The sequence below is a fragment of the Microbulbifer sp. VAAF005 genome (genome assembly GCF_030012985.1).
Lineage (GTDB): Bacteria > Pseudomonadota > Gammaproteobacteria > Pseudomonadales > Cellvibrionaceae > Microbulbifer.
The window spans coordinates 5,017,973-5,397,440 of the sequence record NZ_CP120233.1; the positions used below are offsets into that span (position 1 = coordinate 5,017,973).

Below are 379,468 nucleotides of genomic sequence, written 5' to 3' on the forward strand. Positions count from 1 at the left end.
TCATGGTGGAGTGACTGATAATGCTGCTACGGCTTACCTTTTAGTTGTTCCTGAATGCAAAGCTTCAATAGCTTTTGCGACTAATTATGTGCCAGGTCAGTTCTGGCGCATGAGGGGGCGTATTGCGTCAATCTTGAAGGAATATATTGATATTCAAAGTTGTGACCGTTGGAGCTTTGCTCAGTCTTCAGTGGATGCTTAGTACCTACCGCTTGATTTCAGCCAAGGTAGCCTGTGCAGTACCACTATGTATCCATGATACTACTGGATATGGGAGCGATTCACTATAGCATTTGAGCTAGAAAATATTTCCAAAACTTGTCTTTAGGGAGAGAGAGAGGCTTTTACCACCTAAAGCTTGATAAAGTGACTGCATTGAGAGTCGAGGTATTTTGGTAAAGCGTATTGGCCCCTAAGGGAGTTGGTGGTAGTTTATTTAACTTACTAAATACAGACGGCTTTTTATTCCTAAAGCGCAATAGCTTCATGTTTAGTTTTGATTTCTGACCTTAAACAAAAAGGATAACTTACTGTTCCGTGGTTAAAATGAATCGAGCTAGCTAAACTAATATTACTGGCAGCAGGGCCAATCAGGTTAAATAGATACGATACCTGCGAAACACTCCAGAAAACGGTTGATATGGGTCGTGCCAAAGGCGGGAAAAAACGCGTTTCTCTGTTGAGTGCTACGCTGCTTAGTGCCACCTGTATGATAGGTTCGGGTTGGTTGTTCAGTGCACAACTTACTGCAAACTATGCCGGTAATTGGGCTTTTGGAGCTTGGATATTAGCGGCACTTTTGGTCTTGATGGTAGGTTTGTGTCTAAGTCGGGTAGTTGCATTTTATCCGGTTCGTGGGGCTCTAGCACAGTCTAGTGCACTGTCACACAATAGCATCTTTGGGATGCCATTTGCGTTCGCTAACTGGTTTGGCACATTAATGGTTGTTGCAACCGAGGCGCAGGCAACAACCCAATACCTCTCGTCTGCAATAGATTCTTCTTTGTTAATTGATAATCATACCTTGACCCCATGGGGAAAGGTATTGGCTTTAAGTATTCTTTTTATATACTTGGTAATTAACTATTATGGAATACGATTTCTTGCCAAGATCAATAATGTTATTACTGTACTAAAAATATTTACACCGACATTTGCAATAATCGTATTGTTAATAGTTGTATTTAGTAACGATACAAGTGGGTCAAATTTCTCAGTTGACCCTAGTCAGGAATTTGGCTTCAAAAGTGCTTTTTCAGCAGTTATTGGGGCGGGTTTAATTTACTCGTTTAATGGCTTTCAGATCAGTGTTGCATTTGCCAGTGAAATAAAACATCCAAAACGTAATATTCCTTTGGCCGTCACTTTTTCAATTGCAATCATGACGCTCGTTTATCTGGCATTACAATACGCTTTTATGGCGTCAGTACCGAATGACCTCCTGGTGGAAAATGGTGGGTGGAAAGGAATTAATTTTGACTCACCGCTTTTGGACTTGGCGACGCTGCTTGGATTGCATTTTCTTGCGATGGTACTACTTGCTGACAGTGTAATAAGCCCCTCTGCATCTGGATATACCTATTTGGGAGCATCGTCGAGAATTCTATTTGCAATGGCCTCAGTAGGACAAATGCCACGATGGCTGGCTGTTTTAGATCCTATACACAATTTATCAAGACGCTCGATGCTCACTAATTGGCTGATAGCTGCAGTTGTACTTGCCCATGCTGATAGCTGGGCGGCTTTAATGGTGATCGTTTCTGGATATCATATTGTTGGATATATGGCAGCTCCCATTAGTATGGGAGCATTGGAGCCCAAGCTAAGAAATTTTGGAGTAGTCGTTTTTGCTCTGCTGGGGATACTAATGACAACGATAACCTCATCATCTTCATTGTTGTTGGTTTGTGTATCTTTGTCTATTTTAATTTGTATTTATGCATCACTACATGTGGTCAGTATTGGGTTGAAAAAGCTGGCAGTGCTTGTTCTTCCATTTGTTATTTACTTGTGGCTTCTATATTTTTTCCAATATGAATGGTTGGTTTTGGCTTTTTCTGCTGTCTTTTATTTGCTGATATCTTCAAAACCGTATGTGAGATTTTGCAGGGTATATAATAAATTGTGATTTCACAAGGCGTATTTTCACTTTGTAAATATTGTGTTCTATTTAATGGGGGGTATGTGCACTTGGAGATTTTGGATTTGATTCCAGGTGCACAGAGGAGTTAATCAGATATTGGCAAACCGCTGGGTACTGAATCGGGAATATTCTCACTTAGATCAAGGCTATTTGGATCGGTCAATGCTTTCAGAAATTCTACGATATCAGAAACCTCACTTGCAGACATATTGGCGGGTCTTAACAGGGGTTCTCGTAGTGCGGCTTGTGCTATCGATCCAGTCCGAGCTGGGCTGTTCATTACGGTAAAGTCTATTTCATCTAAATCGGTTCGAGAAGGTAATATGGCCTGGCTTTGATCATAGGTCATTAAGGAGAGAACAGGATTGTTATAGTGATTTACAATGCTCTCAAGAGTTGTATAAGCACCAGAGTGCCCATAGGGCGCGGTTAATTCAATATTTCGTAATGATGGCGTGCGGAATTTAAAGCGATCTGCACTATTACCTGAGACTCGTTCTCGGCCAAAATCTTCAAGCCCGTCTGAGAATCCCTCTGTGTTATCTCCCAAGCCAGGGCCAATTTGCGGCATAGCGATAGCATGAAATAGATTGTCTGTTTGGAGTGGGCCGGCATGGCAGATTGCACAGCCTTTATCATTAAATAGCGCCATGCCGCGTAAAGCAGCTTCGCTCATTGCATCTTCACCTCTTAATTGCTGATCGAATGGCGAATTAAGAGCTTGCCAAGCGCTAATTTCAAAGGCTGCAATAGCATTGGCAGCCATGACAAATGTTATATCGCTTTGGGTTTCCACATTTTCCGGATAAGCCGCCGCAAAAAATTCAAAGTAACCAGGAATATCACGAAGTCTCTTAGCGAGTAATTCCCATACGCCGTCTTCACCAGCAAGTTTGCCCTCTGCTACAGCGATAGAAATTTCGTTTTCTTCATCTTGCCCTGCCATTTCAGTTGCCGAGGTAACTGGAAACATAGCTTGGACTGAGACTATATTTTCCAGGCCAAGAGGTAAATCTGACCCGGCAGGACTGCTAAAGCCAGATTCTTCGTTGAGATCTATAGCAACACGTCCATCATGGAATAGATGCTGTACATTACCGCGTCCCAGGTTGAAAAGCCCTTGAGAGTTGCGTTCGACACGTTGGACTATAGCGTCATTGCTAATACCAGTATCGCGTAGATTCCCTAATCCCTGCCCACCTTCCCCCACCGGCAGGGAAAGAGCATCACCGGTATGAGTGGATGGGTGATGGCACGTTGCACATGAAATATTTCGATTTCCACTTAGCTCCTTATCAAAAAAAAGCAACTTCCCTAGTTCAATTTGCTCCGCAGTCCCCATTTCAATTCCTCCTGGCTCTCCGGGTGGGGGAGGTGTGGGTTGGGCTTGACTATAAATACTAAATATCAATAGAAATATGAGTATCTTATATTTGATAAAGATTTCAATGCTCATCAACCTGTTCCTTGTTTGTTGCAGTCTGGGACCAAAGCACCAATGAATTACCCTTTATATATGACATGGGGTACTAGCTGAAACGTCCTTAAATGGAAGCGGTTGACAAGAAATTGAAATATTTAATATTACTTGGATTTTTATTGGTGATAAAAATTAAAACCAATATTTATTGCTGAAAAATAATCATTAATAAATTGAATAGTGAAGGGGGGATGTTGATGGTCAGATTCTTGCTTTAGTTAAATGCTTGTCTAAGCATCTGCTCTCCAGGGAGTATATTACCAAGTAGTGAGCATGATGGATTTATCAACCATTAGAGCTTGGATAGTCGTTTTGTAGCTTTTTCTTTCCACTCTTGGGATAACGGCTTTAGAGTACTTGCTATTTGGAGTACCTCCCTTGCATTAGAAAATTGCTTATCAAATAAAGCTCTGAACAATGATTGTACACTGACTGAGCCTGGAGCTTTAAATATCTTGTTAAATAGATCTCCGCTTTCAATATGGCCTTCCTCAATGACTCTAAAATATACCCCACAGTTAAAGCTGCTAGTGAGAATCTTGGTTGCAAACCTATTTTCGAGGGCCATATTTAGCTTGAAGCAGGGTACTCTAGGTTGACTTACTTCTAGAATGCAGCTGCCAATGCGAAATTGCTCTCCAATATAGATCTCCTCTTCTTGGAGGCCGGCTATTGTTAAGTTCTCACCAAACAAGCCATATTTGAGTTCTTTTCTGCCTAACTGCTTCTTCCAAAAAGAGTGGTGATCAAAAGAAAATGCATATACTGCCATATCTTGACCGCCATGATTTTTCAAATCTGCCTGCTCATCTCCCTCAAGATTGCCTTTGCCTACAAAAACTTTACCCCGAACGGGATTTTTGAATATCCCTGTTGTGACGGTTTTACCCTTGTATTCAATGTCAACTTTCTTGGATGTATTGATAGAAAGGAGTTTCATGTTTTCTCATTTTTGGAGAGTTCTTTGTCAGGTCCATATTTTAACAAAATATATTATTGAAGCACAGCCTTCTAAGGTAAAAGAGTACTCATCTATTTATCGGTTGATACAATTTGCTTTACCTTTTCAACGTGTTAGAAAATATTGGGCGATAAGGTTAAACTCTTGCGTTTCTAGTGGGGGTAGTCTTACATGATATTTCTATTTTATGTATTTCTGTTAATGTGTTGAAGATTTTTCGCGGTACCAACGCCAGCGATCTTCTTCGTATTCATAGCAAATGTTATCGCAATGCTCCTTCTTATCTACACACCAATCTTGATTTTCATTATTTTTAATGCAGTCGTAATAGCTATTTTTGCAGGTTTTTACACATCTGTTCCTCGCTTCTCGATCATGAAGCTCGCCAGCTCTAGCGTATGTATGGAAGTAAGGTGTTAGAATGATTATAGTCGCTAACAGATAAGCTCGTTTTGACATGATTAAAGTGTCGACCAAGTTAATTTTTTGAACGATAGTGTCATTGGCTTTGCTTCAGTGAGAAACCTTATATTTTTTTGAAATATTTATTTTTTATTGGTGAGGTGATTGTTAAGTTGTTTTCCAGTTTGGGGGCTCTCTGATTAAACTTATAGCGGCGACTCAAAGTACTTTGAGTCGCCGCTATAAGTTTCGGATAATTGTCCTTTGTTAGCCGGGTGAGCTTTTATCCATTGGCGGTGGCCAGCTGGTCAATTACCTGCTGTATCGTTTCTCCATTGTTTTTGATGAGTCGATCTGAGTGAATTTTGAGAGAATCAATATTGTCGTAGTCGAATAGACCGACATGTGGCTCCGTCACCTCCACATTGAGATAGTTGTACTTAACTTTTACATTGTCAGAAAGAAGCTTGGCAATTTCCAGTGCATGGATCTGCTGCTCATCCATTGATCTCTGAACACTGGAGATGGCATCTCGCGTCCACTGTATTATGCCCCAGTTCTTTAAGTCTTTATATTTAACTTTTGAACTAGTTAGTGGTGAGGTTCCAGAGCCAAGAATTAATATATAGTAGTTCTTGTGAGGGAACTCCTTGATAATGTCCAGAAGCGCTACACTTGCAGGGTTGTTAGCTGAAATACCTGCATCCGCAAAATATTTGTGATCTATCTCATTGCTATCAGCCATAAATCCGACGGGAGGGAATAACGAAACCCCACTAACAGCAGCCGTAACCAACTGATAAAGACTGTTGGTGGGAAGTGCGCTAGTATCTTCTCCCCGGTTTTTGAAGAGGTGAAGCTCACCGGTATTTACACTGAGAGAAGGAATAATCACATAGTTTTTCAGGTCGGTGAAATTCAGCTCGGGTGTATAGTGCTTCTCCAGTACCTTATGAAGGCGACGACCCAGATATTTGGGTGAGAAGAGGCCGGAGCCCGTTAAGAGTTTATGATACCAGGGGGTGGAGAATAAGTAGTTACTCTTTGCCTTGTACAAGTCAATGAGCAGGTCTGTTTTGGAATCAATGTCAGCATAATTTCTAGCCAGATGAGAAGATCGGACATTCAATCCGGTAACGATGACCGCTCCTGTTGACACACCACTGAATACATCAAAGAGCTCGTCAACTGGCTGTCCGAGAGCTTCCTCCAAATGCTTGATGACGTAGAGTGGAATAAGTCCACGAATACCACCGCCATCAACAACTAGAATATTAATCGTGTCTTTATCTCTTAAATGACTGCGTATCGTATTCTCATTGTCACCCACTGGTGAGTGATAAAATGTTGCGCTCGCTGTAAGGATATAGTTATACAGATAGGCGCAGACAGTAAAGATCACGATGATCACTGTACAGATAACAAGAATATAACCGAGTTCCATTTCCGCACCTATCAGGTATTGACGCTACATGGGTATAGACACTGAATCTTCGAGGTTGACCAATCAGAGGAGACTGGTTTTGTAAAGCGTGGAGTCGGTGAAAAATCTATGTGATATTAATTCTTATGGGTTTAGTGGTCCCTAGTTTTTTATTTTTATTGGGAGATTTTTGTGAGAAAAAGGTGCGCTTTTAAGGTTGGCGCGTCTTATTTTTAGTTTTCTGGTAATGATTATTTCGTATATCGATTTTTTCGAAATTATCGATATATTGAAGGTGGATGATTAGTTTTCCAAATTTATAAGATGACTATTTAGTTGTTTTCTGTAGATGAGGCGCTTGGTGAGGATTTATCCTAATTTTGAGTAATGTAGATTCCAGGAATAGGGCGTACTTATGTATTAACTTATTGATTTTTGTTATCTTTTATTTGACTGCAGGTTCCGATTTTAGCTGATTTTTACACCATAAAGCTTTGATCCTGAGGGAGGTCTTTCCTATCTGGCCGGCCTCAATTTAATTGATATGAGAGGTTCATATGTATACATTTTGGTATCTGTGCCTCTCAGTACGCTAATGTGTGAATCTTTCAGGCTGAGCTAGTGGCGGCTTCAGCAGGGGGGAGTGCTTCTTAAAAGTGGTGAGCAAGGATTTAGCTTCCTTAAGATTAAGCAAATGCTCTCTAAAGGAATTGGCTCCAGCATTAACTCCCAGAGAAATCAGTTTCATTATTACGGTGAAAGCTAACTCGGATTTTAGGTAGGGTGTAAATGCGAGGAATGCATTAAATATTGATTGATGAACTCTGTTTAGTAGTTCTTGTATCTCGGGATTATTGGTTGATATTTTTTCTGCCTTTTTTTCAAAGGCTTTTAGTTGGTTGACATACTCTGAAAACAACCTGAGATTGAACACTACTGTTTTATGTTCTTTATAGCCGGCAATGATAGTGCTAAGTGCATCATTGGTCTTTCTTAGGGCAATATAATCAGTTCTTGATAGGTCAGTATACGAGTTAGAGAGGTAGTTGATCGTATCTCTCCGTAACTGACAAAACTCAAATAAGTGCTGATCATGTTTCTTCACCTCCAGAAGTTGGTACATTTTGGTGAAAATGAAAGCTAGAGCAATTGCGGGCAATAGATAGAGCACTACTCAAACTCCTTTTCATTAACTGGCTTTCTAGGCGCGGCTTTTCTGGTCGGGGGCGAATAAGAGAAGGCATTATCCATCAGCTTTAAAAACCTATCCCTATATTCTTTATTATCTGCTGCAAGCCGGTCAATTTCAACTTGGCGGTCCTTTAGGCGACCACTGTACATCCAGAAAAGCAGGTAATGTGCAAAGATGAAAAATATGACAAAGAGGCCATTCTTTAGCCCCATATTTTGAACAAACTGGAGTATATCTTTGAGGATATCAGTCATGTAGTCCCTTACTTCTGATTTTGACAGCTCCTCATGCATTTTTAACTATTGAGACTCTTGATTCAACTTGGTTTAACCTTGAACAGCAATTTTGGTACTTGTGTCTTGTTTGCTGTTGTTTAAATCCTGGGAATGGCCTTAGTGAGATCGGGGGGTGCTCGACTGCAGGGCAAGCCGCTCCTCTGTTGGGCTGTTAGTCTAAGTATGAGGGGGCTGAAATGGTAAACTGGTTTCCACTTCAAAGATTTCCCTTATTGCAGTCTGGGTTAAAGGGGGCTACAAGGCCAAATTGTTGGGTGCTGTTTAGGGTATTTCCAGTAATTTGGTTATTCAAGCTGTTCGAATTGGTGACGATAATGCCGCCATTGCTCGATAGTGTCGAAATCCCATTATTGGATATAGTGTTGCCTGCAATCGAATTGCTTGAGTCGCCACTCAGGTTAATACCCAACTGGCCATTTTCTGTCACACTGTTACTTACTATGTTGTTGAAATAGTCGTTTATCGGAAGTCCGGCCTCGCCGTTATTCTCAATGATGTTGTTAGGGAGCCTCTGAATAACTCCGTAATGCCTCTGCGGGTCTTGAAGGCTGCAGATGTTAGGCGCAGCTCGCCGCGAATGGCCGTAGCCCTTTGCAAGAGCTGCAACGCAGCAGCTGTGGCCTTCAAGGCCCGCCCTTCGGGGCGTGCAGAGCGATTCACACTCCGCGTTGCGACTTCTTGAAAGGTCTAGACATTCCTGCGAAGCCGCGCCTTGATTGTGAACCGCTCTGCATGCCAGAGGTATCACGGAGTTATTCAGAGGCTCCTTAGATATAAATTTTAAGTCACTGCCAATCTCGAAGCCATCTTGGCTAAACCTAGAGGCGGTATTAACGGACATATTGTTGTAGTCCCCCAGGGTCTCAATGCTACCAGAGGTGGATCAGGCAGCAGGACCCGTGATATCGACGTTAGTAATGATATCGCCTTTGCCAAAAAGCAAAATGGTATTTCTTGGAGCGCTATTTATTCCAATATTAGAGGTGGAGTGGAGGCCTGAGTTGGAGGTGGTGGCTCCACTTGTGCAGTTGGTAGGCCGTCGCCGGGAATTGCTGCGGTGCTCTGGAGCTTTATTGTGTAGAAATCCGTCTGTGTTGAGTCCTGCGGTGCATAGTTAAGCTCAAACCCTGCCATATTTGGGCTGCCTGTTGGGCCTAAAATGGTGATACAGGGTTGGTGGCACTTAACTCACGGTTAAGGTCCCGAGGTTGAGCGGTGGGCTCAGATACTGTGCCACCGTACTTAACAGCGAGTACTGCGGTAAAGGCTATGGCCAGCAAGCCTGGTTGCTCGAGCATGTCCAGATTGGTGATGTCCATATCCATAGTGTTACCCCTGAAAACCTCTCCTTGTTTTCGTAGCCCTGCGATTTGGGTTGAGGTTGCCGCAATAAAAAAGGGGCTTACGTCAAAAAACGTAAGCCCCTTGAAAGTGGCGCGCTCGGGAGGATTCGAACCTCCGACCGCCTGGTTCGTAGCCAGGTACTCTATCCAGCTGAGCTACGAGCGCGTCGAGGAGGCGCACAATATAGATAGGCAGGCGCAGAGTCAAGCATTTTCTTCGGCTATCGGATTGTTTTTGATATTTGGCGACATTAAGGGCTGGCAATATGTTGGCAGGGGTTGTTTTGATCGAGGTAATGCTATCTGAGTTGATAGTGAGGGAGGCTTGCGCTAGGTGCTGGCTGTCGCAGGGCATTTGCTTGACCTTGTCGCAATCTCTCCCGGTTGAAACTCGCTGAAGAGCGATGGTTTACGATTTGGTTGGTGGGGCGACTATTAGGGTTTCATTTCAAATCGAAGCAAAAGCGTTATTTGTAACATTCTGGTTGAATGTGGTGATGCATATTTTGACTGACCATCCGGATAGCGGAGCATTACCGTAGGGCTTGAATTTAGAGGTTGATAAAAATCAAATTTGATGCGCTTATCTTTCAATAATTTAATAAGAGACTTACTGGCTTATCAAAAGTGTTACAAATTTTATGGCGATTTTGTGGCGGGTATTTTTTAGGGTGCTATTGTTGGAGTTTTTTAAATTGAGTTGCGTAGTTATTGGGAATTGAAAAAGAGATCGAGTTGGGCGAGGTTTGTAGCTCCGTCCAATTGCCTGGAAAGGCCGCTATTAATATCACTGGATGATATTCCCCGTGTTGCCACTACCAAATTACACAATATTGATTGCCTCGTAGGCTCCATCTTGAAAGGTTGCTGTTGTATTGGATACGCCAGTCTGAGCGTAGAGGCAAAATTTCTACTCCCAATGAGCTGGTGAAATAATTCATTTAGCTTGCTAGGTTGTGTAGTAAGGGATTGAGTTGATGATCCTCCAAATGAAAATACGAGATTAAGCACACCGTCTTGAAGGACTTCAGCTGGAAAGTCGCTGGCGGAAGGGGGTGCGTGGCTTGACCTCAGCTTGCTCAGTCACTTCTCTCACGGAAGCCCTATGGGTAACCCCTTGCAGCCATCCTTGTTGCAATATCTTGGCTGGGTCAATCGGTGTAGGGAAAGTATTACTGATATAGGGTGGGGATGCTATGGGGAGGCGGAGTGTCAAATCAGCAGGGATGAGGTTTAGGTTTCTTGTGGATTGAGAGAGGTGTGAGTAGGTATAAAAAAGCCCGGACCTTTCGGTGCGGGCTTTTCGTGTGTGGCGCGCTCGGGAGGATTCGAACCTCCGACCGCCTGGTTCGTAGCCAGGTACTCTATCCAGCTGAGCTACGAGCGCGTTACGGGTGCGGATATTATAGATGCCCCTGGCACAAGTCAACCTAAAGAATAAAAAAATCCTTAAAAATCATTGTGTTGGCTAAAGATTGGACATTTAGGGTATATAGTATACGTCGCGGATAGCCCCTGCCAGGGTTGCACTTTGGAAGCTTCTTGACCAAGTAGTCGCTATTCCTGGGTGGGTAGTGTTGTCAATGTTAGGGGAGGTTAGGAGCACCGTAAATCTGTGCTCCTTAAGGATTCTTCAACGATTGGTTAGAAGCGAACTTCCAGTGACAGAGAGGCCCCGCTTATTCTCACGATGTCATTATCGATTCTTGTCCACTGCAGCCTGCTTGAAAAGCTGTCGGTAAAGTTGTAGGTCGCTCCAATACCGTAGGTCAGATCGAAACTATTATCCTTGGATTCATCAATAGGGCTTAAGGGGCCATCGTGTAGCCAACTTGATTTTGGCCTATATACACTGTCGACCCTAGTGTATGAAATGCCTAGTAGGGCGTTCAAAGTAAGGCTTTCCAATACGGGGTACTGAACAACAGAATTTATCTGAATGTTGTCGGCATTAATAGTCTCATCATCAGTAATATATGTGACATTGGTTGCGTAAGTGCTGTAGGTCTCGTTAAAGTGATTGTACTCGGCCTCCACAGAAAAATACTTATGGAATTGGTAGCCGACATATATCTCGGTCGAGCGAGCATGATCCGTAAATTGCTCACCTGCTTGATAATAATCTGGGAGGTCTTTTTGACCATCAAAAGCATAGTTGCCAGTGCCTATTCCTAAATAAAATGGTTTTTCTACAGCCATAGAGAAGCTGGAGATTGTCAAAGCCGGGAGTAGTAGAAACCATCTAGAAATTTTCATGCCCGTTACCTCTATTCCTTTAAAAGGTGATGTTACTATTTAGCTGAAGCGCGTTTATATTTTTTTTGATGGATGTGGTCAAGTTTTTTGGAGGATTTAAAGGGTTTGAAAATAAAATATTTTGGTACCATCGTAAGATTAAGGTTTAATCTTTGTTGCTCTTTATGCCGGGGTGGCTAGTGGCTGATATAGAATTTGAAGCCAAAACTGTGAATGAAAAACTGGGGCTGGATATCTAGGAAGGCTTTTAAATAAAAGTAAATCCAGTCGGATAACTGTGGAACCCATCAAAATCGCCTTTGCTAAGGGGTACACCGCAGTGGCGTGCAATTGCATAAACCATGCTCATGTGGAATAGGAAGTTTGGAATTATATATTGATGGATATATTGTGGCTGTGGGAGATCCACTGTTGTGAAACCCGCTTTATCATTGATTCTTCTACTACTGTCCAGATCGATTACTTCGGGTAAAGAATCTAAATAATTTAGTGTTTTCTGGATGGTTCTCAGAATAATTTCCTTTGTATTCCCATCTTCTCCAAATGTCACAATTTTCTGGTCAACGAGTGGGCAATATCCGCGAAGAGAAAAATTGGCTGCAATTTTTGCATTCTCGGCTAAGCTGAACATGTCAGGTGCCAGCTGCTTGTGAAATATTTCCTGCGGAATTTTAGTCACAATTGAAAGTAGTTGGGAAAGATAATTATGAAGGAGGCTCTTGATAGATATTTGCATTAGGTAACCTGATAATAGCGAATGAATAATTTTTTTGTGGTACACACGTTCCTGGATATTGCTACATCAGATATTGTGACAAAGTCTCCCAATTAAATCGTCGAGCTTTTCCATCGCTAAATAAAACCTCGATACGCTTGTCCTCCCATCCTAAAACCCTTCCATAGCCAAGTTTTCGATGCCGTAGTCCCTCTCCAGGTTCGGGTTTTCGCATGGGGGCCCGGGGTGCACTGATATTGGGGTTGTAATCGCAAGCTTCTAAATAGTGGAGCGCTTGACGTGAAACCGGCACATCAGTGTCGATTTTTTCCGGGCGCTCCTTTAGGGAGTCTGCCATCAATTTACTTAAAGGAAGCTGCATTTCATTAATAAATAATGAAGGCTGCGAAGCCTCTGGATCATTCTTTTTGGAGTCTTCTGCAGGGGCCAACAAGAAGAGTTTTGACTTGGCGCGGGTCATCGCCACGTACATCAAGCGGCGTTCGCTCTCCAGTGACGCGGGTGTGCTGAAGTCCCGTTGAGGTTGATAGGGCATATTGTGCTGGGTGAGGGTGGGGATAATTACTTGTTCCCACTCCAAACCTTTAGCTTGGTGCATAGTCGTTATCTGTATAGCATCCGCTTCGGTTTGTTCGCCCTCCCGGTGTTGGCGTTGAAGTTCTTGTAGATGTGCCAGGGCTTCAGCGGGTGGCTGCTTCAGTGTGTCCAGGTATTTGCAGAAAGCGAGGATGGTTTGTTGCCTCTCCTCCCCTTGTTGGCGGGTGAAGGCGTCGTCAGCGATTCCGCTGAGAAGTTCCAGTTCACCGATATGGCGACGCAGTAGCTCTCCAGCGTGACCGCGCCAGCTCTCAATCTGGGTAAGCAGGTCTGCCCGTTGGCGCAAGCGTTTGGTCTGGGGCTTGCTCAGGTTTTCAGGTAGCAGGGCAATCAGCTTCTTGCCCCAGCCTTTGTCCAGCGCTGCCAGAGAGGAACAGATGGGCTCCAGGACTTTGCGCGGAATACGCACATGGGGAGAGGTCAGCCATTCGTAAAGTCCCTGCTGGCGACGCTTGGGTGGAAGTTCGGCGAATCGACCGGAGGCAATATTTAAACTCCAAAATAAGGGGCGCAGCTCCCGGCGCGAAAGGACGGTGTTGCGGCTTGCTGAACGGTAGGGAATATTATTGGCCAGCAGTGCCAGTTCAATAGGAGCGGCGATAGACCACAGTCGCACCAGTACGGCGACCTCCCTGAGTGACTGACCTTGCTTTTGGCATCGGCGCAGGTACTCTACAATCCAGCGCCCCTCCTTATCGGTTTTTACCAACTCGATTTCTGTTTGCTGATCTTCATTGGCTGAAACACAGAATATATCGGCGCGATCGCGATTGTTCTCAATAAAGTGGTTGGCGGCCAGGGATAGCTGGTGGCCGTAACGGAAAGTGCGGCTCAGGTGATAAATATTCGAGGGGGAAAATCCCCATCGAAAAATGTGAGCAGGAAATCCGGTTTGGAGCCTCGCCATTCGTAAATTGTTTGATCTGGGTCGCCAATCGCGATGACGTTGCCAGATTTTCCGTAGAGAACTCGCAATAAAAAGTGTTGAATCTCATTGATATCCTGGTATTCATCCACCAGGATGTCTTCGTAATAACTGCCGTACTGCTCGGCTATCTCCTCATCCATGCTGAGCAGCATGGCTGGGTCATAAATCAGGTCGGCGTAGGTAACCGCATTTTGGCTGCGACGCCAAGCTTCAAAAGTGCGAAATACCTGCAGAAAATACATGTATTCATCGCCGAGCTTCAGTTCCTGAAATGCGCTGAGATCTCCCGAGAGAATCGTTTTGGTGTAGTCAATAAAAAATTCAGCGGCCTCAATCTCAGATTGCTTCCGTGCTCTAATCTCTTCGAGTTCGTGGGTAGGCGCGCACTCTTCAATGGCCTTCCAGATTTGTAATTGGATTGTGGATTGGGGCAGGGGGGATAGGTTGGCAGCAGCGATATGATCATTGGCGATCATGCGTTGGTATAAACGATATCCAACACTGTGAAAGGTATGTACCGCTGGTGTCGAGCCTTCAGTCAGCTGCCGTAAGCGGCGGTCGAAGTCCTCCCGAGCACTGCGGTTGTACATTAATACCAGCAGTCGTTCGGGGGCGATACCTGCATCAAGGCGGCTCTTTATGTAGTGCAACAGAGCAGTGGTTTTGCCGGAGCCGGCAACGGCAATGATCTTGGCGTGACCACCGGCATGATCTGCAATTGCCTGTTGTTCAGAGGTAAGGTTGTTTCCGCCCATCGCGCTCTTTGCTCAAATACTGGATATTTTGCCAGTGTTTGATACTGTCTTACAAGTCGCGCAACCTTATTCGGATGGTTTGTCGCTATCGGAGATTTGATGGTGGCGCAGAGCAAGCTCTGCGATGTAGGGGGAGAGGAACACGCGGCCGCTCAATTCCTGCAGTAGCTTGGAGTGGCCCAGGCGATCCAGTACAGCCCCCTTTACCTCAGCCAGATGCAGCTGGATATTTCGATTCTGTAAATCCCGGTTTACTTGTAACAGACGCTCTATCGCTGTGCTGTCGATCCGGTTAACAGACGATAAGATCAGCACCATATGGCGGGTATTGCGATGCCGCTTTATCTCTACAAAAAGTCGCTCCTCAATCGCATTGATGTTGCTAAAAAACAGGTTCTCATCAATACGCAGGAACAAAATTTCAGAGTCGGTTTTCACCGTATGGCGAAGTACATTACGGAATTGCTCAGTACCCGGTACACGCCCCACGACAGCGATATGTGGCCGGCTGGCTCGCCAGATCAATGTGGCGAATGAGAGCCCGACGCCCAGGGCAATCCCGGTCTCCACGCCAAAAAACACTACCCCGAGAAATGTGCCGGCCATAGCCAGTCCATCGGTGCGGTCGTAGCGCCAGTGGTGGGCCATACCCTGGAAGTTGATCAGGTTTGCGGCTGCAACAATGATGGTGGCAGCTAGCACGCAGATTGGCAGTTCAGTAAAGACTTTGGTGGCATACAGAAGTAGCAGGGCTATTAGCACTGCGGCTATCACGCCGCTGAGAGGGGTTTTTGCCCCGCTCTCATCGTTAACGGCTGTCCGTGCAAAGCTGCCGGTTACTGCAAACCCTCCTGAAAATGCGCTGAGTAGGTTGGAGGCGCCCAGCCCCCGCAGTTCCGCATTAGTGTTGAGCTTCTCGCCGCGCCGCTGGGCGATAGAGTGAGCAATAGATAAACTTTCGACAAATCCGAGCAGGGCAATAATCAGGGCGGGCAAAAGCAGTTTGTAAATCAGCCCCGGGTTAATAGAGGGGATGCTTAGGTGTGGTAGGCCAGCGGGAATAACCCCTACAACGGGTAATTCCTTCTCCCAGTGAAAAATAGCGGTAAGCACAATGGCAATCACCACGATAAGCATGGGCGCCAACCGCGAAAGCAATTTGGATCGTGCCGGGCCGACCCCGATTTTCCTGAGCAGGAAGGGTAAACCTAGACGGGCGGCAATTAAGCTGGCCAGTGCAATGAGCCCCAGCAGGGCTGCTTCCCGATCGGTTTCAGGCAGGTGGTTAAAGGTGCTGATCAATATTTCGAGAACCGTATCGCCATTGCTTGATATTCCCAGCAAGGGGGCAAACTGCCCGGCAATAATCAGCAGCGCGGCGCCGGAGACAAAACCGTCAACAACCGGAAGGCTCAAGAGGTTAGCGAGGCTGCCGAGGCCAAGAAACCCCATTAATAGCAGGATTACTCCACTCAAGAGTGCTAATAATATGGCGCCGGAAATGTACTCGGGACTGCCCGGTGAGGCTATGGGGGTGAGAGCTGAAGCGGTCATCAGGGCGAGCACGGCCACCGGGCCGACGGACAGCACTGAGCTGGAGCCAAACAGTGCGTATCCTACTAATGGGAGCAGCCCAGCGTAGAGCCCTAGATAAGGGGGCAAGCCGGCAAGTGCGGCATAGGCGAGGGCCTGTGGAATCAGCATCATGCTGGCCAGGAGGGCGGCAACACTATCTCCCACCAGCCACTTGGGCTGGTAGCGTCGAAGCCATGGAGGGATTAGGTGGAGTAGCCGCATCCTTACACTTGTTTCCGCTCTCTTCCTGCCGCAATTGTGTGAACTGCTCAAACAAGATAGACGGCGGCTGCCTCACCGTTGTGCTTGGGCGCAAGTTACTCCACTGCGGCAGTGCGCTTGATCCCGAAGAGTTGGAATATCCCCATACCCGTGAGCATGGCGAGCATAAAAATTACCGCTTTAAGTTGTCCCGCCCCAGTAGCGACAATCGCCGGTCCGGGGCAAAACCCCGCCAGTCCCCAGCCGGCGCCAAATAGAAGGCTGCCCAATACCAATCGGCGATCAACCCGGTTACTTGCCGGCAGGTGAAGCGGTTGCTTCCAGATAGACTGTCCCCGCCGTCTGATGAAATGGAATAGTGGCAGGCCCACAGCGATAGCGCCAAACATCACCAGTCCCAGAGAGGGGTCCCAGGCGCCGGCTAAATCTAGGAAGCCCAGAACTTTCTCCGGGTTGGCCATACCGGAGAGCAATAACCCCAGGCCGAAAGTGAGCCCGGCCAAAAGTGCGCTGATATTGGTTTTCATCATCATTGCCCCAGCTGGCCGATCAGGGGGTGTCGCATTAGAAATACGGTTGCGAAGCCCGCGGCCATAAATATCAGGGTGGCGGTTAGCGAGCGAGTGGAGAGTCGGGACAAGCCGCAAACACCATGGCCACTGGTACAACCGGAAGCCATCCGCGTGCCCAGGCCCACCAGTAATCCCGCAGCAATTAAGGTGGGATAACCTGCCTGGACATCAATGTCGGGCACTGTTGCAAAGATTTTCCAGGCAAGAGGGCTTATCAATAGCCCCCCGATAAAGGCCAGGCGCCACAGGGAACCCTGGATTTGGTCAAGCAGTCCGCCAATGATGCCGGAGATACCTGCGATACGACCGTTAAAGGCGAGTAAAGCGGCACTGGCGAGGCCAATCAGCAGCCCCCCGGCGAGTGCAGTGCCCGGGGTGAAAGCGGTCCAATCGATGGTCATGGGATTACTCCGCACAGTAGAGCTGGTAAAGGGTTTGCAGCAGGGCGAGTACTCGCGGGTCTGCAACCCGGTAGAAGACGTTTTTTCCCTCGCGGCGTGTTTCGACCAGGCCTTCGCGACGGAGGACCCCCAGTTGTTGGGACAGGCTTGGTTGATGAATACCCAGGCGCTCTTCCAATTCGCCTACATTTAACTCTTCCTGGCTGAGCTGACATAGAAGTAGCAAGCGGTCCTGATTGGCCAGGGAGCGCAGCATCGCTGCCGCCTGGCCAGCGGAATCGCGCATTTTGTTGAGATCGAGATGTTCAGTATCAGGCATAGTAACCAAATCAATTTACACAATTACAATATATTGTTTTATATAATATCACATTGTATATTGTTGGTGTAGTGAATACGGGAGAGCAGAAGATGGCTCATGAAGAACACTGTGCCCGGGTACAGCCGTTCCTGGATCGGGATACAGAAACCTGGAGCTATGTGGTGTACGACAGGGAAGGGGGTTCCGCCGCTATTGTGGACTCTGTGCTGAATTTTGATTCAGCCTCGGGTCGCACCAGTAGCCGAGGTGCTGAGGAGCTGGTGTCATTTATTCAAGAGAAAGACCTGACTCTGGAGTGGATACTGGAGACTCATGCCCATGCTGACCACTTATCAGCGGCACCGTTTTTACGCCAGCAATTGGGTGGGCGTATCGGGATCGGTGAACACATTTGCCAGGTGCAGAAAATCTTCCGCGATGTATTTAACCTTGAGCGGGAGTTCCTGGCAGATGGCAGTCAGTTTGATCATCTCTTTAAGGATGGTGAGACTTTCCAGGTGGGTAAGCTGACAGCGAAAGTGATTTACAGTCCCGGCCACACCCCCGCAGATATGGCCTGGCTAATCGGCGATGCGCTTTTTGTTGGCGATACCTTATTTATGCCGGATGTTGGCAGTGCGCGATGTGACTTCCCCGGCGGCGATGCGTCAGAGCTGTATCGCTCAGTGCGTAAGATCTTGTCCCTTCCCGACCAAACTCGCATGTTTATGTGTCACGACTACCCGCCTAAAGGTAAGCGGGGCTATCAGTGTGAGACCAGCGTGGGAGAGCAACGCAGGGAGAATATTCATTTGCGCGATGGGGTTGCCGAGGACGATTTTGTCGCGGTGCGCCGCAAGCGTGATGCCACTTTATCTGTGCCGCGGCTGATAGTACCGTCTGTGCAGGTGAATATTCGTGCGGGGCAAATGCCCCCGGCAGAATCGAATGGCACCGTTTATTTGAAAGTGCCGCTTAATCAGCTTTAAACGAAATTATTGATCGATATATTTATTCAGTTGAATGCATAGAACTGAGGTGACAATGAATATTAAACAATTAGATGAACAGGTGAGCGTTTCTGAGCATATAGCCTGTGAAAGTATGGTGCCATTGGCTCAGAGTGGGGTGCAAGTTGTAGTATGCAATTGCCCGGAAGGTGAGAGTGAGACTCACCCCTCCTATGTGGAAATGGAGCAGGCCGCATTGGCGGTGGGCATTAAATTTGTGGCTATTCCTTTTACTCGCGGACGTATGATGCGAAATCACTGCGAGGCATTTCGTGATGTTTTGCAGGAAGGAGACAAAGTGCACGCGTTTTGCCGGACGGGTAATCGTTCCAGTCAGGTATGGGCCGGCGCCAAGATCCTGATGGGGGCAGATAAAAAGCAGCTCAATTCCCAGGCCCAGGCCGCAGGATTCGATATTGGTGCAGTGCTGATATCGATTGAACCCTAGCTCTAAAGTGCAGCACTTTCGGTGCTGCAATTCACCCCTTCTTTTAAGGAGATAGAACTCAGGCCGTAAGGCCAGAGCGGAAAACAGATCATGGCGATGCAGCATCTCACCAGATGGTTTCCCATTCTGGCTACTATTCAATTCTATAATCGACAGTTACTGATTCAGGATTTACTGGCGGCTCTTGTTGTCACCGTGCTTCTGATCCCGCAATCGCTTGCTTATGCTCTGCTGGCCGGGCTGCCAGCTGAAGTAGGGCTCTACGCAAGTATGGTTCCGCTGGTGATCTATGGCGTTTTTGGTAGCAGCAGAATCCTATCTGTAGGGCCTGTAGCAGTAATCTCCTTGATGAGTGCGACTGCCTTGGGTGAGGTAACAGCCAGTGGTCAGGTAGATTATCTCACCGCTGCTGCCGTGTTGGCGTTGCTGTCAGGCGTGATACTTGCGGTGCTAGGGATATTTAGGTTGGGCTTTCTGGCTGATTTTCTATCCCTCCCGGTAATTTCAGGATTTATAACTGCGTCTGCCTTATTAATTGCACTTAGCCAGGTTGCTCAATTGTTGGGCGTGTCAGCAAATGGAGACACACTACTGGAGTTGCTACCGAACTTGGCCGAGAATTTGGCTAACTATAATCAACTGACTTTGTTGGTCGGACTGGGGGTGGTGCTATTTCTATATCTAACAAAAGCTTGTGCTGTGCAGCTTTTACAGAAGCTAGGGGTAGCATCTAGAACTGTCGATCTTTTAACTAAAGCAGCTCCTGCGGTGTCTGTATTGGTGACTATTTACGTCTCATATACTTTTGACTTCCAAGCTTGGGGAGTAGCACTAATTGGTAGTGTGCCGTCAGGCCTCCCCTCATTTACCAGACCGAACCTTTCTCTTTCCCTTCTTGAATCTCTAGCGGTGCCTGCGCTAATGATTGCCATTATTGGCTATGTTGAATCCGTATCCGTGGCCAAGACTTTAGCTACAAGACGCCGGCAGAGAATTGATGCGAATCAAGAATTGGTGGCTTTAGGGTTAGCAAATGTGGGGGCGGGTTTCTCTGGTGGGTTTCCAGTTAGTGGTGGCTTTTCTCGGTCTGTAGTTAATGATGCAGCTGGAGCGCAGACACAGTTTGCCAGCCTATTTACCGCCTTTGGTATTGGTTGTACGGCCCTTTTTCTTACTTTACCGCTATATTTTCTTCCAAAGGTAACTCTTGCGGCCACAATTATTTTTTCCGTCTTAGCATTGGTAGATGTTTCTATTCTTCGAAAGACTTGGCATTTCTCTAAAGCAGACTTTATGTCTGTGTCATTAACAATTGCAGTTACTCTGCTCCTGGGTGTGGAGGTTGGCGTGGTCTGTGGAGTGGGGGCATCACTCCTTTTATTCATTTATCGTGCGTCGAGACCTCATATTGCTGAAGTAGGCTTGGTGGAAGGCACTGAACACTTTCGCAACATTGATCGTTATACTGTGACGACTGTTCCAGAGGTGCTCACCTTCAGGGTTGATGGCCGATTGATGTTCTCCAATATTAGAATCCTGGAAGAACGTATTTATTCTAGTGTGGAGCAGAGAAAAGCAATCAAGCATGTGATATTAATGTGTAGTGCAGTTAATGAGATTGACTGGAGTGCCCTGGAAGTGTTACAGGCGATCAATGTTAATCTGACGGATAAAGGTATAACTCTTCATTTGTCTGAAGTTAAAGGTCCGGTTAAAGATAGGTTGGAGGCAAGTCACTTTTTAAGTAAGTTGTCGGGGCGGGTGTTTTTGAGTCAATATCAGGCGTTTTTATTTGCATCCTCGAGCTAAATCTGCGGCTAAGTTTTGTGAAAGGTTGATGGGCTTATTTGCTGGAAATAAGGTTGTTGAGAATACGCATGTACTCATCAACAAATAAGTCAATACTATGCCTGCTAATCAATGGTTCACAATAGCCAAAAACGAAAACAGCGTTGCGATAGGTGGTGTAGGTAACGGCCATAAGAGGATTTATACCGTTGGTTAGGGTAATCATAGGTTTTTGTATCTCGAAATACTGTATTTCATCCGCCAATAAGCGCATGCTACCCACATTGGAAACGATAATTCCTGCAGGAAAAGACTTTTGCTGATTCGTTATTACTGATGCCATACGGGTGATATCATCCATTTTATAGTCTGAGCTTAGATTTTTTGTCATCGGACTTTGCTTGAGGAGCACTGAAAAAATCTGTTCTTGAAGCTTCCTGGCCACGTCAATAACATCGGCAGACTCAATATTTTTTGGTAAGTCTAAGCTGGTGGTCTCTGAAAATGCTCCAATGTGACCTATAGGAATGCTTGGCGAGCATAATCCTCTGGCATCCATAGCTAGGATAACTTCTGTTAGGTTTTTGTCGACAGGTATAGCTCTTGCTGCAATCGATGCAATGGCACAATAAATTGCTGTGATTTTAATTCCTTTGTCTTTGCCCCACCTGGCTAGTTTGTGAATTTTCTCTGGGGGCATCAGGTATGAGACGGCGCAAGCTCTACGTTCTTTTGGTGCAGCCTGTTTCTCTACTGGCCAGCAAAAACCCCTCATATTCTTGTGCTCAATTTCTTTTTCTCCAAAGTAGCCAGCTGATTTAAGTTGGCTCGCAATACTCTCTTGCAGCGGTAGTGATTTAGTTTCCTCTGGATCTATGCTTGAGCGTAGAAATTTGTCCAAATCTGAAAATATGGTCATTACTGATCTGCCATCAAATGCCGCATGATTATTGATGACTGAAATCCACTTTACGAACCCTTCTTTATCAAGATATAGCTTAAGGCTATATACATATTTCTCACTATCCAGACAGTTTGTGCCATGGTTTTTAAACTCATCCTCTAAGTTGAGAGCGCCACTAACCTGGCATGTCTTTAATGGGATATCATTGAAGTCAACATCGCAAACCCAGTGAAGTTTTTCCCCTCTTTGGATGCGGGCACGTAGAAGGGGATGGCGCCGGTGCAGGTATTCTAATCCCTTACGTAAAATGTCAACACTTAACGGTTTGCAAACCTTTATGAAAGAAACAAATTGCAAGCCACCGTAGGAAAGCCGTGTCATCTCAATAAACAAAGCCTCTTGGGGGCCAAGTTCTCGAGATGGAGCTTCTGAACTCATAAGAGATACCGGTCAATAATATCGATAGATTTGGTCTGAACTAATCCATATTAAGGATTCCCTTTGTTCGTGATAGATTATTCCAGTGCGCCAAGCTGTTTCAGGAATCCATATTTGTCCCAAGTGACCCAGGCTTCGACTATTTTTCCATTCTGGATCTTGCTAAATTCTACCGCATCCCAAGTGATAGTTTTCTTTGTTGGATTTTCCCCCATAAATGAACCGACATGTTTGGCTCTGATTGTAATATGAGTTGCTACTAAATCTCCTTCCGCAACTTGCCTGTTGTTGATTGCTTTGACATCTTTGAATGCTGTATGGAACTTTGCTGCTTCTTCTTCAAGCTGTTTGAGGTTACGTTTCTGTGGGCCTGCACTATCCGATGTTGAAGAGTCCAGGTTGTTTATATAGTCAGGAGAAAAGACTTTATTGGGGTCAACTTTACTTCCACTCAGCCAGATATCAACAGCCTGCATGGCAAGCTTTTTATTTTCCTGTAAGTTGTTTGATTGTGCGAGAGCGGGCGGGGTCAGGTAAAAAAGGTAGCAAAATGCAAAGAGTAGAGAGTAAAAAGTTGGTTTGTTCACCGGTGAACCTCATTCTATTGAAGTGAGTTATTGCCTTCAACTTATTTGTTGGTGGCATGGTGGATGTATATGTGAGCGTGTCATCTGATATTTTGGATATATATCGACTCAGTATAGTTTGGGTTTTATAAAGTCCGGGATGCTGCCCACAAGTGGGCAGCATTGTGCAGGTGATTCGCTACTGTAAAATCACACCTATATTTGCGTTCCCGGTTTGATTGGCAATAGCGGATTGCGCATCGCCAATTTGCGTTGTTGTTTGGGCGTTACCCACACCATTTTGGTAAGTTTGAGCGGAAGAACCAATACCTGTTGCCGTAATATTAGCAAAGTTGGAAGTCCCAAGCTGCTCGGTCAGTGCGTAGTGATCTGAACCCGTCTGGTTATGAATGGCAACATTGTTGTCGCCAATTTGCCAGAGGTTGCTCTCGTGATCATCGTTGGTTTGAATCACATTAAGGGTGTTGGTAGTACCGTCCTGATATGAGTAGGAGTAGTTAGAGTCTCCATTGACTTGATTGTGTGTCGCCAGGTTGGAATCGCCGAGCTGATCTACATAGACTTCACTGTTTGATGTCAGTGACTGAGTAACAACTGCGGTTTGGTTTACCCCAGCTTGATTCACCACAATAACATCATCAGTACTGTTGGTTTGAGTTAAGGTTGCACTGTGACCATCTCCATCTTGGGTAATGGACATGGTGCTACCGTCAACAAATGACTGGAGAGTGAAGACGTATTGATTGTTGTCTCCCTGATTGATTTCGATATAGGCGCCTACAGAGTTATCCTGATAGGACTCGGCTGTATTCATATCGCCAGTTTGATTATGAATAATCGTGCCACCATCACTGTTAGCGGATTGCTCCGCATAGCTGGTGTTGTTATCGCCGATTTGAGTTTGATCGATGGTGTTGTTTGTGGCGGTTGGATCACTTTGATCAGCTGTTGCAGTGTTCCCAAGACCCTCTTGGTAAACCGTTGCGGTATTGGTGTCGGCGATAGCGCCCTGGCTAATGATTGCCAGGGCGATACTGGCGGCTAGAGGTGCAATATTCTTCATCATTAACTCCTTTAGTGATGAGACTGTACGACAAATGTCGTTTTCAATTGCATTTTCAAGGTTGGGGTTGTATCAATCACCGTTCACTAGCCTGATCATCGGAATTTGGCCGACAATCTGGCACGTACTCCTTGTGAATGGGTTTGATACAAGTATGAGTTTGATAGATGGCCCAGGTAGGCGCTATGAGAGGTAAGTGCTGATTTAGTGGGACATTAGTTTAATGGGAGGTTTTACTTATTTTTGTTAAACAACTGATAAATAAATAGTGGTGCTGTTGATAAAGGCGTAGCATTCCAATTCAATGTAAATCCTAAAGTTGCGTTGGTAATTATGTAAGAAGACGATATGGAGCTTTATTATCGTCTTCAAACTAAACCTTAGATTGAGTAATCTTTTCGCTTAATTCAGGCATGAAGGGTCGCTGGTAACAAAAGTATTACCTAACCAAGTATTGGCGGTGCAGCTTGGATCATCGGGGGAGTAAAGATCAAAACTCCCATTGTTTAGCGATGAGTTGGATAAAATGTTATTGCCACTAGCATTTGCATCCTCAATATATATTCCGTAATCCGTATTATCGCTAACGCTATTTATAGTGACTGTATTGCTATCTGCATTATCAATTGCGATGCCGGTTAGACTGTTTGTTACTACATTTTGAGATATAAGGTTTGAATCTGATTCAAATGTTAAAATGCCTTCACCTGCACTCTGATCGATAATGTTTGATGTAACTATGTTGGAGCTGCCAGGAGGTTCAATAGATATACCAACACCAGAGCCATTAGTGTCAGAGGTGTTGGTGATTATATTGCCAGAAACACTATTTGAAGACCCCTCTATTTGCACGCCAACGTTATCCATACCATCAACAGTATTTCCGAAAACCTGGTTGAAATCATTGTCTTCAATTCGTATACCAAAGTTAGAGTCGGGGACGTTCGACTGTATCTGAACACCGGAGATAAAGTTGTGATCGCTTATAACAAATAATGCAGTAGAGGTAGGGTTAACAATATCAACGTCTACAACCTGGTGGGAGCCATCTCCTGTTAATGTAATGCTATTATTACAGTTTTCGACAGTCCCTGAGGATATTCTCGCAAAAAAACCACCAAGTACTATACCATTATTTGCTGTGAGAGGGCATGTAACGGTAAAGCCATTCATATTAAGGCTGCCTGATGGACCCACAATGCTGAATGCAAAATTTGTAGTGCAATTTAAATCTTCAGTCAGCGTCTCCGCTGTAGTGATACTGCCTCCACAGGTAACGGCATAGCTATTAATAGAGGTTGATATTGCGGCGGTTGTTAAAAGGATGTAACAAAGGGCTATTGTTAGTTTTTTCATAAGTTTTGTACCGTGTCAGTAATTGTTGCGGATACCTTAGGTGGATATTTGTTCTATTTGGGTAAAGTGTGTGAAGATATATCCCTATTACCCATGAAATGTTTAGTTGTTTTAATGATTTTTGGTAATATTTAATTTAAATAATAATCTTATATTTAAGGGTAATTCCTAATATTAAATCTATTGCCGTATTAATTGCTTTTTCAAGGCGGTGTGCCAGTCACTACCCACTGGAGTGACAATCAGGGTTGGCCAACAATCTGGTGGGTTCTGATTTGGTGAGAAATAACTTTAATGGTAACTTTTATTGAATTGATAATTATGTAAGAAGACGATAAAAGGCTTTATTATCGTCTTCAAGCTAAATCCTCGATTGAATTATCTGTCTGCTTAGTTCAGGCATGAAGGGTCGCTGGTAACAAAAGTATTGCCTATCCAAGTGTTGGCGGTACAGGTTGGGTCATCGGGTGAATAAAGATCAAAGACTCCATTGTTTAGTGATGAATTCGATAAAATGGCATTTCCGTTAGCATTTGCTCCCTCGATAGATATCCCGTAATCAATATTGTTGCTAACGCTATTTACAGTAACTGTGTTGTTATCTGTATTATCAATAGTGATGCCGCTTAGGTTATCAGTTATTACATTTTGAGAAATAAGGTTGGAGTTTGATTCCACAAAAATACCTTCATCGGCACTCTGATCGACAATATTTGATATAATAAGGTTGAAGTCGCCTCCATTATTAATAAATATTCCCCAACCATCAACGGTATTGGTAATTATATTGCCAGAGACATTATTTGAAAATCCATCTACTAGCACACCGAATCTATCCAAACCGTCAATAGTGTTTCCGATTATTTGGTTGGAATCAGCGTCCTCCAATTGTATGCCATATGTAGAGTCAGGTGTATTTGATTGTATCTGATTGTCGGAGATAAAGTTATTATTGCTGTTAACGCGTATTCCCGCTGAGTCAGGGTCAATAATTTCAATATCTATAACCAGGTGGGAGCCATCATCTACTAATGTAATACTGTCTTTGCAGCCTTCAATAGTCCCGGAGGTTATGCTTGCAGAAAAATCTGTCAGCCTAATCCCGTCTGATCCTACACACGTAAGGGTAAAGCCATCCATATTAAGGCTGCCTGTGGGGCCTTCAATGAAGAGAGCTGGGGATGAGTTGCAAAGTAAATCTCCAGTGAGTGTTTCCGGCGTAGAGATGAAGTCTCCGCAGCTAACGGCGTAGCTATCGAGGGATGTCGATATCGCGGCGGTCGGCAAAAGGATGTAGCAGAGGGCTGTTGTTAGTTTTTTCATAGGTTTTGTACCGTGTCAGTGATTGCTGTGAATAACTTATGTCAGCTACTTTTGTCTGGGCGAAATGTGCGAAGACTTATCAGCTTTGCCCATGCAATATTTAGTTATTTTAATGATTTTTGATAATATTTAATTTAAATGATAGTTGTAGATTTAAGGGCAATTCTTTATATTGAATCTATTATTGCGCCTTATAGTGGGGTGTTTCTCTTATGGGGGTGCTATTTATCGGGGGCCGGATTTGGTTGTAGAAAACAGGAGGGCTGAAGTTTTGTACTCCTTGATATGCAAAGCATATATTAATTTGGAGAGGTGCCTGTTGTTTATGCTGTCTGGCAGCAAGCGATATACTGCTCAGCTATCGCTTATCTATTAGGAGGTGTGAATGTAATTGGCTGAATTTTCAGTCCAGGCAGTTGGGGTCGTTGCTGGTGGAGTTGTTGCCAATCCAGTTGTTCGAAGATGTGCAGTTCGGATCATCAGGGGAGTAAAGGTCGAATATACCATTGTCATTTGCTGTATTAGATAAAATGTTATTGAATTCTGCGCTAGTTCCCTCGATCACTATGCCATAGTCAATGTTATTGTCAGCTTCATTGCTGCTTACTGTATTGCTGTCACTGTTGTTGATTCTGATTCCAGTGGTGCTGTTCGATATACTATTTTGAGAAATGAGATTTGAATCTGAACTTACAGATATTCCCACATCTCCATCGCCATTGAGAGTGTTGAATATTCTCGCTTTACTGTCACTGATTATAGTGTTAAGTAGGATTAAGTTGTTCCCTCCATCGGAATCAAGAGCTATGCCAAAATCACCAGGGTTAAGAATTTCATTTCCGGTGACTGTATTGCTTCGCCCCTCTATATATATTCCTGAAAATCCCGGGAACTCTAGAAAATTTCCAGTGATCTGATTGAGGCTTGCGGGATTAGCTGTTTCTATGCCTATCGCATATTGCGTACCATTAAAAGGTATCACGATGCCGGTAACAAAATTACTGTTACTTTCAATACGTACGCCGACGCCGACAAGATTGTTAATCTCAATATCACTGACAAAATGAACACCATCTTCCGTAAGTGCTATTGAGTCATTGCAATTGTCTATTACGCCATTAAACAGGCTTGCAGCTAGGCCTGTTAGATAGATGCCCTCATGTAATGGTTCTATACAGGTAACAGTAAACCCATTTAAGTTCAGCCCGCCACTGGGGCCGTTAATTGTGAGGGCTGGATTGGTTTCGCAGGAGAGATCTTCTGTGAGGGATTCCTGGGTAGTAATCGTGTCACCACAGCTCACAGCAAAACTGTTTGAGGCTAAAGGTAATCCAAAGGTTGGTAGCAGGGTTAAAAATAGCGTTAGGCTTGGCTTCTTCATGGGGGGCTCCCAAGATAATGAGTCTATTATTTACTCTAAAGTTTTCTTTCGACTGGTAATTGATAGGTGATGCCAAGTGGTATTTTATAGGGTTTAACCAGTTTGTTTTTGGTTTGTTAATAATATATATAAATTAAAGGTGCAGATTTAGTGTCTATTATAAATATAGGTTTATAAATGGCGCATGATATTTTATGTGGGCTCAGGTCTTAGCTTGAAGTCTGTTCTCCTATATTGTCCATGCTTAAAGTGAATATAAAAAAGGGCCAGTCAATGACTGGCCCTTTTTAACGCTTTGGTGTTATTCAACCGAAGACCTAATCAAGTAGTCAAATGCGCCCAGCGCAGCAGTTGCACCTGCACCCATAGAGATCACTATCTGTTTGTAGGGGACAGTGGTTGCATCGCCGGCGGCGTAAACGCCGGGGACTGAAGTTGCGCCGCGCTCGTCGATCACGATTTCGCCCATGCGATTCATCTCCACATCGGTTTCCTTAAGGAATTCCGTATTGGGTACCAGTCCAATCTGTACGAAAACACCAGCCAGTTCGACCTGCTTATTTTCACCACTCTCTCGATCGGTATAGGCCAGGCCGTTCACCTTGTTGCCGTCGCCGAGGACTTCGGTGGTTTGGGCATTGACGATAATATCGATGTTGTCCATCAACTGAGCCTTGCGTACCAGTACCTCGTCTGCACGCAGCTTATCCGCGAACTCCAGTACGGTGACGTGCTCGACGATTCCGGCGAGGTCGATAGCTGCTTCGATGCCCGAGTTGCCGCCACCGATAACGGCTACGCGCTTACCTTTAAAGAAGGGGCCGTCGCAATGGGGGCAGTAGGCTACACCCTTGGTGCGGTACTCGGCTTCGCCGGGAACCCCCAGTTCCCTCCAGCGGGCACCGGTAGCCAATACTACAGAGCGGCTGGATAGGGTAGCACCGCTTTGTAGTTTGATATCTACCATTTCGTTGCGTCGCAAGTTGGCTGCACGTTGGTCGGTAATAATATCAACACCATACTCTTTTACGTGTTGTTCAAGGCTGGCTGCGAGCTTGGGGCCTTCGGTGTAGGGTACAGAGATAAAGTTCTCGATGCCTACGGTATCCATTACCTGGCCGCCGAAGCGTTCTGCCACTATGCCAGTGCGAATGCCTTTGCGAGCGGCATAAATAGCAGCAGCTGCGCCCGCTGGGCCACCCCCTACTACTAAAAGATCGTAGGGTGCTTTTTCATTCAGTTCTTCAGCTTTACGCTCGGCTGCGCCAGTATCCAGTTTTCCAACAATCTCTTCGAGGGACATCCTGCCTTGGCCGAAGTGTTCACCATTGAGGTAAACCGCAGGTACAGCCATAACATTGCGCTTTTCAACTTCCTCTTGGAACAGGCCACCGTCGATCATTTCGTGGGTGATGTTTGGGTTGAGGGTTGCCATCAGGTTCAGCGCTTGGACGACATCCGGGCAGTTTTGGCAAGAGAGCGAGATATAGGTTTCAAAGTGGAATTCACCCTTCAGGTTTCGTACCTGCTCCAGTAGCTCCGGGTCTGCTTTTGAGGGATGGCCCCCCGCTTGCAATAGTGCCAGTACGAGTGAGGTAAATTCATGTCCCAGGGGAATACCGGCAAAGCTAACCCGGGGTTCCTCTCCGGCAGGGGCGATGGCCATACTCGGCGTACGCTTGGCTTGACTCTGCTGTGCAGTAATTTTGTTGGAGAGTCCGGAGATTTCATCTACCAGCGCTTCCATCTCTTTGGATTTTTCACTGTTATCTGTGGACACACGAATCTCGATCGGCTTGACGATATTCTGCAGGTAAGTGTCCAGTTGTTTTTTCAGGTTTACGTCCAACATCGGTGTGTCCTTTCTCTAACAATTTAAGGCTTAGTTGTGGCCCACCTTTTGCTGGGCCGGGTCAGAGGTATTTGGGTTAAATCTTTCCTACCAGGTCGAGGGAGGGGGCTAGGGTCTCTTCGCCTTCTTTCCACTTGGCCGGGCAGACTTCACCTGGATGAGCGGCGATGTACTGGGCCGCTTTGATCTTGCGCAACAGCTCGCTGGCATCGCGGCCGATTCCGCCGGCAGTGATCTCGACAATTTGGATGCGGCCTTCCGGGTCGATTACAAAGGTGCCGCGATCGGCGATGCCTTCCTCTTCGATCATCACACCGAAGTTGCGGGTGATGGTGCCGGTGGGGTCGCCGATCATCGGGTATTGGATTTTGCCGATGGTGTCGGAAGAGTCGTGCCAGGCTTTGTGGGTGAAGTGGGTATCGGTAGATACGGAGTAGATCTCAACCCCCAACTTCTTGAACTCTTCATAGTTGTCGGCGAGATCGCCCAGCTCAGTGGGGCAGACAAAGGTGAAGTCTGCGGGGTAGAAGAAGAATACGGCCCACTTGCCTTTAACGTCGGCGTCGCTGATATCGAAGAAGTTGCCGTTCTGATAAGCCTTGGCATTAAAGGGTTTCAGTTGGGATTCGATGTAACGTGACATGGGTAGCTCCTTATTCATCACTGTCTTGTCGGTCGTTGTCTGGGAACGGGATTTATACTATCGATTAGTTGCCTTTAATAAAAATTATCAATATCTATATGTTTGATAGTATTTGGTAATTACAGCTTAAATTTCGATAGCTTTTTATTTGTGGGTGACTTGAGAGGCGTGGGTGGTTCCAGGTAGCAAAAACGACAATGCCCGCCAAAAGGGCGGGCAAAGCCGGTTCCAGTCCTGTGAGGGCTTGGGAAGTTTTAAATTTTGCCTACCAGGTCGAGAGAGGGGGCCAGGGTTTCCTCGCCTTCTTTCCATTTTGCTGGGCAAACTTCACCGGGGTGAGCAGCGATGTACTGGGCAGCTTTGATCTTGCGCAGTAGCTCGCTGGCATCGCGGCCGATACCGCCAGCAGTGATTTCTACAATTTGAATACGGCCTTCCGGGTCAATGACGAAGGTGCCACGATCTGCAATGCCTTCTTCCTCAATCATTACGCCGAAGTTGCGGGTAATTGTGCCGGTAGGGTCTCCGATCATCGGGTACTGGATCTTGCCGATGGTGTCAGAGGAGTCGTGCCAGGCCTTGTGGGTGAAGTGGGTATCAGTGGAGACTGAGTAGATCTCTACGCCCAGCTTGTTAAATTCTTCATAGTTGTCTGCCAAATCACCCAGCTCAGTAGGGCACACAAAGGTGAAATCGGCGGGATAAAAGAAGAATATGGCCCATTTTCCTTTGACGTCAGCGTCACTGACATCGTGGAATTCGCCATTTTGGTAGGCTTTGGCGGTAAACGGCTTGAGTTCGGATTCGATATAGCGGGACATGGTTAGCTCCTTATTGGTGCCTGGCTCTTAACTTTGATGTTGTTCATGCTATTGGTTGAGCTTCAATAATAGAAATTAACAATTTAAATGTCTGAGATAGTTTTCTGCTATCTAGGCAGCCTGGCGATAATTTAGTCTGCAATCCGTACCAATTTGAGGTCGTCGGTTACATCGGGGATACTCGGGACCAAAGTAATAATACCCATCCATCGTGTGTGGGTAATTTTTCACAAGGCGCATCTATGCGATTGATTCGGTTGCTTAAGCATGACTTGGCCCGAGAGGCCGGAGATTGGGTTGAAGACGGTGTGATCAGTGAAGCTCAGGCTGAGCAGATCTGTGCCCGCTATGAAGTGGATTATCACCGGGCGCAAGAAAGAACACTTGGATATCGTATTTTGATTGGGTTGGCCTATCTCTTTATCGGGCTGGCGGTGATTACACTGATTGGGGCCAATTGGGAGGAAATCCCCAGATCGCTGCGAATGGGGGGCTGATCGCTTTGACCTTGGTGACCCAGGGAGTGGCGTTTAAGGTTTACCTGTCTGGAGACAGGAAGGCCGGAGAGGGCTTGTTCTTATTGGGCAACCTATTTTTTGGTGCGGCGATTATCTTAATCGCACAGATATACCATTTGGGCGAGCATATGCCAGATGGTATTTTCTGGTGGGCACTGGGCAGTTTGCCATTTGCCTTAATTACCCGCAGCCCGTGGATTGCAGAGCAGTCTTTGCTCTTGGCTTTGCTTTGGTTCTTCCTGGAGTCGAGTTTAGGCTTTTACCCCGTCCTGTTCCCAATCTTCTTGCTGGGGGCCCTCTATATCCTGTTAAGTGGTCGTGCGAGTGTGATTCTCTTGCTGACCTTTATCTTTGGCTTAGGTTTTTGGCTGGAATTTTCCCTGTCAGAATTTTGGCGTTTGCAGGACGGGAAATTTAGTGCGGATATTTACCCGGAGAACCTTGCTGTTGCAGTCTCACTCTTTATCCTGATGTATTGCTTTGCCCATTGGTTGGCAACTCGCCCGTCGGCGGTAGCCAAGGACTACGCAGCAGTAATCTCTATTTGGTGCCTTCGGTTTACTTTAATTGGCTTACTGATTTTTAGCTTTGAATATCCCTGGGAGCAGATGATAGAAGCCCCTTGGAGTCACCAACCCTCTATGTGGGCGGTAGTGGGGATTATGTCTACCGTAGCGATAGTGTTGGCGCTGCTGTCTCAGAGGTTGCTATTCGGACTGGGGTTGTGCGGTGTTTTTGCGGTAGTACTTGCATTCGTAACGAATGCCGGCTCCAGTGATTACGCAGTTTGGTTACAAATTTTTACAAACTTTGTCCTGATTGCCTGTGGAATCTGGTTGATCTTTAGGGGTATTCACGATGGTATCTCGCATTACTTCTTCCTCGGAGTTATGGCGGTCCTGTTGACGGCTCTGCTGCGCTATATTGACTTGATTGGCGACTATATAGGAGCAGCTCTCCTGTTTATTCTCTTTGCAATTTTATTGCTGGCAGCAGCCAAGTATTGGAAATATCACCAGGCGGGGGAAAGTTTGCGATGAAGCGTGGGGTTGTGATTGGCCTGGTTGCCGCCATTGGTGTGCAGTTTTCTATTCTGGTGGGAATGTATATTAAGGCCCAAATGCCCCTTTGGAAGGGGCAGCCTGTTTCAGTAAAAACTGTTCCTGTAGACCCGCGTTCGCTGTTTCGGGGTAACTATGCTCAATTAAGTTACCCCTTTTCCTCCTTGGATAAAGCCTTGTTTAAAGGGCAGGGACGGCTGCGCCAGGGAGAGGTGGTTTATGTGGGCTTAGAGAAAGGCGCATCCGGATTATATGAACAGGCCTCTGTCAGTCTTGAACAACCACAGGGCGGAGTCTTTATTCGAGGGCGGGTAGCCGGCCAAAATTTTTGGAATTCATCAGATAGCTACCGGGTTCGCTATGGTATTGAAGCCTACTTTGCTCCGAAGGAAAAAGCCCTGGACCTGGAAAAACAATTGCGGGACGGTGGCGTGGCCGAATTGATGATTTCTGCGGATGGGCGAGCGAGCTTGAAGGTTGTCAGAGGCTCAGGAAATCAATAGGCAAAGGGAAAAATCAGGAATGGAAGCGATTGGTCCGGCACGGCGCAGCCTGCCGGTTTTCTTTTTTTAATGGATATTCAACTGGGCTGTCTATTGCTTGCAGCTCTGGGTCTCTACCTCGTGCCAATGGAAGTTTCATTTGTTGGTGATACGGTATGGCTGCAACTGCTGTTGGGATTGTTAGGCGCTATTGTCACATTTGCGGTAGTACTGACATTAGCTCGTTCTGAGACGCTATTTGGGAAAATGCTGCGGCTCCACTGTACTCAATTGACCCCGCTATTTTCCAAGTTGTCCCCATCACAGATGGTATGGGTTGCTTTAGCTGCGGGTGTTTGTGAGGAGCTGTTGTTTCGTGGTTTTCTACAGTCTTGGCTCTCCCAGCTCAGTACGCCATTCCTCGGTTTATTGGGTGCATCACTGATATTCGCATTACTGCACTGTGTTTCCTGGGTGTACTTCTTCCTTACCTTTATGATTGGGCTTATTTTAGGCATTTTCTACCAAATGTCCGGGGGCTTGGTGGGGGCGATTGTTTGGCATGCGGTATACGACCTTTTGGCAATTTTCGCCATAGTGCACTTTCCCCATTTGCTCGGATTAAAAAATCAAGTCTTAAAGCGAGGGTAAGTAGCCAGCTTTGGTCTGGATACCTGCAGAGATATTACGGAATTATTCGGGGGCTCCTAGGGAGCCTCTGAATAACTCCATAATGCCTCTGCGGGCCTTGAAGGCTACAGATGTTAGGCGCAGCTCGCCGCGAATGGCTCGGTCCTTTGCAAGAGCTGCAACGCAGCAGCTGTGGCCTTCAAGGCCCGCCCTTCGGGGCTTGCAGAGCGATTCACACTCCGCGTTGCGACTTCTTGAAAGGTCTAGACATTCCTGCGAAGCCGCGCCTTGATTGTGAACCGCTCTGCAAGCCAGAGGTATCACGGAGTTATTCAGAGGCTCCCTAGATCACGGCAACGATCACCACTAGTACCAGGGAGGCCGTTAGGATAAAAGCAATAAGCGCTAAGAGTCCGTCTCGAGCTGCCAGCGATAGCCCAAAAATGGTGAGAGCGAGACCAGCAGTTGAGGCAGAGAAGGGGATTACTTCCATTATTGGCAGGGTCAATGCAATAAAAATGCAGGTTCCAGCAATAGCGTAGGTGCCATATCGGCGCACGATAAAATCCATCCGTGGCTGAATCCAGCGGTCGGCAAACCGGGCGGGCTTTTCCATCCAGTGCAGGGCATCCATCAGCTTCTCGCTGGATATGGAGCGGTTGATCAACCACTGTGGAAGCCAGATATAGTTGCGCTTCATCAGCAGTTGTAGGGCAAACAGTAGTAGCAATACGCCCATCGCGGTAGACATTCCGGGAATACCGCTCAGAGGGGAAAACAGGATCAACCCGATAAGGATAAGGAATGGGGCAAAGGATCGAAGCCCCACAGCCTCAATAACATGCTGGATGGAGATTTTCTCCTGCCCCTGACTTTTCTCCTCAATATCCTTCAGCAGCTGGCCCAGTCCTATGATTTCTTGTGTCATGGTTGGAATTAGTTGCTGTGTAGTTTCTTTGCAAGACAATCTACTGATAAGAGGGCTGGAAACCGGGTAGTCTCTACAAGCTATCCGGTTCCAGAGATATTGTCGAGCATAGCACTGTGACTGGCTTTTCGGCTAAAGTCAGGCAGTTTTTCAAAGGGGATAAGCTGTCTGGCGTCAAACTAAACGGATAGAGATAGGCTGTTGGCGGAGGATTATGCCTGTCATCATTTTCTGTTAGATTATTGCCGATGGCGGGTGTGCTTATTTCGGCTGATTGAATTTCGATGTGGTTTCTAGTTGATACGGAATCCTAAGGCAGTCTGTTTAGGTACTGAGCCACTCGATTACCTCGATAAACTACGAATAAAAAGGACGGTCACAAATGGATGCTGTTGACCAGACAAAAGGGAATCCACCAGTTTTTCTTTTATTAATTGGCACTCAGGTTGTTTGCTTGTTGCTGGCCCTTCTGGGCTTTTATCTGGCTTCACCCAAGGTAGTGATCATTGGTGATAGTGTAGGGTTACAAGTAATAATTGGCATCATTGGAGCGATGGCTACCTATGGTGTGATGTTGTCGTTAACTCGCTCAGAAACGACCCTCGGCATGTCAATGCGGCGTCAATCGATCGCCCTGATTCCACTATTTTCACGATTGTCTTTCTTTCAACTGCTGTTGGTTTCTGTTGTAGTCGGAATTTGTGAAGAGCTTTTGTTTCGGGGGTTTTTGCAGTCCTGGTTGTCAGAACTTAGCTCGCCATTGTTGGGGTTACTAATTTCCGCAATTGCATTTGCGCTACTTCATTTCTCATCTTGGACCAATTTCTTTCTGACTTTGGGAATTGGTGTGGTTTTAGGTGTGGTTTACCAAGTGTCCGGAAGTTTATTGGGAGTAATAATCTGGCACGCAGTCTACGATGCAATTGTCCTTATTGTTTTGACTCAATATCCGCATTGGCTAGGGATTAAAGTAAAAGAATAACCGCAATATTCGGGAGCGATTTACTTGTTTTAAACTCCCGAATTTAACCTTTGGGGTTTAAGGAGCCTCCCAGATTCGCCGAGACATTACGGAATTATTCAGAGGCTCCTTAAGTATTGAATAACTCATCCAAACGCAGGGTCTCAACCCCTGTTCGTTCTTGTTGACTTAAATAAACCATTTTTTTGGCTACTTCACGCCCCTCAATGGGCCTATAACGTCTCAGCCCCGGCAGCATACAAATTACTGGTAGGAGGATGCCTCCGATTTTCTCACCGGGTCGGGCATTTGCACGATCTCCGAGGAGTAGGGAGGGTTGCAGTATACTGATACGCTTAAATGGAAGTTTCTTGATTTTCTCCTCCAGCTCACCCTTCATACGTAAGTAAGCGCTGGTGCTATTGGCATTGGCCCCGCTGGATGAAACCAGTAAGTAATGGCTGACCCCTGCCTCCGCTGCCAATTGGGCCGCTTTGTATTGATATTCAACGTCAACCTTGTGCTGGGCGGCTAGGCTGCCGGCTTGCTTGCGAGTGGTTCCCAGGCAGGAAAATAGAGTATTTCCCTGAAAAAGAGGAGCAGCCTCCTCCAACCGATCAAAATCGACAATATGATTATGTATTCTTTGACTTGCAGTGGCTTTGGGGCGTCGAGTGAGGGTAAGTACTTCATCAAAGACTTCTTCACCAGCCAGTTGCTCTGTGAGATGGCCACCGATAAGGCCCGTAGCTCCGAGGATAATGGCTCTTTTGCTCATTGGAGGTTGATTTCCATTGGGTAGATGTTCGCAAGGCTAATAGCGTACTTTAGCGCAAAGATGTCTATGTTTGTTAAAAGTTGCCAGCTGGAAAGGGTGTCTGGTGAGCAAAGAAGGCCGAAGCGTAATTAACTGAGGGAAATCTAACTCTGGGGTTTCTCAGTAATACTGGAGGATACAAAAATTCTCTATCAGATTGTGGATGTTCAATAATTGTTCACTGTGCAGATCCTTGCTGCATCTCATTGCGTCGCATGGGCATGCTGTCGATACGTTGAAAAATTTCGACGGCTGAGAATTTATCGGCTTTATACTTTACTTCCCCATCCTTCCCTATAAGAAGTACTTGCATTGCTGGTTCTTGCAGATATTTTTCCCGTACATTTTTAGCAAAATTGTCTGTGACTTTACCGGGAAAGTTAGTCTCAAGGGTGTCGTTAGAGAATAGGAACCATATCAAGTTTCTCTCTGCAAACTGCGGCGCTAACTTGAGTAATTCATTGATTGTGCTATTGGGGTCTTCCGGGATATTCAGTAATAGAATGCGGTTTTTCCACTGGAAATCTTTTAGGTCGTTCACCGTAGATCCCTGGGCGAATGTAGAAGAAGTCAACAGAACCAAGACAAGCACAATGAACTTATGCATTTACTAATCTCATCTATTAGCGTGATCTTAGGGGGCTCAGTAGGCTATCCAATCACTAATTCAATTTTCCGGTGCTTGGATGTCCTTTAAGCATAAGATATGAGCTGCCAGTTACAAGGCAGATGATGATCCGTATCCACAGTGAAAACTGACTAGTCAAAAGGCGTGTAAATGAGCGAGTGGTCTAGGCTCTAGGCGGGAGTATTAAAAATATATCGCAAGCTAATTAGGTTCTGAAGGATTACCTGAGCGGCTCGGGTGTCGAGTGAATTACGCAGTATGGCTAAACAGAGCGGCAAAATTACACGAGATCAGTACTTGGGGTTGGCTGCATTAGTTCTCGCGGCCTTCCTTATTAGTAATGACTATACCGCTTTTGCCCCCGCACTACCTGCCATCGAAAGAGAATTCAATGCAGACATAACTAGCTCCCAGTGGATCATTAACGGCTACGCCTTGGTTTTTGGTGTTTTCATCATAACCGGTGGCCGCTTGGCGGATATCTATGGCCGCCGCAGAGTATTTATGATTGGAGCGGGAATATTCGTTTTCTTTGCCGTGCTGGGTGGCTTGGCAATGGATATGTGGATGTTATTGATATCCCGCGCATTGATGGGAGTGGGTGCGGCATTGATGTGGCCGTCCACTTTGGCAATGACTTTTAATTTGTTGACCTATGAAAGGTCAGGGTTGGCGGGTGGTATCCTGATGGCCACCTGTGGGTTAGCGAATGCAGCTGGACCAGTTTTGGGTGGGGTGCTCGCAGATTTTTTCAGTTGGCGATGGATTTTCTTCGTTAATATTCTCCTCACTCTGGCAACAATGCTGGCTTGTTGGTGGGCAGTGCCCCCCGATAAACCTCGTGACACCGAGGAAAAAATAGACTTCTTCGGTGTGCTACTATTATGCACCTCGCTATTTTGTTTGCTTTTTGCACTGGATGTTTCCGCGGAAATTGGTTTCAAGCATCCTGTGGTTATCAGCCTGATCGTTGTGTTCCTGGTGTTGCTCTGCCTGTTTACCATCGTGGAGTATCGAGTTGGTAAAGATGCCCTGATTCCCCCTGATATTGCAAAGAACCGGAAGTTCCTAGCGGTAGGTGTTACGACACTCCTAATCTCGGTAGTATTCCTATCGGCAATTCTCTATGTCCCCCAATTTTTGGCGAATTTTCGTGGTTACTCAGCATTTCAGGCCGGTTTATCTTTGGTCCCTTTAATGGTCGTATCGGGGCTGGTTGCTATTATCTCCGGCCGCTTCTATGAGCTAGCTGGACCAAAATTACTCGTCTCATTAGGTATTTTGGGGATGAGTGTTGGAATGTTCATGCTCTCGAACCTGACTTCGGACACGGGTTTTCTGGATATGTGTCCGGGCTTGGTCGTGTTGGGAGTGGGTATTGGGCTGTTCAATCCATCCAGTACGACTGCGGGTATTACGGTGGTGGAACCTCACCGTGCCAGCTTGGCAGGCGCTATCCTATATATGTTTAAAATTGGTGGCGGTGCGGTTGGTTTGGGTATGAATGCTACAATCATTGCCTTCGCTCCAGATATACCTTCGGGTATAGATAGAGCTTTTACAGTAAATGCTTACCTAGCCTTGGTTGGTTTGATTGTTTGCATGTTCTTTGTGATCGGTAGGCCAGAGAGCCAAAGCGGAGAGCTTTCTTGATCGCAAGTGAAGTGCGTCTCACTTCTTTTGTGCTGTAGATCTCTTTTATTTGCTGGAAGTGCTTTTTTCAAAATTTATCCATTCTTTGAGTTTTTGTGAGATTTGAATTTCCTCACATCTGATTAACCCTCTATTCAATACAATGCCGCAGCTCAAGGCTCTGTTGTGCCTGGGTTTATTGCGGTCCTGTTCCAGATTATCTGACAGGAATTGATAGTTTAGGGTTGGGTCGGAGGTAGGCCACATGTTCAGAATTCTTCAGATTGTACTTTTCTTTCTGTTGGCCAGTACTGGGCATGCTCAGACTATTGATAGAGATGATATCCGTGGCCTGGATGAGCAGATTCAGGATGTTAAGAAAGATGTTATTGATCTCACTGCTGAGTTGTCACAGCTGGAGGAAAAGCTCTTATTCCCCTCTAATACGCAGGTAGCTCTTTTTGTCTCGGTGGCTGATGAAAAGCCCTTCGAGCTGGAGTCGGTTGAGGTCACACTGAATGGCAAATTAGTTGCCCATCATCTCTATACCTACCGGGAAATTGAGTCCCTGCAAAAAGGTGGGGTACAAAAAATATACACTGGCAATGTGCAAGTGGGTGGGCACCCATTAGAGGTTAGTTTTCTCGGTAAAACCCCATCAGGAAAAGAGTATCGAGCCACAGCTTCCTACACTGTAGAGAAGGCAGTGGGTCCTAAATTTGTCGAGATTAAGGTTCTGGGAACCGAGTCCACGATAAACTTCAAGGACTGGTAATCATGCTCAGGTCCCTGGTAAATGTGTTGTCCTGTCAAACCAGGATGATGCTTGGTGCTCTATCCCTTTGTTCTTTGGCTGCTCTCCCCGCTGCAGCGGGGACTGAATCGCAGGAAGAACTTAAAGACCTGTTTTTCGGTGCGGCAATGTTTCATGCCCATCAGGAAAGTTATTTTGATGCGATTGTGGCACTGGACACAGAACTTGCTCAGTATCACCGCTTAGATCAGCCCGAACTCGATCCTTTCAGTGCGCACTTGGGGCAAGCTGAGTTTTCGGTGGGTGACTTGGAATTGTCCTACCGAATGCACAGGGAGGCCGGGCGGGCTATTGAGGCTGTACTGCAGGGAAATGTTTCCCAGCCGGTGCGCAATGAAGCCGCGTATCGGCTGGCAAAAATTCACTATCACAAACAACAGCCGCGCAATGCCTTACACGCCCTGGAAATGATTGACGGGCGGGTTCCCGAGAGGGTCCGTGCAGATGAGCAGTTTTTGCGTGCTCGAGTCTATATGCAGCTCGGTCGATTCGAGGAGGCCGTAGAACTGCTGCAAGACCTGAAGGGTGAAGAGTCGCTAGAGGGCTTTGTTTCCTTCAATTTGGGTATTGCTCAACTGAAGGCGGGAGAAGAGGAGCGCGGTGTTCTGGAGTTGACTGCACTGGGAAGAAAGCGCAGTTCAGAGGCGGCCCTGCAGGCCCTTTACGATAAAACCAACCTCTTATTGGGCTCTCATTTAATGGAGCTGGGCAAGCTGGATATGGCGCGCCCCTATTTTGATCGTGTAAATCTCGATGGCCCTTTTTCAAATAGGGCGCTGCTGGGTGCTGGCTGGGTAGAGGCCCGCGCGGGTCGCTATGACCGGGCACTGGTGCCCTGGAAGCTGTTGCAAGACCGCAAAGGCACCAATGAGCCAGTGCAAGAGGTCATGTTGGCGGTGCCCTATGCCTACGGCAAACTGGATGTCCACAGTACTGCTGCAATTAATTACGGCCGCGCCTTAGACGCTTTCGGGCGTGAGATCGATACCCTCACACAGTCTATTCATAGTATTCGCAAAGGTAAGTTCCTTGAGGCGCTGCGTCGTAAAGAGGCCACCCAGGTACAGAACTGGGTAGTGGCCTTGCGCAATTTACCGGAAGCCCCCGAGACCCATTACTTACTCGACCTGATGGCGTCCAATGACTACCAGGAGTTTCTGCGGAATTATCGCGACCTCAACGATTTATATGAGCGCAATGAAGAGTGGCTAAAAAGCCTGACAGCCTACGAAGATATTATTCGTATTCGCCGCAACTATTACGAACCCCTGTTGCCGGAGCTGGACAGGCAATTCCGTGAACTCGATGCCCGTATCCAACTGCGGATGGAGCAGCGTGACCAATTTGCCAATCGTATAGAGCAGATGCTGATCTCCCGTCGCCCAGAATACCTGGCAACGGCCGAAGAGCAGGAAGCGCGATTGAAGCTCCTGGAACTTAGCGGAAAAATTGCTGAGCATCCCCAGGGCTTTACTGAAACTACTTTGGAGCGGGTTCAGCGGCTCAAAGGTGTTTTGGACCTGCGTCTTTCCTTTGAGTACGACCAGCGTTTGACCGAAGCCTACAAACACCTGGCGGAATTAAACCAGGAGATCGAAAGTCTCCAGTCTGTTTACGATTCCTTTGTGCGCAGTCGCCAGGCGGCAACTCACAGCTATACCGGTTACGACCGCGATATTACTCGTTTGCGCGCGCGTATCCAGCAAACCCAACGGCGACTGAAAACCCTGATGGCGCGCCAGGGCACCATGCTTGAGGCATTGGCAATTGCTGAGTTGGAACGCCGTCGCGCACAGTTGGAAAGTTATCAAATTAAAGCCCGCTTCGCCCTGGCAGACAGCTACGACCGCGCTAATGAGCTTCAGGAGCAGCGTGAAGATGAATTTAAGGTAGAGCAGCACAAGGCGCTGTTGGAAGAGCAAATTCCTGAGGAGAATCCAGCGGAGATGGAGCCGGTGGAGGAAGAAGAATCAGCAGAGGGAGGTGATTCGTGAGTAAGTTGCTCAAATCTAAATCTCGAGCTGGTAAATCTCTCAATCGCGCCGTCGGTCTTCTCTCTGTACTTATAGTGCTAGGGGGTTGTGCGGGAAACAGCGGCAAGACCATCGGCAGTCTCCAAAATGTCGAAGTAGAAATTAAGGAAGAGCATATTGATGGCAGCCTGGAGAAGGCACTGGCCAGCTACCAGAAGTACTTGCAGGAAACTCCTGAATCCAAGCTGACCCCCGAGGCTATGCGCAGGATTGCCGACCTGAAAATCAAGCAGGCACACCGCGCTGAAGATGCAGAATTCGATAACCTTGCTGGAGTTGCTGCTGGAAGCGGGGCGGTGATCTCTGTCGATGCGTCAGAAGCTATGGCTGAAAATACCCTGGATGCTCCAGAGATGACAGCACCGGTGGCCAAGGTAGAGCCGGTAGTGACTGAAGCGCAGGATCCTGGGGTTGTCGAGTCCGACGAGGAGTTTGAAACCCGGGCAAGTGGCAGCATAGAAATAGCTGCAGATGAAACCCCGCTTGAAGCGCCGGGCGTTGATTCTGAAGAGATGATGTCAGCCAATGCCCGCGAGGCCATCGATCTCTATATTAAATTGCTGCAAAAGTACCCCCTATACCACCGCAACGACCAGGTGATGTATCAGTTATCCCGGGCTTATGAAGAAGCGGGAGAGATTGATGCAGCGGTGGATGTATTGCGCCAGCTGGTGGCCAACTATCCGGACTCGCGACATATCGATGAATCCTGGTTCCGGCTGGGCGAATACTATTTTACCCGCAAGAAGTTTCTCGATGCGGAAGAGTCCTACGGAAAAGTTATCGATATTGGTGTGATATCCAGTTTTTACGAGCTTGCCCTGTATAAACGCGGTTGGGCGCTGTTTAAGCAAGATATGTATGAAATGGCCCTGGATGACTATATCGCCATGCTGGATTACAAAGTTTCCCAGGGATATGACTTCGACCAGCAAAACAATAAAGGCGAGCGCAAGCATATTGACGATACTTTCCGTGTGGTCAGCTTGAGCTTTTCTTACCTGGAAGGTCCTGATTCGGTTGTCGATTACTTCTCCCGCAAGGGCAATAGAGATTACGAATTCCGGGTATATAGCCAGCTGGGTGAATATTATTTGGAAAAGCGTCGCTACCAGGATGCGGCAAAATCCTATATTGCGTTTGTTGATCGAAACCAGTTGCACAGAGTATCTGCGGATTTCTCAATTCGTGTTATTGAAATCTACAGTAAAGGCGGATTCCCCAAGCTGGTGCTGGAAGCGAAGAAGGATTTCGCCACTACTTATGCACTTAATGCCGATTACTGGACTGTCTTCGATATTAATGAATACGGAGAGGTGGTTGCCTTCCTGCAGACCAACCTGATCGACCTCGCCGGGCACTACCATGCGGCTTACCAGAACAAGAAGTTAAAAGATAAGAAGGCCGAGAATTATCGCGAGGCGATTCACTGGTATCGAAGCTATCTCGATTCCTTCCGGGAAACTGAGCGCGCACCGGAAATCAATTATCAGCTTGCCGGATTGATGTTGGAAAACCGGGATTTCCATGGTGCAGCTCTGGAGTATGAGCGCACGGCCTATGAATATCCTGCGCATAAGGATTCCAGCGAAGCAGGCTACGCAGCGGTTTACGCTTATCGCGAACATCTGGCCAATAACTTAAAAGATGCAACGGATGAGCAGCGTGCACCACTATTGCGGGAAATTATCCGTTCATCGCTGACATTTGCAGCCACATTCCCTCAGCATGCCAAAGCCCCTCAGATCATGCTTGGAGCGGTGGAGGATCTTTACGGGTTAAAAGACTATGCCCCGACGATCGCCAATGGCCGTTCACTGTTGGAGCAGTTCCCCACTGCGGAGCAGGAGATTAGACGTTCTGCCTGGCTGCTGGTGGCTCACGCTTCTTTCGATACTGCGGCCTTTGCGGATGCAGAAATCGCTTACGGTGAAACTTTGATGCTGACTGCCCAGGATGCAAAGGATAGGGCGGGTCTGGTAGATAACCTGGCGGCTTCCATCTACCAGCAGGGTGATATGGCCCGTAAGCAGGAGGATCATGCAACCGCAGCGAATCATTTCCTGCGTATTCGAGGTGCTGCACCTGGCGCGACCATTCTGGCTACGGCGGAGTACGATGCTGCCGCATCATTGATAGTGCTTAAGGATTGGGTACAAGCGGCAACGGTATTAAATAACTTCCGCAGTCACTTCCCGGAGCATGAGCTGGCGAAAGATGTCACCAAGAAGTTGGCAGTGGTTTACCAGGAGAGCGGTGAGCTGTTGCTGGCAGCTGCGGAATTTGAGCGTATTGAGCGGGAATCCGAGGACGATGAAATACGCCGTGAGGCCTTAACCCAGGCGGCAGATCTTTATGCAGCGGCTGAAGATAGCGCTAAAGCGCTGTCTGTTTTGCGTCGCTACGTCGATTATTTCCCCGAACCCATGGAGCCGGCGCTGGAGACTCGCCAGAAAATTGCCGATATCTACAAAGTGTCCGGGAATCAAAAGCTTTACATGGCAGAGCTTCGTGAACTGGTGAAAGTTGAGTCCCGCGGTGGTTCCCAGCGCAGCGACCGCACCCGTTATCTCGCAGGTAATGCGGCCCTGCTATTGGCTGAACCCAGTTTTGAGGCTTTCACCCAGGTGGATTTGGTTGCGCCTATCGAGAAAAGCCTCAACCTCAAGCGCAAGCGTATGAAAGCAGCCACCCGTGCATTTACTGACCTGATTGATTATCAGGTGGCCGATGTGACCGCTGCGGCAACCTTTTACCTGGCTGAAATTTATCTCCACTTTAGCGTGGCCCTGAAGGACTCTGAACGTCCAACCAACCTGAATGCCCTGGAGCTGGAAGAGTATGAGTTGGCATTGGAGGAGCAGATTTATCCCTTCGAGGAAAAAGCCATTTCTGTTCACCAGAAGAATGTCGAGTTGCTGGGCGTCGGTATTTATAACCCCTGGGTTGATAAAAGTATTGGCAAGCTCGCCAATTTAATGCCCGCTCGCTATGCACGGGTGGAAGAGGCTGGTGAGTATCTCCAGACTATTGTACCCCTGCCGCCAGAGCCGGAATTGCCCTCAGCGGGATCAGCAGTTTCGGGTCACTAATAACAGGCATTTGCCTTTTGGAGTGGAAAGTTATGCAAAAACAACTGCGTTTGTTTTTTCTGGTGGGCTTAGCCTTGTTGTTAGCAGCTTGCGCCAGCACCCAAACCAAGTCTGGAAAAATCTCTGATTATTCCTCGGTGCGGGTATCGGGCAGTGTGAGTCGGGACTTTGAGCGATCCCTGGAATATCTTGCCGAGCAGGATTATGCGAGTGCTATTGAACTTCTGCAGTCAGTGGTGGAGCGCGAGCAGCGCCTTCCGGCACCCTATATCAACCTGGGTATTGCCCACTACAAAAGTGGCAATGAGGCAAAAGCGGAAGAGGCTTTTTTAAAGGCATTGGCGCTGGACGAAAAACATCCGGTGGCAACTAATGAACTGGCGGTTCTCTACCGAAAGCAGGGGCGCTTTGCCGAAGCGCGGAAAATATATGTGAATGCTTTGGCAGAAAATCCGGAATATCTACCTTTAATAAAAAATCTGGGCATATTGTGTGATCTATATCTGCAAGATCTCCAGTGTGCTCTGGCACAATTCGAACAATATGTGCAATTGGAACCAGAGGACCGGGATGTCACTATCTGGTTAGCTGATATTCAACGGAGGGCTGGTAAATGATTAAACTTCGTTGGGCTTTGCCATTCGTGGCCAGCTTTATGGTTTTTCCTTATGCCTTGGCTCAGTCTGAGGGTGAGGAGAAGAAAGAATCCACCGATAAAAAGGTGGATTCGAAAATTAAGGAGTTGTCGGGTATTTCTATTATCGGTAACAAGGAAGCCCCTAAGTCTCTCTATATTGTCCCCTGGAAAAGTTCCGAAGTGGGTGTCGAAAGCGACCTTGTCTCCAGCTTGATGGATGACAAACTCAAACCGCTCGACAAGGAAGTTTTCATGCGTGAGTTGGAGTTCTACCAGCTCAGCCTGTCCGGCGATTAACGCCATATAGACTCCGGCTATCGCCGGAGTAGCACCAAGTTTTAGCTGTATTTCTCAAGAGGGTTTGTAATGGGCTTTTTCAATAACGTCATCGAGTTTTTCCAGACGGGCGGTACTTTTATGTACCCGATTCTCGTGGTTGCCGCACTGGGTGGTGCTGTGGCTATCGAGCGCTTTATCCGCCTGCATTTGGAGCGCCGCAGCAACCGCAATATGTGGGATAAGCTGCAGCCTGTATTAGCTTCGGGAGACTTCGATCGCGCTCGCAACCTGGTAAAACAGGACGAGTCCAGTGTGAGTAAATTACTGTCTATGGGGCTGGCCCGGCAGGGGGCTGTTCGCCGTCGTGAAGATATCGAAATCGCGATGGAAGAGAGCATGATGGAGATTACTCCACAGCTGGAAAAGCGCACCCCTTACGTCGCTTTGTTTTCCAATATCGCAACTTTGCTCGGGCTTCTGGGAACCATTATGGGTCTGATCGAAGCCTTTACAGCGGTAGCCAATGCCAACCCGGCAGAAAAGGCAGACTTGCTCTCCGCCAGTATTTCCGTGGCGATGAACACCACCGCCTTTGGTCTGATGACTGGTATCCCGTTGTTGATTGTCCACGCACTGCTGAACTCACTCACCGGTGAAATTATCGATAGCCTGGAGATGGTCTCAGTAAAAGCATCCAACCTGATTGATGGTGCAACCCGTCGCCGTTTTGAAGTGGAGCCCGCAAAATCCAAGCCGTCTAGTGAAAAAACTGCCCCAGCTAAAACCAATCCAGTAGCACAGCAAGCGGAAACTGCGTAATGAGAAGGCGGCGCCACGGGCGGGATAAAGAAGCTCCTGAGCTGGATATCACCGCTTTCTTGAATTTGATGGTGGTATTGGTGCCTTTTCTATTGGTATCGGCGGTATTTTCGCGGGTGACAATTCTCGAACTGAATATGCCGAGTGGTGCCGGTGGTGGAGCACCGGATGATCCCACGGTTACGGTGGAGGTAGTTGTGCGAGAACAGGCCGTGGAAATCAGTGATGGTGAAAAGGTTATCGCACGTTTCCCCAACCTGAATATCGATGGCGAGGGTGAAAATGCTCCTATTGAGGCTCCCGTTGGAGCAGATACAGAACAGACTGAGATTCTCGCTGTGCTGCCCACAGCAGAAGTGTATGACCTTAAAAAGCTCACGCAGTTCTTGTTGGAAGTTAAGGCCAGTTATCCGGAAAAAACTGATTCCATCATCCTGATGGAGCCCACAATCGCCTATGAGCATTTGGTGGGCATTATGGATACTGTGCGCGGAGCTGAAGTACGGGTTGAGGGGAGTGATCCCAGTGATCTGGATGCGGTGGAAAAGGTGGTTTTATTTCCTGATATTTCCATAGGGGATGCGCCATGAGAAATGAAAGCCGACGCATGAAGCGTATGGCGCGAAGTCATAAGCGCAAGAAAACCTCAGGTATGAACCTGACTTCCCTGATGGATGTTTTTACGATCCTGGTATTTTTCCTGCTGACTAATACCTCCAGCAATGAAGCGCTGGAGCCCCCCAAGGTGATTACCTTACCGGACTCAGTGGTGGAGACTAAACCTCGGGAAACGGTGACCTTGATGGTGACCAATGATGAAATCCTGGTGGAGTCTAACTCGGTAATTGCCACTTCCGAAGTGTTGGAAAGTGAGGAAACCATTATTGCGGCCATTAAGGAAGCGATGGTTGCAGAGCTGGCCAAGGCAATTGGTGTTGCCCAGGCCTCGGCAGATTCAGGTGAGGGCGGCGTCGAGGGAGGCCAGGAACCGGAACCACCGGAGGTCAATATTCTCGCGGACAGAGGCATTCCGTTCAGTTTGCTGAAAAAGGTGATGTCCAGCTGTACAGACGCTGGCTATACCAAAGTTTCACTGGCGGTTATTCAGAAAGCATCTCAGGGTTAATGGAAGTTTGTGAGTAATTTTCTTCAACAACAGCAGGCGGTAGGCGAAGCGCTTGAAGCGGTTCGCCATCGCATGCAGCTGCTCGAGGATGAGCGGCAACGAATCGAAGAGAAGCTGGCTGAATTACAGGACCAGGGGTCCAAGTACCAGTTGCTCGACGAGATTTCAGAACGTCTGCGCAAGCTTGAGGATGCTGGCGCGGGAGAAATGTTCTGGGCCGAAGATTATCGGGAGAATGCTTCAGCGCAAGTTATTGCGCGGATCGGCCAATCGACACGCAGTTTCAATGAGGGCATGGAGCAATTGCGCGGTGAGCGCAGTGCTTTGCAGGGCGGAATAGCCGATTGCCAGGAAGAGATCTTTGCGCTGGATGAGCGCGCGGATGAGCTGCGCCGTGAGGAGGAAGAGTCCAAGTTCGAATTTGAGATAACGAGGGAATTCGAACAACCTAGTTTCCGCCCTATGGTGATGCCATGGCATAAGCAGGGTGAGGACGAAAAGCGATTTCGTCGCTGTGTTTTTGTTTCGCTGTTTTTCGCCGCACTGTTGGGCTACCTGATTCCTTTGTATACCGTGCCCAAGCCTGAAACCCAGATAGTGGAGATTCCTGAGCGCCTGGCCAAGCTGGTTATTGAGAAGAAAACCAAGCCCAAGCCACCGCCAGAGCCAGAAAAATCCAAGCCTAAAAAAGAGGAGAAAAAACCGGAGAAGAAGCCTGAGCAGAAGGTGGCCAAACAGGATCCGAAACCTTCCAAGGCGGAGAAAAAGCAGGCGCGCAAAAAAGCTGAGCGATCCGGTGTTCTCGCCTTTAAGGATAACTTCCAGGACCTGATACAGGATGATCTGGATAACCGCCTCGGCCAGCAAACCCAGCTGAGCACGGCCGGTAAAAAAGAGAACCGCAGTCAGCGCTCACTGATCACTGCAGCATCTACCGCAGGTAGTGGTGGTATCAACACAGCAGAGCTGAGTCGTAATGTGGGTGGATCTGGTTCGGACTTGGGTGGCGTTGCCTTTGCGCGAGTGGAAAGCTCTATCGGGACTGAAGGTGACTTTGCCGGTGAGGATAGTCCTCTTAGCGATGGCGCTGGACCGTCGCGGACGGACGAAGAAATCCAGATCGTTTTCGATCGCTACAAGGCTACCTTGTACCGTATTTACAATCGTGAACTGCGTAATAATCCCGCACTGCAAGGCAAGATGGTGTTGAAGATTACTATCGAGCCCAGCGGATCGGTTTCTGCTGTGAGTGTAGATTCCAGTGATGTGGATTCGCCGTCACTCAATGCAAAAATTGTGGCTAGGGTCAAACGGTTTAACTTTGGTGAGAAGGCTGGAGTGCCGACAATCACTATTCTTTACCCAATTGACTTCTTCCCTCCTACCTAGGTCAATGAACGATCGGAGCCTGCCAAAAATAGGTGGGTTCCGATCACTTCAATACGGCGAAAATTTCACCAGATTTTTGCGCTCTTTTTTTGCTCATACTAGAAAAAACTTTTCATCCTCAGTGCTTGCCTGAGAACCACTTGGCAATCCCCGCAAAAGTTCCCCCTGCTAGCTGGCTAATTATGACTTATTTCACGGCTACCAGATGGCGTTGTAATTAAAGTTCGCCCACCGTGGAGTGTCTGGCGTAAATGCCCGACTTGTCTCCAAATATCTGCATTAGAAAGTGGCGGCTGTTAAGTGATAATGAAGTCGGAAATAGTTGAGCAAAAATCCTACAAGTCTACATTTATTGGATTTTTATTGGTTTGTGCTGCGTTCTTAATAGCTGCGCCGCAAGCATTTGCTCAAAGTAGTTGCCCTTCTATAACTGAGGACCCTACAGGGTTCAATATCCTCAGTCATCGCTCTAGCGATAGTTGGTGTGTTTTATGTGGTGATGGACAGGTCACCATAGAAGTTGATGTACCCAGTATTTATAGCGGCCTCGCGGGTACTCAATATATCGAGAATATCGTTATTACTGAGAACTTTGGCTCTTCTGGCCTGGAGTATGTAACGGGCTCCACTTCTGTAAGTTCTGGATCTGTTTTGGGAGAGCCCACGATTAGCGGTACCACTATCACTTGGGACCAAAATGATCTGTCAGCCCTTTCTGATCTCGCTGAGAGCACTACTTTAACTATCACGTTTAATGTGCGAAGCCAGGATGAAGAGGAAGAGGAGCTGGTAGTCAATAATCGTACCTTGAATGCTACTGCAACATTCGATTACTGCAGCTACCCAACCACCACAGATACCGACAGCATGGAGCTGGCCATACGTGAGCCCGAACCCTCCATGGATAAGCGCGGCCGCAACATGGATGCCGCGCAAACGAACTACACCAATAATGTCTATGGCAATATTGAGGACGATGTAATTTGGCGCATCCGTATCTCCAATAACGGTGAGGCGGATATGCAGGATGCACGGTTTGACGATTTGATGTCCAACCCCAATATGGATATCAACTACGCCTGTCCGAGTGAAACTACGGCAGAAGCTGTTGCCAACAACAATGGTGTGGCTCCCAGTGGCAGTAGCTGTGTATCAGCCAGTAATTCGGTTAACGATTTTGAGCTGGATGGCAATTTTTCCAATGGTTCGGGGCGCACTGACGTTCCGTCTGGAGGGACCCTGGATATTTACCTGGTGGGTAAGGTAAATACTTCCTGTAGTAACGGCACCAATACGGTGTCAGATTTACAGTGGGGTTGTGAAATTGATGGCGACACGGGCGTTGGTGGTATTACCAGCCCTGCGGAAGCTTCGTCCCCTGGTTCTGATACGTCGGCAATGCGTGTTGTGTCTTCCTCAGACCTCACTATTAGCCAGGAGATTACTGGTACCAATTTGAACCAGCCCCTGGGTGCTTCCGGCTACGTTACCATTACGGTAAATAACCAGACCGGGGGTTCGGTAAAGGACGTCCAATTTGTTAGTGATCTGCCTGACGAATATGTAGTTGATACTACTTTTACCCCGGAGATCACCCAGGAGCGCCGTGGAATTGACAATCATGGAGCCAATTATAGTTCAACCTATGACGGCAAAGTCGATACACTGGAATGGCGTGTGGGCTCTACCTGGAATCAGTGGGATACTGATCCACTTAACAATAACCAACCAGAATTCCGCTTATTGAGTAGTACCGTTCACTCGGTTTATTCCGACCAAGAGAACATGATGCGGCACGGAGATGAAATTCAAATTCGATTTCGCGTCGTTACGATAGAGCCAGATTTCTATGACTTCGAGGCGGACCTGGATGTAGAGGAAGAGTCCTCCACTACCGGAACTGATCCAAATAGTAATATTGCCTTAACAGGTAATGTTCTGACGATTGATTACGAGGACTTCTGTTCTTCAACAAGTCCTGCTACTCAAGTGGAGACCGAATCGGTTACTCCCGACCCTGAAGACCTGGATGTCAGCACCGTTCACCCTCTCTATATTGTTCGTGACAGCGGTACTTCAGAGTTAACAGTGGATATCACCAATAATGGTGGCCACGATGCGAATGACTATTCCGTTTATATCACCTTTGGTGAGGCGATGACGGTTCTGTCTAATGATCGCAGCTGTACGGCGCTGGGAAATCCCAGTTTAGGCACTGTCCCTGGGCACCCACTTTGGAATCAGCCTGATTATTTACCAGATTCCTCTACCGTGTATTTCTGTGATAGTGGTGATCTGGGTGGTGAAATTGGGCCTGGTGATACAGAACGGGTAGTTTTCGAGGTGGAGAAAAACCACTCTGCCACCGATGACGATCTTACTTTCCGCGCAGATGTTGTGGGTGAAATCACCTTATATGATGGTACTGCGCTGGGTTTTCCCGATCCGGTATCCCTAACCAACACGACCCCAAATCAACAATTGGCCAATAATTATACCCTCGATGGCATGCGCGCACGGGTTATGGGGTTTAACCTGATTAAAGATCGTTCCGATGAATGTAACGAGCTTACCAGTGAAAGTGCCTATCCCAATAGCAGTGTTCTGATTGGTGAAGAATGTAGCTTTGAAATTCAAGCCGGTGGCTGGTTTGGTTTTGACACTCCCGGATTCACTTTAATTGAAGTGAAAGATGTTGATGTTATCGATGACCTCCCCGATGGCCAGGGTTATATTGCGGATTCCGCCCTAAACTGTTCCGATGTCACTCTTCCCGACACTACCTCTCAGGCAAATTGTGTAGCTATTTCCACTGGCGATATTGTCGAAGGTGGCGGTCTGAATAACTCACTGAGTGAAACAGATTTACAGTGGGATATTACTGCCAGTATTACAGAGAAAGATCGCTGGTTCCTCGCGGACATGACCACTCGCTTGCTGAATGACCCGGCGGATACTGAGAGTACAGATCCGAACCAACATGCGAATGACAGTATTGATTATGCCCGGGCCCAGTTTACTGCGGTTTTCGATACGGAAACGATAATCGTCGATAACTACAATACCAGTGGTACCCTCACTAATATTGATGGTGTTCCAACAACCGTTCCAGGCTTCCCTGATGTCACTGAGTGGTCGGAATCGGTTACGGTTACTGAGCCTTCAATAGAGGTGGACAAAAAAGTCTGTAATGAAAACCTTTACGGGACAGGAACCACCTGTAGCAACTTTGTTGATTTTACTGATGAAGGACACCGTGACCAGACTTATATTTTCCGCCTGACGGTTACCAATCGGGCTTCAGATAACGGCGTTGATCGAGCGCCCGCGTACGATATTGTAGTAACCGATAACCTGGATTCCTCGGGCCAGATGTGTGTGCAGGCTCTGGAGTCTGACAGTCTGGATAATGATGGCGATGGCAGTTCGGAAACTACCAGTGGCGATGATGGCTGGGTGGGAACTACATCGGGTACAAATAATTATTCGGAAGCTTCTCATTGTGGAGACGGCGGTACTCCAGCGGTTATTACCTTCTCCTATGAGCACTCCAGCGCGCTTGAGCGGATTAATCCCGGTGATTCTGTCACTTTGTATTATCGTGTGAAGCCGGACGAGTCAGTGGCACCACTGCAGCTGTTTACGAATACATTTTTTGCTCGTTACGACAGTTTGGAGGATGATTTTAGTAACCAGACTACCCCTCAAATTGTCAGTGACACGGACAATGATGGTGTAGGTGACGGCACCCCTGCAGCGGGGCGTGCTCGCCACTACCAATCTGATAATGCCCTAGCGCAGATGCAGATTATTGAGGTACAGGCAGAACCGAAGGAAGCGCTGGAATTTTCCAACGGCACCGCCAGTGGTACCAGCAGTGATACCGCTGTTGTCGGTGAAGAGATTCGTTACGAGTTGACCGCACAGATTCCGGCGGCAAAGTTACGGGACTTTGTAATTCGCGATGAATTGCCGGCGGGCATGCGCTGTATCGAGGGAGAAACTATCGATTTAAGTGCCTCGCCCTTTGATACTGCAGGTTTCGTACCGGGCGGTACCTTTAACGCTACCTGTACCAGCACTGGTACTGCGGACTATGTAGAGTGGGATTTTGGTGATCAGGAACTCACCACCGTTTCCGGTAGCCTTTTTGATTTCCCTGTAGAGTTTATTGCCCGTATTGAAAACAGCAGCAATACCAATGACGGTGATGTATTGGGCAATGGTGGTAGTTACACGACTGCACAGGTTTCCTACGTGGATGAGTCCGGTGCGTCTGTAGCGGTACCATTTGACGCACATGAAATAACGATACTCGAACCTGAAATACAGCTGACAAAATCCTTTGCCGTTACTAATAGTGATGCTGACGATATTCTTACAGTGACGGTTATCGCTGAAAATACAGGTAGCGCCGATGCTTACAATTTACAGGTACTCGACGATCTCACCGGCAGTAATTTAGTTTACCTGGGCAATGTAGGTGGCAATGATCCCCCCAATAATATTGATGTCACTACGGTGGGCTCTAATGCTCCCATCTTTAGCTGGAATCGCAGTAATGGCGATTACACCATTGCCGCTGGCGATACAAAAACATTTACTTTTGAAGTTCAGGTAGAGCAGGGCGTTGAGCCCCATGAAGTTCTGGATAATACCATCGAAGCTCGCTGGCAATCGCTACCGGGTTCAGATATTGCCCTTAACAGCAGTAATGTTATTGGAACCGATGGCGATGCTGATGGAATGCGTATTGGTGTTTTGCCTAATGTTGGCGATCCCATCAACGACTATGAAACCACCGCCAGCGCTCAGACCGAAGTCCCGGCATTAGAGCTGACTAAAACAGATTTAGACACCACAGTAGTTCCTACTATTGGTGCTCATAAAGAATTCCAATTGGAAATCAGTTTGCCGGAAGGGGTCAGTGAAAATGTAGTCGTCACTGATCAGTTGGGCAGCCCTGAAGGTTATGTGCTTTCCCACAATACTGATTACGATATCACTTACGACTTTGTCGGCATTGAGACAATTAATGGCAGCGCGCCATCCGAATCCGCTTTTAACAGTTTCCCGGGGGATAATACTTCCGGCAATGCCAGTTGGGATATCGGCACTGTCGATACTAATAGTGAAGATGATACCGCAGGAAGCAGTATTTCCCCGCTGATCCGAATCACCTATTTTGCACGTATTGAAAATGATCTCTCTACAAATGACGGGGATAGTCGCCAGAACAGTGCTGCGCTGACCTATAGCAACGGGGAAAGCGGTAGCACGGAAAGTCTTAACGACAGTACAACCAGTATAACGGTAGTAGAACCCCTACTTGCGATTAGCAAGACTGTGAGCAATGCCACCAATCCCGGCAACCTACCGGTGGGCGGTGATGTACTGGAATATGTGATTACCGTGGAGCATGATTCCAGCTCCGGTGCCCCCGCTTATGAGCTGAATTTAGTAGACACCTTACCTTCAGAGTTGACCTTTGATAGCAGCTTTACTCCTACCGCAGAAATTGGCGGCACCGCAGTTTCCGGTTTTGTAGCTACGCCGGCAGCAGCCCCCTCGGGCCCACTGGTATGGGGGCGGGACAACAGTGATAACAGCTTGGATCTGCAGCTTGGCGAAACACTGGTGCTCACCTACCGCACCCAGGTTACAGGCGTTTTTGGTTCGCCCATTAATAACAGTGTAATGCTGGACTGGACCTCGCTGGATGATGGCAGCATCAATGATCAGGCTTATGAGCGTGATGGTGCTGGATGTCCCAGTATCTCTGCGCCTGATGATTATTGTGTTGGCCCCGCAGAGGCCAGTATCGATACAGTTGATAATACCAGTATTACAAAAACAGTAACTGCCGATACGGATACGGCAACTGCAGTGGGCACCTTGCGTGTTGGTGATACGGTTACTTACCAGCTAACCCTGAATTTGCAGGCGGGTACTACGCCTGGGGTCACTATTGATGATGTGCTGCCCAGTGGTTTGGAATTTGACACTGTTGTCAGCGTAAATGGGGACAGTGCTGCGCCCTACAGTGATAATCTGAACGATTTCACGTATTCCGCGAATTCAGTTCCTGCAGCAGGTGATACTGGTACAGTTGCCTGGGACCTGGGGGATATCAGCAGTAATTTTGGGAATACCAATAATTTTATTATTGAGTACACAGCCAAGGTAGTGGTGAGTTCGGGAATTGCCTCTCCTACTGCAACTCTTACCAATACGGCCCAGCTAAACTACACCGGCGCGGCCAGTACCTTGCAGGACAGCGCCGATATTACTGTATTGCAACCGGTTATCGACAGTCTCACCAAGACCGATGCCACTTGGCCCAGTTCCCATATGAATGTGGACCCGGCCAACGATGTTATGCAGTTTACCTTGCAGGCCTGTAACTCGGGCCTCGCCTCCGCCTACAACCTATCGCTAACAGACGACTTAGCGACGCAAATGGACGAGAGTTCCATTGCCAATCTCCAGGTGAGCCTCGACGGTGCTGTACTGACACAGGGAACCGACTACACCTATAGCGCGCCCGCAACGCGCGGTGATGATATGGGTTTCGATTTCCTGGTGCCAGTTGAGGCGGGCACTTGCCTGGAAATCAGCTACGAAATTGGTTTCTATACGGATATCAGTGGCGGTGAAAGCTGGGTTAATACTTTTACAGTCGATGAGTTTTGGTCGCTGGAGGGCAATGATGGCGAGCAGTATTCTGCAGTTTCCCTGGGCACTCCTTATCCAATGGGTACCGTTGCGACCAGTGTGACCGCTCCGCAAAAGACACTGCAGACAGCATCTACTGCCGCTATCGGTGACGAAGTCGTATATCAAATACAGGTGCCTGGCAGTGGCACGACTTCGGCAATTTACGATATTGCAATTTCCGACGTACTGGATTCCAGTCTGGAGCTGGTGCAGCTGCAGGAAATTAATGGGCTCACCTATACCGATAATACCAGTGGGAATAATATCGATTTGACAATAGATATTATTCCAGCGGGTACTGTGGCAATTTTTGAAGTGCGCACCCGGGTCGCCAATAATGCGACGGCCCAGGCTGGCCACAGTTTTGAAAATGAAGTGACTTATACTTACGCCGCAACGGACGGAGGCACTTCACAGTCTGGCGGTACCGGCACTGCGGCGACACTCACGATTGTTGAGCCGGAACTAAGTGCAACTGCTTCTGTTGCGAATCAAACCAATCCAGGTAACGACCCGGATGCGGGTGATGTACTGCGCTTCACCTTGGACCTTAGCGCTGCGGGCAATGCAGAAAATTCTGCAGCCTATGACATTTCAGTTAGCGAATTGCTGTCCCTGGGGCTTGAATTTGTGCCGGGCACAGTAACTTTTGCCGGGGCGTCCCAGGCAGATCCAACTGTAAGTGGTGACGGAGTTACAACTGCACAAACCCTGGCTTGGGATCGGGCTAACAGCGATCTGGATATCGCTGCAAGTGATAGCAGTGCGCTGGTTTTTGACGCGGTTGTTCTCAACAGTGTACAGCCAGCAGCGACGTTGTCCGCAACTGCCAGTGTTGAGTGGACCAGCCTCGATGAAGATAACAGCAGCACCTATGAGCGTAATGGTGCCGATGGCAGCGCTGGGCTGAATGATTATTTGTTGGAGAATATTGCTGCTCAGGTAGATGCTGCCAACGACAGTACAATCAGCAAAATTCGTCTGGATGACAGCTATGGTAGTGCTGATGAGCAGTTGCGAGTGGGTGATTTGGTTGAATACCAGATTACCCTTTCCCTGCCAGAGGGCACGGCTTCCAACGGACTAATTGTCGATACCTTGCCTCAGGGGATGGTGTTTGTAAGCACACTCTCAATCAATGGCGAGAGTTCGGCACCATTTATTGCCAGCGCACCGTTTACCCACAGTGATATTGCCGAGCCGCTGCAGTCTGGAGACCCTGCCACCGGTGCCACTACAGTCACCTGGAGTATCCCGGACTTGGTAAATACCGCTGATAACGATAGCAGCAACGATGAATTTGTTGTGCGTTACCTGGTGCGGGTTCTCAATGAGGATTCCCACCCCTGGCCGGCAGCGAATACTGCATTGACCAATACTGCAGAGTTTGGTTTCGATGCTGCCACAGGCGCTGAGACCCGTAGCGATAGTGAAACCCTGGATCTGCTACAGCCGGATCTCTCTGTGGCGATAAATTCAAGCCCTGCGGATGGCAGTACGCTTTCTGCCGGCGATACGATTGAATATACCGTTACGGTAACTAATAACGGCTCTTCACCGGCTTATGATCCGGTATTCCGCGATGTGATTCCCTCAGGTTTGCGACAGGCGGGAATCAGTGTGCAGTCCCTTACGGTAAATGGTGCCACTGCAGCGGTGGTCGCCCCCTCTTTTGATAGCAGTACCGGTGAAGTCATTTGGGATTTTGCCTCAGGGACCGGTTATGGAATCGATGCGGGCGAATCTTTGGAAATGGTTTATCGGGTTGAGGCTGATTCCAACTTGGGCGCTGGGCTGAGCCTGCAGAATGCAGCCTATGTTGAAGTTTATTATTCTCTCGATGATGATGATTTACCGTCACTAAATTCCGTCGCGGTAACTGAGGATTTACGTGAGGACTATGGTCCGACCTCTCCAGTTAGTGTTCAATTTAATACGCCCAATGCTTCACCGTTATTGATTGAGATTACCCAATCAACCGCATCTATCGGCGAACCGTTTAATTATCGTATTACCATCCCGGAAACGGTGCAGACCACAGCGCTTCACGATGTCACTGTGTTGATGGATCTCACAACGTCCGCTGCAGATTTAGAATTTGTCAGTGCCAGTAAAGTTTCTGGCAGTGCATCTTTCACCCCTGAAAATAATGGTACCGCTACCAGTCTTAGTATTGCAGACAATACGACTGGAATTGATGTGCCTGCCGGCGAACAAGTGGTAATCGATGTAACACTGCAGTTGCTGGATATAGACCCGCCAAATGTAGACGGTTTGAATTTTTCTACGAGTGCCAGCTATAGCTACAACTACGAAAATGATAATGCTTCTGTGGGGCAGGGTGCCGGTAGCGGAAATACTACGGCAGATATGGAAGTCGTGGAGCCCAGCGCAATTACCCTGACTAAAACTGGCCCGACCAGTGTGCAGTCCGGTGTTGGTGGTACCTTCACTTTAGATTTACACAATACCGGTACGGGTCCCGCCTGGGATATTAGTGTTACCGATATTTTGCCGGACAATAATCCCGGTGGTATGTGTGAAACGGCCCCTGACAATTTTACTGCGGAAATTACCGATAGCACTGGTATCACCACGGCTACTCTGACGGAAGGCTCCGACTTTACTGCAGTATTCGACAGCGCGAGCTGTACGCTCACAATTACCTCCATTGGCTCAGCGGCGATGCTGGATGCGGATTACCATCTACTTGTGGGCTACGATGCCTACCTGGATACCGACACCGTTGATGGGGATACGCTGACGAATATTGCCGGTGTTACTGAGTGGTATAGCTGGGATAGCAGCTTCAGCGAAGCCCGCCAGTACACCAATGCGGCGCCCACCGATGGTACTCCTGGCGTGCTTGATCATGAGGACGCTTATTCGGTTACCTCCTCTGTGCCGACAGTGACTTTTTACAAAGCGGTGGAAAATATCAGCCGTGGAGAAAACCCGGCTACTACCGCCAGTCCGGCAGAAGTTTTGCGTTACACACTGACACTGACCAATACGAGCGGTGTTGATGTAAGTGGAGTTGAAGTTTCCGATGACCTTGGTCGATTAAATAATTCTGCATTATTTGAATCGGGCACTTTGCAGTTAGTCAGTGCACCTGCCGGAAGTGACAGTAGTGCTATCGATGCCTCAGCAGGAACCTGGAATAGTGGCTACCTGGAAGTTGGTAATCTGGACCTCACTGCGAGCGGCACAACAGGGGATTCTATCCAGATTATTTACGAGGTTACGCTGGCTGCAGTTATTGATAGTGGGACTCAAGTCTTTAACCAGGCCCAAGTTCAGCTGCCCGGGCAAGCGTTACAAGACAGTGATGACCCCAATATCAATGGTACCGATGATCCGGATACTGCGGGAGATGAAGATCCCACGGAAGTACAGATTGAATCAGAGCCATTACTGGTCGTAGAAAAAACGTCGGTAGATATTACTGATGATGCCGACTTGTTGATGGTGGGAGATACCCTGCGTTACACCATTTCGGTGGAAAATACCGGTAATGAGAACGCGATCAATACTCAGATACGGGATCAGATCCCCGCGAATACGACTTATGTCAGCGGCTCTACTACCTTGAACGGCTCTACAGTGTCCGATGTCAGCGGTACCTCCCCGCTGGCTGCCGGTATGGATATTAATACCGATGGCGAAGCCGATGGTTTTATCAGTGCCAGCGCCAATGGTGTTTCTGCAGCGGTTATCACCTTTGATGTCACCATTAATGACGTTAATGATGGCACCGTAATTTCGAACCAGGGATTCGTAAATGGTGAAGGAGCGGGTAGTGGTACTTTTGATGAAGTGCCCTCCGATGATCCGGATACTGATACCCCCGATGATCCCACGATCGATATTGTCGGCGATGTGCCTCTGTTAATTGCCCACAAGACTGTAGAAATTGCTGAAGACTACACCTCCACAGGGATTGTTGATCCCGGTGATGTGCTCCGCTATACCATCGCCATTACCAATATGGGGGGTGTGGATGCACAGGAAGTAGCGCTTACCGACCAGGTGCCAGATGACACCACCTATGTTGCCGGTACTACCACATTAAATGGTGAATCGGTAGCGGATAACGGTGGTGGTAATTCACAGCTGGATTCTGCATTGCCGGTTTCTTCCGATGACCTGACACCACCCCTGCCGGGAGCTAACGAGGGTGTTATTACCTCGGGCGAAACAGCCACCGTTACCTTTGAAGTGATGGTGAACGCTGGTACAGCGACAGGTACGGTTATTAGTAACCAGGGTAGTGTTGAAGCTGATGAGTTGGCACTTACCCTAACCGATGCAGACGGCAACTCGGCCAATGGCGCTCAGCCAACTGAGGTGGTCGTAGGTGATGCCCAGCTGTTGTCCATTGTGAAAGAAGTTGCCGTTGTCGGTGGCGGGGCTGCAGAAGCAGGGGCGGTATTGGAGTACCTGGTAACCGTCGAAAATATCAGTGGTGTTTCTGCCACGTATGTTGAGATTACCGATGACCTGGCCATTGCCGGCGATGGCGTCCTCACTTATGTTGCCGATTCAGCTCTGCTCAATGGGCAGGCTGACGGTGTAACAGTGGCCAACACACTGATCACTGCGGACTACGCCACTACCTACGGTGATTTGGAGCCGGGAGAGGTTGTTACACTGCGTTTCCAGGCGCAGATGTCGGAAAACCTGGATTACGGTTTTACCGTAGTGAACACGGCAGAAGTGCAGTGGAATGACCCGGCTTCCAGCGCTCAGGCCAGTGTTGCCATTGATGTTGGCGGTACGCCGGGCATTGCCAACCTGGCTGGTTACCTGTGGCACGATGTGAATTTCAACAATGCTTTGGATACGGATGAGAGCCTACTGCTTAACTGGGCAGTAGATCTGTATTTCAATGAGGAGCTGATGGAAACAGCTCAGTCTGATGAAAATGGCTATTTCCAATTCCAGGGACTGGTGCCCAACAGTTATGGCGGCCTCAGTTACGAGATGCGTTACACCGCACCGGATGCCACGGAAAATACGGCTTCATTGGGTAATCCTGTTTCTGATTTCACCAATGGACCACAATCGATCAGTGAAATTTATGTGGAATCGGGAGCAAACCCCCAGGACTTAAACTTACCGCTGACACCCAATGGAGTGGTTTACGACTCTGTAACCCGATCTGCTATTGAAGGTGCCACACTCACCATGCTGAGAGTGAGTTCCGGTCAGGAGCTACCGGCGCGTTGCTTTGATGATGAGAAGCAGCAGGGACAGGTAGCCCAGTCCGGGGGGTACTACAAATTCGATATTAATTTCAGCGATGCTTCCTGTCCGTCCAACGTGGATTACCTGATTCAGGTAGAAATCGATGATGATGACTACACCGGTGGTGAGTCACTGGTAATCCCCGCGCAGACCAATAGCGAAACTGCCGGTTTTGATGTGGCTGGCTGCCTGGGCAGTAATGCCGATATGGTTCCAGCAACTGCGGACCACTGTGAGGTACAGGAATCTTCCGCACACCCCACCCTCGATGTGGAGGCCCGGGATGCAGCAACAGATTACTATCTGCGCATGACTTTGGATGACGGCCAGATTCCAGGGGAAAGCCAGCTGTTTAACAACCATATCGCTATGGACCCGGAGCTGGAAGGGGCGCTGTCCATCACCAAAACTGCCGCCATGCTCAATGTAACCCGTAGCCAGCTGGTGCCCTACACCATTACCTTTGGCAACACTCTGCCGATACCCCTAACCGATTTGCAGTTGGTGGATTACTTCCCCGCAGGCTTCAAATATGTGGCGGGCTCAGCGCGCCTTGATGGCGAGGCGGTTGAACCTGAAAGTGAGGGCCTGCAATTAAGTTGGTCGGATCTGCGAGTGGAAGCGGAAGAAACTCGTGTGTTAAAGCTGCTCTTGGTTGTAGGTTCCGGTGTGGGCGAGGGCAAATACGTAAACCGCGCGCGCATGTTCAATCAGCTCTCTGGGCAGGCCGCTTCTGGTGAAGCCTCTGCGACAGTGCGGGTAGTGCCCGATCCCACCTTTGATTGTACTGATGTTATCGGCAAAGTGTTTGACGATAAAAATATGAACGGCTACCAGGATGAAGGCGAGGGTGGCCTGCCCGGAGCGCGTGTGGCAACTGCGACCGGCTTGAATGTTACTGCGGACTCCCATGGTCGTTTCCATATTACCTGCGCAGTGGTGCCGAATGGAGACCGGGGTTCTAATTTTGTGCTCAAGCTCGACGATCGCAGCTTGCCAAGCGGGTATCGTCTCACCACTGAAAACCCGCGCGTGCTGCGAGCTACCCGAGGCAAGATGCTGAAGTTCAATTTTGGAGCCAGCTTGCACCGGGTGGTGCGCCTGGACATTGCCGATGCGGTATTTGAACCGGGCACAATAGAACTGCGCCCGCAATGGCACTCCCGAATGGACTTACTGTTGGAAAAACTCAGCGAAGCCCCCTCTGTTTTACGCCTTGCCTATCTCGGTGAAAATGAAGATCCGGATTTGGTGGAAGAGCGCCTGCAGGCAATTAAGGATCAGGTTGCCAAGGATTGGACGAGTCGTAATGGCGACTACGATTTGACCATTGAAACTGAAGTTTTCTGGCGCCGTGGAGCGCCTCCTGGCAAAGGAGGGTTGGAGTAATGCCCTTTGCGAAACGGAATATTTTCCAGAAAGCAGGCTCGACAAACTCTTCAGTGAAGTCGATCCGCTTTTTCCCCCGGCGGGACCGCCGTCTGGCCACTGCAATTGCACTGGCACTGACACTTCCGGCCCAGGCCCAAGATGCAGATTCGCAACTGAATGAGCTTGGCTGGTGGCAGGTGTGGCAGAATATTCCAAGCCTGAATTCTGAGGAAAATGAAACTCAAGTAGAGTTCGAGGAGCAATCAATCGGTAGTAATACCGAAGGTATGCTGCTGCGCGCCCCCACAAATCAGTGGCTTCAGGATGCGACACAATTCGTATCGCCGCTAGACCCGATTGTGGTGGAAGATTTTATTGACCCAATCCTGTTCCATGGCGTTGAAGATGAAGTTTCTCCAGAGACGGTGGAATTGTTGCGCCAGAGCCTGAATGAATTGGGCGAGACGCCTAATTTCAAATTGCACTTCATTGGCCATACCGATTCTGACCCTCTTACTGGGGAGTTGGTAGCGGACTTTACCAGCAAAGAAGAATTTACCCTGGCGCGAGCCCAGTTTGTGGCAGACTTCCTGCAAGAGGCTCTCGAACTGCCGGAGCAAATGATTGCCGTTGAAGGGCGCGGAGATATTGAGCCTATAGCGGATAATATTACGACTGCAGGTCGTGAAGAAAATCGCCGAGTACAGGTAAAAGTAACCTACGACGCCCTGGATGAAAAAGCCATGGCGGACCGTGCCCGGGCGGAGGCACTGTTACTCAACCGGGTGAAAGTATGCCGCCAGGAAACGGTGTGTAAACTCACCTATGCTGCGGGTAGTGAACAGCGGGCACGCCTTAGAAATCTGGTGACGCCACTGAGAATAGAGCCCGGGCAAACAGAATTACCGGAAGCCTTTATTCGCCGTATCCGGGAGGTTCGATCAAACCTTGCCGATAAAAATAATCTGGTTATTCATTTTATTGGCCACACTGATGCCCGCCCGCTGGATGTGGGTGAAAACCCGGAAGCCCAGCAGCAAGCCTATCAGGAAAGGTCCTACAGTGAAGCTCGCCGTGTCGCTCAGGCTTTGGCTGCTGCACTGAACTTACCCGCAACTATGGTTACCAGCAGTGGTAAAGGGGCGAGCCAGCCAATAGCGGCTAACGATACTCCCAAAGGCCGCGCCCTTAACCGCCGGGTAGAAGTGGAATTTTGGTATGACGATCCGCTGGAAGTCCCTACGGAATCGGTGCAAGCCTGCCCGGAAGCTGCAGCAGCAGAAACTCTCACCATCGCCTATGAGTCCGCCGGTGGAAAAATATCTCCGATTCGCTTTGATAACGGTGACCCGATTATCAGCCAGGCACAGCTGACACAGATACGTGCAGCCATGGCTGAAATCTCCAATAAGGCAAATGTGCGCCTGAGCTTTATTGGTTACAGCGATAACCAGCGTATGGATCGCCGCGAAGCTATGGTTTACGGCGATGACCAGGGTTTGTCCGGTGCCCGTGCCCAACGCGCTATGGCGCAGGTACAGGAGTTACTTAACCTGGAAGACACCCAGGTGGAATTTGAAGGGCGTGGCTACGTCCAATCTGCGGATGTGGTGAGCAATGGCTTTGAGCAGCGGGATGGCGCCAGGGTTGAGGTCGAAATCCTTTACGATGAACTGGCAATTCTCACAGAAAGTGATCGCTTGGAAATCGAGCGCATTAATCGTGAAGCCATAGCCAATAATCCCTACGCACTTAACTTAATGCGTATCACTGTCGACGGCAGCCCGGAATACGATCCCTATAAAAACTCGGCGGACTTGCAGCGTTGTACCGATGTGGCTTTGCAGGAAGCCAATATTCAATTCCGCTTCGACAACAAAAAAATGCAGCCGCGCCTGAATGTGACAGCGTGGCCCAATACCATCCGTTATGCGGATAACCCGGATACCGATCTGGCAGAGAATCGGGTATTTTTCAGTAGTTATACCAACTATCCCTCTTTTGTTAAAACTACAGAAGTGCGCTTGTTTGAAGAGGGGCAATCTCTGCGCGATACCCCGCTGGCTATTGTGCCGCTGGATCACTTTGGTAAAGGGGAGTGGAGAGCAGAATTTTCTGACTACCAAGCGCCACTGAAAAAACTGCACTATGTTTTACGTGCCTACGACTACAAGGGTCGCTATGACGAGACCACTGAGCAAACCCTATGGTTAGTGGATAAAATCGAAGACTCTTCCGAAAATGAGGATATCGGTCGGGAATTGTTGGTAGGTTATGGTGAGAATCGCCTGGCCCAACAGAATATTCCTCTCGATGGCAATAGCGTATTGGTCAATGGTGCCCAGGTGCCACCTGGACACACGGTATGGCTAGCGGGCAATCCGGTCCCGGTAGACAGTCAAGGCCAGTTTATCGCCGAGCAAATTTTTGCACCGGGTATGCATACAGTTGAAGTGGCGATTCTCGATGACGAGGGCAATGGTGAACTCTTCCTGCGAGATTTGGATTTTGCTAAAAGTGATTGGTTTGCCGTAGGAATTGCCGACCTTACCGTGGGTTACGACAAAACCAACGGCCCTGCTGCACTGGTCACCGGCGATGAGACTCACTACGACAATTCCGTTAGTTACGATGGCCGCCTGGCATTTTATACCAATGGTGGCTTCGGGGAGGGCTGGCGCCTGTCAGCGAGCGCTGACACCGAAGAAGGCCCGGTAGATGATCTGTTTTCCAACTTTATGGAAAAGTCTCCCGATGCCTTGTTCCGCCGTATGGATAGCGATTTGTACTATCCGACGTTTGGCGATGACTCCACTGTCGTTGAAGACGCCCCTACCTCTGGCAAGTTCTATGTGAAATTGTCCAAGTACGATGACTACGGCCTCTGGGGTAATTTCAAAGCGAACTACGCCGATAATGAACTGGCCCAAATTGATCGAACGCTCTACGGCGGTAGCGGTCACTTTGAAACCGATGCGATGACCAGCTTTGGCGAAAAGCGCTTTCAAATAGATGCCTTTGGGGCCGAGCCTGGAACAGTTGCCGGGCGCGATGAGTATCGCGGAACGGGCGGTTCCTTGTATTACCTTCGGCACCAGGATATTTCCAGCGGCTCGGAAAGTTTACGTGTGGAAGTTCGGGATAAAGATTCCGGACTGGTGCTCGCAGTTAAGACCCTCACTGCAGTAGTTGATTACGACATTGACTATATCCAAGGGCGTATCCTGCTCAATAGCCCCTTATCTTCCCTGGCAAATGATGAACTGCTCATTGAAGATGGCGCTTACAACGGTAACCCCCAATATCTGGTAGCGCGTTACGAATACACACCGGGCTTTGAGGAAATGGATACCCTGGCTGTCGGTGGACGTGCCCACTATTGGCTAGGTGATCATGTCAAATTGGGCCTAAGCAGTATTCAGCAAGACGAAGATGAGGAAGAAAGTTCCCTGCAGGGTATTGACCTGACTTTGCGTAAAAGCGCCAGTAGTTGGGTGAAAATTGAAATGGCCGATAGCGAGGGTAGCAACCTCGATAGTGTCAGTTCACTGGATGGTGGCTACACCTTTGAAGACGAAAGCCTGGATTCCACAGTTGCCGCCGGTGCAACTAAAGTGGAAGGTGTTTTACAGCTGGGAGATTTCTTCGAGAGTTTGCGCGGCTCTGGTAATTTCTACCATCAAGAGCGTGAAGCGGGTTTTTCCGGTCCAGGCCAATTTGTGGATGGCGATACCATCCAATATGGCGGTGGCGTTAACCTGCCGATAGGTGAGAGTTTTGATGTAAGGGTCAAAGCCGACACCAAAGAGGAAGAAGACGGCTTACAAACCAATGCCATGGACCTGATGCTTGGCTACCGCATCAATGATCACTGGCGTCTCACCTCTGCGGTTCGCAATGACAGCCGCGAGGATGAATCCGAAGTTGTCGCCGCAACCCAGACAGAAGGGGATCGAACGGATGTTGCTGTCGAGGCCAGCTATGACTCCGGTGAGAGTTGGAGCGCCTTTGGTTTTGTTCAGAACACGATGGAAGTGACCGGTACTCGGGAAGAGAACAATCGCATCGGCCTCGGTGGTGCTTATCGGGTGAGTGACCGTTTGACAATGGATAGTGAGGTTTCCGGCGGTGATACCGGCACAGCTGCCCGGCTCGGTACGGACTTTCTGGTGACTGACAGAACCAGCCTTTATATGAATTATGCGCTGGATAACGAGCGCAGTGATACCGGTGTGCGTGCACGCAAGGGCAATATGAGCACAGGCTTCCGCAGCCGCTATTCCGATACGCTCAATATTTATGGTGAAGAGCGCTACAGTCACGGCGATGTTTCCACTGGCCTGACCCACGCTCTGGGTATGGATCTGGCGCCCAATGACCGTTGGAGCTATGGCACTACCCTGGAGGCGGGTACGCTCGAAGATCCGGATACAGGAGCCAAAACCGAACGCAATGCCATGGGTTTTAATATGGGCTATGGCCGGGATGCGATACGTATAGCATCAGCGCTGGAATACCGTACGGATATATCGGAAACCGTATCGGACGAAAATACCGTATCGGAAACTGAACGTAATACATGGTTATTAAAAAATACCTTTAACTACCAGTTTACTCCAGACTGGCGCTTGGTTGGCAAACTCAACTATTCAGACAGCAAAAGTTCGGAAGGTGAATTCTACGATGGCAAATTTACCGAAGCGGTAATGGGTTATGCCTATCGCCCGGTGAATAACGACCGCCTGAATACCCTGATGAAGTACACCTATTTCTATAATGTGCCGACCCAGGACCAGGTGACGGTTGAAAATACCTCCACTGAATTTATCCAGAAGAGTCATATCTTTTCGATAGACGCCAGTTACGATCTCAATCGACAGTGGACCTTGGGTGGTAAGTACGCTTATCGTCTGGGCCAGTTGAGTATGGACACGGAAGACCCGGAGTTTTTCGATAGCCGTGCCAGCCTTTATGTACTGCGTGCCGATTGGCATTTTATCAAACGCTGGGACCTTCTCTTGGAAGCCCGTCTGCTCGATCTACCCGATGCCCAGGATAGTAAGAGCGGCGCCCTAATCGGCTTGTATCGCCATGTTGGGGATCACCTTAAGTTGGGGGTGGGCTACAACTTTACCGACTTCTCTGATGACCTCACCCAGCTTGACTATGACAGTCATGGGGTGTTTATTAATATAATTGGCAAGCTGTAATTTTAGGGCCCGGCGCAGGTTGGGCCTTAAATCTTATCCTTTTCGTTTGAGCTTCAAACAATAATGTGAAGTTATTAAAATGGAAAAGAATTAGGTTGCTTAATCTTACCTTTTACTAAAAAGGGAGAAGGAAATAATACACTGCGCTCGGGACCCTATGAGGCATGGATGCCGATTAGGAGCTTACAGGGATGTATTCACAGCGTGTCTCGAGTGAAGTGTGTTCTTTCCTTCCACCCCAGTAGTAACTCCACTTTTTAAGTAAAGAGTAAATGGCGTTATTAGTCGTCATTTAACCGATTCAGTCAGTAAGCCTTCCAATCCACTTTCTTCAATCGTCCCCAGATGCAATAGTATGGAGCTGTACAGGCTGTGAGACTCCTACTCTGACCCCATGGACTAGAGTGTCACTAAGTGGGGTCTTAGAGAGCTTGCATGGTAAAAATGACAAAAGTGAAGGGTATCTCAGAAGGGCAAATCTGGGGGCTGTCTGTTCTCTTTTTATCAGTATTTTTGATCGCCAGTGATTTTACCGCCTTTTCACCGGCTCTCCCCGCTATCGCCAAAGACTTTTCCGTCCGCATATCTTTCGTTCACTGGGTTGTGAATGCCTATGCCCTGGCCTATGGAGTCATTATTGTGACCAGTGGGCGGTTGGCAGATATCTACGGGCGTGGAAAGATTTTTTTGATAGGTATCTTTATATTTTCCCTTTCATCTCTCCTGGGTGGCCTTGCCAATGAAGTTGAGGTGCTGCTAATCGCCAGAGCATTGATGGGGCTAGGGGGTGCATTGGCCTGGTCGGCAATGCTGGGGATGGTTTATACATTGTTGCCATCAGATCGTGCTGGATTTGTCGGGGGATTTATTTTGGCTGCGCTAGGGGTGGCTACAGCTTGCGGCCCTGTTATAGGTGGGATCTTGTCAGACTTTCTGAGCTGGCGCTGGATTCTATTTATCAATATTCCCATTGCTATTTTGGTGGTTGCTTTTTATGGATTAAAGTACCCCAAAGAAAAATATGAGAAAAAAGTGGAGAGAATTGACTATTTGGGTGTATTGACACTCTCCCTGTCATTATTCCTATTTTTGCTTGCCTTGGATTTTATGACAGAAAAAACCACTTCTGGAATATTGGTTGTTTGCTTGTTGGTAGTTTCGCTTATCTCTGCGATCAGCTTTATCATAATTGAGTCATATATGGCAGATGATGCACTGATTCCTGCGAGTTTGGTAACTAATCGTATTTTCATGGTGTCAGGAGTCAGTGTCTTTTTTGTTGCCATCGCGTTCTTTGCAATCCTTGTCTATATCCCTCTGCTTTTTATTAGCGTGCATCATTATTCCGCATTTCAGGCCGGATTGGCTTTGTTGCCGGCTATGGTTTCTTCTGGCATTTTTGCCTTTGTATCTGGAGCTATTCATGAACGGTTTGGCCCAAAGCTGTTGCTCTGCTCAGGTGCTTTGGCGATGAGTCTGGGGCTTTTTATGCTCTCGGTCCACGGTAATCATATCGTCTATCTGGTCTTTGTACCGGGTATGTTATTGATTGGCATTGGATTAGGTATATTTAGCCCTGCCGCTGTGACTGCCGCAATAACCTCCGTGGAGGCCAGTAAATCCAGTTTGTCTGGCGCTGTTGTCTATATGTTCCGTTTTTTAGGTGGCGCTGTGGGCTTGGGGATCAATTCAGCCATATTGGCGTCAGCGCCGGATATTGCTGCCGGTGTAAACCGAGCACTACTGGTAGATGGGTTTATTGTTCTGATAGGTTTCTTGATTTCTCTTCTCTTCTTCCAGGAGAAGAAGGGAAGGTAATAAAAGGATATTTATTTCCTCCTGGTAACCTAGTTTCTTACTGTCCTTCACAGGCGTGTTCCTTTTCTTATATTCTCCAAATATTGATTGTAAAGTATAGGGCCAGCACTCAGAGCTATCCTTAAATGAATATCAGGGAAAGCTATCTCTATTTTAATTTGTATGGGCTATTGGCAATTTAACTTTGGTGGATTCTGCGGTATTGTGGTTTTAGCGGCCACAAGTCAATATTTACGTTAACGGGATGTCGGATATGAAGCTGTCTTGGCTGTGTTTCTTTCGCAGAAAACTATCTATTGTTTACTTTGCTTTAATCTTTGTTCTATCAAGTTCTGCTGTTCAGGCAGAAAACTTGCGGGGAAGCACCACGGGGCCAACCTCTGCACCAGGATACAGCCACCCGGATCAGTTTCTGCATCTAAAGCCTGTAAAACTGGCTGACAATATGTATCCGGTAATTCAGCATCCGCAAGAGGAAAAGCAAGCTAGACAGAAGCTGGCTCTTCTGGAGGAGAAATTTGGTAAAAAGCCTAACATATTGATTTTCCTACTTGATGATGTGGGCTGGATGGATGTTGGCTTTAATGGTGGAGGTATTGCTGTCGGCAATGCTACGCCCACCATGGATAAGCTGGCGAATGAGGGGCTTATTCTAACCTCTGCCTACTCAACGCCTTCATGCTCGCCAACACGGGCAACGATTCATACCGGTCAGAATCCCTTGCACCACGGCATTTTGCGCCCGCCGATGTATGGTGAAGCCGGCGGTTTGGATGGTGCAGTCACAATGCCCGCCATACTCAAGAAGTTGGGATACATTACCCAGGGAGTCGGGAAATGGCATATGGGCGAAAATAAGGGATCGTTACCGCAGAATGTTGGCTATGACAATTACCGGGGATTTCTCGGTGTATCAGATATGTATACGGAATGGAGAGACATCTATTTTAATCCGGAAGTGGCACTGTCTCCAGAGCGCTTTGCCATGATGCAGAAGGAGCCTTTTAGTCATAGCGAAGTACACTGTACGCCGCAGGATACGGAACGGTGTGAAGATGTTCATTTGATTGATCTGGACTATATCAAGGTGCTCGATGACCAATGGATGGATTACAGTGTAAATTTCATTAGGCAAATGAAAAGCTCTGAAAAGCCATTCTTTTTGTATCACGCCCCCCGAGGTTGTCACTTTGATAATTATCCATCTGATAAATGGGCAGGGAAATCGCGAGCTCGTACAGTATATAGCGACTGTATGGTGCATATGGATTATGTACTTGCACAGCTATTTAGTGCATTGCAGGAGACAAACCAGCTGGATAACACCCTGATTTTCTTCACCTCGGATAATGGCCCCGAGTGCGAGGTTCCCCCTTATGGCCGAACCCCTTTCCGGGGTTGTAAAGGTACAAGCTGGGAGGGTGGAGTAAGAGTGCCGACATTTGCCTATTGGAAGGGGATGATAAAGCCTCGCCGTACTGAAGGGTTGTTTGACCTGGCTGATCTCTTTAACACGGCCATTTCGATAGCAGGTAAGCCAGGCAAAGAGGTTGCCGGCTTTGTCAGTGAAGATCGATATATCGATGGTATCGATCAAACGGGAATGCTGTTGGCGGATAATGGCCAGTCTGCACGCCGTAGCAGACCCTATACAATGAATCAGTATTTTTCTGCAATGCGTATTGATGAGTTCAAATATGTATGGACGGCAGAAATCGAGAATGGTGTTGTACAGAGAGGGAACTGGGGCGGGTTTAGTGGTCCTATCTTTGTCGAGAGTGGCGGGGCAATATTATTTAACCTTTATTCCAATCCTCAGGAAGATGTCAGTATCGGTGTGCGTCATTTGCCAATGCTTGTGCCGGTGATGACAACAGCAGGGGACTACATGAAAGAACTTATTAAGTATCCCCCACAATTCAAGATCGGTTTTATATCCAATAATCCGCCAATCTATGACCTTTTACCTCAAGCTAAAGAGAAGTTAGAGCAGTTTGAGAAAGAGGGTACTGGTAAGTACCCCTGGCCTTAGAGTTGAATCTTGAAATACAACTTTAACTCTACGAGTGGATTTATGCTTGAGCCGTTTAATTATGTAAAAGTTTGATGGTCATGAAACTGGGTGAAGGGAGTGATTCTCTAGGAATACAAGCCTCAACCGATCACACAAAATGGCCGGCCTCAATCGTGATTCTGGAGGCCGGCCTGGGGATTATTGTAAGATTGTGCCTGTGTTACTGGTGCCCACTTGCGTAGCGGTTGCAGAGTTTCCAGATGTTGCCTGGGTGGTATCATGGGTGTTTGTTGTACCCATTTGCGTAATGTTGGCGGTATTCATCATCATTGATTGGTTAATCGTAACCGTATTGGAATCTCCAATCTGTTCCACATCGGCAACCAGTAAATCTCCGAGCTGAAACAGCGTAGAGGAATTACTTAGGCCATCCTGTTCGATCTCAGCATCGTTACTGTCACCAAATTGAATGGCAAAAACCATATTGGTTGTACCCAGTTGTTCGGCAAAAAGGTTATTACCGAGGCCGTCCTGCTGTCCAAGATCAGCATCGTTTGAATCACCATCCTGTATTAGCTCGGCAGTACCACCGGTAGATGTAAATTGTGTTATGAGTGAGGTATTACCTGTCCCTAACTGGATTGTACTCTGAACATTCCCCGAGCCAACGGCGACCTGAAAAAAGGTAGCCATATTTGATGTTCCATCCTGAAATACAGTTGCCGTGCTAGAGGATTCGTTTGCCTGAGTACCGTCGACTTCATTGGATGTTCCAAGTTGGGTAACAACAATCCCATTCCCTGAACTGCTTGATTGAACAATTGAGCCGATATTGGAGTCACCATTTTGGGTAATAGCGGCAGTATCGAGGGAGGAATTGAGTTGTGTTGTGGTGAATTGATTGGACGTGCCAATTTGTGTGGTTGTCGAAGTTACCGATGTGGTATTGGTTTGAGTAGCATCGAATAAATTAGTTTGACCACTTTGGAGTACAGTAATTGTCGATGTGGTCGCATTATCTTGCTCAATCGTCGAAACGGTATTGTTGTCGCCTATTTGGGTACTGTTGATAACACTATTTGTAGAGTTGGTTATCTGTGATGTGGTTGATGAGTTGTTGTCGCCGGTTTGAGTGAATATCGCAAAGTTACCCGACGTGGTGGGGTCAGCTTGGTTGGCTGTTGCTGTATTCCCGATGCCATTTTGATTGACAATCGTGGTATTGGCGATAGCATGCGCGCTGATTGCTAGAGCAAGTGCCGAAGCAATATAGGTGTAAGCTTTCATATCTACTTCCTTACAAATCAACATATTAATCTTTATCAAGCGGATTACCGCCTGTTTGTCGATTTGGGACTCTGCGGAACATCTGGTTAGGCAAAGACGGCTCTCAAATCCCTGGGTAATTACTTGAATTATTCCCATCCAAAGTTACCGCTGACACCCAAGACACTATCGTTAAAATGATATTGGGTGATGATGTAGGATGACCTAACGATTTTCGGTCAGGTGAGCGGTATTTTCCTTGGGAATTAAATATCAATATGCTGAGAATAAATGCTTAGAGGGATGGCTACAGGTTTGTTCTTAAGTTTTTGTATGAGCAAGATAGGCAGAGGCTAACCGAATCAACTACTTTTCTTGCTCATTGGAAATTTGGAAGTGAAAAGTTTGGAGCATAACAGACGGGTAGATTTTCACTTGAAAATCAAGATCCATGAGATTCTCGGTTGGCCGGCTCCGGTTGAAATTTCCCGGATGCCGGCCTTTGGATTACTGTAGGATGGTACCTACGTTACTGGTTCCCACTTGAGTAGCAGTTGCAGAGTTTCCAGATGTTGCCTGGGTAGTGTCATGGGTGTTAGTTGTACCCATTTGCATTGTACTGGCAGTATTCATGGTGGAGGTTTGAGTAATCGTAGCGGTATTGGTATCGCCAATCTGCTCCATAAAGGCCAGCAGTAGGCTTCCATCTTGGGAGAGGTCCGCAGAGTTACTTAAACCATCCTGTTCGATCTCCCCTTCGTTACCTGCTCCAGTTTGATACGTCATCACCATATTGGAGGTGCCAAGCTGCTCGGCGTAGAGGCTATTACCAGAACCTAAATCCTGCTCGATGTCGGCATCGTTTGAATCACCATCCTGTATTAGTTCAGCATAATCGCCGATGGATGTAAACTGTACGACTAATGAAGTGTTACTCGTTCCCAGTTGGATTGTAGTCTGGATATTTCCCGTTCCTAGCCCTTGGCCAAATGAGGCCATGTTTGATGTACCATCCTGAAATACAGTAGTGGTACTGGATGTTTCACTTGACTGAGTACCGCCTGTGGAATTGGTCGTTCCAAGCTGGGTGACAAAAATTCCATTCCCCGAACCTAATGCTTGAACAATAGAGCCGCTATTGGAATCACCATTTTGGGTAATTACGGTGGTATCTAGGGATGAATTCGTTTGTACCGTTGCATATTGGTTGGAGGTGCCAGTTTGCGTAGTTGTTGAGGTACTTGATGTAGTAGTATTTTGAAGTGCGTTGAATAAATTAGTCTGACCATTTTGCAATACATTAACTACTGACGTAGTGGCATCGCTTTGATCAATCGATGAAACGGTGTTGTTGTCGCCAATTTGGGTGCTATTGATAACGCTATTGGTAGAGTTGACTACCTGGGATGTGGTTGATGAGTTGTTGTCGCCTGTTTGTGTGAATATGGCAAAATTGCCGGAGGTGGTCGGGTCAGCCTGGTTAGATGTAGCAGTATTCCCGATACCATTTTGATTGACAATGGTGGTGTTGGCGGCAGCGTGCCCACTGATAACTAAAGCGACTGCCGCAGCAATGGAGGCGTAAGTTTTCATATCTGTTTCCTTACAAATCAACATATTAAGTTCTATCAAGCGCATTACTGCCTGTTTGTCGATTTGGGACTTTGCTGAATAGCTGGTTAGGCAAAGACGACTCTCAAATCTCTGGGTAATTACTTGAATTATTTTCACCCAAAGTTACCACTGGCATCCAAAATTCTATCGTTAAAATGATATTGGATGACGTTATAGGATGACCCTCCGATTCTCGGTCAGGTACCAAGTATTTTCCTTGGGAATTAACTATCAATAATCTGAGAAAAAATTCCCAGGCATAGGCGGATTTAAGGTTTTAACTAAGTATTACAAGGGGGAAAGGTGGGGCGGGTGTTTTATTCGTTATTTTCAAGTTTGATGGATTTGGTTGTAAAAAAATAGCATAAAAAGGAAATGGGAGTGGCGTATAAAGCGATAATAATTCCGAGGCTAGCAAGATTTGGTGTGGTTGTTACTGCTCCAATTGAATAAATCAATATGCCGGGAAGGATACCACCAAAAATCATAGAGGCTCGGTTATATCTTTGCATTTTTTGGAGGACGTGTTCTACCAATCTTCCATAGGTAAGGGTTACGATTAGGGCGATTGCAGTAGTTGCCAGATAAAATACCAGCATGGGCACCGTACCAATAATGATATGAAAAAATGATGCTCCTGGCAGGGAAAATATTGCAATAAAGGTTGGCAACATGATACATGTCATCGATGTTGCTGTAAGGGCAATCAGGAAAGATATATCCCTTCGCTTAGAAGGGGGTTATTTTCCAGGTTTGCCTTAGGTGGCTTGTAATAATTGGTGGACATGTATTTATGGGCTAAAAGTCTTCTATCCCACTTTATCCTCTTGATGTGGTAGAAATTATACTGTTTATAGTGTACACGATGAATTATGAAAGAATGTGGCGAGTATGTCACCCTCATAGGTGCTAAGATGACACGCATGTACATCTAAATAGTGGGTTTCATCGGCTGTCAGAAGGCATCTATTTTTGTATTATATCCATTAACTTGTTGATTATATTCTACATAATTTGTTGGTTGTGAAGATGTGGGTTGGCTCTGGATCCTGGCAGCTAAGGAGTAATGGCGTATGATTTTATTGTAAATGGCTTGTTGATGTTGTTGTTTCTCTTTTATCGCAAAGATAATTAACTGCTCACTATTCATAATACCTAGTCCTATCTAAAAGGTCATCGGAGCTAATTTGTTATTTTTATTAATCATGGATGGCAGGGATGAACGAGCGAAAAGTATCAGCAGATAAGCATCTTTATGCCGGCCTGATGGCTTTGTCCCTTGCAATCTTTATTGTCGCTAATGATTTCACCGCATTTTCTCCTGCACTACCTACCATCGAGCATGAATTTCACTCAGATATAACAACCACACAGTGGGTTATTAATGGGTATGCCCTGGTCTTTGGCGTATTGATAGTCTCAGGTGGTCGTCTTGCCGATATGTATGGCAGGAGAAGAGTGTTTATTGTCGGAACCTTACTATTCATGGTTTTTTCGTTGTTGGGTGGAATAGCGATCAATATGGGTATGTTGTTGATATCCCGAGCTTTGATGGGGGTTGGGGGGCGATGATGTGGCCATCAATTTTAGGCATGACCTATGGTTTGATGACAGAGAAGAGAGCGGGGTTAGCAGGGGGATTGGTGATCACTGTTTGCGGCATTGCCAATTCAGCCGGCCCACTGTTGGGGGGCGCTCTGGCTGATTATATCAGTTGGAGGTGGATTTTTTTATCAACCTACCTGTATCGGTGATCGCTCTTTACGTTTGCTGGAGAGTCATTCCCGATGATTCTCCAGAGTCTTGTGATGAACACATTGACTACGCCGGAATCACCTCTTTGTCGATGGCGCTACTTGCTCTATTGCTCGCTTTTGATCTTGTTGTTGATGTGGGTTTTAAAAGCCCACTGGTTCTCGGCCTTATTATCGCCTTTTTTCTGTTTATTTGCCTGTTTGCTTTTGTAGAGAACAGGGTGGGGCAGCAGGCCCTGATTCCGCCGGATGTGGCTGGGAACAGGCGATTTATTTTCGCCGGAATTGCTACTTTGCTGATTTCTGCACTCTTCTTTGCCGGGTTGTTCTTTATTCCACAGTTCTTAACCAATATTCGCAATACATCGGCTATGCAGGCGGGAATGGGGTTGATCCCTATGATGTTATCCTTCAGCGTTTTCGGATTTCTCGCAGGGAAATTATATGATGTGATCGGAGCGAAGAAAATAGTTTCTGCAGCGACATTACTAATGGCACTAGGAATGTATATTTTATCTCACATTCATAAAGATACTCAGTATACTTCTCTGATTCCCGGCCTGGTCATATTGGGTGGAGGTATCGGCTTGTTCAATTCCACTATTACAACTGTGGCTATTACGGTTGTTGATGAGAGTAGGGCGAGCCTGGCAGGTGCAATCATATTTATGTTTCAGATAGCGGGCGGAGCTGTAGGGTTGGGTTTAAATACCACTATAGTGGCGATGGCCAAAGATATGCCATCAGGCATTGATCATGCATTTACTCTCAATGCTTGTTTGGCAATATTTGCTTTTGTTGTTTGTATCCTATTTGTTGAAGCTGATAAGAATACTATAAATTAATTGTATTTTACTCAGGGATCTCTGGAGTTAACTTCTTGGTGGTTGTGAATGAATTGCTATGTTCTTCGTAGCCTAAATTCCAAAATGGGTGAATTGCTGTTTCAATAGGAAAAATAGATTTGTATTGGGGGGTATGCTTGGGGCCAAGTTTGATTCGTAAATTCAGTAGTTCCCCATATTGTTTTTGGTAAGCATTGATAATTGGGAGCAGCCTTTGCTTATCAATATCTTTAGCATTTCTATGAATCTCAAATTTCTGTAGGAACCAGCGTATTCCTTGTTGGACACCAGCTCCGTCTCTTGCAGTAAAATTCCATAGGTTCTCATCTAGCGTCATTGCCAATTCAGCAAGATGTATCCATAACTGCAGATTGAGACACTCATAGTGAGTGCTATTTTTTCCTTTGGTTTTTGGTTGTTGCTTACCCGAAGCATCAAATTGTTCCAGTATCCGGAAACGAGAGTCTCTAAGGGTTTTCCTGACAATTTGTGTCTGGTCGAGATAGAGAGCTACCGCTGCGACCTGTAAATCATACTGTGTGCCAAGATACCCCAAATCTGAGCGCATAGACTGACCGCAGGGGCTTCCTGTTAACCAGATGAGGTGCCGTTTCAGGAGATCGTCTAGTTGTTGAATTCTTGTTGAGTAGAGTCGATGTGTTTGTTTTAGGTTTTTTAGAGTAGAAAGCAAGTGGGCCAGAAGGCTGGGGTTTGCAGTCTCTAGTCGTCTGGTGTTTGCTTTGTCTTGGGTATCTGGGAATAGCTTGAGTAGGCTATCGTCGATTAATCGGGAAAACTCTGGTCTTACCTTGTGAGATTGAGCAAGGCCTGCAATCACTAAATCCTGCAGCAGGCAGTCTGTTGAATTGGATTGTAACTTCTGTTGTGCTCTCGCTGCTCTCTGTGTGGCTTCGCTCAATAGAGTGAGATAAGAAAAGCTGAGGTTACCCGTACTATTCGGTTCAGATGGCATGGTGGTTGGAGTATTTTTGTTTGGGGTGTAGTTGTCCAGTTGATCTAGCATTGTAAGGATGGCTTCGGAACGGGTTTCTCCCCGCTCTCGGCTGGACTGTTGATCCGTTCTTTCTAGGTGGGGTTTACCAGAAAACAATCTGGCCACCCAGGCGCCCTGAATGTAGTGGCCTGCATCCTTTGAGTAGTCAGGGCATGGGAGATCCCAGGGAAAAACGGCCCAATCATCCCATTTCCCCGGTACCCCTAGGCGCCATAAAAATTCTACCTTAGGGCGTCTTCCGTAGCAGAATCGGCTATCAAAAACCTCTGTGCTATCAGATCGAAATAGAACCTGTGGCTCCTCTGTGGGGGAGGGTTCGAAGTCTTCACGCAGTATGGACTGATTATCCAATAATCTTGCCATTGGGATAATATGGTATGGGTAAGTGGCATGGTTGAGAACTTGTTGTTTTATTGCGTTCCAGGCTTTTGAACTCACAAAGCAATTGCCATCCCAGGGTAAAATCCAATCTGCTTTTGATTTGCCATCTTTCAGAGCGAGATTTCTCGCTCCATTATTATTCATTACATAGTTGTTTTTATGACGGTATAGACCCAGCTCGGCTTGTATTTCCAAATCCCGTCGCATGCAAAGGTCTTTCAGTTTATAGGGGGCATAATTAATCGGGTAATCCAAGATGTTCCACCCAATTTCTTTGTATTCATCCCAGTGAAAGGGGATTCTCAAGTAACTTTGTTTGTAATTGCAAAGCAGTTTGATAATGGCAGTTTCCTCGCTTGGGTCGACAATTCGGTTGAGGATGAACACCTTCTTGCAACCCTCTAGTGGAGGTTCATGCTGCAAGATGAATTCAAGATTTTTGTAGGATTGTCCGGCACTGTGTCGAGGGATTAGGTCGTTGCCGATAATTCTGTAAAGAATAAAAGTCTGTGCATTGTCTGATGTGCTTGTATAGGAGTTACTTGGTATAGTCTTTGGGTAGGGTGGGCGACTATTGGGGAAGTAGAAGTTTGGGAAATGGCGATGCTTGTGGAAGATAGCATTGATTAGGCGACCGGCATACTTCAGGGTCTTCCGTTTGAATTTTTGAATGAAAAACGCCCGGCGATTCTGCCACCGTATTAAAAAAGTATCTTTACCGGGAGTTATTGGTTTTTGTTTAAAACCAGGGTGTTTAATGGGCATTGGTATCTATATTCTTATAGTTCGATATTTTGAAGGTGTATTTAAGCGAACCTTATTGTTATCAGGGGAATTCCTAATGGTCGAACTTTTACATTATGGCTTGTAAATGATTATAGCTGACCTGATTTTAGGGATGGAGAGGCAAAGGAAGTTGTAAATTACGCCATCACTGAAGCTTATCGCCATTAGTTGATACAAATTGAGGTGGTTATGAGTGATAACAATTCGCGTCGTTCCACTTGTCTTCTCGGGTAGATTCAAAGGTAGCTATATTTCAAGCAATAATCGAGAAGTTTTCGCTGTTGTGGGTGCGGATGATCTAAGAGATACTAGCGGGGCAGAAATAATCAGTACACCCTGGTAATATAAACTGCATGAAATACGATGCCAGAAAACTTAGTACTGAGGAGCAGCACCTCATACGTAAAATTGCTGTTCAGCGAGTATTTGATGGAGAATCTGCGGCGGAGGTTAGTCGTAGCCTAGGGCTGGGGAGCAGAACTATTTTCCCATGGTTAAGGACTGCTCGGGAGAAAGGTATTGAAGCGCTATCTCCAAAAATTAGACCTGGACGCGGTAGAAAACTGTCAGCTATTGAAGAAGAGGAAGTCAAACGATGGATTATTGGTGGCGATCCAAGGCAATATGGCTTTGATTTCGGATTGTGGACACGTCAGATCGTATCGGATTTGATTTTTGAGAGATTCAAAATTGAACTTAGCGTTTCTAGTGTCGGCACACTTCTACATCGACTGGGCCTGACGCCACAAAAGCCTCTACGAAGAGCTTACGAGAGAGATGAGAAGGCGGTGAATAAATGGGTAAAGGAAGTCTATCCAAAGATTAAATCTTATGCGAAAAAAACTGGTGCAGAAATATTTTGGCTGGACGAGGCTAGTATCAGATCAGACGATCCACTCCAAAGGACATGGGGAGAAAAAGGAAAAACTCCAGTGGTAAAAATGAGTGGTCAAAGACAGTCAATCAATGCGATCTCAGCTTTATCGAATAGAGGTGGCTTCTGGTATCATATTTATAGTGGAAAGTTCACGGCAGAAAAGTGCGTAGAATGCTTCAAAAATTTCCAGAGAAGTCAGAAAAGACCAGTGATTCTCATTGTTGATGGGCACCCAGTACACAAATCGAAAAAGGTATTGGAGTATGTCGATTCACAGGATGGAAAGCTTGAAATGGTGTTCTTACCGCCATATGCACCAGACCTAAATCCAGATGAGTTGGTCTGGAATCATATGAGAAATATAGGGACTTCAAAGAGGCCGCTGAAAAAAGGTGAGACACTACTGAGTCGTGCAAATGCAGATTTGCAGAGCATCAAGAAAAATAGAAAACTTGTGAAATCATTTTTTCAAGAGTCGACTGTATTCTTTGCTGCTGCCTAGGTAGTATGTTTGGAGGGAGTTTCTTATATTTGTATATGGGTAGCAACATTGCGCTCTTTTTATTTGAATCAGCATAACTTATACCATTCGTAATCCTCTCCCCCTTTGCAGGGTTGTCGTCTTGGTGGGGGCTTCCACGACTTGGTATGTTTTCAGTGTTTTTACATCTCTTTGTAACCCTTGCCAGAAAATATTGGTCCATGCTTATCAGTAAATCTTTTGTAAATTTCCATATCATATTGGCAAATCTTCTCAATTTTCTTGATTGCTTTTGCGTCTGATTTTATCTCCTGAGCAAGTTTGGTATTAGGACTCTTGTTGATCTTAGGGATGTCTAGTTTTATATCGAAGTCTTTAGATATTTGTTGGGTTAACTTATTTAAATGATCAGTTGTGCCAACAACTGAAAACTGCTGTAAATTTTCTAAGGCCCGCTCTATATGCTCTGAAGGATTGGAGTCGGCAAAATCGGAAAAATACCGTATGAAAACTTGCCCTGTCATGGCCCCAACCTGGGATTCTATATATTTTTCCAGCGGGAGGGAGTTCTTGTCCCATTGGCTCTTTTTGTAGGTGTTGTAGGTGTAGAGAGATATCCATCTGTCAATAGGGTTTCGTAATACTGTTATAAAATTCCATTCGCGGGAAAAATTCTTTACAACATTCGGACGGCAGAATGAGTGTCCGTGCCCATAATAATTAGACTTTATAGACAGGTTGTGAACCATTACAGTTTCTCGTACAGACATCATTGGCATTTCTAATACGTCTGATGCTCGTTTGCTAACTGCTCGTTTAATACTGAAACTGCCTAATTTATTTGGCTCATAATATTGAGAACTAATGGCGGAGTGCAGGGAGGAACCTGCACATTTCGGGATGTGGCAAAAAAAGATTTTAGGGGGAGATTCGAGTCTTATAGGAAACTTTTTGAATGTAGGTCGGCTAAATTTCATCAATAATTTTTTCATTTAAAGAAAGTCTATCGAGTAATAGAGGTTGTTTTCCAATAAATCATCGAATTTAATTTTCTAAGGTTTCTCGTTGTAAACTCTGTATGAATGCCAATCTTTAAATCTAGCCGGTGGTAATGAAGTGGGCAATATATTGTTTGCTTAGTGGCGGCTTTTATGTTGTTTAGCCTTTCAATTTAAGGCTCATCTCCCGAATCTCAGCCGGAAGAATGTATACACTTTCGCAGTGGGGTATTTCAAAAGTTTATTTATGGGCCAATAGTGGTTGTGACTTTAGGGGCTTGCGTAGGAATTAGCGGCAGGAAAATCTGGTTTTGCAGGGTAGGGAGATAGAAATATTTTTTATAGACAAAAAAAGCCCCGCTAAATTGCGGGGCTTTTCGTCTGGATCAGGCTGTCACCTAGACATTCACTTCCTGGATCTCAGTCGCGGCGATGCGCTTGCCTTCTTCGGCAGACTTTTGGAAGTCTTCAATCTGATCGAAGTTCAGGTAGCGGTAGATCTCGCTGGACATGGAATCCAGGTTCTGTGCGTATTCCTGGTACTCAGCCGGAGTCGGCAGTTTACCCAGGATGGCGCCTACAGAAGCCAGCTCAGCGGAGGTCAGGTACACGTTGGCACCATCGCCCAGACGGTTGGGGAAGTTACGGGTAGAGGTAGACAGTACGGTGGCGTTCGGTGCTACACGTGCCTGGTTACCCATACACAGGGAACATCCGGGCATTTCGGTGCGGGCACCGGCAGAGCCGTAGATGTTGTAGTAACCCTCTTCCATCAACTGGTGCTCGTCCATCTTGGTGGGCGGGGAGATCCACATGCGTGTGGAGATGCCACCTTTGTGTTCTTGCAGCAGTTTACCGGCAGCGCGGAAGTGGCCGATGTTGGTCATACAGGAGCCGATAAACACTTCGTCTACCTTGTCGCCAGCAACGTCGGACAGCAGGCGAGCGTCGTCTGGATCGTTAGGAGCACATACGATCGGTTCTTTGATCTCGGCCAGGTCGATCTCGATGACTTCCAGGTATTCGGCGTCGGCGTCCGCTTCCATCAGTTTCGGGTTGGCCAGCCACTCTTCCATGGCGCGCGCGCGGCGCTCCAGGGTACGCTTGGAGCCGTAACCTTCAGCGATCATCCAGCGCAACAGGGTTACGTTGGAGCGCAGGTACTCAGACATGGTGTCTTCGGACAGCTTGATGGTACAGCCAGCAGCGGAGCGCTCGGCGGAGGCGTCGGACAGCTCGAATGCCTGCTCTACAGTCAGGTCTTCCAGACCTTCGATCTCGAGGATGCGGCCGGAGAAGATGTTCTTCTTGCCTTTCTTCTCAACGGTCAGCAGGCCCTGCTTGATGGCGTAGAGAGGAATGGAGTGCACCAGGTCGCGCAGGGTGATGCCGGGCTGCATTTTGCCCTTGAAGCGCACCAGTACGGACTCAGGCATATCCAGCGGCATAACACCAGTAGCGGCGGCGAAAGCTACCAGACCGGAACCTGCCGGGAAGGAGATACCCATGGGGAAGCGGGTGTGGGAGTCACCACCGGTACCTACGGTGTCCGGCAGCAGCATGCGGTTCAGCCAGCTGTGGATGATGCCGTCTGCCGGGCGCAGGGAAACACCGCCACGGTTCATGATGAAGTCCGGCAGGGTGTGCTGGGTGCTGATATCAACGGGCTTGGGGTAGGCCGCAGTGTGACAGAAAGACTGCATTACCAGGTCGGCGGAGAAGCCGAGGCAGGCCAGGTCTTTCAGTTCGTCGCGGGTCATGGGGCCAGTGGTGTCCTGGGAGCCCACAGTGGTCATTTTCGGCTCGCAGTAGGTGCCCGGACGGATACCTTCAACGCCACAAGCTTTACCAACCATCTTCTGCGCCAGAGTGTAACCCTTGCCGGTGTCGGCAGGTTGCTCAGGCTTGCGGAACAACTCGGAAGGCGCCAGGCCCAGGGCTTCACGGGCTTTGCCGGTCAGGCCGCGGCCGATGATCAGGTTGATACGACCGCCAGCCTGAACTTCGTCCAGCAGTACGTCGGACTTCAGTTGGAATTCAGACAGGACTTTACCGTCTTCAGCCAGGATCTTGCCGTCGTAGGGGCGGATTTCGATAACGTCGCCCATGCCCAGTTCGTCAACAGGGGCTTCGAATACCAGCGCGCCGGCATCTTCCATGGTGTTGTAGAAGATTGGGGCAACTTTACCGCCGATACAAATACCGCCGCCTTTCTTGTTGGGCACGCCGGGCATTTCGTCACCGAAGTACCACAGTACGGAGTTGGTGGCGGATTTACGGGAAGAACCGGTACCTACTACGTCGCCAACGAAAGCAACGGGCAGGCCTTTGGCTTTAACTTCTTCAATCTGCTTCAGCGGACCGGTAACGCCAGCTTCTTCTGGCTCCAGGCCGTCGCGCTTCATTTTGTACATGGCCAGCGCGTGCAGGGGGATGTCCGGACGGGACCAGGCATCCGGTGCCGGAGACAGGTCGTCGGTGTTGGTTTCGCCGGTTACCTTAAATACGGCAACTTTGATGCTCTCGGGCACTTTGTTACGCTTGGTGAACCACTCGGCGTCAGCCCAGGATTGGATGACTGCTTTGGCGAATTCGTTGCCGGTTTTGGCTTTCTCTTCCACGTCGTGGAAGGCGTCAAACATCAGCAGAGTGCCTTTCAGCTGCTCGGCAGCCAGCTCGGCCAGATCTTTGTCGTCCAGCAGCTCGACCAGGGTGGAAATGTTGTAGCCGCCCAGCATTTGGCCCAGCAGTTCTACAGCGTGTTTGCGATCGATCAGCGGGGATTCTGCTTCACCTTTGATAATGGCGGACAGGAAACCGGCTTTAACATAAGCGGCTTCGTCAACGCCCGGCGGAACGCGGTGGGTGAGCAGGTCAACCAGTTCCTGTTCTTCGCCTTTTGGCGGATTTTTCAGCAATTCAACCAGGCCGGCGACTTGCTCGGCGTCCAATGGCTTTGGCGGAATGCCTTGTTCGGCGCGTTCGGCGACGTGTTTGCGATAGGCTTCAAGCACTGATAAGTCCCTCTTGGTGTGTGGGGTGGCACCTACAGCGGGTGGAATTCCCGGTCTATTAACGGTCAGCCGGGATTTTTTTTCGAGGCCGCTGATGGCGGGGGGCGAATACTACAGGAAAGCCCTACTGCTGTTAAGTTTATCGAAAAATCAATAATTTAAGTGAATTATGACTATTTGCTAGGTGAATTTTAGTAGTTTGGCAGCTGGTACTTCCCCCTTTTCTTGGCGGCGGAAACAAAATAGGCTACGCGCAATTTGAAGGCCGCGCGGGCGGCATAAATAGGTTGGTCGGATAGTTAATGTATAAGAAGGTTCGCACGCCCTGTATCGGTGTTTGCTCCACGGGAATTGGCGATGATGTTTGCCGTGGCTGCAAGCGCTTTGCACACGAGGTGATTGATTGGAATGCCTACAGTGAAGAACAGCGCCGGATAATTGCCGAGCGCCGTGAAGGGTATTTGGTGAACGCAGTGCGCAGCCAGTTGGAGATCGTGGATCGCGAGCTGCTATTGGAGCAGCTTCATCACCAGCGGGTCCGTTTTGATGAAAGTCAAAATCCCTACTGTTGGGTGTTCGAACTATTGCGGGCAGGGGCCAGCCAAATAGGTGACTTGAAAGCGTTTGGTTTGCAGACCACTGCGCAGGCGCGCGGTGTCTCTCTGGTGGAAATTCGCCGCCTTATAGATGAGGAGTTTTACGCACTGTCTGTCGCCTATTACCAGCGCTACGTGGCGCCGGGTATTACCTAGGGCGGTTCAAAAATTGATGGCAGCCCCATTTGGGGCTTAGGTTCAGCGCTGCTGGCGCAAAAATACTCTGAGCGCCGGTAGAAAGGGTTCGCTGGCGATTGCCAGATCCCGCCTCTGGCGCCGTCGACTCAAACTCGGTTGATGGTCGACTCGGGTGAATTCAGGCAGTTGCCCGGCTTCGTTGGCTTCTACCAGAATCGGCATGGAGGAATAACCGACCTGATGATATTCCTCTTCCTCGCCTAGCCCGTGCCCATAGAAGATTTCCGCTACCTGCAGATTGGGGCGACTCTGTACCTGCACCTGGCGTAAATCCTCCTGCTGGCTTTTGTGTAGCCCGGCGAGCAACTGGCGCTGGTATTGGATACCGGGATCGGACCCTTGGGGGTCCAGCTGCACCAACTTCTTTTCACACCATTTCACCGTGACCTTGCGAATGGATTTACGCGCCTTGATCCATGAAAGAGTGATGGCATCAGGCCGCTTCGGGCACATCAAGACCAGGCGGTAGCACTGGCGTAGATGCGCGCGGGGGTACCCAGCATCCGCTAGGGTTTCCCGGACAGTGCGATCCTGTTCGGCCACTGGCCGCTCTGCCAGGGAGCTGCGAAGTTCGGCGATAGCCTTGGCAAAGATCTCTTTGTGGTTATTGAGTTGTTGAGCAAACTCAAGGGTTTTGGTCGGCACCGCCAATAAACCCGGTACCTGTAAAGTAGCGCGGGCATCTCCTCCGGCGCTAATGGGCTCCAGATAGTCGAGTTGTGAGTAGAGAGTGCCTGACAGTGAATAGGGGCGTTCAAAGCTCTGATTGAGGCTGAGTGCGGCATCCTGTGCGAAAGGGGGCTGAAGTAGATAGTGCTGCCAGGGTTTCTCGGCATTTTGCAGCAACTCCAGGGATTCTCTCAGGGCTTGGGCGGCGCCATGGACATTTTCTAATAACGGCGGGATAGCTTTTGCCTGGGTTCTGTAGTCATTCATCAGATATGCCGGATAAAAAGTGATTTTTATATTAATACACTTAATAAATCGTTATCAAATTGAGTGTATTTATCACTAGGGACCTTCCTGGATAATTGCAGCCCCGGTTTGTCAGTCGGGAGAGTAGTGCCCGCTGGTGGTTTAAAAGCGGGCGTTTGTGGCTTGGGGCCGCTATAATCCCGCGCCAAGTTATTTTGCTCCGGTTAAGTTTGTTCGCCCTATGAATGCTCAAGTCCCAGATCTGTCCGCTATCAATGAATTCCTGCTGTGTCCTACGCCCGATGCCTGGGTGGAGGCGGCATTGAAGGAGCCGGAAATGATGCTGATCGATCATGCCAACTGCGAGAAAAAAGCGGCGGGTACTGCCTTGAACCTGATGTTTCGCTATCTGAATGACTTTGAGCTGCTGAACAAAATGTCGCGTCTGGCTCGCGAAGAGTTACGCCACTTTGAGCAGGTGCTGGCGATTATGGAGAAACGCGGTATCGCCTATCCCCACGTTAGTGCCTCCCGCTACGCGGCCGGTCTTCGTGCCGAAGTCCGCAGCGCAGAGCCGGGGCGACTGATCGATACGCTGATTTGTGGCGCTATTATCGAGGCGCGCTCCTGCGAGCGCTTTGCACGGATTGCGCCTCAGTTAGATGATGAGTTGCAGAAGTTTTATCTCTCCCTGCTTAAATCTGAGGCGCGTCACTTCCGCGATTATCTACATCTTGCCCAGAAGGCTTCCGATGAAGATATTCAATCTAGGGTTCAGGCACTGCTGGAGAAAGAAAAGGAATTAGTGGAAGGCAGTGATGGGCAATTCCGCTTTCACAGTGGTGTGCCGGAGAGTGCCGGGCAGTAATTCTCGCTTGGCCTGCTAAGGTGGGTCAGATTTACAGGAAGCTTTTGCACTGATGTTTATTGGCTACAAGCTTCCTGATTCTATGGACCCCTGTTACACATTTTTGTTTTAAAATTCAGTACGGGCTTCTTTAATACTTCTCTGGTATAAGCCGATATTGCTTGATCGAACGCTATAGGCATGCGGGGTGAGAAGTACGTATTAAAGGGTACTTGTAATCTGTACTATCGTTAGAATGCTAGAAAGTAAACTTCGTACTCCAGGGATGGTTCTATTAAAGCTCTGTTAACCGCAGTTTTGAAAAATATTTTTACTGCCCTGTAGACTTCTACAGGGTATCCCTCCCTTAAAAAGACAAAGCTACGTTTGTATGGCGTCAATGTGTTGAAGTAGAGTATTTAAGCGCCGTTACTCTTTACTCTTTTGTTCTGGCTCGATCACTTTGAGCTCTCTAAAAGAAGTCGATAGCGAGCTATTAAGGCTCCCAAAACCAACTCGAATCTGTCCGGACTAGTGCCAGAAAAAGATCTGGCAGGCCTCTGGCTGAAGTTCTTTACTGACAGCCTGGTAGAACGATCTACTTCAGTAAGCCGGGGGTAAGTTGGAAGGGAAAAGTAAGATCAGAATCTAGCTTGTTGATAAAACCACTCATCTCCAGCTGCTAGTAGTGCTCAGCGAGTGGTCGTGCTTTCGGCGATGGTCTTCCACTCTTTTTTTAACAAATTGTTCAGATATGCTGATTTCGAGCAGAATTGAAACCAGAGTATGTTGCTAGTGCTTTGAAGGCTATTTACTATTTTGTGCAAATTCAGGTGAGTGCCAAATAGGAATTCTTTGTGTTTAGAAGTCTGGTGATTGCCTGTGGGGCGGCGGCATAACAGTTGCTGGAGTTGCGCCAAGTTTGTCTGGTCGAGGAGGTAAGTTGAATGTGTCAGTCTCTCAGTTTTTCCTGGGTAACTGCGGGCTAAGGCGACAGGCTTGATCGAGCCGACTATTTAATGGGGCTCACACCTAAGGTGGCCCAATGTAAAAATTTCCATTAAAACCTGGTTTTGTTAGCTTTAGGTTTGCGTAATGATTCGCCGGGATGATTCTTATGGTGGACTGGTACCAGATAGCCTGGTTTCTCTCCTCCCTCCCCAAAAATAAGCTGTCTTTCAGTTCCTGGCAATATATAGGTGCGGATAGAAATACAAAGACATGGCTGTTTTTTTCTTTACTCGATAATTTTGAGTAAGGCCTTATAAAACAAGACGATATCACGATGGCTCTAGTCACTCAGGCTGCTGAGAATTTTGGTTTGTAGCTAATATAAGGGGTTTTGGGACGCTCCACAGTAGATATGACCCTGATTTACATTTACCCTTGGGTAGATGGACGTATCAATAAGGCTTTTAAACTCCTCTTGGGGATTAAGGCTACCTGACTTTCATCAAGAAGGGCCACAAAAAGATAGTTAATTTCCCTCTTTATCCTGTTGGGATAGGTTAATATTTTGCCGTTGGAGTGCCAATATGGGTAGCTGACTCGGTATCAGTATTGATGCGCAAGGCGATATCTTGTAAATATTTCATTGACTCTTGGGGTGTTAAAAAATATTTACATGCAACTAAAAGTAAGGAGCGATTTCAAAAGAAGATCGAAGAGATGGTGACTTGGTTACATGGTGTCAAATATATGACAGTAGATTCAGGGTCTGGTGCAACGCTGTCATCTTCCATGATAGCCTTGACTTTACGCTAGATGTAGATACTGCCATTTTGGGGCTTATGCTCAATCAAATAGCGGGTTTTAGATAATCGGTAGTTAGATTTTTTAAATGGGATTCCATCATATGGTCAAGTCATGCTCCCTTGTTTTAGGGGATGACCGGCAAGCACTTCGGGCTTATTCCGGTGATAATATTGAACCTTTGACGGTGTTGATGCTCTTTTGGACTCTGGGGGGATTGAATATGATCCAGAGGGTGTCGACTACCACAGCTTCAGCTTTGCTGGCCACATTGTTCCGTTAGTTGTACCTGGGATGATCGCGTTGGCGTTATTTCATTCCTGAAAGCTAATAAGGTTCCACATGAGATTTTTAAGTTTAATTTAATGGGTTTGAAGGCTATTCAAATATCCATTAGTGTGGATGTTCCATAAATAGGGAGGTTTTTGGAGGACGGGAAGATGAAAAACTGGATCAATTAAGAGGAATTTTTATGAAAATTATATGTAGATTTTTTCTTGTTGCTGTAATTGTCAGTGTGTCTTTTGCTGGCTCAATACATAAGGATGTGGTTTATGCTTCTGCATTTGAAGGAGGAAAAACCCTTTCACAGGAGGCGTTAACGGCCGAGAGTGGCACCTCTGGTACAATGGTGGATAACGTTGGTTATATTATTGGGGCAATAATTAAAGCTCTATTGGGAGAGGAGTGATATTTTAACCCGGCGGACTTATGACAAAGTAATAGGTTAAAGTTCCGCTGGGTTATCTCTTGTTGCTGTAGCTACTTGCGTACTTAGTCTTTCATGGGTTAATGAAATTTTGTCGAAGGGTAGTGGCAAATTTTGTTATTGTGCAAATAGAAGTCGTCCCCACGTATTGTAATTGTCACATGCTCAATTTATAAATTTGCAGCCAGTGGATCAGCAGAGTCTTTTTCCTGCCTATTAAGAGTGCTGAAAAACCCGGTATCACCCAAATAATTTTATAAAATGAAAGATGATCAATTTGTTGGATGCTGGCTACAGCAGAGTCAGGCTCCAGTTTTAAATCAGGTGTATGCGGTATTTCGAGAATTTTAGTTTTGATTGAGAATAGTGTCTCTGTCTGCACAAATTCTGTTATTCTAATGAGTACCGAAGGGCACTCTTAAAGTGGTGTCATTTTGGTGCTCGTAGATTCCTTTCTTTTATTCTGAATCAAGCTTTTTCAGCAGCCGGATAAATTCTTCAAGTTCTTTGTTACTGGTGGAGTCTACAGAAAATTTATTGTGAAAAAATATGGTGAGTTTTACTTTGGGGGAGTTGATGAACACTGTATAGCCGTCATAGTCAGTACTGACGGCCAGCCCCTGGTAATGCCATTCATTGCCTTCTTTGAGTCCCTTCTTTGTCGCTTTATCAAATACCCGCAGCGCTTGTTTAACGTCAATCTTCTGTTCGGCATCCATTGCTGCTCGCCCTTGCCGCTAAGCTTGTTGCTTTGAGATGAAACTGTCTCTGACTTGGAAGCTTAGACGACATGGACACTGACAGCCATAATTACCCTAAAGTAGATACCCGGTTTTTTGACTGGTTAGCTTATTTTGGTCTGATTCCATTTGTCGTTGGAATCTTTATGCAGTGGCTGGGGTTATCGATTTTGGGGGTGACTCCGCGCCTGCTGTTCACGACCTATAGCGCTGTGATACTCAGCTTTCTTTGTGGTGTCTGGTGGGGTGCTGCACTTAATCGGGTGGGGCACCCGCACCGGCTGATGTTGGCGCTGCTTAGCAATCTGGTGACGCTATTGGGTTGGGGAGCGTTGCTGATGTTTCGCACTTCCTGGGCGCTTCCAGTGCTGCTGCTCGCTTTTGGCTTTGTTGCCTGGGCTGAGGCTAAGTTGAACCCTAACTTGCCGGGGCGAGACCAGTATTTCCGCACCCGCAGTATTGTGACTTACTTGGTGATGTTCTGCCATCTGTTTATGATCCTGCTAATCCTTTGAAATGGCATGCGCAAACTAAACTGTTACCAGAGAAGTCATTTGGGGTAGCTTTTATGCAACCGGTTTCCTCTGGAGTGCTCGATCAGTTGTTTAACGAGGCTCGAACCCATAGTTACTGGCAGGACAGGCCTGTTTCGGAAGCGGTTTTGAAGCGGCTATACGATCTGGTCAGGTTTGGGCCCACTAGCGCCAACTGTTGCCCCATGCGATTGGTTTTTGTCGTAAGCAAGGAGGCCAAGGAGCGACTTAAACCGGCCCTCAATGAAGGAAATATCAAAAAAACAATGCAAGCCCCGGTGACTGCAATTGTTGCCTACGATATGCATTTTTATGAGAACCTACCGAGACTTTATCCTCAGACCCCTGCACGGGAATGGTTTGCCGACAATCCGGAATATGCTGAGGTAACGGCATTTCGTAATAGTTCCCTTCAGGGGGGTACTTTATTTTGGCTGCGCGGGCACTGGGGCTTGATTGCGGACCTATGTCGGGATTTGATAATGCGCTGGTCGATGAGGAGTTCTTCAGTAAAAGGTGTTCAGCGCCAGCATTTTTACCTGAGCACTTTCCTGACTGCGTTATTAAATCTAACTTCCTGTGCAACCTGGGGTATGGAGAAACTGAAAAGCTGCATCCGCGTAATCCCCGATTGGATTTTGATGAGGCATGTAGGACGTTGTAAGTTGATGGGGTCAGTGTATTCCACACTTGTTGAATAATTTAAATGTCGATTGGTAAAGTTAATGTGTGGTTTGATTATTTTTAAATAATCTCATCAATTAACCTACCTGAGAGAATTTTTTATTGAGGGATTGTCTTTATCTTTAAGGTACAAGCTAAAAAAGTTGCTCATAGTTGATTTTAATATTGCCATCCAATTTACAGTGGAGGTTTGGATACCATTAGATAGACAATAATAATGGTCATGGGAAATGCGATAGCCCCGAGCAGGCACCAAGCCATCATTAGCTTGCGCATTTTATCTAGATTACCGTCTTCTTTGGCATGTTTACGCAGCTGGTACTGAAGGTAAACGACCGGCAGCCACAACAAGAACACGGTTGCGCTGAGACCGGCGGCCAATTGCAGCCAGGCCTGTAGCATCCAGCTAGGATTGATCAGCAGCATACCCACCGCGCTGCCAAATAGACCAATTACCGCTGATCCCGTAAATATCCAGTCTGCCCGTACCGTTTCCCGGCTGACCCACTGCATGACTTGGGCATTTCCGGACAGCCAGCCCCTCAGGGTGTACCAAGCGATGCCGGTCCCTGTGCCGAGAACGACTATGGCGCAGAGGATATGCAGTGTTTTCAGTATTAGATAGTAATTCACAGTGCTGCCGGTCAGACTAAAGTTGGAGATAAATTAGTGGCTGCGACCGTTAATTTCAATGTCAATTATCGCTGGCTTGATGTCTGCTAGCTCAAGCTAGTAAGACGATGAACGATATGGGGGAGAAAAGTGATCTTCCGACCGGAGAAAATTATCAGTGGTGGTCAGACGGGGGCGGATACCGGAGGCCTGCTGGCGGGGCAGCGCCTGGGAATTGCCACCGGTGGCACAGCACCACAGGGTTACTGGACTGAGATCGGTGATCGGCCTGATTTTCTGAAAGGACTTGGGCTGATTGAAAACACGTCCCCGGACCTGGAAGAGCGTACTCGTGAGAATATCCGCAACTCCGATGCCACGGTTATCTTCACAACCAATCCCGGTAGTGATGGCACCCTGTTTACTATTGAGTTCTGCCAGGTATTGGGGAAACCACACTTGGTAGTCAATCCGACTGATGCCGATCGAGTACAACTGGTGCGCGACTTCATCCTCAAGAACCGTCCGCAGACGCTCAATGTGGCGGGTAACCGTGAATCCAACTCCCAAGGGATTACTGAAATTACCGCGGAAACCATCGAGAGGGCGCTAACCCGCTGAGTCTAGGGTTCAATGTGCCTCTCAAGATGATGACCCGAGGGGTTGGGTGCGCGCAGGCGCAATTCCAAGTCCGGGTATTGCCCTACGGAAAACCAGAAGAACAGGCACAGGGCAGCAATTGTGGCAAAGAGAGTGAAGTAGTGAACCCAGGCTGGTTCTGGCCCACCGGGTAGAAAGTGCTTTTCTTCAACGCTGCGACGGCGATTTAAAATTAGTGCATAAAAAATGACTGTCGCAATCACAAAGATCAGGGACCAGCGGGTTTGTTGCCCGTCAGATCCCACCAGGGCCACAAGGCAGTACACCGCTGCAATCAGCAAAATCACAGTAAACAGTCCGTACTGCTGAGGCGGCATTTTGCCGTAGGCCAAAACCCGCAAAGCTACCGCTGAATAGATATAGGGCATCAGCGTCATAATCACAGCGACAGAGGCAATTTTGCCAAACTGCTGGCTGGCCGTTGGCGATATGGTGGTAAGTATCAATACAGACATCAACACGGCTACTAGAGTCAATCCGCCGGTAGGCACGCCTTTGTTATTGGTGCGGGCAAATAGTGCTGCAAACAGGCCATCATCTGCCGCCGCCTTGGCAGACTGCCCCACCAACAGTATCCAGCCGCCCAATGAACCGATACAGCCAATAGCGGCGCACAGGGTTACGACATTGGCCGCAGTATTTCCCAGTGCCAGGCGAGCAGCATCGGCAAAGGGAGCGGAGGAGCTAATTAATTCCTGGTTCGGCAGCATCCCCATAATGACCGATGAGCTGAGTACATAGGCAATAGAAGCCAGGATAACTCCCCCAACCGTTGCGATTGGGACGTTCTTGGTGGGGTCTTTTACCACTGCGGCGGATACAGAGGCGGTTTCCACCCCAATAAAGGCCCAGAGCGTGAAGGTCAGGCTGGCCATAATAGCACTGGGGTCGCTTTTGCCTGAGACATTCCAGCTGCTGGTAAAGTTTTGCTGGTCGAACCAGAACCAGCCAAAAATAGCGGTGCCGAGGATTGGAAGCAAAACCAGGCCGGTGGTGAGGGATTGGATGCGACCGACGGTGCGCGGGCCCAGTACATTGGCGTAAGTTAGCAGCCAGACCATGGCAACCTGGGCCATGGCAAAAGTCAGTGGGTCTTTTAACGGTGGAAAAAAATGGGTCAGATAGCCCAGGCCTGCAGTAATCAGCGCAACATTACCGATTACATTGGCCAGCCAGTAAACCAGATTGGTTTGGTAGCCAATGTAATCGCCAAAAGCGCGGCGGGCATAGGCATAGGGGCCGCCGGCTGCGGGATAGATAGCGGCGAGCTTGGCAAATACCAGTGCCAGGGAGATAGCGCCGACGATGGTTATCAACCAGCCGATCAAAGAGATACTGCCGACTGCAGCGAGATTGGCGGGGAGCATAAAAACCCCGGAGCCCATCATATTGCCTGCAACCATCAGGGTTGCGGGGACCAGGCCTATTTTATGCTCCTCTTTGATAGGCGAGCCTATGGCGAGTCTCCCCGCAGGGCGTAAATATGATAGTGGCCGTCCTGCACCTCTACTCCGTGGTTATCGTGGGTAAAGCCTGGAAATTGCTGGTCGAAGGCTTCCAGAGTTCTCAAGTAAATCAATGCCGGACTATCTTCATCGCCAAAATTTTCGCCGGGCATTAGCAGAGGAATACCTGGAGGGTAGGGTACAACGCCCGTGGCAGCCGTACGTCCCGGTAACTTGCTTAGCGGAAGCATTTCCACATCGCCGCGAACCAGGGTTTCATAAGCTTGTACCGGACTGCAGTCAGCTCTAGGTAAGGCTGAAAATCCTGCAGACATTTGCACTGTGGTTTGCAATTTTTTCATGGAAGCAAACATATTGTCTGCAAGGTCGCGCAGCCCGATATTGCGATAGGCTGGGGACTTTTTTATAAGGTTTGGCAGGCATTCACTTAAGGGCCGGTTGGCATCGAAGTCGCGCTTAAAGGCCAGTAAAGCATTGATTAGAGTGCCCCACTTACCCTTGGTAATACCGATAGAAAACAGGAACAAAATCGTAAAATCGGTAGTTTTCTCCACGATAATGCCGAGGTTGTCCAGGTATTTACTGACGATGTTGGCAGGTATTCCAGATGCAGACAGTTTGCCATCAGGGTTTATCCCCGGGGTGGTAATCGATACTTTAATCGGGTCCAACATGCAGTAATCTGGCTCAATATCACCAAATCCATGCCATGACTCGCCGGGGCCTAATAACCAGCAGCTGGGCTCATGACACAGGAGTTCTGCTGGGGCGCTGTGAAAGGCGTAGTTGTGCCCGTTACTGGGGTCGGTGACATGCTCGGGCTGCCAACCTCCGAAGAACCATTCTTCTTTATCGCGATACTCCTGTTGCAAACGGGCCAATACTTGTCGGAACGCTACGGCCTCAGCAATTGACTCCTCTGTTAATGCTTTTCCACCCGGTCCATCCATCATTGCTGCGCTCACATCATTGGAGGCCATGATGGAATAAAGTGGGGAGGTTGAGGCATGCATCATGAATGCTTCATTAAAGCGCCCATGCTCAATGGGTTTACGCCCATCGCGAATGTGAATCATCGATGCCTGGGACAATGCGGCGAGTAACTTATGTGTTGACTGAGTGGCAAATTTGCTCGGGCCATTTTTCGTGTCGGTTTCTCCCAAATCGTACATTGCGAAGCGATCTCGATAGATAGGATTAAATCGAGCGTATGAGTACCAGGCTTCGTCAAAGTGCAGGCGATCAACGGACTCGCCGAGAAGTTCTTCCACTCTGCGCACGTTGTAACAGAGACCGTCGTAGGTGGAATTAGTAATGACTGCGTGAACGGCACGGGAGTTTTTGGCGTGCTTGGACAACGGGTTTTGCCGAATAGCATTGGCAACAGAGCTGGCCGTCAACTGTTGGGGAGGGACAGGGCCTATGAGGCCGTAGTTGTTGCGTAGGGGAATCAGGTAGGTTGGAACTGCACCTGACATGGTGATCGCGTGTTCGACGGATTTATGGCAGTTTCGATCGCACAGAGCCAATTGCCCCCGGGTAACCGATGCCATCAATATCACTCTATTGGATGTCGAAGAGCCATTGGTTACATAGTAAGTGCGATCCGCACCAAATACTTTTGCTGCATATTGCTCTCCCTTGGCAATGGGGCCCGAGTGATCCAAAAGCGATCCCAACTCTGTTACAGAAACAGAGAGGTCCGAGCGCAACATATTTTCCCCAAAGAAATCGTAAAAAGCGCGACCCGCAGGGGATTTGAGAAAAGCTGTTCCCCCAGTATGGCCGGGTGTGTGCCACGAATATTCATGGACCCGGGCAAAGTGGGTCAGGGCGCGAAACATGGGGGGAAGAATGGCGTGGCGGTATCTTTCAATCGCACTCTGGATGCGACCGCCGATAAAGGTCGGAGTATCTTCCAGCATCCAGATAAAATCGTTGGCTAATTCCAGGGCCCGTCGCGGCATGTTGCTGACAGTCTGCTGATCTGCCAGAAGGAATACCGGCATTTGGGGATTGCGGGCGCGAAGTTCTTCCAATACAACCAGCGTGGGGCATTTCGCTTCACCGGGCAGGGTCCAATTAATCAGCAGGCATTGGATTGCGGTGTTAGTGCTCAGTATGGCGCAGGCATCACTACCGCTGGTGGTTGTTATTACGTCAATTTTTCGCTCTGATAACTCTGCCTGTAGCCTCATGGCGGCGCGGCCGGGAGCGCTGTTGTCGTCGACTTCACTGCTGGCGATCAGGGCCAGCATGCTGTTATGGCGTTGCTGTCCGAAATGATGCATGAGTGCCGCACAAACCTTTTGTTGTGGCCTGCTAAAAAGTCTCAGCGCAGGAAATTGTCTCGCAAAAGATCTACCACCTCATCGGCGCGGCCGTTGAGTATTGCCTTAAGTCCGAACAGTGCGGTGGAGGTGACTTGCTGCGCCGTAACTTCTGGTGGCATCACCAGTTCCACGCGGTTGGTCGGTACGCTGAGTAGCGCCGGTCCGTCAGTGGCGAGCCAGCGCTTCATGCTGTCCTCAAGCTGATCCGCACTCTCGATACTGGCACCACTGATGCCACAAGCTTCGGCAACGCGGCCGAAGTCCGGGTTATGTAAGTCGGTATAGCTGTCGAGTAGTCCTTCAATGCGCTGCTCCATCTCTACGAAGCCGAGGGAGTGATTGTTAAATACCAGGACTTTTAATGGGATTTTTTCTTGCACCAGTGTCAGCAGGTCCCCCATTAACATGGTCATACCACCGTCGCCGCACATAGCGATGACCTGGCGCCCGGGATAGGCTTTGGCCATGCCAAGCGCCTGGGGGTAGGCGTTGGCCATGGTGCCGTGGGAAAGGCTGGTAAGAAATGAGCGTTTGCCGTTGGCAGTGAGATCGCGGAGCATCCAAACCATACAGGCGCCGCCATCGGCGGTAAACACGGCATCCTCATCGGCCAGCTTGTTGAGCGTCTGAGCGACAAATTGAGGGTGAATCAGGCTGGGGTCTTTCTCTTTGCCGCGGCTTTTCATCTCTTCCCGATCTTTTTTGTATCGTTCGAGAAGGTCATTAAGGAAGGTACTGTCGGTGCGGGCCTTTAATCGGGGCAAGAGGGCTTCAATGGTTGGACCCACATGCCCAACCAGGCCCATATCCACAGGAGCGCGTCGCCCCAGGTGCGGCGCTTCCGCATCAATTTGAATAATGGTGGCTTTTTCTGGGTAGAACTGGGTGTAGGCAAAATCGGTACCCAGGCATAGTAACAGGTCACAAGTCTCCATGGCCCGGTAGCCTGCGGGATTGCCGAGAATCCCGGTCATGCCCACATGGCAGGGGTTGTCGTATTCGAGAAACTCTTTCGACTTGGTGGTGTGGGCAATAGGAGCGGCCAGGTGTTGTCCCAATTTTATTACTTCATCGTGAGCGTGACGGCAGCCGATACCGCCGTAAATAGTGATATTTTTTGCGGCGTTGATTTTCTTTGCCAGGGCGTCGAGTTCAGAGTCAGACGGACGCGCTAGCCATTCAGGGCGATGTACTGACCAGGGCAGACTGTCTTTGCTCTTCTCCTTGAACAAGTCGCCGCTGATTTGCACCACCGCGACTCCACCGCGAGTAAGCGCAGTTTGTGCAGCCTGCACAATCATTCGACGGGCTTGCTCCGGGTGGGTCATGGTTTCACAGAAGACCGAACACTGTTCGTAGAGCTTTTGCTGGTCCACTTCCTGTGGATAGCCGAACCCCTGTTCCGCACGGTCAATGCGGGAGGCAATCAGTACCACCGGGGCGCCATTGCGATGGCTTTCAAATATGCCGTTGATAAAGTGCAGGCTGCCGGGCCCGGCAGTTCCGGCGCAGACGCTCAGCTCACCGGTAAGGTAAGACTCACCCCCAGCGGCGAAAGCGCCCACTTCCTCATGGCGCACATGTATCCACTCCAAATCGGAAGTGCGCACCGCTGATGTGAAGTGATTGATGGTATCGCCGACAATGCCGTAACACCGTTTGGCGCCGGCCTTGACCAGTGTATCGACAATAATTTCTGAAACGGTCTGCATAGCAGTCTCCACAGATTGGGTGGGGCTAGCGGTTAATAGCGCGGCGGATTGACGCGTACTTGCCTTCTTCGAGCTTGATCGCAGGCTGAAAACTGTCTGCCTGTGCGGCCAGCCACCAGTGCCAGTAGGGCGTATCTTCTGGTGCGTCGATTAGGGAGTTGGTGTCGAGAAAATGCCAGATACGGTCTATCGGCCTGGATTCAGCGCCATTAATTCGGTGAACCAGGTGGTAGGGTTTCAGGTCCCGGGGATCGGTAAGTCCTGCACCGGCCACTATATCCCCCAGAGCTTCGAGAGTTTTTGCCTGGAAAGCAGCCGCCCTTTTACTCTGCACATCCACCACCAGCCCGCGCTGGCGCCGAGGATCCTGGGTGGTAACACCAGTTGGGCAGGTATCCGTATGGCAGCGCTGGGACTGGATGCAGCCCACGGAAAACATAAATGCCCGCGCCGCATTGCACCAGTCAGCGCCAATGGCCAGGCACTGTGCCAGGCCGGACGCGGAATAAACCTTGCCGCTGGCGGCCAGCTTCACCTTATCTTTCAGGCCCGCCCCCACCAGGGCATTGCGCACGATAATCAACCCTTCCAGTAGCGGCATGCCCACGTGGTTGGACAGCTCCAATGGTGCTGCGCCGGTGCCGCCTTCGGCGCCGTCCACAACAATAAAGTCCACCAGTTTCCCGGTCTCGTGCATGGCCTTCATAATGGCCATCACTTCGTAGATATGCCCTACGCAGAGTTTTATGCCTACCGGTTTGCCGCCGGAGAGTTCGCGCATTTGCTCGGCGAATTCAAGCATTTCAATGGGGGTGGAGAACATGGAGTGCGCGCGAGGGGAGACGCAGTTCTGCCCGGGTGTAACCTTGCGGGTGGAAGCGATCTCCTGGGTAACTTTGGCGCCGGGTAAAACCCCACCGTGCCCGGGTTTGGCGCCTTGGCTCAATTTAATTTCCGTCATTTTGACCTGATCGTTGCAGGCCTCGCGGAATAGATCCGGGTTAAAGCTGCCGTCATCGTTGCGCGCACCGAAATAACCGGTACCTAATTCCCACACTAGGTCGCCGCCATGCTTGCGGTGATAGGGGCTGATACCTCCCTCACCGGTATCGTGATAGAAGCCGCCAATTGAGGCTCCCTTATTCAAGGCTTCTACTGCGGCGGCGGATAGAGCGCCAAAGCTCATGGCAGAGATATTTAACAGGGCGGCGGAGTAGGGCTGCTTGCAGCGGCCCGTGCCCACTTCAGTACGACAGGAAGTGTCTGCATTTTTTTCGGGCTTCACCGAGTGAGTGAGCCAGGTATATTCCTCACTCTGCACATCCTTTTCAGTGCCGAACGGATGCATATCGGAAAAACCTTCAGAGCGGGCATACACCAGTCGTCGGGCTTCAATGCTGTAAGGGCGTCCCTCCTCATCACCCTCGACCATATAGGCGCGGAAATAGGGACGCAGATTCAGGAATATCCAGCGAATGCGGCCGGCAACCGGGAAGTTCCGCGTGATGCTCCAGTGGGGTTGGAGCATATCGTAGATTCCCAGTAGTACCAGTGAAACGCTAATCAGTAGAGCCACCAGCCACCAGGCGCTGTCTGTAAACGTGAGCACCAAGAAGAATGGGGTCAGGATAAGAGCGGTAATGGGGATAATTGCGCGCTTTATACCATTCCGGCCGGAATAGGCGCACCAAGGGTTGGAGCTACTCATAAAATCAGGTTCAGCATCGTTACATAAAGTTCCGATACTGAACCTAGATCATTTGTAAGGGTTCTGCCTTGATAAGGCCAACTAAAGGGCTTTTTCCCCTAGCTCGCCGCCAACGCAGGCAGTGAATTTTGCTCTGCAGGTAAAAACTCGATGGCAGTGACGATCGAGTAATCCTTCAGTTCATCCAGGATTTCATCCAGCTTCAATAGTTGCCAGCAGGCGCGCGCGCCACTGTCTGAAATTTCACCGCGAAGGAATTTTCTCGCCAAGGCCACTGCGGGTGCTGCAGGAATCCAGACACCATCGCCATCCATTCCAAGTATTTGCCACTGCCTACCAGTTGTCCTACCGTCAGCATCTTCACCCAGTGCGCGGACAATCATGCCGCCGTGAGAGCTGCCACCAGGCCAGCGGGCACTCAATTTATGGGCAATTTGTGCGATGCGGGAACTTGTGGCGGGCAAATTTAGGCGCGAGAGTTGGGCGCATAAAGACAGGCCGGCCTGGAGAATCAGGGGCTCTGTCCCCGTGGAAAATAGTGCTGTGTTTAAATCTGGCAGGTATCTTGGGCACAATTCCAGGTCGGGAACCTCAAAATCGCACAGCCAACGTTTTCCCACTGGATGGGCAAGAGTTACCGAGCGCAGGTGATTGCCGGCAAATGATTCTCTCCAGCGCCCATCCCGCAATTGGGGAAGCTCTCCCCCAGCGCTTCAAAGCCAGAGCGCACGGTGGCGAGGCCGCGCTCTACTTTGTGTGCCGGAGCAATTGCCGCCTGCACGGAGCGAATGACCGGCAGTTCTTTCTGGATCTCAGCTATGGCTGCTGAGCTGAGGCCGGGCAGGCTGCTGGCACCGGATACCATGGCGATACCGGCGGCCTCGGCGGCTGGGGAGAGACGGTGAAAATCACATACAAAGCGGCGCGCATCTGAAATATCGATGTAGGGTGTGCGGGCTTCAATGCAGGCTTTGGCCACCCGGTAATCAGTTTCTCTCTGGTAGGGGCCGGCACAATGGATGATTAAATCCAAATGCAGGGCCTTCAATTGTGCGGCGAGGTTAATGGAGTCCCGTTCCAGTCGTAACCCCTCGGCGAGACCGCCGAGTGATTGGGCGCAACGGTCGGCCAGCGATTTGTTATGGCCGGCAATGATCAGTTGGATGTTGGGCTCCGTATTCAGCATTTGCGCGATGCGTGCGCCAAAATTGCCGTAGCCGCCGAGAATCAATACGCGTTTATTCAGGTTATTGATCACCTGGATGGAACTCCTGCCCCTTGTAGTCTGAAGAGATCATGCATTGTGCCGGCGACCTAAAGCAAGAGAATATTGATTGTGATCATAGTGAAGCGCCATTGCATCCCGCTGTTTTGTATATTCTAAAAGTAACGTGCCCGTGGGACTTGCGTATTTTTACTAGATTTAACCGTAATCTTTTGTCGGGCAAATGATTTTCGGAGACCGCCATGGCCGGTTGGAGTTTATCGACGCAGGTTCCTTTGTCGATCACTGAGCAGCGTATTTATGACTTGCATCACCGTAAGGATCTGGTCGACCTGATCACCCGTGCCATGGTGGTCAAGGGAGACCTGGATGTTGAGTTGTTCAAAAAGTCTATCTCAGAGGTAGTAAATACCTATCCGATTTTTCGTTGCCGCTATAGCGGAGAGCCCGCTGTTCGCTCTTTTGTCGATATCGAACTGGACTATTTGGATATTCGCCATTTGAGTGAAGCGCATGTTGCGAGTTTTTTGCGCCAATTTGGCAGTTCGCCAATTAATTTGGAAAGAGACCAATTATTGGGCCTTAGTCTTCTCCGAACTGGCGAAGATGAATATATCTTTTTAACCAAGTGCCACCACATTATTACCGATGGAATTAGCTTGTCACTTCTTTGGTCCGAAGCACTGTCTCACTATTTGAGTGGGGAAGTGGGGAAGGACTACCAACCTCGTGTGGAAACTACTGACTTTGCAGATTATGTAAATTTTGAACAAGCCTACCTGCTGTCGGCACGTGGACAGAAGGCGCGGGACTATTGGCAAGATCGACTGCAAATCCAAGAGGAAAAAATAAAGCAGCTACCCCAGTCTGAAGAGACTTCGGTTCTTTGCAGTGAAGCAGTCTGTAGTCTGGGCGAAGGGGAAATTGAGAGGGTGATGGCGTTGGCTAGCTCGGAGAATGTCAGCCTCTTTGCTTATTTGGCGGCGGCCTTTCAGCAAGTGCTATGTGAGTTTCTACCACACACTTTTTGGATGAGTGGGAATTTATCTCTTCGGTTGAAGAAGGAGCATCGGGAAGTGTTCGGCCCTATGTGTCGATATGTGAACCTGATGGTTTGTCGTGATGAGCCCTGGCATGAAAAGCTTGCGCGCCTGTCTACGGAGATAAAATATGCAATGCGCACGGTTTATGCTGCTGAGTCCATCGGTCCGCATGGCCGGATTGGCCATCACCTTGATGCATCCCATTGCTATTTGGTGACCTTTCTACAAACGGAGGAGCACAGGGAAGGTTTTTTTGCTGTCTACACCGGCGAGACTTCAGATTGGGCAAGGTTGAATGATCACTTGAAGATCCGGATTGCCCCCCTGGCGACGCGCTTGACGCCATATGGCATCTATTTATCTATCACCGTCTTTGGGAAACAGTTGCGCTCGAGCTTTATCTACAATGAGAACTGCTTTGAGGAAAAACAAGTAGAAGCAATCGTAAGCCGCTGGTGTGACAGATTATTGTGCGGGCCTGAAGATGTACTTCCTCAGCTGTAAATAATGCTGCAAAGGGATTGTTGAGCCAATTGTTATGTCAAGATGTGCCTTCGTGACTTTGGTTAATAGTCGGGATTATGTAATTGGTGCGATGGCACTAAAACGTTCATTAGATCAGGTGGCCAGTGCTCATCCGCTGGTTTGTATGGTGCCCGCAAATAGTTGTGATGTTTCGCCATTGGAAGCATCGGGTTGTTTGATCAAAGAAGTCTTCCCTCCCCATTTTTCTGATGAATTTGTCAGTCGCCATAAACGTGAAGCGCTGCACCGGCGCGCGCCCTTTGATAAGGGCAATAAACCAGCCTTTCACGACCCACTAAATAACTTTTGCAAATTGGCACTGTGGCAATTGACCCAATTCGATAAGCTTGTTTTCCTGGATGCGGACACCCTGGTATTGCGCAATATTGACCACTTGATGAATTATCCGGAATTTTGTGCAGCGCCCAATCTTTACGAAGACTTGGATGGATTTCATCGTATGAATTCGGGATTGTTTACTGCGGTACCGAGTGAAGCGACCTACCAAAAAATGCTTGAGCAACTGGATCGACCAGGGGTTTTCTGGCGGCGCACAGACCAGACATTTTTGCAGTCCTTTTTTCCTCGTTGGCACGGCCTGCCTTATATCTATAACGCCTTGCAATACCTCTACCTCAATTTACCGCAGCTGTGGCAGTGGGACAGTATTCATGTCATTCACTACCAATATGAAAAACCCTGGCAAAAACAGCACTCAAAAGTTGAAAAGCTCAAGCCCCTGATCGACTTGTGGTGGGCGGTTTACGAAGGGCGAGATATCGCCGTTGATCTGGATGAGTTAGCCCGTGCTTAGAAAATAAAATCGAGAGAGGGAATTGTGAGAATAGGGATAACTGGTGCGAGTGGCTATGTGGGGCAATTTCTAGTCAGGCATTTTTTACGGCAGGGCTATGAAGTGCGAGTATTACTGCGCAGGGAGGAAAGTGCAGCTCTTTTTCGCAGTATTGCTTCACCCAGATTGGCGTGCAGTGTCGGGGATATTACTTCTGATACAACACAACAGACATTCGTCAGCAATCTGGATGTGGTGGTGCATGCAGCTTTCGAGCATCTTCCCGGTCGCTATCGAAATGGAGAAGGGGATGATCTCGAGGGTTTTTTACATGTAAATCTCAGTCAAACCTTGGCATTAATCCGATTCGCCTATGCAGCAAAGGTAAAAAAATTTGTGTTTATTTCCAGTCGTGCCGTTTATGCCACTGGAGAGTTGAGCGGCTCTTTACGCGAGGAGCAGGTTGTTCAGCCGGATACTTTCTACGGCGGCTATAAAGCGGCTGTGGAAGCCATGCTGTCTGCTTGGGCGTATCAGCGTGGCTGGCATGCGGTTTCATTGCGCTTAACTGGAGTTTACGGGCTGGTGAGTCCACTAAGTCGCAGCAAGTGGTATGACATCGCTCGAGCCGTGATATCTGGGGAAGCCTATTTAAATTCCCGGCTTTCAACGGAAGTGCACGGAGAAGATGTGGCGCGGGCGGTAGAGCTTTTACTGGAGCACGAGGATGCCCGGGGGCGGGCTGTAAACTGTAGTGATTGCCTGGTTAGCAGTCGCGAGTTGGTGAAGATTCTAAGATCGATATCCGGACAACAGGGACCGCTACCTCCCCAGCCACAAGTGAAACCGCCGGCAGTGATGGATTGCGCTTATTTACAGGGGAAAGGTTTTCAATTTGGGGGTGTGCAGCGTTTGCGGGAGACGCTTGAGGAATTGGTAGAGGCTGTGCAGCAACAGCAGAGCCTCATCCAAAACGCCGGCTCCTAGCCGATCGGCCAGTGAATCAACTCCAGTGAGTCGTTGTCCGCTTTCAGGCACCAAGCATTCTTATCCCAGTCTCCCAGCACAATACGCTCCGCCTGTTCACCGTTGATTGTCAACCCGTGGCGGGCGGGCCGGTGAGTGTGGCCGTGAATCAGTCGATGCACATTGTGCTCGAGCATCACCCGCTCCACTTCTTCCTGGGTTACATCCATGATGTCTTCCGCCTTGCGGCTGTTCATACTCTTGGACGCGGAACGAATCTGTGCGGCAATGGCGCGACGTTCTTCTAGAGTCTTGGCCAATAATTCCTGTTGCCACTTGGGGTCCCGGGCCTGGCGGCGGAACGCCATATACTCTTTGTCGAGGGTGCAAAGGCTGTCGCCGTGCATAAGCAGCACGCGCTCATTACCGAGGGATAACGCAGTTGGGTCCTGAAGTAAAGTGGCTCCCGCGCGCTGGGCGAAGTCGCTACCCAGCAGGAAATCCCGATTGCCGTGCATCAGGTACAACTCTACGCCGGTACCGCTATAGCGACTTAACTCGCCTATTACTTCGCGGGCCAGCGGGGCATCGTCGTCGTCGCCAACCCACGCCTCAAAAAAGTCGCCGAGAATATATAGCGCCTCAGCACCGGCAGCTCGCCCGTGCAGAAAATCAAAAAACGCCCGGGTAATATCCGGGCGTTTTTCGTCGAGGTGCAAGTCAGAAATAAAATAAGTAGACAATGTCCCCGCCTTAGAGTCGGTACTGACCCGTGGAATTACTTATCGGCGTAGGCGTCAGAGATGCTGATACCGGTGATTTCGATAGTCTCCAGGGGTACGTCCTGGTGGAAGCCTTTGCTGCCGGTTTTAACGTCTTTGATTTTGTTGACCACGTCCATGCCGTCGACAACCTTACCAAATACACAGTAACCCCAGCCCTGAGAGTCTTCGCTGCGGAAGTTCAGGAAATCGTTGTCCTTAACATTGATAAAGAACTGGGAGCTGGCGGAATGCGGATCCATGGTGCGGGCCATGGCCAGGGTGCCAGTGTCGTTCTTCAAGCCATTGTTGGCTTCGTTTTCGATGGAATCGCGGGTTTCCTTCTGCTGCATGTCTGGAGTCATGCCGCCACCTTGGATCATAAAGTTGTTGATCACCCGGTGGAAGACAGTGCCGGTATAGAAATCGTCACGGCAGTACTGCAAAAAGTTGGCAGCAGTCTTGGGTGCCTTTTCGAAATCCAATTCGATGGCTATATCTCCATGGGTTGTGTGAAGGGTGATCATAAAATGTCCTATGAGGGTTGATTTGGGGCGGCATGATACCTTGTAGTCTGTAGCTGTAAAATGCTGTGTCGGAATATCTGTGTCAATTGCACAAAAATCAAACGCTTGCAGTGAATTTCTATGAAAAGCGTTCCTTCAAATTCGATATTCTGTCTCTCAAGTAGGTTATAATTCGCCGTTTACGTTCGCACAGCTGTAAATTAAGAGAATCCTATGACATCCGAGAGCAAGCCAGCTCACTTTTTACAGAACCTTATCCGTGAAGATCTGACTGAGGGCCGGGTTACGCAGATCGCGACCCGCTTCCCGCCGGAGCCCAACGGCTACCTGCATATCGGCCACGCCAAGTCCATCTGTCTGAATTTTGGTCTGGCGCAGGAATTCGGTGGCACCTGTAATTTACGCTTTGACGACACCAACCCAGCCAAGGAAGAGGAAGAGTTTGTCGATGCGATTAAGCGCGATGTCTCCTGGCTCGGTTTTGAGTGGAATGGCGAGGCCAAATATTCCTCGGATAATTTTGATCAATTGTACGAGTGGGCGCTGCACCTGATTAAAGATGGCAAAGCCTATGTCTGCGACCTGTCCGCAGAAGAAGCTCGCCACTATCGTGGCACGCTGAAAGAGCCGGGCAAGAACAGCCCTTTCCGGGATCGGTCCGTCGAGGAAAACCTGGCGCTGTTTGAAAAGATGCGCAACGGTGAAATGGAAGAGGGCCAGTGCAGCTTGCGCGCCAAGATCGATATGGCCGCACCGAATATCAACCTGCGTGACCCGATCATCTACCGCATCAAAAAGATGGCTCACCACCAGACCGGTGATAAGTGGTGCATTTACCCCAGCTACGATTTCGCTCACGGACAGTGCGATGCGATTGAGGGTATCAGCCACTCCATCTGTACCCTGGAGTTTGAAGATCACAAGCCCCTGTACGACTGGCTGATCGAGAACCTGCCGGTGCCTTCGCGCCCGCGTCAGTACGAATTTGCACGCCTGCACCTCAACTACACCGTGGTGTCCAAGCGCAAGCTCAAGCAACTGGTAGACGAAGGCCATGTAGACGGCTGGGATGACCCCCGGATGCCGACCCTGTCCGGTATGCGCCGTCGCGGCTTTACCCCGGCTTCCATTCGCAACTTCTGCGAGATGATCGGTGTAACCCGCTCCGACTCAGTTGTCGATGTGGGTATGCTGGAATACAGCATTCGCGACGATCTGGATAAAAATGCACCGCGCGCCATGTGTGTGATGGAGCCGTTGAAGGTCACCCTGAAAAATTACCCGGAAGGCCAGGAAGAGATGCTGTCAGCACCCGGCCACCCGGTGCGCGATGATCTGCCGGCCCGTGAACTTCCTTTTGGTCGCACTCTCTATATTGAGAAAGAAGATTTCCGCGAAGAGGCCAACAAGAAGTACAAGCGTCTGGTGCTGGGCAAAAAAGTTCGCCTGCGCAACGCCTATGTGATCTTTGCTGAAGAAGTCGTGAAGAACGATGCCGGTGAAATTGTTGAGGTGATCTGTTCAGTTGATCTGGACACCCTGGGCAAAGACCCGGCCGACGGCGTTAAGCCAAAGGGCGTTATTCACTGGGTATCTGCGGACAACAATGTCGATTGCGAAGTGCGTCTATACGATCGCCTGTTCAATGATGCGGCGCCGGATGCCGGCGGCAAGAACTTCCTCGACTGCGTAAACCCGGACAACCTGCAAATCCTAAAAGGCTGTAAGGCGGAAATCGGCCTGGCCAAAGCGGAGCCGGAGCAGGGCTACCAGTTCGAGCGCAACGGCTACTTCTGTCGCGACAGCAAGTACGGCAGCGCGGAAGCGCCGGTGTTTAACCGCACTATTGGTCTGCGCGACAGCTGGGCCAAAGAGCAAAACAAATAGCAAAGCGGAGGGCTGCCCGAGCGGCAGTTTTCGCGGCTGGGTCAATGACTGGCCCAGCCACACAGCAAAAAGAATTCGAGAGAAAAGATGTCTCTACAAGTCTACAACACGTTTTCCGGGAAGAAAGAACCCTTCGTACCATTGGTGGAAGATCAGGTGCGCATGTATGTGTGTGGCCCCACCGTGTACAACCGCGTGCATATTGGCAATGCCCGCCCTGTGGTGGTGTTCGACACCCTGTACCGGATACTGAAAAGAAATTTCAGCGATGTGATTTACGCGCGCAATATCACCGATATTGAAGACAAAATCATGAAGACCGCGCGGGATAACGGCGAGGAAATCGGCGTGCTGTCAGCGCGCTATGCCCAGGCTTACTACGAGGATATGGCCGCGCTCAATAACTTGGAGCCGGATATTGTCCCCTACGCCACCCAGCACTTGCCGGAAATGATCGCGATGATCGAAAGCCTGCTGGATAAAGGTCACGCCTACGCCGCCGAAGGCCATGTGCTGTTCGCCGTGGAATCCATGCAGGAGTACGGTCAGCTGTCCAAGCGCTCCCTCGACGATATGCTCGCCGGTGCGCGGGTGGAAGTAGCGCCTTACAAAAAGTACGCCGGCGACTTCGTACTGTGGAAGCCATCTGCCGATGACGAGCCCGGCTGGGACAGCCCCTGGGGCCGTGGGCGCCCGGGTTGGCACTTGGAGTGTTCGGCCATGATCAAGAAGCACCTGGGTGACACTATCGATATCCATGGCGGCGGTCGCGACCTGACCTTCCCCCACCACGAAAACGAGCGCGCCCAGAGCTGCTGCGCCAATGGTGTGGATTTTGTGCGCTACTGGATGCACAACGGCTACGTGAATATCAATGGCGAAAAGATGTCCAAATCCCTGGGCAACTTCCGCATGGTCAAAGACCTGCTGAGCCAATACCCCGGTGAAGTGCTGCGTTTCGCACTGCTATCTGCCCACTACCGCTCAGAACTGAATTTCAGTGCTGATTTGCTGGATCAGGCATGGCGCACCCTGGATACTCTCTATGGCGCACTGCGTGAAACGGAAGCGGTTGAGGCTGAAGCGGCAGATCTTAATGGCACCGCCTTTATCAAGGCGTTGGAAGACGATCTGAATACGCCGATCGCCATCAGCGAATTGCACCAGATCGCCCGCGACCTGAACAAAGCCGATGAGGTGGATAAAGCACGCCTGAAAGGCTTGCTACTGGCCGCTGCAGATATGCTGGGCATTCTCCAGCAAGACCCGGAAGCCTGGTTCAAACAGGCCCGTGGTGGCGATGAAGGTATTTCTGCCGAAGAAGTTGAAGCACTGATCGAAGAGCGCGCACAAAGCAAGAAGAACCGTGACTTTGCCCGCGCCGATGAGATTCGCGAAGAGTTAAAATCCAAAGGTGTGGTGCTTGAGGATAGCCGCGAAGGGACCAAGTGGCGCCGCGAATAGCGCGGTCCCACCCCGAGACACGGATAGACTTGAGACACCGATAGATTTTCCCTGGCTTGGCACATTGCGGCTGCCGGGGAAGTGAAATTCGAATTTCATTTGTAGAAGCGAACCATGAAAAAAGTATTTGTCCTGACCAGCGCTGTGATCGCCCTTATCGCACTGACCGGCTGTGAGCCCAAACGGGGTTCCGATGCCTGGTGCGAGAAAATGGATGGCATTCCCAAAGGGCAGTGGACTTTTGACGATACCCGCGACTACACAAAATATTGTGTCTTCAACCAAAAGCCGGAAGAGGAATAAGCGGGCCTATAGTCGTTGTTCTTCGTCGATTCCTACCAACACTTCTTCCGCCCGCTGACCGGTAAATATCGCGAGCAGGTGGTTGAGTGCTTGCGTCTTTTGTATGAGCGTCTGTACACCGCCAAGGCTGACTACGGTGAGTCTTTGCTGCGCGAGCAGATCCTGGAAATTTTTGCCGAGGCCCTGACCCGCGCGCCCCAACTCGATAGTGAAGATGGAGTGCAGGACCCCGAGGGCCGCTTCCGCAACCTGCGCGATCAGGCCGTCTGGGTACTGAACAGCCTGGTGGAGTTCGGTTGGCTGGAGAAGCAGGTAGACAGCGCCACGCTCACTGCCACCTATCCGTTTAGCCGCCGGGGCCGACTTTTCACTCAGCCGCTGGTTGAAGTGAACGGCACTCGCGTGCGCACCCGCCACCGCAATACCCGCAACACCTTAAATGCCCTGGAAGCCTTTGCCAGCCGAGGTGAAATCCACGACTTGATCGATGCCTGGGAATACTCCGAGCGTATCGTGGCGGATTTCACCGATATGATCGCCGAGCTGGAAGAGCGCAAGCGGGAAATGGTGCGGGAAGTGGAGGCCCAATTGCTGGTGCAGCAGGCCACCGATGAGTTTTTCTCCTTTATGGAGAGCCGCTTCCAGCCGGACCTGGCTATCCGTTTGTCTGCGGACAGCGTGGAAAAACATCGCGATTCCATCAATCGGGTGATTGACTGCATTCGCAGAAAGGAGGATGTGCAGAAAGCGGAGTGGGAGAAGCGCCTGCGCCAGCTGCTGCCGGAATTGATGCAGCCGGGCCAGTCCCTGCTGTGGCTAATGCTCGATACCATCGAGGACCGCATGCGCCGCGCCTGCGAGGTGAAGTTGCCCGCTTTGCGCCGCGCACTACAGGGCTTTACCAAGCGTGCCGATATTATTATCCGCCAGCTCAGCTACCTGCACAGCCAGGCTGAAGGTGAATTTGCCGACCTGTGCCAGCGTCTCGGTGAGAGCCAGCAAAAAACACAAATTCTCGAGCAGCTGGGCGAACAGCTGGGCGGTTTCCAGCTGCGCCTGTTTGACCCCAAGCAAACCCAGCTGTGGCAGCGCAACCGCCGCCAGCCGGTGAATACCCGGGTCGAAGATGAAACCCCCATCGGTGAAGAAAACCGCCGCGAGATCGAGCTGCAACAACTGCTCGACCAGGCGTTTAACTTCAACAACAGTAACCTGCGCGATTATCTGAGCGATGCCCTTGGCACCGGCCGCCAGATCAACAGCCGCAACCTGCCATTGCGCGATGCGCGTGATCTGCTCGCTATGAGCCATGTGATCGAAGCGGCGGCGGTGAACCAGAGCGGCGCTGCCGACTTGCAGGTGAAATTTACCGGTGAAATTGCCAGCAATGACTATTTCACCGAATTTGACGAATATATCCTGGAGCTGAAAAACAGTGATTGAACAGGCTTTGGAAGAGGCCCTGGCGCAGTGTCGCCTGAACCGCAGCGAATTTTCCGAGCTGCTGGTGCGCCTGTTGGATTACGGCGTTATCTGCCGGGATGAAAGCGTAATTGAGACCACCCTTTACGATCGCTTCCAGCGCTGCGAGCAGCTGGTGCGCGAGTGGTTGGCCCCACTGGGATTGCGTTTGCAGCACGACAGCCGTTTCCAGTTTATCCGCGTGTATCCACCCGGCGCCGAAGTGCCGGGTCTGCCGGATCAGGAAGAGCCGCACCACGGCGGCTTCCGCGCCCGCCTCAGTCAGCAGGAGGTGGCCGCGATTCTCGCCCTGCGCGTGGAATACGATAAAGCGCTGCGGGAAGGGCAGGTGGATGAGAGTGGTTGCGCCGCGCTATCGATGGAAGCCCTGGAACTGGGCATGCGCAACCTGCTGAAAATGTCCCTGCCGGATAAACACGCCGAGCGTAAAAATCTGCTGAAGAAATTGCGCCAGTTGCGCCTGGTGCAGTTCAGCAGCGAAGAGGTGGAGACCAGTGCGGAAGTCTGGCTGCGCGTGCGCCCGACCATCGCCCACTTTGTCAGCGAGTCGGTATTGCACCAGCTGATTGACAGTGAAGCCCCGCCCGCAGTGGAGAGCGAGGCCACTCAAGCTGATGAAATTGATGAGGCTGAAGAAGCGGAAGAAGAGCAAGTGCTCGAACGCATCACTCCAGAAGTCGAAGATAACAGCCTGTTTGAGAGTGAAGCCGCTTCCTAGTTGAAAATAGAGGCCGCAGTAGCGGCTATAAAAAATCGAAAACATTCGACCGCCCGGGCTTGCGTAAATTGCGCCCGGGAGCCTCGGAGAGGGGTGTCGGCTTCCCGCCTGCAAAAAGACCCTGCTTTTGAAAAGACCGTTTTTTTGAAAAGACTATGTTCCTAAAAAAACTGATCCTGATTAACTGGGGCAATATCCCGCAGTTGGAATATGATTTCGGCCCGATCAACCTGTTTTCCGGTGGCAACGGTTCCGGTAAAACTACGGCGGCCGATGCTATCCAGACATTGATGACCGCCGCCCACGACACCCTGTTTACCTTTAACCCGGGGCAGGATGAAACCACCCAGCGCGGCCGTGGTGGCAAGCAGGTGCGGACACTAGCTTCTTATGTACTGGGTTGTGACGACGGCAGTTACGCCCGCCCAACGAGTGCTACTTGCTATATTGCCGGTATTTTTTATCCCACCAGCGGTGAAGAGGGTACAGAGCCCTTTACTGCGGTGATGGGAATTTCTGCCAATCTTGATAGCAGTAGCCAGCCCGCTCAAGCTCGTCAGACCGATCTGCGCTTTTTCATATTTCCCGGCGAACAGTTGGCGAAAGGTGATATTGTCAAAGAAGATAGAGATGGGAAGAAATGGGCTCTGCCCCTAGATAAATTCAATCAGGTCCTGAGCAAACAGTTCGAAAAAGTTGAGCAGTACGACAAGAAAAAGGCCTATCTGCGTCGTCTTTACGGTGCCCTGCGCGGACGTCGTGATGCGGTCTCCGATCGAGAGGCTATGCACGCCGCACGCACCTTTGCCAACTTTATGGCCTACAAGCCAGTAAAAAGTATTAACGATTTTGTCGCCCAAGAGGTGTTGGAAAAACGCGATTTGGGTGATGCCATCCGCTCCGTATCCGAACTGATGAAAACCATTCACAGTATGGAGCAGGAAGCGCGTCAGATTGTGGAGAGAGTTAGTTCGCTAGAGGCCATCGCCCAGTCGGTGGAGCTCTACCGAGAGCAGTGGTTGCAACTGCGTGTGCAGGAATATTTATGCGCGCGCCAACACCTAAGGCGCGTTCAAAAGAGTTATCTCAAAGGGAAAGGTGAGCAACAAAAGTTACGCAGCGACCTGGAAAATAATGAGCGCGATAAACGGGTAGCTTCTGAGCGAGTTGAACAGCTCAATGAGCAGCAAATTGCGTTACTTGCCCAGCGTCAGGGAATCGATGCATTGCGTAATAAGGACGAATTAGAAAGGCGCATTAACAATGCCCTGGAGCTTCTGTCCCAGCAGCACACACCGCTGTCCGCCGAAGAGGCCCGCTGGCGCGAGAACCGTGAGGCCGCCGAAGAATTATTAAACCTGCTCAACTCGACCTCCGCAGAGCTGGAAATTCCCGCCTTCTCCGATAAAGCACTGGTGCAGGCGATCAAGCAGGTAGCCCGCGAGGAAGACCTGCCGGATCTGCACAAGTTGTTGGGCAAGGACTGGATCGATCTGGCCGCACTGGAGCCACTGCGCGAGCGCGCTGCCAGCAGCGAAGCTCTACAGAACCGCCTCTACGACCTGCTGGATAGCAGTGGCAAAGCTGGCGCCAGTGATGAGGTTTCTCCCAAAGAGCAGATTGCCCAGCAGGCTTCCCGCTGGGAGCAAAAAGTCCAGCAACTGCAAAAGCAGCTGCGCACCCAGGAGAGCCGCATTCAGCATCTCCAGGCCAACCGCGTGCGCTATCCCCAATCGGTGGAAGTGGCCCTGGCCGCAATTCGCGAGCAGTGCCCTGAGGCGGAGCCCCGCGTCCTGTGTGATTATGTGGAAGTGCTGGATGAGCGCTGGCAGATGGCGATTGAAGGCTATCTGGGCGGCGCGCGCTTCTCGATTATCGTGGAGCCGGAACACGAGGCTCGCGCAATTCGTATCGTGCGCGGCCTACCCGGGCGAAACAACCGCGCCCGAGTGATCCAGGGGGATAAAGCCCGCCGCGATGCGGAGCGCCTGGATACGCCGTCGGGCTCCATTATCGAACTGATGGAGTTCACCCATAAAACTGCCGAGCACTATTTGCGCGCCTCTTACGGTGCCGTGGTGCAGGTGGAGGATGAACACGAGCTGCGCGGTACCCGTCGGGGCCTGACTGCCGACGGTATGGCCAGTGGCAACTACAGCATGTGGCGCTGCGATATGGACGATGCCGAGCTGGTGTTCGGCCAGGGCGCCCGCGCCCGCGCACTGGCGGCGCAGCAGCGCGCTATGGAGCAGTTGCTGGAAGAGGCTGCCCACGTCAACGAGCGCCACCAGCTCTACCGTCGCGTTACCAACGCGGTGCGCGGACTGGCGAATATCAAGCTGTTGTCCATTGTGGATTCCGCCCTGGCGGCACAGCGGGAATGGCGCAGCGCCGAGCGCGCTCTGGAAAACCTGGACCTGAAGGACTTCGAGCAGTTCGAGCAGCAGGTCGATGAACTCAAGGCCCAGCTCAAGGACCAGCAAAAGCAGTTGTCTGATCTCCAGCGCAAGACTGGTTCCCTGGAAACGAAATTAAAGAGCAACGTAAAGCTCTTGGACGCTCTGTCTGGTCAGCTGGAGTCCCTGGACGATGCCGCCAGTGACAGCGAGGAAATGGTAAGGCGTATTACCGCCATCGATCCCACATTTGATGCCGAGCAAGTGCTGGTTACTGCCGACGAGCAGGTAGAGCGCGCCGCCGACAACTTCGACTTCTCGGCGGATATCGAAAGTTGGCAGGGACAGCTGGAGAAATACAGTCGCCAGCTCGATCGCGCGGTGATGGAGTACAACGCCACCTGTGCCAGCGTCGATACCCTGGTGTTTGAGCCAGACTTGAGTGGCGGCCATAAAGATGGCCTGTTCAAGTTGATCAGCGGTCTCGGCGATCAGGTAGAGACCCTGCGCAACCGCCTGAAGAACAACCTGCTGGTGGAGCGCCACGATCAACTGCTGGGATTGAAAAAATCCTTTAACACCACTTTTGTAACCCACTTGTGCCACGCTATTTACCAGTCCATTAACGATGGTAAGCGCGTGTTGGATGATCTGAACAAAGAGCTGGAACACCACCGCTTTGGCGCCGACCGCGAGCGCTTCCGTTTCGACTACCAGTGGGTGGCGGAATTTAAGGAGTACTGGAGCTTCTTTAAGGCGGTAATTGAACTGCCGAATCTGGGTGAAGAGCAGAGCCTGTTCGACACGGACTTGGCGCCCAAGCACCGCAAGGTGCGGGATCGCCTGTTAAGTATGTTGCTGAGTGAAGACGAGCAGGTAGCGCGGCGCGAGCTGGATCGAATCAGCGATTACCGCAACTACCGCAGCTATGAGATCTATAAGGAACCGGAGGGCAAGGAGCCGATTGCGCTCAGCCAGTACGGCACCGGTTCCGGCGGTCAGCTGGAAACGCCGGCTTATATTATCCGCTCCGCAGCGGTCACTTCGGCCTTCCGCTTTGGTGAAAGCGGCAGCCATTTGCAAATGGTGCTGGTGGATGAGGCCTTCTCCAAAATGGATGAGTCCCGCTCCAAGGAAGTGATTCGTTACCTGACTGAAACCCTGGGGCTACAGCTGCTGTTTATTATGCCCAGCAGTAAATCCGGGCCTTTTATGGACCTGATCTCGAATCAGTTTGTGTTCAGCAAGTGCCCCAGTGCCAAGCCCATCGGCCAGCTGAATACCCGGGTGTATGTCGATCGCAAGGTGTGCAACCAGGAGCGTATCGCCGAACTCTGGGCCAATCACCGCCGCGCGATTCGCCAACAGGCGTCGCTGGATTTTATGGACCTGGTAGAAGTAGAGGGATAGGTATTATTGGGGGAAACCCCTCCATTGGCAGGGAGGCAACCGATGGAAAAGACATTGCCCTATTGGGTAGAGGAAAACCCGCTGTTAATCGGCATCCTGAATTTTATTCTGGATCGGCGGGACAGCCAGCTGGAACGCGGCAAGGAAGCCCGCATTAGTTTCAGGCTGGATTTGCGCGCTGGCAGTAAGCGCTGGCTGGAAGTGTTGGAGCCCCTCAGGGACCCCGATCAAGACGAGCAGGAGCTGTGGAATGAATTGCAGCACTTTGCGCGGGAATACCAGTGTTTTACGGTGAAACCGAATCCGAAAAGGCGGCCGGGTATTGCCGAGTGGCAGGGGGCCCAATTGATTTTTCGGGATGCCAGCGAGGAACAGCTGCGCCTGTGGCTCAATCGCCCATCCCCCACCGTTCGCCAATCCGCCTGGACCAGCCTGCTGGAGCCCTATGTCGATCGCTTTGAAAATCCCTCTGCTTTTCCCCTCGAAGGCTTGGAGCTCCAACCGGGGTTTGATTCCGTCGAAGAAATTATCGCTTGCTGGGTGTCCGTCGGCAAAGAGCTGATCTTTGCCGATGAAATTTCCTGGCGACAATTAGCCGCGCGCTGCTTTAAAGGGGATTCCAAATACCTGGAATTACCCAGCCGTCAATCTCTGGTGCGCAATCTCTATCCTGACCTGAGCCGTAAAATCCAGGAGCGCCAGCTTTTACTTCACGCCTACCTGCCCAGGCAATTTGAGCAGGTCATTTTTATCGAAAACCAGGACACTTTTATTAGCCTGGCGGAGCTGCAACCCAGTCGTGCAGCACTGGTTTATAGCGAGGGCTACCAGGGAGGCGCAGAAAGGATTCGCAATGGGGAGAGGGTTCGCTTCAGCACTATTAATGTGGTTAGTGAAAATATCCGGCAGCAATTCCTAAGCTGGTGGCACGATGGGGAGTCCCGAACGGTTCCAACATTTTTCTGGGGGGATCTGGACTATGAAGGATTGCGGATTGCCGCAGCGCTGAGAAAGAGCTTTCCCGACTTGCAGTGCTGGCGCCCGGGCTACGATCTGTTACTGCATTTTCTGCGCACGGGAAAAGCCCATGCTCCAGAGCAGGCGGAAAAGGTGGGGCAAAAGCTGGTGCAAGCGATTGGTTGCCAATATGCAGATAGCACTCTGCTGCCAGCAATTTCAGACAGCAATCGCTATGTGGATCAGGAGGCGGTTGAGATTGGGGAGCTGGCTGGGACATTAGTGTGAATATGTCGCTATCCGATAAATTTTAATTGTTCGTTTTTATGGAATGGTGACTATCAAGGCGTCGGCGGGCGTTTGAACTTGTTTTTTATGCGCAATTTCTCGGAAGATAGAAAAAATATGCTGTAAAAATGCCCCTCAGAATAACAAGTGCAGTTTCCGGAGTTTGCTATGCGTCAGTTTTCCATCCTGGTCATTTTTGCGTTGGCCTTTGGCGGCGCCGCTGTGATGTACGAAAAGGAAAGCCGTAAAGTAAAAGGCGTGTTGACCCAGATTACTGAACTTCAAGCGCAGATGGGTGATTTACAGGCGGAGATCAACCGCCTGAATAGTGAATTGGAAGCCGTGAAGCTTGCGGAGCGCCGCCGCCCTAATCTCAGTGCTATGGCCAACCGCATTCGCCGCGAAGGTAGCGGCAACTCCGCACAAGTTGCGCCCAAGCCAAAAGTGGAAGACCGCTTTGAAAAGTCGCGCAACCTGATGCAGTCAGACGTTACCAGCGCGCCGCCAGCTATCCAATCGAACACTCGTAGCAACAATGATGAAAGCGAGTGGTCTCGCCCAACTGTAGATGCCGATGAGTATCGCGGTGAGACCGGTGAAGAACCTGCAGTAGTCGACCCCTACCAGTAATTTTGCACGCAGCATATTGATTCCCTCGCCAAAGCCCGCAAAATACCTGCCTCCCGCAGGATACTGTTTTGCGGGTTTGCCAGTTTTAGCTGACACGATTTGAAATTATAAGTGGGCAAGGGGCGTTAGGTATGTCGCTGAACAAGTTTTACACCACCTTAAATGGGCAGTTGGAAGGATTGCTTTCTGCGGAGCGCGACTGGCTGGCCAACACCGCCAATGCCAGTGCGCTGTTGTTTATGGAGCTGGAGGATATCAACTGGGCCGGCTTCTATTTCCTCTACGGTGATGAATTGCGTTTGGGGCCCTTCCAGGGCAAGCCCGCCTGTACCCGGATTCCTGTGGGCGCTGGTGTTTGCGGCACTGCTGTTTCGACCGGTGAATCCCAATTGGTAGACGATGTGCATCAGTTCCCCGGCCACATCGCTTGCGATGCCGTGTCGGCCTCAGAGGTGGTGGTGCCACTGTATGATGACGCGGGTCGTTGCCTGGGAGTGCTGGATATCGATAGCCCCAGTGTGGCGCGCTTTAGCGAGGAAGACCTGGCGGGCCTACAGGAATTTGCCCGGGTATTGCTCAAGTCCTCAGACCTCCCGGCGAGCTGATGGCGCTGCTTTGGCAAAAGCAGGTTGACGACACCTGTTACCAGGTGCGCAACCATGGCGCCAGTGTGCGCCTCTACAGCAACGGGGTTTTCCACTCTCAGTGGAATCCCCGCGATCCGCTCAAAGGCTCCCTTTGGGAGTTATTGCTGCTACCGGCATTTTTCCTCCCTGAAGAGCGCTTGAATTCGGTATTGGTACTCGGCGTCGGTGGTGGTGCCCTGATTCGCCTTTTGCAGGCGTTCACCTCCGCTAAGCGTATTGTCGGCGTAGATTTGGACCCGGTGCACCTGGATATTGCCCGTCGCTTCTTTGGCGTGCGTGATGTCGAGCTGGTGTGTGCTGATGCCTGTGACTTTGTACGCGACCACTTGAAGCGACCCTCTCACAGCACTTTCGACCTGGTGATCGACGACTTATTTGGGCACTGCGACGGCGTAGTGCAGCGAGCGGTACCCGCCGATAAGTCCTGGTGCTCCAGCCTGATGCGCCTACTTCATAAAGATGGCGTGCTGGTCAGCAACTTCGGGGATAGGCCCGAGCTACAGAACAGCGCTTGGCGCGACAAAGCTATGCGTGAGCGACTCGGCGGTGCCTGGATGGCCTATATGCCCCAGTATGAGAATCATATCCTGGCAGTGAGCAGAGGAACTCTGCGCAAAGGTGAGCTGGCGGCCAGGGCCCCAGAAAAGATCAATCCCGCCAACCCCAACCGGCGCCTGGACTTCCGCATGAGCCAGCTTCGCTGATCTCGACAGCCCCCACAGAGGCCGGCTCCTAAAATCCCTGTCACTTTAATAGTGATATTCATTGGCGCCCTTTGTCACCTCGTGACTATACTCAAGGTGAGCGAAGTGTTCTGCCGGGATCGATTGATGCGGTACAAAACTGTTGAGGAAGTGATTCAGGAAGGAAGGGATTTTCATGCCAAGTTGGCGTTGCAATACGAAGAGTATGAGCAGCTTGCCACCAATGAACGGGTCGAGTTGCTGCTGGATCAGCTGCGACGACGGGAAGATTCCATGAAGCACTCACTGGAAAACTTCCATGCAGACCTGCCCCCTGGAGCCCTACATACCTGGGTGCAATTTGCCCCGGAAGGGCGAGAGAAAGAATTTTTGCAGCGCTTGCGCGGCATTGATATTGAAGACTTGGAGCAGATTGCCAAGTTGGCCATGGATATCGAGATCTACCTGGCCGATCAATATCGGGATCTAGCCCAGGGCGCTGAAACCCCATCGGCACGAGATGCATTCGAACGATTGCGACAACTCGAAGAGTTGGAAGAGCATACGCTGTCGATGAACTTGTTTAATCTGCGCGATTACTAGCCTTTAATCCAGTTTCCAGGCGACTGCTGCTGGCCTGCGCCCCTAGCTCTTAGGGGCGCAGACGGTATACGCAAAATCCTTGCTCTTTGGTGATCAAATCCACCTGGGAAAAATAGCGGGGCCCTTTTTTCGCCAGGGGAATAAATTCATTCACCACAAAAATCGCAGCGCCGGAATCTTTGAGAATCCGCGCACTCTGCTGCAGAAAGCGATCGGTCAAATCTCCCTCCACCTGAAAGCCCTGGTGGAAAGGTGGGTTGCACAGCACCAGATCGGCGATTTCACTCTCCAGTTCAGAGCCAGCATCAGAGGGCACAACGATGCCTTCGACTCCCTGTTCGGTAAAATTCTTGCGGCAGGCCAATAGAGCAGCGGCGTTATTATCCGTAGCGGTAAAATGATATTTACCCAAAGCGGCTAATTGCATACTCAGGTAGCCATAACCACAACCGAGATCAACAATACGAGAACCGTCCTGTGGCAACTCCGTCGTTAATTGCTGGGCGAGTAGGGCACTGCCTTTATCGATTTTGTTCCAGCCGAACAATCCCGGCTTGGAGTAGAGGTCGCCAAGCTCGAGCAGCTTTTGTAACTGGGCATACTGAAGCTCACCGATTGGATTGCCGGTGTCCTCGTGAGCGACAACATTACTGCTCAGGTAGTCGTTGCCGTTTTTTTGCAAGTGCTTGGCAGTGCCCAGGCGCTCGGCTACTTTCGCAGCGTAGCTTTTGATTCCGCTTTGCTTTTCACCCAGCAGAACCAACTCGCCACCTTCACCGAGGAAGTGGGGTGCACAATCAATAATATGGTGAACTACGGCCTTCTCTTTCGAAACGGCGTAAACAATACGGCGGTATTTGCGGTCCAGTTCTTCAAAGTGGAAATCGTTGAAGAAGCTCCGCTTCACCGTATTTTCGGCGAGTTCGGCAATATCCCAGCGGTTACTGATTAAATCTCCGGCAAAATGGAACCCCTCCTGGTGTAAGAGGGGCTTGCTGTTTTCATCGGCGATCCACAGTGTTTCCTCTGGGGCCTGGATAAGTTCCTGATGTAGAAGGGCTGACATATCTTTTTTTAATTGATAGAGGCAATTTCTTCAGGGGTCAGGAGGCGGTAATCACCTTCCTGAAGTTCTTCATCCAAGATGATTTCGCCGATCTTTTCCCGGTGCAACTCCAATACCTTGTTGCCCAGGGCCGCAAACATACGCTTCACCTGATGATAGCGCCCCTCACCGATGGTGATGCGCACTTCGTTGGCAAAGAGGATCTCCAGCTTGGCAGGCTTGGTTCTCTTCTTTTCATTATTGAGCCAGACACCCTTGGCAAGCTTGGCCACGGCATCTTCCTCAATTTTCTCGGCCAACAGAGCGTAGTAGGTCTTGTCGCAATGGTGGTTGGGGGAGGTCACCTTGTGGGACCACTGGCCGTCATCGGTAAGCAGCACCAGGCCGGTGGTATCAATATCCAGACGCCCGGCAATATGCAGCTTTTCCTTGTTAGGCTCATCAATCAGGTCCAGCACTGTAGGGTGCTCGCCATCTTTGGTGGCACTGACATAGCCCAGGGGCTTGTTCAACATAATGTAGCGGGGCCCCGGCTCGTGCAGGGGCTCATCATCCAGGCACAACTCATCACTGACTTGTATTTTGGTGGCCGCATTGGTGACCACCTCACCATTGACGGTAATGCGCCCCGCCCAGGCGGCGCGCTTTACATCAGTGCGGGAGAGGTCGGTGACCTGGCTGACCGCTTTATCCAGACGAATCAGGTTAGCCAATTTTACGTTCACCGGAATCGACAGATTGATAGATCAGGGTATTGATGGTCATGGGACCAACGCCACCGGGTACCGGGGTGTAAGCTGCAGCGCGTTCGGTCAGTGGGCCCAGCTCGATATCGCCGACACCGCCGGGGTGGTAACCGGCATCCACAACCACAGCGCCATCCTTAATCCACTCGGCCTTGATAAACTCAGGCTTGCCCACGGCGCCCACTACGATATCGGCGCGGCGGATATGCTCGGCCAGGTCTTGGGTGCGGGAGTGGCAGATAGTCACGGTGGCATTGGCATTCAACAACATGGCCGCCATCGGCTTACCCAAAATGGGGCTGCGACCCACAACCACAGCGTGCTTGCCTTCCAATTCAATATTGTAGGCCTCCAACAGGCGCATAATTCCTTTAGGAGTCGCGCAGCCGTAAGCCTCTTCTCCCATTGCCATACGGCCAAAGCCCAGGCAGGTTACACCGTCTACATCTTTTTCCAGGCTGATCGCATCGAAACAAGCGCGCTCATCGATCTGCGCCGGTACCGGGTGCTGGAGTAAAATGCCGTGGACGTTGGGGTTGGAGTTGAGTTCTTCGATCTTGGCGAGCAGCTGCTCAGTGGTGGTGGAGGAGGGCAGTTCCACCTGGAGGGAGTCCATGCCGATTCGGCGGCAGGCATTGCCCTTCATCTTTACGTAAGTGGCGGAGGCGGGGTCATCACCTACCAGAATGGTCGCCAGGATTGGCGTTTGGCCACCACTCTTTTCCTTTAGTACGGCTACCCGAGCCGAGAGTTCCTCTTCAGTTTTCTGTGCCAGGGCCTTGCCGTCCAGAACCAGTGCAGACATAGATACTATCTCTAACAGTAAAAAATCGATGGCTAATAGACCGGAATCTGCTTCAGCACCTACTTTATATAGAAGGGCGGAAGCAGGCGATTTTTAAAAACGCTTACTTTTTATCCGGTCGGATTCGCGAAGTGCGCCATTTTCGCACAGGTTGGAAATAATTTCGCCACTTCTGGGCCCAGATAGGCAAAAGGATAAACTTCTTTAAAAATAATAGCTTAGAAGCGTTGACATGGGCCGGGGGTATCATTACTATGCACGCACTTCGCAGCTACAGCGACTTACACAACCACCTACGGGGCGGTTAACAGGGTCAAAGAGGTGCGAATGATTGGAAAAACGGGGCATAGCGCAGTCTGGTAGCGCGCCTGCTTTGGGAGCAGGATGTCGGGGGTTCGAATCCCTCTGCCCCGACCAATTTTCCGGGTTCACCTTGCGCCCGTAGCTCAGCTGGATAGAGCATCCGCCTTCTAAGCGGATGGTCGCAGGTTCGAGTCCTGCCGGGCGTGCCATCTTCACAAGATGGTGCTGGTTTGGCAAAAAGGACTTAGTCTGAAGCCAGATTGGCTGCAAGAGGTATCCGGCAATCAGTACTGCCACAAGGTGCTGAAGTATATCACTTTTATGGTGGCCGTAGCTCAGTTGGTAGAGCACAGGATTGTGGCTCCTGAGGTCGCGGGTTCGATCCCCGTCGGCCACCCCAGATTCTTCCTTGTTTATCAAGGACTTAAAACCCCGCCGAGTGCGGGGTTTTTTAGTTTTGGGCCTTTGAGGGGTAATTCGAGGGGGTAATTTTTACCACAATCGATTTTTTCAGCCCCTCCGGTTGGACATTCATCCAGTGCCCTTTGGCGTGTCTTTCTTTCCGCTAATCCTCGCCTTATTAAGAGAAACAACTTTATCGGCGGTGTGGTTGTAGCGCTCCATCATGCTTCGAGTCTTGTGCCCGCTGAATTCCTGCTTGTCACCTTCGAAATCTGAGATGCCTTTAATCTTTAAATCATGAAACCGGAAGCGGGCGGGTAGGGCGCCAGCCTCATTGGCAGCTTTTTGTTCCCGGCTCCAGGTGCTGTTGAATCCGTCTCGGGTGAAGCGCTGCCCAGTTCGGCCGCGAATCAGACACATACTTTGTGACCTGGAAGTGGTGTTGCTTTTAAGTGCCAGCTCAACCGCATCGTGCAATCGGTCCGTCCAGAGCTTCAGTTGTTTCTTGCCAGTTTTTTGTTGGCAAATCAATAAACCTTCGTCGGTGATATCCTGTCGCTTCAATGCGAGAACATCTTGTTGGCGAGCGGCGCAAAGGTAGGCAATCTCCATTGCGGCCGCGTGGGCAGTGTGTCCCTTGGACTCTAACCATTTATAGAAAGCTAAATATTCTGAATCTTCCACATAGCGCCCGGCCTGTTTCTCCTTGATTGGCTTGACCGCCCTGGCTGGGTCTTCAATTGATACGAACCCGCGAGCCTTTCCCCAGCGAAAAATAATACTGAGAAATGTGCGCTCTCTGTTTGCTGCGGTAGGGTATTGCTGCCCGCGTGCATCCATATACATTTGAATCACAGGTGATGTGATGGAGTCCGGCACTGCTTGACCAAAGACGGCCTCAATTTTCTTTGCGTATCGCAGATAATCTTTTTGCGTTTGAGGTTTTATCTCTTTTGTGTATTGGGGAGGCCAGGTATAGCTCTATCAGGTCGGCGATAGTAAATGTTTTACCGTGTTGGCCGCTTTCCCACAATTCGTAGGCGGTCCATACTTCGGCGCGAGTAGCATCAGGGCCGCACAAGTACCAAGCCCCTTGCCCTCGTATTTTTACCCGATAGCCGCGTGGGTAAACCTCTACCCAGCGTGGCATCCAGGCGTTCTTGGGGTTTCTTGGTCTAGCCATTGATGGCGCTCATGTTTATGCCGGCGGGTATTTGAGGTGCCTGCCCGTTGGAGCTGGTGCTGTTTATCTGCATGAGTTTAGCCTGATTGACCATTTCCCAAGTCAGGGCGGGAGAGTGGTCCCTCTTAAGCACGTAGGGGATGCGATTGCTATCGAGGACTTTCTTTTGCGCCTCAGCATTATCGGCACCAACACCAGTTAGGCGGCCGATTTCACTTTTTGTGAGAAGTTTGCTCATGCCGCCACCCCAGCCTGCTCTACCCGGCGGAACTCAATAACCCATACCCAGGGGTTTTGGTCCCAGCTGTCATTGCTATAGATAGACTCCCAAAGTCTGCGGAATGCAGGGCGCGGCTTTTCATACCAGCCACAAAATTGAGCTGCTGCGGATTCGGGGCCGTCCACACCCTCGGCTTTTGCATCCTCTTCGCTGATATCCTGAATACGCTCAACGCGAACGGTAGTTATTTCTAAAGTGATACGGCTGGCCCACCGGGGCATGTGGATTGAGGGTACATTTTTTCCCTCCTGGGCTGACTTAGGCATGGTCCAGCTTTCAGCGATACTTTCATTTTCGAAGTATGTGAAACTGTTATCAGCTAAATACTCGACCCTCACACATCCGCAGTTGCAGGCGTCAATTGCGCACAAATCCGGCTTCCAGGTTTCGCGCACCCATAGGCGGTCACCGGGCTCACCATAAGGGCAGTCAATGTCGACAAACCTGCTTTGCCAGGCACTGTTGATCTCCTGATATAAGGAGCGACCCGCAGGCAAACCACCAATTTGTTTGATGGCCTCTTCATCACTTGCGCCATTAAATGGCTGCGGTTTTATTAGCCTGCGCGTTTGGGTTTTGCGGCCTTCCAGAATTGCGCGGACCATATCCCCATTAAATAAGATTGGTTTCTCTGCTATGGCCGGGTTAGTCATTGGAGGCTCCCACAACTTTAAGGTTATTAGGTAGGCACTTCAGTGCATCCTCACATGCCTCTTCTGCTGTAAGGCCTTGCCCTTGAGCAAGAGAATCCTTGCACCTCGTGTCTTCTTTTAGCCATGCCATCCAATCGGTTCTTATGGTTCTGGCAATTTCCACGTATAAGAACGGGTAGTGGTTTTCCAGCTCAACAGCTTTATTTATAAATTCCGCCACATTGTTGCCTGGGTTAGATTGTGTAGAATCAATAACCCCCTGAAACTGCGAAAACATCCAGTGCAAGAATTCATTGAATTCTGGGTCGTAGAAAGTAAACCCTTCGCTGGTGCCAGCTATCTCTTTAGCCTTTTCTCTCCATTGCTCCAGGAGGTCTTTATATATTGGGTGTGCCATTGCATATCCCTCGCTATTGTCTTTCACCCACAAAGCCCGCACTGGGCGGGCAGGGGGAGTTATTTGGAGCTTGCAAATTTGTTGGTTCGCTCACTCAATTCAACTCTAGGGGCGTTACCCCTTCGTTATCATTTTCTTACCCTCGGTTGAGTTGAATTATTGATTGGTTAAATGGGCTAGGCCCTGCACCTACCCAGCCCCAATTAAGGGGCTAATAGTGGTCTTCCTCTTGGTTTTATCTTTGGTGCCGGTGGCAATTCATGGTCAGATAAAACACAAGCTCCTGCCGCCTCCCGCTCCCTTACCCAGTCCCAGGCGCTGAACGGATTGAGTGAGATTAAATTACCCTCTGAGTCAAATGCCGCTGGCCTTTCACCCTGCTTGGTTTGAATCTTCTTAACGGTTCCACCTACACGGTAGACTCGCTGCTTTAAGGTTAATCTTTCCAGGTTAGGCATAAGGTTTCTCTACGCCGCAAACGGATAAATAGAAACACCCTCTACATGCAGTACATCGGGGGGTAATTTCTTTTGCAGATGCGGCCCCTTTTTTCTGTCTACGCAATTCAGCAACTATTGCGCGCTGAACCATTTTGAATTTATCTGTATCAACTGCCACGCCTGTGGGTTTTTTGTTCTTTATCCTTTCGAATGCGGAAACAAACTTTTTAACCTCTGCTATTACTGCTGATGCTTGCTTATTTAGAGGAAACTTTGAAATTTCCATTTGAACCCCCTTGGGGGCCCTGAACTAGCGGCCCAGGTTAATGTTTGTTAGAGCTAGAAGGGAATATCGTCATCAAATCCACCTTGGTTAAAATCATTCCTACCACCCATTGATTGCGGTGCTGCCTGATTCTGCTGATACCCCTGACCTTGGGCTGGTCTTTGCTGCTGATTCTGCGGAGCCATAGGGGAGGGCTGTTGGAATCCCTGCCCCTGCTGCGCACCATTTTGTTGACCATCAAGCATCTGCATTTCAGCTGCGACAATTTCTGTAGTGAAGCGGTCCTGACCGCTGTTTTTGTCTTGCCACTTCCGAGTGCGTAGTGAGCCTTCAACATAAATCTTCGCCCCTTTGCGGAGGTATTCTCCGGCTATTTCTGCAAGGCGGTTGAAAAAGACTACGCCGATATACTCGACCTTACCAACAACTTGGCCGGTCTGCTTATCCTTGTAGTTATTATTCATTGCAAGCCGAACATTAGTAACAGCATTTCCGTTCGGCATGTAACGCACCTCAGGGTCTGCGCATAAATTTCCAATACTGATAGTTTTGTTGATTCCTCTGCTCATACCACATGCCTCCAAGTTTCGCCGCTAATTGCCTTTCCAAGAGTTTGCGGTTGAACATTTAAATTCTTGGCAATGTCTTTCACTTTCATGCCTCGCTTTCTTAGATTTCTCGCCTCTCGGACAGTATTTTCAGTTAAAACTGAGTTGTAACGGTCTTCCCCTCGCTGTAATCGATTCTTAACTTTTGCGTCAACCATGTTGTCCTTCCTGGTCCCAAGGAACATATGTCGAGGATTGACGCATTTACGGTTGTCGCAGGTATGGCAAACATCAAGGCCGGTCGGAATAGGCCCGTTAAATGCCATCCATACAAATCGGTGAGCGTATTGGGTTTTGCGCTTGTGAGTTAATCGACCGTACCCGTTTGCGTGTAGATGTCCGTCCCATTCCCAGCAGGCCATAAATGCTTTCCTCTTATGACTATTTGCCTTCCTTCAGCTCACCATCAACGATGACATAGACGATGTACTTATCGGTTGCTTTGTCGAAAATCTGGACCCAATTGACAAAGGTTTCGGTTTTGGCAATTTCTTTTGCCCTTTTAAGAGCGGCCTCTTCAGTGGGGTGTGACTCCTTAAAATCCTTAGCCCCACCCATTAACAGGTTGTAAGTACCGTAAAATATGGCGAATCTATTCACTGACTCTCCCCCTAATTTCTATTTCGGCGACCCAGCCAGCAATAAACACTGCACCACAATTGCGACACTCAATTTCATCATCGTCACTAGAGTTATCGGGAAGCTCGCCGACATCTAAGTCTCTTTCTGTTCCGCAATCTTCACATTCAAAAATCACGATAATTTCTCCCTAAAAATGCGCCCCGTACCAGCGGCGCAAGCCTCACGCGCTAACGTATCTGTAGAGCAGGTTTAGCTTCAGCTAATCGAGCCCCAGGAATTTCTTGACCTTCTTTAAGGGCGGACAAAATGGCTTTTTTGTCGGGTGTGAATGTATTTTTCACAGTGACGAATTCGCCGGGAAGGGCATCCTCATTTTCAATCTCAACCTTGGCTGCTGCCTTCCTGAGAGAGATTGTGAAGACCGGACACTCAATCTTCTTGATGCCGCACTCTTGCATATTTGAGCGGAGATATTCAGTGATTGAATTACGACGGTTTTGCAGGGCTTTCTTCTTGGCTTGCAACCGCTTAATTTCATCATCAAGCCCCTTTTCAAAGGGGGTGAAGTTCATGAGAAGATTGCCTATCTGAACAGCCTTCTCATTGAATTCAAGTTGGATACCTTCCAGCGTGTCAGCAATATCTGCTGGGGTTAAATCGTTATCTTCGGCCAGTTGCTTCAGGTCGCGGGCTTGGTCGGTAATTTCATACAGTTTTAAGGCGGTCATTATGCAGCTCCTTGGAGTTGTTCCTTTTGTGCTTCGTAGGTTTGGGTTAGGACGGTAATTCCTTTATTGGCAACGTCAGTTAGGTGCGGCATATTTCTTTGCCGCTCAAGATGCTTGATTGAGGTTTTGAATATCCCGGCGGCTTCATGCAGGCGGCGGGAACTTTTCAATGTTTTCAGGTGTTTCTGTACGTACTCAGTAAGCTCTTTGGTTTGTTTGTCTCGGGCGGAGTCTTTGTCTTCCGCTTTGTCGATCTGGCTTTCCAACTGGCGCTCTTGACGGTATTCGGGGTCATCCCATTCACCGCTATAAATATCTGCGGAGAATCCGAGGAAGGAAAAGCACTTTTTTAAAGCGTCAGAAAGTGATTTCTTGGCCGCCTCTTTATCTTCGACAAAATACTTATTTTTATGTGACCAATAGATGCGGGGTGTGTGGCCATAGTTCTCCACGTGGCCGCGCTCTCCGTCAATTTTGTACCAGAGGCGCAGCCTGATTGTGTGGGTGAGGTTACGACCAATTTCCTGGCCTTCAAGAATTACTGGCGCGCCCTGGTCGTCACGCTCCTCGATAATTTCATAACCCCAGCCGATACCGATTGGCCCCCATATTTCAGTAGCTTTCTCAACCATGGCGATATGGTTGATGCTGGCAGTTTTACGGCCTTCAACTGTTGACTCTTTTACAAAGCGAGCGTCAGTTTTCTTTACCCGCTGCCAGATGCTTAGATTCTCAGACATTTTGCTTACTCCCGTTATTAGGGGGATGCCAGCGCTTAAGCCGGCTCCACTTCCTCTGTAGGCTCCTCACAAACAAACTCACCGCTTTCGTTTAGCGAATACCACTTGTTTGGTTCTACCTCTCCTTGACCCGCAACTGCTGCCCGGATATGAATTAGCTCTCCTTCGTTATTTCGATAACAAAGGACAATGGCGCTACCTTCAGATGCACGAGCTTTACTTGCAGCGCCTGCTGCAATTGCAACTGCGTGCTGCCCTTCAACTTCGGCTGCGCTCCGGTTTCCGGTGTTAGTGGCTGCGCTCTGGTTTCCGGTGTTAGTGGCTGCGCTCCAGTCTCCGGTGTTAGTGGCTGCGCTCTGGTTTCCGGTGTTAGTGGCTGCGCTCCAGTCTCCGGTGTTAGTGGCTGCGCTCCAGTCTCCGGTGTTAGTGGCTGCGCTCTGGTCTCCGGTGTTAGTGGCTGCGCTCCGGTTTCCGGTGTTAGTGGCTGCGCTCTGGTTTCCGGTGTTAGTGGCTGCGCTCCAGTCTCCGGTGTTAGTGGCTGCGCTCCGGTTTCCGGTGTTAGTGGCTGCGCTCTGGTTTCCGGTGTTAGTGGCTGCGCTCCAGTCTCCGGTGTTAGTGGCTGCGCTCTGGTTTCCGGTGTTAGTGGCTGCGCTCCAGTCTCCGGTGTTAGTGGCTGCGCTCTGGTCTCCGGTGTTAGTGGCTGCGCTCTGGTTTCCGGTGTTAGTGGCTGCGCTCTGGTCTCCGGTGTTAGTGGCTGCGCTCTGGTCTCCGGTGTTAGTGGCTGCGCTCTGGTTTCCGGTGTTAGTGGCTGCGCTCTGGTTTCCGGTGTTAGTGGCTGTTTCACCATCTTTTTCGGCCCGAGAAATAATCCAATCGACAGCGCTTTGTATTAGTTGAGGTAGCTTTATTTCAGCTTTAACTGTGAGTGATGCCGCTGCAATTTTTGAGTCATCGCCCCTGCGCGCAATCTGGCCTGATGCTTCCACTACAGCGAACCTGGATTCAACTGGTGAGTAATAATTGAATACATCTAGCGGAAATTCGCAGGCATGAAGACCGCTTCGGCACGCCTTAACCTCACCTTCATGGATATGAGTTTTACCAACCTCATACTGATAACCACGGCACTGCAGGTCTTTATCAAAACCTTTATAGGCAATTATTTTTTCTTCGTTTTCCATGGGTTCACCTGTTTGGGTAGAGGTAAGGCTTGGTTTATTTGATGTATGCGTACTCAATTGCTAGAGGTTCCAGCTCTTCTCGGAATTCTTTTGCAATCTGCTTAGCGCACTTATCGGCAAAATCAGAGCTGAGCTTTCCTGCTTCGCATTGGTCTTTTTTGCTGAGGGCTAGAAATTCACCAAGGGTGTCTTCGTTGATTTCTTTAACCTCTTCCATCGCGACTTCGAGAAAGCGCTCGTAGTAGCCAGCCTCAAGCCTGCCGAGGCGGTGACTACCGAGAAAGATTCGATTGATGAAGTAATCGGCGATGCCGGCCAGAATCCTTTCTGCTTCGTTTGAGGTTTCGTCCGGCAGAGAGTCTTGGTGATTCTCGTAGGCGTTTAGAGAGTCTTCGGCGGGGGCGGTTGAGCTGATTCCTAACATGGGGGTTCTCCCTGAGCTGTTAGAAATCAGGTTAAGCAATATGACTAACTTTGTAAAGTCAAAAAGATTAACTTTTGTTGATTTTGGCGCTAATTAGTTTACCTATCTCGTCAAGAAGGTCATTTATCTCGCTATCTGTCAGTGGTTTTTGTGGTGAGCTGCGCCCAAGAAGCGAGTCAGCATCAATTTCGAGAGCTTGGCAGAGGGTGTTCAATTGCGAAAAAGAGAGGCCGCGTTTTTTTCCTGCATAAAGTCTGGCAACGAAATCACGAGAGACCCCGAGATGAGCTGCAACGTCACTCTGGGTGAGGTTGAGAGTGCGGGCTCGCGCCCTTATTCGGGCACCAACTAATTTAGATAGGTTGTGCGAATATGGCACTTTGTAGTGTATCTAATACAAGTTAAATTAATTGTAGTGTCTTTGCTATCTGCAACAGAGTGAAAAACTGATACGTTTTTAGTGTCTATCTTTGAGGTTTAAGTTCAGGTCGATAACAAAAAGAAAAAAATCCTAAAAGTTAACCTCTTAGGGAGAAAAAGTTTCAGCATTGGATGCGCTAAAGAGGGAAGCAGGATGCAGTTGATAGCAGCCCAGTCAGACATGGAAGTACGAGACGAAAAAGTATTGGCGGCCCTCAGGGGGCGCTCTCCGCAATGAATTCATGTTGCGGAGGTTGCAGCAGGCTTCTTGAGTGTAAGCGGGCAGGTATTTACCGAGAGTGCGAGGATTATACTCCTCAGGTTAGGACTCTTTCGGTAGTAAAAGCCTGAGCGCGTAACTCGGGTCTACAAGGGTGGTGCCGCCTGTAGATTCGGTGTAGGCGTATACCGCAGCCGCAGTTTTGGCTAGCAGCTCCATACGCTCTGTATCGCTGAGGTTTAGGGACAACAGCTTCATTTCCTTTTGGCTCCGGATTAGAGCGTCAACAAGCAGTTCAACATTAACACCGCTTGGTGTGCGAGCAGTTTCGGGCTGTTCGCCACCATGCAGGGTGTCCAGCCAGCCATGGTGATATCCTCCAGCATCCTCAATTCTTCGAGCTGTTGAGTCTCCAATATTGCGGCGAGGGTTCTTGCCGATTATCTGTGATATCCCCGAGTTTGGCATATCCAGTTTGCGGGCGAGCTCAGCAGGACCGCCAACCTCTTTGGCGATGCGCCGGGCATTCTCCCGTCTTATTGTCTTTATATCCATGTGGCCTATGGGTGTATTCATGCTTAGGCCTCAATTCTACCTGTCTTACATTTCCTACAAGTTAGCCAATTTTGCAACTTTGGCGCAATTTCACCCCCTTAAAAGTTAGTCTGCTATTGCAAAAGTTAGTCTCAATGACATACTCTATAGGTATGGATAAGCAGAAACGCATACAAAAGGCGAGGGCGAAGAGCCGTCTTGCCTCTCATGTAAGGGATTACTGGTACCGCAAGCGGAAGCAGTTAGCACTGCTATGCGCGGAAGCTGGCGAGCCCTGCGCAGCTTCATACCTGCACCAAGTGGCGAGCGGCCGAAGGAAGGCTAGGCCAGACCTCGCCAAGGTTATTGTTCAGGTTAGTGGAGATGAACTGACAGAGCAAGATGGTGCCGACTATTGCTATCTGCAATAAATCCAAGCAGCAGCCGAAGAGCTGACAACAATTTTTTTAACTTAAGGATGATTTAGGCAAGAACGATGGAAACCAATCTACGTAAGTGCAATGTCCGTGTGCCAATGCCGACATATGAGCAGCTGAAAAGCGTGTCGAATGAGTTGGATTTAGGGCACGAACAAATCCTGAGAATTCTGGTTAAAGGGGCGCTTCCGGTTTACACCGCGAAGACTCCTGAAGACCTCAAGAAAGCCCTTTCAGGCATGTTGATTTTATTCAAAGCAAGTGCAGTGCAGGGGGGCGGCAAGCTGAGGCTGTAGATGTGTCCATAAAAATTAAGAAGTAAATCTATTAAGAGCAAAAATTCAGGGGCAAATCATGGAAAAAAATCCTGTAAATGCGCTACCTCGCAATGAGTTGCGTAAAAAAATCCCTGCCCAGCAGCCGAAAAATTACGCGGAATTACAAGTTGGGAAATTAAAGCGTCAGGACATGGAGAGCCTGTGTGAAGAGGTAGTGAATGATTTCTACTGCCAAGAGAAACCCTTAGAGACTCCCGAAAACCTTATTGAGGAAATTGGAGGTGCTGTATGACTCAGGTGCTAAAGGAGTTGCTAGCAAGCCTCGTAAGAGTTGAGTGGGTCGATAGTGCGCAGCCATATTCTCAGTGGAGCCACATAGATGACCTGCCGCCATTAGAGATCGTGGAGTGTTGGACAGTAGGGTGGTTGGTGGCGGAGAGCAAGGATGTATTAATGCTGGCGCAAAGCCTTGGTGATGTTAATACAAGCAGCGCTCAGGCATCCGGTTTAATGCGAATACCTAGAGCGTGCGTAAAAAAAGTAACGGTAATCAAAGGGTGATTACTTACCGCGCTTTCCTTTTTTCTCATCCTGACTCAAGACTGAAGCTGCCAATTTTTTAGAGTCGGCCAGGGTGGGTTTCTTGTTACCTGAAAGGACTTTGGAAGCGAGGGTTGAGGTTTTATCACCGGATTGTTTCTTGGCCATGGGCCCCCCTAAGGTTTGATTGGTCGGTTCTTTGGGAATGCCAAAAAGTTATTAGGGTGAGAACAGCTAAATCAATGACCACACCACAAATAATGGCGCAATTTTGTACAAGTATTAAGGAGAAATTGCAGTGATTCGACGAGGCGCTCGCCCATCCACCAACTACCTCATAGTTGCCAATACGGTTGTGTGTGATCGCCGTATCTCATTCGCTGCCAGCGGCCTGCTGCTGCATCTTCTGTCGAAGCCTGATGACTGGGAGGTGTCAGCCGCAGCATTAGCCAGAGAGGCCCAAGAGGGGCGTGACCGCATATACAAGCTGCTGAACGAGCTAATTGACGCTGGTTACTGTGAGCGCATCGTAAGGCGCAGTGAGGGAGGGAAGATTCTCGGTACTGATTATGAGATTTCCGATACCCCTGGAGACTCCCAGGAACCCCTGGAGGAACCACTTCCTGAAAAACCGGATACGGTAAATCCAGATACGGTTTCACCGGATACGGTAAATCCGACACAACAAAGTAAAGAATATAACAAAGTAAATACTGAACTAAGTAACCAGTCTGAGAGTGCGCGAGAGCGCACCCCAGCAAGCGCTCGAAAACCGAAATCCCAAACCAAGCGTGGAACACGCCTTCCTGGCGATTGGACGCTCACCGAAGAATTCCACACGGAAGCGCAACGAATCCGCCCTGACCTGATTAACCGAATTCACGAAATCGCCGATGAGTTCAGAGATTACTGGGTAGCGCTATCGGGCCAGCGAGGCGTCAAGGTTGACTGGCTGGCTACGTGGCGCAATTGGCTAAGACGCGAAAGGTCTAGCGCTCCCAAATTCAAAACCGCAGCAGACCAGCGCTCAGAGCGTGCAGCGGCAACCTACGACTACGAACGCGCAACGAATTTCTAGGGGGAAATCACAGTGAAAAGTATATCCACCGTCCTCGGTCAGCCGCCAGAACTGAAACGCCCTATGGGCTCAGATGAATTGAGCCGAGAGCAACGGGATAGCGTGGCTTACTTTTTTCTGCGCCTCTCCCTACTGAATCGCGAGCAATACGACCGACAGTTCCCCGACGAGAAAACTGAGGCCCTGGCCAAGCGTGAATACGCCGCACACCTCAAGGATTTCACCCGGGAACAAATCGACGCAGGCATGGCCACCTACCACGAGAACCGCCAGGCCGGTGTTGAGGGTTTTCAGTTTCTGGATGCTGACCGCGCAATTGGCCTAATTCGGAACGGTGGGGTAGGTGAGGGTAATCCTGCTCGCATTCACAGGCTGTTCGAACCCCTGGCCCTGCCAAACAAAAACGCCCAAGAGCGAGCCCGCAAAAGCGGAGAAAGCGAACTGGCAAAAATGCGGGGGATGTTCGACCTATGAGCAAGAGCGCAGCAACAAATCACACTCATAGCAGTTTGGTATCAATGGCAGGAGCTTGGCTCAAAGGGAAGGCGAATTGCGGAGCAGTATTTACTGAGCTGGTCACCAATGTAGAGAGCGGTGAGCAACCGGATGCAATCGGATTTCGCGGTGGACGAATATCAATCCTCATTGAATGCAAGGCGACTCGTAGTGATTTTCTTGCCGATAAGAAGAAGCCATTTCGCAAGCGTCCAGAGTTAGGCATGGGAATGTATCGATTCTATCTCTGCCCACCGGGAGTGATTACTGAAAAGGATTTGCCGGAAAAATGGGGGCTTCTCTACGCTGTTAATCAGCGCTCAATTAAAAGGGTGTGCGGCGGTCCTGCGGGCAACGTATGGGAAGGATATAAGGATGAAAGCTTTTGGGAGCGAAATATTCACGCAGAGTGGGACCTCATGTACTCAGCTCTGCGCCGAATGTCACAAGCGAAAAGGTGCGAATCAAAGTGCCCTTCAAGATGAAGAAGAGGTTTTAGAGGGGGAATATATCCCTCGCGGAAAATCCACCAGTCAGCCAACACTGGCGGAAGAGCTGGAAGATACCAGTTGGTAAAACAAATCGAGAGGGAATTTACATGATTTACGCACCTACCAACCACGAAATAATTCGCAACACCGCCGCAGACCGAGAGGCAATCGCTCTGCAGACAAAAGAGTTTCTGGCGCGTGGCGGTTCAATCAAAAAAATACCTGCAGGACTATCAGGTTATGACCTGAAGTTTACGAAAGGTACTAACGGCCAACCGAGATATCGGGACGCCCGGTTAGTCAGTCGATTCCGGTTTGAGAATCTAAAGGCGGTGTAATCGATATGAATCGTAATGAGCCAACCCCAACCAAAACGGTTTTCTACCTGGAATTCTTTCTGTGGATGGTGGCGGTTGGCTCAGGTGTTTGGTTTTTGATTGGGCTGGAGTAGGGGGAGTCATGGCAGCTTATTACAACGAAATAGACCCGTTTGCTGCCCAGTGGTTGAGGGAATTAATTTCAGCCGGACACATAGCACCGGGCGAAGTGGATGAAAGGAGTATTGAGGATGTTCGAGCAGATGAGCTTGTTGGATTTACCCAATGTCATTTCTTCGCCGGAGTTGGAGTCTGGAGTTACGCACTCAGAAAAGCCGGTTGGCCGGATGACAAACCAGCTTGGACCGGAAGCTGCCCATGCCAATCTTTCAGCCAGGCAGGCAAAGGAAAGGGGTTTGCTGATGAGCGGCATCTGTGGCCCGCGTGGTTCCATCTCATTGAGCAGTGTCGACCTGGAGCAATCTTTGGCGAGCAGTCTTCAAGCAAGTCTGCGCTCGCTTGGCTCGACCTTGTACAAGCTGACCTGGAAGGAGCGAACTACACCAGCGGGGCGCTCGATTTGTGCGCTGCGGGCGTCGGTTCCCCGAATATCAGGCAGCGGCTCTACTTTGTTGCAGAAAACAGGTTGGGCAACTCCAGCTGCCCGGGACTGGAAAAGCGAATCGGCGAGCAAGGAATTCAATCAGAAAAGGTGGTCGCATTCCCGAGGAAAACCGTTGAGTGCACAAGTGACGTTAGCAGGATGGAGCACGCCAACTGCGAGTACTCCAGGAGGCACACCGGAAAGAGCTCTCGAGAGGAAAAAGGGAACATCGGCGGGACAGTCTGTAACAGCTCTTGCGCACCAAGTGCAGCTAATGTCCCCGGTCCGACTAACGGCTTCTGGAGAAATGCTGACTGGCTCGGATGCAGAGATGGAAAGTTCCGGCCAGTTGAACCCGGAACATTCCCGCTGGCTGATGGGGCTCCCGCCCGAGTGGGACGATTGCGCGGTTATGGCAATGCAATCAATGCGGAGTTAGCAGCTGCATTTATCCGTGCATACAGGGAGGCTGGCAATGCCTGAGCAGCACTTAATCCGAAATGAATTTGCCAGGTCTCAAATGATTGATTTTATCAAGGCATTGAAGCTGGACGGCAAGCCCTGGCTCTTTAAGTGGAATCGCCACAACCCCAACAGCTGGCCGATGAAGAAAACTTGGCGCATGTGGATGAGCGAAACAGCCGAATGGATGGCAGCGAGAGGTGCAACCATGCCTCTCTGTATGAAAGGCGGCAAGCCGTACGGGCAGCGCCCATTCAACGCTCAGGACGCGCATGAGTTGTTTGTGAGTCAGCACCTGGGGCTTGATGCAAACGGTAAGCGCTACAAGACCGCCAGCGGCGAGAAAGGCGAGATGCTTCGCATGATGGATATGCATTTGGCCTGGGCAACCGAGCGCGGCTTATTCCTGACCGTGCCGGGTGAGGGTGAATTCATGAAGCTGAAGCAGGGAGGAGAGCAATGAGCAAAATTCGCAAGTCTGCTAGAGGCGAAGATTGCACCTTAAGGTTATTCCCTCACTGTAACAGCAACCCTGAAACCGTAGTGCTCTGCCATCTGCCCAGCAATGCAGGTCTAGCCCGAAAGTCTCCTGACTGGTGGGGTGTATATGGCTGTAGCAATTGCCATGACGTTATTGATGGGCGGAGCAAGACGGACATCTCAAAGGCTGAGGTGGAGCGTAGCAAGTTGAGAGCGCTATACGAAACCCAAAGCAAGATGCGGGAAAAGGGATTGATAAAGGAGTAACCAATGCCTAGCTGGGGAAATACAGAACTAACTCGCAACCAGCAGAGCGCCTTGTTTGAGCCATCTCCGTGCGATGCGTGTAAGCAAAGGGAAAGGTGTGCAGTCGAAGAGCTCGCTTGTCGTGATTACCTACGCTGGCAAGACACGGGTAAGGTGAGGTATCGAGATAGAGAACCCACATCAAAGATATTCCGGAAAATCTTCAAGGTGAAGCAATGAATTTTCACTCAGCTCGACAGGCTTGGCATGATGCGTTCGATACAGCTACTCAGCAATCTGATTATGCGGCAATGCTCGGTGGGCAGACGGTGCGGAGTCGGGGGCCGAAGCATTACATTGATGAGATTCGGGATGAGAATGGAAAAGTTACTGCTCGATTGGCAGGTCAGACTGTTTATGCAACTGAAACCAGGGTGGGGAAGGGCAGTAACGGGCGAATAATGGATGCTTGTGAAAAGGGATTGGTGCAGCATGCTATTGCCAAGTTGAGAGAAACCGATGAGCTTGCCTACTGTTGGGGGATGGCAGCTTATGCTCCGCCGGGAAATCGATATAAGGAGCGGGCTTATCTTCTGAGTTACATGATGAAGCGGTTTTATGGTTGGGGCGAGCCTCATGACCCGTTGAAAGTTGGGCAGTTGGCCTTATTTTGTATTCACTCTTTTGCTTTGCGTGATGTAACTGGGAGGAGAATTGACCTTAGTCAAGCGCGACAGTTACTAAGGTGTAGTAAAAATCAGTGGGATCAAGATTGGCGTAGAGTTTGGGTGCGCCTATCGAGATTGCTGGATTTTGTTCCTGAGCGTGCATTGCTGCCAATTAGTCAGACTTTAAACAAATATCGGGGATAGCTGGCTGGATAATTTTTTAGTTTTTGATAGCAGTCTATTAGTTTAAGTGCCTTGTTGACGCCTCAAAATTACTTCATGATATCCTGCAATCTTTATGAAGACTGTGCTGATTTGGGGGTGTCTTTTGGAAGCTGTGACTGATTATATTTGTGAGCAAGAAGGGTGTGAGTCGAAAAAGGTGCAAGGGTATTCTGAGTGCGCCTTACACTGTAGCAAAAGTAGTTACTCAATTGATTTTAAATCAAGTTTGTTGAATAATTTTTATCAGTGCTTGTTTGATTATATCGTAGACTTCATTTACCGATCCGTTGAGTCGACTTCCAATGAGAATTCCTTTGAAATCTCTAAGAAGGACATACGCAAACACTTGGAGGGGAATCACCAGCGATCCCTAGGTTTTGTGATTGGTGAATTATTTGTCATCTTTGATAAAGTACAATTTCCTAGTAGAGATGATAGAGATTTATTCGATTATCAGAAGCTTTTATCAAGACTTGATGCAATTCATTTTCACCGCTGTAGTTTTTCCGGTAGTACTCTTAGTTTAGATAAGGTTAAGGTTTTTTATCAGGATTGCATATTTTCGAACAAGTGGGATATGTCACCTGCAGAGCTTTTGCCAAATGTAAATGGAGTTATATATCAGGATTGTATATTTGAGGGGAATGTGTATTTTTGGGGGGAGAGCAAAAGGGCGACTTGGTCTGAGAGTTATTTTTGTGATTGCAAATTTGAGAGAGAACTTGCCTTTGAGAATGTTTCCTTATCTGCGCCAATTTTTAAAAATTCTTATGAGGAGGAGCTTTCTGTAGGACGCTTAAGTTTTAAGGGTTGTGAAATTCACGCGCGATTTGATTTATGTAGCGCTAAAATTGGTTGCGTTTTTATTGTTGATACAAAGTTTCTTGACAAATTCAAGTTGATGAATTGTTTTGTTGAGAGGTTTTCTTTGAGCAGGGCAGATTTCGATAAAATTTTTGATGTTTATGCTACAAAGTTTGGTGTTTTTTCGTTTTCTAAAGCCGAGTGCAACGGTTTTGTTAACTTCGAAGATAGTGAGTTTGGTATTGGGTGTGTTAATAGTGATTGCGGAATAGCTAAGTTTGAGTATGCAACATTCACGAGCTTTGCTAATTTTAGGGGCGCAGCCTTTAATTTGGGATTGGATTTAGAGAGGGTAAACCTTGATGAGTCCCCAAATTTTTTAAATGTTTCTATAGAGTCAGCTGGTACAAATAGGGAAACTTTCAGAGTTATTAAAGACTCCTTTGATGGTATAGGTAACCATATTGAGGCTAATAAGTATTATGTATTGGAGATGAAGAAGTATAGGGAGGAGCTCTCACAAGAACCTCCCAGTCAAGAGAAGTTTATTTTTCATCTTAATTCATTAATTTCCGATTTTGGGAATAGTTACATTAGGCCAATTGGCTGGATAGTTGCCACTTCTATAGTTTTTTCATTGTTGGTGATGGGGTATGAGGCCAATGTTATATATAAGTGTTGGATCTTTAAGCCATACGTGTGGATATCTGGCCCATTGAATACGGTTGCATCTAACTTTTTACCCTTTAAGCGATTTTTAAAAGAAGGGATGGAGTTTGTTAGCTTGATTTTCTATATTCTTAATGCTGGCCTTGTATGGCAGACAATAGTTGCCTTGAAACGTCATTCAAGACGTTAAATAGTCCACGGGGTTTAAGTGCGCTAATGAAAAACAAAAAAGTTATATCTACGACAGAGCTTCAAGACCTTATTCAAAAGTGGATTTCAAGTGGTGCGGAGCTGGATGGGGATTGTAAAGCAGTTGAGATTGGTGAGCCACAATGGCACGAGCCTGATGGGCAAGGTAACAATTGGGATGTGCCTTCATTCTCAGGGGATGCTGCGTGTGAAGGGCTAGTAGCATCCATCATAAATAAATTTAAGGAGGACTATAATGTCATTGAACCTTAATTTATGTTTTATTATCGCATTCGATCGAGTGCAGTTTTATTAATTGTGAGTCCATTATATCAAAACCCTTGACTTTCTCTGTGTCAGAACTGTATAAAAACCCCATGCTGGGATAAATATGCAGATTCCTAGCGAAACGCCCTAAAGCCTGCTCAATGCGGGCTTTTTTGTGCCAGATTGTCAGAATGGCGTACAAACCCGCATAACTGTATACATATACAGTTGTATATATTGACAGTATTTGTGCCCAGGAGTAGTATGTTCACAGCTGCTTTGGTTTTCATGCAGCGACCATCCTTTCTTAAGCCGGCCCCCAAGCCGGTTTTTTTATGCCTGAAATTTGAGACTCCTATGTTCCAAAACGACTACTTCACAGAGTCGGAGTTGGCCTGTCGTTGTTGTGGCAAAAATCATTTCAAAGATGAAACGTTAAAGCGCCTGATTAGAGTTAGAGAGCGCTTCGGCAAGCCAATGATTATCAATTCTGGCTATCGCTGCCCGGCACATAACGCTCGGTTAAATGCCACCATGACACATACCACCGGGCAGGCTGTTGATGTTCAAGTGGCCTTGGGTCGAGCTTACCGGTTAATTCAAATCGCCCAAGAGGAAGGGTTCACCGGAATAGGGGTAAAGCAGAAGGGCCCAATAGGTAAGCGATTCCTTCACCTGGATGACCTTGAATCAATACCCGGGGAGCGCACCCGCCCTACAGTCTGGAGTTACTAATGGCTTTTGACCCGCTAACGGCAATTTTTGAAGCCGGAAAAATGGCCATCGAGCGTATATGGCCCGACCCAGTTAAGCGTGCAGAGGAAGTGCGCAAGCTGGAGGAACTCAAGCAAAAGGGCAGCTTGGCAGAGCTAAATGTTCAGGTGCAGTTACTTCTCGGGCAGCTGGAAGTCAACAAAGCCGAGGCTCAGCACAAAAGCATATTTGTCGCCGGTTGGCGCCCCTGGATTGGCTGGGTTGGAGGTTTGGCTCTCGCCTATCAGTTTGTTCTGTATCCATTGCTCTGTTGGGTTTGGGCTATCTGCAGCGCTAAGGGCTCGATACCGGCAGATATAACCCCACCACCTGTACTCGAAACCGGCGCTCTGTTCTCAATGATAACGGCCATGCTCGGTATAGGTGCCATGCGCTCATACGATAAAAACCGTGGTACTCAAACGGACAAGATTCGATGACTCAACAAGCAGAGCACTGGCACCTCAGCAAAAGCATCTCTATCACTCAGATAGCCAGCATCATACTTTTAGCGGCTGGCTTGTTTGCCTGGGGCTCAGATGTAGAAAAACGGGTAGGGGAGAACGCACAAGCAATTAAGCACGAATCAGCTATGCGTGCCCTAGAGCAAAAGCACATAGCTGAATTCAAAGACGAAATCAGAACACGTCTCCAGCGTATTGATAGCAAGCTGGAGCGGTTGATAGAGAGAGGGGAGTAGGAGGGTTACTCGCCACCACTTTCCATGGCTGCCTGTATTTGGTCAGCATACTTTGAAAGATTATCGAACTCATATGTCAGCTGATTTACATGTTGAGTTGCTGCACCTGCTCTTGCTCGAATTATTTCAAGAGCAACTGCAACGGCTTGCGCTCGCGCTTCTTTGGGGTCCTCGAAATATGCAGAGCTTGACATCCTGGCTGCAGAAATAAAATCGGTCATGACTAATTCCTTTATTGATGTTTCAAGTGGATAAGCTGAGGGCTGAATAGATAAATTAAACCCTATTGGCGCAAAACTCATTCACTTTGGGGATAGCAATGGCAAGGCGAACCAGCTACCGAGAAGAGTTTGCCGAGCAAGTCGAAAAGCTCTGCAAGCTTGGCCTTACAGATAAAGAGTTAGGCGAATTCTTCGAAGTAACCGAGCAAACAATCAACAATTGGAAGAATAAGCATCCCGAATTTTTTGAGTCCATAAAAAGGGGCAAAACTTTGGCCGATGCCAACGTGGTCGAAAGCCTCTTCCGAAGGGCCTGCGGCTACAGCCATGAAGCTGTAAAGATCATGCAGCACAACGGCAAGCCTATTGTCCAGGAATACACCGAACACTACCCCCAGACACTACAGCGTGTTTAGCCTGGCTTCACAACCGGCAAAGAGAAAAGTGGCAACGAAACCCTGACCCAGCCGGTGGCGGTGCCGACATACCACCGACAAAAGTCGTATTCGAGGTCAAGGATGCAAGAACGCGGGAGGGAAGTGAGAGCGGCACTTAATGTTCCGCAAAGTCAGTTTTTGAACCTGCCGCATAAGTACCGAGCTTACGTTGCAGGATTTGGGTCTGGGAAGACCTGGGTTGGCTGTTCAGGACAGCTGGCCCACTTCTACGAGCATCCCAAGATTAATCAGGGCTACTTTGCTCCAACCTATCCACTAATTAGGGATATTTACTACCCCACAATCGGCGAAGTTGCTGAGACTATGGGGCTGCGGGTTAAGGTCAAGCGAGGTGACCACGAAGTTGAGGTTTACAGCGGTAGTCGTTATCGAGGCTCTGTAATCTGCCGGTCGATAGATGACCCGGCTAATATTGTTGGATTTAAAATCGGCCATGCCTTGGTCGATGAGCTGGATTTGCTCGCTGAGAAGAAAGCAGAGCAGGCCTGGCGGAAAATCATGGCGCGTATGCGCTACAAGGTCCACGGTGTCAAAAATGGCATCGATGTAACGACCACTCCGGAAGGATTCAAGTTTGTCTACCGCCAGTTCGTAAAGGCGCTCCGGGATAAACCGAAACTTCGCGAGCGATACGGGTTAATCCAGGCCTCGACCTTCGATAATGAATCGAACCTGCCGGATGACTATATCGACTCGATGCTTGAGGCATATACGCCCGAGCTAATCCGGGCCTATCTCAATGGCCAGTTTGTAAACCTGCTGACCGGGACGGTTTATCACCAGTTCGACCGCAAGCTAAATCACTGCAATGACTCAGTGAATCCCGGTGAGCCCTTGTACATTGGTATGGATTTCAATGTTGGCAAGATGGCGGCAATCACTCATGTGAAGAGAGAAAGCAAGCCACGGGCCGTTGATGAAATTCTTGAGGGCTACGACACCCCGGACATGATTCGAAGAATCAAAGAGCGGTATTGGGAATACCGGGATGGGGACTACCGCAAGACTTGCGAGGTTCGCATTTACCCGGATGCCTCTGGTGATTCTCGCAAGTCTGTGAACGCCAGCACCACGGATTTAGCCTTGCTGAGAAATGCTGGGTTTTCGGTACACGCCCCGAAAGCCAATCCCCCGGTGAAAGACCGGGTCAATGCAATGAACGCGATGTTCTGCAATGCCAAGGGTGAGCGTCGATATCTCGTGAATACAGATAAGTGCCCGGGTTATTCCGATTGTCTCGAGCAGCAACCCTGGGCAGAAAATGGCGAGCCGGACAAAAGCGGCGGCCTCGACCATGCTCCAGACGCTGGTGGTTATTTTATCCATCACGATTACCCACTTATCAAACCAGCATTAACCATCAACATGGGAATGGCCTACTAATGGCAAATGACGTTACCTATCAGCGCGACGACTTCGCCAAGGCGCTGCCAGACTGGACTCTGGTTGATGATATCTGTGCGGGTGAGCGGGTTATTAAGGCTAAGGGCACTACCTACCTGCCCATGCCCAACCCAAAAGACCAGAGTGAAGCAAATAGAGCTCGCTATCAGCAGTACACAGACAGGGCAGTTTTCTATAACGCAACTGGCCGCACGTTGCAGGGCCTGGTTGGTGCCGTATTTCGCCGAGCGCCTACGGTAGATATCCCGGCAGGTCTGGAATACCTGACTTCAGATGCTAATGGCAATGGGGTAAGCATCTACCAGCAGTCTCAGTCTGTAGTTGCTGCGGTGCTTAAGTCTGGCCGGCGCGGTCTGCTGGTGGATTATCCAAAAACTGAAGGGCAAACCTCCAAGGCCGAACAGCAAGCCGGGCTAGTGCGTGCATCGATAGTGAGCTATCCCGCTAATCAGATTATCAATTGGCGGACCATCAAGGTTGGCGGTGTTCACCGGCTGGGGCTGGTTGTTATCCGTGAGAGCTATGAAGAAGTCACCTCAGATGGTTTTGGCATTGAAGAGAAAACTCAGTACCGCGCACTCAAGCTGATTGATGGTCGCTACACAGTGGAGATATGGCGCAGTGGCAACACTGGCACCTGGGTTATTCACGACACTTACACACCGTTAGATGGAGCAGGGAAGGCCTGGGACATTATCCCCTTTACCTTTGTCGGCGCTGAGAACAATGATTCGAGTATCGACCGGTCTCCATTGTTAGACCTGGCAAACCTTAACAAAGCTCATTACCGCAACTCAGCAGACTATGAGGATTCAGCGTTTTTCGTCGGTCAGGCCCAGCCTTGGATTTCTGGATTGACTGAGAACTGGCGTGACCATATGGAGAAGCAGGGCATTTATATTGGCTCCCGCTCGCCCATCCTGCTCCCCGATGGCGGTGCCTTTGGATTTGCTCAAGTTGAACCTAATACCCTGGTCAAAGAAGCAATGGACCAGAAAGAAAAGCAAATGGTCGCCTTGGGTGCTCGCTTGATTGAGCGCGGTTCAGCAGTAAAGACTGCCACTGAAGCCCAAGCCGAAAATGAATCAGAGCACTCGGTTTTGTCCTTGGTTGCCGAGAACGTCAGTGAGGCTTACACCCAGGCTATTCAATGGGTGGCCCAGTTCCAGAATGTACAGGCTGATACCGAGTACAAACTCAACCAGGACTTTGCTGAATCCAATCTTGATGCGCAGATGCTCACCGCTCTGGTGAATGCCTGGCAGTCTGGTCGCTTACCGAGTTCCGACCTGTGGGCGAACCTCCGCAAGCACGGCGTAATCAATGCCGAGAAGACTGATGAGGCAATTCGTGAAGAGCTGGATAGCGAGGAGCCTGAGCCAGGGTTAAACGATGAGTGAAGCCCTTGCTACCTCAAGCACTCGCCATGCTGTCTATCTGGAGCGATTAAAGTCTGGTGAGGTAAATCAGTTTGCGGCTTTCCTGCAGCAGATAGACCGCTCCATAAAGCAACGTCTTTCAAGCCACGATTTAACCGAGCTCTCCCGGGCAAGGCTGGAGCGACTACTTGCTGCAGTTGATACCGATCTATCCGAGATATTCAGAAAGTATTACGACCAGCTTGCTGGCCATTTGCTGGATTTGGCTGAGTATGAATCAGAGTTTGAAGCCCGAAACCTGCAGGCCGCGTTGATTGCTGGGGTAGAGACTGTAATTCCTGCACCGGCTCAGGTCCGTGCCGCCGTGCTTTCCACTCCACTTTCTGTGCGTGGTCCTGATGGTGGCCAGCTGATTGAGCCATTTATCAAGGACTGGACTAGCAGCGAGAGAAAGCGGGTTACTGGGGCAATTCGGCAGGGTTTCTTCGAGGGGCAAACAACCCTGCAGATTATCCGCAATGTGCGCGGAACCAAGGCGAATAAATACCGCGACGGGATTTTGGCGATAACCCGGCGCAACGCCGACGCGGTGGTTCGCACAGCAATAGCTCACACGGCTACTACCGCGCGAATGGAGACACTGCACAGCAATGCCGACTTACTGGAAGGTATGCGTTGGGTATCCACCCTGGATAGCCGCACGTCGCCGCAGTGCCGCAGCCTGGATAATGAGGTATTTCCCCTCGACAAGGGGCCACGGCCACCGGTTCATATCCGATGCCGCAGTACAGTTATTGCGGTTCTGAAGGAAAAGTACCGGGCACTAAGTGAGGGCGCTACACGGGCCAGTAAGGACGGCTATGTTGATGCTGGTCTGACTTATTACCAGTGGCTCAAGAAACAACCGTTGAGTTTTATACAAGATGCCATCGGCCCAACCCGGGCAAGGCTTCTTCTTGATGGTGGACTCTCTGCTGAGCGGTTTGCAGCGCTTAATCTGGGGCGGAATTTTAAGCCCTTGACCTTGGATGAGATGAAACAGAAAGAGCCAATTGCATTTAAGAAAGCGGGGATTCAATGAATATATCTATAAAGCCTATTGAGAAGTTCGCTGTAGAAGTTGACGGGGTTGCTATCGGAGAATTTGAGAAAGTTTCATCATGGGAGGGGTTTATCAAATTGCAAAATTCCAAGGGAATTATCATTGCTGCTGACAACTCCGCGTCCTCCATAAATATAACAGGAGGAATATTCGGTGATATTTTCGGTCTGAAGGCGAAAACACTTCAGGTCATAAAAGCTAGCGAAAACCTTATCCCAAGTTAAGCAGATTACTTATTTCCCTATAACAGGCTCGCTTCGGCGGGCCTTTTTTATATCTGCCGGAAATCCCGGCGAAATGTCTCAGGAGACACCATGCTGAAATACAGGCTCAAAACCCTGGAGGGTTTAGATGAGGCCGTCGCCGCGATGTATGAGAAGGACGGCGATGGATACAAGCTAAAGGTTGATGGTATCCCGCAAGGGGAGGGGGTGGCTGAATTAAAAGCACAAGTTGCCTCCTTGCTGGAGGAGAAAAAAGCTGAAGCCAAAAAGGCCAAGGATGCAGCAGAAGAGGCTGCTCGCAAGAGTGGGGATGTAGAAGCTCTTGATAACTCTTGGAAGGAAAAGCTAGCCAATCGTGAGACTGAACTGCAAGCGCAAATTGACGCCTTGAACGGCAGCATTACCACAATGACCGTGGATAACGTTGCTGTGTCCATGGCCAACGAGATAGCGGTTCAAGGGAGCGCCGATATCCTGGTTCCCCATATCAAGGCCCGCTTGGCTGCTGAGCAACGTGACGGTCAGTTCGTAACGGTGGTTAAAGATGGCCAAGGCAAGCCCTCAGCGGCAAGCCTGGACGATCTTAAAACTGAGTTTGCCAACAATCCCGCATTCGCCCCGGTGATTCTTGGTAGCAAAGCTTCTGGTGGTGGTGCTGGTGGAGGTGGCCAAGGTGGTGGCGGGGCTGCAACCGGAAACATGGGCGGCTCTCGTTCGGAGCGCACAGCGGCCATCTCGGCCAAATTCCCTGATTTAAACAGCTAAAGGTAAATAGCCATGCTTTCGCATATGGAAGTTTTTAATAAGTACATCATGCCTGCCACAATCGAAACATTGGCGGTAATGGTGCAGAAGTTTAACGCGGCCTCTAATGGGGCTATCCGATTGACCACGGAGGGGTTCGAGGGTGATTTCTTACAAGAGTCATTCTTTGCTGCCATTCACGGTGCACAGCGCCGGGTGAATCGATACGGGTCAAATGACGACCAGGCAGCAACCGACCTAACCCAGCTCAAGCGCAGTTCTGTAAAAGTGGCCGGTGGGTTTGGCCCTATCTTGTTTGAACCGGGCCAGATGACTTGGCTAAACAAGCCTACGGCTGAGGGTGTGGAGGTAGCGTCCCGTAACTTCGCCGAAGCGCTCATGCAGGACCAGCTTTTCACAGCAATTGCCGCACTTGTGGCAGCCATCGAAAACAACACCTCGGTGGTCAATGATGTGTCTGCAACTGCGGGTATAAGCTACACCGCTCTCAATAGTGCTCACGCTAAGTTTGGTGACCACTCCGGAAGTCTGATTGCCAATGTGATGACCGGGGAGGTAATGCACAAACTGATCGGCCAGAACCTTACCAATGCCACCCGTTTGTTCGAAGCCCAGAACGTCAATGTGGTGGATATCCTCGGTAAAGCAGTAATTGTCACCGATGCACCGGCACTCTTTGAGACGGGCAGCCCAAATAAACAAAAGGTATTGGGACTGGTGGATAGTGCTGCTGTAGTTCATGACGGCGGTGACCTGATTTCGAATATCCAGACCTCCAACGGTAAAGAGCGCATCGAAACCACTATGCAGGTCGACTACACCTTTGGGTTGGGCCTGAAGGGTTACACCTGGGATGAGGCCAATGGCGGTAAGTCCCCCACCGATGCGGACCTAGCTACCGGTGCCAATTGGGACAAGGTAATGACCTCAGATAAACACACTGCCGGCGTTATCGCGGTTGGTGATTCCACTAAGTAAATTATTGGCGGCTTTGGCCGCCAGTTCATGACAGGTAGGTGATAACATGTCCGCTAAAATTAAATACGTAAAACATCCCATCTCGCAGGAAGAGAAAAAGAAGTTGCGCGAACAAGGTTTTAAAATCGTTGATGCACGATTTGACCCTGAGCCTAAAAAGGCAGAAGCCCCTAAAGGCGATAAGTAGGCGACACCATGGCCCTGACAATAGAAGACGGCACCGGCTCTAATTTGAGTGCTAACAGCTATGCCAGCGCGCAAGACTTGCGCGACTATGCGGGTGCGCGCGGGGTAGACCTATCTGCATTATCAGATGCCGAGTGTGAGCCGCTTCTTATCAGGGCCATGGACTTTCTCGAAGGCAAGCGTGACCGATATAAGGGGTATATCTCAGTGCAGGGCCAGCCGCTTCAGTGGCCCCGAGCTGATGCCTGGGGAATCTCCTATCCGGATGCACTTTTCCCAAGTAATGAGATTCCGCGTGAGTTAGTGTATGCGCAGTTGGCCCTGGCAATTGAGGCGAGAGAAAACGATCTCCAACCTAACCGCTTGCCGACTGATAGCGGGCCGGTGACAAAAAAGCGTGTAGAAGGCGCGGTTGAGATAACTTATTCTGCACCTATTCAACAGCAGTTCACGCCTGCCTTTGCCAAGGTTGACGCTTTACTCGCTCCGCTGCTGAAAAATAGCGGGCTATTCCTAATTCGATCTTGACCGGAGGAATGTCATGGATGAAGAAATTCGTGAGTGTCTGAAGGCTGGGCGGCCGGTAACTTTCCTTAACACCAGCCAAGCCAATATTCAGAGGGCAGCGCACCAGCTTTCGAAGTGTACCCCAGAAATTGCGAGGTTGGCGGCTGATATTAGTAGTGCCTTTAAAGGGATTTCTATAGCAGCGTGCGGTATTAAATTCACTTGATTTCAATTTCTCGTTCAAACCCAAGACCCGCTTCGGCGGGTTTTTTTATGTGTGAAAATCATGACTGATTTTTATGCCGACATGGCGGCAACCGCCCTGGAGCTTATTGCTGAGTTTGGTTCTGAGCAAACTCTACACGATGTTATTCCGGGTGTTAGCGATCCGGTAACCGGGCAAAGCTCAGGTGATACCCCAATAGAGCAACCTGTCCAGGTGATTCTGCAGGATTACAACCTTAAAGAATCCGGGATGATGTATGCAGAAGGGCAGAGCATTCAGCGTGGCGATAAAAAATTGATCATTGCTGCGGCTGGGCTCGAATGGACTCCATCCCTCACTACTGAGGCTGAAATCAATGGCGTAAAGTGGCAGGTGGTCAATATCAAAGAAGCAAATCCAGCAGGGACTCCATTGGTCTACTTCTGTCAGGTGCGCAAATGAAATTCTCAGCGAGTTTAAAACAATTCAATGAGGACGCACTGGCTGAGGCTGATCGCTTATACCGGGCAACCAATATCGAGCTGTTTAATTCCGTTATCCGTGACACCCCGGTGGATACTGGCCGGGCTCGTGGTAATTGGCAGACGACTGTCGGTGCTCCCGCCCAAAGCTCAAGCTTACGGTTGGATCGGTCAGGCGCTGAGGCTCAGACCGAAGTGATTCAGAATGTTAGGGGGTTGGATAAAGTGAATTATTTAATTAATAACCTGCCGTATATCCAACCTCTTGAGTACGGTCATTCTAAGCAGGCTCCGGCGGGCATGGTTCGCCGCAACGTCCTTCGTATTAAATCGATCATCCGACGAACAATCAGATAATCCATGTACAGCAAAATTTATTCGGCCCTGGTGCAGCACTATGTATCGGGCGGGTTCGGCTTGCCTACTGGTTATGAGAATGACGGGTTTGAACCGAGTGTAGGTACGCCATATGCGACAGTGTACAACCTACCCGCAGATAGCAGTCAGGACACTATCGGCGAAATCGGTAGGGATGAGCGGATAGGAATATTTCAGGTCAGTATTTTTTATCCGGTTGGCGAAGGGCGAGGAGATGCTCTAACTATGGCCGACCAAATTCTCACGCACTTCAAGGCCGGCTCAACTCCTGAGTACTCAAGCCAAATCGTAACAATTCAGTCTTCAACCATCTCTCCCGGCAGGGTGGTAGATGGCTGGTATCAAATTGATATAAGCGCGGCCTGGTCCGCAACCACTCTACGTTAGGAGCATACAAATGGCAGACGGCAGCCAACACTCGATGGCCTACGTGGCTGAGTCCACCTATGGCGTTACTCCGGCCACTCCCACATTTAAAGCGATTCGAAACAAGGGAACAACTCTGGCTCTAACTAAAGAAGGCTCTGCAGATGAAGAGCTTCGTGATGATCGCCAAATCACTGACTATCGCCATATGAATAGGAGCGTTGGTGGCGATATCACTATCAACCTTTCTTATGGCTCCTTCGATGACTTCCTTGAAGCGGCAGCCATGGGCACTTGGGATACCGACAAGTTGGTCGTTGGCAAGACCCGGCGCAGTTTTACTATTGAGCGGAAGTTCGGGGATATTTCTGATAAGCCATATCACCGCTATACGGGCTGCGAGATTAACACTCTGAACCTCACGGTGGCCCCAGGAACACGAGTAAGCGGCAGCTTTGGTGTCATTGGTAAGGATATGTCTCCAGAAGCGGCTGCTTTGTCAGGTTCCACCTATGGGAATGCGACAACTACTCAAGTTTTTGACTCGTTCAAAGGTGTTATCAAGGAGGGTGCAGCCAGTCTGGCGGTAGTGACCGAATTAACCCTCACATTGGATAATGGTCTTGAGTCGCGTTATGTCGTTGGTAGTGATAGCACTATTCAGCCGGGGGCTAAGCGCTCAAATGTCACTGGCCAGCTTTCAGCCTACTTTGAAAATTCCACGCTTCTTGAGAAATTCTTGAATGAGCAAGACTCAAGCCTGGAGTTTAGCTTGGTTGATGCTGCTGGTAATGCTTACGTCTTCACTCTTCCAAAAATCAAATATACCGGCGGCCAAGTCGATGTTTCCGGCGAGGGAGCAATTATATTGCCTCTGCCTTTCCAGGCGGTGTATGACGAAACCGAAGATACAAACCTAAGTATTGAGAGGGTAGCAGCCTAATGAAAGCTAGTGATTTTTATACGCGGGAAAAGGGTAATAAAGGGGTGAAATTCCCCCTTTATACTCCTGAAGGTAAGGCTACGAAGCACTACCTGGAAATCCTGAGTGTCGACTCTGATGCGTTCCAAATGGCTCAGTCAGAACTGCAGCGGGATTTAGCTGCGGCCAACCTGGAGAAGGATAAATTGGCACGTTTCGAGTTGGTTCGCGAAGCTAAAAATAAAGCAGCTGCAGCACTGGTTGTTGGGTGGTCCCTGGAAGACGAGTTTACGGATTCAGCATTGAAGGAGCTACTGTTGGAGGCGCCGCAATTACTCGACCAAATCGACCGGGCTTCTAGTAACCGTGCGCTTTTTTTCGTCAGCGACAGCAAGCCTTCATCGACTGGGCTTGCTGTCAGTTCAAGCTCGACAAAGTCCCGAAAGGGTGCAAAGAAACGCTCCGCCAGCAGCTCCAGCAAGTCCAAGAAACAACCGGTATAACTCCATCGGAACTTAAAACTGAACAGCCTCCAGACGGGCTGAGTTATCTCTTTCATTACTACCGCGAGATTCGCGGAACCGAACCCCTCACTTTCACCGAGATCCAGAACTGGAGCCAGCTTGCGCGCCGCAATGTGTCTGCGTGGGAAGTCTCCGTGATTCGTGCGCTCGATATTAATTTCTGGGCTATTCAAAATGCCGATTGATCAAATTGCTCGCTTGGGTATCCGTGTGGAGGCCGAGGGGCCGGACGCTGCCCGGCGAAAGCTGGATGCTATGGAGCGCTCTGGCGCAAAGGCTGAGCGGACTATGGAGAGCCTTGGGCGCAGTAGTGACGAGGCTAGTGGTCGTATTCAAACTATGGCCACGAGTAGCAACTTATTAGCCGGTGCCCTCACGGCTCTAGGTGCCGCCCTGTCCATCCGGGAGATTGTTCAGTACACCGATACCTGGACCAATCTTACCAACCGGTTAAGGCTGGTGACGGATACCACTCAGGAGTTGGCAGATGTTCAGCAAAGTCTAGTTGAAATTGCATTTGAAACCCGTGGCTCCCTGGATTCAACCGCTGTCCTGTACCAGCGCCTAGCGCAATCGGCGGGCGAGCTATTTGATGGCCAGGAAGACATTCTTGCGGTTACCAAAACCATTAGCCAAGCCATGCTTGTATCTGGAGCCTCAGCACAAGAAAGCGCTGGAGCTTTACGTCAGCTGGCGCAGGGCCTTGCTTCTGGGGTTCTCCGTGGGGATGAGTTCAACTCGGTGATGGAGAACGCCCCAAGGTTACAGCAAGCCTTGATAGATCACCTCAACCTAACCAGTGATGCTGCGGGCTCTGCTGCAGGTAAATTGAGGGATATGGCCGGGGAGGGTGAGTTAAGTGCAAAGACCTTGGTAGAGGCGTTCCAGGCTGCGGCTACTGATATAGATGCTGAGGCATCAAAACTCAGTACATCAATGGGGCAAAGCCTAGTGCAGTTGAATTCAGGTATCACCGCTACGATTGGTCAGCTAGATGGCGTGTCTGGTGCATCTGAGTCTGTTGCCGGTTCAATATCTAGCCTCGCACAGGTGCTCATTGATTTTTCAACCGATGCTGAAGCAGTGCGTGATGTTGCTGGCGGCATGGAGTTCGCGCTTACCGCAGTTGCGGCAATCCTAGCTGGAAAATTTGCTGGTGCCATCAGTAAGCAAATTGTTCAGATGGGCCTGCTAAATGCAGCCACCTATAAAGCTACAGTTCAAACCAATTCATTAGGTCAGGTAATTAGCAGGACTACGGTTGCGACCCGTGCGGCGACCGTTGCAGCTACAGGGCTACGCACTGCCTTTGCCTTCCTTGGTGGTCCTGTTGGGGTTATCGCATTAGCGGTGACCTCTTTAATTGCCTGGAATGCTGCGCAGCCGACAACAGAAGAGAAAGCCGAAAGCCTCAAGGGGAAAATAGATGAGCTAGCTGAAAGCTGGCATGGACTTACCGAAGCCCAGAGAATTAACCGGGAGGAGGATGTTCTAGCCAAGCGCGACGATATCAAAAAAGAGCTAGGAGAACTGACGAAAGCGCGTGACCTCCTGAGGGATGGAGGAGCCAAGCCAGGCACACGCTTTGGTTTCCAAGCCCCTTTAGGTAGCCAAGACTCACGAGTGAAAGACCTTACTGACGAGATTGATTCGCTAAATCAAGAATTGATTAATGTCGATCGAAGGATAGCGGAGCTTGGTAAACCAAAATCACTCACTGATGGTGGTGAGCCGCTATCCCTAGAGCCCGTCAGTGAGCGGCCCGGTTTAAGTTCTGTCAGTGTCCAAGACGATCTCCCAGCCCTTGAGCGAGCCCTACAAGAGCAGTTTGAGCGCACAGCACAGAGCCGTCTGGATACTGTCGAGAACCTACGCCAAAGCCTGCTTACAGAAGAGGAGGCTGTAGCCGATAGCTACCGTCGTCGCAATCGAATCATTGAAGAAAATGTTCAAGACCCTGCAAAGCGCGAGGAGTTACTGCAGAGAAATCGAGACCAATTTAATGAAGAGATTGATGCTCGCCTTCAGGGGTTGAGAGAGTCTTGGCTGAGTGAAAGAGAGATCTTACTTCTTCGCCAAGATGAAGAGATGGAAATCCTTGACCAAGGATACCTCTCCAAGCGGGAAACTCTGGTTGAACACCTGGAGGCAGTTCGCGCAACTGAAGAAGAGTCTCGCCAAGCAAGTCTAGCTCTGGAGGGTGAGTACCAGAGAAACCTGACCGCTTTGGAAGCGAAGCACGCAAAGCAGCGAGAAAAGTTAGATCAAGCCAGCAATCAGAGTCGCTGGAAATCCCTCTCCAGTGCTTTCGATATGATGCTTGGAGTTTCGGCTTCTAGCAGTAAAAAGCTGTTCAAAATTCAGAAGTCTCTGAGTCTTGCCAAGGCTGTTGCCACTTTACCTTCAGCCATTATCGAATCTTATAACAACTCTGGCGGTTACCCTTGGGGTATTCCTGCGGCTATCGCTATGGCGGCAGCAGGCGCAGCACAAATATCACAGATTCAAAGCGCCAGCTTTTCAAGTGGTAGCGTTTCTGTTGGTAGTGTCGCTGGTGGAGCTACCACCTCTACGTCTGCTGGCGGTCTTACTTCACCAGCTACACCACTGGCCGCAAATGACTCGATCTCAACTGACAGTGAACAACAGGCTGGAACGCAAGTAATTTTTCAAATTGCGGGCGATGTAAATGGTGATAACGCCGAACGAGTTCTAGAGCAAATCGAAGAAATGATTAATGAGCAGGATGTTGTGTTTATTAATCCCAATTCCCGCCAGGCGCAAGAGCTAGCAAGCTAATAAAAAATCATGCCGAGTATTAACTACACCCCAACGAGGGACCTGGTGGACAGCTCCCCCGGGTTTATTTCTTTTGCCGTTACTAAATGCGATCGGACCCCTGAATCTGTAGGTAAGGAGCACACGGCACTGTCAGGAAATACTGAGAGCGTTCTTTATCGGCGAGATATTGAATGGCAATTAACTGTATCCCCATTTACTGAAGAGCAGCTGCAATATTGGCGTGAGTTTGAAGCGAGCTGCACTAACGGCGAAACCTTTGAGTTGGATACCTCGGATATTCCAGGAGGGAAAGTCAGCTCTATATTTCGACTCAAGCGAAAATCATTCCGTGAAATGCGGTATGGAGCATATGAGTTCTACGTGTCATTTACAGCGATAGAGATCTAACGTGCGAAGCAACTCTGAAATCTTCGATATACACAACCAGTCCCCGCAACGTGAGCTGCGCTTGGTTATTGAGATTGGCTATGACCTTCCGCTATATATCAGCAGTCATAGTGATATCTCCGGGCTGCCGATTAATGCGATCCTCGGCGCTTTGAAGAAATGCAGCTCGACCAGCCAGAAATTGATTCCCGAACAGGGCCGCGCCGAGATCGGGGCAATGAGTTTTGAGGTGGTCGATATTGCCGGTCAGTTTTCCTACGTGCTGCGCGATGAGCTGGAACAGGGCCGCAGCATAAAAGGGCTCACCGTGCGGTTGTATCGCGGTTTTGCCGGTCTCGACTGGGCGGATTTTCGCCTGGAGCAAACCCAGATTGCCGAGGAATCCATTAGTTATTCCACGGGCTTGTACCGGGTGCGCTGCCGGGATATTCAGCGGGAAATGCGCAGCGATATTTTTGTGCTTAACAGCACGCGCCTGGCTGCGGATTTTTCCAAGACAGCCAATACCCTACAGGTTTTTGACGCGAGCGCCTTTGAAGCCAATCCACACACCGCCGCCTATGGCGATGCCCCCAATCAATCCGTTTATTACCTGAAAATTAAATATCAGGACGGCTACGAGATCGTGCGCGCGACAGGCAAAACCGGCAGCAGCTTTACCGGCTGTACACGCGGGCTTTTTGGGACTTATGCCCGTGACCATGTTTTACCTGAAGACAGCGATGACGAGAGCGGAGTGGAGGTGGAGGAGTTTGTCTACCTGGAAGGACCGGGTCCACAGGTCGCCTACGCACTGCTCACCGGGGACATTTTGGGCACAAACGACGTACTACCCAGTAACTGGCACCTGGGTATTGATCCCAATTATGTAGTGCAGGACCAATTCGAAAATATCGGCGCGGACTGGTACAAGCCCAGCGACCACACCAAAGGCAAGATTCTGCGTTTTGACGGTCTCGAAAAAACCGATGGGAAAAAGTTTATTGAGTCCGAGATTAATTTATTGCTCGGCTCCTATATGCCCGTTAATGCCTCGGGCCAACTGGGCTTCCGTCGTATGGCCGGGGTGCTCGCCGACTCCGGCACAGTGGCAGCGATTGGTCCTGACGATGTCAAAAGCCTCGGCGAACTTAAATATAGCCTGACGGGTCTGCGCAATGTATTTACTGTTCAGTGGAGCTGGTTCGAGCAGCCCGGATTCGACGGTAAATATTTGCGCTCCAATAACCTGATTGATGCAGATTCCATTGCCACCCACGGCGAAGCCAGGCAGCACACGCTGCAGTTTCGCGGGCTGCACAATTCCCGTCACACCTACACCACCATTAAAAACACTTTCGATGCGCTGCGGGATCGATTTGCTGGCCCTCCATTGAGCCTGCGCTTAGGGTTGCTCCCCAGTAAAAATGACCTCGAAGTTGGGGATATTGTGTGGGTCAGCCTGCCGCAAATCCGCGACCATTCCCAGGACGTGGCCAACGGCACCCTAGATCGCGCCATGGAGATCCAGCGCATCAGCATCGATCAGACCACCGAGGCTATCACCGCCGAGTTGTTTGGCAGCTACCAGCCCGCCAGCATGATTGCCGATCAGTCCGAAAGCACCAGTGCCGAATTGCCTGATAGCTGGTACGAGAGCGAAGGCACAGAGATGGCGGCTGCGGGACTCAACATCGATGCGGATGGCTTTTTGACGGCGGACGGCACCCTTATTGGCAGCACCGATAGCCGAGCGATTTATTACCATCTTGGGGATCTCACCATACCCGCAGGCCTGACGCTTTCCGTGCTCAACAATGTAGAGCTGCGGGTACGCGGTGTCCTGCAGATCGAGGGTTCACTGGCCGGTGTCCCCGGAAATACCGGCGTTGGTTTTTTGGGTTCCTGTCGCGGTGGTGACGGCAGCCTTTCCGGCACCTTCAATCAGTCCGGGTATATTTACCGCTCAAGCCGTGGTGATGTCATTGCCGGCCGCAATGAGGTAATGCCACCGCTTAATATCGAAAACTATGCCGGGTACCTCCTGGGAATTCCCGACGATATGCGCGGCAGCGGCGGTGCTGATGGCGGAGATAGTTATTACTACAACAGTGCCGACAACTTGTATGAGCGAGATGGCAGGGGCGGCAGTGGCGGTGCCGGTGGTGCGGGACTTGCCGTAGTAGCCCGAGGAATTGCCTTTGGGGTTTCCGGCAAAATTGATTCCTCCGGAGAGGATGCCAGTGCAGGCTCGGTAGGGATTCGCGGTGTGGCCGGCGGCAGCGGCGGTGGCGGCGCCCCGGGGGGCATTGTTCTTCTAGTGGATGGCACTGACAACCCTATGCCGGTGCTGACCAATAGCAAGGTTGTCACCTGTTACGGTGAGAGTCCCAGCAGCCCCGGCAACGCTGGCCTGGGCAGCACCTGTCTTGGCGCAAATGCAGTGCAGATTCTGTTTGTTCCCAAGTCCCGGGAACCCTACCCAGATCAGGAAGACCCGGCACTCGACCCGGATGTTGAAGCCGCGCAGGAAGCTGCTGCTGCCGCTCAGGCTGACGCCAATGCCGCGCTGGAAGATCTGGGAAATATCTCTGCAGATGGAATCCTGCACCCTACGGAAAAATTACAGGTAATACGGGAATACAGCCAACTGATTGCCCAGCAAGCCGGAATTGAAACTCAGGCAAGCGAATACGGGATTACTGATGAGAAAACGGATTACACGGCAGCCATTGACGCACTCACAAGCTATCTCGATGGGCTCAGCCCAACCTGGAGTGATGCCACCCAAAGCACGCCGATTAGCCGCAGTATCTGGGAGACTAATTGGGAATACGCCTACGAGATGCGCCAGGTATTACTGAATAAGATTTCAGAGCGGGCAGCAGAAGGGGCGCTACTGGCTGGGAAGGGCACCAACTTGCTCCCGGCAAGCCTGTCGGTTTTCTCAGGCTATGCGCTGCCGCCATTTCACGGCGGTACACGCTACAGCCTGTCAATCGCCACCGTCACCAGCCCACCCAATCCACGCTGCTTGCACGCCGATTTTACCGGCTCAACCGGTGAAGGAATGTGGTTCAATTTCCGGCACTACGATGGCCAGCGAGTCTTTAAGGTGGAAGAGGGTAAAACCTATATTATCTCCGCCTGGTCTCGCACATTGTCCCAAACAATTGATGTGCGCTTTGAATTGCGGGACGCAGATGACGGCTCCGTTAATTTTGGTTACTCCTCCTACCAAGCTTACGGCAATTCTTTTGAGACTCGAAAAGCCTGGACCGTCACGGCAACCGGCACTGGCTATTCTTATTTGCGCGTGGCTGCCATTAATTTAGATGCCGGGGAATATCTGCGTTTCGACTGTCTGATGATTGAGGAAGCGATAGGCAATCAAACAGAGCCCAGCGCTTATTCCAGGCCCAGCGGAAATTACACCGACCCCGAAACCGGAATGGTGTTTGACCAGCGCGGTCTGCCGCAAACTGTAGGGTCTATTCCCGCACTTCCAACCAGTAGTGATGTGCTGTCTGCGTCAGACAATGGCTCGTCCGCAAAAATCTCAATTGCTGCGCATTCGGTGCAATACGCTGGTTTCTCAATCAGTTATAACAGCGGCTCTATAACCGGGCTGGCTTTTTCTACCACTTACTACGTTTATGTTGATGACGCTGATTATTCAGGGGGTGGCGTTACCTACTATGTCACCACACAAATCTGGCAGCTCTCCGCTGGGATAGGAAGACGGACGGTAGGCACTATCACCACGCCTGCAGACGGCGGGAGCACGACAACCCCCACTAATCCCTGGTGCGTTGCTGCCGGCACCTGGCTGCGCGACGGTCTACTGGCGGACAACTGCCAGCCCGGCGACCTGATTGAATGCTGGGATGTGGGTGATCCCAATACCCACTTTGCACCGATTCAAGCCGTTAAACCCCAGGACAATGTGCCCTGCGTACAGCTGACGATGGAGAGCGGAGCGCAGGTTATATGCAGTCGGGAAACCCCGGTTACTGACCAGGCCGGGCGCGTCTACATGGCCCAGGATTGCGCTGGCGTTGAGCTGGGCACCATGCATAACCGCAACCCGCTGACCTGGGAAAAGGTCGTTAACGTTCAGTGCGCAGGCCTGCGCACCGTCTACAAAATCTCTGTCGGTGGAATTTCATTTGCCGCTGGCGTAGATCCGGAACACCGGGTAATCACCCACAATATTGATATAAAACCTTAGGAGGCGACATGCCCAGTTTTTCCGCTTTAGATGGTGTACCAAGTTTAGGTTCTTGGCAGTTTGCCTACACCATCGACGATGGCCATAGTGCTGGCACTATTGTGCGAGCAACCATTACTCAAAAAACAGAATCCGCAAACGCGGAAGCCCAGGCTGTGGCCGTGCTCAAGTGTGTTATTGCCGTAATCGATAGCCAGAACAATGTGCAGACCGATGCGGCTGGCGATGCTATGGATACGGTGTACGTCACCACCAAAACATTAACCACGGATGCCGGCCAGGCTGTGAGCGTTGCTGATGAGGCTGCTGACTTAGTGTCTAACTGTATTGTTGAAGTGGCGAACCGCCTCGCGGTGCATAGTTCTATAGCGTCTATGGCGATTCCGAGTGGGTGATGCAGGAAAACTATCCCTAGGGTGTTTTATGTAATGCATAGGATTTTTACATTAGTCTACTATTTAATAAAGTTCTATTAAGAAGAGCTTCTATTCTAGGTATGAAGTATCTATAAATTGCCTGAATAATTTCCACTATTTTTTAAACAGTTTAGATATCTTTCATGGATATTGTTTGGGGTTGATGTCAGGATTGCTGCAATATTAAGTTTTACGATCCAAGTCATAAGGTCTTTTATGCCAGAGATTCAAATCACTAGTGATGAGTACAACAAACACTTTCCGCAGGAGAAGAGAGAGAAGGCGTTGAGGCAAGCTTTGGATATCCGAAAATTTGAGGTGGAGCTGTATTGGAAAAGAGCAACCTATTTCTGGACATTTATTGGTGCTATATTCGCAGGTTATATAGCAATTCAGGTTTCTAAATCGGGCCTTAAACAAGATTTATCTGTAATTTTGTCCTGTCTTGGATTTGTCTTCTCGGTTGCGTGGTTTTGTGTTAATCGTGGAAGTAAACATTGGCAAGAAAACTGGGAAAAGCATGTTGACCTATTGGAGGATGATGTGATGGGCCCGCTTTATAAGGTGGTTTTGACTCGAAGTGAAACCAAAAGTTGGAAGTATCTTTTTCTAACCAGCCCGCACAGAAGCTGGAAGGACTGGTTATATAAAGGGCAGCACCTTATTTCCGGTCCTACAAAATTTTCAGTCTCCAAAATTAATCAAATTATAAGTTTGTATGTTGCTTTGATTTGGCTTGTCTTGATAAAATATGCTCTTCCAGAGTTCAATTTTTCAAGTGATTTTAATCCATTATATGTAACGGTTGTTTCAATTAGTGCAATTGCTAGTTTGCTGTTTATTATTCTTGGGCGCTCATATGGGGGAGGTTATTGGCATAATGGAACAATAAGAACGTCTATGATAATGAAAGAGTGATTTCTTTTGATTTCGAGTGATTTGAAAAATATGATTTTTCGCTCACAATACTTCGGACAGTTTTTCAGTATGAGTGAGCGGCTTTCTGCGAAAGCTAGGAAGCAATGGGGATTCTTTCATATTGCCTAGTGCCGACTTAGGCTTACGATAAAGTAGCTTTCCTGTATCTCAACCCTTATAGATTCAAACTACTATCACTCTAAATCTGTCCGAAGTATTGAGGTGCTATAAAAATGAGAAGATTCAGGGATGATATGGATTTCAATATATGGAGCTGGTGCCTTAGTATCAAGTGTGGGGGCTTGTTTCTTAGGTTTATTTTTGGTTCGTGATAAAGGCTGCTTGGTAACATAAGTAAGGTTGACATTTTGAACCTTAATTCTTATGTACTACGATTAAAGCAGTGAGTTCAATATGATGTTAGTTGATGGTATCTGAGTTAGATTAGAATATTTGAGGCTGGGATACCCCAAATATATGTAGTCTAAGTTATTGTTGTCATATGAAAAGCCGAGCAGAGCAGAGATTTAATCAAATATGTCTAAAAGTACATCAATAGAGCAGTGTGAAGATTTTCTCAAAAGGGAAAAAGAGTACAATCTAAAGAACAAAATTTGGCCGAGTGTGAATGTTGTTATCGATAGACTTCTGGAGCGCAGCCATGAAATGTCAGCAGTCTATGAAGAGTTAGCAAAGAAATATCCACTAGAAGTCACACATAAATTTCTTGATATTTTTCTGACCACGGTTGTATTTTGGAGTCCGAAAGAGGCCAATAAGCATAGAGAGCAGAAAAAACAATTAGGTAGGTTGAATGCAGAAATTGGGGAGCTGGCTAACAAGCTTGCTTCTTTGTTAAGCGAAAGGCGTGAGTTAAGTGATAGCTCGGACTTTAATGTCAGCTCGCATTTCTGTATTGTCAATGTTATCGATAATGCATCCAGACATAATGGTCACTATACTGGTTTTCTTAGAGGGCCATTACGGAGCTTAAAGGGTCAATATGATTTAAAATATTGGCCTAGCTTGTCTGAAGTTGTAAGCGAAATTAGCGTAGATGCTCATAGTGCAGAGGTTGCCCCAAGAAGCTCACAGACGATTGCTGCTATCTCTTCACAAAGGCCCTCAACTGCTGATTTTTTTAGGGCTCTCCTCGCGGCAATTGATGAAAATAGCACAGGTTTTGATCGCCAATTGCCAAAAGGTTTCAAATTAAGTGATTGTGCACTATCGATAATTGCCAACTGTGCGCTTGCTCTAGATCCAGAGGAGTTAACAGTTAGCTCTACTGTGAAAGGTATACGCCAACGCTTGAGGAATTCTAACTAAAGGCGTATGTTGTCGAACAGCTCTTCAAAAGGATAACATACTCCAATGACAATGATTGTCGCATTTCACCTTGGTTCATATGTGTTAGTTGCTGCGGATAAGCGAGAAACATACCAAGTGAATGGTGAGGTAGTTTCCATTATAAGTGATGAGATTCAGAAGTTGGTCCGGTGGCATGGTGGGGTGGCCACCGGGAGTGGTTATGTACCATTGCTGCATGATTTTAAGGAAAGGCTAGGTAACTCTGAAATTAAACACACTGATGAGATTGTTGGTATAGCGAAGGATTGTTCTCACAACCTCCCGTCTGACCAATTGTATTGGAAGAATTCAACAAATTGGCTTTTTACCTATCCTACCGATGGTCCACGAGGGCCAATTGTTAGGTTGGCCTTTATTAAGTCTGAATCTCCAGAAAATATCCGTATTCTTGAAAAGCACAAGTCTTTAATTTGGGCCAAGATGCCTGATTATGATGATCAATTATCAAGGCTGAACTTGTTACTTAGACCAGAGTCAGATTTATCTAATTTGGCTGATAGTATTTCTTACCATTTAGGCCTCCTGGCGCCGTTGTATTCTTATGTCGCAACTGTAAACTCTAGTGTTTCACCGCAATTTGAATGTTTCGTTCACTCTCCCGAGGTTAGTGGTATGGTATCAACTGCATAATGAAGCCTCTATAGAGCCACCTGAGCTACGTTTCGGCTAACCTCATTGTGCGGCATTAAGCTACAGGTTCTATTTTTACAATTAAGTGAAGCTATGAAAATCTTCTTCGATGTGGTAGATAAAACAGGCGACTATGAGGGGCGTTCTACTAGGCGTGAATTTTGGCTTTTCACTATATGGTACTGCTTGCTTTACTTTGCTTTTTTGGTCCTTGAAGAAGTGTTTTCCAATCTCAAGCCATACATATCCTCCTTGTATTTACTCTCATTTGTTGGGACTTATATATGCCTCAATAATCGCAGGTTACACGATAGTGGTAGGTCTGGATGGTGGCAGCTAATTAGCCTAATTCCCTTGGTAGGTTGGGCCTTCTATGTATATTTCATGGTCCAACCCAGCGACGACGACAACAAATACGGATCGAAAATACAGACAGATACACAGAAGCCTGTCGCTCAACAAGCCTGACCATTTGCTGCTGAGGGTGGCGCGCTTATGGTGCGCTTTTCTTGTAGGAGAAATAAAAAAACCTCGGGCCAAAGCGCGAGGTTTTGTATCTCACAGGAAGAGTAAGGCCTTACAGCTCTAAGAGGTCGTAGTCAGCCTTGGTTCTTAGAGCTGTAGCTTTGCCATCATTGATGAGCTTAATTGGACCTTGGCAATTAAGACCTAATGAATTTTCAGGATTGTGAGGAGCAACTGCAAAGAGGCGGTGCCGTGCTTGCAGGCAAAAGTCAGCGTGCTTCATGGTTCCGCTTGATGTGGCAGATTCCACGATAACTGAAGATTGAGAGAGTCCAACCTGGATTCGGTTTCTGGCTACGAAGAAGTGTCTCTGGGGTGATACACCTTCAGGGTGTTCTGACACCCAAAGGCCGCCGGCATCAAGTATTCGCATTGCCAGCTTGTAGTTAGCTCGGGGGTTTGCAGTGTGTAGACCGTGGGCAAGCACGGCGATAGTGCCACCACCAACAGCCAGGGCGCCTTCATGGGCTGCGGCATCGATCCCTAGTGCCAAACCGCTGACAACGACATTCCCTTTTGATACCGCGTAACCGGCAATTCTCCGGGCAATCTCCAGTCCATTCGTAGAGGCATCACGAGAGCCCACGATAGCTATGCCAGGCTTGGAGAGAAGGTCAACATTCCCGCGCGCATACAAGACCGCAGGAGGGCTAGGGGCATCCTCTAATCCCAGTGGGTATCTTTGGTCACCGCGCCGAATCTCAACTATATCCATTATTGACCGTTTTACATAAAGCTAGAACCAAAACTACATCAGCACCGGCCTCTCTGAGCAGCTCCGCAGCCACTTTCAGAGAATTCCCACTGGTAGTTACATCGTCCAATAATACCACTTTATCACCTGGGGTAATGCGGTTAACTGCCGTCAGGGTTTCTCTGTGCATGTTTGGGGACCGCGAGCCGCCTTTATGTAAGGGGTCGATGGACCTGACTCTCTGCAGTAGGTTTCCGCTGTTCTTGATATAGAACGCACCCTGGAGCACTCGAAACATGTGAGTAAAGCCTTTATGGGCTTTTCCCTGGGTGGAGGAGGGGACGGTGGCAACACTAAACACTGCGCCTGCAGGAAATATTGATGCGAGCCTGGCTTTAACATGCTCCGAAAAGAATCGGATAGCCTCCGGGTCTCCCTGCTTAAACTTGATAAGCTGCACGCTTGTGCCAGTATGTTGTGGGTTTTTGCCACCTCGATACGGGTGGTAATCAAATAAATATTCTACCTGCACGATTAAATCCCTTAACAACTTTTGCTTCCGGCTGCAAATATACAGATGAAGTTCACAGTATGAAAACTGGATTATATTTGATTAGTCGTGAGCGATAACCACAGCACTAGCTCTTGCAAGCCCTCAGGATGCCACTAGGCACCGGACATCTACTGTATATCCTGGCTCCCTGAGCACGCCAATGTGGGCGCCACCTTCTTTTTGATATCGATACTGTATATGCATACAGTATTTTGATAGATTGCCCCTGTGTCGACGGAAAGAAGGAGTTGAACCATGACATTCATAGAGGTTGAAGCCGAGATACGCGCTTGCTTGAACACTATTGATATGACCGCAGACACTGCCGACCCGAAGCTTAGGGATATGTTAAAGGTCCAGGTGAACAACCTGGATGCGGCAACCAATGCCCTTGTAGATGAACTGAACACCCTCAACGAGAAACAGGCCCGGCTGAAAGAGTTGCTGAAGTAGCAGACCATGAATAGTGACACCCCTGTACGGCCTGGAGGCGGGTGGTTAAGGTACCTATTTGGTGCCGTCGTACAAGGTGGCAAAAAGCACTGATTGCATGTCCAGCTTGCATAAGGGGTAACTATCGATGTCTAATACCCGCAGTGCGGGGTAATACGCTGGATTTATATACAGTAGTTACCCCTGAAAATGGTGTAAGCGGTTGATTTTGAAGGGGTGAGCCAAACCTTGTGGCTCCTGAGGTCGCGGGTTCGATCCCCGTCGGCCACCCCAGATTCTTCCTTGTTTATCAAGGACTTAAAACCCCGCCGAGTGCGGGGTTTTTTAGTTTTGGGCCTCGGTGTACGAATTCAGTGTACTAATTTCTGCCTCAATCTATGTTGAGGTTTGAATTTGGCCGGTCATGAGTCATGCCCATTTGGCGGTAAAAATTCCCCCCTATTGAAATCACTAAGAAGTAGCTTGGAGCTGTAATGAAGTATCTGCTGTGCGTATTTTTCTTAACCTGTTCTGCCTTCGCCTCTGCGGCTGGGGACTCAAACTTTTCATTAGGTTTGGGTGGGGATCATGGTGGGCTCGGGGCAAAGTACGCAATTAACCGAGATGAAGATAAATACTTTGCCACTTTGGGTTTATTGGGTTACTCAGAACATGCCGGTTGGACCGAAGGTTATGGTATTGGTTGGGAGCGCTTAGTGTCTTCCGATCGCCACTCTGTGGGAACATTTCTGGGGACTGTTGGTTACGATAGTGGAGGTAGAGTCTCGACTCGTTATCACGGGATTTCCTTACTCTATAACTACTATTTTTCAGGGTTTTCTGATTCCTCCTGGGTGATAGGTGGCGATATTTATGGCGGTGTTAGCGAAGATGATGACTTGAACTTTGATGATGAGCTATATGGTATTAAGTTGAAGTTTGCTTATCAGTGGTAGAGCAGGTTTTTTGTTGTAAGGGCAAGCTTGCTTGCCCTTTAGGTTGCTTTAAATCTACCGGGCTTGCAATTAATTTATGTATAAATCATAAACTAATTTAGTTGTGGTTTGTTAGGTTAAGTATTTCCTCGATTTTTTCGAAAACCCCGCTGAAATTGGTGAATACACCAGTAAAGTCGCCCTTTTTGGTTCCTTCTATCAGGTAGTCGCAGAGTTTATTTTTATTTAATTTTTTCTTAGTGGTGAATCCTCCATAGCCATCTGGTGATGAGTTCTCGGTGTAAAATTCGTCCATTTGAATATTTGGAGGCAAGGTAAGAAGGTTCTCGATTCCTTTCGTCATGGTATTGTTAGTATCTATGAGAGGCATTGTCCTAACGTAAATTCTATTTCCGTTAAGCTCATTTTTATTTGTGTCATTATCATAAAGCAGTACAAGTGGTCGGTTTATTGCTTCTGGATTTGACTGCGCAAAAAGGAATGTTTGGTTGAGAGCTGAATCGCCAGTAAATTCTGGGCTTCCATTTTTGTTAACTCTTCCAACCCATTGGATCTCGCTTCCTTGTAGGTTAAAGTCTAAAGCGCTTGCTGCGGCTCTAATATATTTCTCATCAGTTATGCCTTCAACGAGTATAAGTGGGGATCCGCCGGTAAGTTCCTCAGGTAACTCAAAGGCGCCTTGAATAGCTTCTTTAGCAGACCACCCATAAAATGATGGCTCGGGTAGAACTTCAATTTCTCCGTCGGCGTTGTGGTCTAGAACTATTATTTTATCATCCGCTCTATTGTGATTGTGGATTATGAATGGGGAGTGCGTTGCCACAATCAATTGGGAATTATCTTTTTTATTTTTTAAGTCAAGGATCGATTTGTAGAAATCAAGTATTTTTATCTGCCAGCTTGGGTGAAGACTTATTTCAGGCTCGTCTATTATGGATAGAGTTCCATTGTTGGGATCGATATCCTTTAAGAAAAACCCCCACGAAAAACTATCTGTTTTTCACCTGAGCTTAAATTTTCAATGAAGCATTTTTTTCCATTGTCTATGAATACTACCTTCTTTCTATTGTTTATATTTTCAATGCCATCATATCGTTTGGTTGGGAACATTCGAGAAAATGCTGATTGAAATCGGCCTATCCTTTTGCCAACGATATTTTCTGGAACAGGCTTTCCTGCGTTCTCTTTTGCCCATTTGGCAAGGTCGGAGTTGTCCAGGGTTTCTATATCGATTAATAGTTGTGTGATTTCTGTTGCGGTCTCAGCGCTAGTAGTTTGGCTTGTTAAAGTTTCGTCTATATTTTTGGAGGTTACGTTCGTGATATTTTTGGGGTTGAAGTTGATCTCAACATTTGAGTAGAGTAAGCGAGTTAAAGTCCTAAACTCAGATCCTAAGATATAAGCTTTTGGAATTTTTATTTCTTTTCCATTTACTGATCCCGTAACTGTTACATTAGATGGCCAGTCTTTATTATCTTGAGGAGCTATAGCGATTTCAATATCGGGGGAAAGTTGCCCTTCTTCGAGAAGAGGGTCCGTCACATTCTCTTCGATAAAAGCTAATTGCTGAGTTGTGAGCGATACTCCATAAGAAGTGCCTTCAGTTTTGTCAAATGATTCCCTGCGTAGTTTTGAAAGGTTATATATTGCGTTGAGGATTGTAGTTTTTCCCGTTCCATTTTCCCCAGCTATGAATATGGTTGATGCTGAAGTTCCATTCGACCTGAAGTCTAGCTCTAAATTGCCAAGTATCTTGTTATTTTTAAATTTTAAGTAATTTAATCTCATCTATTCAAGCCCTACTATCCTTGGTTAATAAATAAATTTTATTTAGAAAGTTAATCGATGTAGATGTTCGAGAGAAAGTGTATTGAATTAAATGTTCATATTTGCAGTATTTAACGGTTAGTTTGGTGGATGTCTAACAGTTGTTTTCGAGTATTTGATGAGTTGGGTTGATTAGAATTTATCCCTTGCTCCTTGGCGGTTTAGCGTAAATTTTTCTAATTTGTCGTTATAATACAATTTATCCGTTTTATAGGCATCTATTTTTAATAAGTTGAGCAAGAGGTGGAATTGTTGTTTTTTGGGGGTTAGTTATCTCTTGCCGAGTCTAAGCTGGTAACTCGATCTGCCGTACGATTATACCTCTCCGCCATAGATCTTGTTTTGTGCCCAGTAAATTTTTGAACATCCCCATCAAAGTCACTAGCCGCTTTGATCTTCAAATCGTGAAAGCGAAAGCGTTGTTTGATTGCCCCAGCAGCTAGCGCTGCTCGTTGTTCCCTTTGCCAAATAGCATTGAACCCGGTGCGGGTGTAGGCGCGGCCTACGCGGCTGCGGATGATATGGGTGGTTTGGATTTGTGCTTCGGTGTTAGTGGCTACTGCGCGATCAACGGCTTCTTTGAGGGCTGAGCTCCATAGCTTTAGTTGGGCTTTGCCTGTTTTGGCTTGCACAATAAGTAGGCCATCTTCTTGGATGTCTGCACGGGTGAGGGCGAGTACATCCTGTTGTCTGGCAGCACACAAATAGCTGATTTCCATAGCACACTGGTGCATCACATGGCCGCGATCACCCAGCCATTGCCAAAAGGTTTGGTATTCCCAGTCTTCTACGTAGCGCCCGCCGGGCTTTACTTTAATTGTTTTTACTACTGCTGTGGGGTCTTCAATCTTAACGAAGCCCCTGGCTTTGCCCCATTTCATCACAATGCCTAGAAAGGTTCGCTCTCTATTGGCTGAGGTGGGGTACTCAGCGCCGCGCGCATCCATAAACATTTGCACTAGCGGGGAGGTGATATTGTCTGGTTCCATCTCCCCAAATACCGCGAGAACACGCTGGCTGTAGCGATGGTAGTCTTTTTGAGTCTGCGGTTTTATATGTTTGGTGTACTGGGGGGAGGCGAAGTAGAGCTCTACTAAATCCGCGAAGGTAAAGGTCTTTTGCACTAGACCGGCTAGGTATTTCTCATAGGCAACCCAGACTTCAGCCTGGGAGGCGTCGTGGCCGGCAATATGCTTGGTTGGCTCACCATGCTTGCGAAACCGGTAACCGTTTTTATACCTGGCCACATGTGGTGGCATCCATGCATTTTCGGGGTTGCGCCTTCTGCCCATTAGCTTGCTGCTCCAAGGTTAAAGCCTGGGGGTAGGTTAACACCGGCTAAGTCAGGTTTTGAGGTTCCTCGGGCCAGAATGGCTTGATTAACCATTTCCCAGGTGAGTGCAGGGGATCGGTCCTTTTTCAGCACATAGGGGATTCGATTGGCATCGAGAATGCGCTTTTGCTCCTCGGCATTTTCGGCGCCAGCGCCTGTTAGTCGGGCTATCTCATGCTTGGTTAGCAAGTTACCCATCGCACATCCCTCGCGTAGTTGTCTTCTACCTAAAAAGCCCGCACTTGGCGGGCTGAGAAAACTGTTTTTAATTGAGATCAAGCGTATTGCGGTTCTGCCTTGGGTTTTGATTCTGGGTGAGGGCAGTCTTTGGGTTTCTCTTCAATAATTTTCTTATCGACTGTGCGATAAATTTTTGCCTTGTCGGTTTTTTTATCGAATATCTGCGCCCAGTGGGTAAACAGGTCATTCTGAGCGATGCGCTGTATTTCTTCGAAGGCCTCCTCTTCAGTGGCGTAGGAGCGCTTGAAATTTTTAATACCGCCCATCGATAGGTTGTAGGTACCAGTAAGTATTGTGCGTCCTCGGTGAAAAGAGCACGAGGAACGGTTACGCCATAATGGAGGTCGCCTGCATCTTGATGCGGGCTTATGGCCAGGGCTTGTTCGAATGAGGGTGGCCGCCACAGCGTTCACCCGTGATTTTGGTGGCTAAATGACAGTCCTTGGCAATATTGCCAAGAATCCCATGCACAAGGGTTATGAGGAGGCAGAGGGCCGCGACCTCAGTGACATTAAATTGATAACGCGCACGGACCTGGGCAGCGTCCCTCATTGCGTAAAGTAGTGAGAGTCTTGAGGAGCGCGCCGATACTCCCGTACTAGCAACTAGCGGTGAACTCTACTCCATAACCCGCGAACCCATCGCTATCGACAATCTCATCATATTCTCCAGTATCCCACAAGAGATGGACCGGACTGTCGTATGTGTGATGGGATTTCTGTATACAGCATCCCGGTTAAAAATTCGAATATGGTAGATAGTACGTCCCGTGTTCCACGCTAGTCACAGCAGTCTCGCCAGCATAGCGGACATCAATGCCAACAGTATTGATGTCGACCGGGTATTAATGGATAAGCAAGGGGTGGCGACGCAGTACTCAACATTTGGTCCAATTTCCTGATTTTTGATATAGCCGATGAGAGCAGTGTAAAGGTTGCCTTGGAACCTGAAGTCGAAATTAAAAACAATACTACCCGGAATAGCGCGCAATATCGCTGAAGCATGATGTACACCTCAGAAGTCATAACGGTTGGTACCTTAGTGCTGGTCTAATAATGCATGATGTTATCAAGGTACTCTATTTGGACAGTTAGTAAGTTCAGATCTTGGAGGGAAAAATGGCTGAAGCGTTGAAGGGCTGGAGTTCAATTTGCGCCTGGATACTGTCGCGAAAGCCTGGGATACTAAAGGAATGGTAAAAACGCCAAAAGAACAATAAACTATGCTCTCGTCATGTTTCTTGAAGTTAATATTACTCAGAGTGGACTATGAGAAAGTTATCAATTTTCCTTCTATTTTTCTTAGCCTCTAATTTGGTGTTCGCTGGGTCCTGTGGTGCAAACTCTTGCTCGGCAAATGTCACGACTCTTTATCCGCATGGTAGTACAGAGAATATTAATATTGAGCTTGATGCTGATATGTCATCGCTGAATTGCACTCTAAATGAAGGTAGATTTATTACTTTGACAAAAGATAATGGTCTACACTCAGAGATCTATTCAATGATCTTATCAGCCGCTATCGCTCAAAAGTCCTTAAAATTTAGAGTTGAAGAAAACTCCTCTAACTGTGAGTTAATTTATACGCAGCTTATTTACTAATTAGTAGTGTAATTTGTTGCAGAAGGTCGCATAAAGCGGCCTTTTTTATTTCTATATTAATTTCAGCGGGGGTCATAGAATGGTTATTAATTCTGTGCAAGAAGGGCGAGTGCTGGATTACATCAATAACACTCGTGTGAATCACTTCTGGTCAAGTGCCGGCATGGTGGGTGCTGATTGATATTGCCGTGGGTGAGTTCAGTGTGATTGGTATTGATAGCGTATTCACAGTGTCTAAGGTATCTGCCACAGGACTAGATACGGGGGGACCTTTACTTGGGTGGCTTGTTCCAGTTCATTTGGCAAAAATGCAGGCACTTTCAGCTATTAGTAATATTGCCGGCGCTGTGACCTTTGTTGCTGAGAATACAGGTTCCAGTGTAAATAGCTTTGCAGTCATTTACTGGCATACCCGGCTCCATTAAATGCGAAGTGAACTATAGATCTGGACCAGATAGCCGTAGGGTGTGCATTTTGCAAATGGGCAGAGCTGCTACCTATGATGATGGTAGCGGCGGAGAGCCAATAGATTGCCGGGTGATCTTTGGGTAGGAGATTGAAAGTTTTGATGATGAGGAATGCCTGCAGGTGAGTTTACAGTTATGGGGGAGTGATTATGCTTGGTGGTGAGCGGCATGCGGTACGCAAGCATTCGCCGGATGAAGGGGTTGTTTGGCGGGCGTAAGCGGATGGATAGTCAATACGTGACAGTACGTCGGTTTTTAGCTATTTGAGAAAGTTTAATGGGGCGAAAAAAGGTACAGAAGTCTTATAAATCCAGAAGTCAGTCACCGCTTTCTCTATTTATGCATAAAAACCAGTAAGTTCTAGATAAACTAGAAAATAGTTCCCAAGGAGATGAGTACAGGCGATAATGTAGAATAGTAATTAAGCATAGTTTGAATGTACTTCAACTTGTAGATGGGGAAACAAATGAAAAAGTACTTGGTGGCAGTTTTGTTCTTTTTTTCTATGAATACATTTGCTGGTGAAGGATATCTTGCCTTGGGGGCTACAGTAACAAAGGTATCGGCAACTTCACAAAATAAAGACGCCTTTTGGGTATGGTATTCGTCAAATACAGATAATTGTTCGGGCAAAGTAAAATTCCAACTAGATAATGCCGGAACTGAGGGGGGTGTTTCAGCGAACTTTCACGCTAGCAACGACTGCTTTAGTTTCGGGTAAAAAAGTCGATGTTTATAGCTATACAGATGACACTGATTGTGTATCGGCAGTTTCAATAGATCTAAACCAATAGTGCCCTCGTGTAACTCACTGTTGAAGTCGGACAGATCTATGTGTTTGAGAGCATGACGCGGTTAGTGGTTTCTGATTAACAGGGAGGCGTTTAAATCCAAAACTTCTATTTTGATTTAAATGGTTCCTTTGTAATAAGGCTCTGCTGCACTATTAATACTTGACCCCACACAAGCGGGCTTTTTTATATCCGAGATTCTGGAAGTACCGCCCAATGAACCAGTGCATAACATTTGTCGATTCTGCTCTAAACAAGTTGAAACCCTATCCGGCTATGATTTCTCTTAGCCGGCAACACTGAATTCATGGGGCGGGAAAACTGCCGGTAATCCTTGTGGACGTTGCTATGAAACAAGCAAAAAAAGCATTCTCTAGCACTATCCACTGGCTGGATCTTTCTGTCGCGCAGGTAGTATATAGTCCTAGAATAGGGTATCTATGAACTACTAGATCAGACTATCTGGGTAAAGCGTACGAATTGAGTGCTCAAGAGTTTATGCCATTCTATAGCATATGAGATTTCAGAAGTATTAGGGCTAGAAATCATGTGAGTAGTGTTGGGAGCTAGTGCAGCAGAGTGAAGAGTTTGGTTGTTATTGCGTACCGGTATGAATAGCTCCAACTGCGCTTCAGCGCAGAGGCTCAAATGGCGTCAAGCGGTATTAGAATAGATTGCCTGGCGCGTGGAATAACTCGTGGGGCTACTTCCTTAAGGTAGTTTAAGTTATAGGGCGGCCATGGGCGTGAATAAAATACCGCAAGGAAATGTGCTTCCCCATTTTCACTCCCTTTGGGGTGTTAAGTGGATATTGCCTTTTCCAAGTTTTTATAAAATAATTTAGAGTAGTGAAAACACTGAGATATAAATAGGCTACTTTAAATCCAATTCTGCACATTCGTTTCAGGTGTGGGCTCTAGAAGCTCGAAGAAGATTTTTTAGTATCCTTTTTTTACGCAAGGATTATAATAATAGGATACTCTTGCTTTATAACATTAAATAGGAGAATTCATAAGTGAAAAAATTAGTATGCCTAGCATTGGTTAGTATATTTGTTTCTTCTGCAAATTGTTTGGCTGGTGCCGCAGAGGCAAAAATTGAAGAAGTTGCAGTATATGATAGTTACTCTCCGGACTTCGATATAAGAGTGAAGGCTACATGGACTGGAAGTGGGTCAAAAGATGCGGGGGTGACAGAATGGTTGCGTGTTAAACATTCTATCTTTGGGCACAACGGAGTAAATCGGATTCATTCACTAGTAACATCGGCTCTTGTTAGCGGAAAAACAGTATGGATTGGTTTTGATGACTCCACACTTAATGTAACAAATGTAAATTTGAAGGCGACCTCAAATTAGTGGGTTGACCAGGTGAAAATCCATTGAATCCAAGTCTTTTGAAGCTGTACTCTAAATCATGCACAGCATCAGGAGAGTCAAGGCGGCTAACAATGCTATCAAGCGTAGCATTAGATCAAAGAATCTAAAATTTTATATATATGGCTCTTTGAGTTTTTGGGGAGCTACTGTAATAAACGGTTAGTACAAAAGATATATTATAACGATGGATACCAAAACCCGCACAAGCGGGTTTTCTTATGTCCGAAATTCCTGGAACGACCGCCAGTGACCCAGCGCATAATAATCCATCGTGCCGATCTGAATAATTTGAAAAGCTATTTTGTTACAACCTCCCCCTCAGCGAGTAGTACTGAATACATTAAACGAGAAATTTGCCGGCAATCCTTGTGAACTTTGCCATGGGGCAAATCGAGCAGGGACTCTCGGACACTACCCTCTGACCGGATCTTGTTGTAGCAGTAGTGATTCATAGTGGGTGGGATATCTATGAGCTGCTGGACTGAGCTATTTTGGTAAAATGTACCAAATGAGGGCTGAGGAACTCAGAGCTATCCTATAGCGTATGGAGCTGCAGAAGCATATGGAGTATAAGCTGCACAAAAAGCGCTGGGAGCTAAAGCCGAAGAGTGAAGAGTTTGTCTGTTACTGCGGTACCGGCGACCACTCCGGAAAAGCTTCCCGTGTGGAAGCTAAAATGGCGTAAAGTGGTATTGGAATGAGTTACGCGGGGCTCCCTCGTCAAAGTTGTTTCGGGTCACGGTAGCCTTGAGTTAGAATACAATGCTGAAATGAATTGGCGCTCGCCCACTTTCGCTCCCCTCCCTTCGAGTGTTCAGTAGCAGCTGCTCCTTCAAAGGCTTCCCTAGCTAGTATAAAATTGCGAAATGATGAGTTTATTTTTTACCGTAAATTAAAAGAGAGTAAAATGAAAAAAATTGTATTGATCTTTTTTGCAGTGATTTTCCCAGCAATTTCTTTCGCGGAAACGGCAACTGTAACAGGGGAGATAGACAAAGTTAAATTTTTCAACGTCGGAACCGAAGGAGGTGTCTTTATATATATGGATAACCTGCCTAATGCGTGTAATCTTAGTGGTGGGCATCAGAGGGTTGCCATTACTAGCGATAACCCTTCACATAACGCAGTGTTGTCTGCTGTACTAGCAGCAAAAATGTCAATGAGTGAGGTTTCATTGACATACACGTTATCTTGTGATGCCAATTCTTTATCCTGGGACTTTAGTAATTTTCAAATAAACTGACAAACAATTATTTTATGACAATTTTTTCTAACCCGCACTAGCGGGTTTTTTTATGCCCAAAACCCCCAAGCATATCCTAATGATCCAAAGTAAATGAATCCGTGATGCCGCTTTAAACAGCCTGAAACCTTATCCGGCTATAACTTCCCTCCAGCGGGTAGAATTAATACACCTAGTGGGAAAAGCTGTCGGCAACCCTTATTTGTTTGACGGGTGAACAAACAGAACTCGAGCTTTCAGGTACTATCTACCGATTAGACCTTGCTATTGCGGTGTACTGCCGGGAGACATCTATGCACTGTCGGATCAGGATGTTGAGATCGTTCTATAAGATCGAGATCCCGGCGGTGCCTGTGAGGCTTTCGCACTATTCCAAGCCGATTTCTCCCTAGGTCAAGGTTGGCTTTTGGGTGAAGTGCGCCTGATCTCCAAGACCCAACAGTCCACTGAATGACACACTCCTGCACTAGCATTTAATTTCTACTAAATTGACTAGTGAATTGCAATAGGCTCAGAGATACCAATATCTGTTTTATTGATCTGCCAGGTGACTCTATACAAAAAATTAACCGGGATAAATTCTTTTAATCCTATAGGAAATCTAGTGGTTCAGATCGATGATACTGCTCTGGTGGGGCTCGATAAAAGGTTCAATTGGGGCCGCGTACACCGGGGCTGTCATCGGTAGGTCTCAAATAGGTTCGTAAAATGCGGTACATAAGTGTCTGCATGAGCTTTCGTAGGATGACACGGTAGACAACGTTAAGTGGGTATTGGGATGGAGCGATGGCACTACGTCACTAACGGCATCCGATAGTGACTTTTCTCTACCGGGTACCCGCGCTTGATCCACTTTTGAAGGCTAAGTGGCTGACTCCCTTCGATTTCCAGCAGAACACCTTGGTCATCAATGAAATGTGTATCCTGGGCAATGGTAAGCAGCCTAGAACCCGAAGGGCTCTAGCTGAGAATTGATCCCGTACTGAATTTTATCACGCATTTCAGGAAAAATCTGAAAGGGCCTTCACCTAGGATAACACTTCGGAGCCTTGACTTCCTGTAGCAGGGGTGAGCCGACCTAAATACCACATAGGAGAGTAAGTGCTAGATTCGATAAAGCTCACCGAGATTAGCCGTTACAAGGAGTTGAATATGCCTATGAGAGTGAAGATAGAGTAGCTGAAGTTGGTTTTGAGATTTGAGGTACCACAACTCTCCGTTGTGCATTGTTCATCTTCTCCCGATTCTATGAATTCCGTAAGCGCGAGCCTAGAGTTTTGAGCTTAAATATCGAGCCACACCATATACCCTCAAGAAAATCAAATAAATATTAGTATCTAACAATGTGAGTAGTTACAATGAGAAATTGTCTATCTACCAGTCAGCCTGGCCTCTCATCTTGTACGTATGCTATAAAAAGTGGTTAGAGAATAGTCTAAATACTGCCTGGGTATTGCTAAGTTTGAAGAGGTGTGAATATCAGTTATATCTAAAGCAGATATGTAATATTTTCTCTGTGCTAATTCACTTAACCAGCTGTTTTACTGTCATGGGGTAGACTTTGTCTATGGTAAATTTCTGCACATCAACGAATTTTATCTACACTTTTCAGTCACCTACTGAATAATTTGCTGCCCTCTTCTTTTACAACTGCTTGAGCAGGGGGAGCACAGTCCTGCTGTCTAGCTGCAGGCAAAGATCTAATCTACCTGATGTACTGGCGTATGATGTGATCTGTGCTTATTAAGTCATTGTCAAAAGGCTTCAGCTCTCCACTCATCTGAATAACGAGCACGAGCTATTTCCCGGTAGTATAGCTACTGTTGTTGGGGCCCCGATTCTTATGGAATCTCTGGCTTCATCCCGCTTCACCATAATAACTAGAATAGTTCTTTCTCGGTTTTCTACCGTTATGCTCTGATCCACAAACATCCATGAATATCTGTAGTAACGTGAGGTAATTTAATTGGGAGCTATTTCCCTGAATGTTGCTACGATGTGTTTGCTATAGGGTTAGTACATTGCAGTGATGTAAAGCACAATTTAGAAAAATATAGAGAGTAATTTTACATCGTTATTAAAAATGTTAACCGATTATGTTGATTGGTTGATAGTAGTTGAGCTAGCCATCGATTTACTTGGTACGGTCGGAAGGGAAAAAATTTTGGAGGGATGGGGGGCAGTGAAATACAATGCCTCGGATAGTTTTTGTTTGGTCATTCTTGAGGGCTGCATTTTTATTAGAATATTTTCGTAACTCGAAGATGCCCAAGGGGTTCGATAAATACTGATTGTTAATGTGTAAGTCTTACTTTAATAGGGTTTGGGCCTAAAAAGCTGTTTGAATTATTGTTGTAAGTTTTAAAATATGTAATGGATTTTGATTTTGAAAAAGCTGACTATAAACTCCCCTCTGCACAAGACTGTGTTGAAAAATTCTATCGCTGGTATCACTTTAATCTGCGCATCGGCATTGGTCCAAGCAGATACAATTAGTACAAAAATAGACTTAGGTGATCCGTTCCCCTTTAGGATGGAAGATGGAATTAAGCAGGAGATAAATTTAGATATTGGTTATCAATTCGATACCATTGAAGAAATTTGTATTAACACTGAAGTTAAAAATGGAAATGCTAGCTCAGCATTCTATTCAGCAGAAAGTGAACCTGCAGGGCCTTTCACTTTCCCACGTTTTGAGTCTGTTGCGCAAACACTCGCAATTAGCATGCCTAGCCCAACGCCGGAAAATCCAAACCCCGAACCACAGCTACAAAAAAGCATAAATTTCTGTGGGAATGGAAATAGTGTCTTGGCAAAGAATTTTCTCGATGGTGAGGGTAAATTTACATTCAATGTGTCCGGTGGTTATGTAGATTTCTGGGACTTTGAACTGGTTGTAGAGGGCGATGTCTCTGATACTCAGTTGGCGATTGTACTTGACGAATCTGCTGAATTTTTAGTTCCTTCCTACGGAGGAAGAGTTAATTATGATGCAAGTATTCGTAATTTAGATTCTACACAATCTCTGGTGACACTCGAACAGTGGAGTGTACTTAAATTTCCCAATGGAGATAACTTTCCCATCCATAAGTCACGGGATGTGATATTAAATTATTCTGAATCGAAGGGTTACACTCGAAATTATCTAAACATACCTGCTTGGTTTGAAGCTGGAGATTATGAGCTAATTTGGTATGTCACTGATCCAAGCACCGGCAGTCGAGTGAAAGATAGCCTGTATTTCACTAAAAGTGCCGACTAAGTTTTAAACTCTCAGCAGGCTGGGGCGCTTATGTGTCCCAGTTTTCCCTGTATCAAGCCACGGGCTTTGCATTAATAGGACTGAATTTAAAAACTGTCCAAAGTGTTGTTGTGCCTCATTATGTATCTAATGGAATATGATTTTGAAGAAGTTAACTAATAAATACCCTCATTGCCGGACTGTATTCAAAAACTCTATCGGTGGTATCACTTTAATCTGCGCATCGGCATCTGTACAGGCAGATATGATCAGTACCGAAGTAGATCTGGGTGAACCGTATCCTTTTATGATGGAGGATGGAATTACTCATGAGGTGCAGTTAGATGTTGGCTTTCAATTCAATAGTATTGAAAGGCTTTGTATCAATGCTGAAGTTAAAGGTGGAGATGCGGACTATGCAGTTTTTAAAGTGGAAAATGAATCCCCAGGCTACCCGCCTTTAGTTGGACAATGGATTTCGGTACCTTTGTACCCTTCCATTGTTCTCCCAACTCCAGAAAATCCCACCCCGAGTAAACAGGTGCAAAACTTCAATCATTGTATGGATGGAAGTAATGTGTTGCCAAAGAATCTTCTTGACGGAAAAGGCGAGATTAATTTCAGCGTATCTGGTGGCTATGTAGAGTTATGGAGCTTTAAATTACTTGTTGAAGGTGATGTCTCTGATACTCAGTTAAGAGTTGCAATTGATGAGTCTGTCGAGTTTTCAGTTCCTTTTTACGGAGGGAGAGTCAATTATGACGCAAGTATTCGTAATTTAGACTCCACACAATCTTTGGTGACACTCGAACAATGGAGTGTACTTAAATTTCCCAACGGAGATAATTATCCCATTCATAAGTCACGGGATGTAGTGTTAAATTATTCTGAGGCGAAGGATTACACTCGAAATTATCTAAACATACCTGCTTGGTTTGAAGCTGGAGATTATGAGCTAATTTGGTATGTCACTGATCCAAACACCGGTAGTCGAGTGAAAGATAGTCTGTATTTCACTAAAAGTGCTGAATAAGGTTTAAGATGTCGGCAGGTTGGGGCGTTTATGTGTCCCAGTTTTCCCTGTATCAAGCTGCGGGCTTTGCATTATTAGGACTGAATTTTAGAAACTGTCCAAAGTATTGTTGTGCCTCATAATGTATCTAATGGAATGTGATTTTGAAGAAGTTAACTAATAAATACCCCCATTGCGGGGCTGCATTGAAAAATTCTATCGGTGGTATCACTTTAATCTGCGCATCGGCACTGGCTCAGGCAGATACAATCAGCACAAAAATAGATCTGGGTGAGCCGTTCCCTTTCAGGGTGGAAGATGGAATTGAGTACGAGATAGATTTAGATGTTGGCTATCGATTCGATAGCATTGAAGAAGTTTGTATTAAAACTGAAGTTAAAGAAGGATTTGCCTCTGCGGCATTCTATCGTGTGGGAAGTGAACCTGTTCCAGGCTCTGAAAGTGTACAGTTAACGTTTGGAACTCCCATGGTTTATTTTGTCGATGCTCCAACTCCAGAAAATCCCGATCCGGCTCCACGGATGCAAAATATCAGCTTCTGTGAAGGTGAAAACAGTATTTCGGCGAATAACTTTCTTGATGGAGAAGGTAAATTTACGTTCTATGTGTCCGGTGGTTATGTGGATTTTTGGGACTTTGAGCTGATTATTGAAGGTGATCCCTCTGATGCTCAGCTGGCGATCGTGCTTGATGAATCTGCAGATTTTTCAGTTCCTTCCTACGGAGGAAGAGTCAATTATGATGCGAGTATTCGTAATTTAGACTCTTCGAAATCATTGGTTACATTTGAGCAATGGAGCGTACTCACTCTTCCCAACGGGGATAATTATCCCATCCATAAGTCACGGGATGTGGTATTAAATTATTCTGAGGCGAAAGATTATACTCGAAATTATCTAAACATACCTGCTTGGTTCGAAGCTGGAGATTATGAGCTAATTTGGTATATCACTGATCCAAGTACCGGGGTTCGGGTGAAAGATAGCCTGTATTTCACTAAAAGTGCCGACTAAGTTTTAATCTCCCGGCAGGCTGGGGTGCTTATGTGTCCCAGTTTTCCCCGTATCAAGTCACAGGTCTTGCATTACTAGGACTGAATTTTAAAAACTGTCCAAAGTATTGTTGTGCCTCATAATGTATCTAATGGAATGTGATTTTGAAAAAAATGAATGCAAGCTGCACTCTGCACAAGGCTGTGTTGAAAAAATCTATCGCTGGTGTCACCTTAGTATCTGCATCGGCATTGGTTCAAGCAGATACGATAAGTGCTAAAATAGATCTAGGTGAACCATACCCCTTTAAGATGGAGAGTGGAATTGATCACGAGGTGGAGTTAGATATCGGCTATAAGTTCGATTCTATCGAGAAAATTTGTATCAATACTGAGCCTAAAGATGGTGATGCCTCATGGGCAGGCTATGGGTTTAGAAGTGAAACAGTCGGGCCTGACGGTTTCTTAAACGAAGTTATGGAAATGTCGATGCTAACTTATTCAGTCGACCTTTCAACACCAGAAAACCCTGATCCCGTACCCCAAATTGGAGATGTCAATTTTTGTGAAAATGGGAATAGTTTTTTTGCAAATAACTTCCTTGATGGGGAGGGTCAGTTTAGACTCTTTGTGTCTGGTGGTTTTGTAGAGTTCTGGAATATTGAACTGGTTGTTGAGGGTGTTGTTTCCGACATTCAGCTGGCGATTGATATTGACGAATCTGCTGAGTTCAAAGTTCCTTCCTATGGAGGGAGAGTCAATTATGATGCAAGTATTCGTAATTTAGACTCTACGCAATCGTTAGTGACATTCGAACAATGGAGTGTCCTTAAATTCCCTAACGGTGATAATTACCCCATTCATAAATCACGGGATGTTGTGTTGAATTATTCTGAGGAAAAGGACTATACTCAAAATTATCTAAATATACCAGAGTGGTTTGAGGCTGGGGATTACGAGCTGACTTGGTATGTAACTGATCCGAGCACAGGAGCTCGGGTGAAAGATAGTTTGTATTTCACAAAAAGTACCGACTAAATTTTCTTTCTGAACTTCAAATCTAAGGATATTCTTGTAAAATTTTGCAGGTCCTTGGTTCTTAGCTGTAACTGGTCATCGTAAACCTGCCATCTCACTAAAACACGCCTATGGGGGGAAGTAGCTTTACTACGAACGTTATAAATTTTTCTGGTAGGCCGGGGAATTTTTGTGCTCCGGCTGTCCTTTCGGGGTATAGCACTCAGATAGAAGTGCGAGTGGTATGACTTTAGATAAAATGGATTACTTAAATCTGTCTACTGATATTATTTCACCATCATCTTTGGCTGTAGGTATTAGATTTTTATTTACGTTCTTTCTGAATTACTTACAATAGTACATCTATACTAGGTGTCAATTCCCTGGAATATTAGTAATAAATGCTGAGTACAGCGAATAAAATTTTTTATGTTTAAGGCTGGGCGCCTTCTAAGTGGCCTGCGAAAAAGTGTTTTTAGGTAATTCAATTATGGGTGTCCTATATGGTGTCTGTATATAAGTGATTTATATATAAATCTGTTAATGTTGATTTTGAGCGCTAATTTAATCAAGTCGGATATGTTGTTGATACTGAGGAGGCGGGTACGCTGCTGCATACCAAAATCTATTCAATATTTGGGTATTAACTTGGTTATGAATCATACCTTTTTTACATCGAGAATATACTTGCAACTACCTAGGTGCTTCTGGATGCCAACTTATTTGAATCTTATTAGTTATCTTTCTTCATATGCAGAGTAGGAAGTAAACTTTTTAAAGGGGGAGTTACTACGGCAAATTTGTCAGTTGATGGTAATATTTCAACCGTAACTTAATATTAAGTGTTAAAGAAATTTGATACGATATTATTTTTCGAAGAAAGTCGTTATGACTAGTGACTCAATGGTCTCTGTTTTTGATGGATGATGTAGGTTTAAAGCTACGGGAGAGAATCTGGGAATAACCCTAGTCAGCAAATGATAATTATTACTTGGCCAATTCTTCTGATGAAAGAGGCTTTAGCTTGAACGGACAGTCATTAGGCAATTTGGTATTTTTGTACCCATAAAGTTATCTGTTAAGTGCAAATTCAGCTTGATTTAAGGTCGCTATCAATGTTTAATGCCGGAAATTACGAGTGAGATATTAGTTTCATACTCAGATATTACGCTCGAAGTTGGAATAATCAGTTAAAAGTAGTGGAAAGAGTCGAATCTTGTAGGTTCTAGGGCTAACTCCTTATAGCTAATTTATATCCTTCTTGATTGATAAGAATATATAAGACCCGCATTTGGCGGGTTTTCTATTTTGGATTCTTAGATTTGTAATTTTGATAATGTGGATATTTTCGCTTAGGGAGGGGTATGAGCGATAACTTTATAGTTGCGGTTACAACTGCAAAAGAATCAGAGGATACGTTAAAATTCTTTATTGAAAAGAATCGTGAATATGGCGTTGATCATTTCTTTATTTTTTATGAGGGAGAGTTAAATAGAGATGCTTTTTGTGAGTATGATTCGTATGTAACATTTGTAGACTCTTTAGCATATTCTAAGAATGTTAGAAATTTAAATGCGCGACAGATTAGAAACATAAATTTCGTAAATAAGTATTTAGATTGGGCTGGACTTAAATGCTGGATTACGAATATTGACACCGATGAATTTTTACACTTAAAGAAATCGGACTTGCAAGGTGTATCGGCTCAAGCAATTAGGTTGGATGTTATTGAGCCTGTAGTTGGGCGTCCTGATTTATATAAGAAGGCTCTTAGCAAGGACGAGTTATCCCTTGCTGCTCTCCTTGGTTTTATAGAGGAGAAGAGCAATAAAGATTGGCTCAGGGGGCACCCGAGAGGGAAGCTTCTCTTTAGGCCAAATAAAGAGCTGGAGGCTCGTATCCATGTAATTGAAGGTGTTCCTCTATTGCGGTGTGGAATGCATATAATTCACAGGGAAGGGTATGACTTTGATTCTTTTAAAAGTAAATTTCTACGTCACGCTGAAACCGAGGCAACGCATACTCCTTCGCGTCAAAAAATTGTTGATCTTTTTCGCGCTTTTAAGGAAAAAGAGAATTTCAATAGAATTGTCCATGAGATTTTTCAGAATGAATTTCTTGAATGTGATGTGGAAAGAAAGGAGCAGTTAGGTTTGCTTTTCCCTTTGGGAGAGATAAGGAATGATAGTTCAATCTTAGAGTTTGAGGTTGAGCTTGATTCTTTCACAAAGGAAAATAAAGAATTTCGAGCAGATAGCCTGAGAGGGTTGGCCATTGCTTATGAGAGGCAGGGTGATATTGAAGCTGCATTAGAAGCTATGACGGGAGCTAAAGAGTTGCGTCCCAAAGGTCTTCTGATTAATAGAAAGATAAAGGAGTATGAGAATTTACTGGCAGCTGAGGGTTGATAGCTTAGCTATAAATTAACTGTTGCCGGTGTGGTCTTTTGAATGTTTTTGGTTTTGTCACTTAGGTAGAAATTGATTAAACCTAAAATACAGTTTTGACCGTGTCTCCGATTCTAAAAAGCCCGCGTTAAGCGGGCTGAAATTATGTTTGTTAAGGTTTAACGGAGCTTCTTCACTGCCTTAATCATAGATTCTGCTGATTGCTTCGGGCAGCTATTGGTTTTACACTCAATTACTTTCTTGTCGACAATGTTAAAAGTTCTCGCCTTGTCAGTTCTCTTATCGAATATTTGTGCCCATCGAGTAAAGGGGTCAGTATTAGCGATCTGTTCTATCTCCTTGTAGGCGTCCTCCTCATTATGAAACGATCGCTTAAAATCCTTTATTCCACCCATAAGTAGGTTGTAAGTACCGGTGAGCAGTGCGTATCTTTCCATGAGATTCTCCACATTTATAGATCTGGGGGTCGAGCCGGCAACCTTGGATAGTTACTGTTGGCCATGCACCTTAAGTTAACCCTAAATTTTATGTATGGGAGCTTAACCGGGATATTTTTTTGCTATGGGGCATAGCCTGCCTCATAGTTGTAGGGGGTTATATACGCCTGTTACTCATTGCATTAGTCGATTTATTTCTGATTGAATATTCATTCTAACTTTCCATTTCCTGCTTAAAAGATAGAGCCCCTGAGTTAAGGAGGTTAATACATATTTCCTTCGTGGGTGATGGGGGCGTTACCTAAATAATGAATGAGGCGGCGAAATTTTCCATTGTTGTGCGTTTGTGCTGAATATTTTAAAGCACATAGTTGCTCAATGAAGTGAGTACAATTACGGTGGGGTGCAAATTAATTTAAAGGGCTAAATGCAAGAGTGAATGACTATGTGAGTATACATGAGGAAATGTTGTTTTTTACCAAGAATTTTGCTAGTAAAATTCAATTTTATTTTCAGGTGTGTTAAAAATATTTAATCTAACATTTATATCATGATAAGAGTGGTGGTGTAGTGGTCTAATCCTTCCGGACACTTCGTTAAGATGGTAAAACTACCTAGCGAGGTGAAGTATGACAACAAAAGGTACACGCCGGAAATTCAAGCCGGAGTTCAAGAAAGACGCCGTAGCTCTTGTCTCAGAACAAGGGTATTCGATTTCCAAGGCCGCAGAGGCTGTAGGAACCACTGCTAACAATCTGCGACGCTGGATAAAGGAGCTGGAGCAGGAAGAGAGCGGAGTAAGGTTGGATTCGGGCGAACGAGCTGAACTGGATCAACTGCGACGTGAAGTAAAGCAATTGCGGATGGAGAAGGAAATCCTAAAAAAGGCCAGCGCCTTCTTTGCGAAAGAAATGAAATAAAGTACGAATTTATTAAAAAGCAGCAAGGTAGCTTTCCAGTTAGAGTGCTCTGCCGAGTAATGCAAGTAAATAAGAGCAGCTATTACGAATGGTGTCGTCGTAGTGATAGCCCAATAGATGGCCAGATTTGGCAACTATGCCATCGATTGAAGGCCTTATTTGCAGAATCTCGTGAGAGTCTCGGAAGCCGTCGGTTAATGAAGCTGTTGCGCAAAGAAGGCTTTGAAATTGGGCGTTATCGAGTCCGCAAACTCATGAAAAAGCTCGGCTTGGTAGTAAAACAGAAGAAGCGATTTACACTAACCACAAATAGCAAGCACCAACTGCCAGTTGCTGAGAATCTTCTAAATAGGGATTTCTCACCGAGTGCTAAAAATCAAGTTTGGACTACGGATATTACCTATATCTGGACTTTGCAGGGTTGGTTATACCTAGCAGTGGTAATTGATCTTTATTCACGCCGGATTGTTGGCTGGCACTTAGACCGCCAGATGGAGACGGCCCTGGCAAGTCGTGCACTGGTTATGGCTATCAATTTGCGCACCCCAACAAAAGGTCTGCTGCATCACTCTGATCGAGGTAGCCAGTATGCCAGCCATAGCTACCAAGCGCTACTAAAGCAGCATGGAATGGTGTGCTCAATGAGCCGCAAGGGAAATTGTTGGGACAATGCACCTACTGAGCGTTTTTTTAGTAGCCTGAAGCGGGAATGGTTAACAGGAAACCTCTATCCGACAAGGGAGGGTGCGATAACAGACGTGAGGGCCTATATTGCGTATTACAATTCACGCAGGATACATACAACACTGGGGGACGTAACCCCTATCGAATTTGAAAAATGTGCTTAGGAAAGTGTCCGGTTGGAGTTGACCACAACAGTGGGAATTGTAAGGCTTATTTTGATATTCTCTAAGTAATATGATGTTTAACAAGTGTTTTGTATGCGATATTAAAATGTACACAATGGCAGGAATATGTAGGTTCTATTTTTTTATTTGGCTTTTAGTTGTATCTGAGTAGTTATTTGTCTTTTAATATAAAGGGGAATTCTAAATGAACAACATACTCAAGGTCGTTACTTGTCTGGCTTTCTCAATGATCATTTATAGTCAGGTTTGGGCTATTGATATTCTTGCTCACAGGGGGGCATCTGGTGAGTACCCCCAGGGTACAGCCCTGGCTTTTGATATGGCATTAGAGCAGGGAGCAGATATCCTCGAGTTAGATATACATCTGTCGAAAGATCAATACATTATTATCAATCATGATGCAGACCTTAAAGAGAATACAGGTGTTGCGGATAAAATTGAAGATTTGACTTTGGGCGAAATTAAGGCCTTAGATGCTGGACACGAATTCTCCCCGGATAATGGCAGCACTTACCCGTTCCGTAATCAAGGGCATACACTCTTAACTTTGAATGAGCTGTTTGAACGCTACCCCAGCGCTATATTTAATATTGAAATCAAGCCAAATGATAAAGTGCTGTCGGAAATACTATGGCAAGTAATTGTTGATTATAGAATGGAACAGCAAGTCACGGTGGCTAGTCAGCATAACAAGGCTATGGGGCATTTTCGTGATATCAGCGGAGGATATATTAGGACTAGCGCAACTATTGGGGAACTTATAGAAGCGAGCCTTGCCTGGAGTTCGGGGTTTGGATGGGCTTTTAAACCGGATTTTGATGTTGCCCAATTACCATACAGTATCACGACGAAGCCTTATGTTCGTTTTTTTCAGAGTAAAGGTGTGGCGGTGGATCTTTGGACTGTTAACGACATGGAGGATATCGAGCGCAGTATATCGCTCGGTGTAGACGGGATTATTGGCGATTTTCCCGGGCGGGTCTACCAAGCACTTGAGAGTGCTGGTGAGCGTTAGCAATATTCACGAAACATCAAGATTTTCTTTATTGCTAACATTGACTCATTCAAGGCCGGCTTCGTGCTGGTTTTGTGTGAGAGGTTTAAATTCTAAATGGCTGGTTTTAGTCGGAGTATAGATGCTTAGTACCTGCGATTTGAAGCAACAATAATAAGGTGGGGTAACATCTGTACAGATTTAGTTAGTACTTTTTTGGTGCTATTGGGTTATTTTTGCAGCGTAATTGATTGACTCTAAACTGTACCATGGTGCAATAATGGCGGAGATGCTAGCTGATAACTAGTACGAAGGTTGTAATTGTGAAAAAATTGTGAATTTCTTGCATGAGATATATGTCTCAAAAGTGGTGGGAGACCAATTACATACAATTACATTGCTTCTAATTTTAGGTGATTATTTTTCACTCAATGTCATGGGTAGAGTAAATTCCACTCTGGCACCAATTTTTTACCCTGCATACTTATTGAATTTTGACTTTTAAGCCTCTAAAGCAAATCGAATTAATTCGATTTTGTGCGACAATTTCAAAAAATGTACTTAGAATGGCCCCACTGATAAATTGAGTCACAAATCTTCCTGCAGAATATCTTTATGTGACTTAATTCACAGGAGAAACTGCGTTTATTGAATAGGGATGAACAATGAACTCTTTACCTTCATCAGCTGCCGGCATGGGACTTAAAACCTTTGGTCAATCTGGTTCTGGTCGTTCAATAGTAGCTAATGACCAACTTCATCAAATGCTGGAGGGGTTTCAGGAGCTTAGCCGTGTACCTAGTAGCGATGGCTACCATGCCCTTGCATTGACTAATGCAGTAAATGGCTTAAGAGGAGCTGCCGCACCGGTTAATTCCTACTTAAAGAATGGAAGTGCAACTCGAAGGTGTATTGTTGGGGATGGTTTTGAGATTGAGTATGAATTAATCAATTACTATGGTGGACCGCAGACTGATGTTGTTATTCTTGATATTCGATTAGCAAGGCGTGAAGCGGAAAAGGAGCGGCGGGCTGCCCTTTGGGAGATTGAGTGGGAATCTAAAGATAGTGGTGGTAGCTGGTCAAGAAAAGAGGATCCAGCTATGTTTTTAAATACAAGCGGCAATGTAACAGGCAAGAAGGACTCTCCATTAAAAATTGGTATCAATGGATATTGTAAGGATTTAAATCATGCTGCTGAAATCTTACCATCCCATATTACTCGAGGTGATACTGTAGAATTAGAAAAATTGCAGGGTAAAGGTTATACCCTCTTTTACGTGCCACAAGATGGCACTGCAAAGGCAGGTTGGCGATATGTTAAAAATCTAGGGCGTGGTACTACTGCAAAGGATATGGAAGCTGCAAGGATTCTTGCCGGATATATGAAAGAGGCGCATGACAAAGGTCTATATGTTGACTGGATAAGTCATCGGGGTGGTTCAAAAGTGCTAACTAAAGCTATGGAACAACTTGCGTTAAGGCGGGTGAACGTAGATGAGAAGCAAACAATATTTCTTAGTGATGCTACTTCAAGTCATTATGTGGCCGATAATTTACGCCGTAAGGTTGGGATGAATACACAGGATTCTACATGGTTTAAGGCCACCCCCGGTGTTGCCCAGGTTGTCGGTGGCTCGGAATTGGGGCTCGGAAATATAGCGATGGCGGTAAGTGCGCTTTGCAGGGCATCAACGGGCGAAGATCGTATCAATAAGTTCGTAGATGCTGGACAGTCGGCCACAAATTTCTATAAAGAGGCTAAAAAAGTAGCTACTCCGACAATTTTGGCTGTCTCTACGGCGGTGTCCGCATCAACAATGGGGTATTCTTTTGCTGGAACAAAGGCGCTACTTGTTGCGCTTGGCGCCAAAGGGTTGAAACTTGCCGCTAGTACAACATTAGCAAGTATTCCAAGCCTTAATGAGCAGTATCATAGTGGGGCAACCATGCCTCTAAAGCAATTATTGCAGAAAAGTTTGGCCAAGAAATAGGATTTATATGAGTTTTTTAAAAGAGGTTTTCCCCCGAGGGCCAAATTTTCGTAGTGCGAGAAGAGTTGAGAAAATTTTATCTGGCTCTAAACTTTCTTTTATGGTGCCTCCTCCTGCCGACCCATTTTCCTCTGCTCAAAAATGGGAAGTGGAGCCAGATGAGATCGATATTCTTAACACTAAGAATTTTCAACCAATTTCATACCGTTCGAGTATGAATTTGGATGATAAAATTGATTTTCCACATATAAGTTATTTAAGGATATTCTCTAGCTGTTGGGGGTTTAAGGGAGTGCCCATTATTGGGGGGTATAGTGGTAATGTTAGATTGATTATAGATGTTAATTCAGTTGAAGATATACCTGTAAATGAAAGCTTATTTGATTCAAGAGTGTTGGCAAAAGAAGTTTATCGTAAGTACGAATTAGAAGATTTACATGATTTTCATAAAGGATTAAATGATGACCTATTTGATTTAACTCAGTATCGCTGGCCTAGTTATTTAGGCCCTGTTAATTGTCAATGGGTAAAACAAGCCAATAAAAATTGGCTGTACTTTGAAAGTCAACCTTTACGAAGAAAGTTTGACAAGCTTAGCTGGTATACAGCATTGACAGATAAGCATTTTCTGAGCATTAAATTTAATATTACACGCTCAGCTTCAAATTCCGGCAACTCATATCGGATAAATCAGCGTGTATCATGGAAAAATTACATTAGCTTTGCACAGCGTATTGTAGATTCTTTAGATTTAGTTCTTACTTCTGATTTATCAAAGCGACTTTATCAAGTTCAGGAGCAGTCAGGAGCTAAAGATAAGCCTATTTTATCGTTTAGCGCCAAGCAGGTTGAGGATGCAAAGTATGTGATGAGAATGTGGAGTGATTCAGGGTATACAGATCCAAGTAAAGGTGAGGGTGAGGACCATAGAGCCTCCGCTAGCGAAGTTTCTAGTTTTATCGATAAGCGTATTCAGCCTAGACCTTTACATAATAGTTATCCCCTGGGAAATAAAATAGAAGTTGTATCCAGAATTCCCACAGAGTACCTCCATCAGCCTTTAATTCATCACGAGTGATGAGTTAGAGGGGCTTTTGTTAGGCCTCTATGGAGGACATAGTACAGTTCTTTTGGGTGAAAGTTTTACATGGGTTATTTTAAAGATATTTTTCCTCGTGGGCCGAATTTTCGTCGTGCGAGAAGAATTGATAAAACGCTATCCGGCTCTAAGCTTTCTTTTATGGTGCCTCCTCCGGCCGACCCATTTTCTTCTATTCAAAAGTGGGAGACAGAGCCTGATGAGTTTGATATTTTTGAGGCTAAGAATTTTCGCCCAATTTCATATTGCCCGGGTAAAGACTTGGATGATGAAATCGAGTTTCCTCCTATTAGGTATTTAAGAGTATTTTCAAGTTGTTGGGGGTTTAAGGGAATGCCAATTATAGGGGGGTATGGCGGCAAGATTGGGCTGGTTGTTGCTATTACATCAATAGAAGATCTTCCCATCAATGAAAGTTTATTTAATACAAGAGTGCTGGCAAAAGAAGTATATCGCCGGTATGAATTAGGAGATCTCCACACCTTTGATCCGGGATTGAAAAATGATCCTTTTGACTTGACCGAGTATCGCTGGCCTAGTTATTTGGGGCCCATTAATTGCCAGTGGGTGGAACAGGCTAATAAAAACTGGTTATATTTTGAGAGTCAACCTCTGCGAAATAAAATTGATAGAATTAGCTGGCATACTGCACTCACTGATAAGCATTTTTTGAGTTTTAGATTTAATATTACACGCTCCGCTTCGAATGCTGGTAACGCATATCGGATAAATCAATGCCTTTCATGGGAAAATTATATTAGTTTTGCACAGCGTATTATGGATTCCTTAGAGTTCGATCTTACTTCTGACTTATCCGATCGTCTTGTTAAAATTCAAGGTCAGTCTGAGGGTAATGATAAGCCGATTTTATCTTTTACATCCAGGCAAGTAAACGATGCAAAGTATGTGATGAGAATGTGGAGTGGCTCCGGATATGTTGCCCCTGGTAAAGATACGGATGACAATAGAGCCTCTGCCGATGAGGTTTCTAGTTTTATTGACAGGCGTATTCAGCCTAGGCCATTGCATAATAGTTTCCCTTTGGGAGACAAAATAGAGGTTGCGTCTAGAATTCCTACTCAGAATCTTCATCATCCTTTAATTTATCAGGAATGAAGAGTCAAAGGGCTCCTCGATGAACCTCTATTCTTCTCAAGAGTCTGGATTTTATCATGCTTTTCTGAATGCAAGTCCTTTATGAGTTGTTTGAAAGAAATTTTCTCCCGTGGGCCGAACTTCCGTAGAGCTAGAAGAGTTGAAAAGACTCTATCTGGCTCTAAGCTTTCTTTCATGGTGCCTCCTCCATCAGACCCGTTATCCTCCTCTCAAAAATGGGACGTGGAGCCTGAAGAGTTTGATATCTATGAGGCTAAAAGTTATCGCCCAATTTCATATCGATCAAGTAAGAACTTGGATGAGAAAATTAATTTTCCAGCCATTAAGTATTTAAAAATATTTTCAAGTTGTTGGGGAGTCAAGAGTAGACCTGTTCTTGGAGGGTACGGGGGGAATATTAAACTGTTTGCAACTGTTGTCTCAATAGAAGACCTTCCCATCAATGAAAGTTTATTTGATACAAACGTGTTGGCAAAGGAAGTTTACCGCAAATATGAATTGATAGATCTTCATAATTTCGACCCGGGCTTGAAAAAAGATCCATTTGACTTAACTCAATATCGATGGCCGAGCTATTTTGGTCCCATCAATTGTCAATGGGTAAAGCAGGATGGTAAGAGCTGGTTATACTTTGAAAGTCAGCCTTTACGAAATAAGCCCGATAGGATTAGCTGGCATACTGCATTAACAGATAAGCACTTTTTGAGTTTTAGGTTTGATATTACACGCTCAGCTTCGAATGCTGGTAATGCATACCGGGTGAATCAGTGTATTCCTTGGGAAGATCAAATAAGCTTTGCTCAGGATGTTGTGGATTCGTTATGCTTGAATCTTACTTCTGACTTGTCCGATCGACTTGTTAAAGTTCAAGCAGAGCCTGAGGCAAATGATAAACCAATTTTATCGTTTACTTCCCGGCAAGAGAGCGATGCCAAGCATGTGATGAGGATGTGGAGCAGCTCTGGGTATATCGCACCTGATCAAGGAGGGAGCGGTGATAATAGGGCCTCTGCTGATGAGGTCTCTACTTTTATCGATAAGCGTATTCAGCATAGACCTTTACATAATAGCTATCCTTTGGGGGATAAAATAGAGGTTGTATCAAGAATTCCCACAGAGTGCCTCCATCAGCCTTTAATTCATCAAGGATGACTAGCTAAAGGGCTTCTTGATAGGTCTGTGGACTGTAATGTCACTTTGCTTTTGGGTTGTGGTTTCACATGAGCTATTTGAAAAATATTTTTCCTGGGGCGAACCTTCTTAGTGTGATAAGGGACCAGAGAAACATGTCGGGCTTTAGGCTGTCTTTTGTTGGGTCTGCATTAGCCTGTCGTTTGTCCTATATTTGAATTGGGAGGGTTGAATATAATAATTTAATATTCTTGAGACTGAGAATTTTTTTCAAGCCGAAAAGCTTTAAGTCGTGTTGAAGAGTCTAGGAGGAATATATAGCTTTTTTGGTAATTCTTTGCTTTCTTTATCGAAGGCAAGGTCGGGGCGCTTTGAGTTTGGAAAGTTTGAGTTGATGAAGTTCCAGTCGGATGCGGACTCTAAAGCACCCGTTACCGTTATATATTCAGTTTTATGCCTTACTTTCTAGTTGGTATGCTGTGATTTCGCTATAGATTTGTTTTTAATCTTGAATATACGGATATGCTGACTGTTGTTTCTACTTTTTGAGTGATTTAAATCAAGCACTTAATGGTTTTAATAGGCTATGTACACAAGGGTTTTATTCTGCGCCAAGTTAGATTTCCTTCGGTAGTTGTCTGCAGATCGGAGAGCGTAAAGTCGTGGAGTGCTTTCAGGAATCCTATAGTCTTTGTGCATTAGCCTTATTTCTTTTAACCTGTAGTTAGATTAATATCTATTTTGTTCAGATATTTTATATCGGCCATTTGCTGGAGGGGAAATATGTATAATACTATCCTTTGCGCTATAGAGGCGTCTCAAGAAGGTAGGTATGTGTTGTCTAAAGCGGTAGAACTATCTAAGAAATTCGATAGTAAGTTGATAGTGTTAAATGTACTGCCTTATAGCTTCTTGCCCAAGGATTATCAAAAAGAGCTGAAAGAAAGCGCAATTCCAAAGTTTGAGGAGATTACAGAAGACTTTGGGGTTAGCAAAAGAAACCGAGCTCTTAAAGTTGGAAAGCCTTATGAGGTTATTTGCAAGGAAGCTGAAAAGAGGAATGTGGACCTGATAGTTCTGGGTACTCACTCCAAGAAAGGTTTGAGCTCCCTGATTGGTTCTACAGCCAATAGCATAGTGAACTATGCGCATTGCGATGTAACTTTAGTTCGGATCTAAGTTTTAGAGCCATAGATAGTTGGATCAAAATTCGCCTCGTAATCACACAGTTCTTTGTGATGGTGCTTTTTAGTAGGCCGGGGCAAGCATATTTGCCCCGGCCTATTTTGATTACCGCAATTTAGTTGGAGGTAGCCTGAGGTGGGTGATCTGAGCCCTCGTTCTCGACGACATTGTCTTCTGTAGCGGGAGCGTTGCGTAAGACTAAAAAGCCAGCAGTTCCAGCGATAACCGATGCCAGTAAGATACCGGCCTTGGCTTGGATCAGAAGCTCATTTTGTGAGCTGAATGCTAGCTCGGCAATAAAAATGGACATGGTGAATCCGATACCTGCGAGTAATGCTACACCGATAATATGCTGAAAATTTGCTGCTTTGGGTAATTGCCCCCAGCCTAGTTTCCAGCCTATCCAGGTCGCCCCTACAATTCCGAGTAATTTGCCGACTACCAAGCCGAAAATAACCCCAAGAGTGACTGGGTTGAGTATAGCTTCAGAGCTACTGAAACTGTCGACCGGAATCCCCGCGTTAGCTAGTGCGAAGATTGGTATCACTACAAATCCAACCGGAATATGTAAGCGGGTTTCCATGCGTTGTAGTGGAGATTGGGCTAAGTTTACGCCATTACCCAGGCCCATTACTCGGGCTCGTAAATCGTCATTAGCGATAATTTTGTCACCTGGGCGGAAGCAGCGGTCAAAACTTCGAATTATATCTTTCACGAAGGTGCTAAATGCTACAGGGTCGTATTTGGGTTTGGCAGGTAATGCCATGGCAGTAATCACGCCCGCAAGAGTAGCGTGAACACCGGCTGAGTGAAGACCATACCATAACAGGCCGCCAACGAAGACGTAGGCTGCGGATCGGCGTATACCAGCGGCATTGAGTAGGCCTAGTACCATAACCAGGCCGCCTGAAACGATAAGCGCAGTCATGTTTACTTGTTCGGTGTACCAGACGGCAATAACGAGAATCGCCCCCAGGTCGTCTACGATAGCCAGTGCAACCAAAAAGGTTACTACTGCACGTGGTACTCGGTTACCTAGAAGTGCGATACAGCCCACGGCAAAGGCTATGTCTGTTGCCATCGGGATGCCCCAGCCTGGACCAGCTTCTGTACCTGAGTTAAGGGAGCTGTACAGTAAGGCTGGCACTACCATCCCGCCAATAGCGGCCATCACAGGCAGTACCGCTTGGCGAAGATCTGAGAGTTCTCCCACAAGAAATTCTCGCTTTAGCTCGAGGCCAACTAGAAAGAAAAAGATGGCCATTAGGCCGTCATTAATCCAGTGGTGCAGGGAAAGGGAAAAGGTCCAGCCCCCAGCACCTATGGCAATAGGCATATGAAGAAGGTGCTTGTAGGTTTCCTGCAGTGGGGAGTTAGCAACGATCAAAGCGATAAGCGCAGAAAGCATTAGCAAAATACCGCTGCTACTTTGTCGATGAATAAATTCCTCAAAAGGAGTAACCAGGCGACCAAATGCCTCTTCTAGCGGGGCTTCAAAAATTTTTCCTTTGCGAATTTTAAACCTATTTAAAACCCCTTTACTCATCGGCGAGAATCCTCCTTTCTTGGCTAAACCCTACGAAATATAGGGCTGTTATTTCTCACTTTAGGAGGGAGAGATTATCATGGATCTTGTATTTTTAACTAGATTAAAAGGTGTCATTCGGAGGTTGGTTGCAAGGGGGGCAATAAGTTTCATGCAGTTGCTGGTGGGCGTTGTTAATTTATTGTTAATACTCTAATGTCCAAAGGGTGATTCTATATGTAGCTCTTGGTATTGGCGATTTGAACTTGGTTGTCGGTTTTTTGCCGTGAATGACATTAGTAAGATGGCCGTTAATTGTGTATTGATGGGCTGGGGTTGCAGCGGAGAATTATTTGTTATTTTGGCCTCAATAAGGATTTGTCTATATGCGCATAGATAAATAGATATGGGGCTTGAACAAATTTACTCTCTTCGCCTCTACTCGGTTGGTTTGGTCATAATTCGACTCTAAGTTTCCAAGCAGTTGAAGGTAGAGGTTCCCAGGGGGCATTTTTATATGGGCGGGAAGGATTGCAGTGCTGAAGTGAATTCACTCTTTGGTGATTTTATTGGTGGCCCATCAGGAGCTGGGCTCTCAATTAGTGACAATCTGAGGGGGATGACAATGACTGAATTATTAGGTCGGAGTTTTAGGTGAGAGTTTGCATTGCAAAACAGGAATATGCTTACTTGCACAGAGAGCAAAAAGATCCTTTTATATAAATTGCTTGAGCTTTAGAGGCTGGGTGAAGTGGCAATTTCAAAGAAGCTTATATTTTGTTGTTAGTGATTTGATATGAGTTCGTTTTCTTCTGAAAGTGGGAATATTTATATTTCGCAAGGTCAAAGGAGTTCAGTCCTATCTTAACGTTAGTGGAGGGGTTAATAGTTAAAACCAGGTGCAGACTTTCCTGTAGAGAGTAGGCTCGGGATACAATCAAAGAAACGCTCTTGTATTATTCAGCCTCGGTTTAAATGCAGGTGCTAGAGGGGTGTTCCTGCAGATGTCGCTGAAAAGTTCGTGAACTACGTCCCAATGAGAGTTTACTGACCGGACTATTTTTCTAATCTGATTTTCCTGCAAAGGAAATTTACCCCTTGCTTCTTATGCACTCAAGGCTTTGGATTGAATAGACACGTTATAACAAGGGGCTTTACGCTGGCCACTCAAATACTCGATAATTGGCGCCCATACCACAGGCAGACATTTGTACAGGGTACAGTGAAGTGTCTTGTACCGGTGGCATTAGGAATTGTATTCAAGACGTGGAGTGATCAGTGACGGCTACAGTTGAGCAAAAAGCGACCAATGTTCATTGGCATGAGGGTGATGTCACCCGTGAAAACCGGGCGAGCATCCTCGGCCACAAAGGCGTGACCCTTTGGTTTACCGGCCTTTCGGGCTCTGGTAAGAGCACTGTGGCTGTTGCGGTAGAGAAGGCTCTGGCTGCGCGTGGCGTGCTTAGCTACCGTCTGGATGGCGATAACATCCGCTTGGGCATCAACTCTAATCTTGGCTTCTCGGCTGAAGACCGCCAGGAAAATATCCGTCGTGTAGGCGAAATTTCCAAGTTGTTCGCAGATACTGGCGTGGTTGTTCTATCCAGTTTTATCAGTCCATACCGCGAAGATCGCGATTTGGTAAGAAAGATGCACGAAGCAGGTGACCTTCCTTACATGGAGGTATTCGTAGATTGCCCGCTGAAGGAAGCTGAGGCGCGTGATCCCAAAGGTCTGTATAAGAAAGCCCGCGCAGGTGAGATCAAAGGCTTTACTGGTATTGATGACCCCTATGAGGCGCCAGTTTCACCTGAGTTACACCTGAACACTGCTGAGATGACTCTTGAGGAGGAGGTTGAAGTGATTCTCTCTACTCTCCAGGAGAAAGGTATTATCGCTAAAGACTAAGCGGTACTATTCGTGAGAAGGGAGATCATTCGGTCTCCCTTTTTTGTTTTTGTCACAAAGATATTTGCGCTGTTGCGCATTGCTCAACAAGTCCTTCCTATCTTCAAGTCTCTCTTGGCGCCAACTGTCAGTAGCCTGGGACATCCGTTCATATACTCAAGCTGTACAGAAAGTGATGTTCCCTGTGGAGGCGCTTATGTCCGTAAGGAGAGGCTGGATACTCTCTATTTTGCTCTTGGTGCTAATAGGCCTGGGGGCGGCAGCATGGTATGGGTATAATCAGCTGCCAAAAGTCCATGGGAGCGTAGATGCTCCGGTGTTGGGTGTTCCTGAAGGGGGCTGGACTATCAACCTATAGCTGCCTATTCCGGCCCTCATCCGAGAATGATGTCCCGCCCGCCTGAATATTTTCCCTTTCCTATTGGGTTAGGGGAGTTGGGACCTGTGGAGACTCTATTTAGTGGCCCGTCTAGGTACCCTCTCTATTGCGGGAAAAACAATATTACAAATAAGCAGCCCCTGGTAGACAACCAAAATGGGGAAGGGGTGCCCATTTTTGCTCTAAACGATAAGGGCAGGAAGACAAAAGAGGTTATTGGGTATAGCCGGGATTGCAGTCACGCTACTGAAGTTACCTATTTTTATCGAAGCACTACCGATGGCCAGTTTCACTATATGCATGAGGCCAGAAATGATATCGACAAAGTGACGGTAAACGGAAAACAGGTGGATTTTATTGTTCGCGTGGAGACGGGCACGATCAATCGTCACTTTTATGCGATAGCTGTGTTAAGGGGAGAGGGTGAGTCTGCGAGTAAGCCAAGTGGTAGCAATTGGAATAAACGGTTGATTTATCAGTTTCGTGGTGGCGTGGGTATAGGGGGGCGCCAGGGAAAGATTAACAAAGGAGATATCACCACGCGGCGAATGGATGAGCTTGCGCGCGGTTATGCGATTGTCTATTCGACCGCCAATCAGACTAGAAATCACTACAATATGTGGCTGGCGGAAGACACTGCTCGCAGGGTAAAAAAGCAATTTGAATCGTTGTACGGTGAACCGATGTACACGGTTGGTATTGGGGGGTCAGGGGGGCGATTCAGCAGTATCTATTTGCACAGAATGCTCCTGGCCTTTTGGATGCCGCTATCCCCCTCTATTCCTATCCGGATATGGTATCCCAAACTATTTACGCCTTTGACTGTGAGCCGCTGGAGTATTTCTTTGACATAGTGGATAGTTCGAATCAGCGTTGGAAAAAAGCTGAAGAGCGGACTGTTATTCAGGGGTTGGCAGCCAGTGAAAATGGATCGAGCAAATTTGGAGTGCTGAGCTTTTTCGCTGGGATTTTTGATAGCCGCTACCGAAATAAGATGCAAGGAAGTACTGAGTGCGTTGAGGGGTGGCGAGGCTTGGTACCACTGGTCAACAATCCTAACTTTGTTCACTTTGCGAAGAGTTTTGCATCGGAACTTGTCCCAAAAGTACATTGGACTCACTGGGAAGACCTGCGACAGTTTTATGGTGCCAGTGCATCGGGGTATGCAAATAGCTCTTGGGATAATGAGGGGGTTCAATACGGACTAAAAGCCCTGGTGAATGGCGAAATTAACATAGATACATTTCTACGCGTTAATGCTGCTGTAGGTGGCTGGAAAGCACCAGAAAATCAGAGCCAAGAGCAATTGTGGTTTATGAATGGAAATATGTTTCCTGTTCGCCTATCTCTTTGGAGTGAGCAAAACCTTAATATGGGAACACTTCAAAACCCGGCGAAGCGCAGTCGAGCAAGCCTGGAGACTATTAATGGGATATATCGTTCCGGCCATGTTTTCCTCGGAGATGTAGAGATCCCCATCATTGATTTACGGCATTACTTGGATAAAGAGCCGGATATGCACCATAGCTCAGCATCTTTCTCTGCACGCGAGCGTATTCGGCGCGCTCGTGGGCATGCAGAAAATCAATTGATCTGGATGAGTGACAAAGGTTATAACCCATTGCATGAGGCGCTAGACCTTATTGATCGCTGGATGCTGAACATTATGAAAAATCCAGGTAAAGGTGTGGTGGAAAACCGTCCGGATGATGCTAATGATCGATGCTTCGACAAGAAAGGAAATTTGCTGGCGTCAGGGGATGATGTCTGGAATGGTTCCTGGAATAGCCAAGCTCCTGGTAAATGTATGAGGGTATACCCGATCCATAGTACTTCAAGACAAGTGGCGGGAGCGCCAGTGACTGATGATGTCTTTAAGTGTGCACTGCAGCCGGTTGAGAGAGCTTTGGCGAAGGGTATTTATGGTCCATTCACAGAGGAAATTTCTAGTCGTGTAGTAGATCTAAAGCGGATTTTTCCAACCGGTGTGTGCAATTATAATGAGCAAGACCTTGCCCGCCCTAAAGAGCAGTTGATACCGAGGGAGATGCCAGTGAAGATTGCCGGTCATCTACTTGACCCTGACTATCGTCAGGGGAAGGTATTGCAAGGGGCAAGCACTGATGAGGTGGAAATGAGAGGAATACCAGTCTCTTTACCAGACGATTCGGACGAAAATTGACCGCGTATAAATATTTGGCGCGAAAATTGTTGACAGAAATCTACAGTCGGGTAATATTCGCCTCGCTCAAGGGGGCACGGCCTCAAAAACAAAGAGCAGCGGGTGGTTAGCTCAGTTGGGAGAGCGACGGCCTTACAAGCCGTAGGTCACAGGTTCGACCCCTGTACCACCCACCAAACTTCCCAAAGGAAGTTTACTACCGAGGACCGGTAGTTCAGTTGGTTAGAATGCCGGCCTGTCACGCCGGAGGTCGCGGGTTCGAGTCCCGTCCGGTCCGCCAGACACAAAAAAGCCCTCACATGTGAGGGCTTTTTTGTGTCTGGCTGTTGCAGGTTTAGCTCTATTGCTGGACCTTGTGATTGACGCGGACTTTTTGGGTCGGCAGACTCGTAAAGGGCTTGGGTTAGTGCTCTCTATGCAAGTGGTCCATTCTTCTTTTTTGGCTCAAGCTTTTCTTTAATTTTTTCGAAAAGGCTAAGACCATCATTTCTATCATTTGCGTGAAAGTTTCCGGCCTCTTTGAGGAGGGGTATCCAAGGAGTCTCTGAAATATCTCTGCGGGTTTTGAGAGTCCGCGAGGTTTGTAGGGGGAGTGGGGTTGCTCGGGGTTCCCTGGCTTGATGCTTGTGGATATTTTGCGATACACAATTATCATTCTTTCCTAGTTAATAGTCTTGCATGGTTGCTCAATGCTTTCTGGTTTCCTGTCTTGTTTAAATGTTGATGCTTTTACAAAAGCTGCACTGGAAGTCCCTTATCAGTTGGTGGGTAGTGATTTATTTCCTGGTATAGAGCTATGGGTGAGAAGAGATGACCTTCTTGATCCGCTAATCTCTGGCAATAAAGCCTATAAACTCCTTTATAACCTATTGGAGCTAGAGGCTCGCCAATTGGGGACCGTTGTAACTTGCGGTGGAGCCTGGTCGAATCATGTTCATGCTGTTGCAGCTGCAGGGGCTCGTTTTGGTTTTGACGCAGTGGGTGTAATTCGAGGGGAGCGAGCGCATAGGTTAAGTGCAACTTTACAAGATGCAGAGCGTTTCGGGATGAAGTTGATTTTTGTATCCAGAGAGCAATATCGTCGAAGAGGGGAGGCGAGCTTCATTAGTGAAATTGGAGTGGACGAGGAGTCGGCGTTATTTGTTCCCGAAGGGGGATCTAACTATATAGGCGTGAGGGGGGCAAGAGTTCTAGGTGAAATAATTTTAAGGAGTGCTCCAGTCGGATTTGATCAGGTCTGGACGGCTTGTGGTACAGGAGCTACTTTCGCGGGGTTAGCCTCAGGCCTCAAGGGTATTTCGACAGTGGGTGTTGAAGTGCTAAAGGCGGGAAACAGTATATTGAGAGATGCTGCTACCTGGTTGCCCCAGGAGGGAGAAATCGCACGTCTTGACGCAACTCATAAGATTCTTACAGACGAAGCAGGCGGCATTCACCACCGGCTGCTTTCGGGCTATCACTGTGGAGGTTATGCAAAGTACCCGGAGGAGTTGCGGCGATTTCAGGACGAGTTAGAGGTTGAGACGGGTATTCCACTAGACCCAGTTTATACGGCTAAGTTGCTATTTGCATTATCAAATAGTGCAAAAAATAGTCGGCTTCGAAAGGGTAGTAAGATATTAGCTATCCACTCAGGAGGGTTGCAAGGTCGACGTGGTATTGCTTGAACATCTGCTATTTTTCGCTAAGCCAGCGAACAATGGAACTACGGTGTTCGACTCATCTATAGGCCTGCGGCATAATAGTCAGTTCTGTGCTGCCAGGCCTTACTCGGTGCTGAAGGTGCGACTTGATCGTTGTGTTGTTGTGGCCAAAAAGGCTGGTTGAAGTGCCGAAAGGGAGGGGCCGTGTCGGAATTTCAGAATATAGGGCTGATCGGCCGAACAGAAAGTAAAAACGCAGTTTCGTCTCTAAAGCGCCTGATAGCTTACCTTGAGAGAGAGGGTTACAGTGTGGTGCTGGAGGAAGGCACAGCTTCCTGCGTTTCGTCCCACAGCGCGCGGGTGTCTACCAGAGATAAACTGGGTGAGCTATGCGATCTTGTAATTGTTGTTGGAGGAGATGGCAGTCTCCTTGGAGCGGCCAGATCTCTGGCCCGCTATAGCGTTCCTCTTTTGGGCATTAATCGTGGCCGCTTAGGTTTTCTTACAGATATCACGCCTGATCAGGTAGAGCAAAAGGTTGGCGAAGTCTTGTCCGGTAAATACATGGCGGAAAGCCGGTTTTTACTAGATATGTCAGTCACTCGTGACGGTAGACCTGTTGGGAAGGGCTCGGCATTAAATGACGTGGTTCTTCACCCGGGTGAATTTATAAGGATGATAGAGTTTGATCTCTATATCGATGGTCAGTTTGTTTATACGCAGCGATCAGACGGCCTAATTATTTCGACCCCAACGGGCTCTACTGCATATGCGCTCTCCGGAGGGGGGCCCATTATGCATCCTAAGTTAGATGCAATAGTTCTGGTTCCCCTGAACCCCCACACTTTAAGCAGTCGCCCGATTGTTGTGGAGGGTAGTAGCGAATTCAAGTTGATCGTGGGGGAGCAAAATGTAGCAAAGCCCTATATTACTTGTGATGGACATGATCAGGTGGTAACGGAGCCTGGAGATGTTATTCGGGTCCATAAGAAGCCGCATCGCCTTACATTGATTCACCCCATTGATCATAACTTTTATGAGACTTGTAGGTCTAAACTCGGGTGGGCTGAATAAAATTTTGATTGTAGTAATTGGGCTTATGGGTATTCTGGCAGCTTGTTTTTAGGGTGGGTATTGAAAGTGGGGCGCTAAATTGCTGCATGCAAACTATAGGATCGGTATGGATTTACATCGAGCAAGTCGTGCAGATTTGAGTGTGCCTTATTTATTATAGTAGGTGGAGTAGGTATGAACTTAGTTATTTTTATTGGGCATCACAAGGTTGGGTCAACATCCCTACAAACCTTCTTAACGAATAATTTTCTTACATTAATCAATAGGGGTGTTTTATACCCGGCGGTTGAAAGTAAAGGGATGGCAAGTAACTTGTTGCGGGCCGTGAAAGGAAAGGATCTAGGTGGGCCTACACATATAAATATCCGCGAACCCCATAATGCCTTAGCTTTCAGAATGATGTCTGAGTCAGCTAACTCTTGGCGTATACCTCCTTATCACACCGGACTTCCGTCTGTTCACCAAATGCTTTTGATAATAAAAGAGCAAATTGCCGCGTTAACCCCATCAACAGTAGTTCTTTGCTCTGAGGTATTCTCTAATTTTGGAGTGCGATGCCCTGAAATGATTGAAAGGTTAAAGGCGGAGCTGGGTATTTCGGACGTCACGATAGTGTGTACACTTCGACGGCCAGATGAATATTTGGCATCTTGGCACTCTCAAAGGCTTCGCTTTGGGCATAAGATGGGCGCTTTGAGGGATGATGGCCTAGAGGAGTACTTGTCAGATATACACTTTAATTACCGATCACTGTTAGAGCCCTGGGTAAAGGAGTTCCCGCAAGCAAAATTTGCAATTCGAAGCTATTCTGACGTTTTGGGTGAAGGTGGTTCAATTATAGATTTCTTTAAGCAAGCGGGGCTAGAAAAGAAAATTAAAGGTTTAAGTACAAAGAGTATTTCTGCAAACCAAAGTATACATCTTGGGTTGCTTGAGGTTGGCAGGTTGGCGCTCCATCATCTTGAAACAGAAAGTGCCAGAATGCTATGTCGAAAGATGATAAAAATTTCCTCTAAAGTTGATTTGCCTCCGAGTAAACAGATCGAGTTGTTTGGACCAGAAAAGAGAGAATTTCTATTCTCTGAATTTCAGCCAGTTCATGACTACCTGAACAAGCTTACTGGTAAGCGGTCTTTCTTTGAAGATATAGATAAAGTGAAGGAAGTGAAACCCTACCCTGAAATTGAGACTGCGCGAGATGGAGTTAAGCAGGTTTGGAAGCTTCTTAGAGGGGAGCTGACTGAGCCGGCAGTAAAAGATTTTCTCAAGAATATAGATATCCATTGAGGGTGGTATTGCTCACTTATTCCATGAGTGCATACTCATAAGGTTGCCAGTAAAAATCTTAGTTGGGTTTTGGTGCTAAAGTTATGCCCCATGCCGGGAGTTGGCCAGAGTTAGTTTAACTGCTCAAATCTGTAAAATCCCTTCATCAAAGCGGGGGTTACTCGCTTTGATGAGGGCGCCTATACCTAGAGGTAAAGTCTTGGGTAAACCCTGTGATGCGATGCTGGTGATCGCATCATCAGATGCTTGATTGGATTGCTAAATCTGGCAGCTGAGCTTGAAAATGTCTCCAAAACTGTGTATGGCGGGAGTTTTCTGTCGATACTATAAGGCTGTTTCGGGTAATTATTTGTCTGCCCTTCTTGGTATTATTCTATGTGGCGTGGTGCTAAATATGATATCAGTTTGGGATGGTGTGATCATCAGTTGTTCTTGGGCGGAAAAAGTGAAATAGGGGTTGCCAAGATAAATGCTAGCTCCCCGCGATTTAATACTGTTTGTGAGGGCTACTTTAAAACTATTCTACAATAAGTCTATTGCTCATCATTATAAGATTAATAAGTCGAAAGAGGGGTGTGAAAATATCTAGGAGAATGGCAGGTATATTTTAATAGTGATTACACTTACTGGAATAAAAAATGTTGTGGTGCATGTTTATATTTTAAAAAGTCGAAAGGAAAAAATGACAAGTTGAATTTAGGTTGTCAGAATTACGTCCAAAAATGGATGATTGTTACATTTACTCTAAGTTGAGGTGTGTTATGGTTGATGTCGATTGTCAATCTTAGGTAGGAGCTCCCAGCTTTACCAGTGTAATTAACTCCTCACATCAATTGATCGACGCTTTATAATTTATCTGTTACCGTTGCGCCTAAGTTTTATATGGACTTATGGGCTTTCCGGACCCCCCTTTATGTAGACAGTAGACTATTTTTATTCAATCTGCTTTCTGCCTCAGAGTATTCTCATTGAAGTTAAATATCTTGGAAGTCTCTGAGGAAAATAACCAGATACCTATATGATTAATTGAGGGGCATTACTCTCCAAAGATTGTAAGCAGAGAGTGGGAAATTTAAGGTCCTTGGCCTCCCTATTATGTTTCTTTGCTCCAAAAATTTATTTTCTTTTTGCTGTTTTGACTTAAAATCCATTGAATTTACAGTCTCAAATAGGTTGAAGTAATAAGTTGGCAGGTAAATAAAAATTTCTCGAGAAAGCTACATTATTTACACTCGGATGAAATAGGTGGTGAGTGGTTCAGTTTTGGTTCTGTATAATTGTGGCTGGGTCGGTCTTTCCGGACGTTTGGTAATTGAAATGCAAAAGGATTGAAGGTAAGTGGCGGAGCATAAAAGCTTTTAATCAGATCGGCGCTGAATTTATTGTTGTGTGACTACTTGAGCCGTTAGAGCTTGGTAAGCTAGAGGTAGTAAAGCACAATTTAGTAGTGAAATCATGCCTTACTGAAAAGCTATTAAGCTACATGTTTGGTTTATTCGGTAATAAGGTTAGATTTATTTTGTAGTCGGATGGAGTACTCGTTGCACTTTTTCTGTATGTGCGGCCCATTTGGTCGCAGAGTAAGTGCTGCGTTCATTAGTAAAGAGGCGGTCTCCATGTGTTTATTTTCAAGCTCAATTGCGAGGCGCTTCAAAGGCTGCACTTCCTTGCATGCAAGCTCTTTGATGGTTTCCAGTTTTCCAGATAGGCATTAGCCAAAGCTTGAATTGTTAAATCGCTATTGATGGCTATATCAGATTTCCTGGTTATAATATTAAACCCTGAATTTATGCTTTCAATTTTTCCTAATATCCTTTTGGTGTTTATCCCGGATGATGTGATTGCGTCCTCGACGGTTCCCTTGAACTTACCTATGCGTTTTAACTCAAAAGAGCTTTCATTTTGAGATGAATTGTAAGTGGCATTGCGGTTTGCAGGTAGGCGGAAAAGGGAGCCTATAGTGCTAAAAAAATCATTAATATGGTCATGGCCAGTCTGGTGAAATGATTTGACTATTAAGTTCTCTTCTCCGAAGTGTCTGCAAAAAAACCTTATAAACTGGGAGTTGAGAAAGCAGTGACTCCTCAACCCCTTGAAAAAACATGAGTAGATTTTGTGTGCTGTGAGGCCCTTTGTTAAGTTGGTTATACCATGAATTTAAAAAGCTAAGAGGCTCTCTAATATACATGATGATTTTCACAGAGAATTCCCTGAAGCTAGATTGAAGTGCTTCTGCAATTTCATCTCCTTTGCCCGAAGCGCAGATGCTGAATAGCTCCTCAGATGATATGAGGACCTTGTCTTTCGGGCTGGAGAGGATTTCCTGTTGGATAGCTTCTAGCTCATTTTTAAAAATTATATTTTTACCATTGAACCAGGTGGGAGATGGTACTCCGTAGTCTCTGAGTAAGCTAAGAGTTAACCTTCCATGGTTGGTAGTATTGTTTTGAGGTCTGCAGCTTTTTGGGTACAGTACGTCTAAATCGGAATCATGACAAATTCTCTGGATGCTAGAAGTTCCAGTTTTAAAGTTTCCGACATGTAAGTACAGTGTTTTCATGCTGCTCGCCAGACGTTAGTGATTTTCTGTAGTTGGGGTGGGTTCTGTTACAAAATTATCCTTTTTGATGTCAAGAAATTCCTCCCAAAACTCTCTTGATGTCATATGTCTTTGATTTTCTACGTAGCTGACTTTGGCTTTTTTGAATAGCTTGTAAGATGTAAGGGTGAGCATTGTTGCCTGCCCAACAATCTTAAAAAATCTTGTGGGATTTCGTGTAGCTGTAAAACCGCTCAGGGTTGAGGGTTGAATATATTGTACCCTACGAGCACGCAAGCACTTGATGTAATTCCAGTCAAAGGTTGACATATATCTTATTCCTGGATCTGCTATGTTCTTGTCAGGAAAAATGAGAAAGCTAGGTAGAATATGCCCGTTTAAAGTTAGCTTGGATAAAATTTTATGTTTAAGCCTTACTTTGAAATCATCAAATCTAAATTGGGGGATTTTAGATGGGGCGATGCTCTTTGCTACATCTTCTTGAGAGCGCAGTAAGGCTCCGTGCAGCTCATCTGGCAATGTATCATGAAGTTTAGAAAATCCGTTCAATGCAGCTTTTGTTCCATCAATTGCTTTTTGAGCTGAGTCATAACGATACCCCAGTGACAGCACGATTGTTTTCTTTAGCAATCGCTTGCACATAGCCCAGTAACTGAAGTTGGAATCATGGATGCTGCGTCCTATGAACGAATTTCTCTCTTCATAGTAAAATGTTGCTGAGGAGTATTTGTTTTCGAATGGTTCATGCCATACGCCAATACCATTCATATCTATAATTTTGATGCCATTTTCTATTGCTCTTAACGAATACTCGACATCATCCCACTTTAGAAATACAGGAATCGGTAAGCCTAGGTGTTTAAATGTCGAAGTTGGAGCAGAAAAGAACCACCAACCAGCATATTGCTTTGCCACTTCTTGGTCATTTTCAAGCAGACCATTAAGGTGGTTCAAGTCAAGTTGGCTTTTTATAGGGATAAAATGTGCGTCGCTATTAAGTATGGCACCATTTTCATATTGGATGTTGTGCTGATCAAGTCGTAGCATACTTCCACTAACCGCTACAGAGCTGTCATGGCAATATGAGTAGAATGTTTGCAGTCGAAGCAGTGTTGTTGGTTCTATCGTTGTATCATCATCGCTCAAAACGATATGACTGTATTTGTTTGATTCACGCGTGGCCTCAATTAACCCTCTTGCAAACCCGCCTGACCCACCATAGTTTTTATTCGTAAATAATTTTACAGAAGAGTTATCGGGGGCGGTGAGAGTGCAGCCGTTATCTATCACCAAAAGGTCGATGACAGTGCTAGGGTCAATTTTTTTCTTAAGCTCATCAAAAAGCTTGATGTTTCTATATACGAAGCTCTCCCTTTTATAGGTCGGCATAACAATAGCCAGAGAGCAATTTTGGCGGGGAGCATTCTCGGTTAAGAGGGCAATATCATAGATTTTTGCTGCGTCAAGACTGGTTTCTATTTTAATGAATGCCAAGCCTGCTTTAGGTGCTGAAGTTAAATCAATATCGATAACTACTTCTGAGCAATCTTCTAGCTGAATAGATCTTCTTGCTAGAACGACATTTCCCGATTCTTTGGATGCGGCGATTACTTCACATGTAAAGGTCCCAGCACCCCTAATTTTTGCCTTGAGCGAGGTAAGATCGCAATACTTGAGCCATTTCCCAAGGCTAAAAGAATTAAAGTATGTGTCAAATGATAGAGTTGAAAATGGGCCGATATGCCACGCAGATTCGGGCTCGGAGTATCTGATGGCACCAGAATAGTGCTGGTAAAGCGAGTCCAGTGTTGTGGCTTTTCTATTAGGAGGGATAATTGAGTGTATAGTGTTCATTGTTCTATTCAATCTAATTTTAGCGTGTAACCAAAGATCTATTTTTCTGTTTGTGGTGATTCTTTTAGGAAGGCCGCTGCTTGGTCTAGTGCTTCTCTAATAGTGACATCCATATCCAGGTATCGGTAAGTCCCCAGTCTCCCAACAAAAGTTACACCTTCAATTTTTTGCGCCTCTTTTTCATAGGTCTCCAGCATTTCAACCTCCCCAGCAAGGCGAATAGGATAGTAAGGAGTATCACCTTCTTCACAAAGCCTGGAGTATTCATGGTAAATCACGGTCTTTTCATGTTCTTCCCAGGGCGCGAAATGCTTGTGCTCAGTGATTCGGGTATAAGGTACCTTTTCTTCTGTATAGTTAATTACAGCATTTCCCTGGGCATCCCCATCTTGAGTGCTTCGTTCGAAATCTAGGGTTCTGTAGCCAAGCCGGCCATGCTCATAATTAAAGAAGGCGTCAAGGGGGCCAGACCAAAAGGTATGCTTGTAATTCTTTCTTTCGTCAGGGTTGAAAGGGCTGCTTAAGTGGAGGGTAATGTTTTCATGTTTTAAGATCTTGGATACGATCTCGGTATAACCATGCTTAGGCATTCCCTGAAATGGATGATTGAAGTAATTGTCATCATAATTAAAACGCACAGGGAGGCGTTTAAGAATGGAGGCAGGAAGCTCGGAAGGGTGGAGTCCCCACTGTTTTTGTGTGTAGCCCTTAAAGAAGGCTTCATATAGGTCCTTCCCGACAAAGCGGAGTGCCTGCTCCTCAAAGGTTTTAGGATCTTCAATGGAAAGGTCTGCCTGAGATTCAATCCAGGACTTGGCTTCAGTTGGGGATAAGGTTTTTCCGAAGAATTGATTTATCGTATGTAAATTAATAGGCAGGCTATATACATTGCCATTATAAATTGCTTTGACACGATTTTTATAAGGCATCATGTCAGCATATTTATTGATATATTTCCATACTTCTTCATCCGCAGTATGGAAAATGTGTGGTCCATACTTATGGACCATTACGCCAGTCTCAGAGTCACGTTCGGTGTGGCAGTTTCCTGCTATATGGTCTCGCGTCTCAAAGATATTAACTTTATATCCAGCCTCTGCAAGCTCACGGCCAATAACGGCCCCTGAGAATCCTGCGCCGACAATTGCGATAGAGTTGTTTTTTGAAGTCATTGCATTTTGCCCTGAGTTTTAGTTGTAAAGTCTAATAAAGCTTTAAAGATTTCTTGGCTCTCTTTTCTTTTGTGGTGGGAGAGGCTGCAAATGGCTGCTTTTACAAAGAACCTAATAAAGAGGTATGGGGTTGCTACCTTGTAGTGCATTACCGAAACATACAAAAAATTCCTGACATCGTAGTATTTAATGCCGGGACGATACTCCTTGTTCTTCGTTGGGTGTGCAACATGTGCTTTTGGTTCGATAAGTGTTTTATAGCCTGCTTCCCTTGCTCGTAGGCACCACTCTACGTCGTCAAAGTGAAGGAAAAAGTTTGCAAAATCTTGGAGTTTTTTTGCTGCGTCCATGGGAATGAGCATGCAAGCCGCAGATGAGTACTCGCTTTCAAAGGGGTTGAGGGAAGGTCACCTATACTTTCGCCATTAAAAAGTAGCTCTTGCCTGGCTCTCCACCAGCGGACCTTGGCTCCCGCCTCTGTCACTTTTTTTGTATTGGACTTGTCTAGGATTACCCCCCAATAATACACTTGCCAGCTTCCTTTTCTGCGCTAGCAACCAAAAGCTTCAGTGTATTTTTTTGTGGCGTTGCATCATCGTCTAATAGCCAAATATAGTTGGCCCTGTTTTGGGAGGCTGCTTTTCTAATGCCTTCGCTAAAGCCGCCAGACCCCCCAAGGTTTTCATGCAGAGTGAGCACTTTAATTTGCGGCCGTGAATTACTGTTTTGCTGAATAAAATCATCGACTGCCAGAGCGGTGTCATCATCACTATTATTGTTGATAATCGTAATGCTATAAGCTTCTTTGGGGTAATCTAAATGTGTTAGTAGCTTTAGTTGATCGATCAGTTCTGCCTTTCGATTGTAAGTCACAATTACAATCTCAATGAGCGGCACAGAGGCTGATTTGTCTGTAGTGTCTAACGTCAAACCAGTATGCTCCTGTATTAATCTTTAGCTGCGATGGGCCGCTCTTTAGGTGCGGGCGAGCAACTTTTTAGCTTGTGTTGAAGGTTAGCTCGCATTTTATTTGTTTCAGCTAATTGGTTCGCAACAATATCTTCAGAAGCGGATATCACCTCAGATAGGCTTGGAAGCCCAATTGATTTTGGGGTTTTTTCATTAGAAAAACTGACCCCTTGAGAGCCAATTGTGAAGTAGTTAAATATTTGAGAAATCATGCGCGCAGTTGCACGCTTATTCCAACTCAAAAATGCGCCTTTCTTTTTCTGTAAGGGGTCCCCTGCAAAGCTTTGGCTGAGTTTTTGCCTGAGCCCAAAAAGCTTGTTTCGTGTTAGAATCGAAGTTGCATAAACGCCTGCTATGCTGGGAGTAACATTTCTGCTGACTTTGCTGGCTCGGATTGAATTCTGAGTTGCCGTTGTAAGGCCTAGGCTGCTCAAAAAATCCAAGATGAGGTTTTGGCTTTCCCATTGATTCTTGTCATATGGGCGGGTGATTATTTTATTAGGGTACACCTTTTCCCAGCGTTTGATAAATAGCGTTTTAAAGGCTGCACTATAGACGCAGGGATCAAAAAGAGTGGGGACATACTTTGCCATTAAATATTGCCACTTGAACGCAGAGTATGATTTTGCGGTCTTGAGTTTTTGCATTATTCCCGACTCTAGATATTCATCTGCTCTACGAATATAAGCTATTACGCATATGTCGGAATGGTTTAACCATTTTTTAAACAAATTTATTTCGGAGGCTTTTAAATTGCAAAAGGCCTCGGCGCTAAGAATAAGATGCTTGGGCTTGCTGGAGATAACTTTGTCCAGTTTGAGCCAGCAGCCACCTTTTTGGCCTGACCGTAGTTCTCGAAACAAGCATTCGTGGTGGCTTTCTTGTTTAAAGAGTTGAGGGTACTCAATCCCGTTCGCCCTTAGTGCATCCCGGTTTTGACTGAGGGCAGCTTGAATGGCGGTTGACCCAGTCTTATCTGAGCCAATATGGACGTAGATCTTCATGTTGGTACTGCCTCAGTTTCATACATTTCTAAGATTTTCTGGGCTTCTCCAATCGCTTTAATTACCCCGTTTTCTATCCACAATATTCTGTCACAGAGCTTTTTTAACGTTTGGGTAGAGTGAGATACTAGTACTACAGTCTGGTTCGACCGCACCTTATCCTTCAGTGCCTTTGCTGATTTTTGCTTAAAGTCTTTGTCGCCTACTCCGAGGATCTCATCAAGTAGAAGTACGTCCGGTGTTGCATGGATTGCTGTGGCAAAGCCCAGGCGAGCTTTTTGGCCTGCTGAAAAGGTGCCAACAGGCTCCTTAATTGTATCGCCGAGGCCAGAAAACTCCGTGATGATGGGAATTAGAGTCTTAGCCTGTCGGATGCTGCTCCCTTGAGTTACCAGTGCCATAAGGGCGTTATCAATACCGCTCAGGTTTTTATTAAAACCTAGCCCAAGTGATAATAGTTGTGACTTGATATGAGGCTTTCTGTGAATTTTTCCTGTATTTGGGGTGATGATATCTGCGAGCAATTTAAGCAAGCTTGATTTGCCGGCACCATTTCGCCCAATAACGCCAAGTGTTTCGCCAGGTAGCAGTTCAAATGAGATATCCTTGAGCACCCAGTTTGGCTTTGTGAATAGGCTCAACCTTCCACGGTAGGCGAGGCCTACTTTTGAAAATGTTAATATCGGCGAGCTCATAGCAGCACTCTTGGGTAAGTTCTATCCAACGCTTTAATCAGGGCTAGGGCGGAGATAAGGGATATAGCTCCAACAATGAGTGGATAGGCTAACTCTCCAATCGCGGGCATTTGGTTCTCTAGAAGAACCTTTCTGTAGCTAACAAAAATTTCAGCAAATGGATTGAGAAACAGAAGCTCCTGAACCTCTGGCGGGCGGCTGCCTATATCGAAGAAAATACCTGATGTGAAAAGTACCCCGGTTACGGATAGAGGTACCAAGTGTCGTAAATCGGGCACCAGAGGTATGGTAGCCGCAGCTAACAAGCTTAGCCCGAGATTAATGACAAGCTGGGAGAAAATGACAGGGATAAGTCCTAACCATGCGACGGAGGGGACAAACCCCGAGAGCCATAGCGCACCAAAGTATTGGTAGGACGCATACAAACCTCAAGAGCATAGATAGATTGATTGAGCAAGCAAATATCCACTTGGGCAAGTAAAATTGGCCAAGTATCCCTTTGTTGTTAACTATCGATTCGGCGCTATTGCTGATGGATGACGCAAACCATTTAAATGGGAGCATGCCACACAGCAGGAATGCTAAAAATTCTGGCCCAGCTTGGTTGCCGCGGAATCCAGATGCGAATGCGAAGTAGAGAAGCCCTGTGAGAAGAAGTGGCTCCATTACCCACCAGACAGTTCCTAGGTAGGTATTTTCCATGTCCGCTTTTAAGGCGTTTACGCCCCTGAGCCAAACAATATTGAAGTGATTCTTAAGCATCCAGGTGTTACGGTTACAAATAGGAGTGGCATTATAAAGGCACAGAAGCGCCAAATATACAGTAAAAGCTTTAGAAACAACAGCTTACATGCTGTAAACTAGTACGTTGAATTTGTAAAGGCCGTATGTTTTGGTACAAAAAGTAACCGCAGCTCATTGTTATAGGACGTTCCTTCCTGAAACGCATGGAGGGCTGGAACAGGCCATATTTCAGATGGCTCGATCCGGAGGTGAGGTATTAGCCCTCTCTTGCAAGCCCGGCTCTTATGAGATTGAGGCCGGCTTGCAAGTTCGGGCTAGTCGCCGCTGGTTTTCTTTCAATTCAATGTGTTTTGGACCGGGTTTGCTACTGGATGTATGGCGTAGCAAAGCGAAAGTGTTGCACTTGCACTTTCCCTGGCCTTTTGGTGATCTTGCCTACCTATTTGCAGGCAAGCGGCGCCCCTTGGTTGTGACTTACCATTCTGATGTGGTGAGGCAGAGGTGGCTGCTGAAGCTTTACACCCCTCTCATGAATCGTTTTTTTGCCAAAGCGGATCGTATCGTCGCTACTTCTGAGCAGTATGTGGCAACAAGCCCTGTTTTGCAGCGCTGGAAGCATAAGGTCTCTGTGATTCCCTTGGGGGTTGATGAGGATACCTTGCCGCCCCCGCGTGAAGACGACTTGAAGCGTATTGAGGGCACCTATGGCCGGGGTTTCATGCTTTTTGTCGGTGTTCTTCGTTACTATAAAGGCCTTGAATACCTGGTTCGCGCGGCTGAGGGGGCGGGCTGCCGCATATTGATTGCGGGGGCGGGACCAGAAGAGGAGCGTATGCGCGCTCTTGTTTCTAAGCAGGGCCTGGATAACGTTGAATTTCTGGGGTTTGTATCCGATGAAGAAAAGGCAGCATTGTATAGACTATGTGGTGCTGTAGTTTTTCCTTCTCATCTGCGTTCTGAAGCCTTCGGGGTCACCTTGATTGAAGGGCTTATGGCCGGTAAGCCCCTGATAAGTTGTGAGATAGGCACCGGTACAAGCTTTGTAAATGAGAATGGTGTAACTGGCCACGTGATACCTCCAGCGGATAGCGCCGCGCTGCGGGCGGCTATGAATGACCTCAGCTCCAACCCTGAAAGAGCCAAGATAATGGGGGCTGCAGCTCGCCAGCGTTATGAGGCCCTGTTCACGGGCGAGAAGATGCGAGAATCGTATCAAGAGCTTTATCGGGAAGTTCTAGGGTCTGATGTTGGTAGTGAGGTGATTGACTCCGATAGGAGTTCCTGTGCTTAGGATTGGTGTTGATGCCAGACCATTGTCAGTTGTTACTACAGGTATTGGCCGTTATACGGAAGCCCTCATTGAGCGTATGGTACAAAGCGGGCATGAATGGTTCCTTTATAGTGATGCGCCGCTGCCTGAGAGGCTCTGTGATGTAGCTAATGTGGTCGTACGTACAGGGAAGGTTGGGCGTAAATCACTGGGTACTCTTTTTGCTCAAGCCCGCTTCCCATCCTGGGCTAGGCATGATGACTTGCAGGTATTCTGGTCCCCCAGGCATCATTTACCGCTGATGATGCCGTCTTCAGTAAGCCGGGTGGTGACGATTCACGACATGGTTTGGGCGCGCTTTCCTGAAACTATGTCTGTATTTGGTAAGCACCTAGAGCGTGGGTTGATGCCCCCTTCGGTAAACTCGGCGCAAACGGTGATAGCGGTATCAGCATTTACCGCCGATGAGCTCACAGAGTTAATGCCGAAGTCTGTGGGTAAGACTGTTGTTATTCCCGAAGCACCTTTCCTGGAAAATACTGACGACCGCATTGATGGGGAGTATTTCCTTTTCGTCGGTACTCTGGAGCCCCGGAAAAATTTGGAGCGCCTGCTGGCCGCATATCGAGCTTACTTGGATATGGCTACTCAAGGAGCATTGCCGCTTTATGTTTGTGGTGGGCAAGGCTGGGGGCTGCCTCGATTAAGTGAAGTTATTGAGGGGTTGGGTTTAGGAGAAATGGTAAAGGTGCGGGGTTATGTGCCTGATCACGAGTTAAGTGGCTTGTATCATAATGCCAGAGCTTTGCTTATCCCCTCGATTTATGAGGGGTTTGGGCTGCCTATTGTTGAGGCGTTTTCGCAGAATACGCCGGTTTTGACCTCTAATACTGGAGCTATGCGGGAGGTGGCTGGAGGTGGAGCTATTTTAGTCGACCCTCTTTCGGTTTCTAGCATGGCTAATGGTATCCATCAGCTGCATTCAGATTTGGATTTGGTCCATAGCCTTCAGGAATCTGCATGCGCTCGGGTAAAAGAGTTTTCTTGGGATCGAGCAGCGGAAGCCACCTTGAAGGTGTTGGAGGAGGCTGCTATCAACGGGTAGCTGGCTTTGGTTCATCTTTTTATAGCGCTAGCTTCTACATCATTCTCTTTTCGGGCGGGTCTCTGGCTATTCCCTGAAGTATGTTTGTGTTCTGCGGTTTCAAGGTTGTGGGACTTTAAGACTTATCCAAATTTATTTTCTCATTGATTGTTTCGGTCTTCCCTTAAGGTTGTCAGGTTCTAACTACCCTGGCTGCTGTCGAAGTTCCTATCTGTCTCTCTCCTGATCCAGTTGTTGAAATCCCCGCCCATCCTGTTTGTTGGCCAATGTTGTAGGTTGCTAATTCCAAGTGTTGTGCTAATCGTTTAGTCAGCGCGTGATGATTCAAATGTCTAACAATATCTGCAATTGGTGCTGCTATGCGGGTTAAATTTTCCGTGATTGTTCCGGTCTATCAGCAGTGGCACTTCATTGAGGAGTTGGTTTGTTGCTTGGAGTCTCAAGTCATTTCAAAAAACCTTTTTGAGCTTGTGCTGATATCAAATGACGGGAATTCTCCATCCTTTTTAGGGGGGAAAGTTTTCAGATTAAGACAGGAAAGTGCAAAAAGCCTGGGTCTTATGCGGCAAGAAACAAAGGGGTAGAGTTAGCTGAAGGAGATTGGCTTATATTTACGGATGCTGATTGCCTGCCGGATTCAAAGTGGATAGCTGGAATTGATAGGGCGGTTGGGTGTTGGGGGGAGTGTAAAGTTATTTGCCGGTGATGTGCGAAGTCAAAAGCAATATGGATTCTCCAATATCTATGAAGTCTATGACTTTATGAGAGGGATACCACAAGAGGTTTACGTATCTGCAGGAGTTGCGGCTACAGCAAATATGGTAGTTGATCGGTTTTTGTTTCTGAAGTTTGGCGGCTTTAGTGAGAATTCCTTTTCGAGTGGTGATTTTGAGTTTTGCAGAAGGTTGAGGGTAAGAGGGTACAAAGTCTTATTTCTGAAATCTGCTTTTGTTCATCATCGAGTTAGATGCTCCTGGCAATCTGTAGCGACAAAAGCAAGGCGGATAAAGGGAGGGCAGTTTTTCCTCTCTCAAGGGGCAGGGAGGATTAAGCTGATTCTATATACCCTTCTTCCGCCGGTAAGGTCGGTCGTATTTTTTTGGAGGAAAAGGGAAATTTATATTGGTTATAGATTGTTGGCAAGTTTCGTTCAGATAAGGTTGTGGGGGGTTGAAATACGGGAGATGGCTCGCTTGATGTTAGGGGCGAAACCTGAGCGACATTGATCTTTGTAAATGTTTGGGCGGTATTGATTGTGGAGAGGTGAGCTTGTATACCAATAATTCTAACAGGCTGAGACATGAAAAAAGCATTAATAACGGGTGTAACAGGTCAGGATGGTTCTTATTTAGCTGAATTTTTATTGGCGAAAGGGTACGAGGTTCATGGGGTTAAAAGAAGGTCTTCTTCATTTAATACGAGCCGCATAGATCACTTATACCAAGGGCCGCAAGATGATAGTAGAAGGTTTTTCTTCACTATGGAGACCTTACCGACACAAATAATTTGACCCGAATTCTTCAGGAGGTGCGGCCTGATGAAATCTATAATCTGGGCGCTCAGTCACATGTTGCGGTCAGTTTTGAATGCCCTGAATATACTGCAAATGTGAACGGGCTTGGAACCCTCAGAATACTAGAGGGGATGCGTCTTCTGGGGTTGGATAAAACCAGATTTTACCAAGCCTCAACATCGGAGCTTTATGGTGCTGCCAAAGCTACCCCTCAGAATGAAAATACTCCTTTTTACCCTCGCTCTCCATACTCAATAGCAAAATTATTTGCTTATTGGACTGTGGTCAATTTCCGCGAGGCCTATGGCTTATATGCTTGCAATGGAATCTTATTTAATCATGAGTCATCACGGCGTGGTGAAACTTTTGTTACTCGAAAGATAAGCCGGGGTTTGGCAAATGTTGCCCAAGGTTTAGAGCGGTGCCTGTATTTGGGGGAGCTGAATGCACTGAGGGACTGGGGTCATGCTAGGGACTATGTTGAAATGCAATGGTTGATGTTGCAGCAAGAAAGTCCTAGGGATTTTATCATCTCTACAGGGCTGCAATACTCCGTTCGGGATTTTGTTCGTAATTGTGCTCAAGAGTTGGGGATAGCGATAGAGTTTCATGGAGAGGGGCAGAAAGAAGTAGGTGTTGTTGCTTCAATTGTGGGAGAAGATGCTCCAGCAGTTAAGTGTGGAGATGTAATTGTTAAAGTGGACTCTCGTTATTTTCGCCCGACAGAAGTGGTGTCACTAGTAGGTGACGCCTCATTGGCTAGGCAAGAGCTGGGGTGGGCACCTAAAACAACCTTGAAAGATTTAGTTGGGGAGATGGTTAAGTATGATTTGAGGGAAGCGAAGCGGAATTTGTTGTTGGCTGGCAATGGTTATCGCACTGAGCCTATTTTTGAGGAGTAGTTAGTGAAATACTCCCAGAGAGTTTTTATCGCAGGTCATCGGGGTATGGTTGGTTCGGCATTAATTCGGAGGCTGAGACCGGTAAAAAACTGTGAGGTCATTACTTGCCCTCGAGATTCGCTGGACTTGACAGATGCTAATGCTGTTTCTGATTTTTTTAATTCGGAATCGATTGATACTGTTTATTTGGCTGCGGCAAAGGTGGGGGGCATATTGGCGAATAGCAGGCTCCCAGCTGATTTTATTTACCAGAACCTGATGATTCAAGGCAATGTAATCCATCAGGCGCACAAGGCCGATATCCAAAATTTGTTGTTTATTGGGTCGTCTTGTATTTATCCAAGGAATTCCCCCAACCGATACGGGAGCGGGACTTGCTTGGTGGTAGTCTGGAGCCGACTAACGAGCCTTATGCTATTGCCAAGATTGCCGGAATTAAGTTGTGCGAATCGTACTCAAGGCAGTATGGACGTAACTATCGCAGTGTTATGCCGACAAACCTTTATGGTCCACATGATAACTTTGACTCTGCAAATTCACATGTTATCCCTGCATTAATATATCGTTTCCATAAGGCCAAAAATGAAGGGCTGCAGAATGTCAGGATTTGGGGGAGTGGTGATGTTCGACGAGAATTTCTGTATGTAGAGGATATGGTTGATGCGTTGGTGTTTGTAATGGGTTTGGAAGATCGAGTATATCGATCCGTGACAGAGCCTATGTGCTCCCACCTAAATGTGGGTACTGGGGTGGATTGCACTGTTAAGGAGCTGGCTTATTTAATCGCCGAGATCATTGGGTTTGAGGGAAATATTACATTTGACAGGTCGATGCCTGATGGTGTGCCGCGGAAGTTGCTAGACACCTCAAAGCTATCGAAGTTGGGGTGGGATTCCCAGACTTCCTTGGGAGTAGGGTTAAAGAAAACATACGACTGGTATAGAAGTATTTTACGTTGATCGAATGTCAGATATTGTAATTTGTACTAAAGTTCTCAAGAGAGGTTTTACTTTTCACGAAACGACAACTTGAGACTTTTTGTGATAAAAATAAGCCTGATAACGGTTTGTCTAAATAGTGCTGACACCATTCGCGACACAATACTATCCGTGTTGGCTCAAGATTATGCAAATATTGAGCATATAATTATTGATGGTGGCTCTACTGATGGCACGCTAGAGATAATATCTGAGTTTAAAGACCAAGTCGCGGCAGTTGTGTCTGAAAAAGACTCAGGTATTTATGATGCTATGAATAAAGGTATATGCCTGGCGTCTGGCGATATAGTCGGCACAATTAACTCTGATGATGTCTATTCTGATAGTCGTGTAATTTCAAATGTTGTTAATGAATTTTTGGTTTCGGGAGCCCAATCTGTCTATGCAGACCTGGAAATTGTGGCTCGTAATAATTTAAGTCAAAGAGTACGTTTCTATGGCTCCAGTAAATTTAGGGTTTCAAAATTTCGCTGGGGCTGGATGCCGCCCCACCCTACATTTTTTGTACGGCGTGACTGTTATAAAAAGCTAGGTTTATATAAAACCAACTACCGTGTTGCAGCAGATTTTGAATTGCTAGCTCGTTTTCTTCATCGGGATAAAATCAGCTTCAGGCGCTTGCCAAAATGTATTGTGAAGATGCGTGAAGGGGGTGTTAGTTCCCAAGGCATTTGGGGGCGGATTCATCAAAACCTGGAAATTGTTAGGGCTTGCAAAGAAAATCATATCTACACAAACTTTTTCCTGATTCTATTTAAAGTACCTCTTAAACTGCTCGAATACACAGGAATTGGCCTTACCCATAGGCGGTGAAGGCCAACCTTTCCCTGTTTGATTTGAAGTGGCTCCTGTTAAGAGAACAGTGAGGGCAGGGCGCTATCTGCTTCACGGGGTTCACTTTTAGGTTTCGCGTTCAGTAGTAAGTCGACTATTGCTTTCACCTTATTGATGTCCAAAGGACTAGCTGGTGACTTGTAAATAGCGGCGTCCAGAACTGCTTGGAGCTGATCCAGCTCAGGGATGTTCAGTTGCCTCGCGGTCTCAGCCAAGCTCTTCCCATTTACTTGCGGCCACTTTGCAGCAAGCCACTTTAAAGTGGCTTGCTGGATATGGATGGGGTTCTCACTCTCCAGAGCTTTTTTAAGGGCACGGGTTTCACGTTGTAAGTCGGGAGCCTGGGTGTGGTTGCTCGGTATTTGCTGGGCGGGTTTGCGCCTCTGAAAGAAAAAGTACAGCACCCACAGTAAGTGAGAGGCAATCGCGATAATAGCCAGGTTGCGCCAAAAATGGCTCACCGTACCGACTTGTTCAGTGGGTGTAGCTGACTGAGGTACTTTAGCACTGGTTTCATTGTCGCTGGTTACTGCAGCAGCAGTACCGGAAACTGAGAAGCGGAATGCCGGTAGTTGAGTGGTGCGTTGTCGTTGGCTTTTTGTATCCCACCAGGTCACAGTGACAGGAGGAAGCTCGTAGTCCCCGGGTTGTGTAGCCACAATCGCGGTTGTCTCAATACGGCTTCCGGTAACGCCGTTGGGCCCAACCTGGTCTTCTTGTTGCGGTTGATCGGGGTAAGTTTTAAGGCCATCCACGTTGAGTTTGGGAAGTGGGGGCAACTGTGCGGCCCTGAGCCCTTCGGCACGTACGGTAAGAATTCGGGTAATAGGTTCGCCTACGGCAAAGGTGTCCGGGTCCTGGCTCCAGCTTTGAACAATGCCGAGACTGGCAGCGGGCAGCCATTGGCTGCCAGAGTAGTCAGCGGGTTTTGGCAGCACTTCAATAGACTTCTCCTGGGAGCGAAGTCGAAGCCTTTGGCTGTTGCGATTAAATAGGGAGAAGGGATCCCTGCGCCCAGCGATGGCCACGTAGGTAAGTGCGGGGATGCTGAGCTTGCCTGAGCTATCTGGGAAAACGGCGTAGGTAACTTCGTAAACCGCATGGCTCACGTCATTGAGCTTGCGCTCATATCGCTGCTCATCGACTTTTTCTGCATGAGCGCCGGCAACCTTGAGAGGCTCTGTTGCGATATCGTGTAAGCCGATAGTGGTGTACAGGCGAATTTTTACCAGCAGTTGCTCTTGGACATAGACCTTTTCCTTGTCGAGTGTTACTTCCAGAAAAGCCTGCTTTTCACCGCCGTTAGGTCCACTTTGTGCCTCGGTGACCGTGACGGGAACCGCATCGGAAACCTCTCCTTGATAGTTAAAAGAGGGGATAAACAGTTTGCCTTCCCGTTTGGGGGCTAGCGCCAGTACCCACTCGACAAAACTCTCTGCACGGCCATTGATAACGCGATACTGATTGGACTGTTGGCGTGAGAGAATATCGAAATCCTGTTCCAGCAAGTCAAAGTCCGGTTGTCCACCACTTTTGTCTCCTGAATAGCGCACACGTAAATTGACTGTCTCATCAATTCCAATCTTATCTCTGTCGACCGTTGCGCTGAGATCGCTTGCTAAAACCGGTGTCGACAGACAAAGTGCTATTGCAAGAAGTAGCAAAGCGAAGGCGTGGCTGAGTGGGAGGCTCCAAAGTTTTATTCGGTTGTTAATGATTGCGTCCATAGGCATTTTTGAAATCAGTGTCCTTGAATCCAGCGACATTGTTCTACTGTTCTTTACCATCTTTGTGTCGCCCCATTTTCCGGCGGCTCCCACTCTCCGCTGCGATAGGCACGGCGCCTTTGCAGGCTCTCGTATTTGAACTTCTCGCGCATCAGGCCGGCTGGATCATCGGGAATTTGACGGAGCCATTGGTCCAGGGCTTGTTGGGTTTCCTGGTCGAGTGGGCTTTCTTCAGCCCCAGTAGGCTGCGATTCCCCTTGCGGCGGTTGTTCTTCACCCTGTTGTTCACCTTGCTGTTGTTGTTCGCTCTCCTGCTCTTCCTGGCCCTTTTCTTGGGAGCCCTGCTGCTCCTCACCTTGGGGCTGTTGCTCAGAGGACTCTGGTGAACCAGAGGGCTGTTGATTATTGCCCTGTTGTTGCTGCTCGCTGGACTGCTGTTCGTTGTTCTCAGCTTGCTGCTCTTGGTTTTGCTGTTGTTCCTGGCTCTGCTGCTGGCCCTGTTCCTGCTCGCTTTGCTGCTGTTCACCGGACTGCTGTTGGGATTGCTGCTGTTTTTCTTGCAGCTCTTTCAGCTTTTCAGCAATTTCTCGATTGTGCTCGGCATCGGCAAACTCGGGCTGCTTTTGCAGGGCTTCATCGTAAGCCTCGATAGCTTTATCGTAGTCCCCCTGTTGCACCAGGCTGTTGCCAAGATTGTACAAGCTCTGTGAATTATTACTTTGGGCGAAATTCTCCTGGGCCTCTGCGTAATTGCCTGCGCGATAGTTGGCAGTGCCTTTCCATTCGGGGTTGTGAAATTCTTGCGCGGCCTCGGCCGGCTGTCCCTCTTCCAGTAGGCGCTGGCCTTGCTGGTCTTTGCGTTGCCAAAAATCCTGCCATTCAATAGCCTGGCTTTCACTTGAAATCCCAGTTATCAACAGTAAGGGCAGGGCGCATGCCAGAGCTCCCCGACGGAAGAGTAGGGCTGCAAAAGGTAGTATTAAAAGCAGCAATAAGGGCCCTTCATCCCGCCATTGGTCGAACTCCCTTTCAGTGAGCTGCGCTTGTTGCGGGCTGTCAGTTTGAGGCAGTAAATAGTCGATATCGCTGTCATTTACCGTAATTTTGGCAAAACGCCCCCCGCTGGACTGGGCGAGCTGGCGAAGCTCACTGGCATCGAAATTGGAGATGACGATGGCCCCTTTACTATCAGTCACAAATCCACCGGTATTCCCCCGTGGGATGGGGCTGCCCTCGCCGCTGCCCACGGCGAGTACGCTCATCTCAACTTTTGCGTTGGACAGAGCTTTGGCAACCTCATCGGCGGCCATTGAGTCTATGCCGTCGGTAACGGCAAGTAATTGCCCGCGTCCTGCGGCTCCATCCTTTAACAGGCGAATCCCGGTATCGACGGCCATTTCGATATTGCTGCCGGGGACGGGCATGATTGAGGGCGACAACGCGGGTACCAGATTGGCGATAGTAGCCGTGTCCTCGGTAAGAGGGGTGACGACATGGGCTTCTCCGGCATAGGCGACGAGCGCGGTGAGGCCGTCTTTTCTCTGGCGCAAAATATCCAAAATTTTAAGGCGGGCGCGGGTTAGTCGATTGGGCGAGAGATCTGTCGCCATCATGGACGGTGACAAGTCTAGCAGTATTACCACGGCATCCTGGTTGCTGTACACCGGGGTTGGCAGCTTGCGCCAGGCGGGGCCGCCCAGAGCGATAATCATCGCGACCAGCAGCGCAAATATTAATGCAAATAACCAGGGTCTTTTACTGCCGCCGCGCAGTAGAAGGTGGGGCAGCAGATCTGGGTCTATGACCTTTTGCAGTTGAGCGCTGTTGAGCACCATCTTTGCCAATCCCCAACAGAGTAGTGCTGCGGGAATTAGCAGCCACAGAACCCCTGGGCGCAGGAAGTGGAAGGATTGGATTAGGTCGAGCATATTCACTGGGCTTGACCTCCATTGTTACGACTTATTTCTTCTCGTCTGGCAGGGAGCTGAAAATTGCTCGCCAGGGGAATCAGGGCCCAAATTCCAGCCAGTAGTAGGGCGATACTAAGGGGCCAGGTGAACAGGGACTTCATGGGGCGGTAACTTTCCGCTTCTTGTTCGACAGGTTCTAACTTATCCAGTTCGGCATAGATTTCTGCCAGCTCCTGCGGGTTGTGGGCGCGGAAATAGCGGCCTCCAGTTTTGTCGGCAATTTCCTTGAGTGTCTTGCTGTCGAGATCTCGCGAAGGGTTAATTCTACGGCTGCCAAAACGGCTCCCCAGAAGGCCGGGTTGAACCATTTCGTCGGCACCTACACCGATGGTGTAAACCGTAATGCCCGCTTGTTGTGCCAGCTCGGCAGCTTTGAGCGGGGAGACTTCCCCCGCGGTGTTGGCGCCATCGGTGAGGAGTATCAGCACGCGTTGCTCTGCGGGGCGTTGGGTCAGGCGTTTGACCGATAGCCCAATGGCATCACCGATGGCAGTTCCCTGTCCAGCAAAGCCGATCTGGGCCTCTTTTAGTAGAGTTTCTACCGTCTCCCTGTCATAAGTGAGTGGGGCTTGCAGGTAGGCGCGAGTACCAAACAATACCAACCCCAAACGGTCACCTTTACGCCGTTCAACAAAGTCACCAACCACCTGTTTTACTGCATTGATACGCATCGCCGGTCGGCCATTAATTACCATATCGGGCGTTTCCATGCTGCCTGAAATATCTACGGCAATAAGGAGATCCCTTGCGCTGCTGGGTTGAGATATCGGCTCCCCATACCACCGGGGACGGGCTGCGGCGCTGATTAAAAGCAGCCAGATCAGAATCAGCAAAAAGAGATTGAGCAGATTGCTTTGTTCGCCGCCGCCGCGTTGGGATAGCTCAGAATAAAATGGCACCTTCAGGGCGCTGCTCATGGGTTTGGAGCGGGGTAGCAGCCAGCGAGCGAGTAGCGGGAGTGGGGCTAAAAAGAAAACCCATGGCCAGGCGAATTCAAACATGCGCGGCCTCCCCGCCTTGGTGTTGCGGGCTGTTTTGGGTGGGTTGTCCGTGCTGCTTCACCCACAAAATGGCATATTCCTGTAGCGCTCGGTTTTTGTCTGGGTCACAGCTGCCACGATAGAGGTTTTCGACGAGTGCTTGTTGCGCATCAGAGGGGCACTCGAGTGGGGCTGACTTTTTCAGGAATTCGACCCATGCTGTGCCGATAAGATTGCCGCACTCTGTGCGACTGTATGTTGTAACTGCCACTCGCTTAAGTATTTCATTAATTTCTGGAACTGCATCCACCTCCTCAGTATTTACTGCGGCGAGCAGTGAGGCTGCTTCGACACGATAGCGATTGCGTTCAATTTTTTTGCGCCGCTGCCGCCACCATAGGGCAGCGGCGGCCACACAGACAAGAATTAATACGGCCAACATCCACCAGCCTGGAGCGGGTGGCCACCAATTAACCGCATTGGGCTCTTGTATATCGCGGAGTTGCGATAACAGTTCCTGGGCCTCGGGCGAAGGCGCTTGCGGTGTTGGGGATTGCATTTGTTTTGCCAGAAGACTTCCTTTTATCACGACTGGCCCTCAATTAAATTGCCAGTGCGTTTTGCCTTCGCTCCTTGGTTCGCCAAAACGCTGGCGACTAGCTTTTTCTGCACTTTCAAACTCATTACTACTTGGGCCTTCTCGTATTTTGCCAGCCATTATTTCTTTGCCGCGAGCCGTAGACGGACATCAGTGCTGGAATAAGCGGTTGGGTGTTATCAAAGTCCAGCAACGGCAGCCGATAACGCCGGCATAGTTGTTCAACCTCGGCGCGGGCGCGGGCTTGCTTTTCGGCAAAATGTTCGTGTACCGGCCGATTGCCGGCATGAAGGAATGTGCGCTGGCGACCGTCAGATATAGTGAGGGATTGGCCGGGCAGATGTTGCTCCAGCGGGTCCGATACCCTCAGTACCTGGAGGTCGGCATGGCGGGATAAAAGATAGAGTGGCTGTGAGCAGCTCTCGTCGAGATCGTGACAATCACTGATTAAAAAGAGCGCACTACCGGGGCGTGCGATTCTTCGCGCTTCCTCCAGCAATGTTTTCAGTGTTTGGTTGCCCTGTTCGGGGATGGGGCTGTTCAGTTCCGCAGCGCGGGCAACCGTACTGTGGATCATCGAAAGTACGGCGTGGTGGCTGCGGCGCGGGCGCACTGTATCTATTTCCCGGTCGGAGAAAAGTAGCGCCCCGATCCGATCACTGTGCTGTAAGCCAGCCCAACCCAGGGCTGCAGCGATGCCGCTTGCCGTCACCGATTTAAATGCCCTTTGGCTGCCAAAAAACATCGGCGAGCGCAAATCCAACAGGATAACTACCGGGCGTTCGCGCTCCTCTTGGTAAAGTTTGGTGTGGGTTTGGCCGGTTCGAGCTGTTACGCGCCAGTCAATGGAGCGCACATCATCGCCTGCCTGGTAGTTCCGCACTTCCTCAAAATTCATGCCGCGGCCGCGATAGCGAGTGAGCAGGCTGCCGGCCTGATCACTGCGGGCCAGGCGCGGCTTGAATAATTGCAGCTGCCGTGCGGCGTAACGCATTTGCACCAGCGGCGTTACTTCAGGGTAAGCCCCGCGCAGTTCGAGTTCAGTTGGGGGTGCTTCAGCGGACATCAGATCGCAGGCACCTGTTGAAGTAATCGCTCAATTACCTGGTCGGTAGTAATTCCCGCCGCTTCCGCCTCAAAACTCAACAGGAGCCGGTGGCGTAAAATATCGGGAGCGACATTCATCACATCATCTGGGGTGACGTAGTCGCGCCCGGCGAGCCAGGCGTGAGCGCGCGCGCAGCGATCCAGTGCAATTGTTGCTCTCGGACTTGCACCAAAATCTAGCCATGACGCCAGCTCGCTGTCATACTTCGCCGGCTCGCGAGTAGCAATGACAAGTTGGACAGTATAGGTTTCCACGGCCTCAACCATCTGCATTTCCAGAATTTGGTTGCGCGCCTGAAGAATGGTTTCTTGGCTGATAATTTCAGTGGGGCGATTTTCGCCAAGGCTAGCCTCGGATCTGGCCAGGCGCAGGATTTTTGCTTCCGCCTCCGCATTGGGATAGGCAAGATTTACCTGCATTAGGAATCTATCTAATTGTGCCTCTGGCAGAGGATAAGTCCCTTCCTGCTCAATAGGGTTTTGGGTAGCCATTACCAAAAATAACTGGGGAAGGGGATAAGTTTTTCGGCCGACACTGATCTGCCGTTCTGCCATAGCTTCGAGCAGCGCCGACTGAACTTTGGCTGGCGCGCGGTTAATCTCATCGGCCAGTATCAGGTTGTGAAACACTGGACCTGGTTGAAAATGGAACTCTCCGGTTTCCGGCCGGTAAATGTCGGTGCCGGTAATATCCGCCGGAAGCAGATCTGGCGTAAATTGAACGCGATGGAAGTCACCCTCAATAGCTTCGCCCAGTGTTTTAATGGCCTTGGTTTTGGCCAGGCCTGGCGCTCCCTCCACCAAAAGGTGGCCATCGGCCAGCATGGCGATCAGCAATCGGTTAACCAATCTCTCTTGACCGATAATCTGCTCTTCCAACCAATCGCCCAAAGCGGCGATATGATCCCTAATAGTCTGGTTTGCTTCCATAGTATCTCTTCTTCTGAGAATTTAGCCGCCGCACGGACCTGGCTGGCTTTCTACCATCTATATATAGTCGCCGCCGAGAAGGTGGCGACTGATGATTTTAGCGGCACCAAATGAAGAGGCAACTCTTGAGATGTAGGCCTCTGCCGAGCCGACTAGATTCTGAGGTGGAATGGACTTCTCCTCACCGTCTGACTGAAAGTGTAATTTTTAGGACTCAACCCTGCAGCTGCGTATGGGCTGAGATGATGACCTTTTCGGATCTACAGTGTTTGGATTCGATGTGACAAAAATGAGATTGGGAGGTTCCCCGTGAATATGGCGACGGTTATTACCGACAGCCGTGAAGAATTAGTTGCGCAGATTTGCGAGCTGATTCGTGACAAGCTGACCAGCGAAGCCGAACCCGTTGTGGCTTTTGCCCAGCAGTTCCTCAATCAGTACCCATTAGAGGATCTGGCCGGCCGTCGTCTTGTCGACGTCTATGGCTGCATATACACCTGGTGGAACTTTATTCAACAGCGCCCGGGCGGCCTACCCAAGGTGAAGGTCTTTAACCCCCGCCTCGAAGATGATGGTTGGGAGTGCTCGCATACAGTCATTGGTGTGCTGCAGCGGGATATGCCATTTCTGGTGGACTCCATTCGCATGGAGATCAATCGTCGAAATACAGTGACTCACTCGATAAAGAGTACGGTAGTTCGAGTCGAGCGTGATGCCAAGGGGAAACTGACTCGCCTGTTGCCGACAGAGGAAGAGTTGCTGGGCGAAAAGCCGCAGGCAAAAGGGAAGCGCATTACGAACGAAGCGATGATTTATGTCGAGATTAATCACGACACTTCATCTGAATTCGCTTCAGGTTTGATGACTGGCTTAAAAGACGTGCTCGGCGATGTGGAACTGGTGGTGGACGACTATGTCCCAATGCTGGAAACCTGCAGCGCAATGGAGGGGCAGTTACAGGCGGGGCTTCCAGACGAAGACACCAACCTATTGGAAGCCAGTGCATTTTTGCAGTGGATGCGCGACGGTAACTTCACCTTCCTGGGATATCGTGAATACGAGTTCAGTGTTGTCGGGGATAAGAAAATCCTCAATGAAGTTGAAGACCGCAGGCTCGGTATTTTCAAAAAGCTGGAAGAAGCTGCGCCGATGCTGGAAACCTCTTTTAGTGAGGGCAAGCAGCGTTTCTACCAAGGGCCCAATTACCTGACATTTGCCAAGTCCTCCGTTAAGTCCCGGGTGCACCGCACGGCCTATTCGGACTACGTGATGATTAAGCGCTACAACACCGAGGGCGAGGTGATTGGCGAAGCGGCGTTTATGGGGCTTTATACCTCGCCGGTTTACACCGAGAGCCCAGCGAAAATTCCGATTATTCGTCGCAAGATGGCCTCGATCATCGAGTCTAGTGGTCTCTCCGGGCAGGGGCACGATGGCAAAGCCCTGCGTCGGATTCTTGATACCTTCCCAAGGGATGAACTTTTCCAGGGCAGCACCAAAGAGCTGTTTGACGTGGTAATGGGTGTGCTGCAGTTAAATGAGCGGGCTCACCTTCGCCTGTTTATGCGTCGCGACCCCTTTGGTAAATTCGTCACTGCCACGGTATACGTTCCCCGTGAGCTGTTTAACAGTGATGTGCGCGAGGTGATTTGCGCGCATATTGCCAAAGCGATTAATGCGAAGGACTCGGACTTCACCACTTTCTTCTCCGAATCCATTCTCGCGCGGGTTCATTTTGTTTTCCGCGTGTCCCCCGATGAGCCTGTTGATTTTGATGTCGCGCTGCTGGAGGCGCAAATTGTGGATATTACCCGCTCCTGGGAAGATGTTTTCCAAAGATCACTAATTGAAAATAGCGGGGAAGAAGAGGGCAGTCGTCTCTATCGTACTTTTGGCCGCGCCTTCCCGGCGGGGTACCGTGAAGACTTTGAGCCTCGTATTGCGGTGCAGGATGTAGCAGCCGTTCAGAGCCTCAGTGAAGATAACCGGGTAGCAATGAGTTTCTACCAGCCGGTGGGGGCAGCTCAGGGCAGTCTGCGGTTCAAGGTATTCAACTGGGGCAGCGGCCTGACGCTCTCCGACGTGATTCCCGTGCTGGAAAATCTGGGCTTGCGGGTTATTGGTGAATTCCCCTATACGATTCGCCCCCGTGGCTATACCGATGTGTGGATGCACGAATTCCATCTGGAATTTGGTCTGCCCACCAAAATTGATGCGCAGGCATCCCGTGGCCTGTTCCAGGATGCGTTCGCGGCGATCTGGAATCACACGGCGGAAAGCGATGCCTTCAATCGCCTGGTGCTGGCCGCCCGGCTTAACTGGCGCGAAGTATCCATGCTTCGCGCCTACGCTCGTTACCTGAAGCAAACCAAGTCCGGTGCCAGTCAGAGCTATATTGCCGCTACCCTGGCCAGCCACGTGGATATCACCCGCAACCTGGTAGCCTTGTTTAGGGCGATGTTCGATCCCCGTTTAAGCACTGGTAAGCAGGAGCAGCCCCGTGTCGAGCGCTTGATCGCTAAAATTCACGATGGTTTGGATACGGTTGATAACCTGAATGAAGATTTGGTTCTGCGCCGATATTTGGAATTAATCCTGGCGACCCTGCGCACTAACTTCTTCCAGGTGGATGATGAAGGGCAGCCCAAGGATTATATTTCGATCAAATTCAGTCCCCGGGATATTCCCGGCATTCCCGAACCCCGCCCGGAGTTTGAGATTTTTGTTTACTCCCCTCGCGTGGAAGGTGTGCACTTGCGCGGCAGTAAAGTCGCTCGCGGCGGCCTGCGTTGGTCTGACCGACTGGAAGATTTCCGCACAGAAGTTCTGGGCCTGGTAAAAGCCCAAGCGGTGAAAAATGCGGTTATTGTACCCAGTGGTGCAAAAGGAGGATTTGTTGTTCGACGTCCGCCTACCGATGGCAGTCGCGAAGCCATGATGGAAGAGGGAATCTCCTGCTACAAAACCTTTATTCGCGGCCTTTTGGATATCACTGACAATCTGAAAGACGGCGAAGTTGTACCGCCCAAATATGTTGTTCGCCGGGATGAGGATGACCCCTACCTGGTAGTGGCTGCGGATAAAGGGACGGCGACTTTCTCAGATATTGCCAACGGCATTGCCGGGGAGTATGGCTTCTGGATGGGCGACGCTTTCGCCTCCGGTGGCAGCCAGGGATACGACCATAAGAAAATGGGTATTACAGCCCGTGGAGCCTGGGTATCGGTACAGCGCCACTTCCGTGAGATGGGGGTGGATGTCCAGAAAGAAAACTTCTCTGTTGTCGGCATTGGCGATATGGGTGGAGATGTTTTTGGTAACGGCATGTTGCTGTCTGAGCATATCTGCCTGAAAGCGGCCTTTAACCACCTGCATATTTTTGTGGACCCCAATCCGGATGCAGAATCCAGCTTTAAAGAGCGCCAGCGTTTGTTCGCCTTGCCCCGGTCGAGCTGGAGAGATTACGAGCGCAAATTAATTTCCAAAGGTGGTGGTATCTTCGAGCGTCGCGCCAAGGCCATTGCTATTACGCCAGAAATGAAAGAAGCGTTTGATATCAAACAGGATCAACTGAATCCCAACGAGCTGATTAGTGCCTTGCTCAGAGCGCCGGTGGATCTGATCTGGAATGGCGGTATTGGCACTTATGTTAAGGCTACTACCGAGACGGACTCCGAAGTTGGTGACAAGTCCAATGATCACTTGCGCGTTGATGGTCGGGAGTTGCGTGCCAAAGTCTTTGGCGAGGGCGGCAACCTGGGTATGACCCAGCGTGGACGTATTGAGTTTGCTCTCAATGGCGGGCGTTGTAACACTGACTTTATCGATAATGCGGCCGGTGTGGATTGTTCTGACCACGAGGTAAATATCAAGATCCTTCTGGATAAAGTTGTTGCCCAGGGTGATTTGACTGAAAAGCAGCGCAATGAGCTGCTGGATGGGATGACCGATGCTGTCGGTGAATTGGTGCTGCACAATAACTATGAGCAGACTTTTGCCCTCAGTGTGGCGGAATATCAGGTTGCCAAGCGCCTGGACGAGTACCGCAGAACTATAAACACTTTGGAAGACGACGGCCGATTGAACCGCGCGCTGGAGTTTATTCCTGACAACGAGCAGATTTCTGAGCGCGAGCACAAAGGGCAGTCCCTGACCCGCCCCGAATTATCGGTTCTAATTTCATACGTTAAGGTCAAGTTGAAAGAAGAGCTGCAAAATGCACAAATCACCGACAATGAGCGGGTGCGTTTTGCGGTTGAGTCTGCATTCCCGGAAAAATTGGTCGAGCGTTATCGCGACCAAGTCTATGACCATCCGCTGTTGCGCCAGATCGTGGCTACCCAGGTCGCCAATGAGATGGTTAACAGTATGGGTATCACCTTCTACAACCGTATCGGTACAGCCACTGGCGCCGATGTGAACGATGTAACTGCCGCTTATGTCAGCGCTCGTGATGTGTACGAGATGCACGACTTCCAGGAGCAGCTGGCTGCGCTGGACTACAAGGTGCCAGCGGAGCTGCAAACAGAACTGCTGAACTCGATGATAGGCCGTGTGCGCCGGGCAACCCGGTGGTTCCTGCGCAATCGCCGCAATGAGTTGGAGCCAGCTACCAACTGCGAGCTGTTCCAGGAGCCGGTACAGCGGGTTATTACAGCGTTGCCGCAGGTCTTGAGTGGCGAGCCCCTTAACGAATGGGAGCAGCGCTACCAGAAACTCCTGGAAGCAGGGGTACCAGAGGCCCTGGCCCTGCTGTCGGCGTCGCCCACCTACCTCTACTCGGCACTGGGTATTTCTGAGTCGGCGCGAGCTAGCGATACGCCCGTAGAGGAAGTTGCCACGGTTTACTTCAGGCTGTCGGATGAGTTGAACCTGCATTGGTTTGGTAATCTGATCGTCGACTTGCCGGTAGACAGCTTCTGGCAGGCGCAAGCCCGGGAGACCAGTATGGATGACCTGGACAGCCAGTTGTCGACACTGGCGGTGAACATTCTTCGCTTAGGCAAGGCTGAAAATCTTGATGTAGAGGGTGCAATGTCCCGCTGGAGCGCTATCATGGCGCCCGCAATTCAACGCTGGCACAATATGATTGCCGAGTTGAAGTCTACTTCTGTCGGTGACTTTGCCATGTTCACTGTGGCTTTGCGCGAGCTAATGTATCTCGCCCACGCCACTGCGGACCGGGAAACCCTGGCAGAACAGTAGCGGAATAGAGCCCAGGGGCCGCTCAAAGGCCCCTGTAGTATCGTCATCACAAGATAGAGCCCTTCGTTTTCTGAAGGGTTCGCCTCCCCACGTAAGGAAAGGTATGTATTCAACACTGCGTAAAGCCTTGTTTGCGCTTGACCCTGAGCGGGCCCACCATTTGTCGATTGATGCCATTGGCGCTGCAGAGCGCCTCGGTTTGATGTCCCTGTACAAAAAGTCGGTCCCGGATGATCCGGTCGAGTTGATGGGGCTCACTCTACCCAACCCGGTTGGTTTGGCCGCTGGTCTGGATAAGAATGCGCAGGCCTTTAATGGTTTCGGAGCCCTGGGATTCGGGTTTGTTGAAGTGGGCACCGTGACACCGCGTCCCCAACCCGGCAATCCGCTGCCAAGGCTGTTTAGGGTGGAAGAGGCCGATGCGATTATTAACCGTATGGGTTTTAACAACCTCGGTGTTGACTACCTGATTGAAAGAGTGAAAAAGCGCCGTTATAGCGGTGTTTTGGGGATCAATGTGGGTAAGAACTTTGATACTCCAGTGGAAAAGGCCGCCGATGACTACTGCCTGTGTATGGAGCAGGTGTACCGCTACGCCGACTACATCACTGCCAACGTTTCGTCTCCCAATACCAAAGGGCTACGTGACCTCCAGTTTGGTGACAGTCTCAATCGCTTGCTGGGCAGCATCAAGGACAAGCAGATGGAGCTGGCTCAAAAGAGTGATCGCTACGTCCCTGTTGCCGTCAAGATTGCCCCGGATATGGAAGGCGATGCGGTGGCGCAGATAGCCGAGGCGCTGTGTGAGTACGATATCGATGGGGTGATCGCTACCAATACGACGATCGATAAGTCTTCAGTCGCCAAGCTGCCCCATGGTAGCGAAGAGGGCGGTTTGAGCGGAAAACCCCTGAGAGCGCAATCCACCAAGGTCATCGAGCTGTTATCGAAAGAGTTGAGCAAGCAGATCCCGATTATCGGGGTTGGCGGTATTTTTGATGGTGACAGTGCGGCTGAAAAAATTCGTGCTGGGGCGACTGCCGTACAGATGTACACCGGTTTTATCTATCGGGGGCCTGAATTGATTCGTGAGGCGGCAGAGGCAATTGCTTTGGAGCGTCGCCGAACAGAGCAAGGGTAAGCTGTATCAGTTGCTGACTGCTAGGAAAATGGGGGCTTTTGACGATAAGCCCCCTCGCCATCTCTAAATGGTGCTCCACCCGTCAGGGTATTGGATGTCGGTAGAAACGGCGCCATAAATCTCCAGTTTTTGGGCCTTGGTCACTCTGTCGAAGCCATTCCAGTAATCTTCCCGCCCCTCACGCCAACCATTGATCCACTCCTGATGAGGATCCTCTTCGACAAATGGGCAGCTATCCATAGACTTGTTGTTCAGGGCTGCCAAATAGCCCTTGTAAAATGCCCTGTCGGCGTGATTTCGTTTTTGGCGTTTCATCGTATACGGCACCTCTACTTTGTCGGTCTGTGGACAGTTTGTCGGCAGGTTCGCAAACGGCTCTATTTGGGGGTGTCTCTCAATGAATTTTAGTGAAGGAAATAAGTCTTTGAACGGACCGACCCAATCCACCTTATTAGTAAGAGTAAAGTGGCTGCGTGGGAATCGGAAAACATCTCTAGTTGACAGTATGACTTATGGGGCAGGTAGTAATTAACGGCAGGGCGTATTCTCTTCTGCCACAAAATGGGATAATCGTCCTCTTTTGGGCAAGGCGATAATGCTCAATTTCCCTAGTTGGGGGCGGTAAAGGTTTTGCCTCCAAGTTTTATTTGTGCGTACTGGCGGCGCAGACGTTGCCGGCAGCTTTAAGTGGGCGGTCTTTATTGGCGCACAAAACTTCCTCCAGAGGAGGAGCTTAATGAGTAAGTATTTTGACAGATTTACAAACCGAAGAATTTGAGTTTACGGCTACGTGTCCCAAGGGAATAGAGGGACTGCTCGCTAATGAATTACGCGACCTGGGTGCAGGGTCTGTAAGGGAGCAGCCGGCGGCAGTGTATTTTTCCGGCTCCCTGAAGCTGGCTTACCGCTGCTGTCTGTGGAGTCGCTTGGCAAACCGCATTATGCTGCGTTTGGCGCAGGTGCATGTAGCCACCGCTGAAGACCTTTACCAAGCAGTTGCCGAGCAACCCTGGGAACTCCACATTCGCCCCTCGGGCAAACTGTGGATGCAATTCTCTGGGACCAATCGAGAGATCCGCAATAGTCAGTTCGGTGCTCAAAAAGCAAAAGATGCTATTGTCGACCGCCTTCGCCGCCAGTCGGGAGCCCGTCCAAGTATTGATAAACATCATCCAGATTTGACGGTTGCCCTGCGCTTGCATCGGGATAAGTTGGATATCGCCATCGATCTAAGCGGTGACAGCTTGCATCGCCGTGGCTACCGAACCCATATCGGTGCAGCCCCACTGAAAGAGAACCTTGCGGCAGCACTGTTGCTGCGAGCCGGCTGGCCAAAGATTGCCGAGCAGGGTGGAGCATTGCTCGACCCGATGTGTGGCTCGGGCACTATTCTGGTGGAGGCGGCGATGATCGCTGCTGATATAGCACCGGGATTAATGCGGGATAGCTTTGGTTTTGAGCGTTGGCTGAACCACCAAAGCGATATCTGGAATGAGCTTCGCGAGGAGGCATTACAGCGTCAAGGCGTTGGCCTGGCTCGCGAACTGCCAGAGATTCGCGGTTACGATGCCGATGCGAAAGTCTTGTTTGCGGCTGAAGCTAATATTGCCCGGGCCGGTCTGGAGCGCCAGGTGCGAGTGAGTTGCCGCCCAGTAGCAGGGTTTAGGGTACCGAGTCATAGAGAAGTCAAAGCGGGATTGGTTTTGACAAACCCACCCTACGGTGAGCGCTTGGGTGAGCAGGAGGCTTTGCGGGAGACCTATTTTGAACTGGGGCGGCAGTTAAAAGCGGAGTTCCCGGGCTGGTTGGTCGGTGTGTTTACCGGCAATCCGGAACTGGGTTATGCCACCGGTTTACGCTCTCATAAGCAGTACCAGTTATACAATGGCAGTATTCCCAGTCAGTTGCTGATGTTTGAGGTTCGTGCGCAAAGCGGAGCGGCGGCGAGTGAAGCTACTGGGCCGAAGCTTTCACCCCAGGCGGAGATGGTAGCGAACCGCTTACGCAAAAATCTGCGCACTACGGGTAAATGGGCCGCGAGGGGTGGCGTGGATTGTTATCGCCTCTACGATGCGGACTTGCCTGAGTATGCTGCGGCTATCGATATCTATAAAACCCTGGATGGCGCCGTGTACGCGCATTTGCAGGAGTATCGTCCGCCGGCCACTATCGAGGAAGAGAAGGCTCGGGGGCGCTTGCGCGATTTGTTAAGGGCCCTTCAGTCCGTGCTCGAATTGCCTCGCGCGAATATCAGTATTAAAGAACGCCGTCGCCACAGCCACAAGGGCGGAGGTAAGGGTGGAAGTCAGTATCAGAAGCAGACCGAATCCAGAAAGGAACTCTGGGTTGGGGAGTATGGTGCTGAGTTGGCGGTAGATCTGTGGAGCTACCTGGATACAGGGCTTTTCCTCGATCATCGCCCGGTGCGCAAATATCTACGAGAGATTTCTGCCGGTAAAACATTCCTAAACCTTTTCTGCTATACCGCCAGTGCGACAGTCCAAGCGGCTCTGGGTGGTTGCAAGCAGAGCACTAGTGTCGATATGTCGCGAACCTATCAAAACTGGGCGGGACAAAATTTCCGTGCTAATAACATGGATCCTTATCATCATCAGTTGGTAGAGGCCGATTGTTTGCAGTGGCTTGAATCTGCTCAACAGAACAGGAAAGGCCATTACGATTTAATATTCATGGACCCCCCGAGTTTCTCCAATTCCGCCAAGATGAACGGGGTACTAGATATTCAGAGGGACCACGGGAAATTGATTCGTCAGTGTATGTCCCTGTTGTCGCCTCAAGGTCGCTTGGTGTTTTCCAACAACTTGCGCAGCTTTAAGATGGATGAGGACGTTTCCTGTGAATACTCGGTAGAGAAGCTGAACCTTCTGGATAAGGATTTTCAGCGCAATCCGAAAATTCACAATGTTTGGGAGCTGCGGGTAAAATAAACTCGCTTGAATAATGGGGCTCCACATTGCTGAAATATTTTAGTGTAAGCGTATTCACAGCAAGTAATATCTGCAGATCTTCAGGTCTGCAGATATTATGGGAGCTCTCTAAGGGCTACTAAAAGCAGTCGGCTTACCGGCGCAAAATCAAAATGCGTGACTGGGAGTGTATGGTGGGTTATCGATCTCTTGTTCATTGTGCTGTGGAACGATATAAGCGAGGCCGTTGCATTCGATAAATTTTAGGCAGCCAGCAGAATTTTGTGTAGTGCAACTCTCAAAAACTATGGCGTTTCCGCCGAGATTATGGGTTTTGATTTTTAGTGACTTTTTGATGCTTGCCGGCTCGGGTTTTTCATCGGAGGGTAAGGCTTGGCAGCTATTGGCTGATACGGTGCCGAGTAATGTCCCATTGCTTCGATGAATCTCAGCTAAAGAATACTCTTCAATCAGTGTGGATTTAACCTTGTCAGACACATATGTACCTGCGTTTGTCTGTATCTCTATACCGTTGCAGCCGGTAAGTAAGATTAAAGAAGTAGCGAGTAGTAATCTTTGCACTGAAGTTCCTTCTTGTATTGTTAGGTTTTATTGATCAAGTTCCATCACAACACGTATCCCAACATCCTTGGCACGGGCTGTTTCATTTAGGCCTTTTCTATAGTCAGAAGATATCTTGTTAGAACTGTCTCGCATCGATCCACCTCTTACAGTGTGAAGCTGGCAGCCGCTAATTTTTACTGGTGTCGATGTGGTTTTTGTAGGGGTGTATCCAGCTTGGTAGCAGTCTTCCACCCACTCAGCCACGTTCCCTGCTGTGTCAAAAAGGCCAAACGGATTCGCCTGATAGTGCCCTACTGGAGCTGTACTGGTGCTGAACAGCTTTGTGAATTCGCTAAAGCAACCTCTGCGACAATTGGCTTTGCCCCGGGCATCGCTGGAAGCCCACCAGTATTGATGTGAATTGCCACCTTTGGCGGCGTACTCCCATTCGGCTTCGCTGGCCAATCGGTAATGCTTGCCCGTTTCTTTTGATAGCCAACCTACGTACCTCTGTGCATCCTGCCAGGTTACATTAATAACTGGTCTATCGCCGCGTCCCCAGCCGGCATCGCTTGGCTTGGCACTGCCAGTGGCCTCTGCAAAACGATCGTATTCTGTAAAAGTGACTTCAAAGATGGATATGGCAAAGTCCTGCTTCACGTGTACCCTGTGCGCGGGGCTGGCTAAGCGCCGCTGGTTGTTGCCCATAGTAAAACTACCGGCTTCGATAGCGACCATTTTCGGACCCAGTCCACCTGAGGACAACTTGGACTGGAATCTCTTGCCAATAAAGTAGGCTCGCTCCAGCTTGAAAGTCACTTCCAGGTCTTTATCTTCAAGCACGATCCATTGACGAACCTTGCTGAAGCCTGGCTTACTCACCTCTACATCATATCTCCCGGGGCCCAATTCTAGGCCTGGTAGGTAGCGCGGGGCTATATTCATAATCCGTACACGAGCATCAGAGGGCTCAGTGTTTATTGTCAGACTGTACAGCGGAGGCTCGCTCTTTACTTCTGGTTCATTAGGCTGGGAAGGGAGCTTTTCAATGGAGGCATCATTTTCTATTGGAGCAGGTGCCTGGTTATTAGAAGGAATTTCCCTGGCTTGGGCAGCCTGTACGAGAGGGGGCTTACCTGTGCGGTTTGTTCCTGTGAGCCAGAGTGATTTACTTCTGAAGTTATCAGTGCAGGTTCAACACCTGTATCAGGAATTGCAGAGCTATCTTCTTCTTTGCTTCCCAGAAGTGAGACTGCAGTAAAATCGCTAGCACTATCCAGCACCGGTACACCAAGTCGCCAGCCTGCCTTGTGGTCAATAATACTGTACAAGCTCCAAGTTGTGGTGAGGGAAAGGGCCACCAGACTACTCACTAGCCAGGGGCGTCTGTGCTTCGTCGGTTCGGCCAGGAACTGCCGTAGGCGCACAACGGTGTCTTGTTCTTTGCGCGCTGGTTGCTCTGGTGTTGCTGTTCCCTGCCAGCTGGTAGTAATTTTATTGAGCCGATCTGTCACACTGCCATAGATTGTCAGTATCAGCGCTTTTGCCAGGCTCGAAGTTTTTAAGGTTGAATTGTTCAGCTGACTGATTTGATTGGCAGGCTTGCCTGCGAGTGCCGCGACTAAATCGTCTGCTGCATCGGCAATATCGAGTCCGCGCTGAAAGCGCTTGTCCGGATCTTTGGCCAGAAAACGATCGAGTAGAGGCTGATAGAGTGCATGTCGGGCTGGCAGTCTTGGCACCGGGTCTGTGAGATGTTTAATCGCTATAGCGACGGCTTCATCTGCTTGATAGGGCACGGCTCCGGTAAGCATTTCATAGAAAACAACTCCTAGACTGTAAAGGTCTGCGCGACCATCCACTGCTGCTCCACGCGCTTGCTCAGGGCTCATGTAGTGAGGGGTCCCTACAACCATCCCGCTGTTTGTCATACGAGTAGTTCTTGCGATAGCTCTAGCTACACCAAAGTCACTGAGTACGGCCGACCCATCTTCACGAAACAAAATGTTTTCTGGTTTTAGGTCTCGATGCACATAACCTTTGCTGTGGGAGTGATCCAGGGCCATGGCAATCTGGCGCACTACGTTGAGCGCCTCCAATGGCTCAAGTCCACCTTTGCCCAGCTGCTCGGCAACTGAGCCGCCGGGCATATAATCCATCGCGATATAGTTGAGGCTGCGATAGCGTCCAATATCATGGATGCCAACAATATTGGGGTGCGACAACTGCCCGACAATGTTCGCTTCTCGCTGAAATCGCTCACTGAAGATTGGGTCGGCATTTAATACCGGCGACATAACTTTCAGGGCTACCTGTCGGCCAACACTACGCTGTACAGCCAGGTAAACCGAGGACATTCCGCCTTGATTGATTTTCTTCAGGATACGATAGCCTGGTATTTGCAGTGACGAAGTACCGCTATTGACGACTTCCATTAAATGCTTTCCCTAGCTCAAAGCAAAAATGAAAGTCCATAGGCAGTTGCGGCAACTAAAGCGACTGCTAAAAGGAGGACAAGAGGGCTGTACTTTTTGTATGTCGGGTTGGTCTGGCTGGATTCATTGATTGGATAAGTGGGGGAAATAGTGGAAAAGGGCTGCGCTGTGGATGGGGCATCAATAACCTGAACGGTGACGTTGTCCTTTCCGCCTGCATCAAGAGCTGCTGCGATCAGGAGTTCAGTAGCTCTATGGATATCACTGTTTTCTGCAAGTACTTGGGCGATTAATTCTGCTGGTACTTCAGAACTAAGTCCGTCACTACAGATAAGTAGCCTCTGTCCCGCAGCCCACCGATAGGAAACCCTGTCAACTTCTAGCTTGGGATTGGTACTGCCGCCTATGCATCGGGTGATTACATGTCGGTTTGGATGTATAGCGGCTTCTTCAGAGTTGATGGCTCCTGAGTCCATAAGCATCTGCACGTAGGAGTGGTCACTGGTAAGTTGGGTGAGCTTTCCGTTTGACTCCCCTGGGACCCATAAATAAGCACGGCTGTCACCTACCCAGTAAATATGGAAGTAGTCTCCTTCTTCGGCAACAACGACCGCTGTGGAACCCATATTGGCTGTGGTTTGCTCGTCGCCCAGCAAAAGAGCGTGTGCTTTTTGCAGGGCACGCTCGTAGTGCCTGTCAGTTTCGGCTGACTTTTGGATTTCCTCAACAACGGTCTTGCTGGCGAGTTCACCTGCGTGGTGACCGCCCAGGCCATCGGCTACAACCCAGATGCCTTTGTCTTCTGCGGCCCAATAGGCGTCTTCGTTCTGTTCACGCTTATAGCCGGTATGGGTGGCGCCAGCACTGCGTGTAGCATTTTTGCTATGTTGAACTGACCCGCTGTGCCGTGATACTTCGCGTACTTTGGCTTCACTCACTGGCGTGCAACTACCTGTAATTTATTTTGATCTTTCTAACGGTGATAACCCTCCGGTAATCACGCGCCTCTTCCCTGTTGTGCTTTTGACATGTTCTATTTGTCAAATGCTTAATAGGTCATCGCTGAATCTGTTAAATACTAGACCTTTGGGCCATTTTAAGCTGCAAACCGAATCACACGCTAATGATATTGCCCATGATAAACTCAACTTTACCAATAAAAGTGAGTGTTTAGGCTGCTTTTTAACATTAGTTAAGCTCACTGTCTTCAATAATCGGCCAATTTTTACGCGGCCATTGTGGCTTTAGGAGCGATTTCAATGCTCAAACTTTGCGATATCAATGATCTCAGCCAAAGTGTTTGGCTGGTATCACCGGGAGTAACTGTGGGGCGGGCACAGAGTAGTGACTTGTGTATAGCGGATGATTCAGTAGCGAAGTCGCACTTGAAAATTACAGTGGATGGGGATGTTCTGACCCTTCACAATTTATCGGGCGCTGCCCGAATACTACTTAACGGCCAGCCAACTGGTACTCCTTGTCGATTAAAAATAAATGATCAGGTCAAAGTGGGTAGCCGTTTACTTCAGGTTGTCGACCCCAAGGTGACTAAGCTTAAGTCTGATACTTCCAAGTCGGTTACGAATAAAGGTGTTGCTTGGGCGCTGCGTGCCAATCACCGGGCAATCGCGGGAAAAGTATTTCCTGTGAAGGAGAGCGCAGTAATAGGGCGCTCCGATGAGTGTGATATTACCTTTTCGCTTTCTCACCTTTCGCGCAGGCACGCCCGTCTCGAGGTAAGGGAGGGCTTACTGTTTGTTATTGATTTAGGTTCAGCAAATGGAACATTTGTCAACAATAGGAAGGTGAGTGAAAGTCGAGTGCGCAGAGGAGATGAACTGAGATTCGACTCTTTGAGTTTCTCGGTGGTCGGTCCTGCTGATGACAATAATCGTACAGCTGTGCGCCCGGCTTTGCCGGAGTTCGAATTGCCCAGCTCTTCCTCTGTCTCTGGAGACGCCGATACAATCCCCTATGCAGTGCAACCCAGTCTGCCTGAGGAGGTGCCTGGGGAAGTCGATAAGCCAAAGGCTAAAAGTAAAACGTGGCTTTTAATAGTGGGGCTTGCGTTGAGTGTTGCGGGATATTTCTGGGGCAGCAGCTTGGGGGTTTTTGGATGAGTGATATAAAAGAGCTTTTACTCTACACCACTTTGGGTTGCGGCTTGTGCGAAAAAGCCAAAATTGAAATTTGGCCTGCCCTGGAAAAATTCAACTTGCGTCTTCGCGAGGTGGATATCGCCGAGGATGAAGCGTTAATGGAGCGCTTTTCTATCTGCATTCCGGTGGTTGGCCTTGGAGACCCCGACGATGTTTGCGGTTGGCCGTTTGACCAGGTGCAATTGCAAGAATGGCTGAAGGAGCGGCTTTAAATTACAGCCGGCTCGCAGCTTCACTCTCCCTTAATAGTTGCAGTTTGGTGCCGCTGCGGTAAGCGTAAATCACTGAATAGGCGAGCACATTTTGCACATAATTCCGTGTTTCCCTGAATGGAATAGTTTCAATCCACACATCATAGGGCAGCTGTTTTCGGGTCTCTTTTAGCCATCCCGCTACGCGGGTTGGCCCGGCATTATAGGCGGCCGCTGCCAGAAAGCGGTTATTGTCAAAGCGGTTAAGTAAGCTACTTAAGTAAAAGCTGCCCAGTGCAATATTGGTGTTGGGGCTCAATAGGTCCCAGCTGCGTCGATAGCGCACCCCCGCTCTGCGCGCAGTAGCTTTTGCCGTGGATGGGAGCAATTGCATAAGTCCCAGGGCCCCGGAGCTGGATTTTGCATCGTGGCTAAAGTGGCTCTCTTGTCGTGCCACAGCGTAAATCAGATATGGTTCTAGAGCCGAGCTCTGGGCACCAACCTGTTTGCTCACATCGTGAACAATATCGGAAAAGGCGAGAGGGAATCGCAGTTCCAAGTCGTCGAGGTAGTCAGCCGCAAGCACTGACTGGATTGATTTATGGTACCAACCCCAGGCGCTAGCTACTTTGCCAGCCGCAAGTAATTCCTGGTGGTCCATAGCTCTTGTGGCATAGCTCCATTCCCTTCGGGCATGGAAGAGTTCGCCTATCGCTTGTAATTCTCGGGCTCTCTGCAGTTCGGGGCGCTTTGCCATCTCCTGCACTTGAATGGGGGTGATTGGTGCAGGCCGGTGCTCAAAGCTGTACTGTTGCCCCAAGGTATCAGCGGCAAGGAAACCGTAGTAACTGCGATTGCGGGCGGCTTTGCGGTAAAGGTGGGAGGAGGCTTCAGAGCTTCCTGTGCCATAAAGTTCTTCCAGTGAGCGGGCTTTCCAATATATCCACCGGTCGAGTTGTTGTTTCTCCTCAGGTAGGCGGTCAATCCAGAACGCGACCTGTTGCCAATTTAATTCACGTAGGGATTGTCTGGCTAGCCACTCGATGGTGCGGCCATCTGTCACTGTGTGATGTTCAACCAGCTGTTGCAAGCGCTGCATATTATCCTGGCGAGCAAATTGACGTGCCAAGTGCTTGAACATGGCTTCTTGTTGGGCATCGGAAAACAAGTAGCTGGCCTGATAGCGGTGCCAGGCAGTTTCAGCTTTGATCGCGTCTTTTTTCGCCAATTGGTGCAATCCGTGCAACACGATATCGCGATATTCCAGTGGGTTGTAGGCGAACTTGGTGTCAGTGAGAAGCATCTGTGGGTTGCGATGGACCGAGCGTAAAAGTTTGGCTTTCTCTGCTTGGGCTGGCGTCATTTTTCTGGCGATATAACGTGCCAAATCGAGATTGCCTTCTTCGACTGCCAGCAGGTGCCGCTTCCAAGCGAGTTCCTGCGTCAAGCCGCCGTTTTTCATCCAGCGGGCAAAAACGGGGTCGCACTCCTCGACTTGGGACCGCCCAACAAGCCAGAGTTCTGATATCAACTGCTGTGTTTCTGCCTGATAGCCGTCTCGGCGCGATAGGGCATCGGCGTAATAGCAGCGGAGGGAGGTGCGACTGTGTTGCGAAGGTTGGTAATAGCGCAGGTAAGTCGAGAACTTTTTTGACTACCGAGTTGGCGCAACAACCTGACCATCATCCAGTCGCCAATAGCCGTGCCTCTGTTGCTCTCCAGGAATTGATCAACTTCTTTTAAGGGCAGCTGGTGCAGTTTTTCACTGAGCGCCCAATAGTCAATATAAGCAGCGAGGGGATAATCTTTGAGCTCAGCTTTAAGTGCTCGAAGTTGCCGTCGATCCCTGTATTTTATCGCCTGCCGGGCCTGGCGCAGCTTTTCTCTCTGCGCCGCACGATTATCTTCGGATACTTCCGGTGCGATAGCGGTTGCCTGAACAGATTGTGCATTAGTGGGCACGGCTGTGCAGAGACAGGTGATGATTAGGGCAGAAAGAAGCGCGATTCCTTTTGCGTCAGCTGACATCTCAATTACCTCAGTTGGACGTGTGTTTCCAGCTATGACTGACTATACGGTAAAAACGCGTAAAATAGCTGATTTTTCACAGAACCCGAAAGAGCCGACTTCGCTTCTTTCATCAGCGGGATTGAGGTTCGGGTTTGATAATTGTAGTGCCTATTTATGTTGCTTCTATTGGATGGGGTCAGTCTTCGTTACGGGACCCAGGTACTGGCAGACAATGTCAGCGCAAAAGTTGAGCGTGGAGATCGTATATGCCTTGTGGGGCGTAATGGGGAGGGGAAATCCAGCCTGTTGCGCTTGATCGCGGGGCAAGTTGACGCGGATAGCGGCGAGATTGTTCGTGCCAGCGGTATGGTTCAAGCGGTGTTGGAGCAGGAGTTGCCTGCCGATTGCCCCGATTCTGTCTACGGGTACGTGGCTATGGGATTGGGCGAAATAGGCGCTGTTTTGTCGGCGTACAGGGACTCCCCCACAGCAGAGCTACAAGCCAAAATCGAAGCGGCTCACGGTTGGGAGCTGCTGCCGAAAGTGGACAGTGTATTAGATCGTTTGGGGCTCGATGCAGACGAAAAGGTTGCCGACCTTTCCGGTGGCTGGCAGCGCCGTGCTGCTCTGGCTCGCGCTTTGGTGGTGGAGCCTGATCTGCTGATACTGGATGAGCCAACCAACCACCTGGATATTGCTGCAGTCGAATGGCTTGAGAATTTCCTTGCCAGCTATCGTGGCGCTCTTTTGTTTGTGAGCCATGATCGTGCATTGGCACAACGTTTGGCCACCAGCGTATGGGATTTGGATCGTGGACACTTGCGGACTTTTCGCTGCAAGTTTGATCGTTACCAGGAAGAAAAAGAGAAGCTTCTCGAAGAGGAGGCAAAAAACGAGGCCTTGTTTGACAAAAAATTGGCGCAGGAAGAAACCTGGATTCGGCAGGGAATTAAAGCGCGCCGAACCCGTAATGAGGGGCGGGTAAGAGCGCTTCAAGCACTGCGTCGCCAAAGGGAAGCGCGCCGGTCCCTGCAGGGTATAGCCAAGATGGCCCTGGATAGCGGTGAGATGTCCGGCAAATTGGTCGCTGAGTTGAAGTGCGTCACTTTTGCTTACCCCGATGAGCAACCGTTGATTAGGGATTTATCATTCACGCTGATGCGTGGAGACCGCGTTGGCCTAATAGGCCCCAATGGTGTCGGCAAAAGTACCCTGATCAAATTGCTGCTGGGAGAGCTAAAGTCCCAGGGGGAGTGTGCGCCTGGGTACCAAGCAGCAAGTGGCCTATTTCGATCAGCGCCGGGATCAGCTGAATCCCGATTTGACTGTGCTCGATAATGTCGCAGAAGGGCGCGACTCAGTGACTATTGGTGGTAAAAGCCGCCACGTAATGTCTTATTTGGCCGATTTTCTTTTTAGTGGTGTTAAAGCCCGTACTAAAGTCAGCGCTTTGAGTGGTGGAGAGCGAAATCGCGCTTTGCTGGCAAAATTGTTTAGCCAGCCCGCCAATATTTTGGTGCTCGACGAGCCCACCAATGACCTGGATGTAGAAACCCTGGAGCTGCTTGAACAGTTACTCCTGGACTTTGGCGGAACGGTTCTACTCGTGAGCCATGACCGTGCTTTCCTGGATAATGTGGTGGGCTCATGCCTCGCATTTGAGGGGGATGGCCGCATCCGTGAATACGTGGGTGGTTATGGGGATTTTGTGCGCCAAGGTGGCAGCTTTGTCGCCGAGCTGAAAGAAGTTAAGCCAGCTGCTAGCAAACCAAAGGAAAAGCCCCAGTCCCAGGAGGCGGCTCCAGCGAAGAAAAAGAAACTGAGCTATAAGCTTCAAAGGGAGCTGGATAGCCTGCCCGCCTTGATTGAGTCTTTGGAAGAAGAGATAGGGGCTATTGAGCAAGAGGTTGCCGACCCCAGTTTTTATCAGCAGGAGCAGGCGTTGGTGCAGGCTAAGCTGAACACCCTGACGGAAAGGCAGGCCCAGCTCGAAGAGGCATTTGAACGCTGGTCAGAGCTGGAGGGGGAGACGACTAAGTTGAAGGGGAAGCTGCAATTCTTGCTGCTTCCCCTCCCCAATTTTGAAGGATTATTCGTCTTCCATATGTACCCGAATCGCCAGAACGTCGCATTTGGCGCCATGGAGAACTCCGTTAGCGGTGGAGCCGAGTAATAGCGCTAAGCCGTGACGACCGTGGCTGCCAATAATGATTAAGTCGGCTTCGATATCTTTGGCTAAGCGATGAATCTCAGTAGATGGCTGGCCGAGTATTACGTGCTGGCGATCTGCGGGGATATCCAGCCGATCGGCGGCTTTTTGCAATTGCTCCTTGGCCTGGGACTGTAGTTGGTCCTGTACCTCGGAGAGGTCCATTGGGATGTCGCCGCCATAGGCAAAAGTTAAGGGCTCAATGGCGTGTAATAGGCTTAATTCGGCACCAAATGCCTCAGCCATATCAGCGGCCCTATCAAGCACCTGGGAAGACTCTTTTGACAGGTCCAAGCCCACGAGGATGTGTCGGTATTTCGCCATAATTTACCTGCTCCTATCCCTTTTATTGACTGTGAAAAACACCCTTGTGACACCTATTTTGAGTCTACCGCAAAAAAAACCGATTGACATAGATCACGCGGAACACCGCACAATAGTCACTTTTTTCCACTGATGAGGAGTGGTTATGTCTGATTGGTTGCCGGTGATTATCGTCGGATTTGCCATCGCTTTGGTGCTGGGGCCGGTGATGTGGCTCAAGCCCAATGCCCGTGACAGCCGTCTTGCAGATTTGCGTAGCCGGGCGGCCCAGGCTGGCATTACCGTACAAATCCAAGCGTTGCCTGCGGCTTTGGGTGATGGGACTGCGGCTGTCTATTATCACCGCTGGCAGAACCGCAAAGGCCTGAGTGTGGGGTGGGTTTTGGATAAGCAACGGATTGAGCACGAACTGAATTTTTCCGGTGTTTGGGATTGGGCTGATGGCCAGCCAGCTCCGCAAGGGGCATGGAAATATTTGCGCGAGCTACTGGAAAAAATCCCTCGGGACGCCTGTGCGATTACTGCAACACCAGTGGGTCTCGGTATTCAGTGGCCGGAGTCAGGAGGCAATCAAGCCTTCCAGAAACTGATGGCGTCGCTCGATGAGTACACCCCCTTAATAGAAGAAGCTATTCGAAAAGTGAGTTCACGCGCGGCGACTGAGGGGCTGTCTTGATTGCCGTATTAGCGGTGTAAAAGAGCGTCTACTGAGTCGCATTTAGGCGGACTGCCCAGTGCCAAATTTGGTGACTGTGAGTGGAAAATTGTCAGCTTTGCTTGACCGCGCTTGAAGTGAGGCTTATATATTCGCGCAGCACAAGCCCAATAGGAGGGCTTGTAAGACTTGCAATAGCAGTAAATTTTCATTTGAAATCAAAGGCTTATGGGTAAATCACTGGTCATCGTCGAATCACCGGCCAAAGCGAAAACCATCAATAAATATCTCGGCAAGGACTTTGTTGTGAAGTCCAGTGTCGGCCATATTCGCGATTTGCCCACAGGTGGGGGCAATAAACAGCCGGTTGACGCAAAGGAGCGCGCCCGTCGTGCAGCGGAAACACGCAAGCTTTCCCCCGAGGCGAAAGAGGCTTACAAGCGGAAGAAAAACCGCGATCAGCTGATTAAGCGTATGGGGATCGACCCGGATCACGAGTGGCAAGCCCACTACGAGATATTGCCGGGTAAAGAGAAAGTGGTGAGTGAGTTACAAAAACTCGCCGAAGGCGCCGATCATATCTACCTCGCAACGGACTTGGATCGCGAGGGAGAGGCAATTGCCTGGCATTTGCGTGAAGCAATTGGTGGCGATAACGATCGCTACCGCCGGGTAGTGTTTAATGAAATTACCAAGTCTGCGATTCAGGAGGCCTTTAAAGATCCCGGCCGCCTGAATATTAATCGGGTAAACGCCCAGCAAGCGCGCCGTTTCCTCGATCGAATCGTTGGCTATATGGTATCCCCTCTACTGTGGGAAAAAGTGGCCAGGGGCTTGTCTGCGGGACGTGTGCAATCTGTTGCGGTCCGCCTCGTAGTTGAGCGGGAGCGGGAGATTCGCGCGTTTATCCCGGAAGAGTACTGGACCCTGTTTGCCGATACGGCGACGGCAAAGGCTTCCAAGCTGCGCCTCGAGGTGAAAAAGCAGGCTGGTGAGGCTTTCCGTCCTACCAACGAAGAGCTGGCAATGAGTGCTGCCAAGCAGCTTCAGTCCAGTGAGTTTGTTGTTTCCGCCCGTGACGATAAGCCAACCAGCTCCAAGCCCAGTGCACCATTTATTACTTCTACCTTGCAGCAGGCGGCCAGTAACCGCCTCGGCTTCAGTGTGAAGAAGACCATGACCCTGGCCCAGCGCTTGTATGAAGCCGGTCATATCACCTATATGCGTACAGATTCCACCAACCTCAGTAAAGAGGCTGTGGAATCTGCACGGGATTATATTGCCGAGAATTACGGCGATAAGTATCTTCCAGAAAGCCCCAATAGCTACAGCAGTAAAGAGGGCGCTCAAGAGGCGCACGAAGCGATTCGCCCGTCCGATGTTCGTATCGCCCCAAATATGTTGTCCGGTGTTGAGCGGGATGCGGAGAGGTTATACAACCTGATTTGGCAGCAGTTCGTGGCCTGCCAGATGACGCCTGCCCAATTTACCTCCTCTTCAATCGTGGTCAGCGCAGGTGACTTTGAGTTGCGTGCGCGGGGTCGAGTAATTCGTTTCGATGGTTTCCTGAAAGTTGCGCCACCGAGCGGCAAAAAAGATGAAGATCTGGTGCTTCCAGATGTGAAGGTAGGCGAAAAGCTATCCCTGCAACAGCTGGATCCCAAGCAGCACTTTACCAAGCCGCCTGCGCGGTTTAGTGAAGCGGCCCTGGTTAAGGAGCTGGAGAAGCGCGGTATCGGCCGTCCCTCCACCTATGCTTCCATTATTTCCACGATCCAGGATCGCGGTTATGTCCGCCTGGAAAACCGTCGTTTTTACGCTGAGAAAATGGGGGATATTGTTACCGACCGTCTCAGCGAAAGTTTCAAGAACCTGATGGACTACGGATTTACCGCAAACCTGGAGGAATCCCTGGATGCGGTTGCCGACGGCGATAAGGGTTGGAAGCAACTGCTCGATGAGTTTTATCAGGACTTTTCCGGGCGCCTGGAAAAAGCCCAGTCTGCCGATGCAGGTATGCGTCGCAATACGCCGACAGATACTGATATCGAGTGCACCAAATGTGGCCGTCATATGCAGATCCGCACTGGCTCCACCGGTGTATTCCTGGGGTGCTCTGGATACGCACTGCCGCCAAAAGAGCGTTGTACCAATACCATGAACCTGGTTTCTGGTGATGAGGCGGTCGATGCGGATAAGGACGAGGAAGCTGAATCCAGGTTGCTGCGGGAGAAGCGCCGCTGCGGCAAGTGCGGCACGGCTATGGATAGCTACCTGCTAGATGAGCAGCGTAAATTGCATATCTGTGGCAATAACCCGGATTGCAATGGCTACGAGATTGAGCAGGGCACTTTTAAAATTAAAGGCTATGACGGCCCCATTATTGAGTGCGATAAGTGTGGCAGTGATATGCAGTTGAAGTCTGGTCGCTTTGGCAAGTACTTCGGCTGTACCAATGAAGACTGTAAAAACACCCGCAAGCTGCTGAAAAATGGGCAGCCGGCGCCACCGAAAATGGATCCGGTTCCCATGCCGGAATTGGCCTGTATCAAAGTTGAGGATCACTATATCCTGCGCGATGGTGCCTCGGGTCTATTCTTGGCTGCCAGCCAGTTCCCGAAAAACCGTGAGACCCGTGCGCCCCTGGTTAAAGAGCTGCTGCCTCACCAGAGTGAGATCGATCCAAAATACAGCTTCCTATTCTCTGCACCGACTCAAGATGACAGTGGGCGGGATACCGTAGTTCGATTTAGCCGCAAAACCCAGGAGCAATATGTTCAATCTGAGGAAGAGGGCAAGGCGACCGGTTGGCGTGCTTTTTATCGCGATGGTGGTTGGAAAGTAGAGGCCTCCACCAAGAGCACTGCTGCCAAGCGCAAGAAACCCGCAGCTAAAAAGACAGCGGCAAAGAAGTAGGTAATGAGTAACTCTTACACGATTCATGTCACTTCGGCTCTACGCAAGAGCCAGCTGTTGCTGCAACAGCCGTGGGACTTGCCTCTCCAGCGCGATGCGCTGGAAGAGGCAGCGTTGATGCAGTTGTGCAAGGCCTATCGGGCTTTTCTTGCAGAGCAGGCAGCCCAGCTTCAGCTGGGGTTTGAACCGGAGTCTCCGCAGTTGATCATTGATGCGCTGGGCGTTCAGGGTAGGGCTAGTGCAGAGGCCAATGAGCTGTCCGGCCTGGTCGGCGACCCGCAGAGTTGGTTATCCCATATGCTTTACGCCTGGGAAGAGCAGCAGAAAATATCTGTGGGTGCTGATGAAAAACAGCAACAGGTTAATTTAATCCCGCTACACAACGAAGTTGCCAAGCCTGAGTTTGCACCTTTGTCCAAAGAGTTGTTGCTTCAGTGGCATCGCTCGCTGAATGAATTGGTGGTAAGGCAGCGCGCTCACTTGGATGAGTGTTAACTAATACGCTTACTCGACCTCGGTGAACTTCTGAATAGGTTCGTAATGTTCCTGCGAATTTTGAAGGTTGTTGATATTAGGCGCACCTCTGCGGGAAAGTCCGCTGTCCTTTGAGTGAGTCACAATAGAATAGTTGTGGCCCACTCGACATAACCCGCAGCTGGTGCAACGTGCAAAGCAATTCACTCTTCTCTTGTGATCTCTTGAGTGGTTTAGGTAATTCTTTGATATAGCGTACTGGTAATAGACTGCCTCGAAAGTCAGGAGCCAGAAGCCCTCAAATTGGATGAATGAAACTTATCGCAAGCCTGTGGTACACTGGGCGCAAACTGTTGTGCCGTGAAGGAAAAGCGAATGTCCTCCGAAACTTTTGAAATAATCGAGCTGGCTAATGGCGATGTAGCTTTGCGTCGTGCTGGCCATAAAGAGGACCCTTTGGTAAGCATTTCTTTTTCTGCAGAAAGCCTTCAGTTTCTGCGCAAGAACAAGGTTGCTGTGGCAAGGGCTATGTTGGAAGCGGGCATTGAAGCCGTACAAAATCTAGACGATCTTGAGGCTGGTTACTTCGAGGAAGAAGACGATTTAATGCCGGTAAATCATACTATTCACTAACATCAGCGTTAGTTCGAGTCTTATCAACAGCGGCCAATGGCCGCTGTTGTCGTTTTTAGGGGCTTAAGGCGTTTGGCGAATAACCCCTACGGCTAATCCCTCAATCACAAAGTTCTTATCTCTCATATCGACTTGAATTAACTCAAAGTCATTATTTTCAGGTAGCAACTGAACGGTTGCCTGATTTCCCTTGCGGCGAAAGCGTTTCACTGTGACTTCGTCATCGATACGGGCAACGACGATTTGGCCATTGCGCACTTGCTCGGTCTTTTGCACTGCCAGCAAGTCTCCATCGAGAATGCCCGCATCTCGCATACTCATACCATGCACCCTCAACAAATAATCTGCGGGGGGATGGAAGAAGCTCGCGGGCAAGTCGCAGTAATCCTCAATATGTTCGCTGGCGAGTATGGGATTCCCCGCAGCTACTCTACCCACAATCGGCAAGCCGGATTGGTGATCCGGAATTCGAATGCCTCGGGAAGCGCCGGCAACCATCTCAATGGCGCCTTTTCTGGCGAGTGCTTTCAGGTGTTCCTCGGCGGCATTGGGCGAGCGGAAGCCGAGCTCCTGGGCAATTTCTGCCCGCGTTGGCGGGTAGCCTGTTTCATCCAGGTAGGACTTGATCAGGTCGAGAACCTGGGACTGACGAGCGGTGAGATTGGTCATAGATTTACCTAGTTTTCTGTATTTATATACAGTTGCTGGAATTATATACAGATTTATTGTTCGCGCAATCCTCAGGTTTTAGTCTTTGTGAGCTGCTACATTGATGGAGAAAGCAAGGAGAGAAGAAAGCGTTGAAGGAACTGACAAAGAGGGAAAAATAATGTTGGATGCAAAAATGCCGGAAGCCTGGAGAGTGCTTCGTATTCAGTCTGAATTGGTAGATGGGATAGAGCGGCTGATAGCGTTAGGTGGTGCAGTGACAGTGTTTGGAGGGGCGAGATTTACAGAGGACAGTCCTGAATATCAGCAGGGGGTAAAGTTGGGAGAGTTGCTCGCGGCTGAAGGGATCCCCGTGATTACCGGTGGTGGGCCGGGGCTGATGGAGGCTTGTAACCGAGGGGCTTTCGGGCAGCCCGGCGCATCAATTGGGTTAAACATAGAGCTGCCTTTTGAGCAGGCGGCAAATCCATATCAGGACATCAGTTTGAACTTCCGATACTTTTTTGTACGGAAATTTATGTTTGTAAAACACGCACTTGGATTCGTTGGACTTCCCGGTGGCTACGGCACGTTGGATGAGCTGTTTGAAGCTCTTACCTTGGTGCAAACGCAGAAAGTGCGGCGTTTCCCAATTGTGTTGGTAGGTAAGCGTTACTGGAGCGGGCTGTACGATTGGTTGGTAGATACAGTGTTAGAGCGCGATTGTATCGATGCCAGTGATCTAGACCTTTTTCATATCGTTGATAGTGTGGAGGAGGCTGCGGCCCTGATTATGAAATATATGCAGGTGAAAGAATAATTATTCGGATGATCTTAAAATACCGAAAAAATTTTCAAAGTTATTTTTGTTAAAGCTGCCCCCGGTCTAAAAGGCTATGCCGGCTGGTGGGGTGGCGTACTTGCACAAGTTGGCGGGAGATCAACTCCAGCAGTATTGATCTTACCGCCTGACATACATTTCCCTGTTATTTTTACTCTTGTACCTTGCTGAGTGGAGAGCTTAGCTGGCGGGCTCTAGATCAGTGAGAATGTGCTACTCTGGCGTCGATTAAACGTATGTTTTAAATGGTGGTTTGATACTTATGAGCCAGATAGATACGGTCAGCCGGATACTCGATGCAGCGGAAGTGCTGTTTGCTGAACGGGGTTTTCCTGAAACCTCATTGAGAACAATTACGAGCACGGCCGGGGTTAATCTGGCGGCAGTTAACTACCATTTCGGCTCCAAGAAAGAATTGATACAGGCGGTATTTGAACGCTTTTTAACGCCTTTCACTAACGCTCTGGAAGAAGAGCTTGATCGCCGTATTGCCCTGGGGCAGCCCCTGGGGGTGGAGGAGCTGATCGAATGCCTGTATCGAGTTGGGTTGGGAAGCCTTGGGCTGGAGGGAAAGGATCCACAGCGATTTATGCGCCTCTTAGGGTTGGCCTATACCCAGTTCCAGGGGCATTTGCGTCGATTTATCGTATCTCGATACGGGGATACTTACCGTCGTTTTGCCGGATTGCTGGCTGAAGCGTTACCAGGCTTGGACCCAGAAACTTTCTATTGGCGCCTCTACTTTATGCTGGGAGCGACCATTTTTACACTGTCGAGCCACGATGCGATTGAGGCTATCCTGCGAGAGGATTTCGGTTCTGACAGTACCCTGACCCAGACTCTTGAGCGATTGGTACCCGCTGCTTCGGCCATGTTGAAGGTAGATAATTAGTGGGCGCACTCTTTAATCGATAAGGAACTTAATATGTCTTTACCACCCGGACCGGTCATGGTGGATATCGAGGGGCTTGAACTCACCGAGGAAGACTGTGAGTTGCTTCGGCATCCGATGGTGGGCGGGCTGATCTTTTTTGCGAGAAACTATCGGGATCGCCAGCAGCTTATCGAATTGGTTAACTCCATCCGTGCGGTGCGACCAGAGATCCTGCTAGCGGTAGATCAGGAGGGTGGTAGGGTTCAGCGGTTTCGCGATGACTTTACGCGAATACCTTCAATGCAGGCCCTCAGTGCTGTCGCCAGTAACGAGCAATTGCAGGATGTGGGGTGGCTGCTGGCCGCAGAGTTGCTTGCTGTAGGAGTGGATTTTAGCTTCGCGCCGGTATTGGATGCGGATGACAGCCACAGCAGGGTGATCGGCGATCGGAGTTTTTGTCCCGACCCCGCCCAGTTGACCGCACTGGCTCGCCCCTTTATCCAAGGGATGCGCGAAGCGGGAATGGCCACGACAGGTAAGCATTTTCCGGGGCATGGCCACGTGCTGGAAGACAGTCATGTGGAGTTGCCAGAGGATAAGCGCTCGTTGGATCAGGTCTTGGCAACCGATGCACTTCCGTTTATCGATTGTATTGGAACCCAGGAACTTACTGCGGTGATGCCGGCCCATATCCGCTTCATCAACATTGATAGCCAGCCGGTGGGATTCTCCCGCTATTGGCTACAGGATGTATTGCGGCGACAGCTGGGATTCAATGGAGTGATTTTTAGTGATGATCTGTCTATGGAAGGGGCGGGTGCGGCCGGAGGCTATGGCGATAGGATTCGCGCAGCCCTGGAAGCCGGTTGTGATATGGGTGTCGTATGCAACAATCGTGTCGGCGCTTTTGAGGCGCTGGCGGCACTGGATACCTTTGTGCCCAAACCGGAGTCCACTCATCGGTTGTCGGCCATGGGTGGCAGGCCGGTGATCGGCTCCTGGGTGGAGCTTGAGAAGAGTGCGCGTTGGCACAGAACCAGGGAGTGGTTAGCTTCCATAATGCGCTGAGATAAGTTGTTTAAATCCGTCGTCTATTGAGAAGGCGCTATACGGATATTACTGATTGTTGGTTAAAGCGGAGGGGTTCGAGTGGAGTCCGTTGAGAGCGTGCTGTTGTCCTGGCTTGGTGAGAACCGGGTCTGGATAGTTTCTGTTTTCCTCATAGTACTTGCGTCTGGGGTGTTGGCCTGGTTATTTGGCCGGTTTGTGCAGCGCATGGCCATTAAGGCGGAAAAGACGGTTAATCCCTGGGATGATGCTTTGGTTGGGGCACTCTCCCCTCCCGGGCAGGTACTGGTATGGCTGCTGGGCTTGAGTGTCGCTGCCCAGCGAGCGGGGGACGCCACTGGTGCCGAGATATTCTCCCTGGCTGCACCGACGCGGGAAATAGGCTTGATCCTGGTGATGGCTTGGTTTGCCTGGCGATTCTCACACAGCGTGGAACACAATCTGTGCGATCCGCGCTATATGGGCAAGCCGATGGATGCCACTACGGTACGTGCGATCGGCAAACTGGTCAGGGCCTCAATCGTGATCACGGCGGGAATTGTGGTCATGCAGTTCCTGGGCTATAGCGTCAGTGGTGTTTTGGCATTTGGTGGTATTGGCGGGCTTGCTGTCGGTTTTGCGGCCAAGGACCTGCTGGCAAACTTTTTCGGTGGCCTGATGATCTATCTGGATCGGCCCTTTGCGGTGGGCGACTGGATTCGCTCCCCCGATAAGGAGATTGAGGGGACCGTGGAAGATATCGGTTGGCGCCTGACCAGAATCCGCACTTTTGATATGCGACCCGTCTATGTTCCCAATGGCATCTTCACCCAGATTGCGGTAGAAAATCCTTCCCGTATGTTAAATCGTAGGATTTTTGAAACGATTGGTATTCGTTATGAAGATGCACATCATATGGCGGCAATCGTGGCGGATGTTAAAAATATGTTACAGGAACATCCGGAAATTGATTCTAATCGTACGCTTATTGTTAATTTTAATAGTTTTGCTTCCTCCTCTTTGGATTTCTTTATATATACGTTTACCCGCACTACCGATTGGGTTCGTTATCATGAAGTAAAACAGGATGTTCTATTAACGATTCTTAAAATAATTGAGGGATATGGGGCATCCTGTGCATTCCCAACCTCAACATTACATATTGCCGATATACCTTCATTAACGCGAGAGGCCGCGTTAGACAGTTGAGGAATGGGAGTGCAATAAGGTACAAATGATTAGTTTCTAATTGAGCACTATTGAAGATTTTGACGGTTAATTACGCATATTGGGAAAAACGTAGTATTTATTTCACATAGAAAACTAGACACTGGCGCTGTTTTATCTAAGAATCAGGGTACGTCCTTTGGGTATATGCTCATCGGATTAAGCAAGATAGCATTCTGCATGGAGCAGTTTGTTAACAATGGGGTGGCGTTTGCCCCTCTTGCCGAATTGAGCAGTGAGGTAAAAGAGGTAGGCGCAATAACAATAATGAGGTTTTCTCAATGAGTGATCGCGTTACAGGTACAGTGAAGTGGTTTAATAACGCACGGGGTTATGGCTTCATCACCTGTGGAGAAGGAACTGAAGATATTTTCGTTCACTATCGCAGCATTCGCGGCGAGGGCTACAAAACCCTTAATGAGGGGCAGGCGGTAGAGTTCGAAATGCAACAAGGTGACAAAGGACTGCTGGCGGAAGATGTTGTTCCCTGTGAGTGATTTATAGATCACTCGTTGAAAGAACTGTTGTCGTGTAGGGTCCTGCGGCTCAATTGACGCCGGCCCTGTCAGCGCCTCTGAAAAGCGGATCTTTATGATCCGCTTTTTTGTTTGCTACTTTGCAGTGGATATAGGCTCTTCTTCTTTAAGTTGCATTTGTGTCCCTCTTTGTAGATTTGGTCATATCCCGCCCCGCCTAAAGTCCCCAATGTAATTGTGTGTATATGAGTGAGTTTATTGTGCTCAATACCGCTGTGCTAATTATTGCTTTAATGCTCCAGGAATATTGCCCCACTGATTGCAATTTTATGTTGTTGTGGGGTGGCGGTATTTGCTTGTTTGCTGGCTGTATTTTGATTAAAGATAAATTGATTAAATATCGGTTGGGTGGGGTGTACTTGTAGTGATGGTGAAATTAATTCGTTTGAGGTGAAGAGTTTTAAAGGTATATTTAAAATAATAGCCCCGGCAAGATTTGCAGGGGCCATTGGCGAAAGTCGATTATTTAAATAAATTAACTTTCTGTGCGGTTATCTTTTTCTTGGTCGGAATTAAGTATATCTATATTTTGCGAATCTTTTTTGGGTTTGGCTACAGTGCGCACTTCAATAAGAATGCCAAATGCAGGGTGGTCGATATAATGAAGTTGGCCACTACGCAAACGTCTCTCGTGTTGCAGTCTCGCAGCCTGGGCTACATATAATGGCTCTTCTTTTATAAATTCTGGCTCGCCCAATGTGAGTGGCTCAGTTGTGTTAATTGCGCCCTGACTATTTTCGATATCAAACCCGTTATTTTGTGAATATGAATTTTCAATGTCACTGTAATTACCGGTTAGGATTTGTAGTGGCTTTTCGATTTTATTTTGTGGGCGCTGAGGAAGAAGAATACTGTGTTCCCCGGGTTGCGTATAAAAATCGCTGAGCCACAAATTAGTACTGATATGTAAATAGCGAGCGACACTCAGGGTGATAGATCCCTCAAGCTGGCTGTGGCCGCTGAGCTGGCTGCCGCCATCAATCAGAATGGCCGGGGAGTTTCTCTTGGTTTTTAAAACCTGGCGCCAGGCCTTGTGAAACAGGACCCTGTCACCAGCCCTGGAAATTGCGGCGGCTTTGTTGTCCAGCAGCCTGGGTACAGGTCTTAGCAGCAAGTTTCTTTGTGCTTGCTCAGAGTTCTGCGAACTAGTAGATGCGTCGCCCTCAAGCTCCGATGATTCAATATCGGCTGGGCCGCTCGTTTCTGGGCTCGAGATGATGTCTTCAAGCGATAACACCTCATCCTCTGTTGGCTGAGTTGGGGTGCGCAGGGTGTCAAAGTCGATCCACTTTGATGGATACTGAAGACGGGGTGCCGTCGGCCAGGTCTCTGCGGTTCTTTCCATCCCCTGGGGGCGCTCGAATACGATCATTTCTATTTCGAAAGTATTGCCAGCGTAGTTGACGGCCTGGGCACTGGTTGCTGCCAGCGTGAGTGCCAGGGTTGAGCAGAGGCTAATTATCCTTTTCATGGGTTTACCACTTAAACAATTCTATTTGGGTGCCGAGGGTGTCATTGCCGACAGGCCGTTTAAGCGGGAGTAGGAGACTAATTAGTTTTGCCGCCAGCTCCCGCCGCTGCCTGCCGGATGGTATCACTGTGCAAGCTTTTCCAGAACTTCGTTAATTTCCTGGAGCTTGCGATCAGTACCCTCCTCATCGAGACTGAAATTCAGTTGGTTTGCGCCGGCCAGCTGGTAGCGTCCCGGCTGGGTTTGCACCATCTTAACCAAAGTGAGCGGATCTACACGGGTATTCTCCGCAAATTCGATACGCCCTCTTGCTGCAGAGGCCTCAAGTTTGCGGATGCCCATATTCTCGGCCTTTAACTTGATCTCCGTGGTGCGGAACAAGTGTTTTACCGATTCCGGCAGTAGCCCGAAACGGTCGATCATCTCTACCTGAAGTTCTTTCAGTTGCTGCCCGTCGGTGGCATTGGCAATGCGTTTGTACATGATCAGACGGCCGTGGACATCGGGCAGGTAGTCCTCGGGAATCAGTGCAGCAACCCGCAGATTGACGTCCACCGCAGGGGATTCGAGGGGTTCGTCAATATTCGGTGTGCGGCCCTCGCGAATGGCCTTCACGGCTTTGTCGAGCATCTCCATATACAAGTTGAAGCCAACACTCTGAATCTGCCCGCTTTGTTCCTCACCTAGCAGTTCGCCTGCACCGCGAATTTCCAGGTCGTGGGTAGCCAGGGTAAAGCCTGCACCTAAATCCTGGGCCTCGCTAATCGCTTCCAGGCGCTTCACGGCGTCATTGGTCATGGAGCGTTTGTTGGGCGTCAGTAGGTAGGCGTAGGCCTGGTGGTGCGAGCGTCCCACGCGACCGCGCAACTGGTGAAGCTGGGCCAGGCCGAACTTGTCTGCGCGCTCGATCAGTATCGTGTTGGCTGTGGGGACGTCGATACCGGTTTCGATAATGGTGGTACAGACCAGGACATTAAAGCGCTTGTGATAGAAGTCACTCATTACCTGTTCCAGCTCCCGTTCGCGCATCTGGCCGTGGCCTATGCCGATACGGGCCTCGGGAATCATCTCCTGTAGCTCCCGCGCGATTCGCTCAATGCTTTTGACTTCGTTGTGCAGGAAATACACCTGACCGCCGCGCAATATCTCCCGCAGGATAGCCTCTTTTACCAAGGCATCATCGCGCTCGCGCACGAAGGTTTTCACAGAGAGGCGCCGTGCTGGTGGGGTGGCGATCACCGATAGATCGCGAATACCGGCCATGGCCATATTCAGGGTGCGGGGAATAGGGGTAGCGGTAAGGTTGAGGATATCCACCTCAGAGCGCAGGCTCTTCAGACGCTCCTTCTGCCGGACGCCAAAACGGTGCTCTTCGTCGATAATCAGCAGGCCGAGATTTTTAAAGTCCAGATCGCTTTGCAGCAGCTTGTGGGTGCCAACCAGGATATCCACCTTGCCACTGGCAACCTTCTCTTTCACGCTGTCCACTTCCTTGCCGGAGCGGAAGCGGGAGATCACCTCGATATTGATCGGCCAATCGGCAAAGCGATCCTGGAAGGATTGATAGTGTTGCTGGGCCAACAGGGTGGTGGGAACCAGCATGGCCACTTGCATACCTGCGTGGGCGGAGACAAATGCAGCCCGCATGGCCACTTCTGTCTTACCGAATCCCACGTCGCCGCAAACCAGTCGGTCCATCGGCTTATCTGAGAGCATATCCCCCAGAACTGCCTCGATGGCTTGTTGTTGATCTGGAGTTTCCTCGAAGGGGAAACCTGCGGAAAATTCTCGGTAGGCCAATTGAGGGTTATCGAAGGCATGGCCAATACGGGCTTCGCGGCGGGCGTAGATATCCAGCAGCTCTGCAGCTGCATCGCGGACTTTCTCGGCGGCTTTGCGTTTGGCTTTTTGCCACTGTTCACTGCCCATTCTGTGCAGTGGGGCCAGGGCTTCATCGGCACCGGAGTAGCGGCTGATCAAGTGCAGGCTGGCTACCGGTACGTAGAGCTTGGCATCGTCGGCATATTCAAGGGTCAGGAATTCTGCCGGTTGCCCGTCGATCTCCAGGTGCTGTAGGCCGCGATAACGACCTACGCCGTGATCAATGTGAACGACGGGAGTGCCCATGCGCAGTTCAGCCAGGTTTTTAACCGCGTTGTCCGCTTCATCTTTGGCTTTTTTACGGCGGCGTTGCTGCAGTACCCGCTCACCAAATAACTGCGGTTCCGCGATCAAGTTGATTTGCGGGTCCTTAAGCAGCAGCCCTTGATCGATGGGGGCTACGGTAATGCCGATAGTGTCCTTTGCGGCGAGGAAGTCCTGCCAACTTTGGAAGCTGGGAGGGCTGAGCCGTATGCCCTTTAATAGCTCCAGCAGCGCTTCGCGACGCCCGCTACTTTCAGCACAAAATAGCACCCGACCGGAGTATTCCATCAGGTAGCTTTCCAGTGCAGCCAGGGGTTGTTCGGACTTGCCATCTACTGGCAGTGAGGGGGGACGGAAGTGTCAAAACTACAGTTGCCCTGGGCTTCCGGAAGACTCTCCGCAGAGAAGATTGCCCGGGGCATGGACTTCAGGGCACCGTTAAGCTCATCAATTTCCAGTAAAATCTGGCGCGGTGGCAATATGGGACGGGTCAGGTCGCCACGACGACTTTCATAGCGATTGCTGACTTCGCGCCAGAAATTGTCCAGCGGCTGTTGGATATCTCCCTGTAAAAATGCCTGGCTGCCCTCGGGCAGATAGTCGAACAGGCTTGAGCAGTTCCCATCGAAGAACAGGGGCAGGTAGTACTCAATGCCCGCCGGGGCAATTCCTGCACTGATATCCTGGTAAATTGGCACTTGGCTGGGGTCGCTATCGAATTCACCGTGCCAATTTTGCAGGAATCCTGATAGGGCAGCCTTGTGCAAAGGGAATTCCCGCGCAGGTAAAAGGTGAATGGTTTTCACCTTGTCGATGGTGCGTTGGGTTTCCGGGTCAAAGGTGCGCAGGGATTCAATTTCATCGTCGAACAGATCGATGCGGTAGGGCAGGGGGCTGCCCATTGGAAAAATATCCATCAGTGAGCCGCGCACAGCGAATTCACCGTGTTCGTAGACGGTGTCTACGCAGTGGTAGCCGGCCTGCTCCAGCAGTCTCCGCTGGATATCGATATCAAACTGCTGCCCCTCCTCCAATATCAGCGCATTGCCGGCAATATAATTGCAGGGTGGTAGCCGGTGCATCAGGGTGCTAACTGGGATTATGACGATCCCGGCCCCCATTTTCGGCAGCTGGTAGAGGGTGGCGAGGCGATCCGAGATGATGTCCTGGTGGGGAGAGAATGTGTCGTAGGGGAGAATTTCCCAGTCGGGAAAATGGAAAATTTCCAGTTCTCCGTTTTCCCCCTTATCTCGCCGCGCTTTGTTAAAAAATTTCAATTGCACCTCTAAACGGTGCGCTTCGAGACTGTCCTTTGTGATTAACAGGGTGGGCGCTTTGTTATTGCGTGCCGCGTTGAGGATGGCGAGCGCGGCAGCTGCGCCATGCAGTTGTCCCCAAAATTGTCGGTCACTGGAGGAGCGAAACTTCGGTGGGGTCAGGGGCTGTATTTCTGTCATCTTTCCTTATATATCCGCGCATTCATTCGAGATGTCTTCGAGGTCGGCTATTGTAGCCGCGAACAGTTTTGCTTGCAGGGAATGTTAACCCTGCCTGTGTTTCCAGTCGGGAACAACTACGCTTTTTTATGGATTGCGCAATGTCGCTCGGGTGGACTACAAAAAGGTAGTTTTACTACATTTTTTTGGCTCTTTTTTGCTCAGTTGCGCAGTGTAAAGCGAACACTATAATGCGCAGCCATGCGGTCCTGAGTGGTTTCAAGGCCGTATTTCTTGCCTACTAAATACATTGCAGAGGTGTCCGATAGTGACTCAGAAGCGACCGAAGCCCGCGGACTTTTTCAAGGACTGGAAACAGCGTGAAGCACTGGCTGAATCCATGATCCCGATGATTGGAAAGCTCAACCGTGAGAGCAACGTCGGTATTTATATGTACGGCCGCAACCTGGTTAATCGCTCAGTGCTGAGCATTATGAAAGCGCACCGTTTCGTGCGTCAGGTTGAGGAAAATGAACTCTCCGAGTTTGAAACCTTCCCTGTATTGGAAGCCATCTGCAAGATGGAGCTGGGTCCCGTACATATCGACCTGGGAACCATGACCAACAAGTACATGCGCGACGATCGCGGCTTGTCTGTGGACGAGTTTGTACGTGAAGAGCTGTCCGACGCAGCGGGTGCCGGCAAGCCTCTGCCCGAATCCAAAGATGTTGTGATCTACGGTTTTGGTCGTATCGGCCGTTTGGTTGCCCGCCTGCTGATCGACAAGGCTGGTAGTGGTGATGTTCTGCGTCTGCGCGCTATCGTACTGCGCAAGGGCAAGGCCCCTAACGATCTGGTGAAGCGCGCTTCTCTGCTGCGTCGCGACTCCGTACATGGCGCCTTCCAGGGCACTATCCGTGTGGACGAGGAGACCAACTCCCTGATCTGTAACGGTAATGAAATCAAGATCATCTACGCCAACTCCCCCCAGGAAGTGGATTACACCCAGCACGGTATCAACGATGCGATTATCGTTGACAGCACCGGTGTATGGCGCGATGAAGAAGGTCTGAGCCAGCACCTGCAGAGCCCAGGCGCTTCCAAGGTGCTGCTGACTGCACCGGGCAAGGGCGATATCAAGAATATCGTTTACGGTATCAACAGCAGCGACATCAAGCCGGAAGACAAGGTACTGTCCGCTGCTTCCTGTACCACTAACGCCATCGTACCTGTCCTGAAGGCGATGATGGATGGCTACGGCGTTGAGCACGGCCACGTAGAAACCGTACACGCCTACACCAACGACCAGAACCTGATCGATAACTACCACAAAGGTGAGCGTCGCGGTCGCGCAGCAGCGCTGAATATGGTTCTGACTGAAACTGGTGCTGCCAAGGCGGTTGCCAAAGCGCTGCCCGAGCTGAAAGGTAAGCTCACCGGCAACGCAATTCGCGTTCCGACTCCTAATGTTTCCATGGCGATCCTTAACCTGAACCTGGGTAAAGAGACCACCAAGGAAGAGCTGAACGAATATATGCGCGATGTGGCACTGCACTCGCCGCTGCGTCAGCAGATCGATTTCACCAACTCCCCGGAAGTGGTGTCCAGCGATTTTGTTGGCTCCCGCGTTGCCTGCGTATTCGATTCCACTGCGACTATCGTGGATGGCAAGAACGCTGTGCTCTACTGCTGGTACGACAACGAGTTCGGTTATAGCTGTCAGGTAGTTCGCTGCCTGGAAGATATGGCTGGTGTTCGCTACAAGTTGTTCCCGCAAGAGGACTAAGGCGTCACGCCACCTCTCCGCAGTCGGTACCCAGATCCGACTGCGGGGTTTCGGCGACTGTTCCAGTCGCCGCACCATATCTCCCCAAATCCCTGTTTTTTCAACAGAAATTTCCAATCTTAGTGCCACTTAAAGACTTTCCAGACTGGTAATGACTCTGGCCCATCTTTATAATGCGCGCGATTTTGCGGGGCGGCCGTGCGCCGAGAAGTTAGCGCGCACATCCTTTTTAGTTAGCTTCCTTCCTCCCGGTTCACGGGTGATACGGCATAAGCCCTCGCAGCACGGAATTCCACAATAGGACCCGTCATCCCAGGCATGGGACGGTGGGTCCTATTGCAATTTTTTTAAACTAGAAACTTAGGCATAGGCGTATGAGAAAGATCCGTCGGGGATTGGACTTACCCATATCCGGCGCGCCCGAGCAGGTCATTCAAAAAGGACCTGCGATCAAGACCGTTGCTGTTCTCGGCCCCGATTATCACGGGATGAAGCCGACAATGGCAGTGGCTGTAGGGGATCGCGTCAATCTTGGTCAGCTGTTGTTTAGCGACAAAAAAACTGAAGGCGTGCGCTACACAGCGCCTGCTGCCGGTCGTGTTGTTGCGATTAACCGTGGCGCTCGTCGTGTTCTGCAATCCGTCGTGATTGGCATAGACGGCGATGCAGCGGAACAGTTCCAAAGCTACAGCGCAGATAAACTGTCTGGTCTGACTCGCGAACAGGTCGTTGAAAACCTGGTTGAGTCCGGCATGTGGACCGCACTGCGCACCCGCCCGTTCAGCCGCGTTCCCGCCCTGGACGCTGAGCCGGTAGCTGTGTTTATCAATGCGATGGACACCAACCCTCTGGCAGCCAATCCAGAAGTAGTGATTGCTGAGAATCCCAAAGCCTTCTCTCAGGGCGTTGAGATTCTTTCCAAACTGGCAGAAACCACTTACGTCTGTACTGCTCCAGATACGGATATTCCAGTACCGAACGCAGCGAATATTCGCCGCGAAACCTTTGCCGGCCCCCATCCGGCAGGTCTGTCCGGTACCCACATCCACTACCTGAAGCCAGTTTCTGGCAACCGCAGTGTATTTACCATTAATTACCAGGATGTGATCGCTGTAGGCAAACTGTTTACCACCGGTAAGCTGTTTACCGATCGTGTCGTTTCCCTGGCCGGCCCTCAGGTCAAGCAGCCGCGTCTGCTGCGCACCCGCCTCGGTGCCAGTCTGGAAACCCTGACTTCTGATGAGCTGAAAGGCGATAACGATCGCATCATCTCCGGCTCTGTATTTGGTGGCCGCACCGCTGCTGGCCCGATGGCTTACCTGGGTCGCTACCACAACCAGATTTCTGTACTGGAAGAGGGCGATGAGCGTCCGTTCCTGCACTATCTGCGTGCGGGTAATAAGCGTTTCTCTGTATTCCCGATTTATCTGTCGCGCCTGGTGAAGAACAAGCTGTTCAACTTCACCACCAGCACCAACGGTTCTGAGCGTGCCATGGTACCCGTCGGTAGTTATGAGAAAGTCATGCCGCTGGATGTACTACCCACTCAGTTGCTGCGCTCCCTGATCGTTGGCGATACTGCAATGGCTCAGAAGCTGGGCGCACTGGAGCTGGACGAAGAAGATCTGGCGTTGTGCACCTTTGTGTGTCCGGGCAAGTACGAGTACGGCCCCATTTTGCGGGACAACCTGACCCGTATTGAGAAGGAGGGGTAAGTATGTTGCGTAAATTCCTCGATTCGATCGAACCCAAGTTTCACAAAGGCGGTAAGTTCGAAAAGTTCTACGCCCTGTTTGAAGCGATTGACACCGGTCTGTTCCAGCCGGCAGACAAGACCAAAACCACTGCTCACGTGCGCGACGGTATCGACCTGAAGCGTATTATGATCACCGTTTGGGCTTGTGCCATGATCCCGGCGTTCTACGGTATGTGGAATATCGGTTTCCAGTCCAACACCATTCTGGAAGGTATGACCAACCCGGATCTGTCCGGCTGGCGTCACGCCATTATCGGCGCTCTGACTTCCTACAACCCAGCTAGCCTGTGGGACAACTTTGTCTACGGCGCTATGTACTTCCTGCCTATTTATGCGGTTACTTTTATTGTGGGCGGTATCTGGGAAGTCCTGTTTGCTGCGGTGCGCGGTCACGAAGTCAACGAAGGCTTCTTTGTAACCTCCATCCTGTTCGCCTTGACCTGTCCGCCGGATCTGCCTCTGTGGATGGTGGCTATGGGCATCAGCTTCGGTGTGGTTATAGGTAAGGAAGTATTCGGTGGTACCGGCAAGAACTTCCTCAACCCGGCTCTTACCGGCCGTGCCTTCGTATTCTTTGCCTATCCGGCAGCAATGTCTGGAGATGCGGTTTGGACTGCGGTTGACGGTTATACCGGTGCTACTGCGCTGTCTGTTATGGCCAGCGAAGGTATCCAGAACGGTATCGTCAATGCTGCTGTTGGCCAGGTAACCTGGTTCGACGCTTTCTTCGGTCAGATCCATGGTTCCATTGGTGAAACTTCTACCCTGGCTATCCTGATTGCCGGCGTAATCCTGATGGGCATGAAGATCGCCAGCTGGCGCATCGTAGCCGGCACTCTGCTGGGCATGATGGCCACCTCTTTCATGTTTAACATGATTGGTTCCGAGACCAACCCGATGTTCCAGGTACCCTGGTACTGGCACTTGGTAGTGGGCGGTTTTGCCTTCGGTCTGATCTTTATGACTACGGACCCTGTATCCGCTGCGATGACCAACACCGGTCGCTGGTGGTACGGCATCCTGATCGGGGTGATGGTTGTCCTGATTCGTGTGGTGAACCCGGCCTTCCCGGAAGGCATGATGCTGGCGATCCTGTTCGCCAACCTGTTCGCTCCGCTGTTTGACCACTTTGTGGTGCAGTCCAATATCAAACGGAGGTTGGCACGTGGCTAATAAAGATTCCGTAACCGGTACTCTGATTGTCGCGCTGGTAATGTGCCTGGTGTGCTCCGTAGTGGTATCCACCGCTGCGGTAATGCTGAAGCCTGCCCAGCAGGCGAATGCCGAGCTGGACATGAAGCGCAACGTACTGATGGCTGGCGGCCTGTTGAAAGACTCTCACGCTGATAAAGCGGAAGTCGAAAAGGCCTTCGCCGACGTAAAAATCAAATACGTCGACCTGAATACCGGTAAGTTTACCGATCAGGCTCCGGCTGGTGGCAGCGGTCGCGCTGCTGCCAAGATCCCGTCTGACAGTGAAAAACTGCCGGCTGACGAGGACACTGCCAAAATTATCCGCCGGGAAAATACCAAAGAGGTATACCTGGTAGAGAAAGACGGCAAGCTGGACAAGATCATTCTGCCGATTCGCGGTTATGGCCTGTGGGGCACCCTGTACGGCTTCCTCGCTCTGGAGAGCAACCTCGACACCGTAGCGGGCCTCGGCTTCTACGAGCACAAGGAAACTCCGGGACTGGGTGGTGAAGTTGACAACCCCAACTGGAAGGCCCAGTGGATTGGTAAGAAAGTCTTCAACAACCAGGGCGACGTGGATATCGCAGTGATCAAGGGTCAGGTTAACCCCAACAGCCCAGACGCGATTCACGAAGTAGATGGTCTGTCTGGTGCAACTCTGACCAGTAAGGGCGTTAGCAACCTGGTGAACTTCTGGTTGGGTAACCAGGGTTATGGTCCCTTCCTGAAAAACCTGAAAGCAGGGGAGGCATAAGCATGAAAATTAAAGATACTCTGCTAGAGCCGATTTTTAACAACAACCCGATCGCGCTGCAGATCCTGGGTATCTGTTCTGCACTGGCTGTTACCAGCTCGCTGCAGGTTACCCTGGTAATGTGTATCGCACTGACCTCGGTTGTGGCCTGTTCCAACGTTGCGGTATCCCTGATCCGCAAACAGATCCCGAACAGCATCCGTATCATTGTACAGATGACCGTGATTGCCTCTTTGGTAATCCTGGTGGACCAGCTGATCAAGGCCCTGGCTTACGACATCTCCAAGCAGCTGTCTGTATTCGTTGGTCTGATCATTACCAACTGTATCGTAATGGGCCGTGCGGAAGCCTTCGCTATGAAGAACCCGCCGCTGCCCAGCTTCTTCGACGGTCTTGGTAACGGTCTGGGATACAGTGTGATCCTGATCGGTCTCGCGGTGGTTCGTGAACTCTTCGGCGCCGGCAAACTGTTCGGTGTAGATATCCTGACTACCGTGAGCAACGGTGGTTGGTATATCCCCAACGGCCTGCTGCTGTTGCCGCCGAGTGCATTCTTCCTGATCGGCCTGTTCATCTGGGCGATCCGTGCCTGGAAACCGGCACAGGTGGAAGAAGATGAGTTCAAGATTGCGCCTAATTCCCAAGCGCAGGAGGCCTAATCCGTGGAACATTATATTTCTTTGATTATCCGCGCCGTTTTCGTTGAAAACATGGCGCTGGCCTTCTTCCTCGGTATGTGTACCTTCCTGGCGGTATCGAAGAAGATTGAGGCCGCTATTGGCCTGGGTGTTGCGGTTATCGTGGTGCTGACTCTGACAGTACCTGTGAACAACCTGATCTACACCTACCTGCTGAAAGACGGTGCACTGGCCTGGGCCGGTTACCCCGACGTGGACCTGAGCTTCCTCGGCCTGTTGTCCTACATCGGCGTAATTGCGGCACTGGTACAGATCCTGGAGATGTTCCTGGATAAATATGTACCGGCTCTCTACAACGCGCTGGGTGTATTCCTGCCGCTGATTACCGTGAACTGCGCCATCATGGGTGCTTCCTTGTTCATGGTTGAGCGCGAGTACGCGTTTGGCGAGAGTGTTGCCTATGGCTTCGGTGCCGGCCTCGGCTGGGCACTGGCGATTACCGCTCTGGCCGGTATTCGTGAAAAGCTGAAGTACAGTGACGTTCCGGATGGCCTGAAAGGTCTGGGTATCACCTTCGTAACTGTTGGTCTGATGTCCCTGGGCTTCATGTCCTTCGGCGGCATCGATATCTAAGCGGGGAAAACAATAGAATGAGTATTGAAATTATCCTCGGCGTAGCGATGTTTACCGTCATCGTTTTGGCGCTGGTAGCGGTGATCCTTGCGGCCCGCTCGCGCCTGGTAAACACCGGCAACGTCAACATCCTGGTTAACGGTGAGAAGACTCTCACCGTACCGGCCGGCGGCAAGCTGCTGCAAACCCTGGCTGCCAACAACCTGTTCCTGGCCTCCGCCTGTGGTGGCGGCGGCAGCTGTGCGCAGTGTATCTGTAAGGTGAATTCCGGTGGTGGCGATATGCTGCCGACTGAAGCGGCTCACTTTACCCCGCGCGATGCAAAAGAAGGCAAGCGTCTTTCCTGTCAGGTTGCGGTTAAGCAAGACATGGAAATCGAAGTGCCGGAAGAGGTGTTTGGTGTTAAGCAGTGGGAGTGCACTGTGGAATCCAACCCGAACGTGGCCACCTTTATTAAGGAGCTGACCCTGCGTCTGCCCGAAGGTGAAAACGTTGACTTCCGCGCTGGTGGTTACGTACAGCTGGAAGCTCCGGCTCACCATGTCAAGTTTGCTGACTTCGATGTCGAAGAGCAGTACCGTGGCGACTGGGAGCACTTTGGCTTCTTCAGGCTGGAGTCCAAAGTGACCGAGCCTGTGGTTCGCGCTTACTCCATGGCTAACTACCCGGAAGAGAAAGGTGTTGTTAAGTTCAACATCCGTATCGCGACTCCGCCGCCCCGTACTGAGGGCATTCCGCCGGGTCAGATGTCTTCCTACGTTTTCAGCCTGAAGGCAGGTGACAAGATTAAGGTGTACGGTCCCTTTGGTGAGTTCTTCGCCAAGGAAACTGACAACGAGATGGTATTTATCGGTGGTGGTGCCGGTATGGCGCCAATGCGTTCACACATCTTTGATCAGCTCAAGCGCCTGAATTCCACCCGTAAGATCAGCTTCTGGTACGGTGCGCGCTCCCTGCGCGAGATGTTCTACGAAGATGACTACAACGGTCTGGCTTCCGAGTTCGATAACTTCCAGTGGCATGTGGCTCTGTCCGACCCACAGCCGGAAGACAATTGGACGGGTTACACCGGATTCATCCACAACGTGGTATATGAAAACTACCTGAAGGACCACCCGGCTCCGGAAGATTGTGAGTACTACATGTGTGGGCCGCCCATGATGAACGCGGCAGTCATCAATATGCTCAAGGACTTGGGTGTAGAAGATGAAAATATCCTGCTGGATGACTTCGGCGGATAATTGGAGGGCTTAGCTTGCTAAAAGCAATCACAGGCCCGACAAACTCAAAAACAGGGCCCGTCTTTACGGCCCTGTTTTTGCTTTGGGCGGCTGTAATTTTATCGGCTTGCGCTCCTTCGCCGGAGTCCTGGCAGTTGGCTGGCCGCACCATGGGAACCAGCTATCACATCACCGTCGTTCAGGTGCCCTCTGGGCTGGAGCAGGGTGAGTTGCAGCAGTTGATCGACGATGAGTTGCAGCAGGTCAACCAGGAGATGTCGACCTATATCGACGACTCTGAGTTAATGCGCTTTAACCAAAGCCCGGTAGGGCAGGCGATCCCGGTTAGCCAACACTTGGCAGATGTACTGGAAATGTCCCTGGATATTTATCGCCGCAGTGAGGGCGCTTTCGAGGTGACGGTCGGCCCTCTGGTCAACTTGTGGGGTTTTGGTCCCCAGCCCGAACCGGAGCATATCCCCTCAGATAAAGACATTGCCGATCTGCTAACCGTCGTCGGTTCCGATGCGTTAACCCTGACCCGTAAGCCAGACACTGTTATCAAGAGCCGCCCCGTTGAGGTGGATCTTTCAGCGATTGCCAAGGGCCATGGCGTTGATCGGGTTGCCGAGCTATTGGAAGACCTGGGTATTCGAAACTACTTGGTCGAAATTGGCGGTGAACTGCGAACTAAGGGTGTGAATCCAAAGGGTAAGACCTGGGTAATTGGCATTGAAGTACCCAGCGTGGCAGGTCAGATGGTGCAGGAGCCAATTGCGGTGAGTGGGAAGGCAGTAGCTACGAGTGGAGACTATCGCAACTACTACGAAAGGGATGGTGTTCGTTACTCCCATAGCATTGACCCACGCTCCGGGCGGTCCATCAAGCACAAGTTGGCATCGGTAACCGTTATTGCGGAAACCTGTGCTGAAGCCGATGGTCTGGCTACCGCGATCAATGTCCTCGGTGCTGATGCCGGCATGGCGCTGGCAGAAAGAGATAATCTAGCCGTCTTTATGGTGGTGAAAACTGATTCAGGTTTCGAAGAGCGTTCTAGCTCTGGCTTTAAACCTTATGTAGAGAGGTCTGAGAAGTGACAATTTTCATATTTGCCTTTGTGGCCATGTTGCTCGTTGTTGCCGGTATGGCGATCGGGGCCATGGTTCAGAACAAACCGTTAAAAGGAACTTGTGGCGGGCTCAACAATATCGGCATGAAGCAGGATTGCACAGTCTGTGGTGGCGATGACGATGAGTGTGAAAAGGAACAGGAGAGGCAAAGACAGCAGCAGATGACTGCCGAAGATCTCGCTTACGACGCATCTAAACGCAAGTAAGCTTTCCTTCTCCAACAAGCCCGTGATCAACGGGCTTGTTGTTTTATGTCATTGGCACAAGTGGTGTCGATAACCGTATATTTAGTATTGAGTAAATGGTGTTAGCGCGCTGTGGACTCCGTTTGGAAAATAGAATTAGAGCATTTAATGGCAGAGCAAAAGTTTGACCTGGTAGTAATTGGTTCTGGCCCGGCTGGAGAGGCCGCCGCAATGAGCGCAGCAAAAAAGGGCATGCGCGTTGCGGTTATTGAAAAGCGCCAAGTGGTTGGTGGTAATTGTACTCACAAAGGTACCATTCCCTCCAAGGCGCTGCGCCACTCTGTCAAACAGTTGATGCGTTATAACACCCAGAGCGTTTTTCGCGCATTGGGTGAACCCCGCCGCCTTACTTTCCCCCAGGTAATGCAGACGGTGAATAAAGTCATTTCCTATCAGGTGGAAATGCACACTTCATTTTATGCCCGCAACCGGGTTGAGCTGATCGTCGGCGAAGCTAAGTTCCGCGATGAACATACTGTCGAGGTGCTTATGCCCGATGGTGCGGCGGAAACTATTACAGCGAAGAAATTTATTATTGCTACTGGCTCACGCCCTTATCGCCCCGCCGATGTAGACTTTGATCACGAACGGGTCTACGACAGCGATATGATCCTGGACATGCAGCACACCCCTCACTCCATTATGATCTATGGTGCTGGTGTTATCGGCTGTGAATACGCGTCTATCTTCGCTGGCCTCGGCGTTAAGGTGGATTTGATTAATACCCGTAACAGCCTGCTGGAATTTCTTGATGATGAGATTTCTGATGCACTGAGCTATCACCTGCGCGATATGGGCGTGACTGTTCGCCACCAGGAGGAGTATGCGCGGGTACTGCCCAATGAGCAGGGCGTAATTATGGAGATGCAGTCTGGCAAACGTATTCATGCGGATGCACTGCTCTGGTGTAATGGCCGTACTGGCAACACCAGCTCCCTCGGCCTGGAGAATGTCGGCCTGGAAGCGAACCATCGCGGACAATTGAGCGTTGACGATCACTACTGTACCGAAATTGAAAATATCTTTGCGGTAGGTGATGTGATTGGGTGGCCGAGCCTTGCCAGTGCCTCTTATGACCAGGGGCGTGCGGTTGCAGCAGCGATTGCGGGCCGTGGCCATCGAGTAATTGAAGATGCGCCTACCGGGATTTATACCCTTCCAGAGATTTCCTCTGTAGGTAAAACCGAATCAGAGCTAACCGCAGCCAAAGTACCCTACGAAGTGGGCCGCGCACTGTTCAAGCACACTGCGCGGGCGCAGATTTCTGGTGAGCGCGTAGGCATGCTCAAGATTTTGTTCCATATCGAGACTCACGAAATCCTGGGCATTCACTGCTTTGGGGCAGAGGCAGCTGAGATTGTGCATATTGGCCAGGCCATTATGAAACAGCCAGCACCGAATAATTCAATCGATTATTTCGTTAATACCACCTTTAACTACCCCACCATGGCAGAGGCATATCGCAGTGCTGCGCTGGATGGGCTCAACCGGGTTGCCCGCCTATGACAGAACCCTCACCCAGTGAGTTTCAGGCGTTGGTAAAGGAATTTTTTGAGCAGATTCCTTTTAATCAACAAATTGGACTTGAGATGCGCGACCTGGACCTGGAGGCGCTCACACTTTCCGCAGGCTTTGAACTGAACCCACAGTTGATCGGCAATGTGTGGAAGAACATCCTGCACGGTGGCGTAATTGCCACCGCCCTGGATACGGTTGGTGGTTTGACTGCAATGGTCGCCGCCTACCAGCATCTGGGAGATGTGCACTGGAAAGAAAAAGTGGATCGCCTATTAAAGCTGGGTACGGTCGACATGCGTGTTGACTACCTAAAGCCGGGTAGGGGAGAACACTTTCTCTGCCATGGCTCAATTCTGCGCACCGGTAACAAGCTGGTTGTAACGAGAATGGAGTTGATTAACGACACGGATGAATTGATTGCTACGGGTACGGCAACTTACCTGTATTGACCCTGGTCCGAGCCAACCCGTGGCTCGGCTGCCTCCTTAGATATACCCCTTAGATGTACCCCCTATCCACTGGCTTTCTTTAAGGTGTTTATTGTTATGAGTGAAATTCTTGCATTTGCCGCAGTCTCCCTTTTGTTAGTAATTTCCCCGGGGCCGAACAGTGTCCTCATTGTTAAAACGGTGGCCGATAAGGGGCTGAGGTCGGGTGTGGAGAATATTTTGGGGCTGGTTTCGGCAACGTTTGCCCACGGCGCCATCTCAATTCTGGGTTTATCGGCGATTATTCTACAGTCGGCTGAACTTTATACCTTGATCAAATATCTCGGGGCTGCCTACTTGGCCTATTTGGGCGTAAAAACGATAGTGGCTACTTTCTCGAGACCTTCCGCTCACAGGGCTCCCGATAGATTACAGCCAAGCGCAAAAGCGCCTGGTGATGCGTGCCGAAATTTTGCTGAGGGTTTCCTGACCCAGATTCTGAACCCGAAAGTATCGATGTTTTACCTTGCCGCCTTCCCGCAGTTTATCTCGGTAGGTAGTGCTAGTTACTATGAAGCTTTCTTACTGGTCTCGATTCACGCATCCATTATCTTTCTGTGGTTCTTGGGGGTTGCGATTATGCTGTCGCAATGGCGGGCGGTTTCTATAGGCGGAATGATACAGAAATGGATTCAGCGTTTTAGTGGCAGCGTATTGCTTGGTTTTGCCGCTCTAGTGGTTCGCCAGGACGCTTAAGTCTGAGCTGTGCCCTTTAAATATTGGCTCCATGTGCCAATATTTGAAGGGTGCATTGTCCAACCGAATTTCTAATAGACTGGGCATTTTATCCAGATCTACTCTTAACTGTTCTAATCTTGCCGTGTTTATCGGTATATATTTCCCTGCTTTTTAGTCGCGCTATCGTACCCCGTACAAAGTTTAATAAGAGCCTATTGATTTAACTCTATTTGTCGGCTGGGGTTTGTTGATTGTAAATATAAATTTAACTATTAGTTTACTTAGCTTTAATTATATTTCCGTGCTGGGAAATTTCCGAATGTCTATTTGGGTGGGATATCTAAAAAATACCGCTGTTGAGGGTGTGGATTTTTTAAATGGCGACAATTATTTTATGTTTGGTTTGCCTGATGGTGATATTGGTTGCTTATCGTGGACTTGTGGTCCGCAAAAATATAGCATGCTTATAGTTTTATATGAGTAAGTTTTTTCAAATAAATGACTGCTGCTTGCCTTATTTTTAAGTCTTGTAGCTTTGTAAAAGCGGGGCAGTGGTGTATTTGTAGTGATCGTTTTGTTCCGGATTTTAGAAGGATATCTATTTTGTAGATTTTTTTGTTTTTCTTTAAGTAATAATTTGTGTGTTATTTGCATAAATGCCAGATGGTATGGAAGCCGGATATCGGTTGCGATGTGAGGATGATAAAATGCCAATTTTTCCAGCTGTTGATGTAGATGCCTCTAATATGGGCGGGGTTTTAACCTGGAAGTTTAGCCAGGGTGGGTATTCAAGTATTACTAAAAAGCACGCCTTTTCGAAAGATGGTGTTTGTGAAGCCTTGGCGGTGAGTTGGATTACTAAATCATTGCATGGTGGTTTGAAGGCTGCATTGACTACTGGCGACAGTATAGATTCCACCAAGATCGCTCTGGTCGCGCAGCGCTACGCGTCCATATACCGTTTTAAGTTTAAAAATGGTGAGGAGGGGAGATTTCATAAAAGCCGTGAAATGCTTGTGGAATCTCAGAATTATCTAAAGTCGCAAGGTTTCGGTTACGTTGGACGAGAGCTTTGGTGCGCTTGAAGAATCAGATATCTTTAAGCAGCAAACTGGCACTATTTACAGCATGATGAGATTTGCCGGGAATGGCTGGGGGCATGCAACAGCATTTCGTATAGAGGCAGGTGCCAATAAGACAAGCTATTATTTTGATCCTAATAAGGGCGAGTTTAAATTCCTGACTTATGATAGGTTCCGGAAGTGGTATGAACATTACCATCGGAAATCACGCCTGTATAGAACAACGCGTACAATTGGGTTTGATTTCTTTATGCACAAAGACCGTTAGGTTTAATTCAGTAAAAGGGTGTTGAGTTTGTATAAATAGTTACCATTTGCTCTGGGGGCGGGATTAACTGGGCTGCTAGTCCGAGATAAATGCCCCTGTCTTTTGGCGACGGATGAAGTTGATAAGCTTTTTCGTATAAAGCTGAGGGGCGCTTTGGTTGCCGGTAAGTAGCGGCTTCGCGCCCTCCCTCTACGGGATTTGATTCCTGCCACTTTTTAGGCGGTCCGCTGCAATTCCCCCTGCTGACTAATCTTGAAGTTCGAGTCTCGCCTTTGTACCGTGCGGTACCTTTTACTCCTTATTTTTGCCGCCCAGTTGTTAAGCGTTGGGCCCGTTATAGCGAAGTGGGGCGCCTATTGTTCAAGTGGTTCACAACTGTAATGAATGGTGTTTGCAGCCATTTGGTTTCCTTGAGAAAATTGCCAGGAAATTTCTTGGGTGCTAGGGAGCCCCCGAAAAATTCCGTAATATCTCTGCGGACCTTGGGAGCTGTAGGTGTTGGGCACCATCGCCGCGAATGGCCGCAGCCTTCAAAGCACTATCACCCTGCGCTGTGACTCCTTTTGGGCCCCGCGAAGCCGCACCTTGACTGAGGTCCGCTCTGAAAGTCAAAGGCATCAAGGAGCTATTCAGGGGCTCTCTAGAAGATATCTCATTTTTCAGGGGTAAATAATTCATTCATGGGTATTTCAGTTCAGATGTTGGGCGACTTTCTTGTCACTCGTGATGGCAGTCCGGTCAATCTACCGCCCTCTAAAATAACCCGAGCCCTTTTGGCTTTTCTGTTGTTGGCGGCGAGGCCCCACCGGCGGGATCGCCTGTGTGAAATATTTTGGGAGTTGCCAGATGATCCGCGCGCATCGTTGCGCTGGTCTTTGAGCAAAATCCGATCGATAGTCAACGACTCCGATAAGGAGCGCCTACTAGCCGACAGAGAGCGTGTCAGTATGGACACGGAGGGTGTGGCTATCGACATTGTCCAAATTGCTTCAACTATTGATTCCCCCAAACTGCTGGCAGCGGAGCTGGAGGATATCTACCGAAAGCTTCAAGAGCCTTTCCTGGATGGTGTCGATCTCCCTGATCAGGAACTTTTCCAGCAATGGTTGTTGTCAGAGCGCCAGGAGATCGTCCATCTACGGGGGAGGGTGTTGTCGCGCCTAGCCTCCCATCCGGGTATTCCTTTGCCTGATCAGCTTATTTGGGCTCGCCACTGGGAAGAGTTGGAGCCCTATAACCCAAATGCTGCGACGCAGTTGCTGCGGGCGATGGCATCACTGGGGATGGATAGTGAAATAGAGCTTGAGCGCTCAAGGCTGTCAAACCGTTTCCGCAAAGCAGGTATTGCGTGGTCGCCCTGTAAGCTCGGGGAGCAGGTAGTGCAGGAGGCTGCCGATAATTTGGCTAATGGACGTAAACTGCTAACCCAGCAAAAGATTGAATTTTGTACGGCCAGTGATGGAGTGCGTATTGCCTATGCCAAGATGGGAAAAGGGCTTCCTATTGTGAAAGCTGCAAATTGGCTGAGTCACTTGGAGCATGACTGGGATTCTCCCATCTGGAGCCCGTTATTTCAGGAGCTTTCTACAGATCACCAGTTTATCCGTTACGATGAGCGTGGGAATGGCCTCTCTGACTGGGAGGTCGATAATATTTCATTTGAGTCATTTGTCACTGATCTAGAGACGGTAGTTGATGCCTGTGCTGTCGATAACTTTACCCTGCTGGGGATATCTCAGGGAGCAGCAGTATCTATTGAGTATGCTGTTAGGCACCCCAATCGAGTCAGGCAGCTTATTTTGTTTGGCGGTTATCACGCGGGTTGGCGGATTGGCGCGAGCGAAGCTACGGTTAAAGAGCGTGAAGCTGTCATGACCCTGACAGAGACGGGGTGGGGGCAGGATAATCCCGCTTATCGGCAAATTTTCTCATCGACATTTATGCCCAGTGCTAATGCCGGTGAGCTAGCCTGGTTTAACGAATTTCAGCGGCTTACTACCTCGCCTGAAAATGCTGTTCGCTTTCTCTCAGTTTTTGGCAGTATTGATGTGCGGGAAAGGCTCAAAGAAGTTTCTGTCCCCACTTTGGTAATCCATTCACTGGGGGATCAGCGTATCCCGGTTCATACGGGTTGCGAAATCGCTTCAGTAATCCCGGGTGCTCGATTTGTCGGCCTCAATAGCGATGGCCACTTGCTTCTCGGGCGAGAGCCTGCTTCTAAGGTATTTGTAGAGGAAGTTCGCCAATTTATTTCAAAGCACTAATAGGTAACTTAGTGAGGCTATTGGAGAGAGGGTGGTGCTGGCGAGCGGCCACCCGGACAAGAAGCTTCTGGCAAATGATCCCCGAAAATTTAGCTACAGATAAACGGCCAATTCTTTAGCGGAAAGATAACGGATCGAGGCTTCTGGGAATTTTCGAATGATATCGAGGGCTGCAGAACGGGCAGCGGCCTCATCGGCATATATATTGGGCAATTTTACATTGGAAGTTGTTCTTCCTGATATATAGCGCATAAGCACGATATACCGCCCCTTCCATTTCCCCCAAAAAACGTCACTGGGGGCACTGTCTACTGAGGATTTCTCTGGTGCGGCTTCTTTCTCTTCTTGGGGCTTAAGCTCCAGTTCCGCTTCTTGCTCCCACATAAGTTGGGCAAGTCGATTTAATTCTTTAGAATAACTAGTTGACATAAATCTCAAATGCGTAAGAGTTTATTGATTTAAATACTGATAAATCCAAAGATTAATAGAAAAGATCTTAATAAATACTAGCTTATAAATGATATATAAAGGTTAGGTATTGCTATGAACTTTTCTGATTGCATAGGCTTTATGTAAATTTCTCTCAGTTTATCAGTAAATATTCTGCCTAGCTCCAAGCACTCTGATGGTGCAAATTCTGCCGTGGAGCAGCTGGAGAATACCTTTTGGAGCATTTTCTCATATTTTAAGTAAAAAACCTACCTGGTACAAATTAATTGTTTCTTAGTTTCAAAAGCACTTGGTCAATAGTTGAATCATTGGGGAATAGCTTGGTTATTTTGCAGTGCTTATAGGGGGCAAGTTGTAAGACTTAGAGTTTTCATCTGGCGACAATTTCAAATGTAAGTATTAGCACGAAGGGCCTTATCTTGCCTTTTGGAGGTAGTGTAAATAAGTGTAAAGGGGGCAGGCATAATGTATTGGGGGATGCCTGGTAAATTTGGTGGTTGCACAGTGTACCGCGAACTTTTGATTTGTAGCGGCTATCTACCCTAGCCCATATTGGCAGTTTAGTGTCGATTACATCAGGCAGCATGGCACTTTAGTTCCATAAAAAATATCACAATTCTAGATATTCAATTGATGCTTCAAACGCTCAGTTCAACGATTGTTGGCTTTAATAGGTGAGTCAGATAGTGGCTCCGATCCCCTCTTAATGATCGTTCCTGGAAGTTGTAGGGAAAGTAATCGGACCGATGATTGTAGCTTGGCCTCAGCTACTTCAGATGAGGCTTAAAGGAACATTGATGTAATCTTAGCGGTGAACCCCATGATTCTCCCAAACCAAAAGGACTTGGGCATTCCTTTGAGACAGAAGGTCTTATTTGAGTGCCATTATTCAGATGATTTATTTCAGTTCCAAAAGGTAACTGTCCCACCTGGTCAAAATGTATCACTTGAATTCTTGTCTGGGTTTAACCTTTTAATGGTGATTGGCGGTGTAGCTAGTATCAATTGTGGTATTCGTGAGTTCCGTATGGGGTCAGGGCAGGTCTGGTTAACTGGTGCTGTTGGCGGTTTTATGGTTGGCAACCTCCCTAAGGGGGAAAGTTTACTGATTATCAGTGTCAGTATCAGCTCGGCAATGTTGACCCGGTTTTATAAGCGGCACACACGTGTACTGCTAAAAGCTAAAAACAAACTTGTTCTGGCAACTCATGTGGGAAGTGCTCCTAAGAGAGATCCCTTTATTCTCCCTGCGTGTGATCTGACGCGCTTCACTTTGGATTCATTGAGTGCATTTAGCGAACTGAATGATGAAAGTTTGAATTACTTAAAATTGGAAGAGCTACTCCTTTTGAAGCTAAAAGGGGATTGCGGTTGTTACTTGGCTAATGAGTTGCTTCGTCAAGTAAACCCGGCAACAGAGAGTTTTCGCCGGTTTATGGAGGAGAACGTAACTCAACCTTGGTCTGTAGCAAACTATGCCAAGCATATTGGGATGAGTCTTACATCATTTAAGAATAGGTTCAGCCGGGTATTCAAGTCGGAATCGCCCAAGTCCTGGATTAATGAGCGCAGGCTACAGCATGCTGATCTTCAATTGAAGACTACAAATAAGCGATTAGTTGATATCGCTCTGGAGAGTGGGTTCTCAAGCCAGTCCTATTTTACCCAGCTTTATAAGTCGATGTATGGGCGCCCGCCCTCGGAGGTGAGACAGAAATTCATGGACGCTCTTGATTAAGCGTCTGTGATTTCTTGTGACTTTGAATGCCTGGCCAGTATTACAGAAGTTGTTATAGTATTCGGCTTCCTGCAAATAATTAGAAAAATGGCCTGTCGATATGGAAGTTAGAGAATTAGGGAGTCTGGATTTGGTGGGTTTTTATACCCGTACTAAGAATGCTAATGAGGCCGATTCGGAAAAGGCAAAAATAGCGCCACTCTGGGATAGGTTCGGCGCAGAGGCTGCCCCCAAATTAAGGGGCAACCCTAAGGTATTTGGTGTTTACTCCAACTACGAATCTGACCATACCGGCTTTTTTGATGTCTATGCATGTTCAGATATGTTGTCGAAGGATATGTCTGAGGATTTCAAGTCGATTCAAATACTGCCAGGCAAATACCTGATGTTTTCCGCCAAAGGGGAAATGCCTCAGGTCGCCATTGATTTGTGGGGCGAGGTTTGGAGTTACTTCGCTGCGGAGGATTGCCCCCATCAGCGAGCTTTCACCACAGATTTTGAGCAGTATGTGGATGGAAACGAGGTTCAGATAGCCATATCCATCAAGTAGTTGAATCGCGTATATATACGGGCTATTTAAGGAGCCTCTGAATAACTCCGTAATGCCTCTGCGAGTCTTGAAGGCTGCAGATGTTAGGCGCAGCTCGCCGCGAATGGCCGTAGCCCTTTACAAGAGCTGCAACGCAGCAGGTGCGGCCTTCAAGGCCCGCCCTTCGGGGCTTGCAGAGCGATTCACACTCCGCGTTGCGACTTCTTGAAAGGTCTAGACATTCCTGCGAAGCCGCGCCTTGATTGTGAACCGCTCTGAAAGCCAGGGGTATCACGGAGTTATTCAGAGGCTCCTTAACTCTAGGGTGAATACCAAATTGGCGAGCTGAATGCTCGCCCCTGCTGGGTAAGGGGTACTTTTTCATCCATTTCAATACCGAAGCGTACCTTGTCAAATAGAGTCCATCGGGGAGTGGGTATCTCCAGGGCGCGCAGGTAGTAGACGGCTCTTTCCTTGGGGTTAAAGTCGGGATCTTTGAATACCGCGATTAGCTGAGGGGAGCCGATGGAGTTGGTGTATTCCGCCGTCTTCATATCCACAGTAGTCCCAACTGGGGGTAGTTTTCCCTCGGTATCCAGCTTACGGCTTCCAGACCATTTCACATTAAAGATCTTTTCCCGGGTGAGTCCGCTGCTATCCAGCCAACCCTTGATGATTTGGATACGGTCCAGGTTGGCACCCTCAGGGTCTTTCAGTGCTGCGATAAGGAATGTCGGTGCCTCTCCCTCACTGGCTTGAGGTAGCTTCCCGCCCATTGGCACGCCTTTTTTATAGCCATTGGCGACCAGATCACCGTGAATATCCTCATTGTTATAGTCATAGCCTCCAAAGAAGCGAATTGAGATCCTGGGGCCTGTGGTGGCGAAAGTCTCCTTGCGGTACATCGCATCCCATATTGCCTCCCGGGTATTCTCGTTGGCCCAGACTCCCGTAACGCCTGAGGCAGCTTGTTCCCAGCCGAAGTACTCTCCACCAACTCCCTTGAGCAGGGGAAATGCCCAGCGCTCCTTGTTGCTGGGTTCCAGGGTCTTGAACTTGCCAAAGAAGTTGTCCTGGTCCGGTGTCGAAAGCCCGGTATGGGTGTCGGTGGCTGCGTTTGCGCCTAGCACGAAAGGGTTGGTGCCCAGCTTCTCCTCCAGGCGTAGGCCAGACTTGAGTGCCTCCCTCCAGTACTCGTATTGCAGGGCACCGGGGGGCTTGGGCTTTAAGATCAGGTTGCCTCTATCCCACAGATCCCAGTTGGCAAATTCATCTTCTGGGGAGAGGGCAGGGTGGGACTCACTTTGTCCCTTTACCTGTACCAGCTCGTAAAGGGGTTCATAGCGGGCGCGCATTTGTGCCCACTCCGGAGTGAGTTCGGAGCCATCAAACTGCCGCTCGATAAACATACGCCCATTAGACATATTGCCGTTGTGGGGGATGGCGAGTACCCGGCCGCCGGTTTTGTCTTCGTAGGCTTTCATCCACTCCCAGAGTTTTACCGGGTTCTCGGTATCAAAGGTAGTTAGGGGAAGCAGGGTCTTAGTGTGGTCTGCGCCATCACGAAAAATAATATTGCGGTGCAGGTTGTCGCCACCATCGGCGTTAACTGTCCACTCAAAAGCGATAAAGGTAGAAAACTCTCCGGGTTTGTAATATTTCTCTGCGGCTTCAACGGTTTTTTCCCAGGCGGATTTCATCCATTTGGGGTCCATTACCTGGTCGGGCAGTTTGCCTTCTGATTGAAGCACGATGACTTCACTTTTTGCTTCATTGGTCGCTTCTTCGCTGCCTGAAATTAATGCCTCGTGCCATTTCTTCAAGGTGGCATTGGACATCATTTCCGGATTGCCATCGATGATCTCGCTGATAACTCCCATACCGTCTGAATGATCGGTGATCATGAACCAGTCGTAAGGGCGGCTGAGCTTGGCTTTCAGTCCGCTGTTGGAGGTAACAGTTTCTCCCAGGGCAAATCGATAGGCGTCATCGGGAGTAAGAATTGCGCCATCCAACCCCGCATCTACCGACCAGCCAGTATGGACATGTGTATCGCCAAAATAGACATTACGAGCGATGCGTTTATTGCTGTCCCGTTGGGCTTCCAGCTCCGCTTCTATCTCCGGTGCCATCGCCGTGAGCGGCCGTTGTTTTTCTGGAGTGGCGTCCTCTGTCTGTCGGGCGTTTGAATTTGTATTTTTATCTCCGTCGGGCTTTTTACTGCAACTATAAAGGCTGAGTACAAGAATAAAGAGGAGCAGGGTTAATCCAGCTTTGCTCTTGTGCATCGATGGCGGCTCCATTTCCTGAATGTGTCGGATCGCTTTTTAACTTAAAAGAATTCGTTGCGAAGAGAAGATAAATTACAGCTAGCATAGTTGAGCGACTCTGTTTATTCGCGAATTGGGCCACACCGGGGGCCTTGTTATCTATCGGCACAATAGATAGTCTTCGGCTCAAGTTGAGTTAGCACATTTATGCAACTTCAAGAACATGGTTGGCTAATTCAGTCATATTGAAATATGGCTACGCAATAATCATCGCTTCGGGCGATAGGCAAAAGCAGGCATATGAGTAACAACGAAAAGCGTCCACTTTACATCCCCCATGCAGGTCCCTCCCTACTGGAAATACCACTGCTCAATAAAGGCAGCGCATTTAGCTTGGAAGAGCGTCTCGAGTTTAATTTGGTCGGTCTTCTGCCGAATACCGTTGAGACGATTGAGGAGCAGGCCAAGCGCGCTTACCTCCAATTCCAGCAGTGTAAGACTGGCTTGGAAAAACATATCTACCTGAGGGGAATCCAGGACGACAACGAGACGTTGTTCTTCTATCTGATCGAACATCATACGGAAGAGATGCTGCCGATTATCTACACCCCCACTGTAGGTGCAGCTTGTGAAGAGTTTTCCAGTATTTATCGCAACCACCGGGGATTATTTGTCTCCTATCCGGACCGGGAATATATCGACGATATTCTGCGCAGCGCCACTAAAGAGAACGTCAAAGTTATTGTGGTGACCGATGGCGAGCGGATACTCGGGTTGGGTGATCAGGGTATCGGCGGCATGGGTATCCCTATTGGCAAGCTCTCCCTGTATACCGCCTGTGGCGGCATAAGCCCGGCTTATACCCTGCCTGTCACCTTGGATGTTGGCACCAATAACCGCACTTTGCTGAATGATCCCATGTATATGGGGTGGCGCCATGAGCGGATTTCCCAGGAAGAGTACGATGAATTCCTGGAGCAATTTATTGAAGCGGTAAAGCGTCGCTGGCCCAAGGTATTGGTTCAGTTTGAGGACTTTGCCCAAACCAATGCCACGCCGTTGTTAGAGCGCTATCGCGACCGCCTGTGCTGTTTTAATGATGATATTCAGGGCACGGCGTCTGTAGCACTGGGTACTATCCTGGCTGCCTGTAAAACCTGGCAAGAAACCCTCGCCGCGCAAAAGGTGACGATCGTGGGTGCCGGTTCAGCCGGGTGTGGTATTGCCGAGCAAATCGTCAGTGCAAAAGTGCAGGCAGGTCTTTCCGATGCCGAGGCTCGTGAACAGATCTTTATGTTCGATCGCTACGGGCTTGTGACTTCCGATATGAAAGGCCTGCACGACTTCCAGGCAGCTCTGGCCCAGGACCCGAGCAAATACGATGGAGTGTCCAGCTGGAATCTTGAGACGCTGATCGGCAATGTTGAGCCCAGCATCCTGATTGGTGTTTCGGGGCAGGGTGGCTTGTTTACCCAGCCAGTAATCGAAGCTTTGCATAAGGGGCACCGCCGTCCTTTGGTGATGCCACTGTCAAACCCCACTTCTCGGGCTGAAGCGACTCCAACTGAGATATTCAGCTGGACCAAGGGCGAAGCTTTGGTGGCTACCGGCAGTCCCTTTGCAGCGGTAGAAATCGATGGACATCACTATGCGGTAGCGCAGTGTAACAATGTCTACATATTCCCGGGCATTGGCCTCGGCGTGATTGCTTCCGGTGCATCCAAAGTGACTGACAGTATGTTGATGGCAGCATCCAACGCCCTGGCAGAGCAGGCGCCGGTGGTGAAAGATGGCGAGGGTGCCCTATTGCCACACCTGAATGATATTCGCGAAGTGAGCATGCATATTGCCAGGGCAGTGGCTGCCCAAGCGCAATTGGATGGCGTTGCGCCCAAGGTGAGCCGCGAGCATTTAGAGCGTTTGCTAGAGCGTAACTTCTGGCGTGCAGATTACCGTTCTTACCGTCGTCGCTCTTTCTAAATGAAAGTGCTGGGCCCGCTGCGACTATCGCATCGGGCCTGCATTTAAGCCAGCTTTTCCCCGGTATAGAAAGAATCCGGCTGGCGCAACACCAAGTAATCCTCCCAGTGGAATCCCTGATTCAAAAACTCAATGGCTGCATTGACGCCCGATAAGAACAGGTGTTCGCAGTGGTGGTCCGGCATGGAAAAATCCAGCCAGTGCGGGTTTTCTCCGGTATCGGTGGGATTGATGGGGATTTCTTTTACCAGCGCATGGTATTCCGCGTTCAAGCTCGCGCGCACATGGTTGTCGAGCATATTGCGACAAGTGCTGATCAGCCCCATCGCAAACCTTCCTACCTTATCTGATTTTGGCTGGTACAGATCCACTTCCAACTTGATCCCAAAGGTTGGCAATTTGGGGGTGCCTATGGGTTTATGGAAGATATCGAAAGGGAAGTTGGAGACAAGGCCGCCGTCAACAAATTCAATATCTTTGGGAAAGCCAGCGCGGAAAAATCGCTTGGGATCACCGATGCCTTTAATGCTGCGCCAATTCTCGGCGACAGTATTGCACTCACTTAATTGGGGGATGCCCTTTACGGTGTAGGGCTTAAAGAAGCCGGGTACCGACATGGAGGCACGCACGAACTCTGCCGGATTTACTGCGCTCGGATTATCGAAGTAGAGCGGCGCCTTGGCTGGAAACACTGCGCGAGTCTCGGTAGTGATATCCGCTGCCACCAGGGCAACCTCGCCGCTACCTATCAAGTGATCTGGTGTGCCGCGGTACAGGAGCTGTGGGAACTGGTTAATTCTCTGATTGAGCTGTGCGGTGTTGGTAATGCCCAGCTGTTTCAACTCCGTTTGTAACCACTGGGTAAAGGTATCTCCCGGATTTAGCCCCTTATGTCTGAGCAGGTGCCGCAAGGTGCGGATAGAATCGAAGGGGTGCAGTGCCAAACTACTGATCAAGCCTTTGCCTTTGAGCAGGCGCTGTACCGTTTTGCGGGCATAGCGCTCGCCATCTTCAAAACTGGCAAAGTCCGCATTGGCGAGGATACCCAAGAGCTTTTCGCTCTTGCCAGTGCTCGGTGTACCGGCCGCTGCCAAGAAGAGCGCATTGATGGCGCCCGCTGAGGTTCCTGCAATTTTGCGAAACCGAATTCCCGCCTTTTCCAGAATATAGGTATATCCCACCAGGGCGATCCCCAGCATACCGCCGCCTTCCATCACGATATCGACATACTGAAGGCCCTGGTTGTCCTGTACATCACTGAATACCTTTCCTTCAATGGTGGACTTGGATGCCTGCCAGTGTGCATCCGCTTTTGCGATGGCGTTTTCAACCCAGGGTGATTTTTGCATGTCGGCTTTCCGTACTGTGACAGCGATCTACAAGAGAATTTAGACAATTTATCCGCTTGTAGGTGAAAAAGGCAGGGTATCACCCAGAATCAAATTCGCCATAGCATCCAGTTTGTTTTTCGTGCCTTCCCACTTGGGCATCACTTGATTCATTAAACGGTAAAATCGCTCGCTGTGGTTGTGTTCGGCGATATGGCAGAGCTCGTGCAAAATGACGTAGTCGATACACTGGCGCGGCGCTTTTACCAGGTGTGGATTGAGGGTAATGCGCCCCTGGGGGGAGCAGCTGCCCCACTGGGTTTTCATACTGAGGATACGCAGGGGCGGGCGCCCGGAAACCCAAAGGGTCTGCTCAAGCAGGGCATCCAGGCGGCGGTGAAAAATTTCTTTGGCGTGCGCCTTGTACCATTCGGCCAAAAGCAGGCGCACTCTTTCGGGATCTTTTTTCCGCACGGAGACTTCCAGCTTGCCGCGCAGTAATTTCACCTGTTGTTGGGTGTCTTCAGACTCAATGACTTTCAGTAGGTATTGCTTGCCCAGATAGTAGTGGCTCTCGCCGCTGATATATTGCCGTGGTGTAATATATTCCAGCGCCTTGCGGAAATCCCGCAGCTGCTGGTAAATCCAGCGCCCGCGTTTTTTTACCGCCTTTAATACTGCATCGTTATCGATAGGTTCCGGTGCGCTGACCACCACACGGCAGTCGGGGTGCACTTTGATCAGCACTCGCCCATTGACCTGGGAGCGGGGCTGGCACTCAAAAGTAATGCGCTCATCCCCATAGGCAAAGCTCAGTTGCCGGGAGTTGGGGTTATTTGGGGGGGAAGTAATAGGCACATTCATGCCGGGGTTAGTCTCCGCTTAAACCAACGCGGGTGATCTGTAGGATCATCTCCACCATTTTCTTGGCCTGCACCATACCACTGCCGATGGATTTACACTCCAGAAATAATTTGGGCATCAGTTTTTTATGGATATCCTTCTCAATATTTTGCGGGCTGATGGAGTGTTCCATTACGGACTGGGTAACAATCGTATCGATCTCGAAGGCCAGTTTGATCCACTTATCCTGTATCTGGCTATCGCCTACCGCGAAAACCTCCGGCAGGTTTTTTTTGAATACACCAAAATAGGCCTGGGCGTGGCGATTATCGGCAAAGGCATTGGGTATTTCATCCAGGTTGCGGGCTTTTACCTGTGCTTCCAAAGCTTCGAACAGTAAGTACTGCTTGTGTGGGTGATCGAACAGTTTTTCCGCCTCCTCAATCGCTTGCAGCAATAACTTGGAAAAGGCTTCCTGGGCATAGGGGTCGTCGCGCAACTCCTGTTCGATCATGCGGGTGACGCGGGTTTTGATAATATCGGTTTCGTTGCGGGTTTTGTCCTCTCCCCAATCTTCAGGCCGCTCCGCCTTGCCCATTTTATTGACTTCGTATTTACCCTCGGGCTGTAAGATTTCCACGCCCACCACATGTTTATCCAGCAGGTTTTTTACCTGGGCCGCATACTGGTCGTAGTCCACAGACTTTTCGGTTTGTTGTAGCGCCCATTGGCGCAAAAGGGCAAATTGTTTAACCGTCTGTTTGTAGTGCTTGCGGTCACTATCGCTAAAGCTTTTATCTTCGAAGAAGGTGGCTGATTGCAGGGCTACTTTCAAGCAGGTAGTGAAGTCGGTGAGAGCCTCGTAGAAGTCCTCGCGCACTTTTAGGTTCACATCGACCAGCTCACCGTTGCGCTGTTCAGTTTTTGGCACTATCACCTGGCGCAGTTGCTCGGTGTCCTGCTTGTTTTTTACGCCGGCGAAAATGCTCCAAAGATCTTTATACAGCAGGGGCAGGCGCTTGTACTCGCTGCTCATGGGGCTATAGAGCCCGGCAATATCGTCGATGTCGTAACCGCCCTGGGTGCGCGCGGCCAAATCCTGGTATTTCTGCAGGGTGGTATCCAGCTCTGCCAGGATGCCCCGGTAATCGATCAGCAGGCCAAACTTTTTATCCGGGTGCAGGCGATTGACCCGCGCGATCGCCTGGATCAGGTTGTGTTCCTTGAGTGGTTTATCGATATACAGCACCGTATTCTTGGGCTCATCGAATCCGGTTAGCAGCTTGTCCACTACAATCAGCAGTTTCAGGGTATCGTCTTTATCGAAGCGCTCAATCACTCCCTGGGTGTAGTGTTGCTCATTTTGCGAGCCCACATTGTCCTTCCACCACTTCACCACCTCCGGCATGGAGGACTCATCCACCGCTTCGTTGCCCTCGCGGGTATCTGGTGCACTGATCACTACCGCCGACTCAAATTTCTGCGCCTCTGGCCAGTGCTGCTGGGCCTCATCCAGGTACTTTTTATATTGGATGGCGGCGGCCTTGCTGTCACAGGCCAGCTGGCCTTTTAAGCCCGCATCGATGTTTTTAACAAAGTGGGTGGCGATATCTGTGGCAATCAGTCGAATGCGGTCGTCGGCGGTGTAAATCTCCCCTTTGCGGGCAAACTTGCGTTTCAGATCTGCCTGCTGCTCCTCGCTTAACCCCACCTTAATGCGCTCAAACCAGCGGTCAATTGCGCGTTCGTTAACATTCAGGTCAGGGATACGTTCTTCGTACAACAGTGGGGTTACGGTGCGATCCTCCACCGCCCGCTGCATGGTATAGGCGTGGACTATGGGGCCGAATTTATTGGTGGTCTTATCGTCTTTCAATAGGGGCGTGCCGGTAAAGGCGACAAAGGCGGCATTGGGCAGGGCCTGGCGCATACGGATATGGTTTTCGCCGCCCTGGCTGCGGTGGCCCTCGTCGATCAGCACAATCAAGTCGGCACTGTCGTTGCGACACTCCGGCAGGGCAGTGGCGCCGGTAAATTTTTGCACCAGCGAGAAGATAATGCGCTCATTGCCGCTGCCAATCTGCTGGGCCAAACGCTTGCCGGAAGTAGCCATGGCCGCTTCCTTATCTTTCTTGCCCGCCAGTTCTCCACCGCTGGCAAAGGTATTGCTGAGCTGGCGCTCCAGATCTACCCGGTCGGTGACAATAACCAGGCGGCTCTGTTTGAGGCTCGGCTGGAAGATCAGCGCCTTGCTTAAAAATACCATGGTGAAGGATTTGCCCGAGCCGGTGGTATGCCAGATCACGCCGCCTTCCCGCGCGCCGTCATTGCCGCGTTGGGCAATGCGCTCCAACAGTCGTTTGATACCGAATACCTGCTGGTAGCGGGCGATGATTTTGCCGGCCTTTTTATCGAACAGGGTAAAGTAACGGACCATCTCCAGTAGCCGCTGGGGCGATAGCAAGCTGATTAACAACCGATCCTGGCCGCCCAGGGCCAGCTCGCCGCCGGCGATCAGGGTCTGGTACCAGTCCAGGTCCGCCGGGGAGCGCTGTTTAAATAGGGTTTGGATTTGTTCGCTGGAAAGGGGGCGGTTTTTGATCGCCAGCATTTCCCCATCGGCAATATCTTCCTCGCGCCAGGCCGCCCAGAATTTTGCCGGGGTATTACAGGTGCCGTAGCGGCCCTCGTCGCCGTTCACCGACAACAACAACTGGCTGTAGGCGAACAGTTGCGGGATTTCATCGTGGCGCTGGTTGCGCAGACTCTGGGAGATACCCTCGTCGATAGAGGGGCCCTTCTTGCCATCCGGGCGTTTGGCCTCGATCACTACCAGGGGGATTCCGTTGACGAAACACACCATATCCGGGCGGCGGGTCTCTACGCCGCTGGCACGGGTTACGCTGAATTCCTCGGTAAAGGCAAAGTGATTGTTTTCGATGGTGTGCCAGTCGATCAGGGCTATCGTGGGGGTGGCTTTTTTGCCATCGACAAATTCGGTGACCGAAATGCCGTAGAGCAGGTGGTTGTACAGCTCTTCGTTGGCCGCAAGTGGTCCTTTGTTCAGCGCTGGGCTGCACACGATGCCAATCAGGTGGTCGATGGATTTTTGCGAGAGCGGTTGCTCTTTACCTGCGAAATAAAAGGTCCGTTTGCCCAGCTCCCGGCGCAGTATCTCCGTGAGCACCACCTGATCCTGGCGCCCACTACGGGCCGCATTGGCCTCGGCGGGGGTAAAAACGACCAGCCCAGATTGCACAACAGGGCCAGGGCGGGGATCTTTGCGGCGTATTCTTCTTGGAATTTCGGTACTGCTGTGTAATCCATTTCCACGGTAATACATGTCTCCAAAGGGAAATCCGTTTTTATTGGGATAAAAGTGTCTCTGTTTCCGGGCTGTGGAGCAAGCTGGGAAAATACGCTTGCCAGTCTCCGGCCACCAATTGTTGGCTATGCAGATTAAAAGGCAGCGCCCAAAGATGTAGGTTGTCGGAAAAACTAAAGCGCGGCAGGGGTTGGCAAAAATCCCCGTGGGCGGGAAAGATCAGCGCCATATGGCCCCGGCCATCCATGTAATAGTTGCCGTAGGCAAAGAGCTGGTAGAGATCAGCTTGGCTCAGTTTGTATTTCTCGTTGCTGCTGGCGCGGCTATTTAATAATTTCCACTTGGTATCCATCACGGATACTTGTGGTCGACCTTTTTCCATGGTGTTACTTTCCAGCAACAAATCCGGGCGCAGTTGAAACCAGCGGCTATCAGTTTCTGTGCCCTCGGGCCTGTGCTTTAACAGGTATTGGCCGCTTGCCTGGGTGCGAAGGTGGCTGCTGGGCGGTAATGTTTGTTGCAGGCTGTGCGCCACATAATTTTCAAATAACCGCTCCATGGGGAAGAGCAGGGCGATACCGCGATGCTCGCCTTGGGTAAAACTGGCGTTGAGGTTTTGTAAAATTAAACGGCACCAGGGTTTGATTGCCTCATAGCTTTGCATCAACCGGTCCGAGCGCCATTTTGGCAGTTCGGCCAGTGGCGCCGGGCTTGCCGGCACCGCCGCCATCTGGTGATTAAAGCTATTGGCCAAGCGCCAGTTATCGGCAGTGGCGCAGAGCTTTAGGGTAATTTCCAGGGCGCTTTTGAGCAGACGGTTTTCACGGATTTGAGGGCTGAAAATATCGTGCTCAATATGGAACCAGGTAGCCCTGTCCGGCGTTTGTTGTGCCTGCCGGGCTAGGTTGAGACGGCCACGAATAAATCGGCTCTCTTCCGCCCGGCGCTGGTAGTCACTGCGCAGCCCGCGTTTTAACAGTCGGCTCAGGGCTTGCAAGAACTGTGAAAAAATCCACTCGTGCAGGGGCAGCGGTTGCTGCTGCAAATCAGCCGGGCCGGCATTGCGGGGGGTAATACCCAGGCTGATAGCGAGCATTTTCTGCAACAGTTGCCGGCTCCGCTGCGCTGAGGGTGGTTGCCGGTGGGTTTTCGGCAGAATTTCGATAGCTTCCCCAGTGGGGCTCTGCAGAAACCCCACATAGCTGCCCAGTTTGACTCTGTGGGCACCGCTATCCCGAATAAAATGACTGCCCTGGCTCTGCCCCAGTTCCCGCAGCCATGCCAGGGTTTGTGCTGAGACTCGCGCCCGATCCAGACTGGAGGGGCCGGCGAGGTCATTGTGTAGAGTGGCGTACTCGCGGACCTGGATCATTCCGCTACTTCGCTCTCGGCTTCTTCCAACGCTTGCGACTTCGGTGATGTAGTGGCAGCCGCAGGGGGCAGTATGCCGCGATAGGCATCCGGCTGGATAAAGGCCTCTGTATTGAGGGAAAAGCGCCGCTCATTGATTTGGCTGGCGATATCCGCAGGGAATAATTCGTTTAATTGCTGTTGGCCACCCTCAATAATAAAGCGGTGGTGCGGATGTTTCGCCGGGTCATTCAGTACCCAGCCGATGCGCTGCCAGTCATCGAAAAAGTATTCCTGTAACAATGGCAATATTTGTTGCTGGAAAATAGAGGCCAGCTTGCTCTCACGCTCTTCTAAAGGGAGGCCGCACAGGGGCAAAAAGTAGCTATGGCCGATCAGGTGATCCCGATCCAATAGTGCCTCAATACGCTGGTTTAGGGTTGCGAGCAGCTCACCGATATCGATACCGTAAACCTGGGTGCCCGCCAATAACTCGGGATTGGGTGGCATTTCTACAAAGCTAAAGCGGCGGCGCAGGGCCAGGTCCAGTTGAGCCAGGGATTTATCGGCGGTGTTCATGGTGCCGATTACGTACACATTGGGCGGCACAGCGAAGGTTTTTTTGGAGTAAGGCAGTATCACTTCGCGGGCATCCTCAGCACCCTTGCGCTTGGCAGGTTCCAGCAGGGTGATCAGTTCACCAAAAATCCGCGAAATATTTCCGCGATTGATTTCGTCGATAATCAAAACCAATGGCTTTTGCTGTGGCTCACTAATATCCTGTGGGGCCAACAGCTCTGCGAGTTTGTCTATATCAATGGTGGAAGGACGCAGCTCGTAAAGTGTCATTTGTGAGAGTGCTTTTTTAAACAGTTGCTCACGGGGTAAGCTGGGTTCGTACTGCCGGTGCCATTTTACCGGGCGCGCCTGCTGGTATCCGGTGCGCTCATCGGTTTCCAGACGTTGGTAGTCGCCGGTGATTTCCGCAATTGCGCGAAACTTGCGGTTGCCATCGGAAATAACCACCAAATCCCCAACCTGAAGGGTATTGCGGAAGTTATGTACAGCAGTGATGGGATAGTCAGATTGCTGAATTTCTAGGCTATTGGCCGTCTCAAACTGTTTGCGCACGGAATCGCGGCTAGTACAGCGAGAAAAATCGATACTCTCGCCATAGCCCAACAAGACATAATTATTTTCCAGGCACTCCTGATAAATATCGTCGTTGTCCTCCAGGGTATTGCCCAAGGACATTTTCCAAAAACGGCGGCCATTAAGGTCAATCTGCTCGCCGCTCTGGCGGGTAACTTTGGCATCGGCGGACTCGCATAACTCCTTAAATACACCGTCGTGAACGGAGTAATTTAGTTGCCCGTTGTCACTACTCTCCGCGCGGATACCTTCAATAAAATCTTCGTAGGCAAAGCTCTGGTGAAAGGTGGTAAAAACTATGCGCTTTTCTGCCTGTAGAGCGTCGTAGCGCTCTCTCACTGCGCGACTATCCGGCTCAACTTGATCGGCGTACCACTGTGGGTCGGCGATCTGTACGGCCAGGCGGGTGGTGTTGTAGGTTTTACCGGTGCCGGGAGGGCCGAACAGGATTTGATTGAGAGGCTGGGGAGGTAAGTTCGCGGGGGCTCGTCCATCTGTTCACTCTCATGCGAATCGTTCTCTGCGTAGAGCCGCCAGATCAGAATATTGGTTTGTACATCATCAAAAGTAGCCGGCTTGTGCCGGTTGATGATTTCTTTGAGGGCTCTATTGCTTGCCAGCCAGTCTTCTTTGCCATCGGGCAGATCAATTTCCCATTGACGATTGATATCTTTTACAAGCAATTTAAAAATATTGGGTGATACTACCGTGGTGCACTGGCTGGGGTGAGCGGCAGCAAAGACCCGGTTAATCACTGAGTGCAGCACGCCAACAACCAGGCCCTGGGCTTTAAAAGCCATAAAGCTATCGATAACCTGACGGTGGATTTTCTCTGAGCAGTCAGAAAAAATTTGCCTGGTTAGGCTGCGAAACTCTTGTTGCAATTGTTCGAGCGCTCTCCGTGAGAGGGCTCCTGTCTTTATGGTGGCGACGCCATTGCTGCGGGTCCACCATAAGTCTTCCAGTAGTTTATCGGAAATAGTACCGGTTTCTCGCGCCTCCTGAATACGGGAAAGTAGATCTTTATAATCTGCTTCCCACTGGGCTTTCGATTCGAGAAAGGTGTTTCCGGCAGTGCCGAAAAGTGTAGCAACGGCGTTAGAGAGTTTGCTGGTGGTTTCCGTATCCATCTATATCATCCCTGTAGCTGGTTATTTTCTTGGTCTGGGCTGCCCCGGATTTCTAGCTGGCGTGCTCAATGCAAACAGCAGCGTTTAAATTTTTTACCGCTGCCACAGGGGCAGGGGTCGTTGCGGCCGGTTTTGGGGTCGGCTCGATGGGGGGCTGTTGCAGGCTCCGGGGCGCGCTGTTGCAGCCAGTAGTTGTGCAGGGCGCGGGCGGCGGGTTCTATTTGGGTAACGGTCTGCTGATACTCGGCCTTCGTCAAGCCCCCTAGGTAATCGAAATGTTCCTCGCGGGCGTGCAGGGCGATGGCTTGCAGTTGGGTGTCGAGTTCTGCGGGCAGGCTGGGCCATTGGCCCAGGTCCACACCCTGCATATAGCCGAAACACCATTCCCCAGGGAAGATAAAAGAGGGCTCGCCCTCTTTATTGGCCTCATTGAATAGGGCTTGGAACTCTTCGGGGGCTTCCGTTAGCACCATGGCATTACTGTTCATCAGCTGGAATAGCAGCGCCATAAAGCGCTGCATCTCCTCCTCGGACTCCCACTCCGGTTCGTTGCCAGGGCCGCCCCAGATTTCGGAGAACCAGCGGCTGGGGGGAATCATCTCCGGGCCGGACACCAGGGCGGTGAGAAAACCGTCCAGTTCGCAGATATCCAGCACCGAGTCGTCGTTGCCGTATTTGAGCAGCACGTCCTCAATAAATTCCAGATCGGCTTCACTGATGGGGGTATCGAGATCGAGGGTTTCACTAAATGTCATTGGACTTCCTCTACCTGGACCCGGCGCTTGCCGGTGAGCAGCTGCTGCATCAGAGCTTTTTTCTCCTGCTTTAGGCAGTCGAGTTTTTGTTGCAGGGTTTCGATTTCCCGATCGGCGCTGGATAGGGTTGCGGCGATTTTTTCTTGTTCTTCTAGGATTGGGATACGGATTCTTAAGTTCTTAATAATTGAGGCGTTGAGATTCGGTTGCCCACCCTGAACTAAATTTATGGCTTCAACCATTTTTCTCTCAAGCAAATGAAAGAAAAATGAGTTAGATATACCTGCCTTTAGGTTAATGGCCAGAATAGCTTGGTTTATTGTGGCACTCTCTAGAAGATTGATTGCTACTCTTCCAGCTGTCGCTCCGTACATAGCTACTAAAATTGTATTCTTAGTGATTGTTTTTGCTGAAGAATTCAATAAGCCTGCTTCAGTAATGAACTCACTTGTTGATGTTACGAATCGATCGTTTAATTTTCCTGAAGTAATCCATGGGATTGAGCCACCATAGTATTCATCCTTTTTTCTAGATGGGGTGCCACCAGAAAAGCAGTGAGAAATTTCTCCAATGGTAGTTGGTCGCCACTCCCCACTAAACCGAACCCCATTCTTATCCCGCAGGCGCTTTTTGCCGGTCAGAAGTTGCTGCATCAGGATCTTTTTCTGCTGGCGGCTGTTGGCGAGCAGTTTTTCGCTGGTGTCGATGGCCTTATCCCAGGTGGATAGGATTTGGGCGATTTTTTTTTGTTCGGAGAGCGGCGCACATAGTACTTTTACTTTCCTTAACTCCTCTAAGGAAATCTCCTTGAACGTGCTTCCTTTACTTAGTGCATTTATTCGATTCAGTAATTTTTCTGTCGCGAGCTGGTAGAAGTAAAATTTATTGGAATGTTCATTGGACACTGATATGCGAGCAGTGCCTTGAGTTAAATTGGCTTCAGGTAAATTCTGGGGCACGATAGCAGATTCGCCAATATTTCCACGAAGTGAAAATACAATATCCCCAGGGTGAACTGCAGACCGGCGATACTTATTGTGTATTTGGCTGCTGGTTCTCTGCAGCTCTGCTGGCTTTATTACGCCACGTACATCAGAGCTTTTAATATAGGGGACCCCATTAGGGTCATGTGGGCCAGCTTGAACAATGCCATATGATATTTTCTCTTTAACAATTTCTGCTAAAGCTTTTACTTCCCACCCCTTAGGCACCATAACCCAACTCCCGCAAATACTGCTCCATTTCCCCTTCCAGCTCGCTTAACTGGGCTTTTAGCTGCTGCCGCTCGGCGCGCACTGCCAGCAGGTCGATCTCCTCCTCCTCTTCGAAGGTATCCACATAGCGGGGGATATTTAGGTTGTAGTCGTTCTCCTGGATTTCCTTGTGGCTGGCCACATAGGCGTATTTGTCCAGGTCGGCGCCCTGGCGGTAGGTGGCCACCACTTTGTCGATATTGTCCTGGGTGAGCAGGTTCTGGTTTTTGCCGGCTTTAAATTCCCGCGAGGCGTCGATAAACATCACGCTGTCGTCCTGCTTGTCGCGGGCGAAGATCAGGATGGCGGCGGGGATGCCGGTGCCGTAAAAGAGTTTTTCCGGCAGGCCGATCACCGCGTCCAGCAGGTTTTCCTCGATCAGCTGCTTGCGGATCTTGCCCTCGGCGGCGCCCCGGAACAGCACGCCGTGGGGCACCACCACGCCCATGCGCCCGCTCTTGGGATTGAGGGTTTCGATCATATGCAGGATAAAGGCGTAGTCCCCCTTGGTTTTTGGCGGTACGCCGCGATGAAAGCGGCCGAAGGGGTCGTTGCCGGCTTCGTCGTGGCCCCATTTGTCCAGGGAGAAGGGCGGGTTGGCGGTGACGATATCAAACAGGTCCAGGTTGCCGTTTTTGTCCAGCAACTTGGGATTGCGAATGGTATCGCCCCATTCGATTTTGTGGTTGTCCTCGCCGTGCAGGAACATATTCATCTTGGCCAGGGACCAGGTAGAGCCGATGGCTTCCTGGCCGTAGAGTTCGTACTGCTTGCTGTTGTGGTGTTCCCGCACCTTGCGCCCGCACTTCATCAGCAGGGAGGCGGAGCCGCACGTAGGATCGCAGATACGGTCGCCGGGGCGGGGGTCGAGCAGTTCGGCGATCAGCTCGGATACCTCCGGCGGGGTGTAGAACTCGCCGGCCTTCTGGCCGCCGCTGGCGGCGAAGTTTTTGATCAGGTATTCGTAGCCGTTGCCGATCACATCCAGGTTGCCCACGCGGCTGGGGCGCAGGTTCAGCTCGGTTTTGGCGAAGTCTTCCAGCAGGTGGCGCAGGATGGTGTTCTTCTGCTTCTCCTCGCCCAGCTTATCGGTATTGAAGGAGATATCCTGGAACACGCTCTTGCCGGCGTCCTTGAGCTTGGTGCCGTTGGCTTCTTCGATGGCGTGCAGGGCCTGATCGATACGCTCGCCATTGCCGGGCTCGTGGCGGTGCTCGTACAGGGTGTAGAAGCTGGCACTGGGCGGCAGTACAAAGCGCTCGCTCTTCATCATCTCCTCGATCAGCTCCGGCTCGTTGCCGTAGGTTTCCACATACTCCTCGTAGTGGTCTTGCCACACATCGGAGATGTATTTGAGGAACAGCATGGTGAGGATAAAGTCTTTGTAGGTGTCGGCGCTGATGGTGCCGCGAAAGGTATCGCAGGCATTCCACAGGGCCTTGTTGATGCTGTCCTGGCTGATTTGTTCGGCGGCGCTATTGCTGCTCATGGGGTGCTTCTTGTCCTTTGTGTACTGCTGGGCGCTGGGGCCCGGTCGAATTCGGTTTGCGCTGGCATTGCTACAGGTGTTGTTACCCGGTTTTACGGTGCTATCTGTTTGGGTGGCTCGCTGGTCGGGCATGGTCGGGAATTGGTTGCCCGATGGTCCCGATGGTGTTGCAGCTTCCCAGACAAGGCCGGGCCAAACCCGCGTTGCGCTAAATGTTGGGGATGGTGATTCAGCTGCCGGATGGCGTCAAGGGTTGGGGGACAGCTTGTCTCTTTTGGGGAATTGGGCTGGTTGTTTATTGTTCAATGACAAGTGAGGTCAATAAGTGAGATGCAGCCTGATTTGAAGGGGCTGACCTGTCTGGTTGCCCCTTTTTAGAGAGAGGGTTTGTAGCTGCTACTGGTGCGCTGTGCAATATCAGCAGCTGTCGAAGAGTTCAAACCTGTCAGAGCTGAAATGCTCTCTTTAATTGGTTTTGGTAGATTCAACAATGATTGAGATAGGCATCCAGCCCAGATAATTGTGGGCATTTTCATAGTGGTCCATACCAACTTCCCAGGTGCGCGTAATAACACCATCAGAGCTGTTGGTGGATTTCCATATGACTCGGACGTAACCGCGAGAGGTTGCATCGGACTGCTCGGGCAAGCGTTCTTGGCAATTAATCCATTGGGGCAATTCTAAGTTGGGTACACCTTTGGCAGAGGGTGACAGATCTTGGCTCAATGGAAGTCTCCAGTTCGAATTTTTAAGAAATATATCAGTTTTTCTGCCTTTTTCTAGATTGTTTTTTTAGGTGTCCCAATTTTTTATTTTTAAAATTTATTCGAGTATTGCTTTTGGATTTATTTGTTGGTTTATGGTAATCGTTTTTTACTGTCAGTTTGAAAAAGTACATTATGCGTAACCATTTTTTGTTCGGTCTTTGGGGGTAGGCTTGATCAAACTAAAGTGGATACCTCTGATATTTAAGTTGTATTGAACTTTCAGCTCGATGGTTGGTTTGTTTTTTATTAAAGGAGAGTATTTATGCAGAAAAACTTGGGTGCAACAGTTTTAGGTTTTGTATTCTTCTTTGCTGCAATAAATTACGCTAACTCTGAAGATAATAAAGTTGGAGAGGTAAGCGTTCTCACTAGTCCTTTCGACTACTGCGCGGCGGTGGTAAATGATGACAACCCAGTTCAGCGCTTTGCCGGCCAAGCTATGCCGCAGGAAATCGTTGATGGCATTAGAAAAGCCGCCAATCTCGATGCAGAAGCACCTGAAGATTGGGTCGCGAGGGGGACCTATTGGCGATGTATGGATGGAAGTGTCTATGCCTGCTTTGTTGGGGCTAATCTCCCCTGTGATGAGAAAGCTGACACTAGTCGGGAGCCGAGTAGTGCAATGCTTTCATATTGCAAAGATAATCAAAGTTCCACGACCGTTCCTGCGGTAGTGGCTGGCCGTGCCTCTATGTATGAATGGCGCTGTAGGTCGGGTGCCCCGGAAATTATCAGGCAGATTTCTAAACCCGATGCCCGGGGCTTTTTGTCTAATTACTGGTATCGGTTAGGTAAGCCTACTTCTGTTGAATAGGGAAAGCCTACCTATAAGTTATCCCTGTCCTTCCATCTTTTCATTGTCCATGCGCTTGGCGAGTTTGTGGCCTTCGTCCGACTGCCCAATTTTCCAGTAACTGGAGATATAAATATGGGTTTTGGGGATTACTCTTTCCTGCTTAAAGAACTGCCGTAGGGTACGCATGCTGTCGAACTCACAGGCGGCCCATACGGAGGCCTGTCCATCGAGCCAGGTTAGTGCCTGTAATTTTTCCAGGAGTTTCTCGCCGGATGGAGTCGGATTGATAATCCATTGGATTTGCAGGTTCTCTGGGTGTTCCAGCTCCTGAATATCAGCTTCACTGGAGACCTCAATTAATGCGTATCCCTTTGCATCCTTGGATAGCTCCGCAAGGTTTACGCTGATGGCTGGCAGTGCAGTCATGTCCCCCAATAGTAAAAACCAGTCTGCCTCGGGATTGGTCATTTTTTTGGGGCCGGGGCCGCGGGTTAAGATCGTATCGCCAGGCTGTGTTTTAAGTGCCCAGCTTAGAGCGGGTCCTTCGTGTTCATGCAGGGCGAAGTCGATATCAATTTCAGATTCACGCTGGTGCCTGATGGTATAGCTTCGCAATAGCGGGCGCTCGCTTCCAGCTTGTGGAAACAGAAATTTGATATAAGCGCTTTCCTGGTTGGGGGCGAGAGTTTTTAGATCATCGCCACCGAGGGTGATGCGCAGCATATTTTCAGTAACTTGTGTCCTGCGAATAACGACCAATTCTCTGGTAACTTTCTCGGCCATAGGGTTTAGCTCCTTTCGTCAGGGGTGGAGTGCTCTTTCATATTGGCGACCATAACGCTGGCAATGCGGGCGAAGTTTTCTAGCTCTTCAGTACTCAAGTTGCGAGTCATTTGCCTGGCCACTTCAGCTTCTTGTTCGCTTACTTTTTCCAGCGTGCTTATTCCGTCTGTAGTTAGTGTCAAAAACTGGCTGCGCCGATCATTGGGGTTGTCGGTCTTTTCGATTAGCCCCGAGTGCACCAGGTCGTTTAGCACTCGTGTTACTTGGGCTTTGTCCAAATTCATCCGCTGGGCAATTGACCGGGCAGTACTCAGTGGAAATTTGAAGACACCTTTGAGTACCCGTATATGGCTCACCGGCAAGCCAATTTGCTGCTCCTGTATACCAGCTCGCAAACGCCGTTTGTAGGCGTGAATAAGCTGGTGGAGGGATTCATTGATTGCGGTATCGTTCATGGCGCCATGCTAACTGGTTGATAGTGTCAACTTTATTGATATTGGTTGACTCTGTCAACCATATGGAGGTTGCCAAGTTTCTGATTTGCTGCGTATTGGTAATCTGCTCAGTAATGAAAGAGGCAAGGTGGCACTTGTTGAGAGGTGTTAGCTCTGGCAGAGAATGCTCCTTTTAGTTTCTAAGATAACACGTGAGTAGCTCATGGTGTGCCACTGATCCCACTTCTGCCTTACGAATTTATTTTATTGCTAAGTTGAGTATTTTTACTTGTTTTCAGGTTGGCAGAACTTTTAATAGCTGCTTCTTTTTATTGTGCCTGGGCATATCCTTAGGTGCCTTCTTGGCTAATCATTGAGTAGGTATAGTGTTTAATTAATTGGGTGTATTTTGTGTTTTTCTATCTTCTGTTTTTTCGAACTATATCCACAACAAATGAAAGGCTATAAGTCTCCGTTAGCCCAAAAAATCTGGTTGTTATTTGCTGGTTGTTTTGTGCCAAATTAAAAGTGGCTGGATTTTCGGGCGGCTGGTATTTTGCTTGATGTAAATCAATATTTTTTGGTGTATTTGTGTCACGGTCGTGCTTGCGGGAGTTGACGAAAGTGCAGGGGTGTATCTTGCGAGTATGCTGTTGTCAGCCCCTCTAATTTATCGGCGTCCTTAAATTTACCTGATTCTCTTGTTTTAAATTATAAGTGCAGGGGTATATTTCGCCTATGGTTACCATTCTTCGTTTTTCGCTTTATTAGTATCGGAATCTCAATATTGCTTCGGATTGAAAGATCCGTAATGGTTTTGGGGTGCGATTTAGTTTATCTAAGTTCCTATTCTGCCGTGTGATATTTTGATGTGGCGTAACGGTATGGGTGTGAATGACTGGTTTTTGTGCTTCATGGTTTCGATTGATCGGAGCAATTGGTTAGATCTTTCAGTGTGAGTGTATGTATTCCACGTATGTTCTTACGACTCATCGTTCTGCTGGCAGGATGTTTGCTCTCGTAGGTTTTTAATTTGCGTGAATATGGAGGTTTTCTACGCTAATTTCGACCAAGTCATCATTGATGGGTATTTACCTGAATTGCCGATGCTTTCATGCTGATTTCGGGCTTTAGGATTCAATTCTATATCGGGAAGTCAAAATACTACGGGCAAGAAGTTTGGAGATGATAAAATGAATATAGGTAAGGTGTTAAAGTATAGAAGTTTAAGATTGGCTGCCCTTGTTGTAGTGGGAATGGCTTGGGGGATGGGGACGCCAACTCTAGCGGAAACGGATGTGGAGCTTCCGGTAGAGCATGCAACACTTACTGCGGCTCCCCTTGTTCCACCTCCAATTACTCGAGATCACCCGGCCAAAGTTATTGTCACCCTTGAAACTATAGAAAAGGTCGGACGCTTGAGTGACGGCGTTGATTATACATTTTGGACATTTGGAGGTCAGGTACCAGGCAGTTTTATCCGCATCAGAGAAGGGGATCACGTTGAGTTTAATCTGAATAATCACCCTTCGAGTAAGATGCCCCATAACATTGATTTACACGCGGTTACCGGTCCGGGGGTGGTGCGACTTCTTCCTTTACCGCTCCAGGTCATTCCTCACGCTTTTCATTTAAGGCGCTTAATCCAGGTTTATATGTCTATCATTGTGCTACGGCACCGGTAGGAATGCATATTGCCAATGGTATGTATGGGTTAATTCTTGTTGAACCTAAAGAGGGTTTACCTCCGGTCGATAAAGAATATTACATAATGCAAAGTGAATTTTATACGAAAGGAAAGTATGGAGAAGAGGGCCTACAGCCCTTTGATATGGCAAAAGCGCTTTCTGAAACACCTGATTATGTTGTATTCAACGGGGCTGTAGGAGCAATAGCGGGTGATGATTCGATACGTGCCGAGGTTGGTGAATCTGTTCGCATATTTGTTGGGAATGGAGGGCCCAATCTGGTTTCTTCGTTTCACGTAATTGGGGAGATTTTTGATAAGGTTTATGTTGAGGGCGGTGATATGGTAAATCACCATGTGCAATCAACACTTATTCCAGCCGGGGGTTCTGCGATCGTAGAGTTTCTGGTGGATGTTCCGGGTACATTCATATTGGTTGATCATTCAATATTCCGTGCATTCAATAAGGGTGCTCTGGGAATGTTAAAAATTGATGGTAGCGAAGATCTGGCTATTTATTCAGGCAAGCAAAAGGATAGTGTCTATCTTCCAGAGGGGGAGGCATTCAGAGTATTGCTGATGTCAGCGCAGTATCTGTCAAGGCTAAAACCAAAGAAGAGCGCATACTGTTTGGTGAGCGTACTTATGCACAAAATTGCATGGCCTGTCACCAGTCAAGTGGCCAGGGTATTCCCGGTGCTTTTCCACCGCTGGCAGGATCTGACTATTTACTTTCAAAACCCGACCGCTCAATTGATGTCCTACTTCATGGGCTTTCAGGGGAAATTGTGGTTAGCGGTCAGACTTACAATGGTGTAATGCCTGCAGTGCAGCTATCTGATGAAAGTATTGCCAATGTTTTGACTTATGTGTTGAACAGCTGGGGCAATAATGGCGGTGAAATACTGCCTGAGCAAGTTATTGAAAGACGTACTCACTAAGACTTTTGCGAGATTCATAAAATGGTTGTTAGGTGCATGGTGAATACTGCTCTATTAGTCTGTTTCTTACTGATGTGCCTACCATTTGCCGCGCAAAGTGCTTCTACAAGTCAGTCGCTCGATGATAAGAGTAAAGGTGAAATGGTCTATATAGCTGGAGGGAGCTATAGACCGTTTTTAAAAGATGTAACTGACTCTTTGGTTGTCGGGCCTTTTTTGCTTGATCGCTATGCGGTAACAAACTCTCAATACTATTTATTTACTCTAAAGAACCCCAAGTGGAGTAAAAAAAATATCAAGCCCGTGTTCAGTGATGGGAATTATTTGCGCCAAATGAATTCTTTGAGTATGAATGATCTGGCTGATGTGCCTGTGACCAATGTTTCCTGGTTTTCTGCGCGGGCTTATTGTAAATCCTTGGGTAAGCGTCTGCCGTCACTTGATGAGTGGGAGTATGTTGCACGTGCAAGTGACGATAAGGTGAATGGTCAGGATGACCCAGAATACCGTCAGCAAATCCTTGAATGGTACTCAAGGCCTGCAAATGAATTGTTGCCTAACGTAAAAGATACTCCTGCGAATTATTGGGGGGTACATGGGATGCATGGGATTGTCTGGGAACTGGTCAATGATTTTAATACTGCGTTAGTTACAGGGGAGTCTCGAGGAGATTCACAGTTGGAACAGTCACTATTTTGCGGTTCTGGATCAGTTTCTTCTGTCGATCCCGGCGATTATGCGGCGTTTATGCGTTATGCCTTACGTAGCAGTTATCAAGCTACATATACGATGCGCTCTCTTGGATTTCGTTGTGCGAAAGATGTTAATTAAATTGTAGTCTTCATAGTGTTTCCGATATGAATGGAAGTGAGGTTAATTTCGGTTCCTATAAATCATAATATTTATGATGTTGCGTGTGATTGAGAATGTCGGGAATAAGTCGTGCTAATTCTGGAGGTTGAAATGAGTCAGCTAAGTATTTTTGGCAGGACTGCCATATTTATTTTTGTGCCGGAGTGGCCGAAGCTTGAGTCGGTTGATTGGGCAAGTTGTAAAATCAAGGGGGAATAACCCGTGGTGTAGAAAGGTTACTTTTATTTTTTTGATAACACTCTTGCCTGTAGCTTCAGCTTGGTCCCAGTCGAAGCTTCCTGACGATTCTGTTTATCATGTGGCATCCAATTGGTTGGATCAAAATAGTAGAACAATCAATATCTCCGATTTGCAAGGCAAAGTACAGGTTATATCTTTTGTATATACCTATTGTGAGCACAGTTGTCCGGTTATTCTCGCCAATTTGAGGCAGATTGAGAAGAGTATTTCTAATGTCGATAAGTTGAATACGCAGTTTCTACTTGTTTCTCTTGATCCAGGACGTGATAGTCCCCAACAGTTGAAGCAATATATGCAGGATAAGGGTTTAAGTGAATGTCGGTGGATGATGTTAAACGGTAATCCTGAAGATGTGCTTGAGCTTTCTGCATTGCTGGGTGTGCGTTATAAGCCCATGAATAATGATAAAAAAGATATTGCACATTCTAATATGATTACTGTGCTAAACCAGCAGGGAGAAATCAGCTATCAAATGAAGGGCGTAAATGAGGGTGTTGACGACGTGGTTTCTGCAATTTCTAAAGTGGTTTTAGCAAGCTCAGGAGAAGTGGATGAGCAAGTAAATAACGATTGTTCTGAAGAGTCAGTGGATTGACATAGCACAAGAACCGTAGTGGATGATTAGCTGTGTTTTCTGCTGCTCATAAATATTGGTGGTTCAGGGAGGAAAGTTACCAAGTTAATTTAAGTGTCGTCAGCGGAGGTTGGTTGTGGATCAAAGATTGGGGATCAATCAGCCATCTTAAATTGAGTCATTGCGAATGACAGAGCAAGTCTTAATTTAATTGCGCATACTCGCAGTGATTAATAATCCCTGAGAGGGGAAAAGTTATGAATAAACACAAGCTAACTGTTATTGCACTGTTTATTGTGCTAACTGCTTCATTCACTGTGTTATTGAGTTTGGGGAGCGATATCTATAGGGAGAAACCTCCGATTCCTGTGGCATATGTCGATTCAGGGGGGCAGATTGTTTTTAGCCGGGAGGATATAGAGCGAGGGCAGCTAGTATGGCGCTCTATGGGGGGGCACCAGTTAGGATCGGTATGGGGGCATGGTTCCTATGTTGCTCCTGACTGGACAGCAGATTGGCTACATAAAGAGGCGCAGGCTTGGTTGGACATTACAGCGCAGCGACGCTATGGAGAAAACTTTTCTGACCTTAGCCCCGAGATTCAGGCGGGATTGGAATTGCGTCTTCGTAAGGATATGCGTCAAAACACTGCGAATATATCCGCTACGGGAGAGACCTCTGTCTCGCTGTCGACGACTCGTATTCAGGCAATTGAAAAAGTGAGTCAACACTACATCTCGCTTTTTGGCAGCGATCCTGAGAAGACCGCATTGCGTGAGCAGTACGCTATGAAGGAAGACACAGTGCCTTTACTTGAGCGCCGTAAACAGCTTAGCGCATTTTTTTCTGGGGAGCATGGGCGGCCATTACTGAGAGACCTGGGCAGAAATATACATATACTAATAATTGGCCTTTTGACCGGCAACTTGGTAATACACCGACACCTAGCAATATTATTTGGTCAATACTTAGTATTGTTACCTTATTAGCCGGAATTGGTGCTCTGGTGTGGCATCATGCCAGTGGCAGGCATGAGTCTTTGCCTGTACCCGATAAGCAAGACCCATTATTTTTTACCAAGCCCACCAGGTCGCAGAAAGCCGTTGCCAAATATTTCGCTACCGCAATTGCACTATTTTTACTACAGATTTTTATGGGGGGAATTACTGCACATTATGCCGTAGAAGGGCAAAATTTCTATGGTATTCCCCTGTCCGAAATGTTGCCTTACTCGGTTGTCCGTACTTGGCATACCCAGCTAGGTGTATTTTGGATTGCGACGACTTGGCTTGCTACCGGTTTGTATATTGCACCGGCCCTTTCGGGACATGAATCTAAATATCAGTACCTGGGTGTTAATCTGCTTTGGATCGCTTTAGTCGTGGTTGTTGTTGGGTCCATGGCCGGTGAATGGTTGGGAATTCAGCAATATTTTGACCTGGACACGAATTTCCTGTTGGGGCACCAGGGATATGAGTACATCGACCTCGGTCGAATATGGCAGCTATTGCTATTGTCGGGGCTGGTAATCTGGCTGTTGTTGGTAACAGCAGCGATTAAACCGGCATTTGCCACGCAAATTGAAATAAGGCCAGTAATGTGGGTCCTCTATGGTTCTTGCGTTGCTATCGGGCTCTTTTATGGTGCCGGCCTCTTTGCTGGGAAGCATACTAATCTAGCAGTTGCTGAATACTGGCGCTGGTGGGTAATTCACTTATGGGTTGAAAGCTTTTTTGAAACTTTTGCAACTTCGGTGATCGCACTTATGCTTGTGCGGCTTGGGCTTATACGAGCCAGCAGCGCCAATGGTGCTGTGCTGTCGGCCACGGTGATATTCCTTAGCGGCGGCCTTATTGGAACGTTACACCATATCTACTTCACTGGAGTTCCGACCTCTGTTATAGCTTGGGGGGCCATCTTCTCGGCACTGGAAGTGGTTCCACTGGCACTCATTGGCTTCGAGGCTATTCAAAGTTATCGCATGCACAATGCTGTCCCTTGGATGGCGCGGTACAAATGGGCCATTCTCTTTTTCGTAGCTACAGCTTTTTGGAATTTGGTTGGTGCGGGCATTCTAGGATTTTTAATCAACCCCCCGATCTCGCTTTACTTTGTACAAGGGCTAAATACTACCGCAACTCATAGTCATGGAGCCTTGATGGGTGTCTACGGAATGCTGGGTATCGGATTAATGCTATTCTGTTTGCGGGGCCTGAATACCAATTTGGCCTGGAATGGCGTGTATCTAAAGGGCGCATTCTGGATGCTTAACCTGGGCCTGGCTGCAATGCTATTTATGTCGCTGCTGCCTATTGGTCTAACCCAGTTCTTTGCTGTCCTAGAGAATGGTTATTGGTATGGTCGCTCCCCGGAGGTTATTCATAGTCCCTTAGTGGAGAGCTTGGTGTGGATGCGTGTTCCAGGGGATGTTATTTTTGCTATCGGTGGCTTTCTACTGGGGTTATTCCTTATCGATTTACTGAAGAAATCTCTGCTTGATAAGCCTAAAGCTCCTGCTGTGGAGGGGTTAGCAGAGAAAGCCTCCCTTTAGGCCGTTAAAGCTTTGGGAAGACTGGCACACGAGGTTGCTCTCCAGAATTTCCAGGGTGCTACGGGAAGGTGATTCCCTCCCGTAGCACCGGTAGCTGATGGTTACCAAGTTAAGCTGATATCGGTTCCATCAAACTTTACATCTGAATCGTACACATACTTCAAGGTACCTTTCCAGAAGGAGCCGTGCCATTCCCAGTCGGCATCGTAACTGACTTCATTGAGCACCTTCTGTCTAAAAGCATCAAAGCTCCCGTAGCGCTCTTCACTTCCCATAATGACGACCCAGGTCTGCTCGTTCCAATCACAGGTCACAGTGTTGGAGTCACCGTTGCCACAGGGGTAGCGGACGGCAACGTATCCATCATCTTCCCTACCAAACTTCCAGTTACCGCTGCGGGACTCCTCCTCGAACTCTTCGGGCCACTGTAGAGCGACATCGGAGCCGCCGGAGTGAAACAATTCTATCTCCGGGTAGGGGTTGTATTGGATCACGGCAACATTGTTTACCTGCTTTATCTTAGGTAGGTGGTCATTTTGCATGGTGCTATTGCCGTCGCCGACTTTTGCCCAGATAGATTGGGAACCGGTGGTGGCTATCCAGGGGGTTTGCTGGTAGCCCTGGCGGCCTCCCCAATAATTCTGGATGGAGTGCATCATGACTCCACCATCTTTGTATATGGAGAAGTTAGCCGAGGAGAGGACAGAGCTGCGGCTGAATACAGCCCCCGCCTTGGCGGCCGCAGGGGCGGCTGCTTCCGATAGTCCCAGGAACTGGTCAAATGCTTTGAGCCCCTCATAACCTTCGAGTTGGTATTTGCTGGCGAACCAGGCGGTATCCGCTGCGACATCGGGGTGGAAGTAGGCTCCCTGGCTCCAATAGAAGGGTACGCGCTCTTCCCGGGGGAAGTCTGCATAGATCTCGTTTCTGGCATCCCCCAGCGAATGGCCGACTGAATAATTTATGTTGAGATCTTTACCGAAATATTCGAAAACTTCATCGGTGATTTCCAAACCGGATGTGGCGAGCATTACACCGGCGGGACTGGGGGTGCGTACTGACTCTTTGCCCAGGCCTGTCAGGAGGTAGATAATCCGGTTGATATTCCCTCCGGACCCATTGCGGCGGTAGCCGTCATTACTGCGCCCGGCTGCGGCGAAGTTGATCCCCTGGTCGTTGGTCACTAATAAAATATCTTGCAGCAAGCGATGAGCAGCGCCGATTGCAAGTTCACGGATCTCCTCATCTTCTGCAAAGTCTACAAGGTTTAGCAGTGCCGAGAGGGTATAGGGGTAGTAAACAGGGGAGTAAAACTCATAGTAGCCATATTGGTTCTTCACTTCCAGATAACGCTTTAGGCGCTTATAAGTTCTGTCGTCCTCAAATGCCCCATATTTCTCCTGGAGGAGATATTGGGCAGAGGTGTACATGATCATATGGTTTTCTGAAGCAAAGACATGGTCACCCATCCCGCCTTCTTTAAACCAGAAGTGATAGCCGTCGAGTGCGGCAAAGAGTTCGTCTTTGATTTCGGGGCGGAAGAATAAGATGCGGATTAGGCGAGTGAGAGTGAAGTCAGAATTTTTCTTGCCGCCGTTGCGGAGTACATCCAGGTTCTTATTTAGCGCATCCCAGTTGAGATCATCACCGGTGTATGCCTGAAGTGCGACGGCAGTATCGTTGGTGGAGGTGACTCCTTCCTCAATATATTGCAGCTGCCTGTCAATATAGGCGCTCTCATCAAAGGACTGGGCTTGAGACGTCGCTGACTGGATCGCCAATCCTAATAAAATCGGGTACAGCACTCCTGCTGATGGCACTTTCATAAGTACTAGTTCCTTTTTGGTTTTAATTGATTTATAAAATAAATACAGGCGTACCACTTATCTATTAAATAAATTTGGCGCTTGAGAAGCTAGTTATTTTCTTTCGGGATTAGTTGCAAAAACGATCAGCGGATATTGCTGGTTCTCAAATTGAAAATATTTTTTAAGTAGTCATTCTTGAGAAGTAGGGGGCTAGTACTTTATCTAATTTTTCTGGCGTTTCTGCTGTGTCTAATTGGTACGCAGACGTACTCAAGATAAATCTGGTTTATGCTTTGTATTGTTGGGTAGGTAAAGTAGAAAAGTTACTCTGTCATCTCGGGTGGGGCTGTGATTCGTGCGCGAGGTTATTTTCCGTTGAGTGACGATGGTTCTTCTATATTGTGGTGTGATTCGCGAGTAAATATTGCAGTGGTCCTACAACTCTAGGAGAGGGAGATGAAAAACCTACTGATATTCTTCGCAGCCGGAAGTCTTGGTGCTTTGGCAAACAGTATTGCGGTGTGGCTATTTGGCCAGTTGGGGATTAATGCCGCTTTTGGCGTATCAATTGCTCCTCCTCTATCTCCTGAGTGGCTTTATCCTCGTATTGTTTGGGGTGGCTTGTGGGGACTGCTATTTATTCTTCCGTTCTGGTCATCAAAGTTACTTGTAAAAGGAGCTCTTCTTAGTTTGTTTCCCTCTGCATTTCAATTGTTTGTAGTTTTCCCTGTGATGGCTGGGAAGGGTGTTGCCGGATTTGAGTTGGGAGTCTTAACACCAGTCCTGGTATTGTTTTTCAATTGGATTTGGGGTGTTGTTACTGCCCTAATTATTAAGGCTGCTCGGTAATAGGGTGTTAACTTTGTGGTGGTAGGCTTGGCGCTATAGAAATGTTGGCCGTTGTTACTTTTGGGGCAGTTTGACCTCGCTATATCGCTTTTCTCCTGCAAGCTATCGATCTTATGTCAAGGTTGTACGTTACTCATGTAATCTATCTATTTCGTAACAAAGTTATTCGAATGGGGAAGTTGAACGTGGGAAAAACGGCAAAAATCTGTAGCCTTATCTGTTCTATGATAATTCTTGTGATGGGCTTTATTGCAACTTCACAAGCAGCTGAGACTAAGCGGATACTAATCGTTGCTTCTAATCTTCAGGATATGGGTGATCCGGAGAAACACGATGCAAGAAATAATTTGTGGGAGTACGCTCCGCCTTACCATATTTTTGTTTCTCATGGGTATGACGTGGACTTTGTTTCGCCAACAGGTGGCGTGGTCCCGTTTATGATGGATCCACTGGGAATTAGTAGTTACACCATCAAACATGAAGGTTTTTTAGAGCGGGCTAATAGTTCACTAAAGCCTGAGCAAGTAGTTATAGAGAATTATGCAGCTGTTTATATCGGTGGAGGCTATGGAACCTTATTTGATGTGGCATCTAATCGTGAGCTGCTAAATATTATGGGTGGGATTTACCAGAAAGGGGGAGTTGTGGGCAGCTGTGGCCATGGGGCAGGTGCGTTTGCAGATGTGAAACTGAAAGATGGCCATTATATGGTAAAGGGCAAGAAGGTTGCCGGTTTCCCAGACTCTACAGAAAAAGAGAAGTCTTGGGCTAAGCAGGGTACTTTATTACCGTTCTTGGTAGAGGAACGCCTTCGAGAGAATGGAGCCATTATTATTAATAAGGGTAATGTTGCTGATAAGCATGATGTAATATCTGATCAGCGTATAGTTTCTACAATGTTTTTACCTTCTTCTGCGCTGGTTGCAAAAGAAATGCTGGGTTTAATCGAGAGCAACTAAATTGCTCCAGTACTTTATTGTGTATTTGCTCTATCGTTAGGCAGTCATTCTGCGGGTCAAGCTCTAACGAGTTTGGCTTCAATGCGACCAATCTCTACCTGTTAGTCTAAATATGCTATAACGCGGGTAACTAACTCGGGATCACTCGATCGCCCTGTAGCTAAATCTTGCCTCTGCATATTTATCTACCATTCTTTCTAAAGGGAACTGGAATCGGCGGCAGTGAATATGCGTCCATTTATTGTATTAATAATATCGGTAACTTTGGGGAAGCTAGCCTATGTGTTTAGCCCCTCTCTGGGGAACAATGTAATAGTGGCCTTATTGGCTCTATTGGGTGCAGTTCCCTATTTGTTAATGCCGATTAGATCCGAGTTTTTCAAGGCGCAAATTCTTCAATGGGCTAAACAGAATGATATTGGCGTTTTGAGACTCGAGAGCAGGGGGTTTTCCAAAGGACGATTGTTTTGGCGTGTATCTGATGCGCAAAGCGTCTTCTGTGTTACCTCAAGAGAAGCCACTTACTGGGTGGCCTGCGGCTCATGGCTGCTGGGTTCTTATAGTCGGAAGCTAATCATATATAAAGAGGTTGGGGGTGCCTTGGATTTGATTGCAGCATTTGACGGAGATAGTTGCCAGGCTGAGTGATTCTGATCAGTGCTTACTGGACTAGAAGGTTTGATTTGATATCAGCAATGTGAATATAAATGTATTTTTGTTTGCGATTCATTATAAGAAGCAACCTATCTCGACAATTCTGTAAAGGATTCCCTGGCTGACGAGCAGACAGTTGCTGATCTAAAGCAGGATATCAAGAATTTACAGGCAGATATTAAACCCCTGAATGCCAGCATCGTTGCGCTGGGTATTGCTGATGCCACTGCTATCTCTCTGGGCACGGTTGCTTCTATCGTGGCTTTTCCGGAGGGCTTGTTGACCTGGTTTGTGATAGGGCCGGCGGTTGCAGCAAAAATTGCTGCCGATCAAAAGAGTATTCAGGATAAACAGGCAGAGATGGACCTGATCACTGCTGATGTATCCACTTTACAAATACTGTCTCAGAGCTTTGGGCAGCTAGCAGAAGAAACCCAGCAAGTTGAAGATTATTTACAGGTCGTATTGCAAGAGTGGCAAACACTTGAAAGTAATGTTTCCGGTGCGATAAGTGATATTCAAACTGCGATCTCTGATGAAGAGGGGGCAAACTATACAGCAGTTATTATTGACCTCAGTGAGGCGGTGGTCGAGTGGAATATGCTTATTTCCAAATGGGAAGCCTTTTTATTGAGCTCAACGTGAACAATGCAGATTTGAAATTTGGGATGAGTTCAGAACAGGTTAAATCTGATTTTTCTGCTGGAAGCACTGTTGGTGTGAATCAATATTATAATACTCTATAAGAAGTATTTTTTAGTTTTACTGAAGGCTTACCTAAAAGGTAAGCCTTTTTTGGCTTTTGATAGGGGGTACGGGTTCGCTTTCTAAGGTGGTTACAGAATGGCCATCGATTTTTATCTGGGGCTCACGCCATTTCTATGGGCACATTTCAAATCGTGTATTTGTAAGCGATTCTAAATTGTTCATCTAATGTTTTTGAAAGCGCTGAACTGAGATACTATAGTCGCACTTCTGCAGCCCCTGAAAGCGTACAAGCCACATGAGTGATATTTATAAAGCCCCTAAAAGTGAATTAAATACAAGTAAGTACCACTCTTTGATTGAGAGGTTACTGAAAGAACAGAGTATGCCCCTCGCGATATTTGCGGTGTTGTTAGGTACTTTGGGTACGCTCGTTTTGCTCTCATTTGCCCGCGGTATTATCCCTTTGTATGTTTATGTGATCCCTGGATTTATTGCCGGCATCCTCGTTAAGTTTATGGGGCGGCCTGTTACAGCATCCTACCGTGTGATTCCTGGGTTATTGAGTGGGGTGATCGTCTCTATCTGGGTGAGCTTAGGGGGGATTTCTATTTATACATTTTTACTTCCACTACTAAACATCTTGTGTTGCTTGGCTGTGTCAAGGCGCCGATTAAACTATGAGGAGGAGAAAGCGTTGTATAAGTATCGGCATGGATTGGTAAAGTTGTGATAATGATTATCTCAGCTTGGTTGTTTAGAGGTCGTATTTAGTTCTATAAGTACGACCTCTTCAAAGGCTCTGGAGGCCGAAACTACTCCTTGTAACGAATGTCAGTAATATAAAAAGTCTGCCACTTTTCCCCCTGGCGGATATCCACTTCATCATCGAGCTTGCGCCCTAATAAGGCACGGGCAACGGGGGAGTCCATGGATATCAAGCCTGCTTTTACATCGAATTCATCGGGTCCCACAATGCGGTAGCAAACACTCTCACCCTCATCATCTTCAAGCGTTACCCAGGCTCCAAAAAAACCTTTTCTTTATCGTCCGGTATTCGATCTACAACAGTAATCTCTTCGAGGCGCTTAGTGAGAAAACGCACGCGGCTGTCGATTTCCCGCAGTCTTTTTTTACCGTAGATATAGTCTGCGTTTTCCGAGCGATCTCCCAGCTTGGCGGCGTCGCTAACTGCCTGGGTTACCCGAGGGCGCTCCTCCTCCCAGAGGCGCTTAACTTCGGCGCGCATACGCTGCGCGCCCTCTGCGGTGATGTAGCGGGAGCCGCGTGGACGCGGCGGTCTCCATCTTCCCATAGTATTTTTTTAACTCTTTTTAATTCAATATTATTTAATTATAGGTTTTCGATGGTAATTCCCGGGCCGGGTTCCGCGAGCGGGAAATTAAATATGCGGCTGTAGAATTCAAGCTCTCCTTCCAGGGCCAACTTGATACTGTCGCCACTGCGGAACCCATGCCCCTCATTGGCAAATGTAATATAGGACACCGGAATACCTCGCTCCCTCAGGGCACCCACCATGGTTTCGGCTTGGTTGGGTGGCACTACCTTGTCCTCCATGCCCTGGAAGAAAATCACGGGGCAATTCAGCTTTTCCACATCGTTAATGGGGGAGCGCTGAAGGTAGACTTTTTCTGCGGAAGGCCAGGGCCCTACCAGTTTATCTAGGTAGCGGGACTCAAACTTGTGGGTGTCTTTGGCGAGGCTGCTCAACTCTCCAATTCCATAATGGCTGGCTCCCGCTTTAAAGGTATCGTGGTAGGTCAACGCTGCCAGGACTGTGTAACCGCCAGCACTACCACCTTTGATCAGCAGGCGATTGGGGTCGGCGAGCCCATCTTCTACCAGGTATTCTGCACCAGCGCAGACATCTTCCACGTCATAGATGCCCCATTTATCGGCGAGGCGGTCCCGATACTCGCGGCCATAGCCGGTACTGCCGGAGTAGTTTACGTCAAGAATGGCGAATCCCCGGCTTGTCCAGTATTGAACTTTCAGGCTGAGGCCTGCTGATGTAGCGCCGGTGGGGCCCCCATGACTAAATACAATCAGCGGTGGCTTATCGTCACTAGGTGCTTGGAAGTTGGGGTTGTGGGGTGGGTAATAAAACCCGTGTACCGCACGATCATCCACTTGGAAAGTGACGGCTTGAGCGATGGAGAACAAATCGGTTGGCAGCGAGCTCCTATTGCTACTGGCAATCTGTTCCGTTTTACCCGTCTTCTGGTTAAAGCTAATAACAGCGGGAAAGCTCTCTGCACCTGCGGCAATCATCACCCCGCTGCCATTTTCACAGTGCAGGCAATCGATATCACAATAAGGCTGCGGAAGAGTTTGATGCTCTCCACTCTTTATATCGACCTTGCCAAGGTGCCAAGTGCCATTCTGGGTGTAAGTACAGAGGATTTCCGTGGAGCTAATGAAGCCGTAAGTGGACATCCCAAATACCCACTGCGGAGTGGCAAATTCTGCTTCTTTTTTCCACAAGGATTCGCTTTGTCCCAGCCTATATAGGTTCCACCAGTTGTTGCGATCGGAGACATAGCAGAGTTCGCCTTCAGGAGACCACTGAGGCTGAAAGACGGATTCATTCTCACCGCCTGCTACTTGGGTAACTTCACCGATATCCCCCGCCTGATCGAGTTTGGCGATACAGAGCTCTGTCGCGTCCCAGGGGAGGTTAGGGTGGTGCCAGCGCAGAAATGCGAGTCGATCACCGGCCGGATTCAGGGTTGGGTTCGAATAAAAGTCTGCCCCTTCTTGAAGGATTATCGGTGGATTAGCCAGTGGATTGTCTAGATCTACAGCGATAATGCGTGCACGGGGCTCCTCGCCCTGCTGGTGGCCACTGGTATCCTCCTCGACACAAATTAATCGATTTCTCAGGGGATCGATAATCAGATCGGCGTAGCGGGAGCTATTTTCTGCAGTGATTGCTTCGGGGATCGCATTGTCGAGCTTCATACGATAAATGCGCTGATCTTCTGCCAGTACAAAATAGACGGTGTCACCGTATACAAGATAACTGCCGCCTCCGTATTCATGGGCTTTGGTACGTACGGCGATTGGGGCGGGGGTGAGATCTCTGCGCCCACTCTTTGGGCAATATTGCACCAGTACATTCCTGCCTTTTTCAGACGGGCGGGACTCCAGCCAGTAATAGCGGCCATCTACTAAATTGGCTTCTGCCAGGCGAACGCTGCCCTCCACGAGAAGTTCTGCGTTGACTGCAGATTTCCAGCTGCCGTAAGGGGCGATGGTTGGAGTGATAGTCTCGCTCATGAGGTACTTACTTCCTTATTGGGTTATTTCGCATTCTGCCGAGATGAATCCGGGGAAACAAGGTGCCTTGGCGGGGTCCCTATGATAGTCTCGTAAAACCAAGCAAGCGCTTGGTGCTGTATTTTGTCGATGCACTATCCAGAATCAGCTCTTCCACTCGCCCTGGTCCTCTTACGATCAGTTGGTGTTGTAGGAGCGACGCGCACACGCTGGATAGCCCTGTAAACAGCGGCCTTAACAAAGATAATTCAGGAGAGCCAGCGATGTCTGATGAAGTGGTGATTACTTGCGCCCTAACCGGAGTGCTTACCAACCCCCAGCAGCACCCGGTCCCGGTAACCCCCAAGGAAATGGCGGAGTCCGCCCGTGAAGCCTACGATGCGGGGGCTTCCGTTATGCATGTTCATTTCCGCGCGCAAGAGGAAAACAAAGGCCATTTACCCACCTGGGACCCGCAAATAGCCTTGGAAATTGCCGATGCAATTCGCGATAAATGCCCTGGCGTTATTCTAAATTTTTCAACTGGCACTATCGGACGGGATCAGCAAGGTCCTTTGAGTTGTGTGCGTGCCGGTAAGCCGGAAATTGCCGCCTGTAATGCGGGAAGCCTGAACTATTTAAAGGCGCGATCCAACGGCACCTGGGCTTGGCCACCCATGGTATTTGATAACCCAGTCGATAAGGTAGAAGAGCTGTTGGCAGTTTGTCGGGAGACCGGTACCCGCCCGGAATTTGAGTGCTTTGATATCGGTATCGTTCGCTCTGTGGGAATGTATGCGGATGTAGGGATGGTGGATGTGCCCAACTACAACCTGGTGATGGGAGTGGCTTCAGGTATGCCTGCCGATCCCGATTTGCTGGAAATTATTCCAAAATATATGAAGCCCGGCAGCTTATGGCAGAGCACAGTGATCGGCCGTGAGGAAATCTGGCCGGTGCATCGCAAGACTGCAGAATTGGGCGGCCATTTGCGTACTGGAGTTGAAGATACCTTTTACTTGCCCAGCGGTGCACGCGCTTCAGGCAATGGCCAGTTGATTGAGGCGTTGGCGGGGGTGGCGGAGGAGTGTGGCCGTAAAGTGGTGTCGCCGGATCGGGCGCGGGAGATTTTTTGTTAAAGGTGGTTTTGTCTTTATTGGGACGCCCGGGATTTTAGATGAGCTATTTTTTGATTTATTTATATGTATGATTAGAGCTTCCCAAAGCTTTATTCTCTGAGGCGTTTGTGAATAATTTCGTGACCCCTCTGAATTTCAGGGTGATTTGCAATTAAGGGGCGGCGTCGCAGGAATATCTAACCCTTTCAAGGTGTCGCAAGGTTGAGTTCCTAGATTAAAGCTTGGATGTTTTTCTGTTGAGAAAAATATATTTGTTGGGGCTATCGATTGGTCGATTTTTCGCTTAAATTTAAATAATATTTTATTTTTAAGTGTAAGGGGGCTGGAATAGTTCCGACGAGTCCCAGTGGATGTGTAGTGTAAAAGAGGAGTTCAGTGAGGTTAGTCGTGAGTTTTGTAATATTTGAGTTTCGGCAATAAAGGCTGCTGCAGGAAACAATTAAGTTAAAATATTGGGATGTGAGTAGCTGTAGTGTAGTTGAATTGGGTACTTGGTCATTTACAGTCGCGATGCCAGAATATGTCCGCTCTTACCCATCGTAAACCTATCCCAGCAACTCCCTCTAAATGAGAGGAAGGTTGAAGTGGGGTGAGCTTACTAGCGGGGCAGAAATAATCAGTACACCCTGGTAATATAAACTGCATGAAATACGATGCCAGAAAACTTAGTACTGAGGAGCAGCACCTCATACGTAAAATTGCTGTTCAGCGAGTATTTGATGGAGAATCTGCGGCGGAGGTTAGTCGTAGCTTAGGGCTGGGGAGCAGAACTATTTTCCCATGGTTAAGGACTGCTCGGGAGAAAGGTATTGAAGCGCTATCTCCAAAAATTAGACCTGGACGCGGTAGAAAACTGTCAGCTATTGAAGAAGAGGAAGTCAAACGATGGATTATTGGTGGCGATCCAAGGCAATATGGCTTTGATTTCGGATTGTGGACACGTCAGATCGTATCGGATTTGATTTTTGAGAGATTCAAAATTGAACTTAGCGTTTCTAGTGTCGGCACACTTCTACATCGACTGGGCCTGACGCCACAAAAGCCTCTACGAAGAGCTTACGAGAGAGATGAGAAGGCGGTGAATAAATGGGTAAAGGAAGTCTATCCAAAGATTAAATCTTATGCGAAAAAAACTGGTGCAGAAATATTTTGGCTGGACGAGGCTAGTATCAGATCAGACGATCCACTCCAAAGGACATGGGGAGAAAAAGGAAAAACTCCAGTGGTAAAAACGAGTGGTCAAAGACAGTCAATCAATGCGATCTCAGCTTTATCGAATAGAGGTGGTTTCTGGTATCATATTTATAGTGGAAAGTTCACGGCAGAAAAGTGCGTAGAATGCTTCAAAAATTTCCAGAGAAGTCAGAAAAGACCAGTGATTCTCATTGTTGATGGGTACCCAGTACACAAATCGAAAAAGGTATTGGAGTATGTCGATTCACAGGATGGAAAGCTTGAAATGGTGTTCTTACCGCCATATGCACCAGACCTAAATCCAGATGAGTTGGTCTGGAATCATATGAGAAATATAGGGACTTCAAAGAGGCCGCTGAAAAAAGGTGAGACACTACTGAGTCGTGCAAATGCAGATTTGCAGAGCATCAAGAAAAATAGAAAACTTGTGAAATCATTTTTTCAAGAGTCGACTGTATTCTTTGCTGCTGCCTAGGTAGTAAACACAGCGCACCACCAAAAGGTTTCTTAGGGGAAAGGGGGATTTCACCCCAATAAAACGTCAAGAAAAGTAATCGAGAATTTTTCCGACAAGTGCTAGATCTTGAGAGCCCTTAGGGTCAATCTCTTTGCGAAGCACACTTTTTATATAGTCAGTGTCCCCCAGTAACCCTCTCGCTATACAATAATGGATGCAGCCGAAGCCGCGAGTTCTTTCCGGAATGCTGGCATAAAAAGCCTCTCTGGAGTTGAATTTAAACTGCTTGGATAGATAATTTTCTCCGGCGGTAAAAATACAATCCATACTGCGTAAAACTTCAGAGACGGCCCTGTCTTGGCTCTCAAAATCCTGAGCATAAACTCTTTGGCTTCGATACCTGCCTAGCTCTTGATGATCCAGCTGGATATAGAACATCAGCCCCCTTGCTGGAGAGGAATTGCTCAATTTGCAGTAGATTTCATCAATTTCTGGAGCGTAAATTCCGGCTGCCGGCTGTAAAAGTACTGATGCAGGGGAGCCATTAAAGCTCCACTTGGGATCAATAATCAGTTCACAGTAAGTTTCTGGGCGGATGTAGTATTTGTTGTAAATAAACTTCCACTCAGGATTCTGGGCCGCCTTAGATTTGACGGCCTTTAATATTTCACTTTTAAATGTCATGATTGATTATGGAGCTCTAGTTGATCGCAGTATATAGACATTGGTTTCACCAAAAGCATTTTTATAATCTGAATCTTTATCGTAACAAGAGCTGGCATCACCGGCAAGATATGCACTGTATACCACCTTTTGATTATCGCTCCACCACATCCCCTGCCTATAACGGTATCACCTTTCCAGTCACCTATCGGATTCATCCGATCAACAACCGTTGGCCGTTCATCTATGCCCACCCTGCTTTTTTTATCTTTCCGCGTCGATCATACTTACCGTAGCGATTACGATAGGGCTTTGATGCAATCCTAAGATGCTTGTATAAGTCTCCACCATTTGCCTGATCTAAATAAATGAGTTGATAGATCGTCTCATGATGTAACGATACACCTGTATGTCTCTTTAAATAGCTTGCAGTCTGCTGAGGACTTAATTCTTTTCGAGTTAGGATGACTATTTGTTGCCACTCTCCATCAGTCACTTTCTGTGCCTTATACGCTTGCCGGCGCCTAAGATCCGAGAGCTTATGTGCTTGCCCAGGGTGATATCCTCGCAAGCCTGTATTGCGTCGTAGCTCTTGGCTGATCGTCGAGGGGTGTCTTTCTAACAGTTTTGCTATTACTTTTGAGGGTGTCCGGCTTTTTTAAGCTGTAAATCTGGTATCGTTCGTTCTTACTCAGTTAGTAGTAGTTCATCAGTGCCTTTCTCTTGGTCGGGAGAGGTGCCGACTCTACCAGCTGAGCCCTCCCTTACCAATTGCAGTTATTATCCGAAACCAAGACTAATAAAACTCACCTGTTTGTAATCTTACTTTATGTATTGAAATCTTAAAATAGACTTTGTGATCTGCTCCTCTGGTTGAACGTAGATCTCGTTAAATTGGATGAATTATTTACTATTTAGTTCTTCTTCAGCTCCTGCTGATTTACTGAAAGTCTTTTGAAGTGGCTATAGTTGCTAAATCTTATTCTTTAAATATTGTTAAGCCTGATTAGCGGTTAGTTGTGTTTAAAGTGTTGTAACATACCGCCCTCTGAGGCATTCCAAGGTTAACAGGAAGGTTTTTAGGTTGGCATAATTTCTGCGCCAATTCTGTCATATATCTTTACAGATCCATCTTCTACTCAAAATTAACTCTTGAAATATCTGCTAATCTTACTACCAGCGGGCTGGCGGCATTTATAACTATAAGCGGTCAATGGGTTAGGTAATGCAAGATTTTCTGGATCATTTCACTACCCTGATCGAGTGGGCAAACCTGCTCGCCTGGGGCGGAGTCGGCGGCATCTGGTGGCTTGGAATCTTGATTTTAGGATTGCTGCCGGCGGGGCTCTACTTTTCTATTCGCACTCGCTTTATACAATTTCGTCACTTTGGTCATATGGCCAAAGTCATGATTCGTGGCATCCATAAGGAAAATGAAAACTCGGTAACTGCCTTTCAGGCATTTGCCACCAGCGCGGCTGCGAGAATCGGCACCGGAAATATTGCTGGTGTGGCTGTGGCCATAACCGCTGGTGGGCCCGGAGCGGTGTTTTGGATGTGGCTGGTGGCCTTGCTGGGGATGGCCACCAGTTTGGTGGAGAATACTCTCGCGCAAACTTACAAAGAGCGCGGCGATGTTCCCGGGGCATTTCGCGGCGGTCCTGCCTATTACATTGAAAAGGGGCTGGGACCGCAGTGGAAATGGCTGTCCCTGACTTTTTCAGTTTTTCTTATGATTTGTTACGGATTTACCTTTAATGCTGTGCAGTCAAATACGATGGCTGCTGCGCTGTATGGAGCTTGGGGTGTAAGCCCTTTATGGGTGGGTTTTTTTATTGCGCTCTTTGCCGGGATTATTGTTTTTGGCGGTATTCGTTCAATTGCGCGCTTTGCCGGTATTGTTGTCCCTTTTATGGCAATTGGTTACTTGTTGGTAGCTTTCTATGTTTTGGTCGCCAATATTTCTGAGTTGCCCGGGGTGCTGTTGGAAATTCTGGCAAATGCTTTTGGGTTTCAGGAAGCTGGGGCGGGGGCCTTTGGTGCGGCGGTGGCCAATGGAATCAAGCGGGGCCTGTTTTCCAATGAAGCTGGACTTGGCTCCTCGCCCAATGTTGCTGCTGCTGCAGATGTAAAACACCCAATGGTGCAGGGATACGTGCAAATGGCATCGGTATTTCTCGATACCATTATTATCTGTACTTCTACGGCAGCAATTATCTTGGTGGCAGATGTCTTTATGGTCGGTAATTTGGAAGGGGTTGGTTTAGTTCAAGACGCACTGGCGAGCGAGGTGGGTACCTGGGGAAGTAGTTTTATTGCTACTGCACTGATGTTTTTTGCCTTTACATCAATTATCGGTAACTACTATTACGGGGAAACCAATATTTATTACCTCTACCACACCCGAACATCCATCTTATGCTATCGGCTGTTGTTTTTAATGTTCGTGCTTTTCGGGGCTTGGGTGGCAGATACGGGAAGTGCGGAAAATTTTGCCTTGCTTTGGCGTATGGCCGATGTCTCGATGGGTTTTATGGCATCGGCAAACCTTATAGCTATCTTACTTTTGTCTGGTGTGGCTTTTAAGGTAATGGCAGATTACGAGAGTCAGTTATCTTCCGGGGTGCGTGAGCCGGTGTTCAATGAGAGTAAATTTAAAATAAAAGGCATTGAGCACGATGTTTGGGGGTGATACCAATTTGAGTTTGATACCAAGTGCTCAATGCCATCCAGTTACAAGCTGGGCTTGTGCATCGCCAGATAGAAAATAGCGACTACTTGCAGGAAGGCAAGTACACAGGCAGTGATTCTAATTGGCTTGGAGAAGTTGGGGCGTAAAGCAAAGACGCCAGCAATAATGTAGCCGAATACCAGGGCTACTTTCGCGGCTAGCCAGGGCGATGTGCCTGGGTTCCAACTGCCGAGAACCACCAGTCCGGCAGCCGCTGCTAAAAGCAAAGTGTCGTTGAGGTGTGGTACCCAGCGCAGGGGGCCATTTCGCCAGCCTGTGTTGTGGCTGAACTCCAACCCCACTCTGATGGTAAACAGCAGGATACTGAGCACTGCGGCGGTCATGTGGACGTGTTTTATAAGGGCATAATCAATCATGGTTATGATCTGGCTGTATGTTGACCAAGGTGTCCTATGTGCCTTCCAGGCAGAAGGAAGGTGTGATTCTAGCCGCCAAAGCATAACGACATGCTGCGGTCTGGTGCAATATGAAAAACGTGAAACGTTTGAAAATTGCAGCTAATAAAGTTGCAAAGCAGTGCCGCTTCAGAGTCTCCTTAGATCTGGCTGATCAGTCGACTTTGAAGATTTAGGCCCAGTTGTACTTATTATCTGGACTCAAATTGTGGGGCTAGACTAGATTTCTGATCTGACCATATTTCATCCGTTGTGCGACACCGTGTTCAGCCCGAATCATATTTTCGTTGATGGCTAGGAGGTCAGTGGGTACGTTACCGAGATCGTCACTGAGCCCCACAGTTGCAATCTCTTCACGCAGCTCCATAGACCCACCTACCCAAATCCAGCCACTGGTTCTGGTTGATATTAAGTTGTTACGGTTTGGGATAGTTATATTGTTATAAATAATATTTAGTCCCCCATTGGCGATACGCGCCATGGTCAAAGGTGCTCCCTGCTGACGGAGTACTCTTCCCATGGGGGCTTGGCGCTCGTCGGCGAGGAAAGTGGAGTTGGCACTCCCTGAGAGGTAGCGGCCGCGATTACATCGATCAGCGTGGATCAGCTCATGGGCGAGAGTAATGTAACTGGGGCAATTCCCCATCGTGACTGTGCCGTTGTTGGTCAGATTGGCAGTTTGAAGGACCGAATTGTTCCACATAACGACCCCGCTAGACCCGCTGCTCATCACTTTGGCCATAAAGCCCCTGTCTGAGCTGACTAGGGGAATGTAGCTCTTAAAGCCGCTCCAAACCTGATCCTTTAGCCATTGGTCTGGGCGAAATCCTAGGGCGTGATGTTCGGTAATCCTTGTGTCATGGCGGCTTGATATTAGTCGGCGCAGTAGGGTGGTGCTATTTGCTCTTAATCCGACTGCTGTCAAAATGCCAACGCCCTCGGTAATTCGAAGTACATGACGCCCCCCAGCTCGATATCTTTCCTGTGTATAGGTCAGAGCTGTACCTACATTACCTACCAGCGTGTTCAGAGCAGTTCTTACCTGTGTGATAAAAACGATGTTATTAGAGTCAATGCAGAGTCCCATTACTATTCTCCTATCCCGCTCGCATTACGAATTATCTTGACTGAGAAAAATTGTGAATTATTAAAGTTTTTAAGACGAATTTTCATACGCAAGAGGTATAACCCAATGGTCCTGATCAAAATAATTTTGATAGTGATATTCTGGGCTTGCCTATAATGTTCGAACTAAAAAGTTCTTCTTGGTCAGGTTGTGTGTTTAGTGAGCGGAGCGGGAGAATCCCCAGGGAAATTAATATTTTTTTGTAATTTTTTTGAAGTACATCTTGTAACTATCTGAATGATTATCTTAAGGATGCCTCTGCGACTCTACTCTTAATTGGTACGTTTTGCTATATGTTTTATTTTCCATGATGATTATTTTAATAAATTTAAATAATTGATTGTTGGGCTGTTTGGGGTGTGCGCTATTTGGCAGCTTGTGAGCTTGTCTGTTTATTGGTGCTGCTTGGGTCTCAGGGGATATAGCTGTGACATATTGAGGAAGGAATTTGGGGGGAAGATATGCGGTTAGCCGTTAAATTATCGCTGGTGTTAGTTGTTGCAGTTTTGATATTGGTATATGAAACTGTTCCCTATAAAAAATATAAATGGGTAGCGGTTGAGTATCTTGTTGATTTTACAAAAAAGGGGAGAAGTGAACTTAACTTTCGTTCGTAACTAAGTGTGCCCTACGAACTGGAATTACAGATAGAAAGGGCACTTGATTCCAGTGAGCTAAATTGTCGGTTGGGTATTGCATACCTTGATAAAGAAAAGTGTAACGATCATCCTGAAAAATTGGCTATCGATTGGATAGTTTATGAAGAGGGGGCCGAGGTTGCAGCGGTGATAAGACTTACGGGTTTTGGGGGGCAACAATGGGAAAGGATTATACTATTGTAGGTTCTGTGATAGACCCAGACCCAGACCCAGACCCAGACCCAGACCCAGACCCAGACCCTGTACTTGCTGTTGCGGATTCGGTGCTTAAGGTGGTAATTGATCGGGTCGAATACAAAAGTGCCGTTGTTTACTCCAGCCTGCTTAATTTAACTTCTTATCTGCTTATTGTTCTTGCTGTTGCGAGTTGCTTTATTGGGCTTATCTTCAAGTGGCTGACTTGAAATTGCTAGCTTGAACCACACATAAGTAGATCCAAATGGCGATTTGTAAATGGCTTTGATTTACCAGGCGGAATCTAAATGGTTCCACTGCTAATAGACGTCAAACTCTAGTGCTCATGGTACATTTTGTACAGAGTGAAGGTCGTTGTTCATAATCAATCTGAAAAAGGATACGGCGATATGTTAAAGGCAGAATATCAAGAGCGCGGACCAGTGCCGCAGGATGTTATTGAGGCGGTGTCCTTTGATACCCCTGAACTTCAAGAGGGGCAGGTGTTGCTGGAGATGCTGGCAGCTCCAATTAACCCTTCAGATGTTCTGACCCTGACGGGCGATTATGGGATGTTGCCTCCTCTTCCTGCGGTTGGAGGCAATGAAGGTGTTGCCAAGGTCGTCAAACATGGACCTAATGTTACCGCGCCAGCCGTTGGTCAGGTCGTTCTGCTACCGGTAGGAAGCGGCACCTGGGCCACACATATGGTGGTCAATGCCCAGGGGCTGATTCCGCTCCCGAATAATGTGGACCCTCTACAGCTTTCCATGATAACGATTAATCCGCCAACGGCTTACTTGCTGTTGAGCGAATTTGTAGATCTCAAGGAGGGGGATTGGGTTATTCAGAATGCCGCAAACTCCGGTGTGGGGTCTTATCTGACAACCCTGGCCAAGTTACGGGGCCTGAAAGTGATCAATGTTGTCCGTCGTGAGTCTTTGATTGAGCCGATGAAGGCCGCAGGCGCTGATGTGGTTCTCGTGGATGGTGAGCACCTGGGTAAGCGAGTGGCTGAGGCTACTGGTGGTGCTGAGATCAAGCTAGGCATTGATGCTGTTGGTGGAATGGCAACTGCTCGCATGGGCGAGGCTCTGTCAAATGGCGCAACCTTAGTGAATTATGGCGCACTTAGTGGGGAACCCTGCGTTATCACACCGGGGATGATCATCTTTAAAGATATCACCGTGCGCGGGTTCTGGCTGGCCAAATGGTTTGGCTCGGCATCCCCAGAGCGGCAACAGGAAGTTTTTGGCACTATCACAAAGCTAGTAGCGGAAGGTAAGTTATCTGCACCAGTTCATGGCACATACCCTCTGTCTGAAATTAAAGAAGCCGTACGAATAGCTGCGGCAGGCGGGCGTGACGGCAAAGTGCTGGTTGTTAGTGAAAGCCTTGCGAGTTGAATTCTAAGTATTAAATAGTATCCCACCAAAAGTGCCACCTGATGAGGTGGCACTTTTGAAGACAGTTCCGTCATTTTTTCGGAGCTTGATTCCTCAAATGCTACCCTTGATGTCAGCTCTGACTTTTCATCTAAATTTATCTGCTGCCCATTGCTTTCTGAAAAGCGTTAGTTCGTGGAAATCAACAACGATGAGTTTGTTGTTTATATAAAATTTTCAACTTATGTGGACTTTAGTTTCCCTACCTAACTTCATGGAGATTGTTGCCTGCTAATGGAGGAGAGTACCGGCGCATGTCTTGTCTTGTCCCAGGACGTGCCAAAGCGCTTAGGGGAAGAGTACCGCTCATGCCACCAAAAGTTGGTAGACATTGCGCTAGAGTGCGATGGATTACGTGAGGTCAGTTTGTTGGAGCCTGTCTCTAAAATTCAAAATGAGTGGGTTCAAATTTTTCAGTTTGAGACGATTGATCAACTGGAGGATTTTGTCAGTAATGGTTTATTTAAAGACCTTATTACTTTTTTGGAAAAGCAGTTTTCTGTTGAAGTCGTTTCACAAGTTATAGCTGAAGCAGATCAGTTGACAGTGCCGGTGACAATTGTGATTTCCAAGAGTGTTAAGCCCGAGTACTTTCGCGAATATATGGAGTGGCAGGAAAAAATAAATGAGGCAATTAAAGCATTTCCTGGTTTTCTGGGGGTGGTCTTACCAAACCCATAAAAGGTGTTCAGGATGATTGGGTAGTGGTGTTTCGGTTTGATTCCAATAAGCATCTTGATAATTGGCTTGACTCTGATGAACATCAGAAGTTGGTGAAATTAGGGAAGGGTTTTTTTAGGGATGTAAATGTAAAGCGGATAGGGCATGGATTTGAAGATTGGTTTACTCATGCTCGTGGACGAGCCAACAATCCTGGGCCCGCGCAGTGGAAGATGGCAATGTTGGTTCTACTGATGTTGTACCCCATAGTTATGGCCATTGAAATATGGCTGTTGCCCTTGGTGAAGGACTTGCCGTTTGCATCAACCAATTTTGTTGTGAGTATGCTGATTGTTTCTTCACTTTCGTGGGTGGCTATACCCGCTATGACTAAAGTTTTTAGAGTTTGGTTGTCAGACACATCAGGGAAGCTAACTCGAGTAAATTTCATGGGAACTTTAGTGGTTATAGTGCTGTATTTTATTTTGATAATGCTTGTTGGTTGGGTAGCTCAATTGCCCACAGTCTAAGGTGTTATTTAAGAAATTCTAGAGAATTTTTTTATCGAGAGTTTGTTGTTATCTGCAGTTTACAGGGCCAATGGCTGACAATCTGGAGCACATAAAGTGAGCAACTTAAAGAATCGTTCTGAGAGTAAAGACTGGCCAGAGTTACCCTATGCTGAGTCGGTAAATACGATTGCCACCCTGCATATGTGGATGCAAGTTATTGGCAAGATTCGCCTGGTACAAACCCCTTGGATCAATCACTCCTGGCATGTTCCTCTATATATTTCCGCCAGAGGGCTGGAGACATCTCTTATCCCTTATGGAGGACGCTCGTTTTCAATTGGCTTCGATTTCTATCATCACGTGTTGAAGCTATTGACCACTGAGGGGGAGAATGGGTACTACCCTTGGAGTCCCGCACAGTTTCTGATTTCTACTGGGAAGTGATGGCTGCACTCAAGCAGCTAGGTATACCGGTTGAGATTAACACTATGCCATCCGAAGTGGCGGATGCGATACCCTTTGAGAGGGATCAGGATAACTACGAGTATGATCCGGATTATGCTAGACAGCTTTGGCAGGCGTTGGTGCAAATTCATCGAGTTTTCACTGAGTTTCGCAGTCGTTTTATTGGCAAGTGCAGTCCAATTCATTTTTTTTGGGGAAGTTTTGATTTAGCACTTACCCGTTTTTCTGGCAGGGAGGCGCCTCCGCACCCTGGTGGCATTCCACACTTTCCCGATTGGGTGGCCAGGGAAGCCTACTCCCATGAAGTTAGCAGTGCCGGTTTTTGGCCTGGCGGCGGCGGTGTAGATGGCGCTTGCTTCTATTCATATACTTACCCAGAGCCCCAAGGATTTCCCGAAGCAAGGGTGGCACCCGGCTCAGCTTACTATTCCAAAGATTTGGGTGAGTTCTTATTGCCCTATGAAGCGGTGAGAGCTTCACGTTCCCCTGATGAGGCACTGTTTGATTTTTTGCAGAGTACTTATGAAGCTGCAGCCGATAAGGGAATGTGGGATAGGTCTGCCTTGGAGGAAAGTTTCCCCCCACAAGCCCGGTAGAATTTGTGGGGGTTTTGCTTATTCTCTGCTTTTAAGCTGCTCGATAAATGCATCAGATGCTTGTTCTATAAGCTGGAGAATATGTTGAAACCCTTCAATATCACCATAATAAGGATCGGGTACTTCAGCTAAATCACTATCTTGCAACACTGATAAAAATAACCCTAGTTGGGCCTCTGATGAGTCAGGCTGCAAGGATTGCAGTGCTTCCAGGTTATCTTTGTCCATCGCAAAGATATGATCATATTTTGTAAAGTCGGTGGTGGCTACCTGGCGAGCGTAGCTATTTTCAAATGAATAGCCATTTTCTTCACCAATAGCCAAAGTTCGGGGATCTGGTCGCTTACCCGCGTGGTAGCTGATGATACCCGCAGAGTCGACGGAAACAGGAATGCCCGCCTGCTGTGCCTTGGTGCGGAAAACGGCTTCCGCTAAGGGGGAGCGACAAATATTACCGAGGCAGACAAATAATATCGAGAGACCTGAATTAGCTGTCAAAATAGCTCCAAGATATTTCGGGTACATTAAAGAGGCGCATTTTAATCAAAATATCGAATGTTTACACGCTGGCTATCAGGGGCAATAGAAAGTACAGCTTTAGTCTCAATATAAAACGGCTGGTGTTTACTTGAAAGGTAGTTGGGATTAAGCTGCTTTTTAATAAAAGAGACCGTATTTTCTGTCGTCCAGTAAACTTGGTCTGGTCCCCACTTTTCAGGCTTTAGCTCGTATAGTAAGTCCAAAGTATTTTCAGATAGCTTGTAAACTTGTAAGGCATTTTCATTAAAACCGGCATCCAGGTCTTGTTCGGCAACAAAAAGGTAGCCGCCTTGTGGAGACAACAAAGGGTAGCCGGCAAGAGAATATTCATGGCCGTTTCTCAAGTCGAGCAAAATATAGGAATGTGCTTCCCAGAACTGTTGATGTATCAACAACAGGTAATCAGTTATTTGATCAATTGCAGAGTAGGCTGTGTGTTTTGAGGGACTATTAGCGGGAAATGTATCCGTATATGTCAGTGATTTCCCGCTATTCAGGGCTATAGTCAGGTGCCCTGGTTGCGTCCGCTGGATATGGCTGATTTGATCACTCAAGCTACTTTCGATTGACCGTGCACAGCTCATAGAGTTGTGAATATCACTGCACTCAAATTTATCTTCAAACACACTGAAATGCAGGCCCAGGCAATAAGTGGGAGCTACTGCTAAAGCTAACAAGGTAAAGAATATCAGTGGACTATTCAGCCCCAACTTAAACGAGAACTTCATCCTCATAAGTGCCCTGTAGATACTCTAGCCAGTGATTTTATGCCGCGCACTGAATAGTGCTACACACCCGCGAACTTCTATTTTGTACTCTTTAAATCGACTGGCAAGGAATGTATCGAGGTCCTCTTCACAATCCTGAGTATTAGAAAATATCCCTTTCTTATTGTAGATAGCCATTAATTTCTTGGCAGCTCCACTTTTCGGTACTCCTTCAGACAGGATGGTGGAACCAAATACGGTGCCTGAATCCGATAGCAGGGTTGCGACATTATCCAGCGCAACCAGTTTTTCTGGCAGCTTGCCGGGAAGGCAGTGAAATAGGTAATTTAAGGAGATTGAATCAAAAACTTCAGTCTCTAAAGTAATTTTATCCAGGACATTGCAGCGGAACTGTGTTGGGTTATATCGGGCCACTCTTTGCGCTGAGATATCCAGGCTGTTTTGATTCAGGTCCATCAGGGCGAGGCGGACTTTGTCGGAGGGGAAATGGCACCTGTCCATAAAGTAGCCCGTTCCGACACCTACATCCAAGTGGTTGGAAGATATATTTCGATTGAAGTGCTCTAGTATTCCAGGAGTTGGGCACTTCCAAATAAAGCGGTTTGATATGCCCAGAACCCACATATCATAAAGCCAAAGTACGGGTTTGGAATAGACAGCTTGGCCTTGTTCGACCTCTTTAGTGATTGTCACTTCAATCTCCAATGTATGACTGTTGTGCGGCTTTACCAATAAAGGAGAGGGGATGTATCTACAGTGTATTTCGAGAGTATTGTTTTCACTCTCTTCAGTCCCAGTAGCAAGCCGCTTATTATTGTTCTATGGTACCACCTAATGTGGTGCTAAACAGCTGAGTGTTTCACAGAGGATCTCTAATCGCTGCAGAGTTCTTTAGCGGCACATTCTCACTTATCAAACAGGCTAAAGTCATACTCCTGCAAGCGCTCTTGTGCAAAGTTCAAAAACACGTCAATTTTCTTTGAATCTTTTCGCTTTACTTTATAGATAGCGCCTACAGTTTTATCTTTTCGCTCCAAGTCAGGGAGTACCTCTACCAGTCGCCCCTTTTTGATATCCCGTTGGCAAAAATAGGAGGGAAGCTTGGCAATGCCATTCCCGTTTAATGCGGCTGCTCGGGTATGGAAAGTTTTGTTGGATATTAAATTTCCATTGAATTGATAGAACTTTCCATCAATTGACCAGCCATCTTCCAGGCCGTCAAGGCGGGTTAGCATGATGTTGTGTTGGCTGAGCTCGGCAATGGATTTGGGGCAGCCGTGTTCTTCCAAATAGGTCGGCGCGGCAATAAAAATAGGGCGGATACTAAATAGGGGCTGGGCGTAAAACTGGCAATCGGGTAGGGTTTCCCAGACGCGAAAAGCAATGTCGATATCGTCCTCGATTAAATCCAGGTGATAGGGGCTGAAGATAAGCTCCAAGCTGAAATCGGGGAATGCTTTCTGGAAATCATTGCAGATATGACTGAATACTTTTAAGCCGAGGGTTTCCGGAAAAGTGATTTTTAATTTTCCTCGGGTGAGCGTTGCCGCCTCTGCTATCTGGTCTTCCAGCTCGGTGAATGAGCTGATTATTTTTTGCCCTTTCTGGTAAGCAATCCTTCCGGCGTCTGTGACAGCGATTGCCCGGGTGGTGCGATTGAGCAATACCTGGCCAAGGGCCTGTTCAAGTTGGGCGAGAGTCTTGCTTACGGTGGGCGTAGACAGGCCCAAGTGCTTGGCAGCTTTGCTTAAGGAACCGTGATCAACAACACTGCAAAAAACGTTGATCAAGTGGTATTTGTCGTACTCTCTGCGCACAGACTGTTTCCTTAAAGCTAAAAGATCTTTTCAATATATCCCCTTTGTTAAATTAAAGTAAATAGTAAACTGCTTCCCCATACTAATCGACCAGGGAGATAAGGCTATGAATCCATTAACTTGTAATTGTGGAGCGATTCATTTCAACAAGCTTATAGATGCCCTGTTAGTACCAGCGGGCCAAAGGGGGCACGCTGATACTGAAGTCGCTATCCATATCAGCGATCCTGAAAAGTCACTGCGCAAATACCACTTTAAAGAGGGGGCTTTACGGGAGAGGGCATTCTGCAAGCACTGCGGTGCAGAAATCTATGCGATCAATCGTAGCGGCGAGCTAGTGCACAACCCATCAGCAGAGGCAGCCTCTCGGCCGAACTATGCCGGTGTCCTTAATTACGGCTTTTAGCTGGCGGCACCTACTGGTTGTGCAGTTTTGTTAGTAGATGCCTGCCGGCTTGCTATCCAGAGGCTCCTTAGGCCTGAGTGGTTAAGTACTTCAGGATATCGACAACCTGTGCGGGGGTCTGTGCCCAGGCCTGGGCGGCACCGTCCACTTCCTTGAGTGCGTGCACCAAGGATTCATCGTGAAGTGTGATATAGGACTTGCCTAAGGCTGCACAAAAGCCGGCATCAAATGCGGCGTTCCATTGTTTGTATTTCTCGCCAAATCGAATCACCGCCAAATCACAGTTTTCAATCAGGTGCTTGATTCGGATTGCGTTAACTTTGGCAGATTTGTGATCCCGCCAGAAAGCGTTCTGCTCCTCACCCAGGCCATCACCAGCGGCATCGCTGGCGTCGTGGTTGGTGACTGCGGAAGAGAAGGAGATATCCAGCCCTTCTTTTTGGCAACCATCGATAATTTGCGCACGCCAATCGGAGTGGATTTCGCCGGAGAGGTAAACTTTAAGCTTCATTGAGTGGCCCTTTAGAACTGGAGACTAATATGCAATTTAGAGTCACATACTAGCACTTGAAAGCTTTGAAATCCGGTAGTTGTTCTAGTTGGGAGGGGACTGAGAGCGATCAAATGGACACAGGCCCTGTGCGATCAGGGCCTGTAAGGCATTTTATTATAGGACTTGCTGCTCAAACTGGACGTCTTTGGGGAACTTCTCTGCGGGCAGGCGGGTTGAGTGCAATTGGGCTACTAGCCACTTGCCATCAATTTTCTTAACAATGGCGCTTTCCAACCACACCGCTTCTTTATTGCCATCCTCGGATTTAAAAATGGACTTGGTCCAGTAGTTGATGGTCAGCAGGTTCTCACGCTCTTCAAAATTGATGATGCTGAAGTAGTTGATTCTTTCCAGCTTTGAGGGCTTGGGCTTCATTACGGCGATAAGGTCTTCAATATCCCAGACTTCACCGTGCTCAAGGAGTATAAAATCGTCGCTGACGCCGTCTCGCATAGCCTGGTGGTCCAGGTTTGAAAGCGCAGCAAACAGCCCGTCTATCGTTTTAAAACCTTCGGGTTTCTCTACTGCTTGTGCGTTGATTGCGATCAAGGTAAGTAGTATTGCAAAAAATGATCTGATCACAGGAGTACCTCTGTGGTTATTTTTTAGGGGTGTGAAAAAGGGGGTATTTTAGCCAAGTCGGGCCCTAGTTGAATTACTTCGACAGCAACTTGGATTGCGCCGCAGTGACTGAAAGTCGCTTCTTGGGGATTGGGCCTATTCTAGCAGGGATTACTCAACTGAGGCTGTGAGCCGATAGGCCTTTCAATAACTGTTGGGCTTTTTTCCCGATATATCTCCCTTGCTCCGGGGACCTTTGGGTTTGGTTACTCCATTGTACCCCGTGCCAGAGAATACAAAGGTAACCGTAGATCAGCTGCCATAACTCCAAGCGCTGATTGTCTTCAGGTGACACAGTGCGATTAAGATAGCACTCCAGTAAACTATTTTGCTCTCGCTGATTCAAGTTGTGTTCCTCTACCAAAACAGCGAGGTCATAGAATTTATCCCCCATTGCCGCGTACTCCCAGTCGATAGCGTATAGCTTGTCAGAGGGAGCCCAGATCAGGTTGCCAACCGTTAGATCGTTGTGGCACAGGCAAATTTCGTCGCCCATCCGATAAGCAGCATCAATTAATTGCGGAAGTTTCTCTTGCAGTGTGTCGAGCAAGTGGAAATAACTGGCTCGCTTGTCGATAAACTGCCTGTAACTAGAGATTTTCTCACTGATGTTTAATTGGGCATCAATTGCAGGGGAACCGTGTATACGGCGCAGCAGATCGGCAAGTTTTTCCAAACTGTGGGCGACATTTTTATCCCAGGGAGTGCCTTCGATATAGCGGGTCACCAGATATCGGTAATTTGGATCACAGTAAACCAAAGGGGCACAACTATCGGAATATGTGGCAGCTTGCAGCGCCTGCTGTTCAGCAGCCCTGTCGAGATTGAGCTGATCGCTGATGCTGGAGTTTATCCGCAGCACCATCAGCTGATCGGCGGACTCAACCAGAAAGGCGTTATTGGTCAGCCCCCAGCCAGGGCCCTGACCACCGTAGGCCGGGCCTTGCTCCAATGATGCCAATCGTTGGGGATAATGTTGCTCAAGTCCTGGTTCATATCAGTTGGTCACTATGCCGCTGCCATTGTTTGAGGAGCGCTAGCGGTTTGTAGTTTCTCTTTTCGGTAAATGGCCAACCACTGGAAATAGCCAATTACAACCAGCACCAGGTACAGCATAAACAATACGGCAGTAAGATAGAGTTCTCTGTCCAGGTAGAGATAGATTGAAGCACCGTCCACGATAATCCAGTAAAGCCAGTTCTCCAGTACCTTCCGGGTGACCATATAGGTGGTGACGATTGCCCCCAGAGTCGTGAATGAATCCAGGTAGGGGAGGGCGGCACTGGTGTTGCGATCCAGCAGGTAGCCGATCAGTAACGTCAGTATCAGGGTAGCGCCAATAACTATTGAGTGGGTTTTTCCGCTCCAGCGATGGATTTTTAAATCGTCTTGCCGGTTGCGGTGATTTCGCCATTGCCACCAGCCATAAACTGCCATCAGCAGATAGAAAACCTGTAGTGCAGACTCCATTAACAGGCTGACATCCCAAAATAGAAACAGGTAGATCGTCGTACTGACAAACGCGGCATACCAGCAGCTGATTTTCTCCCTCATGGCCAGAAGCAAATAAGCCAGGGCCAGTATTACAGCGGCTACTTCCCAGAGGGACATGGCCGCAATCGAAGCGCTGATTGCGGTGATGATATCCTGGTCAAACATGCGCTTCTCCCGGGGCCAGGTCGCCGTCGATAAACTTGCATACAAAAATGGCGCGGCCAAACTGTTCGTAGGATTTTCGCATTTCCAACTTGAGCACATCCATCAACAGATCGTAATCGCCAAACACCTGAGTACTCATTGTATTGGTGATTACCTTGAGTTCTGGGTGGCTGTTTAACTGTGCGATAAACGCTTGAATAGCCGGGATGTACTCGTCCTTTAACGGATACATACTGATTTCGACAGAGAGCTGCATAATTTCCCGCTTGATAGAGATTCTGGAGCAGCGAAGCGCTGCCCCAAAGTCACTGAGTGATTAGAAGGTGTAGGTGCCTGTTACCCCGGCAATTCGGGGCTCACCATACTGATAGTAGGGCTCGGCTGCGTAGCCATTGGCCGGGTTATTGCCATACTGGTTACTGAAGTAAAACCCACGCACATAGTAATCTTCGTCAGTCAGGTTTCTTCCCCACAGGGCAACATCCCAGTTATCTCCCCGGTAGGTCAGGCGAGCATTGACCAGTTCGTAGGCTGTGGATTTTTCGTCGTGGCTGTTTGAGAAGTAGAACTCGTCTTTACCCTCAAGCTCCAATCGCAAGATCAGGTTTGGAAGCAGATCGATTTCTGTACCGGTGAAGAACTGGTAGTTGGGGGCGTGAGCGATATCGCGGCCATCCAGATCGACCGCAGCCAGCACCGTTCCTGCGTAGTCATCGCGGGCATCGACATGGGAACTGCTTTCGTAGTCTTTAAATTCCGCATTCAGCCAGCCAGCAGAGGCGAAAAAGCGCAGGGCGTCGGTAGCCTGATAGTTCAGTTCCACCTCAAGACCAGTAGTACTTCCTCCGGCTGCGTTGGCAAGGTAGTCACTAAATGAGTAGTCGGCAGGGTTAAAGATAGAAACCTTAGCCTGAACGTCATCTCGATCCTGGTAGAAAGCGGCAACCTGGGCTTGCAAACGATTCTCCAGCCAGCTGCCCTTAATACCTAATTCATAGTTGAGCATATGTTCGGTATCGAACTCGAACATGTCACTGTTGATCTCAGTGTTGCTTGTTGATTCTGAGATGATTCTGCCGTTTACACCGCCGGCTTTATAGCCCCGGGAAACTGTAGCGTAGAGCAGGGTGTTGTCGGTGTAATGGTATTGCAGGGAGATATTGCCGCCCCACAGGTTTTCTCCATTATCTGCATCGATGTTATAGGAGTCAGAGTAATCGGCTTCGCGTCTTTCCAGTCTCAGGCCGGTGATCAAGTTGATCGCTGGGGTGATTTCCGTAGAGAGCTGGCCGTAGATGGCAGAGTTTTCAGTATCAAAAGTGCTGCGGAAGCTCTGGTTGCGATTCAGGTCCTCGCGCTCCGTGCGGCCATAAAGGCCCACAACCCAGTGACTGCGATCCCAGAATAACTTGGACTCTTCGGTAGAGAGTGCGCGAAGGTCAATGCTGATATTGTCTTTATCGCGCTGGTAATTATCTGTGGAGCTGTATTCCCAGGGATGAAAGCCGACATAGCTCCAATCCTCATCGTAGCCATATTCTGTATCTGAATCGGCGAGGCTGAGGGTGCCTTCTAGGGTAAAGTTGTCGTTACCAGACCATTGAGCAGTCAATGCGCCGGCAAAGGTTTCCTGGCGATCCCAGCCGGGCTGATCAGATTGGGTTTCGCGAGTGTTATAGAGAGAGAAAGCATCGTAGCCGTTATCAACGTCGATATAGAAGAGGGTAACGCCCAGCTTTAAATCGTCGGACGGGGAGTAGGCCAGCTTACCGCGCAGTACAGACTCATCAATATTGCTGGTGTCATCGCGGTCGAGATACACATTCTCGGTATAGCCGTCGGATTTGCGTTTGCTGGCAGCCAGTCGGTAGCCAAGAGCATCGCTCAAAGAACCGCTGGTAGCCGCAGACAGACTCTGTCCATTGTACTCACTCAGCTCGGCGGACACCTTGGTGGTTGACTCACTGGTGGGCGCTGCACTGGTCATGTTGATCAGGCCGGCCAGGGCATTAGCGCCGTACACTGTGCCCTGTGGACCCCGCAGGATTTCCACTTGATCGATATCCAGGGTGCTGGCTGCGAGTCCCAGGCCAGTAAAGTCGATACCGTCGATGATCAGGCCAACTGAGGGGTTTACTGGGTCGATAAACTGGCTGCGCTCACCAATTCCGCGAATCTGTACAAATCGTCCCCTGGAGGCGCCGGAGGAAAAATTCACATTGGGCGCCATGTTCAAGAGCTGGTCCAGATTGGCCGCGCCCCGCGCATCGATCGCGCTTTCATCCAGCACGGTAACACTGGAAGGAAGCTCCAAAAGGTTGGTTTCCCGTAGCTGTGCCGTAACCACCACTTCCTCAAGCCCGGTCTCTGCGGTATTAGCGGTGGCGATACCGGCGAACAGGCTGCTGGCAAGGCTGACAGACCAGGCAATAGGGTGGGTGGGAAACTGTTTTTTCATGGTTCTCTCTCGAATAACGGCAGTGAAAGAGACCCGGAGTGCGACGTGGGGAGGTTTTGCTTTGTCTACCTATTCCTACGCCGGTATTAACCGGATCAGGTTCAAGGGTTTGTCGCGACAGACCAATTTGATCCCCGGACATCTCAGGCAAGGCCACCCCTTAGGTTTTGCGGGCGCGATGATAGCAGAAACTGGGGTATAAAGTGGTAAAAGCAAGGAAGGGAAAGCGCTTATGGATCAGGTATCTTACTTTAGTGGCAAGACGGCACTGATTACCGGTGGTGCTTCTGGAATCGGTGCGGCCTTGGCCTGTCGACTGGCAGCACTTGGGGCTCAAGTCATTATCGCGGATATCCAGCGGGACCTGGCTACGCAGGTTGTCAGCCAAATACAGGAGTCCGGTGGGAGAACATCGTTTGTTCACTTGGATGTTCGTAATTTTGATCAATTTTTTCAGGTCATTAGTGAAATATCTCCGTTAGATTTCCTTTTTAACAATGCTGGTATAGGAGTGGGTGGATATTTTTCCGATCATAATCTTGAAGATTGGAAAGCGGCGATTGATATCAATTTGTTTGGCGTTATTCATGGGCTCCAATGTGGTTTCCAGGCCATGAAGCGCCAGGGCTCTGGCCATATTATCAATACTGCCTCAATGGCGGCTTTAGTTCCGTCGCCAGCAATGGCCGCCTACTCAGCCTCCAAGAGTGCTGTGGTGGCAATATCAAAGGCTATTCGCCCTGAGGCTGAGTCCTGCGGTGTACGAGTGAGTGTTTTGTGTCCCGGGGCAGTATCAACGCCGATTTTGCAGGGAGGTGGCGTCAGTGGGCGGATGCCAACCCCCATTCCACTTCAACAGCAGGCAGAGATGTTCGAGCCTCTGGGGCCAATATCTGCTGATGCTTTTGCAGAAAAGGCTTTGTTTCAAATTGCAAAGAACAAAGAAATCATTGTTGTGCCAGCAAAACTTAAGTTGCTGTGGTGGCTGGAAAGATTATTTCCTTCTTTGCTGTGTCGCCTTTCCTTTAAGCAGATGGAGAAAATACTTCAGCCTTTGGGACTAAAATAATTGTATCTTTGGAAAGGCGGAGTAAATTGGGAAATGATGATTTCCTGTGACCACTGTGGTGAAGTTTGGGAGTTTGCTGATAAGGCCCTGCCGAACATTAAAAAAATTACGCGGAATTTTTCTGAGGGGCGTATTAGCGTAAGTTTGATAAAAGCGCTGAGCGGTGAACTTAAATTGCCTATGCTCTACAGCAAAAAATTGGCTGTTCATATAACGGTAAGATCTGGGCACTGCTTTTACTGCCAGGAGCCCCTGGGCATAGAAGAAGCGTTTATAAAACACTGTCAGGGCTGTGGTGCCTTGAATTTGGATCGCAGATTCGCTTAATGGGAAGTAGCTTATTTAGAAGCACCCGGCGTGCCGAATTATCAGCATGCCGAGTTGGGGGAGGGGCAACTTTATGCCGCTAATAGCAGAATCTAATATCCGGGTTTGGGAAAAGTATATCTTTTAAGGGGCTGGTGGTTGTATTGTACGACAACAATATGAAGCTCTGTTCAAATTATTCACAGATTAAGTATTATTTCTTTGCTAATAGAGCTGGCGGCTTACGCTTCCTATTTGGTACCCCCTCAGAACTTGATTCGATTTTCTGTTTTTTTGGCTCTGAATGATAAATTGCTATTTTTCAGGGGCACAAGTTAAGTACTATCTAGTCTAGGCATTATGCCAGTACAGTCTCTGTCTCCAGCTACGCCAAAACCATTCACTTTTTTGTGTTAATAATCAGGGTAAGTAAAAAGGAATTTATTTTATGAGCAAGTTTAATTCTCTACTGTATTCGATTGTTTTAATTGTGGCTTCTCATTGTGTGTCTGCCGGTGCTATTAAGAAAGAGGTGAACAGCTTTGAGGACGTCCAGAATATAATTGAAGAGTCAGCCACCCCAATAAATACGTTACTGGTTATGGATAATGATGACACCTTGAGTATGATGCCTTGCGCTGAAAAGTCTCAATGTCAATATCTTGGTGGCGCAGCTTGGTACTCATGGCAAGAAACTTTATTGGAAACCGATCCTAATTCAGGTTTCCTTGTGGCAAAAACAAAAGAGGAGTTGATTAATATATCCGGTTTGCTCTTCTCTGTGAGCAATATGGTTTATACAGATGACAATATTGTGCCGGTACTTGACAGTTTGAGGCAAAGTGGGGTGCGATTGATGGTTGAAACTGCAAGGGGCGATGCAGATGTTTCAGCTACCGAGAGACAGTTCAAACGCTTGCCAACCCCGAATACGTCCTACCAAAATTTATTAGAGCTTATTCGGTCAAATACTCTCAACTTCAGTCCAAATAATCAATTTAGCCTTGCAAGTCCGTTTAAGCCCTGTGATTTAAGTGAGGCAAGGCCAGTAAGCTATCGGCAAGGTATTATGTACTTAGCCGGGCAAGATAAAGGTTTTATGCTTGACTGCTTGCTGCGATCCTACAATTCTTCGGCTAATAGTAGTGAGCACTACCTAATTTCCAACATTATCTTCATTGATGACAGTTTTGAGAATGTCGAAAGTGTTTACCAGGCATTCAAGGACAATAAGAAATATGAGGTAATAGCCCTGCACTACACCCGTCTAAGTAAGCACAAGCAGGATTTTATGGACGGGCCTCAGAAAAAAGCATTACAAGAAACTGCGAAAAAGAGATGGGAAACCATCATGGCGAGTCTTAATAGTGCGCTATTAATGCCGGCTGTTGAAAACTAGTTTAACTTCCTTGTAACTAAGCTCAACGGCTCCATTTCTAAACTGTCATCCAAGTAAAAAGGGAAGTGTATACGTCTACCTCTAATGTTTAATCGATTTTGGAGGTGCAGAGCACTCAGAAGAGATGGTAGTCGTTGTATGACGATTAATCGGTTATAACTCAGTTGAAGAGGGAGGAGCATTAACCGGCTGTAATTTCGCAAGCCATGCGCCTAGTGTCTTTTTAGCAGAGTGCAGGCTTGCCGCACCATTGCTGCTGAATCGCTTTTTTAAGTTTTGATAAAAATAGAGCACGTTATTTGCGGATGGACGTTTCTGTAAAAGCTTTGAATTTTTCCAGTGAACAATAACGTATATCTCCACCAGAAAGGTATCCAGCAAGCTATGACCTTAGCTGGATACCCTTGTGATTGGTTAGGTCATGGTTTACAGCGACTGTAAGAACTTGAGTAGCGAGTTTCGCTCTGAAGCCGATAGATCAATATAGTTCTGTTGGCTCTCAGCAGCTTCTCCCCCGTGCCAGAGAATGGCTTCTTCAATAGACCGGGCGCGACCATCATGTAACAAATTACTATGACCATTCACTGCGCTATTAACACCCAATCCCCATAAGGGAGGCGTTCTCCACTCGCGGTTGTACTCCGCGCTAATCGTCAAGTTGTCTGCTAAACCTTCGCCCATATCATGCAGGAGTAAGTCTGTATAGGGGCGAATGACCTTGCCTCTCAACTCCTCAAGAGGGTGAGCGTGATTGGTGTTCATCTCTGGCCGGTGACAGGATGAGCAGTTGATCGATTCAAATAGAGCTTCACCCTGAGCCACGATGGATTCATTGATTAAATCGGGATTTCTGGGTGGTGCGCCCAGTGCCTGAAGATAAGTAGTTAGGTCGTCCAGGTGAGAATCAGTGAGCTCTTCGTCGTGATTACTGTGCTTTTTACATTCCAGCTGTTCGATACCACAGTTTGCATTGGGTTCCAGTGCTGTGTTCACGCCAATATCATTGTTCAACGCATCTGCTGAGAAGCTGCGCAAGCTCGGTTGGGTAGCCTTCCAGCCAAAGCGTCCTACCTGGGGAAGAGGTGTTGAGCCCGTATCGACCAGTGATACTCGCCCAGAGATACCATCGCTATTGGAATCGTTAGGGTCGTGCCACTCAAGGATTTCTGTTTCGTCAACCGCCTCAAGTAAGCCCAAGCCAGTGATGTTTTGTGGCATACGTGGCGAAAAGTAATCAGCGGATGTGTTTTCACCTTCATTGGTTGTTACTACATAAGTGGGGGACTGTAGGGTGTAGCTATCCCCATTGGCATAGCTACCTTGAATGGGGCTATAGGTGACTTGAATAGATCCTTCTGGGGCTATGTCACTATTGAGTGAATGGGTTTGGAGGACAGGGCCAAAGTAGTGGTTTGGCAGGGGTTGTCCTGCTTGGGTTATTGCACCGGACGACAGCTTAAAGACCATCGAATTGGGAACACTAGCCTCTGAGGGGGCCGGGCCCCGGCCGTTATTGATATGGCACGCCAGACATGACTGCTCAATGGTTAAGCCTGCTGATAGGTTTGCCATTTGGTTGAAGTCTGGGTTCCCGAGTTCCTCGTGCTCTCCGGTATTAAACCGGGTGTGGAATATCCTGCGACCATCTAGAAACTCGTTGTGCGTCTCCCACTGGATGTTGAGGGCTTCTCTGAAGTAGGCTGTCCAGTCGGCGATTCCGCTATCCACGATGTAAGTATCATAGACATCAATACCATCCAGTATTGGGTAGGTGACTTCAACGGCATCAGCGTCGGAAGCCGTTGCCCATTTACCATCGCTGCCAGCGTAGTAGGTAAGAGTATTATCGTCAGTATTTACTGAAATGACTTCTGAAGCGGGTACCGGGTCAGTAGCCCTGATGTATGCTGCGGTTGCTTCACCGGCACTTTCAACAGCGGTCTCAGTTTCCAGGTCTGCAACCATATGAATACCGGGTTGGCCCAGGAGAATGCGGTAGGTGTCTGTGTAGTAAACTGTCTGCCCACTGACATTCTCATCGCCCTCCTCAATGCCAATGAATTGCTGAAACTCCACCTCCATCCATTCGCCGACTTCCAGCTGCCCGTCATCACCATCGTGAGCATCGTAGGTGATACGACATACCCAGACTTGGCCTCTCCCATCTTCATCAGCTTCCCGGTAAGGGGTTTCATCAAATCTGGCGTTGCTATTAAAGTCAGCGCGGTGTTCATTTGAATAAGAGGAGCGGCATTCGGGTGGCCGATAAAGCGCGTATTCGGCAGAGTAAAAGATCTCAATCAGGTTCTCACCGGCGGGCGTATGGTCGTGAATCTCTATGCCAAAGGTTCTGTGTTCAAAGTAGAAGGTCGGGAACTCGTAAAAACTATCCTCGGATTCATGTCGCAGACGTGCTCGGCCACTTGCCAGTGTTACAATGGTGCCATCTTCCTGAATATACCAGTGTTGAGACTCTTCTTCTGGCTGCTCAGTATCAAATAGAGGGGTATATTCTATGGACGCGGTTTGATTAATTTCCTCTGCCGCACGATCAAAAACCATCAGTTCCCACAAACTATATTGCGAACTCCCCTCACTGAGTTCAGTTCCGTTTAGCTGAACATAGCGATACTCTCCACCAATTAGGTGAGAGTCAATTCGTTGGCCATATTCTCCTGAATCAGCTGTTGCCAGGGTGGTCCATGTTGTGCCGTCGCTTGAGCCCAGTACCTCGTAAGATTTTGCGTTGTGGTCGCCCCAGTCTAGGACCACTTTGCTGAGCAAGTGTGTAGATTTAAGGTCAAGGGTGAGGCTTGATGTGCTGGCAGTATCACCACTTTCCCAAAGTGTCCTTCTTAAGTCATCAATGGCAAGGACCCCGTTGCCAGAACTGGAAGAAATAGTTCCACTACCTGCAATATTTTGTCCAACCTCTTCATCGGACTCAGCGGGCTCACCGCTTGAAGTTGGTGTTTCATCACTGGAGCTGTTGCCCTGAGAGTTGGGGGTAGCTTCTGTGGGGTCTTCATCAGAGCTATTATCCCCGCCTCCACCACCACATCCGGACAATACCATTATGAATAAGGCGAAAAATGCTGTTAAACAGATTTTTGCCAGTGGATTGATTGTTTTCTTGAAATACGGATCCATATATTTCTCTTTTTATCAACAGCTATTTATAGTAATAGTGATGAAATGAACTTTATCTGTAATTTAAACGGAGAATTTTCAAAATTCCTGTTGAGGGTGCTTGGTTCGGGGTAAAAATAATTTAACTATTATTTTTGGTGTGTGTCCTTTTGTTTGTATGTGCTGCTGTCTTTTGGTGATGATTACTCTTGGTAAATATTGGATATGAATTTTCTAGCTTGATTTGTAGGACGGCATAATAGTTATATTTTTTATTTGCATCGTTATGCTGCGCCCACAGGGGATGAATTTAAGTTAAAAAGGACAGCGATATGAGCTTGTTCTCAGCTTTCTGTTTTACTTCGCACGAAGTATGTGATAAGGCGGACCTTGTGTCTGTGATTTAGATCGGTGCATTTAATAGGTCTGACTTATAGATTGATATCGTGTGTCAGTTGTGATGCTGAGTGCGTTAAAAAGTTAATCTTTAGTCTTGTGTAAGATTTGACACGGCTAAAAATAGTTATTTAAAGATTGGTATTTAGTTTTCTACCCACAGTTACCTTTATTCTCATGGGTGTTTTTTATTAATTAACAAGCTCACCAACACTAGGTGTCACGCTCTAAGTCTTGATAATTAATTTTTTATACGCGAAGGTGTTATGTATATTGAAAGGTGAGCCGTACTTTTTTATGAATGGTTATCGAACATTGATCATCGCTACGTCGAGCCTGATTCTTATAAAAAGCCCAAGCTTACTGGAGTGGCTGGTTTTATCTATTGATTAATACAGCAATGACTTGAGCAGGGTGTGTAGATTATTTGATGGTGCTCATCGTTCGGAAAGTAAGCCGAAATCTCTTCGGCTCAGATAATATCGAGAAATGAGTATAGTTTTAAAAATCTACTTGTATTGCTGAGCTTTGAATCTTTATCGCGATTTTATAAATGGACTTAGGAAGGCCTCCAGCGTTCAATAAGATCAGAATACTGGAGGCTTTTAGCTATTGAGACACTACTTCCTCACTAGTAATAACCCGGTTTCCGTATGATCTGTATAAGGGAACTGATCGAACAGAGCAAATCGCTCAATGTGATGGGTTTTGTTCAGCGACTCCAGGTTTTCCAATTGGGTTTCCGGGTTGCAGGAGATATACAGGATTCTCGGGAAGCGGGCGACCATCGCACAGGTGTCTTCATCCAAGCCCGCTCGGGGAGGATCAACCAGGACGGTGGAGAAATCGTAGCTATCCAGATCTATATCCTTAAGGCGGCGAAAGGGGCGTACCTTATCAATGGCCTGGGTAAACTCTTCACTGGACAGGCGTACGATATCCAGATTGGTGATCTGGTTGTTGGCGATATTCTCCTGGGCGGAATTTACCGATACCTTGGAGATTTCAGTGGCCAGGACCTTGCGGAATTTCTCGCTGAGCGGGATGGTGAAATTGCCATTGCCGCAGTAGAGCTCCAGCAGATCGCTATCACTATCTCCGCAGGCACTTCTCGCCCACTGGATCATGGATCGACAGATCTCTCCATTGGGTTGGGTAAAGCTGCCTTCTACCTGTTTGTACTGGTAAGTTTTCCCATCGATATCCAGTTTTTCGGTAACGAAGTCGCGCTCCAAAACCACTTTTTGCTTGCGCGAGCGCCCCAAAATCGGGAATCCCAGCTGTGTTTGGAGTGCTTTGGCTTCCTCCTCCCAGGCTTCGTCCAGTTTCTTGTGGTAGATCAGCGTAATCAGCGCATCACCATTCAGCGTGGTAAGAAACTCGGCGGAGAACAGGCGTTTGCGCAGGACTTCGCTATTATTGACAGCAGCCAGCACCTTCGGCATCAACTGGTTCATCAGCTCAGAGCCGACGGTAAACTCATCGATGATAAAGGGCTTCTTGTACTCACCCTGGCGGTACATGGCGTAATTGGCTACACCTCCCTCATGCCACACCTTGAATTCTGCGCGCAGGCGGTAGTGAATGGGTGGGGAGGGGAAGAGTTCCGGCTCCAGGTCAGTGAACTTGCTATAAGCTTCTTGCAGGCGCTCGGCCTTGTTGTGAAGCTGTTGTGGGTAGTCGTCAGTATTAACGCGGTACAGTGCCATATTACAATGCGGTGTCAGTACAAAAAGCGGGCGCGAATTATATAGGAAACCGTATGGCAATAGGTGAGATAAAAATTCCGGTTCATGGGCAGGGGCTTCACGAGTTTACCGGCAGTGTAGTTGATTGGGTCAGTGAGCAGGCCTTCGATGAGGGTCTGTGTACACTTTTCATACAGCACACCTCTGCAAGTTTACTGATTCAGGAGAATGCCGACCCCAGTGCGCGCCGTGACCTTGAGAACTGGCTCAATCGACTGGTGCCGGAAAATGACTCGCTTTATACCCATACCCTTGAAGGGCCAGATGATATGCCGGCCCATATCAAATGCAGCCTTACCGCGACCAGCTTGTCCATTCCAGTGCAAAAGGGGCGTCTGATGCTGGGTACCTGGCAGGGGATCTACCTTTGGGAGCACCGCCATCACCACGGGGCTCGGCACGTAATCCTGCATATCTGATTCAATGCCGCGTGTTGGTGGCGATAGCTAGACGGCTACGCCAACTGCTTGGCAGTACTGGTCGATCAATGACTGGGTTGCGCGGGCCCTCTCTATAGCCTGGATACGATCAACTTGATTATCTGGGGTTGTTAAGTGGCAGAAGTCTTCGATCATCTGTACCGCCTGCGATCGTTCTATTGGCACTTGCTGGTGCTCGAACTCGTCTGGGGATGCCTCCCCCGGCGAATCACAAATTCTGGCGTATATTCAGGGTTGTAAAAGACTGCGCTGTCTCTCCAGTCGAGCACAAAGTTATCCAGTTGGATCAGGCCGTTTTCACCCAGGATGTCCAGGTCCATTTGCCAAACGCCTGAGTCATAGCCGAAGTCAAAAGTTGACGTCTGCCCGCTGGCAAATTCAATCAGGCCCGCACCGCTTATAATGGTCCCTGTTTGTGAGTCCCGCTTTATCGCTCCTGAAATTGTCTTTATTGCTCCTATAGGGCGCATAAATTCGACGATTGCACGCATGTTGTACCAGCCGATATCTCCTATTGCGCCAGTGGGTTCTTTGTGCGAATCGAAGCGAATATTGTTGCGGTCCATCATCGAGACAAAAAAGGCGCTGTGAATTCTGTTCACCGGGCCCAGATGCTGTTTTTGTTGCTGAATAATTTTGGCCGTGCGGGGATGGTGGGTGAAATGTGTGGCATCCATAAATGCCAACCTTTCAGACTGAGCACGTGCGGCAATTTTGTCGACCGAAGCAGTATTGAGAAAAGGTTTCTCGCAGAGAAGATGCTTATGATTGGCCAGTGCCGCGAGGCAGATTTCCTCGCGGCTGGTGGTGGGGCTAGCCACGTAAATGGCATCCGAATCTTGCGCTTCTAGCAGAGATTTCCAATCCTCGTAGGTATTGGGAATTTGATGCTCACGGGCAAACTCCTTGGCTTGCGAATACCGTCTGCTGGCAACGGATGAGAGGCAGGCACTGTTAGCACGACTGATTGCTTTGCAGGTAAAGTCGGCAATCGCGCCACTGCCGACTATTCCAAAGCGCAGCTTTGACATTGGATGACTCCTGGTGAGATTTAAAATTGAGAGCGATAGATTGCGCTTCTACCAGAGTCTAGAGCAGGTGATTGATGGGGGCGGTCAGCCGGATATTTAGAGGGGAAACTGACCAGGCTGTATCAAAGTGCGCCTGGCCGGTGGAGAAATTTATAGGCAATTGGTTGGTTTGGGTAAGCCGGCAATTTTGCTGGCCACTTTTGCCGGGCTTGGGGGGAAAAGCTGCATCAAATAGATACTGCGTCCTTTTTCTGCGCCAAGATGCTGGCCAATATACTTCACCAGGGGACGCATCGCGGGAGATAGTTCAAACTCGCGGTAGAACTCTTGTAACAGTTCGATAATCTGCCAGTGTTCTTCGGTTAACTCGATACCTTCGCCATTAGCTAACTGAATGGCTGTGTCCTTGCTCCAATCATCGAGGTTGCGCAGGTAGCCCTCTTTATCCAAGGGGATTTCCTGTCCATTAACTACCAGGTTGCTCATTTTTTCTTACCGAAACCAGCTGACTATGGGGTGATGCTCGGTACAGAGCTGTACCCAGCGAGCATCATCGATTATTTCTACCTTATCCATGGTTGCCGCAAGTTGTTGCTGGCCTCGTGCAGCGGCATCAGCTTCGAGGCAATAAACTTGGCCATTTGGCACGGTTTCGAGGGCCTCGTGGCGCAGTGCAAGGGTGCCGTCCTCAATTAGAAGCAGGGCGTCATCTTGGGCAAATGCATCCAGGCATTCCCTAAGGGCACTGCTGGTAAAGGGGGATTTGCTGACAATATGCAAAGTCATATCAGAAGCTCAATACGATGGGGTAGGCGGCGATCAGTGAGCCGGTATCATTTACGGTTTTAGTTTCTGCGCCGGCAACCTGAATTTGTTCCAGGCGGATATTGCGTTCGGCGAGGCTTTTTTCACAAACAAAAAACTGTTCAACCCCAAACATAGGCAGAGCCTGCAAATTGCGTCGCAGGCTTTTCTGGCCGATATCCGCAGGTGATTGCTGGTCCAGCAATTGGAATACCCCATCGCCGAGAAATAGCAGGTCCATGTCCTGTTCCATCGCCGCCGCTGCCAGTACGGCTTCGATACCTTCCCGCGCCAGGGCATTGCCGTAGGGGGCGGTGCGGCATAGGGCCAATGATTTAGTGCTCATGCTCAGCCTCCAAAGGTAATCAGGCGATCGGAGTTGGCGACAGCGTCGGTGAGTTGGCCGAGTCCAGCCAGCTCAAAACCCTCTGCCAAGTTGGCGGCGGGTCTTTCCAGGCGCTCGGCCTCTCTCTGATTCAGCACACCGCGTCGTTGCGCAGCGGCAATACAAACTACCAAGTCCAATTGGTGCTGGCGGCCCAGTGCCTGCCACTCGGCAGTCAAATCGGTTTCGTCCTGGGGGAGCCGTTACGGCATTGCCGTTTTGCACGCCGTCGCAGTAGAAAAATACTCGATAAATTTCGTGGCCTTGCTCCAGGAGGGCTTTGGCAAATCGGAGTGCACTGGATGCAGATTGGCTGCTGTGAGGAGCGGAGTAAACCGTAAGGGAAAACTTCATAGGGGCTCAAATAGTAAAATGCCCCGCAGTGCGGGGCATTGTGACTTGCTCAATAAAGTTGTTGCTTAGTCGTCGGAGGCGAATCCGAAGATGTGCAACAAGCTGGTGAACAGGTTCAGAATGTTCAGGTACAGGGAAACCGTAGCCATCAGGTAGTTGGTTTCGCCACCGTTAACGATGCGGCTGGTGTCATACAGGATAAAGCCGGACATCAGCAGGGCAATAACGCCGCTCAGGGCAACGTTAAACAGTGGCATGTGGATGCCAAACAGGCCTGCAATAACGAGGCCCAGGGCACAAACCACGACCGCGATGATTCCTACAAATAAGAAGCCGCGCATAAAGTTGAAGTCTTTACGGGTGGTCAGTACATAGGCAGACAGGGCAAAGAAGATGACTGCAGTTGTTCCCAGAGCCTGCATAACAATCTGGCCGCCACCGGGGATGCTTAAGTAGTGGCCAAGCATTGGGCCAAGAGAGGCACCCAGCAGGCCGGTAAATGCGAATACAACACCTACACCGGCGGAGGAGTTTGCTGTGCGAGGCAATACGAAAAAGATTAAGGCCAGGGCTGCCAGGGAGCAGATCAGGCTCATGCCACGGCCCATGCCAATAGCCATGGAAATGCCAGCGGTAATGGCGCTGAAGAGAACGGTCATTGCCAGTAAGGCATAGGTATTGCGCAACACCTTCGCCGATTCCGAGCGATCCAGTGCGCGGGTTTGAGTATAAGCTTGCGGTTGCATTTAGCGACTCCTGCTATTAATTGATAAAAGAATCATATCGCTCGCAGTGGGGGGCATCAAGTCGGGGAAACCCTTTTAATGCCCGTCTGCCAGTCTCTATGAATTCGCAAAAACCCTATATTTTTAAAGGATTTATTCAAATATTCTCCGCTTATTGTGGGGGCTGCGGGGCATTTTTCAAGTGTTATTGCTTGGGGTGGAAGGTGTTAAGAATGAGGGGCGCGATAAGCCGAGATCGATTACTTTCTCCCCTTGATGGGTAAGTCAATATCCACGATCAATGGCAGGTGATCTGAGGCTTGGCGGGTCAGTGAAGTCTTGGGCACCCGTACCCGTTTCACATTGAGTCCTGCACTGAGGAATATGTGATCAATGCGGACCTTTAGAAAGGTTCCTTTGGGGGTGTGGCGAGGCGCCTGTTCCTGGGCATCCCTGAGATAGCCCCCGAGGCGCTTGCACTCGGCAGAGTTGGGTAGCGCGTTGAAGTCCCCCAGCAGCACTCGCTCTCCGGTGCAGCGGGGATTGCTAAGCCATTCGGGGCCGAGAAGGGCATCTACCTGACGCAGCCGCTCTGCACGGGATAGCCCCAGGTGGGTGTTGATAATCTGGATAGGTTTGCCATTGGCCTCGATTTCCACCCAAACAGCTCCGCGAGGTTCGTCTGCAGCAGGGTTAAAAAGCCCCCCTTTGCCGGAGGGAGGGCCGGGCAAAATCCCTTTCTTGATGAGTCGGGCGGGGAGATGGGTGAGGATCGCATCGCCGTAGCGCTCCTCTTTCATATTTATGGTTGGCTGGAAGTGCAGGTCCATTGCCAGTAGACGAGCAAGTCTCTCAGCCTGGTCGAGGCCTCCGGTGCGTTTGCGCATGACATCCAGTTCTTGTAATGCCACCACATCCGGGCGATAGCGGGCAATTACCCGGGCAATTCGCTGTGGGGAGAGCTTGCCATCTAGCCCTCGGCAACTGTGTACGTTGTAGGTCATGATGCGCAAAACAGTTTTTGGCATCCTGTGGTTATCTACCTTCATGGGGCGGGCGCCACGGAGATAGGCGCGGGCTGTGGAGCGCAGATCCTGCGGGCGCCAATAACCCCGGCTGGGGTCAGGGGGCTGGATATCCTCTGGCATCAGGGCGAAGGCATGGGTTTCATTGGGGCCAGAGCCACCATGGCTGCCATTCTCCATGGCGAAAGTCATGGGTTGCTGCATGCCGGCACACCAGCCGTACATCATAAAGTCGCCAGAGTCTGGATGCCGACACAGGCTGGCCATATCCTCAGCGGCTTCAACCGGGTAGGGGTGCTCGTCCCCCATCAGCTTGCGTCCGTCTTCAGGAAGCTTGATGGGGCCATCTTTCCACCATCCACGCACTGGTGAGGAAGCGGGGGAGGATGGGTCTTCCAGATAGAGCACTAGGGGCACTTTGGCTTGTTCTACCATCCTTTTGGCGGCATCTGCCCGGCTGGTGCCGTTCAAGTCTATGTTGTACAGCATGGCGATTGGGCCCAGGGCCGCTACGGCAGTGGGTGCTCTATCGCCCTCTTGTTTGGACTCCTCCTCGATACTGCTTTTGTCCATCCACTCACTGCCGAACAGGCGGGCCCGCTCGAATCGGACCTTTTTGGGGATGGTGGTAGATTTGATCTGTGGCGCTGAAGGTAAACTGGATAGAGCTTCCGAGAGGGCATCGCCAAGGCTGCGCCCATTGACTTCTTCATAGGCTACGGTTTGTTCCTGACCGTGGTCTGAAAAAATCCACACATCGTAGTGCCGCCGTTCAGAACCGTGAGCAGCCTTCCAGATTTTGGCTATCGCGCTGTCTATCCCTTTTAATACCCAGTGGGCAAAGGCTGACTTTGGCCCGCGCCGGTGGGATTGTTCATCGTAACCAAGTAGGTTGATGTAAATAATCGGTAGGCCACGGGTGATATCGACTTTCACCCCCATGGTACACAGTTCCCTGGTAAGAATGGTGATGGCGACCCTTGTTGGGATAAACATCAATTCCTTTAGCAGGTTTTGGCCGGCAATAATCCCGCGTATGCAATCTACCAGGGATAAAACCAATTCAACCAAAATCAGAGCTGTGGTACGAACCAGGCTCCAAATATTGGTGAGAATCAAGATGGTGATTGCTATAGGGCCGGCCTCGCGTAGAGCCGGACCCCAACCCTGATCTGCAGGACAGAAGTGTGCTTCACCGGTTTTTGTACCGGCCTTGAATAAACTTAGGTAACAACTGCCTCCTCTTAAAAGTGGATCCCGGTGTTGAGCCTTAATTCTCTTTTCTACCAGGGCGGCAACCTCCGGGTCATACATGCGCCCCAGCTTTTGTGTCTCATGGACCAGAAAACCAAAGGCGGGTACGGCTTGGCGCACTCCGTAAAAAAGCTCGGCCTGTACCGCCGGAGTTGTCGAGGGTACTCCTGGGTACATATGCTCCAGGCGATAGTGCTCTTTCCTTATTAACCGTTTGAGGAATGGCATCCGTCCCCGGGCTAGTGCTTTGAGAAGTTCGGGGTAGGCCAGCCCGTCAATTTGAATCAAAATGAGCCCTGGAGCATGAGGGCTGTTTGGGTTAGTGGATAACCCAAGCAGGCGAGTGATCCACTCACTTCGACTTAGTCGGCGGCGCCAGCGTCTGATGGATAGTCCGATACGGCTTAACATGGTTTCTGGACTAACGCTTGGGTGGTTGATTCAGGGCTGCGCCGGCAGCTTCGGTGAAGCCTTCAAAAATTTCCCATTGTATGGTGATTAATTTTCCCGTGCGTACACATCGCGCGTAAATGGAATTATCAAGCGGCCAGTTGTAATGCACTAGTGGTTGATAAAGATCCAGCGCACGTTGCGCACAACTCTTCATGGAGAAATCCTGGGCAGTTAATCTGGCTTCTTTAATTAGTTGCTGACGGCGATCGTGAGGCTGGTTGTGAAACCAGCGTATTGCTGCAACAAAATCATTGAGTGTTTCTTTGGTTACAAGGCAGCCGTTAATGCCTTGTTTCAACATATCTCGTGATCCATTGGCTTCGAGAGCAATCACTGGCACCCCAGATGCCATTGCTTCAGATAAAACTAATCCTTGAGTTTCAGTGGTGGAAGTAAACAGGAAAGTATCCATTGCACTGTAAACATCACGGCGTGCATTGCCAATTACTTTTCCCGGCATATGCACCCGCTGTATTAACTTTTTATTGATAAAAAACTGTTGAAGCTGATCTTCCAGTGGCCCACTTCCAGCGAGCAGGAAATGGGCGGAAGGATATTCTTGTAAAAATTTGGCGACAGCCTGACAAAGGAAAATAAGGTTTTTTTCTTTCCCAAAACGTCCCAAGTGCCCCAGCAGAAATGCCGATGCAGGTATTTTCAACTTTTTCCTTAGTTGATCTCCCTTGCCATGGGCGTACTGTTCCGGATCTACTCCGGTAGGGACTTCCGCAATTGGAGTTTGTACCCCTCGCTCCCGGAGTAGCCTCACAATACTCATGCTTGGGGCCAGGACGAGGTTCGCTTTATTGGCATATCGGGTTGCGACCTCCATAACGAAACGTTTTAGTGCTTGCGAATCTCCCATTAAGTTGTGGGTGTAGTGTTCATACAGCGTGTGATGGGTAAAAACGAGGGGAAGTTCCCGCTCCCGCGAAATTCGTAGCGCACTTAGTCCTAAAAGGAAAGGATGGTGAGCATGAAGGATATCCGGGCGGAATTTATCTAGTGCGTCATTCAAAACGCCTGAAAATGGCAAAGCCATGGAAAAGTCGGTGCCGTTAAAATTCTGGATTGAGTGAATTCTCAGAATATGCTCTTCATCATCGGATTTTTGAGAGAACTCGGGTGCTATTACGAGTACCTTGTGCCCGAGTTTTCGGTACTCCTTGCTAAAGGCTGCGACGGAGTGTGCAACACCGCCTACGTGGGGCAGGTAGGTGTTAGTGAGCATAACGATATTCACTGAGGGCTCAACTCCGCACTCTGGGCATCGTCTGTAATCAGCACAGACCGGAAGCCGATAGCTTTAATGGCGATTGCTGGGGGTTTTCCATGCCAATCGGCAGCCCAAGAAACCTTGGGCGTAGAGCCTGGTTGGATTTCCAGGGTGACTGGTCCAAAGCGAGTGGGTGCGGGCCCAAAGCGGATGGGGTGATCGGAGTCGGTGCCTTGGAGCCATTCCGGGGGTAATCCGGAGATCAGTACCAGGGCATCTTGCTCTTCCCGTACAAAGCAATTGCGCTGCATCGCCACCCACTCAGCTGCCGCCCAGGCATGTTGTCCATCTCCCATACATCCTCCGAGGGAGTGGGGGTGGATAGCCTCTGGCCATTGTCCCGTTGGTGATGCCAGCTCTGCCACACTGCGCATAAGGTCAATACAGCGAGGATCCCCAGCGCGAAGCAATACCTGGGCAATATGGAGGGTGAGGTAAGCGTTAATGCCTGAGTGGATCATGTCCTGGAAAAAGCCGCCACTGACAAAACACTTCTTCATCAGGTATTCCGCCAGGTCTATCAGTCTAGGGTCTTCGGGGGGATAAAGTTGTAGAGGATAACCGGCGGCGATTGACCCGATGGCTCCGGCATCCAGGCGCCGGTTTGGTGAAGCGGGCATAGCGGGACGTCCCAGGCGGTCTTGAGCGCCTTGAAGGCTGTGGTCAATGGTGCGCTGGAAGTCGCTGGCAGCATTATTAAAGCGATGGGCATTGTCATCCATCCCCTCGCGCGTACAGATGGCCGCTGCACTTTGTAAACCGGCGACGCCCCAGAAATCATCCCAGTAGTAGCAGTCGTTGGGTCCAAGGTGTTCTGCACTGAAACCTGCCGGCAGAAGCCCTCCACAGAGACTGTCATCTTTCGGTAGGCGCTTACCGATAATCCACTTGGCACCTTTTACAACAGGGTCACACCATGCCTGCTTGAGGGGGCTGCCGGTTAATTCACCGTAAAGGTTAAAAATCCACAGGGCTTCGCCATTTGAATCCCACTCCCCGTCCTGAGAGTGAAAAAATCCATCCCGCTTTTGCCGATGGGGAAACTGCTCCAGGGCTCTCTCTGCGCGGTTGATAAAGCCAGCAAAAAGTAGCGACTGGATCATAAACGCGGCATCTCGAAACCAAAACCGCTTGTAGGTGTATGGCCCTGGGTAAACATCTTTGGGTGAGTGGAGGATGAGGGTACGTATTGCCGAGTCGTAGAGAAATTGAAACTTTTCGTCGGGCACGGTTAGGGCGCAGTGACCTTCCAGGACGTGTTCCCAGCAGAGGGGAGAGCGTTGTTTGCTCTCTTCTGTAACCAAGGGGATGGCAACTTCAATCTTACGGGATTTTCGGTCTTCAATACGAAACATGGCAGCTGCGGAGGCCATGCCAATATCGCAAAGCCCTTCGCGGCTACTCTCCTTATCTCTGAGATGTAGATAGATATCACCGCGCTTGTAGTTAGATGCCAAATGTTTGTCTACCTGCTGACTGAACTCGACTGCAGCCTTATCTTCAATAAGCCAACTGCGCCCACTGTCGCTCAGGCGAACCTTATGTACAAAGCTGACCCCTTCGGGGTTGCAGGGGCGTAGAACGACCATGAGCCAGCCTCCTCCTGGGCACTGCGCGTTGAGTTCTAGCACGCAGCGGGGGTGGCCCTGGAGTAGGCTCGCTGAAGCTCTGTTGTGTAACTTAAGACCGCGACGGTGGGATTCTGTGACTATTGCAATATCATCTCCCAGTTCCTGGTGCTGGTTGCAGAATCCGAGGGTAGAGGGCATCAACTCTTCACCGCTGTCACTGATAATCCAGGCATCGATAGACCAGCCATCGTAGTGGGGTGTTAGCAGGCCTCGCGGATCTATAATCGGTAACTCTTCGCAGTCCGGTATGCCAACTGCAGTCCAGTTTCGGTGGCTTAGGTTGCAGTGACTAATGGAAAAGGCGCGTGGAATAAACGACTTGTCATGGGGGTCGAATTGGCGCTGGATCCAGTAGGGCCAAACCCAGTCCAGGTTGTGTTGTATCACCTTGCTGTTAATTAACGCACGAGCGTGAAATACCGCTCCTGCTCGCAGCAGCTCGATGGGTTCACTCACCTCCGAGGGTTCAGCAAAGCGCTGTAAATGCGCCATTAACGTGAGTGGGTCAAGGAAACCGTGAGCGGTGGCAAAGCGGCGTACGAAGAAGCGCCAAGGGAGCCATTTCATCCAAGGCATCAGAGGTCCTCTTCTTTAATAATTCTTTTCAATGCACGGCGAGCCATGCGGGTGAGCCCGATTAGTGCGATGACGGCGAGGGCAAAACCGGCAATGTAAAACCCCCACTGGACGGGCGTGCGTTCCTCAACCTTACCCAGGGAGGTAAGGTCTGCGGCAATAGAGCCGATGTAAACGTTGTGTAATGTGAGTGGGATAACTCCAAGCGCATTGCCGATCACAAAGTCACGCAGTCGAACCGGAGTTAGTCCAAAGAAGTAGTTCGACAACTTAAAAGGGAATAGGGGGACCAGTCGGGTCAGCATAATCATTTGCCAACCCTCGCGACGAATCACCTCGCCGACCGTTGCGGGTTTGATATGGGACATAATCCACCGGGAGGCTCTTTCGCCGAGGAGATAGCGGGCGATTAGAAATGCCAGGGTTGCCCCGAGTACGGTGCCGGCGATGACCAGTAGGGTTCCTTTTATAACGCCAAATACAAACCCCGCTCCCATCGTAAAAATGACGCCAGGTAATAAAAAGACGATTGCTGCGGCCACAATTAAGATAAATAGCAAGCTTGTCTGCCAGCCCTGCTCGTTGAGCCATTGCATTAGCTCAATAATTTGGTCATCAAGGTCAAAATAAACCAATAAACTCAATACCCCGGCTACGGCGATAGTGCAAACCGCGAGAATCAATAAAGGAAGAAGCTTCGCCACCATAGGGTTATCCACGGAACCAAAGAAACACGGTTTTGATTGCCGCCATTAATTAGCCTAGCTAAAGGATGGCGACAGGCGATACTTCTTTATGGCGTCCTGACAGTTTTTATTGGGCAAATTGATGGGTGAGACGAAATATCCCGAAGGGCATTGGTGGTTTCGATAATGACTCTTTAGTTTTGAGTGGATGGAATATTAATTTGTTGATTTATTAAAAATTTAAATATCAATTAAGAGGATAAGCAGGAATCCGCCAGTCTGGGTTCAGTGGCCAGGACAGTGGCTGTCAACAGATATACTTACTCGATCCTAAATTTATTTGCGCAGTGAGCAGATCAAAATTGTTGCTGGAAATAGAGGTGACCGTTGTTCGAGTGCGCGCTCGCAATATTGCTAACTGGCGGTGGAGCCTGGAGCTATGCCAGCGAACCGGTTTTGACTCTGGAGGATGCTGTTGATTTGGCGGTGACTGCCAATTTACGGGTTCAAGCGGCTGCACTTGAAGTCAATGAGGTTTGGGATGACGTTGAGGCATTAAAAACAAGGCGCTATCCCCGGTTGGAAATGAAAGCGGGCATCATTGATAACCTTACACGCCAGAGGTATACCTTTGATCGTGGCGTCTGGGTGCAAAACTCCCCAATTGGGCCTATTCCTCCAGAAGATATCGAGATCACATCAGAGGAAGGTGTGACCAAGTCCTTTTCCGTCAGTGCGACCCAACCTATCACACAGTTGTATACCATAGAGCTCGAGATTTGTGAGGGGTATGTTGTGACCGAAATGGCGGAGGAGAAAGTTCGCCTGGTGCAACAGGATGTGGGCTACCTCACCAAGATCCAGTACTTTGAAATTGGCAGAATACTTGGGGATCTACAGGCTGTAGATGAAGCCATTATCTTCCTTACTTCCCTGAGTGAGCTTGTAGGGAATTATGTCGCGCAACAAGTTGCCCTTGAATATGAACTCTTGGATGTACGTGCACGCCTTGCGCAGCGCAAATTGGAGCGCCAGCGTCTTACCGATGAAATGGCTACAGCGAAAGAGCGTCTCAATGCATTGATGGATCGGGATGTTGAAACTCCTTTCAATATTCAGAGTCTTCCAAACCCTCATCATTTAGTCTTCGATATAGAAACTTCTTTGGGGCTAGCCTTTGAGCAGCGTCCAGATCTCGCTGAGTCAGAGCTGTCAATTGAGCGCGCTGAATATAGCTACGATGTTAAAAAGTCTGAATATATCCCCGATGTAGATTTGACTGTTGAATACCTAAAACTCTATGACGTTAGGTTGATACCTGATGCCGAAGCATTTGTTGCTCTGGAAATGCGCTGGGAGTTTTTTGATTGGGGGCGAAAACGAGATGAGCTATCCAGTCGTGCCAGTAAAATCATTGAAGCTGAAAAAAAGTCGGAAGAGGTTCGCAATCGAATAGAAATAGAAGTGCGTGAGAGCCTGCGACGATTACGTACCTCCCAAGAATCTGTGGGAGTTGCAAGGGAATTACAGGCAGCTTACCAAGAGAAAGTGCGTGTAATGACAAATCGTTACCGCGAACAAGCCGCAGTTCTAAGTGATGTACTGGAGGCGGAAAAACAGCTTTTTCGCGCGAATAGTGATTACAACCGCGCTGTACTTTCTGTGTGGGGATCTTTGGCTGAATATGAAAGGTCCGTGGGGGAGGTGTGATAAATGCGCTTTATCAGCCTTTGTCTTTTTACAATGCTAGTGGTTGTTACAGGTTGTCACCGCCATCCACCAGAGAAAAAGCCCACACCAGTAGAAGTTTTTGTTGCCCGCACGCAAGACGCTGCAGCGGGTTATCCCTATTCTGCAGTTGTCAATCCTTATACACAAGTTGATGTGGCGTTTCGAGCTGAAGGCTATGTACGTGTGATTCCATCCCGAAAGGCGCTCGGACAGACTCGTTTGCTGCAGGGAGGAGATTATGTAAAACGTCACGAGGTACTGGCTAAGATTGATGACGAGCAATATCGGGATCGCGTGGTGGAAGCAGCTGCAAACGTGAGTAAAGCTGAAGCGGAACGGCGTAAAGCTGATCTTAACTACAAAAGGGCAACTGCACTTTTTGCCACGGCTAGTATCACCGCTCCTGATTATGATACAGCCAGGGAAGAGTATGAAATTGCACAGGCTACAGTCGTTGGCAGTAAGGCTCATTTAGACCGGGCAGAGGAAGAGTTGCGGGATACAGTGCTGCGATCCCCACTTACCGGAATTATCCTGCAGCGGAACATTGAAGTGGGCACATTAGTTCACACACAGTCGGTTGGTTACATTGTGGCTGATATCACTCGAGTGAAGGTTGTATTTTCTGTACCGGACTTGGTGTTGAGTTATGCCCCTCTAGGTAGTGTGGTGTCACTGCGTACGGAGTCATTACCAGATCTTACTTTCAAAGGGATGATCACTGAAGTTTCCCCTATGGCTGACCCTCGAACTCGGGTATTTGCAATTACGGTCACTGTTGATAATCCCAAGGCTCAGTTACGGGTAGGTATGATTATGTCTCTGGCATTGGACAAAATACCGATACCTCAAGATAGGGTCGTTATACCGCTTTCTTGTTTAGTTGCTCATCCGGGAAAAGCAAAAGGGTTTGCTGTATTTGTATTGGAGAGAGATGGAGAAGTTTTGCGAGCAAAGCTAAGAAAGGTACTCCCGGGACAGGTAACAGGCAACGATATTGTCATTATCCAGGGGGTTACGGAGGGCGAGGAAGTGGTTTCTACTGGTGCTGCTCAGCTCAGCAATGGGGAAGCCATAATAGTCGTGCCTTGAGGACTAGGGGATGGCAGATCAGAAAGAAAAAAGACATGCAGAAATTGTTGAGGCGGAAAGTCACCACCGTTTCAATACTGCCCGTTTTTTTGTAGATAATCCGAGTATTTCGGCAGCATTGCTGGTGACTTTCCTGATATGGGGGGTGGTTGCCTATCTATTCATGCCAAAAAGTAAAGATCCAGACATTCCTGTGCGTATTGCAATAGCGACGACTCATTGGCCAGGACAATCAGCTGTTAGGGTTGAGGAGTTAGTAACCCGGAAGGTGGAAGAAGCGATAGCGCAAAGTGAATATCTCCATGAGCCAGATTCGAGAACTTTTGGGATTAAATCCCTGACATTAAATGGCGTTTCTATGGTGCAAGCACAGTTGGCACCGAAAACTGATGCTACTAAAGCTTTTAATGACCTTAACCTGAAGTTGATTGATGCCCAGCAGCAACTACCTTCTGGAGCCAGTAAAATTTCTCTGAATTCTGAGTTTGGTGATACAGCTGCAGTATTGCTTAGTGTGGCCAGTCCTCGAGCTGGACCAACTGAGATTACCTTGCGTGCGGAAGATATTAGGGAGGGAATATCTGAGATTCGCGGACAGGAATCAAATAGCGACAAGCGCGTAAGTATTGTTGTCGCCCTCCCTTTGTCCTTGGCTAATACATACTCTGCCACAGGATTATGGATATTTGCGAGTTGGCTTGAAGCGCAAGGTTATGGAACAGATTTTGAAGTTTTAAACGGGGCCGGCTATTTAGGGGTAGATTTCCTATCAGATAAAAGTAACGGCGAGTTGCTGGCGGCAACAAAACGCTATTTGTCTGATAAATTAAGTGCCCAGCGTTTTTTTCCGGATGCATGGGACCCTTTCGTAGTTCGCAATCTCGTCAATACCCGTGACCATTTAATGAAGGTTGCGGGAGCTAAATATAGTTATCGTCAGCTCGATGATTTTTCAGACCTTATCGCATCTAATATCAGAGCTATTCCAGAAGTAAAAAGGGTGGTAAGAACAGGTGTACTCACTCAAGAAGTGAAACTGTTTTATTCCCAAGAGAGGTTGGCTTCCTATGGCCTGCGGCCTGATATGATCGCTCCGGTTCTAAATGCTCGTAATACAACTATCCCCGGAGGTTCGATTATTGCGGATGACCTGGGTATAGCCATTATGCCCAGTGGTGAATTCACCAATCATGAGGAAATAGCTGACGTTCCTGTGACACTGAGCGATACGGGGACGCCAGTGTACTTGCGGGGGATAGTTGATGTAATTATGGGGTACCAAAGTCCCCCCACTTTTAAATTACTATGTAAATAGGGATGAGAATAGTGAGTGGCAGCGTAGCCGCAGCATTAACCTCTCAGTGCAGATGCTGGATGGTAGACAAATCGGAGAGCTCGGACGCAATGTCAGTGAAGTCCTAGAAAAAGTCAAAGTGGACCTGCCAAAAGACCTGATTATAGATCGAGTTTCTGATCAGCCACGGCAGGTACGAGAGAGTGTAAGTCTCTTTCTGGAAGCTTTGATTGAAGCAATTATTTTGGTCGTAATAATTGCATTTATCGGATTTTCCGATTGGCGATCTGCTGTGCTTTTAATGATATCCATACCCGTAACATTGACAATGACCTTCGGGTTTATGCAGTTGTTGGGAATCGATATCCAGCAAGTGTCTATTGCGGCGCTGATTATCGCACTGGGGCTGTTGGTAGACGATCCTGTTGTAGCAAGCGATGCGATCAAACGGCAAATGGCATCTGGAAAACCCTCTATTATTGCAGCTTGGTTGGGGCCAACTTTGCTAGCCAAGGCCATTTTTTTTGCAACTCTAACCAATATTGTTGCATATCTTCCATTCCTATTGCTGACGGGTAATCAGGGTGATTTTCTGCATAGCCTTCCTATTGTTATGGTATGCGCTTTGGTTGCATCCCGCATAGTATCTATGACATTTATTCCTTTTCTAGGTAACACGTTGTTACGCCCTCCTCAACAAGTGGAGCAAAGTTTGGAAGTTAGGCGAAAAGAGGGGCTTACAGGGCGTTATTATCGCGCGGCAGATTGGGCGATCAGTAATAGAAAGATTGTACTGTTTATTGCCCTGGGATTGCTTGTGCTAGGTGTTGTTATAAAAAGCCAGTTGAGGAATGCATTTTTTCCTGCAGATGTTCAGTATCTCTTTTATGTTGATGTTTGGTTGCAAAATGATGCGAGTATTGATGCAACAGACAATGTTGCAAAAGTAGCGGAAGAGATAATTAGGGAGACTATTGAGGAGTATGAAAAGAAACATATAAAAGATAGTGATAAACCCATTTTGGAGGGAATTAGTAGTACTTTGGGTGGTGGAGCACCGCGTTTTTGGTACACCGCCAACCCTCAGCAAAAGCAGCCGAATTATGGGCAGATAATAGTTCGATTAAGCAATAAATATTTGACTCCTATTTTGATTCCACTCATTCAAAGCGCCCTTTCTGAACGTATTCCAGGGGCGGGGTTGGACGTTCGGCAGCTGCAGACAAGCACAGTTGAGCACCCTGTTGAGATAAGGGTTTCGGGACGCGTAGCCGTTGGGTCTCTTGAGGAAGAGAAGGATATTTCACTCCTGAGAGAATACGCTGCAAAAGTTAAAGAAATTGTTGAAAAGTCTCCCTACGCTCGTGTAGTTCGTGCAGATTGGGCAGGAAAAAGCTTAGTGCTAAATATGAATGTGTTGGAAGACAGGGCTGAGATGTCAGGAGTAACCAATGCTGATATCGCGATAGCATCATCTTCCGGCTTTAATGGTTCTACTGTGGATACTTTACGGCAGGGAGATAAAGAAATTCCCATCGTAGCGCAACTGCGCCTGGCGGAGCGCGGACAATTGGAAGATGTCAATAATTTGTATGTATTTGCATCTGATAGCGATATTCATATTCCCTTGCGACAAGTGGCAACTACTTCAATTTTGTTCTCGACAGAACGAATCTATCGGTTGGAGAAATTTCGTACGATTACTGTCTATGCATTTCCATACGCAGGATTTATTTCATCAGATATAGTGGCGGGTATTCAGGAAGAGTTGGATGAATTCTCTGAATCCCTGCCTGCCGGATATCAACTGCAAATATCTGGAGATGCAGCCAGTACTCGACATGGGTTCTTACAGTTGCTGATGATTATGGCTGTCTCCTCTAGTGCAATATTTCTCGCTCTGGTATTCCAGTTCAGCAGTCTGATAAAACCGCTAGTAGTATTTGCTACTGTCCCTTTGGGTATGGTAGGAGCACTTGCTGCATTATTTATTTCCGGGCAACCATTTGGCTTCATGGCATTTCTGGGGATCGTGAGCCTTATTGGGGTTATTGTAAGTCACATTATCGTGTTGTTTGACTTTATAGAAGTGCGCCATGCCGCTGGAGATTCATTTCGTCAGGCTCTACTGGACGCGGGAATCCTGAGGTTGCGCCCCATCCTTATCACTATTGCTGCGACAACTTTTGCTTTAATTCCCTTAGCTATTCATGGTGGCCCTCTATGGCGGCCATTATGTTTTGCGCAAATTGGAGGACTTATCCTGGCTACTTTTGGGACCTTATTTTTGGTGCCGGTTATATATACAACTATGGTAGAGGATTTAAAGTGGATAAAGTGGGTTGAACAAGCGCCAAAAAAAGGCAGTGATCCCAGTGATTTGGTAACTACCTGAGGCGAGTTAACTACCCTGGTCTTGTTCTACTGACGGGGTATTTTCTCTGAGGATGGGTAGGGCTTCGTAACTTGGTGGCTCTTGTAGGCGAAAATATTACAGGTAAGAAAGTTACATTTCTAGCGAATTGACTTTTATTAATTATCAAGACTTCGTTTTGAGAATTGTCACTTAATACAGCGCAGTGGGATAGCTAAAAGGCTATGTTTTGATCCCGTAATCGCGAAAAATAGCAGGGATCTAAATGCGTCTACTAATGAAAGTCTTGATACCGGTTAAGGCCGGCAATAAGTCTATTACTGACAATAGCATGTCTGTCGCCATGAACGACTTTATTGCCACAGCAAATCCAGAAGCCTCTTACTTCTTCCTGGAGCATGGTAAGCGCGCAGCGCTTTTTATCTTTGAGGAAAATTGCCAAGATCAGTTAATGACCTACAATGAAAAATTTTTTGCAGCCTTTGATGCTGAAATTTGGATAACCCCAACCTTAAATCTTAAAGAGTTACAGCTGAACTTATAGGCAGATATTCATGTTCTATTTCTTTCAGTTTGATAGCGGCTTGTTATATTAATGAGGTTTCTTCTATGTAGCTCTACGATAGAATTAATTGATGATTTTACCTGAGGATAGTTAAAAACCTATGTTCTGGGTGTGCCCAAGTGGGTAAGTGATACCAGTCCCCAAAATGAAAAATTATTTTGCTATGCCAAGACGTGGGATGATGAGAGTTTAACGTTCGATGAGAACCTTGTTTGAGAACGTATTTGAGGTTGTTGCTCCCGTATTTATCTGTGTTCTTATTGGGTACCTGTTCGCAGCGAGTAAGCAAGAGCTAAACTCTAGAATGGTATCTAAATTAATGGCCCATATTGGTTATCCTGCGTTGATATTGGATCATATGTTGGGGCAGACGATAGTTCTGGATAAATTTCTGTGGGTGTTGCTGGCGGCCTTTCTAATGTATTCTCTTATGTCGGTGCTAGCCCTCCTGTTTTTATCATTGTTTCGGCAGAATATACGTACTTACTTTTCTTGTTTAAGTATGAATAATGTGGGCAATATTGGCCTGGCAGTATGTGCACTGGCATTCGGGCACTCGGGAGTTCTTTACGGGATTGCATTTGTTGTAGTGGGAATGATCTTCTTTTTTGTTGTTGCTCCTGGAGTAACCTCTGGTAGCTGGTCTGTTAAGGAAATTGTACTTAGTCCGGCAATTTATAGTGTGGTTTTTTCTATAGTTGCACTGATTTTTAATATAAGCTTGCCACAGGCCGTTATGTCCTCCCTTAATATACTGGGGGGTATGGCGATCCCACTAATGTTGGTGACACTAGGGCATAGCTTAGCCCAGATTAAACTGAGCGACACTAGGGTTGGAATTATCTTTGCTATTGGCCATGTGATTCTCGGGGGAACTACTGCGCTTGTTTTGACAAACATTTTTAATTTTGTCGGTGCTATGCGAGGAGTGCTTATTTTGCAATGCCTGATGCCCTGCGCGGTTAGTACTTACCTTTGGATATCCATTTATCGCCCCCAGGATTCGGCCAAGATATCCGGTATTATCTTCCTCTCAACTCTTATGAGTATTTTCATTCTGCCTATTGTGCTAACTTATTGGGTGCAATAAGTGTATTCAGATTTGGGATTTGTAGTCTAATTCACTAGACTTCGTAAGCTCTTTTATTTGGTTGTATGATATGGAATCAGCCGTCATAAATAGATGGTTTAGGGAGGTTTCATCACTCAATGCCAAAGCAATTCTCGGTCAACCTCCCGTTTTGGGTGTTGTTAATTATAGTATTTTTCCTGCCGGTGATTCCGTCTTTTGTTTTTGCAAATTACCCTTCCGACATTTTTTCCATTAGCACGGGTGACCGTCAGTATACAGATGGTGAACTTTTGGATGCTGTATTTTTTCCAGTAACCTATTTGGATAGCGCTGGAGACAAGCAGGGGCGTACTGATAGGAAAGTCCAGACTCCACCAATTCGCCACTTTGAAGGGGCTACCGCTAAGAACTTCAAGGAGAAGATGGCGCATAAAAAATATCACCAGATTTGTGACCGCAAGTCACCTCAGGGATTGCAGCCTTGTGAGGAAGCGAATTGGAAGTTCAAGCAAGCGAAAGCCTGCCTGCAGGCCAGGGAGGCCTGGGAGGCTCAATGGGGCAGGCCTGATACTTATGCCCCTCATGAGAGGGCCTTGAGTAATGTCAGGGCCAGGCTTAGGAATGCTAGCGCTGACAGAGAGCGATTTTGTGGTATGGATCAAAGGCAGGATAATTAATACCAGCGTTATTCTGGTGACTGTTCAGTTTTGCATTTTGGTTGATAAGATCCTTATGACTAGAAAGGTGTGTCGAAATGGCAGTCGGTGTAAACTAACGTGAATTCTTCAGCAAAAAATAGGCTTTCTTTGAAAGGACGTATATTGCTAACCGGTGCCAGCGGTTTTGTTGGGGCTGCTCTCTTGTCACAGCTTCGTAAAGAAGACTATACGGTCCTGCCAGTGTATCGCCGCAAGGTTGAGGGTGGTTTTGAGATCGGTGATCTGTCAAGCAATACAGATTGGGGTGATGCGCTGGTTGATATAGATACGGTCATTCACACTGCTGCGCGTGTCCATGTGATGGAAGAGACTTCGGCTGATCCCTTAGCCGAATTTCGGCGAGTGAATGTTGAGGGCACTATCAAGTTGGCACAGCAGGCGGCTTCAGCTGGTGTCAGACGCTTTATTTACCTTAGCTCCATTAAAGTTAATGGCGAGTCCACCGACAATCGTGCCCCATTTAGTGCGGATGAGCAGTGCGATCCCACCGACCCCTATGGGCTTTCAAAGAAGGAAGCTGAAGATGGGCTGCTCGAGTTGGCTGGCACTACTGGAATGGAAGTAGTTGTTATTCGCCCTCCTTTAGTCTACGGCCCCGGTGTAAAGGCGAATTTCCAATCGATGATGAGTTGGCTCATAAAGGGCGTTCCTTTGCCGTTGGGTGCAATCAACAATCGCCGTAGTTTAGTGTCTATCGGTAATCTAATAGACTTGATATGTGTATGTATTTGCCACCCAAATGCGGCAAATCAGGTGTTTCTTGTATCTGATGATATGGATATATCTGTCACAGATTTGTTGCGTGGCTTATCTCATGCTCTGGGGTGTAATACCCCGCTAATACCAGTTCCCCAGCTCGCGCTTACCAGTGCGCTAAAGCTGATAGGAAAGGGGGCTGTCGCTGAGCGTCTGTGCGGCTCCCTGCAGTTAGATATTGCTAAAACCAAAGAGCAGCTGGACTGGACTCCCCCAGTGGCCCTGGGGGAAGGGTTGGCCAACACGGCTCAGGCATATTGCCAGGCTAGGGCTCCAGAACCTGCTCAGAAGAGCACTTAGTTAGTAGTTTATCCCTACAGAGAGGGGGCTCTACCCCTCATAGTTTACAACCGCTGCGTAAAATCCAAGTAGATAGTTGGCTGGAACCTCAATAGTAGAGCTGTGTCCAGACTTTGCTCTCAATTTGAGTTTGAGCTTGTCCCGATTGCGCACTGAAGCCAGTATTTGCTCTTCGGTGAGTGCGATATCCAGAGCTTCTTCGAGCATACACTCATTGCCGCTGACACACTGAAGGACACTCTTGTTAATAGGAGCGGTTTCTACTGGCTGTCCACCACTTAATTCTGCAGATTCATAGTGACGCCACGCTCTGCGGTAAGTGATAAAGACCTGAAGGTGGTACTTGGTTGGCTCGTTGTCGGTAGGATCGAAGGCACGGAGATTATAATAGTAGAGGTTTAAGTCGGAGCCATCAGTAGTTGCTTGCAATTTTGGCCCCGAAAATTGGGTGCCGGAATTTTCTTTATCCGCTTGGATAGAGACTGCCTCCCGGACTTCCCCTGCTGTTCTTTGTGAAAGGTGAGTGACGGAGCTGCAGCCAGCTAACAAAATTACTGCCAGAGTAAGTGTGATTTTGGTCATGGGCCTTCCCTGTTTTCTTTACACTTCTTTTAGAGGGGGAGTATCGCATAGTTGGGGGGTGGCTGGAACTTTACCTCCATGCCGGCAATGAGCGTGGGGCCTTTGGTTTTCCTCAACCGGGCACAGTGGTTGAAATAGATTTCGCCTATGGCCGGGCGGATAAACCATTTATTCGCACGGTGTTATCGCATGGGGTAGGGCTCCCAGCGCTCGACCGTGAAGATTTAATTTGGCAGCAATGCGACTCTGTGCTGCAAAAGGTTGACGCCAGCGCAGAATGGAGTCGGGAAACGTACGGTGATATATGCGAGAAATCACTACGCAGAATTACAGAGGCTGCTGAAGTTAAAGCGAGCTGCGATAGCGAACACCGACAAGTGCGGGAACATTCCGTAGAATAGGTGGTGAACAAAATTATCGGCGGTACCGGCAAGAAGCAGGGAGCCGCTATCGTTAAGGGCTTTAAGCGGCTATTCGGTGAGGACTCACCGGAATTTGGAGCCCTGCGGCAGTCTGCCTTTATGAATATTTTCGGTCCAGCCTTTAAGGTGGCAGAAGATGGCAGTTTGCAATTATCCAAGGGTAATTATATTAACCGGCTATCCGACCAGCTAAAGAATAATGAGAGTAATCTGCGGGCATAGTTCAATGAGTCTGAGGTGGGCCGCTGGAATAAATTTGCCGGCGAGCTTCGAAAACTTCAGGAGGATGTGCGCAAGAAAAACTTCTCAGGTTCCGCGTACCACCTGGCCGGGCCGATGAGCGCACTGGTAGATAAGGTTGGCATTATTGCTCAATGGCTACCTTTTATGCGCGAGGGGGCAGAGAGTGTGAGCAAGAGTCGTCGTTGGCGAGACCTGAAAAAGAACGGCCTGGCTGAGGGTGATTTCACTGTATCCAATGATACCGCCACCTTGCTTGGTGTTTTACTGGGTGGTGCTCCGGTGCTCTCTGGAGTATCACCGGCACTGCTGTTAAGTGAGGATGATGAGCCTCGCAATCAGGGAGTCTTAGCTTTTAAATAACTTCCCCCTCCCCCAGTGCCAGTTAACCCACCTAAAGGTGCTCAACAGTCCCGTGCAGGTGTATGCGGATGATGATAATCCGGCTTGATAGGTCGGGGGCGGCCATCCTCGGCACAGCCGTTTACCGGCAGCCAACTTGGGCGGAGTAGTAGCAAAAATGATAAGTGGGCTGTATTGGGGAGCCAGGGGTTTCTAAAAGCTTAGAAGATGGGCGTTGGAAAACACCCTGAAGGCAGTATGTACTCTATAGTATTTGTCAGAGCTTTTTAAGTTATTGAAAAATATGGTTTTTCTTGGGTGGTATGGCTGTGATCAGTGACGATTGAATGCCGGGAAACTTGTATTATGTGGACTATATGCCACTTTATTTAGGGTAAAACCTAAAATTAGATTTTTACGTTGACTTACTCTAGGCAAGGCCTAAACTAAAGTATAAAATTTTACGTTTAGAACTATCCATATTATGCCCAGAATAAGACAGCCTCAATCCTTTGAGGAGCTATTCACTAAGTTTTCTGCCACAGATCTACTCCCCATGTTTAATAAGTATGGGGCAACTGATGCCGATGGTAATTACCTGCATTGGGACAAATTTAAATGGAGGGTAAATAAAGGTGATTCTGAGGAGCTGGCTTGGTTAACGACGAAGCTCGCAAGAAAGGGAATTTCTAAGGTGTTGCCAAACCTCGAAGCAGTTAATGGCAAAAATTTTAGTTATTGTATTCCAGATTCTCTCTTTGCCAAGTTGCATCATATAGACATGGAGACAGGAGCGGGTCGGTCTCTAGAAGATGATGTTTTTTTCAAGGGTCTTGAAAGAGATAAGTATTTAGTTAAAAGCTTGATGATGGAGGAGGCAATTACTTCTTCTCAGTTAGAGGGAGCCTCAACGACCCGTAAAGTCGCGAAAGAAATGCTTAAAAGCAATAGAAAGCCGGCGGACAAATCTGAACAGATGATTTTCAACAATTATTTGCTTATGAAAAGAGCCGTTGAAAAAAAGGATGAAGAGTTAAGTGTTGACTTAATTTTAGAGCTGCATGAAATTGCAACTTTTAATGCGATAGAGAATCAGGCTGTTCCTGGGGAAATAAGAAAGGATAACGATATAGAAATTAAGAATCTCTATGGTGAGGTGGCATTTAGACCGCCTTGCTATAAAACTATTAGGGATAGAATGGATGCCTTATGTGCTTTTGCAAATTTGGATACTGAATCTGGCAATAGTGATAAATTTATTCACCCTGTAGTAAAGGCAGCAATTTTGCATTTTATGATTGGGTTTATTCACCCATTTGGCGATGGAAATGGAAGAACTGCTCGCGCATTATTTTATTGGTATATGTTGAGGGCTGGTTATTGGCTTTTTGAGTACGTATCTATAAGTAAGCTTATTCAAGAGAAGAGGAGTCAGTATGATACCGCTTTTATATATACTGAAACTGATGATTTTGATCTCACATATTTTATTTATAATCAAGTCGACGTAATTGATAATGCTGTGATTGCTTTGCGAAACCATATAGAGAGCAAAAAGCAAGATTTTTATCATTTTATGGAATGGATAGATAGAAGCGAGTTGGCAAAAGGGTTGAAGCGTGGTGAACTAGAAATAGTTAAGGATGCCTTACAGAATCCAGGTAAGAGATTTACCGCTCAGAAAGTCGCAATAGATATTGGTGTTAATGAAAATACAGCGAGATCATATTTGAATACGCTAGTTGAAAAGAATCTTTTGGAGTCTACAAAAAAGAAAAATATAAAAACAATATTTTATATTGCCCCAGATGACGTAAGGGAAGTTTTGCATTTGTAGATGTTCTGGTTGGCGAATCAATAACTCATAGATTGAGGTAGATTACTTTATTGTTTAAGATTTATATGCGCTTATTTTCTTTACTTGCCCTCGCTGCGATACTAGGTGGCTGCTACGAACCCGAGCCCAGGGTCTATGATCGTCAACATTGGCTTTCCCGCTGGTCCGATGCCGATGATGATTGCCAGAATGTTCGCCATGAGCTACTTATCTGGCTCCGGTGACCTTTACCAGCGACAAGAGGTGCACGGTAGATACTGACCTCTGGTTGGACCCATACACCGGCCAATTTTTGAACCTGGCCTCTGACCTGGATGTTGAACACATCGTGCCGCTTTCATGGGCACGGTGGTGCCAACTGGACTGTAGAGCTAAAGCGTCAGTTTGCGGAAGACCCTGAAAATCTGTGGCTGGTCGATGATGGCCGCAACCAAAGTAAGGGCGACAAGGGCCCTGATGAATGGATGCCACCCTATGAGCCCGTCCAGGCAATCTATGTGCAGCGCTTTATGGCGATAGTGGAGAAGTACGGGCTGATTCTATCCGAAGATGAACTTCGACAAATAACTGTGTTGTTTTAGGGGGGCTGGGTAGAAGAGCTGGGTGTATGAGAAGTGCTATTGCTTGAGCGTCTCTGTTCCCATTTAGCTTCTAGTTTTCTTTTCTTGGCCATTCGTTGTTCACGAGCTATTCGTTGTTCAAGCTCTATTAGCTCCTTGTTTTCAGGAGTTAATAGCCGCCTCTCTTGTTCAGGAGTGGTAATCTCGATGAACTCGCCTTTACCGGCCAAGGTATATAGTTTTAATTTCCCGATGAGTTCATTTCTTAATCTCATCCTTGATTCAATCCGGTCAAGAAACGCCCTTCCTATAGAAACTTGGCTCCCCTTAGTGTCTCGTTCGATATGAGTGTAGCCACGGTCAGCCACAACAAACTCAGAGCTTTGGTCAATAATCATGCCATTATCTTTTAGGGCGTTTTGAAGCTGGATCAAAGCTGCTGTGCAGTTATTGCATGGGTTGCGGAGTGATATCAGGAAAAATTCTTTCAGCGTCATATTAATTTCTGCATTGCCCCTTTTGGTCAACTTAGGCTGAATTTTTTTATCGAAAAATTTTCAAAAATTCTTTATTAGATCAATCTCTGAGTGAGGACCACGGGTTATGAAAGGGGTCTTTGTTGTGCCCTCTTGAAAAATATAATTTTCATGTGCTTCCCAGAATCCTCTACAGTTAGGGTTGCTGGTATTGGCTTTTTGAGTAACCTCAAAAGATATCTTAAGTTGTGCGGTTTGCTGACAGCCGTCTAGACGATCAACACGAGCCCATTTCTTGAATTCTTCAAAAGACATTTCCTTGCTCCCTGCCGAAAATTTTATTCAAAATTGAGGCTATGTTTAGATTTTTAATTCGTCAATTGGCATTTAGGCTATTTAATATTCTGCAGAGCTAATTTTTTAAAAAAATATTTTAACAGTGAATCCTGAAGGTGAGATCCGGGTATTAAATAGGCAACCTTTATTATGTCTGATGTAAAGTAAGTGTTGGTGAGCCCTAAGGAGTGCTTCTTTAGTGCTAAGCTCGGCCAGTCAACCCGGTTGTCACCCTAGTATCTACCACTTCTGTATATCCTGACTTCCTTCACGCGCCAATGTGGGCGCCGTCTTCTTTTTGATATCGATACTGTATATGCATGCAGTATTTTGATAGATTGCCTCTGTGTCGATGGAAAGAAGGAGTTAAACCATGACATTCATAGAGGTTGAAGCCGAGATCCGTGCTTGCTTGAACACTATTGAGGTGACCGCAGACACTGCCGACCCAAAGCTTAGGGATATGTTAGAGCTCCAGGTGAACAATCTGGATGCGGCAACCAATGCCCTTGTAGATGAACTGAACACCCTCAATGAGAAACAGGCCCGACTGAAAGAGCTGCTGAAGTAACACTGCTGCGAGTCCCCCGTGACACAGTAAGGGCGTAACCGTTACGGACAAGCAAAAAATAAGTGGGGGACCAAGTGGAGCAGAAACAAAAAAGCCCTGAAAAATCAGGGCTTTCTGTATGAATAATGGCGGTGGGGCAGGGATTCGAACCCTGGGACCTGTTACAGTCAACGGTTTTCAAGACACCTGTTTAACTCTCCATTAGTTCTCAACATGCAGCTAAATGGTGTTATCTTACGTGAGGTTGCTCTTTATTGCCCTATATCCTTCAGCTGCGTTGAGACTTTGTTGAGACATTTCAGGTGTCGATTTTCAGTATTTTGGAGCACAGGCCGCATAGGCCATACTCATTCAAATCTAGAGGCTCATATAACTTCTCAAGCTCCTCCTTGATAATGCTTCTCTCAGTATCTTCAGAAAACCCTTGGGCAAGAATACTGGGCTTAAGGCCAGTGACTTGACACTGTTTGCATGAAACAATGAACCGCTTCCCACGTCCAAGCCATGTTTCAAGGGAGTATGATTTTCCACGTTTTAAATGTTTGCTATGAGACATATTGTGAATGGCTCTCATGCTTGTAGGGTTCAGTGGAAAACCAATGTAGTAGCAACATTATGTCACCTTTAGATAAATATTCTGAGTGTGAAGCAGTTTCGACAACCAAAGTCAACTAGCTGGGAGGGGGCGGGAAAATACTGTAAATTGATTGGAATAGTCATCATTAGCTTGCTATGCAGTAAGTCGAGTTTCTGATGAATTTAATGAATTCACCTAGTTCACTATCTCTAACGACAGGATCATATTCTAGCGAGGAGGTGCGAATTATAGAGGCTATTTTACGTGCTAGTTTCACTTTTGAAGGGGGAGCTTTTTCTACAAAATCTTCGAGCTTTTGATAACGGTCGGTCTCATTTTGTAGGCAATCATAGAATTGTTCAAGTGTGATAGTTGGGTCCTTGAATGATTGTAGTTCTAACAGGGCTTCGTAAATTAACTCAATCGGATATGCTTGTTCTAGATTGTAATTAAATGCAAACGTATGACTTTCAGGAAATTCAATATCACTATTATTAATATAGTCCTTGAAGCCATTTTGATTGCCTAGCTTTCCGTCCAGATCAGACTGGGCAAATACTTTATAACCTAGTTTTTGATAATGCTTAATTAAAGGTAGTAGCTTTTTCTTTTTTTGTTACCTTCTCCATCATAGTCCACTACATCAAAATTTCTATCTGGGTACAGTTCAGTGAGGAAGTTAAGCTCTGAAGCCCCTTCAGTCAGTATTACGATGCCGCGAGATTCTAGTTCATTAATATTTTTAGAATGTTCTAAGAATTGATCAGCGAAGCGTTTAATGTTGGCGACGCTGCCTATCACCCCTTTTGTAATATGTGCCCCATATATAGATTCAATAAAGCGAGGAATCTGGAAGTAACCAATATACAATTCAGCTTCAAAGGCGAATTGTGTTAAAGCAAAAAGAGAGTTAAGAATCTCAGTTTTTTTCGCTGGGTCTTTGTTTGAGTAAGTTTCATTTAGTTCTAAAAAATATTCTGGATAAAATTTTGTACCACCATGCATTTTTCATCTTTATCTTGATTTGCATAGGCACATATTTTATTTCGCCCGCATTTATCGCAGCTAATACATGCTATCCATTCATAAATAGCTACGTCTTTCAGTTGAATTAAATCTTTGTATGCAGGTACACGCTTATCTGTGTTAGGGTCTATTGAAGGGAAGTCAATAAACATATGGCCTTTCTCTTGTTTCTATATATTGTTGGTAGTATGAAATTTTTTCGCGGACTTAGTTAGAAAGATATTTCTTTATCTCTAATTGTCTTTTTTATTCATATACTAGGCCCGTTCATCACACTGTGCTCTTTCAAGAGTATTGAGTGCACTCTTCTCTACCGCATCCTCTAAATGCTCCGGCGACAAATGCGCATAGCGCATAGTCATCTCGATAGTGGAGTGGTCCAGAATCTTGTTTAGCTTGAGTAGATCGCCGCCATTGATCATGTAATGGCTTGCGAAGGTGTGGCGGAGGATGTGGGTTAGCTGGCCTTTGGGGAGTTTTAGCTTTGCTCTGGCCAGGGCTTCCTGGAAGGCGCGAAAGTTGGTGCCTACAAAGAGCCGGCCAGAAATGGGGCGCCCGCTCAGTATTTCTGATTCCAAATCGCGGCTGATAGGGATGCTGCGGTTCTTGCCGTTCTTGGTATCCACAAACTCAATCTTGCCATGGTGTACCCTTTCGGCTTCTAGGGTTTCAGCTTCAGACCAGCGGGCACCAGTAGCCAAACAGATACGGGTGATAGTTCTGACATTTGGGTTGCGGGCCTGGAGCAAGGCAGTATCCAGGGCCTTGAGCTGTTCGACGCTTAAAAAAGTGAGTGGTGGTTCGGCCACCCGAAGTTTGGGAACCCCTTTTAGTGGGTTGGGGTGTGTCCACTTTTTAATCGATATCAGGCGGTTGAACACCGCATTCAGATAGGTGTGCTCATGGTTAATGGTTCTGGAGCATGGCTGTCTCCCTTGCTCGTTGGGAGATTCCAGTCGCCGCTTGCGGTACAAAATCCAGTCTTCAGCGGTGAAATTGATAGCTTTTGGATCACCCAGCCACCTTGCTGTATTTTCCAGGTAATTTAGGCGCCCGGTGTGGTCCTTAAGTGTGTGGCCATGCAGTTCATACCATTCGTGAACCAACTGTGAAATGGTACGATTGTCTTTTTTTGGCGGAGACCACTCACCGCGATCTGCTGCGGCTTTTTGAGCGGTAAGCCACCTTTGGGCTTCACCTTTGGTATTGAAGGTTCGCTGTACCCTCTTACCACCGCGTCCTTCAGGTTGGCAATCCGCTTGCCATCGGCCATTAGCCTTCTTTTGTATCGCCATCCCTGAACGAATCCTCAGAAAAATATCCTTCTGGAACCAATCCCGCATCAATGCGGGCTGCGATAAATTTACACAATTTATTTTCGCTATTGCGTAGCCCATTCAGGTTCACAGGGCCTTCGTAGACAAACCATGGCAATAATTCTGGAAAGGCTAGGCCCATTGCCTCATAGCACTCTTCCGTGACTCGGTTTTTCTTGTATTCCATATTTTTTAAGTGAATCAGGTCGACCTTTAATAGTTCTGCAAACTCTTTCTGGGTTAACCCGGTCAATTCCCTGATCGCTCGTAATCGATCACCGGTCCTAAGTTTTGAAATCTTTTTCACTTGCTGACGCATGCCTCTCTATTCTCCTTTGTTGGACAAATAGTGCACCAAAAGGAGTTCTATCTACAAGAAAAGGTGTGATACAAGCCCTTTCAACAAAGAAAAACCCGCCAAAAGTGTAATAAAAGAACCTTAATGGGTAACAAAAGAATAAAAAAGGGTTGACATGACACTTCTCTATAGGTGTAAATATTACCTCATTGGTTCTCATATTACCCCAAAGGAGAGTAGAGGGAATGACTGAGCACGCAGTACCTTCAATCAAAACCCCGGTTTGCACCCAAGAGCAGTATGCAGTTGATGCCGGTCACACACTAAAAACGGTGCGCGCACAAGTAGATAGAGGCTATTTGCCAACTATCAAAATTGGACGCTATCGAATGATCAATCTGATGCAGCTATCGCGCATGTGCCTTGAAGCTGAACCAGCCCAACCAAAGAAGAAGTAGGTTTGGCTTATGGACTACAGCCAAATAAATAGCGAAGTGCTGCAAGCGCTGAAAAACGACCACAGTCTAAAGCTGAAGCAATCTGGGGTTGGTGATAAAGAGGTGCTGCGCGGCATTTGCCCAAGCTGTGAAAAGAAAACAGTTTGGATCAAAGTTGATAAACCTATCGCTTTGCGTTGTGACCGTGAGGATAAATGCGGATATGAAGAAAGGGTAAGGGATCGCTACCCGGACCTTTTCGAAAACTTCTCCAAGCGCTTTCCATCAAGCGACGAAGACCCCAAAGCTACGGCGCGAGCCTACTTATCTATTCAGCGCGGGTTTCCCGCTGCTGATATTGAAGACTGGTTTGAGCAGGGGTTTTACAAATTGCCGGATGGCTCCTGGGCGGAGACAGTACGCTTCCTTCTATTTGGAGGTGAGAAGGATTACTGGGAACGTATTGTTGATAAACAACATGTAAAAAAGGCGGGTAAAAAAGCCCGCTTTAAAACCGGTACTAGCTATGCCGGAAAGCACTGGGCACCACCTGGGCAAAAAATCAAACCCATGGAAAAAGTCTTCATTGTTGAAGGTATTTTCCACTGTATTGCGATGTACCTAAAAGGCTACAAAGCGGTTTGCGCGTTCTCCTGTTCCAATTTACCGAGAGAACTCATTAAGGAAAATAAAGGCCAGGGCATTATCTGGCACTTGGCATACGATGACGAACCCGGTGCGCGTAAGCATGTTGCTAAATACTACAAAGATCTCAAGGACCAGAAAGAAACTGTAGAAGTCGCGCAGACCGGCAGCTGTAAAGATTGGGATGATCTTTATAGAGATGGTTTGCTTAATGATGAAACCATTGAGAACTGTGTTTGGCGTGGTCGCGTTTTTGTGGCTGAAACGCCAAAGCGTAAAGCTTATGCGCAGTATGGGTGGAAGCCATTTGGCAAAACCATCATTGAGCATAACGATAGATTACATTCTGTAAAATTCTCCCTGGAAGACTTTAACAAAGCTAGTGAGGGAGAACCCTACAAGTGGGGCTTCTCCTGGGATGCTTTTAACCAGGCTGCCAAAGTAGAGCAAATTTCAAACTGCGTTCCTAAATTCCAGTACACGGAAATCGACCGCCTAACGAATGAGCGCCGCTACTTTTTTGCTATCAAGAAATCGGGCACCAAGCGCAGCTACCTTGGTGCATTTACTCCCAACGCACTATCCGACCCCCGCGCCTTTGGCCTTGCTCTGCTTTCGCATACAGACGGCGGCAGCTTTGAGGGCGGGGCAGGTGATTTAAAAATTCTCAAGTCTCGCTGGCTAGACGGCGAAGTTAACCGGGTAACTACCTTGCCGCACATGGGATTTGATGAAAATACCCGCACTTATATCTTTCCTGGTTTCGGCTATCAAAATGGCAAATTAATTACAGCCAATGAACACGGCTTTTTACAGCAAGGTGATACCGCCATTAAAACCACCCTGGAGGGAATGCCGGTTCATCAGAGTGATAAATTTGACGGAAGCTGGTGGCCGGATTTTGTAAAGGTATTTCACTTAAACGGTATCGCCGCTTTGGCTTACTTCACCGCCAGCCTGTTTGCCCGCCAGATCAAGGAAAAACACCAGGCGTTTCACTTTCTAGAAATTACCGGTGATCCCGATGCCGGTAAATCCACTCTAATCCGCTTTATCTGGAAATTACTTGGCCGAGATAATTACGAAGGTATAGACCTGCTAAGTACCTCAACGTCCAGCTACGGCCGAAACTTGGGCAAGGTTAGTAACCTTCCGGTTGTGGTCATTGAAAGTGACAGAGAAACCAGCGGCGATACAGGGGGCCGTGCTTCAAAATCTTTTAATTGGGATATTTTCAAAAAGGTTTATGACTTAGATGGTGTTATTGACTCAAAGGGGGTGAAGACCAACGACAATAAAACTCATGATCGGATCTTTCGCGGCAGTTTGGTGATTAGCCAGAACGCCACGGTCCAGGCATCAGCGGCCACGCTTTCACGTATTGTTCATCTTCACTGCACCACTGCCCACAAGCGCGCAGAAAATCGCCCCCTGGCAGATCGACTCAAACGCGAGCCGGTAGAGAACATGGCGGGGTATCTTCACCAAGTGCTTACCCATGAGACAGAGTGGCTATCTCACTTCTTTAATGCCTTTGAAAGCCACCGGGCAACCTTAACCACTGATGACGGTATTAGCCAAGGCCGGATTATCGATTGTCATGCCCAGCTAATGGCAGCGGTAGAAGCCCTGCAAGTCATCTTGCCGGATTTTGACACATCCCTAATTAACAAGGTGCAAGAACACTTAGTGGAGCGCGCACAGGACAGGCAGCGCCGTTTAAACAAGGACCATCCGATCATTGAGCAGTTCTGGGATACCTACCACTTTATTAACGATCAGGTGGTTTATGTCGAGGACGAGCAAGGGAAGCGGCACGTAAACACTGATCGCCTGAACCACAGCATCGATCCCGCCTTAATCGCAATCAACCTCAACGAGTACATGGAACTCTGCCGCAAACGCGGCCAGGAGCTGGTGCCTGTCGCGGAACTAAAGCAGCTGTTCTCTACCAGCCAGCGCTATCCGCTGGATGGCTACAAGCGGGTCCGGTCGAAGCGAGAAGAGAAAACTAGGCCCTGGTGCTGGGTATTCAAAAGAACCGGCGGAAGTGGTCGCTGATTCTCCAGTTTGTATTTTTTTTGAGCCTGTTCGGCGGGGTGAGAAATAGGGGGAGAGGGTTGAGAAAAGGCGGGACAGAGCGGGACAGGGGAATTTAAGAGAAAAAAGTTTATATAAATCAATAAGTTAATGGAGTAATGACAGTGGGACAATTTCGGGACATTGATGGGACAACACGGGACATGGCGTTTGGGACAAGTTACCAATCTGTCCCAAATTTTGGTAACAGCCCAAATGCCGGCAAAGCCAGTAGCCACGGGGCCCACAGCGAATCGGGGTGTGGCGTGTCCCATCTTGTCCCAAAAAAATGGGACAGGGTAGATGCTCTACAGACCGCATAAAACCTCACTTCCAGAATGAAATAAACGCATTGTCCCGTTGTCCCGGCTTTTTTCACCCCCTCCGCGCATTTATCAGTAAAGGGGGCGCCTGATGAGCAACCGACACCAAGACGCAGTGCCAGGCATTAGCGCCAGCTCGACAGCTGCAACGAAGGGGGCTGGGTTCCCCCTCTGATTGCCGGAGCCACCGACTCCAGCAGCGAGGATCACCGCCGCAACTGCTTGGCCTGGTACCTGTTTCGCACAAAGACCCGTTCAGAAATCTTGGCGTGGCTGGATCAACAAAATTCACGATTTAAGGCTGATATGCGCGCTCGCCTCAACACCCTGCGGGGAGAAGTGCGGCAGATGCGCGAGCAAGTACAGGAGGAGGGATAAGTCATGGAACGCCAGCGCAGCCTGCGGTTAATCCAGGGGGAAATCACTGAAGCCCATGTGTTCAACGCCTACCAGCGAAACAGCTCAGTAAATACCGCCGTTACCTGGGAAGAGGTACTGCACAGCCCCGCGCTGTTTCACTGCCTGGCATTGGAAGCGAAATACACCTACCGGGGACAAGCACCTCGGGAATTTACAAAAAGCAAAAAACAGGAAAACGCAATGCGACACACAACCGTACTTGATGCCGCGCAAGTGGCGCAGATAAAACTGGCTTTGATGCTTTGCCGAGAGCGTATCAATTGTCCCAATACCACCACGGTCAAACAGGGCGAAGCCAGTCAGGAATTACAAAGCGCCCTGGATATATTCAGAGCACACGACCAACGCAATGGAGAAATAAAGGGAGTTACCCATGTTTGAAATTAATATCGCCATGTCAGAGGACACCGCCCAAATTATCTATGCACTGAAACAGCGCAGGGATTTGCTGATCCGTTTGATCAAACACTCTGAAGAAATTGGAGCGACCCACCGCATAGACCCCTATGTCGAAGAACTCAGTGAAATAGAAGTGAAGCTGATTTCATTCAGGGTCGAACTCCTATCAATGGGTAAGTATGTCGAAGAGAGTTCTGCATCCTATCAGCTGGCCAGTAAAACACTGGTTTTACACTAAAGGAAATAGACCATGACAACGCAACTATTTGCAGCGATCCGAGAGAACTCTAAATATTTCTCACAAAATCCGCCGCCACATCAAATGCCATTTCCGGTACGGGTAATTAATACCTCGGACGCTTATCGAGTAATGGGGAATAGTGACAGATATCGTCTTGATGATGTTTATCTTTTCGTAAAAGCCGGTCATCAATACCGTCAAATCAACAGTTAGTGATTACCAATCCTTATCGGAGACACATAATGTTAATTGCAGAAATTAGCCATGAAACATATTTGATAAAAGATTCTAAAGATGCTGAAGCATTGTTGAGAGTTTTTGAACGAGCCAAGAAAATTTCTCCTACCTTTGTAGATGGAGAATGTTATTACTCAGAAAGTCAGGGTCGAATAAGGGTAGAAATTTCAATTTCAAATAAAGAAATATTATCCCAAGATGGCATAGAAAAGCTTCGTGAAGAAAAAAATCAGAAGGGAGAGCAATCAGCAGAGGAGTCCCCATGAATTTCTGGAAATATACAACCGGGCTTGCCGCGCTGATCTTTTGCGGCACTTCCGTTGTGTTCACGGTGGGGCTGTGGATTTCCATCCCTTCTGCGGAAGGACAGCCGCTAGTGTGGGGGCTGACTGCGGGTGGCATAGTGGCGGGACTAACCGCCACCGCCCTGGAGCTTTGTAAATTCTCATTTGCCCCCCTAGGACTATGGCTGAGAAGTAAGGGCCGCCCTATCGGTAATGTACTCCTAACATTATGGCCATTCTTAGTGTTAATCAGTATTGCTGCCACCGTTGGTTTTTTAGAAAGCCATACGGCTGAACAGAAACAGCTAAACACAAGAAATAGCCTGGAGTATCAAACGATGCAACAGCAGCTTTCCAGCCTTGAACAGCAGATTAACAATCTAAACGGAATCATTGCTACTGATGCTGCCAATAATTACCGCAAAAGAGCGATTAAAACGGCGGAACAGCTGGAAAATCTGGAGCAAAGAAGAAGTGAGGCTATAGCCCAGCTGAAAGCTATTCAGGGAAGCGGTTCTGACAGCGCCCAAGCGGCATTCTCAGGCTTGGCACTACTAACCCATACGGACCCACAAAAGCTACAGTACAGCGCCTTCTTGGCGCTGGCTGTAATCACCGATCTTGTCGGGCTTGTCGCGCTACTGGCTTTTAACAGCGCTTTAACGGTGGTTAGTGATGATGCCGATAAGCCAGAGACATCAACAGAAGATCAACAATCAGACCCAAATGATTGTGAAATATCAACAGAGTCAGCAACGGCCTGTGACAATGGCTTAAACGAGATGCAAAAATCATTGGCGGAACGTATTGCCGCCGGGGAGTTTGGTCCAAAGCCAGTACTGCGCAATATCAACCGTGAGGTGAAGGGCGGAAATAATGTGGTACAGCCGGTCTTTGAATATCTGGAAAAGCAAGGTGTATTAGAGCGTGCAGGGCGTGGCTTTGCACTGATTACAAATTAAGGGGAGAGTAGAAAGATCATGGATAACGCTATTACTTTGGAAATGCTGACAAAAAGATTGGGTACTATCTTACGAGAGCTGGACGAATCAGAACAGCAAAATCAAATCTCTATCATGTTTTGGGGTGTTCCTTTGCCTTTAACCAAGGATAACTTTGAAATTGAAGATGGCGGCACTTTCAGTTTCCATATAGACCATAAAAATATTCCTACAGATAAGAATTCAAAAGATATAGAGGGAGTTAAAGAATTTAATCGATTGCTAAAGGAAGTCCACAAGGAAAAATTTGATCAAGAACTAGAAAATATGGGGTTGAAACATCAGAATGAAATGATGGAAATAAAGGTTCATCTTTTGGAGTGGCTGCTAAATAGGGCAGTACAAGAGGGCGGCTCTCCAGAAACGTCAAAACTGATTGCCCACTGTGAACGAGAGCTTACGGAATGGCGGTATGGATTTGAAGGTGAAAGGTTTAAAGGTATGAATGGCGGCCCCTATGTTCGCTGGGATCATATTAAAAGTATTCTTGCTGCGGCCCCCAACACTTTAAACCGTTAATAAAATTGCCAATGATAAGGGCTAACATGTTTTAGCCCTTACTTCTATCAATATCAGCCACCATTTTTAAGTGCTTCAAAACCAAGTCCCGATATTCTGGACTGAGCTTGGAAAAGGTCTCCACATAACTTTCACACTCCTTCCGCCTCTTCCGTTCCTCGCGCTGCTTCGGTTTTTCTATCTGAAATACCGAATCTATAGCTACTCCCAGTTCCTTACACCAAACCGGTAGCAGCTCCACCGGGATTGTCTGCTGGCCCGTTTCCATTTTCGACAAAGTATATGCAGGGATTTTTATTCGCTTTGCCATATCAAGAGCGGTGATTTCAGCATCGAGACGGTATATCCGCAATTGGTTTGCAATGGAGATCTTCCGGCGTTGTAGGTCGGATTGCTTGCTTTTGGTCAACTTCTGTACACCATATTTAAACCGCAAATTGGTTACAGAGTGTGCAAATTATAGGGAAAATTGCGATATTCGCAATTTGTTTCCATATAGTGTTGCGGTATTCGCAACAAATAAATTTGAGTTTGCTCGCTAATAATTTTGGTGGTACAAAGTTCTCGAAAATTACTTAAACAAGGAATTTTCTTTCGGGTAAATTTGGAAGTGTTTAGTTTTTAGAAGGAGTTTAAATTGAAGACTGATATGGCCAAAGACAACGTGGTACAGCTGCCGACTTCTGTGTTGATGCGCTTAGAGAGGGGGCGTTTAAACTTTGTTGATCAGATTTCTGATATTCGTTTAGCACTTGAGGTATTTGGAGGGGAGGCATCACCCGGGGCTCGTGTGGCAATACTAAATTTAGTTGATAAAGAGTTAACACGGATACTGGAGCAGCTTGACCGCGATATAAAATGCTTGCCGGGTCCTATGGACCCGGAACCTAACTAGCAGTTATCAGCTAACCGAAATATATTTTCGCGCTCTGCTGTAGGCATGGTTTTTAATATATCAACCAGCAGGGCGCGCCTATCATGGACTGAAGGTGATATTGAATGTTTAAAGCTAAGGTCCATTACGAAAGTATGGCCGCAATGTTCGATGTTCTTACAAGCGCAATAAAGTTGTGAGAGTTTAGGGTCCACTTCATTCCGACTTGTAATTACCGATTTGCTACCACATTTTATGCAATTAATTTGCATGTCTTCCCCGCAGTCATCGATAAAATCTGTATCCATTTTACTATCTTGATGCTATATGTACATTAAAAGGTGTATATATAGCACCTTTTAAATTTTGAATTTACACAAAGTTTGGGCTATCAAACCCAATCCGCTTGCTCTTCGGTAGCCACTCATTCAACTGCAAAAAAACGTCTTGCATAGGCACAACCTCATTTTCAAAATAGACGCGGGTGATCTTCTCTATATCCCCAAACCCCCCGCTATTTTCCGGCATGACTCCAGCCAGCGCGGGCTGAATTCGCCACATACTTAGAATATCGTTCCGCGTTAGGTTCTTGATTCGCTCGAACTCATCTTTGGTGGCAATGTCACCTACAGGAATAATTTGAACGCTCTTCTCTTTGCCGTTGGGAATATTCAGGAACATTGAACGGAAGTTGCCCACCCCTTTACTACTTTTTATTTGCTCCTTGATAGCCGCCTCATCCTCTGGGCTAAGGTGTGCGTCTGCGGTATAGAAGATGTAGCCCATGTGGGCGCCGTTGTTGTAATAGCGACGCCTGAAGAGCGTGCTGTCTTCATTTAGCAAAACTGATTGAACGCCGCCTAGATATTGTGGCCTACCGTAGATTTGCTGTGCGGGGTCATACTCCTTCAGCTGTACAACCTCCCCAGGCTCATAGACAACCGGGTCAGCGCCATTTGGCTGCAACATGCAAAAGCGGTCAGACTCTTTCATTCTTCGCATATTCACGCCCGGCAAGTGCTCTAAGCGTAGAAGATGGTCAAAGGTGTTGTACTTCTTCTTGAAATAGCAGTGCCCTAACACCTCATAGTCAAACCCAGCTTTAGCGAGACATTCCGTGCGAACCCCGCCACCTGGTTTGAACCATTTGCGCAACTGGTTGCGCTTGAAGTAGGGGATAGTCCCGTGGTGGGCATTGGCTCCTAGAAGATTGATCAACCCGGTTTGGCTTACTGGGGGCACATAGTAGTCACCACCAGGTTGTAGGAATGTGCCGAGATAATCCCCAAGATTGCCATTCAAGACCGGCTCAGGATCACCAAAGCTAAACATTGTGGGGCCGCTATCTGCGGGGGTTGCCTTCATGTTCTCAGAACTGGCTTTTGCCTTTGCTTTAAAGCGGTTTCTCTTGCGTCCCATTAATTACTCTCTCTAG

At 48.4% G+C, this 379,468-nt stretch carries 347 protein-coding genes, 7 tRNA genes, 15 pseudogenes and 1 riboswitch (1 of these 370 only partly in view); of the genes and pseudogenes, 208 read left to right on the forward strand and 161 right to left on the reverse strand.

All coding sequences use genetic code 11. From position 1 onward, the window contains the following. On the forward strand, positions 1-202 hold the final stretch of the coding sequence (locus P0078_RS22570) for a serine hydrolase domain-containing protein (protein WP_282934669.1). 968 nt of this gene lie to the left of the window's left edge; the window shows 202 of its 1,170 coding nt (coding positions 969-1,170); its start codon lies off the left edge, out of view; its stop codon occupies positions 200-202. A gap of 438 nt (positions 203-640) precedes the next feature. Continuing rightward, positions 641-2,128, forward strand: a complete 1,488-nt coding sequence (locus P0078_RS22575; RefSeq protein ID WP_282932116.1) for an APC family permease — start codon at positions 641-643, stop codon at positions 2,126-2,128. Positions 2,129-2,228: 100 nt separating this feature from the next. On the opposite strand, the gene P0078_RS22580 is transcribed toward P0078_RS22575, so the two are convergent. The 17 genes from P0078_RS22580 to P0078_RS22660 all read right to left on the reverse strand — a co-directional run bounded on the left by P0078_RS22580 (position 2,229) and on the right by P0078_RS22660 (position 17,601). Next, entirely contained in the window at positions 2,229-3,599 is a 1,371-nt protein-coding gene (locus P0078_RS22580) for a cytochrome-c peroxidase (RefSeq protein WP_282932117.1), read from the reverse strand. Between the two features lie 316 nt (positions 3,600-3,915). Further along, entirely contained in the window at positions 3,916-4,563 is a 648-nt protein-coding gene (locus P0078_RS22585; RefSeq protein ID WP_282932118.1) for an MOSC domain-containing protein, read from the reverse strand. A 706-nt stretch (positions 4,564-5,269) separates the two neighbouring features. Further along, positions 5,270-6,430 (reverse strand): patatin-like phospholipase family protein, encoded by a 1,161-nt coding sequence (locus tag P0078_RS22590; RefSeq protein WP_282932119.1) that lies wholly within the window; start codon positions 6,428-6,430, stop codon positions 5,270-5,272. A gap of 571 nt (positions 6,431-7,001) precedes the next feature. Then, positions 7,002-7,580 (reverse strand): hypothetical protein, encoded by a 579-nt coding sequence (locus tag P0078_RS22595; RefSeq protein ID WP_282932120.1) that lies wholly within the window; start codon positions 7,578-7,580, stop codon positions 7,002-7,004. Next, positions 7,580-7,894, reverse strand: a complete 315-nt coding sequence (locus P0078_RS22600; protein ID WP_282932121.1) for a hypothetical protein — start codon at positions 7,892-7,894, stop codon at positions 7,580-7,582. Before P0078_RS22600 ends, P0078_RS22595 begins: the two co-directional genes overlap by 1 nt. Before the next feature lie 199 nt (positions 7,895-8,093). Beyond that, the gene (locus P0078_RS22605) at positions 8,094-8,738 is read right to left on the reverse strand and encodes a right-handed parallel beta-helix repeat-containing protein (RefSeq protein ID WP_282932122.1); all 645 of its coding nucleotides are present in this window, start codon (positions 8,736-8,738) and stop codon (positions 8,094-8,096) included. Positions 8,739-9,051: 313 nt separating this feature from the next. After that, complete coding sequence (locus P0078_RS22610) at positions 9,052-9,222, reverse strand: hypothetical protein (protein WP_282932123.1); 171 nt, start codon at positions 9,220-9,222, stop codon at positions 9,052-9,054. 107 nt (positions 9,223-9,329) lie between these two features. Further along, positions 9,330-9,406, reverse strand: a tRNA-Arg gene (locus P0078_RS22615). Positions 9,407-10,550: 1,144 nt separating this feature from the next. After that, a tRNA-Arg gene (locus P0078_RS22620) sits at positions 10,551-10,627 on the reverse strand. Positions 10,628-10,884: 257 nt separating this feature from the next. After that, the gene (locus tag P0078_RS22625; RefSeq protein WP_282932124.1) at positions 10,885-11,496 is read right to left on the reverse strand and encodes an outer membrane beta-barrel protein; all 612 of its coding nucleotides are present in this window, start codon (positions 11,494-11,496) and stop codon (positions 10,885-10,887) included. A 247-nt stretch (positions 11,497-11,743) separates the two neighbouring features. Beyond that, entirely contained in the window at positions 11,744-12,232 is a 489-nt protein-coding gene (locus tag P0078_RS22630; RefSeq protein ID WP_282932125.1) for a DUF1993 family protein, read from the reverse strand. A 61-nt stretch (positions 12,233-12,293) separates the two neighbouring features. Beyond that, positions 12,294-13,736, reverse strand: a complete 1,443-nt coding sequence (locus P0078_RS22635; RefSeq protein ID WP_282932126.1) for a 3'-5' exonuclease — start codon at positions 13,734-13,736, stop codon at positions 12,294-12,296. Further along, a complete protein-coding gene (locus tag P0078_RS22640) occupies positions 13,661-14,512 on the reverse strand; it encodes a UvrD-helicase domain-containing protein (protein ID WP_282932127.1) in 852 nt (283 codons plus the stop codon). The genes P0078_RS22635 and P0078_RS22640 overlap by 76 nt, the downstream gene beginning before the upstream one ends. A 66-nt stretch (positions 14,513-14,578) precedes the next feature. Beyond that, positions 14,579-16,309: a SulP family inorganic anion transporter gene (locus tag P0078_RS22645; RefSeq protein WP_282932128.1), complete on the reverse strand. Its 1,731-nt coding sequence runs from the start codon at positions 16,307-16,309 to the stop codon at positions 14,579-14,581. 95 nt (positions 16,310-16,404) lie between these two features. Further along, entirely contained in the window at positions 16,405-16,842 is a 438-nt protein-coding gene (locus P0078_RS22650; protein ID WP_282932129.1) for a DUF6691 family protein, read from the reverse strand. Further along, positions 16,839-17,282 (reverse strand): YeeE/YedE family protein, encoded by a 444-nt coding sequence (locus P0078_RS22655; RefSeq protein WP_282932130.1) that lies wholly within the window; start codon positions 17,280-17,282, stop codon positions 16,839-16,841. Before P0078_RS22655 ends, P0078_RS22650 begins: the two co-directional genes overlap by 4 nt. A 4-nt stretch (positions 17,283-17,286) precedes the next feature. Next, entirely contained in the window at positions 17,287-17,601 is a 315-nt protein-coding gene (locus tag P0078_RS22660; protein WP_282932131.1) for an ArsR/SmtB family transcription factor, read from the reverse strand. 92 nt (positions 17,602-17,693) lie between these two features. Here P0078_RS22660 and P0078_RS22665 point away from each other — a divergent pair, with 92 nt between their 5' ends. The 3 genes from P0078_RS22665 to P0078_RS22675 all read left to right on the forward strand — a co-directional run bounded on the left by P0078_RS22665 (position 17,694) and on the right by P0078_RS22675 (position 20,850). Beyond that, positions 17,694-18,572, forward strand: a complete 879-nt coding sequence (locus P0078_RS22665) for an MBL fold metallo-hydrolase (RefSeq protein WP_282932132.1) — start codon at positions 17,694-17,696, stop codon at positions 18,570-18,572. A 55-nt stretch (positions 18,573-18,627) separates the two neighbouring features. Further along, entirely contained in the window at positions 18,628-19,041 is a 414-nt protein-coding gene (locus P0078_RS22670; protein WP_282932133.1) for a protein tyrosine phosphatase family protein, read from the forward strand. 90 nt (positions 19,042-19,131) lie between these two features. Continuing rightward, positions 19,132-20,850 carry a SulP family inorganic anion transporter gene (locus P0078_RS22675; protein WP_282932134.1) on the forward strand — a complete coding sequence of 573 codons (1,719 nt, stop codon included), beginning with the start codon at positions 19,132-19,134 and terminating at the stop codon, positions 20,848-20,850. Positions 20,851-20,884: 34 nt separating this feature from the next. On the opposite strand, the gene P0078_RS22680 is transcribed toward P0078_RS22675, so the two are convergent. The 9 genes from P0078_RS22680 to ahpC (P0078_RS22720) form a co-directional block, all read right to left on the reverse strand. Further along, complete coding sequence (locus P0078_RS22680; RefSeq protein ID WP_282932135.1) at positions 20,885-22,171, reverse strand: hypothetical protein; 1,287 nt, start codon at positions 22,169-22,171, stop codon at positions 20,885-20,887. A gap of 77 nt (positions 22,172-22,248) precedes the next feature. Next, the gene (locus P0078_RS22685; protein ID WP_282932136.1) at positions 22,249-22,758 is read right to left on the reverse strand and encodes an ester cyclase; all 510 of its coding nucleotides are present in this window, start codon (positions 22,756-22,758) and stop codon (positions 22,249-22,251) included. Positions 22,759-22,936: 178 nt separating this feature from the next. Further along, positions 22,937-23,824 carry a hypothetical protein gene (locus P0078_RS22690; RefSeq protein WP_282932137.1) on the reverse strand — a complete coding sequence of 296 codons (888 nt, stop codon included), beginning with the start codon at positions 23,822-23,824 and terminating at the stop codon, positions 22,937-22,939. Positions 23,825-24,223: 399 nt separating this feature from the next. Continuing rightward, positions 24,224-25,177, reverse strand: a complete 954-nt coding sequence (locus tag P0078_RS22695) for a NosD domain-containing protein (RefSeq protein ID WP_282932138.1) — start codon at positions 25,175-25,177, stop codon at positions 24,224-24,226. A 390-nt stretch (positions 25,178-25,567) separates the two neighbouring features. Then, positions 25,568-26,500: a right-handed parallel beta-helix repeat-containing protein gene (locus P0078_RS22700; RefSeq protein WP_282932139.1), complete on the reverse strand. Its 933-nt coding sequence runs from the start codon at positions 26,498-26,500 to the stop codon at positions 25,568-25,570. 403 nt (positions 26,501-26,903) lie between these two features. After that, positions 26,904-27,881 carry a right-handed parallel beta-helix repeat-containing protein gene (locus P0078_RS22705; RefSeq protein WP_282932140.1) on the reverse strand — a complete coding sequence of 326 codons (978 nt, stop codon included), beginning with the start codon at positions 27,879-27,881 and terminating at the stop codon, positions 26,904-26,906. 301 nt (positions 27,882-28,182) lie between these two features. Beyond that, the gene (ahpF, locus tag P0078_RS22710; protein WP_282932141.1) at positions 28,183-29,733 is read right to left on the reverse strand and encodes an alkyl hydroperoxide reductase subunit F; all 1,551 of its coding nucleotides are present in this window, start codon (positions 29,731-29,733) and stop codon (positions 28,183-28,185) included. A gap of 76 nt (positions 29,734-29,809) precedes the next feature. Next, positions 29,810-30,376, reverse strand: coding sequence for an alkyl hydroperoxide reductase subunit C (ahpC, locus tag P0078_RS22715; protein WP_282932142.1), 567 nt, complete (start codon positions 30,374-30,376; stop codon positions 29,810-29,812). Positions 30,377-30,630: 254 nt separating this feature from the next. Then, entirely contained in the window at positions 30,631-31,197 is a 567-nt protein-coding gene (gene ahpC / locus P0078_RS22720) for an alkyl hydroperoxide reductase subunit C (protein ID WP_282932143.1), read from the reverse strand. 242 nt (positions 31,198-31,439) lie between these two features. Here ahpC (P0078_RS22720) and P0078_RS22725 point away from each other — a divergent pair. The 3 genes and pseudogenes from P0078_RS22725 to P0078_RS22735 all read left to right on the forward strand — a co-directional run bounded on the left by P0078_RS22725 (position 31,440) and on the right by P0078_RS22735 (position 33,909). Continuing rightward, a pseudogene (locus tag P0078_RS22725) lies at positions 31,440-32,755 on the forward strand (DUF2157 domain-containing protein). Beyond that, positions 32,752-33,279 carry a GDYXXLXY domain-containing protein gene (locus tag P0078_RS22730; protein ID WP_282932144.1) on the forward strand — a complete coding sequence of 176 codons (528 nt, stop codon included), beginning with the start codon at positions 32,752-32,754 and terminating at the stop codon, positions 33,277-33,279. The pseudogene P0078_RS22725 and the gene P0078_RS22730 overlap by 4 nt, the downstream one beginning before the upstream one ends. A 69-nt stretch (positions 33,280-33,348) precedes the next feature. Then, entirely contained in the window at positions 33,349-33,909 is a 561-nt protein-coding gene (locus P0078_RS22735; protein ID WP_282932145.1) for a CPBP family intramembrane glutamic endopeptidase, read from the forward strand. Between the two features lie 322 nt (positions 33,910-34,231). Here P0078_RS22735 and P0078_RS22740 read toward each other — a convergent pair whose 3' ends face one another. After that, positions 34,232-34,816, reverse strand: a complete 585-nt coding sequence (locus tag P0078_RS22740; protein ID WP_282932146.1) for an exopolysaccharide biosynthesis protein — start codon at positions 34,814-34,816, stop codon at positions 34,232-34,234. A 382-nt stretch (positions 34,817-35,198) separates the two neighbouring features. Here P0078_RS22740 and P0078_RS22745 point away from each other — a divergent pair, with 382 nt between their 5' ends. Next, positions 35,199-35,798, forward strand: a complete 600-nt coding sequence (locus tag P0078_RS22745; protein ID WP_282932147.1) for a CPBP family intramembrane glutamic endopeptidase — start codon at positions 35,199-35,201, stop codon at positions 35,796-35,798. 109 nt (positions 35,799-35,907) lie between these two features. Here the strand turns inward: P0078_RS22745 and P0078_RS22750 are convergent, their stop codons facing one another. Both P0078_RS22750 and P0078_RS22755 read right to left on the reverse strand, forming a co-directional pair. Further along, a complete protein-coding gene (locus P0078_RS22750) occupies positions 35,908-36,555 on the reverse strand; it encodes an NAD(P)H-binding protein (RefSeq protein ID WP_282932148.1) in 648 nt (215 codons plus the stop codon). 217 nt (positions 36,556-36,772) lie between these two features. Further along, the gene (locus tag P0078_RS22755) at positions 36,773-37,201 is read right to left on the reverse strand and encodes a DUF4174 domain-containing protein (protein WP_282932149.1); all 429 of its coding nucleotides are present in this window, start codon (positions 37,199-37,201) and stop codon (positions 36,773-36,775) included. A gap of 258 nt (positions 37,202-37,459) precedes the next feature. Between P0078_RS22755 and P0078_RS22760 the strand changes: the two genes are divergently transcribed. The 14 genes from P0078_RS22760 (at position 37,460) to P0078_RS22825 (ending at position 71,441) form a co-directional block, all read left to right on the forward strand. Further along, on the forward strand, positions 37,460-38,875 hold the full coding sequence (locus P0078_RS22760) for an MFS transporter (RefSeq protein WP_282932150.1): 1,416 nt from the start codon (positions 37,460-37,462) through the stop codon (positions 38,873-38,875). Positions 38,876-39,119: 244 nt separating this feature from the next. After that, positions 39,120-39,629 carry a hypothetical protein gene (locus P0078_RS22765; RefSeq protein ID WP_282932151.1) on the forward strand — a complete coding sequence of 170 codons (510 nt, stop codon included), beginning with the start codon at positions 39,120-39,122 and terminating at the stop codon, positions 39,627-39,629. A gap of 2 nt (positions 39,630-39,631) precedes the next feature. After that, positions 39,632-41,662 carry a tetratricopeptide repeat protein gene (locus P0078_RS22770; RefSeq protein ID WP_282932152.1) on the forward strand — a complete coding sequence of 677 codons (2,031 nt, stop codon included), beginning with the start codon at positions 39,632-39,634 and terminating at the stop codon, positions 41,660-41,662. Next, positions 41,659-44,793 carry a tetratricopeptide repeat protein gene (locus tag P0078_RS22775; protein WP_282932153.1) on the forward strand — a complete coding sequence of 1,045 codons (3,135 nt, stop codon included), beginning with the start codon at positions 41,659-41,661 and terminating at the stop codon, positions 44,791-44,793. Before P0078_RS22770 ends, P0078_RS22775 begins: the two co-directional genes overlap by 4 nt. 32 nt (positions 44,794-44,825) lie before the next feature. After that, on the forward strand, positions 44,826-45,410 hold the full coding sequence (locus P0078_RS22780; protein ID WP_282932154.1) for a tetratricopeptide repeat protein: 585 nt from the start codon (positions 44,826-44,828) through the stop codon (positions 45,408-45,410). After that, positions 45,407-45,727, forward strand: a complete 321-nt coding sequence (locus tag P0078_RS22785; RefSeq protein WP_238152012.1) for a hypothetical protein — start codon at positions 45,407-45,409, stop codon at positions 45,725-45,727. Before P0078_RS22780 ends, P0078_RS22785 begins: the two co-directional genes overlap by 4 nt. Before the next feature lie 69 nt (positions 45,728-45,796). Continuing rightward, positions 45,797-46,528, forward strand: a complete 732-nt coding sequence (locus P0078_RS22790; RefSeq protein ID WP_282932155.1) for a MotA/TolQ/ExbB proton channel family protein — start codon at positions 45,797-45,799, stop codon at positions 46,526-46,528. Further along, positions 46,528-47,118 (forward strand): ExbD/TolR family protein, encoded by a 591-nt coding sequence (locus P0078_RS22795; protein ID WP_282932156.1) that lies wholly within the window; start codon positions 46,528-46,530, stop codon positions 47,116-47,118. The genes P0078_RS22790 and P0078_RS22795 overlap by 1 nt, the downstream gene beginning before the upstream one ends. Then, a complete protein-coding gene (locus tag P0078_RS22800; protein WP_282932157.1) occupies positions 47,115-47,654 on the forward strand; it encodes an ExbD/TolR family protein in 540 nt (179 codons plus the stop codon). The genes P0078_RS22795 and P0078_RS22800 overlap by 4 nt, the downstream gene beginning before the upstream one ends. A 9-nt stretch (positions 47,655-47,663) precedes the next feature. After that, entirely contained in the window at positions 47,664-49,043 is a 1,380-nt protein-coding gene (locus tag P0078_RS22805) for an AgmX/PglI C-terminal domain-containing protein (protein ID WP_282932158.1), read from the forward strand. Positions 49,044-49,349: 306 nt separating this feature from the next. After that, on the forward strand, positions 49,350-62,399 hold the full coding sequence (locus P0078_RS22810; protein WP_282932159.1) for an isopeptide-forming domain-containing fimbrial protein: 13,050 nt from the start codon (positions 49,350-49,352) through the stop codon (positions 62,397-62,399). Then, positions 62,399-67,591, forward strand: a complete 5,193-nt coding sequence (locus P0078_RS22815) for an OmpA family protein (RefSeq protein ID WP_282932160.1) — start codon at positions 62,399-62,401, stop codon at positions 67,589-67,591. Before P0078_RS22810 ends, P0078_RS22815 begins: the two co-directional genes overlap by 1 nt. 435 nt (positions 67,592-68,026) lie before the next feature. After that, a complete protein-coding gene (locus P0078_RS22820; protein WP_282932161.1) occupies positions 68,027-69,409 on the forward strand; it encodes an MFS transporter in 1,383 nt (460 codons plus the stop codon). A gap of 253 nt (positions 69,410-69,662) precedes the next feature. Further along, entirely contained in the window at positions 69,663-71,441 is a 1,779-nt protein-coding gene (locus P0078_RS22825; RefSeq protein WP_282932162.1) for a sulfatase-like hydrolase/transferase, read from the forward strand. A 180-nt stretch (positions 71,442-71,621) separates the two neighbouring features. On the opposite strand, the gene P0078_RS22830 is transcribed toward P0078_RS22825, so the two are convergent. From P0078_RS22830 to P0078_RS22845, 4 genes are all read right to left on the reverse strand, one after another. After that, positions 71,622-72,848, reverse strand: coding sequence for a hypothetical protein (locus tag P0078_RS22830; protein WP_282932163.1), 1,227 nt, complete (start codon positions 72,846-72,848; stop codon positions 71,622-71,624). A 348-nt stretch (positions 72,849-73,196) separates the two neighbouring features. Then, positions 73,197-74,420: a hypothetical protein gene (locus tag P0078_RS22835; RefSeq protein ID WP_282932164.1), complete on the reverse strand. Its 1,224-nt coding sequence runs from the start codon at positions 74,418-74,420 to the stop codon at positions 73,197-73,199. 200 nt (positions 74,421-74,620) lie between these two features. Then, a complete protein-coding gene (locus tag P0078_RS22840) occupies positions 74,621-74,977 on the reverse strand; it encodes a hypothetical protein (RefSeq protein ID WP_282932165.1) in 357 nt (118 codons plus the stop codon). A gap of 281 nt (positions 74,978-75,258) precedes the next feature. Next, complete coding sequence (locus P0078_RS22845) at positions 75,259-75,453, reverse strand: hypothetical protein (RefSeq protein ID WP_282932166.1); 195 nt, start codon at positions 75,451-75,453, stop codon at positions 75,259-75,261. Between the two features lie 116 nt (positions 75,454-75,569). On the opposite strand from P0078_RS22845, the pseudogene P0078_RS24700 reads away from it, so the two are divergent. Together P0078_RS24700 and P0078_RS22855 are read left to right on the forward strand one after the other, a co-directional pair. Further along, positions 75,570-76,057: pseudogene (locus P0078_RS24700) on the forward strand (MFS transporter). After that, entirely contained in the window at positions 76,024-76,902 is an 879-nt protein-coding gene (locus P0078_RS22855; protein WP_282932168.1) for an MFS transporter, read from the forward strand. Before P0078_RS24700 ends, P0078_RS22855 begins: the two are co-directional and overlap by 34 nt. Positions 76,903-76,909: 7 nt before the next feature. On the opposite strand, the gene P0078_RS22860 is transcribed toward P0078_RS22855, so the two are convergent. Continuing rightward, positions 76,910-79,063 (reverse strand): alginate lyase family protein, encoded by a 2,154-nt coding sequence (locus tag P0078_RS22860; RefSeq protein ID WP_282932169.1) that lies wholly within the window; start codon positions 79,061-79,063, stop codon positions 76,910-76,912. 374 nt (positions 79,064-79,437) lie between these two features. Here P0078_RS22860 and P0078_RS22865 point away from each other — a divergent pair, with 374 nt between their 5' ends. After that, positions 79,438-80,463: an IS630 family transposase gene (locus P0078_RS22865; RefSeq protein WP_282932170.1), complete on the forward strand. Its 1,026-nt coding sequence runs from the start codon at positions 79,438-79,440 to the stop codon at positions 80,461-80,463. Positions 80,464-80,624: 161 nt separating this feature from the next. On the opposite strand, the gene P0078_RS22870 is transcribed toward P0078_RS22865, so the two are convergent. Further along, complete coding sequence (locus P0078_RS22870; RefSeq protein ID WP_282932171.1) at positions 80,625-81,434, reverse strand: sulfotransferase family 2 domain-containing protein; 810 nt, start codon at positions 81,432-81,434, stop codon at positions 80,625-80,627. 404 nt (positions 81,435-81,838) lie between these two features. Continuing rightward, positions 81,839-84,454, reverse strand: a complete 2,616-nt coding sequence (gene acnB, locus P0078_RS22875) for a bifunctional aconitate hydratase 2/2-methylisocitrate dehydratase (protein WP_282932172.1) — start codon at positions 84,452-84,454, stop codon at positions 81,839-81,841. Positions 84,455-84,756: 302 nt separating this feature from the next. On the opposite strand from acnB, the gene P0078_RS22880 reads away from it, so the two are divergent. After that, positions 84,757-85,206, forward strand: coding sequence for a DUF1289 domain-containing protein (locus P0078_RS22880; RefSeq protein WP_282932173.1), 450 nt, complete (start codon positions 84,757-84,759; stop codon positions 85,204-85,206). A 42-nt stretch (positions 85,207-85,248) separates the two neighbouring features. Here P0078_RS22880 and P0078_RS22885 read toward each other — a convergent pair whose 3' ends face one another. Beyond that, a complete protein-coding gene (locus P0078_RS22885) occupies positions 85,249-86,184 on the reverse strand; it encodes a hypothetical protein (protein WP_282932174.1) in 936 nt (311 codons plus the stop codon). Positions 86,185-86,404: 220 nt separating this feature from the next. Here P0078_RS22885 and P0078_RS22890 point away from each other — a divergent pair, with 220 nt between their 5' ends. After that, positions 86,405-87,031: a MiaE family protein gene (locus P0078_RS22890; RefSeq protein ID WP_282932175.1), complete on the forward strand. Its 627-nt coding sequence runs from the start codon at positions 86,405-86,407 to the stop codon at positions 87,029-87,031. Between the two features lie 2,203 nt (positions 87,032-89,234). Further along, on the forward strand, positions 89,235-89,453 hold the full coding sequence (locus P0078_RS22895) for a hypothetical protein (protein ID WP_282932176.1): 219 nt from the start codon (positions 89,235-89,237) through the stop codon (positions 89,451-89,453). A 476-nt stretch (positions 89,454-89,929) separates the two neighbouring features. Here the strand turns inward: P0078_RS22895 and P0078_RS22900 are convergent, their stop codons facing one another. After that, positions 89,930-90,190 carry a DUF3081 family protein gene (locus tag P0078_RS22900; RefSeq protein WP_282932177.1) on the reverse strand — a complete coding sequence of 87 codons (261 nt, stop codon included), beginning with the start codon at positions 90,188-90,190 and terminating at the stop codon, positions 89,930-89,932. Between the two features lie 71 nt (positions 90,191-90,261). On the opposite strand from P0078_RS22900, the gene P0078_RS22905 reads away from it, so the two are divergent. Beyond that, a complete protein-coding gene (locus P0078_RS22905) occupies positions 90,262-90,726 on the forward strand; it encodes a DUF3429 domain-containing protein (protein ID WP_282932178.1) in 465 nt (154 codons plus the stop codon). 53 nt (positions 90,727-90,779) lie between these two features. After that, the gene (locus tag P0078_RS22910) at positions 90,780-91,445 is read left to right on the forward strand and encodes a malonic semialdehyde reductase (RefSeq protein ID WP_282932179.1); all 666 of its coding nucleotides are present in this window, start codon (positions 90,780-90,782) and stop codon (positions 91,443-91,445) included. A 160-nt stretch (positions 91,446-91,605) separates the two neighbouring features. On the opposite strand, the gene P0078_RS22915 is transcribed toward P0078_RS22910, so the two are convergent. Next, a complete protein-coding gene (locus tag P0078_RS22915; protein WP_282932180.1) occupies positions 91,606-92,061 on the reverse strand; it encodes a DUF2269 domain-containing protein in 456 nt (151 codons plus the stop codon). A 129-nt stretch (positions 92,062-92,190) separates the two neighbouring features. Here P0078_RS22915 and P0078_RS22920 point away from each other — a divergent pair, with 129 nt between their 5' ends. Continuing rightward, a complete protein-coding gene (locus P0078_RS22920) occupies positions 92,191-92,661 on the forward strand; it encodes a YpsA SLOG family protein (RefSeq protein WP_282932181.1) in 471 nt (156 codons plus the stop codon). 2 nt (positions 92,662-92,663) lie between these two features. Here the strand turns inward: P0078_RS22920 and adiC are convergent, their stop codons facing one another. The 6 genes from adiC to P0078_RS22950 form a co-directional block, all read right to left on the reverse strand. Then, a complete protein-coding gene (adiC, locus tag P0078_RS22925) occupies positions 92,664-94,157 on the reverse strand; it encodes an arginine/agmatine antiporter (protein ID WP_353057091.1) in 1,494 nt (497 codons plus the stop codon). Next, positions 94,154-96,457, reverse strand: a complete 2,304-nt coding sequence (locus P0078_RS22930) for an Orn/Lys/Arg family decarboxylase (RefSeq protein WP_282932182.1) — start codon at positions 96,455-96,457, stop codon at positions 94,154-94,156. Before P0078_RS22930 ends, adiC begins: the two co-directional genes overlap by 4 nt. A gap of 41 nt (positions 96,458-96,498) precedes the next feature. After that, entirely contained in the window at positions 96,499-98,211 is a 1,713-nt protein-coding gene (locus P0078_RS22935; protein WP_282932183.1) for a thiamine pyrophosphate-dependent enzyme, read from the reverse strand. A 25-nt stretch (positions 98,212-98,236) separates the two neighbouring features. Continuing rightward, entirely contained in the window at positions 98,237-99,919 is a 1,683-nt protein-coding gene (locus P0078_RS22940) for an FMN-binding glutamate synthase family protein (protein ID WP_282932184.1), read from the reverse strand. 98 nt (positions 99,920-100,017) lie between these two features. Beyond that, positions 100,018-100,608: a saccharopine dehydrogenase family protein gene (locus P0078_RS22945; RefSeq protein ID WP_282932185.1), complete on the reverse strand. Its 591-nt coding sequence runs from the start codon at positions 100,606-100,608 to the stop codon at positions 100,018-100,020. After that, a complete protein-coding gene (locus P0078_RS22950) occupies positions 100,554-101,177 on the reverse strand; it encodes a saccharopine dehydrogenase NADP-binding domain-containing protein (protein WP_282932186.1) in 624 nt (207 codons plus the stop codon). The genes P0078_RS22945 and P0078_RS22950 overlap by 55 nt, the downstream gene beginning before the upstream one ends. 209 nt (positions 101,178-101,386) lie before the next feature. Here P0078_RS22950 and P0078_RS22955 point away from each other — a divergent pair, with 209 nt between their 5' ends. From P0078_RS22955 to P0078_RS22965, 3 genes are read left to right on the forward strand one after another with little or no spacing between them, the layout of a single operon-like run. Further along, a complete protein-coding gene (locus P0078_RS22955) occupies positions 101,387-102,691 on the forward strand; it encodes a condensation domain-containing protein (protein WP_282932187.1) in 1,305 nt (434 codons plus the stop codon). Positions 102,692-102,743: 52 nt separating this feature from the next. Next, positions 102,744-103,526 (forward strand): glycosyltransferase, encoded by a 783-nt coding sequence (locus P0078_RS22960; protein WP_282932188.1) that lies wholly within the window; start codon positions 102,744-102,746, stop codon positions 103,524-103,526. Positions 103,527-103,550: 24 nt separating this feature from the next. Beyond that, complete coding sequence (locus tag P0078_RS22965) at positions 103,551-104,492, forward strand: NAD-dependent epimerase/dehydratase family protein (protein WP_282932189.1); 942 nt, start codon at positions 103,551-103,553, stop codon at positions 104,490-104,492. Here P0078_RS22965 and P0078_RS22970 read toward each other — a convergent pair. Then, entirely contained in the window at positions 104,489-105,214 is a 726-nt protein-coding gene (locus tag P0078_RS22970) for a UDP-2,3-diacylglucosamine diphosphatase (RefSeq protein WP_282932190.1), read from the reverse strand. The genes P0078_RS22965 and P0078_RS22970 overlap by 4 nt on opposite strands. Before the next feature lie 35 nt (positions 105,215-105,249). Then, entirely contained in the window at positions 105,250-105,759 is a 510-nt protein-coding gene (locus P0078_RS22975; protein WP_108733726.1) for a peptidylprolyl isomerase, read from the reverse strand. Positions 105,760-105,972: 213 nt separating this feature from the next. Between P0078_RS22975 and P0078_RS22980 the strand changes: the two genes are divergently transcribed. The 11 genes from P0078_RS22980 (at position 105,973) to P0078_RS23030 (ending at position 119,227) form a co-directional block, all read left to right on the forward strand. After that, complete coding sequence (locus P0078_RS22980; RefSeq protein WP_282932191.1) at positions 105,973-107,646, forward strand: glutamine--tRNA ligase/YqeY domain fusion protein; 1,674 nt, start codon at positions 105,973-105,975, stop codon at positions 107,644-107,646. A gap of 87 nt (positions 107,647-107,733) precedes the next feature. Further along, the gene (gene cysS, locus P0078_RS22985) at positions 107,734-109,110 is read left to right on the forward strand and encodes a cysteine--tRNA ligase (protein ID WP_282932192.1); all 1,377 of its coding nucleotides are present in this window, start codon (positions 107,734-107,736) and stop codon (positions 109,108-109,110) included. Positions 109,111-109,224: 114 nt separating this feature from the next. Continuing rightward, complete coding sequence (locus P0078_RS22990) at positions 109,225-109,413, forward strand: DUF3012 domain-containing protein (RefSeq protein ID WP_108733723.1); 189 nt, start codon at positions 109,225-109,227, stop codon at positions 109,411-109,413. A 15-nt stretch (positions 109,414-109,428) separates the two neighbouring features. After that, positions 109,429-110,856: a Wadjet anti-phage system protein JetA family protein gene (locus P0078_RS22995; protein ID WP_020413169.1), complete on the forward strand. Its 1,428-nt coding sequence runs from the start codon at positions 109,429-109,431 to the stop codon at positions 110,854-110,856. Next, entirely contained in the window at positions 110,849-111,613 is a 765-nt protein-coding gene (locus P0078_RS23000) for a DUF4194 domain-containing protein (protein ID WP_282932193.1), read from the forward strand. Before P0078_RS22995 ends, P0078_RS23000 begins: the two co-directional genes overlap by 8 nt. 155 nt (positions 111,614-111,768) lie before the next feature. Beyond that, on the forward strand, positions 111,769-115,419 hold the full coding sequence (locus P0078_RS23005; protein ID WP_282932194.1) for an ATP-binding protein: 3,651 nt from the start codon (positions 111,769-111,771) through the stop codon (positions 115,417-115,419). A 42-nt stretch (positions 115,420-115,461) separates the two neighbouring features. Then, positions 115,462-116,664 (forward strand): Wadjet anti-phage system protein JetD domain-containing protein, encoded by a 1,203-nt coding sequence (locus P0078_RS23010; protein WP_282932195.1) that lies wholly within the window; start codon positions 115,462-115,464, stop codon positions 116,662-116,664. Positions 116,665-116,832: 168 nt separating this feature from the next. Continuing rightward, positions 116,833-117,294: a hypothetical protein gene (locus P0078_RS23015; RefSeq protein ID WP_108735279.1), complete on the forward strand. Its 462-nt coding sequence runs from the start codon at positions 116,833-116,835 to the stop codon at positions 117,292-117,294. A gap of 131 nt (positions 117,295-117,425) precedes the next feature. Then, positions 117,426-117,899 (forward strand): free L-methionine (R)-S-oxide reductase MsrC, encoded by a 474-nt coding sequence (gene msrC, locus P0078_RS23020; RefSeq protein WP_282932196.1) that lies wholly within the window; start codon positions 117,426-117,428, stop codon positions 117,897-117,899. Continuing rightward, entirely contained in the window at positions 117,899-118,645 is a 747-nt protein-coding gene (locus P0078_RS23025) for a spermidine synthase (RefSeq protein ID WP_282932197.1), read from the forward strand. The genes msrC and P0078_RS23025 overlap by 1 nt, the downstream gene beginning before the upstream one ends. A 126-nt stretch (positions 118,646-118,771) precedes the next feature. Then, complete coding sequence (locus P0078_RS23030) at positions 118,772-119,227, forward strand: hypothetical protein (protein ID WP_282932198.1); 456 nt, start codon at positions 118,772-118,774, stop codon at positions 119,225-119,227. Positions 119,228-119,276: 49 nt separating this feature from the next. Here P0078_RS23030 and P0078_RS23035 read toward each other — a convergent pair whose 3' ends face one another. The 3 genes from P0078_RS23035 to folD are packed head-to-tail and all read right to left on the reverse strand — an operon-like array spanning position 119,277 to position 121,844. Further along, complete coding sequence (locus tag P0078_RS23035; protein ID WP_282932199.1) at positions 119,277-120,293, reverse strand: class I SAM-dependent methyltransferase; 1,017 nt, start codon at positions 120,291-120,293, stop codon at positions 119,277-119,279. 8 nt (positions 120,294-120,301) lie between these two features. Further along, positions 120,302-121,006 (reverse strand): 16S rRNA pseudouridine(516) synthase RsuA, encoded by a 705-nt coding sequence (gene rsuA / locus P0078_RS23040; protein WP_282932200.1) that lies wholly within the window; start codon positions 121,004-121,006, stop codon positions 120,302-120,304. Beyond that, positions 120,999-121,844 (reverse strand): bifunctional methylenetetrahydrofolate dehydrogenase/methenyltetrahydrofolate cyclohydrolase FolD, encoded by an 846-nt coding sequence (gene folD / locus P0078_RS23045; protein WP_282932201.1) that lies wholly within the window; start codon positions 121,842-121,844, stop codon positions 120,999-121,001. The genes rsuA and folD overlap by 8 nt, the downstream gene beginning before the upstream one ends. 340 nt (positions 121,845-122,184) lie before the next feature. Between folD and P0078_RS23050 the strand changes: the two genes are divergently transcribed. The 3 genes from P0078_RS23050 to P0078_RS23060 all read left to right on the forward strand — a co-directional run bounded on the left by P0078_RS23050 (position 122,185) and on the right by P0078_RS23060 (position 122,547). Further along, a tRNA-Pro gene (locus P0078_RS23050) sits at positions 122,185-122,261 on the forward strand. A gap of 18 nt (positions 122,262-122,279) precedes the next feature. Next, a tRNA-Arg gene (locus tag P0078_RS23055) sits at positions 122,280-122,356 on the forward strand. 115 nt (positions 122,357-122,471) lie between these two features. Further along, positions 122,472-122,547, forward strand: a tRNA-His gene (locus tag P0078_RS23060). Between the two features lie 131 nt (positions 122,548-122,678). Here P0078_RS23060 and P0078_RS23065 read toward each other — a convergent pair. The 18 genes and pseudogenes from P0078_RS23065 to P0078_RS23140 all read right to left on the reverse strand — a co-directional run bounded on the left by P0078_RS23065 (position 122,679) and on the right by P0078_RS23140 (position 131,267). Then, complete coding sequence (locus P0078_RS23065) at positions 122,679-123,428, reverse strand: tyrosine-type recombinase/integrase (RefSeq protein WP_282932202.1); 750 nt, start codon at positions 123,426-123,428, stop codon at positions 122,679-122,681. 19 nt (positions 123,429-123,447) lie between these two features. After that, a complete protein-coding gene (locus P0078_RS23070) occupies positions 123,448-123,732 on the reverse strand; it encodes a hypothetical protein (RefSeq protein WP_282932203.1) in 285 nt (94 codons plus the stop codon). Further along, positions 123,725-123,970 carry a DUF4224 domain-containing protein gene (locus P0078_RS23075; RefSeq protein ID WP_282932204.1) on the reverse strand — a complete coding sequence of 82 codons (246 nt, stop codon included), beginning with the start codon at positions 123,968-123,970 and terminating at the stop codon, positions 123,725-123,727. Before P0078_RS23075 ends, P0078_RS23070 begins: the two co-directional genes overlap by 8 nt. Continuing rightward, positions 123,967-124,665 carry an ASCH domain-containing protein gene (locus P0078_RS23080; protein ID WP_282932205.1) on the reverse strand — a complete coding sequence of 233 codons (699 nt, stop codon included), beginning with the start codon at positions 124,663-124,665 and terminating at the stop codon, positions 123,967-123,969. The genes P0078_RS23075 and P0078_RS23080 overlap by 4 nt, the downstream gene beginning before the upstream one ends. Beyond that, complete coding sequence (locus P0078_RS23085) at positions 124,658-125,062, reverse strand: hypothetical protein (protein WP_282932206.1); 405 nt, start codon at positions 125,060-125,062, stop codon at positions 124,658-124,660. Before P0078_RS23085 ends, P0078_RS23080 begins: the two co-directional genes overlap by 8 nt. 203 nt (positions 125,063-125,265) lie before the next feature. Beyond that, the gene (locus tag P0078_RS23090; protein ID WP_282932207.1) at positions 125,266-125,520 is read right to left on the reverse strand and encodes a hypothetical protein; all 255 of its coding nucleotides are present in this window, start codon (positions 125,518-125,520) and stop codon (positions 125,266-125,268) included. Continuing rightward, the gene (locus P0078_RS23095) at positions 125,513-125,788 is read right to left on the reverse strand and encodes a hypothetical protein (protein WP_282932208.1); all 276 of its coding nucleotides are present in this window, start codon (positions 125,786-125,788) and stop codon (positions 125,513-125,515) included. Before P0078_RS23095 ends, P0078_RS23090 begins: the two co-directional genes overlap by 8 nt. A 53-nt stretch (positions 125,789-125,841) precedes the next feature. After that, the gene (gene ssb / locus P0078_RS23100) at positions 125,842-126,357 is read right to left on the reverse strand and encodes a single-stranded DNA-binding protein (protein ID WP_282932209.1); all 516 of its coding nucleotides are present in this window, start codon (positions 126,355-126,357) and stop codon (positions 125,842-125,844) included. Next, positions 126,354-126,554: a helix-turn-helix domain-containing protein gene (locus tag P0078_RS23105; RefSeq protein WP_282932210.1), complete on the reverse strand. Its 201-nt coding sequence runs from the start codon at positions 126,552-126,554 to the stop codon at positions 126,354-126,356. Before P0078_RS23105 ends, ssb begins: the two co-directional genes overlap by 4 nt. A 6-nt stretch (positions 126,555-126,560) precedes the next feature. Beyond that, a pseudogene (locus tag P0078_RS24705) lies at positions 126,561-126,758 on the reverse strand (HNH endonuclease signature motif containing protein); the annotation flags it as partial. Positions 126,759-126,777: 19 nt separating this feature from the next. Continuing rightward, positions 126,778-126,996: a hypothetical protein gene (locus tag P0078_RS23110; RefSeq protein ID WP_282932211.1), complete on the reverse strand. Its 219-nt coding sequence runs from the start codon at positions 126,994-126,996 to the stop codon at positions 126,778-126,780. Beyond that, positions 126,989-127,153 (reverse strand): zinc-ribbon domain-containing protein, encoded by a 165-nt coding sequence (locus tag P0078_RS23115; RefSeq protein ID WP_282932212.1) that lies wholly within the window; start codon positions 127,151-127,153, stop codon positions 126,989-126,991. The genes P0078_RS23110 and P0078_RS23115 overlap by 8 nt, the downstream gene beginning before the upstream one ends. Before the next feature lie 52 nt (positions 127,154-127,205). Beyond that, positions 127,206-127,706, reverse strand: a complete 501-nt coding sequence (locus tag P0078_RS23120; RefSeq protein ID WP_282932213.1) for a siphovirus Gp157 family protein — start codon at positions 127,704-127,706, stop codon at positions 127,206-127,208. Beyond that, positions 127,706-128,446, reverse strand: a complete 741-nt coding sequence (locus tag P0078_RS23125) for a hypothetical protein (protein WP_282932214.1) — start codon at positions 128,444-128,446, stop codon at positions 127,706-127,708. The genes P0078_RS23120 and P0078_RS23125 overlap by 1 nt, the downstream gene beginning before the upstream one ends. 35 nt (positions 128,447-128,481) lie before the next feature. Further along, a complete protein-coding gene (locus tag P0078_RS23130) occupies positions 128,482-129,627 on the reverse strand; it encodes a DUF7666 domain-containing protein (RefSeq protein WP_282932215.1) in 1,146 nt (381 codons plus the stop codon). Positions 129,628-129,661: 34 nt separating this feature from the next. Continuing rightward, a complete protein-coding gene (locus P0078_RS23135; RefSeq protein ID WP_282932216.1) occupies positions 129,662-130,051 on the reverse strand; it encodes a hypothetical protein in 390 nt (129 codons plus the stop codon). Positions 130,052-130,118: 67 nt separating this feature from the next. Beyond that, complete coding sequence (locus P0078_RS24710) at positions 130,119-130,430, reverse strand: helix-turn-helix domain-containing protein (RefSeq protein WP_353057025.1); 312 nt, start codon at positions 130,428-130,430, stop codon at positions 130,119-130,121. Positions 130,431-130,793: 363 nt separating this feature from the next. Continuing rightward, positions 130,794-131,267 (reverse strand): hypothetical protein, encoded by a 474-nt coding sequence (locus P0078_RS23140; protein ID WP_282932217.1) that lies wholly within the window; start codon positions 131,265-131,267, stop codon positions 130,794-130,796. Between the two features lie 113 nt (positions 131,268-131,380). On the opposite strand from P0078_RS23140, the gene P0078_RS23145 reads away from it, so the two are divergent. The 4 genes from P0078_RS23145 to P0078_RS23160 all read left to right on the forward strand — a co-directional run bounded on the left by P0078_RS23145 (position 131,381) and on the right by P0078_RS23160 (position 132,501). Then, complete coding sequence (locus P0078_RS23145; RefSeq protein ID WP_282932218.1) at positions 131,381-131,656, forward strand: hypothetical protein; 276 nt, start codon at positions 131,381-131,383, stop codon at positions 131,654-131,656. Positions 131,657-131,721: 65 nt separating this feature from the next. After that, complete coding sequence (locus P0078_RS23150) at positions 131,722-131,958, forward strand: hypothetical protein (protein ID WP_282932219.1); 237 nt, start codon at positions 131,722-131,724, stop codon at positions 131,956-131,958. Positions 131,959-132,016: 58 nt separating this feature from the next. Further along, on the forward strand, positions 132,017-132,232 hold the full coding sequence (locus P0078_RS23155; RefSeq protein WP_282932220.1) for a hypothetical protein: 216 nt from the start codon (positions 132,017-132,019) through the stop codon (positions 132,230-132,232). After that, positions 132,229-132,501: a hypothetical protein gene (locus P0078_RS23160; protein WP_282932221.1), complete on the forward strand. Its 273-nt coding sequence runs from the start codon at positions 132,229-132,231 to the stop codon at positions 132,499-132,501. Before P0078_RS23155 ends, P0078_RS23160 begins: the two co-directional genes overlap by 4 nt. Here the strand turns inward: P0078_RS23160 and P0078_RS23165 are convergent, their stop codons facing one another. Next, positions 132,502-132,648: a hypothetical protein gene (locus tag P0078_RS23165; RefSeq protein WP_282932222.1), complete on the reverse strand. Its 147-nt coding sequence runs from the start codon at positions 132,646-132,648 to the stop codon at positions 132,502-132,504. Between the two features lie 130 nt (positions 132,649-132,778). Between P0078_RS23165 and P0078_RS23170 the strand changes: the two genes are divergently transcribed. The 13 genes from P0078_RS23170 to P0078_RS23230 all read left to right on the forward strand — a co-directional run bounded on the left by P0078_RS23170 (position 132,779) and on the right by P0078_RS23230 (position 140,928). Beyond that, a complete protein-coding gene (locus P0078_RS23170) occupies positions 132,779-133,558 on the forward strand; it encodes a helix-turn-helix domain-containing protein (RefSeq protein ID WP_282932223.1) in 780 nt (259 codons plus the stop codon). A gap of 12 nt (positions 133,559-133,570) precedes the next feature. Further along, entirely contained in the window at positions 133,571-134,032 is a 462-nt protein-coding gene (locus P0078_RS23175) for a hypothetical protein (RefSeq protein WP_282932224.1), read from the forward strand. Then, the gene (locus P0078_RS23180; RefSeq protein WP_282932225.1) at positions 134,029-134,538 is read left to right on the forward strand and encodes a hypothetical protein; all 510 of its coding nucleotides are present in this window, start codon (positions 134,029-134,031) and stop codon (positions 134,536-134,538) included. The genes P0078_RS23175 and P0078_RS23180 overlap by 4 nt, the downstream gene beginning before the upstream one ends. A gap of 113 nt (positions 134,539-134,651) precedes the next feature. Next, a complete protein-coding gene (locus P0078_RS23185) occupies positions 134,652-134,882 on the forward strand; it encodes a hypothetical protein (RefSeq protein ID WP_282932226.1) in 231 nt (76 codons plus the stop codon). A gap of 121 nt (positions 134,883-135,003) precedes the next feature. Next, positions 135,004-135,948: a DNA cytosine methyltransferase gene (locus tag P0078_RS23190; RefSeq protein ID WP_282932227.1), complete on the forward strand. Its 945-nt coding sequence runs from the start codon at positions 135,004-135,006 to the stop codon at positions 135,946-135,948. Beyond that, positions 135,941-136,390 carry a NinB/YbcN family protein gene (locus tag P0078_RS23195; protein ID WP_282932228.1) on the forward strand — a complete coding sequence of 150 codons (450 nt, stop codon included), beginning with the start codon at positions 135,941-135,943 and terminating at the stop codon, positions 136,388-136,390. The genes P0078_RS23190 and P0078_RS23195 overlap by 8 nt, the downstream gene beginning before the upstream one ends. Continuing rightward, positions 136,387-136,674: a nuclease domain-containing protein gene (locus P0078_RS23200; RefSeq protein WP_282932229.1), complete on the forward strand. Its 288-nt coding sequence runs from the start codon at positions 136,387-136,389 to the stop codon at positions 136,672-136,674. The genes P0078_RS23195 and P0078_RS23200 overlap by 4 nt, the downstream gene beginning before the upstream one ends. 215 nt (positions 136,675-136,889) lie before the next feature. Then, positions 136,890-137,525 carry a hypothetical protein gene (locus P0078_RS23205; protein ID WP_282932230.1) on the forward strand — a complete coding sequence of 212 codons (636 nt, stop codon included), beginning with the start codon at positions 136,890-136,892 and terminating at the stop codon, positions 137,523-137,525. Positions 137,526-137,619: 94 nt separating this feature from the next. Beyond that, positions 137,620-139,209: a hypothetical protein gene (locus P0078_RS23210; protein WP_282932231.1), complete on the forward strand. Its 1,590-nt coding sequence runs from the start codon at positions 137,620-137,622 to the stop codon at positions 139,207-139,209. 26 nt (positions 139,210-139,235) lie between these two features. Then, on the forward strand, positions 139,236-139,481 hold the full coding sequence (locus P0078_RS23215) for a hypothetical protein (RefSeq protein ID WP_282932232.1): 246 nt from the start codon (positions 139,236-139,238) through the stop codon (positions 139,479-139,481). Positions 139,482-139,739: 258 nt separating this feature from the next. Continuing rightward, complete coding sequence (locus P0078_RS23220; RefSeq protein WP_282932233.1) at positions 139,740-140,210, forward strand: D-Ala-D-Ala carboxypeptidase family metallohydrolase; 471 nt, start codon at positions 139,740-139,742, stop codon at positions 140,208-140,210. Beyond that, positions 140,210-140,668, forward strand: coding sequence for a 3TM-type holin (locus tag P0078_RS23225; protein WP_282932234.1), 459 nt, complete (start codon positions 140,210-140,212; stop codon positions 140,666-140,668). The genes P0078_RS23220 and P0078_RS23225 overlap by 1 nt, the downstream gene beginning before the upstream one ends. Continuing rightward, positions 140,665-140,928 carry a hypothetical protein gene (locus P0078_RS23230; RefSeq protein ID WP_282932235.1) on the forward strand — a complete coding sequence of 88 codons (264 nt, stop codon included), beginning with the start codon at positions 140,665-140,667 and terminating at the stop codon, positions 140,926-140,928. Before P0078_RS23225 ends, P0078_RS23230 begins: the two co-directional genes overlap by 4 nt. A gap of 5 nt (positions 140,929-140,933) precedes the next feature. Here the strand turns inward: P0078_RS23230 and P0078_RS23235 are convergent, their stop codons facing one another. Next, a complete protein-coding gene (locus P0078_RS23235; RefSeq protein ID WP_282932236.1) occupies positions 140,934-141,149 on the reverse strand; it encodes a hypothetical protein in 216 nt (71 codons plus the stop codon). Between the two features lie 98 nt (positions 141,150-141,247). Here P0078_RS23235 and P0078_RS23240 point away from each other — a divergent pair, with 98 nt between their 5' ends. From P0078_RS23240 to P0078_RS24715, 24 genes are all read left to right on the forward strand, one after another. Continuing rightward, a complete protein-coding gene (locus tag P0078_RS23240) occupies positions 141,248-141,565 on the forward strand; it encodes a hypothetical protein (protein ID WP_282932237.1) in 318 nt (105 codons plus the stop codon). 102 nt (positions 141,566-141,667) lie between these two features. Then, positions 141,668-142,990 carry a terminase large subunit domain-containing protein gene (locus P0078_RS23245; RefSeq protein WP_282932238.1) on the forward strand — a complete coding sequence of 441 codons (1,323 nt, stop codon included), beginning with the start codon at positions 141,668-141,670 and terminating at the stop codon, positions 142,988-142,990. Then, positions 142,990-144,411 carry a DUF4055 domain-containing protein gene (locus P0078_RS23250; RefSeq protein WP_282932239.1) on the forward strand — a complete coding sequence of 474 codons (1,422 nt, stop codon included), beginning with the start codon at positions 142,990-142,992 and terminating at the stop codon, positions 144,409-144,411. Before P0078_RS23245 ends, P0078_RS23250 begins: the two co-directional genes overlap by 1 nt. Beyond that, a complete protein-coding gene (locus tag P0078_RS23255; protein WP_282932240.1) occupies positions 144,404-145,471 on the forward strand; it encodes a minor capsid protein in 1,068 nt (355 codons plus the stop codon). The genes P0078_RS23250 and P0078_RS23255 overlap by 8 nt, the downstream gene beginning before the upstream one ends. Continuing rightward, entirely contained in the window at positions 145,468-145,716 is a 249-nt protein-coding gene (locus tag P0078_RS23260) for a hypothetical protein (protein WP_282932241.1), read from the forward strand. Before P0078_RS23255 ends, P0078_RS23260 begins: the two co-directional genes overlap by 4 nt. A gap of 90 nt (positions 145,717-145,806) precedes the next feature. Continuing rightward, entirely contained in the window at positions 145,807-146,481 is a 675-nt protein-coding gene (locus P0078_RS23265; protein ID WP_282932242.1) for a hypothetical protein, read from the forward strand. A 12-nt stretch (positions 146,482-146,493) separates the two neighbouring features. Beyond that, positions 146,494-147,459 (forward strand): major capsid protein, encoded by a 966-nt coding sequence (locus P0078_RS23270; protein ID WP_282932243.1) that lies wholly within the window; start codon positions 146,494-146,496, stop codon positions 147,457-147,459. A gap of 46 nt (positions 147,460-147,505) precedes the next feature. After that, a complete protein-coding gene (locus P0078_RS23275) occupies positions 147,506-147,646 on the forward strand; it encodes a hypothetical protein (RefSeq protein WP_282932244.1) in 141 nt (46 codons plus the stop codon). Between the two features lie 8 nt (positions 147,647-147,654). Then, on the forward strand, positions 147,655-148,173 hold the full coding sequence (locus P0078_RS23280) for a DnaT-like ssDNA-binding protein (protein ID WP_282932245.1): 519 nt from the start codon (positions 147,655-147,657) through the stop codon (positions 148,171-148,173). Between the two features lie 13 nt (positions 148,174-148,186). Then, positions 148,187-148,378: a hypothetical protein gene (locus P0078_RS23285; RefSeq protein WP_282932246.1), complete on the forward strand. Its 192-nt coding sequence runs from the start codon at positions 148,187-148,189 to the stop codon at positions 148,376-148,378. A 60-nt stretch (positions 148,379-148,438) separates the two neighbouring features. Next, positions 148,439-148,819, forward strand: a complete 381-nt coding sequence (locus P0078_RS23290) for a hypothetical protein (protein ID WP_282932247.1) — start codon at positions 148,439-148,441, stop codon at positions 148,817-148,819. Continuing rightward, positions 148,816-149,196 (forward strand): hypothetical protein, encoded by a 381-nt coding sequence (locus tag P0078_RS23295; RefSeq protein ID WP_282932248.1) that lies wholly within the window; start codon positions 148,816-148,818, stop codon positions 149,194-149,196. Before P0078_RS23290 ends, P0078_RS23295 begins: the two co-directional genes overlap by 4 nt. Positions 149,197-149,199: 3 nt before the next feature. After that, complete coding sequence (locus P0078_RS23300; RefSeq protein WP_282932249.1) at positions 149,200-149,604, forward strand: phage tail terminator-like protein; 405 nt, start codon at positions 149,200-149,202, stop codon at positions 149,602-149,604. A gap of 10 nt (positions 149,605-149,614) precedes the next feature. After that, on the forward strand, positions 149,615-150,526 hold the full coding sequence (locus P0078_RS23305) for a phage tail tube protein (RefSeq protein ID WP_282932250.1): 912 nt from the start codon (positions 149,615-149,617) through the stop codon (positions 150,524-150,526). Continuing rightward, a complete protein-coding gene (locus P0078_RS23310; protein ID WP_282932251.1) occupies positions 150,526-151,008 on the forward strand; it encodes a hypothetical protein in 483 nt (160 codons plus the stop codon). Before P0078_RS23305 ends, P0078_RS23310 begins: the two co-directional genes overlap by 1 nt. A 38-nt stretch (positions 151,009-151,046) precedes the next feature. Beyond that, positions 151,047-151,214: a phage tail assembly chaperone gene (locus tag P0078_RS24820; RefSeq protein ID WP_444894744.1), complete on the forward strand. Its 168-nt coding sequence runs from the start codon at positions 151,047-151,049 to the stop codon at positions 151,212-151,214. Continuing rightward, the gene (locus P0078_RS23315; protein WP_282932252.1) at positions 151,204-153,828 is read left to right on the forward strand and encodes a tape measure protein; all 2,625 of its coding nucleotides are present in this window, start codon (positions 151,204-151,206) and stop codon (positions 153,826-153,828) included. Before P0078_RS24820 ends, P0078_RS23315 begins: the two co-directional genes overlap by 11 nt. Before the next feature lie 9 nt (positions 153,829-153,837). After that, positions 153,838-154,218: a hypothetical protein gene (locus P0078_RS23320; protein WP_282932253.1), complete on the forward strand. Its 381-nt coding sequence runs from the start codon at positions 153,838-153,840 to the stop codon at positions 154,216-154,218. Between the two features lies 1 nt (position 154,219). Continuing rightward, on the forward strand, positions 154,220-158,428 hold the full coding sequence (locus P0078_RS23325; RefSeq protein ID WP_282932254.1) for a hypothetical protein: 4,209 nt from the start codon (positions 154,220-154,222) through the stop codon (positions 158,426-158,428). Positions 158,429-158,436: 8 nt separating this feature from the next. Then, positions 158,437-158,823 carry a hypothetical protein gene (locus P0078_RS23330; protein ID WP_282932255.1) on the forward strand — a complete coding sequence of 129 codons (387 nt, stop codon included), beginning with the start codon at positions 158,437-158,439 and terminating at the stop codon, positions 158,821-158,823. 237 nt (positions 158,824-159,060) lie between these two features. Then, positions 159,061-159,762, forward strand: coding sequence for a RipA family octameric membrane protein (locus P0078_RS23335; RefSeq protein WP_282932256.1), 702 nt, complete (start codon positions 159,061-159,063; stop codon positions 159,760-159,762). Between the two features lie 537 nt (positions 159,763-160,299). Continuing rightward, entirely contained in the window at positions 160,300-161,091 is a 792-nt protein-coding gene (locus tag P0078_RS23340) for a hypothetical protein (protein WP_282932257.1), read from the forward strand. A gap of 45 nt (positions 161,092-161,136) precedes the next feature. Next, positions 161,137-161,763, forward strand: coding sequence for a hypothetical protein (locus P0078_RS23345; protein ID WP_282932258.1), 627 nt, complete (start codon positions 161,137-161,139; stop codon positions 161,761-161,763). Between the two features lie 93 nt (positions 161,764-161,856). Next, a complete protein-coding gene (locus tag P0078_RS24715; RefSeq protein WP_353057026.1) occupies positions 161,857-162,231 on the forward strand; it encodes a DUF805 domain-containing protein in 375 nt (124 codons plus the stop codon). Positions 162,232-162,340: 109 nt separating this feature from the next. On the opposite strand, the gene P0078_RS23350 is transcribed toward P0078_RS24715, so the two are convergent. Together P0078_RS23350 and P0078_RS23355 are read right to left on the reverse strand one after the other, a co-directional pair. Next, positions 162,341-163,003: a DNA-processing protein DprA gene (locus P0078_RS23350; protein ID WP_282932259.1), complete on the reverse strand. Its 663-nt coding sequence runs from the start codon at positions 163,001-163,003 to the stop codon at positions 162,341-162,343. Next, the gene (locus P0078_RS23355; RefSeq protein WP_282932260.1) at positions 162,990-163,514 is read right to left on the reverse strand and encodes a ComF family protein; all 525 of its coding nucleotides are present in this window, start codon (positions 163,512-163,514) and stop codon (positions 162,990-162,992) included. The genes P0078_RS23350 and P0078_RS23355 overlap by 14 nt, the downstream gene beginning before the upstream one ends. 276 nt (positions 163,515-163,790) lie before the next feature. On the opposite strand from P0078_RS23355, the gene P0078_RS23360 reads away from it, so the two are divergent. Together P0078_RS23360 and P0078_RS23365 are read left to right on the forward strand one after the other, a co-directional pair. Next, positions 163,791-163,988 (forward strand): hypothetical protein, encoded by a 198-nt coding sequence (locus P0078_RS23360; protein ID WP_282932261.1) that lies wholly within the window; start codon positions 163,791-163,793, stop codon positions 163,986-163,988. 473 nt (positions 163,989-164,461) lie between these two features. Further along, positions 164,462-164,923, forward strand: coding sequence for a hypothetical protein (locus P0078_RS23365; protein ID WP_282932262.1), 462 nt, complete (start codon positions 164,462-164,464; stop codon positions 164,921-164,923). Positions 164,924-165,020: 97 nt separating this feature from the next. Here the strand turns inward: P0078_RS23365 and P0078_RS23370 are convergent, their stop codons facing one another. The 5 genes from P0078_RS23370 to P0078_RS23390 all read right to left on the reverse strand — a co-directional run bounded on the left by P0078_RS23370 (position 165,021) and on the right by P0078_RS23390 (position 168,589). Continuing rightward, positions 165,021-165,884, reverse strand: coding sequence for an AAA family ATPase (locus P0078_RS23370; RefSeq protein ID WP_282934671.1), 864 nt, complete (start codon positions 165,882-165,884; stop codon positions 165,021-165,023). 5 nt (positions 165,885-165,889) lie between these two features. Next, positions 165,890-166,711: a sigma 54-interacting transcriptional regulator gene (locus P0078_RS23375; protein WP_282932263.1), complete on the reverse strand. Its 822-nt coding sequence runs from the start codon at positions 166,709-166,711 to the stop codon at positions 165,890-165,892. A 305-nt stretch (positions 166,712-167,016) separates the two neighbouring features. Further along, entirely contained in the window at positions 167,017-168,042 is a 1,026-nt protein-coding gene (locus P0078_RS23380) for a tyrosine-type recombinase/integrase (RefSeq protein ID WP_282932264.1), read from the reverse strand. Then, complete coding sequence (locus tag P0078_RS23385) at positions 168,042-168,281, reverse strand: hypothetical protein (protein ID WP_282932265.1); 240 nt, start codon at positions 168,279-168,281, stop codon at positions 168,042-168,044. Before P0078_RS23385 ends, P0078_RS23380 begins: the two co-directional genes overlap by 1 nt. 77 nt (positions 168,282-168,358) lie before the next feature. Continuing rightward, positions 168,359-168,589, reverse strand: coding sequence for a hypothetical protein (locus P0078_RS23390; protein WP_282932266.1), 231 nt, complete (start codon positions 168,587-168,589; stop codon positions 168,359-168,361). 166 nt (positions 168,590-168,755) lie between these two features. Between P0078_RS23390 and P0078_RS23395 the strand changes: the two genes are divergently transcribed. The 12 genes from P0078_RS23395 to P0078_RS23445 all read left to right on the forward strand — a co-directional run bounded on the left by P0078_RS23395 (position 168,756) and on the right by P0078_RS23445 (position 182,493). Continuing rightward, positions 168,756-168,887: a hypothetical protein gene (locus P0078_RS23395; RefSeq protein WP_282932267.1), complete on the forward strand. Its 132-nt coding sequence runs from the start codon at positions 168,756-168,758 to the stop codon at positions 168,885-168,887. Between the two features lie 1,207 nt (positions 168,888-170,094). Beyond that, positions 170,095-170,349, forward strand: a complete 255-nt coding sequence (locus P0078_RS23400; protein ID WP_282932268.1) for a hypothetical protein — start codon at positions 170,095-170,097, stop codon at positions 170,347-170,349. A gap of 508 nt (positions 170,350-170,857) precedes the next feature. Beyond that, positions 170,858-171,112, forward strand: coding sequence for a DUF5992 family protein (locus P0078_RS23405; RefSeq protein ID WP_282932269.1), 255 nt, complete (start codon positions 170,858-170,860; stop codon positions 171,110-171,112). Continuing rightward, positions 171,045-171,185, forward strand: a complete 141-nt coding sequence (locus P0078_RS24720; RefSeq protein WP_353057027.1) for a DUF5992 family protein — start codon at positions 171,045-171,047, stop codon at positions 171,183-171,185. Before P0078_RS23405 ends, P0078_RS24720 begins: the two co-directional genes overlap by 68 nt. 1,012 nt (positions 171,186-172,197) lie before the next feature. After that, positions 172,198-172,539, forward strand: a complete 342-nt coding sequence (locus tag P0078_RS23410; protein ID WP_282932270.1) for a hypothetical protein — start codon at positions 172,198-172,200, stop codon at positions 172,537-172,539. Positions 172,540-173,122: 583 nt separating this feature from the next. Next, a complete protein-coding gene (locus tag P0078_RS23415; RefSeq protein ID WP_282932271.1) occupies positions 173,123-173,245 on the forward strand; it encodes a hypothetical protein in 123 nt (40 codons plus the stop codon). A gap of 222 nt (positions 173,246-173,467) precedes the next feature. Further along, positions 173,468-173,803, forward strand: a complete 336-nt coding sequence (locus tag P0078_RS23420; RefSeq protein ID WP_282932272.1) for a hypothetical protein — start codon at positions 173,468-173,470, stop codon at positions 173,801-173,803. Between the two features lie 2,386 nt (positions 173,804-176,189). Continuing rightward, a complete protein-coding gene (locus P0078_RS23425; protein ID WP_282932273.1) occupies positions 176,190-177,065 on the forward strand; it encodes a hypothetical protein in 876 nt (291 codons plus the stop codon). 142 nt (positions 177,066-177,207) lie between these two features. Then, complete coding sequence (locus P0078_RS23430; protein WP_282932274.1) at positions 177,208-178,077, forward strand: hypothetical protein; 870 nt, start codon at positions 177,208-177,210, stop codon at positions 178,075-178,077. 143 nt (positions 178,078-178,220) lie between these two features. Continuing rightward, complete coding sequence (locus P0078_RS23435; protein ID WP_282932275.1) at positions 178,221-179,090, forward strand: hypothetical protein; 870 nt, start codon at positions 178,221-178,223, stop codon at positions 179,088-179,090. A gap of 152 nt (positions 179,091-179,242) precedes the next feature. Then, positions 179,243-180,106 carry an RbmA family biofilm matrix protein gene (locus P0078_RS23440; protein WP_282934672.1) on the forward strand — a complete coding sequence of 288 codons (864 nt, stop codon included), beginning with the start codon at positions 179,243-179,245 and terminating at the stop codon, positions 180,104-180,106. A gap of 1,343 nt (positions 180,107-181,449) precedes the next feature. Then, entirely contained in the window at positions 181,450-182,493 is a 1,044-nt protein-coding gene (locus tag P0078_RS23445; protein ID WP_282932276.1) for a hypothetical protein, read from the forward strand. A gap of 158 nt (positions 182,494-182,651) precedes the next feature. Here P0078_RS23445 and P0078_RS23450 read toward each other — a convergent pair whose 3' ends face one another. Next, the gene (locus tag P0078_RS23450) at positions 182,652-182,930 is read right to left on the reverse strand and encodes a hypothetical protein (RefSeq protein ID WP_282932277.1); all 279 of its coding nucleotides are present in this window, start codon (positions 182,928-182,930) and stop codon (positions 182,652-182,654) included. Between the two features lie 629 nt (positions 182,931-183,559). Between P0078_RS23450 and P0078_RS23455 the strand changes: the two genes are divergently transcribed. The 7 genes from P0078_RS23455 (at position 183,560) to P0078_RS23485 (ending at position 192,232) form a co-directional block, all read left to right on the forward strand. Beyond that, positions 183,560-184,698, forward strand: a protein-coding gene (locus tag P0078_RS23455) for an IS3 family transposase (protein ID WP_282932108.1) whose coding sequence is annotated in 2 segments (ribosomal slippage) — positions 183,560-183,809 and positions 183,809-184,698 — 1,140 coding nt in all. Because the reading frame shifts where the segments join, the coding sequence is not laid out codon by codon here. A gap of 205 nt (positions 184,699-184,903) precedes the next feature. After that, complete coding sequence (locus tag P0078_RS23460) at positions 184,904-185,734, forward strand: glycerophosphodiester phosphodiesterase family protein (RefSeq protein ID WP_282932278.1); 831 nt, start codon at positions 184,904-184,906, stop codon at positions 185,732-185,734. Between the two features lie 644 nt (positions 185,735-186,378). Then, entirely contained in the window at positions 186,379-187,707 is a 1,329-nt protein-coding gene (locus P0078_RS23465) for a hypothetical protein (RefSeq protein WP_282932279.1), read from the forward strand. A gap of 7 nt (positions 187,708-187,714) precedes the next feature. Continuing rightward, positions 187,715-188,785, forward strand: coding sequence for a hypothetical protein (locus tag P0078_RS23470; protein ID WP_282932280.1), 1,071 nt, complete (start codon positions 187,715-187,717; stop codon positions 188,783-188,785). A gap of 69 nt (positions 188,786-188,854) precedes the next feature. Further along, positions 188,855-189,922: a hypothetical protein gene (locus P0078_RS23475; protein WP_282932281.1), complete on the forward strand. Its 1,068-nt coding sequence runs from the start codon at positions 188,855-188,857 to the stop codon at positions 189,920-189,922. Positions 189,923-190,012: 90 nt separating this feature from the next. Continuing rightward, complete coding sequence (locus P0078_RS23480) at positions 190,013-191,074, forward strand: hypothetical protein (protein ID WP_282932282.1); 1,062 nt, start codon at positions 190,013-190,015, stop codon at positions 191,072-191,074. Between the two features lie 762 nt (positions 191,075-191,836). Next, entirely contained in the window at positions 191,837-192,232 is a 396-nt protein-coding gene (locus tag P0078_RS23485) for a universal stress protein (RefSeq protein ID WP_282932283.1), read from the forward strand. A 121-nt stretch (positions 192,233-192,353) separates the two neighbouring features. On the opposite strand, the gene nhaA is transcribed toward P0078_RS23485, so the two are convergent. Continuing rightward, a complete protein-coding gene (nhaA, locus tag P0078_RS23490; protein ID WP_282932284.1) occupies positions 192,354-193,784 on the reverse strand; it encodes a Na+/H+ antiporter NhaA in 1,431 nt (476 codons plus the stop codon). A gap of 1,257 nt (positions 193,785-195,041) precedes the next feature. On the opposite strand from nhaA, the gene cysC reads away from it, so the two are divergent. The 8 genes and pseudogenes from cysC to P0078_RS23530 all read left to right on the forward strand — a co-directional run bounded on the left by cysC (position 195,042) and on the right by P0078_RS23530 (position 202,236). Continuing rightward, positions 195,042-195,671: an adenylyl-sulfate kinase gene (gene cysC, locus P0078_RS23495; protein WP_282932285.1), complete on the forward strand. Its 630-nt coding sequence runs from the start codon at positions 195,042-195,044 to the stop codon at positions 195,669-195,671. A 196-nt stretch (positions 195,672-195,867) separates the two neighbouring features. Continuing rightward, entirely contained in the window at positions 195,868-196,029 is a 162-nt protein-coding gene (locus P0078_RS23500) for a hypothetical protein (RefSeq protein WP_282932286.1), read from the forward strand. A 29-nt stretch (positions 196,030-196,058) separates the two neighbouring features. After that, a pseudogene (locus P0078_RS23505) lies at positions 196,059-198,232 on the forward strand (DUF6351 family protein). A gap of 100 nt (positions 198,233-198,332) precedes the next feature. Further along, a tRNA-Val gene (locus P0078_RS23510) sits at positions 198,333-198,408 on the forward strand. A gap of 27 nt (positions 198,409-198,435) precedes the next feature. Then, positions 198,436-198,512: transfer RNA gene (locus P0078_RS23515), tRNA-Asp, on the forward strand. Between the two features lie 409 nt (positions 198,513-198,921). Next, positions 198,922-199,899, forward strand: coding sequence for a 1-aminocyclopropane-1-carboxylate deaminase/D-cysteine desulfhydrase (locus P0078_RS23520; protein WP_282932287.1), 978 nt, complete (start codon positions 198,922-198,924; stop codon positions 199,897-199,899). Between the two features lie 180 nt (positions 199,900-200,079). Continuing rightward, complete coding sequence (locus P0078_RS23525) at positions 200,080-200,949, forward strand: NAD(+) kinase (RefSeq protein ID WP_282932288.1); 870 nt, start codon at positions 200,080-200,082, stop codon at positions 200,947-200,949. 174 nt (positions 200,950-201,123) lie between these two features. Beyond that, the gene (locus P0078_RS23530; protein ID WP_282932289.1) at positions 201,124-202,236 is read left to right on the forward strand and encodes a hypothetical protein; all 1,113 of its coding nucleotides are present in this window, start codon (positions 201,124-201,126) and stop codon (positions 202,234-202,236) included. Positions 202,237-204,220: 1,984 nt separating this feature from the next. Here the strand turns inward: P0078_RS23530 and P0078_RS23535 are convergent. The 8 genes from P0078_RS23535 to P0078_RS23570 form a co-directional block, all read right to left on the reverse strand. Next, on the reverse strand, positions 204,221-204,796 hold the full coding sequence (locus P0078_RS23535; RefSeq protein WP_282932290.1) for a hypothetical protein: 576 nt from the start codon (positions 204,794-204,796) through the stop codon (positions 204,221-204,223). A 15-nt stretch (positions 204,797-204,811) separates the two neighbouring features. Continuing rightward, entirely contained in the window at positions 204,812-206,650 is a 1,839-nt protein-coding gene (locus tag P0078_RS23540) for a glycosyltransferase (protein WP_282932291.1), read from the reverse strand. 38 nt (positions 206,651-206,688) lie between these two features. Further along, positions 206,689-207,822 carry a UDP-galactopyranose mutase gene (gene glf, locus P0078_RS23545; protein WP_282932292.1) on the reverse strand — a complete coding sequence of 378 codons (1,134 nt, stop codon included), beginning with the start codon at positions 207,820-207,822 and terminating at the stop codon, positions 206,689-206,691. Next, positions 207,819-208,172: a glycosyltransferase family 2 protein gene (locus tag P0078_RS23550; protein ID WP_282932293.1), complete on the reverse strand. Its 354-nt coding sequence runs from the start codon at positions 208,170-208,172 to the stop codon at positions 207,819-207,821. The genes glf and P0078_RS23550 overlap by 4 nt, the downstream gene beginning before the upstream one ends. Before the next feature lie 160 nt (positions 208,173-208,332). Further along, a complete protein-coding gene (locus P0078_RS23555; RefSeq protein WP_282932294.1) occupies positions 208,333-208,752 on the reverse strand; it encodes a glycosyltransferase in 420 nt (139 codons plus the stop codon). A 17-nt stretch (positions 208,753-208,769) separates the two neighbouring features. Then, complete coding sequence (locus P0078_RS23560; protein ID WP_282932295.1) at positions 208,770-209,795, reverse strand: hypothetical protein; 1,026 nt, start codon at positions 209,793-209,795, stop codon at positions 208,770-208,772. Further along, a complete protein-coding gene (locus P0078_RS23565; protein ID WP_282932296.1) occupies positions 209,792-210,409 on the reverse strand; it encodes an ABC transporter ATP-binding protein in 618 nt (205 codons plus the stop codon). Before P0078_RS23565 ends, P0078_RS23560 begins: the two co-directional genes overlap by 4 nt. Before the next feature lie 77 nt (positions 210,410-210,486). Next, positions 210,487-210,768 carry a hypothetical protein gene (locus P0078_RS23570; protein WP_353057028.1) on the reverse strand — a complete coding sequence of 94 codons (282 nt, stop codon included), beginning with the start codon at positions 210,766-210,768 and terminating at the stop codon, positions 210,487-210,489. A gap of 698 nt (positions 210,769-211,466) precedes the next feature. On the opposite strand from P0078_RS23570, the gene P0078_RS23575 reads away from it, so the two are divergent. The 6 genes and pseudogenes from P0078_RS23575 (at position 211,467) to P0078_RS23595 (ending at position 217,835) form a co-directional block, all read left to right on the forward strand. After that, positions 211,467-212,525, forward strand: coding sequence for a glycosyltransferase (locus P0078_RS23575; protein ID WP_282932298.1), 1,059 nt, complete (start codon positions 211,467-211,469; stop codon positions 212,523-212,525). Beyond that, a complete protein-coding gene (locus P0078_RS23580; protein ID WP_282932299.1) occupies positions 212,518-213,609 on the forward strand; it encodes a glycosyltransferase family 4 protein in 1,092 nt (363 codons plus the stop codon). Before P0078_RS23575 ends, P0078_RS23580 begins: the two co-directional genes overlap by 8 nt. A gap of 526 nt (positions 213,610-214,135) precedes the next feature. Then, entirely contained in the window at positions 214,136-214,315 is a 180-nt protein-coding gene (locus tag P0078_RS24725) for a glycosyltransferase family A protein (protein WP_353057092.1), read from the forward strand. 657 nt (positions 214,316-214,972) lie between these two features. Next, a pseudogene (gmd, locus tag P0078_RS23585) lies at positions 214,973-216,024 on the forward strand (GDP-mannose 4,6-dehydratase). 45 nt (positions 216,025-216,069) lie between these two features. Next, a pseudogene (locus P0078_RS23590) lies at positions 216,070-216,983 on the forward strand (GDP-L-fucose synthase family protein). An 81-nt stretch (positions 216,984-217,064) separates the two neighbouring features. After that, complete coding sequence (locus P0078_RS23595; protein WP_282932300.1) at positions 217,065-217,835, forward strand: glycosyltransferase family 2 protein; 771 nt, start codon at positions 217,065-217,067, stop codon at positions 217,833-217,835. Between the two features lie 38 nt (positions 217,836-217,873). Here the strand turns inward: P0078_RS23595 and P0078_RS23600 are convergent, their stop codons facing one another. The 6 genes from P0078_RS23600 to P0078_RS23625 form a co-directional block, all read right to left on the reverse strand. Next, positions 217,874-219,643, reverse strand: coding sequence for a BatD family protein (locus tag P0078_RS23600; protein WP_282932301.1), 1,770 nt, complete (start codon positions 219,641-219,643; stop codon positions 217,874-217,876). Further along, positions 219,637-221,511 (reverse strand): VWA domain-containing protein, encoded by a 1,875-nt coding sequence (locus P0078_RS23605; RefSeq protein WP_282934673.1) that lies wholly within the window; start codon positions 221,509-221,511, stop codon positions 219,637-219,639. Before P0078_RS23605 ends, P0078_RS23600 begins: the two co-directional genes overlap by 7 nt. 2 nt (positions 221,512-221,513) lie before the next feature. Next, positions 221,514-222,554, reverse strand: coding sequence for a vWA domain-containing protein (locus P0078_RS23610; RefSeq protein ID WP_282932302.1), 1,041 nt, complete (start codon positions 222,552-222,554; stop codon positions 221,514-221,516). Further along, positions 222,547-223,092, reverse strand: a complete 546-nt coding sequence (locus P0078_RS23615; RefSeq protein ID WP_282932303.1) for a DUF4381 domain-containing protein — start codon at positions 223,090-223,092, stop codon at positions 222,547-222,549. Before P0078_RS23615 ends, P0078_RS23610 begins: the two co-directional genes overlap by 8 nt. Positions 223,093-223,219: 127 nt before the next feature. Beyond that, entirely contained in the window at positions 223,220-224,197 is a 978-nt protein-coding gene (locus P0078_RS23620; protein WP_282932304.1) for a DUF58 domain-containing protein, read from the reverse strand. Next, on the reverse strand, positions 224,197-225,168 hold the full coding sequence (locus P0078_RS23625; protein WP_282932305.1) for an AAA family ATPase: 972 nt from the start codon (positions 225,166-225,168) through the stop codon (positions 224,197-224,199). The genes P0078_RS23620 and P0078_RS23625 overlap by 1 nt, the downstream gene beginning before the upstream one ends. 315 nt (positions 225,169-225,483) lie before the next feature. On the opposite strand from P0078_RS23625, the gene P0078_RS23630 reads away from it, so the two are divergent. Then, entirely contained in the window at positions 225,484-230,373 is a 4,890-nt protein-coding gene (locus P0078_RS23630) for an NAD-glutamate dehydrogenase (RefSeq protein ID WP_282934674.1), read from the forward strand. Positions 230,374-230,476: 103 nt separating this feature from the next. Beyond that, entirely contained in the window at positions 230,477-231,514 is a 1,038-nt protein-coding gene (locus tag P0078_RS23635) for a quinone-dependent dihydroorotate dehydrogenase (RefSeq protein WP_282932306.1), read from the forward strand. A gap of 63 nt (positions 231,515-231,577) precedes the next feature. Here the strand turns inward: P0078_RS23635 and rmf are convergent, their stop codons facing one another. Further along, positions 231,578-231,829 (reverse strand): ribosome modulation factor, encoded by a 252-nt coding sequence (gene rmf / locus P0078_RS23640; RefSeq protein WP_108733677.1) that lies wholly within the window; start codon positions 231,827-231,829, stop codon positions 231,578-231,580. 434 nt (positions 231,830-232,263) lie between these two features. Between rmf and rlmKL the strand changes: the two genes are divergently transcribed. Continuing rightward, a complete protein-coding gene (rlmKL, locus tag P0078_RS23645; protein ID WP_282932307.1) occupies positions 232,264-234,462 on the forward strand; it encodes a bifunctional 23S rRNA (guanine(2069)-N(7))-methyltransferase RlmK/23S rRNA (guanine(2445)-N(2))-methyltransferase RlmL in 2,199 nt (732 codons plus the stop codon). A 147-nt stretch (positions 234,463-234,609) separates the two neighbouring features. On the opposite strand, the gene rcsF is transcribed toward rlmKL, so the two are convergent. The 4 genes from rcsF to P0078_RS23665 form a co-directional block, all read right to left on the reverse strand. After that, on the reverse strand, positions 234,610-235,023 hold the full coding sequence (gene rcsF / locus P0078_RS23650; RefSeq protein ID WP_282932308.1) for an Rcs stress response system protein RcsF: 414 nt from the start codon (positions 235,021-235,023) through the stop codon (positions 234,610-234,612). Between the two features lie 27 nt (positions 235,024-235,050). Then, a complete protein-coding gene (locus P0078_RS23655; protein ID WP_282932309.1) occupies positions 235,051-235,950 on the reverse strand; it encodes a formylglycine-generating enzyme family protein in 900 nt (299 codons plus the stop codon). Between the two features lie 119 nt (positions 235,951-236,069). Then, positions 236,070-237,440: a serine/threonine-protein kinase gene (locus P0078_RS23660; RefSeq protein WP_282932310.1), complete on the reverse strand. Its 1,371-nt coding sequence runs from the start codon at positions 237,438-237,440 to the stop codon at positions 236,070-236,072. A 17-nt stretch (positions 237,441-237,457) separates the two neighbouring features. Beyond that, on the reverse strand, positions 237,458-238,378 hold the full coding sequence (locus tag P0078_RS23665; protein ID WP_282932311.1) for a PP2C family protein-serine/threonine phosphatase: 921 nt from the start codon (positions 238,376-238,378) through the stop codon (positions 237,458-237,460). Positions 238,379-238,699: 321 nt separating this feature from the next. Between P0078_RS23665 and P0078_RS23670 the strand changes: the two genes are divergently transcribed. Next, positions 238,700-239,560, forward strand: a complete 861-nt coding sequence (locus P0078_RS23670) for an FHA domain-containing protein (protein ID WP_282932312.1) — start codon at positions 238,700-238,702, stop codon at positions 239,558-239,560. Further along, positions 239,557-239,811, forward strand: coding sequence for a glutaredoxin family protein (locus tag P0078_RS23675; RefSeq protein ID WP_282932313.1), 255 nt, complete (start codon positions 239,557-239,559; stop codon positions 239,809-239,811). The genes P0078_RS23670 and P0078_RS23675 overlap by 4 nt, the downstream gene beginning before the upstream one ends. 1 nt (position 239,812) lies before the next feature. Here the strand turns inward: P0078_RS23675 and P0078_RS23680 are convergent, their stop codons facing one another. Both P0078_RS23680 and P0078_RS23685 read right to left on the reverse strand, forming a co-directional pair. Continuing rightward, entirely contained in the window at positions 239,813-241,321 is a 1,509-nt protein-coding gene (locus tag P0078_RS23680; RefSeq protein ID WP_282932314.1) for a transglycosylase SLT domain-containing protein, read from the reverse strand. Continuing rightward, entirely contained in the window at positions 241,318-241,818 is a 501-nt protein-coding gene (locus P0078_RS23685) for a hypothetical protein (RefSeq protein WP_282932315.1), read from the reverse strand. Before P0078_RS23685 ends, P0078_RS23680 begins: the two co-directional genes overlap by 4 nt. A 156-nt stretch (positions 241,819-241,974) precedes the next feature. Here P0078_RS23685 and P0078_RS23690 point away from each other — a divergent pair. Continuing rightward, a pseudogene (locus P0078_RS23690) lies at positions 241,975-243,823 on the forward strand (ATP-binding cassette domain-containing protein); the annotation flags it as partial. 66 nt (positions 243,824-243,889) lie between these two features. Here the strand turns inward: P0078_RS23690 and P0078_RS23695 are convergent. Beyond that, entirely contained in the window at positions 243,890-244,333 is a 444-nt protein-coding gene (locus P0078_RS23695; RefSeq protein WP_282932316.1) for a universal stress protein, read from the reverse strand. A gap of 145 nt (positions 244,334-244,478) precedes the next feature. Between P0078_RS23695 and P0078_RS23700 the strand changes: the two genes are divergently transcribed. The 4 genes from P0078_RS23700 (at position 244,479) to P0078_RS23715 (ending at position 249,011) form a co-directional block, all read left to right on the forward strand. Next, positions 244,479-245,009, forward strand: a complete 531-nt coding sequence (locus tag P0078_RS23700; RefSeq protein WP_282932317.1) for a hypothetical protein — start codon at positions 244,479-244,481, stop codon at positions 245,007-245,009. A 207-nt stretch (positions 245,010-245,216) separates the two neighbouring features. Then, positions 245,217-247,904 (forward strand): type I DNA topoisomerase, encoded by a 2,688-nt coding sequence (topA, locus tag P0078_RS23705; protein ID WP_282932318.1) that lies wholly within the window; start codon positions 245,217-245,219, stop codon positions 247,902-247,904. A 3-nt stretch (positions 247,905-247,907) separates the two neighbouring features. Next, entirely contained in the window at positions 247,908-248,399 is a 492-nt protein-coding gene (locus P0078_RS23710) for a DUF6586 family protein (RefSeq protein WP_282932319.1), read from the forward strand. 354 nt (positions 248,400-248,753) lie between these two features. Further along, positions 248,754-249,011: a hypothetical protein gene (locus P0078_RS23715; RefSeq protein WP_282932320.1), complete on the forward strand. Its 258-nt coding sequence runs from the start codon at positions 248,754-248,756 to the stop codon at positions 249,009-249,011. Between the two features lie 63 nt (positions 249,012-249,074). Here P0078_RS23715 and lexA read toward each other — a convergent pair whose 3' ends face one another. Next, a complete protein-coding gene (lexA, locus tag P0078_RS23720; RefSeq protein WP_282932321.1) occupies positions 249,075-249,680 on the reverse strand; it encodes a transcriptional repressor LexA in 606 nt (201 codons plus the stop codon). A gap of 160 nt (positions 249,681-249,840) precedes the next feature. On the opposite strand from lexA, the gene P0078_RS23725 reads away from it, so the two are divergent. From P0078_RS23725 to P0078_RS23745, 5 genes are all read left to right on the forward strand, one after another. Then, a complete protein-coding gene (locus tag P0078_RS23725; RefSeq protein ID WP_282932322.1) occupies positions 249,841-250,479 on the forward strand; it encodes an LOG family protein in 639 nt (212 codons plus the stop codon). A gap of 283 nt (positions 250,480-250,762) precedes the next feature. Beyond that, positions 250,763-251,392, forward strand: coding sequence for a TetR/AcrR family transcriptional regulator (locus P0078_RS23730; protein ID WP_282932323.1), 630 nt, complete (start codon positions 250,763-250,765; stop codon positions 251,390-251,392). Positions 251,393-251,425: 33 nt separating this feature from the next. After that, entirely contained in the window at positions 251,426-252,442 is a 1,017-nt protein-coding gene (gene nagZ, locus P0078_RS23735; RefSeq protein ID WP_282932324.1) for a beta-N-acetylhexosaminidase, read from the forward strand. Positions 252,443-252,523: 81 nt separating this feature from the next. Further along, complete coding sequence (locus tag P0078_RS23740) at positions 252,524-253,630, forward strand: mechanosensitive ion channel family protein (protein WP_282932325.1); 1,107 nt, start codon at positions 252,524-252,526, stop codon at positions 253,628-253,630. 299 nt (positions 253,631-253,929) lie between these two features. Further along, positions 253,930-254,145: a cold-shock protein gene (locus tag P0078_RS23745; protein ID WP_020413094.1), complete on the forward strand. Its 216-nt coding sequence runs from the start codon at positions 253,930-253,932 to the stop codon at positions 254,143-254,145. Positions 254,146-254,414: 269 nt separating this feature from the next. Here P0078_RS23745 and P0078_RS23750 read toward each other — a convergent pair whose 3' ends face one another. From P0078_RS23750 to mfd, 3 genes and pseudogenes are all read right to left on the reverse strand, one after another. Beyond that, positions 254,415-254,633 (reverse strand): hypothetical protein, encoded by a 219-nt coding sequence (locus tag P0078_RS23750; protein WP_282932326.1) that lies wholly within the window; start codon positions 254,631-254,633, stop codon positions 254,415-254,417. Between the two features lie 26 nt (positions 254,634-254,659). Beyond that, the gene (locus P0078_RS23755) at positions 254,660-255,655 is read right to left on the reverse strand and encodes a CsiV family protein (RefSeq protein ID WP_282932327.1); all 996 of its coding nucleotides are present in this window, start codon (positions 255,653-255,655) and stop codon (positions 254,660-254,662) included. A gap of 123 nt (positions 255,656-255,778) precedes the next feature. Next, a pseudogene (gene mfd, locus P0078_RS23760) lies at positions 255,779-259,257 on the reverse strand (transcription-repair coupling factor). A 304-nt stretch (positions 259,258-259,561) separates the two neighbouring features. On the opposite strand from mfd, the gene P0078_RS23765 reads away from it, so the two are divergent. The 16 genes from P0078_RS23765 to P0078_RS23840 all read left to right on the forward strand — a co-directional run bounded on the left by P0078_RS23765 (position 259,562) and on the right by P0078_RS23840 (position 274,890). Beyond that, a complete protein-coding gene (locus tag P0078_RS23765) occupies positions 259,562-261,022 on the forward strand; it encodes a glyceraldehyde-3-phosphate dehydrogenase (protein WP_502867303.1) in 1,461 nt (486 codons plus the stop codon). Between the two features lie 374 nt (positions 261,023-261,396). Then, positions 261,397-262,737 (forward strand): Na(+)-translocating NADH-quinone reductase subunit A, encoded by a 1,341-nt coding sequence (locus tag P0078_RS23770; protein ID WP_282932329.1) that lies wholly within the window; start codon positions 261,397-261,399, stop codon positions 262,735-262,737. A 2-nt stretch (positions 262,738-262,739) separates the two neighbouring features. Continuing rightward, entirely contained in the window at positions 262,740-263,951 is a 1,212-nt protein-coding gene (locus P0078_RS23775) for an NADH:ubiquinone reductase (Na(+)-transporting) subunit B (RefSeq protein WP_108733655.1), read from the forward strand. Next, positions 263,944-264,726 carry a Na(+)-translocating NADH-quinone reductase subunit C gene (locus P0078_RS23780; protein WP_282932330.1) on the forward strand — a complete coding sequence of 261 codons (783 nt, stop codon included), beginning with the start codon at positions 263,944-263,946 and terminating at the stop codon, positions 264,724-264,726. Before P0078_RS23775 ends, P0078_RS23780 begins: the two co-directional genes overlap by 8 nt. A 2-nt stretch (positions 264,727-264,728) precedes the next feature. Next, positions 264,729-265,385, forward strand: coding sequence for an NADH:ubiquinone reductase (Na(+)-transporting) subunit D (locus tag P0078_RS23785; RefSeq protein WP_282932331.1), 657 nt, complete (start codon positions 264,729-264,731; stop codon positions 265,383-265,385). Positions 265,386-265,388: 3 nt separating this feature from the next. After that, positions 265,389-265,997, forward strand: a complete 609-nt coding sequence (gene nqrE, locus P0078_RS23790; protein ID WP_020413086.1) for an NADH:ubiquinone reductase (Na(+)-transporting) subunit E — start codon at positions 265,389-265,391, stop codon at positions 265,995-265,997. Between the two features lie 17 nt (positions 265,998-266,014). Then, positions 266,015-267,238 (forward strand): NADH:ubiquinone reductase (Na(+)-transporting) subunit F, encoded by a 1,224-nt coding sequence (nqrF, locus tag P0078_RS23795; RefSeq protein ID WP_282932332.1) that lies wholly within the window; start codon positions 266,015-266,017, stop codon positions 267,236-267,238. A gap of 14 nt (positions 267,239-267,252) precedes the next feature. Beyond that, the gene (locus P0078_RS23800) at positions 267,253-268,314 is read left to right on the forward strand and encodes an FAD:protein FMN transferase (protein WP_282932333.1); all 1,062 of its coding nucleotides are present in this window, start codon (positions 267,253-267,255) and stop codon (positions 268,312-268,314) included. After that, positions 268,311-268,553: a (Na+)-NQR maturation NqrM gene (gene nqrM / locus P0078_RS23805; protein ID WP_282932334.1), complete on the forward strand. Its 243-nt coding sequence runs from the start codon at positions 268,311-268,313 to the stop codon at positions 268,551-268,553. Before P0078_RS23800 ends, nqrM begins: the two co-directional genes overlap by 4 nt. 147 nt (positions 268,554-268,700) lie before the next feature. Continuing rightward, positions 268,701-270,098, forward strand: coding sequence for a Si-specific NAD(P)(+) transhydrogenase (gene sthA / locus P0078_RS23810; protein WP_108733649.1), 1,398 nt, complete (start codon positions 268,701-268,703; stop codon positions 270,096-270,098). Beyond that, entirely contained in the window at positions 270,095-270,559 is a 465-nt protein-coding gene (locus P0078_RS23815; RefSeq protein WP_282932335.1) for a thioesterase family protein, read from the forward strand. Before sthA ends, P0078_RS23815 begins: the two co-directional genes overlap by 4 nt. 96 nt (positions 270,560-270,655) lie before the next feature. Continuing rightward, on the forward strand, positions 270,656-271,294 hold the full coding sequence (locus P0078_RS23820; RefSeq protein WP_282932336.1) for a LysE family translocator: 639 nt from the start codon (positions 270,656-270,658) through the stop codon (positions 271,292-271,294). 301 nt (positions 271,295-271,595) lie between these two features. Further along, the gene (locus P0078_RS23825; protein WP_282932337.1) at positions 271,596-271,760 is read left to right on the forward strand and encodes a hypothetical protein; all 165 of its coding nucleotides are present in this window, start codon (positions 271,596-271,598) and stop codon (positions 271,758-271,760) included. A gap of 223 nt (positions 271,761-271,983) precedes the next feature. Next, entirely contained in the window at positions 271,984-272,361 is a 378-nt protein-coding gene (locus tag P0078_RS23830; RefSeq protein WP_282932338.1) for a hypothetical protein, read from the forward strand. Continuing rightward, the gene (locus P0078_RS23835) at positions 272,336-272,626 is read left to right on the forward strand and encodes a YopT-type cysteine protease domain-containing protein (protein ID WP_282932339.1); all 291 of its coding nucleotides are present in this window, start codon (positions 272,336-272,338) and stop codon (positions 272,624-272,626) included. Before P0078_RS23830 ends, P0078_RS23835 begins: the two co-directional genes overlap by 26 nt. A 680-nt stretch (positions 272,627-273,306) precedes the next feature. After that, entirely contained in the window at positions 273,307-274,890 is a 1,584-nt protein-coding gene (locus P0078_RS23840) for a bifunctional AfsR/SARP family transcriptional regulator/alpha/beta hydrolase (RefSeq protein ID WP_282932340.1), read from the forward strand. Positions 274,891-274,983: 93 nt separating this feature from the next. On the opposite strand, the gene P0078_RS23845 is transcribed toward P0078_RS23840, so the two are convergent. Then, a complete protein-coding gene (locus tag P0078_RS23845) occupies positions 274,984-275,319 on the reverse strand; it encodes a hypothetical protein (protein ID WP_282932341.1) in 336 nt (111 codons plus the stop codon). Between the two features lie 841 nt (positions 275,320-276,160). Between P0078_RS23845 and P0078_RS23850 the strand changes: the two genes are divergently transcribed. Continuing rightward, positions 276,161-277,078, forward strand: coding sequence for a helix-turn-helix transcriptional regulator (locus P0078_RS23850; RefSeq protein ID WP_282934675.1), 918 nt, complete (start codon positions 276,161-276,163; stop codon positions 277,076-277,078). Between the two features lie 100 nt (positions 277,079-277,178). Further along, on the forward strand, positions 277,179-277,628 hold the full coding sequence (locus P0078_RS23855) for a GyrI-like domain-containing protein (protein WP_282932342.1): 450 nt from the start codon (positions 277,179-277,181) through the stop codon (positions 277,626-277,628). 299 nt (positions 277,629-277,927) lie between these two features. Here the strand turns inward: P0078_RS23855 and P0078_RS23860 are convergent, their stop codons facing one another. After that, positions 277,928-279,895 (reverse strand): DUF3604 domain-containing protein, encoded by a 1,968-nt coding sequence (locus P0078_RS23860; protein WP_282932343.1) that lies wholly within the window; start codon positions 279,893-279,895, stop codon positions 277,928-277,930. 282 nt (positions 279,896-280,177) lie between these two features. Here P0078_RS23860 and P0078_RS23865 point away from each other — a divergent pair, with 282 nt between their 5' ends. Beyond that, on the forward strand, positions 280,178-281,857 hold the full coding sequence (locus tag P0078_RS23865; RefSeq protein WP_282932344.1) for an NAD-dependent malic enzyme: 1,680 nt from the start codon (positions 280,178-280,180) through the stop codon (positions 281,855-281,857). Positions 281,858-281,901: 44 nt separating this feature from the next. Here the strand turns inward: P0078_RS23865 and P0078_RS23870 are convergent, their stop codons facing one another. From P0078_RS23870 to P0078_RS23910, 9 genes are all read right to left on the reverse strand, one after another. Beyond that, positions 281,902-283,206, reverse strand: a complete 1,305-nt coding sequence (locus tag P0078_RS23870; protein ID WP_282932345.1) for a patatin-like phospholipase family protein — start codon at positions 283,204-283,206, stop codon at positions 281,902-281,904. Between the two features lie 48 nt (positions 283,207-283,254). After that, positions 283,255-284,049 carry a M48 family metallopeptidase gene (locus tag P0078_RS23875; protein ID WP_282932346.1) on the reverse strand — a complete coding sequence of 265 codons (795 nt, stop codon included), beginning with the start codon at positions 284,047-284,049 and terminating at the stop codon, positions 283,255-283,257. A gap of 7 nt (positions 284,050-284,056) precedes the next feature. Then, the gene (locus P0078_RS23880; protein ID WP_282932347.1) at positions 284,057-287,371 is read right to left on the reverse strand and encodes a type I restriction endonuclease subunit R; all 3,315 of its coding nucleotides are present in this window, start codon (positions 287,369-287,371) and stop codon (positions 284,057-284,059) included. 22 nt (positions 287,372-287,393) lie between these two features. Then, a complete protein-coding gene (locus tag P0078_RS23885; RefSeq protein ID WP_282932348.1) occupies positions 287,394-288,725 on the reverse strand; it encodes an McrC family protein in 1,332 nt (443 codons plus the stop codon). Further along, positions 288,722-290,194: a DUF8426 domain-containing protein gene (locus P0078_RS23890; RefSeq protein WP_282932349.1), complete on the reverse strand. Its 1,473-nt coding sequence runs from the start codon at positions 290,192-290,194 to the stop codon at positions 288,722-288,724. The genes P0078_RS23885 and P0078_RS23890 overlap by 4 nt, the downstream gene beginning before the upstream one ends. Further along, complete coding sequence (locus P0078_RS23895; RefSeq protein ID WP_282932350.1) at positions 290,191-290,985, reverse strand: hypothetical protein; 795 nt, start codon at positions 290,983-290,985, stop codon at positions 290,191-290,193. The genes P0078_RS23890 and P0078_RS23895 overlap by 4 nt, the downstream gene beginning before the upstream one ends. A gap of 65 nt (positions 290,986-291,050) precedes the next feature. Beyond that, positions 291,051-291,740, reverse strand: a complete 690-nt coding sequence (locus tag P0078_RS23900) for a UPF0149 family protein (protein WP_282932351.1) — start codon at positions 291,738-291,740, stop codon at positions 291,051-291,053. Next, positions 291,737-292,954 carry a restriction endonuclease subunit S gene (locus P0078_RS23905; protein WP_282932352.1) on the reverse strand — a complete coding sequence of 406 codons (1,218 nt, stop codon included), beginning with the start codon at positions 292,952-292,954 and terminating at the stop codon, positions 291,737-291,739. The genes P0078_RS23900 and P0078_RS23905 overlap by 4 nt, the downstream gene beginning before the upstream one ends. Then, positions 292,944-294,482: a type I restriction-modification system subunit M gene (locus tag P0078_RS23910; protein ID WP_282932353.1), complete on the reverse strand. Its 1,539-nt coding sequence runs from the start codon at positions 294,480-294,482 to the stop codon at positions 292,944-292,946. Before P0078_RS23910 ends, P0078_RS23905 begins: the two co-directional genes overlap by 11 nt. Positions 294,483-294,492: 10 nt before the next feature. Here P0078_RS23910 and P0078_RS23915 point away from each other — a divergent pair, with 10 nt between their 5' ends. Continuing rightward, entirely contained in the window at positions 294,493-294,798 is a 306-nt protein-coding gene (locus P0078_RS23915) for a hypothetical protein (protein WP_282932354.1), read from the forward strand. Positions 294,799-294,947: 149 nt separating this feature from the next. On the opposite strand, the gene P0078_RS23920 is transcribed toward P0078_RS23915, so the two are convergent. Beyond that, positions 294,948-295,208: a hypothetical protein gene (locus P0078_RS23920; protein WP_282932355.1), complete on the reverse strand. Its 261-nt coding sequence runs from the start codon at positions 295,206-295,208 to the stop codon at positions 294,948-294,950. A gap of 303 nt (positions 295,209-295,511) precedes the next feature. Here P0078_RS23920 and P0078_RS23925 point away from each other — a divergent pair, with 303 nt between their 5' ends. Continuing rightward, a complete protein-coding gene (locus P0078_RS23925) occupies positions 295,512-296,063 on the forward strand; it encodes a hypothetical protein (RefSeq protein ID WP_282932356.1) in 552 nt (183 codons plus the stop codon). An 18-nt stretch (positions 296,064-296,081) separates the two neighbouring features. Here P0078_RS23925 and P0078_RS23930 read toward each other — a convergent pair whose 3' ends face one another. Then, positions 296,082-296,828: a siderophore-interacting protein gene (locus P0078_RS23930; RefSeq protein WP_282932357.1), complete on the reverse strand. Its 747-nt coding sequence runs from the start codon at positions 296,826-296,828 to the stop codon at positions 296,082-296,084. Positions 296,829-296,833: 5 nt separating this feature from the next. Beyond that, positions 296,834-297,283, reverse strand: coding sequence for a MarR family winged helix-turn-helix transcriptional regulator (locus P0078_RS23935; protein WP_282932358.1), 450 nt, complete (start codon positions 297,281-297,283; stop codon positions 296,834-296,836). Between the two features lie 1,172 nt (positions 297,284-298,455). Between P0078_RS23935 and P0078_RS23940 the strand changes: the two genes are divergently transcribed. The 6 genes and pseudogenes from P0078_RS23940 to P0078_RS23965 all read left to right on the forward strand — a co-directional run bounded on the left by P0078_RS23940 (position 298,456) and on the right by P0078_RS23965 (position 304,128). Then, the gene (locus P0078_RS23940) at positions 298,456-298,947 is read left to right on the forward strand and encodes a cupredoxin domain-containing protein (RefSeq protein WP_282932359.1); all 492 of its coding nucleotides are present in this window, start codon (positions 298,456-298,458) and stop codon (positions 298,945-298,947) included. Between the two features lie 661 nt (positions 298,948-299,608). Further along, on the forward strand, positions 299,609-299,890 hold the full coding sequence (locus tag P0078_RS23945) for a c-type cytochrome (protein ID WP_282932360.1): 282 nt from the start codon (positions 299,609-299,611) through the stop codon (positions 299,888-299,890). A gap of 36 nt (positions 299,891-299,926) precedes the next feature. Further along, entirely contained in the window at positions 299,927-300,721 is a 795-nt protein-coding gene (locus P0078_RS23950) for a formylglycine-generating enzyme family protein (RefSeq protein ID WP_282932361.1), read from the forward strand. A 196-nt stretch (positions 300,722-300,917) separates the two neighbouring features. Beyond that, a complete protein-coding gene (locus P0078_RS23955) occupies positions 300,918-301,598 on the forward strand; it encodes an SCO family protein (RefSeq protein WP_282932362.1) in 681 nt (226 codons plus the stop codon). Positions 301,599-301,834: 236 nt separating this feature from the next. Beyond that, positions 301,835-302,430 (forward strand): annotated as a pseudogene (locus tag P0078_RS23960) (nitric oxide reductase); the annotation flags it as partial. Positions 302,431-302,583: 153 nt separating this feature from the next. Continuing rightward, positions 302,584-304,128 carry a cbb3-type cytochrome c oxidase subunit I gene (locus P0078_RS23965; RefSeq protein WP_282932364.1) on the forward strand — a complete coding sequence of 515 codons (1,545 nt, stop codon included), beginning with the start codon at positions 302,584-302,586 and terminating at the stop codon, positions 304,126-304,128. Positions 304,129-304,229: 101 nt separating this feature from the next. On the opposite strand, the gene P0078_RS23970 is transcribed toward P0078_RS23965, so the two are convergent. Next, entirely contained in the window at positions 304,230-305,954 is a 1,725-nt protein-coding gene (locus P0078_RS23970) for a hypothetical protein (protein ID WP_282932365.1), read from the reverse strand. 438 nt (positions 305,955-306,392) lie between these two features. On the opposite strand from P0078_RS23970, the gene P0078_RS23975 reads away from it, so the two are divergent. From P0078_RS23975 to P0078_RS23990, 4 genes are all read left to right on the forward strand, one after another. Beyond that, positions 306,393-306,785, forward strand: a complete 393-nt coding sequence (locus tag P0078_RS23975) for a hypothetical protein (RefSeq protein WP_282932366.1) — start codon at positions 306,393-306,395, stop codon at positions 306,783-306,785. A 185-nt stretch (positions 306,786-306,970) separates the two neighbouring features. Then, on the forward strand, positions 306,971-307,744 hold the full coding sequence (locus tag P0078_RS23980; RefSeq protein ID WP_282932367.1) for a type 1 glutamine amidotransferase domain-containing protein: 774 nt from the start codon (positions 306,971-306,973) through the stop codon (positions 307,742-307,744). A 933-nt stretch (positions 307,745-308,677) separates the two neighbouring features. Beyond that, positions 308,678-309,043 carry a hypothetical protein gene (locus tag P0078_RS23985; RefSeq protein ID WP_282932368.1) on the forward strand — a complete coding sequence of 122 codons (366 nt, stop codon included), beginning with the start codon at positions 308,678-308,680 and terminating at the stop codon, positions 309,041-309,043. Positions 309,044-309,401: 358 nt separating this feature from the next. Then, positions 309,402-309,836: a hypothetical protein gene (locus P0078_RS23990; protein WP_282932369.1), complete on the forward strand. Its 435-nt coding sequence runs from the start codon at positions 309,402-309,404 to the stop codon at positions 309,834-309,836. 82 nt (positions 309,837-309,918) lie between these two features. Here P0078_RS23990 and greB read toward each other — a convergent pair. Both greB and P0078_RS24000 read right to left on the reverse strand, forming a co-directional pair. Beyond that, a pseudogene (gene greB, locus P0078_RS23995) lies at positions 309,919-310,418 on the reverse strand (transcription elongation factor GreB). A gap of 38 nt (positions 310,419-310,456) precedes the next feature. Beyond that, entirely contained in the window at positions 310,457-312,403 is a 1,947-nt protein-coding gene (locus tag P0078_RS24000) for a S9 family peptidase (RefSeq protein ID WP_282932370.1), read from the reverse strand. A gap of 263 nt (positions 312,404-312,666) precedes the next feature. Here P0078_RS24000 and P0078_RS24005 point away from each other — a divergent pair, with 263 nt between their 5' ends. Then, positions 312,667-313,521: a beta-keto acid cleavage family enzyme gene (locus P0078_RS24005; RefSeq protein WP_282932371.1), complete on the forward strand. Its 855-nt coding sequence runs from the start codon at positions 312,667-312,669 to the stop codon at positions 313,519-313,521. Positions 313,522-314,164: 643 nt separating this feature from the next. After that, on the forward strand, positions 314,165-315,190 hold the full coding sequence (locus tag P0078_RS24010) for an IS630 family transposase (protein ID WP_282932372.1): 1,026 nt from the start codon (positions 314,165-314,167) through the stop codon (positions 315,188-315,190). A gap of 66 nt (positions 315,191-315,256) precedes the next feature. Here the strand turns inward: P0078_RS24010 and P0078_RS24015 are convergent, their stop codons facing one another. The 3 genes and pseudogenes from P0078_RS24015 to P0078_RS24735 all read right to left on the reverse strand — a co-directional run. After that, positions 315,257-315,856 carry a hypothetical protein gene (locus P0078_RS24015; protein ID WP_282932373.1) on the reverse strand — a complete coding sequence of 200 codons (600 nt, stop codon included), beginning with the start codon at positions 315,854-315,856 and terminating at the stop codon, positions 315,257-315,259. Positions 315,857-316,008: 152 nt separating this feature from the next. Beyond that, positions 316,009-316,181: pseudogene (locus tag P0078_RS24825) on the reverse strand (IS30 family transposase); the annotation flags it as partial. Next, positions 316,155-316,469 (reverse strand): annotated as a pseudogene (locus tag P0078_RS24735) (transposase family protein); the annotation flags it as partial. The pseudogenes P0078_RS24735 and P0078_RS24825, both read right to left, overlap by 27 nt. 591 nt (positions 316,470-317,060) lie before the next feature. Between P0078_RS24735 and P0078_RS24020 the strand changes: the two are divergent. Then, positions 317,061-318,527, forward strand: coding sequence for an alanine/glycine:cation symporter family protein (locus P0078_RS24020; protein ID WP_282932374.1), 1,467 nt, complete (start codon positions 317,061-317,063; stop codon positions 318,525-318,527). Positions 318,528-318,568: 41 nt separating this feature from the next. On the opposite strand, the gene P0078_RS24025 is transcribed toward P0078_RS24020, so the two are convergent. Both P0078_RS24025 and P0078_RS24030 read right to left on the reverse strand, forming a co-directional pair. Beyond that, positions 318,569-318,943, reverse strand: coding sequence for a SirB2 family protein (locus P0078_RS24025; protein ID WP_282932375.1), 375 nt, complete (start codon positions 318,941-318,943; stop codon positions 318,569-318,571). A gap of 253 nt (positions 318,944-319,196) precedes the next feature. Then, positions 319,197-320,069, reverse strand: coding sequence for a M91 family zinc metallopeptidase (locus tag P0078_RS24030; RefSeq protein ID WP_282932376.1), 873 nt, complete (start codon positions 320,067-320,069; stop codon positions 319,197-319,199). 856 nt (positions 320,070-320,925) lie between these two features. Between P0078_RS24030 and P0078_RS24035 the strand changes: the two genes are divergently transcribed. From P0078_RS24035 to P0078_RS24055, 5 genes and pseudogenes are all read left to right on the forward strand, one after another. Then, complete coding sequence (locus P0078_RS24035; protein WP_282932377.1) at positions 320,926-321,171, forward strand: hypothetical protein; 246 nt, start codon at positions 320,926-320,928, stop codon at positions 321,169-321,171. A gap of 180 nt (positions 321,172-321,351) precedes the next feature. Next, positions 321,352-322,347 carry a zinc-dependent alcohol dehydrogenase family protein gene (locus P0078_RS24040; RefSeq protein WP_282932378.1) on the forward strand — a complete coding sequence of 332 codons (996 nt, stop codon included), beginning with the start codon at positions 321,352-321,354 and terminating at the stop codon, positions 322,345-322,347. 273 nt (positions 322,348-322,620) lie between these two features. Next, positions 322,621-323,067, forward strand: a complete 447-nt coding sequence (locus tag P0078_RS24045; protein WP_282932379.1) for a putative antibiotic biosynthesis monooxygenase — start codon at positions 322,621-322,623, stop codon at positions 323,065-323,067. 26 nt (positions 323,068-323,093) lie between these two features. Continuing rightward, positions 323,094-323,576 carry a putative antibiotic biosynthesis monooxygenase gene (locus P0078_RS24050; RefSeq protein WP_282932380.1) on the forward strand — a complete coding sequence of 161 codons (483 nt, stop codon included), beginning with the start codon at positions 323,094-323,096 and terminating at the stop codon, positions 323,574-323,576. 189 nt (positions 323,577-323,765) lie between these two features. After that, a pseudogene (locus tag P0078_RS24055) lies at positions 323,766-324,619 on the forward strand (DUF5996 family protein). An 18-nt stretch (positions 324,620-324,637) separates the two neighbouring features. On the opposite strand, the gene P0078_RS24060 reads toward P0078_RS24055, so the two are convergent. The 4 genes from P0078_RS24060 to P0078_RS24075 form a co-directional block, all read right to left on the reverse strand. Continuing rightward, on the reverse strand, positions 324,638-325,117 hold the full coding sequence (locus P0078_RS24060) for a low molecular weight protein-tyrosine-phosphatase (protein WP_282932381.1): 480 nt from the start codon (positions 325,115-325,117) through the stop codon (positions 324,638-324,640). Positions 325,118-325,158: 41 nt separating this feature from the next. Continuing rightward, positions 325,159-325,887 (reverse strand): hypothetical protein, encoded by a 729-nt coding sequence (locus P0078_RS24065; protein ID WP_282932382.1) that lies wholly within the window; start codon positions 325,885-325,887, stop codon positions 325,159-325,161. Between the two features lie 24 nt (positions 325,888-325,911). Further along, complete coding sequence (locus P0078_RS24070; protein ID WP_282932383.1) at positions 325,912-326,580, reverse strand: class I SAM-dependent methyltransferase; 669 nt, start codon at positions 326,578-326,580, stop codon at positions 325,912-325,914. Between the two features lie 212 nt (positions 326,581-326,792). Then, positions 326,793-327,704 carry a LysR family transcriptional regulator gene (locus P0078_RS24075; protein WP_282932384.1) on the reverse strand — a complete coding sequence of 304 codons (912 nt, stop codon included), beginning with the start codon at positions 327,702-327,704 and terminating at the stop codon, positions 326,793-326,795. A 106-nt stretch (positions 327,705-327,810) separates the two neighbouring features. On the opposite strand from P0078_RS24075, the gene P0078_RS24080 reads away from it, so the two are divergent. Next, positions 327,811-328,110: a GFA family protein gene (locus tag P0078_RS24080; protein ID WP_282932385.1), complete on the forward strand. Its 300-nt coding sequence runs from the start codon at positions 327,811-327,813 to the stop codon at positions 328,108-328,110. A 67-nt stretch (positions 328,111-328,177) separates the two neighbouring features. On the opposite strand, the gene P0078_RS24085 is transcribed toward P0078_RS24080, so the two are convergent. The 6 genes from P0078_RS24085 to P0078_RS24110 all read right to left on the reverse strand — a co-directional run bounded on the left by P0078_RS24085 (position 328,178) and on the right by P0078_RS24110 (position 333,401). Further along, positions 328,178-328,621, reverse strand: a complete 444-nt coding sequence (locus P0078_RS24085) for a YtoQ family protein (RefSeq protein WP_282932386.1) — start codon at positions 328,619-328,621, stop codon at positions 328,178-328,180. A 156-nt stretch (positions 328,622-328,777) separates the two neighbouring features. Further along, complete coding sequence (locus P0078_RS24090) at positions 328,778-329,245, reverse strand: nuclear transport factor 2 family protein (RefSeq protein ID WP_282932387.1); 468 nt, start codon at positions 329,243-329,245, stop codon at positions 328,778-328,780. Positions 329,246-329,399: 154 nt separating this feature from the next. Next, positions 329,400-330,236 (reverse strand): phosphotransferase, encoded by an 837-nt coding sequence (locus P0078_RS24095; protein WP_282932388.1) that lies wholly within the window; start codon positions 330,234-330,236, stop codon positions 329,400-329,402. Between the two features lie 56 nt (positions 330,237-330,292). Beyond that, positions 330,293-330,943, reverse strand: coding sequence for a nicotinamide riboside transporter PnuC (gene pnuC / locus P0078_RS24100; RefSeq protein WP_282932389.1), 651 nt, complete (start codon positions 330,941-330,943; stop codon positions 330,293-330,295). Next, entirely contained in the window at positions 330,936-331,199 is a 264-nt protein-coding gene (locus P0078_RS24105; RefSeq protein WP_282932390.1) for a hypothetical protein, read from the reverse strand. The genes pnuC and P0078_RS24105 overlap by 8 nt, the downstream gene beginning before the upstream one ends. Positions 331,200-331,259: 60 nt before the next feature. Beyond that, positions 331,260-333,401 (reverse strand): TonB-dependent receptor, encoded by a 2,142-nt coding sequence (locus tag P0078_RS24110; RefSeq protein ID WP_282932391.1) that lies wholly within the window; start codon positions 333,399-333,401, stop codon positions 331,260-331,262. A 55-nt stretch (positions 333,402-333,456) separates the two neighbouring features. After that, a riboswitch (TPP riboswitch) is annotated at positions 333,457-333,572 on the reverse strand. A gap of 61 nt (positions 333,573-333,633) precedes the next feature. Here P0078_RS24110 and P0078_RS24115 point away from each other — a divergent pair. After that, positions 333,634-334,470: an SDR family NAD(P)-dependent oxidoreductase gene (locus P0078_RS24115; RefSeq protein WP_282932392.1), complete on the forward strand. Its 837-nt coding sequence runs from the start codon at positions 333,634-333,636 to the stop codon at positions 334,468-334,470. A 754-nt stretch (positions 334,471-335,224) separates the two neighbouring features. Further along, a complete protein-coding gene (locus P0078_RS24120; RefSeq protein WP_282932393.1) occupies positions 335,225-336,175 on the forward strand; it encodes a DUF2608 domain-containing protein in 951 nt (316 codons plus the stop codon). A 153-nt stretch (positions 336,176-336,328) separates the two neighbouring features. Here P0078_RS24120 and P0078_RS24125 read toward each other — a convergent pair whose 3' ends face one another. From P0078_RS24125 to trmA, 3 genes are all read right to left on the reverse strand, one after another. Then, the gene (locus tag P0078_RS24125) at positions 336,329-336,556 is read right to left on the reverse strand and encodes a hypothetical protein (RefSeq protein ID WP_282932394.1); all 228 of its coding nucleotides are present in this window, start codon (positions 336,554-336,556) and stop codon (positions 336,329-336,331) included. 45 nt (positions 336,557-336,601) lie between these two features. Then, positions 336,602-339,325 carry a di-heme oxidoredictase family protein gene (locus P0078_RS24130; RefSeq protein WP_282932395.1) on the reverse strand — a complete coding sequence of 908 codons (2,724 nt, stop codon included), beginning with the start codon at positions 339,323-339,325 and terminating at the stop codon, positions 336,602-336,604. A 995-nt stretch (positions 339,326-340,320) separates the two neighbouring features. Then, positions 340,321-341,409 carry a tRNA (uridine(54)-C5)-methyltransferase TrmA gene (gene trmA / locus P0078_RS24135; RefSeq protein WP_282932396.1) on the reverse strand — a complete coding sequence of 363 codons (1,089 nt, stop codon included), beginning with the start codon at positions 341,407-341,409 and terminating at the stop codon, positions 340,321-340,323. Between the two features lie 53 nt (positions 341,410-341,462). Between trmA and P0078_RS24140 the strand changes: the two genes are divergently transcribed. Next, positions 341,463-341,867 (forward strand): secondary thiamine-phosphate synthase enzyme YjbQ, encoded by a 405-nt coding sequence (locus P0078_RS24140; RefSeq protein WP_282932397.1) that lies wholly within the window; start codon positions 341,463-341,465, stop codon positions 341,865-341,867. 27 nt (positions 341,868-341,894) lie between these two features. On the opposite strand, the gene P0078_RS24145 is transcribed toward P0078_RS24140, so the two are convergent. From P0078_RS24145 to P0078_RS24195, 11 genes and pseudogenes are all read right to left on the reverse strand, one after another. Next, positions 341,895-342,023, reverse strand: coding sequence for a hypothetical protein (locus tag P0078_RS24145; RefSeq protein WP_282932398.1), 129 nt, complete (start codon positions 342,021-342,023; stop codon positions 341,895-341,897). A 20-nt stretch (positions 342,024-342,043) separates the two neighbouring features. Next, positions 342,044-342,919 carry a Gfo/Idh/MocA family protein gene (locus tag P0078_RS24150; protein ID WP_282932399.1) on the reverse strand — a complete coding sequence of 292 codons (876 nt, stop codon included), beginning with the start codon at positions 342,917-342,919 and terminating at the stop codon, positions 342,044-342,046. A gap of 150 nt (positions 342,920-343,069) precedes the next feature. Beyond that, a complete protein-coding gene (locus tag P0078_RS24155) occupies positions 343,070-343,405 on the reverse strand; it encodes a TusE/DsrC/DsvC family sulfur relay protein (protein ID WP_282932400.1) in 336 nt (111 codons plus the stop codon). A 6-nt stretch (positions 343,406-343,411) separates the two neighbouring features. Next, entirely contained in the window at positions 343,412-343,705 is a 294-nt protein-coding gene (gene tusB / locus P0078_RS24160; RefSeq protein WP_282932401.1) for a sulfurtransferase complex subunit TusB, read from the reverse strand. 1 nt (position 343,706) lies between these two features. After that, positions 343,707-344,069 carry a sulfurtransferase complex subunit TusC gene (gene tusC / locus P0078_RS24165; RefSeq protein WP_282932402.1) on the reverse strand — a complete coding sequence of 121 codons (363 nt, stop codon included), beginning with the start codon at positions 344,067-344,069 and terminating at the stop codon, positions 343,707-343,709. A 2-nt stretch (positions 344,070-344,071) separates the two neighbouring features. Further along, positions 344,072-344,462, reverse strand: a pseudogene (gene tusD / locus P0078_RS24170) (sulfurtransferase complex subunit TusD). A 65-nt stretch (positions 344,463-344,527) separates the two neighbouring features. Then, positions 344,528-345,208, reverse strand: a complete 681-nt coding sequence (locus P0078_RS24175) for a Bax inhibitor-1/YccA family protein (protein ID WP_282932403.1) — start codon at positions 345,206-345,208, stop codon at positions 344,528-344,530. A 239-nt stretch (positions 345,209-345,447) separates the two neighbouring features. Continuing rightward, entirely contained in the window at positions 345,448-347,754 is a 2,307-nt protein-coding gene (locus P0078_RS24180; protein ID WP_282932404.1) for an endonuclease/exonuclease/phosphatase family protein, read from the reverse strand. A 133-nt stretch (positions 347,755-347,887) separates the two neighbouring features. Beyond that, the gene (locus P0078_RS24185) at positions 347,888-349,150 is read right to left on the reverse strand and encodes a glycosyltransferase (RefSeq protein WP_282934676.1); all 1,263 of its coding nucleotides are present in this window, start codon (positions 349,148-349,150) and stop codon (positions 347,888-347,890) included. Positions 349,151-349,158: 8 nt separating this feature from the next. Then, on the reverse strand, positions 349,159-351,402 hold the full coding sequence (locus P0078_RS24190) for a hypothetical protein (protein ID WP_282932405.1): 2,244 nt from the start codon (positions 351,400-351,402) through the stop codon (positions 349,159-349,161). Then, on the reverse strand, positions 351,402-352,109 hold the full coding sequence (locus tag P0078_RS24195) for a TVP38/TMEM64 family protein (protein ID WP_282932406.1): 708 nt from the start codon (positions 352,107-352,109) through the stop codon (positions 351,402-351,404). The genes P0078_RS24190 and P0078_RS24195 overlap by 1 nt, the downstream gene beginning before the upstream one ends. Positions 352,110-352,475: 366 nt before the next feature. Between P0078_RS24195 and P0078_RS24200 the strand changes: the two genes are divergently transcribed. The 8 genes and pseudogenes from P0078_RS24200 to P0078_RS24235 all read left to right on the forward strand — a co-directional run bounded on the left by P0078_RS24200 (position 352,476) and on the right by P0078_RS24235 (position 361,991). Beyond that, positions 352,476-353,798, forward strand: a complete 1,323-nt coding sequence (locus P0078_RS24200; RefSeq protein ID WP_282932407.1) for a TolC family protein — start codon at positions 352,476-352,478, stop codon at positions 353,796-353,798. Positions 353,799-353,801: 3 nt separating this feature from the next. After that, positions 353,802-354,911: an efflux RND transporter periplasmic adaptor subunit gene (locus P0078_RS24205; RefSeq protein ID WP_282932408.1), complete on the forward strand. Its 1,110-nt coding sequence runs from the start codon at positions 353,802-353,804 to the stop codon at positions 354,909-354,911. Between the two features lie 10 nt (positions 354,912-354,921). Next, complete coding sequence (locus P0078_RS24210) at positions 354,922-356,226, forward strand: efflux RND transporter permease subunit (RefSeq protein WP_282932409.1); 1,305 nt, start codon at positions 354,922-354,924, stop codon at positions 356,224-356,226. A 22-nt stretch (positions 356,227-356,248) separates the two neighbouring features. Beyond that, positions 356,249-358,600 (forward strand): annotated as a pseudogene (locus P0078_RS24215) (efflux RND transporter permease subunit); the annotation flags it as partial. 244 nt (positions 358,601-358,844) lie between these two features. Further along, positions 358,845-359,123, forward strand: a complete 279-nt coding sequence (locus P0078_RS24220; protein WP_282932410.1) for a hypothetical protein — start codon at positions 358,845-358,847, stop codon at positions 359,121-359,123. 340 nt (positions 359,124-359,463) lie between these two features. Continuing rightward, positions 359,464-360,234 (forward strand): AEC family transporter, encoded by a 771-nt coding sequence (locus tag P0078_RS24225; RefSeq protein ID WP_282932411.1) that lies wholly within the window; start codon positions 359,464-359,466, stop codon positions 360,232-360,234. Positions 360,235-360,353: 119 nt separating this feature from the next. Further along, entirely contained in the window at positions 360,354-360,893 is a 540-nt protein-coding gene (locus tag P0078_RS24230; RefSeq protein WP_282932412.1) for a hypothetical protein, read from the forward strand. A gap of 129 nt (positions 360,894-361,022) precedes the next feature. Next, on the forward strand, positions 361,023-361,991 hold the full coding sequence (locus P0078_RS24235; protein ID WP_282932413.1) for a UDP-glucose 4-epimerase family protein: 969 nt from the start codon (positions 361,023-361,025) through the stop codon (positions 361,989-361,991). 30 nt (positions 361,992-362,021) lie between these two features. Here P0078_RS24235 and P0078_RS24240 read toward each other — a convergent pair whose 3' ends face one another. Next, a complete protein-coding gene (locus P0078_RS24240; protein ID WP_282932414.1) occupies positions 362,022-362,573 on the reverse strand; it encodes a hypothetical protein in 552 nt (183 codons plus the stop codon). 125 nt (positions 362,574-362,698) lie between these two features. On the opposite strand from P0078_RS24240, the gene P0078_RS24245 reads away from it, so the two are divergent. From P0078_RS24245 to P0078_RS24270, 6 genes are all read left to right on the forward strand, one after another. Beyond that, positions 362,699-362,974, forward strand: coding sequence for a hypothetical protein (locus P0078_RS24245; protein ID WP_282932415.1), 276 nt, complete (start codon positions 362,699-362,701; stop codon positions 362,972-362,974). A 3-nt stretch (positions 362,975-362,977) separates the two neighbouring features. Next, positions 362,978-363,217, forward strand: coding sequence for a hypothetical protein (locus P0078_RS24250; RefSeq protein ID WP_282932416.1), 240 nt, complete (start codon positions 362,978-362,980; stop codon positions 363,215-363,217). 15 nt (positions 363,218-363,232) lie between these two features. Beyond that, complete coding sequence (locus P0078_RS24255; RefSeq protein ID WP_282932417.1) at positions 363,233-363,598, forward strand: hypothetical protein; 366 nt, start codon at positions 363,233-363,235, stop codon at positions 363,596-363,598. 535 nt (positions 363,599-364,133) lie between these two features. Beyond that, complete coding sequence (locus P0078_RS24260) at positions 364,134-365,414, forward strand: Fic family protein (RefSeq protein ID WP_282932418.1); 1,281 nt, start codon at positions 364,134-364,136, stop codon at positions 365,412-365,414. A gap of 50 nt (positions 365,415-365,464) precedes the next feature. Then, complete coding sequence (locus P0078_RS24265; RefSeq protein ID WP_282932419.1) at positions 365,465-365,638, forward strand: hypothetical protein; 174 nt, start codon at positions 365,465-365,467, stop codon at positions 365,636-365,638. Positions 365,639-365,728: 90 nt separating this feature from the next. Next, positions 365,729-365,995, forward strand: coding sequence for an HNH endonuclease (locus P0078_RS24270; protein WP_282932420.1), 267 nt, complete (start codon positions 365,729-365,731; stop codon positions 365,993-365,995). Here the strand turns inward: P0078_RS24270 and P0078_RS24275 are convergent. Beyond that, positions 365,992-366,471 carry a hypothetical protein gene (locus P0078_RS24275; RefSeq protein ID WP_282932421.1) on the reverse strand — a complete coding sequence of 160 codons (480 nt, stop codon included), beginning with the start codon at positions 366,469-366,471 and terminating at the stop codon, positions 365,992-365,994. The genes P0078_RS24270 and P0078_RS24275 overlap by 4 nt on opposite strands. A 60-nt stretch (positions 366,472-366,531) precedes the next feature. After that, on the reverse strand, positions 366,532-366,765 hold the full coding sequence (locus P0078_RS24280; RefSeq protein WP_282932422.1) for a hypothetical protein: 234 nt from the start codon (positions 366,763-366,765) through the stop codon (positions 366,532-366,534). A 394-nt stretch (positions 366,766-367,159) separates the two neighbouring features. Here P0078_RS24280 and P0078_RS24285 point away from each other — a divergent pair, with 394 nt between their 5' ends. Beyond that, a complete protein-coding gene (locus P0078_RS24285; RefSeq protein WP_282932423.1) occupies positions 367,160-367,357 on the forward strand; it encodes a hypothetical protein in 198 nt (65 codons plus the stop codon). A 1,165-nt stretch (positions 367,358-368,522) separates the two neighbouring features. On the opposite strand, the gene P0078_RS24290 is transcribed toward P0078_RS24285, so the two are convergent. The 4 genes from P0078_RS24290 to P0078_RS24305 form a co-directional block, all read right to left on the reverse strand. After that, positions 368,523-368,939, reverse strand: coding sequence for a G protein-coupled receptor family protein (locus P0078_RS24290; protein WP_282932424.1), 417 nt, complete (start codon positions 368,937-368,939; stop codon positions 368,523-368,525). Next, the gene (locus tag P0078_RS24295) at positions 368,900-369,112 is read right to left on the reverse strand and encodes a hypothetical protein (RefSeq protein ID WP_282932425.1); all 213 of its coding nucleotides are present in this window, start codon (positions 369,110-369,112) and stop codon (positions 368,900-368,902) included. The genes P0078_RS24290 and P0078_RS24295 overlap by 40 nt, the downstream gene beginning before the upstream one ends. A 105-nt stretch (positions 369,113-369,217) precedes the next feature. Next, the gene (locus P0078_RS24300; protein ID WP_282932426.1) at positions 369,218-370,255 is read right to left on the reverse strand and encodes a phage integrase; all 1,038 of its coding nucleotides are present in this window, start codon (positions 370,253-370,255) and stop codon (positions 369,218-369,220) included. Then, complete coding sequence (locus P0078_RS24305) at positions 370,233-370,595, reverse strand: helix-turn-helix domain-containing protein (protein ID WP_282932427.1); 363 nt, start codon at positions 370,593-370,595, stop codon at positions 370,233-370,235. The genes P0078_RS24300 and P0078_RS24305 overlap by 23 nt, the downstream gene beginning before the upstream one ends. Before the next feature lie 224 nt (positions 370,596-370,819). On the opposite strand from P0078_RS24305, the gene P0078_RS24310 reads away from it, so the two are divergent. The 9 genes from P0078_RS24310 to P0078_RS24350 all read left to right on the forward strand — a co-directional run bounded on the left by P0078_RS24310 (position 370,820) and on the right by P0078_RS24350 (position 377,159). Next, positions 370,820-371,032 (forward strand): hypothetical protein, encoded by a 213-nt coding sequence (locus P0078_RS24310; RefSeq protein WP_282932428.1) that lies wholly within the window; start codon positions 370,820-370,822, stop codon positions 371,030-371,032. A gap of 9 nt (positions 371,033-371,041) precedes the next feature. Then, positions 371,042-373,717 (forward strand): hypothetical protein, encoded by a 2,676-nt coding sequence (locus P0078_RS24315; protein WP_282932429.1) that lies wholly within the window; start codon positions 371,042-371,044, stop codon positions 373,715-373,717. 563 nt (positions 373,718-374,280) lie between these two features. Then, on the forward strand, positions 374,281-374,436 hold the full coding sequence (locus P0078_RS24320; RefSeq protein ID WP_282932430.1) for a hypothetical protein: 156 nt from the start codon (positions 374,281-374,283) through the stop codon (positions 374,434-374,436). Positions 374,437-374,439: 3 nt separating this feature from the next. Continuing rightward, entirely contained in the window at positions 374,440-374,859 is a 420-nt protein-coding gene (locus P0078_RS24325; protein WP_282930721.1) for a hypothetical protein, read from the forward strand. Next, on the forward strand, positions 374,852-375,115 hold the full coding sequence (locus P0078_RS24330) for a hypothetical protein (RefSeq protein WP_282932431.1): 264 nt from the start codon (positions 374,852-374,854) through the stop codon (positions 375,113-375,115). The genes P0078_RS24325 and P0078_RS24330 overlap by 8 nt, the downstream gene beginning before the upstream one ends. Positions 375,116-375,127: 12 nt before the next feature. After that, positions 375,128-375,331 (forward strand): hypothetical protein, encoded by a 204-nt coding sequence (locus tag P0078_RS24335; RefSeq protein ID WP_282932432.1) that lies wholly within the window; start codon positions 375,128-375,130, stop codon positions 375,329-375,331. Between the two features lie 29 nt (positions 375,332-375,360). Continuing rightward, positions 375,361-375,621 (forward strand): hypothetical protein, encoded by a 261-nt coding sequence (locus P0078_RS24340; RefSeq protein ID WP_282932433.1) that lies wholly within the window; start codon positions 375,361-375,363, stop codon positions 375,619-375,621. Further along, positions 375,618-376,601, forward strand: coding sequence for a hypothetical protein (locus tag P0078_RS24345; RefSeq protein WP_282932434.1), 984 nt, complete (start codon positions 375,618-375,620; stop codon positions 376,599-376,601). The genes P0078_RS24340 and P0078_RS24345 overlap by 4 nt, the downstream gene beginning before the upstream one ends. 18 nt (positions 376,602-376,619) lie before the next feature. Continuing rightward, positions 376,620-377,159, forward strand: a complete 540-nt coding sequence (locus tag P0078_RS24350) for a hypothetical protein (protein WP_282932435.1) — start codon at positions 376,620-376,622, stop codon at positions 377,157-377,159. Positions 377,160-377,190: 31 nt separating this feature from the next. Here the strand turns inward: P0078_RS24350 and P0078_RS24355 are convergent, their stop codons facing one another. Continuing rightward, positions 377,191-377,568 (reverse strand): helix-turn-helix domain-containing protein, encoded by a 378-nt coding sequence (locus P0078_RS24355; RefSeq protein WP_282932436.1) that lies wholly within the window; start codon positions 377,566-377,568, stop codon positions 377,191-377,193. A gap of 228 nt (positions 377,569-377,796) precedes the next feature. Between P0078_RS24355 and P0078_RS24360 the strand changes: the two genes are divergently transcribed. Next, a complete protein-coding gene (locus tag P0078_RS24360) occupies positions 377,797-378,054 on the forward strand; it encodes a hypothetical protein (protein WP_282932437.1) in 258 nt (85 codons plus the stop codon). Here P0078_RS24360 and P0078_RS24740 read toward each other — a convergent pair. Both P0078_RS24740 and P0078_RS24365 read right to left on the reverse strand, forming a co-directional pair. Further along, positions 378,051-378,341 (reverse strand): ogr/Delta-like zinc finger family protein, encoded by a 291-nt coding sequence (locus P0078_RS24740; protein WP_353057029.1) that lies wholly within the window; start codon positions 378,339-378,341, stop codon positions 378,051-378,053. The genes P0078_RS24360 and P0078_RS24740 overlap by 4 nt on opposite strands. A 64-nt stretch (positions 378,342-378,405) precedes the next feature. Beyond that, a complete protein-coding gene (locus P0078_RS24365) occupies positions 378,406-379,452 on the reverse strand; it encodes a phage portal protein (RefSeq protein ID WP_282932438.1) in 1,047 nt (348 codons plus the stop codon). Positions 379,453-379,468: the final 16 nt, after the last annotated feature.

Bases quoted from the DNA above. Each gene is read 5' to 3' on its own strand.
- P0078_RS22575 (WP_282932116.1), top strand. From the start codon at position 641: ATGGGTCGTGCCAAAGGCGGGAAAAAACGCGTTTCTCTGTTGAGTGCT.
- P0078_RS22580 (WP_282932117.1), bottom strand. From the start codon at position 3,599: ATGAGCATTGAAATCTTTATCAAATATAAGATACTCATATTTCTATTG.
- P0078_RS22585 (WP_282932118.1), bottom strand. From the start codon at position 4,563: ATGAAACTCCTTTCTATCAATACATCCAAGAAAGTTGACATTGAATAC.
- P0078_RS22590 (WP_282932119.1), bottom strand. From the start codon at position 6,430: ATGGAACTCGGTTATATTCTTGTTATCTGTACAGTGATCATCGTGATC.
- P0078_RS22600 (WP_282932121.1), bottom strand. From the start codon at position 7,894: ATGCATGAGGAGCTGTCAAAATCAGAAGTAAGGGACTACATGACTGAT.
- P0078_RS22605 (WP_282932122.1), bottom strand. From the start codon at position 8,738: ATGTCCGTTAATACCGCCTCTAGGTTTAGCCAAGATGGCTTCGAGATT.
- P0078_RS22610 (WP_282932123.1), bottom strand. From the start codon at position 9,222: ATGGATATGGACATCACCAATCTGGACATGCTCGAGCAACCAGGCTTG.
- P0078_RS22625 (WP_282932124.1), bottom strand. From the start codon at position 11,496: ATGAAAATTTCTAGATGGTTTCTACTACTCCCGGCTTTGACAATCTCC.
- P0078_RS22630 (WP_282932125.1), bottom strand. From the start codon at position 12,232: ATGCAAATATCTATCAAGAGCCTCCTTCATAATTATCTTTCCCAACTA.
- P0078_RS22635 (WP_282932126.1), bottom strand. From the start codon at position 13,736: ATGGCGAGGCTCCAAACCGGATTTCCTGCTCACATTTTTCGATGGGGA.
- P0078_RS22640 (WP_282932127.1), bottom strand. From the start codon at position 14,512: ATGGGCGGAAACAACCTTACCTCTGAACAACAGGCAATTGCAGATCAT.
- P0078_RS22645 (WP_282932128.1), bottom strand. From the start codon at position 16,309: ATGCGGCTACTCCACCTAATCCCTCCATGGCTTCGACGCTACCAGCCC.
- P0078_RS22650 (WP_282932129.1), bottom strand. From the start codon at position 16,842: ATGATGATGAAAACCAATATCAGCGCACTTTTGGCCGGGCTCACTTTC.
- P0078_RS22655 (WP_282932130.1), bottom strand. From the start codon at position 17,282: ATGACCATCGATTGGACCGCTTTCACCCCGGGCACTGCACTCGCCGGG.
- P0078_RS22660 (WP_282932131.1), bottom strand. From the start codon at position 17,601: ATGCCTGATACTGAACATCTCGATCTCAACAAAATGCGCGATTCCGCT.
- P0078_RS22665 (WP_282932132.1), top strand. From the start codon at position 17,694: ATGGCTCATGAAGAACACTGTGCCCGGGTACAGCCGTTCCTGGATCGG.
- P0078_RS22670 (WP_282932133.1), top strand. From the start codon at position 18,628: ATGAATATTAAACAATTAGATGAACAGGTGAGCGTTTCTGAGCATATA.
- P0078_RS22675 (WP_282932134.1), top strand. From the start codon at position 19,132: ATGGCGATGCAGCATCTCACCAGATGGTTTCCCATTCTGGCTACTATT.
- P0078_RS22680 (WP_282932135.1), bottom strand. From the start codon at position 22,171: ATGAGTTCAGAAGCTCCATCTCGAGAACTTGGCCCCCAAGAGGCTTTG.
- P0078_RS22690 (WP_282932137.1), bottom strand. From the start codon at position 23,824: ATGATGAAGAATATTGCACCTCTAGCCGCCAGTATCGCCCTGGCAATC.
- P0078_RS22695 (WP_282932138.1), bottom strand. From the start codon at position 25,177: ATGAAAAAACTAACAATAGCCCTTTGTTACATCCTTTTAACAACCGCC.
- P0078_RS22700 (WP_282932139.1), bottom strand. From the start codon at position 26,500: ATGAAAAAACTAACAACAGCCCTCTGCTACATCCTTTTGCCGACCGCC.
- P0078_RS22705 (WP_282932140.1), bottom strand. From the start codon at position 27,881: ATGAAGAAGCCAAGCCTAACGCTATTTTTAACCCTGCTACCAACCTTT.
- ahpF (WP_282932141.1), bottom strand. From the start codon at position 29,733: ATGTTGGACGTAAACCTGAAAAAACAACTGGACACTTACCTGCAGAAT.
- ahpC (WP_282932142.1), bottom strand. From the start codon at position 30,376: ATGTCACGTTACATCGAATCCCAACTGAAACCCTTTAATGCCAAGGCT.
- ahpC (WP_282932143.1), bottom strand. From the start codon at position 31,197: ATGTCCCGCTATATCGAATCCGAACTCAAGCCGTTTACCGCCAAAGCC.
- P0078_RS22730 (WP_282932144.1), top strand. From the start codon at position 32,752: ATGAAGCGTGGGGTTGTGATTGGCCTGGTTGCCGCCATTGGTGTGCAG.
- P0078_RS22735 (WP_282932145.1), top strand. From the start codon at position 33,349: ATGGATATTCAACTGGGCTGTCTATTGCTTGCAGCTCTGGGTCTCTAC.
- P0078_RS22740 (WP_282932146.1), bottom strand. From the start codon at position 34,816: ATGACACAAGAAATCATAGGACTGGGCCAGCTGCTGAAGGATATTGAG.
- P0078_RS22745 (WP_282932147.1), top strand. From the start codon at position 35,199: ATGGATGCTGTTGACCAGACAAAAGGGAATCCACCAGTTTTTCTTTTA.
- P0078_RS22750 (WP_282932148.1), bottom strand. From the start codon at position 36,555: ATGAGCAAAAGAGCCATTATCCTCGGAGCTACGGGCCTTATCGGTGGC.
- P0078_RS22755 (WP_282932149.1), bottom strand. From the start codon at position 37,201: ATGCATAAGTTCATTGTGCTTGTCTTGGTTCTGTTGACTTCTTCTACA.
- P0078_RS22765 (WP_282932151.1), top strand. From the start codon at position 39,120: ATGTTCAGAATTCTTCAGATTGTACTTTTCTTTCTGTTGGCCAGTACT.
- P0078_RS22770 (WP_282932152.1), top strand. From the start codon at position 39,632: ATGCTCAGGTCCCTGGTAAATGTGTTGTCCTGTCAAACCAGGATGATG.
- P0078_RS22780 (WP_282932154.1), top strand. From the start codon at position 44,826: ATGCAAAAACAACTGCGTTTGTTTTTTCTGGTGGGCTTAGCCTTGTTG.
- P0078_RS22785 (WP_238152012.1), top strand. From the start codon at position 45,407: ATGATTAAACTTCGTTGGGCTTTGCCATTCGTGGCCAGCTTTATGGTT.
- P0078_RS22790 (WP_282932155.1), top strand. From the start codon at position 45,797: ATGGGCTTTTTCAATAACGTCATCGAGTTTTTCCAGACGGGCGGTACT.
- P0078_RS22795 (WP_282932156.1), top strand. From the start codon at position 46,528: ATGAGAAGGCGGCGCCACGGGCGGGATAAAGAAGCTCCTGAGCTGGAT.
- P0078_RS22800 (WP_282932157.1), top strand. From the start codon at position 47,115: ATGAGAAATGAAAGCCGACGCATGAAGCGTATGGCGCGAAGTCATAAG.
- P0078_RS22810 (WP_282932159.1), top strand. From the start codon at position 49,350: ATGAAGTCGGAAATAGTTGAGCAAAAATCCTACAAGTCTACATTTATT.
- P0078_RS22815 (WP_282932160.1), top strand. From the start codon at position 62,399: ATGCCCTTTGCGAAACGGAATATTTTCCAGAAAGCAGGCTCGACAAAC.
- P0078_RS22820 (WP_282932161.1), top strand. From the start codon at position 68,027: ATGGTAAAAATGACAAAAGTGAAGGGTATCTCAGAAGGGCAAATCTGG.
- P0078_RS22825 (WP_282932162.1), top strand. From the start codon at position 69,663: ATGAAGCTGTCTTGGCTGTGTTTCTTTCGCAGAAAACTATCTATTGTT.
- P0078_RS22830 (WP_282932163.1), bottom strand. From the start codon at position 72,848: ATGGGAATAATTCAAGTAATTACCCAGGGATTTGAGAGCCGTCTTTGC.
- P0078_RS22840 (WP_282932165.1), bottom strand. From the start codon at position 74,977: ATGTTGCCAACCTTTATTGCAATATTTTCCCTGCCAGGAGCATCATTT.
- P0078_RS22845 (WP_282932166.1), bottom strand. From the start codon at position 75,453: ATGAATAGTGAGCAGTTAATTATCTTTGCGATAAAAGAGAAACAACAA.
- P0078_RS22860 (WP_282932169.1), bottom strand. From the start codon at position 79,063: ATGCCCATTAAACACCCTGGTTTTAAACAAAAACCAATAACTCCCGGT.
- P0078_RS22865 (WP_282932170.1), top strand. From the start codon at position 79,438: ATGAAATACGATGCCAGAAAACTTAGTACTGAGGAGCAGCACCTCATA.
- P0078_RS22870 (WP_282932171.1), bottom strand. From the start codon at position 81,434: ATGAAAAAATTATTGATGAAATTTAGCCGACCTACATTCAAAAAGTTT.
- P0078_RS22880 (WP_282932173.1), top strand. From the start codon at position 84,757: ATGTATAAGAAGGTTCGCACGCCCTGTATCGGTGTTTGCTCCACGGGA.
- P0078_RS22885 (WP_282932174.1), bottom strand. From the start codon at position 86,184: ATGAATGACTACAGAACCCAGGCAAAAGCTATCCCGCCGTTATTAGAA.
- P0078_RS22890 (WP_282932175.1), top strand. From the start codon at position 86,405: ATGAATGCTCAAGTCCCAGATCTGTCCGCTATCAATGAATTCCTGCTG.
- P0078_RS22895 (WP_282932176.1), top strand. From the start codon at position 89,235: ATGAAAATTATATGTAGATTTTTTCTTGTTGCTGTAATTGTCAGTGTG.
- P0078_RS22900 (WP_282932177.1), bottom strand. From the start codon at position 90,190: ATGGATGCCGAACAGAAGATTGACGTTAAACAAGCGCTGCGGGTATTT.
- P0078_RS22905 (WP_282932178.1), top strand. From the start codon at position 90,262: ATGGACACTGACAGCCATAATTACCCTAAAGTAGATACCCGGTTTTTT.
- P0078_RS22910 (WP_282932179.1), top strand. From the start codon at position 90,780: ATGCAACCGGTTTCCTCTGGAGTGCTCGATCAGTTGTTTAACGAGGCT.
- P0078_RS22930 (WP_282932182.1), bottom strand. From the start codon at position 96,457: ATGCATCATTTCGGACAGCAACGCCATAACAGCATGCTGGCCCTGATC.
- P0078_RS22935 (WP_282932183.1), bottom strand. From the start codon at position 98,211: ATGCAGACCGTTTCAGAAATTATTGTCGATACACTGGTCAAGGCCGGC.
- P0078_RS22940 (WP_282932184.1), bottom strand. From the start codon at position 99,919: ATGAGTAGCTCCAACCCTTGGTGCGCCTATTCCGGCCGGAATGGTATA.
- P0078_RS22955 (WP_282932187.1), top strand. From the start codon at position 101,387: ATGGCCGGTTGGAGTTTATCGACGCAGGTTCCTTTGTCGATCACTGAG.
- P0078_RS22975 (WP_108733726.1), bottom strand. From the start codon at position 105,759: ATGATCACCCTTCACACAACCCATGGAGATATAGCCATCGAATTGGAT.
- P0078_RS22980 (WP_282932191.1), top strand. From the start codon at position 105,973: ATGACATCCGAGAGCAAGCCAGCTCACTTTTTACAGAACCTTATCCGT.
- cysS (WP_282932192.1), top strand. From the start codon at position 107,734: ATGTCTCTACAAGTCTACAACACGTTTTCCGGGAAGAAAGAACCCTTC.
- P0078_RS22990 (WP_108733723.1), top strand. From the start codon at position 109,225: ATGAAAAAAGTATTTGTCCTGACCAGCGCTGTGATCGCCCTTATCGCA.
- P0078_RS23005 (WP_282932194.1), top strand. From the start codon at position 111,769: ATGTTCCTAAAAAAACTGATCCTGATTAACTGGGGCAATATCCCGCAG.
- P0078_RS23010 (WP_282932195.1), top strand. From the start codon at position 115,462: ATGGAAAAGACATTGCCCTATTGGGTAGAGGAAAACCCGCTGTTAATC.
- P0078_RS23015 (WP_108735279.1), top strand. From the start codon at position 116,833: ATGCGTCAGTTTTCCATCCTGGTCATTTTTGCGTTGGCCTTTGGCGGC.
- msrC (WP_282932196.1), top strand. From the start codon at position 117,426: ATGTCGCTGAACAAGTTTTACACCACCTTAAATGGGCAGTTGGAAGGA.
- P0078_RS23025 (WP_282932197.1), top strand. From the start codon at position 117,899: ATGGCGCTGCTTTGGCAAAAGCAGGTTGACGACACCTGTTACCAGGTG.
- P0078_RS23030 (WP_282932198.1), top strand. From the start codon at position 118,772: ATGCGGTACAAAACTGTTGAGGAAGTGATTCAGGAAGGAAGGGATTTT.
- P0078_RS23035 (WP_282932199.1), bottom strand. From the start codon at position 120,293: ATGTCAGCCCTTCTACATCAGGAACTTATCCAGGCCCCAGAGGAAACA.
- folD (WP_282932201.1), bottom strand. From the start codon at position 121,844: ATGTCTGCACTGGTTCTGGACGGCAAGGCCCTGGCACAGAAAACTGAA.
- P0078_RS23070 (WP_282932203.1), bottom strand. From the start codon at position 123,732: ATGGCTAGACCAAGAAACCCCAAGAACGCCTGGATGCCACGCTGGGTA.
- P0078_RS23075 (WP_282932204.1), bottom strand. From the start codon at position 123,970: ATGAGCAAACTTCTCACAAAAAGTGAAATCGGCCGCCTAACTGGTGTT.
- P0078_RS23080 (WP_282932205.1), bottom strand. From the start codon at position 124,665: ATGACTAACCCGGCCATAGCAGAGAAACCAATCTTATTTAATGGGGAT.
- P0078_RS23085 (WP_282932206.1), bottom strand. From the start codon at position 125,062: ATGGCACACCCAATATATAAAGACCTCCTGGAGCAATGGAGAGAAAAG.
- P0078_RS23090 (WP_282932207.1), bottom strand. From the start codon at position 125,520: ATGCCTAACCTGGAAAGATTAACCTTAAAGCAGCGAGTCTACCGTGTA.
- P0078_RS23095 (WP_282932208.1), bottom strand. From the start codon at position 125,788: ATGGAAATTTCAAAGTTTCCTCTAAATAAGCAAGCATCAGCAGTAATA.
- ssb (WP_282932209.1), bottom strand. From the start codon at position 126,357: ATGAGCAGAGGAATCAACAAAACTATCAGTATTGGAAATTTATGCGCA.
- P0078_RS23105 (WP_282932210.1), bottom strand. From the start codon at position 126,554: ATGGTTGACGCAAAAGTTAAGAATCGATTACAGCGAGGGGAAGACCGT.
- P0078_RS23120 (WP_282932213.1), bottom strand. From the start codon at position 127,706: ATGACCGCCTTAAAACTGTATGAAATTACCGACCAAGCCCGCGACCTG.
- P0078_RS23125 (WP_282932214.1), bottom strand. From the start codon at position 128,446: ATGTCTGAGAATCTAAGCATCTGGCAGCGGGTAAAGAAAACTGACGCT.
- P0078_RS23130 (WP_282932215.1), bottom strand. From the start codon at position 129,627: ATGGAAAACGAAGAAAAAATAATTGCCTATAAAGGTTTTGATAAAGAC.
- P0078_RS23135 (WP_282932216.1), bottom strand. From the start codon at position 130,051: ATGTTAGGAATCAGCTCAACCGCCCCCGCCGAAGACTCTCTAAACGCC.
- P0078_RS23140 (WP_282932217.1), bottom strand. From the start codon at position 131,267: ATGAATACACCCATAGGCCACATGGATATAAAGACAATAAGACGGGAG.
- P0078_RS23145 (WP_282932218.1), top strand. From the start codon at position 131,381: ATGACATACTCTATAGGTATGGATAAGCAGAAACGCATACAAAAGGCG.
- P0078_RS23150 (WP_282932219.1), top strand. From the start codon at position 131,722: ATGGAAACCAATCTACGTAAGTGCAATGTCCGTGTGCCAATGCCGACA.
- P0078_RS23155 (WP_282932220.1), top strand. From the start codon at position 132,017: ATGGAAAAAAATCCTGTAAATGCGCTACCTCGCAATGAGTTGCGTAAA.
- P0078_RS23160 (WP_282932221.1), top strand. From the start codon at position 132,229: ATGACTCAGGTGCTAAAGGAGTTGCTAGCAAGCCTCGTAAGAGTTGAG.
- P0078_RS23165 (WP_282932222.1), bottom strand. From the start codon at position 132,648: ATGGCCAAGAAACAATCCGGTGATAAAACCTCAACCCTCGCTTCCAAA.
- P0078_RS23180 (WP_282932225.1), top strand. From the start codon at position 134,029: ATGAGCAAGAGCGCAGCAACAAATCACACTCATAGCAGTTTGGTATCA.
- P0078_RS23185 (WP_282932226.1), top strand. From the start codon at position 134,652: ATGATTTACGCACCTACCAACCACGAAATAATTCGCAACACCGCCGCA.
- P0078_RS23190 (WP_282932227.1), top strand. From the start codon at position 135,004: ATGGCAGCTTATTACAACGAAATAGACCCGTTTGCTGCCCAGTGGTTG.
- P0078_RS23195 (WP_282932228.1), top strand. From the start codon at position 135,941: ATGCCTGAGCAGCACTTAATCCGAAATGAATTTGCCAGGTCTCAAATG.
- P0078_RS23200 (WP_282932229.1), top strand. From the start codon at position 136,387: ATGAGCAAAATTCGCAAGTCTGCTAGAGGCGAAGATTGCACCTTAAGG.
- P0078_RS23205 (WP_282932230.1), top strand. From the start codon at position 136,890: ATGAATTTTCACTCAGCTCGACAGGCTTGGCATGATGCGTTCGATACA.
- P0078_RS23210 (WP_282932231.1), top strand. From the start codon at position 137,620: ATGAAGACTGTGCTGATTTGGGGGTGTCTTTTGGAAGCTGTGACTGAT.
- P0078_RS23215 (WP_282932232.1), top strand. From the start codon at position 139,236: ATGAAAAACAAAAAAGTTATATCTACGACAGAGCTTCAAGACCTTATT.
- P0078_RS23220 (WP_282932233.1), top strand. From the start codon at position 139,740: ATGTTCACAGCTGCTTTGGTTTTCATGCAGCGACCATCCTTTCTTAAG.
- P0078_RS23225 (WP_282932234.1), top strand. From the start codon at position 140,210: ATGGCTTTTGACCCGCTAACGGCAATTTTTGAAGCCGGAAAAATGGCC.
- P0078_RS23230 (WP_282932235.1), top strand. From the start codon at position 140,665: ATGACTCAACAAGCAGAGCACTGGCACCTCAGCAAAAGCATCTCTATC.
- P0078_RS23235 (WP_282932236.1), bottom strand. From the start codon at position 141,149: ATGACCGATTTTATTTCTGCAGCCAGGATGTCAAGCTCTGCATATTTC.
- P0078_RS23240 (WP_282932237.1), top strand. From the start codon at position 141,248: ATGGCAAGGCGAACCAGCTACCGAGAAGAGTTTGCCGAGCAAGTCGAA.
- P0078_RS23245 (WP_282932238.1), top strand. From the start codon at position 141,668: ATGCAAGAACGCGGGAGGGAAGTGAGAGCGGCACTTAATGTTCCGCAA.
- P0078_RS23250 (WP_282932239.1), top strand. From the start codon at position 142,990: ATGGCAAATGACGTTACCTATCAGCGCGACGACTTCGCCAAGGCGCTG.
- P0078_RS23255 (WP_282932240.1), top strand. From the start codon at position 144,404: ATGAGTGAAGCCCTTGCTACCTCAAGCACTCGCCATGCTGTCTATCTG.
- P0078_RS23260 (WP_282932241.1), top strand. From the start codon at position 145,468: ATGAATATATCTATAAAGCCTATTGAGAAGTTCGCTGTAGAAGTTGAC.
- P0078_RS23265 (WP_282932242.1), top strand. From the start codon at position 145,807: ATGCTGAAATACAGGCTCAAAACCCTGGAGGGTTTAGATGAGGCCGTC.
- P0078_RS23270 (WP_282932243.1), top strand. From the start codon at position 146,494: ATGCTTTCGCATATGGAAGTTTTTAATAAGTACATCATGCCTGCCACA.
- P0078_RS23275 (WP_282932244.1), top strand. From the start codon at position 147,506: ATGTCCGCTAAAATTAAATACGTAAAACATCCCATCTCGCAGGAAGAG.
- P0078_RS23280 (WP_282932245.1), top strand. From the start codon at position 147,655: ATGGCCCTGACAATAGAAGACGGCACCGGCTCTAATTTGAGTGCTAAC.
- P0078_RS23285 (WP_282932246.1), top strand. From the start codon at position 148,187: ATGGATGAAGAAATTCGTGAGTGTCTGAAGGCTGGGCGGCCGGTAACT.
- P0078_RS23290 (WP_282932247.1), top strand. From the start codon at position 148,439: ATGACTGATTTTTATGCCGACATGGCGGCAACCGCCCTGGAGCTTATT.
- P0078_RS23295 (WP_282932248.1), top strand. From the start codon at position 148,816: ATGAAATTCTCAGCGAGTTTAAAACAATTCAATGAGGACGCACTGGCT.
- P0078_RS23300 (WP_282932249.1), top strand. From the start codon at position 149,200: ATGTACAGCAAAATTTATTCGGCCCTGGTGCAGCACTATGTATCGGGC.
- P0078_RS23305 (WP_282932250.1), top strand. From the start codon at position 149,615: ATGGCAGACGGCAGCCAACACTCGATGGCCTACGTGGCTGAGTCCACC.
- P0078_RS23310 (WP_282932251.1), top strand. From the start codon at position 150,526: ATGAAAGCTAGTGATTTTTATACGCGGGAAAAGGGTAATAAAGGGGTG.
- P0078_RS23315 (WP_282932252.1), top strand. From the start codon at position 151,204: ATGCCGATTGATCAAATTGCTCGCTTGGGTATCCGTGTGGAGGCCGAG.
- P0078_RS23320 (WP_282932253.1), top strand. From the start codon at position 153,838: ATGCCGAGTATTAACTACACCCCAACGAGGGACCTGGTGGACAGCTCC.
- P0078_RS23330 (WP_282932255.1), top strand. From the start codon at position 158,437: ATGCCCAGTTTTTCCGCTTTAGATGGTGTACCAAGTTTAGGTTCTTGG.
- P0078_RS23335 (WP_282932256.1), top strand. From the start codon at position 159,061: ATGCCAGAGATTCAAATCACTAGTGATGAGTACAACAAACACTTTCCG.
- P0078_RS23340 (WP_282932257.1), top strand. From the start codon at position 160,300: ATGTCTAAAAGTACATCAATAGAGCAGTGTGAAGATTTTCTCAAAAGG.
- P0078_RS23345 (WP_282932258.1), top strand. From the start codon at position 161,137: ATGACAATGATTGTCGCATTTCACCTTGGTTCATATGTGTTAGTTGCT.
- P0078_RS24715 (WP_353057026.1), top strand. From the start codon at position 161,857: ATGAAAATCTTCTTCGATGTGGTAGATAAAACAGGCGACTATGAGGGG.
- P0078_RS23350 (WP_282932259.1), bottom strand. From the start codon at position 163,003: ATGGATATAGTTGAGATTCGGCGCGGTGACCAAAGATACCCACTGGGA.
- P0078_RS23360 (WP_282932261.1), top strand. From the start codon at position 163,791: ATGACATTCATAGAGGTTGAAGCCGAGATACGCGCTTGCTTGAACACT.
- P0078_RS23365 (WP_282932262.1), top strand. From the start codon at position 164,462: ATGAAGTATCTGCTGTGCGTATTTTTCTTAACCTGTTCTGCCTTCGCC.
- P0078_RS23375 (WP_282932263.1), bottom strand. From the start codon at position 166,711: ATGAGATTAAATTACTTAAAATTTAAAAATAACAAGATACTTGGCAAT.
- P0078_RS23380 (WP_282932264.1), bottom strand. From the start codon at position 168,042: ATGGGCAGAAGGCGCAACCCCGAAAATGCATGGATGCCACCACATGTG.
- P0078_RS23385 (WP_282932265.1), bottom strand. From the start codon at position 168,281: ATGGGTAACTTGCTAACCAAGCATGAGATAGCCCGACTAACAGGCGCT.
- P0078_RS23390 (WP_282932266.1), bottom strand. From the start codon at position 168,589: ATGGGCGGTATTAAAAATTTCAAGCGCTCCTACGCCACTGAAGAGGAG.
- P0078_RS23395 (WP_282932267.1), top strand. From the start codon at position 168,756: ATGACAGTCCTTGGCAATATTGCCAAGAATCCCATGCACAAGGGTTAT.
- P0078_RS23405 (WP_282932269.1), top strand. From the start codon at position 170,858: ATGAAAAAGTACTTGGTGGCAGTTTTGTTCTTTTTTTCTATGAATACA.
- P0078_RS24720 (WP_353057027.1), top strand. From the start codon at position 171,045: ATGCCGGAACTGAGGGGGGTGTTTCAGCGAACTTTCACGCTAGCAACG.
- P0078_RS23415 (WP_282932271.1), top strand. From the start codon at position 173,123: ATGGAGTATAAGCTGCACAAAAAGCGCTGGGAGCTAAAGCCGAAGAGT.
- P0078_RS23420 (WP_282932272.1), top strand. From the start codon at position 173,468: ATGAAAAAAATTGTATTGATCTTTTTTGCAGTGATTTTCCCAGCAATT.
- P0078_RS23440 (WP_282934672.1), top strand. From the start codon at position 179,243: ATGAATGCAAGCTGCACTCTGCACAAGGCTGTGTTGAAAAAATCTATC.
- P0078_RS23445 (WP_282932276.1), top strand. From the start codon at position 181,450: ATGAGCGATAACTTTATAGTTGCGGTTACAACTGCAAAAGAATCAGAG.
- P0078_RS23450 (WP_282932277.1), bottom strand. From the start codon at position 182,930: ATGGAAAGATACGCACTGCTCACCGGTACTTACAACCTACTTATGGGT.
- P0078_RS23460 (WP_282932278.1), top strand. From the start codon at position 184,904: ATGAACAACATACTCAAGGTCGTTACTTGTCTGGCTTTCTCAATGATC.
- P0078_RS23465 (WP_282932279.1), top strand. From the start codon at position 186,379: ATGAACTCTTTACCTTCATCAGCTGCCGGCATGGGACTTAAAACCTTT.
- P0078_RS23470 (WP_282932280.1), top strand. From the start codon at position 187,715: ATGAGTTTTTTAAAAGAGGTTTTCCCCCGAGGGCCAAATTTTCGTAGT.
- P0078_RS23475 (WP_282932281.1), top strand. From the start codon at position 188,855: ATGGGTTATTTTAAAGATATTTTTCCTCGTGGGCCGAATTTTCGTCGT.
- P0078_RS23485 (WP_282932283.1), top strand. From the start codon at position 191,837: ATGTATAATACTATCCTTTGCGCTATAGAGGCGTCTCAAGAAGGTAGG.
- nhaA (WP_282932284.1), bottom strand. From the start codon at position 193,784: ATGAGTAAAGGGGTTTTAAATAGGTTTAAAATTCGCAAAGGAAAAATT.
- P0078_RS23500 (WP_282932286.1), top strand. From the start codon at position 195,868: ATGTCCGTAAGGAGAGGCTGGATACTCTCTATTTTGCTCTTGGTGCTA.
- P0078_RS23520 (WP_282932287.1), top strand. From the start codon at position 198,922: ATGCTTTCTGGTTTCCTGTCTTGTTTAAATGTTGATGCTTTTACAAAA.
- P0078_RS23530 (WP_282932289.1), top strand. From the start codon at position 201,124: ATGAACTTAGTTATTTTTATTGGGCATCACAAGGTTGGGTCAACATCC.
- P0078_RS23535 (WP_282932290.1), bottom strand. From the start codon at position 204,796: ATGAAAACACTGTACTTACATGTCGGAAACTTTAAAACTGGAACTTCT.
- P0078_RS23540 (WP_282932291.1), bottom strand. From the start codon at position 206,650: ATGAACACTATACACTCAATTATCCCTCCTAATAGAAAAGCCACAACA.
- glf (WP_282932292.1), bottom strand. From the start codon at position 207,822: ATGACTTCAAAAAACAACTCTATCGCAATTGTCGGCGCAGGATTCTCA.
- P0078_RS23550 (WP_282932293.1), bottom strand. From the start codon at position 208,172: ATGGACGCAGCAAAAAAACTCCAAGATTTTGCAAACTTTTTCCTTCAC.
- P0078_RS23560 (WP_282932295.1), bottom strand. From the start codon at position 209,795: ATGAAGATCTACGTCCATATTGGCTCAGATAAGACTGGGTCAACCGCC.
- P0078_RS23575 (WP_282932298.1), top strand. From the start codon at position 211,467: ATGGCTCGATCCGGAGGTGAGGTATTAGCCCTCTCTTGCAAGCCCGGC.
- P0078_RS23600 (WP_282932301.1), bottom strand. From the start codon at position 219,643: ATGGTAAAGAACAGTAGAACAATGTCGCTGGATTCAAGGACACTGATT.
- P0078_RS23605 (WP_282934673.1), bottom strand. From the start codon at position 221,511: ATGCTCGACCTAATCCAATCCTTCCACTTCCTGCGCCCAGGGGTTCTG.
- P0078_RS23610 (WP_282932302.1), bottom strand. From the start codon at position 222,554: ATGTTTGAATTCGCCTGGCCATGGGTTTTCTTTTTAGCCCCACTCCCG.
- P0078_RS23615 (WP_282932303.1), bottom strand. From the start codon at position 223,092: ATGCAATCCCCAACACCGCAAGCGCCTTCGCCCGAGGCCCAGGAACTG.
- P0078_RS23620 (WP_282932304.1), bottom strand. From the start codon at position 224,197: ATGTCCGCTGAAGCACCCCCAACTGAACTCGAACTGCGCGGGGCTTAC.
- P0078_RS23625 (WP_282932305.1), bottom strand. From the start codon at position 225,168: ATGGAAGCAAACCAGACTATTAGGGATCATATCGCCGCTTTGGGCGAT.
- P0078_RS23630 (WP_282934674.1), top strand. From the start codon at position 225,484: ATGGCGACGGTTATTACCGACAGCCGTGAAGAATTAGTTGCGCAGATT.
- P0078_RS23635 (WP_282932306.1), top strand. From the start codon at position 230,477: ATGTATTCAACACTGCGTAAAGCCTTGTTTGCGCTTGACCCTGAGCGG.
- rmf (WP_108733677.1), bottom strand. From the start codon at position 231,829: ATGAAACGCCAAAAACGAAATCACGCCGACAGGGCATTTTACAAGGGC.
- P0078_RS23655 (WP_282932309.1), bottom strand. From the start codon at position 235,950: ATGAATATAGCCCCGCGCTACCTACCAGGCCTAGAATTGGGCCCCGGG.
- P0078_RS23660 (WP_282932310.1), bottom strand. From the start codon at position 237,440: ATGGAAGTCGTCAATAGCGGTACTTCGTCACTGCAAATACCAGGCTAT.
- P0078_RS23670 (WP_282932312.1), top strand. From the start codon at position 238,700: ATGCTCAAACTTTGCGATATCAATGATCTCAGCCAAAGTGTTTGGCTG.
- P0078_RS23675 (WP_282932313.1), top strand. From the start codon at position 239,557: ATGAGTGATATAAAAGAGCTTTTACTCTACACCACTTTGGGTTGCGGC.
- P0078_RS23685 (WP_282932315.1), bottom strand. From the start codon at position 241,818: ATGTCAGCTGACGCAAAAGGAATCGCGCTTCTTTCTGCCCTAATCATC.
- P0078_RS23695 (WP_282932316.1), bottom strand. From the start codon at position 244,333: ATGGCGAAATACCGACACATCCTCGTGGGCTTGGACCTGTCAAAAGAG.
- P0078_RS23700 (WP_282932317.1), top strand. From the start codon at position 244,479: ATGTCTGATTGGTTGCCGGTGATTATCGTCGGATTTGCCATCGCTTTG.
- topA (WP_282932318.1), top strand. From the start codon at position 245,217: ATGGGTAAATCACTGGTCATCGTCGAATCACCGGCCAAAGCGAAAACC.
- P0078_RS23710 (WP_282932319.1), top strand. From the start codon at position 247,908: ATGAGTAACTCTTACACGATTCATGTCACTTCGGCTCTACGCAAGAGC.
- P0078_RS23715 (WP_282932320.1), top strand. From the start codon at position 248,754: ATGTCCTCCGAAACTTTTGAAATAATCGAGCTGGCTAATGGCGATGTA.
- lexA (WP_282932321.1), bottom strand. From the start codon at position 249,680: ATGACCAATCTCACCGCTCGTCAGTCCCAGGTTCTCGACCTGATCAAG.
- P0078_RS23725 (WP_282932322.1), top strand. From the start codon at position 249,841: ATGTTGGATGCAAAAATGCCGGAAGCCTGGAGAGTGCTTCGTATTCAG.
- P0078_RS23730 (WP_282932323.1), top strand. From the start codon at position 250,763: ATGAGCCAGATAGATACGGTCAGCCGGATACTCGATGCAGCGGAAGTG.
- nagZ (WP_282932324.1), top strand. From the start codon at position 251,426: ATGTCTTTACCACCCGGACCGGTCATGGTGGATATCGAGGGGCTTGAA.
- P0078_RS23745 (WP_020413094.1), top strand. From the start codon at position 253,930: ATGAGTGATCGCGTTACAGGTACAGTGAAGTGGTTTAATAACGCACGG.
- P0078_RS23750 (WP_282932326.1), bottom strand. From the start codon at position 254,633: ATGGCCCCTGCAAATCTTGCCGGGGCTATTATTTTAAATATACCTTTA.
- P0078_RS23755 (WP_282932327.1), bottom strand. From the start codon at position 255,655: ATGAAAAGGATAATTAGCCTCTGCTCAACCCTGGCACTCACGCTGGCA.
- P0078_RS23770 (WP_282932329.1), top strand. From the start codon at position 261,397: ATGAGAAAGATCCGTCGGGGATTGGACTTACCCATATCCGGCGCGCCC.
- P0078_RS23775 (WP_108733655.1), top strand. From the start codon at position 262,740: ATGTTGCGTAAATTCCTCGATTCGATCGAACCCAAGTTTCACAAAGGC.
- P0078_RS23785 (WP_282932331.1), top strand. From the start codon at position 264,729: ATGAAAATTAAAGATACTCTGCTAGAGCCGATTTTTAACAACAACCCG.
- nqrF (WP_282932332.1), top strand. From the start codon at position 266,015: ATGAGTATTGAAATTATCCTCGGCGTAGCGATGTTTACCGTCATCGTT.
- sthA (WP_108733649.1), top strand. From the start codon at position 268,701: ATGGCAGAGCAAAAGTTTGACCTGGTAGTAATTGGTTCTGGCCCGGCT.
- P0078_RS23815 (WP_282932335.1), top strand. From the start codon at position 270,095: ATGACAGAACCCTCACCCAGTGAGTTTCAGGCGTTGGTAAAGGAATTT.
- P0078_RS23820 (WP_282932336.1), top strand. From the start codon at position 270,656: ATGAGTGAAATTCTTGCATTTGCCGCAGTCTCCCTTTTGTTAGTAATT.
- P0078_RS23825 (WP_282932337.1), top strand. From the start codon at position 271,596: ATGTCTATTTGGGTGGGATATCTAAAAAATACCGCTGTTGAGGGTGTG.
- P0078_RS23830 (WP_282932338.1), top strand. From the start codon at position 271,984: ATGCCAATTTTTCCAGCTGTTGATGTAGATGCCTCTAATATGGGCGGG.
- P0078_RS23840 (WP_282932340.1), top strand. From the start codon at position 273,307: ATGGGTATTTCAGTTCAGATGTTGGGCGACTTTCTTGTCACTCGTGAT.
- P0078_RS23845 (WP_282932341.1), bottom strand. From the start codon at position 275,319: ATGTCAACTAGTTATTCTAAAGAATTAAATCGACTTGCCCAACTTATG.
- P0078_RS23850 (WP_282934675.1), top strand. From the start codon at position 276,161: ATGATTCTCCCAAACCAAAAGGACTTGGGCATTCCTTTGAGACAGAAG.
- P0078_RS23855 (WP_282932342.1), top strand. From the start codon at position 277,179: ATGGAAGTTAGAGAATTAGGGAGTCTGGATTTGGTGGGTTTTTATACC.
- P0078_RS23860 (WP_282932343.1), bottom strand. From the start codon at position 279,895: ATGCACAAGAGCAAAGCTGGATTAACCCTGCTCCTCTTTATTCTTGTA.
- P0078_RS23865 (WP_282932344.1), top strand. From the start codon at position 280,178: ATGAGTAACAACGAAAAGCGTCCACTTTACATCCCCCATGCAGGTCCC.
- P0078_RS23870 (WP_282932345.1), bottom strand. From the start codon at position 283,206: ATGCAAAAATCACCCTGGGTTGAAAACGCCATCGCAAAAGCGGATGCA.
- P0078_RS23875 (WP_282932346.1), bottom strand. From the start codon at position 284,049: ATGAATGTGCCTATTACTTCCCCCCCAAATAACCCCAACTCCCGGCAA.
- P0078_RS23880 (WP_282932347.1), bottom strand. From the start codon at position 287,371: ATGTATTACCGTGGAAATGGATTACACAGCAGTACCGAAATTCCAAGA.
- P0078_RS23885 (WP_282932348.1), bottom strand. From the start codon at position 288,725: ATGATCCAGGTCCGCGAGTACGCCACTCTACACAATGACCTCGCCGGC.
- P0078_RS23895 (WP_282932350.1), bottom strand. From the start codon at position 290,985: ATGGATACGGAAACCACCAGCAAACTCTCTAACGCCGTTGCTACACTT.
- P0078_RS23900 (WP_282932351.1), bottom strand. From the start codon at position 291,740: ATGACATTTAGTGAAACCCTCGATCTCGATACCCCCATCAGTGAAGCC.
- P0078_RS23905 (WP_282932352.1), bottom strand. From the start codon at position 292,954: ATGGTGCCTAAGGGGTGGGAAGTAAAAGCTTTAGCAGAAATTGTTAAA.
- P0078_RS23910 (WP_282932353.1), bottom strand. From the start codon at position 294,482: ATGAGCAGCAATAGCGCCGCCGAACAAATCAGCCAGGACAGCATCAAC.
- P0078_RS23925 (WP_282932356.1), top strand. From the start codon at position 295,512: ATGCAGAAAAACTTGGGTGCAACAGTTTTAGGTTTTGTATTCTTCTTT.
- P0078_RS23930 (WP_282932357.1), bottom strand. From the start codon at position 296,828: ATGGCCGAGAAAGTTACCAGAGAATTGGTCGTTATTCGCAGGACACAA.
- P0078_RS23935 (WP_282932358.1), bottom strand. From the start codon at position 297,283: ATGAACGATACCGCAATCAATGAATCCCTCCACCAGCTTATTCACGCC.
- P0078_RS23940 (WP_282932359.1), top strand. From the start codon at position 298,456: ATGAATATAGGTAAGGTGTTAAAGTATAGAAGTTTAAGATTGGCTGCC.
- P0078_RS23945 (WP_282932360.1), top strand. From the start codon at position 299,609: ATGGCCTGTCACCAGTCAAGTGGCCAGGGTATTCCCGGTGCTTTTCCA.
- P0078_RS23950 (WP_282932361.1), top strand. From the start codon at position 299,927: ATGGTGAATACTGCTCTATTAGTCTGTTTCTTACTGATGTGCCTACCA.
- P0078_RS23970 (WP_282932365.1), bottom strand. From the start codon at position 305,954: ATGAAAGTGCCATCAGCAGGAGTGCTGTACCCGATTTTATTAGGATTG.
- P0078_RS23975 (WP_282932366.1), top strand. From the start codon at position 306,393: ATGAAAAACCTACTGATATTCTTCGCAGCCGGAAGTCTTGGTGCTTTG.
- P0078_RS23990 (WP_282932369.1), top strand. From the start codon at position 309,402: ATGAGTGATATTTATAAAGCCCCTAAAAGTGAATTAAATACAAGTAAG.
- P0078_RS24000 (WP_282932370.1), bottom strand. From the start codon at position 312,403: ATGAGCGAGACTATCACTCCAACCATCGCCCCTTACGGCAGCTGGAAA.
- P0078_RS24005 (WP_282932371.1), top strand. From the start codon at position 312,667: ATGTCTGATGAAGTGGTGATTACTTGCGCCCTAACCGGAGTGCTTACC.
- P0078_RS24010 (WP_282932372.1), top strand. From the start codon at position 314,165: ATGAAATACGATGCCAGAAAACTTAGTACTGAGGAGCAGCACCTCATA.
- P0078_RS24015 (WP_282932373.1), bottom strand. From the start codon at position 315,856: ATGACATTTAAAAGTGAAATATTAAAGGCCGTCAAATCTAAGGCGGCC.
- P0078_RS24020 (WP_282932374.1), top strand. From the start codon at position 317,061: ATGCAAGATTTTCTGGATCATTTCACTACCCTGATCGAGTGGGCAAAC.
- P0078_RS24025 (WP_282932375.1), bottom strand. From the start codon at position 318,943: ATGATTGATTATGCCCTTATAAAACACGTCCACATGACCGCCGCAGTG.
- P0078_RS24030 (WP_282932376.1), bottom strand. From the start codon at position 320,069: ATGGGACTCTGCATTGACTCTAATAACATCGTTTTTATCACACAGGTA.
- P0078_RS24035 (WP_282932377.1), top strand. From the start codon at position 320,926: ATGGGAAAGGATTATACTATTGTAGGTTCTGTGATAGACCCAGACCCA.
- P0078_RS24040 (WP_282932378.1), top strand. From the start codon at position 321,352: ATGTTAAAGGCAGAATATCAAGAGCGCGGACCAGTGCCGCAGGATGTT.
- P0078_RS24045 (WP_282932379.1), top strand. From the start codon at position 322,621: ATGGAGGAGAGTACCGGCGCATGTCTTGTCTTGTCCCAGGACGTGCCA.
- P0078_RS24065 (WP_282932382.1), bottom strand. From the start codon at position 325,887: ATGAAGTTCTCGTTTAAGTTGGGGCTGAATAGTCCACTGATATTCTTT.
- P0078_RS24080 (WP_282932385.1), top strand. From the start codon at position 327,811: ATGAATCCATTAACTTGTAATTGTGGAGCGATTCATTTCAACAAGCTT.
- P0078_RS24085 (WP_282932386.1), bottom strand. From the start codon at position 328,621: ATGAAGCTTAAAGTTTACCTCTCCGGCGAAATCCACTCCGATTGGCGT.
- pnuC (WP_282932389.1), bottom strand. From the start codon at position 330,943: ATGTTTGACCAGGATATCATCACCGCAATCAGCGCTTCGATTGCGGCC.
- P0078_RS24105 (WP_282932390.1), bottom strand. From the start codon at position 331,199: ATGCAGCTCTCTGTCGAAATCAGTATGTATCCGTTAAAGGACGAGTAC.
- P0078_RS24110 (WP_282932391.1), bottom strand. From the start codon at position 333,401: ATGAAAAAACAGTTTCCCACCCACCCTATTGCCTGGTCTGTCAGCCTT.
- P0078_RS24115 (WP_282932392.1), top strand. From the start codon at position 333,634: ATGGATCAGGTATCTTACTTTAGTGGCAAGACGGCACTGATTACCGGT.
- P0078_RS24120 (WP_282932393.1), top strand. From the start codon at position 335,225: ATGAGCAAGTTTAATTCTCTACTGTATTCGATTGTTTTAATTGTGGCT.
- P0078_RS24130 (WP_282932395.1), bottom strand. From the start codon at position 339,325: ATGGATCCGTATTTCAAGAAAACAATCAATCCACTGGCAAAAATCTGT.
- trmA (WP_282932396.1), bottom strand. From the start codon at position 341,409: ATGGCACTGTACCGCGTTAATACTGACGACTACCCACAACAGCTTCAC.
- P0078_RS24140 (WP_282932397.1), top strand. From the start codon at position 341,463: ATGGCAATAGGTGAGATAAAAATTCCGGTTCATGGGCAGGGGCTTCAC.
- P0078_RS24145 (WP_282932398.1), bottom strand. From the start codon at position 342,023: ATGATCGAAGACTTCTGCCACTTAACAACCCCAGATAATCAAGTTGAT.
- P0078_RS24150 (WP_282932399.1), bottom strand. From the start codon at position 342,919: ATGTCAAAGCTGCGCTTTGGAATAGTCGGCAGTGGCGCGATTGCCGAC.
- P0078_RS24155 (WP_282932400.1), bottom strand. From the start codon at position 343,405: ATGAGCAACCTGGTAGTTAATGGACAGGAAATCCCCTTGGATAAAGAG.
- tusB (WP_282932401.1), bottom strand. From the start codon at position 343,705: ATGACTTTGCATATTGTCAGCAAATCCCCCTTTACCAGCAGTGCCCTT.
- tusC (WP_282932402.1), bottom strand. From the start codon at position 344,069: ATGAGCACTAAATCATTGGCCCTATGCCGCACCGCCCCCTACGGCAAT.
- P0078_RS24175 (WP_282932403.1), bottom strand. From the start codon at position 345,208: ATGCAACCGCAAGCTTATACTCAAACCCGCGCACTGGATCGCTCGGAA.
- P0078_RS24185 (WP_282934676.1), bottom strand. From the start codon at position 349,150: ATGCTCACTAACACCTACCTGCCCCACGTAGGCGGTGTTGCACACTCC.
- P0078_RS24190 (WP_282932405.1), bottom strand. From the start codon at position 351,402: ATGCCTTGGATGAAATGGCTCCCTTGGCGCTTCTTCGTACGCCGCTTT.
- P0078_RS24195 (WP_282932406.1), bottom strand. From the start codon at position 352,109: ATGGTGGCGAAGCTTCTTCCTTTATTGATTCTCGCGGTTTGCACTATC.
- P0078_RS24205 (WP_282932408.1), top strand. From the start codon at position 353,802: ATGCGCTTTATCAGCCTTTGTCTTTTTACAATGCTAGTGGTTGTTACA.
- P0078_RS24210 (WP_282932409.1), top strand. From the start codon at position 354,922: ATGGCAGATCAGAAAGAAAAAAGACATGCAGAAATTGTTGAGGCGGAA.
- P0078_RS24220 (WP_282932410.1), top strand. From the start codon at position 358,845: ATGCGTCTACTAATGAAAGTCTTGATACCGGTTAAGGCCGGCAATAAG.
- P0078_RS24225 (WP_282932411.1), top strand. From the start codon at position 359,464: ATGGCCCATATTGGTTATCCTGCGTTGATATTGGATCATATGTTGGGG.
- P0078_RS24230 (WP_282932412.1), top strand. From the start codon at position 360,354: ATGCCAAAGCAATTCTCGGTCAACCTCCCGTTTTGGGTGTTGTTAATT.
- P0078_RS24240 (WP_282932414.1), bottom strand. From the start codon at position 362,573: ATGACCAAAATCACACTTACTCTGGCAGTAATTTTGTTAGCTGGCTGC.
- P0078_RS24260 (WP_282932418.1), top strand. From the start codon at position 364,134: ATGTTTAATAAGTATGGGGCAACTGATGCCGATGGTAATTACCTGCAT.
- P0078_RS24270 (WP_282932420.1), top strand. From the start codon at position 365,729: ATGTTGAACACATCGTGCCGCTTTCATGGGCACGGTGGTGCCAACTGG.
- P0078_RS24275 (WP_282932421.1), bottom strand. From the start codon at position 366,471: ATGACGCTGAAAGAATTTTTCCTGATATCACTCCGCAACCCATGCAAT.
- P0078_RS24280 (WP_282932422.1), bottom strand. From the start codon at position 366,765: ATGTCTTTTGAAGAATTCAAGAAATGGGCTCGTGTTGATCGTCTAGAC.
- P0078_RS24285 (WP_282932423.1), top strand. From the start codon at position 367,160: ATGACATTCATAGAGGTTGAAGCCGAGATCCGTGCTTGCTTGAACACT.
- P0078_RS24290 (WP_282932424.1), bottom strand. From the start codon at position 368,939: ATGCATGGTGGTACAAAATTTTATCCAGAATATTTTTTAGAACTAAAT.
- P0078_RS24295 (WP_282932425.1), bottom strand. From the start codon at position 369,112: ATGTTTATTGACTTCCCTTCAATAGACCCTAACACAGATAAGCGTGTA.
- P0078_RS24300 (WP_282932426.1), bottom strand. From the start codon at position 370,255: ATGGCGATACAAAAGAAGGCTAATGGCCGATGGCAAGCGGATTGCCAA.
- P0078_RS24305 (WP_282932427.1), bottom strand. From the start codon at position 370,595: ATGCGTCAGCAAGTGAAAAAGATTTCAAAACTTAGGACCGGTGATCGA.
- P0078_RS24310 (WP_282932428.1), top strand. From the start codon at position 370,820: ATGACTGAGCACGCAGTACCTTCAATCAAAACCCCGGTTTGCACCCAA.
- P0078_RS24315 (WP_282932429.1), top strand. From the start codon at position 371,042: ATGGACTACAGCCAAATAAATAGCGAAGTGCTGCAAGCGCTGAAAAAC.
- P0078_RS24325 (WP_282930721.1), top strand. From the start codon at position 374,440: ATGGAACGCCAGCGCAGCCTGCGGTTAATCCAGGGGGAAATCACTGAA.
- P0078_RS24330 (WP_282932431.1), top strand. From the start codon at position 374,852: ATGTTTGAAATTAATATCGCCATGTCAGAGGACACCGCCCAAATTATC.
- P0078_RS24335 (WP_282932432.1), top strand. From the start codon at position 375,128: ATGACAACGCAACTATTTGCAGCGATCCGAGAGAACTCTAAATATTTC.
- P0078_RS24340 (WP_282932433.1), top strand. From the start codon at position 375,361: ATGTTAATTGCAGAAATTAGCCATGAAACATATTTGATAAAAGATTCT.
- P0078_RS24345 (WP_282932434.1), top strand. From the start codon at position 375,618: ATGAATTTCTGGAAATATACAACCGGGCTTGCCGCGCTGATCTTTTGC.
- P0078_RS24350 (WP_282932435.1), top strand. From the start codon at position 376,620: ATGGATAACGCTATTACTTTGGAAATGCTGACAAAAAGATTGGGTACT.
- P0078_RS24740 (WP_353057029.1), bottom strand. From the start codon at position 378,341: ATGGATACAGATTTTATCGATGACTGCGGGGAAGACATGCAAATTAAT.
- P0078_RS24365 (WP_282932438.1), bottom strand. From the start codon at position 379,452: ATGGGACGCAAGAGAAACCGCTTTAAAGCAAAGGCAAAAGCCAGTTCT.